Source organism: Cognatishimia sp. 1_MG-2023 (assembly GCF_030548175.1).
In the GTDB taxonomy this organism is placed as follows: Bacteria; Pseudomonadota; Alphaproteobacteria; order Rhodobacterales; family Rhodobacteraceae; genus Cognatishimia.
In genome coordinates this window covers 170,614-627,686 of the sequence record NZ_JAUORX010000001.1, presented here as the reverse complement: position 1 = coordinate 627,686, position 457,073 = coordinate 170,614, and the positions used below count along the sequence as shown (strand labels likewise).

At 53.0% G+C, this 457,073-nt stretch carries 432 protein-coding genes, 5 tRNA genes and 1 pseudogene (1 of these 438 running past the window's edge); 260 read left to right on the top strand and 178 right to left on the bottom strand.

Annotated elements, in window-relative coordinates:
- Positions 1 to 709 (bottom strand): annotated as a pseudogene (locus tag Q4544_RS03015) (hypothetical protein); the annotation flags it as partial.
- A gap of 69 nt (positions 710 to 778) precedes the next feature.
- Positions 779 to 1,942, bottom strand: a complete 1,164-nt coding sequence (carA, locus tag Q4544_RS03010) for a glutamine-hydrolyzing carbamoyl-phosphate synthase small subunit (protein WP_303503981.1) — start codon at positions 1,940 to 1,942, stop codon at positions 779 to 781.
- A gap of 188 nt (positions 1,943 to 2,130) precedes the next feature.
- On the opposite strand from carA, the gene Q4544_RS03005 reads away from it, so the two are divergent.
- The 7 genes from Q4544_RS03005 (at position 2,131) to Q4544_RS02975 (ending at position 7,755) form a co-directional block, all read left to right on the top strand.
- Positions 2,131 to 2,589 carry a GatB/YqeY domain-containing protein gene (locus Q4544_RS03005; protein ID WP_303503980.1) on the top strand — a complete coding sequence of 153 codons (459 nt, stop codon included), beginning with the start codon at positions 2,131 to 2,133 and terminating at the stop codon, positions 2,587 to 2,589.
- A 177-nt stretch (positions 2,590 to 2,766) separates the two neighbouring features.
- Positions 2,767 to 2,841, top strand: a tRNA-Gln gene (locus Q4544_RS03000).
- A gap of 258 nt (positions 2,842 to 3,099) precedes the next feature.
- Positions 3,100 to 3,918: a phosphonate ABC transporter ATP-binding protein gene (phnC, locus tag Q4544_RS02995; RefSeq protein WP_303503979.1), complete on the top strand. Its 819-nt coding sequence runs from the start codon at positions 3,100 to 3,102 to the stop codon at positions 3,916 to 3,918.
- A gap of 61 nt (positions 3,919 to 3,979) precedes the next feature.
- Positions 3,980 to 4,888 (top strand): phosphonate ABC transporter substrate-binding protein, encoded by a 909-nt coding sequence (gene phnD / locus Q4544_RS02990; protein WP_303503978.1) that lies wholly within the window; start codon positions 3,980 to 3,982, stop codon positions 4,886 to 4,888.
- A 70-nt stretch (positions 4,889 to 4,958) separates the two neighbouring features.
- Positions 4,959 to 5,843 (top strand): phosphonate ABC transporter, permease protein PhnE, encoded by an 885-nt coding sequence (gene phnE / locus Q4544_RS02985; RefSeq protein ID WP_303503977.1) that lies wholly within the window; start codon positions 4,959 to 4,961, stop codon positions 5,841 to 5,843.
- On the top strand, positions 5,840 to 7,141 hold the full coding sequence (gene phnE, locus Q4544_RS02980) for a phosphonate ABC transporter, permease protein PhnE (RefSeq protein WP_303503976.1): 1,302 nt from the start codon (positions 5,840 to 5,842) through the stop codon (positions 7,139 to 7,141). The genes phnE (Q4544_RS02985) and phnE (Q4544_RS02980) overlap by 4 nt, the downstream gene beginning before the upstream one ends.
- The gene (locus Q4544_RS02975; RefSeq protein WP_303503975.1) at positions 7,141 to 7,755 is read left to right on the top strand and encodes a chloramphenicol acetyltransferase; all 615 of its coding nucleotides are present in this window, start codon (positions 7,141 to 7,143) and stop codon (positions 7,753 to 7,755) included. Before phnE (Q4544_RS02980) ends, Q4544_RS02975 begins: the two co-directional genes overlap by 1 nt.
- 3 nt (positions 7,756 to 7,758) lie before the next feature.
- On the opposite strand, the gene phnF is transcribed toward Q4544_RS02975, so the two are convergent.
- Entirely contained in the window at positions 7,759 to 8,472 is a 714-nt protein-coding gene (gene phnF, locus Q4544_RS02970; protein ID WP_303503974.1) for a phosphonate metabolism transcriptional regulator PhnF, read from the bottom strand.
- A 92-nt stretch (positions 8,473 to 8,564) separates the two neighbouring features.
- On the opposite strand from phnF, the gene phnG reads away from it, so the two are divergent.
- From phnG to Q4544_RS02930, 8 genes are all read left to right on the top strand, one after another.
- Positions 8,565 to 9,020: a phosphonate C-P lyase system protein PhnG gene (gene phnG, locus Q4544_RS02965; RefSeq protein WP_303503973.1), complete on the top strand. Its 456-nt coding sequence runs from the start codon at positions 8,565 to 8,567 to the stop codon at positions 9,018 to 9,020.
- Positions 9,020 to 9,580 carry a phosphonate C-P lyase system protein PhnH gene (phnH, locus tag Q4544_RS02960; RefSeq protein ID WP_303503972.1) on the top strand — a complete coding sequence of 187 codons (561 nt, stop codon included), beginning with the start codon at positions 9,020 to 9,022 and terminating at the stop codon, positions 9,578 to 9,580. Before phnG ends, phnH begins: the two co-directional genes overlap by 1 nt.
- Positions 9,580 to 10,668 carry a carbon-phosphorus lyase complex subunit PhnI gene (locus Q4544_RS02955; RefSeq protein ID WP_303503971.1) on the top strand — a complete coding sequence of 363 codons (1,089 nt, stop codon included), beginning with the start codon at positions 9,580 to 9,582 and terminating at the stop codon, positions 10,666 to 10,668. The genes phnH and Q4544_RS02955 overlap by 1 nt, the downstream gene beginning before the upstream one ends.
- A complete protein-coding gene (locus tag Q4544_RS02950; RefSeq protein WP_303503970.1) occupies positions 10,665 to 11,534 on the top strand; it encodes an alpha-D-ribose 1-methylphosphonate 5-phosphate C-P-lyase PhnJ in 870 nt (289 codons plus the stop codon). The genes Q4544_RS02955 and Q4544_RS02950 overlap by 4 nt, the downstream gene beginning before the upstream one ends.
- A complete protein-coding gene (gene phnK / locus Q4544_RS02945) occupies positions 11,531 to 12,301 on the top strand; it encodes a phosphonate C-P lyase system protein PhnK (protein ID WP_303503969.1) in 771 nt (256 codons plus the stop codon). Before Q4544_RS02950 ends, phnK begins: the two co-directional genes overlap by 4 nt.
- Positions 12,302 to 12,305: 4 nt before the next feature.
- Positions 12,306 to 12,989, top strand: coding sequence for a phosphonate C-P lyase system protein PhnL (gene phnL / locus Q4544_RS02940; RefSeq protein WP_303503968.1), 684 nt, complete (start codon positions 12,306 to 12,308; stop codon positions 12,987 to 12,989).
- Positions 12,986 to 13,528 carry a phosphonate metabolism protein/1,5-bisphosphokinase (PRPP-forming) PhnN gene (phnN, locus tag Q4544_RS02935; RefSeq protein ID WP_303503967.1) on the top strand — a complete coding sequence of 181 codons (543 nt, stop codon included), beginning with the start codon at positions 12,986 to 12,988 and terminating at the stop codon, positions 13,526 to 13,528. The genes phnL and phnN overlap by 4 nt, the downstream gene beginning before the upstream one ends.
- A gap of 108 nt (positions 13,529 to 13,636) precedes the next feature.
- On the top strand, positions 13,637 to 14,782 hold the full coding sequence (locus tag Q4544_RS02930) for an alpha-D-ribose 1-methylphosphonate 5-triphosphate diphosphatase (protein ID WP_303503966.1): 1,146 nt from the start codon (positions 13,637 to 13,639) through the stop codon (positions 14,780 to 14,782).
- A gap of 28 nt (positions 14,783 to 14,810) precedes the next feature.
- Here Q4544_RS02930 and Q4544_RS02925 read toward each other — a convergent pair whose 3' ends face one another.
- The gene (locus tag Q4544_RS02925) at positions 14,811 to 15,734 is read right to left on the bottom strand and encodes a LysR substrate-binding domain-containing protein (RefSeq protein WP_303503965.1); all 924 of its coding nucleotides are present in this window, start codon (positions 15,732 to 15,734) and stop codon (positions 14,811 to 14,813) included.
- A gap of 100 nt (positions 15,735 to 15,834) precedes the next feature.
- Here Q4544_RS02925 and Q4544_RS02920 point away from each other — a divergent pair, with 100 nt between their 5' ends.
- The 4 genes from Q4544_RS02920 (at position 15,835) to Q4544_RS02905 (ending at position 22,706) form a co-directional block, all read left to right on the top strand.
- Entirely contained in the window at positions 15,835 to 17,331 is a 1,497-nt protein-coding gene (locus Q4544_RS02920) for an aldehyde dehydrogenase family protein (RefSeq protein ID WP_303503964.1), read from the top strand.
- A 146-nt stretch (positions 17,332 to 17,477) separates the two neighbouring features.
- Positions 17,478 to 17,999, top strand: a complete 522-nt coding sequence (locus Q4544_RS02915) for a winged helix DNA-binding protein (RefSeq protein ID WP_303503963.1) — start codon at positions 17,478 to 17,480, stop codon at positions 17,997 to 17,999.
- A gap of 124 nt (positions 18,000 to 18,123) precedes the next feature.
- A complete protein-coding gene (locus Q4544_RS02910; RefSeq protein ID WP_303503962.1) occupies positions 18,124 to 21,726 on the top strand; it encodes a hydantoinase B/oxoprolinase family protein in 3,603 nt (1,200 codons plus the stop codon).
- A gap of 128 nt (positions 21,727 to 21,854) precedes the next feature.
- The gene (locus Q4544_RS02905; RefSeq protein ID WP_303503961.1) at positions 21,855 to 22,706 is read left to right on the top strand and encodes an MBL fold metallo-hydrolase; all 852 of its coding nucleotides are present in this window, start codon (positions 21,855 to 21,857) and stop codon (positions 22,704 to 22,706) included.
- A 34-nt stretch (positions 22,707 to 22,740) separates the two neighbouring features.
- On the opposite strand, the gene Q4544_RS02900 is transcribed toward Q4544_RS02905, so the two are convergent.
- From Q4544_RS02900 to Q4544_RS02865, 8 genes are all read right to left on the bottom strand, one after another.
- The gene (locus Q4544_RS02900; RefSeq protein ID WP_303503960.1) at positions 22,741 to 23,163 is read right to left on the bottom strand and encodes a heme-binding protein; all 423 of its coding nucleotides are present in this window, start codon (positions 23,161 to 23,163) and stop codon (positions 22,741 to 22,743) included.
- Positions 23,153 to 23,935: a class III extradiol ring-cleavage dioxygenase gene (locus Q4544_RS02895; RefSeq protein ID WP_303503959.1), complete on the bottom strand. Its 783-nt coding sequence runs from the start codon at positions 23,933 to 23,935 to the stop codon at positions 23,153 to 23,155. The genes Q4544_RS02900 and Q4544_RS02895 overlap by 11 nt, the downstream gene beginning before the upstream one ends.
- 3 nt (positions 23,936 to 23,938) lie before the next feature.
- Complete coding sequence (locus Q4544_RS02890) at positions 23,939 to 24,901, bottom strand: glutathione S-transferase family protein (RefSeq protein WP_303503958.1); 963 nt, start codon at positions 24,899 to 24,901, stop codon at positions 23,939 to 23,941.
- Positions 24,902 to 24,999: 98 nt separating this feature from the next.
- A complete protein-coding gene (locus tag Q4544_RS02885; RefSeq protein ID WP_303503957.1) occupies positions 25,000 to 25,884 on the bottom strand; it encodes a LysR family transcriptional regulator in 885 nt (294 codons plus the stop codon).
- Positions 25,885 to 25,981: 97 nt separating this feature from the next.
- Positions 25,982 to 27,058: a DUF1513 domain-containing protein gene (locus tag Q4544_RS02880; RefSeq protein ID WP_303503956.1), complete on the bottom strand. Its 1,077-nt coding sequence runs from the start codon at positions 27,056 to 27,058 to the stop codon at positions 25,982 to 25,984.
- On the bottom strand, positions 27,058 to 28,062 hold the full coding sequence (locus Q4544_RS02875; protein ID WP_303503955.1) for an imelysin family protein: 1,005 nt from the start codon (positions 28,060 to 28,062) through the stop codon (positions 27,058 to 27,060). The genes Q4544_RS02880 and Q4544_RS02875 overlap by 1 nt, the downstream gene beginning before the upstream one ends.
- The gene (locus Q4544_RS02870; RefSeq protein ID WP_303503954.1) at positions 28,062 to 29,576 is read right to left on the bottom strand and encodes a di-heme oxidoredictase family protein; all 1,515 of its coding nucleotides are present in this window, start codon (positions 29,574 to 29,576) and stop codon (positions 28,062 to 28,064) included. The genes Q4544_RS02875 and Q4544_RS02870 overlap by 1 nt, the downstream gene beginning before the upstream one ends.
- A gap of 62 nt (positions 29,577 to 29,638) precedes the next feature.
- Positions 29,639 to 30,904, bottom strand: coding sequence for an imelysin family protein (locus Q4544_RS02865; RefSeq protein WP_303503953.1), 1,266 nt, complete (start codon positions 30,902 to 30,904; stop codon positions 29,639 to 29,641).
- A gap of 405 nt (positions 30,905 to 31,309) precedes the next feature.
- Here Q4544_RS02865 and Q4544_RS02860 point away from each other — a divergent pair, with 405 nt between their 5' ends.
- Positions 31,310 to 33,157: a SulP family inorganic anion transporter gene (locus tag Q4544_RS02860; protein ID WP_303503952.1), complete on the top strand. Its 1,848-nt coding sequence runs from the start codon at positions 31,310 to 31,312 to the stop codon at positions 33,155 to 33,157.
- 103 nt (positions 33,158 to 33,260) lie between these two features.
- On the opposite strand, the gene iolG is transcribed toward Q4544_RS02860, so the two are convergent.
- From iolG to iolD, 6 genes are read right to left on the bottom strand one after another with little or no spacing between them, the layout of a single operon-like run.
- Entirely contained in the window at positions 33,261 to 34,250 is a 990-nt protein-coding gene (iolG, locus tag Q4544_RS02855; RefSeq protein ID WP_303503951.1) for an inositol 2-dehydrogenase, read from the bottom strand.
- A 1-nt stretch (position 34,251) separates the two neighbouring features.
- Positions 34,252 to 35,082, bottom strand: a complete 831-nt coding sequence (locus tag Q4544_RS02850) for a class II fructose-bisphosphate aldolase (protein WP_303503950.1) — start codon at positions 35,080 to 35,082, stop codon at positions 34,252 to 34,254.
- Positions 35,079 to 35,921 (bottom strand): 5-deoxy-glucuronate isomerase, encoded by an 843-nt coding sequence (locus Q4544_RS02845; RefSeq protein WP_303503949.1) that lies wholly within the window; start codon positions 35,919 to 35,921, stop codon positions 35,079 to 35,081. Before Q4544_RS02845 ends, Q4544_RS02850 begins: the two co-directional genes overlap by 4 nt.
- A gap of 11 nt (positions 35,922 to 35,932) precedes the next feature.
- Positions 35,933 to 36,910: a 5-dehydro-2-deoxygluconokinase gene (iolC, locus tag Q4544_RS02840; protein ID WP_303503948.1), complete on the bottom strand. Its 978-nt coding sequence runs from the start codon at positions 36,908 to 36,910 to the stop codon at positions 35,933 to 35,935.
- Positions 36,907 to 37,746 (bottom strand): phytanoyl-CoA dioxygenase family protein, encoded by an 840-nt coding sequence (locus tag Q4544_RS02835; RefSeq protein ID WP_303503947.1) that lies wholly within the window; start codon positions 37,744 to 37,746, stop codon positions 36,907 to 36,909. The genes iolC and Q4544_RS02835 overlap by 4 nt, the downstream gene beginning before the upstream one ends.
- Complete coding sequence (iolD, locus tag Q4544_RS02830; protein WP_303503946.1) at positions 37,746 to 39,614, bottom strand: 3D-(3,5/4)-trihydroxycyclohexane-1,2-dione acylhydrolase (decyclizing); 1,869 nt, start codon at positions 39,612 to 39,614, stop codon at positions 37,746 to 37,748. The genes Q4544_RS02835 and iolD overlap by 1 nt, the downstream gene beginning before the upstream one ends.
- 122 nt (positions 39,615 to 39,736) lie before the next feature.
- On the opposite strand from iolD, the gene Q4544_RS02825 reads away from it, so the two are divergent.
- From Q4544_RS02825 to Q4544_RS02815, 3 genes are read left to right on the top strand one after another with little or no spacing between them, the layout of a single operon-like run.
- Entirely contained in the window at positions 39,737 to 40,840 is a 1,104-nt protein-coding gene (locus tag Q4544_RS02825) for a Gfo/Idh/MocA family protein (protein WP_303503945.1), read from the top strand.
- An 18-nt stretch (positions 40,841 to 40,858) separates the two neighbouring features.
- Positions 40,859 to 41,752, top strand: a complete 894-nt coding sequence (locus Q4544_RS02820; RefSeq protein ID WP_303503944.1) for a TIM barrel protein — start codon at positions 40,859 to 40,861, stop codon at positions 41,750 to 41,752.
- Between the two features lie 12 nt (positions 41,753 to 41,764).
- Positions 41,765 to 42,898 carry a Gfo/Idh/MocA family protein gene (locus Q4544_RS02815; RefSeq protein ID WP_303503943.1) on the top strand — a complete coding sequence of 378 codons (1,134 nt, stop codon included), beginning with the start codon at positions 41,765 to 41,767 and terminating at the stop codon, positions 42,896 to 42,898.
- Here the strand turns inward: Q4544_RS02815 and Q4544_RS02810 are convergent.
- On the bottom strand, positions 42,895 to 43,899 hold the full coding sequence (locus tag Q4544_RS02810; RefSeq protein WP_303503942.1) for a LacI family DNA-binding transcriptional regulator: 1,005 nt from the start codon (positions 43,897 to 43,899) through the stop codon (positions 42,895 to 42,897). The two genes, Q4544_RS02815 and Q4544_RS02810, sit on opposite strands and share 4 nt — an antisense overlap.
- Positions 43,900 to 44,084: 185 nt before the next feature.
- Between Q4544_RS02810 and Q4544_RS02805 the strand changes: the two genes are divergently transcribed.
- The 3 genes from Q4544_RS02805 to Q4544_RS02795 all read left to right on the top strand — a co-directional run bounded on the left by Q4544_RS02805 (position 44,085) and on the right by Q4544_RS02795 (position 47,018).
- Positions 44,085 to 45,035: a sugar ABC transporter substrate-binding protein gene (locus Q4544_RS02805; RefSeq protein ID WP_303503941.1), complete on the top strand. Its 951-nt coding sequence runs from the start codon at positions 44,085 to 44,087 to the stop codon at positions 45,033 to 45,035.
- A gap of 80 nt (positions 45,036 to 45,115) precedes the next feature.
- A complete protein-coding gene (locus Q4544_RS02800) occupies positions 45,116 to 46,237 on the top strand; it encodes an ABC transporter permease (RefSeq protein ID WP_303503940.1) in 1,122 nt (373 codons plus the stop codon).
- 1 nt (position 46,238) lies between these two features.
- The gene (locus Q4544_RS02795; protein WP_303503939.1) at positions 46,239 to 47,018 is read left to right on the top strand and encodes an ATP-binding cassette domain-containing protein; all 780 of its coding nucleotides are present in this window, start codon (positions 46,239 to 46,241) and stop codon (positions 47,016 to 47,018) included.
- 27 nt (positions 47,019 to 47,045) lie between these two features.
- Here Q4544_RS02795 and Q4544_RS02790 read toward each other — a convergent pair whose 3' ends face one another.
- From Q4544_RS02790 to Q4544_RS02750, 9 genes are all read right to left on the bottom strand, one after another.
- Positions 47,046 to 47,447 carry an acyl-CoA thioesterase gene (locus Q4544_RS02790; protein WP_303504009.1) on the bottom strand — a complete coding sequence of 134 codons (402 nt, stop codon included), beginning with the start codon at positions 47,445 to 47,447 and terminating at the stop codon, positions 47,046 to 47,048.
- A 235-nt stretch (positions 47,448 to 47,682) separates the two neighbouring features.
- A complete protein-coding gene (locus tag Q4544_RS02785; protein ID WP_303503938.1) occupies positions 47,683 to 48,330 on the bottom strand; it encodes a DsbA family oxidoreductase in 648 nt (215 codons plus the stop codon).
- 59 nt (positions 48,331 to 48,389) lie between these two features.
- Positions 48,390 to 49,319 (bottom strand): AEC family transporter, encoded by a 930-nt coding sequence (locus tag Q4544_RS02780; RefSeq protein WP_303503937.1) that lies wholly within the window; start codon positions 49,317 to 49,319, stop codon positions 48,390 to 48,392.
- A 7-nt stretch (positions 49,320 to 49,326) separates the two neighbouring features.
- Positions 49,327 to 50,127, bottom strand: coding sequence for an MBL fold metallo-hydrolase (locus tag Q4544_RS02775; RefSeq protein ID WP_303503936.1), 801 nt, complete (start codon positions 50,125 to 50,127; stop codon positions 49,327 to 49,329).
- Positions 50,124 to 50,930, bottom strand: a complete 807-nt coding sequence (locus Q4544_RS02770; protein ID WP_303503935.1) for a TatD family hydrolase — start codon at positions 50,928 to 50,930, stop codon at positions 50,124 to 50,126. Before Q4544_RS02770 ends, Q4544_RS02775 begins: the two co-directional genes overlap by 4 nt.
- Before the next feature lie 2 nt (positions 50,931 to 50,932).
- The gene (locus Q4544_RS02765; protein ID WP_303503934.1) at positions 50,933 to 52,054 is read right to left on the bottom strand and encodes a DNA polymerase III subunit delta'; all 1,122 of its coding nucleotides are present in this window, start codon (positions 52,052 to 52,054) and stop codon (positions 50,933 to 50,935) included.
- On the bottom strand, positions 52,051 to 52,680 hold the full coding sequence (gene tmk / locus Q4544_RS02760; protein ID WP_303503933.1) for a dTMP kinase: 630 nt from the start codon (positions 52,678 to 52,680) through the stop codon (positions 52,051 to 52,053). Before tmk ends, Q4544_RS02765 begins: the two co-directional genes overlap by 4 nt.
- Entirely contained in the window at positions 52,677 to 53,843 is a 1,167-nt protein-coding gene (locus tag Q4544_RS02755; protein ID WP_407063026.1) for a D-alanyl-D-alanine carboxypeptidase family protein, read from the bottom strand. Before Q4544_RS02755 ends, tmk begins: the two co-directional genes overlap by 4 nt.
- A 37-nt stretch (positions 53,844 to 53,880) precedes the next feature.
- Complete coding sequence (locus Q4544_RS02750; RefSeq protein WP_303503929.1) at positions 53,881 to 54,759, bottom strand: SPOR domain-containing protein; 879 nt, start codon at positions 54,757 to 54,759, stop codon at positions 53,881 to 53,883.
- A gap of 197 nt (positions 54,760 to 54,956) precedes the next feature.
- Here Q4544_RS02750 and Q4544_RS02745 point away from each other — a divergent pair.
- Positions 54,957 to 55,046 (top strand) — tRNA-Ser (locus Q4544_RS02745).
- 342 nt (positions 55,047 to 55,388) lie between these two features.
- On the opposite strand, the gene Q4544_RS02740 is transcribed toward Q4544_RS02745, so the two are convergent.
- Positions 55,389 to 55,733, bottom strand: a complete 345-nt coding sequence (locus Q4544_RS02740; RefSeq protein WP_303503927.1) for a RidA family protein — start codon at positions 55,731 to 55,733, stop codon at positions 55,389 to 55,391.
- A gap of 214 nt (positions 55,734 to 55,947) precedes the next feature.
- Here Q4544_RS02740 and Q4544_RS02735 point away from each other — a divergent pair, with 214 nt between their 5' ends.
- Positions 55,948 to 57,114, top strand: a complete 1,167-nt coding sequence (locus Q4544_RS02735; protein WP_303503924.1) for a glutathionylspermidine synthase family protein — start codon at positions 55,948 to 55,950, stop codon at positions 57,112 to 57,114.
- A gap of 13 nt (positions 57,115 to 57,127) precedes the next feature.
- Positions 57,128 to 57,715, top strand: coding sequence for a DUF1190 domain-containing protein (locus Q4544_RS02730; protein ID WP_303503922.1), 588 nt, complete (start codon positions 57,128 to 57,130; stop codon positions 57,713 to 57,715).
- A gap of 60 nt (positions 57,716 to 57,775) precedes the next feature.
- Here the strand turns inward: Q4544_RS02730 and Q4544_RS02725 are convergent, their stop codons facing one another.
- The 4 genes from Q4544_RS02725 to Q4544_RS02710 form a co-directional block, all read right to left on the bottom strand.
- Positions 57,776 to 58,201, bottom strand: a complete 426-nt coding sequence (locus tag Q4544_RS02725; protein ID WP_303503920.1) for a universal stress protein — start codon at positions 58,199 to 58,201, stop codon at positions 57,776 to 57,778.
- A gap of 10 nt (positions 58,202 to 58,211) precedes the next feature.
- Positions 58,212 to 60,845: a TRAP transporter permease gene (locus Q4544_RS02720; RefSeq protein WP_303503918.1), complete on the bottom strand. Its 2,634-nt coding sequence runs from the start codon at positions 60,843 to 60,845 to the stop codon at positions 58,212 to 58,214.
- An 81-nt stretch (positions 60,846 to 60,926) separates the two neighbouring features.
- Positions 60,927 to 61,889, bottom strand: a complete 963-nt coding sequence (locus Q4544_RS02715; protein ID WP_303503917.1) for a TAXI family TRAP transporter solute-binding subunit — start codon at positions 61,887 to 61,889, stop codon at positions 60,927 to 60,929.
- Positions 61,890 to 61,955: 66 nt separating this feature from the next.
- Entirely contained in the window at positions 61,956 to 62,663 is a 708-nt protein-coding gene (locus tag Q4544_RS02710) for a GntR family transcriptional regulator (protein ID WP_303503915.1), read from the bottom strand.
- 87 nt (positions 62,664 to 62,750) lie between these two features.
- Here Q4544_RS02710 and Q4544_RS02705 point away from each other — a divergent pair, with 87 nt between their 5' ends.
- Positions 62,751 to 63,491, top strand: a complete 741-nt coding sequence (locus tag Q4544_RS02705; RefSeq protein ID WP_303503913.1) for an SDR family NAD(P)-dependent oxidoreductase — start codon at positions 62,751 to 62,753, stop codon at positions 63,489 to 63,491.
- 84 nt (positions 63,492 to 63,575) lie between these two features.
- On the opposite strand, the gene Q4544_RS02700 is transcribed toward Q4544_RS02705, so the two are convergent.
- Complete coding sequence (locus tag Q4544_RS02700) at positions 63,576 to 64,448, bottom strand: MurR/RpiR family transcriptional regulator (RefSeq protein WP_303503911.1); 873 nt, start codon at positions 64,446 to 64,448, stop codon at positions 63,576 to 63,578.
- Between the two features lie 112 nt (positions 64,449 to 64,560).
- On the opposite strand from Q4544_RS02700, the gene Q4544_RS02695 reads away from it, so the two are divergent.
- Both Q4544_RS02695 and Q4544_RS02690 read left to right on the top strand, forming a co-directional pair.
- A complete protein-coding gene (locus Q4544_RS02695) occupies positions 64,561 to 65,403 on the top strand; it encodes a 3-keto-5-aminohexanoate cleavage protein (RefSeq protein ID WP_303503909.1) in 843 nt (280 codons plus the stop codon).
- Positions 65,400 to 66,719 carry an aspartate aminotransferase family protein gene (locus Q4544_RS02690; protein ID WP_303503907.1) on the top strand — a complete coding sequence of 440 codons (1,320 nt, stop codon included), beginning with the start codon at positions 65,400 to 65,402 and terminating at the stop codon, positions 66,717 to 66,719. Before Q4544_RS02695 ends, Q4544_RS02690 begins: the two co-directional genes overlap by 4 nt.
- Positions 66,720 to 66,734: 15 nt before the next feature.
- Here the strand turns inward: Q4544_RS02690 and Q4544_RS02685 are convergent, their stop codons facing one another.
- Together Q4544_RS02685 and Q4544_RS02680 are read right to left on the bottom strand one after the other, a co-directional pair.
- Positions 66,735 to 67,364: a TetR family transcriptional regulator C-terminal domain-containing protein gene (locus tag Q4544_RS02685; RefSeq protein ID WP_303503905.1), complete on the bottom strand. Its 630-nt coding sequence runs from the start codon at positions 67,362 to 67,364 to the stop codon at positions 66,735 to 66,737.
- A gap of 73 nt (positions 67,365 to 67,437) precedes the next feature.
- On the bottom strand, positions 67,438 to 67,887 hold the full coding sequence (locus Q4544_RS02680) for a helix-turn-helix domain-containing protein (protein WP_303503904.1): 450 nt from the start codon (positions 67,885 to 67,887) through the stop codon (positions 67,438 to 67,440).
- 96 nt (positions 67,888 to 67,983) lie between these two features.
- On the opposite strand from Q4544_RS02680, the gene Q4544_RS02675 reads away from it, so the two are divergent.
- From Q4544_RS02675 to trxC, 3 genes are all read left to right on the top strand, one after another.
- Complete coding sequence (locus Q4544_RS02675; protein ID WP_303503902.1) at positions 67,984 to 68,331, top strand: VOC family protein; 348 nt, start codon at positions 67,984 to 67,986, stop codon at positions 68,329 to 68,331.
- Positions 68,328 to 68,726, top strand: coding sequence for a hypothetical protein (locus Q4544_RS02670; RefSeq protein ID WP_303503900.1), 399 nt, complete (start codon positions 68,328 to 68,330; stop codon positions 68,724 to 68,726). The genes Q4544_RS02675 and Q4544_RS02670 overlap by 4 nt, the downstream gene beginning before the upstream one ends.
- 73 nt (positions 68,727 to 68,799) lie before the next feature.
- Positions 68,800 to 69,228 (top strand): thioredoxin TrxC, encoded by a 429-nt coding sequence (gene trxC, locus Q4544_RS02665; RefSeq protein WP_303503898.1) that lies wholly within the window; start codon positions 68,800 to 68,802, stop codon positions 69,226 to 69,228.
- Positions 69,229 to 69,441: 213 nt separating this feature from the next.
- Here trxC and Q4544_RS02660 read toward each other — a convergent pair whose 3' ends face one another.
- Both Q4544_RS02660 and Q4544_RS02655 read right to left on the bottom strand, forming a co-directional pair.
- The gene (locus Q4544_RS02660) at positions 69,442 to 69,639 is read right to left on the bottom strand and encodes a hypothetical protein (RefSeq protein WP_303503896.1); all 198 of its coding nucleotides are present in this window, start codon (positions 69,637 to 69,639) and stop codon (positions 69,442 to 69,444) included.
- Between the two features lie 151 nt (positions 69,640 to 69,790).
- Positions 69,791 to 70,150: a hypothetical protein gene (locus Q4544_RS02655; protein ID WP_303503894.1), complete on the bottom strand. Its 360-nt coding sequence runs from the start codon at positions 70,148 to 70,150 to the stop codon at positions 69,791 to 69,793.
- Between the two features lie 299 nt (positions 70,151 to 70,449).
- On the opposite strand from Q4544_RS02655, the gene Q4544_RS02650 reads away from it, so the two are divergent.
- Positions 70,450 to 70,650: a dodecin family protein gene (locus Q4544_RS02650; protein ID WP_303503892.1), complete on the top strand. Its 201-nt coding sequence runs from the start codon at positions 70,450 to 70,452 to the stop codon at positions 70,648 to 70,650.
- A 62-nt stretch (positions 70,651 to 70,712) separates the two neighbouring features.
- Positions 70,713 to 71,168: an REP-associated tyrosine transposase gene (locus tag Q4544_RS02645; RefSeq protein WP_303503890.1), complete on the top strand. Its 456-nt coding sequence runs from the start codon at positions 70,713 to 70,715 to the stop codon at positions 71,166 to 71,168.
- Positions 71,169 to 71,248: 80 nt separating this feature from the next.
- Here Q4544_RS02645 and Q4544_RS02640 read toward each other — a convergent pair whose 3' ends face one another.
- The 3 genes from Q4544_RS02640 to ettA form a co-directional block, all read right to left on the bottom strand.
- Positions 71,249 to 71,485: a YdcH family protein gene (locus tag Q4544_RS02640; protein ID WP_303503888.1), complete on the bottom strand. Its 237-nt coding sequence runs from the start codon at positions 71,483 to 71,485 to the stop codon at positions 71,249 to 71,251.
- 353 nt (positions 71,486 to 71,838) lie between these two features.
- Positions 71,839 to 72,447: a hypothetical protein gene (locus Q4544_RS02635; protein WP_303503886.1), complete on the bottom strand. Its 609-nt coding sequence runs from the start codon at positions 72,445 to 72,447 to the stop codon at positions 71,839 to 71,841.
- 84 nt (positions 72,448 to 72,531) lie between these two features.
- On the bottom strand, positions 72,532 to 74,187 hold the full coding sequence (gene ettA, locus Q4544_RS02630; RefSeq protein ID WP_303503884.1) for an energy-dependent translational throttle protein EttA: 1,656 nt from the start codon (positions 74,185 to 74,187) through the stop codon (positions 72,532 to 72,534).
- 30 nt (positions 74,188 to 74,217) lie between these two features.
- Here ettA and Q4544_RS02625 point away from each other — a divergent pair, with 30 nt between their 5' ends.
- The gene (locus tag Q4544_RS02625) at positions 74,218 to 75,063 is read left to right on the top strand and encodes a hypothetical protein (protein ID WP_303503882.1); all 846 of its coding nucleotides are present in this window, start codon (positions 74,218 to 74,220) and stop codon (positions 75,061 to 75,063) included.
- A gap of 94 nt (positions 75,064 to 75,157) precedes the next feature.
- Here Q4544_RS02625 and Q4544_RS02620 read toward each other — a convergent pair whose 3' ends face one another.
- Positions 75,158 to 75,541, bottom strand: coding sequence for a DUF1353 domain-containing protein (locus tag Q4544_RS02620; RefSeq protein ID WP_303503880.1), 384 nt, complete (start codon positions 75,539 to 75,541; stop codon positions 75,158 to 75,160).
- Between the two features lie 171 nt (positions 75,542 to 75,712).
- On the opposite strand from Q4544_RS02620, the gene Q4544_RS02615 reads away from it, so the two are divergent.
- The 7 genes from Q4544_RS02615 (at position 75,713) to Q4544_RS02585 (ending at position 81,284) form a co-directional block, all read left to right on the top strand.
- Entirely contained in the window at positions 75,713 to 76,318 is a 606-nt protein-coding gene (locus tag Q4544_RS02615; RefSeq protein WP_303503877.1) for a nicotinate-nucleotide adenylyltransferase, read from the top strand.
- A 78-nt stretch (positions 76,319 to 76,396) separates the two neighbouring features.
- A complete protein-coding gene (gene dacB, locus Q4544_RS02610; protein WP_303503875.1) occupies positions 76,397 to 77,887 on the top strand; it encodes a D-alanyl-D-alanine carboxypeptidase/D-alanyl-D-alanine-endopeptidase in 1,491 nt (496 codons plus the stop codon).
- Positions 77,888 to 78,000: 113 nt separating this feature from the next.
- Entirely contained in the window at positions 78,001 to 78,693 is a 693-nt protein-coding gene (gene queC, locus Q4544_RS02605) for a 7-cyano-7-deazaguanine synthase QueC (RefSeq protein ID WP_303503874.1), read from the top strand.
- Positions 78,693 to 79,049 (top strand): 6-carboxytetrahydropterin synthase QueD, encoded by a 357-nt coding sequence (queD, locus tag Q4544_RS02600; RefSeq protein WP_303503872.1) that lies wholly within the window; start codon positions 78,693 to 78,695, stop codon positions 79,047 to 79,049. Before queC ends, queD begins: the two co-directional genes overlap by 1 nt.
- Positions 79,046 to 79,765, top strand: coding sequence for a 7-carboxy-7-deazaguanine synthase QueE (gene queE, locus Q4544_RS02595; RefSeq protein WP_303503871.1), 720 nt, complete (start codon positions 79,046 to 79,048; stop codon positions 79,763 to 79,765). Before queD ends, queE begins: the two co-directional genes overlap by 4 nt.
- Positions 79,766 to 79,775: 10 nt before the next feature.
- Positions 79,776 to 80,243 (top strand): preQ(1) synthase, encoded by a 468-nt coding sequence (queF, locus tag Q4544_RS02590; RefSeq protein ID WP_303503869.1) that lies wholly within the window; start codon positions 79,776 to 79,778, stop codon positions 80,241 to 80,243.
- A 123-nt stretch (positions 80,244 to 80,366) separates the two neighbouring features.
- Positions 80,367 to 81,284, top strand: a complete 918-nt coding sequence (locus Q4544_RS02585) for an MYG1 family protein (protein ID WP_303503867.1) — start codon at positions 80,367 to 80,369, stop codon at positions 81,282 to 81,284.
- A gap of 63 nt (positions 81,285 to 81,347) precedes the next feature.
- On the opposite strand, the gene Q4544_RS02580 is transcribed toward Q4544_RS02585, so the two are convergent.
- A complete protein-coding gene (locus Q4544_RS02580; RefSeq protein WP_303503865.1) occupies positions 81,348 to 81,773 on the bottom strand; it encodes a tellurite resistance TerB family protein in 426 nt (141 codons plus the stop codon).
- A gap of 242 nt (positions 81,774 to 82,015) precedes the next feature.
- On the opposite strand from Q4544_RS02580, the gene Q4544_RS02575 reads away from it, so the two are divergent.
- The 3 genes from Q4544_RS02575 (at position 82,016) to Q4544_RS02565 (ending at position 86,551) form a co-directional block, all read left to right on the top strand.
- A complete protein-coding gene (locus Q4544_RS02575) occupies positions 82,016 to 83,659 on the top strand; it encodes a lysine--tRNA ligase (protein WP_303503864.1) in 1,644 nt (547 codons plus the stop codon).
- Positions 83,660 to 83,756: 97 nt separating this feature from the next.
- On the top strand, positions 83,757 to 84,149 hold the full coding sequence (locus Q4544_RS02570; protein WP_303503862.1) for a DUF4864 domain-containing protein: 393 nt from the start codon (positions 83,757 to 83,759) through the stop codon (positions 84,147 to 84,149).
- Positions 84,150 to 84,268: 119 nt separating this feature from the next.
- Positions 84,269 to 86,551, top strand: coding sequence for a right-handed parallel beta-helix repeat-containing protein (locus Q4544_RS02565; protein WP_303503860.1), 2,283 nt, complete (start codon positions 84,269 to 84,271; stop codon positions 86,549 to 86,551).
- Position 86,552: 1 nt separating this feature from the next.
- Here Q4544_RS02565 and Q4544_RS02560 read toward each other — a convergent pair whose 3' ends face one another.
- The 3 genes from Q4544_RS02560 to Q4544_RS02550 all read right to left on the bottom strand — a co-directional run bounded on the left by Q4544_RS02560 (position 86,553) and on the right by Q4544_RS02550 (position 88,606).
- The gene (locus tag Q4544_RS02560; protein ID WP_303503858.1) at positions 86,553 to 86,696 is read right to left on the bottom strand and encodes a glyceraldehyde-3-phosphate dehydrogenase; all 144 of its coding nucleotides are present in this window, start codon (positions 86,694 to 86,696) and stop codon (positions 86,553 to 86,555) included.
- Between the two features lie 96 nt (positions 86,697 to 86,792).
- Positions 86,793 to 87,794, bottom strand: a complete 1,002-nt coding sequence (gap, locus tag Q4544_RS02555; protein ID WP_303503856.1) for a type I glyceraldehyde-3-phosphate dehydrogenase — start codon at positions 87,792 to 87,794, stop codon at positions 86,793 to 86,795.
- A 305-nt stretch (positions 87,795 to 88,099) separates the two neighbouring features.
- The gene (locus tag Q4544_RS02550; RefSeq protein WP_303503855.1) at positions 88,100 to 88,606 is read right to left on the bottom strand and encodes an oxidoreductase; all 507 of its coding nucleotides are present in this window, start codon (positions 88,604 to 88,606) and stop codon (positions 88,100 to 88,102) included.
- 256 nt (positions 88,607 to 88,862) lie between these two features.
- On the opposite strand from Q4544_RS02550, the gene Q4544_RS02545 reads away from it, so the two are divergent.
- The 7 genes from Q4544_RS02545 (at position 88,863) to Q4544_RS02515 (ending at position 95,463) form a co-directional block, all read left to right on the top strand.
- A complete protein-coding gene (locus tag Q4544_RS02545) occupies positions 88,863 to 89,471 on the top strand; it encodes a response regulator transcription factor (protein ID WP_303503853.1) in 609 nt (202 codons plus the stop codon).
- Positions 89,472 to 89,578: 107 nt separating this feature from the next.
- Positions 89,579 to 90,499 (top strand): lipid A-modifier LpxR family protein, encoded by a 921-nt coding sequence (locus Q4544_RS02540; protein WP_303503851.1) that lies wholly within the window; start codon positions 89,579 to 89,581, stop codon positions 90,497 to 90,499.
- Between the two features lie 98 nt (positions 90,500 to 90,597).
- Positions 90,598 to 91,659, top strand: a complete 1,062-nt coding sequence (locus tag Q4544_RS02535; RefSeq protein WP_303503850.1) for a Hint domain-containing protein — start codon at positions 90,598 to 90,600, stop codon at positions 91,657 to 91,659.
- 214 nt (positions 91,660 to 91,873) lie between these two features.
- On the top strand, positions 91,874 to 92,494 hold the full coding sequence (gene rpsD / locus Q4544_RS02530; protein ID WP_303503849.1) for a 30S ribosomal protein S4: 621 nt from the start codon (positions 91,874 to 91,876) through the stop codon (positions 92,492 to 92,494).
- A gap of 208 nt (positions 92,495 to 92,702) precedes the next feature.
- Positions 92,703 to 93,788, top strand: coding sequence for a histidinol-phosphate transaminase (gene hisC, locus Q4544_RS02525; RefSeq protein WP_303503848.1), 1,086 nt, complete (start codon positions 92,703 to 92,705; stop codon positions 93,786 to 93,788).
- Positions 93,785 to 94,702, top strand: coding sequence for a prephenate/arogenate dehydrogenase family protein (locus Q4544_RS02520; protein ID WP_303503846.1), 918 nt, complete (start codon positions 93,785 to 93,787; stop codon positions 94,700 to 94,702). Before hisC ends, Q4544_RS02520 begins: the two co-directional genes overlap by 4 nt.
- Positions 94,702 to 95,463, top strand: coding sequence for an extensin family protein (locus tag Q4544_RS02515; protein WP_303503844.1), 762 nt, complete (start codon positions 94,702 to 94,704; stop codon positions 95,461 to 95,463). Before Q4544_RS02520 ends, Q4544_RS02515 begins: the two co-directional genes overlap by 1 nt.
- Before the next feature lie 3 nt (positions 95,464 to 95,466).
- Here Q4544_RS02515 and Q4544_RS02510 read toward each other — a convergent pair whose 3' ends face one another.
- Complete coding sequence (locus Q4544_RS02510; protein WP_303503842.1) at positions 95,467 to 96,453, bottom strand: DUF2125 domain-containing protein; 987 nt, start codon at positions 96,451 to 96,453, stop codon at positions 95,467 to 95,469.
- A 75-nt stretch (positions 96,454 to 96,528) separates the two neighbouring features.
- On the opposite strand from Q4544_RS02510, the gene Q4544_RS02505 reads away from it, so the two are divergent.
- From Q4544_RS02505 to Q4544_RS02495, 3 genes are all read left to right on the top strand, one after another.
- On the top strand, positions 96,529 to 97,056 hold the full coding sequence (locus Q4544_RS02505; RefSeq protein ID WP_303503841.1) for a gamma-glutamylcyclotransferase: 528 nt from the start codon (positions 96,529 to 96,531) through the stop codon (positions 97,054 to 97,056).
- Positions 97,057 to 97,143: 87 nt separating this feature from the next.
- Positions 97,144 to 98,361 (top strand): biopolymer transporter ExbB, encoded by a 1,218-nt coding sequence (locus Q4544_RS02500; RefSeq protein WP_303503839.1) that lies wholly within the window; start codon positions 97,144 to 97,146, stop codon positions 98,359 to 98,361.
- A 3-nt stretch (positions 98,362 to 98,364) separates the two neighbouring features.
- Positions 98,365 to 100,323 (top strand): peptidoglycan -binding protein, encoded by a 1,959-nt coding sequence (locus tag Q4544_RS02495; protein WP_303503837.1) that lies wholly within the window; start codon positions 98,365 to 98,367, stop codon positions 100,321 to 100,323.
- A 50-nt stretch (positions 100,324 to 100,373) separates the two neighbouring features.
- On the opposite strand, the gene clpA is transcribed toward Q4544_RS02495, so the two are convergent.
- Both clpA and gloB read right to left on the bottom strand, forming a co-directional pair.
- A complete protein-coding gene (gene clpA, locus Q4544_RS02490; protein ID WP_303503835.1) occupies positions 100,374 to 102,707 on the bottom strand; it encodes an ATP-dependent Clp protease ATP-binding subunit ClpA in 2,334 nt (777 codons plus the stop codon).
- 292 nt (positions 102,708 to 102,999) lie between these two features.
- Positions 103,000 to 103,767, bottom strand: coding sequence for a hydroxyacylglutathione hydrolase (gene gloB / locus Q4544_RS02485; RefSeq protein ID WP_303503833.1), 768 nt, complete (start codon positions 103,765 to 103,767; stop codon positions 103,000 to 103,002).
- 99 nt (positions 103,768 to 103,866) lie between these two features.
- On the opposite strand from gloB, the gene Q4544_RS02480 reads away from it, so the two are divergent.
- The 7 genes from Q4544_RS02480 (at position 103,867) to Q4544_RS02450 (ending at position 110,317) form a co-directional block, all read left to right on the top strand.
- Positions 103,867 to 104,604, top strand: a complete 738-nt coding sequence (locus Q4544_RS02480; RefSeq protein ID WP_303503832.1) for a class I SAM-dependent methyltransferase — start codon at positions 103,867 to 103,869, stop codon at positions 104,602 to 104,604.
- Between the two features lie 370 nt (positions 104,605 to 104,974).
- Positions 104,975 to 105,535 (top strand): F0F1 ATP synthase subunit delta, encoded by a 561-nt coding sequence (locus Q4544_RS02475; protein ID WP_303503830.1) that lies wholly within the window; start codon positions 104,975 to 104,977, stop codon positions 105,533 to 105,535.
- Positions 105,536 to 107,074: a F0F1 ATP synthase subunit alpha gene (gene atpA / locus Q4544_RS02470; RefSeq protein WP_303503829.1), complete on the top strand. Its 1,539-nt coding sequence runs from the start codon at positions 105,536 to 105,538 to the stop codon at positions 107,072 to 107,074. It abuts the gene before it with no gap.
- Positions 107,075 to 107,086: 12 nt separating this feature from the next.
- Entirely contained in the window at positions 107,087 to 107,962 is an 876-nt protein-coding gene (locus Q4544_RS02465) for a F0F1 ATP synthase subunit gamma (RefSeq protein ID WP_303503827.1), read from the top strand.
- 15 nt (positions 107,963 to 107,977) lie between these two features.
- Positions 107,978 to 109,402: a F0F1 ATP synthase subunit beta gene (gene atpD / locus Q4544_RS02460; RefSeq protein ID WP_303503825.1), complete on the top strand. Its 1,425-nt coding sequence runs from the start codon at positions 107,978 to 107,980 to the stop codon at positions 109,400 to 109,402.
- Positions 109,403 to 109,460: 58 nt separating this feature from the next.
- Positions 109,461 to 109,859, top strand: coding sequence for a F0F1 ATP synthase subunit epsilon (locus Q4544_RS02455; protein WP_303503823.1), 399 nt, complete (start codon positions 109,461 to 109,463; stop codon positions 109,857 to 109,859).
- Positions 109,860 to 109,966: 107 nt separating this feature from the next.
- Entirely contained in the window at positions 109,967 to 110,317 is a 351-nt protein-coding gene (locus Q4544_RS02450) for an H-type lectin domain-containing protein (protein ID WP_303503821.1), read from the top strand.
- Positions 110,318 to 110,379: 62 nt separating this feature from the next.
- Here Q4544_RS02450 and Q4544_RS02445 read toward each other — a convergent pair whose 3' ends face one another.
- On the bottom strand, positions 110,380 to 111,387 hold the full coding sequence (locus tag Q4544_RS02445) for a ribose-phosphate pyrophosphokinase (RefSeq protein ID WP_303503819.1): 1,008 nt from the start codon (positions 111,385 to 111,387) through the stop codon (positions 110,380 to 110,382).
- Positions 111,388 to 111,491: 104 nt separating this feature from the next.
- Here Q4544_RS02445 and Q4544_RS02440 point away from each other — a divergent pair, with 104 nt between their 5' ends.
- Entirely contained in the window at positions 111,492 to 112,091 is a 600-nt protein-coding gene (locus Q4544_RS02440) for a 2-hydroxychromene-2-carboxylate isomerase (RefSeq protein WP_303503817.1), read from the top strand.
- A 3-nt stretch (positions 112,092 to 112,094) separates the two neighbouring features.
- On the opposite strand, the gene Q4544_RS02435 is transcribed toward Q4544_RS02440, so the two are convergent.
- Positions 112,095 to 112,523 (bottom strand): DUF1489 family protein, encoded by a 429-nt coding sequence (locus Q4544_RS02435; protein ID WP_303503815.1) that lies wholly within the window; start codon positions 112,521 to 112,523, stop codon positions 112,095 to 112,097.
- A 126-nt stretch (positions 112,524 to 112,649) separates the two neighbouring features.
- Here Q4544_RS02435 and Q4544_RS02430 point away from each other — a divergent pair, with 126 nt between their 5' ends.
- Positions 112,650 to 114,932: an adenosylcobalamin-dependent ribonucleoside-diphosphate reductase gene (locus tag Q4544_RS02430; protein ID WP_303503813.1), complete on the top strand. Its 2,283-nt coding sequence runs from the start codon at positions 112,650 to 112,652 to the stop codon at positions 114,930 to 114,932.
- A gap of 447 nt (positions 114,933 to 115,379) precedes the next feature.
- Complete coding sequence (locus Q4544_RS15745; RefSeq protein ID WP_407063025.1) at positions 115,380 to 115,577, top strand: hypothetical protein; 198 nt, start codon at positions 115,380 to 115,382, stop codon at positions 115,575 to 115,577.
- Here the strand turns inward: Q4544_RS15745 and Q4544_RS02425 are convergent.
- The 4 genes from Q4544_RS02425 to Q4544_RS02410 are packed head-to-tail and all read right to left on the bottom strand — an operon-like array spanning position 115,574 to position 119,740.
- Positions 115,574 to 116,584: a glycosyltransferase family 4 protein gene (locus tag Q4544_RS02425; RefSeq protein WP_303503812.1), complete on the bottom strand. Its 1,011-nt coding sequence runs from the start codon at positions 116,582 to 116,584 to the stop codon at positions 115,574 to 115,576. The two genes, Q4544_RS15745 and Q4544_RS02425, sit on opposite strands and share 4 nt — an antisense overlap.
- A complete protein-coding gene (locus Q4544_RS02420) occupies positions 116,581 to 117,585 on the bottom strand; it encodes a glycosyltransferase family 2 protein (RefSeq protein ID WP_303503810.1) in 1,005 nt (334 codons plus the stop codon). The genes Q4544_RS02425 and Q4544_RS02420 overlap by 4 nt, the downstream gene beginning before the upstream one ends.
- Before the next feature lie 11 nt (positions 117,586 to 117,596).
- Positions 117,597 to 118,514 carry a glycosyltransferase family 2 protein gene (locus tag Q4544_RS02415; RefSeq protein ID WP_303503808.1) on the bottom strand — a complete coding sequence of 306 codons (918 nt, stop codon included), beginning with the start codon at positions 118,512 to 118,514 and terminating at the stop codon, positions 117,597 to 117,599.
- 2 nt (positions 118,515 to 118,516) lie between these two features.
- Positions 118,517 to 119,740, bottom strand: coding sequence for an oligosaccharide flippase family protein (locus Q4544_RS02410; RefSeq protein ID WP_303503806.1), 1,224 nt, complete (start codon positions 119,738 to 119,740; stop codon positions 118,517 to 118,519).
- A gap of 195 nt (positions 119,741 to 119,935) precedes the next feature.
- Between Q4544_RS02410 and Q4544_RS02405 the strand changes: the two genes are divergently transcribed.
- Complete coding sequence (locus tag Q4544_RS02405; protein ID WP_407063023.1) at positions 119,936 to 121,141, top strand: polysaccharide biosynthesis/export family protein; 1,206 nt, start codon at positions 119,936 to 119,938, stop codon at positions 121,139 to 121,141.
- On the opposite strand, the gene Q4544_RS02400 is transcribed toward Q4544_RS02405, so the two are convergent.
- The 3 genes from Q4544_RS02400 to Q4544_RS02390 all read right to left on the bottom strand — a co-directional run bounded on the left by Q4544_RS02400 (position 121,138) and on the right by Q4544_RS02390 (position 125,666).
- Positions 121,138 to 123,660 (bottom strand): ATP-binding protein, encoded by a 2,523-nt coding sequence (locus Q4544_RS02400; protein WP_303503804.1) that lies wholly within the window; start codon positions 123,658 to 123,660, stop codon positions 121,138 to 121,140. The genes Q4544_RS02405 and Q4544_RS02400 overlap by 4 nt on opposite strands.
- A 24-nt stretch (positions 123,661 to 123,684) precedes the next feature.
- Positions 123,685 to 124,200, bottom strand: a complete 516-nt coding sequence (locus Q4544_RS02395; RefSeq protein WP_303503803.1) for a molybdopterin-dependent oxidoreductase — start codon at positions 124,198 to 124,200, stop codon at positions 123,685 to 123,687.
- A gap of 95 nt (positions 124,201 to 124,295) precedes the next feature.
- Positions 124,296 to 125,666 (bottom strand): WecB/TagA/CpsF family glycosyltransferase, encoded by a 1,371-nt coding sequence (locus tag Q4544_RS02390; protein ID WP_303503802.1) that lies wholly within the window; start codon positions 125,664 to 125,666, stop codon positions 124,296 to 124,298.
- Positions 125,667 to 125,915: 249 nt separating this feature from the next.
- Here Q4544_RS02390 and Q4544_RS02385 point away from each other — a divergent pair, with 249 nt between their 5' ends.
- The 3 genes from Q4544_RS02385 to Q4544_RS02375 all read left to right on the top strand — a co-directional run bounded on the left by Q4544_RS02385 (position 125,916) and on the right by Q4544_RS02375 (position 129,398).
- Positions 125,916 to 126,530 (top strand): response regulator transcription factor, encoded by a 615-nt coding sequence (locus tag Q4544_RS02385; RefSeq protein ID WP_303503801.1) that lies wholly within the window; start codon positions 125,916 to 125,918, stop codon positions 126,528 to 126,530.
- A 119-nt stretch (positions 126,531 to 126,649) separates the two neighbouring features.
- Positions 126,650 to 128,107 (top strand): hypothetical protein, encoded by a 1,458-nt coding sequence (locus tag Q4544_RS02380; protein WP_303503800.1) that lies wholly within the window; start codon positions 126,650 to 126,652, stop codon positions 128,105 to 128,107.
- A complete protein-coding gene (locus Q4544_RS02375; protein ID WP_303503798.1) occupies positions 128,100 to 129,398 on the top strand; it encodes an O-antigen ligase domain-containing protein in 1,299 nt (432 codons plus the stop codon). The genes Q4544_RS02380 and Q4544_RS02375 overlap by 8 nt, the downstream gene beginning before the upstream one ends.
- 104 nt (positions 129,399 to 129,502) lie before the next feature.
- Here the strand turns inward: Q4544_RS02375 and Q4544_RS02370 are convergent, their stop codons facing one another.
- The gene (locus tag Q4544_RS02370) at positions 129,503 to 130,378 is read right to left on the bottom strand and encodes a hypothetical protein (RefSeq protein ID WP_303503796.1); all 876 of its coding nucleotides are present in this window, start codon (positions 130,376 to 130,378) and stop codon (positions 129,503 to 129,505) included.
- An 84-nt stretch (positions 130,379 to 130,462) separates the two neighbouring features.
- Here Q4544_RS02370 and Q4544_RS02365 point away from each other — a divergent pair, with 84 nt between their 5' ends.
- Positions 130,463 to 132,121 carry an iron ABC transporter permease gene (locus Q4544_RS02365; protein WP_303503794.1) on the top strand — a complete coding sequence of 553 codons (1,659 nt, stop codon included), beginning with the start codon at positions 130,463 to 130,465 and terminating at the stop codon, positions 132,119 to 132,121.
- Between the two features lies 1 nt (position 132,122).
- Here Q4544_RS02365 and Q4544_RS02360 read toward each other — a convergent pair whose 3' ends face one another.
- Together Q4544_RS02360 and Q4544_RS02355 are read right to left on the bottom strand one after the other, a co-directional pair.
- On the bottom strand, positions 132,123 to 132,980 hold the full coding sequence (locus Q4544_RS02360) for a branched-chain amino acid aminotransferase (RefSeq protein WP_303503793.1): 858 nt from the start codon (positions 132,978 to 132,980) through the stop codon (positions 132,123 to 132,125).
- Between the two features lie 105 nt (positions 132,981 to 133,085).
- Positions 133,086 to 134,060 carry a Hint domain-containing protein gene (locus Q4544_RS02355; protein WP_303503791.1) on the bottom strand — a complete coding sequence of 325 codons (975 nt, stop codon included), beginning with the start codon at positions 134,058 to 134,060 and terminating at the stop codon, positions 133,086 to 133,088.
- 248 nt (positions 134,061 to 134,308) lie between these two features.
- On the opposite strand from Q4544_RS02355, the gene Q4544_RS02350 reads away from it, so the two are divergent.
- On the top strand, positions 134,309 to 137,158 hold the full coding sequence (locus Q4544_RS02350; protein ID WP_303503789.1) for a calcium-binding protein: 2,850 nt from the start codon (positions 134,309 to 134,311) through the stop codon (positions 137,156 to 137,158).
- On the opposite strand, the gene epsE is transcribed toward Q4544_RS02350, so the two are convergent.
- Positions 137,144 to 138,364: an exopolysaccharide biosynthesis GT4 family glycosyltransferase EpsE gene (epsE, locus tag Q4544_RS02345; protein WP_303503787.1), complete on the bottom strand. Its 1,221-nt coding sequence runs from the start codon at positions 138,362 to 138,364 to the stop codon at positions 137,144 to 137,146. The genes Q4544_RS02350 and epsE overlap by 15 nt on opposite strands.
- A 42-nt stretch (positions 138,365 to 138,406) precedes the next feature.
- Here epsE and Q4544_RS02340 point away from each other — a divergent pair, with 42 nt between their 5' ends.
- The 9 genes from Q4544_RS02340 (at position 138,407) to Q4544_RS02300 (ending at position 157,841) form a co-directional block, all read left to right on the top strand.
- Complete coding sequence (locus tag Q4544_RS02340) at positions 138,407 to 139,303, top strand: glycosyltransferase (protein WP_303503785.1); 897 nt, start codon at positions 138,407 to 138,409, stop codon at positions 139,301 to 139,303.
- Positions 139,300 to 140,679 carry an oligosaccharide flippase family protein gene (locus Q4544_RS02335; RefSeq protein WP_303503783.1) on the top strand — a complete coding sequence of 460 codons (1,380 nt, stop codon included), beginning with the start codon at positions 139,300 to 139,302 and terminating at the stop codon, positions 140,677 to 140,679. Before Q4544_RS02340 ends, Q4544_RS02335 begins: the two co-directional genes overlap by 4 nt.
- A 100-nt stretch (positions 140,680 to 140,779) precedes the next feature.
- Positions 140,780 to 147,202, top strand: a complete 6,423-nt coding sequence (locus Q4544_RS02330) for a type I polyketide synthase (protein ID WP_303503781.1) — start codon at positions 140,780 to 140,782, stop codon at positions 147,200 to 147,202.
- Positions 147,199 to 148,236 carry a glycosyltransferase family 2 protein gene (locus tag Q4544_RS02325; RefSeq protein WP_368411194.1) on the top strand — a complete coding sequence of 346 codons (1,038 nt, stop codon included), beginning with the start codon at positions 147,199 to 147,201 and terminating at the stop codon, positions 148,234 to 148,236. Before Q4544_RS02330 ends, Q4544_RS02325 begins: the two co-directional genes overlap by 4 nt.
- Positions 148,233 to 152,870 carry a MupA/Atu3671 family FMN-dependent luciferase-like monooxygenase gene (locus Q4544_RS02320; RefSeq protein ID WP_303503779.1) on the top strand — a complete coding sequence of 1,546 codons (4,638 nt, stop codon included), beginning with the start codon at positions 148,233 to 148,235 and terminating at the stop codon, positions 152,868 to 152,870. The genes Q4544_RS02325 and Q4544_RS02320 overlap by 4 nt, the downstream gene beginning before the upstream one ends.
- Positions 152,867 to 153,592, top strand: a complete 726-nt coding sequence (locus Q4544_RS02315; protein WP_303503778.1) for a 4'-phosphopantetheinyl transferase — start codon at positions 152,867 to 152,869, stop codon at positions 153,590 to 153,592. The genes Q4544_RS02320 and Q4544_RS02315 overlap by 4 nt, the downstream gene beginning before the upstream one ends.
- Positions 153,593 to 153,678: 86 nt before the next feature.
- Positions 153,679 to 154,953: a Wzz/FepE/Etk N-terminal domain-containing protein gene (locus Q4544_RS02310; protein WP_303503776.1), complete on the top strand. Its 1,275-nt coding sequence runs from the start codon at positions 153,679 to 153,681 to the stop codon at positions 154,951 to 154,953.
- A 561-nt stretch (positions 154,954 to 155,514) separates the two neighbouring features.
- Entirely contained in the window at positions 155,515 to 156,180 is a 666-nt protein-coding gene (locus tag Q4544_RS02305; protein ID WP_303503774.1) for a sugar transferase, read from the top strand.
- A gap of 149 nt (positions 156,181 to 156,329) precedes the next feature.
- Positions 156,330 to 157,841 (top strand): hypothetical protein, encoded by a 1,512-nt coding sequence (locus Q4544_RS02300; protein WP_303503772.1) that lies wholly within the window; start codon positions 156,330 to 156,332, stop codon positions 157,839 to 157,841.
- Positions 157,842 to 157,844: 3 nt separating this feature from the next.
- Here the strand turns inward: Q4544_RS02300 and Q4544_RS02295 are convergent, their stop codons facing one another.
- On the bottom strand, positions 157,845 to 158,402 hold the full coding sequence (locus Q4544_RS02295; RefSeq protein ID WP_303503770.1) for a serine O-acetyltransferase: 558 nt from the start codon (positions 158,400 to 158,402) through the stop codon (positions 157,845 to 157,847).
- Between the two features lie 12 nt (positions 158,403 to 158,414).
- Entirely contained in the window at positions 158,415 to 159,173 is a 759-nt protein-coding gene (locus Q4544_RS02290) for a WecB/TagA/CpsF family glycosyltransferase (RefSeq protein ID WP_303503768.1), read from the bottom strand.
- A gap of 191 nt (positions 159,174 to 159,364) precedes the next feature.
- Between Q4544_RS02290 and Q4544_RS02285 the strand changes: the two genes are divergently transcribed.
- The 5 genes from Q4544_RS02285 to Q4544_RS02265 all read left to right on the top strand — a co-directional run bounded on the left by Q4544_RS02285 (position 159,365) and on the right by Q4544_RS02265 (position 165,615).
- Entirely contained in the window at positions 159,365 to 160,489 is a 1,125-nt protein-coding gene (locus Q4544_RS02285; RefSeq protein WP_303503766.1) for a Gfo/Idh/MocA family protein, read from the top strand.
- Positions 160,477 to 161,724: a glycosyltransferase family 4 protein gene (locus tag Q4544_RS02280; RefSeq protein WP_303503764.1), complete on the top strand. Its 1,248-nt coding sequence runs from the start codon at positions 160,477 to 160,479 to the stop codon at positions 161,722 to 161,724. Before Q4544_RS02285 ends, Q4544_RS02280 begins: the two co-directional genes overlap by 13 nt.
- A complete protein-coding gene (locus tag Q4544_RS02275) occupies positions 161,721 to 162,692 on the top strand; it encodes a glycosyltransferase family 2 protein (protein WP_303503762.1) in 972 nt (323 codons plus the stop codon). The genes Q4544_RS02280 and Q4544_RS02275 overlap by 4 nt, the downstream gene beginning before the upstream one ends.
- A 1-nt stretch (position 162,693) precedes the next feature.
- On the top strand, positions 162,694 to 164,796 hold the full coding sequence (locus Q4544_RS02270) for an NAD-dependent epimerase/dehydratase family protein (protein ID WP_303503761.1): 2,103 nt from the start codon (positions 162,694 to 162,696) through the stop codon (positions 164,794 to 164,796).
- Positions 164,797 to 164,859: 63 nt separating this feature from the next.
- Positions 164,860 to 165,615: a CpsD/CapB family tyrosine-protein kinase gene (locus Q4544_RS02265; RefSeq protein WP_303503760.1), complete on the top strand. Its 756-nt coding sequence runs from the start codon at positions 164,860 to 164,862 to the stop codon at positions 165,613 to 165,615.
- 45 nt (positions 165,616 to 165,660) lie between these two features.
- On the opposite strand, the gene Q4544_RS02260 is transcribed toward Q4544_RS02265, so the two are convergent.
- On the bottom strand, positions 165,661 to 166,026 hold the full coding sequence (locus Q4544_RS02260) for a hypothetical protein (RefSeq protein WP_303503758.1): 366 nt from the start codon (positions 166,024 to 166,026) through the stop codon (positions 165,661 to 165,663).
- Entirely contained in the window at positions 166,023 to 167,477 is a 1,455-nt protein-coding gene (locus tag Q4544_RS02255; protein ID WP_303504006.1) for a UbiA family prenyltransferase, read from the bottom strand. The genes Q4544_RS02260 and Q4544_RS02255 overlap by 4 nt, the downstream gene beginning before the upstream one ends.
- 135 nt (positions 167,478 to 167,612) lie before the next feature.
- Here Q4544_RS02255 and Q4544_RS02250 point away from each other — a divergent pair, with 135 nt between their 5' ends.
- Positions 167,613 to 169,304 (top strand): glycosyltransferase family 39 protein, encoded by a 1,692-nt coding sequence (locus Q4544_RS02250; protein ID WP_303503756.1) that lies wholly within the window; start codon positions 167,613 to 167,615, stop codon positions 169,302 to 169,304.
- 49 nt (positions 169,305 to 169,353) lie between these two features.
- Here Q4544_RS02250 and Q4544_RS02245 read toward each other — a convergent pair whose 3' ends face one another.
- A complete protein-coding gene (locus Q4544_RS02245; protein ID WP_303503754.1) occupies positions 169,354 to 170,160 on the bottom strand; it encodes a crotonase/enoyl-CoA hydratase family protein in 807 nt (268 codons plus the stop codon).
- Between the two features lie 117 nt (positions 170,161 to 170,277).
- On the opposite strand from Q4544_RS02245, the gene Q4544_RS02240 reads away from it, so the two are divergent.
- Entirely contained in the window at positions 170,278 to 171,318 is a 1,041-nt protein-coding gene (locus Q4544_RS02240; protein WP_303503752.1) for an AraC family transcriptional regulator, read from the top strand.
- A 33-nt stretch (positions 171,319 to 171,351) separates the two neighbouring features.
- On the opposite strand, the gene Q4544_RS02235 is transcribed toward Q4544_RS02240, so the two are convergent.
- A tRNA-Leu gene (locus Q4544_RS02235) sits at positions 171,352 to 171,438 on the bottom strand.
- A gap of 301 nt (positions 171,439 to 171,739) precedes the next feature.
- On the opposite strand from Q4544_RS02235, the gene lipB reads away from it, so the two are divergent.
- A complete protein-coding gene (lipB, locus tag Q4544_RS02230) occupies positions 171,740 to 172,393 on the top strand; it encodes a lipoyl(octanoyl) transferase LipB (RefSeq protein WP_303503750.1) in 654 nt (217 codons plus the stop codon).
- A 120-nt stretch (positions 172,394 to 172,513) separates the two neighbouring features.
- On the top strand, positions 172,514 to 172,993 hold the full coding sequence (locus Q4544_RS02225) for a cytochrome c family protein (protein ID WP_303503748.1): 480 nt from the start codon (positions 172,514 to 172,516) through the stop codon (positions 172,991 to 172,993).
- Positions 172,994 to 173,057: 64 nt separating this feature from the next.
- On the opposite strand, the gene Q4544_RS02220 is transcribed toward Q4544_RS02225, so the two are convergent.
- Together Q4544_RS02220 and Q4544_RS02215 are read right to left on the bottom strand one after the other, a co-directional pair.
- A complete protein-coding gene (locus Q4544_RS02220; protein ID WP_303503746.1) occupies positions 173,058 to 174,545 on the bottom strand; it encodes an inorganic phosphate transporter in 1,488 nt (495 codons plus the stop codon).
- Between the two features lie 112 nt (positions 174,546 to 174,657).
- Entirely contained in the window at positions 174,658 to 175,116 is a 459-nt protein-coding gene (locus tag Q4544_RS02215; RefSeq protein ID WP_303503744.1) for an NUDIX hydrolase, read from the bottom strand.
- 436 nt (positions 175,117 to 175,552) lie between these two features.
- Here Q4544_RS02215 and Q4544_RS02210 point away from each other — a divergent pair, with 436 nt between their 5' ends.
- From Q4544_RS02210 to Q4544_RS02200, 3 genes are all read left to right on the top strand, one after another.
- Positions 175,553 to 176,989: a tetratricopeptide repeat-containing sulfotransferase family protein gene (locus tag Q4544_RS02210; protein ID WP_303503742.1), complete on the top strand. Its 1,437-nt coding sequence runs from the start codon at positions 175,553 to 175,555 to the stop codon at positions 176,987 to 176,989.
- A 179-nt stretch (positions 176,990 to 177,168) separates the two neighbouring features.
- Entirely contained in the window at positions 177,169 to 178,848 is a 1,680-nt protein-coding gene (gene ctaD, locus Q4544_RS02205) for a cytochrome c oxidase subunit I (RefSeq protein WP_303503740.1), read from the top strand.
- Between the two features lie 86 nt (positions 178,849 to 178,934).
- Positions 178,935 to 179,417, top strand: coding sequence for a DUF2244 domain-containing protein (locus tag Q4544_RS02200; protein WP_303503738.1), 483 nt, complete (start codon positions 178,935 to 178,937; stop codon positions 179,415 to 179,417).
- 13 nt (positions 179,418 to 179,430) lie between these two features.
- Here Q4544_RS02200 and Q4544_RS02195 read toward each other — a convergent pair whose 3' ends face one another.
- Together Q4544_RS02195 and Q4544_RS02190 are read right to left on the bottom strand one after the other, a co-directional pair.
- The gene (locus Q4544_RS02195) at positions 179,431 to 179,787 is read right to left on the bottom strand and encodes a GFA family protein (RefSeq protein ID WP_303503736.1); all 357 of its coding nucleotides are present in this window, start codon (positions 179,785 to 179,787) and stop codon (positions 179,431 to 179,433) included.
- Between the two features lie 228 nt (positions 179,788 to 180,015).
- The gene (locus tag Q4544_RS02190; RefSeq protein WP_303503734.1) at positions 180,016 to 180,675 is read right to left on the bottom strand and encodes a hypothetical protein; all 660 of its coding nucleotides are present in this window, start codon (positions 180,673 to 180,675) and stop codon (positions 180,016 to 180,018) included.
- Between the two features lie 70 nt (positions 180,676 to 180,745).
- Here Q4544_RS02190 and Q4544_RS15710 point away from each other — a divergent pair, with 70 nt between their 5' ends.
- On the top strand, positions 180,746 to 181,189 hold the full coding sequence (locus Q4544_RS15710; protein WP_368411193.1) for a winged helix-turn-helix transcriptional regulator: 444 nt from the start codon (positions 180,746 to 180,748) through the stop codon (positions 181,187 to 181,189).
- Positions 181,190 to 181,547: 358 nt separating this feature from the next.
- On the opposite strand, the gene Q4544_RS02185 is transcribed toward Q4544_RS15710, so the two are convergent.
- The gene (locus Q4544_RS02185) at positions 181,548 to 182,609 is read right to left on the bottom strand and encodes an Mrp/NBP35 family ATP-binding protein (protein WP_303503733.1); all 1,062 of its coding nucleotides are present in this window, start codon (positions 182,607 to 182,609) and stop codon (positions 181,548 to 181,550) included.
- Positions 182,610 to 182,841: 232 nt separating this feature from the next.
- Between Q4544_RS02185 and Q4544_RS02180 the strand changes: the two genes are divergently transcribed.
- The gene (locus Q4544_RS02180; protein WP_303503732.1) at positions 182,842 to 183,051 is read left to right on the top strand and encodes a DUF1127 domain-containing protein; all 210 of its coding nucleotides are present in this window, start codon (positions 182,842 to 182,844) and stop codon (positions 183,049 to 183,051) included.
- A 482-nt stretch (positions 183,052 to 183,533) separates the two neighbouring features.
- On the top strand, positions 183,534 to 184,601 hold the full coding sequence (locus Q4544_RS02175) for a DUF2235 domain-containing protein (protein WP_407063022.1): 1,068 nt from the start codon (positions 183,534 to 183,536) through the stop codon (positions 184,599 to 184,601).
- Between the two features lie 3 nt (positions 184,602 to 184,604).
- On the opposite strand, the gene metF is transcribed toward Q4544_RS02175, so the two are convergent.
- Complete coding sequence (metF, locus tag Q4544_RS02170; RefSeq protein WP_303503731.1) at positions 184,605 to 185,471, bottom strand: methylenetetrahydrofolate reductase [NAD(P)H]; 867 nt, start codon at positions 185,469 to 185,471, stop codon at positions 184,605 to 184,607.
- A gap of 95 nt (positions 185,472 to 185,566) precedes the next feature.
- On the opposite strand from metF, the gene Q4544_RS02165 reads away from it, so the two are divergent.
- The gene (locus Q4544_RS02165; protein WP_303504004.1) at positions 185,567 to 186,472 is read left to right on the top strand and encodes a LysR family transcriptional regulator; all 906 of its coding nucleotides are present in this window, start codon (positions 185,567 to 185,569) and stop codon (positions 186,470 to 186,472) included.
- Between the two features lie 103 nt (positions 186,473 to 186,575).
- Positions 186,576 to 187,367 carry an inositol monophosphatase family protein gene (locus Q4544_RS02160; protein WP_303503730.1) on the top strand — a complete coding sequence of 264 codons (792 nt, stop codon included), beginning with the start codon at positions 186,576 to 186,578 and terminating at the stop codon, positions 187,365 to 187,367.
- A 63-nt stretch (positions 187,368 to 187,430) separates the two neighbouring features.
- Here Q4544_RS02160 and Q4544_RS02155 read toward each other — a convergent pair whose 3' ends face one another.
- Together Q4544_RS02155 and putA are read right to left on the bottom strand one after the other, a co-directional pair.
- Positions 187,431 to 188,177, bottom strand: coding sequence for a rhomboid family intramembrane serine protease (locus Q4544_RS02155; RefSeq protein WP_303504003.1), 747 nt, complete (start codon positions 188,175 to 188,177; stop codon positions 187,431 to 187,433).
- A gap of 31 nt (positions 188,178 to 188,208) precedes the next feature.
- Positions 188,209 to 191,628: a bifunctional proline dehydrogenase/L-glutamate gamma-semialdehyde dehydrogenase PutA gene (gene putA, locus Q4544_RS02150; RefSeq protein WP_303503729.1), complete on the bottom strand. Its 3,420-nt coding sequence runs from the start codon at positions 191,626 to 191,628 to the stop codon at positions 188,209 to 188,211.
- Positions 191,629 to 191,734: 106 nt separating this feature from the next.
- On the opposite strand from putA, the gene Q4544_RS02145 reads away from it, so the two are divergent.
- The 3 genes from Q4544_RS02145 to Q4544_RS02135 all read left to right on the top strand — a co-directional run bounded on the left by Q4544_RS02145 (position 191,735) and on the right by Q4544_RS02135 (position 192,966).
- The gene (locus Q4544_RS02145) at positions 191,735 to 192,205 is read left to right on the top strand and encodes an Lrp/AsnC family transcriptional regulator (protein ID WP_303503728.1); all 471 of its coding nucleotides are present in this window, start codon (positions 191,735 to 191,737) and stop codon (positions 192,203 to 192,205) included.
- Positions 192,206 to 192,240: 35 nt separating this feature from the next.
- Positions 192,241 to 192,789, top strand: a complete 549-nt coding sequence (locus tag Q4544_RS02140; RefSeq protein WP_303503727.1) for a hypothetical protein — start codon at positions 192,241 to 192,243, stop codon at positions 192,787 to 192,789.
- Positions 192,790 to 192,880: 91 nt separating this feature from the next.
- Positions 192,881 to 192,966: transfer RNA gene (locus tag Q4544_RS02135), tRNA-Leu, on the top strand.
- Positions 192,967 to 193,021: 55 nt separating this feature from the next.
- Here the strand turns inward: Q4544_RS02135 and metG are convergent.
- On the bottom strand, positions 193,022 to 194,818 hold the full coding sequence (gene metG, locus Q4544_RS02130; RefSeq protein ID WP_303504002.1) for a methionine--tRNA ligase: 1,797 nt from the start codon (positions 194,816 to 194,818) through the stop codon (positions 193,022 to 193,024).
- A gap of 301 nt (positions 194,819 to 195,119) precedes the next feature.
- Here metG and Q4544_RS02125 point away from each other — a divergent pair, with 301 nt between their 5' ends.
- Entirely contained in the window at positions 195,120 to 195,623 is a 504-nt protein-coding gene (locus Q4544_RS02125) for a hypothetical protein (protein WP_303503726.1), read from the top strand.
- 263 nt (positions 195,624 to 195,886) lie between these two features.
- Positions 195,887 to 196,489, top strand: a complete 603-nt coding sequence (locus tag Q4544_RS02120) for a DUF1415 domain-containing protein (protein WP_303503724.1) — start codon at positions 195,887 to 195,889, stop codon at positions 196,487 to 196,489.
- 73 nt (positions 196,490 to 196,562) lie between these two features.
- Here Q4544_RS02120 and Q4544_RS02115 read toward each other — a convergent pair whose 3' ends face one another.
- The 3 genes from Q4544_RS02115 to Q4544_RS02105 all read right to left on the bottom strand — a co-directional run bounded on the left by Q4544_RS02115 (position 196,563) and on the right by Q4544_RS02105 (position 198,126).
- The gene (locus tag Q4544_RS02115) at positions 196,563 to 197,030 is read right to left on the bottom strand and encodes a DUF1203 domain-containing protein (protein ID WP_303503722.1); all 468 of its coding nucleotides are present in this window, start codon (positions 197,028 to 197,030) and stop codon (positions 196,563 to 196,565) included.
- 87 nt (positions 197,031 to 197,117) lie between these two features.
- Positions 197,118 to 197,426, bottom strand: coding sequence for a Dabb family protein (locus tag Q4544_RS02110; RefSeq protein WP_303503720.1), 309 nt, complete (start codon positions 197,424 to 197,426; stop codon positions 197,118 to 197,120).
- 85 nt (positions 197,427 to 197,511) lie between these two features.
- A complete protein-coding gene (locus tag Q4544_RS02105) occupies positions 197,512 to 198,126 on the bottom strand; it encodes an ImuA family protein (protein WP_303503719.1) in 615 nt (204 codons plus the stop codon).
- A gap of 138 nt (positions 198,127 to 198,264) precedes the next feature.
- Between Q4544_RS02105 and Q4544_RS02100 the strand changes: the two genes are divergently transcribed.
- The gene (locus tag Q4544_RS02100) at positions 198,265 to 199,314 is read left to right on the top strand and encodes an aldo/keto reductase (protein ID WP_303503717.1); all 1,050 of its coding nucleotides are present in this window, start codon (positions 198,265 to 198,267) and stop codon (positions 199,312 to 199,314) included.
- 81 nt (positions 199,315 to 199,395) lie between these two features.
- On the top strand, positions 199,396 to 199,869 hold the full coding sequence (locus tag Q4544_RS02095; protein WP_303503715.1) for a hypothetical protein: 474 nt from the start codon (positions 199,396 to 199,398) through the stop codon (positions 199,867 to 199,869).
- On the opposite strand, the gene Q4544_RS02090 is transcribed toward Q4544_RS02095, so the two are convergent.
- The 3 genes from Q4544_RS02090 to Q4544_RS02080 are packed head-to-tail and all read right to left on the bottom strand — an operon-like array spanning position 199,866 to position 202,685.
- Complete coding sequence (locus Q4544_RS02090) at positions 199,866 to 200,501, bottom strand: TadE/TadG family type IV pilus assembly protein (RefSeq protein WP_303503714.1); 636 nt, start codon at positions 200,499 to 200,501, stop codon at positions 199,866 to 199,868. The two genes, Q4544_RS02095 and Q4544_RS02090, sit on opposite strands and share 4 nt — an antisense overlap.
- Before the next feature lie 4 nt (positions 200,502 to 200,505).
- Complete coding sequence (locus Q4544_RS02085; RefSeq protein ID WP_303503712.1) at positions 200,506 to 201,039, bottom strand: TadE/TadG family type IV pilus assembly protein; 534 nt, start codon at positions 201,037 to 201,039, stop codon at positions 200,506 to 200,508.
- Positions 201,036 to 202,685, bottom strand: a complete 1,650-nt coding sequence (locus tag Q4544_RS02080) for a TadE/TadG family type IV pilus assembly protein (RefSeq protein ID WP_303503710.1) — start codon at positions 202,683 to 202,685, stop codon at positions 201,036 to 201,038. Before Q4544_RS02080 ends, Q4544_RS02085 begins: the two co-directional genes overlap by 4 nt.
- 444 nt (positions 202,686 to 203,129) lie before the next feature.
- On the opposite strand from Q4544_RS02080, the gene Q4544_RS02075 reads away from it, so the two are divergent.
- The 8 genes from Q4544_RS02075 to Q4544_RS02040 all read left to right on the top strand — a co-directional run bounded on the left by Q4544_RS02075 (position 203,130) and on the right by Q4544_RS02040 (position 210,972).
- Positions 203,130 to 204,560 carry a Glu/Leu/Phe/Val dehydrogenase gene (locus Q4544_RS02075; protein WP_303503707.1) on the top strand — a complete coding sequence of 477 codons (1,431 nt, stop codon included), beginning with the start codon at positions 203,130 to 203,132 and terminating at the stop codon, positions 204,558 to 204,560.
- A 109-nt stretch (positions 204,561 to 204,669) separates the two neighbouring features.
- Positions 204,670 to 204,975, top strand: coding sequence for a hypothetical protein (locus Q4544_RS02070; protein ID WP_303503705.1), 306 nt, complete (start codon positions 204,670 to 204,672; stop codon positions 204,973 to 204,975).
- Between the two features lie 67 nt (positions 204,976 to 205,042).
- Positions 205,043 to 207,007, top strand: a complete 1,965-nt coding sequence (dnaG, locus tag Q4544_RS02065; protein ID WP_303503703.1) for a DNA primase — start codon at positions 205,043 to 205,045, stop codon at positions 207,005 to 207,007.
- 125 nt (positions 207,008 to 207,132) lie between these two features.
- Positions 207,133 to 209,118 (top strand): RNA polymerase sigma factor RpoD, encoded by a 1,986-nt coding sequence (rpoD, locus tag Q4544_RS02060; RefSeq protein WP_303503701.1) that lies wholly within the window; start codon positions 207,133 to 207,135, stop codon positions 209,116 to 209,118.
- Positions 209,119 to 209,175: 57 nt separating this feature from the next.
- On the top strand, positions 209,176 to 209,445 hold the full coding sequence (locus tag Q4544_RS02055; protein WP_303503700.1) for an HlyU family transcriptional regulator: 270 nt from the start codon (positions 209,176 to 209,178) through the stop codon (positions 209,443 to 209,445).
- Positions 209,442 to 209,936, top strand: coding sequence for a hypothetical protein (locus Q4544_RS02050; RefSeq protein ID WP_303503698.1), 495 nt, complete (start codon positions 209,442 to 209,444; stop codon positions 209,934 to 209,936). The genes Q4544_RS02055 and Q4544_RS02050 overlap by 4 nt, the downstream gene beginning before the upstream one ends.
- A complete protein-coding gene (locus Q4544_RS02045) occupies positions 209,923 to 210,342 on the top strand; it encodes a thiol-disulfide oxidoreductase DCC family protein (protein WP_303503696.1) in 420 nt (139 codons plus the stop codon). The genes Q4544_RS02050 and Q4544_RS02045 overlap by 14 nt, the downstream gene beginning before the upstream one ends.
- A gap of 99 nt (positions 210,343 to 210,441) precedes the next feature.
- Positions 210,442 to 210,972, top strand: coding sequence for an SRPBCC family protein (locus Q4544_RS02040; protein ID WP_303503694.1), 531 nt, complete (start codon positions 210,442 to 210,444; stop codon positions 210,970 to 210,972).
- A gap of 62 nt (positions 210,973 to 211,034) precedes the next feature.
- Here Q4544_RS02040 and yghX read toward each other — a convergent pair whose 3' ends face one another.
- The gene (yghX, locus tag Q4544_RS02035; RefSeq protein WP_303503692.1) at positions 211,035 to 211,934 is read right to left on the bottom strand and encodes a YghX family hydrolase; all 900 of its coding nucleotides are present in this window, start codon (positions 211,932 to 211,934) and stop codon (positions 211,035 to 211,037) included.
- Positions 211,935 to 212,053: 119 nt separating this feature from the next.
- On the opposite strand from yghX, the gene Q4544_RS02030 reads away from it, so the two are divergent.
- The 3 genes from Q4544_RS02030 to ribD all read left to right on the top strand — a co-directional run bounded on the left by Q4544_RS02030 (position 212,054) and on the right by ribD (position 214,161).
- On the top strand, positions 212,054 to 212,476 hold the full coding sequence (locus tag Q4544_RS02030) for a secondary thiamine-phosphate synthase enzyme YjbQ (protein ID WP_303503690.1): 423 nt from the start codon (positions 212,054 to 212,056) through the stop codon (positions 212,474 to 212,476).
- A 123-nt stretch (positions 212,477 to 212,599) separates the two neighbouring features.
- Positions 212,600 to 213,067 carry a transcriptional regulator NrdR gene (gene nrdR, locus Q4544_RS02025; RefSeq protein WP_303503688.1) on the top strand — a complete coding sequence of 156 codons (468 nt, stop codon included), beginning with the start codon at positions 212,600 to 212,602 and terminating at the stop codon, positions 213,065 to 213,067.
- The gene (gene ribD, locus Q4544_RS02020; RefSeq protein WP_303503687.1) at positions 213,064 to 214,161 is read left to right on the top strand and encodes a bifunctional diaminohydroxyphosphoribosylaminopyrimidine deaminase/5-amino-6-(5-phosphoribosylamino)uracil reductase RibD; all 1,098 of its coding nucleotides are present in this window, start codon (positions 213,064 to 213,066) and stop codon (positions 214,159 to 214,161) included. The genes nrdR and ribD overlap by 4 nt, the downstream gene beginning before the upstream one ends.
- Here the strand turns inward: ribD and Q4544_RS02015 are convergent.
- The 3 genes from Q4544_RS02015 to Q4544_RS02005 form a co-directional block, all read right to left on the bottom strand.
- Positions 214,158 to 216,161 (bottom strand): capsular polysaccharide biosynthesis protein, encoded by a 2,004-nt coding sequence (locus Q4544_RS02015; RefSeq protein ID WP_303503685.1) that lies wholly within the window; start codon positions 216,159 to 216,161, stop codon positions 214,158 to 214,160. The two genes, ribD and Q4544_RS02015, sit on opposite strands and share 4 nt — an antisense overlap.
- Entirely contained in the window at positions 216,162 to 217,298 is a 1,137-nt protein-coding gene (locus Q4544_RS02010) for a polysaccharide biosynthesis/export family protein (RefSeq protein WP_303503683.1), read from the bottom strand.
- A gap of 97 nt (positions 217,299 to 217,395) precedes the next feature.
- Positions 217,396 to 218,688, bottom strand: coding sequence for a capsule biosynthesis protein (locus Q4544_RS02005; RefSeq protein ID WP_303503682.1), 1,293 nt, complete (start codon positions 218,686 to 218,688; stop codon positions 217,396 to 217,398).
- A gap of 147 nt (positions 218,689 to 218,835) precedes the next feature.
- Between Q4544_RS02005 and Q4544_RS02000 the strand changes: the two genes are divergently transcribed.
- From Q4544_RS02000 to Q4544_RS01980, 5 genes are all read left to right on the top strand, one after another.
- Positions 218,836 to 219,432, top strand: coding sequence for a riboflavin synthase (locus Q4544_RS02000; RefSeq protein ID WP_303503680.1), 597 nt, complete (start codon positions 218,836 to 218,838; stop codon positions 219,430 to 219,432).
- Positions 219,433 to 219,576: 144 nt separating this feature from the next.
- On the top strand, positions 219,577 to 220,695 hold the full coding sequence (gene ribB / locus Q4544_RS01995; RefSeq protein WP_303503678.1) for a 3,4-dihydroxy-2-butanone-4-phosphate synthase: 1,119 nt from the start codon (positions 219,577 to 219,579) through the stop codon (positions 220,693 to 220,695).
- 3 nt (positions 220,696 to 220,698) lie between these two features.
- Positions 220,699 to 221,250 (top strand): 6,7-dimethyl-8-ribityllumazine synthase, encoded by a 552-nt coding sequence (locus tag Q4544_RS01990; protein ID WP_303503676.1) that lies wholly within the window; start codon positions 220,699 to 220,701, stop codon positions 221,248 to 221,250.
- The gene (gene nusB / locus Q4544_RS01985) at positions 221,247 to 221,732 is read left to right on the top strand and encodes a transcription antitermination factor NusB (protein ID WP_303503675.1); all 486 of its coding nucleotides are present in this window, start codon (positions 221,247 to 221,249) and stop codon (positions 221,730 to 221,732) included. The genes Q4544_RS01990 and nusB overlap by 4 nt, the downstream gene beginning before the upstream one ends.
- A 424-nt stretch (positions 221,733 to 222,156) precedes the next feature.
- Positions 222,157 to 222,552, top strand: a complete 396-nt coding sequence (locus Q4544_RS01980; RefSeq protein ID WP_303503673.1) for a DUF4375 domain-containing protein — start codon at positions 222,157 to 222,159, stop codon at positions 222,550 to 222,552.
- A gap of 47 nt (positions 222,553 to 222,599) precedes the next feature.
- On the opposite strand, the gene nadC is transcribed toward Q4544_RS01980, so the two are convergent.
- The 8 genes from nadC to rraA all read right to left on the bottom strand — a co-directional run bounded on the left by nadC (position 222,600) and on the right by rraA (position 230,980).
- Complete coding sequence (gene nadC, locus Q4544_RS01975) at positions 222,600 to 223,448, bottom strand: carboxylating nicotinate-nucleotide diphosphorylase (RefSeq protein WP_303503671.1); 849 nt, start codon at positions 223,446 to 223,448, stop codon at positions 222,600 to 222,602.
- Positions 223,445 to 225,007, bottom strand: a complete 1,563-nt coding sequence (locus tag Q4544_RS01970) for an L-aspartate oxidase (protein WP_303503669.1) — start codon at positions 225,005 to 225,007, stop codon at positions 223,445 to 223,447. Before Q4544_RS01970 ends, nadC begins: the two co-directional genes overlap by 4 nt.
- 6 nt (positions 225,008 to 225,013) lie before the next feature.
- Positions 225,014 to 226,063, bottom strand: coding sequence for a quinolinate synthase NadA (nadA, locus tag Q4544_RS01965; RefSeq protein WP_303503667.1), 1,050 nt, complete (start codon positions 226,061 to 226,063; stop codon positions 225,014 to 225,016).
- Positions 226,064 to 226,261: 198 nt separating this feature from the next.
- Positions 226,262 to 227,296: an AbrB family transcriptional regulator gene (locus Q4544_RS01960; RefSeq protein ID WP_303503666.1), complete on the bottom strand. Its 1,035-nt coding sequence runs from the start codon at positions 227,294 to 227,296 to the stop codon at positions 226,262 to 226,264.
- A 56-nt stretch (positions 227,297 to 227,352) separates the two neighbouring features.
- Entirely contained in the window at positions 227,353 to 228,876 is a 1,524-nt protein-coding gene (locus tag Q4544_RS01955; RefSeq protein WP_303503665.1) for a tripartite tricarboxylate transporter permease, read from the bottom strand.
- Between the two features lies 1 nt (position 228,877).
- The gene (locus Q4544_RS01950; RefSeq protein WP_303503663.1) at positions 228,878 to 229,369 is read right to left on the bottom strand and encodes a tripartite tricarboxylate transporter TctB family protein; all 492 of its coding nucleotides are present in this window, start codon (positions 229,367 to 229,369) and stop codon (positions 228,878 to 228,880) included.
- A 71-nt stretch (positions 229,370 to 229,440) separates the two neighbouring features.
- Complete coding sequence (locus tag Q4544_RS01945) at positions 229,441 to 230,427, bottom strand: tripartite tricarboxylate transporter substrate binding protein (RefSeq protein ID WP_303503661.1); 987 nt, start codon at positions 230,425 to 230,427, stop codon at positions 229,441 to 229,443.
- A 25-nt stretch (positions 230,428 to 230,452) separates the two neighbouring features.
- The gene (gene rraA, locus Q4544_RS01940) at positions 230,453 to 230,980 is read right to left on the bottom strand and encodes a ribonuclease E activity regulator RraA (protein ID WP_303503659.1); all 528 of its coding nucleotides are present in this window, start codon (positions 230,978 to 230,980) and stop codon (positions 230,453 to 230,455) included.
- A gap of 369 nt (positions 230,981 to 231,349) precedes the next feature.
- Between rraA and Q4544_RS01935 the strand changes: the two genes are divergently transcribed.
- The 6 genes from Q4544_RS01935 to Q4544_RS01910 all read left to right on the top strand — a co-directional run bounded on the left by Q4544_RS01935 (position 231,350) and on the right by Q4544_RS01910 (position 235,800).
- Positions 231,350 to 232,015 carry a response regulator transcription factor gene (locus tag Q4544_RS01935; RefSeq protein ID WP_303503657.1) on the top strand — a complete coding sequence of 222 codons (666 nt, stop codon included), beginning with the start codon at positions 231,350 to 231,352 and terminating at the stop codon, positions 232,013 to 232,015.
- Positions 232,012 to 233,388: a sensor histidine kinase gene (locus Q4544_RS01930; RefSeq protein WP_303503656.1), complete on the top strand. Its 1,377-nt coding sequence runs from the start codon at positions 232,012 to 232,014 to the stop codon at positions 233,386 to 233,388. Before Q4544_RS01935 ends, Q4544_RS01930 begins: the two co-directional genes overlap by 4 nt.
- Positions 233,364 to 234,392 (top strand): ABC transporter substrate-binding protein, encoded by a 1,029-nt coding sequence (locus Q4544_RS01925; protein ID WP_303503654.1) that lies wholly within the window; start codon positions 233,364 to 233,366, stop codon positions 234,390 to 234,392. The genes Q4544_RS01930 and Q4544_RS01925 overlap by 25 nt, the downstream gene beginning before the upstream one ends.
- A gap of 105 nt (positions 234,393 to 234,497) precedes the next feature.
- The gene (locus Q4544_RS01920; protein ID WP_303503652.1) at positions 234,498 to 234,881 is read left to right on the top strand and encodes an NADH:ubiquinone oxidoreductase subunit NDUFA12; all 384 of its coding nucleotides are present in this window, start codon (positions 234,498 to 234,500) and stop codon (positions 234,879 to 234,881) included.
- A gap of 8 nt (positions 234,882 to 234,889) precedes the next feature.
- Positions 234,890 to 235,339 (top strand): outer membrane lipid asymmetry maintenance protein MlaD, encoded by a 450-nt coding sequence (mlaD, locus tag Q4544_RS01915; RefSeq protein ID WP_407063024.1) that lies wholly within the window; start codon positions 234,890 to 234,892, stop codon positions 235,337 to 235,339.
- Positions 235,336 to 235,800 carry a DUF2155 domain-containing protein gene (locus tag Q4544_RS01910; RefSeq protein WP_303503648.1) on the top strand — a complete coding sequence of 155 codons (465 nt, stop codon included), beginning with the start codon at positions 235,336 to 235,338 and terminating at the stop codon, positions 235,798 to 235,800. Before mlaD ends, Q4544_RS01910 begins: the two co-directional genes overlap by 4 nt.
- Here the strand turns inward: Q4544_RS01910 and aat are convergent.
- The 4 genes from aat to Q4544_RS01890 form a co-directional block, all read right to left on the bottom strand.
- Entirely contained in the window at positions 235,746 to 236,381 is a 636-nt protein-coding gene (aat, locus tag Q4544_RS01905) for a leucyl/phenylalanyl-tRNA--protein transferase (RefSeq protein ID WP_303503646.1), read from the bottom strand. The two genes, Q4544_RS01910 and aat, sit on opposite strands and share 55 nt — an antisense overlap.
- A gap of 21 nt (positions 236,382 to 236,402) precedes the next feature.
- Positions 236,403 to 237,749 (bottom strand): acetyl-CoA carboxylase biotin carboxylase subunit, encoded by a 1,347-nt coding sequence (accC, locus tag Q4544_RS01900; RefSeq protein ID WP_303503644.1) that lies wholly within the window; start codon positions 237,747 to 237,749, stop codon positions 236,403 to 236,405.
- Between the two features lie 9 nt (positions 237,750 to 237,758).
- A complete protein-coding gene (gene accB / locus Q4544_RS01895; protein ID WP_303503642.1) occupies positions 237,759 to 238,253 on the bottom strand; it encodes an acetyl-CoA carboxylase biotin carboxyl carrier protein in 495 nt (164 codons plus the stop codon).
- Positions 238,254 to 238,420: 167 nt separating this feature from the next.
- A complete protein-coding gene (locus Q4544_RS01890; protein WP_303504001.1) occupies positions 238,421 to 238,957 on the bottom strand; it encodes a PAS and helix-turn-helix domain-containing protein in 537 nt (178 codons plus the stop codon).
- Positions 238,958 to 239,105: 148 nt separating this feature from the next.
- On the opposite strand from Q4544_RS01890, the gene Q4544_RS01885 reads away from it, so the two are divergent.
- Positions 239,106 to 239,738 carry a M23 family metallopeptidase gene (locus Q4544_RS01885; protein WP_303503640.1) on the top strand — a complete coding sequence of 211 codons (633 nt, stop codon included), beginning with the start codon at positions 239,106 to 239,108 and terminating at the stop codon, positions 239,736 to 239,738.
- A gap of 51 nt (positions 239,739 to 239,789) precedes the next feature.
- Here Q4544_RS01885 and Q4544_RS01880 read toward each other — a convergent pair whose 3' ends face one another.
- From Q4544_RS01880 to tldD, 5 genes are all read right to left on the bottom strand, one after another.
- On the bottom strand, positions 239,790 to 240,419 hold the full coding sequence (locus Q4544_RS01880; RefSeq protein WP_303503638.1) for a 3-oxoacid CoA-transferase subunit B: 630 nt from the start codon (positions 240,417 to 240,419) through the stop codon (positions 239,790 to 239,792).
- Between the two features lie 2 nt (positions 240,420 to 240,421).
- Entirely contained in the window at positions 240,422 to 241,126 is a 705-nt protein-coding gene (locus Q4544_RS01875) for a CoA transferase subunit A (RefSeq protein WP_303503637.1), read from the bottom strand.
- Between the two features lie 146 nt (positions 241,127 to 241,272).
- On the bottom strand, positions 241,273 to 243,984 hold the full coding sequence (gene topA, locus Q4544_RS01870) for a type I DNA topoisomerase (protein WP_303503636.1): 2,712 nt from the start codon (positions 243,982 to 243,984) through the stop codon (positions 241,273 to 241,275).
- Positions 243,985 to 244,113: 129 nt separating this feature from the next.
- Positions 244,114 to 245,256, bottom strand: a complete 1,143-nt coding sequence (dprA, locus tag Q4544_RS01865) for a DNA-processing protein DprA (RefSeq protein ID WP_303503634.1) — start codon at positions 245,254 to 245,256, stop codon at positions 244,114 to 244,116.
- Positions 245,257 to 245,327: 71 nt separating this feature from the next.
- Complete coding sequence (gene tldD, locus Q4544_RS01860; RefSeq protein WP_303503632.1) at positions 245,328 to 246,746, bottom strand: metalloprotease TldD; 1,419 nt, start codon at positions 246,744 to 246,746, stop codon at positions 245,328 to 245,330.
- A gap of 181 nt (positions 246,747 to 246,927) precedes the next feature.
- Between tldD and coxB the strand changes: the two genes are divergently transcribed.
- The 10 genes from coxB (at position 246,928) to Q4544_RS01810 (ending at position 256,772) form a co-directional block, all read left to right on the top strand.
- Positions 246,928 to 247,839 (top strand): cytochrome c oxidase subunit II, encoded by a 912-nt coding sequence (gene coxB, locus Q4544_RS01855; RefSeq protein WP_303503630.1) that lies wholly within the window; start codon positions 246,928 to 246,930, stop codon positions 247,837 to 247,839.
- 79 nt (positions 247,840 to 247,918) lie between these two features.
- On the top strand, positions 247,919 to 248,857 hold the full coding sequence (gene cyoE, locus Q4544_RS01850; RefSeq protein WP_303503628.1) for a heme o synthase: 939 nt from the start codon (positions 247,919 to 247,921) through the stop codon (positions 248,855 to 248,857).
- A gap of 162 nt (positions 248,858 to 249,019) precedes the next feature.
- Positions 249,020 to 249,622 carry a cytochrome c oxidase assembly protein gene (locus Q4544_RS01845; RefSeq protein WP_303503626.1) on the top strand — a complete coding sequence of 201 codons (603 nt, stop codon included), beginning with the start codon at positions 249,020 to 249,022 and terminating at the stop codon, positions 249,620 to 249,622.
- Between the two features lie 5 nt (positions 249,623 to 249,627).
- Entirely contained in the window at positions 249,628 to 250,428 is an 801-nt protein-coding gene (locus Q4544_RS01840; protein WP_303503624.1) for a cytochrome c oxidase subunit 3, read from the top strand.
- 96 nt (positions 250,429 to 250,524) lie between these two features.
- Positions 250,525 to 251,211, top strand: coding sequence for an SURF1 family protein (locus tag Q4544_RS01835; RefSeq protein WP_303503622.1), 687 nt, complete (start codon positions 250,525 to 250,527; stop codon positions 251,209 to 251,211).
- On the top strand, positions 251,208 to 252,596 hold the full coding sequence (gene thrC, locus Q4544_RS01830; RefSeq protein WP_303503621.1) for a threonine synthase: 1,389 nt from the start codon (positions 251,208 to 251,210) through the stop codon (positions 252,594 to 252,596). The genes Q4544_RS01835 and thrC overlap by 4 nt, the downstream gene beginning before the upstream one ends.
- Positions 252,593 to 253,855, top strand: coding sequence for a pitrilysin family protein (locus tag Q4544_RS01825; RefSeq protein ID WP_303503619.1), 1,263 nt, complete (start codon positions 252,593 to 252,595; stop codon positions 253,853 to 253,855). Before thrC ends, Q4544_RS01825 begins: the two co-directional genes overlap by 4 nt.
- Positions 253,855 to 254,439: a GNAT family N-acetyltransferase gene (locus tag Q4544_RS01820; protein ID WP_303503618.1), complete on the top strand. Its 585-nt coding sequence runs from the start codon at positions 253,855 to 253,857 to the stop codon at positions 254,437 to 254,439. The genes Q4544_RS01825 and Q4544_RS01820 overlap by 1 nt, the downstream gene beginning before the upstream one ends.
- 76 nt (positions 254,440 to 254,515) lie before the next feature.
- Entirely contained in the window at positions 254,516 to 255,325 is an 810-nt protein-coding gene (locus Q4544_RS01815) for an MBL fold metallo-hydrolase (RefSeq protein ID WP_303503615.1), read from the top strand.
- A 31-nt stretch (positions 255,326 to 255,356) separates the two neighbouring features.
- Complete coding sequence (locus Q4544_RS01810) at positions 255,357 to 256,772, top strand: FAD-binding oxidoreductase (RefSeq protein WP_303503613.1); 1,416 nt, start codon at positions 255,357 to 255,359, stop codon at positions 256,770 to 256,772.
- Positions 256,773 to 256,883: 111 nt separating this feature from the next.
- Here the strand turns inward: Q4544_RS01810 and Q4544_RS01805 are convergent, their stop codons facing one another.
- From Q4544_RS01805 to Q4544_RS01795, 3 genes are all read right to left on the bottom strand, one after another.
- On the bottom strand, positions 256,884 to 257,423 hold the full coding sequence (locus Q4544_RS01805; RefSeq protein ID WP_303503612.1) for an adenine phosphoribosyltransferase: 540 nt from the start codon (positions 257,421 to 257,423) through the stop codon (positions 256,884 to 256,886).
- 68 nt (positions 257,424 to 257,491) lie between these two features.
- On the bottom strand, positions 257,492 to 258,121 hold the full coding sequence (locus tag Q4544_RS01800) for a LysE family translocator (RefSeq protein WP_303503611.1): 630 nt from the start codon (positions 258,119 to 258,121) through the stop codon (positions 257,492 to 257,494).
- A gap of 66 nt (positions 258,122 to 258,187) precedes the next feature.
- Positions 258,188 to 259,051 (bottom strand): S-methyl-5'-thioadenosine phosphorylase, encoded by an 864-nt coding sequence (locus tag Q4544_RS01795; RefSeq protein WP_303504000.1) that lies wholly within the window; start codon positions 259,049 to 259,051, stop codon positions 258,188 to 258,190.
- Positions 259,052 to 259,255: 204 nt separating this feature from the next.
- On the opposite strand from Q4544_RS01795, the gene Q4544_RS01790 reads away from it, so the two are divergent.
- The gene (locus Q4544_RS01790) at positions 259,256 to 260,866 is read left to right on the top strand and encodes a SulP family inorganic anion transporter (protein WP_303503610.1); all 1,611 of its coding nucleotides are present in this window, start codon (positions 259,256 to 259,258) and stop codon (positions 260,864 to 260,866) included.
- A gap of 42 nt (positions 260,867 to 260,908) precedes the next feature.
- On the opposite strand, the gene Q4544_RS01785 is transcribed toward Q4544_RS01790, so the two are convergent.
- The gene (locus Q4544_RS01785; RefSeq protein WP_303503608.1) at positions 260,909 to 261,514 is read right to left on the bottom strand and encodes a flavin reductase family protein; all 606 of its coding nucleotides are present in this window, start codon (positions 261,512 to 261,514) and stop codon (positions 260,909 to 260,911) included.
- A 92-nt stretch (positions 261,515 to 261,606) separates the two neighbouring features.
- On the opposite strand from Q4544_RS01785, the gene Q4544_RS01780 reads away from it, so the two are divergent.
- Positions 261,607 to 262,092 carry a GNAT family N-acetyltransferase gene (locus Q4544_RS01780; RefSeq protein WP_303503606.1) on the top strand — a complete coding sequence of 162 codons (486 nt, stop codon included), beginning with the start codon at positions 261,607 to 261,609 and terminating at the stop codon, positions 262,090 to 262,092.
- A gap of 49 nt (positions 262,093 to 262,141) precedes the next feature.
- Positions 262,142 to 262,912, top strand: a complete 771-nt coding sequence (locus Q4544_RS01775) for an EcsC family protein (protein WP_303503604.1) — start codon at positions 262,142 to 262,144, stop codon at positions 262,910 to 262,912.
- Here Q4544_RS01775 and ptsP read toward each other — a convergent pair.
- The 4 genes from ptsP to Q4544_RS01755 all read right to left on the bottom strand — a co-directional run bounded on the left by ptsP (position 262,909) and on the right by Q4544_RS01755 (position 267,736).
- Positions 262,909 to 265,164 (bottom strand): phosphoenolpyruvate--protein phosphotransferase, encoded by a 2,256-nt coding sequence (gene ptsP / locus Q4544_RS01770; RefSeq protein WP_303503601.1) that lies wholly within the window; start codon positions 265,162 to 265,164, stop codon positions 262,909 to 262,911. The two genes, Q4544_RS01775 and ptsP, sit on opposite strands and share 4 nt — an antisense overlap.
- A gap of 61 nt (positions 265,165 to 265,225) precedes the next feature.
- Positions 265,226 to 266,461, bottom strand: coding sequence for an aspartate kinase (locus Q4544_RS01765; RefSeq protein WP_303503598.1), 1,236 nt, complete (start codon positions 266,459 to 266,461; stop codon positions 265,226 to 265,228).
- 268 nt (positions 266,462 to 266,729) lie between these two features.
- On the bottom strand, positions 266,730 to 267,185 hold the full coding sequence (locus Q4544_RS01760; RefSeq protein WP_303503595.1) for a DUF1178 family protein: 456 nt from the start codon (positions 267,183 to 267,185) through the stop codon (positions 266,730 to 266,732).
- 83 nt (positions 267,186 to 267,268) lie between these two features.
- Entirely contained in the window at positions 267,269 to 267,736 is a 468-nt protein-coding gene (locus tag Q4544_RS01755; protein WP_303503592.1) for an NUDIX hydrolase, read from the bottom strand.
- 781 nt (positions 267,737 to 268,517) lie between these two features.
- On the opposite strand from Q4544_RS01755, the gene mraZ reads away from it, so the two are divergent.
- Genes mraZ through murD form a run of 8 tightly spaced genes read left to right on the top strand, consistent with a single transcriptional unit; the run spans position 268,518 to position 277,587 of the window.
- Positions 268,518 to 269,021 (top strand): division/cell wall cluster transcriptional repressor MraZ, encoded by a 504-nt coding sequence (gene mraZ, locus Q4544_RS01750; RefSeq protein WP_303503589.1) that lies wholly within the window; start codon positions 268,518 to 268,520, stop codon positions 269,019 to 269,021.
- 3 nt (positions 269,022 to 269,024) lie between these two features.
- Complete coding sequence (gene rsmH / locus Q4544_RS01745; protein WP_303503584.1) at positions 269,025 to 270,032, top strand: 16S rRNA (cytosine(1402)-N(4))-methyltransferase RsmH; 1,008 nt, start codon at positions 269,025 to 269,027, stop codon at positions 270,030 to 270,032.
- A complete protein-coding gene (locus Q4544_RS01740) occupies positions 270,032 to 270,373 on the top strand; it encodes a cell division protein FtsL (RefSeq protein ID WP_303503581.1) in 342 nt (113 codons plus the stop codon). The genes rsmH and Q4544_RS01740 overlap by 1 nt, the downstream gene beginning before the upstream one ends.
- Positions 270,373 to 272,157 carry a penicillin-binding protein 2 gene (locus Q4544_RS01735; protein WP_303503578.1) on the top strand — a complete coding sequence of 595 codons (1,785 nt, stop codon included), beginning with the start codon at positions 270,373 to 270,375 and terminating at the stop codon, positions 272,155 to 272,157. The genes Q4544_RS01740 and Q4544_RS01735 overlap by 1 nt, the downstream gene beginning before the upstream one ends.
- A 20-nt stretch (positions 272,158 to 272,177) precedes the next feature.
- Positions 272,178 to 273,659 carry a UDP-N-acetylmuramoyl-L-alanyl-D-glutamate--2,6-diaminopimelate ligase gene (locus Q4544_RS01730; protein ID WP_303503577.1) on the top strand — a complete coding sequence of 494 codons (1,482 nt, stop codon included), beginning with the start codon at positions 272,178 to 272,180 and terminating at the stop codon, positions 273,657 to 273,659.
- Complete coding sequence (gene murF, locus Q4544_RS01725) at positions 273,656 to 275,098, top strand: UDP-N-acetylmuramoyl-tripeptide--D-alanyl-D-alanine ligase (RefSeq protein WP_303503999.1); 1,443 nt, start codon at positions 273,656 to 273,658, stop codon at positions 275,096 to 275,098. The genes Q4544_RS01730 and murF overlap by 4 nt, the downstream gene beginning before the upstream one ends.
- Positions 275,099 to 275,101: 3 nt before the next feature.
- Positions 275,102 to 276,184, top strand: coding sequence for a phospho-N-acetylmuramoyl-pentapeptide-transferase (gene mraY, locus Q4544_RS01720; protein ID WP_303503574.1), 1,083 nt, complete (start codon positions 275,102 to 275,104; stop codon positions 276,182 to 276,184).
- Positions 276,184 to 277,587, top strand: a complete 1,404-nt coding sequence (murD, locus tag Q4544_RS01715; RefSeq protein ID WP_303503572.1) for a UDP-N-acetylmuramoyl-L-alanine--D-glutamate ligase — start codon at positions 276,184 to 276,186, stop codon at positions 277,585 to 277,587. Before mraY ends, murD begins: the two co-directional genes overlap by 1 nt.
- Positions 277,588 to 277,657: 70 nt before the next feature.
- Here the strand turns inward: murD and Q4544_RS01710 are convergent, their stop codons facing one another.
- Entirely contained in the window at positions 277,658 to 278,839 is a 1,182-nt protein-coding gene (locus Q4544_RS01710) for an NAD(P)/FAD-dependent oxidoreductase (RefSeq protein ID WP_303503570.1), read from the bottom strand.
- A gap of 147 nt (positions 278,840 to 278,986) precedes the next feature.
- Here Q4544_RS01710 and ftsW point away from each other — a divergent pair, with 147 nt between their 5' ends.
- The 14 genes from ftsW (at position 278,987) to Q4544_RS01640 (ending at position 295,042) form a co-directional block, all read left to right on the top strand.
- Positions 278,987 to 280,153, top strand: a complete 1,167-nt coding sequence (ftsW, locus tag Q4544_RS01705) for a putative lipid II flippase FtsW (protein WP_303503567.1) — start codon at positions 278,987 to 278,989, stop codon at positions 280,151 to 280,153.
- Positions 280,150 to 281,244 (top strand): UDP-N-acetylglucosamine--N-acetylmuramyl-(pentapeptide) pyrophosphoryl-undecaprenol N-acetylglucosamine transferase, encoded by a 1,095-nt coding sequence (locus tag Q4544_RS01700; RefSeq protein WP_303503566.1) that lies wholly within the window; start codon positions 280,150 to 280,152, stop codon positions 281,242 to 281,244. Before ftsW ends, Q4544_RS01700 begins: the two co-directional genes overlap by 4 nt.
- 6 nt (positions 281,245 to 281,250) lie before the next feature.
- Complete coding sequence (murC, locus tag Q4544_RS01695) at positions 281,251 to 282,648, top strand: UDP-N-acetylmuramate--L-alanine ligase (protein WP_303503564.1); 1,398 nt, start codon at positions 281,251 to 281,253, stop codon at positions 282,646 to 282,648.
- Between the two features lie 18 nt (positions 282,649 to 282,666).
- Entirely contained in the window at positions 282,667 to 282,915 is a 249-nt protein-coding gene (locus tag Q4544_RS01690; RefSeq protein ID WP_303503562.1) for a DUF2484 family protein, read from the top strand.
- Positions 282,912 to 283,214 (top strand): hypothetical protein, encoded by a 303-nt coding sequence (locus Q4544_RS01685; RefSeq protein WP_303503560.1) that lies wholly within the window; start codon positions 282,912 to 282,914, stop codon positions 283,212 to 283,214. Before Q4544_RS01690 ends, Q4544_RS01685 begins: the two co-directional genes overlap by 4 nt.
- A gap of 10 nt (positions 283,215 to 283,224) precedes the next feature.
- Positions 283,225 to 284,142, top strand: coding sequence for a UDP-N-acetylmuramate dehydrogenase (murB, locus tag Q4544_RS01680; protein ID WP_303503557.1), 918 nt, complete (start codon positions 283,225 to 283,227; stop codon positions 284,140 to 284,142).
- A 157-nt stretch (positions 284,143 to 284,299) separates the two neighbouring features.
- Complete coding sequence (locus Q4544_RS01675) at positions 284,300 to 285,214, top strand: D-alanine--D-alanine ligase (protein ID WP_407063021.1); 915 nt, start codon at positions 284,300 to 284,302, stop codon at positions 285,212 to 285,214.
- Positions 285,202 to 286,071: a cell division protein FtsQ/DivIB gene (locus tag Q4544_RS01670; RefSeq protein WP_303503553.1), complete on the top strand. Its 870-nt coding sequence runs from the start codon at positions 285,202 to 285,204 to the stop codon at positions 286,069 to 286,071. Before Q4544_RS01675 ends, Q4544_RS01670 begins: the two co-directional genes overlap by 13 nt.
- A complete protein-coding gene (gene ftsA, locus Q4544_RS01665) occupies positions 286,072 to 287,406 on the top strand; it encodes a cell division protein FtsA (protein WP_303503551.1) in 1,335 nt (444 codons plus the stop codon). It begins immediately after the preceding gene.
- Between the two features lie 381 nt (positions 287,407 to 287,787).
- Positions 287,788 to 289,437, top strand: a complete 1,650-nt coding sequence (ftsZ, locus tag Q4544_RS01660) for a cell division protein FtsZ (protein WP_303503550.1) — start codon at positions 287,788 to 287,790, stop codon at positions 289,435 to 289,437.
- Positions 289,438 to 289,643: 206 nt separating this feature from the next.
- The gene (gene lpxC / locus Q4544_RS01655) at positions 289,644 to 290,570 is read left to right on the top strand and encodes a UDP-3-O-acyl-N-acetylglucosamine deacetylase (protein ID WP_303503548.1); all 927 of its coding nucleotides are present in this window, start codon (positions 289,644 to 289,646) and stop codon (positions 290,568 to 290,570) included.
- Between the two features lie 106 nt (positions 290,571 to 290,676).
- On the top strand, positions 290,677 to 291,531 hold the full coding sequence (locus tag Q4544_RS01650) for an outer membrane protein assembly factor BamD (protein WP_303503546.1): 855 nt from the start codon (positions 290,677 to 290,679) through the stop codon (positions 291,529 to 291,531).
- A gap of 40 nt (positions 291,532 to 291,571) precedes the next feature.
- The gene (gene recN, locus Q4544_RS01645; RefSeq protein WP_303503545.1) at positions 291,572 to 293,221 is read left to right on the top strand and encodes a DNA repair protein RecN; all 1,650 of its coding nucleotides are present in this window, start codon (positions 291,572 to 291,574) and stop codon (positions 293,219 to 293,221) included.
- A 132-nt stretch (positions 293,222 to 293,353) separates the two neighbouring features.
- Positions 293,354 to 295,042 carry a chloride channel protein gene (locus tag Q4544_RS01640; protein WP_303503543.1) on the top strand — a complete coding sequence of 563 codons (1,689 nt, stop codon included), beginning with the start codon at positions 293,354 to 293,356 and terminating at the stop codon, positions 295,040 to 295,042.
- Here Q4544_RS01640 and Q4544_RS01635 read toward each other — a convergent pair.
- From Q4544_RS01635 to cobS, 5 genes are all read right to left on the bottom strand, one after another.
- Positions 295,039 to 296,199 (bottom strand): MFS transporter, encoded by a 1,161-nt coding sequence (locus tag Q4544_RS01635; RefSeq protein WP_303503541.1) that lies wholly within the window; start codon positions 296,197 to 296,199, stop codon positions 295,039 to 295,041. The genes Q4544_RS01640 and Q4544_RS01635 overlap by 4 nt on opposite strands.
- 74 nt (positions 296,200 to 296,273) lie before the next feature.
- Complete coding sequence (locus Q4544_RS01630) at positions 296,274 to 296,618, bottom strand: DUF427 domain-containing protein (protein ID WP_303503538.1); 345 nt, start codon at positions 296,616 to 296,618, stop codon at positions 296,274 to 296,276.
- Positions 296,619 to 296,679: 61 nt separating this feature from the next.
- Positions 296,680 to 298,476: an aminopeptidase P family protein gene (locus Q4544_RS01625; RefSeq protein WP_303503537.1), complete on the bottom strand. Its 1,797-nt coding sequence runs from the start codon at positions 298,474 to 298,476 to the stop codon at positions 296,680 to 296,682.
- A 166-nt stretch (positions 298,477 to 298,642) separates the two neighbouring features.
- A complete protein-coding gene (gene cobT / locus Q4544_RS01620; protein ID WP_303503534.1) occupies positions 298,643 to 300,517 on the bottom strand; it encodes a cobaltochelatase subunit CobT in 1,875 nt (624 codons plus the stop codon).
- 127 nt (positions 300,518 to 300,644) lie between these two features.
- Positions 300,645 to 301,631 carry a cobaltochelatase subunit CobS gene (gene cobS / locus Q4544_RS01615; RefSeq protein ID WP_303503532.1) on the bottom strand — a complete coding sequence of 329 codons (987 nt, stop codon included), beginning with the start codon at positions 301,629 to 301,631 and terminating at the stop codon, positions 300,645 to 300,647.
- Between the two features lie 313 nt (positions 301,632 to 301,944).
- Between cobS and msrB the strand changes: the two genes are divergently transcribed.
- From msrB to Q4544_RS01600, 3 genes are read left to right on the top strand one after another with little or no spacing between them, the layout of a single operon-like run.
- Positions 301,945 to 302,418 carry a peptide-methionine (R)-S-oxide reductase MsrB gene (gene msrB, locus Q4544_RS01610; protein WP_303503529.1) on the top strand — a complete coding sequence of 158 codons (474 nt, stop codon included), beginning with the start codon at positions 301,945 to 301,947 and terminating at the stop codon, positions 302,416 to 302,418.
- Entirely contained in the window at positions 302,387 to 302,785 is a 399-nt protein-coding gene (locus Q4544_RS01605; protein ID WP_303503527.1) for a hypothetical protein, read from the top strand. Before msrB ends, Q4544_RS01605 begins: the two co-directional genes overlap by 32 nt.
- A complete protein-coding gene (locus Q4544_RS01600; RefSeq protein WP_303503523.1) occupies positions 302,772 to 303,152 on the top strand; it encodes a hypothetical protein in 381 nt (126 codons plus the stop codon). Before Q4544_RS01605 ends, Q4544_RS01600 begins: the two co-directional genes overlap by 14 nt.
- A gap of 47 nt (positions 303,153 to 303,199) precedes the next feature.
- Here Q4544_RS01600 and Q4544_RS01595 read toward each other — a convergent pair whose 3' ends face one another.
- Positions 303,200 to 303,820 (bottom strand): J domain-containing protein, encoded by a 621-nt coding sequence (locus Q4544_RS01595; RefSeq protein ID WP_303503521.1) that lies wholly within the window; start codon positions 303,818 to 303,820, stop codon positions 303,200 to 303,202.
- 72 nt (positions 303,821 to 303,892) lie between these two features.
- Here Q4544_RS01595 and Q4544_RS01590 point away from each other — a divergent pair, with 72 nt between their 5' ends.
- On the top strand, positions 303,893 to 304,150 hold the full coding sequence (locus Q4544_RS01590; RefSeq protein WP_303503519.1) for a BolA family transcriptional regulator: 258 nt from the start codon (positions 303,893 to 303,895) through the stop codon (positions 304,148 to 304,150).
- Between the two features lie 3 nt (positions 304,151 to 304,153).
- Here Q4544_RS01590 and Q4544_RS01585 read toward each other — a convergent pair whose 3' ends face one another.
- Positions 304,154 to 304,648, bottom strand: coding sequence for a DUF4177 domain-containing protein (locus tag Q4544_RS01585; RefSeq protein ID WP_303503517.1), 495 nt, complete (start codon positions 304,646 to 304,648; stop codon positions 304,154 to 304,156).
- A 307-nt stretch (positions 304,649 to 304,955) separates the two neighbouring features.
- Here Q4544_RS01585 and Q4544_RS01580 point away from each other — a divergent pair, with 307 nt between their 5' ends.
- The gene (locus Q4544_RS01580) at positions 304,956 to 306,368 is read left to right on the top strand and encodes a deoxyribodipyrimidine photo-lyase (protein ID WP_303503515.1); all 1,413 of its coding nucleotides are present in this window, start codon (positions 304,956 to 304,958) and stop codon (positions 306,366 to 306,368) included.
- Positions 306,369 to 306,420: 52 nt separating this feature from the next.
- Here Q4544_RS01580 and gatB read toward each other — a convergent pair whose 3' ends face one another.
- The 4 genes from gatB to Q4544_RS01560 all read right to left on the bottom strand — a co-directional run bounded on the left by gatB (position 306,421) and on the right by Q4544_RS01560 (position 311,616).
- On the bottom strand, positions 306,421 to 307,932 hold the full coding sequence (gene gatB, locus Q4544_RS01575; protein WP_303503513.1) for an Asp-tRNA(Asn)/Glu-tRNA(Gln) amidotransferase subunit GatB: 1,512 nt from the start codon (positions 307,930 to 307,932) through the stop codon (positions 306,421 to 306,423).
- A gap of 150 nt (positions 307,933 to 308,082) precedes the next feature.
- Positions 308,083 to 309,132 (bottom strand): surface lipoprotein assembly modifier, encoded by a 1,050-nt coding sequence (locus Q4544_RS01570; protein ID WP_303503511.1) that lies wholly within the window; start codon positions 309,130 to 309,132, stop codon positions 308,083 to 308,085.
- 101 nt (positions 309,133 to 309,233) lie between these two features.
- Positions 309,234 to 309,956: a hypothetical protein gene (locus Q4544_RS01565; protein ID WP_303503508.1), complete on the bottom strand. Its 723-nt coding sequence runs from the start codon at positions 309,954 to 309,956 to the stop codon at positions 309,234 to 309,236.
- Positions 309,957 to 310,311: 355 nt separating this feature from the next.
- Positions 310,312 to 311,616, bottom strand: a complete 1,305-nt coding sequence (locus tag Q4544_RS01560) for a hypothetical protein (RefSeq protein ID WP_303503505.1) — start codon at positions 311,614 to 311,616, stop codon at positions 310,312 to 310,314.
- A gap of 227 nt (positions 311,617 to 311,843) precedes the next feature.
- Between Q4544_RS01560 and Q4544_RS01555 the strand changes: the two genes are divergently transcribed.
- Complete coding sequence (locus tag Q4544_RS01555; RefSeq protein WP_303503504.1) at positions 311,844 to 312,479, top strand: LysE family translocator; 636 nt, start codon at positions 311,844 to 311,846, stop codon at positions 312,477 to 312,479.
- Positions 312,480 to 312,518: 39 nt separating this feature from the next.
- On the opposite strand, the gene pepN is transcribed toward Q4544_RS01555, so the two are convergent.
- From pepN to Q4544_RS01540, 3 genes are all read right to left on the bottom strand, one after another.
- Entirely contained in the window at positions 312,519 to 315,074 is a 2,556-nt protein-coding gene (gene pepN, locus Q4544_RS01550; RefSeq protein WP_303503502.1) for an aminopeptidase N, read from the bottom strand.
- Between the two features lie 73 nt (positions 315,075 to 315,147).
- On the bottom strand, positions 315,148 to 315,777 hold the full coding sequence (locus Q4544_RS01545) for a hypothetical protein (RefSeq protein WP_303503500.1): 630 nt from the start codon (positions 315,775 to 315,777) through the stop codon (positions 315,148 to 315,150).
- A 25-nt stretch (positions 315,778 to 315,802) separates the two neighbouring features.
- Positions 315,803 to 316,168: a hypothetical protein gene (locus Q4544_RS01540; RefSeq protein ID WP_303503498.1), complete on the bottom strand. Its 366-nt coding sequence runs from the start codon at positions 316,166 to 316,168 to the stop codon at positions 315,803 to 315,805.
- Between the two features lie 242 nt (positions 316,169 to 316,410).
- Here Q4544_RS01540 and Q4544_RS01535 point away from each other — a divergent pair, with 242 nt between their 5' ends.
- The 4 genes from Q4544_RS01535 to Q4544_RS01520 all read left to right on the top strand — a co-directional run bounded on the left by Q4544_RS01535 (position 316,411) and on the right by Q4544_RS01520 (position 321,099).
- A complete protein-coding gene (locus Q4544_RS01535; protein WP_303503496.1) occupies positions 316,411 to 318,549 on the top strand; it encodes a malate synthase G in 2,139 nt (712 codons plus the stop codon).
- Between the two features lie 6 nt (positions 318,550 to 318,555).
- Complete coding sequence (locus Q4544_RS01530) at positions 318,556 to 319,623, top strand: agmatine deiminase family protein (RefSeq protein ID WP_303503493.1); 1,068 nt, start codon at positions 318,556 to 318,558, stop codon at positions 319,621 to 319,623.
- A gap of 100 nt (positions 319,624 to 319,723) precedes the next feature.
- Positions 319,724 to 320,152 (top strand): heme-binding protein, encoded by a 429-nt coding sequence (locus tag Q4544_RS01525; protein WP_303503491.1) that lies wholly within the window; start codon positions 319,724 to 319,726, stop codon positions 320,150 to 320,152.
- Between the two features lie 182 nt (positions 320,153 to 320,334).
- Positions 320,335 to 321,099: a gamma-glutamyl-gamma-aminobutyrate hydrolase family protein gene (locus Q4544_RS01520; protein ID WP_303503489.1), complete on the top strand. Its 765-nt coding sequence runs from the start codon at positions 320,335 to 320,337 to the stop codon at positions 321,097 to 321,099.
- Between the two features lies 1 nt (position 321,100).
- Here the strand turns inward: Q4544_RS01520 and Q4544_RS01515 are convergent, their stop codons facing one another.
- Entirely contained in the window at positions 321,101 to 321,883 is a 783-nt protein-coding gene (locus Q4544_RS01515; RefSeq protein WP_303503487.1) for an SDR family oxidoreductase, read from the bottom strand.
- Positions 321,884 to 321,989: 106 nt separating this feature from the next.
- Between Q4544_RS01515 and Q4544_RS01510 the strand changes: the two genes are divergently transcribed.
- On the top strand, positions 321,990 to 322,586 hold the full coding sequence (locus Q4544_RS01510) for a TetR/AcrR family transcriptional regulator (RefSeq protein WP_303503485.1): 597 nt from the start codon (positions 321,990 to 321,992) through the stop codon (positions 322,584 to 322,586).
- A 3-nt stretch (positions 322,587 to 322,589) separates the two neighbouring features.
- On the opposite strand, the gene Q4544_RS01505 is transcribed toward Q4544_RS01510, so the two are convergent.
- Positions 322,590 to 322,958: an MmcQ/YjbR family DNA-binding protein gene (locus tag Q4544_RS01505; protein ID WP_303503484.1), complete on the bottom strand. Its 369-nt coding sequence runs from the start codon at positions 322,956 to 322,958 to the stop codon at positions 322,590 to 322,592.
- 452 nt (positions 322,959 to 323,410) lie between these two features.
- Between Q4544_RS01505 and Q4544_RS01500 the strand changes: the two genes are divergently transcribed.
- The 6 genes from Q4544_RS01500 to Q4544_RS01475 all read left to right on the top strand — a co-directional run bounded on the left by Q4544_RS01500 (position 323,411) and on the right by Q4544_RS01475 (position 330,803).
- Positions 323,411 to 324,985, top strand: coding sequence for a Re/Si-specific NAD(P)(+) transhydrogenase subunit alpha (locus Q4544_RS01500; protein WP_303503482.1), 1,575 nt, complete (start codon positions 323,411 to 323,413; stop codon positions 324,983 to 324,985).
- Positions 324,986 to 324,998: 13 nt separating this feature from the next.
- A complete protein-coding gene (locus tag Q4544_RS01495; RefSeq protein WP_303503479.1) occupies positions 324,999 to 326,432 on the top strand; it encodes an NAD(P)(+) transhydrogenase (Re/Si-specific) subunit beta in 1,434 nt (477 codons plus the stop codon).
- A 173-nt stretch (positions 326,433 to 326,605) separates the two neighbouring features.
- Positions 326,606 to 326,971 (top strand): VOC family protein, encoded by a 366-nt coding sequence (locus tag Q4544_RS01490; RefSeq protein ID WP_303503477.1) that lies wholly within the window; start codon positions 326,606 to 326,608, stop codon positions 326,969 to 326,971.
- Between the two features lie 150 nt (positions 326,972 to 327,121).
- Positions 327,122 to 328,399 (top strand): DUF3422 family protein, encoded by a 1,278-nt coding sequence (locus Q4544_RS01485; protein WP_303503476.1) that lies wholly within the window; start codon positions 327,122 to 327,124, stop codon positions 328,397 to 328,399.
- A gap of 64 nt (positions 328,400 to 328,463) precedes the next feature.
- A complete protein-coding gene (gene argE / locus Q4544_RS01480) occupies positions 328,464 to 329,624 on the top strand; it encodes an acetylornithine deacetylase (RefSeq protein WP_303503474.1) in 1,161 nt (386 codons plus the stop codon).
- A gap of 18 nt (positions 329,625 to 329,642) precedes the next feature.
- Positions 329,643 to 330,803 carry a M20 aminoacylase family protein gene (locus Q4544_RS01475; protein ID WP_303503472.1) on the top strand — a complete coding sequence of 387 codons (1,161 nt, stop codon included), beginning with the start codon at positions 329,643 to 329,645 and terminating at the stop codon, positions 330,801 to 330,803.
- Here Q4544_RS01475 and moaA read toward each other — a convergent pair.
- Positions 330,800 to 331,804: a GTP 3',8-cyclase MoaA gene (moaA, locus tag Q4544_RS01470; protein WP_303503471.1), complete on the bottom strand. Its 1,005-nt coding sequence runs from the start codon at positions 331,802 to 331,804 to the stop codon at positions 330,800 to 330,802. The two genes, Q4544_RS01475 and moaA, sit on opposite strands and share 4 nt — an antisense overlap.
- Before the next feature lie 65 nt (positions 331,805 to 331,869).
- On the opposite strand from moaA, the gene Q4544_RS01465 reads away from it, so the two are divergent.
- A complete protein-coding gene (locus Q4544_RS01465; RefSeq protein WP_303503468.1) occupies positions 331,870 to 332,292 on the top strand; it encodes a hypothetical protein in 423 nt (140 codons plus the stop codon).
- On the opposite strand, the gene Q4544_RS01460 is transcribed toward Q4544_RS01465, so the two are convergent.
- Genes Q4544_RS01460 through glmU form a run of 3 tightly spaced genes read right to left on the bottom strand, consistent with a single transcriptional unit; the run spans position 332,289 to position 336,153 of the window.
- Positions 332,289 to 332,975: a DNA alkylation repair protein gene (locus tag Q4544_RS01460; RefSeq protein ID WP_303503466.1), complete on the bottom strand. Its 687-nt coding sequence runs from the start codon at positions 332,973 to 332,975 to the stop codon at positions 332,289 to 332,291. The two genes, Q4544_RS01465 and Q4544_RS01460, sit on opposite strands and share 4 nt — an antisense overlap.
- Positions 332,975 to 334,798, bottom strand: coding sequence for a glutamine--fructose-6-phosphate transaminase (isomerizing) (glmS, locus tag Q4544_RS01455; RefSeq protein WP_303503463.1), 1,824 nt, complete (start codon positions 334,796 to 334,798; stop codon positions 332,975 to 332,977). The genes Q4544_RS01460 and glmS overlap by 1 nt, the downstream gene beginning before the upstream one ends.
- Positions 334,798 to 336,153, bottom strand: coding sequence for a bifunctional UDP-N-acetylglucosamine diphosphorylase/glucosamine-1-phosphate N-acetyltransferase GlmU (gene glmU / locus Q4544_RS01450; RefSeq protein ID WP_303503460.1), 1,356 nt, complete (start codon positions 336,151 to 336,153; stop codon positions 334,798 to 334,800). Before glmU ends, glmS begins: the two co-directional genes overlap by 1 nt.
- Positions 336,154 to 336,297: 144 nt before the next feature.
- Between glmU and Q4544_RS01445 the strand changes: the two genes are divergently transcribed.
- Together Q4544_RS01445 and Q4544_RS01440 are read left to right on the top strand one after the other, a co-directional pair.
- The gene (locus Q4544_RS01445) at positions 336,298 to 336,966 is read left to right on the top strand and encodes an HAD-IIIA family hydrolase (protein WP_303503458.1); all 669 of its coding nucleotides are present in this window, start codon (positions 336,298 to 336,300) and stop codon (positions 336,964 to 336,966) included.
- A 95-nt stretch (positions 336,967 to 337,061) separates the two neighbouring features.
- Positions 337,062 to 338,255 carry a DegT/DnrJ/EryC1/StrS aminotransferase family protein gene (locus tag Q4544_RS01440; protein ID WP_303503457.1) on the top strand — a complete coding sequence of 398 codons (1,194 nt, stop codon included), beginning with the start codon at positions 337,062 to 337,064 and terminating at the stop codon, positions 338,253 to 338,255.
- Here the strand turns inward: Q4544_RS01440 and Q4544_RS01435 are convergent.
- Positions 338,252 to 339,109 (bottom strand): DMT family transporter, encoded by an 858-nt coding sequence (locus Q4544_RS01435; protein WP_303503456.1) that lies wholly within the window; start codon positions 339,107 to 339,109, stop codon positions 338,252 to 338,254. The genes Q4544_RS01440 and Q4544_RS01435 overlap by 4 nt on opposite strands.
- Positions 339,110 to 339,253: 144 nt before the next feature.
- On the opposite strand from Q4544_RS01435, the gene Q4544_RS01430 reads away from it, so the two are divergent.
- From Q4544_RS01430 to Q4544_RS01290, 29 genes are all read left to right on the top strand, one after another.
- Complete coding sequence (locus Q4544_RS01430) at positions 339,254 to 340,180, top strand: LysR substrate-binding domain-containing protein (RefSeq protein ID WP_303503455.1); 927 nt, start codon at positions 339,254 to 339,256, stop codon at positions 340,178 to 340,180.
- Positions 340,181 to 340,284: 104 nt separating this feature from the next.
- Positions 340,285 to 341,445: an isovaleryl-CoA dehydrogenase gene (locus Q4544_RS01425; protein WP_303503453.1), complete on the top strand. Its 1,161-nt coding sequence runs from the start codon at positions 340,285 to 340,287 to the stop codon at positions 341,443 to 341,445.
- The gene (locus tag Q4544_RS01420) at positions 341,445 to 343,049 is read left to right on the top strand and encodes a carboxyl transferase domain-containing protein (protein WP_303503451.1); all 1,605 of its coding nucleotides are present in this window, start codon (positions 341,445 to 341,447) and stop codon (positions 343,047 to 343,049) included. Before Q4544_RS01425 ends, Q4544_RS01420 begins: the two co-directional genes overlap by 1 nt.
- A gap of 98 nt (positions 343,050 to 343,147) precedes the next feature.
- Positions 343,148 to 345,097 carry an acetyl/propionyl/methylcrotonyl-CoA carboxylase subunit alpha gene (locus Q4544_RS01415; RefSeq protein WP_303503450.1) on the top strand — a complete coding sequence of 650 codons (1,950 nt, stop codon included), beginning with the start codon at positions 343,148 to 343,150 and terminating at the stop codon, positions 345,095 to 345,097.
- On the top strand, positions 345,094 to 345,765 hold the full coding sequence (locus Q4544_RS01410; protein ID WP_303503449.1) for a glutathione S-transferase family protein: 672 nt from the start codon (positions 345,094 to 345,096) through the stop codon (positions 345,763 to 345,765). Before Q4544_RS01415 ends, Q4544_RS01410 begins: the two co-directional genes overlap by 4 nt.
- A complete protein-coding gene (locus Q4544_RS01405) occupies positions 345,758 to 346,615 on the top strand; it encodes a hydroxymethylglutaryl-CoA lyase (protein WP_303503446.1) in 858 nt (285 codons plus the stop codon). Before Q4544_RS01410 ends, Q4544_RS01405 begins: the two co-directional genes overlap by 8 nt.
- 29 nt (positions 346,616 to 346,644) lie before the next feature.
- Positions 346,645 to 347,430, top strand: coding sequence for a crotonase/enoyl-CoA hydratase family protein (locus Q4544_RS01400; protein ID WP_303503445.1), 786 nt, complete (start codon positions 346,645 to 346,647; stop codon positions 347,428 to 347,430).
- Between the two features lie 363 nt (positions 347,431 to 347,793).
- Complete coding sequence (locus Q4544_RS01395) at positions 347,794 to 348,159, top strand: NADH-quinone oxidoreductase subunit A (protein ID WP_303503444.1); 366 nt, start codon at positions 347,794 to 347,796, stop codon at positions 348,157 to 348,159.
- On the top strand, positions 348,150 to 348,683 hold the full coding sequence (locus Q4544_RS01390) for an NADH-quinone oxidoreductase subunit B family protein (RefSeq protein ID WP_303503442.1): 534 nt from the start codon (positions 348,150 to 348,152) through the stop codon (positions 348,681 to 348,683). The genes Q4544_RS01395 and Q4544_RS01390 overlap by 10 nt, the downstream gene beginning before the upstream one ends.
- Entirely contained in the window at positions 348,680 to 349,285 is a 606-nt protein-coding gene (locus Q4544_RS01385; protein WP_303503441.1) for an NADH-quinone oxidoreductase subunit C, read from the top strand. Before Q4544_RS01390 ends, Q4544_RS01385 begins: the two co-directional genes overlap by 4 nt.
- A gap of 115 nt (positions 349,286 to 349,400) precedes the next feature.
- Entirely contained in the window at positions 349,401 to 350,615 is a 1,215-nt protein-coding gene (locus Q4544_RS01380) for an NADH-quinone oxidoreductase subunit D (RefSeq protein WP_303503439.1), read from the top strand.
- Positions 350,615 to 351,835, top strand: coding sequence for an NADH-quinone oxidoreductase subunit E (locus tag Q4544_RS01375; RefSeq protein ID WP_303503437.1), 1,221 nt, complete (start codon positions 350,615 to 350,617; stop codon positions 351,833 to 351,835). The genes Q4544_RS01380 and Q4544_RS01375 overlap by 1 nt, the downstream gene beginning before the upstream one ends.
- Positions 351,836 to 351,838: 3 nt before the next feature.
- A complete protein-coding gene (locus tag Q4544_RS01370) occupies positions 351,839 to 352,066 on the top strand; it encodes a DUF5337 domain-containing protein (protein ID WP_368411192.1) in 228 nt (75 codons plus the stop codon).
- Positions 352,067 to 352,072: 6 nt separating this feature from the next.
- On the top strand, positions 352,073 to 353,371 hold the full coding sequence (gene nuoF / locus Q4544_RS01365; RefSeq protein ID WP_303503435.1) for an NADH-quinone oxidoreductase subunit NuoF: 1,299 nt from the start codon (positions 352,073 to 352,075) through the stop codon (positions 353,369 to 353,371).
- A 5-nt stretch (positions 353,372 to 353,376) separates the two neighbouring features.
- Positions 353,377 to 353,706 (top strand): hypothetical protein, encoded by a 330-nt coding sequence (locus tag Q4544_RS01360; protein WP_303503433.1) that lies wholly within the window; start codon positions 353,377 to 353,379, stop codon positions 353,704 to 353,706.
- A 157-nt stretch (positions 353,707 to 353,863) separates the two neighbouring features.
- Positions 353,864 to 354,256, top strand: coding sequence for a DUF5333 domain-containing protein (locus Q4544_RS01355; RefSeq protein ID WP_303503431.1), 393 nt, complete (start codon positions 353,864 to 353,866; stop codon positions 354,254 to 354,256).
- 2 nt (positions 354,257 to 354,258) lie between these two features.
- Complete coding sequence (gene nuoG, locus Q4544_RS01350) at positions 354,259 to 356,277, top strand: NADH-quinone oxidoreductase subunit NuoG (protein WP_303503428.1); 2,019 nt, start codon at positions 354,259 to 354,261, stop codon at positions 356,275 to 356,277.
- A gap of 6 nt (positions 356,278 to 356,283) precedes the next feature.
- A complete protein-coding gene (locus tag Q4544_RS01345; RefSeq protein ID WP_407063020.1) occupies positions 356,284 to 356,697 on the top strand; it encodes a hypothetical protein in 414 nt (137 codons plus the stop codon).
- A 6-nt stretch (positions 356,698 to 356,703) separates the two neighbouring features.
- Entirely contained in the window at positions 356,704 to 357,741 is a 1,038-nt protein-coding gene (gene nuoH / locus Q4544_RS01340; RefSeq protein ID WP_303503426.1) for an NADH-quinone oxidoreductase subunit NuoH, read from the top strand.
- 1 nt (position 357,742) lies between these two features.
- Positions 357,743 to 358,237 (top strand): NADH-quinone oxidoreductase subunit NuoI, encoded by a 495-nt coding sequence (gene nuoI / locus Q4544_RS01335; RefSeq protein ID WP_303503424.1) that lies wholly within the window; start codon positions 357,743 to 357,745, stop codon positions 358,235 to 358,237.
- Complete coding sequence (locus Q4544_RS01330) at positions 358,234 to 358,641, top strand: carboxymuconolactone decarboxylase family protein (RefSeq protein ID WP_303503423.1); 408 nt, start codon at positions 358,234 to 358,236, stop codon at positions 358,639 to 358,641. The genes nuoI and Q4544_RS01330 overlap by 4 nt, the downstream gene beginning before the upstream one ends.
- On the top strand, positions 358,638 to 359,246 hold the full coding sequence (locus tag Q4544_RS01325) for an NADH-quinone oxidoreductase subunit J (RefSeq protein WP_303503421.1): 609 nt from the start codon (positions 358,638 to 358,640) through the stop codon (positions 359,244 to 359,246). The genes Q4544_RS01330 and Q4544_RS01325 overlap by 4 nt, the downstream gene beginning before the upstream one ends.
- Before the next feature lie 138 nt (positions 359,247 to 359,384).
- On the top strand, positions 359,385 to 359,690 hold the full coding sequence (gene nuoK / locus Q4544_RS01320; protein WP_303503418.1) for an NADH-quinone oxidoreductase subunit NuoK: 306 nt from the start codon (positions 359,385 to 359,387) through the stop codon (positions 359,688 to 359,690).
- Between the two features lie 6 nt (positions 359,691 to 359,696).
- Positions 359,697 to 361,829, top strand: coding sequence for an NADH-quinone oxidoreductase subunit L (gene nuoL / locus Q4544_RS01315; protein ID WP_303503416.1), 2,133 nt, complete (start codon positions 359,697 to 359,699; stop codon positions 361,827 to 361,829).
- On the top strand, positions 361,829 to 363,373 hold the full coding sequence (locus tag Q4544_RS01310) for an NADH-quinone oxidoreductase subunit M (protein WP_303503413.1): 1,545 nt from the start codon (positions 361,829 to 361,831) through the stop codon (positions 363,371 to 363,373). The genes nuoL and Q4544_RS01310 overlap by 1 nt, the downstream gene beginning before the upstream one ends.
- 14 nt (positions 363,374 to 363,387) lie before the next feature.
- On the top strand, positions 363,388 to 364,830 hold the full coding sequence (gene nuoN / locus Q4544_RS01305) for an NADH-quinone oxidoreductase subunit NuoN (RefSeq protein WP_303503411.1): 1,443 nt from the start codon (positions 363,388 to 363,390) through the stop codon (positions 364,828 to 364,830).
- Positions 364,831 to 364,932: 102 nt separating this feature from the next.
- Positions 364,933 to 365,685, top strand: coding sequence for a biotin--[acetyl-CoA-carboxylase] ligase (locus Q4544_RS01300; RefSeq protein WP_303503408.1), 753 nt, complete (start codon positions 364,933 to 364,935; stop codon positions 365,683 to 365,685).
- Positions 365,686 to 365,699: 14 nt separating this feature from the next.
- Complete coding sequence (locus Q4544_RS01295; RefSeq protein ID WP_303503406.1) at positions 365,700 to 366,470, top strand: type III pantothenate kinase; 771 nt, start codon at positions 365,700 to 365,702, stop codon at positions 366,468 to 366,470.
- Positions 366,471 to 366,478: 8 nt separating this feature from the next.
- Positions 366,479 to 368,146 (top strand): ribonuclease J, encoded by a 1,668-nt coding sequence (locus Q4544_RS01290; RefSeq protein ID WP_303503405.1) that lies wholly within the window; start codon positions 366,479 to 366,481, stop codon positions 368,144 to 368,146.
- Between the two features lie 128 nt (positions 368,147 to 368,274).
- On the opposite strand, the gene Q4544_RS01285 is transcribed toward Q4544_RS01290, so the two are convergent.
- The 5 genes from Q4544_RS01285 to Q4544_RS01265 all read right to left on the bottom strand — a co-directional run bounded on the left by Q4544_RS01285 (position 368,275) and on the right by Q4544_RS01265 (position 375,276).
- Positions 368,275 to 369,714, bottom strand: a complete 1,440-nt coding sequence (locus Q4544_RS01285; RefSeq protein WP_303503403.1) for a DEAD/DEAH box helicase — start codon at positions 369,712 to 369,714, stop codon at positions 368,275 to 368,277.
- Positions 369,715 to 369,897: 183 nt separating this feature from the next.
- Positions 369,898 to 370,863 carry a glycosyltransferase family 2 protein gene (locus tag Q4544_RS01280; RefSeq protein WP_303503401.1) on the bottom strand — a complete coding sequence of 322 codons (966 nt, stop codon included), beginning with the start codon at positions 370,861 to 370,863 and terminating at the stop codon, positions 369,898 to 369,900.
- Complete coding sequence (locus tag Q4544_RS01275) at positions 370,860 to 372,554, bottom strand: glycosyltransferase family 2 protein (protein ID WP_303503399.1); 1,695 nt, start codon at positions 372,552 to 372,554, stop codon at positions 370,860 to 370,862. Before Q4544_RS01275 ends, Q4544_RS01280 begins: the two co-directional genes overlap by 4 nt.
- Positions 372,555 to 372,596: 42 nt before the next feature.
- Positions 372,597 to 374,204, bottom strand: coding sequence for a peptide chain release factor 3 (locus tag Q4544_RS01270; RefSeq protein WP_303503996.1), 1,608 nt, complete (start codon positions 374,202 to 374,204; stop codon positions 372,597 to 372,599).
- A gap of 49 nt (positions 374,205 to 374,253) precedes the next feature.
- A complete protein-coding gene (locus tag Q4544_RS01265; protein ID WP_303503398.1) occupies positions 374,254 to 375,276 on the bottom strand; it encodes a Hint domain-containing protein in 1,023 nt (340 codons plus the stop codon).
- 136 nt (positions 375,277 to 375,412) lie between these two features.
- Between Q4544_RS01265 and Q4544_RS01260 the strand changes: the two genes are divergently transcribed.
- The 4 genes from Q4544_RS01260 to Q4544_RS01245 all read left to right on the top strand — a co-directional run bounded on the left by Q4544_RS01260 (position 375,413) and on the right by Q4544_RS01245 (position 379,966).
- On the top strand, positions 375,413 to 376,192 hold the full coding sequence (locus Q4544_RS01260) for an SDR family oxidoreductase (RefSeq protein WP_303503396.1): 780 nt from the start codon (positions 375,413 to 375,415) through the stop codon (positions 376,190 to 376,192).
- 2 nt (positions 376,193 to 376,194) lie between these two features.
- Entirely contained in the window at positions 376,195 to 377,319 is a 1,125-nt protein-coding gene (locus Q4544_RS01255; RefSeq protein ID WP_303503395.1) for a DNA alkylation repair protein, read from the top strand.
- A gap of 110 nt (positions 377,320 to 377,429) precedes the next feature.
- A complete protein-coding gene (locus Q4544_RS01250; RefSeq protein WP_303503393.1) occupies positions 377,430 to 378,803 on the top strand; it encodes a sodium:proline symporter in 1,374 nt (457 codons plus the stop codon).
- A 137-nt stretch (positions 378,804 to 378,940) separates the two neighbouring features.
- Positions 378,941 to 379,966, top strand: a complete 1,026-nt coding sequence (locus Q4544_RS01245) for an ABC transporter ATP-binding protein (RefSeq protein ID WP_303503995.1) — start codon at positions 378,941 to 378,943, stop codon at positions 379,964 to 379,966.
- A gap of 29 nt (positions 379,967 to 379,995) precedes the next feature.
- Here the strand turns inward: Q4544_RS01245 and Q4544_RS01240 are convergent, their stop codons facing one another.
- Positions 379,996 to 381,348, bottom strand: a complete 1,353-nt coding sequence (locus tag Q4544_RS01240) for a cytochrome-c peroxidase (RefSeq protein ID WP_303503391.1) — start codon at positions 381,346 to 381,348, stop codon at positions 379,996 to 379,998.
- Here Q4544_RS01240 and Q4544_RS01235 point away from each other — a divergent pair.
- Positions 381,286 to 381,756 (top strand): tetratricopeptide repeat protein, encoded by a 471-nt coding sequence (locus tag Q4544_RS01235; protein WP_303503390.1) that lies wholly within the window; start codon positions 381,286 to 381,288, stop codon positions 381,754 to 381,756. The genes Q4544_RS01240 and Q4544_RS01235 overlap by 63 nt on opposite strands.
- Before the next feature lie 52 nt (positions 381,757 to 381,808).
- Here Q4544_RS01235 and dctP read toward each other — a convergent pair whose 3' ends face one another.
- The 6 genes from dctP to Q4544_RS01205 are packed head-to-tail and all read right to left on the bottom strand — an operon-like array spanning position 381,809 to position 387,579.
- Positions 381,809 to 382,867 (bottom strand): TRAP transporter substrate-binding protein DctP, encoded by a 1,059-nt coding sequence (dctP, locus tag Q4544_RS01230; RefSeq protein WP_303503388.1) that lies wholly within the window; start codon positions 382,865 to 382,867, stop codon positions 381,809 to 381,811.
- 28 nt (positions 382,868 to 382,895) lie between these two features.
- Entirely contained in the window at positions 382,896 to 384,371 is a 1,476-nt protein-coding gene (locus tag Q4544_RS01225; protein WP_303503385.1) for a TRAP transporter large permease, read from the bottom strand.
- On the bottom strand, positions 384,371 to 384,961 hold the full coding sequence (locus Q4544_RS01220; RefSeq protein WP_303503383.1) for a TRAP transporter small permease: 591 nt from the start codon (positions 384,959 to 384,961) through the stop codon (positions 384,371 to 384,373). Before Q4544_RS01220 ends, Q4544_RS01225 begins: the two co-directional genes overlap by 1 nt.
- Positions 384,962 to 385,016: 55 nt before the next feature.
- On the bottom strand, positions 385,017 to 385,532 hold the full coding sequence (locus Q4544_RS01215; protein WP_303503994.1) for a flavin reductase family protein: 516 nt from the start codon (positions 385,530 to 385,532) through the stop codon (positions 385,017 to 385,019).
- Positions 385,532 to 386,422, bottom strand: a complete 891-nt coding sequence (locus Q4544_RS01210) for an aldo/keto reductase family oxidoreductase (protein WP_303503380.1) — start codon at positions 386,420 to 386,422, stop codon at positions 385,532 to 385,534. The genes Q4544_RS01215 and Q4544_RS01210 overlap by 1 nt, the downstream gene beginning before the upstream one ends.
- Entirely contained in the window at positions 386,422 to 387,579 is a 1,158-nt protein-coding gene (locus Q4544_RS01205; RefSeq protein WP_303503378.1) for an LLM class flavin-dependent oxidoreductase, read from the bottom strand. Before Q4544_RS01205 ends, Q4544_RS01210 begins: the two co-directional genes overlap by 1 nt.
- 106 nt (positions 387,580 to 387,685) lie before the next feature.
- Here Q4544_RS01205 and Q4544_RS01200 point away from each other — a divergent pair, with 106 nt between their 5' ends.
- Both Q4544_RS01200 and Q4544_RS01195 read left to right on the top strand, forming a co-directional pair.
- Positions 387,686 to 388,390 carry a GntR family transcriptional regulator gene (locus tag Q4544_RS01200; protein ID WP_303503376.1) on the top strand — a complete coding sequence of 235 codons (705 nt, stop codon included), beginning with the start codon at positions 387,686 to 387,688 and terminating at the stop codon, positions 388,388 to 388,390.
- Between the two features lie 11 nt (positions 388,391 to 388,401).
- Entirely contained in the window at positions 388,402 to 389,496 is a 1,095-nt protein-coding gene (locus Q4544_RS01195) for a Gfo/Idh/MocA family protein (RefSeq protein WP_303503374.1), read from the top strand.
- Positions 389,497 to 389,545: 49 nt separating this feature from the next.
- Here Q4544_RS01195 and Q4544_RS01190 read toward each other — a convergent pair whose 3' ends face one another.
- Positions 389,546 to 390,754, bottom strand: coding sequence for an MFS transporter (locus Q4544_RS01190; RefSeq protein ID WP_303503993.1), 1,209 nt, complete (start codon positions 390,752 to 390,754; stop codon positions 389,546 to 389,548).
- 133 nt (positions 390,755 to 390,887) lie between these two features.
- On the opposite strand from Q4544_RS01190, the gene Q4544_RS01185 reads away from it, so the two are divergent.
- The 3 genes from Q4544_RS01185 (at position 390,888) to Q4544_RS01175 (ending at position 392,994) form a co-directional block, all read left to right on the top strand.
- Entirely contained in the window at positions 390,888 to 391,541 is a 654-nt protein-coding gene (locus tag Q4544_RS01185) for a DNA-3-methyladenine glycosylase (RefSeq protein ID WP_303503992.1), read from the top strand.
- Positions 391,538 to 392,203 (top strand): alpha/beta hydrolase, encoded by a 666-nt coding sequence (locus Q4544_RS01180; protein ID WP_303503371.1) that lies wholly within the window; start codon positions 391,538 to 391,540, stop codon positions 392,201 to 392,203. The genes Q4544_RS01185 and Q4544_RS01180 overlap by 4 nt, the downstream gene beginning before the upstream one ends.
- Positions 392,204 to 392,409: 206 nt before the next feature.
- On the top strand, positions 392,410 to 392,994 hold the full coding sequence (locus Q4544_RS01175) for an HNH endonuclease (RefSeq protein ID WP_303503991.1): 585 nt from the start codon (positions 392,410 to 392,412) through the stop codon (positions 392,992 to 392,994).
- A 43-nt stretch (positions 392,995 to 393,037) separates the two neighbouring features.
- Here Q4544_RS01175 and Q4544_RS01170 read toward each other — a convergent pair whose 3' ends face one another.
- From Q4544_RS01170 to rocF, 3 genes are read right to left on the bottom strand one after another with little or no spacing between them, the layout of a single operon-like run.
- The gene (locus tag Q4544_RS01170; RefSeq protein ID WP_303503369.1) at positions 393,038 to 394,090 is read right to left on the bottom strand and encodes an ornithine cyclodeaminase; all 1,053 of its coding nucleotides are present in this window, start codon (positions 394,088 to 394,090) and stop codon (positions 393,038 to 393,040) included.
- 9 nt (positions 394,091 to 394,099) lie between these two features.
- Complete coding sequence (ctlX, locus tag Q4544_RS01165; protein WP_303503367.1) at positions 394,100 to 395,017, bottom strand: citrulline utilization hydrolase CtlX; 918 nt, start codon at positions 395,015 to 395,017, stop codon at positions 394,100 to 394,102.
- Positions 395,017 to 395,940, bottom strand: coding sequence for an arginase (rocF, locus tag Q4544_RS01160; protein WP_303503365.1), 924 nt, complete (start codon positions 395,938 to 395,940; stop codon positions 395,017 to 395,019). Before rocF ends, ctlX begins: the two co-directional genes overlap by 1 nt.
- Before the next feature lie 116 nt (positions 395,941 to 396,056).
- On the opposite strand from rocF, the gene Q4544_RS01155 reads away from it, so the two are divergent.
- Positions 396,057 to 396,482, top strand: a complete 426-nt coding sequence (locus Q4544_RS01155; RefSeq protein WP_303503990.1) for an Lrp/AsnC family transcriptional regulator — start codon at positions 396,057 to 396,059, stop codon at positions 396,480 to 396,482.
- On the opposite strand, the gene Q4544_RS01150 is transcribed toward Q4544_RS01155, so the two are convergent.
- On the bottom strand, positions 396,479 to 396,940 hold the full coding sequence (locus tag Q4544_RS01150) for a disulfide bond formation protein B (RefSeq protein WP_303503361.1): 462 nt from the start codon (positions 396,938 to 396,940) through the stop codon (positions 396,479 to 396,481). The two genes, Q4544_RS01155 and Q4544_RS01150, sit on opposite strands and share 4 nt — an antisense overlap.
- A 2-nt stretch (positions 396,941 to 396,942) precedes the next feature.
- Complete coding sequence (locus tag Q4544_RS01145; protein WP_303503358.1) at positions 396,943 to 397,521, bottom strand: YqaA family protein; 579 nt, start codon at positions 397,519 to 397,521, stop codon at positions 396,943 to 396,945.
- A 227-nt stretch (positions 397,522 to 397,748) separates the two neighbouring features.
- Here Q4544_RS01145 and Q4544_RS01140 point away from each other — a divergent pair.
- Positions 397,749 to 397,832, top strand: a tRNA-Leu gene (locus Q4544_RS01140).
- 118 nt (positions 397,833 to 397,950) lie between these two features.
- On the opposite strand, the gene Q4544_RS01135 is transcribed toward Q4544_RS01140, so the two are convergent.
- Positions 397,951 to 400,599, bottom strand: coding sequence for a Hint domain-containing protein (locus Q4544_RS01135; RefSeq protein WP_303503355.1), 2,649 nt, complete (start codon positions 400,597 to 400,599; stop codon positions 397,951 to 397,953).
- Between the two features lie 284 nt (positions 400,600 to 400,883).
- Here Q4544_RS01135 and Q4544_RS01130 point away from each other — a divergent pair, with 284 nt between their 5' ends.
- Positions 400,884 to 401,672: a Hint domain-containing protein gene (locus Q4544_RS01130; protein WP_303503353.1), complete on the top strand. Its 789-nt coding sequence runs from the start codon at positions 400,884 to 400,886 to the stop codon at positions 401,670 to 401,672.
- A 150-nt stretch (positions 401,673 to 401,822) separates the two neighbouring features.
- Positions 401,823 to 402,404: a YceI family protein gene (locus Q4544_RS01125; RefSeq protein WP_303503351.1), complete on the top strand. Its 582-nt coding sequence runs from the start codon at positions 401,823 to 401,825 to the stop codon at positions 402,402 to 402,404.
- On the opposite strand, the gene Q4544_RS01120 is transcribed toward Q4544_RS01125, so the two are convergent.
- Positions 402,391 to 403,722 (bottom strand): HlyC/CorC family transporter, encoded by a 1,332-nt coding sequence (locus Q4544_RS01120; protein ID WP_303503349.1) that lies wholly within the window; start codon positions 403,720 to 403,722, stop codon positions 402,391 to 402,393. The genes Q4544_RS01125 and Q4544_RS01120 overlap by 14 nt on opposite strands.
- A 69-nt stretch (positions 403,723 to 403,791) precedes the next feature.
- Between Q4544_RS01120 and Q4544_RS01115 the strand changes: the two genes are divergently transcribed.
- Positions 403,792 to 404,598, top strand: coding sequence for a metallophosphoesterase (locus Q4544_RS01115; protein WP_303503346.1), 807 nt, complete (start codon positions 403,792 to 403,794; stop codon positions 404,596 to 404,598).
- Positions 404,599 to 404,649: 51 nt separating this feature from the next.
- Here the strand turns inward: Q4544_RS01115 and Q4544_RS01110 are convergent, their stop codons facing one another.
- The 3 genes from Q4544_RS01110 to Q4544_RS01100 are packed head-to-tail and all read right to left on the bottom strand — an operon-like array spanning position 404,650 to position 407,229.
- Positions 404,650 to 405,576, bottom strand: coding sequence for a site-specific tyrosine recombinase XerD (locus Q4544_RS01110; protein ID WP_303503344.1), 927 nt, complete (start codon positions 405,574 to 405,576; stop codon positions 404,650 to 404,652).
- Positions 405,576 to 407,090: a hypothetical protein gene (locus tag Q4544_RS01105; RefSeq protein ID WP_303503342.1), complete on the bottom strand. Its 1,515-nt coding sequence runs from the start codon at positions 407,088 to 407,090 to the stop codon at positions 405,576 to 405,578. Before Q4544_RS01105 ends, Q4544_RS01110 begins: the two co-directional genes overlap by 1 nt.
- Positions 407,080 to 407,229, bottom strand: a complete 150-nt coding sequence (locus Q4544_RS01100; protein WP_303503340.1) for a hypothetical protein — start codon at positions 407,227 to 407,229, stop codon at positions 407,080 to 407,082. The genes Q4544_RS01105 and Q4544_RS01100 overlap by 11 nt, the downstream gene beginning before the upstream one ends.
- Before the next feature lie 71 nt (positions 407,230 to 407,300).
- Between Q4544_RS01100 and Q4544_RS01095 the strand changes: the two genes are divergently transcribed.
- On the top strand, positions 407,301 to 407,903 hold the full coding sequence (locus Q4544_RS01095) for a shikimate kinase (protein WP_303503339.1): 603 nt from the start codon (positions 407,301 to 407,303) through the stop codon (positions 407,901 to 407,903).
- Positions 407,904 to 409,016, top strand: a complete 1,113-nt coding sequence (gene aroB, locus Q4544_RS01090) for a 3-dehydroquinate synthase (protein WP_303503989.1) — start codon at positions 407,904 to 407,906, stop codon at positions 409,014 to 409,016.
- 49 nt (positions 409,017 to 409,065) lie between these two features.
- On the opposite strand, the gene ssb is transcribed toward aroB, so the two are convergent.
- Positions 409,066 to 409,617, bottom strand: a complete 552-nt coding sequence (gene ssb / locus Q4544_RS01085) for a single-stranded DNA-binding protein (RefSeq protein ID WP_303503337.1) — start codon at positions 409,615 to 409,617, stop codon at positions 409,066 to 409,068.
- A gap of 166 nt (positions 409,618 to 409,783) precedes the next feature.
- Between ssb and Q4544_RS01080 the strand changes: the two genes are divergently transcribed.
- Positions 409,784 to 410,371, top strand: coding sequence for a lytic transglycosylase domain-containing protein (locus Q4544_RS01080; RefSeq protein ID WP_303503335.1), 588 nt, complete (start codon positions 409,784 to 409,786; stop codon positions 410,369 to 410,371).
- Positions 410,372 to 410,396: 25 nt separating this feature from the next.
- On the opposite strand, the gene Q4544_RS01075 is transcribed toward Q4544_RS01080, so the two are convergent.
- Both Q4544_RS01075 and miaA read right to left on the bottom strand, forming a co-directional pair.
- The gene (locus tag Q4544_RS01075) at positions 410,397 to 411,200 is read right to left on the bottom strand and encodes an AraC family transcriptional regulator (RefSeq protein WP_303503333.1); all 804 of its coding nucleotides are present in this window, start codon (positions 411,198 to 411,200) and stop codon (positions 410,397 to 410,399) included.
- 96 nt (positions 411,201 to 411,296) lie between these two features.
- Positions 411,297 to 412,172, bottom strand: coding sequence for a tRNA (adenosine(37)-N6)-dimethylallyltransferase MiaA (gene miaA / locus Q4544_RS01070; protein ID WP_303503332.1), 876 nt, complete (start codon positions 412,170 to 412,172; stop codon positions 411,297 to 411,299).
- 120 nt (positions 412,173 to 412,292) lie between these two features.
- Between miaA and pyrH the strand changes: the two genes are divergently transcribed.
- The 13 genes from pyrH (at position 412,293) to lpxB (ending at position 424,334) form a co-directional block, all read left to right on the top strand.
- Complete coding sequence (gene pyrH, locus Q4544_RS01065; protein ID WP_303503331.1) at positions 412,293 to 413,027, top strand: UMP kinase; 735 nt, start codon at positions 412,293 to 412,295, stop codon at positions 413,025 to 413,027.
- A gap of 61 nt (positions 413,028 to 413,088) precedes the next feature.
- Complete coding sequence (gene frr, locus Q4544_RS01060; RefSeq protein ID WP_303503329.1) at positions 413,089 to 413,652, top strand: ribosome recycling factor; 564 nt, start codon at positions 413,089 to 413,091, stop codon at positions 413,650 to 413,652.
- Positions 413,653 to 413,669: 17 nt separating this feature from the next.
- Positions 413,670 to 414,395, top strand: coding sequence for a polyprenyl diphosphate synthase (gene uppS, locus Q4544_RS01055; RefSeq protein ID WP_303503328.1), 726 nt, complete (start codon positions 413,670 to 413,672; stop codon positions 414,393 to 414,395).
- Positions 414,392 to 415,168 (top strand): phosphatidate cytidylyltransferase, encoded by a 777-nt coding sequence (locus Q4544_RS01050; RefSeq protein ID WP_303503326.1) that lies wholly within the window; start codon positions 414,392 to 414,394, stop codon positions 415,166 to 415,168. The genes uppS and Q4544_RS01050 overlap by 4 nt, the downstream gene beginning before the upstream one ends.
- 27 nt (positions 415,169 to 415,195) lie before the next feature.
- Complete coding sequence (gene dxr, locus Q4544_RS01045) at positions 415,196 to 416,368, top strand: 1-deoxy-D-xylulose-5-phosphate reductoisomerase (protein WP_303503323.1); 1,173 nt, start codon at positions 415,196 to 415,198, stop codon at positions 416,366 to 416,368.
- A gap of 7 nt (positions 416,369 to 416,375) precedes the next feature.
- The gene (gene rseP / locus Q4544_RS01040; protein ID WP_303503321.1) at positions 416,376 to 417,722 is read left to right on the top strand and encodes an RIP metalloprotease RseP; all 1,347 of its coding nucleotides are present in this window, start codon (positions 416,376 to 416,378) and stop codon (positions 417,720 to 417,722) included.
- A 75-nt stretch (positions 417,723 to 417,797) separates the two neighbouring features.
- A complete protein-coding gene (locus tag Q4544_RS01035) occupies positions 417,798 to 417,935 on the top strand; it encodes a hypothetical protein (RefSeq protein ID WP_303503318.1) in 138 nt (45 codons plus the stop codon).
- A gap of 141 nt (positions 417,936 to 418,076) precedes the next feature.
- Entirely contained in the window at positions 418,077 to 420,428 is a 2,352-nt protein-coding gene (gene bamA / locus Q4544_RS01030; RefSeq protein WP_303503317.1) for an outer membrane protein assembly factor BamA, read from the top strand.
- 1 nt (position 420,429) lies between these two features.
- Entirely contained in the window at positions 420,430 to 421,014 is a 585-nt protein-coding gene (locus Q4544_RS01025) for an OmpH family outer membrane protein (protein ID WP_303503316.1), read from the top strand.
- 81 nt (positions 421,015 to 421,095) lie between these two features.
- Positions 421,096 to 421,560, top strand: coding sequence for a 3-hydroxyacyl-ACP dehydratase FabZ (fabZ, locus tag Q4544_RS01020; RefSeq protein WP_303503315.1), 465 nt, complete (start codon positions 421,096 to 421,098; stop codon positions 421,558 to 421,560).
- 5 nt (positions 421,561 to 421,565) lie between these two features.
- Entirely contained in the window at positions 421,566 to 422,363 is a 798-nt protein-coding gene (gene lpxA, locus Q4544_RS01015) for an acyl-ACP--UDP-N-acetylglucosamine O-acyltransferase (RefSeq protein ID WP_303503313.1), read from the top strand.
- A gap of 4 nt (positions 422,364 to 422,367) precedes the next feature.
- The gene (locus Q4544_RS01010) at positions 422,368 to 423,171 is read left to right on the top strand and encodes an LpxI family protein (RefSeq protein ID WP_303503311.1); all 804 of its coding nucleotides are present in this window, start codon (positions 422,368 to 422,370) and stop codon (positions 423,169 to 423,171) included.
- Positions 423,171 to 424,334, top strand: a complete 1,164-nt coding sequence (gene lpxB, locus Q4544_RS01005; RefSeq protein ID WP_303503310.1) for a lipid-A-disaccharide synthase — start codon at positions 423,171 to 423,173, stop codon at positions 424,332 to 424,334. The genes Q4544_RS01010 and lpxB overlap by 1 nt, the downstream gene beginning before the upstream one ends.
- 1 nt (position 424,335) lies before the next feature.
- On the opposite strand, the gene mnmA is transcribed toward lpxB, so the two are convergent.
- Positions 424,336 to 425,478, bottom strand: coding sequence for a tRNA 2-thiouridine(34) synthase MnmA (gene mnmA / locus Q4544_RS01000; RefSeq protein WP_303503309.1), 1,143 nt, complete (start codon positions 425,476 to 425,478; stop codon positions 424,336 to 424,338).
- A 124-nt stretch (positions 425,479 to 425,602) separates the two neighbouring features.
- Between mnmA and Q4544_RS00995 the strand changes: the two genes are divergently transcribed.
- From Q4544_RS00995 to Q4544_RS00975, 5 genes are all read left to right on the top strand, one after another.
- A complete protein-coding gene (locus Q4544_RS00995) occupies positions 425,603 to 425,881 on the top strand; it encodes a DUF1153 domain-containing protein (RefSeq protein ID WP_303503988.1) in 279 nt (92 codons plus the stop codon).
- Positions 425,882 to 425,974: 93 nt separating this feature from the next.
- A complete protein-coding gene (gene ctrA / locus Q4544_RS00990) occupies positions 425,975 to 426,694 on the top strand; it encodes a response regulator transcription factor CtrA (protein ID WP_303503306.1) in 720 nt (239 codons plus the stop codon).
- A 90-nt stretch (positions 426,695 to 426,784) separates the two neighbouring features.
- A complete protein-coding gene (gene ligA, locus Q4544_RS00985; protein WP_303503305.1) occupies positions 426,785 to 428,911 on the top strand; it encodes an NAD-dependent DNA ligase LigA in 2,127 nt (708 codons plus the stop codon).
- Positions 428,908 to 430,998: an ATP-dependent DNA helicase RecG gene (gene recG / locus Q4544_RS00980; protein WP_303503303.1), complete on the top strand. Its 2,091-nt coding sequence runs from the start codon at positions 428,908 to 428,910 to the stop codon at positions 430,996 to 430,998. The genes ligA and recG overlap by 4 nt, the downstream gene beginning before the upstream one ends.
- 106 nt (positions 430,999 to 431,104) lie before the next feature.
- A complete protein-coding gene (locus Q4544_RS00975; protein WP_303503302.1) occupies positions 431,105 to 431,227 on the top strand; it encodes a hypothetical protein in 123 nt (40 codons plus the stop codon).
- A gap of 210 nt (positions 431,228 to 431,437) precedes the next feature.
- Here the strand turns inward: Q4544_RS00975 and Q4544_RS00970 are convergent, their stop codons facing one another.
- The gene (locus tag Q4544_RS00970; protein ID WP_303503300.1) at positions 431,438 to 431,890 is read right to left on the bottom strand and encodes an iron-sulfur cluster assembly scaffold protein; all 453 of its coding nucleotides are present in this window, start codon (positions 431,888 to 431,890) and stop codon (positions 431,438 to 431,440) included.
- A gap of 65 nt (positions 431,891 to 431,955) precedes the next feature.
- Between Q4544_RS00970 and hisI the strand changes: the two genes are divergently transcribed.
- Positions 431,956 to 432,315, top strand: coding sequence for a phosphoribosyl-AMP cyclohydrolase (gene hisI, locus Q4544_RS00965; protein WP_303503987.1), 360 nt, complete (start codon positions 431,956 to 431,958; stop codon positions 432,313 to 432,315).
- Here hisI and gluQRS read toward each other — a convergent pair.
- The 3 genes from gluQRS to Q4544_RS00950 form a co-directional block, all read right to left on the bottom strand.
- Positions 432,312 to 433,163: a tRNA glutamyl-Q(34) synthetase GluQRS gene (gluQRS, locus tag Q4544_RS00960; RefSeq protein ID WP_303503298.1), complete on the bottom strand. Its 852-nt coding sequence runs from the start codon at positions 433,161 to 433,163 to the stop codon at positions 432,312 to 432,314. The genes hisI and gluQRS overlap by 4 nt on opposite strands.
- 176 nt (positions 433,164 to 433,339) lie before the next feature.
- Positions 433,340 to 434,683, bottom strand: coding sequence for a methylenetetrahydrofolate--tRNA-(uracil(54)-C(5))-methyltransferase (FADH(2)-oxidizing) TrmFO (trmFO, locus tag Q4544_RS00955; RefSeq protein WP_303503296.1), 1,344 nt, complete (start codon positions 434,681 to 434,683; stop codon positions 433,340 to 433,342).
- A 368-nt stretch (positions 434,684 to 435,051) separates the two neighbouring features.
- The gene (locus Q4544_RS00950) at positions 435,052 to 435,837 is read right to left on the bottom strand and encodes an enoyl-CoA hydratase (RefSeq protein ID WP_303503295.1); all 786 of its coding nucleotides are present in this window, start codon (positions 435,835 to 435,837) and stop codon (positions 435,052 to 435,054) included.
- A 94-nt stretch (positions 435,838 to 435,931) separates the two neighbouring features.
- On the opposite strand from Q4544_RS00950, the gene Q4544_RS00945 reads away from it, so the two are divergent.
- The 5 genes from Q4544_RS00945 to rpsI all read left to right on the top strand — a co-directional run bounded on the left by Q4544_RS00945 (position 435,932) and on the right by rpsI (position 440,228).
- A complete protein-coding gene (locus Q4544_RS00945; RefSeq protein WP_303503293.1) occupies positions 435,932 to 436,357 on the top strand; it encodes a PaaI family thioesterase in 426 nt (141 codons plus the stop codon).
- 347 nt (positions 436,358 to 436,704) lie between these two features.
- Positions 436,705 to 438,078: a PLP-dependent aminotransferase family protein gene (locus Q4544_RS00940; protein WP_303503291.1), complete on the top strand. Its 1,374-nt coding sequence runs from the start codon at positions 436,705 to 436,707 to the stop codon at positions 438,076 to 438,078.
- A gap of 59 nt (positions 438,079 to 438,137) precedes the next feature.
- On the top strand, positions 438,138 to 439,112 hold the full coding sequence (locus Q4544_RS00935) for an SLAC1 anion channel family protein (protein ID WP_303503290.1): 975 nt from the start codon (positions 438,138 to 438,140) through the stop codon (positions 439,110 to 439,112).
- Positions 439,113 to 439,277: 165 nt separating this feature from the next.
- Complete coding sequence (gene rplM, locus Q4544_RS00930; protein WP_303503289.1) at positions 439,278 to 439,739, top strand: 50S ribosomal protein L13; 462 nt, start codon at positions 439,278 to 439,280, stop codon at positions 439,737 to 439,739.
- 3 nt (positions 439,740 to 439,742) lie between these two features.
- Complete coding sequence (gene rpsI, locus Q4544_RS00925) at positions 439,743 to 440,228, top strand: 30S ribosomal protein S9 (RefSeq protein WP_303503288.1); 486 nt, start codon at positions 439,743 to 439,745, stop codon at positions 440,226 to 440,228.
- A 315-nt stretch (positions 440,229 to 440,543) separates the two neighbouring features.
- On the opposite strand, the gene Q4544_RS00920 is transcribed toward rpsI, so the two are convergent.
- The 10 genes from Q4544_RS00920 to guaA form a co-directional block, all read right to left on the bottom strand.
- The gene (locus Q4544_RS00920) at positions 440,544 to 441,164 is read right to left on the bottom strand and encodes a TetR/AcrR family transcriptional regulator (protein WP_303503285.1); all 621 of its coding nucleotides are present in this window, start codon (positions 441,162 to 441,164) and stop codon (positions 440,544 to 440,546) included.
- Positions 441,157 to 442,026, bottom strand: a complete 870-nt coding sequence (gene ppk2, locus Q4544_RS00915) for a polyphosphate kinase 2 (RefSeq protein WP_303503283.1) — start codon at positions 442,024 to 442,026, stop codon at positions 441,157 to 441,159. Before ppk2 ends, Q4544_RS00920 begins: the two co-directional genes overlap by 8 nt.
- 41 nt (positions 442,027 to 442,067) lie before the next feature.
- Positions 442,068 to 442,994, bottom strand: coding sequence for an alpha/beta fold hydrolase (locus Q4544_RS00910; protein WP_303503281.1), 927 nt, complete (start codon positions 442,992 to 442,994; stop codon positions 442,068 to 442,070).
- A 10-nt stretch (positions 442,995 to 443,004) separates the two neighbouring features.
- Positions 443,005 to 443,928, bottom strand: a complete 924-nt coding sequence (gene metA / locus Q4544_RS00905) for a homoserine O-succinyltransferase (protein WP_303503280.1) — start codon at positions 443,926 to 443,928, stop codon at positions 443,005 to 443,007.
- A 45-nt stretch (positions 443,929 to 443,973) separates the two neighbouring features.
- Positions 443,974 to 444,831 (bottom strand): ATPase, encoded by an 858-nt coding sequence (locus Q4544_RS00900; protein WP_303503279.1) that lies wholly within the window; start codon positions 444,829 to 444,831, stop codon positions 443,974 to 443,976.
- A gap of 102 nt (positions 444,832 to 444,933) precedes the next feature.
- A complete protein-coding gene (locus Q4544_RS00895; protein ID WP_303503277.1) occupies positions 444,934 to 446,031 on the bottom strand; it encodes an OmpP1/FadL family transporter in 1,098 nt (365 codons plus the stop codon).
- A gap of 95 nt (positions 446,032 to 446,126) precedes the next feature.
- On the bottom strand, positions 446,127 to 447,005 hold the full coding sequence (locus Q4544_RS00890) for a DMT family transporter (RefSeq protein WP_303503276.1): 879 nt from the start codon (positions 447,003 to 447,005) through the stop codon (positions 446,127 to 446,129).
- A gap of 55 nt (positions 447,006 to 447,060) precedes the next feature.
- Positions 447,061 to 447,966, bottom strand: a complete 906-nt coding sequence (locus tag Q4544_RS00885; RefSeq protein ID WP_303503274.1) for an NAD-dependent epimerase/dehydratase family protein — start codon at positions 447,964 to 447,966, stop codon at positions 447,061 to 447,063.
- Between the two features lie 63 nt (positions 447,967 to 448,029).
- Complete coding sequence (locus tag Q4544_RS00880) at positions 448,030 to 448,308, bottom strand: putative quinol monooxygenase (protein WP_303503272.1); 279 nt, start codon at positions 448,306 to 448,308, stop codon at positions 448,030 to 448,032.
- Entirely contained in the window at positions 448,305 to 449,864 is a 1,560-nt protein-coding gene (guaA, locus tag Q4544_RS00875) for a glutamine-hydrolyzing GMP synthase (RefSeq protein WP_303503270.1), read from the bottom strand. The genes Q4544_RS00880 and guaA overlap by 4 nt, the downstream gene beginning before the upstream one ends.
- Before the next feature lie 259 nt (positions 449,865 to 450,123).
- Here guaA and Q4544_RS00870 point away from each other — a divergent pair, with 259 nt between their 5' ends.
- Complete coding sequence (locus tag Q4544_RS00870; RefSeq protein WP_303503268.1) at positions 450,124 to 451,668, top strand: trimethylamine methyltransferase family protein; 1,545 nt, start codon at positions 450,124 to 450,126, stop codon at positions 451,666 to 451,668.
- A gap of 9 nt (positions 451,669 to 451,677) precedes the next feature.
- Here Q4544_RS00870 and Q4544_RS00865 read toward each other — a convergent pair whose 3' ends face one another.
- A complete protein-coding gene (locus Q4544_RS00865) occupies positions 451,678 to 451,968 on the bottom strand; it encodes a DUF6477 family protein (RefSeq protein ID WP_303503266.1) in 291 nt (96 codons plus the stop codon).
- A 226-nt stretch (positions 451,969 to 452,194) separates the two neighbouring features.
- Here Q4544_RS00865 and Q4544_RS00860 point away from each other — a divergent pair, with 226 nt between their 5' ends.
- The gene (locus Q4544_RS00860) at positions 452,195 to 453,301 is read left to right on the top strand and encodes a DUF6456 domain-containing protein (RefSeq protein ID WP_303503264.1); all 1,107 of its coding nucleotides are present in this window, start codon (positions 452,195 to 452,197) and stop codon (positions 453,299 to 453,301) included.
- Positions 453,302 to 453,348: 47 nt separating this feature from the next.
- Here the strand turns inward: Q4544_RS00860 and Q4544_RS00855 are convergent, their stop codons facing one another.
- Positions 453,349 to 454,797: a catalase gene (locus tag Q4544_RS00855; protein ID WP_303503263.1), complete on the bottom strand. Its 1,449-nt coding sequence runs from the start codon at positions 454,795 to 454,797 to the stop codon at positions 453,349 to 453,351.
- 117 nt (positions 454,798 to 454,914) lie between these two features.
- Here Q4544_RS00855 and Q4544_RS00850 point away from each other — a divergent pair, with 117 nt between their 5' ends.
- Complete coding sequence (locus Q4544_RS00850; RefSeq protein ID WP_303503260.1) at positions 454,915 to 455,844, top strand: hydrogen peroxide-inducible genes activator; 930 nt, start codon at positions 454,915 to 454,917, stop codon at positions 455,842 to 455,844.
- A 36-nt stretch (positions 455,845 to 455,880) separates the two neighbouring features.
- Here Q4544_RS00850 and Q4544_RS00845 read toward each other — a convergent pair whose 3' ends face one another.
- Complete coding sequence (locus tag Q4544_RS00845; protein WP_303503986.1) at positions 455,881 to 456,426, bottom strand: peroxiredoxin; 546 nt, start codon at positions 456,424 to 456,426, stop codon at positions 455,881 to 455,883.
- Positions 456,427 to 456,645: 219 nt separating this feature from the next.
- On the opposite strand from Q4544_RS00845, the gene lipA reads away from it, so the two are divergent.
- Positions 456,646 to 457,073 carry the start of a lipoyl synthase gene (lipA, locus tag Q4544_RS00840; protein WP_303503258.1) on the top strand. The gene runs 523 nt beyond the window's last position, so the window shows 428 of its 951 coding nt (coding positions 1-428); its start codon is at positions 456,646 to 456,648; the stop codon falls past the right edge of the window.

The window sequence follows — 457,073 nt, the reverse complement described above, 5'->3', positions numbered from 1 at the left end:
CAAACCGGCGACTCGCGAACAAAGCTGATATTTTCATTCCGGCAGACATGAATTGCATTGTAACGGCAATGAGCGTCAGTGCGGTGATCGCGACACCGGTTTTGAATTGAAACGCCGCAAATATCATTGCAGCACAAAGGGCAAATCCGATGTAGCGACGCCAAGGGGACCGCCCCCAACCGCGGCAGCTTTCTTCTGGTTTTACACAGGTTTCGCTGGCCAGCGCCAACTGAGTTTTGTGCCTGTTTGCGACATAGTTTTGAATTTGCTGTTCCGTGGCCAAGACAATGTGCGCATCTTGCGCCTCTAGGGGTAGCGTGCCCTGTATGGTGCCGAAATCTTCTGGACGGCTGGTGGCAATCGTCAACGCTCCGTTCAATCGAATCCACGGCACCAATGCATATTTCAGGCAAAGATCTGGTGGTATGATACCTTGTAGCCTGTCATCTGGCGGTGCTTGTTCAAGGTCCACCACATGCGTTCCAAAGTAGGGCGCCATAACGCGCAGCTGTTGTGCCTCGGTGATCCAACCCTTGCTCATAAGAATGTCGACAAGCGACGCATCCCAAAGCTTTTGCCGCGCCATAGCATAGAACAATTGCCAAGGCGCTATTGCGCCGTCCTCAAGCAAGCGCCGCCCAAGGCCGGTATGCCGATCTGGTTCGGATTGGTGAATCGACTCAAAGAATCGAAACCGTGAGTGCTGCATGAAAAACCCCTCAGCCTGCAAGCAGGGTGAGGGGTAGAACTTAAGTCTTCGTAAAAACCGAAAAGCGATTTAGGCCGCTTTGCGTGCATCCATATAGGCGGCAAAGCGTTCAAACAGGTAGAAGCTGTCTTGTGGTCCTGGGCTTGCTTCTGGGTGATGCTGTACAGAATAAACTGGGCGATCCGCGATGCGGATTCCGCAGTTGGAACCGTCAAACAAAGACGTGTGTGTTTCTTGAACACCGTCTGGCAGGGTTTGGCTATCAACCGCGAAGCCGTGGTTCATTGATGTGATCTCAACCTTACCAGTTTCGTGGTCTTTTACCGGATGGTTCGCACCGTGATGGCCGTGGTTCATCTTGATGGTCTTACCACCAAGCGCCAGCGCGAGCATTTGGTGACCCAAGCAGATACCAAAGACCGGCAAGTCTTTTTGTTCCAGAACCTTTTGGATCATTGGCACGGCATATTCGCCGGTCGCCGCAGGGTCGCCCGGGCCGTTTGACAGGAACACACCGTCAGGATTATGTGCCAAAACTTCTTCGGCAGTCGCGCTTGCAGGCAATACAGTTACGTCGCAACCCACAGACGCCAAGCAGCGCAGGATGTTGCGTTTTGCACCGAAATCGACGGCCACCACTTTATACTTAGGCGCGTCTTGCGTTGGGTAGCCATCTGGCCATGCCCACCGCATTTCGTTCCAACGATAGCTTTGCGCGCATGTCACGTCTTTGGCGAGGTCCAACCCTTCGAGACCCGCAAATGCACGGGCCTTTTCAACCAATGCGGCTACGTCAAATTTACCTTCTGGATCATGCGCTAGTGCAGCATGAGGTGACCCCTGCGCGCGAATGGCGCGGGTCAGGCGGCGGGTATCAACACCGCCGATGGCAATACGGTTCCGTGACGCAAGCCAGTCTGACAGGGTGCTGGTCGAGCGCCAGTTAGATGGTTCTGTCGGATCCCATTTCACAACCATGCCAGCGGCGACTGGATCGCCGGTTTCATCGTCTTCAGGTGTGACACCGGTGTTGCCGATATGTGGGAAGGTAAAGGTCACGATCTGGCCCGCATAAGACGGGTCTGTCATGATTTCCTGATAGCCGGTCATTGCTGTGTTAAAGCAAAGCTCGGCGGTCGTTTCCCCGACCGCTCCGAAACCGCGACCGTAGAAAACGGTCCCGTCAGCTAGAGCAAGACAAGCAGTTGGCGTGTTTGAAGGCACGTGGGCCATGGCAGCGACTCTCCGGGGTGTGGACAAATTGTCGGGAAATTAAGGCCAAGGCGGGTCGGCGTCAAGGTCTAGAACGTTAGTGAAAATTGTTGATTTTCAATAACTTAACTTTTTCCATCAAAGGTTGCGTCTCGCAACGCTATTCATTATGGTCCAAGCCTCTGTATGAGAATAGGGAATATTGCCAAATGAGCATGCGTACCACGATCACCGATGCGCTAAAGCAGGCCATGAAAGACCGGGCGGCTGATCGCCTGTCTACCTTGCGCCTTGTGAACGCCGCGATCAAAGATTTGGACATCGCCATGCGGGGCGACGGCAATGACGAAGGCGCGCAAGACGCTGATGTCCTTCAGATTTTGTCGAAGATGGTCAAGCAACGTCAAGAAAGCGCGCGCACCTACGAAGAGGGCGGGCGTTTGGATTTGGCTGAACGGGAAGTTGCCGAGATCGCAGTGATCGAAGAATTTCTTCCGCAAAAGCTGTCTGACGACGAAGTGGTTTCCGCAATTGACACAGCGATTGCAGAGGTTGGTGCAAGTTCTGTGCGCGACATGGGTAAAATCATGGGTGCGCTGAAAGCCAAGTACACCGGCCAAATGGATTTCGGTAAAGTTGGCGCCTTGGTCAAAGATCGCCTGAACTGAGGCCGTTAACCGCCAAACCAATTGAACCCAAAGGGAGCCTTACGGCTCCTTTTTTCGTTTTTGCCTGTAAAATAAAGCCGAAGTTTTGCGCAGTTAAAAAAAATTCATTTTCGAGAAAAAAATTGCTTTTCGGGTCTTGCGCAGGCGTAACACAAGTCGTATTCAGCGCACCACAGTTGGGGTGTAGCCAAGTGGTAAGGCAACGCTTTTTGGTAGCGTGTACCGTAGGTTCGAATCCTACCACCCCAGCCATTTTTCCTATATGCGAAGCAAGTTGAAGTTAAGCTTACCCAGCTATTGTGCTTGGTGGTCAGCCAAGACTTATACCTCACAATACTAATGGCTATGCGTGGAAGCTTCGCTCGCTTTTCGAAAGCCAGCTAAATTCGCAGAGAATGCATTTCATTACTGCGATAGGCCCAACACCCAACCGTTCATAAAAACTTCTTAAGTTCGATACAAAACTGATGCATGCACTGCTTATCAGACCCGCAACACGGGGATGATGACATGCTACGATTTGAGAATATCACAAAGTCTTTTGGCGCAAATACGGCGGTTCAATCGGCGTCTTTTGTTGTAGATAAGCCGATGATGATTGGCGTCATTGGGCGATCTGGTGCTGGTAAATCAACGCTGCTGCGAATCCTGAACCAATTAACAGACGCGACATCCGGTGAAATTACCTTTGACGGCACGGCCGTGACGGGCCTGCGTGGCGCTGAAAAACGTCGTTGGCAATCGCAATGTGCGATGATCTTTCAGCAGTTCAACTTGGTGCCACGTATGGATGTTGTTTCTAACGTTCTGCATGGCACGTTGAACCGACGCTCTACTTTGTCCACGATGTTTAATCTGTATCCAGATGAGGACATCCACCGCGCCATCAATATTCTAGAGCGCCTAGGGATTGCAGAGCACGCCCCCAAACGGGCAGAGGCTTTGTCTGGTGGTCAGCAACAGCGCGTCGCCATTGCACGTGCGCTGATGCAAGACCCACAGATCATTCTGGCAGACGAGCCTATCGCCTCGCTTGACCCTATGAACGCGCAGGTCGTTATGCAGTCCTTGCGCGACATTTACGAACAAGACGGCCGCATGGTCATCGCCAACCTGCACACTTTGGATACCGCGCGCCGTTACTGTGACCGCGTGATCGGTATGCGGGGCGGTAAGATTGTCTTTGATGGCACGCCTGACCAACTGACCACCGGCGTGGCCCGCGACATTTATGGTGCGGACGATAGCTTTTCTGAAGCAACCACATCCACCGAAATCGAAACATCCGAGCCGGGCAAGAAATTGCTGGCCGACGTCGTCGCGCAGTAGCGCCAACAGTTTTCCCTCGCACCCTCGTGTGGGGGTGCTTTTGACAAAAGAGAGACTTCAGATGAAAAAGATCATCGCACTTTCCCTAATCACAACAGCATTGTCCGGCGCAGCTTTTGCTGACGGCCATGCCATCGACGAATTCCGCATCGGCATTTTGGGGGGTGAAAATGCCCAAGACCGCATGAACAGCAACGAATGCCTGCGCAGTTCCATCGAAGAGGCGCTAGGCGTCCCAACCAAAATCTTCGCACCTGCTGACTACAACGGCGTGATCCAAGGCCTATTGGGCGGCACAATCGACCTGTCGCTGATGGGTCCATCCTCTTATGCAGCGGTTCATATTGCTGATGAAACCGCTGTGTCCCCGATCCTTGTCAAAGTGAACACTGACGGCTCTACAGGATACTACTCCATCGGTTTTGCCCGCGCAGATAGCGGCATCACCTCTTTGGAAAGCCTGAAAGGCAAAGTCTTTGGCTTCGGTGATCCAAATTCAACCTCTGGCTACCTGATCCCATCCATCGAGATTCCGCAAACAACTGGCGCGACAATGGAAAGCGGCGATTACTTTGGTGAGGTCAAGTTCACCGGCGGTCACGAACAAACAATCGTTGCAGTAAACAACGGTGATGTCGACGGTGGCGTGACCTGGTCTGATGGCCAAGGCAACTGGGAAGACGGCTACAACTTTGGCGCGCTGCGCAAAGCGGTGGACGCGGGCCTTGTTGATATGAACGATCTGGTGGAAATCTGGAGCTCAAAACTGATCCCGGGCGAGCCTGTGGTTCTGCGCAATGCGCTGCCAGATGATGTGCGCGCGAAAGTGACAAGCATCATTGATAACATTGGCGAAACGGACCCAGCCTGCGCAACCGCGATTGCCGGTGGCGAAGTCAGCGGTTTCGACCCAATCACCCATGACGCCTACACATCCATCGTTGGTGCGCGTTTGGCGAAGTCCAACTAAGCCGACGAAAAGTCAAACCATCTGCTGGCCCTAGACACTCTGGGGTCAGCTATTTTTGTAGGGGGCAAATATGGCGGAATCTTCGAATACTCAGGCCACTGCGACGGACCTAAGTGATGCCTATCTTGCGCAGATCAAATCCAAGCGCTTGATGAATGTCATCATGTTGATGCTGTTTATCGCTATGCTGGCTTCCGGGTTTTATGTGGCTGACAGCCGCAATGCTGGTGGGTTCTGGGACGGGCTGGGCAACATCTTTGACTTCCCTGCTGCTATGATGGGCGAGGCGATAGAGCGCGCTCCCCTGTTACCCGGCTTCCTTATCAAATATCTGCCTTCGCTCATCGAAACGATCAACATCGCCGCCGCGGCTACGCTGATTGGTGCGATGATTGGCTTGCTCATGTCACTGCTGGTAACACGTGGTCTTGCCCCCACACCATGGCTGGTCGGCCCGCTACGCCGCATCCTTGATGTTTTACGAGCGGTCCCGGAAATCGTGATTGCCTTGGTCCTGATCTTTATGCTGGGTGGCGGGCCGGTGCCTGCCATGATCGCAATCGCACTTCATACTGTGGGTGCCTTGGGCAAACTGTTTTCCGAAGTGAATGAAAACGCCTCGCTAAAACCCGTCGAAGGGTTGGCCTCGGTCGGTGCCAATTGGACGCAACGCATGTGGCTTGGCGTGATCCCACAAGTGGCTCCGAACTATCTTAGCTATGCTCTGTTGCGCTTTGAAATTAACATCCGTGCCTCGGCCATTCTCGGCTTTGTCGGGGCAGGGGGCATTGGCTACGACTTGCGGAACACGATGAGCTGGGGTGTCGGTAAATACGACGAAGCAGCCGCTATCTTTCTTCTCCTATTCCTCACTATTGTCGCCGTTGATCAGCTGTCCAGCCTGCTGCGCGATCGCCTGACCCACGGTGCAAAACGTTCAGAGGTGATCCTATGACCGCCACAACCCTGCAGATGAACACTGTCGCGCAATTCAGCCGCAAAAAGCGGATGACGATGGCCGTGCCCTTGGTGATCTTGGCCTATCTGGCCTACATCTTTGTGTCCTTTGACGTTGCCGGGCTTGGCGAACGTATGAATATTAATAACGCCCGCACGTTGGTGTCAGATACCTACAGCTACAAAACCCATGTGACGCAAAACAACCGCAATGGCGGCCTGTCCATTTCCATCGAAGGCGAAAGCAAGGGGGCCTACCCAAATGGGACCGCACCTGATTGGGTCACGCTGGGCCAAGACAGTACATTGGTTGATTTGGGTAAGGGCCATCTGATCACACTTGGCGCGCAGGTCAGCTACGACATTCCCGGCTATGGCCTGATAACAGCACGCCCCGACGGAACAGGCGTGAATGCCGTGTTCCCCGCTGGGGAATTGCCCAGCTACATCAACGCCTCAAAGAACCGCGTCATGATCAACACAGAAGCGGGACGTCTTACCATCACACGGGCACGCGCCGAGGTGTTCAAATACAGCCTTGGATGGGAGCTGTTCTTCTTCACGCTAGACAGCCCGTATCATGGCATGGGACCAATCAAGCTGCTGTCATCTGCTTTCAGCGGCGAAGCAGGTGCCATCTGGAATGACTTTACAAACAACAAGATGTGGCGGCATGGCGATGTTATGTGGGCGTTGCTTGAAACTTTGTTGATGGCCTTCTTGGGTACATTCGGCGCTGCAATCATCGCTTTGCCACTGGCGTTCCTCGCAGCACGCAACTTCACCCCGCTGGGTATATTCCGGTTCGCAGCGCGCCGCCTCTTTGACTTCCTACGCGGCGTAGATGGGTTGATCTGGACGATTGTTCTAAGCCGCGCATTTGGCCCGGGCCCACTCACAGGTGCGCTTGCGATCTTGCTGACAGACACCGGGTCTTTCGGAAAAATGTTCTCCGAAGCGCTTGAAAACGTGGATGACAAGCAGATCGAAGGGATCACAGCGACAGGTGCAAAACCCCTACAGCGTTACCGCTTTGGCGTGATGCCGCAGTTGATGCCGGTGCTTCTTAGCCAGGTGCTCTATTACTTAGAATCCAACACCCGGTCCGCCACGATCATTGGCACAATCACTGGCGGCGGCATTGGTTTGTTGCTGACCCAAGCCATCGCGACCCAAAAAGACTGGGAAGAAGTCACCTATTACATCGTTCTGATCATCCTATTGGTGATGGCGATGGATACGTTATCTGGTTGGCTTCGCCGTAAGCTGATCAAAGGGGACGAGGGCAGGCATTAATGGCACGTTTATCCGCAGAAACGCCCGTTCTTCACCCGGATTGCAGCGTCAACGACACGACGTTCGGCACCTATGTAGAGATCGGACAGGGCACACGTTTGGCGCATAGCCACATAGACGACTATTCTTACTGCGACCGCTTCTGTGACATCGCCAATGCCTCTGTTGGCAAGTTCTCGAACATTGCGTCCTACGTGCGAATTGGCGCAACAGATCACCCAATGGACAAGGCCAGCTTGCATCATTTCCATTACCGCTCGGCAGATTACTTTGACGATGCGACGCATGACGAAGGCTGGTTCGCCCACAGAAAAAACCGCCGTTGCGTGATTGGTCACGATACATGGCTAGGCCATGGCGCGCAGGTGCGCCCAGAGGTCACGATTGGACACGGCGCAGTTGTCGCAGGTGGCGCCATCGTCACCAAAGACGTGCCGCCCTATATGATCGTCGCGGGCATTCCGGCAGAGCCCTTACGCGGCCGGTTTAAAACGGATATTTCAGACCGGCTAATGGCCTTGGCATGGTGGGATTGGCCGCACGATCAACTACGACAGGCTCTAACCGATTTCCGCGCCCTCAGCGCCGAAGCTTTTCTGGAACGCTACGAATAGGCGTCACAGATCGGCAAGCGTCAGTGTCACCTTATCCCCCGCAAACCAAGTGTGCCCCAATTCAATTGGGGTACCATCCGCAGATACATTCACCCCAATCGTTCGTAGAATAGGCGCATGTTCCGAGATTTGCAGATGCAGTGCTTGGGTGGCCGTGGCCAGCTTTGCATTCACGCGAGTAGAGGCGCGGGTGTAATCCGTGACACCGCATTTCTCTAGCGCAGTGGTAATAGAGGGATCATCCCGTAGATGATCCAACAACGCAGGGAGCGGTTCGGCCGGAAAGACACTGCGAAACAACGCGATAGGTTGGTTTTCCCGCAGCGAAAGCCCTTCGTGCACATGCACCAGCGCATCTGCAGTTAACTGTAGTGCCTCGATCTCTGCAGCTTTCGCCACGCGGGTATCCTGCATCAGGATCGTCTTGGCGGGCCGATGCCCCGCCGCCCGCAGGTTTTCATGATACCGGACCCGCCGCCCAATGGGGTAATCCGTTGGCGTAGAAGTCACGAAAACCCCGGCACCACGCCTTGCATGCACTAGCCCCTCGTCAGCCAAAGCCGTGATCGCGTGACGCACCGTATGGCGGTTCACACCAAAGCGCGTCGCAAGCGCGGCCTCTGTCGGAAGCTTGTCACCAGCGTTGTACTGGCCATCCGCGATTTCGCTGCGCAACGACAGGGCGATGGCTTTCCAGATTGGGGTGCGTTGGGTCATGTCATTGAAACTTCATACTTCGAAGGATTGGCAGAATCGGAGTGATATCCTATGATTTGTATAGTTGTATAGTATATGCGGAAGTTGTCTAGATGAATATGATGAGCGATCTGAATGCCCCTCGAAAAGCGTGGCTCGGTCTGCTGGCAAAATCGCCTGCTGCGGATGTGGCCCGCCTATGGGCAATGCTGACCATTGCGCCGGATCATACAGTTTTGCGCGGGCCAGAGATTGGTAGCGTCATGGTGCGTGGCCGGGCAGGCGCAGTTGGTGCCGCCTTCAATCTAGGGGAAATGACCGTCACCCGCGCCTCGGTCAAACTCTCTGATGGAACGATTGGTCATGGCTATGTCCAAGGGCGCAACCAGGACCACGCGCTTCAGGCCGCACAGATTGATGCGCTCATGCAAACCGATGCGGCGGATGTCGTAGAGGCCACCGTTTTGGGGCCACTGCGCCTCGCCGCGACAAACCGCAAATCAGATCGCGCAGCCAAAGCCGCCGCCACCAAAGTCGATTTCTTTACCATGGTCCGAGGAGAAGATTGATGCAGGCTCAGTTACTCGAAGGCGGCTTTGCTGACCTACCCGTCGATGCATCACACACATTTCGCGCGGTGATGACAGCCATGGCCCGCCCGGGCGACATCATGGATGTAGCAGGCGCAAAACCACCGTCTCCACTAAGCACCGCCTGCGGTGCGGTGCTACTCACGCTCTGCGATCCAGACACGCCAATCTACTTGGGCACAAGTCACAACACCCCTGAAGTACGCGATTGGATCACCTTTCACACAGGCGCGCCGTTTTCCGATGTAGAAAACGCCACCTTCGCCATCGGCACATGGCAGGCGCTGCCGCTTTCAGAATTCGCGATTGGCACGCCGGAATACCCGGACCGCTCTGCCACCTTGATCGTTGAAACAGCTGACCTGTCTAACGCCGGCACCACCCTAAAAGGACCGGGGATCAAGGATCAGGCGCAGCTATCGCTGCCAGAACAGCAAGCCTTTCAAGCCAACGCAGCGCTCTTCCCGCTGGGTCTTGATTTCATTTTCACCAGTGGCAATCGCCTTGCGGCATTGCCCCGAACCACAAAGGTAAGCTGATGTATGTTGCTGTAAAGGGCGGCGAACGGGCGATTGACAACGCCCACGCATGGTTGGCCGAAGAACGGCGCGGGGATACCTCTGTGCCCGAACTCACCGTCGCGCAAATCCGCGAACAAATGGCGCTGGCCGTCAATCGCGTCATGGCCGAAGGGTCGCTTTATGATCCAGACCTCGCGGCCTTGGCTATCAAACAAGCGCGCGGCGACCTGATCGAAGCGATCTTCCTGATCCGCGCCTATCGCACCACACTGCCACGCTTTGGTGGATCAACTGCAATCGACACCGAAAATATGTCCTGCGATCGCCGCATATCCGCGACATTCAAGGATGCGCCGGGTGGCCAAGTCTTAGGCCCGACCTTTGACTACACGCACCGTCTGCTTGATTTCAAACTGGCCGCAGATGGCGAGGCCACCGATGTGCCGGTCGATACCCCCAATCAGGACACAACCCCACATATCATGTCCTTTCTGGATCAAGAGCAGCTGATCCAATCAGAACCTGCGGGCGATGATACCCCGCCTGATCTCACACGCACACCGCTCGAATTGCCTGCAACCCGGGCGTTGCGTTTGCAATCGCTCACTCGTGGCGACGAGGGCTTTATCCTTGGTATGGCCTATTCCACCCAACGCGGTTACGCGCGCAACCACGCCTTTGTGGCAGAGCTGCGCATCGGGACAGTTCCCGTTGAAATGGAAATACCCGAACTTGGCTTCGCCATAGACGTTGGCGAAATCACGGTCACAGAATGCGAAACAGTGAACCAGTTCCAAGGGTCGAAAACACAACCGCCACAGTTCACACGCGGCTATGGTTTGGTCTTTGGCATGACAGAACGCAAAGCCATTTCAATGGCGCTGGTTGACCGTGCTCTCCGTTGGAAAGAACTGGGCGAAGACAACCTTGGCGCGCCTGCTCAAGACGAAGAATTCGTTTTGTATCATAGCGATAACATCCAAGCGACCGGCTTCTTAGAGCATATCAAGCTGCCGCATTACGTCGATTTCCAATCCGAACTTGAATTGATCCGCAAGCTGCGCTGCGAGGCGCAAGCCAACCTTACGCAGGAGGCAGCAGAATGAGCGATTATAACTTCGCCTATCTGGACGAGCAAACCAAACGGATGATCCGGCGCGCCATCCTAAAAGGTCTGGCAATCCCCGGTTATCAGGTGCCCTTTGCCAGCCGCGAAATGCCTATGCCCTATGGGTGGGGCACTGGCGGTGTGCAGGTATCAGCGGCCGTTCTGACGCCAGAAGACACGCTCAAAGTCATCGACCAAGGTGCTGATGACACCACCAACGCGGTATCAATCCGCCGGTTTTTCGAAAAAACAGCAGGTGTGCAGGTGACAGAGGCCACGACAGACGCCAGCGTCATCCAAACCCGCCACCGTATCCCAGAACAAGACCTGCGCGCGGATCAAATCTTGGTCTATCAAGTGCCGATCCCAGAACCGCTGCGCTTTCTCGAACCTTCAGAGGTTGAAACGCGCAAGATGCACAGTCTCGAAGAATATGGCCTGATGCATGTGAAGCTCTACGAAGACATCAGTCAGCATGGCGACATCGCTACGGCCTATGCCTATCCGGTCAAAGTCGAAGGGCGCTATGTGATGGACCCATCGCCAATCCCGAAATTCGACAATCCAAAACTGGAAATGGCCGGCATTCAACTATTCGGCGCTGGGCGTGAACAACGCATTTACGCGATCCCGCCCTACACACAGGTCGTTAGCCTCGATTTCGACGACTACCCATTCCAAGCCAGCAAAGCAGATCACGCCTGTGACCTTTGCGGCGCAAAAGACAGCTACTTGGACGAGCTGATCGTCGATGACCAAGGCGGCCGCGTGTTCATGTGTTCTGACACCGATTATTGCAGCACACGCCGTGCGCAGGGCCATGTGGGCGCACAAGGCTCCCCCATTCAAGAGGACGCAGCATGACCCCGCTTTTACAGGTTGAAAACCTAGCTAAATTCTACGGCCCACGCATTGGCTGCACGGATGTTTCACTAGATCTCTATCCGGGCGAAGTCATGGGCATCGTCGGCGAAAGCGGTTCTGGCAAATCAACGCTTCTGAATTGCTTAGCCGGTCACCTAACGCCAGACCGTGGTGCCGTCCGCTTTGACACCCGCGCCGATGGTCTACGCGACACCGTCACAATGTCAGAGCCAGAGCGCCGGATGCTCAGCCGCACCGATTGGGCTTTTGTGCATCAACACGCCCGCGACGGACTGCGCATGAACGTTAGTGCTGGCGGCAATGTGGGCGAGCGGCTCATGGCCGTGAATGCGCGTCACTACGGCGCAATCCGTGACGAGGCGATTGATTGGCTCGGTCGTGTCGAAATCACCGAAGACCGCATAGATGATCGCCCCACCGCCTTTTCCGGTGGCATGCAGCAACGTCTGCAAATTGCGCGGAACTTGGTTACCGGTCCGCGACTGGTGTTTATGGACGAACCAACAGGCGGATTAGACGTTTCCGTCCAAGCACGGCTGCTTGATCTTCTGCGCAGCCTCGTGCGTGAAATGAACCTAAGCGCGATCATCGTTACCCATGATCTCGCCGTTGTGCGCCTCTTGGCGGATCGCTTGATGGTTATGAAGGATGGGCATGTGATCGAAACCGGCCTGACCGATCAGGTGCTAGACGATCCGCAACACGCCTATACCCAGCTCCTTGTTTCCTCTGTTTTGCAGGTTTGATCCCATGATTTCTATCGAGAACGTTTCAAAATCCTTTGTCCTGCACAATCAGGGCGCCGCAAACATCTCTGTCATGCAAGCGGCCTCGTTGCAGGTCGCACCAGGCGAATGTGTTGCTCTCACCGGAGCCTCAGGTGCAGGCAAATCCACATTGATGCGGATGATCTACGGGAACTATCTAACCGAAACTGGCCGGATCATGATCGGCGACGTGGATGTCGCCCGCGCAGCCCCGCGCGAGATCATTCAACTGCGCCGCCGCACCCTTGGTTACGTCAGCCAGTTCCTGCGTGTCGTCCCGCGCGTGTCAACGCTTGACGTGGTTGCAGAACCCTTGCTGGTCACAGGAACCCCACAGGACAAGGCACTTCGTACAGCCCAAGACTTGCTCGCACGGCTCAATATCCCTGAACGTCTCTGGTCCCTTAGCCCAACAACATTCTCGGGCGGTGAACAGCAACGCGTCAACATCGCGCGCGGCTTTTCCTATCCATATCCCGCGTTGTTGCTAGATGAACCGACCGCCAGTCTTGATCCAACAAACCGCGCAACGGTGCTTGAGATGATCAAAGAGGCAAAAGCACGTGACGCTGCCATCATCGGTATCTTCCACGACCACGCCGCCCGCGACGCGATTTGTGATCGGCAGGTCGACATGACCCAATATACACCGGGACTAGCAGCATGAGCGGACGGTTCATCGCAGTCGTCGGCCCGTCTGGCGTTGGCAAAGACAGCGTCATGGAGGCCATGGCTGCCCGCGATCCCCGCATTGCCCTAGCACGCCGAGTCATAACACGACCCAGCGCAGCAGGAGGCGAAGATTTCGATGGTGTCACCACCGCAGAATTCAAAGCCCAAGAGACCGCAGGGCAATTTGCCCTAAGCTGGGAAGCACATCAAATGCACTATGCGATCCCAATGTCGGTGAATGCCTTGCTGCAAGCAGGGCTGGATGTTTTAGCCAACCTCTCTCGTTCCGCGCTCTTGCCCGCGATGAAGCAATTCGAACGCCTTGAAATCATCCACCTCACCGCCAAACGGGACGTCCTTGCAGAACGCCTAGCCGCTCGCGGACGCGAAACCAAAACCGAAATCCTGCACCGCCTTGATCGCGCACCTTTAACGCTGCCCGATGGCCTCACCGCGTGGAATATCGACAACAGCGGCCCGTTGGATCGAACAGTCCAAACCGCGCTTGATCATCTTTATGGCTCAGGAGCGTAACAATGGCATCCCTTCGCACCCGACACTTGCAAAAAGCGAAAGCATTTCATTCAATTGTGATCTTTCCATCGTACAATTTCACTTCCTCAAATTTCGCGTGACCCTGACATGACCCAGCAAACAATTTTCGCCAATGCCAACCTGGTTTTGAACGACGAAGTCGTCACAGGCTCTTTGGTCGTTCAGGATGGATTGATCACCGACATCGACAGCGGCTCTTCGGTTCCACCCAGTGCCATTGATCTGGGTGGCGACTACCTCGCGCCGGGATTGGTGGAGCTGCACACTGATAACCTAGAACGCCACTTAGCTCCGCGTCCAAAAGTCGATTGGCCCTATCGCGCCGCGATCTTGGCGCATGACCGCGAGCTCGCAGGAACTGGGATCACCACCGTATTTGACGCGATCCGCGTTGGCTCAATCGTATCGGGTCAAAGCAAACGCTATGGCAAATATGCCCGCAGAATGGCAGACGAAATCCTCGCAATGCGCGAACAGGGGCAACTGCGGATCAGTCACCACATTCACCTGCGTGCCGAGATTTGCTCAGAAACGCTTGTCGCGGAATTCGATGAGTTTTCAGCAGAGGACCGTATCGGCATCGTCTCGATGATGGATCACACCCCTGGCCAACGCCAATTCGCAGACCTGTCAAAATTCGAAACCTATGTGCGTGGCAAATACAGCTTCGGAGACCAAGAATATCGCGACTACGTCGATTTCCTCTATAGCCTACAAGCACAATACGGCGCCGACCACGAGGCCGCCACCGTCGCTGCCGCCAAACGCTTAGGCGCAACGCTCGCAAGCCACGACGACACCACCGCAGATCAAGTTGCCGCCAGCCATGCCTATGGCGTCACGATTGCCGAATTCCCAACAACCGTCGCCGCAGCGCAGGCTTGTCATGAAAATAACATCGCCACCATCATGGGCGCACCAAACCTCATCCGGGGTGGCTCGCATTCCGGCAATGTCGCAGCCGCCGAACTGGCGCAACTGGATCGCCTCGACATCTTGTCATCAGATTACGTGCCAGCAGGGCTTTTGATGGCAGCCGTTCAACTGGGGGACATCTGGGGCAACCTTGCGCGCGGCATGACAACCGTCACCTCCCAACCTGCCAAAGCCGTCGGGCTAACGGACCGGGGCACGCTGGAAATAGGGGGCAGGGCAGACCTCATCCGCTTCTCTGTTTTCGACGGCACACCCGTCCTCCAAGAAACATGGAGCGCAGGAAATCGCGTGGCCTAATCCGCCGCCTATAGGGTCTTAGCCCGCATCAAACACGCTGTGTCACCTGCTTTCGAACCCAAGCTGCAAAAGCCGCAGCTAGCGGGTTCGGCACAGCAGTCGGCGTTGCTATAAAGTAGTTCTGGTTGGGCGAATTCGGCACAGAGGCAAGCCTGACCAACGTGCCCGCCGCCAGCTCATCTTCGATCAAATAGGTGGGCAATATCGCAGCCCCCAAACCCGAAATCGCCGCAGAGATGACAAGCGAAAACTGATCAAAATAACTGCTCTGGTTCTTTGACCCTACGCGCGAGCTTTGCCCCTTTAGAAACGCATCCCAAAGATGGGGGCGTGATGAAATATGCAGAAGCGGCAGGGCGCTCATGTCTGGATGCTCTGGGTCTGCTTGTTGGCGAAGCAGCTCAGGCGCTGCAACAACCACCAAATCTTCGGGACACAGCGGAGTAATTTGCGCTCCGGGCCACTCCGGCGCGCCAAAATGTATCGCCAAATCAACACCTTCTTCGATCAAATCAAACGGTTCCGACCGCGTTTGCAGCACAAGACAAATGTCGGCGTGAACTTGTTTGAAATCCACCAGCCGTGGAACAAGCCAACGTGTTGCAAAGGTGGGTAAGGCAGAAATCGTTAAGACATTCTGTGCCTCACCCGCAGCAACCGCCTGAAACACACTGCGGCGCAACTGCGTAAGGTTCTGCGCAATATCTTTGGCAAACCGTTGTCCCGCATGGGTCAATCGCACACCACGCCCTTCGCGCCGAAACAGCGCCGCGCCGATCTGATCCTCTAGGTCTTTGACCTGTCGGCTGACGGCCCCCTGTGTCAGCCCCAGCTCTTCAGCCGCAGCAGTGAAACTTTCGTGTTTGGCCGCGGCCTCAAAACACCGAAGAACAGAGAGGCTGGGCAGATGAGCGTTTGACGACAATTGATTTAATCCATGAGTTTTATTCACTGATACAATCAGTTTTCATGTATTTTTATGCAGGTCAAGCTACGGTAATATGGGCAATACATATGAAGGCTTGCCATTTCACGGCCTAGGGGAGAACACGATGGAACATACTCAGGTACTACAGGCGCTTGGATTTCAACCGCATGAACTGGAGGGCGGCTCCCTAAACGTCGTCTCGCCCATTGATGGCCAGCGCGTGGCGCAAGTCAAAGAAACCACCGTGCCGCAGGTGTCCGACGCAATCGCACTGTCAAAAACCGCCTTTAAAGAATGGCGCACCGTACCAGCCCCCCGTCGCGGCGAGCTGATCCGCCTGCTGGGCGAAGAACTGCGCGCCGCAAAATCAGAACTAGGCGCATTGGTCACCTTAGAAGCCGGGAAAATCACCTCCGAAGGTTTGGGTGAAGTCCAAGAGATGATCGACATCTGCGATTTCGCTGTCGGGTTATCGCGGCAACTATATGGCCTCTCCATTGCATCCGAACGTCCCGGCCATAAGATGACAGAAACCTGGCATCCTGTCGGTCCAGTGGGTGTGATTTCGGCGTTTAACTTCCCTGTCGCCGTTTGGTCATGGAACGCAGCCCTTGCGATTGTTTGCGGCAATCCGGTCATCTGGAAACCATCCGAAAAGACGCCACTGACAGCCTTGGCCTGCCAGAAAATCTTTGATCGGGCCTTGGCGCGGTTCGGCGATGCACCGGATGGTCTAAGCCAAGTCATCATTGGCGGCGCAGACATTGGCGAGGCCTTGGTTGCGTCAAAAGATGTGCCTATCCTATCCGCCACAGGCTCAACCCGCATGGGCAGCATCGTGGGGCCAAAAGTGGCCGCTCGCTGGGGGCGACCAATCTTAGAGCTTGGCGGCAACAACGCCATGATCGTGGCTCCATCGGCAGATTTGGAAATGGCCGTTCGTGCAATTGTCTTCTCTGCCGTTGGCACGGCGGGGCAACGGTGCACATCGCTGCGGCGCTTGATCGTGCACAAGTCGCTAAAAACCGAATTGGTCGCAAAACTTGCCAAAGCCTATGCGTCATTGCCAATCGGTGATCCCCGCAAAGAGGGCACGCTCATTGGCCCGCTTGTCGACCAAGCCGCCCTGGAGGCCATGCAGCAATCCCTTGAAAACGCAACAGCCGAAGGCGGCAAGGTGCATGGCGGCGCGCCTGTCCACGATAATGTTCCAAACGGCGCCTATGTCGCGCCAGCCTTGGTGGAAATGCCGGACCAAACGGCAACGGTGAAACACGAAACCTTTGCGCCCATTCTCTACGTCATGGAATATGACACGCTAGACGAGGCGATAGAGATGCAAAACGACGTCCCCCAAGGCCTGTCATCTTGCATCTTTACTTTAAACCTGCGCGAGGCAGAGACATTCCTATCAGCCAGCGGGTCAGACTGCGGCATTGCCAATGTAAACATTGGCCCGTCTGGTGCAGAAATCGGCGGTGCCTTTGGTGGTGAAAAAGAAACCGGCGGTGGCCGTGAATCCGGCTCGGACGCATGGAAAGGCTACATGCGGCGCCAAACCTCGACCGTAAACTACTCAGCAGAACTACCACTCGCACAGGGCGTTAAGTTCGATATTTAGCTAAGTCAGGGAAACGCAAAACCATGCGTTTCCCGAATAGACAAACGCATGCAGCCAAAAGAAGCGTGACCTAAACACCGTTTGAACTGGAACTAACCTCAGCATTTTATATGCTAAACGCCAACGATATGCTGAGGTGAAGCCAAATGAATGACGCCCCCAACCCCAAACGCCGCATTGTGTCTTCTCGTCATTTGGCCGACGGAGAGGGGTGGGAAGTGTCAGAAATCGAATTTGGCATGATTGTCGCCTACAATGCGTTTTCCCGTTGGACCACCCGCTGCATGTCAGCCGCCGGCAACACAGACCTCACACCCTTGGAAATCCTTGTCCTGCACAACACCAATCACCGCGGCCGGGACAAACGGCTGACCGACATTTGCTTCCTGCTCAATATCGAAGATACCCATACCGTTAACTATGCGCTTCGAAAGCTGTTGAAGATGGGACTTTTGTCCAACGAAAAACGCGGCAAAGAGGTGTTCTATAAAACGTCCGATGCCGGCGAACAGCTTTGCGACGCCTACCGCGAAGTACGCGAAAGATGCCTGCTGGATGTGATGAACCGTATGGATATGTCCGGCGAGGAAATGCGCGAAATCGCCGCTAACCTGCGCACGATGTCTGGGCAATACGACCAAGCAAGCCGCGCAGCTGCATCACTATAAGCCCCACTCCGAGCAAAGGGATAAAGATCGCCAACGCAATCAACGGTGCTGCTCCCCTTCATAACGTTGACAATTTGTCAGCGTTATACTCATATCTGCGAGCAAGACACCCAAGGAGCAGACGATGGAAACGGCCAACAAAAACAAATGGCAATTTTGGGTTGACCGTGGCGGCACGTTCACTGACATCGTTGCGCGCCGCCCAGATGGGCAATTGGAAACGCACAAACTGCTCTCTGAAAACCCCGAGATGTATCCAGATGCCGCCGTGCATGGGATCAAGTCAATGCTTGGCGTGACAGGGGCCGAAGACGTCCCAAAAGGGCGCATTTCAGCCGTGAAAATGGGAACAACCGTCGCCACCAATGCGCTGCTTGAACGCAAGGGCGAGCGCACTCTGCTTCTGATTACCAAAGGCTTCGGTGATCTTCTGCGGATTGGCTATCAGAACCGGCCGGATCTTTTTGATCTGGAAATCAAACTCCCCGAATTGCTGTATGAAAACGCCATCGAAGTAGACGAGCGCGTCAGTGCAGACGGCGAGGTCGTATCTCCGTTGGACACAGAAAGCGCCCAAGAAGCTCTGACCAAAGCCTATGCAGACGGCTACCGATCCGTCGCAATCGCACTAATGCACGGCTACCGTTTTACCGATCACGAAACCCGCCTCGGCGAAATGGCACGACAAACCGGCTTTACTCAAGTCTCACTCAGCCACGAGGCAAGCCCGCTAATCAAACTGGTCTCCCGCGGTGATACAGCCGTAGTGGATGCATACCTCTCGCCAATCCTGCGCCGTTATGTCGAACAAGTGGCCAACGCCCTGCGCACATCTGACGGCGGATGCGATAGCCTGATGTTCATGCAATCCAACGGCGGCCTCACAGACGCGCGCCTTTTCCAAGGCAAAGACGCCATCCTATCCGGCCCAGCCGGTGGCGTTGTTGGCATGGTTCGCACAGCAGCCGAACACGGTTTTGATCGCCTGATTGGCTTTGACATGGGCGGGACCTCAACCGACGTCTGCCACTACGCAGGCGAATTTGAACGCTCCTTTGAAACAGAAGTCGCCGGAGTGCGCATGCGCGCCCCGATGATGTCCATTCACACCGTCGCGGCGGGTGGTGGCTCGATCCTGTCCTACCGTGATGGCCGCATGCAAGTCGGCCCGGAAAGCGCAGGTGCCAACCCCGGACCAGCCGCCTACCGTCGTGGCGGCGAATTGACCGTAACGGATTGCAACGTCCTGCTTGGCAAATTGCAGCCATCCGAATTCCCATCAGTCTTTGGCCCCAACGGGGATGAACCCCTTGATGTGGACGTGGTGCGTGAGAAATTCCAAACACTCGCCGCTGAAATCGGTGGTGGTAAATCCGTCGAAGACATCGCCGAAGGTTTCTTGCGGATCGCCGTTGAAAACATGGCCAACGCAATCAAAAAGATCAGCGTGCAACGGGGATACGATGTCACCAAATACACGATGAACTGCTTTGGCGGGGCAGGCGGACAACACGCCTGCCTAGTGGCTGATGCACTGGGCATGGAAAGCATCTTTATCCACCCATTTGCTGGCGTCCTATCTGCCTTTGGCATGGGGCTGGCAGACGTCCGCGCCATCCACGAATATCAATTCGCAGCCCCCATCGAAGACGCCGAAGCTGCCAAACGCGCCTTAGAAACGCTGACCGAAAAAGCCAAAGCCGAAGTCGCCGCACAAGGCATTGATCCGAACAACATCCGCACAGTCTCCGTGGCCCACATCCGCACAGACGGTGCGCATCAAACGCTCGAAGTCCCCTTTGGCACGCCAGAACAGATGACACTGAGCTTTAACAAAGCCCATCAGCAACGCTTTGGTTTCGTTCCAGAATACGCGACCCTAATCATCGACCTTTTGACCGCAGAGGCGATTGGTTCAACCGGTGAAACCGTCACAATCGACACAGCGCCCATCACACGCAGCACCCCGAAAACCGCCCCAATGTTCAGCCAGGGCGAATGGGTTGATGTCCCCCTTGTAGATCGCTCAACGCTCGCAATTGGCGAAACCGTAGATGGCCCCGCTATCCTAACAGAGCCAACCGGCACCAACGTGTTAGAGCAAGGCTGGCAAGCAGAAGCCACAACAGGCGGAAACTTGATCCTGCGGCGGGTCGTGGCCCTTGATCGCAAAGAAGCCATCGGAACAACCGTTGATCCCGTTATGCTAGAGGTCTTTAACAACCTGTTCATGTCGATTGCCGAGCAAATGGGGGCGACACTCGCCAACACGGCTTATTCCGTGAATATCAAAGAACGCTATGATTTCTCATGCGCGATCTTTGACGCAAACGGTGACCTCGTCGCAAACGCACCGCATGTGCCTGTCCATCTTGGGTCTATGTCCGAAAGCGTGCGCATCGTCCTTGCGCAGAACGCAGGCAAAATCCGCCCCGGCGACGTCTTTATGATGAACAACCCATACAATGGGGGCACGCATCTGCCAGACGTCACCGTCATCACACCTGTGTTTGATGATCAGGGCGAAAGCATCATCTACACCGTCGCATCGCGGGGCCATCACGCTGACATCGGCGGCAAAACCCCGGGCTCCGCACCGCCTGACAGCCGCCATATCGAAGAAGAAGGCGTGTTGATTGATAACGTCCGTCTCGTCAAAGAGGGCGTTCTACAGGAGGCAGCAGCCCGCGCGCTCTTGTCATCGGGCAAATACCCTTGTCGCAACATTGATCAGAACATGGCCGATTTGGCAGCACAGGTCGCCGCGAACTCGACTGGGGTTGTCGAACTGACCAAGATCACCCGTCAATTCGGATTGAACGTTGTACATGCCTACATGGGCCACGTTCAAGCCAATGCCGAAGAAAGCGTGCGCCGCGTGCTCGACGTTTTACGCGACAGTCGCTTCACCTATCCCATGGACAGCGGCGCGCAGATTAAGGTGGCGATTTCCGTGGATAAAACCGCGCGCGAAGCCACAATTGATTTCACCGGTACCTCCCAACAGGACCCGTTCAACTACAACGCACCACTCGCAATTTGCCGCGCGGTTGTTCTTTATGTCTTTAGAACATTGGTTGGCTCAAACATCCCAATGAACGAGGGCTGCCTAAAGCCGCTGAATCTCATCGTTCCAAAGGGAACCATGATCAATCCCCAAGCCCCAGCGGCCGTAATCTCAGGCAACACCGAGGTCAGCCAATCAATCGCCGACACGCTCTATGGCGCGCTGGGCGTGATCGCGGGCAGCCAAGGGACCATGAACAATTTCGTCTATGGCAACGATGAGTTCCAAAACTACGAAACCATCTGCGGCGGCACAGGCGCGGGCGATGGCTTTGCCGGGGCAAGCGCCGTGCACAGCCATATGACAAACACCCGCATGACCGATCCAGAGGTGCTGGAAACGCGCTTTCCCGTCCGCGTCGACGAGTTCTCGATCCGCCAAAATTCAGGCGGCAAAGGCAAATTCAATGGCGGCGACGGCATCGTGCGTGCCCTGCAATTCCTAGAACCGATGACCGTCACCGTCTTGTCCTCTCACCGTGTAACCCGCCCGCATGGCGTGGACGGTGGCCAAGAAGGCGCAGCAGGCATCAACAGCGTCATTCGCAAGGACGGCACCAAAGAAAGCCTAAAAGGCAATGACGAGGCCGAAATGAATCCGGGGGATGTCTTTGTTCTCATGTCTCCGGGAGGTGGGGGCTTCGGTAACCCAGCAAAGTAACCAACGCGCTGTAAAACCGAGAAAACCGTCTCAATTTTTTTGGCGCGGCGGCTTGCTCAGGGCAATCCTCCGTGTTGGTATAACCGCGATTGAAACAGCCGTTCGCTGACGCGCTAGAAAGGCACTGCATGGAACAAGTCACACTGCTGGGCGTCAAAGGCGGCCCTGCCATTCGTCAGGGCGGCGCAATGCCAACCGCATCGCTTTTGCAATTTGGGGGCCAGACGGTCCTGATTGATTGCGCAATCGGTGCCGCGCGCAGCACGGTAGAGGCAGGCGTCAGCCTGCTAGACATAGATGCGATTTTCATAACGCACCTGCATTCTGACCATGTCTTAGAACTTGGCCCGCTGCTTTACACCGCCTGGACAACGGGACTTCGACGCGAAGTCAAAGTCTATGGCCCCGAAGGGATACAGGGCTATTGGGATGGCTTCCTTGCCTCAATGTCCTTTGATTACGCAATTCGTATGGACGACGAAGGCCGCCCGCCATTGCGCGATATGATAACGATTGAAACCTACGGTCCGGGTGATGTCACCCGTCTTGGGGATCTGGCTGTCACCGCATTGCGCGTTGATCACCCTCCGATCACGGACTGTTTCGCCTTGCGGTTTGAGGCAAATGGAAAATCCATCGTGTTTTCAGCGGACACTTGTTATTTCCCACCACTCGCGGAATTTTCCAAAGGGGCCAACGTGTTGATCCACGAAGCAATGCTGATGGCTGGCGTGGAGAACTTGATCAAACGCACCCCGGGCGCAGAACGCCTACGCGAACATCTGCTCGCCTCACATACACCGGCAGAGGATGTCGGAAAGATCGCAAGCGCAGCCAATGTTGGCCATCTCGTGTTAAACCACTTGGTACCAGCAGACGATCCAAACTTTGGCGAAGCAGATTGGCGCGCTGACGTTCAAAAGACATGGGCAGGCCAAACAACCATCGGCCAAGATGGGATGACCCTGCGCATCGAATGATGCGCAAGGAGGGCGTCAGGCATTAAACCTGTTCTTACACAAATGCCTGTTTGACGCTCTGCAATGCTGCCAGCGCAATCGCTTCATCCTGATCAGAGGACGCGCCCGAAATGCCAATGGCGCCAACGGGCAAGCCATCAACCATAACCAACTCCCCTCCGGGCTGTGGCGCGAACCCGTGCGTCGCAACCGACGAAATCGCATTCGAGAAGCGATCAGGCAGCAACTCTCCTTCAAATAGCGAAAAAAGCTGCCGCGTGCTCATGCCCATTCCGATAGCGGCATTCGCTTTGGCCAATGCAATCGGGTAGCGCAGGGGGCCAGCGCCATCTTGGGTGGCCGCAAATTTCACATGCGCACCCGTATCCAGAATGACAATTGCCAACGGCGGTAACCCACGCTGACTAGCCGACGATAGGGCCGCGTCCCCAAGCGCCTTTGCAAGGTCAAATCGCATCACAAACCTCCCAAGCCGCCATGCCAATCGAGCCATAACTATAGGATCGATGAATGGTCTTCATCACCGAACGAGATCGCGCATCACAAATGCCAGCCACCACCAGAAGCGGCAAGAAATGCTCAGGTGTAGGGTGTGAAATCCGCCCGAATTCACTGTTTCGAAATTGAAAAAACGCAGCCCAGTCTTGGGCGATCAATACGTCTTCGATCCAATCATCAAACCCAGTCGCCCAACCGGGCGTCTTGCTGCCTTCGGGTGCGATTTTGCGTAAATTATGCACCGTCGCCCCAGAGCCAATCACCAGAATATCCTGATGCGCCAACTCTGACAGCGCTTGCCCCAGATAAAACAGCGCTTCTGGCGTGCTGCCATAGGGCAGGGACAATTGCACTACCGGAATGTCAGCCTTTGGAAGCGCCAACATCAGCGGAATCCACGCGCCATGATCCAGCCCACGTTGCCAATTGTCTTCGGCCTCAATACCGCCTGCGTTCAAGGCTTGCTTGGTCGCTTCAATGACCCAAGAGGCGGTCTTTGCAGGATAATGCAACGCGTGCAGCGCCGGACCAAAGCCACCAAAATCATGAATGGTCTCAAGCTGCGGTGCCGTGGTCAGCTGAAGCCCCGGGGATTCCCAATGGGCCGAGATAATCACAATCCCTTTCGGCAGTGGTCTGTCCTCAAAAAGGCCTTGCAAGAATTGAGCAGCCGGAATTTGGCTAAGCGCCAAATCCGGCGCGCCATGCGGTAGGAATAAAGCTGGCTGCATCGCTTACAATCCCAACTCTGAAAAATCCGGTCCCGTCGGCACAATGCCGTTCGGGTTTAGGGCTTTGATAGAATAATACCCCGCCTTGATATGGTCGATCCGAACCGTGCTACGAATGCCAGGGAGAGCCAGCACTGAATTCAGAAAGCCTTGCAAATAAGGGAAGTCCGCAATGCGGCAACGGTTGGTTTTAAACAACCCAACATAGGCCGCATCAAACCGGATCAAGGTGACAAAGGCCCGAATGTCAGCCTCTGTAATCTCTTGCCCCAGTAGAAAACGACGACCATCAGAAAGCTGGCTTTCCAACCTCTCCAACATTGCGAAAATGCCGTCGTTGGCTTCTTCATAAGCAAACTGAGACGTCGCAAAACCGGCTTTGTAAACGCCATTGTTCAGGCTGTCATACATCTGCGCATTCAGGTCTTCGATTTGCGCCAGCAGCGCGTCAGGGCGTAGGTCAATGTCATTATTCGCAAGTTCACCAAACCCAGAATTCAAAATCCGCAGAATATCAGCACTTTCATTATTCACGATGCGCCCCGTTTTCTTGTCCCAAAGCACAGGCACCGTCGCACGGCCGGACACTTTCGGATCACTATGGGTATAGAATTCATGCATATAGGTCGCGCCGATCAACGGATCGGTCATGTCCGATCCGGGGAAATCGCCAAACGTCCATCCTTCGTTAGAAAGGCGCGGGTCAACCACTGTTATCGAAATCACATCCTCAAGCCCCTTCAACGCACGCGCCATCAGGGCGCGCGACGCCCATGGGCAAATGTAAGCGACGATCAAATGATAACGACCTGCCTCTGCAGGTAAGGCGGGCTGACCTTCAGGTCCGGGGTGCCCATCAGGTGTAATCCAATCGCGAAAAACCGAATCCTGACGAACAAATCGCCCTTTCTCATCGGCAGCCTGTACCGGCTGCCAGTCCGCATTCCATTTTCCATCCACCAACATCTTGCTTCTCCGTTTTGGGGTCTTTGCAAGATATACTCAGAGTATCACCGGTGTTAATCTGGCTTATTATGGCTTCACTATCAACAAAATGTAGATAATTATCGACGCAGCTTTGATCGCATAAAATCAACAAAGACGCGCACCTTTGCCGACAGGTGGCGGTTCTCAAGGTAAACCGCATATACCCCCAAACTTTCGGGCCAGTGATGCTCTAAAATCGGCGACAGGCGACCGTCTTTTATATCTGCCTCAACAACATATTCAGGGCTTAACAAGACTCCACCGTCCTTTAATGCAAACCGCCGCGCAGCACCCGCGCTATTGGCCTTCAAGCGGCCCGTAACTTCGACCTTTTCCGAACCACTCGGGCTTGAAAAGGGCCAGCTATGTCCCATCCTGAAATTGCTATCAATAATACAGGCGTGGTCCCGCAAATCTTCGGGTTTTCGTGGCGTTCCGTGCCGCGCCAGATATTCAGGGCTGGCGCAATAGACCAGCCGCGCTTGGGCTATCTTACTGGCAACAAAGCTGGAATCCTCTAGATGACCAATACGGATCGCAACATCAATCCCTTCGTCCAGCAGGCTGACGTAGCGGTCAGACAATTGCAAATCTATCTGAACCTTTGGGTAGGCCAATGCAAAATCCGCGATGGCATCTGCAAGAAATAACTCGCCATAGGTCGATGGTGCCGCAATGGTCAGCTTGCCCTGAGGCGCGCGATGATCCTGACGCACAGCCGCGGTCAACTCGTCGAAATCCTCCAAAAGCTGCAAACATTTGCCAAGATATGCCGCCCCTGTTTCCGTCAGCCGTACATTCCGGGTAGAGCGAATAAACAACTGCGCATCTAGCTGATCCTCTAGCGCCCGTACGTATTTGCTAACCAGTTGCGGGGTCATACCAAGGCGCTGTGCAGCCCCTGTAAACGATCCCGTTTCTGCTACGGCCACATAGGCCTTCATTAAGTCAATGCGATCCATATCGTCAACGTAGTGTTGATTATGACATAAATGAAAGCGTTAACTCAACAAATTGACGATTTATGCGGAGGAATGCGACGTTCGTTTAAATCATCCTTTACGTATTCAGCGCGACCAAATGGTTATCCCACTGCACATCAGCCGCAGCGACGGTTGATAACCCAGCTCCCGTTCCCTTTAAAAGCAAACCCTCTCCGGTCGTCAGCACAAGCCCATCCTGCGCCGCCGCAACGCCAGACACATCTGCCTGTGACACCACAGAAGAGACCGCTGTGCGCAAATCATGCAGCAACACAACATTTCCGCGCGGTGACGTCGCTGCAATCATCTGCCCATCCGCCGCATAGGCAATGCTGCCAATGTACCCCCCAAAATCAACAGATTGCTGGGGCAGGGGAACCGCAGTTAAATCCGCCCCTCGGTTGTGCGTATAAACCAACGGCTCATCAGCCAGTGATCCCTGCCATTGGCACCCAATCGCAACCTGCCCATCACCCCGCACCGCCAAATGCCGGATAGAGGCCAGACGCCGCGCCGCCCCATGCCCCACCTGATCCAGCACCATGCCCTCTAGCGAAACGTAGCTAAGGTTTGGCTGCATCGTCGGGATATTCAGCTTTGTGCGCCCACTGTCTGGATGCGTTTCAATCCCACCATTCGCAATCACAAGGCTTTGACCATCCGGCATCAGCTTTATGTCATGTGGCCCCACACCGCCCGACGAAAACTCAGCCACCCGTTGATAGCCGCGCGCCACGTCCCAAACCCCAATTCGCCCTTCTGCCTGCTCAAAGTCGTTCTCGGTGGTAAACAACAGCGCACCGTCACCTGAAAAGACGCCATGCCCATAAAAATGCCGCCCCGCAGGCGCGAGCAACCTCTTGATCTCGTGCCCAGTGCTGCAATCAATCACCACCGCAAAGGTCCCCGGACGCCGCGCAAAGGCCACGGCAATCGGCTGATAGGGATGCGCCGCCGCTGCATGTCCGCGCGCGGGCAGGGGTATTTCAAACAGATGCGCCCCGTCCGCCGCCAATCCAAACAACGCAAACGCCCCATCCCGCTGCCGCGCCGCACTTAAAAACGCAGGGCTGCCCACATCCGCCCAACTTGGCGTAGGGCAAGCACTTGCCGCAAGCAGCCCCGCCAAAAAAGATCGCCGCGTCGTCTCCATTAATCACCGTCCAAAGAGTTAAAGCCCGCCGTCACCCCCAACGCAGGTGCCAGCTCAAGGGTCACGATTTCCCGAATACGATCAACGGCTTGCCGTAAAACCTCAACCCGGAACCGCCCAGACGGATCAGCCACCCCGGCAAAGGCCGGATCATCAATCTGCTCAACCAGCTCAATCGTACGATCATAGGCCGCCTGCAGCGATTGCGTGATCAGCGGCTCATCCGCCGCCAGCATCAAAGCCAGTTCATAACTCGCAACCAACGCCAGCTGAACGTGCCGTGCAGATCGCTCTGATCGCCATGCCTCTGCACGCCGTGGCCGAGGCCGTTCAAACGTGCCAAGCGGTCGCCCCAATCGGGCATCAGATGTAAACTGTAATCCCGTATGCAACGCCTTAAAGACCTCGCGCAGCGCCTCAGTGTCATCTTTGTATGGCCCGTCAGCGGAAGGCACACGCAGAACATCCTGATACCCCTGCCAACCCCACTTTATCGCGGCCGCATTTTGGTGAATCTCATGGGCAATGGCCCGAACCAAATCACACCGATAGGTCGCCGTTTCAGCATCCTGCAATCCTGCGTCAAACAGCAGAAACTCCAACGCATAAAACCCGCGCGCCGCGATGGAAATCGACGCAAAACCCTCTGGCTCATACACCACCGGATCCGCAGCCTTGATCAATGCGTTCAACGACTTCGCTGTGAACCCCTTGGTGTCCGGCCAAAACGCCAATGCAAAGGCGCGGTCCTCTTCTTCAGATGGCCCGACACGTATATGGCTCACCCCAACCCAGGCATCAAAGGCCTGACCATAAGCCGCCAGCAATTCCGGCGACTGCCCGTCACAATGCGTTGCTGAAACCTCAGCCAAATTTGCAGCACTCCTGTCCAACTGATCAAAGGCAGGCAGCGCATGCTCATCCAGAAAACGGCCCACAATAGCCTGATCCGCCATTGCGGAATGCGCCATACATATCAATGCGATGCTGACCTTTCTTAACATCACAGGCTCTCCAGAAACCGGATCAATGCCGCACGATCCGCAGGCGGCAATGTCACAACCGCATCCCGCTGCGTCTGTGCTTCTCCACCATGCCACAGCACAGCCTCCAACAGGGTCCGCGCCCGTCCATCATGCAGAAAATACGTGTGGCCAGACACTTGCTCGGTCAATCCAATGCCCCACAGTGGCGGCGTGCGCCATTCAGTGCCCGTCGCCCGCGCTTCGGGGCGGTTGTCCGCCAATCCCGGCCCCATGTCATGCAACAACATATCCGTATAGGGCCAAATCAATTGAAAACTCTGCTCGGGTCGATCCTTCAAACGATGCGTCACAAAGCTAGGCTGATGACATCCCGTACAGCCCGTTTCGTAAAACACCTGCTTACCGCGCAGCACGTCTGCATCCGCCACATCACGTCGGGCAGGAACACCCAGATTGCGGCTGTAAAACACCGTTAAATCCAGCGCAGCCTGATCAATTTCAAACACGCGGTCGCCGCCATCTCCATGCGGGGCCGCCAGACAATCAGCCTGTAGGTCAGTGCACTCCCCCTGCGGCGTTGGAAACAACGGATTGGAAATCCCGATGTCACCGGCAAAAGCGCCCGCCGATTGCTGCATCACCGTCGGATTGCCCGCCTTCAAACCAAAACGGCCCAACATGGGCGTTTCGAATTCTTTCGACCACACGATATTGGCGCGGCCAGAAATCCCATTCCCATCCGCATCATCCGGGTCCGCAAGCGCCAGAATATCTGCCGCAGGAATGGCCTCTAGCAAGCCCAGTCCAATCATCTGCGGCGCAACCCGCGGCGATAACATCGCCTCTGGATGCAACGGCCCATACCCCAAATCCGCAGCCGTATAGGTCGGCACGCGTAAATGCGCTGTCTCACCACCGGACAAGGCCACCTCGGTCTCCGTGTAATCTATTTGCAAGCGATATTCAGCAGGCACATTCGCAACTGAACTGTCTTGCAATTGCGTGCCATAGGTCGGCTCTGACGCTGTCGCGATATAGTCCTCGATCTCTGCCATCGCGTGACGCGCATCACCGGGGATCGAGACACGCAAAAACATCGAAACCGCATTATCATCGTGATCTTCTGGCGGATGCCCACGCCCATCTTTGATGTGGCACCGCTGACACGACCGCGCATTGTAAATCGGCCCCAACCCATCGGACGCCAAGGTAGACGAGGGCGAACTCACCCATATCTTGCGGAAAAAACCATTCCCAACCTTAAAGTCCAGCTCTTTGTCAAAACTGATATTGCCAGAGGGATCAGAAAACGCGTTTGCATCTGTTCGGGCGCGGACAGTGGCAGCACCCGCACTGTTTTCTTCAAACTGTTGCGGGGCGTCAAAGCGTGTCGCCAACTGCGTTGCGGCGGTGATGCGATCCTGTTCAGCGGCCGTACGTGGAATGATGTCCAGATGCGGCTCGTCCAAAGGACCAGAATTCGCGGCCGAGGCAATCAACGCCAAGGTGGCTGCGCACAATGTGCGGTTCATAAGAAATATCCTTAAATAGCCGTGGCGTGCGCGTTCCGCCACGGCTTTTCTCTTTGAAAGTATTAGTTAAATACGGCGGTTGGGTTGTCCAAAGAGTCGGACCCTTCAAACGCGATGTTCTCTAGCTCAAGCGCTGTCACAACACGCTCAATCGTTTTGGTCTGATCAATCAAACCAGTCACACCACCCATAACCAAGGCTTCGCCCGCGTCATTGCCGCGCTCTAGCATTTGGTCATAGGCAAACCCAGCTTCCGCCGCTGTTTTGATCGCGCCAAGGGCCTTCATGGTTGTGAACAACTTGCCCTTCATCTCGGCATCCAGTGCCGCGTCCTTTGCCATCACCAGATTAGACAAGGACGGGCCGGACACTACAGTGCCATCAATCCGGGTATAGGCGCCAAAATAGACGTTCTGCACACCAAGCCCATCGTAGTAGTGGCTGTTGTGTGTGTTGTCAGAGAAACAATCATGCTCTTCTTCAGGATCGTTCAGCATCAGACCAAGACGCATCCGTTCGCCCGCTTGCTCCCCATAAGACAAAGAGCCCATACCAGTCAGCATCGCAACGATGCCCGCGTTTTGATCCGCCAGCAATTCTGCCCGTGCCGCGCCAGCCTCAGCCCACTGTGCCACCATCCAATCCAGATCAGACACCAACAAATCCGTCGCCGCGATCAGATATTCCGCCCGACGATCACAATTGCCACCTGTGCAGTCATCACCTGCCGCGTAATCAGTCCAAGGACGCGCACCAGCACCTGCGCCATGGCCATTCAAATCTTGGCCCCACAGCAGGAACTCAATCGCGTGATAGCCTGTCGCCACATTCGCCTCGACGCCATCCGCTTCTTGCAATGTCTCTTCCAGCAGAGCAGGGGTGATCATAGTTGCATCAACCGTTGTGCCACCCAATTCAAACATTGGGTTCGCAATCACGTTCAACACAGCAACCGCATTCTCATCCGTCGCGCCCCCATACGCTGCATCCACATAGTCAATCAGACCTTCGTCCAATGGCCATGCGTTCACCTTGCCTTCCCAGTCATCCACAATCGCATTCCCAAAACGGAACACCTCGGTCTGCTGATAGGGTACACGGGCCGCGAGCCATGCTTTCTTTGCGGCTTCTAGGTTCTCGGCGGATGGCTTATCCGCCAAAGTCGCAACCGCAGCCTGCAACACTTTCGCAGTCGCAAGGCTATCGGCATATTTCGCTTCGGCGATATTCGCATAGTTGGCCAAAACGGCCTCTTGCGAGGCATGACCGCCCGCAAAGGCGCTGGTGCTTGCCAAAATAAAAGCAACGCTAGATGTGACGAGTTTCATATACTGATCCTGATAATAAGACGTGTTTAACCGTGCCTGAAACCGCGGGTCTCAAGCTGAAATTGGAATTTCCGAGATAAGCTGTTTTCTGACTTAATTAATCGGGATAGTCAATCCGATTAATTTAATCAGATATTTGACGCATATCGGCAACATCATCAGAGTTTCGAAAATGCGTCAAATGTAGGAAACGACAAAACCCGCTATTCAGCCGAAAACGCCGCAGGGCATCGCATTGCAAACATCAATTTTTGGGACTAATAGTCTCATAACTGCCCAGACCATGGATTCTGTGGCAGCCTTTGGCGGCAATCGCCACTCTTGAAAATTCAGCCGACAAGATGTTCGGCGAAGGACCGCAGCCAGACGTTCGATCAGGACGACAGCAAAGGAAGGCTTTCACGTATGACTTGGCGTTTCGGACGACCTGCAGAAGAAGCGCCGCACATCGCGCCCCCCGCGACCAAACAAAAGGTCAGCGCAAAGGCACGCGTACGCGCAATGATGCCTTTTCTCGATTGGTTCCCGATGGTCAACCGCGAAACCTTCCGCGCGGATGTTTTTGCAGGCCTCACCAACGCCGCAATCGTTCTGCCGCAGGGCATCGCCTTTGCCGCCATCGCGGGCCTTCCTCCGCAATACGGCCTTTATACTGCAATGATCACCCCTGTGATCGCCGCGTTCTTTGGCAGCTCTTGGCACTTGGTGTCCGGCCCGACCACTGCGATTTCCGTCGTGATCTTCGCCACCTTGTCCGAGCATTTCGTACCCGGCTCCCCAGAGTTCATCGCAGCCGTTTTCAGCATCACGCTGCTTGCGGGCTTCTTTCAGCTCTTCCTCGGCCTTGTGAACCTCGGCCAGCTTGTCAGCCTTGTATCTCACTCAGTCATGGTCGGCTTTACTGCGGGCGCGGCGGTCCTGATCTTTCTTAGTCAACTCCCCGGATTCATAGGAAAATCCCTGCCCAGGCCGGATGAACTTGTCGAATTTGGGAGGGAGCTCTGGCACGCCTTACCCACGCTCAGCCCCCATGTTCTGGCCGTCTCATTCACCACGCTCATCGTGGCCGTTTTGGTCAAGCGCTACCGCAAAAACTGGCCAAACTACCTGATCGCCCTGACCGCAGGCAGCGCCTTGGCCTATGCGCTAGACGCCCAATCCCACGGCGTGATCTTCGTGCAACCCATCAGCTCAGGTATCCCTCCGGTCGCCGTCCCAGAGATGTCTTTCGCCATCTTCCGCGACCTGTCCCAAGGGGCCTTTGCCCTTGCTCTGATCGGCCTGCTAGAGGCGGTTTCAATCGCCCGCGCCATGTCATTGCAATCGCACCAATCGCTCAATTCCAACCAAGAGATCATCGGCCAAGGTCTTTCTAACATCGGCGGGTCTTTCTTCTCGGCCTACATGGGCTCCGGCTCTTTCACCCGTAGCTCACTCAACCTCGAAGCAGGGGCGAAAACCCCGCTGGCCGCCATCCTCGCCGCGATCTTCCTCTTGGTGATCTTGCTGCTGGTCAGCCCGCTAATCGCCTATATCCCGATCCCCGCTATGGCCGGTCTGATCATGCTCGTCGCGTGGAAATTGATCGACGTAAAAGAGATCAAACACATCCTGACCAGCAGCCCGTCTGAAACAGCAATCCTATTGATCACCTTCATCGTTGTCCTACTGGTCGACCTAGAATTCGCGATCTACGCGGGCGTCATCGTTTCACTGTCCTTGTTCCTGCGCCAAACCATGCGTCCGGGCCTGCCAGTGAACGTGCCCAACGCCGACGTCGAAGGCCGCCCCTTCATGAGCCCAATCCACTGGAAGCTGCCAGAGTGCCCACAGGCCGTCTTCCTACGTGTCCAAGGTCCGATGTATTTCGGTGCGGTGGAGTATCTGGAAAAAGAATTCCGAAAACTCGAAAAGCGCCGCCCAGAACAAAAACACCTCGGCATTCTGATCGACGGCTCCGTCGGTATGGATTTGGCAGGCTCTGAATGGCTGATCGAAGAAAGCCGCAACCGCAAAGAGATCGGCGGCAGCCTAAATATCGTCGGCCGCTACCCGCCACTGCGCCGCCAGATGGATCAGTTCCATGTCACCAAATTGGTCGGCAAATCCCACATCTTCCGCCGCAAACGCGAGATGGTGTCGGCCATGGTTCCACAGATGGACCCATCCGTTTGCGAGACCTGCAAACTGCGGGTGTTCATCGAATGTAAAAATCAGCCGGGTCACCCGACATCCGAGGATGAACAGGCTTAAAAAGGAATCGTACGTTTCAGACGGCGAAACGTACGAATTTCCAGATTTTCAAAACGTAAAAGGCCCGCACGCGCGGGCCTTTTTCTTTAACGTTTGCTATGTGTTAACTCAGCTTAACGGGTAGCCCAGTTTGATAGGATTCCGTCGCCGCATCCGCCAAAACCTGCGCCTGCAAACCGTCGTAAATGCTTGGAGACATTGGTGTTCCCGCCGTCACCCCTTGGATAAAGGCGAGCATCTCGGCACGATAAGCAGCCTCATAGCGTTCCAAAAAGAAATGCTGCGCAGGGGCCGCTGCGAACCCTTGCTCGGTCGCAATTTCTACAGTGTTTTCAAGCACATTCGCGGCCCGCAACATGCCTGCTGACCCATGCACTTCGATTCGTTGGTCATAGCCATAGGTCGCCCGACGCGAGTTCGAGATCTGACAGACCTTCCCAGACCCCGTCGTCAACACAACCGCAGCCGTATCAATATCGCCCGCCTCTCCAATCGCGGGGTCCACCAAAGCAGACCCCGTTGCGTAGAGAGAGACCGGTTCTTCGCCCAATAAAAACCGAGCCATATCAAGGTCATGGATCATCATGTCACGAAATAATCCGCCCGAACTTTTGATGTATGACACCGGCGGAGGCGAGGGATCACGCGATTGAATCGTCACGATTTCAACGTCGCCAATCTGCCCATGACCAATTCGATTTTGAAGATTGGAAAAATTTGGATCAAATCTTCTGTTAAAAGCCGCCAAAAAAGGTACATTTTTTTTCTCAACGATATCAATGCATTCGCGAATGCGATCCGCGGACATATCAACCGGCTTTTCGCAGAAAATCGCCTTGCCGGCCTCAGCCGCAAGATGAATCAAATCATAATGCGTATCCGTCGGCGTCCCAATCACAACCGCGTCTACATCACCGCTTTGGATCAGTTCTTCGGGCGATAAAACCTGCGCATTTGCCTGCGCTGCAAGCGCTGCTGCCGGTTCTGGAAAAGCATCCGCCACCACAGTAACACGAGCGTTTTCAATGTGTTGTATGGATTTCGCGTGGACTTGCCCGATGCGTCCACAGCCTAATAATCCGATGTTTAGCATGTCACTCTCCCTTAAACGCCCGCAGCACCTGACGTGCCGCTGCGACCACTGGATCATGGGTTTCTTTCAGAATTTGCACCCGATCAAACCGTGTTTCATCTGCCAAAACCGCAGTTCGTAGCGCATCACCAAAAGCCATCCGCAATTCTGTTCCAATATTGAACTTACAAATCTTGGAGTTCCGCGCCAATTCAACCCGCTGCGCCACCGGAACACCAGAGCCACCATGAATGACAAGTGGAATTTCTGTCACCTTTTCAATGGCTTGTATGCGCGGAATGTCTAACCCGCCTTCTTTGTCTTGCTGCAAATGAACATTGCCCACAGAAATCGCCATCGCATCTACACCGGTCTCTCGTGCAAATTGCGCTGCCTCTTCAGGGTCCGTTCCAGCCGAGGCTTCGCCCTGCGCATAACCCACAAATCCAATCTCACCCTCGCAAGACACGCCAGCAGCATGCGCCATTTCGACGATTTGTCCTGTGTTTTCAATGTTTTGTGCAAGAGGGGAGCGCGATCCGTCAAACATAACAGAGGTAAACCCACTCTCAATCGCGATCCGGCATTCCTCGACCGTATAGCCATGATCCAAATGCGCCACGACCGGAACACTGGCCGTTTCAGCCAAATATGTGAACATCTTCCCCAAAACCGGCAAAGGCGTATGCTCTCGACAAGACGGCCCTGCTTGTAAGATCACAGGAACCCCCTCGGCCTCCGCCGCCCGAACATAGGCACGCATCTCTTCCCAGCCAAGCGTCACAAGCCCGGCAACCGCATACCCATTTTTTAACGCGGGTTGCAGCACATCTGCCAATGAAACAAGGCTCATTTGAACTTTGCCACCATATCCATGATGCCCGGAATCGTGTGCAATTGCTCGGCATGTGTGGGTTGGAAATACTGTTTCAAACTGCGCTGACTCAGCCCGCCAAGGATGGTGAAATAGTACATTTCATACCCCGGCAGAACGGCGCAGGGGTGATAGCCCTTGTCGATACACAGGGTAGAGCCATCCATGATGTGATAGGCATCCCCAGGCTTGTTGTCCTCACGCTGCAGCATTTGCACGCCAGAGCCGTAGTTGGGTTTGAACCGGAAGTTATAGGTTTCATCGTGCCGCGTTTCGTCAGGCAGGTTGTCGGTATCATGTTTGTGGCTTGGGAAACCAGACCAGCCGCCTTGGCCCACTGTGTACAGCTCGCTAACCAACAAGCGCCCAACTTTATTGTGGTGGTTTGCACCTAGTATGTGCTTGATTTTACGATGTGTTTTCGTGTCGTCAGACCCGTATTGCACGATGTCCAGATCGGGAATGCGCACGTCAAAAGGTTCTAGTACCTTATCGTATTTGGCCCCAGCAATGAACGTTTCGGTGGCGTCGGTGGTGCAAGTGATCCGCACTTTGGCGCCAACGGGCACATAAACCCCCTCAGGCTCGCCGCCCCAAACATCGACGCTCCTATGGCCCAAGGCAGGATAGACAGCACCGTCCACATCGACATCAACAGTGCCCGTCGCTGGCACAACGCAGGTTTCATATCCGGGGACAGCGTATTCAAACACTTCACCCTTTTTCAGCTTGATAATGTTGAAATAATTCAACGGAACCAGAGCGTCTTCGACATCCACGATGGGTTTGTTTTGGTTATCATGAGGGGCAATATGCATGATGTTTCCTTTCAGGAAGTCGTTGGGCCAGAGTGTTGCGCCAAAAAGGCCTCAAGCTCTGCAGTATTGGGCATGGCAGGGGCGCAACCGGGTTTTGCAACAACGATTGAAGCGCAAGCGGACCCGCGCAGAATGGAGTCTTGAAGCGGCCGGTCCTCGGATAGCCCAGCGAGAAACCCCGCCATAAAGCTATCGCCAGCACCCGTGGGCTTCACTGCTTTGACAGGATAGATGCCGGTTCGAATTTCTTGATCGTCCGCAAAGGTAATCGCGCCTTCAGCGCCCATTTTATAAACCACGATGGCAGCGCTGGTGGCGGCTAAGGCGCGGGCCTTGTTTAGTCCATGCGCAATGCCGCCTGCCATAAAGCCGAACTCTTCGTCGTTGCCGACGATTACATCTGCCATGTCTCCGGCTTTGGATAAAACCTCTTGAGCAACCGCGGCAGAGGGCCAGCTATACGGGCGGTAGTCGACGTCAAAGATGATGGGAATACCTGCATCTCGCGCCAATTCAAACGCACGAAAGGTGGCCGTCCGAGATGGTTCGGCGGCAAAGACAGTGCCAGCGGTGATTAGGGCACCATATTGTTTGAAATCAATAGCTTCTATGTCTTCGATGGACATCTGAAAATCAGCCGCGTTGTTGCGGTAGATGACGCTTTGGTGGTCTTCGACCTTCGTTTCATAAATCGCAAGCGAGGTTCGTTCCTCGCCTTTGATACGGCGAACATGGCTGCGATCAATGCCGTATGCGTCTAGCTGCCCTTCGCAGTACCAGCCGACCGCATCATCGGAGACGCAGGTCACAAGGGCTGCGGAACAGCCGAATTTCACAAGACCCGCTGCGATATTGGCAGAGCTGCCGCCCATCGCGACCATCATGGTTGTCGCGTCTTGCGTGCTGGTGCCAGCTGGGTCCGGGGACAGGTCCATTCCAACCCGCCCGATCACCAGAAAGTTGCGGGATTTTATACCGTCGAGGATCATTTGCGGCCCTCTGTATTACCCGCTTTGGCGGCGTCTAGGATTTCGGGGTAGGGATAGTTCAGCCCAAGCAACTGACGGATGTCTGGGCTTGCTTCTTCGACAAAGGACTTTGGCAGAGCGGCTGGCATATCTTCCATGGGTTTCACAAATTTTGGCAGATATTGAATGAGGATCGCGCTGCGATCGTGGTCAGCATTATTGGGCATCGCGCAGTGCCAGGTGACACCGTAGAATAACGCAACATCACCGGGCTCGCCTGTCATTTGTTCGCAGTTTTCATGGAACTTGTCGGCCTTTGTTGGGTAGCGCAGCTCTTTTTGAGAGCCGGGAACATAGCCCGTCGCACCGCTTTCTTCTGTGAAAGGGTCCAATAAAACAGAGACTTGAGCATTCATTGGGAACGATCCGTTCAGGCCAACGGGATGTGTTTCGGGCTTGTGAAAATCCCAATAAGGATAATCAACATGCGGCTCTTGACCGGGGCCACCCGGTAGAATGCGGTTTGCTGCGATTGATCCCATGATGAATTCTGTCCCTAGGAACGCGCGCAGGATGTCCATTAGAACGGGATGCGCGGCCATACGCGAAAAAACCTCACCTTTGCCAAGAAGGTTCCATACGCGGCGTTGCAGGTTCAACTTGCCTGCATCCGCTGCAGCGCCTTGGAAATGTGTGACTTTTTCGGATTCCTCTTCGGAATGCTCCATGACGATAGCGCGCGCCTCGGCGATCTCTTCGGGGGTGAACAGCCCCGAAATTCCGACGGCACCTCCACCATGCAATAGCTCATGCACGATAGCCTGTGGGTCAGCGGTTTGGGCGGTGAAACGTTTCATCACAGGCCCTTCCGTTGCTTACTACGCGAAGATTCCCAATCAACATGGGCCTCACGGATTGTCGCGTTTTCCGAAGTATGCGGCGTGCCAACTTCCCACCAAGTGTGGCCTTGCGTGGTCCAACCTTCGTAAGGATCGACTTTCATCACAATCACATGTGTGCGGCCGCTGGCTTTGGCACGGGTAAAGGCCTCGCCCAATTCAGTCGGGGTCGATACGGTTTCAGAGATCGCCCCCTGCGCACGGGCATGTGCTTCAAAATCAACGCCAAACGGTTCTGGGATGGTCGGGCAGTCGGCCAGCAGGTTGTTGAAGCTTTCATTCCCGGTGTTGTTCTGCAGCTTGTTGATGACAGCAAATCCGCCGTTATCCAGCACAAGGATGATCAGTTTTTTCTGACTTAGAACCGAAGAATAGATATCAGAGTTCAGCATCATGTAAGAGCCGTCGCCGACAAAGACGATGGTGTCTTGATCTGGCTCCTTTTGCATCTGGGCGATGCGCGCGCCCCAAGCACCTGCAATTTCGTAGCCCATACAACTAAAGCCGAATTCGACATCAACCGTACCATGCCCCAAAGTGCGCCAGTTTGCGGTTACCTCGGCAGGTAGGCCACCAGCGGCTGCAACAACACGGTCGCGCGGATCGCATAGGGCATTTACCGCACCGATGGCTTGGGCATAGGAATTCGGGCGATTACCGATCGCCACGTTTTCAGCGACATAGGCGTCCCACTTTTTGCGTTCTGTCTGTGCCAGGGTCACCCATTCGGATGGCGTTGTGTAATCAAGACCATCGGCGAGCGCATTCAAAGACAGTTTGGCATCCCCAACCACTGGTAACGAGCGGTGCTTGGCCGCGTCATGACGTGCTGCGTTGATTGAAATGAACTGCGCATCTTTTGCAAAGGCTGTCCAAGATCCGGTCGTGAAGTCTTGCAGCCGTGTACCAACCGCAACAATAACATCCGCTTTTTCGGCAATTGCATTGGCGCTGTCTGAACCGGTCACACCAATTGGACCAATGTTGAGCAGATGATCCGCCAACATATTCGCGCGTCCCGCGATGGTTTCGACAACCGGAATATTGTGTGTTTCGGCGAAGGTAGTTAGCTCGCTCACGGCACGTGAATACTGCACGCCGCCGCCCGCAATGATCATCGGCCGTTTGGCATTCCGCAATGCGTTGCGCGCGTCGAGGATTTCGTTTTCATCGGGAGTGATGCGGCGAATGCGATGGGTTCGTTTTTCAAAGAACTCTACCGGATAATCGTAGGTCCAGCCCTGAACGTCTTGTGGTAAGCCCAAAAAGGCCGGACCGCAGTCACCGGGATCTAGCATGGTCGCAATGGCTGCGGGCAGGGATTGGATCACTTGCGCTGGGTGGTTGATGCGATCCCAATAGCGCACGACGGGTTTAAAGGCATCATTTACGCCAAAAGTCGGATCGTCAAAATTCTCCATCTGCTGAAGAACTGGATCGGGCAGGCGGGTTAAAAACGTATCGCCACATAACATCAGCATTGGCAAACGGTTGGCATGCGCCAATGCCGAAGCTGTCAAAAGGTTAGATGTGCCCGGACCGGCGGAGGCAGTGCAGAACATGAAGCGTTGGCGCATCCATGTTTTTGCGTAGCCTGCAGCGGCAAAGCCCATGCTTTGTTCATTCTGCCCACGGTAGAGTGGCAGGGAATCGCGTGCATCGTGCAAGGCTTCGCCAAGGCAGGAGACATTCCCGTGACCAAAGATTCCAAATCCACCCCCGCAGAGGCGCATCTCTTCGCCATCTATCTCGATGTATTGGTTCGAAAGCCACCGGATAATCGCCTGCGCGGTGGTCAGTCGGATTGTGTCTGTTTTAGTCGTCATGTGAGCAGGGCCCTTCTGGGAAAATTCGACCGGAGCCGAATTCATCTTGCGAGTATTCGATTCTCAAGATACAAGTTTTGCAACCGGTTGCAAACTGAATTTCAAAAAATAGGAGACGCCACGTGTCTGAGATCGGAATCGGCATCCTCGGAGGAGGCTACATGGGCAAGGCGCACGCTGTCGCGATGGCGGCGGTTGGTGCTGTGTTCAACACGGCGTTGCGTCCGCGTCTTGAGATGGTTTGTGCGTCGCAAGAAGAGTCGGCTGAGCGGTACCGCAAGGCTTACGGCTTTGCACGCGCGACCGCTGATTGGCGTGTTTTGGTGAACGATCCAAAGGTCGAAGCAATCGTAATCGCATCGCCGCAAGAGACACACCGTGACATTGCCGAGGCTGCCTTGGCCCTTGGTAAGCCGGTGTTTTGTGAGAAGCCTTTGGGGGCTTCTATCGACGACAGTCTGGCAATGACAGAAGCCGCAGAACGCGCAGGCGTGGTGAATATGGTTGGATTTAACTACATCCGTACACCTGCCAGTCAATTTGCACGCAAGCTGATTTCTGATGCCGAAATTGGTGCGATCACTTGGTTTCGTGGTGAACATACAGAGGACTTTTATGCCGACCCTCAATCACCCGCCAGCTGGCGCACCACCGGCATGGCAAACGGTACAATGGGCGATCTCGCCCCGCATATGATCAACGCCGCCCTTGCTTTGATTGGGCCTGTTGATCGCGTGATGGCAGAAGTCGAAACCGTTCATTCAGAGCGCACAGGCGGGGCGGTGACAAACGATGATCACGCCCAAATGATGTGTCGATTTGCGAGTGGTGCAATGGGCCAGATGTATTTCAGCCGGATCGCAACCGGTCGCAAAATGGGCTACGCCTACGAGATCACAGGAACCAAGGGCGCGATCCGTTTTGATCAAGAAGATCAAAATGCGTTGTGGCTATATAAGTCTGATGATCCCGAAGACATCCGTGGCTTTCGCAAAATCCTGACCGGACCAGCGCATCCAGATTATCTGCCGTTTTGTCAGGGGCCGGGCCACGGCACGGGATACCAAGACCAAATCATCATCGAGGCGCGGGATTTTCTACGCGCTATTGAAACCAAACAATCCATTTGGCCAAGCTTTCGCGATGGGCATGAGGTGAACCGCATTGTGGCGGCGGCCCTTGCATCATCTGATGCAAAGACTTGGCAAGATATCAACGCATTCTGAGCATCGGAAAGGGAAAAGATGACGATCAGAATTGGCAATGCGCCCTGTTCATGGGGTGTAGAATTTGCACAAGATCCGCGTAACCCTCAGTGGCAAGATGTGCTCTCGCAATGTGCGGCAGCGGGCTACAAAGGGATAGAGCTTGGCCCGGTTGGGTTCATGCCCGAAGATCCCGCGATCTTGTCAGAAGCTTTGGCGCAGCACGATCTGGAATTGATCGGCGGCGTCGTGTTTCGGGCCTATCATGACCCAGACAAATGGGATGACGTTTTGGACGGAACGCATCGGACTTGCAAAGCATTACAGGCCCACGGTGCGCAACATTTGGTGCTGATCGATTCAATCTCTGAACGTCGAGCGCCAACCGCTGGCCGGGCTGCCGAAGCCGAGCAAATGGACGTCGAAGAGTGGAAAGCCTATCGCGACCGGATAGCTGAAACCGCACGTATTGGCACAGAAGAGTATGGTTTGACTGTAGGCATTCACGCACATGCGGGCGGGTTCATTGACTTCGAACCAGAGCTGGAGCGCCTGCTAGATGAGGTCGATGAAAGCATCCTGAAAATCTGCTTTGATACAGGCCATCATTCCTACGCAGGTTTTGATCCGGTTGCCTTTATGAAACGGCACATTGATCGCATTTCCTACGTGCACTTCAAGGACATAGACCCAAAGGTAAAGGCAGATGTGATTGCCAAGCGCACGGGGTTCTATGATGCCTGTGGTCAGGGAATATTTTGCAACCTTGGCGACGGTGATGTCGACTTTCCGGCGGTGCGTCAGGTGTTGTTAGACGCAAATTTTCAGGGGTGGTGTACAGTGGAGCAAGACTGCGATCCGCTGCTTGACCCTGATCCGATTGGCGATGCTAAGCTTAATCGAGAATACCTTGAATCTATTGGGTTTTCATAAGGAGTGCCTCTGATGTCAAAGCTAAAATGGGGTATGATCGGTGGTGGCGAAGGTAGCCAGATCGGCCCAGCTCATAGAATGGGTGCAATGGCGGATGGTCGCTTTGAAATGACCGCGGGTGCGTTGGATCATCGGCCCGATGTTGGGCGTGAATACGCACAACGTTTGGGGATCGCAGCAGATCGTGCGTATGGCGATTGGACGGAAATGCTAGCAGGCGAAAAGGACCGCGCAGATCGCGTTGATCTTGTGACAGTCGCTACGCCAAACGCGACGCATTTTGAAATCACCAAAGCGTTCCTGGAGGCTGGGTTCAACGTGCTTTGTGAAAAGCCGATGACCATGACCGTTGAAGAGGGCGAAGAGATCGTTCGGGTCGCAGAAAAGACCGGCAAAATCTGCGCAGTGAATTACTGTTATTCAGCCTATCCCATGGTGCGCCAAGCGCGTGCCATGGTGCGTGCTGGGGAAATTGGCAAAGTGCGCTTAGTCGTGACGAACTTTAGTCACGGTCATCATGGTGACGCGACAGATGCGGATAATCCTCGGGTGCGCTGGCGCTATGATCCGGCGATGGCAGGTGTTTCGGGTCAATTTGCGGATTGCGGCATTCATGCGCTGCATATGGCCAGCTTTATCAGTGATGATGAGGTCGAAACCTTATCTGCTGACTTTGCTTCAACCATCGCCAGCCGCGAACTAGAAGACGATGCGATGGTTAATTTCCGCATGTCTGGCGGTACCGTTGGGCGTTTGTGGACGTCATCTGTAGCCATCGGGCGTCAGCATGGATTTGATATTCAGGTCTTTGGTGAAACCGGCGGTTTGCGTTGGGCGTCAGAGCAGCCAAACCAGTTGATCTATACGCCCGTTGGTGGCCGTACCCAGATCATTGAAAAGGGCGAGGGCGGATTGCACGAAGATGCGCAGCGTCTGTCTCGAGTCGCAATTGCACACCCAGAGGGTTTCCCATTGGCGGTCGCGAATATCTATTGCGATTTGGCTGATGCCATTCGTGGTGAAACGCGTGACGGATTACCAAACGCTACGGATGGCCTGCGGTCTATGGCAGCGGTTCATATGGCAGTAGAGTCTGCGAAATCGTCTGGTGCGTGGGTCGATGCCCGCCCGCCGATGTTCCGTTAATTTGCCAGGGCGGGGCGCAATGTGTCCCGCTCTACAATCGAACATGGGAAAATCCGTGCCTCGGGATAGCGATCCGGTTCATTCAGCATCGCCACCATAAGTTCAATCGACGAGGTCACAATCTGCCGGATCGGCTGGTGAATGGTGGTCAAAGAGATATTCTCCCAGCGCGCCATTTCCATATCGTTTAGACCCAATAGTCCCATGTCCTCTGGCACCTTCAACCCGCTATCAATAGCGGCAGATAGAGCGCCAATCGTCAGAACATCATCGCCGCAGAAATAGGCTTGGGCTGGGTTGTTTTGAACAAGACGCATCATTTCACGGCGGCCTGCATCAAAAGAGTAATCGCCCGCAAAGGAATAGCTGGTTTTGACGTTTGGATGCGCCTCCATTTCAGACATGAAGCCCGTGAAACGGTCTTGGGTCGAGGTGGCTTTCTGAGGGCCGCCAAGAAAGGCGATGTTGCCATAGCCGCGTGCGACTAGGGTGCGCGCTGCCATGCGTCCACATTCAACGTTGTCGATGCCCACGACATGAACCGAGGGCGTTGGTGATGCGCGGCCAAAAGAATGCACCACGGGTACGCCCGCATCACGAAAGGCTTTGGCAAATCCGGCTGGTAACGTCGACGAAGCGACAACAACACCATCCACAGAATATTGGCGCAGCATTCTGACAGAGTTTTCTGGATCAGTTTCATGTGACAGGTTCACAAGCAGGGGCCGTAGGCCGCGCTCTTGTAGTCCACGCGTGAATAGATCGAAGACTTCTAGAAAAATCGGGTTGTGAAAGTTGTTGGACACAAGGCCAATCAGTTTTGTTCGACCGGTCGTTAACGAAGATGCCAATGCGTTTGGGCTATAACCAAGGTCGCGCGCCGCTTTTTCGACTTTGCGTCGCATTTTGTCAGAAACAGAGGCCCCATCGGTAAAGGTTCTTGAGACGGCAGAGCGGGAAACACCGGCGCGTTCTGCAACCTCTTTCAACGTTACGACCATGTCTTTCTGTCCTTAAAGTGCTGATAGGCGGTCTTCTACTTTGTTTCTGTCCTAAGTGCATCATGAAATGGAATTCGTAATTTTGCAACCGGTTGCAAAATGAATCGACTTGTGTTTAACTCGAGTCGAAGAGTCGGGGAGGAAACCGCTCTTTCGCCAAAAATGGTGAAAACTGGGAGGAAAACATGTTTTCAACAATGAAGAAAATGGCTCTGGCAACTGCGGTTGCAGCTGCCCCTTTGATGATGGCCACAGGGGCATCAGCAGAGGGTGAGAAGTATATTCTTGTCAGCCATGCGCCCGATAGCGATAGCTGGTGGAATACCATCAAAAACGGAATCGCGCTTGCCGGTGAGCAAATGAATGTTGAGGTCGAGTATCGCAATCCACCTACAGGTGACCTTGCGGATATGGCCCGTATTATCGAGCAAGCAGCAGCGTCTGGACCAAACGGGATTATTACAACCTTAGCGGACTTTGACGTACTTAGCGGCCCAATCCGCGCGGCGGTTGATCAGGGCATTAACGTCATCATCATGAACTCAGGCACACCTGAGCAAGTGCGCGAAGTAGGCGCGCTGATGTTCGTTGGTCAGCCAGAGTATGACGCGGGTTTTGCCGCAGGTCTGCGTGCTAAAGGCGACGGAGTTGGTAGTTTTGTCTGCGTGAACCACGTTATTTCTAACACAGTTGTCGCAGAGCGTTGCCGCGGTTTTGCGGATGGTCTGGGTGTCGACCTAGGCGATCAGATGATTGACTCAGGTCAAGACCCTGCAGAAATCAAAAACCGTGTAACTGCTTACCTCACCGCTAACCCTGAAACAGATGCGATCCTGACATTGGGCCCAACATCTGCAGACCCAACTCTGTTGGCCGTCGAAGAAATGGGCATCGCGGGTGACATCTATTTCGGCACATTCGATTTGGGTGATGAAATCGTCAAAGGCATTAAGTCTGGCGTCATCAACTGGGGGATCGACCAACAGCCGTTCTTGCAGGCGTATCTGCCGGTTGTCGTGTTGACCAACTATGACCGCTACGGTGTTCTTCCTGGTAACAACATCAACTCAGGCCCTGGTTTTGTAACCAAAGACGCCCTGGGCAAAGTCGAAGAATTCGCTGGCGAATACCGCTAAGCGTTTCGGCGCAGCGGCAAACCTTCTTATCGCTGTGCCCTTTTCTAATTCCGAAAAATTGAAGGCTTTGGAGAAAAAGCATGTCAGACGGAAACGTCACGTCAGGCGTAGATGAGCGTATTAAAGAACAGTCTCGTCTTCGCACCGCATTGATCCGCCCGGAACTGGGCGGCATCTGTGGAACAATTATTGTATTCGCCCTATTTCTACTGTTCGCAGGTGATAGTGGCATGTTTAATTCTCAGGGCGTCCTGAACTGGTCGACAGTCTCTGCGCAATTTATGATCATCGCCGTTGGCGCATGTCTGTTGATGATCGCAGGCGAGTTTGACTTGTCTGTTGGGTCGATGATCGGCTTTGCTGGGATGATGATTGCGATCTTTTCGGTCACCCTAGGCTGGCCTGTATGGCAAGCCATCATCGTCACCTTCATTCTGTCAGTCGCGATCGGTGGGTTAAACGGCTTCATCGTTGTTCGCACGGGATTGCCCAGTTTTATTGTCACATTGGCCTTCCTGTTCATCCTGCGTGGCTTCACCATTTTCTTACCGCAGCTGATCGAACGTAAAACCATTATCGGTGGCATCCGCGATGCAGCCGAAGGTGACTGGCTCGCCGTTGTATTTGGGGGCAAGGTTCTGACCGGCCTCTTCAGTTGGCTAGGCGAGGCCGGCATGATTGCCACATTTGAACGGGGAACCAAAAAGGGAATGCCCGTTGTGGATGGCATTCCGATGTTGATCGTATGGGCGATTGTTCTGGTGATCTTTGGCCATATCCTTTTGACCCGCACACAGTTTGGGAACTGGGTCTTTGCCTCTGGAGGCGATGCCGAAAGCGCGCGTAACTCCGGTGTCCCAGTAAACCGCGTGAAAATCCTAATGTTCATGTTTACAGCCTTCTGTGCCTGCGTCTTTGCCACCTGTCAGGTGATGGAGTTTGGCTCTGCAGGGGCAGATCGTGGTCTGTTGAAGGAATTCGAAGCGATTATTGCTGTGGTCATTGGAGGCGCTTTGCTAACTGGTGGCTACGGTTCAGTTATTGGTGCAGCACTTGGCGCGCTGATCTTTGGTGTTGTCCAACAGGGGCTTTTCTTTGCAGGGGTCGAAAGCTCGCTCTTCCGCGTGTTCCTCGGCCTTATCCTTTTGGCGGCGGTGATCCTAAACACCTACATCCGTCGTATGATCACTGGGGAGCGCTGAGATGTCTGAGCCAATCATCCAAATGAAGAACATCGAAAAGCACTTTGGCAGCGTGATTGCTCTGGCCGGGGTCTCTGTCGACGTGCACGCAGGCGAGTGCCACTGCTTGCTGGGCGACAACGGGGCAGGAAAGTCGACATTCATCAAAACAATGTCTGGCGTTCATAAACCAACGGCGGGCGAGATTTACTTTGAGGGGCAGCCAATGCACTTCGAAGACCCGCGCGACGCGATTTCAGCGGGCATTGCGACCGTGCACCAGCACCTTGCGATGATCCCATTAATGTCCGTTAGTCGAAACTTTTTTATGGGTAACGAACCTCTCAAAAAAATTGGCCCGGTCAACTTCTTTGACCATGAAAAAGCCAACCAGATCACCATGGAAGAAATGCGAAAAATGGGCATCAACCTGCGTGGTCCAGACCAAGCGGTTGGTACCTTGTCAGGTGGGGAGCGTCAGACAGTCGCCATTGCCCGTGCAGTTCACTTTGGCGCCAAGGTACTGATCTTGGACGAACCAACATCCGCTCTGGGTGTGCGCCAAACAGCGAATGTGTTGGCAACGATCGACAAGGTGCGCAAACAAGGCATCGCAGTCGTGTTTATCACCCACAACGTGCGCCACGCGATGGCCGTGGGCGATCAGTTTACAGTTCTTAACCGGGGCAAGACGCTGGGCACAGCTGTGCGGGGCGACATCTCTCCAGAAGAGCTACAAGACATGATGGCTGGTGGCCAAGAGCTGGTTCAGCTCGAAGGCAGCCTTGGCGGTACCGTGTAATTCAATGCCTCGCGCGACCTAGCAGGATCAATCCTGTTGAACAGCGCGGGGATTTCCGTCTTCATCCAATGCGACAAAGATGAAATCAGCCTGTGTCACGCGTGCGCTTTCTTCATTAAATCGCGAACGGGCCCAAGCATCAATGTGAATAGTCATCGAGCTGCGCCCCACCTTTTTCAACGATGCATACAGCGTGACTTCATCACCCACTTTCACTGGCCGTAAAAACTGCATGGCTTCAACAGCCACCGTAGCTCCGCGTCCTCGTGAAACCCGGGAGGCCAAATTGCCCGCCGCCAAATCCATCTGAGACATCAACCATCCACCAAAAATATCCCCGGCTGGGTTTGTATCGGCTGGCATAGCAATTGTGCGAATGGCCATTACACCGTCTTCTTGCTGTTTGGTGCTAATGGGGTAGCCTGTCATGCCCTGTTTGGGTTGCAACGATTTTTCGGTCACGATGTTGATCCTTTGTTGGCGTATATGCCAACTGAAAACCAGCGGCGTTTGGGGCTCTAGGATACGGTAGCAAGGGCGGCGTTTCCAGCGATAGATGTTCGCATATTGCCGTGCCTAAATCTGTGTTGACGAGTTCATGGTCACATGTCGTTTGCCACAAGGGCGTAAGGCCGCAAGGTATTGCGGCCTTAGTGAATTTATCTCAGGAGGCTTCGGCAGGGGCCGAAATAACATGATTTAAGATTTTCACGTAATTCTCTGTACCCTGTGCGCCGGTCACAAGGTGCTTGTTGTCAAAGATCATAGAAGGAACGCCGCTGATCCCACGTGAGGTCCAAAAGCCTTCTTGCGTGCGCACGATTTCAGCGAAACGACCATCTGCCAATACGGCCCGCGCTTCGTTGGCATCCAGACCAACAGCCGACGCTTCTGCAACTAAAACGTCTACGTCAGAAACATCTTTGCCATCTGTGAAATAGGCCTTGAGCAGGGCCAGTTTTAAATCATGCGCCTTTCCGGTTTCTCCCGCCCAATGCAGCAACTGATGCGCTTGGAAAGTGTTGAAAATCCGACTGTCTTCATTGAACGCAAAGGTAAACCCCAAGGCATCTCCTGCCTCAGTAAGACGGGCGCGCGCTTCGTCAGACTGTTCTTTGGTAGAGCCGTATTTACGCGCAAGATGGTCGCGCAGCTCTTCGCCTGCGGGTTCCATTTGTGGATTCAGTTCAAATGGATGCCAATAAATTTCAACCTCATGGCCGGTTTCTTTCAGCGCCTGTTCCAGCTGCTTGTAACCAACGGCGCACCATGGGCACACAACGTCCGAAACTATATCAATACGAAGAGCCATTTATTTCCCCAACAATGTTCCGATCCAAAATGGGTCGCAAGTCGTGGGATTACAAGACGTCAGCCAAGAACGATCAACCAGGCAGATACGCTAAGGATTGAAAGCGACGTCGCGACCAATACACCACTCGCAGCAACGCGCATGGCGTGCCCGTAAAGGCTTGCAAATATATAGGAATTTATGCCCGGAGCCATTGCTGAAATAATGACGGCAGACCGCAAATACTCTTGTGATAGGTTAAACTGCATGCCCATCCCAAAGGTAATAGCGGGATGAACGACCAGCGAGATCACGCAAATGTAAAGAACAATGCGCAGGTCGCCTTCGGGCTTATAGCGTTTTAAAACGCCGCCGATGCCAAACAATGCCACAGGCAAGGCCGTTTGGGACAACAACCCAAGACTATCAGTAAGAGACGCAGGCAGAGTTATGCCGAATAGATTGACGGCAAAGCCCGCAAAGATAGCCATTACCAGCACATTGCGGAACATGCCTTTCGCCACGGTCTGTACGGTTTGGGCAATTGATTTGCCACGCGCCCGCACGATTTCCATGGTTGAAATGCCAAGCCCATAACAGAACAGCGAATGAACAGAGATAATCGCGAACGCTCCGCCAAGGCTGTCAGGCCCATAAGCGCGTTCAGCAATCGGGACCCCTAACAATAAGGAATTCGAAAACAGGCAGCAAAATCCAATGGCAACGCTGTCTTCCCAAGCACGCTTGAAGACGTAACGCGCGCCGAAAAGGCCAAGGAAAAAACAAGTGAACGCGCCAGTGTAAAAACTAAGGAGCATGCTTGGCGCAAGATCGGCCTGCAAATCCAAAGTAGAAATCGCGCCAAATAACAGGGCGGGCACAGCAAAGTTCAAGGCGAACTTCATCAATGCATCAATATGCACATCCGCGACAAACCCGCGCCACCGCGCGACGTAGCCAAAACCGATCAGGATAAAAACTGGCAAGACGACGTTTAGGATGTCTGCCATGGTGTGCTCAGATTTCGAAGGTCAGCTTTAGCCCATCATAGGCAGGCTGAATGTGGTTTGCGGTCTCGTCTGCAATCACTTGGTAATCTAGATCAATATGCATGTTGGTCAGGACGGCCTGCTTCGGTGCGACCCGTTCGATCCAATCAAGTGCCTTGTCCAAATGCACATGGGTCGGGTGCGGCGTACGACGCAGGGCGTCTAGGATCCAACATTCCAAACCCTGCAATTGATCCCACGCAGCTTCCGGAATGTCGGAGACATCCGGCATATACAACACATCATTCACCCGAAAGGCCAATGCGTCGATAGAGCCATGGCTCACTTCAATAGGTTTTAGCGTGATGTCACCGCCCGGACCAGAAACCGTCACGTCGCCACGGATGGCATTCAGGTCCAAGATAGCAGGGTAGGGTGAACCATCCGGTTGCACAAAAGCATAGCCAAAACGGGACAGCAGTGCGTCTTGGGTTGGGCCATCTGCCCAAACCGGAACGCGTTCGCGCATGTTGAATACGACCATCCGCAGATCGTCGATACCATGCACATGGTCCGCATGGGCATGTGTGTAAATCACGCCGTCCAAACGCCCAACGTTCTCGCGCAACAATTGCTGGCGCATATCGGGCGAGGTGTCGACCAGCACAGTTGTTGTGCCGCCAGGGCCAGTCCGCTCTACCAGAATAGAGCACCGCGTGCGCGCATTCTTAGGATTGTTCGGATCACATTCACCCCAATGCCCACCAAGACGAGGCACGCCGCCTGAGCTACCGCAGCCCAGAATGGTGAATGTCAGAAGGTCGCTCATGCGGCCTCTGCTTGCTGAATGGCTTTGCTAAACAACCGTTCAAAGTTCGCCTGCGTTTGCGCTGCGAAATCTGCATAGTCCATGCCAAACACCTCGGCCCCCATACGTGCGGTATGCGCTGTATAGGCAGGCTCGTTTCGTTTGCCACGGAACGGCGTCGGGGCAAGATAAGGCGCATCTGTTTCAACAAGCACGCGGTCCACAGGGGCTGCCGCAAAGATGTCGCGCACCTCTTGGCTGTTCTTGAACGTCGCGATGCCAGACATTGACAGATAGAACCCTAGGTCCAAGCACGTCTTGGCCAACTCCGGCCCAGAGCAATAGCAGTGCATCACACAAGAATATGTACCCTTAGCGTGCTCTTCGGAAAGAATGCGGGCCATATCGTCATCCGCCGCACGGGCGTGAATGATCAATGGCAGGCCAGTCTGCCGTGCCGCTTCGATGTGCACCAACAGCGACTCTTGCTGAATGGATGCGCTTTCAGCGGTGTAATGATAATCCAGCCCAGTCTCACCAATCCCCACAAACTTGGGATGCGCGGACATAGCAACCAGCTCTTCAACAGTGGCCAATGGCTCTTCCGCTGCGCTCATCGGATGAGTGCCCGCGGCATAAAACACTGGCGCATATTGTTCAGCGATGGCACGCACTTGTGGTTCGTTCTTCAAGCGAGTGCAGATAGTCACCATGCGAGTCACGCCAGCCTCTGCAGCACGCGCAATAATGTCATCGCGTTCCCCGTCAAAATCCGGGAAATCAAGGTGGCAGTGGCTGTCTGTAATCATGGGTACTTGGGTCATCGTCACATCTGTGCGGTTTCTTGTATCTTCCAAACCGTATCCAGCACCAAAGCCGCAGGGTCAAGGTTTACCGACCGGCCATGGCGGCTTCGTGTTGTGATTTCAGCGGCAACTTCGGCCCAAGCCCGTGTTTTACGCGCATCGGGCGCCAGCCGTGCAAACAAGGCTCCTTCGCCCGGAACCGCCTCAACCAACGGCGGTTGCCCAGTGGCCCCACAGCGTGCCAGCCGCATCAAGAAGAGGTCGATTAGGTTCAGTAAGAGATCGAATTTATCATCCGCTCCACGCGCGGCCGCCATCTCGGCCAGTTGCAAAGCTTTCTGACGATCCATTTGCGGAAGGCCTGAAAACAACGTCACCAATGCCTGATAGATTTGCAGCCCGCCTGAATGGGACAGACGAATGGCCTCGCCAACAGAACCAGCCGACAATTCAGCCATCGCCGCAGAGGCATCCGTTTCTACATCGGCCTGTTCCAACGCCTGCGCCATCGCATCAACGCCCAAAGGCGTGAACCGTAATTCGCGACACCGCGATCGGATTGTTGGCAGCAATTTCGACGGCTGATGTGAAATCAGTAACAGCGTCGTATCTGCTGGCGGCTCTTCTAGCAGCTTCAGCAAAGCATTCGCCGCGCTGACGTTCATTTCATCAGCACTATCCACGATCACAATACGACGTCCGCCATCGGTTGCCGAAAGGGAAAAGAAGTTCTTAAGCTTGCGCACCTCATCAACCGTGATCTGCGACTTCAGCTTCTTGGTCTTTTCATCATAAGGCCGACGCACCGTAAACAATCCCGGCTCGGACCCCGCAATCATGCGCCGCGCGACAGGATGTTCGGGGTCAATCTGCAGGCTTTTCGCAGCCATCGGAGCATCCCCAAACATGCCACCATCATCCTTTGGTGTTGCCAACAAGAACCGCGCGATCTGCCACGCCATCGTCGCCTTACCCACACCCTTTGGCCCGGTCAGCAACCAGCCGTGGTGTAACCGCTCTGCATTAAATGCCTCGAGAAACGCATCTCGCGCGCCATCTTGGCCAAATATCTCTTGGGTTTCGCGCGGGTGAGGGGCGCCGTCTATGCGATCTGACTCTGGTAGGCTGTCGTCGGCACTCATGAAAGGTAATCCATAACGGCCTGTTCAATATCAGACGCCACTTCCGCAATCTCGCGATTGCCATCAATCAAACGGAACCGGTCTTTGTACTGCTTTGCCAGATCCAAAAAGCCTTGGCGCATCTTCACTTGCAGCTCTTGGCCGAAATCCTCAAACCGTTCTTCAGCAGTTTGCCGTCCCTTAGCGCGGGCCAAACCAACCGTTGGGTCCATATCAATCAAAACTGTCAAATCCGGCTCTCGGCCGATCATCAAGTCATGCAGTTGATCGACCTTGGCGCGTAAATCGCCGCGGGACAGCCCCTGATACATGCGCGTGCTGTCAGCAAAGCGGTCACAAATCACAACCTTGCCCGCCTCAAGCGCAGGAATAATGGTCCGTTCCAAATGATCCCGCCGCGCAGCCGTAAACAATAGCAGCTCCGTCTCCGCTGACCACCGATCAGGATCACCTTCCAAAACCAACCGCCGAATTTCTTCCGCACCGGTAGAACCACCAGGTTCACGCGTAAGGATAACGTCGCGCCCACGTTTTTTCAGACGCTCCGCAAGCAATCGGGTCTGAGTTGATTTCCCAGACCCGTCAATACCTTCAAAGGTAATGAATACACCCGTATTTGTGGTCAACTTGCGCCCTCTGCTGTCAGACCAAGCTGGCCCATCAGCACTGTTGTAGCAGTGCGCAATCGGACTGCAAAGCCACCAGTGCCCACATCAGATTCAGCCACCAGGGGTACCCGAATTTCTGGCAAGTCTGTTGGTTTCAGCACCAACTCAGCCAATTCTTGACCTTTCACAATCGGCGCTTCGATCGGGCCGTTGTAAACCACTTCGGCGCCGACATCGCTTTGACCCAAGACAGGCAGCAACACGTCCACATCTTTGGCGGCGACCAACCCGACACGTGGGGCAGTTCCCATCCAAACATCAGCCATCGCCACACGCTTGTTCGCGCGCAGCAGCTTCTGCTCGCTAAATTGACGGAACGCCCAGTTCACCACCTGCTCAGACACTTCTGCCCGCGCTTTGGTGCTGTCCATACCGGACAAGGCAAACAAAACCCGGCGCTGACCTTGGCGTGCTGATCCCACAAGCCCATAACCCGCTTCGCTGGTATGACCCGTTTTCAAGCCATCCGCGCCAATTCCTAGGCTAAGCAAAGGATTGCGGTTCTGCGTGTTCTTCGGTGCTCGCCCGTCAAAGGCAAATTCAGTTTCGGAAAACATCGGATAGAATTCTGGGAATTCCGAAATCAACAGATTGGCCAACAAAACCAAATCGCGCATCGACATCCGATGCCCTGCCGCTGGCCAGCCATTGGAATTGGCAAAGGTCGAATTGGTCATGCCCAATTGATTGGCCCGCAACGTCATCTGACGCGCAAACCCGGCTTCGGTGCCATCGGGGCTGAGTGTTTCAGCAATCACAACACAGGCGTCGTTACCGGACAGAACAATGATACCACGCAGCAAGTCTGCGACTTTCACACGGTCCGTCGTGTCCAAAAACATGGTAGAGCCGCCATAGCTCATCGCGTGTTGCGACACTGGCAGCTTTTCTTCCATAGATAGCCGCCCATCGCGCACCGCCTCAAAGGCCATGAATAGCGTCATCAACTTTGACATAGACGCAGGAGGCAACGCCTCATCGGCATTCTTGGCCATCAAAATCGTGCCAGTCGTCTGATCCAACACAAACGCTGCCTTTGCGCGGGTTTCAAATGCTGTTGCAGGAACAGCCAATAGCGCTGAGGTCATCAGCGCTATGAGCAGTCGTTTTCCAGATCGCATCATCTGTGGTGCTCTCCTTAAGATCGCGCAGAATACATTAATGGGTAACCGCATAGGCATCGGTAAAGCCCGTTCCGTGGATTTTCTTGATCAACTCGTTAAGTTCAGACTTGTTCGAGGCAGGCCCAACAATTACGCGCCAGAACGTTTTGCCCTTGCTGGTCTGTTTCTTGACCGTTGGTACCATGCCAGCACGGCGCATCTGTGCCGCAACACCATCAGCATTTGATTCAATGCTAAAGATACCAATCTGAATGAAAGGCTTGCTTAGACTGCTTGCCTTTGGCGCAGCTGCCGGCTTTGGCGCTGTCACTGGGGCAGGGGCCGCAATAGGCGCCTTTGTATCCGCCGCATCAATCGCGGCTGCAGCTGACAGTACAGGATCAAGCGACTCGGTCTCAACATTCGCTGCCTCTGCAACGGTGTCTTCAACTGGCACCGGCACATCTACGGGTGCCTCTTCGCGGCGCAAAGCCGTAACTTCTAGTTCAATCGGCTGGCCTGCCAACAAAGAGATCGCTGCCGCGGCATCCGAAGAGACCTGCAGACGCGGTCCCGGAATGGCCCGCTCACGACGGAACAGGGCACCAATCACAAATTTACCGTTGGATTTGTTGCGAATGATCACCCGCTCAGGGTCTTTCACATCAGGATGTGCCACCCAAACACCACCTAAGCTTGGGCGCCCATCCCACAAACCCGCTTCTGCAACGGAAAAAATTTCTGGTGCTTCAACATCGCGCTCAACAAATTTTGCAGAGGTTGCATTGCTTGGAGCCGCGTTTTCATCCTGCGGTTTCTTTAAACTAAAATCGCCAAAAGGTTCGCAGGCCGTGACCGCGGCGAGGGCCGTGATCAATAGTAAAGCACGCCCAGTGCGCACCGCCGAGCCTTGTTTACGTACAAATTCCAACATGACATGCCCTTTGCCTAATATGATGCGCCAATTTTTTGACGTTCTGCGGACACCCCAAAATCCCCTTAAAAGGCGCCGTTCGTTGAGCATACTCTACCGCTTGCGACCCCATGTGAAAAGCCGTCGTGAAATAATCGGCGAAATTTCCCCAATTTCGACTTTAAGAATCAAAATTGTAACAGTAATCAGGGGGCGTCGGAGAAGTGGCAGAGTGGTCGAATGCACCGGTCTTGAAAACCGACGAGGGTTAACGCCCTCCGTGGGTTCGAATCCCACCTTCTCCGCCATTTATGGCCTTTCCCAACATCGAACGAAATATGCCTATATTTTAATAGGATAGCCACGCTTCCAAAACCTCGTTATCGGATGCCGTTTGCAAAAGCAGAAACAGTTTCAAAGGTTCTGGGTTCTTATCAAAGGCGAATCCTGCGATGCCAGTATTCGTGGGCGCTCAGATCAACCAAATCGAAATGCAGTTCGAAATTATCTCAATCTACGGGCAATCACGGGCACAATTTTCACATGGCCAGCTCCGATCGCCCCATTTGACACGTCCTCAAGCAACAAATGAACGCAAAAAGCGCTGCCGCGACAGGCAACGCTTTCCTATCTCTTATCGCGATCTGCGATTAAACAGCAGCAGTAACGATGAATTCCACCAGCAATTCAGAAGATGCCAGTTTCGCCTCACCACAGGCCCGTGCGGCAGGGGCCGCTGGATCAATCCATGCGTCATAAACTTCATTCATCGCGGCAAAGTCTTTCATGTCGGATAGCCAAATCTCGACTTGTAGCAATTTGGACTTATCAGAACCCACTTCCGCCAAAAGCTGGTCAATCTTTTCCAAACATTCCCGCGTCTGCGTTGTGATGTCCGCACCGCGTGTCCCGACTTGGCCGCACAAATAAGCGGTACTGTTATGGACAACTGCGCGGCTGGATCGAGGGCCAACTCCAATACGTTTGATCGTCATGTAATTCTCCTGAATTCAAAAGCCATTGCGTTTTGCCCAAAGGCTCATTTTTGACGTAAACCGATGCAGCGATCACTGCGCGAATGCAAGCAGGTTTTTACGCGAGCTGACCAACTGATCGGGCCGTCAAGAAACAAGTGTACGGCCAATGGAAACTGCGACTGGCACCCTAAGGCGAAATCGACTAGGGGTTGGGCCATTCAAGGAAGAGCACATGCAGAAAATAACTTTGCCAGAACGCCCCCAATGGCGCGACAAAGCCCAAGAACTGGGTTTCACCTTTGCTGACATGCATGGCGAACCCTATTGGGACGAAACCTCGGTTTACCAGTTCAACCTGCGTCAAATCGAAGACGACATCGAAGACCCATCTACCGAACTGCACGCTATGTGCCGCGAAGCAGCTGCTGCAATTGTCGCCAGCCAAGAGCTGATGGAAAAACTCGCCATTCCCGAAGAACACCGTGATCTGGTTGCGAATTCTTGGGCGAATAATGAACCCGAAATCTACGGGCGGTTTGATCTGGCTTATGACGGCTCTGGTCCCGCCAAGATGCTGGAATACAACGCCGACACACCGACCTCTCTTTATGAAAGCGCATCTTTCCAATGGAGCTGGCTTGAGGATCACCTCGCCACGGGCGTGTTGAACGAAGGCGACGATCAGTTCAACGGTATCCACGAAGCACTTGTCGCACGGTTCCAAAGCCTCTTTGCCAAAGACACCGACCTGCATTTCACCGCCATCGGCGGTAGCCCCGAAGATTACGCCACCGTTGAATGCATGGGCTGGGCCGCCCGCGAGGCTGGCCTTGGCGCGCATTACACAGACCTCGAAAAAGTCGCTCTGTCGACCGACGGTCAATTCCTTGACGCTGAAGATCGTGTGATCGGCAAGCTGTTCAAGCTATACCCATGGGAAGACCTGTTGCGCGATGACTATGCCATCAACCTAAAAGCCGCCGATTGCTTAATGCTGGAACCCGCATGGAAAGCGGTGCTGTCCAACAAGGGCCTCTTGCCGGTGCTTTGGCAGATGTTTGAAGGTCATCCCAACCTATTGCCCGCCTATTTCGAAGACGACGCTGCCAAATCCGCCTTGGGCGAGACCTTTGTGCGCAAACCACTCTTTTCTCGCGAAGGCGCGTCCATTCAGATCGTCGAAGCCGGTGAAACCACCGAAGCATCCCCAAACAATGACTACGCCGAACACGCAAAAATCCTACAAGCCTATGCGCCACTCCCTGAATTCGCAGGCTTCCGCCCAGTGATCGGGTCGTGGATCATCGGCACCGAATGCGCCGGTATCGGCATCCGCGAGGATCGCTCGCGTATTACCCAAGACCTGTCGCGATTCAAACCGCATTTCATCCGAGATTAAGCCAGAGGTTCCCATGAAAAAACGTTCCAACAAAGTGGCGCTGACCATCGTCGGTGCAGCAGCTTTCGCACTCGCTGGCTGTCAGGAAGAACAAGTCGATGCGCAAGCATTTCCAGACCTGCAAACCTGTAAATTGAATGCGGACGAGGGCACTGCCCTAACCGCCGCTGATTGCGACTTTGCCTTTGCACAGGCACAGCAACTGCACGAAGAAAGCGCGCCGCGTTACAACGACCTGCAAGTCTGTGAAGAACAACACGGCGCAGGCAACTGCGGCTCTGAGCAGCAAGCCGTTTCCTCTGGCGGTTCTAGCGGCATCTTCATGCCTTTGCTCACCGGCTACCTGATTGGCAACATGCTCAGCGGCAATCGCACCGGCATGGCCGCCGCGCAACCGCTGTATAAGAACGGTAAGGGCGGTTTCACGAATGCGTCGGGCAGCAGCAGCTATTCCAGCAACAATGGCAAAGCCAAGCTGAACGCCTCGCAGTTCACAAAGCCGCAAGCAACCAAAGGCAAACCGCCAATGACACGGGCAACCGTTGCGTCTCGGGGTGGGTTTGGGAAATCATCAACATCAGGGCGCAGCTTCGGCGGCTAATCCGCATTTGATGTTTGAAAAGAAAAAGCCTTGGCCAGTCTGGCCAAGGCTTTCTTTGTTTTAGCGAACGACAAACACCGATTGCTTGGCATGCCGCGAGATACGGGCCGCATTCGGCCCGATCAAATAGTCTTTCAGTTGCGACTTATGTGCGCCCACGACGATCACATCAGCCTTCACCGTTTCGGACTCTTTCAAGACCTCTTCGTACACAGTGCCCTGATCCACCTGCAGCGTCACATTCGCCACGTCTTTCAGGTTTTCCTTGGCCCATGCTTCAAGCGCTGCTTTGGCATCTTTCATGATCTGCGCATTGTGGTCAGGGCTAAAGAACGACCCAACCAACGCCATGCCAAAGTCTGGCACCACGTTCATCACATGCAAATCTGCACCATCCGCAGCCGCCAATCGAACTGCTGTTTCTGCAGGGCGCTTGGCGCCCTCCAGATCATTCACATCTACGGCCAACAATACTGTCTTAAACATCATGTCCTCCTTAGAACGCAGGCTGTGTTGCACGTGGGCGCTGGATCATCACCAGCCCCGCAAGCAACAACAGTGCTGGGAAAAAGAAGATCTCTTTCGGCATGCGGTCATTTTCGACCTGAACCGCAGTCACAACCACAGGGGCGTCACCATAGAAATCATACTCATTGCCAAGGGTTTCGAAATACGGTGTTCCGGGGAAAGGTTCCTCGAGCAACAGCTGCTCACCCTCCGCCAATACCGCCAGACCTTGATCAGACAATGCAGTTTCTGCATCGCCAGACACAGCAGGGAAAGAGATGGTCGTTGACCGTGTCTCGCCCGTGTCGAAATCAGGTCCAGCCACGATAAGGCGAACGTCTTTCCCGGTCTCTTGACCAGCGATCATTTCAACCGCAGTTGGGCCAGCTCCCGTCGCATACTTCTCAGACACTTGATCTAAGAAAAAGTCAGGGCGGAACAACATAAACGCAATCACCAACAACATAGCGCTTTCCCATTTGCGAGACTTCGCAATGAAATAACCCTGTGTCGCCGCTGCGAATATCAGCATCGCAATGGTCGAGATAATGAAGACCAACACCGCCTTGCCCCAACCAACATCAATCAACAATAGATCGGTGTTGAAGATGAACAGAAACGGCAAAAGCGCGGTCCGAATATCGTAACCAAAGCCCTGCAAACCGGTCTTAATCGGATCCCCTCGTGAAATCGCCGCCGCCGCATAGGCCGCAAGACCCACAGGAGGCGTGTCATCCGCTAAGATCCCGAAGTAGAACACGAACATGTGGACAGCGATCAATGGCACCACCAAACCAGATTGCGCCCCGACGGTCACAATCACCGGCGCCATCAACGAGCTTACAACAATGTAGTTCGCTGTCGTTGGCAGACCCATGCCCAAGATCAGGCTTAGCACCGCAACCAAGAACAACAAGATCATCAAGTTGCCACCAGAGATGATCTCAATCACCTGACCAATCACCTGATGGGCACCGGTCAAACTGATTGTGCCAACAATGACACCAGCCGCACCTGTCGCCACACCAATACCAATCATATTGCGCGCGCCCATGATCAGGCCTTGCACAAAATCACCCCAACCCGCGCGGGTCTCAGCACTGATGCTGGCCTTGCGGAAATAGGCTTTCATCGGACGGTGTGTCAGCGCGATGATGATCATAAAGATCGTCGCCCAGAACGCCGACAGGGCAGGGGACAGACGCTCTAGATCGTCGGTCCGCACCATCAGGTTCCAAACCAAGATAAAGATCGGCAGCGCATAGTATGCCCCACCCAACAACGTCGGCGTCAACCGCGGTGCCATTGGCATAGGCGCATTCGGATCGTCTACTTCAACATCCGGATACTTCGCCGCCAAAGCCACAAGGGCCACATATAGGATCCCAACAAGAACAAGACCGCCATAAACGCTTTCGGCCATAAATGGATCAAGCACAGCGCGGACACCAACCATCAAGAAGGTCGCAAGCCCAAGGAAGATAAAGCCTGACAGGAACAAGATCATGATCATCAGAACACCGATCTTGCGACCGTCTTTCTTTAGACCCTCAAGGCCCATCTTTAGGCTTTCCAAATGCACGATATACAGCAGCGCGATATAGGAAATCACCGCAGGCAAGAACGCATGTTTGACGACCTCGATGTAGGGAATATTCACATACTCCACCATCAAGAACGCCGCAGCACCCATAACAGGTGGCGTTAGCTGACCATTGGTGGATGACGCCACCTCAACCGCACCCGCTTTTTCCGCAGGGAAGCCGATGCGCTTCATCAATGGGATGGTGAACGTACCCGTGGTCACCGTGTTCGCAATTGACGAACCAGAGATCATGCCCGTCATCATGGATGACAAAACAGACGCCTTCGCCGGCCCACCACGCAACGCCCCCAATAGGGCAATCGCCACTTTGATAAACCAGTTACCACCGCCCGCACGATCCAGCAGAGCACCAAACAGAACAAACAAAAAGATCATCGTGGTCGAAACGCCCAGCGCCACACCAAAGACCCCTTCGGTCTGCATCCAATAATGTCCCAACGCCTTCGTCAGCGATGCGCCACCATAGTTAGTAATTTCACGCGCCCATTCGGAATACCCGCCGAAAAAGGCAAACAGAACAAAGCAGCTCGCAATGATCACCAAAGGCAGGCCCAGCGCGCGATACACGCTGATCAGCAAAACGCCCATACCAATGGCAGACATGATGATATCGCTCGGCGCCCATAGGCCCGGACGATCCGCAATCTCAAACCGGAAAACAATCAGGTATAAACAGGCTGATACACCCAGTATCAGCAGGGCCCAGTCATACAGCGGGATGCGATCCCGTGGGGATGACTTGAACAGTGGAAAGGCCATCGTGGCCAAGGCAATGCCAAACGCCAGATGCACAAAACGCGCCTGTGCAGCAATATTCGCGAAATCCGAAATTCCAGTAAACTGGGCTAATAAACCCGGCGCTTTGGATGCGATGTAAAGTTGAAAGAGTGACCAAATAATGCAGGTCGCGATAATAATCCGCCCCTGAATGCCCGCTGGGTTGCGTGCACCAGTATCCGCTTCTGCCACCATGGCGTCTGCGGCGGCTGAACCATCTGTTTGATGATCTTGAGCCATAAGTTTCCCCGTTCAAGAATGCAAAAAGGTGCGCCCCATTCTTACGAGGGCGCACCAAATATCATGTTCCCAAGGGAACGATTACTTCAGGCCCAGTTCCATGTACGCTTTTTCCGCACCTGGGTGCAAAGGAGCGGACAGACCGTCGTTGACCATTTCAGCTGCGTCTAGGTTCGCAAACGCAGGGTGCAGCTTGCGGAAGTCTTCGATGTTTTCCATCACAGATTTCGCAACAACATAAACCACGTTCTCAGGAACGTTCGCAGATGTCACAAAGGTCGCGCCAACACCGAATGTTGTGGTGTCAGTGTCAGTGCCTTTGTACATGCCACCTGGGATGGTCGCTGTACGGTAGAACGGGTTGTCAGCAATCAGTTTATCCACTTCTGGACCAGTCACAGAGATCAGACGCGCGTCACATGTTGTGGTCGCTTCTTTGATCGCCGCTGCCGGGTGACCAATCGTGTAGATCATTGCGTCGATGTTGCCGTCGCAAAGCTGCTTGGACTGCTCAGACCCTTTGTACTCTGTTGCCAAAGCCAGATCGTCCATGCCGATGCCAAAGGCTTCCATTGCAACTTCCATAGTCGCGCGTTGGCCAGAACCTGGGTTACCCACGTTGACGCGTTTGCCCTTGATGCCAGCAAAGCTCTCGATGCCGCTGTCGCCGCGAACGATCAAAGTGAATGGCTCAGGGTGTACAGAAAAGACCGCGCGGACTTCTGGGAACGGGTTATCTTCAAATTTGGAAGTGCCGTGGAACGCGTGGTGCTGCCAGTCAGACTGTGCAACGCCGAATTCCAGCTCGCCCGCTTTGATGGTGTTGATGTTGTAAACAGAACCACCAGTGGATTCCACGGCGCAACGGATGCCGTGCTCTTTACGGGATTTGTTCACCAGACGGCAGATCGCGCCACCAGTTGGGTAATAAACGCCAGTAACGCCGCCTGTACCGATTGAAATGAATTCTTGCGCAGATGCGCCAGAGCCAAATGTCATAGCCGCTGCAACAAGTGCACCGCCGATTTTAAAGTTCTTCATCATACCGAATTTCCTCTTCCATTGGTATTTTCGTGAGTGTTGACGTAGTTCGCCAAACTTGGTTCGCCATCAAAGGGCCACTACACCCTCATCTGCATGTCTTGGTTCCACACCCTGGGCTACGCCCTTTAGAATATGAGACCTTAATAAGTTTTGCGCCGTATCTGCGTCCCCCGTTAGGGCCGCTTCGCGGAGCTTTAAATGTTCGTCTGCACTGGCCTGTAGCCACGTCAAACGCTCATTATGAGAAACAGATTCACCGTGCGCCATCAAGCGATAACGACGACTTAAATCATATTGCATTGTGATCAGCGATATTAGCTTTGGTGATTGGCAGTTAGACGCCAGCGCCAAATGAAAGCCCCGGTTCAGCTCGTCCCACTCCAAAACATGTTTGCGCGCATCTTGCTCCAAAAGCGCTTCGGCTTCGGTTAACGCGTAATGCGTCGCAACAACCTGCGCGCGCCATCCGCGTGTGGAATGTGCAATAGACCACCCAATCGCAACGGCCTCTAATTCTGCCCGAACACGCGAAATATCGCGCTGCTCATCAACAGAGCTTTCCAAAACGCGAAAGCCTTTTTGCTCTTCAAGAAACACATAGCCTTCACCCAGCAACAGTGACAACGCTTCGCGCACAGAAGGGTGCGACACGCCATGGGCACGTTTAAGCGCCTCGATGCTCAGCCGTTCACCGGGCTGCAAAATCCCCAAGGAAATATCCCTGCGCAATTTGTCGGCCAGGTCAGCTACGACTGAAATAGATGTCTGTTGCATGTATCACCTTATGATTCTGCAGTTGATCATATTAATCTAGTCTATAAATGCAAAAAGAAAATGTCATAATATGATTCGGAGCGCGTCATGCTGGTTTCCTCGACTAAAAATGCATCATCCACGGTGACAGCTTTAACTCTTGTCGTCGGTGGTGCTGGCGAAATCGGATCTGCCATTGTCCAGCAATTCCTTGAACAAGGCCGCACAGTCATCGTGCTCGACCGAACTGCGCCCAGCACCGACAAAGCAGGGTTCATCGAGGTCGACCTTTCCGCGCCATCTAGCGTGCGCGCAGCTTTTGCCGAGGTCGATGCCCTTGGTGCCCAAGTTGAGACATTGATCGTCGCCGCAGGTTTCCTGCGTCCCGGCGCATTCCTAGAATTGTCTGACCAAGACATACAAGACCATCTTGATGTGAACCTCTTGGGGGCGTTCCGCGTTGCCCAAGCCGCGTCAGAGCGCATGTTAGAAAAGGGAGGGCGCATCGTGTTTCTGACCTCCATCCATGGCCAAATCGGCGTTCCAAATCGCACTGCCTATGCGATCTCCAAGGCTGCTATCGGCGCGCTTGTGCGTGCCATGGCGGTCGAACTGTCCCAACATCGCATCCGCGTAAACGCCGTCGCGCCCGGCGCGGTCGATGGGGGGATGACGCCAAACGCCAAAACCCGCGACTATTGGGTAAAGTCCACGCCCGCGCATCGCGTCGCCGAACTCGAAGAGGTCGCACGCTTTGTCACTATGCTGGCCTCCCAAGATGCCAGCTTTCTCTCTGGCCAAACCATCGCGTTGGATGGCGGCGCAAGCAATCTCAGGCTGCTGGAATAAGCCAACAGCCGCAAATGCGGTTTCTTCTTTAATCGTAGAAATCATCATGCTCTCCCAAAATGATGATTTAAATGGCAGGCTTAGCTAGTCGTCCCAAAACTCCCCTAGGCGTTTGTTCTGGTTTTCAACGTCACGAATGCGCTGGCTCGCGTCCCCCTCGGACTGAGCCACCAACATAGCGATCATCGTTTCGATCAACGTCAATGTCGCGACATAAGATGACAAAAACTGCGGTGTTTCTGTCGGTACAATAAACGCAAAATCGGCATATTTCAGCGCTGGGCACGTATGACTGTCTGTTATGATAATCGTCTGCGTGCCCGCAGACTTTGCAATTTCAGCAGCGTGAACCGCGCGCCGTGCATACGGAGATTTGGTGACGATAAACAGCACGTCCTCTTCCCCAGTATTCGTGAGTGCCGCGCCAAGCGACGACCCCATGCGCCCAGCCAAAGTCCAATGGCTGCTAAAGTAATTTGCCAAATAGACGAGGTATTCCGTAATCCCGGTTGACCCAAAGGCCCCAAACAGCACCACTTGTCGGGCGGTTTGCAGGGCATGCACCGCTTGCTGCAATCGCGCACGATCTAGGCGCGCCGCCATATCCGTAATGTTATCCACGCAAGCCTGCGCTTGACGGTCAAGAATATGCGGAACGCCGTCTCCGGTGTCTTTCAACATTGCCGCACGCTCTGACAGCGACACATTCCGCCCAGCCAAAGTTCGGCGGCAAAGCTCCCGCATGGCCTCGTAACTGTCAAAACCCAATGTTCGCGCCAAACGAGACAGCGAAGCCGGCGAAACACCACTTTCAGCAGACACTGCGCGCAAAGACCGTGTAGCCACATCCATTTGATGGGCGACCACATAATCTGCGGCATCCTTCAATTTTGCGCTTAAATTCGAATATGCCTCGGCAATTCGATCTTCCAAGCTGATGTCTACACGTGCGTCCAAATGGCGAATCCTTTCACTTGACACAAATGTTCCATCTGTTTTACCTCGTGTCAATGTTTGAAACATTTGTTTCAGAATGCAGACGGCCACGCGTGCCCAAATCGGAATAACTATGTCTCACTATTACTCGCCACTCAGCGCTATCGAATTGCGCGGCCCTCAAGATCGACGCCCCGCAAAGATCACAGTGGCTCCGAATGGTGCGCGTCGTAATAAATCCGATCATCCACACCTGCCGATGACGATTCCAGAAATTGTTGCAACCGCGGATGCCTGTTACCGAGCAGGGGCCGACGAAATCCATCTTCATGTACGGGATGAAAACGGTGCACATTCCATAGACGCGGGTCTCTATGCCGAAACCATAGCAGCCGTCGCCGAGGCTGCCCCATTGATGACAGTACAAATAACAACGGAATCCGCCGGGATATTTGACGTCAAAACCCAGCTCGCAACACTGAGGGCGCTTAACCCAGCGGCGGCCAGTATTTCGATCCGCGAGATCAACCGCGATCGCAAACGCGCCGCCTCTGTTTACGCGCAGGCGCAGCAGTCCGGCACACAGGTGCAGCACATCCTATATGATCACGATGACCTAAAACGCCTACGCCGCTGGCTTGATAATGGCACCGTGCCCGAACATATGCGCGACGTTCTCATGGTGTTCGGCGCTTATCATCCGCCACGCCACGCCCAACCCCAAGAACTCTCGGGGTTCCTAACCGCCCTAGGCCGGGATTTTCCCGATTGGACAATCTGCGCCTTTGGTCCACACGAACTGGATGTCGCCGAAGTCGCACTTTGGGCTGGCGGCAATGTGCGCATTGGCTTTGAAAACAATCTATTCGGCCCAGACGGCAAACACGCGGCAAGCAATGCCGCCAATATCGCCTATGTCGTTTCGCTTGCCCACCAGATGGGCCGCCCGCTGCTCAGAGAGGTCTCCACACCATGAGCCATATCTTCCCACGTCATTCCCGCCAATCTTTGCCAACAGTCTCTCATGGTGACGGACCGTTTCTGATCGACACCAACGGCAAATCCTACTTTGACAGCATTGGTGGCGCAGCCGTGTCCTGCCTTGGCCACTCTGACGCCAAAGTCACCGAAGCGATCAAAGCGCAGCTTGATAAATTGGCATTTGCCCACACCGGATTTTTCACATCAGACCCTGCCGAAGAACTGGCAGACACGCTGATCGCCCACGCCCCCAAGGGCCTAGATCGCGTCTACCTCGTGTCTGGCGGCTCTGAAGCCGTCGAAAGCGCATTGAAACTTGCGCGTCAGTATTTCCTGGAAATCGACCAACCCAAGCGTCGCCACATCATCGCCCGTAAACAAAGCTATCACGGCAACACCCTTGGCGCTCTTGCGGCAGGGGGCAACCAATGGCGCCGCGATCCCTATGATCCGCTCCTGATGGAATCCCACCACATTTCCGCCTGCTACACCTATCGCGATCAACTGGCGACCGAGACCGCCTTTGAATACGGCCAACGTATCGCAAACGAGCTTGACGACCAGATCAACGAACTCGGCGCAGAAAACGTCATGGCCTTTATCGCCGAGCCAGTCGTTGGCGCGACATCTGGCGCGACACCACCCGTCGAGGGCTATTTCAAACGCATCCGCGAAATCTGCGACGCCCACGGCGTTCTTTTGATCCTAGACGAAGTCATGTGTGGTATGGGCCGCACCGGCACGCTATTTGCCTCTGAACAAGACGGTATCAGCCCCGATATCTGCGCCATCGCCAAAGGTCTCGGCGCGGGCTACCAGCCCATCGGGGCCATGATGTGCACCGCCAAAATCCACGACACCATCCGGGATGGCAGCGGGTTCTTCCAACATGGTCACACCTACATGGGCCACCCAGCCGCCGCCGCTGGTGCGCTGGCCGTGCTCAAACGCCTCACCGATGACGGCATCGCCGAACGCGTTGCACCCCTAGGGGACAAATTGACCGAGGCGCTAAACACAACGTTTGGCCAGCACCCCTACATCGGCGACATTCGGGGCAGGGGCCTCTTTATGGGGATCGAGATCGTCCAAGACCGCGAGACAAAGACCCCCTTCGATCCATCCGCGAACGTCGCCGGTAAGATCAAAGCCGCCGCATTCGAAGCGGGCCTGATGTGCTACCCAATGGGCGGCACCATAGATGGCGTGCGTGGCGCACATATCTTACTCGCCCCGCCATTCATCATGGAAGACGCACATATTGATCTTATCGTGGATGGTCTGAAAAAAGCAGTCGACACAGCGCTTTAACGCGCTGAGTCACAGTCACGAGGCTGGCGTCAGGGTCTTGGTGAACATATCCACCAAAAAGCTCCGCGCATCCTCGGCAACCGCTGGATCACGCCCCATCAACACCTGCACCTGCGTGTCAAAATCCGCATAATGCTGCGTTGTCGCCCAGATCGAAATCACCAGATGCCGAGGGTCCACATCCGCAATCTTGCCCGCATCAATCCACTGCTGGATCAAAGCAACCTTACGATCAAACAACGGCTTCACACCGCTTTCCAAATGCGCCTTCATCCGAGGAGCGCCTTGAATGATTTCATTCGCAAACAACCGGCTTTCTCGTGGCATATCCCGCATCATTTCGATCTTACGCTCGATATAGGCCATGATTTCTTGCAGCGGATCACCGTCCGGGTTCATGGAATCCAACGGGGCCAACCAATCGTGGATCAACCGATTTAGCAAAGTGACATAGATGTCCTCTTTGCCGTCAAAATAATACAAAATATTTGGCTTGGACAGACCCGAGGTCGCCGCGATCTGATCCAATGTAGACCCACGAAAGCCGTCCTTGGAAAACACATCCAAGGCCGCGTCCATGATCAATTTGCGATTACGCAATTGAATCCGACTTAGCTTTTTACCGCCCGCATTGTCCTCTGGCATTCCAGACACGTCCCCCAAAACCAGCGGTTATCCTAAACGGCTGCCCCCAATAGGTCCAGACAGCATCGCGGAATCACAACGATTTTGGAGAGGCGTCCACCAGAGTGGCATTCACCTTGTCAATATTCGCCTCATACCAGGCCACGGCCCCAGCGGGGTCTTCGGTCATGGCTTTGGCAAAACTTGGTGGTGATTCCGTCGCAGGATCGTGCTGCACCGACCACATCATCAGCCCCAAAAACGCAGGCAGCAAATCCCGCGCCTTTCGGGTGGGCAGGTAATAGACTCGACTGCGTTTCACTGGATCAACATGCCGTGTCAACATCTCTGATTTCTCTAGCTGTGCCAATCGGTTAGCTAGGATGTTCGTTGAAATACCTTCCTCTGAACCCAGGAAATCACCGTAATAGCGTTTGCCATGCAGCAACACATCGCGCAGCAGAACAAAGCACCATTTGTCCCCAAAAATCCCAGCCGCATAACGCACCGGGCATCCTTGCCAAAGAGAGTCAGTCGTTTTCATGTCCTTAATGTAGGGCGCAGAAAATGACTTGCAAATTAAAAGCGACTCGCGCTACCTGTAATTCACTTGCAAAATAAAAGTGAATTGGAGAACCCCATGCCATCCCCCTTTGTATGGTTTGACAACATCGGTCCCGCGCGCCGCGAAACAGAAAGTTTCTTGTCCAAAACATTCGGTTGGGCACAGCAAGACATCGGCCCCATGACCTTCCAAACCGCAGGCAGCGCTGAAATGCCCTTTGCTGCGACATGCGATGCGATGGACGGCGTGGCTGGCTGGGTGCCGTATATCGAAGTGGATGACCTCGCCGTTGAAACCGCCAAGGCCACATCCAACGGCGCAACCCTCATCGCCGCAGACCTCGTTGGCCCTGCTGGTACTGCTACATTCCTGCGCGATCCCGGCGGCGCACCCATCGCTCTGTGGAAACGAGCCGCCCAATGATCAAACACACATTGTCCGTTCTCGCGTTTATGGTCATCACCCTCGCAGTGCAGGGGGGATCGCACTTTTGGCTTAACAAAAACCATTACGACGCGCTGACCTTCACCCGTGATCAACCCATCATGCCCATGGGCATCGCCGCGATGATTATCCAAGGCATCATCATGACCACCGCACTCCACATCTGGCGCGGGCCAGAGGTGCAACTAGGGCAGGGCATCCTCATCGCCGTGGCTTTTGGCCTGTTCCTCGGCTCTTACATATCCCTCGCGGAACCCGCCAAATACGCGGCCCCCTCAATCCTGCAATGGGTACGTGTCGAGGCCGTCTCAACCATCTTGCAATTTGGCACTTTCGGCATCCTACTCGGCCTCATTCACCGCAAATTTGCGTGACAATACCCACAACACATTCTTTTCCGCCATCCCATCACCTATATGTGCCCCACATCAATCAGACGAGGCGACAATGGCGGGAAAGAAACTTACATGCTTGGACTGCGGACAGGTCAATCGGGTTCCCGAAGAACGCCTAGATGACACCGCCAAATGCGGCACCTGCGGCGCGCGTCTGATTACGGGAAAGGTCACTGAAATTGACTATGCCACCCTGCAAAAAGCCGCCCGCAACGATGACGTGCCTCTGATCGTGGATTTCTGGGCGCCGTGGTGCGGGCCATGCCGTCAAATGGGCCCCCAATTTCAAGCAGCCTCCGGCACCCTAAAAGGCAAGGCGCGTTTGGTGAAACTCAACACCGAAGAATACCCAAAGGCCAGCCAAACCTACCGGATCAAAGGCATTCCGCTTTTGGCGCATTTCCAAGGCGGCCGCGAAAAATCACGCCAAGCCGGCGTCATGCCAACACCAGCCATCCTGAACTGGGTGCTGCGCGGATAAGCGTCATCTATGCTGCCGGACCTATTCGCGTAAAATCCACGTCAATACAGCACATTAATGCTTTTTCTTGATCCAAATACCTCCGCCGGAGGCACGGCCCCGTAGGGGCCCACAAAAAAACAAAAACACCCGGAAATCGATGGAGGGATGTATCGATTCCGGGTGTTCTGTTAAGGCGCTATAAGGCTGCGAAAAATGCCCCCCGCGCGCCCCTTAGGAAAACTGTGAAGTGTGTTTACCTTCGCTGCGGAAGCGAAGAAATGTTGCCAAGAGAGTGACAACTGGCAGGCCGAGAGAAATCATCAAATACGTTTGAAGCGCCGCGCCGAAACCACCGACCCCAAGGGACAGCTGGAGGATGGCTCCAAAGAGACCGAGAACGCTACCAAATAAGAATAAAACGATTGCCATGACCTGCTCCAATATCTGGACGTGAATGGCCGCTTCTGCTGGCCGGTGTGTCAATGGTGTCTTTATATCCTTAATCAAACGTTCAAATGGGGCGCGAATATGGCGAGGTCTGGACCACTTCTGGGAGATTGCCTATCCAAGTGGATTATTTTCAATCCCGACGCAGCACCGCCCACCGGCCAATACTCACAAGCAAAGCCGCCGCCATAACCGCGATCGCAATCCAACCAAAATACCAAAGCTGTCCCGCAAATGCATCCTCTGCGTAAGAGGCCGCAAATCGTGTCTGTCCTGTCTTGGCTGTGAAATAGCTCAACAAAAGCAATGCACTAAATCCAATCGGCGCAATGCGCAGCCGCAGAAAATAACCCAGAACCAACCCAATCGGCGCGCCGAACATTAGCGTTTTCACCGACCACCAAGGGTGCGCGCCCAGCGTTTGGGGCAGATCAATCAAGGCAGCAATGCCCAAAATCACAAGGGCAGGGCCCAAAATCACCAGTCGTTTCATCTAAATTGCGGCCCAATCTGTAAATCTAAAGGGAAGCGGTGCCTCTGCATCAGGGGCCGGCGCGGGGTGTTTCGGGGCGGATGCTGTGTCATCACGGGGCATAGGGGTCTCCTCTCTTATAATAGAAACGTGGGAACGCGCACACGCCGCGTCCACAGATGTTTCACCCATCTGGCACCCCTGTGAACCGACGTGTGAATTACGCTGGAATTGTTACGGGGAAGCACAACGCATCTGTCCCCATGACCCAATCGTCCTATGTCTCTACCCCTAAAGGCCAACCAACTTAGGAGACTGCTATGTCCGTCGCACGCGTAACCGAAATTATTGCCTCTTCCCCCAAAAGCTTTGACGATGCCGTCGACACCGGCGTGGCCCGTGCCACCAAAACGCTGAAAAACGTCACCGGCGCTTGGGTCCAAGATCAAAAGGTCGTCGTCGCAAACGGCAAAGTCAGCGAATACCGCGTGACCCTAAAGGTAACTTTCGTTCTGGAATAATACGTAGGCCGGGCTTCAGCCCGGCTTACCCTTCCTTAACCATGTCGCGACATCCTCGCGCCATGTCCCACTACCTCCGCCCGAAAATCCCCGGCGCCACGATCTTCTTTACGGTGAACTTGGCGGATCGCCGGTCTTCACTGCTGGTCAACCAAATCAACGTCCTGCGCGACGCAGTCCGCAAAACCAAATCCGAACGCCCCTTCCACATCGACGCCTGGGTCGTTCTGCCCAACCACATGCACACAGTTTGGACTTTGCCCGAGGGTGATAGTGACTATTCAGTGCGGTGGAGCATTATCAAGGCGCGTTTTTCCATTCAGATAGAGGCAGGACGGAAACGTCAAAGCCATATATCACGCCGTGAAAAAGCCATCTGGCAACGCAGGTTCTGGGAGCACCACATCCGAGACAGGGAAGAATTGAATGCATATATTCAATATTGCTATATCAACCCGGTAAAACACGGATACACCGAAACACCAGAAGACTGGCCCTACAGCTCGATCAACCGGTAGGGTGCGCATTCATGCGCACCACCACGAAATGACCAACGTGAAAAGGTGCGCCTGAAGGCACACCCTACGCCTCACAAATCTTACCCAACCAAAATCCGATAAATCTCATCCTTCAAAGCCGCGCGCTTCTTGCGCATCTCGACTTCGGCCAATTCCTCAACCGGCTCCACATTGGTCTCCGCCCGATGCACCGCGCGGTTCAATGCGTGATACTCCTCCGCCAACCGCGCGAAATGCGGATCTGCCTGTTTCAGGTCCGAGAGTTTCACCGCATGTTCCGGGAATTCAGCTGCCAATTCATGTGGGGTGTGACCCATGATCATTCTCCAATCATCTGTTATGGCCTGAGCCTATCCGGCCAGCGAACAGGGCGACTTGATTGGGATCAAATAATACAAAATCCGTAGGCCGGGCTTCAACCCGGCAAGGGTCGATTTCATCGTAGGGTGGGGTTTCACCCCACCTTTGCACGATCGTTGCAACCGGTGATGGTGGGTTAGAAACCCACCCTACGGCTCTCTGTTATGGCCAGAGCCTATCCAGTCAGTGGGCCGCGCGAATTGATTGGGATCAAACCGGAAAAGAATTTGTAGGCCGGGCTGCGGCTTTGTCGCGAATTTGGCCGCGCACAAACACTGAAGTGGGATATGAAGCCCTTGAGTTATCTAGTTTAAATGCCAAGGAAAGTATTGATCCATTCCTTAAGTGCTATCTTGTCTAAAATACCCTCGAAGACATAAGAGATTATGAAGAATGATACGCCAGATACTGCCCCTAAATATAGGGCCCTTTTGCGTGCTCTTGATGCTTTTTCTCGTTCGGCAGTCGCAGCGTTTTTTTCGTCGCGAACCTCGCGTAGCAACTGTGTAGTAAGTTGGTTAAGAGAGTTGGCTTTTTGAGATGCCTTCTGAGAGGCATCCGCGGCTTCCTCCGCTGCTTGTGAGGCCTCAGCTATAAGAATAGCTTGAAAACGATCTTGGGCATTTGGTAGTCCATTTGACCAAGTCAAAAAATCTCTTTTACAACATTTCTCTAATGTGAATTTTGCGCGCTGGCCTTCCTCTAGTTTGAAGTCTTCAGCCAGCTCTTTCCAGAGTGCAATTTTTCCTAAGGGGCAACCCGCTGAGCCTAACATTACCACTGCGGACCTTGAACCATGTTTAAGTTTGGCGAGGTCTCCGTTGCGAAAGCCACGAGGACGGCTCTTGTTTGGAATTAGGACCTTTTGAGCAAAGTAGAGCTCTTTTTGGTTTAAATCTTGGGTTACTTCTAAATGCATAAAGAACTCAAATAAAATTGCGGCACGAAAAAAAAGGGTCTTAGAATTAAGACCCTTTTAAGTTGTATTTTATGTGTGTCAATTCTACCGCGTAAACTTCTTATGCTTCAGGCGCTTAGGCTCCAAAGCATCCGCACCCAATCGGCGCTTCTTGTCTTCTTCGTAGTCTTCAAAGTTACCTTCGAACCACTCCACATGTGCTTCGCCTTCGAACGCCAGCATGTGCGTACAAATCCGGTCGAGGAAGAAACGATCGTGCGAAATCACAACCGCACAGCCGGCGAAATCCACCAGCGCATCTTCCAAAGCCCGCAGCGTCTCAACGTCCAAGTCGTTGGTCGGTTCATCCAGCAGCAACACGTTGCCGCCTTCTTTCAGCAAGCGCGCCATATGCACACGGTTGCGTTCACCACCAGACAGCAGGTTCAACGGCTTTTGCTGATCGCCGCCCTTAAAGTTAAACGACGAACAATAGGCCCGCGAATTGACCTGCGCGTCGCCCAGCTCAATAATCTCGGCCCCGCCAGAGATCGCTTCCCACACGGTGTCTTTGTCGTTCAGATCGTCACGCGACTGATCCACATAGGACAGCTTCACTGTATCGCCATACTCAACCGTACCTGCATCCGGCTGCTCTTGACCGGTCAGCATCTTAAACAGCGTCGATTTACCCGCGCCGTTCGGGCCAATCACGCCCACGATCCCACCCGGAGGCAAGCTGAACTCTAGGTTCTCAATCAACTGCTTGTCGCCGAAATGCTTACCAAGGCCGGACACCTCAATAACCTTGCTGCCCAAACGCGGACCATTCGGAATAACGATCTGCGCGCGACCAACCTTTTCACGCTCTGACTGACCCGCCAGCTCGTTATAGGCCGCAATACGCGCCTTGGATTTCGCCTGACGCGCCTTCTGCCCTTGCTGCATCCACTCCAGCTCGCGCTCCAACGTCTTTTGCTTAGACTTATCTTCCCGCGCTTCCTGCGACAGACGCTTGGCCTTTTGCTCAAGCCAAGCAGAATAGTTGCCCTCGTACGGAATACCCTTGCCGCGATCCAACTCAAGGATCCAGCTGGTGATATCATCCAGGAAATACCGATCGTGGGTCACACACAGGATCGTTCCTTTGTAGTCGATCAAATGCTGCTGCAACCAAGCAATCGTTTCCGCGTCCAAGTGGTTGGTCGGTTCATCCAGCAACAGCATGTCTGGCGCTTCCAGCAACAGCTTACACAGCGCCACACGACGCGCCTCACCACCAGACAGATCCGCAATCTTAGCGTCATCCGGCGGGCAGCGCAGCGCTTCCATAGAGACATCAACCTGACTGTCCAGATCCCACAGGTTATCCGCGTCGATCTCATCCTGCAGCTTGGCCATCTCTTCGGCGGTCTCATCCGAATAGTTCATCGCCAATTCGTTATAGCGATCCAGAATGGCCTTTTTATCCGCCACACCCAACATCACGTTCTCACGCACCGTTAGGGTCTCGTCCAACTTTGGCTCCTGCGGCAAATAGCCAACCTTAGCGCCCTCAGCCGCCCAAGCCTCACCGGTAAAGTCCTTATCCAACCCGGCCATGATCTTCATCAAAGTCGATTTACCCGCGCCGTTCACACCCACGACACCGATCTTCACACCGGGCAAAAAGCTCAGGTGGATATTTTCAAAACACTTCTTGCCGCCGGGATAAGTCTTAGAGACTCCCTGCATGTGATAGACGTACTGATAAGCTGCCATTTTGGGCCTCGAGACTTAGGGGATTTCACGTTGAAGGCCGTGATAGCGGATGGGGTGGGGGATGGCAAATGTGCACTACAAGTGGAGATAATATTTGGAATGAATTTTGAATTTTTGGAAATGCAATTGTTGGAAGACGATATCGAAATTCTGGGCAAAGAAGCGTCATCTGCTTTTTTGGTGCTGGCCTTGGCCGCGGATGAAACAATGCAGCTGATTAATCTCTGGATTATGGCCATGAATACGCAAGCCATGGGTGAGCCGACCCTTAAGTTGGCTTCTGCTAGGTCTCATCTCTTTTTGAGACTGGTGAACTTAAAGGTGGTTGAAGCGCAATATGCAATGAAAGGATTGGAAATTGCCTTGAAACGGCGCGCAAAATCCCGATCTGACTTGGCTATTTTGGAAAAGATCTCAAAAACATGGGCCGATGGAATGTCTGATGTATTAGAAAGTGAATGGTTAGGATTCAGTAAAAAGATGAGAAATAAAATGAGTGGTCATTGTGGAACACAAGACGTGCTTGCGTGGTTGGACTCTGCTCCGCGTAATTCGGACCGGCGTTTCTTGTTCCACAAAGAGTACGCCAACTGTTCGTACCCAGCGACAGATGACTTGGTCTTTGGTTCGTTTCTGAATTTTCATTTCAATCGAATGGGAGGTAAGAGCTCGAACCATGAAAAATTTGACGAATTTCTAAATTGGTTAAACGCCGCTTCGCACAGTGTCTACAGAACGTTTCAGCTTGTGGCTGTGGACGTCTTTTTTAGAATTTTGAAAAAAGAACCTGACAAGACAATACAGTTTGAGATCGGCCGCGAACTTTGTGGATCGTCAAAGACGACCAAACTTCCCGTTTTCTTTTTACGAGATTAGACATATGCCCGGCACCGCCGGGCAGCGCCCGACCCTCCCCACGGGAGGGCGCTTTGCACCCACCCAGGGTCAGGCGCTCCCCTCTGGGAAACCGTTACCCTCTATTCGCGCTGGACGTCCCAAACACCCACTGCACAAACCGCCGAAACCGCATGCCAGAATACGCGACCCACGTGCGCAACACCGGGGCGTGTACGCTTAACGCCGCCTCAAACCATTGGCTGTCCGCAAACGCGCGGCGGTATCCGCTTTCGATCAGATAATCGTGGATCAATGCCGATTTCAAAAATCGCGGATCATCCGGCAGGAACACCCATCGCAACAGCACCGGAACCGAGCTTTCAAATTCTGTACCCGCCGGAATGGTCAAAACCCACCCGCTGTCTTTGCGTCCGATGCACCAGTCCAAATCGCGCACCGAAATATACCCGCGACGGCCGCCTTTTTCGTACCAATTATCATCGTGAAAATCGCCCATCTTACCCTCAATATATTTAATCAAATCGAATCGTACGTTTCGCGCCGTGAAACGTACGAATTTCCACATTTACCAAAATTCTTATCACCGTCCCAAACCTATTAACGGCGCAAGGAACGCAACACCCGGATTTGACTGGACATTTATTGCGGTCACCTTTCTATTCGCCGCATGAGAAAACGCGTCACATATTTACGATCTGGCATGACGGTCGGCCTGCTGGGCGGCTCCTTTGATCCGCCGCATCAGGGCCATGTGCATATCACCCAAGAGGCGCTAAAACGCTTTGGGTTGGATCGTGTTTGGTGGCTTGTAACCCCTGGTAACCCTTTGAAAAAAGAGGGGCCCGCCGCCATCGCCCGCCGTATGGACGCCGCCCGTCAGATCATGGATCACCCCCGTGTCACCATCTCTGATTTTGAGGCCCGCGCAGGCACGCGCTACACGGCTGAAACGGTGGAACGGTTAACCAAAGACTACCCCGGTGTTAACTTTGTTTGGCTGATGGGAGCTGACAACCTTGCGCAGTTCCATAAATGGAAAGATTGGCGTAAAATCATGGACTTAGTCCCCGTTGGCGTCCTCGCGCGCCCCGGTGACCGCACCTCGGCGCGAACCGCCAAGGCTGCAGATGTTTACCGTTTTGCACAAATAAAAGGTAGGGATTCCAGACTGTTAGGCGTTGCGCAGGCGCCGGCCTGGTGCTTTGCCAATGTGCCCATGGTCAATCTCAGCTCCTCCCAAATCCGCGCAACTGGTGCATGGGAAAAGCCGTAACCCGTTTATTTAATTGATATTTTCGAGATAACGCTGTTTTGCGTTTTCTTTCCAAATCCCGCAGGCTAAATTCTTTTCATGTCCAATTTTCTATCCCGCCGATTTTTCCTGACCGCTCTGACCAGCACCGTCGCAACCCCGTTGCTCGCCAACGCGCCCGAGCGTTCGCTGCGTCCGCACCTGCGTCCAGAATCCCTTGGAAAACAACCGGTTAAGACGGTCGAGGAATTGATCAAAGCGGCGAATTTGAACGGCGACGTGGCCTTTTCGGTGGTCGAAATTGGCACTGGCAAGGTCCTAGAACAGCACGGCATAACCACGGGGTTGCCTCCAGCAAGCGTTTCAAAGGCCGTTACGGCCCTTTACGCCCTAGACGCCCTTGGCCCAAATCATCGTTTTCAAACACGCGTTGTGGCCACAAAACCTATTGAAAACGGGGTGTTAAGGGGTGACCTGATCCTCGTCGGCGGCGCGGACCCGACCCTAAGCACCGATCACCTTGGCGAACTTGTGCAGACACTAGCAACGGCTGGCCTCAAGCGGGTCGAAGGTCGTTTTCTCGTCTACGGCGGCGCCTTACCGTTTGCCGAAACGATTGACCCAGAGCAACCGCGGCACGTCGGGTATTCCCCTGCAATTTCAGGCATTTGCTTGAATTTTAATCGCGTTTATTTCGACTGGAAAAAGACCGCAGACGGCTACGACACAGCCATGGAAGCCCGCAGCGCCAAACACCGCCCCCCGGTCCACGTCGCCCGTGTTTCTCTCACAGATAACAAAACGCCAATTTTCGCGTATTCAGCAAAAAATGGTAAAGATAACTGGACCGTAGCGCGCCATGCATTGAACAAAGCCGGCGGCCGCTGGCTCCCAATGCGTCAGCCTGAAATCTATGCGGGTGAGGTCTTGCGCTGGCATGCGCGGGCGCGGGGGATAACGCTGCCAAGCCCCCAGAAAACAACAAGTTTTCCACGTGGTGAGACATTGGCAACCCATAGCAGTGGGCCGCTCACGGACGTGCTGCGCGACATGCTGAAATACTCCACCAACGTAACGGCCGAGATGGTCGGATTGTCCGCAACACTGGCGCGCGGCACCTACGCCGCGTCGCTCCGGGCGTCTGGTCAGCATATGTCTGAATGGGCCGCGGAGCGGTTGGGAATGGCGCAGGCGAAATTCATGGATCATTCCGGTTTAAGTGACCGCTCGCGCATGGATGCGAGTGAACTTGCCCTTGCTTTGGCGGCCTTCCAGCGTAAAGAAATTTTGCACCCCATCCTCAAGCCAATCACGCTAAAACATGAAAACGGATCGCCGAATAAAGATCATCCGATCAATGTTTATGCTAAAACTGGAACGCTAAATTTCGTAAGCGGGCTGGCAGGTTACCTGGAATCTTCGCAGGGAGAGGAAATGGCATTTGCCATTTTTGTCGCGGATACAGACACACGTTCCAAGCTGACCCGCGATCAACGCGAACGGCCGCGTGGTGCCAAAAGTTGGAACAGTCGGGCGAAGAAACTTCAGCAAAAACTGATTGAACGCTGGGGGCTTGTCTACGCAAGCTGAACACGGACTTTTCGCTTTTCTTCGAAATGCTGATTTGCTAAATCCCGCGCGTTCGGGATGGTCCCGGATACCGGTCGCAGCCTACCCGGTTCGCTAAAACAAGGGTTCAAAAAATGAAAACTCTCGTCATCTGCTCAGGCGGATTGGATTCCGTGTCTCTTGCTTACCAAGTCGCTGAGGAACAGGAATTGTTGGGGTTGATCTCGTTTGATTACGGGCAGCGCCATAAAAAAGAAGTCGAATTTGCAGCCCTTGCGGCAGAGCGATTGGGCGTTGTGCATGAGTTGATCGACATGCGCCACATTGGAGCGTTCTTGGCTGGCTCAGCGTTAACCGATGATGTCGACGTTCCCGATGGACACTATGCTGAAGAAACCATGAAGGTGACTGTTGTCCCAAACCGTAATGCAATCATGTTGTCAGTTGCATTTGGCGTGGCTGCTGCCAAGGGTGCAGATGCCGTTGCGACAGCCGTTCATGGGGGCGATCACTTTATCTATCCGGATTGCCGTCCTGGATTTATTGATGCGTTTCAGGCGATGCAAAATCAAGCGCTAGAGGGCTATGCCGAGGTTCGATTATATACACCCTTTGTGCATGTTCCAAAGTCAGACATCGTAGTTGCGGGCGCTAAATTTGATACGCCATTTGCTGATACCTGGTCTTGTTACAAGGGTGGGGAAAGCCATTGTGGTCGCTGTGGAACTTGCGTCGAGCGTCGCGAAGCCTTTGATATTGCAGGTGTAACTGATCCAACGGTTTATGCCGATCCCGAGTATTGGAAATCTGCGGTGGAGGGGCACTGATGTTTCGTATCACAAAAGAGTTCCACTTTTCCGCAAGCCATCAGTTGTGTGGTTTGCCAGAGGATCACCCCTGTTCGCGCATGCACGGGCACAACTACATTGTCGAAGTTGAACTGTCTGCGCCAGAGTTGGACGAGAACGGATTTGTACTGGATTACCGTGCGTTGTCGCCCTTGAAAAAGTGGATTGATGATAGCTTGGATCATCGGCATCTGAACGATGTATTCGGTCATGATATGGTTACGTCTGAACGGCTGGCAAAAGAAGTGTTTGATTGGGCAAAACCTAAGTGGGAACAGGTGACCGCGGTGCGGGTGTCTGAAACACCAAAGACTTGGGCTGAGTACCGACCATGAGCAAGCTACGGATTGCGGAAATCTTTGGGCCAACCATTCAGGGCGAGGGCGCTGTTATCGGTGCGCCTACCGTTTTTGTACGGGCTGGGGGCTGTGATTATCGCTGCAGCTGGTGCGACAGTCTGCATGCTGTTGATCAGGAATACCGCCACACATGGACAGCCATGGCGACAGAGGACGTCTGGTCAAAGGTGCGTACGCTGTCAGGTGGAAAACCGCTGACGGTTTCATTATCCGGCGGCAACCCTGCCATTCAGGATTTTGGCCCGCTGATCGCTTTGGGCAAGGCCGAGGGCTATGAATTTGCTTTAGAAACGCAGGGGTCAGTGGCACGCGATTGGTTTTCTGAACTGTCGCCTCTGATCCTGTCTCCCAAACCACCGTCTTCGGGAGAGGTTGTGGATTGGGACAAGTTTGATGCGTGCCTCGTTGCTGCTGGTAATGCCGAGATCGCGATGAAAATCGTTGTCTTTGATACGGTGGATTACCAATGGGCCAAGGACGTCGCTGCGCGTTACCCGCAGGTACCTTTGTATCTGCAACCGGGCAATCACACGCCGCCACCACCTGATGCCGATGATGCGGTGATTGATATGGATGGCATCATGGAACGATACACTTGGTTGATCGAAAAAACACTTGGGGATCAATGGTTTACTCCCCGTATTTTGCCGCAATTACATGTCCTTGTTTGGGGCAATAAACGTGGGGTCTAAGGAGAGACACATGGCTGATGAAAGCATTTACGCTGGGTTGACTCAATTGGGTGGCAAGACTGAATTGCCCAACTCACCGGAAGAGGCGTTATTGGAAAAAGTGCCAAACCCGCAAGCCGGAACAAACTACGCGGTGCGCTTTACAGCGCCGGAGTTTACGTCGCTTTGTCCGTTAACAGGCCAACCAGATTTCGCCCATATCGTGATTGACTATGTGCCGGGTGATTTTCTTGTGGAAAGTAAGTCGCTTAAGCTCTTTTTGGGATCGTTCCGTAATCACGGTGCCTTTCACGAGGATTGCACGGTGTCGATCGGCAAGCGGCTTGTTGAATTGCTAGAACCAAAATGGCTGCGCGTCGGCGGGTATTGGTTCCCGCGCGGCGGCATCCCGATTGATGTGTTTTATCAAACCGGTGCCGAGCTGCCGGGCGTCTTTATCCCAGATCAAGGTGTGCCGACATATCGCGGCCGAGGTTGAACTGGTGGCTGCTCGGCGATCTTATCCTTGATCTAGTCGCCCAGCTTTGACAAACGACCTGTAACCTCTTTAAGGGCGGCCGCGTTGGTCGCCTTTTCTCATGACCGACGCTGGAGCATACACATGACCATTACTCATCTTGTCACCCATTCCGGGGGCTTTCATGCGGATGAATTGCTGTCCTCGGTTGTGCTGACGCGCCTGTTCCCTGATGCGACTTTGTTGCGCACACGTGACAAGCAGTGGCTCATGCCTTCGGCTAAAAAGATTATCTATGATGTTGGTGGACAGTTCGATCCAGACGCGCAGATATTTGATCATCACCAGCGGCCGGGACCGATGCGCGAAGATGAGCAGCCGTTCAGTTCCTTTGGTCTGATTTGGGCGCAGTACGGGCGCGCTTATCTGTCTGCGATGAATGTGCCCGCGGATGATGTTGAACTTATTCACGCGAAATTTGACAGCAAATTTGTGCTGCCGATTGACCTTTTGGACAATGGCGCGATGGATCCGTCTGTGGCGGGGCCGCTGTCGATCCTGACGTTGCCCGCGTTATTGGGCAGCTTGAAGCCTGTGTTTGATGATCCATCGCCAACCGCAGATGATGATGCGTTTTTTGCAGCACTTCCAATGGCGCAAGGCTTTGTAGAGGCGCAAATCCGTAACCTTGCCGCGAAATCCCGTGCGGAAAGCGTGGTTGTTGAGGCCATCGCGAAAGCTGGAACATCGCCTATTCTCGAGCTGCCGATGGGCATGCCGTATCGATCTGTCTTGGTTAAGGCAGAGGCAGATCATATTCTCTTTGTGGTTAATCCACGCGGAGGGGATTGGACCTTGAATGGTATCAAGCTTTCAAACGACACCTTTGATCAACGTGCCGATTTACCGGCCTCTTGGGCTGGCCTATCTGATGCAGCGCTCGAAGAAGCAAGCGGCGTACAGGGTGCCAAATTCTGCCACAACGCGCGTTTTATCGCGGTCGCGAATTCGCGAGACGCGATTTTGGAAATGGCTGAAATCGCTGTGAAGGAAGCCACTTAAAACATAAAACCCGGCAACCATTGGGATACCGGGTTTGGTGATTGGTAATGCTGTGATGACCGTTTAGATGGTCATATGACGCGCACGTGCGCCACGCTCGATGGCAGCGGCGTGCAAGCGATCAATGTTCAGCTCGTAGCGCATTTCCTCTAGTAGACGGAGCTCACCTTCTAGGATTAGGCCATCTGCCGCAGCAACATCGCAGGCGAGGGCATATGCCGTTTCGTACAACTCTTCAGGAAGGTTATCGCTGATCAGACCGAATAGAGCGGCAAGGCCGTCTTCTTGTTCGAAAAGGTCAAAAACGGTTTGGCTTACAACTGTGATCCGGTCGATGTCATAATCGCCGAAAACCGGTAGGTTGTTGACGGCCGATTGGATTTTGATCAACTCCGCCGTTCGGATGTTTTCATCCGACGCTGAAATCGCCACCATCATCGCAATTAAGCAATCTTGAGGTGTCAGGGGATGGGGAATCTCTTGAGTCATATTCGGGCCTTTGTTCCAGCGCTTTTGATTGCAGGATATGGAGCAGTTTGCAGCGGGGCAAGCTTAGAGTGAGGTATTACGCAGATCGGGGGATTCAAGCTGTAGTCATCTGCTGAAATGGATATTTCTGATTGTTGCGACTATGAAGCGTCCCGAAGAAATGTTGACCATGCTGCATTCGCAAACTATGCATCTCCGGTCGCCAACGCATAGGGCGTGGCGGCTGATTTCTGGAGAATACAATGTCTGATCTGCGTGATGCTGCGATGAGCTCGAAAGCCTGGCCATTTGAAGAAGCGCGCCGGGTGCTCAAACGCTATGAAAAGCAGCCGCCAGAAAAGGGCTATGTGCTGTTCCAAACAGGTTACGGCCCCTCAGGTTTGCCGCATATCGGCACCTTTGGTGAGGTCGCGCGGACGACTATGATCCGAACTGCGTTTGAAACGATTTCTGATATTCCTACAAAGCTCGTTTGTTTCTCTGACGACTTGGACGGTATGCGCAAAGTGCCAAGCAATGTTCCGAACTCGGAAAGCTTGGCAGAGCATCTGCAAAAGCCGCTGACGTCTGTTCCTGATCCGTTTGGAACACATGACAGCTTTGGCGATCATAACAACGCTATGCTGCGCCGCTTTTTGGATACGTTTGGCTTTGAGTATGAATTTATCTCGGCCAATGAGTTCTATGGCTCTGGTAAGTTTGACGAGATTCTAAAGCGCGCCGTTGAAAAATACGATGAGGTTATGGCGGTCATGCTGAAATCTCTGCGTGAAGAACGGGCTGCGACCTATTCGATCTTTTTGCCGATCCACCCAGAGACCGGTCGCGTTTTGTATGTGCCCATGAAAAAGGTGGATGCGGAGAATTACACGATCACCTTTGACGACGAAGAGGGCAAAGAGTGGACGCTGCCTGTGACCGGCGGCAATGTGAAGCTGCAATGGAAGCCGGATTTTGGTGCGCGTTGGGCGGCACTGGGTGTCGACTTTGAGATGTACGGAAAAGATCACTCCACTAACACTCCAATCTATGACCGCATCTGCCGGATTTTGGGCGCGCGTGCGCCAGAGCATTTCACATATGAATTGTTCTTGGATGAAAACGGCCAGAAGATCTCAAAGACGTCTGGTAATGGCGTGTCGATTGACGAGTGGCTGACCTATGCGTCGTCAGAAAGCCTGTCGTATTTCATGTACCTCAAGCCAAAGACGGCAAAGCGGATGCATTTTGATGTTATCCCAAAGGCTGTTGATGAATATCATCAGCAACTGCGCGCCTATCATGGGCAGGACATCAAAGGTCAGTTGAACAATCCAGTTTGGCATATCCACGGTGGCAAAGTGCCAGAGTCTGACATGGTTGTGCCATTCTCGATGTTGTTGAACTTGGCAAGTGCGTCGAGCGCTGAAGATAAGGCGGCGATGTGGGGCTTTATCAACAAATACGCACCAGATGCGACGCCGGAGAGCAATCCAACGATGGATCAAGCCGCGGGCTTTGCTGTGCGGTATTTCAATGACTTTGTTAAGCCTAACAAAGTGTTCCGTGCGCCTACAGATCAAGAACGTGCAGCGTTGACCGATCTGGCAAAGGCATTGTCCTCGCCAGAGGCTGCGTTGGCAGTGATTGCTGAAAAGAATGCTGCGATGGGGAATGATGACGCGTTGCCAGAAGCGAATTTTGCGAGCGATGAATTTTTGCAATCCATTGTCTTTGCTGTTGGTAAGATCCATGGCTTTGATCCGCTGCGCGATTGGTTCAAAGCTATCTACGAAGTGCTATTAGGCGCATCGCAGGGGCCACGGTTTGGGGGCTTTATTGCGCTCTATGGTGTGCCAGAGACCATTGCCTTGATCGAAGCCGGATTGAACGGCGAATTGATGTAAACGAAACGGCGGCCAATTGGCCGCCGGTTTTCTTTGCGCTCATGAAATTGGACAAAAACGGAATTCGCTCTAACCTTCTGTGACAGGAGGAATTGACATGCGTTTGATTTTTGCTGCCGCGTTGGCGGTCTGGGCCTCGGTTCTGAATGCACAAGATGCTGAGATTCAAGATGTGATTTCCAGGCAAATCGAAGCGTTTCAAGAGGATGACGTGGAGGCGGCTTACGGGTTTGCTAGCCCGTCCATTCAGAACCTGATTGGATCACCAGCACGTTTTGGCGCGATGGTGCGCAATGGATATCCCATGGTTTGGCGCCCATCTGATTTTCGTTTCTTGGAGCTCAAAGAGCTGCGCGGAACCTATCGGCAAAAGGTATTGTTTAAGGATACTCATGGCGTGTTTCATGAACTTGAATATCAGATGCTGTTGATCGAAGACCGTTGGCGGATCAACGGCGTGCGGTATTTGCAAGCTGCGCCAGCCGCATAAAACGCAACACCCAGCGTACGCTGGCCTGAGTTATCGTTAATGAACGCTCGGTAAACCCCAAACGAGAGCGCGTCCGTGCTGATCACGCTGTGACGCCAATCAGTGAAAAGGGGTTTTCGATGAACAAAGCAATCACAGATGGTGTTGTCTTGATGCCGCCGGCATTCTCGGCTGGGCTTGGGGTTTGGTCTAGTGGTGATGGGACGCCGGGATCAGACACTTATAGCGGCGCGTCGAATGCGGCATTTGTCCCAGCCGACGCTGATTTCGCGGGATGCTTGGAGCTGCAAAAGACGTCTGCAACGCAGCGATTGCGGCACATGGGGCAAACGCCTGTTCTACCGGGGTGCTATTTGCGGGTGACTGCACGGGTGAAGGCGATGAGTGGGGCTTTGCCAGCGGTGCGTATTGCGGCTTGGGCCGGAACGGCAGGTGGCAGCCATGTGAGTGGGTTGGTCGAGGTTGGGCCTTCGACATCATTGACGAGCTACGGTGAGGTTGTTGAGATTTCGGCAATCATTGGGTCCGGCGTTCGTGGTGGTGTGGATATGCCATGGGGTGCGCAGCCTGATTACGCACATGTGGGGCTTGATCTGACTGGGGCGTCAGGTGGGGTCGTACGTATTGATGACATCGTTGTCGAGGACCTAACGTCTGCATTTTTGCGCGACATGATGGCTATGGTTGATGTGCGTGACTACGGGGCTGTAGGCGATGGGACTACGGATGATACAGCCGCCTTTATCGCGGCCAATGATGCAGCAGATGGGCGCACGGTGCTGATTTCCAAAGGGACGTATTTGTTGAATTCTAATGTGAAGTTCACAGAGCGTGTTCGGTTCGAAGGCACATTGAGCATGCCGCGTTCGGCCATCTTGGATTTGACGAAGAACTTTGATCTGCCCGCATACATCGATGCTTTTGGGAATGAGCAGCTAGCCTTTGAAAAGGCTTTTCAATCGCTTTTGAATAGTTCTGATCATGAGTCTTTGGATCTTGGCGGACGTCGCATCACGATTTCTTCGCCGATTGATATGCAAGCGATTGTGCCAAACCGTGCCTCGTTTGCGCAACGCCGGCACCTTGCGAATGGGCAGTTCTATGTAACCAGCGATGCAAGTTGGGCGCCCACAGTTGTGACGTCTCAGGGGACATATTCAACCAGCAATGCGCTTACGCTTACGAATGTTGCGAACATTGCGAATGTTCAAGTTGGTTCGTTGGTCACTGGTAACGGGGTAGGGCGAGAGGTTTATGTCAGGTCTAAAAATGACGCGACACAAGAAGTAACCTTGAGCGCCCCGTTGTATGACGCGGCTGGCACACAATCCTATACGTTTACTCGGTTCAAATATGTTTTGGATTTCTCTGGTTTCAGTAAGCTCCAGAGTTTTTCGATCTCGGATGTTGAGTTTCTATGTAACAACATTGCCAGTGGCATCCTATTGGCCCCTTCGGGCGTGATTTTTCATTTGCGAGATTGTTGGATCAATCGCCCAGCAGATCGCGGGATCACAAGCCATGGCGAAGGCTGTCAAGGTATGCTGATTGATCGCTGTCAATTCATTAGCGGCGAGGCTGCGCAGCGCTCGCAGGATCGTAGTTCGATTGTTCTGAATACGAATGCCAATGATATTAAGCTGCGCAACAATCGCTCGACGCAATTTCGACATTTTGCAGTGCTGGGTGGGTCAAATAACACAATCATTGGCAATCACTTTTTCCAAGGGGATGGCGAAACGAACGGTATCCGCACGGCCGGCATCGTGATCATGAGCGGGCATTGTTCGACAACGATCACCGGGAACTACGTTGATAACTGTTCGATTGAATGGACGAATGAACATGATGCGAGTCCGGATTTTACAAACGGCTTTTCATTTTCCGCGATGAGCATTGATGACAACATGTTCCTATCAGGGAACGTCGCCCCTTGGTTCGGGTATTTGGTTATCAAGCCCTATGGAACAGGGCACTTCATTGGCGGCTTAAGCGTGTCAGGGAATAAGTTCCGAAGTATTAACGGGACGATTGACCGTGTTGATCGTGTGGACAGTTCATTCGCTCCGTTAAATATGTCCAAGGGTAAGAATATTCGATTTGATGGAAATACGTTCCACCAAATAGAAACGCCGGCCTATAATCCGCTGGTGGTCAAACATGATCAGAATACAGCGGCGACGGCGTGGACGGTTGATACAGACGGACATCTGCCCTTTGGCGGCCAAGCACGAACTGTTGAATCTGTGGTCGCGACCTCTCGGTTGCGCACAAGCAGCAACCAAACGCGCTGGGCAACGCCATATGTTGATTTACAGCAGGGGGCGAATGGGGATCAGGTGCGTTTGAACTGGCAAGAGGCCTTGCACGGTGATGTGACGTTGAAGGTCTCAATGACCTAAGTTAGCGCCAGAACGCGATCCATTCGATCAGCTCTGCAAACTTTCGTCCTGCTAATAAGCTACCAGCCCCATCAAGGAAATATTGATCCGCGATGACTGCGAGGACAATGGCGAGACCTAAGAAGATTGCGATCGGGTTGGTCATGAAATTGCTGCGCCCCCGGAGACTATTGGATACCTTGTTAAAGGGTATGCCTGACAGTCTGCGGGGGCGCAATAATTTTGGATATAGAACAGCTGTTTAGATCAGCTGACCCATTTTCGCGGCAACATCTGCCATACGAGTAGAAAAGCCCCACTCGTTGTCATACCAAGCCAAAACGCGAACGGTTCGCCCGCCAACAACTTTGGTTTGATCTGGTGCAAAGATGGAGCTTTCTGTTGTGTGATTAAAGTCGATAGAGACTTTTGGCTCTGGATCGTAGCCCAACACGCCTTTCATTGTTGTCGCAGCCGCTTCGCGAACGATTTCATTCACATCAGCTGCAGTGACATCTTTGGAAGCTACAAAAGTCAGATCAACGGCAGAAACGTTGGGCGTAGGGACACGTATTGCTGTGCCATCAAGCTTGCCTTTTAGATCCGGAAGCACTTCGCCCAAGGCTTTCGCAGCGCCGGTTGAGGTTGGGATCATTGCCATGGCTGCTGACCGTGCGCGGTACAAGTCACTGTGACGGCGGTCCAGAGTTGGCTGATCGCCTGTGTAGCTGTGGATCGTGGTCATCAGACCGTTCTCGATACCAATGTTTTCGTGCAGGACTTTTGCAAGCGGAGCCAAGCAGTTTGTCGTGCAAGAGCCGTTTGAGATCATGTTGTCATTCGCATTGAGCAGATGATCATTAACCCCAAACACAACGGTACGTTGGACATTCTTAGCAGGCGCGGAGATCAGAACTTTTTTAGCGCCACGTTCTAAGTGCTTGGCTGCCTTTTCGCCGTCATTGAATTGGCCGGTGCATTCCAGAACAACATCAACGCCCGTCCAGTCCAACTCATCCATGTTGTAGGTTGAATAGACGCGCATTGGCCCTTGGCCGACATCCATTGTGCCGTTTTGAACGGTAACATCGTTGATGAAGCGCCCATGGATCGAGTCATAGCGGATAAGATGCGCCGCAGTTTCGAGTGGGCCTGTTGCGTTTAGCTTAACAACTTTTACATCGTCACGAGCAGCTTCTGCGATTTGCATCAAAGTGCAGCGACCGATGCGGCCAAATCCGTTGATGCCTAGGGTGACGGTCATGGAATGTCCTCTTTTTATAAGCACGTGGAGTTGGCCGCCGTATAGAGCGAATAGGGCTGGGGAAAAAGGTAAAACACGTTTTTTGTCAGTATGTTAGCGTTAAACGTGACCTGACTGCTTCTGTTTGCGTTAACGGTTACGGCACCGATGGCGATAACGGTTTTCCGTATCGGTAAGAAATTCCAAGGCTGATCTGGTTGGCCCAAGATTCAGCGGGATGATTCCCTGTCAGAGCGTGTTGTTCTATAGGCTGGAGGGTGTTGGACTAAGATTAGGTGTTCGTCGCTTAACGTTATCCGCGCAGGCTACTTGATGACTTCCAGACGGTCCAATTGCCAGATGCTGCGAGAATAGATCGTTTCAGATCGGTATTCAGGAACCGTATCATATGGATAAACAATCCATAGCGGCCCCTTGCTGCGCACTGACATTTCAGTTCCGTTGCGAAGGTAGGCTATGATTGGTCCCCCTTCTTTCGCGTCTGAAAGTGGGATTTCTACGCTGTAGTCGTTGATCGCGCTGGCAATAAGTGTCTCACCATCCATGCCGATTTGTTCTTTGAGGTCATGAAGTGAAACGCCGCTGAAACTTTGAAGCCCGTCTGTCCAAATTGTTGTCGTCTCAAATTGTGTGACTGGTAGGTCGAGAAGCATGTCACGATCAAAGATGGCGATCTGTTTTGCATTTCTCTTCTCAATAGAGCCGGAAACAGTCAAAAGAACCTGCCCTTTGGGTTCGGGTAACGCTTCAGCACGTGCAGTAGTTGAAAGACAAAGAGAAAGGAGTGCAAAACAAAAAATGCGAAGGATCATAGCTTAACCTAAGTTAGTTTATGATTTGAGTTTTGGCATAGAATTGTAAGCTAGAGCACCTGCTCAATTGGAATGAGACCTATCCGTTCGGATAGGTGGGTCTCGAAAATCACTGGATTTGAATTGCATTTTTCGGTAAAATGCAATTGAGGGTATAGTCCTGCCTTTATCTAAGATCACAGTTTGCTCCTCAAGGTGAAGGCCTTGAATGGCTTAGACTGAATACTCTTACCAACAAAATACCAATGCCACTGATATGCGAATACTCATTGCAGATAATCATGCACTCGTGCGTGAATTACTTGGTGCTTACCTAGAAAATATGGGTAGTGCCCGTGTTGTGACGGCCAAATCTTTGCATGAGGCATTAGACTTCTGCCAGACAGCCGGGCCGTTTGATTTGGCGCTCTTGGATTATGACATGCCAGATATGAATGGGCTTGCGGGCTTAGAATTGGCGGTGAAGGCCAATTTGGCACGTGGCATAGCTATCCTATCAATCAGTGCGCCTAAGTCTGTCGTAGAAGGGGCGATTCAGAAAGGTGCAATTGGGTTTTTGACTAAGGTAATGACGGCAAGCGATTTCCTGAAGGCTGTCAATACTATGGTTTCTGATGAAGTCTTTGTGCCCTTGGAATTCACTCAAGAGGATGAGGTTGTCAAAGGGCTCATCAAAATACTCAGTAAACGTGAAAGAGAAGTTTTGAATTGTATCAGCCAAGGGCTGTCTAACAAAGAAATCGCGCGTGAGTTGGGATTGCAAGAAGTGACGATCAAGCTTCATGTGCGGACGCTGTGCCGAAAGTTGGCTGCCAAAAATCGGACGCAAGCCGCGATGATTGCGAAAGAGGCTGGTTTAGTGTGATGCTCGCCTCTTAGCTGAAAATAATCTGAATATTCGCTTTATTGCCTTTTTTTTGTACCAAATCTTTAGGTATGTCGCCAGCAACAAGAATTCCTGTTGAGGCAGCTATGCGACATTTACTTTTATCCCTTGGGCTTTCCGTCCTTGGTCTTGCTCAGATTGTTATCCCAATTTCGGCGCAGGCCGAGCAGCTCGGTTATGGCCGTTTGATTGTGAACGACTTTTTGGGGGACGGGCATGATCGCTGGCGGTCAGGTTCTATCGTTGGCAGCCATGTGTTTGGGCCAAAATGGATGGACCAACTCCCTGAAGATATGGGTGAAATTGTTGAACTGCGTATACTTGGCCAAATTATTGCGCCTTCAAATCTACAATCACCACCAGCAGGCGATCGCCCTTATGCAGCGGCTCTATCGGTTGGTGCGCATACGCACTTCCAACGCAACTCGCTTGAATTCTCGCTTGGTGGTGACCTGACTATCCTTGGCCCGCAAAATGGGTTAGGCGATTTTCAGAACTTCTTACATGACAGCTTTGGAATAGAGGGTCCGTCGTCTGGTGTGTTGGGCAGCCAAGTCGGCAACAAAACAACGCTTTCAGCGGTGGCTGAGGTTGGTAAATCACTGTCGCTAGGTTCAAATGCGTCTCTTCGACCTTTCCTAGAAGCACGGGCCGGAGACGAAACACTAGTTCGCGCCGGTTTTGACCTAACAATTGGTAACATCGGTCAGGGCGATCTTCTGGTGCGTGATCCAATCACAGGCCTTCGCTATCGCACAATCCAGCAAAGAGAAGATGGCATGGCGTTCTTCATCGGTGCCGACATCGCTTATGTGGATAGCAGCATTTACTTGCCCACGTCCTCAGGTATTTCGCTTGAGAACACACGTCATCGTATTCGTGCTGGCGTTGAGATGCAGCGAAAGAAGTACAGCATTTACTATGGCGCATCATGGTTGAGCCCAGAGTTTAGTGGCCAGCCAGAGGGGCAAGTGTTGGGTGCAATACGCATCAAGTTTGACTTTTAAGCGTATGGTCTCACTGCGAGATTCATTTTGCACTTCCCAGAACGAATCACTTTTGCTAACGTCTCATTAATAAAAATAATGAGGCAGGACACAGGCAAATGGGAACGGGCTTTTTGGGCACGTTCGTCATCTCCTGGTCGCAAACAGAAGTAGATGGTCTTACGGCCGCACCTATAAGCGCTATTGAGCAAGGCGCGGTGTGGTCATGGCGTGGAGATGCTATCCGCGTGGACGGGCCAACAGAACTGTTGCGATTGGAGCGCGGCGAAGGCGAAGTGATGTTGCGGCGCAAAGCGGCACGCATGGTACGCAAGCTTGTTGGGGCGGCGTTGGCCAATACAACAAAGTTAGATCAAGTCGAAACAGACGACCCAATGCGCGACAGCAGCTTTGTCGTGACCAATGGGCGTAACAGCTACACTGTCACCCTTATCGACGTTGACGGTGGCGCGCCGCTATTGATGTTTATTGATGAAATTCCGCCCAAAGATTCCGATCTTTGGGTTGTTCACCATACGTTGGAGATGCACGAAACCCATTCCTCAGAGGCGGATGGGGCAGGGACGATTTGTTTTACTCCTGGCACGCGGATCGACACGCCCAAAGGCCCACGCCTGATTGAAAAGCTGCGCGAAGGTGATCTGGTCCTAACCAAAGACAACGGTCCGCAAGAAATTCAGTGGATCGGGTCTCGTCGGATGACAGGGGCACGTTTGTTTGCATTGCCTAAGTTGCGGCCAATTCGGATCAAGCCAGGCGCATTGGGTCATGAATTCCCTCAGCGTGCTTTGATCGTTTCGCCTGATCACCGGGTTTTGGTGCGTGGCGAAGTGGCTCGGGCACTATTTAATACACCAGAAGTGTTGGTTTCGGCGCGCCAGCTTGAAAATGGCCGCAATGTGAAAGTTGATTTCAAACTGCGCGAAGTGACTTACGTGCATCTTTTACTGCCGCGTCACGAAATCCTTTTTGCAAATGGTGTCGAAACCGAAAGTTTCCACCCAGCAGACGCTGCCATGTCCTCCCTTGGTGACGAGGATCGCACAAGACTGCTGGGTATCAATCCTGAGTTTGCGGCGCGTCCTTATAGCTATGGGGACCATGCACGCCGTCAACTGACAGCATCAGAGGCCGCGATTTTGCGCCACGAGGCAGCATAGGCTGACATAGCAAGACTAGCATCGGTTTTTCCTTCTTCCCTAGGGGAGCGGAAAAACCGCATTTCTTTTCTTCATCCCCGTTGACTCCGCAAGTGCTACGCGTATAAGCGCGGCTTCATTGGTGTTGGTGGCCCCCGCAAGGGGATTCCTGTCAATTCGGCAAAATCCGAATAGAGGACAACGCCCTTCGAAACCTAAACGAAGGAGATCAGCCGTGACTAAACGTACGTCTGCCAAGTATAAAATTGACCGCCGCATGGGCGAAAACATCTGGGGCCGTCCTAAGTCTCCAGTAAACCGCCGTGAATATGGCCCAGGCCAGCATGGTCAGCGCCGTAAAGGCAAAATGTCCGACTTTGGTATCCAGCTGCGCGCAAAGCAAAAGCTAAAAGGTTACTACGGCGACATGACCGAGAAACAGTTCCGTCGCATCTATGCCGAAGCTGAGCGTGTAAAAGGCGATACAGGTGAAAACTTGATCGGTCTTCTGGAGCGTCGTCTGGACGCTGTTGTTTACCGCGCGAAATTCGTTGCAACAGTATTTGCTGCACGTCAGTTCGTGAACCACGGCCACGTAAAAGTTAACGGCAAGCGCGTTAACATTCCTTCTTACCGTGTAAAAGAAGGTGACGTGATCGAAGTTCGTGACAAGTCCAAGCAATTGGCTGTTCTGATCGAAGCGACACAATTGGCTGAGCGCGATGTTCCTGATTACATCGACGTTGACCACTCCAAAATGACAGCAACTTTCACACGTGCACCTGGCTTGTCCGACGTGCCGTACCCAGTTGTTATGGAGCCAAATCTGGTTGTTGAATTCTACGCGAAGAACTAATCTTCGCCGACATTCAAAGACTTTGGGCCGTGCTGGTATTCAGCACGGCCTTTTCTTTTGTTTGGCCGAAACGTGTCGTTGTTTCGCTGTTTAGCACTATGACTGGGCATTGCCGCAACAAACGTCGCAGAAGGAGTGCCAGTTTCGAATAGCTATTCCTTCTCTCTGATAACCGAATTAGAACGGGTTTGAAGTGTAAGGAACGGACATGACCAAGATCCAACCGCAGCCCGGAATTCTGGAAATCGCTCTCTATCAGGGCGGACAGTCAACGGTGGCTGGTGTCACAGACATCGTAAAACTGTCTTCAAACGAAAACCCTTACGGAGCTGGTGATGCTTCCAAGGAAGCCTTTCGCAAGGCTGGTTTGAACTTGCATCGCTACCCTGGGACTGATCATGCTGATTTGCGCACCGCAATTGCCGAGGTGCATGGCCTGAAAGCTGACCAAATCATCTGTGGCGTCGGATCGGACGAAATTCTTCATCTCATTGCGCAATGTTTCGCAGGCCCTGGTGATGAGGTGATCTACACCGAACACGGGTTCTCGATGTACCCGATTCTGACACTCGCCTGTGGTGCAACACCTGTAAACGTTGCAGAGCGCGAGCGTGTCGTCGATGTCGATGCAATCCTAAAGGCTTGCACAGACAAAACCAAAATTGTCTTCATCGCCAATCCTGCCAACCCAACTGGCACAATGATTGGTGGCAACGAAGTCGCTCGTTTGGCCGCAGGCCTGCCCGAAGGCGCGATCTTAGTACACGATGGCGCCTATACTGAATATGTCGAAGGGTATGACGGGGGCGCAGCACTTGTTGATAGCCGTGACAATGTGATCATGACCCGCACCTTTTCCAAAATCTATGGTTTGGGCGGGATGCGGATCGGCTGGGGCTATGGCCCGAAAGAATTGATCGACATTTTGAACCGAGTGCGTCCGCCTTTCAATCTTTCAGATGTGCAAATGCAGGTGGCTGAAGCCGCTGTACGCGACACGGAATTCGTAGCGCGTTGCCGCAAAGATAATGCGCGGCTGCGGGCGTGGTTGGCCGAAGCGCTTGCTGAAATTGGAGTGCCTTCTGACACGTCTTGTGCCAACTTTATCTTGGCGCGCTTCGCATCAGAGGACGAGGCAAGCGCCTGCGATGAATACCTTAAGAAACAGGGTGTTATCGTTCGCAAAGTCGCGGGATACGGGCTTCCTAATTGCCTACGGATAACTGTGGGCGACGAAGCAGGGTGCCGTCGTGTCGCCCATGCGGTCAAAAGTTTTAAGGAAGGGGCGGCATGAGTCAGGTCTATGATCGTGTCGCGCTGATTGGCTTAGGATTAATCGCATCCTCGATGTTCTGGGCGATCAAACGCGCAGGTCTTGCTGGCGAGGTCACTGGTTTTGCCCGCAGCCAAACGACACGCGATACCGCGCGCAAGATCGGCCTATGTGATCGTATTTGCGACACTGCCGCCGAGGCTGTCAAAGATGCAGACCTTGTAGTGCTATGCGTTCCCGTTGGTGTGATGGGCGATGTCGCTGCCGAAATTGGTGGATCGCTTAAACCAGGTGCGACTGTATCTGACGTTGGATCGGTGAAACGGCAAGTCATTGACGCAGTATCGCCGCACCTACCTGAGGGCGTGCATTTCGTTCCGGCTCACCCGATCGCAGGGACCGAGCATTCCGGTCCCGAGTCTGGCTTTGCAGAGCTGTTCGATAACCGCTGGTGCTTGCTGATCGTCGACGAAGAAACGGATTTAGACGCCGTACAAAAGGTCTCTGATCTCTGGAAGGGGATGGGGGCAGACGTTGAACAAATGGACGCTGATCACCATGATCTCGTTCTTGCTGTTACATCGCACACACCGCATTTGATCGCTTATACAATGGTCGGTGTCGCAGACGACCTACGCCGCGTTTCTGAAAGCGAAGTCATCAAATACTCCGCATCCGGTTTCCGCGACTTTACACGAATTGCCGCAAGCGATCCGACGATGTGGCGCGATGTTTTCCTAAGCAACAAAGACGCTACTCTAGAAATCCTTGGGCGCTTTACCGAAGAGTTGTTTGCGTTACAGCGGGCTATTCGACAGGGCGACGGCGAACATTTGCACGATTACTTTACGCGCACACGCGAAATTCGCCGGGGCATTATTGAGGCGGGGCAAGATACAGACGCGCCAGACTTTGGCCGAGGGAAGGCGCATTGATGAAGCTAAGAGCGGGATTTTTAGCAATAGTTCTCGCTGCTTCGGCCGCAACCGCAGACGCGCCAACACGTTCATTGCGTCCGGTTGCAAGGGTAGATGTGTTCCCGGTCGCTTTACCCAGCCTTGCGCCATCCATTTCGTTGCGGCCATTGGTTCGACCCGCTGTTTCAAGAGCTGCGAATTTTTCACCTAAACCGGTTTCCTCTGTCACGCGTACAACGTCGTCTGGGCAAAAAATCGGGCGGATTTGCCGTGATCGCGACCTGCAAGGGATCAACGTTGGACGCGTTCCCGGAAAGCTAAGCGGGTGCGGGATCAAAGATGCTGTCAGGCTCTACTCTATTTCAGGTGTGCAGCTCTCTACTCCGGTTGTCATGGAATGCGATACGGCACACGCGCTTAAGACCTGGATGGATCGCGGAATGTCACGCGCTGTAGGTCGACAGGGTGGCGGTGTTGTGAAAGTTCAAGTTGCTGCTGGATATTCATGCCGAACAAGAAACAGCAAACCGGGTGCCAAAATTTCAGAGCATGGCAAAGGCCGCGCGATTGATATTTCGGCATTCCACCTAAGCAACGGCGACCGGATTTCGGTGCTAAAAGATTGGGGCAAAGGCAAAAAGGGTCGCATCCTAAAACAGATGCATGGCGCAGCCTGCGGTCCTTTTGGAACGGTTCTTGGCCCCAACGCCGACAAATACCATCGTGACCATTTCCACTTTGACATCGCCCGCCATCGGGGCGGAGCCTATTGCCGCTAAAGCTTAACGCAGCGCGAGCTTAGGGGCAGGGCCCAGTGGCAGAGGCCCCGCGAACACCATCCCGCGTTTGAAGTTCAGCGTGACATCAATGTTTTCGCCCGAACCTGTTAGTGATGACATTAGCTCCAAGCCTTGCTCAACAGTATCCAAGCTGATCTGCGGAAATTGCTGAGTGGTTCGTGCGATTTCTAGTATCTCGCGCCATTTGCTGACCCGTATTGTCACCGAACCGGTCGGCACGCCTGCATTATCAACCGCAAGGTCGCCTGCAACTTGCAGTTCTAGGTCACCCCATTTTGCATCAGCTGTTCTGATCGAGATCTGGGTTGGTTGTGGGCGCTGCTGCTCTAGCGCTAAAATGTCCCAGCTGCGATCAAACTCAACAGAGGCATCTAGGTTCAAAGCACTCATTGTTTTAGGGAGTACGCTATTCTGCAGGTCTTGCGGTGGCGCAACGCCCTGTCCTTGAAACGCAAACTGATACAGCGTGTCAGTTTCCTCGTTTTGCGAGAGTGCGAACAATAAGCTCTCTGCTGAAAGCGTCCAACCCGCGTCAGATGAGATTTCGGCACTTTCTATAGCAAGATTTCCGCGCTTTAGCGTTAACTTGCTGTTGGGTTCAAACACCGCAGATGCCTGCATGGACCCAGAGCGGATGGCAATTTTACTTTGGGGCGTTGATAGCTGATGATCTTCTGGCCACACGGCGATGATATGATTTGGCCGATAGCTTAAGGCAAAGAGCTGAAAAAACGGCGCTTCCCAAGCAAAACCTGTATTTGGATCTGCCAAAGCAATGTCTTCGAAAGTTGTGTCAAAACGGTTGGGGAAACCACGAAGATGCAAAGCCTTATATTCAGCTTGCCAGCCGTCCGCCCGCCGCGCTTCGAACCATTCTTCATAGCCTGTTTGAATTCCAACAGAACCGACAAACCAATAACCAAACCACCCCAAAGAGGCCACAAGAATGGCGATCAAAAGACGTTTCATGCATTGGCCCCTTTGCAGTCTTAGCGCATTGGTGTTTAAACGCGCGGAACGATGAACGCCAGACATGGATGACATATGACTCTTTGGGTATTTGGGTACGGTTCTTTGCTTTGGAACCCTGGATTTGAAGTGGCTGAGCAATCGGTCGCAACACTCAACGGATGGCACCGCAGCTTTTGCATGTCATCCATTCACCATCGCGGCACCGAAGAGCACCCTGGTTTGGTCTTAGCGCTGGACGCCGCCGAAGGTGCAACTTGCCAAGGGTTGGCGCTACGGGTGAAACCCGGCACAGAAGACGCCGCAATGGCGGAACTGCGCGAACGCGAATTGGTGTCCTCCGCGTATTTAGAAACCCATTGCGATGTCACATTGACCGATGGGCGTAATGTGACGACCGTGACTTATGTAATTGACCCGGATCATCGGCAATACATCCATTTGTCGTTGGAACAGCAGGCGCATGTGATTTCTACCGCAGTTGGTGGACGGGGGCCTAATACGGAATACCTCTATAATACCGCGTCGCATTTGACGGAATTAGGGATTGAAGACGCAGAACTGGATTGGCTATCCGCCCGCGTTAAAGAATTAACCGCCTAACTCCTTCTCAGGCGCAAAAAACCTTGGCACAGCAGGCACGCGGCCCTACTGTGGACAAAGAAAATAACAGCGTCAGGAGCTGGCCAAATGGAACAGCCAGACCGAGAGGCCGAGCCGCATTTCTCGCACCCAGTGCGACAGATCATACAGATGTTGATTGTTCTCGGGTTTACCGGGGTCATCACCTATATCGCTTTGCCCAGTGTCCTCCCCGTGTTCACGGCAAACCCATATCTTAATGGGTTTATCGTTTTCGTATTCTTCATCGGTGTCATTGCCTGTTTCCTACAGGTCTTGTCCCTTATTGCCTCTGCACGTTGGATCAAAAGTTTCGCGCTGCAAAACGAAGATTTCCAATACCTAGAACCACCTCGTTTGTTGGTTCCACTGGCATCCTTACTGCGGTCGCGTGGGGCCCGTGGGCAAATCAGTGCAACATCAACGCGCTCAATCTTAGATTCCGTTGCAACCCGCATCGACGAAGGTCGTGAGATCACGCGTTATATTGTGAACATGCTGATTTTCCTCGGCTTGCTCGGAACGTTTTATGGTTTGGCAACAACAGTTCCCGCCGTCGTTGATACCATTCGTAGCCTTGCACCAACCGAGGGCGAAGAGGGGCTTGCTGTCTTCCAACGCTTGATGACCGGGCTCGAAAGCCAGCTAAGCGGCATGGGCATTGCTTTTGCATCCTCACTGTTGGGTTTGGCTGGATCGTTAGTTGTTGGCCTACTCGAGCTTTTTGCAGGGCAGGGGCAAAACCGTTTCTATCGCGAGCTTGAAGAATGGCTAAGTTCCATCACCCGTGTTGGCTTTTCCGCCGGCGAAGGGGAACATGGTATAGAGCACAATGTCCTTGGCGAAGTGCTTGAACATATGGCTGAGCAAATGGACCAGCTTCAGCAAATGTTCACAAAAGCTGAAGAAAGCCGCACACGTGTCGAAGGCCAAGTTGGTGCTTTGACGCAATCGGTTTCGGCACTCACCCAGCAGCTTGGTACTGAAACTGGATCAACCGCCGCCATGTCGCGTGTTGCCGAAGGGCAGGAGCGTTTGATTGAGGTGCTGCAAAACCAAGGAACAGGCGAAGGCGTTGACGCCGAAAGCCGCATGCGCCTGCGTTCGATTGATGTTCAAATGCTGCGCATCCTCGAAGAGATTTCTGCAGGTCGTCAGGATACGATTACAGAGCTTCGCACTGATCTGTCCGCATTGACCCGTGCCATCACTTTGCTTGGTGAAAAACAGGCAGTGCCGCGCCGCCGGAAGCCTACGAACAATTCATCAAGCGCGCAGGAGAGCTAACCAATGGCGCTTTCACGACGCTCCGGGCAACGTTTCCAGGCTTCGATCTGGCCGGGTTTCGTGGATGCGATGACGGGGCTTTTACTGGTCCTGATGTTCGTGCTGACCATTTTCATGGTGGTGCAATTTGTGCTGCAAGAAACGATCACGGGACAAGAAAGCCAGCTTGATGAACTGTCCGTCGAAATCGCAGCCTTGGGCGCGGCACTTGGGCTGGAACAGCAAAAGTCATCGCAACTGGAAACGCAGGTAGAAGGCCTGCGCGCCACATTAACCAATACCCGCGCACTTGCAGAGCGCCAGACTGCTTTGATCGCAGCCTTAACAGAAGAGCGCAACAAAACGGCAGAAGCGCTGTCAGCGGCGCGTACAGAGATCACAAGTTTCGAAGCCCAAGTCGCAGCGTTGTTGTCACAACGCGACGAAGCTTTGGGGAATGTCGCAGCCCTAGAAGGGGAACGCCAGACATTGCTGTCAGAGCAAGAGGCGTTGAATTTGGCACTAGCCCAGGCCCGCACAGAAATTGACGCGCAAGTCGAAACCGCGCGTCTGGCCGCGGCAGAACGTGAAGCACTCGATCTGATGATTGCAGAGCTTCGGTCCAAAGCACAGCTCGATGCAGAAACAAACGCGGCTCTTGCCACGCAGGTATCCGAACTACAGGGCAAGCTGACAGAAGAAGAGATTGCCCGGCTCGCCGAAGTAGCTGCAGCCGAAGCTTTGCGCGAACGACTTAAAAATTCTGATGCGGAACTTACGGCGATGACCTTGTCGCTTGAGGCACAGCGCAAAGAGGCCGAAGAAACGCTCACGCTTCTTGCCGCCGCCGAAGCCGTGCGTCAGGAACTGGATCGGAAATTGGCCGCGGTCTTGATCAATGAAGAAGCTCTAAGCAAAGAGTTGACGAGTGCGCTTACCGAATTAGACAACACAAAGACTGGCGCCGAAGCTACGGTTGAACAACTTGCGGCTGCTTTGCTGGTGGCCGATGAAAATAAGTCCAAAACCGCTGATCTAGAAGTGCGTCTAGCCACGGCTGAAGCTTTGTTAGCAGCGGCGCAGTCAGACGTGGAAGGGACGCAAGCCGGAGTTGCCGAGCTGGAAAATGCTTTGGCAGCCGCAGTGGCCGCAAAGCTTGCAGCAGAACAAGCTGCCGCCACCCAACTCAGCGAAGCTGAACAACAGAAACGTCTGCTCGCCCTAGCAAACCAAGCGCTAGAGGATACGCGATCAGAAGCAACCGAAAGCGAAAAGCAGGCTACTCTGCTAAACCAACAGGTCGCGGCATTGCGCGAACAGCTTGGCGCTCTGCAGGCCTTACTTGATGATAGCAAAGCACGTGATGCAGCTGCGCAGGTTCAGCTGTCTTCCTTGGGAAGCGACCTCAATGCAGCCCTCGCTCGGGCAGCTTCTGAGGGGCGCCGTGCCGCCGAAGAAGAACGTAAACGACGCGAGCTTGAAGAGGCCGAGCGAAAGCGGTTAGAAATAGCTGCCAAAGACCTAGAGAAATACCGCTCGGAGTTCTTTGGGCGCATGCGCGATCTTCTGGCAACGCGCGAAGGCGTGAGAATTGTCGGGGACCGCTTTGTGTTCAGCTCCGAGGTGCTATTCCCATCTGGTGGCGCTGATCTTAGCTTCCAGGGGCGCGAGCAAATTGCAGGTGTCGCGCAGCTGTTGCGCGAAGTTGCGGATGAAATCCCTCCAGAGATTAACTGGGTGCTTCAAGTGGATGGCCATACGGACAATGTGCCAATCGTGAACGGCGCGCAATTCCGCGATAACTGGGAGCTTTCGCAAGCACGTGCGCTGTCAGTCGTCCGCTTTATGGCGAGTGATTTGGGGCTTTCGCCCGCGCGCTTATCCGCAAATGGCTTTGGTGAATATCAACCAATTGATCCCGCCGATACACGCGAAGCCCGCGCAAAGAACCGACGCATCGAATTGAAGTTTACCGAGAAATAAGAGTGTAAATGGAACAAAGAAAAACCCCGCCAAATCGGCGGGGTTTCTTTTTATTCAGCTGTTAGCAGCGGTGGCTTATTGCCCGTAATCCGCGGCTTATCAGGCCCTGATAGCTTAAGATGTAGCTCGCCATCTTTGGTTGTCACTTTCACAACACCACCTTTGGCGAGTTTCCCAAATAGCAGCTCTTCGGCCAACGGCTTCTTGATGTACTCTTGAATAACCCGCCCAAGAGGACGCGCACCCATTTTGTCATCATATCCCTTGTCCGCCAGCCAAACGGCTGCTGGCTGGGTAAGCTCAATGTGAACATTACGATCCAACAATTGCGCTTCAAGCTGCAGAACGAATTTCTCGACCACCTGCAGGATAGTATCCTTGGGTAGGGGAGAGAACGAGATGACCGCATCCAAACGATTGCGGAACTCTGGCGTAAAGGTACGTTCAATCGCAGCGGTGTCTTCACCCTCACGACGATCCCGTCCAAAGCCAATCGCAGCCTTCGCTTGCTCAGTCGCACCCGCATTGGATGTCATGATCAAGATCACATTGCGGAAATCAACAGTGCGCCCGTTGTGATCCGTCAAAGAACCGTGGTCCATGACCTGCAACAGAATGTTGTAAACATCCGGGTGCGCCTTTTCCATTTCGTCCAGCAAAAGCACACAATGTGGATGCTGATCGACACCGTCGGTCAGCTGACCACCTTGATCAAAGCCAACGTAACCCGGAGGCGCACCGATCAAGCGTGATACGGCGTGCTTCTCCATATACTCGGACATGTCAAAGCGTAGCAATTCCACACCCAACGTGTTTGCCAATTGCTTGGCAACTTCGGTTTTACCGACACCAGTTGGACCAGCGAACAGATAGTTCCCGATTGGTTTTTCAGGCTCACGCAAACCGGCGCGCGCAAGTTTGATTGCACTCGACAGAGCTTCGATTGCTTTGTCCTGACCAAACACAACACGTTTCAAAGACTTCTCTAAGTCTTTAAGAACCTCAGCATCGTTTTTGGACACATTCTTTGGTGGAATGCGCGCAATCTTGGCAACGACGTCTTCAATCTCTTTTGTGCCGATCGTTTTGCGACGCTTAGAGGCAACGACCAGATGCTGAGCCGCGCCAGCCTCGTCGATGACATCAATCGCTTTGTCAGGCAGTTTCCGATCATTAATATAACGCGCAGAAAGTTCCACAGCCGTTTTGATCGCATCAGCAGTGTATTTTACACTGTGGTGCTCTTCAAAATACTCCTTAAGACCTTTCAGGATCTTAATCGTATCCGGCACAGACGGCTCACTCACGTCGATCTTTTGAAAACGACGGGACAAAGCGCGGTCTTTTTCAAAATGCTGACGGAACTCTTTATATGTCGTTGAGCCCATAGTGCGCAGCTTACCACCCTGCAAAGCAGGTTTTAGCAAGTTGGATGCATCCATAGCGCCACCAGACGTCGCACCGGCGCCAATCACTGTGTGAATCTCATCAATGAAAAGAACGCCATCAGGATGATCTTCAAGTTCAGTGACAACAGCCTTTAGTCGTTCTTCAAAGTCGCCACGATACCGAGTCCCGGCCAGCAACGCACCCATGTCGAGCGAGAAGATAGTGGTCGAGGATAAAACCTCAGGCGTTTGGCCATTTACGATACGATGCGCCAAGCCTTCCGCGATAGCGGTTTTACCAACGCCCGGATCACCCACCAACAACGGGTTGTTTTTCCGACGGCGGCACAAAACTTGAATACAACGTTCAACTTCGTGGTCACGCCCGATAAGCGGGTCAACATCACCTGCGTTGGCCTTTTTGTTCAGGTCCACGCAGTACTTTGCCAGCGCGCTTTCTTTTTTCTCGTCCGAAGAGGCGCTCGAAGAGATTGTCGGTTCATCATCATCTTCATCATCGCTGCCAGTGATCGGGCGATTTTCGCCATATGACGGATCTTTGGCGACGCCATGAGCGATATAGTTGACTGCGTCATATCGGGTCATATCCTGCTCTTGCAGGAAGTATGCCGCATTGCTTTCGCGCTCCGCAAAGATGGCAACCAAAACATTGGCACCAGTGACCTCTGTACGACCAGACGATTGTACATGGATCGCGGCGCGTTGAATGACGCGTTGGAAGGCAGCGGTTGGGACCGCTTCTGATCCTTCAATGTCCGTTACCAGATTTGCCAGGTCTTCTTCGATAAACTCAACAAGCGTTTGGCGCAGACCTTCTAGGTCAACGCTGCACGCCTGCATAACGCGAAGGGCGTCTGGCTCGTCCAATAAGGAAAGGAGGAGATGCTCTAGTGTTGCAAATTCATGGCGACGCGCGTTGGCTTGCGCCAATGCGGTATGGATCGCCTGTTCTAATGTTGTCGAGAATGAAGGCACTGCTCGCACTCCTTCCGTTTGCGGCATGTCTGGGAAAGCTCCCAAAAACACCATGGCCTGATAGTCTTAAAGTTTGGTCGATCTACAGCCAGCTTCAAGGCCTTTCTTGATTTTTTTGCTCACTTTTGACGTCAAAGTTGTGACCTTTGCTACATTCGTCACGCTTTGCGGCGAAATTTGGCATGTCTTTTCGGGTGCGGCGGCGGTGAGCGGCGACGCGAAATTTTCCTATGTTTTCAGCCTGACAGAAGAAAAGCCGAAAGGCAATAAGCCCAAAAGATTAGCTTAATTATTAGAAGTTATCTTTGCGGCGACGAATTTCAGCGAAAACCGCATCAGGCGAGGCCCCGACCATATTAAGCTGTGTTTGCAATTCGGCGATATGTGGGCGCAAAAACGGGTTTGTCGCCAGTTCCAAACCTAGGTTGGATGGGACGGTTGCCTCACCCTTTTCCCGGGCCGCATCTATCGACGCAACGCGTGCCAAAAGGTCTTCGTTGTTGGGATCAACAGTCAGCGCAAATTTCGCATTCGCTTGTGTATATTCATGGCCTGAAAAAACGGTCGTCTCTGCAGGTAGTGCCGCCATCTTTGACAGGCTCGCAAACATTTCTTCGGCTGTACCTTCGAATAGGCGACCACATCCCAAAGCCATTAAGCTATCTGCAGAAAACAACGCCTTCGCGTTTGGCAAATAAAACGCGATATGACCGTTTGTGTGGCCGGAAACATCCATAACCCGCACTTCTTCACTGGCCAGTGAAAACACGGTACCGTCTTTCACCTTCATATCTAATGCGGGGAGGCGATGCGCGTCAGCCTCTGCTCCAATAACTGTCGTGTCAAATTTTTCACGCAACGCGTCGACCGCTTGAATGTGGTCCGCATGGTGATGAGTGATCAGAATAAAATCGAGGTTCCACCCGCGCTTAGCGAGTTCAGCTTCGATTGGCGCCGCTTCCGGCGCATCGACAAGCGCCGTTAATCCACTAATCGGGGCGTGCAATAGAAAGGCGTAGTTATCCGTCAAACACGGCACGGTCACAATTTCTAGTGGCATGGCTGCTTCCTTTTTGCTGCTTCTGCAACATGACAGGTTCAATCTGCGACGAAACCCTCTATGTTGACGCTAGATTTGCCCATTCTGTGAGCGCGTGCAATGCATCTTGATGTGAAGGACCTTCGCAACTTTTATTATCGTAGCATGCTTGGACGTGCTGCGCAAAAAGCAGTGCGGGATGAGGTAAAGCAGCTTTGGCCAGATGTAACAGGCCAAACTGTCGTCGGATTTGGCTTTGCTGTCCCACTCTTACGTCCATACCTGACACAGGCACGTCGCGTCGTCGGGCTGATGCCTGCGCCTCAGGGTGTGATGCCATGGCCTGCAGGGATGCCGAATGTATCGGTGTTGTGCGAAGAAACGTTATGGCCGCTTGAAACAGGGCGTGTTGATCGCCTGATTATGATGCATGGCTTGGAAAACTGTGATCGTCCAACCAATTTGTTAGACGAAGCGTTTCGTGTACTTGGCCCTGGTGGCCGCGCATTGTTCATTGTGCCGCATCGGGCTGGGATGTGGTCTCGATCAGACACAACGCCATTTGGTTATGGGCGTCCATACTCAACAGGACAGTTAGAAGCTCAGCTACGCAATCACGGCTTCATGCCAGAGCGTCATCGCACAACCTTATTCCAGCCGCCAAGCCATAGACGGTTCTGGCGCAAAACGGCGCAATTGTGGGAAGGGACGGGACGTGCGTTGTCACCTGTTGTCTCCGGGGGGGTGCTGATGGTTGAGGCAAGCAAACGGGTTCACGCTCCGACAGGTGGGTTGCGTCAGACAGTTCGCAAACCAATGGAAATTCTCGCGCCAAAGCCCGAAGTCGCACCAATTTGACCGTCTAAATTCAAACGCACACTGCCTTGAATTCTCGCGCAGTCGTTCTCCGGTTTGATTGCGAGTGAAACTGTCTAAGCGAACATTTGTCCCGCTTTTTGAGACCGACCACGGACAGGGAATCGGGCGAAATAGGTCGAAACTCTGTTAGATTTATGTAACATTATGAAGCCATTCGGTCGCACCCCATGCAAGGCCTTATAAATAAGGGGTTTTTGGTGTGTGACCTTTTCGTTAAACGTTATTGCTAGCTCAACGAGCCTCTGCTAAACCCCGGCTGGATTTTAATGTTTTGATTTGGATCAAAACTAGAAACGTCCTCGGAAGCTGTTTCGCAGTGAACCGAGGCCAAAATATCGGAAGGGTGGACGTGTCCGAACCAGCTTCGATTTCGCAAGGTATAGCTGCGCGCTATGCCACTGCGGTCTTCGAGATCGCAAAAGAGTCAAAAGCCGTCTCTGAATTGGAGAAGGGTCTTGATGATCTGCATGCAGCTTTGGAAGATAGTGCTGAATTGCGCGAGTTTATCAACTCGCCAATCGTGAGCCGCGCTGAACAGGGCGACGCTATCACTGCAGTTGCAGCTAAAATGGGTCTGCCAACAGTTCTGGCGAATACTCTAAGCCTTATGGCTGAGAACCGCCGCCTGTTTGCCTTGCCTCAGTTGGTTAGCGGACTGCGTGCGCTGATCGCCGAAGACAAAGGCGAAGTGACTGCAGAGGTAACCTCTGCAAAAGCGCTGACCAAAACACAATCTGACAAGCTTGCCAAAACGCTGAAAGCGCGTGTTGGCAAAGATGTCAAAATTAATGCGACCGTTGATCAGTCTTTGATTGGCGGTCTTGTCGTTAAGGTGGGCTCGAAGATGATCGACACGTCGATCCGCTCCAAGCTCAACTCACTCCAGAATGCAATGAAAGAGGTCGGATAAATGGGTATCCAAGCAGCCGAAATTTCGGCGATCCTAAAAGACCAGATCAAAAACTTTGGTCAGGACGCCGAAGTGGCCGAAGTTGGTCGTGTTCTTTCCGTAGGTGACGGTATTGCCCGCGTCTACGGCCTGGACAACGTTCAAGCCGGTGAAATGGTCGAGTTCCCAGGTGGTATCATGGGAATGGCGTTGAACCTTGAAAGCGACAACGTTGGTGTTGTTATCTTTGGTTCCGACCGCGACATTAAAGAAGGTGACACTGTTAAGCGCACCAACTCTATCGTTGACGTTCCAGTTGGCCCAGAGCTTCTTGGCCGCGTTGTTGACGGTTTGGGTAACCCACTTGACGGCAAAGGTCCGATCAAAACATCCAAGCGTAGCGTTGCGGATGTTAAAGCACCGGGCATCATTCCACGTAAATCGGTTCACGAACCGATGGCGACTGGTCTGAAATCTGTTGATGCGATGATCCCAATCGGCCGTGGCCAGCGAGAGCTGATCATTGGTGACCGTCAAACAGGTAAAACAGCGATTGCGCTCGACACAATCCTGAACCAAAAATCCTACAACGAAGCTGCAGGCGACGACGACAGCAAGAAATTGTTCTGCGTTTACGTTGCGGTTGGTCAAAAGCGTTCCACAGTTGCTCAGCTTGTTAAAAAGCTCGAAGAAACTGGCGCGATTGAATATTCCATCGTTGTTGCTGCGACGGCGTCTGATCCTGCACCTATGCAGTTCCTGGCACCATATGCTGCGACTTCTATGGCGGAATACTTCCGTGACAGCGGCAAGCACGCTCTGATCGTTTATGATGATCTGTCCAAGCAAGCTGTGTCCTACCGTCAGATGTCTTTGCTTCTGCGTCGCCCACCAGGACGTGAAGCGTACCCAGGTGACGTTTTCTATCTTCACTCTCGTCTGCTAGAGCGTTCCTCTAAGCTGAACGAAGATAACGGTTCTGGTTCTTTGACTGCTCTACCAGTTATTGAAACTCAGGGCGGTGACGTTTCTGCGTTTATTCCAACCAACGTGATTTCCATCACCGACGGTCAGATCTTCTTGGAAACTGAATTGTTCTACCAAGGTATCCGTCCAGCGGTGAACACTGGTCTGTCCGTTTCTCGTGTTGGTTCATCTGCACAAACCAAAGCGATGTCTTCGGTTGCTGGTCCAGTTAAACTGTCTCTGGCTCAGTATCGTGAGATGGCTGCGTTTGCTCAGTTTGGTTCCGACCTAGACGCCGCAACACAGCAGCTTCTGGCACGTGGTGCGCGTTTGACCGAGCTGATGAAACAGCCTCAGTATTCGCCACTGTCCAACTCTGAAATCGTCTGCCTCATCTTCGCAGGCACCAACGGTTACCTCGACAAAGTCGACGTAAAAGACGTTGGCCGCTACGAAGCAGCCCTTCTGGCGCACCTGCGTGGTAAAAACGCAGACCTGCTTCAGTGGATCACGGATGAAGATCCTAAGATCAAAGGCGAAGCAGCAGACAAAGTGAAAGCAGCGCTCGACGAATTCGCAGCTGACTTCGCATAAGGGGTTCGGACAATGCCTAGTCTGAAGGACCTTAAAAACCGGATCCAGAGTGTGAAAAACACTCGGAAGATCACAAAGGCCATGCAGATGGTTGCCGCGGCGAAACTTCGCCGCGCGCAGGATGCTGCCGAAGCGTCTCGTCCTTACACAGAACGGTTTAATGCCGTTCTGGGTGGGCTCGCGGCGTCTGTAGGCGGCTCCGACACTGCACCGAAGCTTTTGTCAGGCACCGGCAGCGATCAAACTCACCTTTTGGTGGTTATGACTGCTGAGCGTGGCTTGTGCGGCGGCTTCAACTCTAACATCGCCAAGTTGGCGCGTGCGAAAGCATTGGAACTCAAAGCTGCAGGCAAAACTGTTAAGGTTTTGACTGTTGGTAAAAAGGGTCGCGATTCTATCAAACGTGAACTTGGTGATGCGTTTATCGGCCATGTTGACCTGACCGAAGTTAAACGAGTGGGCTATGACAACGCGCAAGATATTGCACGTGACATCCTCGCACGCTTTGACGGTGGTGAGTTTGACGTTGCTACGATCTTCTTTGCGAAGTTCGTAAACGTGGTTTCACAGATCCCGACAGCACAACAAATCATCCCAGCGACCTTCGAAGCTGAGGAAGATGCGGGTGCGTCTACTCTGTATGACTATGAGCCAAGTGAAGAAGCCATTCTGGCCGACTTGCTGCCGCGCGGTGTCGCGACACAGATCTTTGCAGCTCTTCTTGAAAACGGTGCGTCTGAGCAAGGTGCGCGTATGTCCGCGATGGACAACGCAACCCGGAACGCGGGCGAAATGATCGACAAACTGACAATCGAGTTTAACCGCTCACGTCAGGCCGTGATTACAAGCGAGCTTATTGAAATTATCTCGGGCGCTGAAGCGCTCTAAGACCGGAGACGAAACATGGCAAACGCAAAAGGCAAGGTCACACAGGTGATTGGCGCCGTTGTGGACGTGCAGTTTGAAGATTCCCTACCGGAAATTCTGAACGCACTGAATACAGACAACAATGGTAAGAAACTGGTTCTGGAAGTATCCCAGCACCTTGGTGAAAACACTGTTCGCTGCATCGCGATGGACGCGACTGAAGGTCTCGTTCGTGGCGCACCAGTATCAGACACAGGCGCACCTATTTCTGTTCCAGTCGGCAAAGCAACGCTTGGCCGTATCTTGAACGTTATCGGTGAACCAATTGATGAAAAAGGTCCTGTAAGCGCAGACGAAACTCGTGCCATCCACCAGGAAGCACCTGAGTTCTCTGAGCAGTCTACAGAATCCGAAGTTCTGGAAACAGGCATCAAAGTTATCGACCTTCTCGCGCCTTACGCGAAGGGTGGTAAAATTGGTCTGTTCGGTGGTGCCGGTGTTGGTAAAACCGTTTTGATCATGGAATTGATCAACAACATCGCGAAAGTACACTCTGGTTACTCCGTTTTCGCGGGTGTGGGCGAGCGTACACGTGAAGGTAACGACCTTTACCACGAGATGATCGAATCCAACGTTATCAAACCTGATAACCTCGAAGACTCTCAGGTTGCTCTGGTTTACGGCCAGATGAACGAGCCTCCAGGTGCGCGTGCACGTGTTGCTCTGACAGGTCTGACACTGGCGGAACAGTTCCGTGACTCTTCTGGTTCTGACGTTCTGTTCTTCGTTGATAACATCTTCCGCTTTACACAAGCGGGTTCCGAGGTTTCCGCGCTGTTGGGTCGTATCCCATCTGCGGTTGGCTACCAGCCAACACTGGCAACCGACATGGGCGCGATGCAAGAGCGTATTACATCCACAAAGAACGGCTCGATCACTTCGATCCAAGCGGTTTATGTTCCTGCGGATGACCTTACCGACCCTGCACCAGCAACAACCTTTGCTCACTTGGACGCGACAACCGTTCTGAACCGTGCGATCTCCGAGCTGGGTATCTACCCAGCGGTTGACCCGCTCGATTCTTCGTCTCGCCTGATGGACCCATCTGTTGTGGGTGAAGAGCACTACAACGTAGCCTTCGAAGTGCAAGGTATCCTGCAGCGCTATAAGTCTCTGCAAGACATCATCGCAATTCTAGGCATGGACGAACTGTCTGAAGAAGATAAGCTGACTGTTGCGCGTGCGCGTAAGATCCAGCGTTTCCTCTCTCAGCCGTTCGACGTTGCGAAAGTCTTTACTGGTTCTGACGGTGTTCAGGTTCCTCTCGAAGACACAATCGCTTCGTTCAAAGCTGTTGTCGCCGGTGAATACGACCACTTGCCAGAAGGCGCCTTCTATATGGTTGGCGGCATCGACGAAGTGATCGCGAAAGCCGAAAAAATGGCAGCGGAAGCCGCCTAAGAACGGAACTCCCTTGCGCCGCATTGGCGGGGCAGGGGAACCCTGAAAGGAGGCCCCAATGGCACAAACCATGCAATTCGATCTGGTCAGCCCGGAACGTGCGCTTGCCTCTATGCAAGCTTCGGCCGTGCAGATTCCGGGTGCGGATGGCGACATGACAGCAATGCCTGATCACGCGCCAACCATCACCACCCTGCGCCCAGGCGTCCTGACTGTAGAAGGTCCGGATGGTTCCCAAAGCTACGCTGTTACTGGCGGTTTTGCGGATATCAACGCCCAGGGCACGTCTGTTTTGGCAGAAAAAGCTATCCCAACTGCGGACGTAACTGCCGCGGATATGGATGCTTTGATCACCACAGCGAAAGAAGCGGTCGAAACTGCTTCTGCTGATCTAAAAGACGTAGCTGCGAAAAACGTGGCAGATCTAGAGGCTTTGCGTTCTCTTCTGAACGTTTAAGCGCCTTTGATTTAACAAAAGCAGGCCTCGCCATTTGGCGGGGCCTGTTTTTATTTACAGATCAGTTCCAAAAGTTGTAATGTTTCGGCAGACTTAAGGAATGTATCATGCAAAAAATGCGCGGCCGCACGTTAGGGATCGACCAAGGGGAACATCAGTTGTTCTCGGATTTCCAGCATGGCGGCGATATGTGGACCGGTAAAGGCCCGCGTGAACGCCGCAAACGCATCAATTTCTCAGAAGCATTCGTAAACAAACCCGTTGTCCAAGTGGCCCTGTCACTTTGGGATGTCAGCAACGGGTCGAACTTACGCGCCGACATCGCCGCCGAAAAAGTAACAGAAGACGGCTTTGATTTGGTCTTTCGTACATGGCAAGACAGCCAGGTCGCGCGCGTTCGGTTAAGCTGGATCGCATTTGGTGAGATAGACGACGAAGATGCGTGGGACGTCCCATAGGCCCAACGAAAAACGCGCCCACAGGGCGCGTTTTGTATTTTAGCGGTAAGGTGTCGGGCTATTTAGCTCAACAACCCCTCATAAGCGCCTTCAAGCGTGTCTGTCTCGAATAGGGATGAGACCGACGCACCGTTCCAAATATTCATGATCGCATGCGCAAAGATCGGAGCTGTTGGCAGGATGCGAATGTTTGGCGCATTGCTGACAGGACCAGTTGGCTGAATTGAATCGGTGATCACCAAGCTCTTCATGACAGAGTTGGTCACACGCTCAACAGCAGGACCAGACATAACACCATGAGAGATATAAGCGTGCACTTCAGTCGCGCCATGTTCCAGCAGCACTTCAGCGGCTTTACACAGCGTGCCAGCCGTATCGCACATGTCATCTACGATGATACATTTCTTACCAGTCACATCACCGATAACAGTCATCTCAGCAACTTCACCGGCCTTCTCGCGGCGCTTATCAACGATCGACAATGGGGCATTAATACGCTTTGCAAGCTCGCGCGCACGGGCAACGCCGCCAACGTCCGGAGACACAACCATGATGTCTTCCATGTTGCCTTTGAATTGCTGCTTGATGTCCAATGCAAAGATCGGAGAGGCATACAAGTTGTCGACCGGAATATCAAAGAACCCCTGAATCTGCGCCGCGTGCAAATCCATAGTCAAAACACGCTCAACACCAGCTTCGACCAGCATGTTGGCAACCAGTTTGGCAGAGATCGGTGTACGTGCCTTAGCGCGGCGATCTTGGCGTGCATAGCCAAAGTATGGGATCACAGCGGTGATGCGCTTAGCAGAAGACCGACGCAAAGCATCGGCCATAATCAGTAATTCCATCAAGTTATCGTTCGCCGGATTGCTCGTCGGCTGAATGATAAACATGTCTTCACCGCGAACGTTTTCAAAAACTTCGACGAAAATCTCGCCGTCGTTAAAGCGTTCAACGCGCGCGTCGACCAATCCAAGATTGCGATGAATTGTCATGCGCCGGGCAATGGCAGTTGCCAACGGCTTATTGGCGTTCCCGGTGATCAGTTTCGGTTCCATAGTGCTCGGCATATGCGGAATTCCCCATTGTCGCAGATGACAGATTCGTGACGTTGCGCACGCCTTAGCATGTCGCTACGTTTTGGCAAAGCGATGCTGTGACCTAAGGGGGCCAAATGGCACATATAGACTATTATTTTGCAACTATTTCTCCGTATGCCTACTTAGCCGGGAGTGGCCTAGAAAATGTCGCCTCAAAACATGGCGCCAGCATTACATACAAACCACTGGACTTAATGGCGCTCTTTGCCCGGACAGGCGGGACACCTCCAAAAGATCGGCACCCAAGTCGAATCGAGTATCGCGCACAAGATTTGGTGCGGCGGGCGAAGACACTTGAAATGCCGTTTCACCTAAAGCCAGCCTTTTGGCCAACCAACATGGCCCCATCATCCTATGCCATCATTGCCGCCCAAAACGCAGGCACAGGCGATGTGGGGGCCTTGGTGCAATCTGTTCTGCGCGCATGTTGGTCCGAAGAGCGCGACATTGCCCAAGATGACGTAATCCGCGATTGTCTGGAAAAGAATGGATTTGATGCTGGTCTTGCAGACAGCGGTCTTTTGACAGGTGCCGAAACGTATTCGCGCAATCTTGAAGAGGGCTACGCAGCAGGCGTGTTCGGTGCGCCATTCTATGTCGTCGATGATGGGGCTAAATTCTGGGGCCAAGATCGGCTTGCTGATCTGGATCAGCACCTTGCAGAGCTTGAGTAACCCTTAGATCACACCGATCTCAGCAAGAGCCATTGCCAATTCAGTTGGCAATGGCTCTTCTGCTTTACGTCCCTTGGGCAGGTCAGGCGGAGAATCCTCTAACTTGAGGTATCGCCAGCCTTGAAACGGTCGGCGTAACGCCGATTGGGTGCGGATCAATTCGGGTGCTAGGACGAAATCGCATCGACGAATACCATCAGCTCCAATGACCTCATCAAAGCGAACGATCTGTTGACGTGCTTGGATCGCACCCTTAATCACCCAAAAGATCGACCCGCCCGCAAGAATCTCTTTCTCTCGCTTGGGCCACATACGTGTCACATGGTGTGAAAACCCATCATCTGTCTGAGCACGCTTGGTTTTTTGCCATTCGTCTAACGTATCTACGCTATCTGTACCAACGCTTAGCTTCACTAGATTTAGATATTTCACAAAAGAGACCTACTACCTGTTGTGTTATTTTCCGGTTTCGAATTATAGTAGTCCTCTCAACAGGGCTTTCAAGCCCCTCAAAAAACTGTCAGTACATATAAAAACCTAAACAGACCGAGGAAACCGATGAGTCGTTTTGCTGCCCCGATCGCCGAATCCATTTGGGATATGAAATACCGCTTTAAACAGGCGGACGGTACGCCCATTGATGAAACGGTCGAAGACAGCTGGCGCCGCATCGCGCGCGACTTGGCAAAAGTCGAGAAAAAGCCAGAACAGTGGGAAGACAAATTCTACGCCGCATTGGAAGACTTCAAGTATCTTCCAGCGGGCCGCATCACAGCAGGTGCGGGCACTGCGCGTAAAGTTACATTGTTCAACTGCTTCGTTATGGGCACGATTCCTGACAGCATGTCTGGTATCTTTGACATGCTCAAAGAAGCCGCACTCACCATGCAGCAGGGTGGGGGCATCGGATATGACTTCTCGACAGTGCGTCCAAAAGGGTCTGACGTAAAAGGTGTTGCAGCAGACGCCTCTGGCCCGTTGTCCTTTATGGATGTGTGGGACGCGATGTGCCGCACCATCATGTCCGCAGGCTCACGCCGTGGCGCGATGATGGCGACCATGCGTTGTGACCACCCGGACGTAGAGCATTTCATCACAGCCAAATCTGATCCAGCGCGCCTTCGCATGTTCAACATGTCCGTACTGGTCACTGATGATTTCATGGAAGCCGTCAAAGCAGATGGCTCTTGGGAATTGGTCTTCGCAGATAAAGTCTACAAAACCGTCAATGCGCGGGATTTGTGGAATAAGATCATGCAGAACACCTATGATCAGGCCGAGCCAGGCGTGATCTTCATCGACCGGATCAACAAATCCAACAACCTCAGCTACGTTGAAACCATCGCAGCAACGAACCCATGCGGCGAGCAACCTCTGCCGCCATATGGCGCGTGCTTGCTTGGCTCCATAAACCTAGCACGTCTTGTAACTGCACCGTTCGAAGATGCCGCAGAGCTGAACGAAGAGGCCCTAACAGACCTCGTGAAAACCGCTGTCCGTATGATGGACAACGTGGTTGACGCATCCAACTTCCCGCTAGAGCGCCAAGCGCAAGAAGCCCAAGCCAAACGCCGGATCGGCCTTGGCGTGACCGGCCTTGCCGACGCACTGCTGATGCTGGGCCTGAAATACGGCTCTGAAGAAGCAGCTGAGCAAACCGAAGCTTGGATGAAAGCCATCGCACACGCGTCATATCGCGCGTCTATGGAACTTGCGAAAGAGAAGGGCGCGTTCCCACTGTTTGACGCAGACAAATACGTCAACGGCGGCATGGTTCAGTTCCTAGATGACGACCTAAAGGCAGACATTGCAAAGCACGGCATCCGTAACGCGCTTCTGACATCCATTGCCCCAACCGGCACAATCAGCCTTTATGCGGGCAACGTGTCTTCCGGCATCGAACCGGTCTTTGCCTATGCATACACCCGTAAAGTTCTGCAAAAAGACGGCTCACGCACCGAAGAAGAAGTCGTTGATTACGCTGTGAAATTGTGGCGTGAAAAATTTGGCGACAAAGAACTGCCGGATTATTTCGTCAACGCGCAAACCCTTGCGCCGCTTGACCACGTGCGCATGCAAGCCGCAGCACAAAAATGGATCGACAGCTCGATCTCCAAGACCATCAACTGCCCAGAAGACATCAGCTTTGACGCCTTCAAAGATGTTTACATGGAAGCATGGGACACCGGCTGTAAAGGCTGCACAACCTATCGTCCAAACGACATCACAGGCTCCGTTCTGACAGTTTCCGAAAGCGAAGACAAAGCTCCGGGTGAAAACCCAGCAGATCACCTCACCGATACCGGCGAAGTCATCTATATGTCCGAACCGCTGGAGCGTCCGCAGTCCCTAGAGGGCGCGACATACAAACTGAAATGGCACGACAGTGAGCACGCAATTTACCTCACCGTAAATGATGTGATCGTGAATGGTGTCCGTCGCCCATTCGAAGTCTTCATCAACTCCAAAAACATGGAACACTACGCTTGGACCCTTGCGCTTACCCGCATGATCTCTGCAGTGTTCCGTCGTGGCGGTGATGTGTCCTTTGTGGTGGAAGAGCTGAAAGCGGTCTTTGATCCACGTGGTGGTTCTTGGATGGATGGCAAATACATCCCATCCATTCTGGCAGCCATCGGCGGCGTGATCGAAAAACACATGATCTCCATCGGCATGATCGAAGGCGAAGGCATGGGGTTAAAATCTGACCCTCAAGCCGAAGTCATTGCTGTCGGCGAAGCGCCAAAAGGCAAAGCTTGCCCATCCTGTGGTCAATACGATCTGCAAATGGTCGAAGGCTGCATGACATGCCGCAGCTGCGGCCACAGCAAATGTGGCTAAACCGGCGGTTGGTTGTGTGTTAGACACCGCATAACTTGGCCACTTTGGGGTGTTTTTTGACCACTCCGCACAGATCAAATGACCATCGGCAGTTTCCCTGTCGGTGGTTTTCTTTATTTGTCAGTGGTTTAGAGTATCTTTTGGCAATGGAGTTCCACAAAAGTGTGCAAACGCGCACAACTGGCGCAGCCTATTGCCCCCTAGTTCACTTTGCTCCCTAAGTGTTCCCATCGGCTCCGGAGCCTTTTCATATTCAATCGCCGAACCGGAGCGATTCAGGCCTTTGGCGCAACCCGCATAGGTTCGCGCTTTGAAAGGATGCCGCATGACCCTCACGAAAACACCGATCCCATTCTGCTCTCTCAAATTTATTGATAAGCTGCCTCGCATGAGAGAAGTGGCTGATCTCCTGAAAGAAGCTCTACGCGAGATCAGGGCCCAAAAGCGCTGACGTCAAACACAACGCGGTCCACACCGACGCCGCTAACAGTCATTCCGCTAGAACACCAACTAACTGACCGAAACGGCGTTCTTAACGAACACGCTAAAACCACGCGTGAATATCGGCTCTTAGCGCTGGCAGGGCAGACCCCACCAAAAAAGGGGCTGGTGCATGCTCCCGTAGCCCAGCGACGAACCACCTAGGCCGCTGGCTGCATTTCCTTTTGCAACGCTTCACCAAACAGGCGGCTCCAGTCTTTTTGAAACCGTTGCTTTTGGCGCTCTGCCATATCAGTTTGGTTTACCACAGATGGCCCCGCCTTCACAGTACAAGCCGCCGTTATCGCCTGAGTCCACACGCTATTGCCCAGTCCAGACACAACGCGCGCGCCGTCGATTTCTTGATCCAACAACCCATCAATGGGCGCAACCAAAGTCATACGCCCAGCAGCCAAAGCTTCTTGCGCAACCAAACCAAAGGCCTCCCAGCGGGATGGCACAAGCAAGGCGTCGATCTCGGCCATGGCCTGCACCGGATCAGGGCGGAACCCTTCTAAGGTCACACGCGGGTCTGCTGCGGCCAGCCCCTCTAGCGTCGCTTGCATCGGCCCTTCGCCGAATACCTTCAACCGAATGTCCGGGGCATCCACCTTGGCAAAGGCCGCGATCAACCCATCAAAACCCTTTTGCTCATGCAGCCGCCCAATTGCGCCAAACACCTTGGGAACACCACTTGGGGCGGGCAGGGCGGCGAACCCCATTAAATCCACCGCAGAACGGATCACCTGCAACCGGTCCTGCGCCACTAGCCCCCTTGTGACCAACCAATTGCCCTGTGCGCGGCTGACCGCGACAACCTGATCAAACAAAGCAAATCCAGTGCGCAGCAAGGTAAAGAACCGCTCGCGATTTGTAACATTCAGCGCGGTAAAGCTTTTGGTGTAGCTATGCTCAACATGGATCAAAACTGCATTCGGATGTTTAGCGCGTAGCGAAATCAGCATCGGCAAATTGCGCCAACTCATCGTTAGATGTGACACGATAATATCGGCCTGCATCGCCGGCGCGCTAAGTCTATTGCCATTCAAAACGCGGCGATGATGCACCGCTTGCGCATTGAGAACAGGTGAGGCCATCAGATGATCGACAACCCGTGTCACCCCACCGGGCGTAACGTCATCCAGCAAGTGCAATACAATTGGCTTAGTCATTGGAAATCCTTCCCTTTTGTTAAATCAGCAGGACGCGAAAGCATCCGAACGGCAGTCATTGGATTGGCTTTGAACATCCTAAGAACGCCCGCGGCCGCCCAAGTGATCAACGTTTTGCGCGGTTCCGCCCAAAGCGGCTCTGCAGATTGCGCCCAAGACAGGCGCAGATACCGCATCGCATCGATGCCACGACCACTGCTCACCGCACGCCGCGCCAGATACCGATACTGATAAGCCCGCGCTGCTCCCTCGTGCTGGGCGAAAAAGCGTGGGTGCAAGGGGCGCAATTTGTTGATGACGTTTTCCCAAGAGGCCAACTGCCGCTCGGTCTGCGCCGATAACCCATCCCCCACCACGCGATACAGCGTCAGGTGCCCGGGAATGCCTTCGATGTCCCAATCTGTCGTCAAGGACAGGCGCAGCCAGCATTCAATGTCTTCAGATTGCCGGAACGTCTCGTCAAAATAACTGGCCCTCCGATCCGCCCCCAACGGATAAAACGCAATCTCCTGCAAAGCCGCCCGTCGCAGAACGGCGGCAGAGCCATTGCCAACAGGATTACGTTTCAAAATATGCGCGCTATCAATTCGCTTTAGGGCAGGGGATTGATTGATCCCAATCGGGCGACTGTTTTCATCAATCATCGCAGAGCCAGAATAACTTAGCCCCAAACGCGGATTGCTTTCCAAATGTGCAATATGGCGGCTTAGCTTATCGGGCGCCCACAGATCATCAGCATCGCAAAACCCCACATAGGGCGCGCGCGCCTCTTCGATGCCGCGGTTCCGCGCCCCGGCCAAGCCGCGATTGGCCTGTTTGACATAACGCACACGGCTGTCCTCTAGAAAAGGCGCGACAACCGCCTGCGTGCGATCCGTAGACCCATCATCAATCACGAGCACTTCAAAGTCGCGAAAGCTTTGCGCCAAGAGCGAACGAAGCGTTTCCGCCACCGTGGCCTCAACGTTAAAGGCCGGAACAACAAGACTTGCGAGGGGCATCAGGGCTCTCCTTATCGTGCAAACAGCGCACGGCGCATGGCGTCAGGCATCAGCGGCGCAGATAACGCGGCCAAAGCGGTCAACGCACCGCGGTGCAGGGGGAACAAAAAGGCGACCGGACTTTTCCAAAGCCCCGCAGCCGCGAACTTCAACGCGATCAACCCGGTGTGGTTCAGCCGAAGCGCTCGACGCGCCAAATACCGTAGATAAATCGCTTCGGACTGGGCGCTGGGCGTGAACCCAAAATTCCGCGCGGTTTTCAGCGCTTGCCGCCGTGACGTCGCCATCGCCGCCAAATCCGCAGACAATCCCGCAGCAGAGGTGCGGTACCAAACCTGAACAATCGGCAGCCCTTCAATACGTGCGCCATGCCCCACCAAACGGATCAACCATTCCAAATCTTCGTTATGCACAAACCCCTGCGCAAAGCCGCCGCACTTAAGAAACTGCGTGCGACGCAGGGCAAAGTTCGACATCGTGCAAACCGGGTTCTCCCCCATCAACATCGGAATGGTCAGCGCGCCTTTTCGTACCGTGGAATGTGTGAACGCGACGCCCGTTTCCGCGAAAAACGCGACCTGAGCAAACACACCATCAATCGCGTCATCCTCAAATACCCGCGCCAATTGAGTCAGCTTCTCGCAATCCCAAATGTCGTCGGCATCCAGAAAGCACAGAATATCCCCACGCGCATGGGCACACCCCATGTTGCGCGCCACAGCAGGACCACGCCCAGAGAGGGTTAGCACCCGAACGCGCGCGTCCTGTGTGGCCCAACCCTCTAGTATCGAGGCCGTCCAATCACTTGACCCGTCATTGATGCAAACCAATTCCCAATCACCATGGCTCTGCGCCAAAACCGATGTAATCGTTTCGTGCAACGTGTCTTCGGCATTGTGGCAAGGAAGAATAATGGAAAACTTAGGCATCGTTACACCTCTTGATGACGTTGAAATAAAGGAAAGATCAGGCGCGGCACCGCCGCTCCACACAGCACGACGGTCACGCTCACCACATAGCCCGTGGCCATAGCCAGCAATCCCATGGGGGCGGTCACAATTGCGCTGACCGCCAAAGCAACTGTCAGGAACAGCGTGACCAGAAATTCGATCTCTGGCTTTTGCGCCAACCGCAGCTCTGCCGCGGCCACCGACCAAAACGTCAGGGGCAGGGCGCAAAGGCATAGGATAGACACAACCGGCACCACCGCGTCCCAGCCCGGGCCCAACAACAGCGGCACATAAACCGGTGCAAACAAAGACTGTGCTAAAACCACCGGCGCAATCAGCCCAAGCCCTGTCAACGCCATCCGCCCTGCCGAGATCGACTTTGCCGCCAAATGCGGGAACACCACTTTCTCAAAGGCCGCGACATAGCTCGTGGCAATGCTTAGCCCTGCGTTAAAGGCCATGAAATACAGCCCCAGCCCATCGGCCCCCAGCAACAAGCCAACCAACAGCTTATCCGCATGCAGACGCAAGGCCTTGATCAACTCGATCCCAAGAACCGGCACACCAAATGTAATGAAGGGCAAAAAAGGTGCTGGCTCCACCGCGGCATCTTTCTGCCAGGGACGTAGCCGACGCATGGCGATCAACCAATAAGGCGCCGTTAAGACGCGCGGTAGAACCAGCACCAGGGGGGACGGAAAAACAAAAACAAGCGCAACGCTCAACAGGTTGGCACCGACGATTTGACCACCCGCAATACTCGCGGTCTGCGTCAGCTTGCCCTCTCGCATCGCGAGGGCCGCTTGCACCAAACCACCAGGCATAAACAGATATTCCAGCGCGGCCACGGCAACCAAGCCACCCACAACCGGATGCGCCCAAACCCACAGACCCGCAGCCACCAACAGTTGCACGCCAAACAAACCAAACCCAAGCCACCAATACAGCCGATGCGCGGTCACGCAGATGCCCGGCAATTCAGCCTTGGGGGCCGCGATGATCCGCTGGCAAATCCCATTTTGCGTGACGCTCTTAAGCAGATCACAAATCGCCAGAGCCGCAGCAGCCAGCCCGATTTGCTCTACACCCAAGGTCCGCGCCACCATGACCACCACAAACAAGCGTGACAGCTTGCTAGCCACCTCAGATGCGCCATAGGCCATCAGGTGGGCTAAGAAATTCGAATCTGTGTTGCGCCAAGACATGTGTCAGTTCCCCTTAAGGTCACCTCACTTTGCCCGCTCCGCCCCCTCACAGGAGCAACGCAAGCGGTCAATGCATGGCACAGCTGGTGCAGAATTGACCCAAATGGATAGGAAAACGATCCGCCATAGCGTGTATGGCTGGATTTCGATCACCGCTATGGTGTCATCTCGGCAAAAAAGAAGATCGGGGCGATAGTGGCGACTTTTAAATCAAATCCTTTGGCCCTCATGGCCGCAGCAGCGCTACTGAGCAGCTGTGCTGCAGTGAGCCGTCCAAACAACATTGAACCCATCGCAACCGGGCAGGGCTATCAGGCCCAATATCGTGATGTTGTCACCCGCCAAGACCAAAGCTACCTGACCTCCGCCCGCATGAACGCTGAAACCTGCCTGCCATATCGCGGCGGTAATGGCGGCAAAGGCTTTGCCGCTCAGGCGCTGCTAGGCGAACGCTTTTCACGCAACGACCTGCTGGACATCCGTATCGCAGAAGATGAATCGCTATCTGGTCGCTACGTGGTCTCACGCGATGGCACGTTAAAACTGCCCTTCATCAAACCCATCCGCACCCAAGGCCAATCCAGTTCCGAAGTTGAACTCTCCCTTGTCCTCGCACTGATGAAAGCAGGCCTATACGACGAACCGCCTGCCGTTTCCGTCCGTGCCGCCGATTTCGCCTCTGTCAGCGTTGGCGTATCCGGTGCCGTCTTTGAACCCCACCAAATCGAACTTGGCAAAGTCGCGGGCGACGCCATAGACCAAAACCGCGCCCAAGCGCTGGGCGCCTCAACCGAGGCCCGTAATCTCTCCGCAGCTCTACGCGCCGCAGGGGGCATTCGCCCAGATGCAGACCTGTCTGCCGTCGAATTACACCGCAAGGGCCGCGTCTATAAACTGGATCTTCGGGGCGTTTTCGAGGGCCAAAACAGTGTCGATGTCATGCTCATCACCGGCGACACCGTGGTCGTGCCATCCCGCCAATGTTTCCAAGATGACCTGATGCGCCCAAGCCCCATCAGCCCACCGGGCGTGACGCTTTTCCTATCCAACCTGACACAACCCGCAACCGGCAACGCACCCTCCGCCATTGGCCGTGACGTGCGTGAAATGCCCTATGGTACGCGATACTTACAGGCCGTAGTGGATGCAAACTGCGTCGGTGGATCACGCGTGACCAGCGCCCATCGTTCCGCACTGTTGATGTCGCGCAATCCAGAAACCAAAGTCTCGGTTGTGATCGAGCGCGACATCGAGGACATGCTCCGCCGCGCCGACCGCGACGATTATGATCCCTTCATTCTGCCCGGCGACGGCATCGCCTGCTACGACAGCACTGTCACCAATGTTGCAGAAGCCGCCCGCGTATTGGGCCTGATCACCGTGGGTGCTGCCCTAAACTAAGCGTTCGCCACCAGCCCCTCACGGGCTGTGGCCCAAGCCTGCGCCACCTGTTCTTTGGGCGCTGCCAAATCCGCTGCGCCCTCTGGCTTGGCCTCTTGTTCCAATCGCTGCAAAGCCGCATGAAACGCTTGCGCGCCAAACAATGCCGCCGTCGCGCTGATCTTATGGCATCGCTGCACGATCTCTTCACGGTCCTCTGCCGTTTGCACCCAGGCTGCCAACTCATCAGCCTCATCTAAGAAACGCGTCAGGAATTGGTCGTAATTCTCCCCAAACATAGCGCGCGCGTCCTGCGTTTCCGCTACAGGCGTGTCAGCCACAACCGGACCACGCCCCACACTTGCCAAAGCCGCGCGCATCTCTTCGATCTGCACAGGCTTGCCGATAAACCCATCCATTCCACTTTCGCGGAACCGCTTGGTGTCTTCAGGTAAAACATTGGCAGAAAAGGCGAAAATAGGCGTGTCTTTGGCATGATCAATCTCTGCCCGAATACGCTGCGTGGCTTCTAGCCCGCCCAGCCGAGGCATGTTGATGTCCATCAAGATCACATCAAACGTGGCCTTTTCAGCCCATTCAATCGCCTCCAACCCATCCTGCGCCCAGGTCACTTGGTGCCCCTCAGCCTGCAACATCTTTTCAACGACAAAGGCGTTCATCTCGTTGTCTTCAACCAGCAAAATCTGCAAGCAATCCACCAACGCCGCATCCGCATCCTCACCAGAAGCCGCCGCAGGTTTGTGCCCCTTTGGCATCGGCAAGCGCAGCCAAAACACGCTGCCCTCACCAACCGTGCTTTCCACGCCGATCTCGCCACGCATCAACGAGGCCAGCCGTTTCGAAATCCCAAGACCCAGCCCCGTGCTGCCAATCTGCCCACCATGACGCGCGCCAGTTTCGAAATCTTCAAAGATCCGCTCTTGATCCGCTTCGGCAATCCCAATTCCCGTGTCGATCACCCGCATCTCAATCAGCGGCGCCCCGTCTTTATGTCCAGTTTGCTCAACCTCAATGTCGATCCGTCCGTTTTCAGTAAACTTGATCGCATTTCCCACAAGGTTCAGCAGAATTTGCTCCAGCAACCCTTCATCGCCATGCACCCAATCCAACGAAGGGCCAATCCAGCTCCAGCCAATGGCCGTCTGTCGGTTTTCAGCAGGGCCACTTTGGCTATCCACAATCTCTTGCAAAAAGGCACCCAGATGAAAGGCGCGCTCCTCAATTGGCAATTTACCACTTTCAAACCGAGCAATATCCAGAATGGAATTCACATGTTTCAGCAACTGCCGCCCGGAAATGCTCATGTTTCCAGTGAATTGCGCCTGCTCAGCATCTAGCTGAGTATCACTCAACAACGACAGATTGCCCAACAACCCGCTCAACGGCGTACGAATTTCATGGCTCATAACGGTCAAAAATTCTGCCTTGGCCTTTTCCCCCGCAAGCGCCTGATCTCGCGCTTGGCGCAGCTCTTCTTCGGCCTCAACCTGCGCAGAAATATCTCGCAAAAACGCGATCAATATCTCGCCATCCGCACCAGTCGCGGATTGCAACGCCAGTTCTACCGGAAAGATTGTCCCATCCGCGCGCGCCGCTTCAATCCGAATGCGCCCATGTCCCACCAGCTTTTTCTCGCCCGTGCGGATCATGCGGTCCATCCCTGCCTGATGCGCGGCCCGCAGTTCAGGGGGCACAATCAAATCACCAATCAACTGCCCGCGAATATCCTCAAGCTTATAACCAAAGATCGCCTCAGCCGCGGCGTTGAAATCCACCACGCGCCCCGTGTGATCTGACACAATCACGCCATCCAAAGAGGTCGACAGAATCGTCTCCATATGCGCATTCGCTCGCGCCAATTCCCGGCCACGCATCCGGCTCTTTGTGGCCGTCGCACGGGAATAAACCGCCAATACCGCAAGCGTCGCAATCAAAACCATCGTGACCCAAGTCAACTGCCATAGCGTTGCAGACAGGCGTTCACGCAAGCGATCAGACTGAATCGTAAAATGCCCCAGACCAGACACATAAAGCCCGCGCACAGCCGGGCCCAAGGCCTCCACCTCGGCATTAATCTGCGGCAATGCCGCAAACAATGCTGCGTCATCCCCGTCAATCAAAGGGGCCGTTTCATTCAGAAACGCTGCAATCGCCTCGGCAGAGGCCGCAAAGGCTTCGACCTGACGCGCGTCCTTAAACACCAACCCCTGCGCAATAATGTCATGGCGGCTAAAGAACACGTCAAAATCCTTGCGCAACCGCTCAAGGTCCGGCGGCGCGTTCTCCTGTGCCTCGTGTATAGAAAGCCGAAAATTCAGATACTCAATCTCAACCTGCGACAGTGTCCACTGTACCGTATCCGTCTTGGCAGAGCGCAGTTCGTTTAGGTCGACAATGACGCTCCGCGCCAGAAAACTCATAATCGCCAGGCACATAACTGTGGCTGCCGCAAAGACCCATCGACCGGCCTTACTGTCTTTGGATGAATAGATGTCAGATACGCGCGTCCAAAATGCCACTTCAATTCGCCTTAATGTGTGAAATCACTTAACGATGTGAAGCCTATTAAGCTGCCAAATGGAACGCGCGTAAATGGTTTCTGTGCGAAATTTTGCTGCGCGGTCAAATGGGTACACAATCCAAAGCGGTCCTTTGGCTCTACGATGCATCGGTGCGCCATCCATTTCAAAGGCCACAAGGGCCTCTGACATGATGGCGTCATCAAACGGAATTTGGATGGCGTAGTCGTTCAGTGCCTGTGCTTGAACGACTACGCCGGAAGTTGCGCCAACATGTTTAAGCAAATCGCGCAACAACACCCCTGAAAAACGATGGACCCCGTCGGTCCAGATAGTTGAGGTGACGATCTCTGTTGTGCCGATGGCCCGTAAAGCCGTGATGTCCAACGTGACCGTCACCTCTGTGCTGCTCCTCATCCCCGAGACTTCAAGCACAGCTTCAGAAGCATCAGGCGATGCTGTCGTGGTATTGGCAAAGACTGGGGCAACGAACGTCAATGCGGTCAAAACCAGTGTCAGCATCATCTTCTGAAGTTTCATGGTACTCCCTTCCATGCCTCATCATTGCGCAGATCACTTTCAAAATCTGTGGCTCGGGTGGTTAGGGACCTATCCATCCGGATAGGTCATTAGGGTCAGTAGGCACCGCGCCCCGAAACGATGGTCCGCACCGTGAGCCAAATCAGCATGCTGTCCAACAGAACAGAGCGCGACTTCGCATAGGCCAGATCCATCTCGATCATCTGATCAAATCCAATGTCTGCTCGCCCAGACACTTGCCACAGCCCCGTCAGCCCCGGCTTCACCGCCAAGCGTTTCAGCGCACGCGCCGGATAGACCGCAACCTCTTGCGGCAGGGCAGGGCGTGGACCAACCACAGACATCTCGCCTTTGATGATATTCAGAATTTGCGGCAACTCATCCAAAGAGTACCGGCGCAGCACCCGTCCTAGCCGCGTCAGCCGCGGGTCGTTCTTGGCCTTAAAGCAAACCCCATCTCGATCCGACTGCGCCAATAGCGCCGCGCGCTTAGCTTCGGAATCCACGGCCATCGACCGCAGTTTATACAAGGTGAACGGTTTCCCATCTTTTCCAACGCGTTCTTGGCGAAACAGGGCAGGGCCTTTGCTGTCCAGACGAATAAGCCCCATCAAAATCAACAAGACCGGTCCAAGGATCAACAAACTCGACAGGCAGAGCGTTAAATCCATAACCCGTTTCAAAACAGCAGACCGATTGGCTTGCGTCAACGACCAATGCGCGGCCCGCGCCAAAAAGGTGACATTGCCGATCAAATACCGTTTCGCCAAACGACGCGGTTCCATCATCAACCGCCAGACCCATTCCGCCTTGGCTTTGCGCACCACCTTCGGCGCACGCCGCACATTGCCCGCCCAGAAATCCAACAACCCGCCAACCGACAGACATACCTGCGTTTTCAACTGGCCAAAGTTCTGATCCAGCCACAACTCCTGCATCGGCACGCCCATGGCCACCAGCAGAATATCTGCCTTTGACGCATTGATTGCCTCAACCGCACCCTGCGTCCCGCCATAGCCATCGCGCGTTCCCGCAATCCGCAATCCCGGCACCTGACGACAAATCGTATCCGCCGCCCGTTCCGCCGTACCCGGTGTGCCACCAAACAAGAACACCGATAGCCCCCGCTGTGCGGCCTCTTTCAAAAGCTTCGGTGCCAAATCCGTACCGTTCAGATTGGCGGTGATGGTCTTGCCCTCCATCTTCGCCGCCAGCTCAACCCCAATCCCATCCGGCAGAACCATATCCGCCCGCGCCAACGCTGCCTTGTAATAAGGATCACGCGTCGCGACATTCACACAATGCGCGTTCAAAAACGAAATACACCGCCGCCCCGGGGCCAACATGGCCTGCACCGCTGCCTGCGCAGTCGCGCTGACAATGCTTTGCCCCATAACCGTAATGTGCGGCAGCACGGCTTGGGTGTTTGGACCGCTCTGTAGGGCCACCTGTGAATGAAAAGTCATAGTCTCGCCTCCGTTAACCTTCATTCAACATCAGGCAAAAACAGAGAGGCCGCGTTAACGCTTATGGCTGAAATATGGTCTATTGTGATGGCGGTGACGAAAAAAGACGTTTTAATTCATGCCTTTGGAAAAAATCATATCCCTTTGGGTAGAGTAGTAGCCTGATGTTTCCCCCGGAATATTCCCATTTGCGCCACAGTTGTGGGTGAGTATTGCAAATATAACGACCTATCGAGCGAGGGTTCGACTTTGAGAATATTAATTGCCGATGACCATGACCTGCTGCGCGATGCGTTGGTGGCCTTCATGGGAAACGAAGAAAACATTGAAACCCACACCGCCGCCGATCTAGACGCGGCCTGCGCCCTTATTGATGGCGAATACACCTATGATTTGGTCCTGCTGGATTACAACATGCCCGGTATGAACGGCCTCGAGGGGTTGAAAATCGCATCAGAACGCAATGGCGTCCACCGCGTCGCCTTGATGTCCGGAGAAGCCTCGCGCGAGGTTGCAGAGCAAGCGCTTGAAATGGGCGCCGTCGGGTTCATCCCCAAAACCTTGCCCGCGAAATCACTGGTCAACGCGATCAAATTCATGGCCATGGGCGAAAAATACGCTCCACTTGATTTCATGACCGCAGAACCAGAGGGCAATGATCATCCCTTGCTAAAAGGCCTGACAGAACGCGAAACCCAAGTGCTGCGCGGCTTGACCGAAGGCAAATCCAACAAAGAAATCGCCCGCGATCTCGATCTGTCGGAACCCACCGTCAAACTGCACATCAAAACGCTCTATCGCAAACTAGAGGTCGGCAACCGGACCCAAGCGGCCCTGATCGCCCGCGACCAAGGCGTGTTTTAACGACCTATCCCAATGTCCCAAGGGCAGCCCGTTTGCCCTCGGACACTCACGAAATCCCTCATATATCAAGCCATCAAACGACCTAGTCTGATCCAAGAGCATTCTTGAAAGACAGGTCCATGGCATTTCAATCTGACATTTCAAATTACCAAAGCAACGCCGCCTACCTCAGTCGCTTGGACGCTTTGCTGCGCAAACGCAAACCCGGCCAACCGGGCTACATGGTGCGGCGCGTCATTCGCTATTCCGGCGTCTTCCTGATTTGGGCCGCTGCAATCTGGACCCCCATCGTCGGCTACCTGACCAGCGTCCCACCCAGTTACACTTCGCAGATGTCGCTGATCTTACCGGGGGCAGGGGTCTCGTCCTCGGTCAATATCGACAGCATTGGCCAAGCCAGCAGCTACGCGTCATCCGCCTTTGCCAACAATTCCATCAGCCCCACCCAGACCTACAAACGCCTGATCCGCGCGGACCGCATCATCAACGCCGCCGCCCAGCAACTCGGCACGCCCGCCAATGCCTTGCCGCGCCCCAAAGTCACGCTTGTGGATCAAACCGGTCTGATCCACATCGAAATCACCGGCGGCAGCCCGGCAGAGGCCCGCGCCCGCAACGAGGCCGTGCTTAACGCTTTCTTCACCGAAGTAGACGCGCTGCGCGATGACGATCAATTCGTTCGCGAAGAAGGCGCTGTGCAGGCCATCGAAGAATACCGCGACAGCGTATTGGCCACCCGCACCGCCGTAGGGGCTTTGCAAAACGAAACCGGCTTTCTGTCGCGCGATCAATTCGCCGCCCAAGTGGCCGAAAACGATGCCCGCTACGCCCGTGCCTTTGCGCTCAAGGCGGACCTCGAGGAAAAAACCGCCTATGTCTCGGCACTCGAGGCCAACCTAGGCCTTTCCGCCCAACACGCCGCCCGCGCGCTTGATCTCTATTCAGACCAGGAATACCTCGCCCTTGTCGCTGACATCGCCGACAAAGCCGCCGCATTGTCAGAGGCCCGCTCGCGTTACGGCTCCCAGCATCCCCGCCGTAAAGAGGCGGAACAGGCCTATACCCAAGCGCAAGAGGCCACCTTGCGCGCGGCCATCGCAATCACTGGGTTGCCCCGTCAGACCGCCGCGCGCCTCAACGTGTCGCAATTTGGCGACCGAACAACACTCTTAGCCGATCTGTTACGCAACGAGGCTGACCGCGCAGGCCTGCAAGCGCAGTTTGACACGCTTAACAACCGCTTCAACCAAGAACGCCGCCGCTTAGAACGCGCGTCACGCGCCGCCGCCCAACTCGAGGATTTGCAGCGTGACTTCCAAGTTGCCGAAGCGGTCTTTGCCTCGGCCATCGCCCGCGCGCAGTCATCCAAAACCGATGTCTTTGCGTCCTATCCTTTGGTGCAAGTGCTTGAAAATCCATCATTACCAACCGATCCTTCGTCGCCCAGAAAGAAAATCGCCCTGTTGGCAGGCATCGCAGCAACCTTGCTAATGCTCATGGCGCTGACCTTGGGTTGGGTACGTCGGGGCCTAATCAACTGGCTGCTTGGTCTGCGGGAACGCGAAGACAATGGATAAGCTCTCCCCAGAAAATCCCGCCGAATGGCTCGCCTATAAAACGCTCACCTACACGTGGCCGCTCTATGCCATCGGCGCGCTCTATATCGCAGGCCCCGTGATCGCGTGGTCGCTTGGCACCTTAGCCGTTGTGGCGCTTTACCTAGGCCCCGCCATGCGCGTGGACCTCAAGCCGCATCCAATCCCGCCAGTGGTCTGGGCATGGATACTGGGCATGGGCGCAATGCTCCCAATCCTGTGGCTGGGGCACATCAATTGGAACTTCAGCGCTGCGCAAACCATCAAATCTACAATTGGCTGGGCCAAAGGCTGGGCTCTGATGGCGCTATTCCCTTTGGCTGGCGCTGTCCTGCCCATTCGCCGAAGCATCTTGATCCGCGGTCAATGCATTGTCGGCCTATGGGTGCTCTGCCTCGCGCCTCTGATGCTCGCTGCCCCCTACATCGGATTGCCTGAACGGATTTTCACATCACCCCTAAAAGTCGTCGGCGGGCCGGGGCCGGAATACTTCACCGTCTTCCTCTTCACCTACGATCCCGCCACGTGGTCCCCAAGATGGCAGTTCTTCGCCCCATGGTCTCCCTTTGCCGCGCTACTAGGCGTGATGATGGTGCTCTTTGCGCTAGAGGAAGAAAACCGCAACTGGCGCGCCATCGGCATCGCCGCCGGAACACTGATGGTGCTCGCCTCAAAATCCCGCATGGGTCTTGTTGGTCTTGTCCTCTGCACCATGCCCCCACGCGCCTTGGGTCTGATGAGCAAACGCTGGGCATGGTTCACCGCCGCAGGACTCACCGCCAGCCTCGCGATGACAGCAGATCGGTTGATCCAAACCTTAACAACCGGCATCGCCACATTCAAAAACGCCCGCGCCGACAGCACCCGCGTGCGCGCGACCTTGCAACGCATCGCCGAAGAACGCTGGTGGGAAGAAGCGATCTGGTTCGGACACGGCCGCCCAGCCCCCGGCGGCCACATCGTCGAATACATGCCCATCGGCACACATCACACGTGGTACGGGTTGTTGTTCGTAAAAGGGGTCACCGGATTTCTGGCGTTAATGATCCCGCTGGTCTTTCAAACGCTCCTCGCGCTCGCCGATACCATCGCCTCGACCAGAGGCCGCTTGCCGCTCGGCATCCTGATGGTGATCCTTCTGCTGTCCTTCGGCGAGAATATTGAGATCGAGGCATATCTGCTTTGGCCCGGTTTGATGGTTCTCGGAATCCACGCGCGCGAAATTGCGGAGACGTCATTTGTGCAAGCGCCGACAGGGGGCGTGCCGGCCTAAATCTGCTATTTGCATAGGAATGAAAAAGGAATCGTACGTTTCAGCACATGAAACGTACGAATCTCACATTTACCAAAAATTATAGCGGCGCGCGTTGCGTGATATTAGGGCTGCAAGAACCGCACATTTGGCAGCGTCTGGATAAAGTCAACATCCGCCTCATACATCTCTGTTACAGCGGCAACATGTTCATCCGTCCAACCCGGATAATCAATGTCTTCTTCCAACACATCTTCCACCGCGAACTTTTCCAAAAACGCTGCTGTTACGCGCTGTTTTTGCTCGACAGACATGTCAGGTCGTTGTTTTAGAAAGTCAGAAAACCGGCTAAACCCTTCATCTGACATGATTTCTTTGATGAACCCAAAGTTCCCGCGCAGATCGAAAGTGTCATCGACACCCGCCAAATCGCGGATCAACTTATCCCAAATCAGCGGCGTATCTTCGTTGCACCACGCGGTTACCGGCGTCGCTGGAAAGTTTTCGCAAAGCCGTTCCATGAACTCAGACCACCGCAAATTCATCGGATCGCTATGGCTAAGCAGCGCATTGATGTCCTCGCCTTGATGGCCTTTCATCAATCCCTGAACAAAGTTGGCAGGGTTGCAAATCGCGTAATACAGCTCAACATCAGCCCCATCAAAAAGATGAAGGAACGCGCCTATGCGATTGAAATGACCGGGAAAAAACGAGTCGTTAGATACAGCAAGCCGTGGTACGCCCAAAAAGTTGTCCATCGAAAAGACAACCCGATCCGCTTCTCTGTCGCCAACAACTTCGTCGAAAAACTCCATCCGAAGCTCGTCGTCGCCAGTTCCTTCTTTGAACCGGTTGATCACCGGTTTCATCCGGCGCCGATACGCAGAGGGGCGCGGAATGACAGTGCCAGCCTCAGCCAAAGCCTCTCGGTTTTTGCCTAGGCAAAGTTGCAGGCGGTTTTCATCTGTATATGGCGCACCAAAATGTAAAACGACCTGCATATAAACACTATTCTTTCTACTTCTTTGGTTCACAATATAGCTTCGTTTCTGGACAGTGAAACCAGATTCAGGCAACAGAGCGACATGAAACTGCTATCACAGACCCTCAATCCGCGTTCCACATTGGGCTTGGCCTTAAATCCATGGTCCATCGGAGCTGTTTTGATTTGCGCAATTGTTCTTATTCCGATTGTCGCTGTGGCTGTCTTAGCCTTCTTCCCAACCGAAAATATCTGGCCACATCTTTTGGCAACAACGTTACCTCGGTATCTGCAAACCACGGTTATCTTGATGGTCAGCGTCGGGCTTTTAGCCGCTTGTATCGGCACGGGCGCCGCATGGTTGATCACGCGATATAGCTTTCCTTTGTCCCGTTGGTTGGAGTGGTTGCTGCTGCTTCCGCTGGCGATCCCTGCCTACGTAGGGGCCTATGCGCTGGTCGATTTCCTGGAATACGCAGGGCCAATCCAAACTGGGCTAAGGGCTTTGTTTTCATGGGAGAATTCACGAGACTACTGGTTTCCAGAAATACGATCCATGGGCGCTGCGATCTTGGTCTTGGCCGCGTCGTTGTTCCCATATGTCTACATTCTTGCGCGCGCCGCTTTCAAAGAACAATCCGCCTCCGCCGAAGAAGTTGCGCAGTCTTTGGGGGCAGGGGCTATTGGTCGTTTCCTACGTGTCGGCCTGCCATTAGCGCGACCTGCTATCGCTGCGGGTGCGGCCATTGTCATGATGGAAACGGTGAACGATTTTGGCACCGTTGATTACTTTGCGGTGCAAACCCTAACCACCGGTATTTTCAATGTTTGGCTCGAAAGCCATAACGTTGGCGGTGCTGCTCAAATTGCCTCTGTCGTTCTGGTCCTTGTTATCTTTTTGGTCACGCTCGAGAAAATTAGCCGCCGTAAGATCAAGTTTTTCAACCTTTCCAGCCGCCATCGCCCGGCGAAAAAGACAAAACTGACTGGTTTTTCTGCCCTAGCAGCAACATCGGCATGCTTGCTGCCTTTCTTGTTCGGCTTCGTTCTGCCCCTGTCGGTGATCCTAAGCCACGCCCTAGGCAACCCAGATCGCTGGACGGATGCAGGCCTTTTGCGCGCGCTAACCAATACGCTAACCGTTGGCGGGATTGCCTCCGTTGTCACCGTATTGGCAGGTGTGTTCTTGGTCTATGGGGTGCGCTTGTCAGGGCGCAGCTTGCCACGTCTATTGTTGCCTCTGACCACAATTGGTTACGCGGCCCCCGGTGCTGTTTTGGGCGTAGGGATATTGATTCCATTGGCATTTGTGGATCATCGCCTTGCGGATTTGATCGAAAAGATCACGCAACAACCTGCGGGTTTGATTTTGACGGGCTCGGCGTTTGCTTTGGTCCTAGCCTATTGCGTGCGCTTCTTTGCGATTGCTCAGGGGGCTGCAGATGCCGCAATGGGGCGGGTGTCCCCCAGCCTTGAAATGGCCGCGCGCTCCCTTGGACGGACGCGTGCGCAAACCTTGCGAGAGGTCTATTTCCCGTTGATCCGCGGCTCTATCGGCTCGGCCCTGTTACTTGTCTTTGTGGATTGCGTAAAAGAACTGCCAGCGACCATGCTATTGCGGCCCTTTAACTATGAAACACTGGCCACCCGCGTGCATGATCAAGCCAGCTTAGAAAACCTAGGCGATGCCAGCCCCGGCGCAATCATGATCGTTTGCGTGGGGCTGTTGGCTGTTTTGCTTTTGGCGCGAGCGAACCGCTGAACTAGGCGCTCAGTGCAAAGTCCCAATACAAATCGCGCGCCCGTTTGCTAAGCGGCCCAAAGGGCAGGTCGCGTTCTTGGAAGCGCGCAACAGGCATGACTTTGGCAATGTTACCGGTGCAAAAAATTTCTTCCGCATTTTCAAAGTCTTCGACTTTCAACGTGGTCTCAATCACCTCTGCGCCATCGGCCCGCAACAAGCCAATAACGCGCTGGCGGGTCAATCCGTTTAAGAAGCAACCGTTTGGAATTGGAGTAAAGACGGTACCGTCTTTAACCAAAAACACATTGGTCGATGCAGTTTCGGCGACATTACCATCAATATCCAGCGACAGCGCGTTGGAAAACCCGCGCGCACGGGCCCATGCCATGATGCGACCATTGTTGGCATAAAGCGATCCTGCCTTTGCTTCGGTTAACGCCATGTCTTGCCGAGGGCGGCAGTAGGGCGCGACCGTCAGCGAAAAGCCTTCTGCCTTGGGCATTGGTAATTCTTCGATACATACTGAAAACGCCGTAGAATTTGGATCAAGATCAATAATGCCCGGCGTGCTTTCGGTCGCCCACATCATCGGGCGAATATATAGCTCTGCATCATCGGCATAGGTCGCGACACCTTCTTTCACGATCTCAATGATCTGATCGCCAGTGATTTGTGGTGTCATGCCCAGAGCTTCCGCAGAGCGGATCAAACGATGACAATGCCCGTGCAGATCAGGCATGACGCCTTGGAATTTGCGTGCGCCATCAAATACCTGAGACCCAAGCCACGCAACGTGGTCGGCCGCGCGGATCACCGCAATATTGCCGTCCTGCCAAGACCCTTCGAAATAGGTCCGCACGTTATTGCTGAGTGCCATGATGTCCTCCATTGGCGAAGCTTCAGGTACAGCTCCATAACGCCGCAACAGTACTGGCCGCAAGACCCGCGCAATAATCTTTCGCGCCAATAGGAATGTGTGACTTTAGCTCAGTCGAAGAACAGGTTGTTGATTGCTGTAGTGTCTGGCTACCAAACGCTTTTGGTTGCGCGAGCTAGGGATATGCCGTGCGGGTATGCTTTCGACCATTTCGGCAATTTCGGGGAAGAGGGCCAAAATCTCTTCCTTTGCTTCAGGAGCCAAAGTTTTCAACGCTTCTTCGCCTGTGAATAGGCTTTCCGAGGGTGCGTCCTCTGCGAAAATAACCTCGTGGGTGTCAAATAACAGGTGATGATAGGTTACGAGTGCGTCGTCACGCTCTACAAAAATACCGGGCAACATTGTCAGTTTGACGGCTGAAACCAACGCTTCGGCGCTGCCGAACATGCGTTCTGCGATCTTGGATTGCACCATCATGCGGTGCTGACGAGACACCAAAAGATCACGTGTTGGCAGGCCATTCCCCAAGGCACCAGCCGTAATCCGAATTGGACGCATTTTGTGGTTCTTCGTCAGCGTTTCCACTGAAAGAGTACGGCACATATTCATGACCAGCGGCTTATAGTCACCACTCGACGTCAAAACCAAATCGCCGGCCACCAGTTTTTCAACCGGGACTTTGCCCTGTTTGGTGGCAATCAACGTGCCCGAAGTAAAGCAGACGACCTCGTCATAATCCCAACCAACTGTGTGGCTTTGATAGTTGCCAAAAGTCGCGCCTTCTGTGAAGGCTGACCCTTCTTGCGGCGCGAAATACCAACCACCATCCGACGTATAGAAAAAGTTGAAATCCTCGACGTGCGAGTTGCCATCGGTATCCGTAAAGTTAACGCTGATTTTGTAGGGGCTGCCACCGGTTACATTCGAAGCGCCGCCATCGATGCTGACGGTTTCATTGGCGTCGCTTGAACCGCCAACTGAGTCATCGTCATCGTTGAACACGGCCGTATGCGACGTGTTATACTGGGCATTGTAACCAGTGCCGCTCCATTGGAACACTTGAAACGTATGTGTTGGCATATCTGGCCTCGCTCAACCTCGTGTAACGCCCTTTTAGGCGCTTCTATTTTGGATCAATCATACTCCTAATAAAGGGGAGTTGTCCAAGAAATTCACCGTAAGGTTTAGTTGATCGAAAAGGCGCTATAGGCGCACGATAGCGTGAAAAGTTAGAATTAGAACAACAGGATTTGCGTATTTTCCCCCTGCAAATTTTCAAAGCCATGCTATGTGAATTGGGGTCAAACGCTATGGATTAGGTGAAAATGATGAAGCACGGTTTGCTTGCGATTGTGGCATTTGCGTCTTGGATAGGTGCGAACCTTGCCTTTGCGGAAACAGAGCCGCGTAAGATTTACGTCTTTGGTAACAGCTTGATCCATCATGCGACGGATAGCGACGAAACAACTGTGCCGCATTGGCTGGCCTATTTCGCCGAACAGGACGAGCGTGCATTTGAGCTGGACGGAGAATGGGGCTTTCTACGCAATTGGGCGGCTGAGCTACCGCCATCTCCGCAGTGGGGCTTCAAAACAGTGACGTCGGCCTGGTCGCGCCAATACCGCACCTTTGATCAGGTTGGGTATGATACGATCCTTATGAATCCCGCCAATTTCGTGCAATATCAAAGTGCCGACACAGCCTATGATGGTGACAATACAACAGGGATTTCGCCGTTGTCAGCCACCGTTGATCTATTGGACGGCGTGGCGACGGATAAGCGGTTTTATATCTACGAAGGCTGGGCAGACCTTGCGCCATACTTGCGGAGCTTTCCACCAAATGCACGCCGTCTGCGCAAGTATCATAACTTCAATCTGGGTGAGTTTCACGATTGGCATGTCGACTATGCTGAGCAAGTGATGGCTGCGCGCCCTGACGCGAAGGTCACATTGATACCTGTGGCCCGTGTATTGGCTCGCGCCGCGCTGGAAACAGGACTAGGTGATATTCCTGTAACCGAATTATATTCCGACGACGCCCCGCATGGCACGGCAACGCAGTACTTTTTGGCAGCAGCGGTGACCTACGCTGGGTTGTTCGGCGAGGCTCCAAAACTTGGCCCGTTGCCGCAAAACGTTCATCCGTTGGTAAAGACGCATTTCGCAGACCTGTTGCGCATCATCAAAGAAGAGGTGCCTTTTGAGATTGCGGCAGCATCCGTTGCGCTAGAACCCATTGCCACCCAGAAGGTGGCCGAGGTGCAAATTCAGAAACCGCCCAAAACCGGTGTGCCGGCGCTTGGCGTTGGGCTAAACGGCATCGCCGATTGGTCAACTCAAGCGCCCTTCGTGAACCACATGAAATCCGCGCGCCAATGGGTGGGCCATTTACCTGATCAATTTGGCGGATGGGGCCAACCAGAGCTGGTGGCTGGCGGGCATTTGGATGCAGATGGCTGGCCGATACGTATTCCGGATGAGCTGGTTAAAATCGAAACTCTGATGCTGACGGATTTGCCCGAAGATGCAAAATTGCAGGCAGGCGTCTATCGTTTGACTTATGAAGGCACGGGCAAGGTCGATCTTGCCGGAACCGCGCGGCCAATCAAATACGGTGATCGGGAAATCTGGTTTCGGTTCCAACCGGGTGAAGGGTTCATTGGTATTGTTCTAAATGAAACAGACCCAGAGGGCATTGGGGACTATGTGCGCAATATCGCGGTGGTTCGTGAGGATCAGATACCGCTTTATGAAGCTGGTGTAGTGTTTAACCCCGAATGGATTGCGCAGATCGAAGACCTGCGGCTTGTTCGGTTCATGGATTGGATGTTCACCAATGGGTCTGAAATCTCGACATGGGATCAACGGCCTATTGCGTCTGATTATAGCTTTACGCGGCGCGGAGTACCGCTGGAATTGATGCTAGAGCTCGCCAATCAGATTGGTGCCGATCCATGGTTTAACATGCCGCACACGGCTGATGACGCCTATGTAGAGGCCTTTGCAACCCAAGTGCGGGACGGCCTGCGACCGGGGTTAAAGGCTTATACTGAATATTCAAACGAGTTATGGAACTTCCTCTTTCCGCAAACCCATTGGGCTGTAGCGCAAGCGCGTGAACGTTGGGGCGATGCAGGCGAAGAGGATTGGATGCAATTTGCCGGCATGCGCGGTGCCGAAATGGCGCGAATTTGGACGGACGTGTTTGAGGATCAAGCGGCGGATCGTTTGGTTCGCGTCGCTGCCACTCACACAGATTGGCCGGGGCTGGAATTTGGCCTGCTGAACGCGCCTTTGGCCGTTAAAGATGGGGCGGAAATACCGCATCAGCTTTTCGACGCCTACGCCGTCACCGGCTATTTCGGACATGGGCTTGGCACTGACGAAGGTGCGCCAGAGATTTTGCAATGGATCGCTGAAAGTCAGGCCGCTGGTCGGGGGTATGATCTGGCCGTTGAAAAGGTTGCTCAGAAATTGCGGGACGGATCGTTGACCCATTTGTTGAAAGAGGCGTGGCCCTATCAAGCCAAAGTCGCCAAAGATCATGACCTTGATTTGCTGATGTACGAGGGCGGCACACACGTCGTTGGCGTCGCGCAATGGACAGGGGATGAAACGCTTACCGAGTTTTTCAAACATCTGAATTACACGCCAGAGATGGCGCAGCTTTACCAAGAGCTTCTAGCGGGTTGGAATGCGCTTGGCGGGACAGTGTTCAACGCCTTTGTTGACGTCGCCATGCCTACACAATGGGGCAGTTGGGGGGCTTTGCGGCATTTGGCTGACAGCAATCCGCGACACGATGCTTTGGTGGAATACAATGCTGCTGGACCGGTGTGGGCAGATGCCCGTGACGCCTCAGATTTTGCTCATGGGCTGCGACTAACTGGAACCGATAAGGCCGATGTACTGGTTGGGACCGCGTTTGACGACATCCTGTTCGCCGGGGCTGGCAATGATGAACTGACTTCAGACGGGGGCACCGATTATCTGCATGGCGGGGCAGGTGACGACCACGCTGTACTGCCGGGCTTCTTGGAAGAATACCGTTTCTTTCGCGAGGGCTCGCGCCTGCGGGCGACATCGGAATACGGCAATGTCCGCCTTTTCGCGGTAGAGACGATTGCCTTTTCTAAAGCGCCTGATGTGATCTTGTCAGTCTCAGATTTCTTCTGAAATCCGCAGATCAAGGGATTCGCGCGCAATTAACTCGGCCCCCTTATCGCAATTGAATTTCGCGATAATGCGGTCGCGTCCAGCTTTGCCTAGGCGCATTGCATCTTCTGGGTTCTGCGCCAAAAGCTGAATGGCTGCTGCGATATTGTCAGGTGATTTGGGTTTCACCATCACACCGTCAACGCCACTGCGGATCAATTCCGGCACGCCACCTGCGTTGGTGCCAATGGTTGGAACCTCGCAAGACATGGCTTCCATATAGGCGACGCCAAGGGGCTCGTGCCAACTTGCCAACACGAACAAATGTGCGTTCAAAAGGTAGCGGCGCACCTCTTCTGCGCTGATCGCGCCCAATAGGGTAATGCTGTCCCGCAGGCCAAGTTCTTCGATCTTGCTTTCCAGAACCCGACGATATCCGCTGCCCCCATCGTCATCTTCGCCCGCAATATCGAGGCGCGCGTCAATGCCTTGGTCTCGCAATTGTTTGACGGCTTGCATCAAGTCCTGATGGCCCTTGACGATGTTTAACCGTCCACAAGAGAACACGCGCAGCGGTCCGCCAGGTCGGTGGGGCATATAGGGCAGGTCGCGTTTCAGGGCGTTCACATCTACGCCCATCGGCTGCACAAACAGAGATTTTGGCAAGTCCGCCCCAAGCTGCTCAGGCAATTCTCGTCGAAGTTTTTCGGTGATGACGGTCGCGAACTTTGCGTGGCGCCATTTCAACCGCTGACCGGGGCCGTAGTCAGACATTGGGCCATGTAGGGTAACGCTATAGCTTGGCCCGCCTAATCGGTTGGCCAACATTGCGACCAGCGCAGATCGCCCGCAAGAATGCGCATGGACATGGGTAATCCCCTGCGCGGAACAGCTTGCTTTAAGCTGATGGGCCGCAGCTGTTGTGATCGCTAAATCCTTTGCTAGCGCTTTGCCTTCGCGCATAACGTCCTTGGCCCAGACCATTGGCGACACACCAATGGCGGCTTGAGCAGCTGCCATTGGATCAACTTTGCCAAGGTATTCAGTGCGCGCCATCGCCTCTTCTGACCACTTATGAGAAATTAAGCCGGGCGGTGGTTTTCGCGTACTAAACAGGGCGACTTTGATCCCCATTCGTTCAAGCGCAAGGATTTCACGCCAAAAGAAAATATGGGTCTGGCCCGGAAACTCCGGTATCAGGTATCCAAGAGTAGGGGATTTGATCACTGGATGCGCTCGATATCTGTCGTTAGGGGTGCGTGAACCGCTTTGCAGCGAGCTAACACATTTGGTAACAAAAACCGAGCAGAAACCGGCCAGTATAAGGCAGATCACCTGATGAAAATGAGCATCATCATCCCAGCAAGCAACGAAGCGCATTGGATTAGTGCCTGTCTGGAGGCTGTTCTGGCATCGGAACGGCTAGACGGCGCACAAATTATTGTCGTTGCGAATGGGTGCCAAGATAAGACAGCCGAGATTTCGCGGCGCTACAGCGTGTTGGCGTCCGAAAAGGGCTGGGCGCTTGAAGTGCTTGAGCTTGAGATTGGAAATAAGCTGCATGCCTTAAACGTCGGTGATCGCGCGGCTAAAGGCGACGTGCGTGTCTATCTGGATGCGGATGTACGGGTAAGTCCCCGTATTCTTTGGCAGATTGGGCGTGCGCTGGACCGCGAAACGCCCGCTTGGGCCAGTGGAAAACTGCAGATGGCAGCTGCCAGCCGCATCAGCCGGGCCTATGCAAAGTTCTGGGGCAAAGTGCCGTTTATGGCCAAAAGTGTGCCGGGGGCTGGTCTGTTTGCCGTGAACATCGCGGGCCGGGCCCGATGGCAGGATTTCCCAGACATCATCTCAGACGACATGTTCGTACGCCTTAACTTTGCGCCGCGCGAACGATTGGCCGTTCCGGGAACTTATATTTGGCCGGTGGCAGAAGGGTGGAAAAACCTCGTCAAAGTGCGTCGCCGTCAAAACATGGGTGTTGCGCAATTGGCTGAACGGTATCCGCGATTAATGAACAATGAAGACAAAGGCACCGTTTCCAAGGGGCATATGCTCAACTTAGCCGTCAGCAATCCGTTTGGGTTCTGTGTCTATGCTTCTGTTGCGTTGTATGTACGACTGACCAAAGACCAAGCTGGAACCGATTGGAGACGTGGTCGATGAACACATTGCGCAGGCGTTTCAGCGGTATTCTAAGTGGGCAGGGGCTTGGCGCCAAAGCGATGCGTGGTTCGGCGCTGACCATTCTCGGGTTTGGTGGCGGGCAGTTTCTGCGGCTGGTTTCAAACCTCGTACTGACCCGGCTGTTGTTCCCAGAGGCCTTTGGGATGATGGCGCTTGTCTATGTGTTTATGCAGGGGCTTAACAACTTTTCCGACGTTGGCGTGACCCCGTCGATCATGCAAAGCAAACGTGGGGACGATCCCGAATTCTTGAACACCGCTTGGACGATCCAAGTCATTCGCGGAATGCTGTTATGGGGCGTTACCTTTGTCATCGCCTATCCCGCAGCGCAGTTCTTTGACGCGCCCATGTTGGCGCAATTGCTGCCTGTCGTTGGTGTGACCTTGGCAATTGCGGGCTTTAACCCGACACGGCTGGATACGGCCAACCGACATTTGAATTTCGGCCGTTTGACCGTGATTGATTTGGCTTCACAAGTTGTCAGCCTAATTGTCGCTGTCGTGGCGGCATGGATACTCCAATCCGTATGGGCTTTGGTGATTAGCGGCATTGTTGGCGCGTTGGTTCAACTGATTTTCTTGTCCGTTTTCTTACCCGGTCAGCGCAATCGCTTCCGGTGGGAACCTGCTGCAGCAAATGAGCTGATTAACTTTGGAAAATGGATTTTCCTCAGCACTGTTGTTGGTTTTTTCCTAAGCCAAGGGGATAAAATCATCTTAGGGAAATACCTGTCGCTTGAAACGCTGGGTATCTACAATATCGGTTTCTTCCTCGCGAGCTTTCCGCTCTTGATGGGGGGCACGGTGACACGACGTATCTTGATCCCGATCTACCGCGAACTTCCACCAAAAGACTCGCCCGAAAACTTCCGGAAACTCCGCAAGATGCGGTTCGCTTTGTCGGGTGCTTTGATGGGGATCATGTTTGCCTTGGCCCTTGTCGCAAGCTGGTTGATCAACACCTTATACGACCCGCGTTACACGCTTGCCGGTGGCATTCTCGTCATGATTGCATGTGCACAGGTTCCCCATTTGATTGCTTTGACGTATGATCAAGCAGCACTAGCAGCAGGGGACTCCCGGCGGTTTTTCGTTTTGGCGCTGTCACGCACCATCTTGATGCTCGCCGGGCTGGTGATTGGGGTCAAAGTCTTTGGTCTTTTGGGTGCGCTTATCGGACAGGGTTTCGCCATGGTTTTGGTCTACCCGGTTGTGGTCTGGCTGGCGCGACATCAAGGGACATGGGACCCACGCCACGACGCGGCTTTTGCGATATTGGGAGCGGGGTTGATGTCGATCGCCCTTTACGTGAATTGGCCTGCCGTTCAAGCACTGGTCGCCTTGAATTCGCCTTGATCCGACCAAGTTAGTGTTAGGTTTGGCCGCTACATAAAATGCAACGAGTCCGGTGACTTAATCAATACACCGGAACAAAGCATTTGTGATCGAGTGGGACATGGCTGAAGACAAAACAGCAGAGTATTGGAACGAAAACGATATTGCGATTGTAGGCATGGCAGCCCATTTGCCAGGTTCTTCTACGCTTGACGACTATTGGGCCAATCTGCGTGACGGTGTGGAATGTATCACTCGATTGACCGAAGATGAGTTGATCGAAGCGGGCGAAAGCCCGGCAAGGCTACGTCACAAAAACTATGTGCCATCAGCAGCGATTCTAGATGATTTTGACAAATTCGATGCGGATTTCTTTGGCCTAAGCCCCAAAGAAGCCGCAATTATGGATCCCCAACATCGTAAATTCTTAGAGGTCAGTTGGGAAGCGTTAGAAACCGCAGGGCACATGCCCGAGAACTTTGAAGGCCCCATTGGGGTCTTTGGCGGTTGCGGCATGGGGAGCTATTTTTACTTCAACATCTGCTCCAATCGCGACCTTGTGGATAGCACTGGCATGTTCCTGTTGCGGCACACTGGGAACGACAAAGATTTCCTGTCCACGCGTCTAAGCCATATCCTTGATCTCAAGGGGCCAAGCATCAGCGTACAAACTGCATGCTCTACGTCTCTGGTCGCAGCGCATTATGCGTGTCAGTCTTTGCTCAATGGCGAATGTGATATGGCATTGGCGGGCGGCGTCACGATCGAGCTACCGCACAAGCGCGGTTATGTGTTTGAAGACGGCGAAATACTATCGCCTGATGGTCACTGCCATGCCTTCGATCATCGCGCGCAAGGTACGGTTTTTGGTAGCGGTGCTGGTGTTGTCGTCTTGCGTCGGATGGCCGATGCTTTGGCGGACGGCGATCATATCTGGGGCGTGATCCGTGGGTCGGCCGTAAATAATGACGGATCAGCCAAAGCCGGGTATCTAGCCCCTTCTGTTGATGGGCAGGCTACAGCCATCGCCGAGGCGCAGGCTATGGCGGATGTCACAGCCGACACCATTGATTATATTGAATGCCACGGCACCGGCACCTATCTTGGCGACCCGATTGAAGTGGCCGCACTGACCGAAGCGTTCCGTGAAACGACTGAAGACACTGGCTTTTGCCGGATTGGATCCGTCAAAACCAATATCGGCCATCTGGATACCGCCGCGGGTGCAGCGAGCCTGATCAAGGCGTCGCTGTCGTTGCACCACAAACAACTCGCCCCCAGCTTGGGGTACGAGGCACCTAACCCCGCGATTGATTTTGAGACGAGTCCATTCAAAGTGAACAGCACTTTGACCGAATGGGACAGTCACAAAGGCCCGCGTCGGGCCGGTGTAAACTCGCTTGGTGTTGGCGGTACGAACGCCCACGTTGTGCTGGAAGAAGCGCCAATCCGACCACTGTCAGAAGAGGCAGACTGGCCGTTTCAATTACTGACCATTTCGGGTCGCTCTACCAAGGCACTTGATGCCAATGCTGCGGCTTTGGCTGAACACCTACGGGCAAATCCTGATCAGCCTTTGGCGGATGTCGCTTACACCTTACAAACAGGGCGCCGCGCATTCGAAAAGCGCCGTGTGGTTGTAGCTGCGTCGCATGAAGAAGCGGCAGAATTACTGGAAACCAAAGCCCAACGGCGAGTCTTTAGCCATTCCGCTGATCACGAAAATCCTGACGTTGTCTTTATGTTTCCCGGTGGCGGCGCGCAGTACGTGTGTATGGGGCAGGATCTCTATGAAACCGAGCCTGTTTTTCAGGACTGGATGGATCGTGGTCTAGATATTTTACAAAGCAAGGTGGACTATGATGTGCGCGCGCTTTGGTTGGCTGATGGCATGTCAGATGGCGATGCGGATAAGGCGCTTCAGCAACCATCGCGGCAACTGCCGCTGATCATGATCGTGGAATATGCGCTGGCGCAACTCTGGATGAGCTGGGGCGTGACACCTGCTGTTTTGGTTGGCCATTCCATGGGAGAAAACACAGCCGCTTGCCTCGCGGACGTGATGTCGTTTGAAGACTGCATCGGCTTGGTTCTGCTTCGTGGTCAATTATTTGATTCGGTTCCTGCGGGCGGCATGCTGTCAGTGCCCTTGTCGCGCGGTCAGATTGAACCGTTGTTGACTGACCAACTTGATATTGCAGCAGAAAATGCAGCGGATTTGACGGTTGTTTCCGGCCCACAGGCAGCACTGGATGCATTGCAAAAAACACTTGCAGATCAAGATGTTGAAGCGCAGCGCATTCCCATTGATATTGCTGCTCATTCGCGGATGCTTGAACCCATCCTTAAAGAATTCGGCGCCTATTTGAAAAGCATTCAGCTAAACGCACCGCACATGCCGATTATTTCCAATCGCACCGGTGTAGAATTGACAGCGGAACAGGCTATGGACCCCGACTATTGGGTTGGCCACCTGCGTGGAACAGTTCGGTTTGCTGATTGCATCAGCACTTGCAGCCAAACCCCCGGCCGTGTCTTCCTTGAGGTTGGTCCGGGCAAAGCGCTAAGCTCGCTCTCGCAGATGCATTCCTCTGTCGGGAAGGGCAAAACGCTGTCCAGTCTCCGGCACCCCGAAGAAGAGATTGAGGATGACCTCTATTTCGTTGGACTTTTAGGTCGCCTTTGGGCCTGCGGCGTATCCATAGATTGGGACCAAATCTGGGGCGAAGCGCGCCGCAATCGCGTGGTTTTGCCGACTTATCAATTCCAACGCAGCCGATATTTCATCGAGCCGGGCAAAGCCTTGGTCGAGGCACCTCAGGATCTGATGCGGATTGAGGATATGACAGACTGGGGCTATCGCCCGGTTTGGAAACCTCGTTTGGCTGAGTGTGACTTGGATATTCTTGACGATCTGTCCAAGGCTGAGCAGCATAGTTGGTTGATTTTTGTGGATGACTCCGGCGTGGGTTCAGAGATCGCGCAAAAACTACGTAAGGCAGGACAACCCGTTGTCGAAGTTTCGCTAGGCGATGCCTTTGGTCAACTCAGCGAAGATCATTATGTCCTTGCGCCAGAACGTGGGCGTGAGGGGTATGATGAACTGATTTCAGACCTAATCGCAAATGGCCGCGCGCCGGACCGTATCTTGCATATGTGGTTGCTCACAGAGGCGGAAACTTTCCGCCCGGGCGGCAGTTTTTTCCACCGCAATTTAGAACAAGGTTTCTATTCGCTAATGTTCTTAGGGCAGGCGATGGTTGAGGAAAACCTACCTGGCCCAGTGCATCTGGTCACAGTCACCAGTGATGCAGCCCAACTGCGTGACGAGGGATTGAAGTACCCGGAAAAGGCAACGATCCGTGGCCCGCTCGGCGTAATGCCGCGCGAGATCCCGGGTGTAACGACTATGAGCATTGATGCGGATTGGTCTGTGATCAATCGCGGCAAAGCTGGCAAGTTTACCTTGGCAAACCGATTGATAGAGGATTTGATCGCCGACCCAATTTCGGCCCAAGTGGCTTATCGTGGCGAAAAGCGTTTTGAGTTGATCACCAAGGCAACACCACTGCCAGAAGATCACGCGATAGAATGGTCTGCAGGTCAGACATATTTCATCACGGGTGGATTTGGCGGCATTGGGGTTTCTATTGCCAAGGAGATGCTGGCAGCTGGTGCAAATGTCGTTTTGCAAACCCGCAAACTACTGCCTGATCGGGCGGAATGGGGCAAGATTACACAATTCCGCGCATCGGGTGATAAATTAGCGCGCCAAATCGCAACGGTCCAAGAGCTCGAGGAGCTTTCCGGCCAACTGCTTGTCGTTGCCGCCGATGTGAACAACATAGGCGAGATGCGTGATGCCGTTGCGCAAGTGTCTGATAAATTTGGCGAAATCAACGGTGTGATCCATGCTGCAGGCGTTATTGACGACGCGCCAATGTTGGCTAAGTCGTCCACTGACGTCGAGGATGTGCTTGCACCAAAACTTCACGGCACGATGGTCTTGGATCAGATGTTCTCGGATGGGATGCTTGATTGGATGGTGCTCTTTGCTTCTACATCAACTGTGACCACGCCCGCGGGCCAACTTGATTATGTGGCTGCAAACGAATTCCTCAACGCCTATGCGCAATCCCGAGCAGGGGATAAAACGCGGGTCATTGCCGTCAATTGGGGCATTTGGTCTGATACGGGCATGGCTGCGGACAGCATGGCCGATAGGGTCGGAACGGCCGCGGTCCCAGAACAACGCGAAATTGCCGCGCCATTCTTGCAAAAGGTTCAGGTCGATGCAGACGGAAGCATTCTGTTTTCGTCTGACCTAAGCAACGAAAGTTGCTGGATGCTGGACCAACACCGCACTTCTCAGAACGAGGCTATCTTGCCGGGCACCGGTTATCTGGAACTTGTTTCAGAGGCGATGCAAACGCTTGATGCGGATCGGGCTTATGAAATTCGCGATCTCATGTTCTTGCGTGCCTTCCATGTGAAAGACGGCGATACACGACAGCTACGTCTGAAACTCCGCCAAACTGATGCCGGCTATGATTTTGAAATCCTTGGAGATTACCAAGATGGCTTTATCACCCACGCCGAAGGGCGCATTTTCATGGTCGCCTTACCCGCGCCAACAGATGTCGAATTAGACGCCATTCGCGCACGTTGCGACACACCGGATTTAGCGCTTCAAAACCAAGTGCTTACAAGCCCCCAAGAAGCGCATCTAAACTTTGGCCCGCATTGGAAGGTACTGAAATCTCAATCATTTGGGGATGGCGAAGGCGTTGCAGAGTTGGAGCTTGATCCAAGCCTTGCGCCAATCGTTCAGGACATGTCTTTGCATCCGGGTCTGCTGGATCTTGGTACAGGTTGGGCGATGGGATTGATTGATCAATACACCGCAAAAAGCCTTTGGGTGCCTGTCAGCTATGGCGCGTTACGTCACTACGGCACGCTGCCTTCGCGGGTCGTCAGTTGGGTTAAGTCGGTCAATGGTTCCTCTGAACAGGGAACCGCAAGTTTTGATATTGTCTTGACAGATACCAAGGGCAATGTCTGCGTCGAAGTCGACCGGCTCACAATCAAACGGCTTGAAAGTGGTTTCGCCCTAAGCGCGACGCCTGCGCCGGCCGCTGCAGAAATCCAGCGCGATCAGTCCGTTCAGTTGGAGCAAGCGCTTTCACCAAACGAACTGCGTCTGCAACACAACTTGTCGCAAGGTATTCCAGCTGTGTCTGGCCCAGCAGCACTACGTCGCGCGATGGGGCTTGGCGTTTCGCAGGTTGTGGTCTCATCTTTGGATATCAACGGTTTAACTGATCAGATGGCAGCTCTGTCGCAGGACGATCAGGCTGACAACCAAGGGTTTGAACGGCCTGAGCTTGAAACTGACTTTGTTGCACCATCCAATGATGTCGAGCGCACGCTCGCCGGATTCTGGCAAGATTTGCTTGGCATCGAACAAGTCGGCGTGAATGACAGCTTCTTTGATCTTGGCGGGCATTCGCTGATCGCGGTCCGCTTATTCTCGATGGTGAAAAAGGCCTATCGGATCGAATTCCCGATTTCGGTTTTGTTCGAAGCACCGACGATTACCCAATGCGCGAATTTGATCATAGATCGTATTGGTCCACAGGATGATAAACCGATCGAAGACGCGACAACACACGTGCCGGAACGACGGTTTACGCATATCGTACCGATGCATCAGGCTGGAAATTCAGACAAGACACCGTTCTTCCTAGTTGCCGGTATGTACGGTAACGTATTGAATTTGCGTCATTTAGCACATCTCGTTGGGGCGGATCGCCCTTTCTTTGGTCTGCAAGCACGTGGTTTGTTTGGCGATGTCGCGCCACATGATGATCTGGCCGAGGCCGCGACAGATTATATCGCGGAAATCCGACAAGTTCAGCCGCAAGGTCCATATATGCTTGGCGGCTTTTCGGGCGGAGGGATCACCGCCTATGAAATCGCGCAACAATTGGAAGCCATGGGAGAAGAGGTTTCTCTCGTTGTTATGCTGGATACACCGCTCCCGATCCGCCGCGAGTTATCGCGTGAAGATCGACTAAAGATTCAGCTCCATGAGTTGAAAACGGGTGGGGTGGGTTATGTCCTACGTTGGGCAAAGAACCGTGTGCTATGGGAAATTCAAAAGCGCCGTGCACCTGATGTCACGCAGGATGAATCCGGCGCGCAATTCCACAATGCCGAGATTGAATCCGCATTCTACCGCGCATTACCAAAGTATCAGATGCACAGTTGGAATGGTCGCGTTGCGCTCTATCGGCCCCCTTTGGTTGGCAAATGGCAGGTGGGTCCAGATCGCTGGGTGAATAGCGAGCGCACATATGTGCTGCACGACAACGACTGGAGCAGTTGGACACCGAATTTAACGGTGACCGAAGTTCCGGGCGATCACGACAGTATGGTTCTAGAACCAAACGTTCGGGTGCTCGCAGCCCATATCCGCAAAGAAATTGAACAAGCAGAGAGCGCGACACAGGTCGTTGTGCCGTTCCGAAAGGCTGCGGAATGACAATGCACTCACCATCTGTGGTCACCATCATCTTGAACTACAAAACACCGGATATGACGGTGCAATCGGCCGAGGCCGCCTATGCCGAAATGGAAGGAATTCGTGGTCAAATCCTAATTGTTGATAACGACAGCGGCGATGGCTCTTTTGAAAAGATCACAGCTGCTATTGCAGAAAAAGACTGGCCAGCAGATCGCGTCCAAGTTTTGCAGTCTGGTCGCAATGGGGGCTTTGGTGCCGGAAATAACTACGGCATCCGGCATGGGTTTTTACATGGTGTTGATGGCGAACTGCCTGACTATTTCTACATTCTAAACTCTGATGCCTTTCCCCATGATGGGACTATAAAAGCTCTGTTGAAGCACTTGGAAAACAACCCAAAAACAGGTTTCAGTGGCAGCTACATTCACGGACCTGACGCCGCGCCGCATATCACGGCCTTTCGGTTTCCCTCTGTTGCAGGAGAGTTAGAAGGTGCCGCGCGTTTAGGGCCGATTAGTCGTTTGCTGAAACATGCGGTTGTACCGTTGCCGCTACCGCAGGAAACTTGCACCGTGGACTGGCTTGCAGGCGCGTCAATGATGATGCGTCGCGAGGTGCTCGAGCAAATCGGGCTCTTTGATGAGGCGTTCTTTCTGTACTTCGAAGAAACCGACCTTTGTCTGCGTGCCCAACGTGCGGGATGGGCCGTTGACTATGTGCGCGACAGCGAAGTGACCCATATCGGGTCTGTCTCTACTGGGATGAAAACCTGGGAACGTATTCCGCAATTCTGGCTGGATTCACGGCTACATTACTTTGTCCGCAATCACGGCGTTTGGTATGCGGCACTCGCAACCTTGGCGCATTTGCTGGGTGGGGCAATCGCGCGATTGCGCGCTGTTGTGCAAGGTAAATCCATAGATGAGCCCAAATATTTCCTCATTGATATGGCATTCCATAGCCTCAGGGCCGCGTTTCGCAGCTCTTCGATAAAGCCAAGAGATATTACTTTTCCCAAGGGGTTAAGGCCTCTGAATGGAGAACATGGATGAATTTTGAACGCAAATCCGCAGAGGCACCAATGCGTGCCTTGATGATCGGAAATGAGTCGCTTCTTGTGGAGTGTGCCAAGATTTGGCGTGCCCATGGACACGAAGTTGCCACGATCGTCACGCGGAATGCGGATATTGCTGCTTGGGCAAAGGGCGAAGGGCTTGAATGTATTCATCATTCGTCATCGCTTTCAGACGTCTCGCCAGCTGGCGAGTATGATTGGTTGCTCAGCATTGCGAACCTTCAAATCATCCCGGATGCGCTACTTGCAAAAGCCTCGAGAGGCGCGGTTAATTTTCATGACGGGCCTTTGCCGAAATACGCGGGTCTGAACGCACCTGTCTGGGCGCGCCTGCATGGCGAGGCGTCGCATGGTATCACCTGGCACCTGATCGAAGGTGGTATCGACAAGGGTGACATCCTCGCTCAGCGTTCTTTTGAGGTCCGCGAAAGCGATACGGCACTTACCCTCAATACAAAATGTTTTAGCAGCGCGATTGACAGCTTCCCCGAAGTTGTCGCGGCGCTGTCGTCACCAGAACTACCGCGACAAAAACAAGATTTCACAGCGCGCAGTTACTTTGGCCTGTCTGCACGTCCTGCCGGTTTTGCCCGCCTAGATTTCCGCAAAAACACTGCCGAGGTGGTGAATGTCGTCCGTGCTTTGGACCACGGAACCTATGTAAATCCGCTGACCTGCGCCAAAATTTCTATTGGCGGAGATATTCTGCTGGTCGGCAGCGCAGAAGCCGTCGACGGGCAGGGGCAACCGGGACAGATCGTTGATTTCACGGAAGTATCTCTTACCGTGGCAACAACCGATGGTGCGGTTCAGCTGTCAGACATTTCTGACCAGAACGGTGTTTCTGTTAAACTCAGCAAATACACCGCAACGCAGACACATTTGCCGAGCTTGGACCGCATAGACGGCCTAACAAAGGCCCATCAGGAAACGGCAAAACACGATGCGTTTTGGCGTAAACGTTTGGCTGAATATACTCCAGTAACGCTTCCGTTGTTAGTCCAGACTGACGAGCAACCCGATTTAAGCAGCTTACCTATCGCGGTTCCTGACGGTATGAACGTTGCTGCTCGGATTGCATCTGTCGGCGTATTCGCAAAAATCAGCGGTGCGGATGATCCAATCAACGTTGCCTATTGCCCAAGTGGGCTGACCACCGCGACTGGGTACTTGTCCACATGGGTGCCTTTGACAGTCACCTATTCCCAAGAGACGTCGATTGAGGCATTGATCGCTGAAACAGCTGGTGCCAAAGCGCGTGTCGAAGGCAAAGATACCTTTGCGCTGGATATTGCCGCACGTGACCCAAGTCTCGGCCCAATCCAGACACCTGATATTGCCATTATCGCCGATCCTGACGCTGGGCCAGTTCCGGGCGTCGCTTTCAACGTCATCCTGTCTGATACGGGTATGCGCCTGCGCTATGATCGCAATCGCCTGACGCCAGAACATGCGGCGCGTCTTGTCGCGCGCCTAGAGCTGATTGTTCAACAAGTGGCTGCGGGGCAGGGCACCATAGCGCAGATGCAAACCCTACCGGATGCGGAACGCAAAGAACTATTGCTCGATTGGAACGATACGCAGACTGATGTTGATCTGAACCAAACCATTCATGGTGCAATCGCTGTTCAGGCTGCCGAAACACCAGATGCCGTGGCGGTTGTCTTTGAACATGCGACATTGACCTACAGCCAGCTAGAAGAGCGGGCAAACCAAACCGCGCGTCACCTACAATCCATCGGCGTCACCAAAGGCAACGTCGTCGGCGTACACTGTAAACGTTCGCTTGATCTGGTTGTGGCCTGCATTGCGGTAATGAAAGCAGGCGCAGCATATCTGCCGCTTGATCCGTCATTCCCGGCGGATCGCATCGCCATGTATATCGAAGACAGCGCGACGAAGTTCATTCTAACGCAGTCTGGAATCGCATCTGAACTACCTAAAACGGACGCGCAGCTTGTTGAAATTGATAAGGAAATAGCAATTTCTGCTGCATCAACGGATCTTGTCGATGGCGGTGCTACGGGCCAAGACTTGGCCTATTTGATCTTTACTTCTGGTTCCACTGGCCGCCCCAAAGGCGTAATGCTCGAACACCGCAATGTTTCGAACTTCTTTGCCGGGATGGATAGCCGTATCCAACGCGATGGCCCAAGCACATGGCTTGCCGTCACCAGCTTATCGTTTGATATTTCGGTGCTAGAGCTTTTCTATACGTTGGCTCGCGGTTTCAAACTGGTGATCTCAGGCGACGAAAGCGCGACCCAAATTTCAAACGGCCCGGTCGGCACCAGTGAATCTGGTATGGATTTCAGCCTGTACTATTGGGGCAATGACGATGGCGCCGGGCCAGACAAATACAAACTTCTGCTCGAAGGCGCGAAATTCGCGGATGACAACGGCTTCTGCGCCGTTTGGACACCAGAGCGCCACTTCCACGCGTTTGGCGGCCCATATCCGAACCCTTCAGTCACCGGCGCTGCGGTCGCTGGCCTAACCAAGAATATCGGCGTGCGTGCAGGCAGTTGCGTCGCGCCGCTGCACCATACGGCGCGTATTGCCGAAGAATGGGCAGTTATTGATAATTTAACCAACGGCAAAGCAGGTCTTGCGATTGCAAGCGGCTGGCAGCCGGATGACTTTGTTTTACGGCCAGAGAACACGCCGCCTGCGAATAAACCAGCGATGTTCGAACAAATCAAAGACCTGCGTAAACTGTGGAAGGGCGAGCCGGTAGAGTTCGCGCGCCAAGATGGCTCGATGCTGCCCGTCATTACACAGCCACGTCCGGTTTCTTCTGAACCTGCGCTTTGGGTGACGACCGCAGGAAACCCAGAAACGTGGAAAGAAGCGGGCCGTAATGGCACCAATGTTCTAACGCACCTTCTAGGGCAAAGTGTGGACGAAGTTGCTGATAAGATTAAGCTATATCACGAGGCGCTGCGCGAATCTGGGTTCAACCCGGCTGACTTCCAAGTCACGCTGATGTTGCATTCCTTTGTCGGTGATGACCGTGAAAGCGTGCGTGAAATCGCGCGTGAACCGATGAAAGATTACCTGCGTTCAGCTGCGGGTTTGATCAAACAATATGCTTGGGCTTTCCCTGCCTTTAAAAAGCCAGAGGGCGTTAAAAACCCATTTGAATTGGATCTCGGCAGCCTGAATGAAGACGAAATGGAAGGCATCCTAGACTTCGCATTCTTGCGGTACTTTGAGGATTCCGGCCTGTTTGGCACAGTGGATGAATGCGTTCAGCGTGTCGAAAGCTTGAAGCGCATCGGCGTAACCGAAATTGCATGCTTGATTGATTACGGCATCCCGACACCCGTTGTGTTGGAGGGGCTAAAGCCACTCGCTCGGGTCTTGGAATTGTCCAATCAGACCGGTGGCGTAGCCGAAAGCGACGTATCAATTGCCGGTCAAATCATTCGCCATAAGGCGACCCATTTGCAGTGTACCCCTTCGATGGCGCGTATGCTAACGATGAACCAAGAAGCCGCGATTGCACTTGGTCAGGTAGATCACTTGATGATTGGCGGCGAAGCGCTTTCAGGTGCATTGGTTGCGGATTTGAACGCTGTAACCGGCGCATCCGTCACCAATATGTATGGTCCAACCGAGACGACAATTTGGTCGTCTACTGCAGTTGCTAAATCCAGAGATGGCGTAGTTAATATTGGGCAACCTATTGCGAATACATCGCTTTTCGTTCTGGATGACCAATTGCAGCCCGTGCCAATGGGGATCGCGGGCGAGCTCTTTATCGGTGGCGAAGGCGTCGCACGTGGGTATTGGAACCGGCCCGAACTTACAGCAGAGCGCTTTATTCAGAACCCGTTTGAACACGGCGGTGACCGCCTCTATCGAACCGGTGATCTGGTTCGGGCGCGACTTGATGGCGGGCTCGATTTCATTGGCCGGGCTGATAACCAGGTCAAACTCCGTGGATACCGAATTGAGCTTGGCGAAATTGAAAGCCGCTTAGAGGAGATGCCAGACATCTCGCAAGCCGTCGTCATCCCGCGGGAGGACACACCGGGCGACACCCGCCTCGTTGCATACCTACGCGGCACAGCGATCGAAGAGCAAATGCGAAAGCATTTGGCGGAACACTTGCCGGATTACATGGTGCCCAGCCACTTTGTGACATTGGAAAGCTTCCCTTTGACACCGAACAAAAAGGTCGATCGAAAAGCGCTTCCTAAGCCGCAAAAACGTGTTGTTTCGCCAGTCGAACACGCGCAGCAAGCATCTGAAGTCACGAAACAAATTACCGAAATCTGGTCACGCATATTAGGCGTGCAGGGCATCAGTGGTTCTGACAGTTTCTTCGATCTCGGCGGTCATAGCCTTTTGGCCGTTCAAGCCCATCGCGAAATTCGCGACACACTTGGGCACAATAAAGTTTCGATTACCGACATCTTCCGCTTTCCAAAACTGGCAGCGCTTGTCGACCGGATCGAAGCACTCGGGGGCGGGGGCCCTCAATCGTCGCCGGTCCAACCGGCAGCGGGGCAAGACCAACCCAAAGCTTCAACAGCGCCTTCGCGCCAAGAAGCCATGTCAAAGCGGCGCGCCATGCGTGCGCGCCGTCGGGAGAAAAACGGATGACTATTCAAATGCGAAGACTCTCAATGTTGGAAATGGCCGCACGTTCCCTCGTATCCTCGGGCGTGGCAGTTGCGGTGACGTCGCCCGCGACCAACTCTGACCCACTTTGGCCCGCAGAAGAGCAAGCCATTGTTAATGCGCAACCACAACGTCGCGAAGAATTCACAGCAGGCCGCGCAGCTGCACGCAAAGCACTGTTAGCTTTAGGGCGGGCACCAGCCGCTATTCCGATGGGCGAAGATCGCGCACCAATTTGGCCACGCGCCATCGTTGGTAGCATCTCGCACGACGACAAGGCATGCATCGCAGTCGCGGCCGATCGCGAGCGGTATCGTTCAATTGGGATCGACATTGAGCCAGCACTGCCCATCGAAGCAGAGATTTACAGTGAAATTTGCCGCCCAGAAGAGCTTGCATGGCTGCGCCAGCTGCCCTTCCAGTCACGTGGATTGGTTGCACGCCGTTTCTTTAGCGCCAAAGAGGCAATCTACAAATGCCAGTATGCGATCAGCCATGAAATGTTCGATTTTCATGCTTTGTCGCTGGTATTCGATAAGCAGGGCCGGTTTGACGCACGCCTGATGCAAGATGTGTCGCATTTCCCTAAGGGAACCATGTTCAAGGGTTTGACCACCCATGTTGGCGAACAAATCCTTAGCCTTTGCCATCTGACAGAGGGCTTTGAAACAGATACGGATTATCCAAATTCGGTCATGGGATGAACACATTGCCTTGGCATAGAGTGGTTGAGGTAATTGCAAATAAAGACACGGCGCCCAGAATGGGCATAGGAAATTGAGCAGATACGATGAATAGGCTTGCCACACTCGAAGAAATCATTGGCGCAATTCTGCGCCATATTGTGCTTTTGGCATTGGTTGTGGCTCTTGGTGTCGCAGCCTCGCTTTTTTACGCGCTTAGCCTGCCTCGCGAATACGAGACGACCGCGGTTATCCAAATTGAGCAACCACAGGTCCAAGCACAGTCCGTCGCAGCAGGTTCCTCTGTGAATGCCCAGACATTGCAGCAGTTGCAAATTATCGAGCAACGCGTGATGTCACGAAACAACCTTTTGGCCATTATCAGCCGCGAAAACCTTTTTGCGGAATTGCCTGACATGACGGACAACGACAAAGTGGTCGCATTGCGTCAATCAGCACAAGTCAGCCGCGTTGCAGACCCAGCATTGGCCTGGCGCCCAGACATTATCCCGACGGCTTTGAACATCACTGTTCGCCTCGGCGATCCAGAAGTCGCAGCACGGGTAGCTAATACTTTGGTTAGCAACGTTTTAGATGAAAACCGCAATAGCCGATCAGAGCGGGCCAGCGAAACTTTGGCTTTTTTCGAAAGCGAAGAAGCACGCCTTGGTGGCGCAATCTCCTCTTTAGAAACCCGTATTTCTGATTTCAAAAGAGCCAACTTCGATACGCTCTCCGGTGGTCTATCAGGTCAACGTGATCAGCTCGCCATCTTGCTTCAAGACAAGCTGAAAATTGATCGCGAATTGATCGAATTGAACACTGGAAACCGAGGAACTCGGAACACAGTTTTCACAAATAGAATTGCGCAAGCGGAACGGCAGCGTGACCTTTTGACAGGTCGTATCAATGCAATCAATTCACTGGTGCAAGGCGCGCCAGAGGTTGAGCGTGAACTCAGCGGACTTGAACGCGAGCTACAAAAACTTACGGATCAGTATCGCATCATTACGCGAAATCAGGCCGAAGCCGAAATGAGTTTGATGCTACAGGCAAGCCAACAGGGTGAGAGCTTTCGCATACTTGAAACCGCCATTATCCCGGAAAATCCAATAGCGCCAAACCGTAAACGGATTGCCTTAATGGGATGTATTTTGGCTGGTCTCGCAGGTATCGCTTTGGTCGCATTCTTAGAGATGCGGAACCCAATCATTCGTACCGAAGGTCAGCTCGAACGGCACCTCGGATTGCGAGCCGTTGCCGTAATTCCGAACGTTCATGTTGCCAGCGAGCGCGCATGGCGCCGCGTCTTCTGGATCATTGGTTTGGCTGTTTTTGCGATTGCTGTGCTGATCGTGCTGGCCATGGTATCTGGCCGGTAAGGCGGACATCATACTTAGACTCAAAGGCGCCTTATTGGCGCCTTTTTTTGTTTTATCTAAATGACAAAAGCGAATCAAATTACCCGCATCAAGAGAACTCAACCGGCTGTTCTCCTTCGGTTTTAAAGAATTCTTCTGATTTCGCGGTATTGATGACCTAAGGGAAACAGTTCAAACCCTTGATTTGGAAACAATCACCACTAAAAGCTAATTATTCTTTCAATTTAGCCAACTTAGATTTGGATATTTTGCCGGAATTATGACAATAATGTGCGGAATTTTACCGCATTATTGGAAAAATCCTTTGAAACCAACGCATTACACCTATGCGTGTGTGGCATTTTTCTGGACGATTTTCGCCACATTTGATATTGTGAGTCTGAAAGTTACTAGGAAGCATTTAGCAAAACATTAGACGGAACTACTCGTCCGCTGCTGAAGGAGTTCAGCAATCGGGGGCAACGGTCAGGACGAGAGACCTTCCAGAAACCTCAGGGATAATACTGCGCATTCTGCGTCGTAGAGGGAGTTTTGTTGTCTGTTTCGGGAAAAGGAAATGGGATGGCTTATTTTGATCGGCGCGAAATCGCGCTGGGTCAGCGTGGTGAGAGTTCGGCCCCCGGACTGTATCGACGCTTTGCGAAGCGTTTGTTTGACCTATGTGTTGTGACCCTGCTGGCAGTGCCAGTTCTTATTGTCGTTAGCCTTTTGGCTGTCGTGGTTGCTATGGACGGGAAGTCTCCGTTTTACTTGCAGAAGCGTGTTGGCCACAACGGTCGTGAATTCTTGATGATTAAGCTGCGCAGCATGGTTCCTGATGCGGACCGTCAGCTCACGAAATACCTATCCGAAAATGCCGAAGCCCGCCGCGAGTGGGACCTGATGCAAAAGCTTCAGTTTGATCCGCGCATCACGCCTATCGGCAGCTTCATCCGCAAAACCTCTTTGGACGAATTGCCTCAGCTCTGGAACGTTCTAACTGGCAACATGTCATTGGTTGGCCCGCGTCCTATTATGACGTGCCAAAAAGAAATTTATCCGGGCGAGGCGTACTACAATATGCGCCCAGGTATCACCGGCCTTTGGCAGGTGTCAGAACGCAACGAAGCAAGCTTTGCGCAGCGTGCGTTCTACGACAACCTTTATGACAGCGAGATCACCTTTGCGTCCGACATCTCAATCATGATGCGAACTGTCGGTGTGGTTTTCCTGGCCAAGGGTCGTTAACCAAAAGATATATTGAAACACCGCCATGAAATCGGCGCGTTTCCTTGCTACATACTGTTTCAGACTTTCACCGAGTCGCGCCTGCGTTCCTAATCTGGAATGTGGGTGTTGGCTTTGGTAGATGCAGAAACACAAGGACTGATGGCAGAATGCCCAACAGCATTGCCTTTCTCGTATTGGCCGCATGGCCACTGGTGATGGTGGCCCTGTTTCGGCTGCTGCCTCCGGGGCGTGCGCTGGTCTGGTCGCTATTGGGTGGTTACTTGCTACTACCACCGCATCCGACGGCATTTGATTTCCCATTGATGCCGCCACTCAGTAAATTGACACTCCCAAACGTCATGGCACTGATCATTGTCATGGTGATGGTACGACCTAAGCTAGAACTATTGCCGCGTTCGACGATCGGCAAAGTCCTGACGCTGACCTTTGTCTTCTGCCCAGTCTTCACAGTATTAACCAACCCAGAACCGGTGATCTTCGCGACTGGAGGTTTACGCGGATTGCATCTGATGGACGTTGTCGCATTGGTTATCAACCAAGCGATCCTGTTGATCAGCTACCTGCTGGCCCGCCAATTGTTGAATACCAAAGAAGACCTACGCGATCTTCTGATCGCAATGATGATCGCAGGCGTTGCCTATGGCTTCCCTATGTTGCTCGAAGTGCGCCTTAGCCCACAGATCAATACGTGGGTCTATGGCTTCTTCCAGCATAGCTTTGAGCAAGCCATTCGTAGCGGCGGGTTCCGATCCCTCGTTTTCCTATCTCACGGCATCTGGGCCGCGATGCTGGCAATGATGACCCTGTCTGCCGCGATTATCCTGTGGAAAAATGAAAAGGGTAAAATTCGGATTTGGGCTTTTGCCGCCGCTTTGTTCTTAGCGGTGGTTTTGGTGCTCAACAAAACCCTTAGCCCGGTACTATATGGCGCCGTTGTTATCAGTGTGGTCGTCATGAGTTCGTGGCGCGTTCAGCTCCAGGTCGCGGTGCTGTTGGCGATGCTTTCCATTGGCTACCCGGTGATGAAAGGCGCGCAATTGGTGCCAGAGGCACAAATTCTTTCCCTCGCAGCTGCCGCAAGCGAAGACCGCGCCGGATCTCTTAAATTCAGGTTTGATAACGAAAACATCCTGATGGAGCGCGCCCGAGAGAAACCCCTGTTTGGTTGGGGGTCTTGGGGCCGCAATCACATCCACGATCCCATTTCAGGAACCATCATGACGGTGTCTGATGGACGTTGGGTCATCACGCTAGGTGTTTTTGGCTGGGTCGGCTTCTTGGCTGAATTTGGGTTGCTGGCCTTACCCATATTCCTATTGGCCTATGTCGCCTCTGGTACAAAACGCGTTGTATATAAGAAGCGTCGTCAACAGGCGTCGGTTGCTATTCCGGTGCGTCGTGTTTTGACTGATCGCATCGAAGAACACGCACTTTCCCCGATTACGGGCGGGATTGCATTAGTCTTAGCGCTCAACATTGTAGACCTTTTACCCAACGCCACGCTGACGCCATTAACATGGCTTCTGGCTGGCGCATTGCTTGGGTATTCAGAGCGTATCATCCAACAACGCGAAGAGTTCTTGTCGTTGAAATCTACCGATAAAGTGCCGCTGGAAAATAGTGGTGTGTTGGCGAAGACCCGAGAACCGGTGATCTAGCCCTCACTCTTTGCTGCTACCCGAAACAACAGCTTTCGCAATCACGCGTGCAGGAATACCAACGGCCGTTTCGTAGTCGCCAATATCTGCAGTAACTACCGCATTTGCCCCGATCTGTGCGTGCTTTCCGATTGTAACGGGGCCTAGGATTTTCGCACCCGCGCCAATATCAACGTGACCATCCAATTCGACAATATCCGCCAATGTAACTTGTTGGAAAATCAAGCAGTTTGGCCCAATCTTGCAATGTTGATGAATGACAACTCCGTTCGGATGGGGCAGGCGTAAGCCACCCTCGATGGACGTATGCAAATGGATTTCGCACTGCGTGATAACAGACCAGAACCGATGGTTCAGCACCCAGTATTTTGACGCCAGTCGCCCCAAAAATCCCCCAACCACCTGAGCTTTTTGATACCGGCGGATAGAGCGCAGCAACTTTGGGCCCGGGTCCCAAAACGCACGAATGTCTTCCCGCGACCAATCGGGCTCCGTCGCGGATACGGTTTCGTGGTGCTGCAAAGCGCGTGGCTCTTGTTCCAAAGCAGGGGACTCATTCATAACATGCCACCTCTATTGATCTATCTGTCGCATGCGACGCGCATTTCGCCAATGGCCCGGCAAGATGGCAAAGCATGACATATATCGCCGCCACATGCGTTTCGGATTGCTTAACAATCGCCATAGCCACTCCATAGCCATCATCTGCGCCCATTTGGGGGCTCGCGCCTGCGTGCCCGCTAGGAAATCTAGTCCGGCACCAATGCTTGCGAAGCCAACATTCGGAGCGAACTCGCGCCCTCGCGCAGCCAATGTCTCTTGCTTGGGTGCGCCCAACGCCAAGAAACACAGACCAGCGCCCGAGGCTTGCACAGCCTGCAGCATATCAGCCGCGTCGCTTCCGTCAGGATCAAACCCAAAAGGAGGCGCAATTTGCGCAACCACTTTTAGTCCGGGCACCTTGCGTTCCAAGACCAATGCCGCCGCCGCTAATGCCTCTTCCGTACTTCCCAACAGGGCCACGCCACGACCAGCAGCTGCGGCCCATTCAGCCAGTGGAATGACCAGCTCTGATCCGGGCATCAACTCAACCGGATGCCCCGCCGTACGCGATAGCCAAACAATCGGATTGCCGTCTGCCACAACCAAATCTTGTGCATCATAAGCGTTAAAAAATGGCGCACTGTCAGACAGTTTTACAAGGTGATCTAGGTTTAAGGTTGCTAGGGCAAAGCCCTGTTTTTCCTTAAACTTCGCTTGCACACGGGTTTGCAATTGCGCCTTTGTGGGCACATTGACGGCAATTTGGCCATGAGCGGTTTGAAACTGCATAAAACCTTCCCGCGATGCTTTCGCTTGGTTTACCATGAGCAGAAGCAAATGCCATGTACTTGAATGCGGATTTTTTCATTGTGCGGCAAATGCCTGACGTGTGACTTATTCTTGTCGATTTTGACACGTAGGTCACTTGGCAAAACAAGGCCCATAGCGGTCTAATAATGTAGGGGCGAGCAGGCCAAGATATGAGTTCTGTGTTTATTATCGGCTGCGGCTTTGTTGCGGATCTTTACATGCGGTCCCTAACGACCTTTCCGCATGTGAATGTGGCGCGTGTCTATGACCGCGATCCCAACAGGCTTTCTGCATTCGCCACACATTGGAACCTGCAAACAGCAAACTCCTTGGATGAACTTCTAAATGATGCACCTAAGGGCAGCTTGATCTTAAACCTGACCAATCCACGCAGCCACTACCAAATCAACAAAGCCTGCCTTGATGCAGGCCATCACGTCTATTCCGAAAAACCGCTCGCCGTTTCGATGCAAGAGGCAATAGCCCTGCACAAGCAGGCAACAGACCTTGGCCTAACACTGGCCTCAGCGCCGTGCAGCTCGCTCAGTGAAACCGCCCAAACCCTTGGCAAAGCCATTCGTGACAACGTCGCTGGGACACCACGCCTGATCTACGCCGAATTGGACGACGGTTTTATCCCGCAAGCTCCGTTTAAAGATTGGCAAAGCGAATCCGGTGCCCCATGGCCCGCCGAAGATGAATTCCAAGTTGGTTGCACCTTAGAGCACGCCGGTTATTACCTAAGCTGGTTAATCGCTTGGTTCGGCTCAGTACGCCGGGTTGTCGCGGCATCCGCCGAAGTTTTGCCAGACAAAGACCCAAGCGGGCAGGGCACCCCCGATGTATCCGTCGCCACGCTATTCTTTGATAACGGTCCAGTTGTTCGGCTAACGTGCTCGATTGTGGCCCCGCACGATCACCAAATTCGCGTGATCGGCGACAATGGGGTGCTGCACGTCAAAAAAGCATGGGACAACACCGCCCCTGTAAAATTCCATCGCCGCATGCGCATTCGTCGTCGATTGCTGGAACACCCCCTTGGCCGCCGGATCAAACTCGGCCACGCGACCCATCCCAAAGTCGGCCGTTGGGGTGCTGCCTCAATGAACTTTGCACTTGGCCCTGTCGAGGTACTTGATGCCATTTCAGAAAACCGAGCTAGCCGACTGTCTGGTGATTTTGCACTGCATCTAAACGAAGTCACCCTGGCCATTCAAAACGCTGGTGACTCATCTGGCGCACAAGATATGACCACCCGCTGTGATCCAATGGAGCCGATGCCATGGGCGACCTAAACCGCATCGCGTATCTTACTGGGGAATACCCAAGGGCAACGGATACATTTATCCAACGCGAAGTCGCGGCTTTGCGCGATTTGGGTCACCATGTCGAAACATGTTCCATCCGACAAACGGGTGTCGAGCATCTGGTCGGCGAAGAACAACGCACAGAAGCCGCCCGCACATTCTATGTGTTGAAAGCGGCCAAAGCTCCTTTGCACCTGCTCAAATGCCACTGGAACTTCCTTCGCGAAAATCCATCCCGCTATTTCAAATCATTGAAACTTGCGCTGCAAACCAATCCGGGTGGGCCAAAGTCCACGTTTTATCAACTGTTCTACTTTGCAGAGGCGGCGGTTCTTGGTGACTACCTGCGTCGCCAGAACATCACCCACCTGCACAATCACATCGCCAAATCTAGCTGTTCGGTTGCGATGCTGATGTCAGAAATGACAGGCATCCCCTATAGTTTCACACTGCACGGCCCAGACATCTTTTTTGCGCCTGACCATTGGCGGCTAGATAAAAAGATCGAAAAAGCCAGCTTTGTGGCCTGCATCAGTCATTTCTGCCGCTCCCAAGCGATGAGCTTTTCAAACCCCGCCCATTGGAACAAACTCCACATTGTGCACTGCGCGATTGATCCAGATCGGTATGACGACGCATCAAACAAAGGCGGCAAACGCCTGTTGTTCGTGGGCCGCTTGGCCGCGGTCAAAGGCCTTCCGATTTTGCTGAATGCAATGGCAGACCAACCTGACCTAAGCCTTACAGTCATCGGCGACGGCCCAGATCGCGCGGCGTTAGAACAGCAATCCGCTGACCTCGGTCTCGCAAGCCGCGTGACATTTGCGGGATACAAATCACAATCCGAAGTCGCGACCGCATTGACCGAACATGACATTTTTGTCCTGCCCAGCTTTGCCGAAGGTGTCCCAGTTGTCCTGATGGAAGCCATGGCTGCCGCGCGCCCTGTCATCACAACACAAATCGCAGGTATCCCAGAGTTGGTGACGCACGAAGCGTCTGGCATTCTGATCCCACCCGGAGACGAAACCGCACTTAAAACCGCCCTGAAATCCCTCGCGGATAACCCAGAAAAGCAAGTGCAAATGGGGCAAACCGGCCGCGCCAAAGTGGTTGCAGAGTTCAACCTAAACCACGAACCCGCATGGCTGTCGCAGCTTCTAACCGGATACGCTAATGATACGCCGCCGCAATCCATTCGCCCACCGGAGGCATCGAAATGACAGCAAAACTCGCCGTCATCGCCATTGGCCGTAACGAGGGCGCGCGCCTAATAGCTTGCCTTGCGTCGCTACAAGGCAAAGCGGATCGCATAATATATGTCGACTCTGGGTCAGTGGATAACTCCGTTGCCAATGCGCGTGCAGCAGGGGCTGAAGTTGTTGAATTAACAGCCGATAAACCCTTTACCGCCGCCCGCGCGCGACGCGAAGGATATGAACATTTGCAATCCGGCGACATGCCAGAATTCGTGCAATTCATTGATGGCGATTGCATTGTTGTGGATGGCTGGCTTGATCATGCCGTAGCAGCCCAACAAGCCGACTCCAACCGCGGGATCGTCACCGGCTGGCGCCGCGAAATCCATCCAGAAGCGAGCCTTTACAATGACCTGTGTCACGACGAATGGAACCGCCCAGCCGGTGACATTCTAACATGCGGCGGCGACATGATGGTGCGCCCACAAGCCTATGAAGAGGCGGGTGGATTTGATGATACCGTTATCGCCGCAGAGGACGACGAATTCTGCGTCCGCCTTCGAAAACAAGGCTGGACGATCCACCGCATTCCACAAGAAATGACAAAACATGATGCGGCCATGCTGCGCTTTGGCCAATGGTGGCAACGCGCCATTCGGTCTGGCCATGGGTTTGCCCAAGTGGGCTACATGCATCCGCCATACTTTGCCAAAGAGCAAAAGCGCGTTCTGATCTACGGTGCCATCACTCCATTTCTTGCGCTGCTATTCCTGATGACAGCACCCATGCTGCTTATCCTTATCGCCGCACTTTACAGCATCAATTATTGGCGCACCGCCAAGGGGCTTATCGCAAATGGTATGATCCCAACCCGCGCCTATCGTCATAGCGTTCTCTTAACGCTGTCCAAAATTCCAAACGCCCTCGGCATGGCCATCTTCCATTGGCGCCGTCTAAAAGGGCGGAACATGCAGATCATTGAGTATAAATGACATGACCCAAACACCTATTCGCACAGCCATTATTGGCGCAGGCTACATCGCTGATTGGCACGCCGAGGCCCTAAAGGTCACGAATGGCGCAGAGCTGACAGCGGTCTGTGATCTATCGCAATCCTCTGCAAATGCCTTCGCAGAGGCTTATGGCATCACCGCTTACACCGATCTGGACGAAATGATCGACGCGGATGTCTGTGACGCGGTCCATATTCTAACACCACCAAACTCCCACGCGATGCTAGCTGAAAAATGCCTGCACGCCGGGCTGCACTGCTTTGTCGAAAAACCGGTCGCCCTAAGTCATGCCGAAACCCAAACTGTGGTGCAAGCCGCGGAAGAAGCAGGTAAAACCTTTGCTGCCGGGCATAACTTCATGGGCTTGCCAAGCTACCAGCGTTTAAAAGCTGCGAAAGAGAATGGCGATCTGGGGCGCATCACCTCTGCCGAAATCAACTGGCATTTTCCATTGGCACCGCTGCGCTCAGGCCCCTTTGGCTTATGGCTGCTGCGCGAGCCAAAGAACCTGCTTCTGGAACTCGGCCCGCATCTCTTTGCTTTCGCCGTTGATCTACTGGGCCCGGTAGAGGTTGAATACCTCAGCCTCGGCAAACCCATCGCATTGCCCGCAGATACAGATCGCCCGCAAAGCTGGCGTATTCTTGCGCGGGCAGGGGACGTGGATGTGACCCTGAACATTTCAATGGTTGAAACCATGGACGACCGTTCAGTCACACTGCGCGGCACAACGGCCCAAGCACGCTTAAGCTACGCGCATGATACGCTGGTGGTTGAGGGCGAAAACGCCTCTGATCTCGTGCTAAATCCACTGCGCAAACAGCTTAACCTTGCAGGTCAAAACCTGCGCGAAGGTGTGGTGAACGCCACCCGTCAGCTGGCCTCACTAAACCGAAAATCGGCTTATGGTATTAGCTTCCAAGGCGCATTCTCGGCCTTTTACGACAGCTTGCAGAACGACACACCACTTGACGCACGTTTCAACGGCCCAGCCGCGTTGAACGTCATGCAGGCCATCGACGATACACTGGCGTTGCTTCCGAAACAGGCCGCAAAGCCACAGCCCAAAACAAAGAAAAAGCCTAAACCCTCTGTCCTCGTGATCGGTGGAACCGGCTTTATTGGCCGTGCACTCACGCGCAAATTGGTGGAACGCGGCAAAGACGTGCGCGTGCTGTCACGCGGTAACACTGGCCCGTTTGATGACATCGCGGATCATGTGGAATTGTACTCGGCACCGCTTTCAAATCGCGAAGCCCTGACCGAGTCCATGCAAGGGATCGAGGCTGTCTACCACCTAGGGAAATCCATGGACACCACCTGGGAAGATTGCCTTAAAAACGACGTTGGCGTCACGGTTGGCATTGCCGAGGCCGCCATTGATGCAGGTGTGAAACGCTTCATCTACACCGGCACGATCGCTTCCTACGACATGAGTAACCCCGAGGAAACCATCACCGAAACCACGGGTTTCGATGATGGCATGCAGGACCGCAACCTCTACGCCCGCTCCAAAGCGAAATGCGAGCAAGAGCTTGAAATATTGCACAATACCAAAGACCTACCGCTCGTCATTGCGCGACCCGGAATCGTCGTCGGGGCAGGTGGCCCATTGCAACATTGGGGCATAGGCCGCTGGCACGGCGCGGGCGCTGTCCGTATTTGGGGCAACGGCACGAACATCTTGCCATTCGTTCTGATTGACGATGTCGCCGAAGGCCTCGTCCTGATGATGGAAAACGAAGACGCCATTGGCCAATCCTTCAACTTGGTCGCCGACCCGATGATGTCAGGCCGCGATTACTTTGCTGCGATCCACCATCAACTTGGCGCCAAGATCAAAGTCGCCACGGGCAACCTTACCGCATTCTGGATGGCGGATGCCGTCAAATACGTGCTGAAAAAACACGCGCTCCGTCGTCATGGGGTCATTCGCCCGTCTTTGGCAGATTGGAAATCACGCGCACATCTGTCACCCTTTGATAACCAGCACCCCAAAGAAGTTCTCAACTGGCAGCCAGAAGCCAGCAAAGCGGAATTCATCCGCAAAGCGATAACCGAGGCCAATCTTCTCGGATTTTAAAGAACGCCATAATTTCCCCCCATTCTTGCGCTAAACCCGCAGAGATTGAGACAGGATAGACTGATGACAAACGAAACGCTCCCGAGCGCCAAAAAAAGCAACATTTACATGACGCTTGGCGACGAGGCTCAAGTTCTCTGGGATGAAATGCACCAGATCGAACTCGATCAGGCGCATCTGCTGCGCAATCGTATCGTGACCGCACAGAAATCTGACCCAGCGCACAAGCGATTTGACATGCTGCGCACGCGCCTATTGCTTGCGATGCGCGAAAACGGCTGGAGCCGTATCGCCGTGACCGGTGTGACCGAAAGCTGCGGCGCAAGCTTTGTTGCTGCTAACCTTGCCCTGTCCGTCGCGCGCATGGAAAGCGTACGCACCATCCTGTTTGATATGCATTTCACCAAGCCAAGCCTTGCAGGCATCCTTGGTGTGCATAACCCGGGTCGCCTGTCTGACTACCTTGGTGGTCACATTGCCCCCGAAGAATACTTGATCCGCGCAGGGCAGTCGCTGGCACTGGGCTTGAACGACACCAAAGTCATCAACTCGTCTGAATTGATCCAGCAAATGATGACCACCGATGTTCTGTCAGAAATGCAGGATTTGCTGTGCCCGGATATGGTGATCTTTGATCTGCCATCCGTACTCGACAGCGATGATGTGCTGGGTTTCTTGCCAAACGTCGATGGCGTTTTGCTGGTCGTCGGCGGCGGTCAATCACTCCCCGAAGAAGTACAGCGCGCTGAACAAGCGCTCGGCGACCGCGCCCAACTATTGGGTGTCGTGCTGAACAAGGCGGAAAGCCTGTTCTCCTAAGTCACCACAAATTCAGAGAAATTCAAAAGGCGTGCAAGGAAACTTTCACGCCTTTGCCATGACCACCAGACCAATGGTGATAATCAACAGACCCATAACGCGGGTCATGTTCCAAGGCTCGCCAAGCCCAAACACGCCAATCAGGAACACCACGATAAAGCTCATCGCGACAAACGGGTAGGCCAGCGAAAGGTCGAGCTGCTTCAACGCAAACAGCCAGAACAGTGTCCCAATTCCATAAAGCACCAGCCCAACCAAAATGAACGGTGACCCAGCAAAGCCGATGATTTTGCTCATCACCGCTGCGTCTGGGGCAAAGCTAATGCGCGTGACTCCCATCTTAAATGCCGTTTGGCCAAAGGCGGATAGGGTGACAGAAATAAAGACCAAAGCAAAAGAATGCAGCGTCATAGCGCGACCCCGTTCAGAGTTAAGAATTTAGAGGCCAGCACGACCATCACCGTCAACAATAGCGTCAATTGGCTGGTGCGATCCCGCATCGCAAAGACCACGGGATCATCGTCAATCTCATCCCGCAGCGCTTTAAGCCAGGCGCGGAAGATCCAGAACATGATCAATGGCGCAATCAACCACAGGATCTCTACCGCACCATAGGTCGCCGCCACAAACGCGCTGTTCAGATACAGCGTTAAGGTCAGCACGGCTAACCCACCACAGGACACGCCCATCGGCAAAATCGCGGTCAGGTCATCCACCAAATACCCGCGCGCGCCGTCTTTGCCCGCGGCCTCAACCCGGCGCATTTCGGTGTAGCGTTTCATGAACGCAAGGCTGGCAAAGAAGAACAGTGAAAAGTTCAACAACCACGGTGACAACGCCGCACCAATCGCCACACCACCCACAAAGATGCGCAGCGTATATAGACAGGTCAGAACAACCACATCAATCACAGGTTTATGCTTTAGCCACGTCGAATAAAGCGTTGTGGATAAAACATAAAACAAAAAAAGCCCTGTAAAGGCGAGCCCATAGTAAAGCGCACTGACACCAAGGCTGACAATCAATAAAACGGCAGAAGCAATGACGCCTTTCACCGGTGACAACGTCCCCGCAGCAAAGGGACGAAACCGCTTTTTCGCGTGGTGCCGATCCGCCTCAATGTCCAACAGATCGTTGAAGATATAAATCGCCGAGGCACAAAAACTAAAGATGATCACAGCCAACAGCGCGCGCATCACCAATTCCGTATCGCCATATTGGTGCGAGAAGAACAAAGGCAGCAATATCAGCGCGTTCTTCGCCCATTGGTGAGGGCGCATCGCGCGTCTGATACCATCCAGAACCGAGTGTTTCTCGCGAATATCCAAAGAAACACGTCCCTCAGGGGCGACCAAATCCGAAGCAGGGGCCGGTGCGTTCACAAAACCGCTGACAGCCGCTGACTTCCAAATCACCCGATCCGCATTGGAATCGCCAAGGTATTCAAACGCCTCGCCGCCATCTTTTTTGATAGCCTCAAGTTTGCGCGCACCTTTCAGGTTATCGCCATCGGTCGACGCAATAACCGCGTCAAACAATCCCAAATGCGCAGCAACCTTTTCAGCCACACGAATATCCGTGGCGCTTGCCAAAACAACACGCCGACCACGCGCCTTTTCGGCCCGCAAATACTCCAGCACCTCAGGAACATAGGGCAGGGTAGCGGGATCAAACTCGCCGTCCTGTGCTAGAAATTGCTTTGCTTCAGCACGGCCTTGGGTCAACGACCGGGCCAACGGGCCCCAAGCCTTTGGGCGCGCAACCACTTGCAACAGCAGTTCCTGCGCGACATCGGTGTTCACCAAAGTCCCATCAAGGTCCACATAAAGTGGTAAATCTATGTCTGACAAAGTCGCGTCCATCACTGTCACTAGGATTTTTCTCGTGTTTTTCAGTATTTGTATCCGCTTTAGTGCAAAATCACTTCAAAAAATTGACCCAATTAAGGTTTAAGTGGGAAACCAACGATACCTAACTGGCGAAGCACAAGGCACATTATGAACAGTTCAACGACTCCACGCTCAGAATGGGCCATTCTGTTTGGTCTCTTTTTGGCGGCCTTTGCCATTCGTCTAATCGGTATTAATCACGGTGTTGTCCTTGGGGATGAACGCATCAACGAAGCGGCCAAGGTGCTAACCGGTCAGCTTGTCCCGGATCAGCATTTCTATCCGCCTTTGATGAACTATCTAACCGCCGTGCTTTATGGCGCTCTCTATGCCGTCGGCAAAGTCACGGGTGTTTGGGCTGATTCCGCCGCCTTTCGCGCGCAGTATTTCCAAGACCCAACCATCTTTGTGGTCACCGGTCGGGCCTTGGTCGGTTTCATAGGCGCTTTGATGACCCCCATCAGCTATCGCATTGCGCGCCTGCTCAACCTAACCCGAACAGAGGCGCTGGTCGTTGCCATCTTTGCCGCCCTGGCACCGATTTCTGTCTACCTTTCCTATATTTACAAGGGCGACGTGCCCCTCGCCACAGCCACGCTTTGGACTGTGCTGCTGTTGATCCGCAAGTATCAAACGCCCAATCTCAAACGTGTCGACATCGCCCTTGGCATCGCGATGACCTTGGCGCTTAGCTTCAAGCATTCATTTATCTTCCTGATGGCGCCACTCTTTGTGGCCTATGTGGCCGTGATGCTACCGCACCTCGGCGCAAAGGGGCTGTTGGCCTCTATCGGGCGTATCTTCTTCACTGGTCTTGTGCTGTGGCCGATCCTGAACATCGGGATCGTGCTGGATTTTGAAACCTTCCTCGCGTTCCAGAAAATCCAAGCGGTCATGTCCATCACCGAAGGGGCCACGCTCTATGATGCGCTTACCTTGTTGGGCCAACGTATGATCCATTGGCAAAGCGGCCTTGGCTTTGTGATGCCGCTGGCCTTCCTTGCCTTCCCGCTTTTGGCCCCGCGCTTTAACCAACCTCTCAACCTGATTGTCATCTGGCTTGCGGTCGTTGCGGGCATGATCCTTGTCGCCTACCTCGTGCGCCTGCGCCAGCCAGAGCATTTGTGGGTTAGCTTCTTTGTGGTCGTTCAACTGTTTGGGGCCTTGGCCCTGATCCAACTGACCCGTTTCATTAAGCCCCTTGGTGTCATGGCAACCGCCGCCGCTCTCGCGCTTGCACAAATCGGTAGCATCGGCGTGTGGCAAGAAACGGTGGCCCGACCAATCGCAGTGGACATTGCCGAGCACCTGAAAACCCATTTCCCAGATCGCAAAGCTGTCACAGGTATTCCTTTGCCGATCCAGCAATCACGCCCGGCACAAGATTTCGAATTCGCCCGCGTCGAAGCCACCGCCGCGAAATACGAGGTGATCCTCCCAGAACGCGCCGCCGAACGCCGCGTGCCGGAAAACAATCCAGAGGCTTATTTTATCTTGCCGTTACCCAACCCAATGTCTGGACTGGAAAACGCCAGCGACGAGGATCTAAAGGGCAACATCCAAGCCTACGCTTGGCCACCCCAGCAAGAGGACTGGACATTGGATGCATGGCTGGCCGAAGGCGTGGAACTCTTTGTCGTGTCAAACTTGCCCTACCTGCAACGCGAAACATCCTCGACCATGCTGCGCGCATTCTACCAAGACCTCGGCGCACGCTGCGCGATCACCGCGCAATTCGCTCCCCGAAAGCCACTGTTTATCGAGCGCCATACAGTTATCCTCGATTGCAAAGACGCGTAAAAAATGGCGGGCACCCAGATGAGGCCCGCCGTCACCACTTAAACCCTAATTAAGAATTCGGTCGAACCCGCGCCGCTGTCTTATTCGCAAAAGCTTCCAACCGTTCGCGGGCAGGGGCCTGCGTATTAACCACACCTGCAACCACAGCCTCTGCATAAGAGGCATCCATCGCCGACATATTCTTCATGTGGCTCACCGCCGAACAAATCGCAAAGTTGGTTAATGGCAGGTTCGCCGCCGTCCGTTTTGCCAACTCCATCGCTTTATCAAAGCTTGACCCATCAACCAGATACTGCGCCAATCCCAGATCAATGGCCTCTTGCCCCTGATACACGCGACCGGTCAGCATCATGTCAATCATGCGGGCCTTGCCCACCAAATCCGTCACCCGGATCGTCGCGCCACCACCGGTGAACAACCCGCGCTGACCTTCTGGCAAAGCGAAATAGGTGCTTTGATCCGCCACACGAATATGCGCCGCGCTGGCCAGCTCCAGCCCACCGCCCACAACCGCGCCCTTTAGGGCAGCGATCACCGGCACACCTCCATATTCCATCTTGTTAAACGCCTCATGCCACCGCAGGCACACATGCATGAAGTCTTCTGGCGAACGGTCTGCTTTATGGTGCTCCACCAAATCCAAACCTGCGCAGAAGTGATCCCCTTCTGCCGTCAAAACAATCGCCCGCGCGCCACTCCGGGGCGCTTTATCAAACAGCTCCACCATCTCTTCGATAGTGTCGAGGTCTAGCGCATTACGCTTCGCCGCACGGTTTAACGTGACAACCCAAACACCATCTTCGCCAGCGGTGATGGCGAGGTTTTTAAAGTCTGATAGATCAAGCGTTCGGCCCATGGTGGATTCCTGTGTATGAGTTTTGATGACATATATCTTGCGAATTTCAGGCGTTATATGGCGTTAATGGACAAAGAGTTTGCATTAAGTGACAAATAACGCCAACTTACCCAAGCAATGCACACCCCAACCGACACCAATGACCATCTCGCAACTGTTTCCTTCGCTTTGTTGCAAGATTGGATAAATGCGCTGCAATCCATCTGTCCGCCGCGACAGCTTGCGGCTTTGCTGGATCAATCGGGCATCGGCGCAATGCACAGCATTGATCTAGGTCGAATTTCGCACCATCAATTCGTGCAACTCTACCAACTCGCCGCCGTATCAACTGGCGACGAGATGATGGGGCTCTGGAGCCGTCCAATTCGGGCTGGCGCGCTAAAACATCTGTGCACCGTCATGATGGGCGCATCCTCAATGCGTGGAGCGCTTTTTCGGTTCACGACGTTTTGGAATCTCTTGTTAGATGACTTCCGACTGGAATTGACCGAAGACGCAACTGGCCTTCATGTTGACCTCATCCCAATTACGGACCAAAGCCCGCAACGGTTTGGCCACATGCTACTGCTCAAACTCACCCATGGCATCACCTCTTGGCTTGCTCACCGGGAACTGCCGCTTATTTCAATTGAATTCCCATTCAAACGCCCATCTTTTGCCGAAGATTATGCAATCCTTTTCCCGGCGCCGATTTACTTTGACAGCAATCACGCACGCATCAGCTTTGAACCAAGCGTCGCGCAGCTTTCAATAAATCGCACCGATGTCGAGTTGAACGCATTCCTAAACCGCGCCCCGCGCGATTGGATTTTCACAACTTTCCGCGAACACTCGCTACCCCTGCGCGTCCGGTCCCTCATTGCGCCGCTACAAGAGGGCGGGGATGACCTGCAATCCGTTGCATCAGCCCTGTATATGACGCCACGCACCCTCATCCGCCGTTTAAAAGCAGATGGCACATCGTTTCAATCCATCAAAGACGGCCTCAGACGCGACATCGCCATTCTCGCACTCTCTCAGCACTCCAAATCCATCGAAACCATATCTCAATCGGTCGGCTTTTCGTCAGTAGCCACATTCCACCGGGCATTCAAACGCTGGACAGGCCTAACCCCAAGCGCATACCGCAAAGCACAACTCGGTCCAAAACCGAATTAGCATGTAAAATCATTGATGATATTTGGGAGTAAATGGTGCGGTCGAGAAGACTCGAACTTCCACGGGTGTTACCCCACAGCGACCTCAACGCTGCGCGTCTACCAATTCCGCCACGACCGCACATGACTTGGTGAGCGGGTCTATATCGGGTCGCAAAAAGGATGTGAAGCGTAAATCGGTCTGTGTTTCAAAAAAGAAATACAGTGCACGCCAAAACCCTTAATCCGCGGTAGGATGGTGCTCCTCCACCCAGCGAATATCCCAATTTGAGGGTTTTAAACTTTTATCCGTTCTCACCAATATTTATGCAGGAACAATTGCTTTCTAAGACGGACGTGACATTCTGGTCGCCTCTTACTATGTCTTCGCGTGGAACAAATACGAGGCATTCCCGCCTGCCAGAAGAAAGTGACCCGACCCCATGGTTGAATGGATCATCAGCGACGGTCTGACAGACTATGACGAAGCGGTCACCTTTATGGAGGCCCGCGCCGAAGCCATTCGCGCAGGCGAGGCCGATGAATGCATTTGGCTGGTCGAGCATCCGCCGCTTTATACCGCGGGTACCTCTGCCAAGGCCCAAGATCTGACAGATCCGGATCGCTTTCCTGTCCATACAACCAAGCGCGGCGGGCAATATACTTATCACGGTCCGGGTCAACGTGTGGCCTATGTCATGCTCGATGTTGCCAAGCGTGGCAAAGACGTGCGCGCCTTTGTGCATCAGCTCGAAGCTTGGGTGATTGCGACATTGGATAGTTTCAACATCAAAGGCGAAATTCGCGACGGCCGGGTCGGGGTTTGGGTTACGCGTGACGACAAGCCGCGCACCATCACCGGCGCGCCTGCCGAAGACAAAGTCGCGGCCATTGGCATTCGCTTGCGCAAATGGGTCAGCTTTCACGGGCTATCCATCAACGTTGAACCTGATCTTGAGCATTTCACAGGCATCGTGCCTTGTGGCATCACCGAATACGGCGTGACCTCTTTGGTTGATCTTGGCTTGCCCGTAACCATGGATGATGTGGATGTCGCGCTTAAACAAGCGTTCGAGGACACATTTACCACCTCCTAAACGGCCTATTGCCTTCATTCACATTTGCGCGGAGCCTTGCTGCCGCGCTGATTTGTCCATTGAACATTTCTAAACTCTGGCAGAGTGTGCAGCCAAACGCGCATGACTCAAGAGGAAGCTATGAGAACCATCATTTTGGCTGCAGTTGCAGCTATTGCAGCAACCAGCGCATTCGCAGAGGGCGACGTGACAAAAGGCAAAAAGACCTTTGGAAAATGCAAAGCCTGCCATACCGTTTCTACCCCTGAGGGTGAGGTCTTGCTAAAGGGCGGTCGCACCGGTCCAAACTTGTTCGGTGTGATTGGCCGTCCTGTCGGCACGGCAGATTTCAAATACTCCAAGGCCCTGACTGCAATGAGTGAAAACGGCGTTACTTGGGATGAGGCCTCGCTCAGCGCCTTTATCACCGACCCAAATGGCTACCTGAAAGAGCAGGGGATCAAAGGCAAAACCAAAATGACCTTTAAGCTCAAGAAGGGCGCAGAGGACGTCGCGGCATTCTTAGCTTCATTAAACCCAGCCCCGGCTGAGGACGCAGCAGAAGCGACCGAAGCTGCCGAAGAGCCAACTGAAGCGGGCGAAGCAGCACAAACAAACTAAGCTGCAAAAACAAAAAAGCCCCGCAAGCATTAACTTGCGGGGCTTTTCTTTGCGTAACCGGAATTTACCCGGCGATTGTGTTCAACACAAAGAAGATCAATGCAGACAGCAATGCTGCAGCAGGCACAGTGATCACCCAAGCCGCGGCAATCGTTAAAAAGTGCGACCGGCGCACAAGCTTACGGCGACGACGCTCTTCGCGGGAAAACTGCGTTTGATCCGGTACCGCCATGCGCGCACGCTTCAAACGGCGCTCTGTGTACCACTCGCGGAAAAAGCCAACGCCAAACACACCGCCAACGGCAATATGTGTAGAGCTCACCGGCAGACCCAACCAGCTCGCAACAATCACAGTGATCGCAGCAGATAGGGCCACACAATAAGCACGCATTGGGTTTAGTTTGGTGATCTGATTGCCGACCATCTTGATCAGCTTTGGCCCAAATAGGAACAGGCCAAACGAAATACCAAACGCCCCGATGATCATCACCCAATAGGGGATGCTAACCGCCGCTAGAAAGTCACCCGTTCCAGAGGCCTGAACAATCGCCGCCAATGGACCAACCGCATTGGCAACATCGTTCGCGCCATGCGCAAAGCTTAGCATTGCAGCAGACACAACCAGCGGAATACCAAACAAGACTTTCAAAGATTTGTTGCGGTTCTCCAGCCCTTCGGACTGGCGCTTAATCACTGGAATGGTGATTGCCCAAACCAGAACCGCCGCTGCGGTGCCAATCATCAAAGCGGTTGGCAGATCAATCTTGATGACCTTCTTCAGACCTTTGATCGACAGATAGGCCGCAAAGGCACCCGCCATGATACCGACCAGCACAGGCACCCACTTACGCGCCGCTGCAATCTTGTCTTCTTGATAGATGATGCGAACCTTGATGAACCACAGGAAGCCTGCGGCAATCAAACCGCCCAATACAGGCGAAATAACCCAGCTTGCTGCGATCTTACTCATGGTGCCCCAGCTCACCGCGCCAAAACCGGCCGCCGCAATCCCGGCACCCATCACGCCACCCACAACCGAGTGGGTTGTAGACACAGGCGCGCCGACCCAAGTCGCCAAGTTCACCCAAAGTGCGGCCGCCAATAAGGCCGCCATCATTGCCCAGATAAACGTCGCTGAATCACCTAGTGCTTCTGGATCAATAATGCCCTTGGCAATGGTCTTCACCACGTCACCGCCAGCCAACAAAGCCCCGGCACTTTCAAAGATCGCCGCGATAACAATCGCGCCCGTCATTGATAACGCACCCGCACCCACAGCCGGGCCCATGTTGTTGGCCACATCGTTTGCGCCAATGTTCAGCGCCATATAAGCCCCAAACGCCGCCGCAACGACAACGATCAACGTATTGTTGGATTGTCCGAACAAAAGTGCGGCCGCAAGACCGGCCAATGCGATAAAGACCAAGGCAATGCCACCACCCACAATCGGGCGGGCTGCAAAGGCCGTCGCTTGCTCAAGATTAGACAGGCGACCAAGGTCACGATCCAACGTGTCCAAGTGCCGTGCATCTTGTGAATTCTTGTCTGACATTATGATGTCCCCGTTTTTTGTCGCCTCCGCTTAGGCGGCGAACGGGGTCATTGCAACAAATTCGTAACGGTTTTGTAAAAGTTTTATGACAAAGTGTCAGGCTGAGACGCCTTTAAAAGTTGGCCAAAATCGCCTTTAGCTCAGGTTCGCGCACCAGATTTGCCGCTTCTTCCGCGCTGACCCATTTGCGTTTGCGCTGGTCCGCTTCTGGAAAACTGTCTGACAGTTCTTTGACTTTCACTGGAAAAACAAGCGCTTCCACAGGAACAGTCCAACCGGTCGCTTTCACTTTATCATAGCGATACTGGCCCACAGCTTGATCCTGTGCCTCGCCCTTGGCAACGCCAGCTTCTTCCCAAGCCTCTTGCAAAGCAGCTTGTGCCGAGTTTTTGCCGTTCATGGGCCAACCCTTAGGAATGATCCAACGCCCTGTACCGCGGCTTGTCACTATCAGCACCTTCCGCTCACTCCCTACATCGCGGTAGCACAAAGCCGCCACTTGCAGGCGCCGCGGACGCTGCATCATCGGACGAATAAATTCGCCCCAAACCACTTTGAGTTGCTCGATCACTTTTTTAACTGCCTCGTTTTTTTCAATAAATAGGGGATAAGAACGGAAAAGCCAAGGTGCCGACAGAAAAGAATTGACGTGCACTACAAAATCAGAAGTTGAAATTGGAATCACTCGCGCACCGGTACCACACACCGCATTTGCTAAAGATTGGTAAACAACTCCCCCAATTTCCCCCAAATTCAGCCATTATCGTAAAGACGGTTGTTGCCGCGTTCGCTCCCCGACTTATGCTAAAGCCAAGCCCATTCAAAACGCGCAGTAAGGATTTCGAATGCCAGCAGCCCTTTCAGTCGACAAAACGATGACAAAGGCCAAACAGGCGTCAAAAAACAAGGATTGGGTGACCGCTCAAGCGTTTTACCAACAAGTCCTAGACCGCTTCCCATCTAACAAACGCGCACAAAAAGCCGTGGCTGAATTGCGCCCAATAGCGGTGCCCGAGTTGCTGAACTTGGTAAATGATGCCGAAAAAGACGAAAACTGGCTCGAAGCTAGGCGCTTGTTAGAGGCGGCGTCGACGCTGGCTCCCGAAATCACCCAAATTACCAAGGCGCTATGTGATTGTTTACTGGAATTGGGGGATGCAGAAGAAGCCCTTCGAATAGCTGATCTCCAAATTTTGCAACATCCGAATGATCTCGATTTTTGGAATGTAAAAAGCCGAGCGATGCACGAGCTAAACCGTCCGCATGAAGCGCGTGATGCGGCAAATCGAATGCTAGAGATTTCGCCTGACAACGCGCTTGCTTGGCGTAACCTGGGCCTGGTGGCGCGCTCACTAGGCGATATGAACGAAGCGGAGACATTTTATCTCAAAAGCCTGGAACAGCGACCTAAAGATGTCGCTCTACATTTACAGCTGTCGCATGTACGAAAATACACGGATGATGACCCGCACATTCATCAAATGCGCAGTGCGCTTGCTAAAATCGGCAAAGACAATCCAGCTTCAGGGCTTCTGCACTTTGCCCTGTTTGAGGCGCTGCACGCAGTTAAGCAGCATGATAGTGCTTTTGAACACCTTGCTAAAGGGAATGCCCTGTTATCGAAACGATATGGGTTCGAGCTTCGTCCAAAGTTAGCTCTGGCTGCTTTGACCAAAGCCCTGGTTGCCAAACCTCTGCAGGAACAAGACACACCTTCAGGGCAACGGTTTATATTTGTAACTGGCTTGCCGCGCTCCGGTACTACGTTGACCGAGCGCGTGTTATCGCGCGCGCCAAATGTGCAAGCTTGTGGCGAGCTGTCATTTGTCAAAGAGGCCATTGTTGAGCGATTTGACGCGATTCGAAACCGACCAGATAAAAAACTGACGCCAGACGACGTGCAAATCATGAGGGATCACCTCTTGAAACGGTTCTCTGAAATTAGTGACGGTAGCGAAATACAAATCGACAAAATGCCACTCAACTTCCGTTGGATCGGATTGATCTGCACAGCATTACCAGAAGCAAAAATAGTTCACCTAAACCGAGATCCACGAGCCGTCGCTTGGTCGCTGTATAAACATACCTTCAAACGCGGTTCTCATGATTTCATCTATAAATTCGAAGACATCGCTGGCTATATGGTGCTTCACCGGGATTTAATGAAGCACTGGCGCCATATTTGTGGGAACCGGCTCTTTGATCTGAACTATTCTGACTTAGTATCGGACCAACTGTCGACGACTCAGGCCCTTGCAGAGGCTGTTGGGGTTGAATGGACGCCCGAACTATTATCGCCTGAAAAGGCTACGAATTACGTTAGGACGTCCAGCGCAGGGCAGGTCACAAAGCCGTTGTACACCGGCAGTGACGAAAGCTGGAGAACTTACGAGACACAACTTGCCCCATTAATGCACGCGTTATCCACCTTGGACTTCATTTGAAGTGCCGAATAGTGCGGGCTTCATGCAATTTTCGTTATATTCAGATAAACCGCGTCACTTTTTCTCGGTCTGCGTCAAAGACGGTCATTGCCGCGCAGCAAGATGCACTCTAAAACGAGCAGGAATCCGCGTGAGAGGTGACTCTCGCGCCACTCATGCACTTCAACAGGAGGCGACGCATGGCAGACGCAGCCATTCACGGCCACGAACACGAGGATAACCGCGGTTTCTTTACCCGTTGGTTTATGTCCACGAACCATAAAGACATCGGTCTTCTTTATCTTATTGTATCAGCTTTTGTTGGTTTGATCGCGGTCGCATTGACCGTCGGTATGCGTCTGGAGCTCATGGAGCCGGGCGTACAATACATGTGCCAAGAGGGCGCACGTTTCCTTCAGCTGAACGCAACAACCGAAGGCTGTACGCCTAACGGCCACCTCTGGAACGTTTTCATCACCTACCACGGTGTTTTGATGATGTTCTTCGTGGTTATTCCGGCCCTTTTCGGTGGTTTCGGTAACTTCTTCATGCCGCTTCAAATCGGCGCGCCGGATATGGCGTTCCCACGTATGAACAACCTCAGCTTCTGGCTGTACGTTGCAGGTACGACTTTGGGTGTGGCATCCATGTTCTCACCAGGTGGCAACGGCCAGCTGGGTTCTGGTGTTGGCTGGGTTCTGTACCCGCCGCTCTCCACCAACGAAGCAGGCATGTCCATGGACCTCGCGATCTTCGCGGTTCACGTTTCTGGTGCATCTTCGATCCTTGGTGCGATCAACATCATCACAACCTTCCTGAACATGCGTGCCCCAGGCATGACCTTGTTCAAGGTTCCACTGTTTGCATGGTCCATCTTCGTAACCGGTTGGTTGATCCTTTTGGCTCTTCCAGTTCTGGCCGGCGCGATCACCATGTTGCTGACAGACCGTAACTTTGGCACCACATTCTTTGATCCTGCTGGCGGCGGCGACCCGATCCTGTACCAGCACATCCTGTGGTTCTTTGGTCACCCAGAAGTGTACATCGTTATTCTTCCTGGCTTCGGCATCATCTCTCACGTCATCGCGACATTCGCACGCAAGCCAGTCTTTGGTTACCTACCAATGGTTTGGGCGATCATCGCGATCGGTGGCTTGGGCTTCGTTGTTTGGGCGCACCACATGTACACCGTGGGCATGTCTCTGACGCAGCAATCCTACTTCATGATGGCCACCATGGTCATTGCGGTTCCGACCGGGGTTAAGATCTTCTCTTGGATCGCAACCATGTGGGGCGGCTCGATTGAGTTCAAAGCACCAATGATGTTCGCATTCGGCTTCCTGTTCCTCTTCACCGCTGGTGGTGTAACAGGTGTTGTTCTGTCCCAAGCGGGCGTGGACCGGGCCTATCACGACACATACTACGTTGTGGCACACTTCCACTACGTTATGTCTCTGGGCGCCGTCTTTGCGATCTTCGCAGGCATCTACTTCTACTTCGGTAAAATGACAGGCCGTCACTACCCTGAGCGCGCAGCACAGATTCACTTCTGGCTGTTCTTCATCGGGGCAAACGTTACCTTCTTCCCACAGCACTTCTTGGGTCGTCAGGGTATGCCACGTCGTTACATCGACTACCCAGAAGCCTTCGCATACTGGAACAAGATCAGCTCCTACGGTGCGTTCCTGTCCTTCGCGTCCTTCCTCTTGTTCTTTGGCATCATGTTCTACGCAGTGTTCAAAGGCAAAAAAGTGACCGAGAACAACTACTGGAACGAGTACGCAGATACCCTAGAATGGACTCTGCCATGCCCACCACCAGAGCATACCTTTGAAATCCTGCCAAAGCAGGAAGAATGGGACAAAGCACCGTCTCACTAAGACGCGCTTTAGAAAAAATGACGCAGGGCCTCGAGTTTTCACTCGGGGCCCTTTTTCATGCGCGCCACACAGCTTAGATGTCCGCCATGCCCTACCATTGGTCCAACACGCCCCAAGGCCCTGACGTGCTGTCTCTGACGGCCCATAGGTCATTACCACCACGCGGCTTTGCCCTGATGATCTTACTGACGGCGGGAATGATCTCTTTGCCACTGTTGGGGCTACTGGGCACCGCGCATCTCTGGCAGATGCTGCCCTTTGTGGCAGCCGCCGTCTGGGCGCTGTGGGTGGCGCTAAAACGCTCCTACAAGGATGGCCATGTCGCAGAGCAACTAACGCGGGCAGGGGACGAACTCACTCTTGTGCACAACCCCGCAAGGGGCGAGGCCAAAACATGGCACTGCAACATCTACTGGGTCCGCGCCGAAATGCACAAAGCCGACGGACCCGTGCCCCACTACATCACACTATCCGGCAACGGCCGCACCGTAGAGATCGGCCGCTTCCTCGCCGAAGATGAACGCATCACGCTCTTTGACGAACTCAATCGCTACATCGCCAAAGCCTAGGGTAATGACCTGCTTAGTCGGGCAGATTATAATAATCGCCCTTGGTGTCGGTGAAGATATGCTTGGCTGTCGTCAGCCCTGTGTCGCCATCAAGACTACCCGCCATGATCGAAATCCGATCTTCGCTGTGCATCTTCCAGAACAGTTGACTGCCACAAGTAGAACAAAACCCGCGCTTGGCCTCGGCAGAGCTGTCAAACCAGGTCAGACTTCCCCCGTCTTCAATATGCAACCTATCAACGTCAACCTGCGTTGCAGCCACATAATGCCCAGAGGTCTTTCTGCACTGCGTACAATGACACGCCACAACCGGCCGCGCCGCGCCTTCGATGGTGAACGTCACCTTCCCACACAAACAACTTCCACGCATATCCAAAGCCTCCCTCAAGCTATGTACCATAGCCTAGCCAACGAACCCTGCACCGATAAGCCAAAAGCGACCACTCGTGGTTGCTTTTAAACCAAACGTACAAATGACAACAAGCATCACGGTGTTGGGTGGGGGCGCTTGTGATTGAAAGCAGAGGCGATTTGGCTAGATGACCGCTATGCGGACTCAACGGACGTTTGCGACTCCGCCACAAACGTCCGGTTCAAATTACATGTTAGAAGACGATGCTTGGAAGAACACGGCAGCTATGATTCCAGCAAAAAGTATGTTCATGGATATGTATGCTAGTGTCGCTATCGGCGATAGGAGCGCGACTGGTGCGAGTACGACAAGTGCTCTGGCTAACCACCTTGCACACAAGCCGCCCTTCGTATGCCCGGGTAGCAAAAAAGAAAGGCAAAGAGTCAGAAGAAGGCCGAAATTAAACTTGGTCTGAGTAATTACTGTCTCGAACGTGACCCTACCCATGCTGACCTCATAGCCACGCTCAACTGCTGCTGCCATGGCCAAAATATGGTTGTTCTCGATGAAATCCAGCGACGCAGTCCCTAATGCAGCTACGCAAGCCAATATGCCGACTGGGGTGGTCTGCCCAGTTGCCAGTACCATTGCAAATACCATGATGAGATAGGCAAAAATATAAAGCGTATCAAGTGGATAGATTGCCCTGAGCACTGATGATGAGGTTGCAAGTCTTGCCGCGTATTCGTCGACAGTCCGATAGTTGCGGATGGACTCAAAATCCTGATAACCCGTTCCATTTACCAGTGTTATCCCAACAATTAGGCACACTAGGATGGCGCCGCAGCTTGCCGCGACCGCGACGACCCTGTTGTAGTTTGTGCTAAAAGGTTTGTCCGTCATCATCATTTCTCACCAATGGGTTCCATTATTGAACTCTATTGCCAATTGAGTTCAATAATGCAACCTGCTTTGCATGAAACGACAAGATTTTTCTCAGTGGCCCTGCTCCATTGCACGGGTATCGGATTTGATTGGAGATGGCTGGAGCCCGCTCGTTTTGCGCGACATTGCAGCTGGGCTTTGTACATTCAATGACTTGCAGACCAATCTCAACGTGAGTCGAAATACACTGACGCAGCGGCTGAACCATCTCGTTCAAGTAGGCATGCTCCGACGTGAAAGATATAGCGAGAAGCCTGAGCGGTTTAAGTATTTGTTGACTGAGATGGGCGAAGAGTTTGTGCCAGTACTTCTCACGATGGCGACTTGGGGAGATAAGTGGATATTCAAGGACGCGCCACCTTACAAAGTCAAACATATAACTTGTAATGCAAGTGTGACCGCAGAAGTCCGATGCGCTGAATGCGGCGAAATTATTAAATTTGGGTCGCTGAACTTAGGCAGATCATCCTGTTAGCCTTTGTCGGACAGTCACCGATGGTCCGAGGAATTATGAAAGACGACATTCGCTGCATAGCGGCAAAACTGCAAGACGGGCTCAATCCAGACATTGGCGACCTCACGTTCAGGGGCCCATTCCTCGGCTGTATGCCCCCCCAAAAGTTAACGCACAGGTAACCATTTCAGGCTGATTTGACATGCCTTACCCAATTCTGGGCTTCCGCACCTGCACAGTAATTTTCAATTCACGTAACCACAAAGAACGTTGCATCCGCCACACCGGCAAAGAAAAACGGCCCCCATATGGGAGCCGTTTTCGAATCGTACGTTTCAAGCGCTGAAACGTACGAATTTCCACATTTACGAAGTGTTACTTATGCGATTCCGCGGTCGATCAAGTCCTGCGCAATACGCCCATAAGCCGCTGCGATTGGACCGTCACCTGCCGCAATAGGCGTACCAGAGTCACCAGCCAAACGTGTGTTCAGATCAATTGGCAAAGTCCCCAAAAGCGGAACGCCCAGTTTCTCAGCCTCTGCTGCGACACCGCCAGTCCCAAAGATATGTTCTTCGTGCCCACAGTTAGAACAGATGTGCGTCGACATGTTCTCAACCATGCCTAAAATAGGCGTTTTCAATGAGTTAAACATATCAATCGCCTTACGCGCATCGATCAATGCAACATCCTGCGGTGTGGACACAAGGATCGCGCCAGCCAATTCTGTTTTTTGGCAAAGTGTCAGCTGCACGTCACCTGTTCCTGGTGGCAGATCGACGATCAGAACGTCCAATTCACCCCATTGAACCTGTCCCAACATCTGCTGAAGTGCGCCCATCAACATCGGGCCACGCCATACAACGGCCTTGTCCGGGTCCAGCATAAAGCCGATGGACATAAGCGTAACACCATGAGATTCCAACGGAATAATGGTTTTGCCATCTGGGGAGGAGGGGCGTTTCTGAATGCCCATCATACGTGGTTGGGATGGGCCATATATATCAGCGTCTAATAGGCCAACCTTTTTGCCCTGTTTAGACAGCGCAACAGCAAGGTTGCTCGAAACCGTAGATTTCCCAACGCCGCCTTTGCCCGAACCAACCGCAATAATACGTTTGACGCCCGGAATTTTCATCGGTCCGTCTTGCGGTTTTGGGTGGCCGCCAACTTTTAGAGACGGAGGGGCTTTTTCCTCATGCGCGGTCAAAGCTGCGGACACCGATGCGACACCGTCGATCTGTCCAACAACCTGTTCCGTCGCTCGACGCAGGCCTTCCATCTGGCGCGCAATCTCGGGCGAGGGGGCTTCGATCACAAACCGAACCGCGTCCCCATCAATTGTAAGGGCCCGGATCATGTCCTGACTGATCAAGTTCCCGCCACCAGGCAAGCCAAGACTCGCCAATGCATCTTTTACCTGCTGCTCACTAACCGCCATAAAACCTCTCCGTTATTTAGGCGCCACTAAGCCAGAGATCGCGCCGAGCGCAACAATTATCATTTTTTTGTCGCAATAGAATCGCGCAAAACGCCGCGAAACGTCTAAAATATAGGTCAGCGTCTGCTATTCATTTTCTGCATAGCAGCATTGCAATGGTGTTTGTTGTGCAGCTGCAGCAACTTCTTATATGTTGATCACAACAAAGACGAGTTAACGAAAGTTTAAGAACATGGCATACGCAGCGAACTACAACGCCTCCGCAATTCACACCGCACCTGGCGGTTCTTTCTTTGCGGGCCTGGTAGCTAAGTTCAACCAGTACATGCTGTTCCGTAAAACTGTAGCAGAGCTTAGCTCGCTATCTAACCGCGAACTTTCCGATCTGGGTTTGTCCCGTTCGGGCATCAAAGCCACCGCAATCGAAGCGGTTTACGGCTAAAAATTACAGTTTCGAAGGGCCTCTCCTCCTCCCTGGCTCTTCGAGAATAGCGGCGACATCCTCCTCCTCCCTGATGTCGTCGCAGTTATTCCGGGCTCAACGCCCACAGAATTCAAGGGTCTCGTCCTCCTCCCTAGAGATCCTTGGTGCAAGACCGGTGGCGCTCTCCTCCTCCCTGCGTCACCGGACCTGAATTACGGACCTACGGTCCAGACATGCAGATGGCCTCCTCCTCCCTGGCCAGATGCTCAAAAGAACGGTGGCGCCCTTCCTCCTCCCTGGCGCCGCCGTTTTTTTATGTGCAAATTCCATTGAAATTCTCAATTTCGGCATGCTTGTGCCTAGGTTGGCTGACAGCCTGAACGTGTTACACTTGAAATGAAGCGTCACGCGAAGTTGCGTCTGGGTCAGGTGAACTGTGAACGTAAAAACCTTATGTTAAGTGTGTAGGGCGCTAATATTGGTGCCAGAGTAGGAAAGAAATGAAACTGTCACGCCTGACATTAATGATGCAGTCCCTGTTCCGCCGCAAAGTGTCGGGACCGACCAAGGCTGGGCCACGTCGAGAGCCGCAGATTCACGTTATTATTCTTGATGGCACGATGTCCTCTATGGCGGAAGGTATGGAAACCAACGCTGGGCACGCCTATCGGCTTGTTAGCGAACTGATCCCGCCTGTATCGCTATATTATGAGGCCGGAGTGCAATTCACCCGCTGGCGGAATGCGCCAGATGTGATGATGGGGCGGGGGATCAACCGCCAAATTCGCCGCGCTTATGGCTTTCTGGCCTCCCGGTACCATCCCGGCGATAAGATTTTTCTAATGGGATACTCTCGTGGGGCCTACGCGGTGCGGTCGCTTGCTGGCGTGATTGACCAAGTTGGATTACTCTCCGCTGAACACGCAACAGAACGCAATGTCCGTTTGGCTTACCGCCATTATGAAAGTGACCCGACCAGCAGTTCCGCTGATGATTTCGCCCAGTTGTATTGCCATGACAGCGTTAAGATCGAGATGATTGGCGTTTGGGATACAGTCAAAGCATTGGGCATCCGGCTTCCGGTTCTCTGGCGTTGGTCCGAAGAAAAACACAAGTTTCACAACCACCATTTGGGCGAAAGCGTGAAACATGGTTTCCAAGCCCTTGCGATGGACGAGACCCGCATGGCCTATGAACCAGTCTTGTGGGAATGCCGTGACGATTGGTTGGGTAAGTTGGAACAAGTTTGGTTCAAGGGGTCACACTCTGACGTCGGAGGTCACCTTGACGGGCATGAAGCGACTCGTCCACTGTCCAATATTCCATTGGTTTGGATGATGGAGAGGGCAGAAACTTGCGGGCTTCCCTTGCCATCCGATTGGCGCAGCCGTTTTCCACAAAATGCCCAAGCACCGTCTATTGGCACATGGCGCGGTTGGGGCAAGATTTTCTTACTGCGAAGCCGTAGAAAGATTGGACTTGATAGATCCGAGCGTATTCATGAATCGGTAGAGCCTAAACCGGAAAAACAAGACCGGTTTAAGCTACCATTTCGAAAGCGCGCTTAGGTCTTAGGCAACATTTTCTAACTTAGATTCTGGTGTAATCCCCAGCGCGTGGCAAACGTCACGTGTCAGTTCTGGGCGGTTCAGCGTATAGAAGTGCAGGTTATCTACGCCCTCATCCATCAGGTCGCTGCACAATTCACTGCAAAGCGATGTCGCGAGCAAATCTTGACGGTCGTCGCGAATAGCCTTTTCAAAAGCATCGTCCAGCCATGCTGGCACTTGTGTGCCGCAGCGCTGCGCAAAGCTCCGCACGCCTTTCCAGTTTTCGATCGGCAAAATACCCGGAACAATCGGCGCATCAATTCCTGCTTTTACACAAGCGTCACGGAACCTTAGGAAAGCTTCTGGTTCAAAGAAAAATTGCGTCAGCGCCTCGGAAGCACCCGCATCTATTTTCGCCTTCAGCCAATCAATATCGGCTTTCTGATCCACGGCTTCTGGGTGTTTTTCAGGGTACGCGCCAACGCGAATGTCGAATGTGCCTTTGGCTGCAAGCGCTTCAATCAACTCAACACTATTGGCAAATCCCTCTGGATGAGGGGTAAAACCGCTGCTTCCCTTCGGAGGGTCACCTCGCAGTGCCACGATTTCAGAGACGCCAGCTTCCGCGAAGCCATCTGCGATTTCTAGTGTTTCCGCTTTTGTCGCGTCAACGCAGGTCAAATGCGCGGCTACGTTCAAACCGCTGGATTTATGCAAGGTAGCAACGGCGTCCCGCGTTAACTCACGCGTAGTTCCACCTGCGCCATAAGTCACAGAGACAAAGCGTGGTTTAAGCGGAGCGAGCACTTGCACAGTATCCCAAAGGCGAAACGATCCTTCGAGGTTTTTTGGCGGGAAGAACTCAAGCGAAATTTTTGGCGCGGTCATTTTTCAGGTCCATTCTGATGTTGCCCCCTTGTCGCACAACTCTAGTTGTGAGAAAACTTCATAATACTCAACAACAATATGAGCTTCACATGAAGATGCATATCGAATTCCGTCACCTACGCACCGTGAAAGCGATTCACGAATGCGGTGGCTTGGCGCGTGCCGCAGATAAATTGAGCATTACGCAATCGGCTTTGTCCCACCAAATCAAGGGCTTAGAAGCGCAGACAGGTGTAGAGCTTTTCGTGCGCCGTTCAAAGCCGATGAAGCTGTCAGCGGCTGGTTTACGGTTTTTGCGCCTTGCTGAGCGGATTTTGCCAGAAGTTGAAGCACTAGAAGACGAATTCAATGGATTACGTGATGGCAACTCTGGTCGCCTTCATATCGCAATTGAATGTCACGCTTGCTTTGAATGGCTCTTTCCGGTGCTTGAAAAGTTCCGCAAGAAATGGCCGGATGTAGATGTCGATATTCGCCCAGGCCTCGCGTTTGATGCAATGCCCGCGTTGCAAAAAGAAAATGTCGATCTGGTTGTATCCTCTGATCCAGAGGACATGCCAGGTGTCGAATTCACGCATTTGTTTGACTACAACCCCGTCTTTGTAGCTTCCAGCGGGCATCCGCTTGCACAAAAAGAGTGGGTTGATGCCGAGGATTTCCGCGGCGAAACGCTGATCACTTATCCGGTAGAACGTACGCGCTTGGACATTTTCAGCCAGCTATTGATCCCAGCCAAAGTCGAACCAGAGCGTGTGCGCCAAGCCGAGTTAACCGCTGTGATCCTGCTGCTGGTTGCATCAAATCGCGGAATTTCTGTCCTGCCAGACTGGGTTGTTCGCGAAGTGAAATACAACTCTGACTATGTGACGCGCCCGCTCACAGAAAAGGGCCTGACACGTGGTCTTTATGCAGCAACTCGACAAGACGATCTGAACAAAGCGTATATGCAAGACCTGATTGAACTCGCCGGACAAGAGGCAAGACGTCTACAAAGCGTTTAAAGCACGAAAACCCCCAATAATTCGACGAAATCCACCCCATATGGCCTTGGCAAATGGGGCGGCGGGGCGTAAAAGCGCGCTCTGATGTCATAGGAGCCAAAGCATGGTGGGCAGCGCCAATCTTAACGTAATGATGAAAGCCGCCCGTAAAGCTGGGCGCTCATTGGTCAAAGACTTCCGCGAAGTTGAGAACCTACAGGTTTCGATGAAAGGCGCTGGCGATTTCGTTAGCCGCGCTGACGTCGCCGCAGAAGAAATCATCAAAGAAGAATTGATGGCTGCGCGTCCAACATATGGTTGGCTTGGCGAAGAAGGCGGCGGCGAAGAGGGCAAAGACCCGACACGTCGCTGGATCGTTGACCCGCTGGATGGCACAACCAACTACCTTCACGGTATGCCACATTGGGCAGTTTCTATCGCGCTGGAACACAAGGGCGAAATCGTCGCTGGTGTGATCTTTGACGCAGCAAAAGACGAAATGTTCTACGCCGAAAAAGGCGAGGGCGCGTGGCTGAACGATAGCAACCGTCTACGCGTTTCTGGCCGTAACCGCATGATTGAATCTGTTTTCGCAACGGGCGTTCCTTTCGGCGGTCGCAAAGAATTGCCTGACACATTGAAAGACCTCGCGCGCTTGATGCCTGCGACGGCTGGCGTGCGCCGCTGGGGCGCTGCGTCGCTGGATATGGCATATGTCGCTGCTGGCCGTTACGAGGGCTACTGGGAGCGCGGCTTGAACGCTTGGGATGTTGCTGCTGGCATCATCATCGTCAAAGAAGCTGGCGGTTTTGTACAAGCGGTTAATCCCGATGATACCGTACTCGATAGTGGAACTGTGCTTTGCTCAAACGAACCAATTTTTGACCAATTCGCAAAAGTCATTCGCAACACCTAAGCGGTTGCAAATATTTGACGAAAGGCGCCCTTGGGCGCCTTTTTTGTTTCAAGAGACGCGCAGTTATCTACCGCGTCTCACGCTTGGAATGGAACTTTGTTTAAACTTGTATTTGGCATCGGGATGCGGTGGTTTCCCTTGGGTTGTTTGCCAGTAGGCCATCCCGCCATTTCTTAACCAAACAGGAATGGTTAGTAAAAAGCCAATCACAAACCCACCTGCATGCGCCCAATAGGCGACACCGCCAGAGGCTGCATCAACAGCAACACCATTCACCAATTGCAAAGCAAACCAAAGCCCGAGCATCACCCATGCTGGGATCGAGAATACTTTGAAGAAAATGATCAAAATCAAAAGTATATCGACACGCGCCTTTGGATAAAGCAACAGATAGCCGCCCATAACGGCTGCAATTGCGCCAGATGCGCCGACTGTTGGAATACCACTTAGCGGCTCTGAAATGACCTGCGCCAAGCCAGCGCCGATACCGCCAGCCAGATAGAACAGGGTAAACCCAATATGCCCCATCTCATCTTCGAGATTGTCCCCAAAGATCCAGAGGAAAAGCATGTTCCCGGCAAGGTGCATAAACCCGCCATGCAAGAACATAGAGGTAAAGAGCCCCTGAATGTCTTGCCCAGTTGAAACCCGATTGGGGAACATGGCGTAGTCTGAATAAAAGGCAGCCAATCGGGCAGGTTCGCCCTCTAACGGCCAAGAAAAGAGGAAGATCGCCACGTTAGCGGCGATCAACACATAGGTCACATAGGGAATGCGGCCAGATGGGTTATGGTCACGGATCGGAAACATAACGCCACGCTGGCCGGAAAGACGGTAGGCGTCAAGCCATCCCGCCAAGAAGTGCTGCGTTACCGCCAGCTGCTGTTGTGTCCACACACACGTGGCGTTCAGACCGCGCGCGCGCTTCATCAGGTGCGCCAGTGATCAGCGGAACAATGATCCGGTCACGTCCGGCCAATGCCAGTTCGTATTCACGAGCCTTTGCATCATCACCCCACCAAATTACGCCAGAGAACCCTTCCAAGCTAGAGAGAGTTACAGCAGAGACATCGCCGGTCGCGACGGCCGCACGGCCCCCAAGGTCAGTGATCGCCTTTGCTTGCGCGTCAGCGGCTTCTTTTCCTGGACCGAGGCACAGAACAGGAGGGCGCGCCATTGTGGACAGGCGGTTGGATTCACCTGTTGGGCCAGGCAGCGAAGTGGTGACACTCGGCGCGCCTTCTGGCGATGTGTTGATCGCTTTCTGCATCGCTTCTGTCGCCATTGTGCCCGACCAAGCGCCATCAGCCTTGACTGGCTCAACCGCAAGGAACCGCGACAGATACAGCGGACCGCCAGCTTTCGGGCCAGTACCAGAAAGGCCTTCACCGCCAAACGGTTGGCTGCCCACGATCGCACCAATTTGGTTGCGGTTGACGTAAACGTTGCCTGCGTGGATCGCATCAGACACATGCTGCACCCGGTCATCAATCCGTGTTTGCAGACCAAAGGTCAGGCCGTAGCCTGTGGCATTGATCGCATCGACGACATCATCAATTTCTGTCGCTTTGAATGTCGCAACATGTAAAACCGGACCAAAGATTTCCTTTTCAAGATCACCAATGGCATTCACACGGATCATCGTCGGAGCAACAAACGAACCAGTCTGAGGTGTCGCAAGTTGATAGATGACACGCCCTTCGGCCTCGGCTTCTTCGATGTGCGCTGCGATTTCAGTTTGTGCCGCTGTATCAATGACAGGACCGGAATCTGTTGAGTATTCCCAAGGATTGCCAAGTGACAATTCCTTCATTGCGCCTTTCAGCATATCAAGCAGGTTGTCCGCGATGTCCTCTTGGACATACAGACAACGCAGCGCAGAACAACGCTGACCAGCGGATTGGAACGCGCTTTCTACAATCGCGGTCACAGCTTGCTCAGGCAAAGCAGTGGAATCCACGATCATCGCGTTCATGCCACCAGTTTCAGCAATCAGCGGTGCACCCGGGGCCATTGAGCCTGACATGGCTGCACGAATACGCTGTGCTGTGTCTGTGGAACCAGTGAAGCAAACACCGTTTACACGAGGATCAGAGGTGATAGCCGCGCCGACTTTTGACCCAGAACCCGGAACAAATTGCAGCGCGGACCGCGGAACACCTGCTTCGTGCAGCAGTTTGACAGCCTCAAAGGCGATCAGCGGAGTTTGGTCCGCAGGTTTTGCCAAGACAGCATTGCCAGCGGCAAGAGCTGCAGAAATCTGACCTGTGAAAATCGCCAATGGGAAGTTCCAAGGGCTAATGCAAGAGAATACGCCAGCAGGCGCCTGAACCGGTGCATTCGCTGCGTAATAACGCAAGAAATCAACAGCCTCGCGTAGCTCGGCCACTTGGTCCAGTGGCGTTTTGCCTGCTTCACGGGCCAAGATGGCATAGAACTGGCCAACGTTCTCTTCAAAAAGGTCAGCAGCTTTGCTCAGAACAGCTGCGCGTTCTTCAGGGCTTGCATCCCAAGGCTTAGCTGCAGCCAATGCAACCTCAACAGCTTCCGCTGTTGCATGGCGCACGGTGCCCAGTTCGTCTGACGGTTGGAACGGGTTGGACACGGGCTGCGGATCCAGCGTCGGAGCATCAGAGGCCAGCAATGGTTCCGCATGCCATGTTGCAGTGCGGAACGGGTTACGTGCGGCATCTACTTTTTCGATCGTTGCAACATCACGCAAATCGTAACCGATAGAGTTCACACGCTCTGGCGCGAATAGCTCTGGGCCCGTTGGCAATGGTGTGTGGTCTTCTTCGTAAGTCTCGAAAGGATCACGCGAAACAACTTCTGGTGCCACATCTTCGTCAACGATTTGGTTCACAAAAGAGCTGTTCGCACCGTTTTCCAGCAGGCGACGGACCAGATAGGCCAGCAAATCGCGATGCGCGCCAACCGGTGCATAGATACGGCAACGTGTTTTGTTTTCGTCCAAAACGATGCCATGCAGGCTTTCGCCCATGCCATGCAAGCGTTGGAATTCAAATGCATCTTTGTCGTCTGCCATGTCCAAAATGGCCGCAACAGTATGTGCGTTATGTGTCGCAAACTGAGGGTAAATCCGGTCAGTCATCCCCAACAGCTTTTTCGCATTGGCCATATAGCTAATGTCTGTCGCAGCTTTAGAGGTAAAGACAGGGAAGCCATCAATGCCTTGTACCTGCGCGAGTTTGACTTCGGTATCCCAATAGGCCCCTTTCACGAGGCGAACCATGATCTTACGATCCAACCGGGTCGCCAGTTCGTATAGGTAATCCAAAGCCGCACCCGCGCGTTTGCCGTAGGCTTGAACCACAACGCCAAAGCCATCCCATCCAGCCAATGCTGGTTCGGCTAGAACGGTTTCGATCACATCCATGGAAATCGACAGACGATCCGCTTCTTCCGCGTCAATGTTCAGACCCATGCCCGCAGATTTTGCAAGCAATGCCAGGGAACGTAAACGTGGGACAAGTTCATCCATCACTCGCTGACGCTGACCAATTTCATAACGTGCATGTAGTGCGGATAGCTTAACAGAGATGCCTGGATTGTCGCGGATGTCATCGTTTGTGCAGGCGGCTGCGATTGCTGTGATCGCGCGAGAATAGGCCAAGTGATAGCCCATCGCATCCGCATCAGTTTTCGCACCTTCGCCAAGCATATCGTAGGAATAAGAATAGCCTTTGGCTTCCAAATTCGCAGCGCGTTTCATCGCTGATGTGATGGTTTCACCCAAAACAAACTGACGGCCCATTTCCTTCATGGCACGGCCTACGGCGGCCCGGATCACTGGCTCGCCCAAACGCTTTACTGCGCCGCGCAATGCGCCAACGATGCCTTTGTTTTCGTCATCCAGGACTTTGCCAGTCAGCATCAATGCCCAGGTAGAGGCGTTTACCAAAGAGGATGTGGAATGCCCCAGGTGTTTACCCCAGTTCGAAGGTGCGATTTTATCTTCGATCAATGCATCAATGGTTTCTGCATCAGGAACCCGTAGCAGAGCTTCGGCCAAGCACATCAATGCGATGCCTTCGTCTGTGGACAGGCCGTATTCGGCAAGGAACACTTCCATTAGGCCGGGCTGAGTCTTGCCGCGAATTTTACGCACAAGATTAGCACCTTTTTCAACGATCCGGGCACGATCTTGATCACTAAGACCCGTCTCTTCCTTAAGGCGCGCCACCAAGGCAGCTTCGTCAGTGTATGTCGTGGTATCGATCAGGCGGCGGTGCGATGTCATTAGTGAGCTCCATAAAATTTAGGGCAGTGTACCGCGAATTTGATAGTCGATTTCTCCTTTCCTTTGATATAGGTGGTGCAAACGCTCTAATTTTTGGAACAAAATGATGCAAACTGCGCAGACTCAGCTAGATGGATTTGATCATAAGATTCTTGCCGCTCTGGGCCGTGATGGGCGCATTTCGATTACGGATTTAGCCAAAGAGATCGGGCTTTCTAAAACGCCAACACAGGCCCGACTGCGGCGCCTCGAAGCCGAAGGTGTTATCACCGGGTATCGGGCGACAACAGATCCGGTGCGTTTGGGCTTGGACCACGTGGCTTTTGTGGAGGTGAAATTAGACGACACACGCGAGACCGCGCTAAAGTCTTTTAATGCAGCCGTGCGTCAGGTGCCCGAAATTGAACAAGTGCATATGATTGCGAGCCATTTTGATTATCTGCTGAAGGTGCGCACAACGAATATGGCAGCTTATCGGGTGGTTTTGGGAGAGAAGATTTCAGCGCTTCCTCATGTGTCTAGCACGTCAACATTTGTTGTGATGCAAGCGGTGAAAGAGGTCGGCTACAGCGACTGATTTTGATTTTCCGAGCTTCCGTGGCATGCTTGGGTATGCGGTGTTTTCTTGTTCTCTCAATGTTGGCGACGTCTGCTGTTGCTAGCACTTGTCCTCCAGCGCCAGATCATGATGCGGCGTTGGATGCACTATTTTCCGAAATTCAATCTGCGCCGACTCAGACCGATGGATTGATTCTAGGGCAGGGGCTTTGGGCTTTTTGGGCAGATGCGCCGGATGAAAAAGCGCAGGGATTGTTGAACTATGGAATGGAGCTGCGCAACGCCCGCGATTTTTCTGGCGCTTTAGACGCATTTGGGGAACTGATTTCCTACTGCCCAAACTATGCCGAAGGATATAACCAGCGCGCGATTATCCGCTTTGTTCAGCAAGATTTCGAGGCGGTGTTGCCTGATCTGGATCGAGCACTGTCCTTATCCCCAAGGCATTTGGGCGCATTGTCTGGCCGCGCAATGACGCTGATCGCATTGGGGCGAGACTATGAAGCACAGACGGATTTGCTTGCTGCTTTGGCGCTAAACCCTTGGTTGCCAGAGCGACGATTTCTGCTTCCGCCGCCAGAAGATGCGGATCAAGAGCTATAGCTGAAAATTTGCCTTCCAGAGCCCCTTTACACTGCCAACAGTCACGCTATTGTCGCGCGCAATTGCAAGGCGTTACGCGCCGTGCAAGGAGGCCCGCGTGGTGGAATGGTAGACACAAGAGACTTAAAATCTCTGGACCGAGAGGTCGTGCCGGTTCGAGTCCGGCCGCGGGTACCAACAAAAAAGGCGCAGCATTTGCTGCGCCTTTTTCTTTTGGGATCAAGCCATTGGATTAATCGCGTGTACCGGCGAATTTTTCCTGCCACTCAGTGCGCTCATCATCTGTGATTTTGCGGAAGGTGACTTCTGGAACAGTGAATTCGTGACCCACTGGCAGTTTGGACAGCGTTGCCGCAACATCATCGGGCCAAACCGCATCTTGGGCATTCATTGACTCAAGCAATGAGGCGGACGCGTCTGGAATAAAGGGTTCTGACAGGACCGCGTAGAATGGGATTAGGTTCAAGGCCAAGCGGATTTGGATCGCGGCTTTGTCCGGGTCGGTTTTGAAGGTCGACCAAGGGGCTACGGTTTGCAGGTATTCGTTGCCTGCTGCCCAAATCGCACGCAGTTCTTGGGCGGATTTGCGGACTTCCATGTTTTCCATGTGCTGCTCGTAAGCGCGCACGCGGGTTGTCAGCTCTTCGATCAGGGCAAGTTCTTCGGGCCCGTATTCGGCGCCTTCTGGAACGGCTTCTGAGAACTTGGAGCGGCAGAATTTTGTGACGCGGGAGACAAAGTTTCCAAGCACGTCTGCCAAGTCTTTGTTGACCGAGCCTTGGAAGTTTTCCCAAGTAAATTCCGCATCAGAGCTTTCTGGAGCATGGGACAAAAGCCACCAACGCCAGTAGTCGGCTGGCAGGATTTCAAGTGCTTGGTCCATAAAGACGCCGCGACCGCGAGAGGTTGAGAACTGGCCGCCGTCATAGTTCAAGTAGTTGAAAGACTTGATGTAATCCACCAGCTTCCATGGCTCCCCAGAACCGATAATGGTCACTGGGAAGGAAAGCGTGTGGAAGGGCACGTTATCTTTGCCCATGAATTGTGTGTAGGTTACGTCTTCGGCGCCTTTGTCGGTGCGCCACCAGCGTTGCCAATCGGTGCCTTTGCCTGCGTCTACCCATTCTTGAGAGGCGGCAATGTATTCGATGGGGGCGTCAAACCAGACGTAAAAGACTTTGCCTTCCATACCGGGCCAGTCTTTGTCGCCGTTTTTCACGGGGACACCCCAATCCAGATCGCGGGTGATACCGCGGTCTTGCAGGCCGTCGCCATCGGTGAGCCATTTCTTGGCAATCGAGGTTGTCAGAACAGGCCAGTCAGTTTTGCTGTCGATCCATTCTGCCAGCTTTTCGCGCATTTCGGATTGGCGCAAATGCAGGTGTTTTGTCTCGCGCGCTTCAAGTTCTGTAGACCCAGAGATCGTGGAATACGGGTTGATCAGATCGGCTGGATCAAGCTGCTTTGTGCAGTTGTCACATTGGTCGCCACGCGCGCTTTCAAAGCCGCAATTCGGGCAAGTCCCTTCGATATAACGGTCTGGAAGAAAACGGCCATCCGCATGAGAATACATTTGTGTTTCAGACACTTCGCGGATCAGGCCCGCGTCGGCAAGGCGTCCTGCAAAGTGCTGAGTTAGCTTTTGGTTTTGCTCAGAAGAAGAGCGCCCAAAGTGATCAAATGACAGGCGGAAGCCTTCGGCGATTTTGGCCTGAACCTCGTGCATTTCGGCGCAGTATTCTGCAACCGGTTTGCCCGCTTTGGCCGCGGCCAATTCGGCTGGGGTTCCGTGCTCATCCGTGGCGCAGAGGAACATGACCTCGTTGCCGCGCGTCCGCTGGTAGCGGGCGAAGAGATCGGCTGGCAGCTGGCTGCCCACAAGGTTGCCCAGGTGTTTGATCCCGTTGATATAAGGAATGGCTGAAGTGATCAGGTGGCGCGCCATGGATCGTGTTCCTTTGTCCGTCGTTCTGCTCTCCCTAGACCAAAGTTCCGTGCAGTTCCAGAGGCGCTGCGCCTGAGAGCAAATTAGGGGTAGGTTTCGCGGCGAAACGCGTTGCTGACCGGGCGTACGCCGCGTTCATTGTGGAAATTCGTACGTTTCAAGCGCTGAAACGTACGATTCGTGGTTTTGGGGAAGGAGGTAGGCGCTAATGTCCACTTTGAGCCCGAAGTGACGAGTTGCCGCAATACAGCGAATGTCTGCACTTGGGGCGCATTCGAGTGTTTTCTCAATGAGGGCTGGACACGGCCCCCGAGTGCTCATAAAATGCGATCGCATTGAATACCTGAGGCTTCGGCGATTGGTTGTGCATGGAGTTATTTGAAACATGTTTCGAAATGCGTTGAAGAGGCTCTCTGCCCCCCAAACTTTCGAAATCTCACTGTTTTTCACAAATGATCGCGCCTTGGCCATTCCCCACGTCACAAGGCCCTTTGCCATGCCGGAAGCCATCTTCCCAGGCGTTGAATGCAATAGTCTGAGCGCAGACGAAATCGGCCAAACCATCAAGAGCGCACTGCAACAATGCGAATTTAGAAGAAGGAAAGGGCAAAGGCTCAACTACTTGGAGGTCGCTAGCCAGTTCGAAGTTGAAATGGGAAAGTTCCGCGAAACCATCGGACTGTCAGAACGGAAGTTTCATCAACAATTAAGGCTCGTCGAAATAGAATATTCAAATGATCAATATTTCTTTTGGCCTCAGAAAAGAGCGCATTCGCGTTTTGCATTTGAGGGCGTATGCAAATCTGATGATCGCCCTAGCTTTTCTGGAGACGCTCAATCCAAAACGTTAGGTTTCCACATCTTAAGAGCTATGGCCGAAACGTCTTAGGGTGACGGGACCGGACATGTGTGATTGAAATTGGTTGATCACACAGCACACTCATCGCAATCTCAGGCATCAGTATTGGGTAGCCATCCAACCATCGTTGCCGTTCAAATTTTTTGATCTAACGGCAGCTTTGTCCGCATAGCCGTCATCTGACACAGAAAAATGCAGAATGTTGCGCGACAGTCTGGGTCGTTGAACCGCGTCGCATTGGTGGTTTTGGCTGTAGCAAACGCATTGGAAACAGGCGCAGAATATGCTTTAGGTTGGCCAAACACGAAAGGATTTGTCGCATCACTCAGTTTGACCCAAAGACGTTGTCGGTTGCTCATCAAGACGTGGTTGAAAACACCCGGCGATGGCTTGATGAAATGGTGGTGGGATTAAATTTATGCCCATTTTCCTCTAGTGTCATTGCCCGAGATCAGGTGCGCTATGCCGTTTGTGATGCCACCACCGATGCGGAGCTACAGCAGTTTTACTTGAGTGAGTTAGAGCTTCTGCTTGGGACGAACGAAAATGAGGTTGCCACGAGTTTGCTTATGTTTACGCAAGGTCTGGAAGCGTTCGAGGATTACCTGACCTTACTTGAATGGTTTGAGGAGCTGTTGGAGGCCGCAGAGCTGACGGAGCATGTGCAATTGGCATCGTTTCATCCGCACTATCAGTTTGATGGTGTGGAGGCAGACGATCTTAGTCATTTTACCAATCGTTCACCCTATCCAACCATACATCTTTTGCGCCAAGATCAGATGACAAAGGTTCTGGCGCATGTTTCGGACCCCGAGAAGATTTATTTAGATAACATTGAGACATTGAATAGGCTTGGCCGCGGGCAGGTCGAAGCGCTCTGCCCTTGGGGTAAGTAATGCCTGTTTGCAATTGGGGCGCGGTTTGATGCGCGGCGGTTAGATTGCTTTGGGCGTCGCTTCCGTCATTCGTTTATGCACGGGTTGCTTTGGCGGCGTAGCAGCCTTGGCGGGCGTTGTGGATGTCTATGAAGGTGATCGCTGGATTTTCGAACATGCGGTGCAGGGCCTCGGCGAGGGTGGTGCCTTTGACGACATCGGCGGTTTGCATCATTTGGCTCGCATCAAAAGCGCGGATGGATAAGAGGCGGGATGATAGGACCGTTGGGACTTCGTCGGGTTTTGGTTGTGCTTGGGTCGCGGAGTGCCGGACGTAGATTGCGTGGCTGGCGGCGTAGGGCGTGGGGCCGTTGAGGTGCCGGTAGTTTGTCAGGATGAGCGTTTCGCCGGGGGCTGCGTCCTGAAGGCTGACACGGCAGGGGAAGCCGGGATTTGTATCGGCGATGACTCGGCATGCGCCTTTGGTTTTTAGCTCTTGGTCGGAGAGATCAAAGAGGGGTTGAAACGGGGCCATGGGCAGGGCGTGGATTTGGAAGGTCATGGGGTATCCTTGGTGCTTCGGGTTGGATAGCGCCATGATTAACGGGGGTGGGCTTATGGGCCGACCCGTTTCCTGCGGAATGGGCGTTTAGAGCTCTAGATCGAGGACAAGAATGCCGTCAATTCCGCCGGTGGCATTTTCAACAATCTGGGCGCCGAGGGCTTTGTGTTCTGGGTGGTCTGCGTAGGTTTTAAGATCTGCCCAACTGTCGAAGTCTATGACGAAGGCGTGTTTGTAGCCGCGTTCGATCTGTTCGGGGCTGTTGGATCGGCCCCCTGTGAAATTATGCGCGCCGGTGAGGGTTTGGGTTAGGTCGGATAGGCCGGAATAGAGTGCGGCAATCGTTTCTTCTTTGGTTTCAGGTTTGAACTTGGTGAGGACGATATGACGGATCATTGCGGTATCCTTGAAGGCTGCAGTTGCTGAAGACTGTCATTGTTCGGTCTGTAGTGAAAGCCAGCAACACGGATCGTTTTGGGGGTTACGCGGTGGTGCGTGCGGTTCCTTCTATGGGGAAAAAGCCGTTTTCGCCCATCGCGATGTCCCAGCTTTTTGGAGAGGCGGTGCGGGCGCGGAGGCGTTTTAGGTGCCAGGTTGTGGCCTGCTCGTGAAAGCTGGGGGCCATGTGCCAGCGGGTTTCAACGCCGGGGGCACCGCCGTTGTCGGGGGTTAGGATCACGCCCAGAGGGGCGCTGCCGTTGATCTTGGCGCCTTCTTCTGCCGCGAGATGCATGCGGCGGACCGGGGTTAGGGCGGGGTAGCCGGTTAGCTCGCCAATCACGAGGGGGACATGGCCCGCGCGGAGGGCGGTTTCGAGGGTCCAGAGCACATCTTCGTCGCGGGTGGGGGTGAGCAGGATAAAGCGCGCGGGGTCGGCGAAATGGGCGATGCCGCGGGGGTTCAATTTATCCGGGAGCCATTTGGGGCTGACCCAGAAGATCGGGCCTTCGGTTTTTTGGGCAAGCCACATGGCAAAGCTGCGGCGACCCGGGCCGCAGACTTCGTGAAGACGGGCAAGCCGCAGAGAGATGTCCGTGGCGAGGGAGAGTTGGGGGGTAGGGCGATCTGATGCGCGTTTGAGCAGGTGAGTCGTCATTTTTCTTAACTTAGCATGTTCCCTTTTTGTTCTCAAATACCTCTTGTATGAAATATTTTGGTCAAATGGAATTGGCTGCTTGCAGTCCGTACGATCGGGCTTAGGTTGCTGGCAAGCTCGAACGGAGAGGACAACTCGATGAAAATGAACCCGCTAGGCCGGACCGGTATTGAGGTGTCTGCCCTCTGCCTTGGTACGATGACTTTTGGCACGCAAACCAAAATGGAAGACTCCCACCGTCAGATGGATATGTCTTTGGAGGCAGGGATTTCATTCTGGGATACTGCTGAGATGTATCCGGTGAACCCTGTGTCCGCTGACACTCAAGGTGCGTCAGAAGAACATGTGGGGGCGTGGTTTGAGAAGACAGGACGCCGGAGCGAAGTGGTCGTTGCAACCAAACATTCCGGTGAGGGGTTGCGGCACGTGCGAGATGGCGCATTGATTTCGTCAAAGACGATTTCCGAGGCGATTGAAGGCTCGTTGGCACGGTTAAAGACCGATTACATCGATTTGTATCAATTCCATTGGCCTAATCGCGGAAGTTATATGTTCCGCAAGAACTGGACGTATGATCCATCCGGTCAAAACCGGGACGAAACTATCGCGAATATTCACGATTGCCTTGAGGCGCTGCAAAAAGAGGTTGATCGTGGGACAATCCGGGCGTTTGGGCTTTCGAATGAAAGCGCGTGGGGGACGGCGCAGTGGTTGCGGGCATCCGAGGATCGTGGGCTGCCGCGGGTTGCAAGCATTCAGAACGAATATTCGCTGTTGTGCCGGTTGTATGACACCGATTTGGCCGAGCTTAGTTTGAACGAAGAGGTTGGGCTATTGTCCTATTCGCCATTGGCGACAGGGCTTTTGACAGGGAAGTATCAAAATGGTGCCGTGCCCAAGGGCTCGCGTGCAGACCAAAACGGCAATCTTGGTGGGCGCATACACGGTGATGATCGTGTGTTTACAGCGACGCAGGCTTATTTGGATATTGCGGCGAAGCATGATTTGGATCCGATCCATATGGCATTGGCGTGGTGTATGCAGCGCCCCTTTATGGCATCTGCAATTTTCGGCGCGACCAATGTGGATCAACTTGCGCGGATCATTGAAGGCAAGGATTTGGTGCTGTCAGACGATGTCTTGAAAGAGATCGATGTGGCTCATCGCGCCTTTCCGATGCCGTATTAAGCCGTATCTCTACCCAGTTCTGGGGGCTCGCTTGATCGTAGGTTTTGCGATAGGGGGACCTGAGGATTGGGGAGAAGACACATGACACAAGAGGTTTTGGCAGTTGCACAGGCATCTGGCGCACGGCGCTGGATGGCCATTGGAATGCAGCTGACGCTGGGCGCAATGTTGATCTATGTGGCTTTAGCGCAGCCGCCCTCGTTTGGTTGGCAAGTGTTTTTGTTGGTTCTGGGGGCCGCAAGCCTTTGGTTGGCATCACGCACCCATGCTGCAAGCCAGCGTCGGCTAGAACTGACCCGCGAAGAGATCCGAGACAGCGAAGGTGAGGTTTTGGCGTTGATTAAAGACGTTAAGAGCATCTCGCGCGGCACATTTGCAGCGAAACCTTCGCAGGGCTTTACAATCGTTCTGAAAGAACGCAAACGCCCGGCGCGTTGGCTACCGGGCGTTTGGTGGCGTTTGGGACGCCGCGTTGGCATTGGCGGGGTTACCCCAGGATCGCAGACCAAAACGATGGCCCAAATCCTGGAATCCCTGCTAAGCGAGCAGACTTAGCTTGCCTCATACACCAATTGCGGTGCGTAACGCGGACGCGTGAACGTAAAGGTCTCGATGTTTCTTGCACCTAGGCCAACGTTCAATACTGGAGTGTAGCTCATACTCGTTTCGACCAAGATTACTGTATCTTGGTCTGCCATTTGGGGCAGGTTTGCTTCGAGTAGGATTAGATCAGCTGTGACAAGCGGTTCGAAGTTAGCACCGCGGGTCTGCGACCACTCAAGTTCGTATTCGCTTTCATCCTCATTCCAAGTGATAACCGAAAGGCGCAGTGAGGTGCCTTGTTCTACGGCGGGCACTTCGAGTCCGGTTTCTGGGTCAAGGGTTGTTGTCCCAGTCGCACCACCAGATGATGCATCAGAATGAACCTGTGTCCGCGAGATTGCCTCATACAATAAGCGAGTATTGTCGATATACTCTGGCGTAATGGCGTTTGTCTCACGAGAGAGCATGTCGCCAATAGTGTAGGATGCTTTTTCTGCCGCGGATTTTGTGCGGAAGACATCGAAGTAGATTGCCATTGCTGCGATCGCCCACAAAAGAATTGGTAGGATGATCACAACTTCGACTGCGACAACACCTTTGGTGTCTTTGGCAAAGTTTTTGATATGTGTCAGGATCATACGCATGGTGTTACCTCGGCTCCTGTACAAATGCTGTTGAAGTTGTCAGGCTTGCATTTCCGTCAGCATCGAGCTGCATGGCGGAGGCAAACACAGTGCCTGGAAAGAGTGGTTCGTATTTGGCGCAAGCACGCAAAACGACCAAATCATTGTCCATTCCAAAGCTGTATTCTGACATAGGCGTAATAGTGGTTGATTGATCCGTGCACGCATAGGTGGCCGACATCGGTTCCCAATTACGGATATCACGTGGCGCCATTTCCAAAGTCAGGTTGTCAGCGCAATTTGGTACAACATTATACTCGCAGACCATTGCCTTTAGCTCTGCGTGCGTTGGTGTGGCGCCGGTGTTTAACCTTACCCAGCGTACAGTATCGTCTAACGCTCGTTCCAAAATGGCATGGCGGAGTGTCATTATTCCGATTTCTACTGCTGCCAGCATAAATACCAGAAGGATTGGTACCATGATGGCGAATTCAACACTGGCGTTGCCATCGTCTTTGCGACCAAACAGGCGGAGTTTTTTCATGATTGGATACATCATTGTGTCAACCTCAACTGGCGGATAGAGGACGCGATGGATGCAAAGGCATCTTCGATCTCTGTACCGGTCACGGGGAAATAGTGGCTAATCGAGCTAGCACAGTCCTTTAGCACTGCCTTACCGTTGGTTGTCGCTTCGAATGGGATCGAAAAGACGACGATGCCGTCATTCTTGGCTGCTTCACAAATTGCACGAGTTCGTACGTCTTTTGCAGAACCGTGCACCCAGCTCACGACATCTTCGTACCAGTCTTGGTGCGCTTGAGACGTGTCCATCCAGCGGTAGTAATGCTTGTTGCGGTTCTCTTTCACCGAAGTGAAGGCCCAAAGGTCTGCATAGGTGAGGATCTCTGCCGAACCAGGTTCATCAACGGTCACAACAGTTGACACCTTGCGATAGCGTTTGCAGGACCCGTTCCGGCGATAAGAGCGGCATTCCCAGGTTTGCTGTGTTTCTTCATAGACGCCCTCACCATAGGCGTGGTCGTGCCAGGATCTGTCGTAAGGCCAGAAGAACATGGGTTCTGTTGTGTTGCCGTCGCCATCTTCGTCACCGGTGTCTTCGCCGATATAAACCGAATAGCGCTCCGCTTCGTCGTTCCACCAGATGTTGGAATCACCAGTACGGTATTCTGGTTCAACGTAGCCCTGCGATGTGTTTTGTCCGTCTGTCATGAGGACAATCACCTTGAGGGTTTGGCTTGAGGACGTTGGATTTGGGCGCGCTGCGAAATCTGTATGAACGTCACCATTATCGACCATATTCTGAATGACCGGCTGTAGGCTGGAATTCAGCAATGCTGTACCCCATTTCATGCCGATGTCGATGGAGGTGTTCCCGCCACCCCAAAGGGAGTCGATGAAGTTCTTCATGTAGGTCGCGTCTTTTTGCAGAACGACGATTTCGCGGCTGTTGTCGGTTGCTGGCTCGCAAATCGGCGATTGCACAGTACGCTTTGGATCATACCGGCGGCCGTCATAGGTCGACCATGGGCTGAAATGCATCGTGCGCTCTAGTGGCGCCGTGGGATCAATCGAAGAGGTATTAAAGTCGGCTGAGTCGAAATTAACGCAATTCGAATAACTATGCTCAGACGACAGATTGAGATGTTGCGCGAGAGATTCTGGCGCAGATACCTGTGTGGCATATGGGACGATCGAAATGGAAAGCTTTCCATCCTCGGTTGTCGCGGTCAACGTATCGACAAAGGACTTTGCCGCCACCTTTAGGTTAGGCAGGCGGTTATTGTTATTCATCGAACCTGAAACGTCGAGAATTAACGAGATTTCTACGTCGCCAATGCGTTCTTCGGCTGCGCTTTCGGCGTTCATGGTTAGGCTATCAACGCCAGATAGATGCATGAATTGAGTCGCAACTGTCGTATCTGCGGAGGCGCGCACTGTGCGGTAGCCAAGACCTTCTACAACTTCGATGTCTTTAAGGTGTTCAGCCAGATCAGACTTTTCAAAGTAATCTTCGACCACGGATTGTGGATCTAGTTGCTGTTCTAGGGACGAGGCGGCCAATACAGCACGGTCAAGCGTATCCTGAAGCTGCGTCCGGCGCATCTCTGCCAACATCACGTCGACCCCGATACCTCCCATCATCAAAATTATCAGGAAGATCGTAATTCCAAAATAGACCATGCTGCCATCTTCTTCGCGACGAAACTGTCGCAAAAACCTTGCAGATGTGGCCCATCTATTCTTTGCAGAATGGTGTCCCATATTCTGTCCCTCACATAACGCCCCCAAAGGCCGTCATTGGACGGTCTTCGGCTACTCTCACTCCCGATCATGTATGACGTGGCAATTTGGCTGAATTAGGGCGAAATGTGCTCAATTTTCGACAATTTAGGCCTGAATTCAGGGCATTATTAGAAATTTTGGAAATGCTTTTCGCGAAATTGCTTGAATGTTCATGGATTGGAAACACTCTGCAAATACGTTGCCTTGAGATTTTGGCTGGAAAAAAGTTTTCAAACTGATGAAAATTTGTGCAGTTGTGGCTCGCTTCTTTCGGGGAAACGCGTTTAGGTGGAGTGACTATGTGCGACCTTGAGTCGCGAATGGCTTGTCGGGAGGTATATGATGAGCGTGAAGAACGAACCCAGTTTCCGCGAGAGTGTGGATTTGATGTTCAACCGTGCGGTGTCTTTGTTGGATTTGCCGCCAGGCCTTGAGGAAAAAATTAGGGTTTGTAATGCGACCTATACGGTCCGGTTTGGCGTGCGCTTGCGCGGAAGCCTTCAGACATTCACCGGATACCGGTCTGTTCACTCAGAACATATGGAACCGGTCAAAGGTGGTATCCGGTATTCGATGGGCGTGAACCAAGATGAAGTCGAAGCGCTTGCAGCCCTGATGACTTATAAATGTGCGCTGGTTGAGGCGCCGTTTGGTGGCTCTAAGGGTGGGCTTTGCATTGATCCACGCGAATACGAAGAGCATGAACTTGAGCTGATCACGCGTCGCTTTGCCTATGAGCTGGCGAAGCGCGACTTGATCCATCCGTCGCAAAACGTTCCGGCACCAGATATGGGCACGGGCGAGCGTGAGATGGCGTGGATTGCTGACCAATATGCGCGGATGAATACAACCGATATTAACGCCAAAGCCTGTGTGACGGGTAAGCCGTTGAATGCTGGTGGTATCGCGGGTCGTGTCGAAGCAACAGGTCGTGGCGTGCAATATGCATTGCAGGAATTCTTCCGGGATGCGCGTGACGTTGAAAAAGCGGGCATGAGCGGCACGTTGGACGGCAAGGCGGTTATCGTGCAGGGCCTTGGTAACGTGGGTTACCACGCGGCGAAGTTCCTTGTTGAGGAAGATGGCGCGAAGGTCATTGGTGTGATCGAACGTGACGGTGCGGTGACAAATCCTGCAGGCTTGAAGATTGATGAGCTGCACAATTGGATTTTGAAACATGGCGGCGTTAAGGGGTTCCCGGGCGCGACCTATGTGGAAAATGGCGCGCTGGTGCTGGAAGAAGAATGCGACATTCTGATACCGGCGGCGTTGGAAGGGGTTATTAACCTGACCAATGCGGCAAAGGTGAAAGCGCCGTTGATTATCGAGGCTGCGAATGGTCCGATCACGGCTGGTGCGGATGACATTCTACGCGAGAAGGGGACTGTGATTATCCCTGACATGTATGCCAACGCGGGTGGTGTAACGGTGTCCTACTTTGAGTGGGTTAAAAACCTGAGCCATATCCGGTTTGGTCGTATGCAGCGTCGTCAAGAAGAAGCGCGTCACCAACTGGTTGTGGATCAGCTTGAATCCCTGTCAGATGCGATGGGCAATGCTTGGTCACCAAGCCCGGACTTCAAACAGAAGTATCTGCGCGGTGCGGGCGAGCTAGAGCTTGTGCGCTCTGGTTTGGATGACACGATGCGGACTGCGTACCAATCTATGCGTGAGCTTTGGCATGAGCGTGAGGATGTGACTGATCTACGGATCGCGGCATACCTTGTGTCTATCGGTAAGGTTGCATCCAGCTACCGTGCCAAGGGTCTGTAACGGTTTCGAAACGGTTTCAAATCTTGGAAAAGCCCGCTTCGGCGGGCTTTTTTTGTTGCGGGTGATTTGTAAGACTGCCATCACAGGACCAACTGCTTTGGAGGGATACATGCGCGTAGGTGTCACACTGGCTTTGATCTTGGCCGCCAACTTGGCGACCGCTGATGAAACGACAGATGCAAAGGCTGCACAGTGCGAGGCGCTGGGCGGTGTTGTGGATCAGATTGTGGTGCTGCGCCAAGAGGGTAAGCGCGAGAACCGTGCGATCCGCACGTTGACCAAAGGCAAATCTGCAATTGATGAATCCTTGCAGCCAGCGGTGCAGTTTTTGGCGGGCTGGGTCTATGCGATGAGCGAAAATGAACTCACGTTTGAGCCGGGTGCGAAATACGCCGAAGCCTGCAAAGCCCAGTGATATTTAGCTACATTTTTGGTGACGCCCCGTGCTGGACATCCAGCGCGCTGCGTCCATATAGTGTCTTATGAGCCTGCCTCCGGGATTTATGGATGAATTGCGCAGTCGCACCAGCCTTGTTCAGGTGGTGGGGCGCAAAGTCATGTGGGATAGCCGCAAGTCGAACCAAGGCAAGGGCGACATGTGGGCGCCTTGCCCGTTCCATCACGAAAAATCTGCGTCTTTTCATGTAGATGACCAAAAAGGCTTCTACTACTGCTTTGGCTGTCAGGCCAAAGGGGACGCGATTAACTTCGTACAGGAAAGCGAGAATGTCTCGTTTATCGAGGCGGTTAAAATCCTAGCGGATGAAGCCGGGATGACCCTGCCGGATCGTGACCCGCGGGCGCAGGCCAAGGCCGATAAGCGCACCCAGTTGTCTGATATTATGGAGCAGGCGGTAAAGTTCTTCCGCATGTCACTAAAGACTGGGGCTGCCGCGGAAGCGCGGGCCTATTTGGAGCGGCGCGGCATGAAGGCTGCGACCCAGGACCAATTTGATATTGGCTATGCGCCCGAGGGCAATGCGCTGTTTGCGCATTTGACGGGGCAGGGCGTTGATCCGCAGTTGGTGATTGATGCTGGGCTTGCTGCGCGACCTGATGATGGGCGTGCTCCTTATGATCGCTTTCGTGGACGTATTATTTTTCCGATCCGCGATGCGCGGGGGCGGGCGATTTCGTTAGGTGGGCGATCACTCGATCCGAATGCCCGGGCGAAGTATCTGAATGGTCCCGAGACCGAATTGTTCGACAAGGGCCGTAGCCTTTACAACCAAGGTCCGGCGCGGGCGGCGGCGGGCAAGGGGCAACCGTTGATTGTGGCCGAGGGCTACATGGACGTGATTGCGTTGGCAGAAGCTGGGTTTGGTGCCTCTGTTGCGCCACTGGGTACGGCCGTGACGGAAAATCAGTTGGCCCTGTTGTGGCGGATTTCGTCAGAGCCGATCATTGCGTTGGATGGCGACAAGGCCGGTATTCGCGCGGCGATGCGGTTGATTGATTTGGCGCTGCCATTGTTGGAAGCGGGTCAAAGCCTGCGGTTTGCGATCATGCCAGAGGGGCAAGACCCTGATGATTTGATCAAGGCCAAAGGGGCAGGTGCGGTTCAGGCCGTGTTAGATCAGGCCAAGCCGATGGTTGATTTGCTGTGGCAGCGCGAGGTCGAGGGGAAGAACTTTGACAGCCCCGAACGTAAGGCTGCGCTGGATAAGACCCTGCGAGAAAAGATTAAATTGATCCGTGATCCGGGTATTCGTGCCCATTACGGTGAAGCGATCAAAGAGTTGCGGTATCAGTTGTTCCGCCCGCAACGGAAACCCTTTGAACCGGGTAAAGGCGGTGGCAAGGGCAGCTTTAAGCGCGGGAAGTGGCAAGCGCCAACGCGGGCTCAGGCGAGCACAAAAGCCTCGCTTTTGGTGTCAGCGGATGAGGCGCGGCAGCAGCATTTGCGCGAGTCTGTGATTTTGGCCTGTGTGATTTCAACGCCTGCGGTGTTGGATGAGTTTGAAGAGGGCCTTGAGAACCTGCATTGCGCGGATGAGGATCATCGGTTTATGCGTGATTTGATGCTTCGGCAGGCGCATCGCGGTGTTCTGGATTTAAAGTCTGTAGTTGAAGAGGCGATGGGTCCAGAAGCTCTTGATTTTCTGCTGGGTCATCCACATGTCCGTTTGGCACCCCCTGTGCGTCGACCAGGAGATGTGGATATGGCTCGCCAAACGATTTCAGAAGAGCTGCGCAAGCTGGCCTCTGATCTTGGACATCGCGCCGAAGTTGCTGAAGCGGTCGAGGTGATTGGCGAAGTGGAAGATGAAGCTGTGACTTGGCGATTGGGCCAGGCCGCAGAGGCGCGTAACTCGGCGCAACGGAGCCAACAAGAAGAGGGTGGCGAGTTTGAATTGGGCGACAATGGCGCCCCAATCGACAAGGATGAACGCAAGGCGCTGGACGCTTTGATACAGAATATTTCGATGACCAAGGGAAAACGATGAGTGATTCGCGACACTTGGTAAAGAATTCATAAAAGAATCGGGGTATATGGGTGTGCGAATCACACAATCGCGCTATTGATTCGGTTTAAGCGAATCACCCAGCCCTTTTTTTGCAGGAGCAGCGAATGGCCGCAAAAGACACCGACGACCGCAAGCCAGACGATCAGGATGCCGAAATCTCATTGGATATGAGTCAGGCAGCCGTCAAAAAGATGATCGCCGAGGCGCGGGAGAAGGGCTACATCACGTATGATCAGCTCAATAAAGTTCTGCCGCCCGATCAGGTCAGCTCTGAGCAGATCGAAGATGTGATGTCGATGTTGTCCGAAATGGGCATCAACATCATTGAAGACGAAGAAGTTGAAGAAGAAGACGGCAAGACCACAGCGTTGGTTGATACGTCTTCTGCCAACCGCGAAGTGGCGCTTGGCTCTGGTACTGCTGAAAAACTGGATCGTACCGATGACCCTGTGCGTATGTATTTGCGCGAAATGGGCTCGGTTGAGCTATTGAGCCGTGAAGGCGAGATTGCGATTGCGAAACGGATCGAAGCTGGCCGTAACACGATGATTGCAGGGCTGTGTGAAAGCCCACTGACTTTCCAAGCCATTACAATCTGGCGTGACGAACTTCTGTCCGAAGACATTTTGCTACGCGATGTTATCGATCTTGAAACCACCTTTGGCGATCAGCTTGGCGAAGAGGGTGAAGAAGAGGGTGTTGTAACGGCTGCGAATGCGTCTGCTGCGCCTGCTGAAAAGAAAGAAGCTGCGCAAGAGTTGGACGCTGATGGCAACCCGATTGCCACTGATGACGACGATGATGAAGACGAGCAGGCCAATATGTCGTTGGCTGCGATGGAAGCTGCGCTGAAGCCGCGGGTTCTAGAAATGCTGGATCGCATCGCGGATGATTACGAAATGCTTGCCGAAATGCAGGATAGCCGGATTTCGGCGACCCTGAATGAGGATGATACGTTCTCTTCCAAGGAAGAAGAAAAGTACCAGACGCTGCGCGCCGAGATCGTTTTACTGGTGAACGAACTTCACCTGCACAACAACCGTATTGATGCGTTGATTGACCAGCTTTACGGCATCAACCGTCGTATCATGTCAATCGATAGCTCCATGGTGAAACTGGCCGACCAAGCCCGGATCAACCGTCGTGAGTTCATCGAAGCCTATCGTGGTCGCGAACTTGATCCGACTTGGTTGGACGACATGCGTGAGAAAGCCGGCCGTGGTTGGCAGATGTTCATGGAACGCTCTGTTGATAAGGTCGAAGAGCTGCGGAACGATATGGCGCAGGTCGGTACCTATGTTGGTCTGGATATTCCTGAATTCCGCCGCATTGTGCAGCAGGTTCAGAAGGGCGAAAAAGAAGCCCGTCAGGCCAAGAAAGAAATGGTCGAAGCCAACCTTCGCTTGGTTATTTCGATTGCGAAAAAATACACGAACCGTGGCCTGCAATTCCTTGATCTTATTCAAGAAGGTAACATCGGTCTGATGAAGGCCGTTGATAAGTTTGAGTATCGCCGTGGTTATAAGTTCTCGACTTATGCGACATGGTGGATCCGTCAGGCGATCACGCGTTCGATTGCAGACCAAGCGCGAACCATCCGTATTCCGGTGCATATGATCGAAACGATCAACAAACTGGTTCGGACAGGTCGTCAGATGCTGCACGAAATTGGCCGCGAGCCGACACCAGAGGAATTGGCAGAAAAGCTGCAAATGCCTTTGGAAAAAGTGCGCAAGGTTTTGAAAATCGCGAAAGAGCCGATTTCTTTGGAGACGCCAATTGGCGACGAAGAAGATTCTCAGCTGGGCGATTTCATCGAGGACAAGAATGCGGTGCTGCCTTTGGACAGCGCGATTCAGGAAAACCTCAAGGAAACCACGACACGCGTGTTGGCATCGCTGACGCCGCGTGAGGAACGTGTTTTGCGGATGCGCTTTGGTATTGGCATGAACACTGACCATACGCTGGAAGAAGTTGGTCAGCAGTTTAGCGTGACACGTGAACGTATTCGTCAGATTGAGGCGAAAGCGCTGCGTAAGCTCAAGCATCCAAGTCGCAGCCGCAAGCTGCGCAGCTTCTTGGATCAGTAATAATATTATGGCCCTTTCTGGTATACCAGAGAGGGCTTTTTTACTTGGAGCGGACTTATGTCTTTGTTTTCAAAACTATTTGGTAGCAAGCCACCTGCAGAGGTCAAACCCGAAGACTATAATGGTTTTCTGATTTTTGCGGAGCCTCAGAAAGAGGCCGCTGGATTTCGCATAGGCGGGCGCATTGAAAAAGAGATCGCTGGCGAGGTGAAGAGCCACCTTTTTATGCGAGCAGACACGTTTAATACGGCAGAAATTGCGTCTGATATGACATTGCTGAAGGCAAAGCAGCTGATTGATCAACAGGGCGAAAGCATTTTCAGATGATGTTCTGCCGAGCGGCGTTGATTGCGCTTGTTGCTTCTAGCGCTTCGGCAAAAGAACAGGGCGCGGAGAGCGGTCCCTTTCAGATATTATCTTGTGATATGGGCAAAGGCCGTGTTTTGGCGGTGCATATTGATCAAGGCGTTGGATATTATTCCTTTGGTCCTGCTGCTGCGCCAGAGTTATCCCTTGCACAGGATTTACGAGACATTTCTGGCACCGCTTGGAATGGGATTGGGCGAAGCATCTGGGAAGATATAACCTTTGAAAATGAAGGCTATTCCTATCGCGTCTGGTACGCGATTGACCGGTTGGTCGAAGGGCATCCGACCGACGGTGGCGTTGCCGTTTTAAAAGGCAATCAAGAAGTGGCCTCACTGGAATGCGTTAAAGGGACAGCCGAAGTTGGCGGTTTTGGCGTGTCGGATGGCTTTGAAGCGGCTGGTTTGTGTTGGAACCCTGAGGTGCAGCGATTTGAGGATGGGTGCGATTAAGCCCGATGTCATTGTCTTTGATGGACATTGCATATTGTGTCAGCATTTCTTTCAGTTTGTCCTGCGTCGGGATCGGGCCGAACATTATGCCTTTGCCGTGGCTCAGAGCGATTTTGGCCAGCAGCTTTACGCTGAACTTGGACTTCCGGGAGATAGGTTGGAGACAATGCTGGTTGTTGACGGTGGGACAGCCTATCAGAAATTAGATGGCGTCTGCGCGATTATGGCGCGACTTGGCGGGATTTGGTCCGTGCTAGGCTGGATGCGGGTTTTGCCGCGGCCATTGAAAAACCTTATATACGGGATCATTGCAAAGAACCGGTTTCGCCTGTTTGGACGACGTGAGACCTGTATGGTGCCGAGCGCGGATCTGCGGGATCGTTTTGTGCCAGGTGGTTGGATATAGCCGCAGTTTGGCGTGAATTCGCCATTCTTTGAATTCGCCCAGTGTCTTCAATTCCTATATGTTAATATGCACGTGGATACAGCCAGAGAGGGATTGGTTATGCGTATCATCAAACGAATTTTTCAGATTGTTGTGGTGTTGATTTTGGCTATGGTGGCGATTGCCTTTGCACTGCCGCGTGAGGTGAGTGTTGCGCGCTCGGTCGATATTAACGCGCCGGCGGCAGATATTTTCCCGCATGTGAATAATCTCAGGGCCACAGAAGCGTGGTCGCCGTGGTTGGACCGCGACCCTAATGTACAGACGAATTACGGCACTGTTGCTGAGGGAGCAGGGGCTGCAATGTCTTGGAGCTCGGATCATCCGCAAGTTGGGAATGGGAGCCAGACGATCACTGAAAGTGTGGAGAACCAGCGCGTTGCAACGGATTTGGATTTTGGCACTCAGGGTACCGCGAAAGCCTATTTTGAACTGGCGGAAAATGGTGGCGTAACCAACGTGACCTGGGGGTTCACCACGGACACGGGGTTTAATCCGATGGCGCGTTGGTTTGGCTTGATGTTGGATGGGTTCGTTGGGCCGGACTACGAGGCCGGGCTTGGTAATCTAAAGGCGCTTGTCGAAGGGTGATATGCGTACGATCGGAATGAATGGCCGCGCCCCTATAAGTGGGCGCGGCTTTTTTATGCAAGTTATGCAAGGTTGGCTTTGAAGAAATCCACCGTGCGGGACCATGCGAGGTTGGCGGCCTCTTCGTCGTAGCGTGGAGTGGAATCATTGTGGAAACCGTGGTTGGCGCCTGCATAGATATGCGCCTCGTAAGACTTACCGTTGGCTTTTAGGGCCTCTTCGTAGGCTGGCCAGCCTTCGTTGATGCGTTTGTCGAGTTCGCCATAGTGCAGCAAGAGAGGCGCTTGGATTTTGGGCACGTCTTCGGCGGCGGCTTGACGGCCGTAGAAGGGGACGGCGGCACCCAGTTCTGGATAGGCCACTGCGGCTGCGTTACAAACGCCGCCGCCATAGCAGAAGCCAGTGATGCCGACCTTGCCGTTGGTTTTTTCGTGGCTCATCAGGAATTCGATCGCGGCGAAGAAATCGTTCATCAGCTTCGTGCCGTCCACGGTGCGTTGCAGCTCGCGCCCTTCGGCATCGTTGCCCGGATAGCCGCCGACAGATGATAGGCCATCAGGTGCCAGTGCGATGAAGCCTGCTTTGGCAACACGGCGCGCAACGTCTTCGATATAGGGGTTTAAGCCGCGATTTTCGTGAACCACGACGACAGCGGCGGGTTTGGATGGCATAGCTGCACCGGCATCAACTGGGCTGACCATATAGCCACGCACATCGCCGTGCCCGTTTGGTGAGGGGTAAGTGATGTATTCTGGTTTGATGGTTTCATCATTGAAGCTGACTTGTTCAGCCCAAGCATAGTTGGGCTGCATTAGATCAAAGGCAGCAAGGGCGGTCATTCCGGCGACGGTATATTTACCGGCGCGCCTGAGGAATTCGCGTTTCGTGATTTGGCCGTGGGCGTAGAAATCATAGAGTTCTAGGATGGCCGGGTGGAAATCTTTGGCAGTCAGTCGTTCCATGTCGCATCTCCCTGTGGGGTTGGATTGTCATGTTCGATTGCAGGTCTTGTGGGGGCAGTTTACAATACAACTTGCGTGTTCCCCCTCTCAATTTGCCGTGAAGCAATGGAGCTTATGTGATGTCACAGACTATTTTCCGCGTCGCAACGTCAGGGCAGGGGCTTTATGAATTTACGCGTTCGGTGAATGAATGGATTTCAGGGCAGGGTGTTTCGCAAGGATTGCTGACCTTATTCGTGCGCCATACCTCGTGTTCGTTGCTGATACAGGAGAATGCTGATCCTGAGGTGCAGACCGATTTGCGAAATTTCTTTCAACGCTTGGTTCCACCAACAACGGACCCGTCGATGTCTTATCTGACTCATACTTACGAGGGGCCGGACGATATGCCTGCGCATATCAAGGCAGCGATGATGCCGGTGAGCCTTTCGATTCCCGTATTGAATGGGCAATTGGCCTTGGGAACATGGCAGGGCATCTATCTTTTTGAGCATAGAGATGCCGATCACGAGCGGCAGGTTGCTGCCCATGTCTCAATTTGAAATTCATCATATAGCGTGTGCATTTCCCCTCTACCCAAACCCTAGCGTAACCCCTATAGTGACTGTGGATAACTTAGGGGATAACTCTAAGGATGATGGCTAGTTGGTCTCTGGGGGATTGTGATGCGCTGCCCGTTTTGTGGAAATATTGATACACAGGTTAAAGATTCTCGCCCGGCGGAGGATCATGTTTCGATCCGGCGTCGTCGGTTTTGTCCGGCCTGTGGCGGTCGGTTTACCACATATGAGCGGGTGCAATTACGTGACCTTGTGGTGGTTAAGTCCTCGGGACGACGGGAAGATTTTGATCGCGACAAGCTAGAGCGGTCTATTCGGATTGCCTTGCAGAAACGCCCGGTTGAACCAGAGCGGATTGACCAGATGATCTCTGGCATTGTGCGCCGGTTAGAAAGCATGGGCGAGACGGACATTGGATCGAAATCCATCGGCGAAATCGTGATGGAAGCGCTCGCGCGGATTGATACGGTGGCCTATGTGCGCTTTGCTAGCGTTTATAAGAACTTTCAGGCGGCAGACGATTTTGATAAATTCGTTTCAGAATTGCGGCCGGATGTGAAACCTGAAGAGTGACCCAAACAGACAATCGGTATATGGCGCTCGGCCTTTCATTAGGGCGACGCGGTCAAGGACGCTGCTGGCCTAATCCAGCGGTTGGCTGTGTTGTTGTCAAAGATGGCCGAATTGTAGGGCGTGGGCACACGCAGCCCGGTGGGCGACCCCATGCAGAAACAGAAGCTTTGGCGATGGCCGGTGCTGCGGCACGCGGTGCGACGGCCTATGTGACGTTGGAACCCTGCGCGCATCATGGAAAGACACCGCCCTGTGCGCAGGCGTTGATTGATGCTGGCGTGGCGCGGGTTGTTGTCGCGGTCGAGGACAGCGACGGGCGTGTGGCTGGGCAGGGCTTTCAGATGTTGCAGGACGCGGGCATTCAGGTGGATGTGGGTGTTTTGGCGGATGAGGCGGCTTATGACCTCGAAGGGTTTTTCCTAAAGACAGAACAGGGGCGTCCATTTGTGACGCTAAAGCTGGCGACCACTTTGGATGGGCGCATTGCGACTGCAACGGGTGAGAGCCAGTGGATCACCGGCCCAGAGGCGCGGCGGCGCGTGCATATGATGCGCGCGCGGCATGATGCGGTGATGGTTGGCGGCGGGACGGCGCGGGCAGATGATCCGTCGTTGACCGTGCGGGATTTAGGAATTGATCATCAACCGGTGCGCGTTGTGGTCTCTCGGCGGTTGGATTTGCCGCTGATGAGCACACTTGCGCGGACGGCAAATGATGTGCCTTTGTGGCTAGCCCATGGTGGCGATGCTGATGCGGAATTGGTGCGCACCTGGGAAGGTTTGGGGGCAGAGTTGCTGTCCTGCGAATTGCAGGGTGTGCATGTGTCGCCCTTGTCGGTCTTACAAGGGCTTGGTGCCAAAGGTTTGACACGGGTCTTTTGCGAAGGTGGCGGGGCTTTGGCCGCGTCGTTGTTAGCCGCGGATTTGGTGGATGAGCTGGTTGTGTTCTCGGCTGGCATGGCCATAGGCGCCGAAGGCTTGCCTGCGATTGGCGCGATGGGATTGGATCGTTTGGCGGCTGCCCCCCGATTTGTTTTGCAAAACCAAGAGCGCGTTGGTGCCGATTTGATGAGCGTTTGGCGGCGACCGACTTAGCGCCAGAGGGTGCTTCGACTGGCGAGGAGGCCTTGGGCCTTGGACAGTAGGCGGTTTAGTAAACCGGGATGCGGGATATCACCCTGCGAAAGACGTTCAATCGCTACTTCGACAGAGCATGGTTGGTTCGTGACGGGATCATGGTAACGCGGCGCATCAATCAGTGCAGCGTGAACGAGGCCTTTCAGCGATACTTCGGCTTGGCGGCGGAGTGGTATCTTGCCAAGATCATTGGTTAAACCCCAACCCGCATAGAATGGCGCGCCGAGGGTGGTGACTTTGCACCCACGGATCAATGCCTCGAACCCTGAAAGCGATGTCATCGTCCAGACCTCTTGGACGTTTTGCAAAAGGCTGGGCATGTCGGCGTCTGTGACAACCACATCTGCAAGTTCTTCGGCGTCGGCTACGTTGCCTTCGCGCAGGCCTGCTTGCACGTCGGGGTGGGGTTTGTAGATGATCACCGCATCTGGGTTTGCTTCGCGGGTGGCTTGCAGCAAGGCGCGGTTGGTTGTGATGTCGTCGGTGCCCTTTAGGATCGACGCATCGTCTTCGACTTGACCGGGGACAAGGATGCGATGGCCTTCGGGGAGGGCTGGGAGATCGCCGCCGAGGTTGTATTTGCTGAGGCCTAGCGAGATTAGGCTGTTGATCAACCGGTCTGCGCGCAGGGATTGATCTGGGCGCAGCTCTGCCCGTTTGGTGATGAGCTGTTCCATATCGCTGGGACGGGTTGGGTCGTAGTAAATGCCGGATGTGTCTGTGATCAGTGAGAGTGGCGGCACAAGGGCTGCGCCAAGGCCACGTGATCTTAGAAAGCCGTCTTCGACGCTGGCTGCGTCTGAAGGGCCGTCCTTGATGCCCCAGACCATGTTGGGGGCATCAGGTTTTGTGGTTTCAAAGCCAAGGCGGCCGTGCTGACCATAGAAGTTCTGAAAGTGTTTTCGTTTCCAAAGGCGGATACCATGGGCGTTCCAGCCCTGGTGATCTTCGCGCCATGCGCGTGCCTTGGCTTCTAGGTGGGCAATGACATCTTCGATTTCGCAAAGCTGATCGCGGGCGGGATCGTACCACGTGGCGTATTTGATCATGGCGGCTGCGAAAAGCTGCGCGCGGGTCAGTTTGCGGTGACGGCGTGGGACAGGGCGTTCGTCATCTGTCAGGCCCCAACCTGCGTAGAAGGGTTGGCCAAAGACGCGGGGCTTGTGACCGGCAAAGATGGCTTCGAACCCGACTTGAGACGAGAGGGTGTAAACGCCAACTGCGCCCTCAAACAAGGTCCATGGGCTGATGGGAGTGTCCCAAAGCGTAATACGCCTGTTGGTGTCTTTTTCGGAGTAATACCCAGTGCGGAACCCTTGTTGGGTTTCCGGGTGGGTTTTGATGATGATGGGGCAGCCGGGGTGTTCTTCTTGTGCCATGACGAGCATTTCTTGAAAGAAGGCGTCATTGGCTTTGCTGGCCGTTACAGAGGCGTCCCCACGGGTCTGGTCAACGACCAAGACATAGCCGGGATCGGGGGCCGCGATGTTTGTTGGGAAGGCGGAATATTTGCTGAGGTGCGCCTCTTTGATGCGCTCGATGCAGCCGCGGGCGCGGTTTAGCAGAGCTGTGTCATCAAGGGGATCTTCGGCAAGAATGGTTTCTAGGTCTGATCGCTGAGCTGGATCAAAGTGAACCCCTTTGTGGTCAAGGAACAGTCCAACCGGGGCCTCGCCCGCGCGACCGGGAAAGAGGCTACGCAAAAAGGCGTCTTCGACACGTAGGATAGGGGCGTTGTGTTTGGCAGCGATCGCCTCGCCACGATGGGCGGTTGGGCTTTGGCCCCAGACGCCCACAAGATCGCCGTCTTTTGGCAAGCCAAGGCGGATGTCATAGCCGGATAGCTTTAGGATGCGACGGACGCGGCGCTGTGTGATGAAACCGCCGTTGTAAACAAAAAGCCGCCGGGGAGTTGTCTCCCCGGCGGTTGGATTGTGCATCGACGTATCGTCGTACATTTAGCCGCCGCCTGCCAACGTTGTGAGAGAGCTAACAGAGGTCGCAGAGCCAGTGATCGACGAAATGGTTTTATCCCAAGTCGTGAACGGTGCTTCGGTGACATATAGCGTGTCTTCGTCGCGGATCACAAAATCACGGGCTTGGAACATGCCATTTGGCTCGGTCAGATCAAGCACATAAACCAAACGCTGGGCACCGATTAGGTCATCGCGACCCATGACTTGGTTGGCGATTTCTGCAGGCTCGTTCCGGAAGACGAAAACGCCTGTTGGATCAGCTGCTGCGGAGTTAAGGCCGCCGACTTGCGCGATGGCTTCGATTGCAGACAAGTTCTGTGTTTCAAAGGTCACGCGGCTTTGCGCACCTGTGGCACCCAAGGCTGTAAAGGCGCGTGTGTCGGCCTCTACTAAGATGCGGTCGCCGCCACGTAGCGCGATATCTAGGTGTGGGTTGTCGTAAAGATCTTGGAACCAGACGGTGCCTTTTTTGCCTTTGCGTACCACGGTGACCTGAGCGATTTCAGGTTGGATGGTTACGCCACCGGCACGGGCCAGCATCGCGGCCAATGTGCGGGTTGGGCGTTCAATGGCAAAGACACCCTGACCACCAACGGCACCTACGATAGATACTGTTGCACCGTCACCTGCTGCGCGGCGAACTTCGACTTGTGGGTCAGGTGTTTGCTCTTCGAGCTTGGAGCGGATGATCCGGCGAATAGCTTCTGGGGAATTGCCTGCGGCGCGGATGCGACCAGCGTAAGGCACAAAGATAAAGCCTGCGCCGTCTACTTGAACTTCTTCAAGGATTGCAGCCACTTGGCCTTCGGGGCCGAGTAGGGGTTTATCGACGTTTTCCCAAATGGTGAGCGACAGGATATCACCGGGGCGGATTGTATCCGAGCCAATGGTGCCTGCGTTGCGGAATTCTTTTGAGAAACCTAGTGCCGGTGTTACGGCGGTTGCGCGCGTGACGCGGTCATTCACAGACACTACAAAGGCATCGCCTTTTTGTTGGACTGATCCTGCAAAAATTTCGCGTTTGTTCGGTCCTGGACGTGGCAAGCCACAAGATGACACCACGGCTATAGCCGCAACGAGGGCGACGCACTTCGCCCAGCGGGAAGAATGGGGTTTCACTGCACGGTCTCCTCGACCTATTATTGTTCTGCCTCAGTATTTTTTTGGTAAACTACCTGAAAGCGAAGATAAAATCCAGCGCTAGACCTTGTGTCGATCAGTTGACGGACCGCAACTGTTGCCTTGGAGCCGCTGTTCCAGATTCGAGCGCATCATACGGATCTTCGCGGGATAGCATCATATCCACGACATGGCGCAGCAATTGGCGGCGGCCGCGGCGGGAGTAAAATCCACCGGTGACTTGGCTGGTTTCCAACAGAAAGCGACGGTATTCGCGATAGGCCATCATGTCTGGGCGTTTGGCCCCGGCAAAGAAGTGGCGGAGGGATTCATCAGCGATGAATTCAGGTTGATCATAAACCGCTTTGCCAAAAATCTTGAGCGGGATACCCCGCCAAAGCACCTGTTGCCCAGCGGTGGAATTAACGGTGACCGCCGTACGCGCATCGTTCAAAAGTTGCGCCAGTTTGCCGCCGCGCACAAAATGCACGCGATCTGAAATGCCGTATTCTTTTGCAAGGCGCACAATCGTGCGGCGCACAGGAACGCGGCCATCCTCTAAAGGATGGGCTTTGAAAACAAGGTGATGGTGCTGTGGCGCTCCGATAGCGAAGTTTTCGATCACAAGTTCCAAGAATTCGGTCATCGTGTTGAATGGCGAATGCTTTTGAAAACTTGAGTCATGTTCAAGCTGCAGCAGTGCAAGATGATAGGGGAAGCCACCAAATCGAATACGGCGGGTAGCAACACGGCGTTCGATCGCGTGGATCGGCATGCGCATCAGGCGGCGCATATAAAGACGGAACTCACGGACAACGGATAAATCACGGTGGGGTTTGAAGTTTTCGAACTTGCGATTCTTGAACATGACAAACCAATGATACAACGCGCCGTAAAACACATGGTGCCGCATATCGCCCCAATGGGATGGGGGCATGGGGGTTTCCATGTCAGAGCGTTCTAGCGCCTTTTGCATCTGTGGGATGGTCATATCCATCAGGCGGGAATTGCCGTTAGAACCGCCGCGTTCGTAAGTGACCCAAAACGGACGTAGGTAGCCCTCTTCAAAGATATGCACACCAATGCCGCGCTCTTTGGCGATTTTAACGGCTTTTGCGTGGATGTCGCGTGTGTCGCCATACAGCGCAATATCGGTCACGCCTTTGTCGATAACGGTTTTCTCAAAGAAATCCGCCCAAGCATCGGGTTTATCAAGAAAAGGAATAAAGGTCTTTTTGTCGTTCCAAAAAAACGCATCGCCAGCATTAAAGCCCACGCGATACACCTTTGCCCCAGAGTGGCGCAACATGGTGCCAAGCCCTTGGAAAAAAGGACCGTGCGGCCCTTGCAAAAAGAGAAATACGCGGTCTGCGCCGCTTTCCTGTGTCATCATTAACTGCCCGTTTTCTACAGCTTATCACGCCGTATTTTCACAAAGGTTAACGAAAGTTCACGGCAAAAGTAAGGCGTTTGTCATGCTTGTCATAGACGAGGGCTCACGTTAGGTCTGGGCGCAGATTATTGGATGGAGCACAGCATGTTCACAGGGATCATTACCGATATTGGCGAAGTACGCGCTCTGGAACAGCGCGGCGACCTGCGCGCGCGGATCGGGACATCGTATGACACAAGCACGATTGATCTTGGCGCATCTATCGCGAGTGACGGTGTTTGCCTGACTGTGATCGAAATGGGCGATGATTGGTATGATGTTGAAATCTCTGCCGAGACTGTGTCCAAAACCAACCTACATGCGTGGACTGTGGGTAAACGTTTGAATCTTGAGCGCGCGTTGAAAGTCGGCGACGAGCTTGGCGGGCATATCGTGTCAGGTCACGTGGATGGCGTGGCTGAAATTATTGCAATGACGGACGAGGGCGATAGCACCCGCGTGACATTGCGCGCGCCACTGGAATTGGCGAAATTCATCGCACCAAAGGGATCCGTTGCACTGAACGGGACATCGTTGACTGTGAATGAAGTCGATGGATGTGACTTTGGGATCAATTTTATTCCGCACACCAAAGAGCATACGACTTGGGGTGATGCCAAGGTTGGCGGCTTTATCAACTTGGAAATTGACACGCTTGCCCGCTATGTCGCACGGTTGAACGAGATGACGGCAAAGCCTTAAAGCTATCTCTATTATCAAAGGCCTAACCGCCATCGGGGCATCGGTTTTTATGCAGTCAGTCGCTGATTGTCGGAAATTGCTTCACTGGTGTTCCATACCCCCATAGGGTATTTGCAGGGAGTAATTTGGCGAAAGAGGCCTGCTATGAGTTTTGAAACCCCTGGACCCGTTGAACAGGCCCTGCGCGATGCAATCAGCCCTATCGAAGACATCATCGAAGATGCGCGAAATGGGCGGATGTATATCCTTGTTGACCATGAAGATCGCGAAAACGAGGGTGATCTGGTTATTCCGTCAGGGTTTGCGACGCCTGAGGCTGTTAACTTTATGGCCACGCACGGGCGCGGCCTGATTTGTGTAACATTGCCAGCGGAACGGATTGAACAGTTGGGCTTGCCCATGATGGCAATGCATAATTCATCACGGCATGAAACTGCGTTTACCGTGTCGATTGAGGCACGCGAAGGCGTCACGACAGGGATTTCGGCTGGTGACCGTGCGTTGACCGTGGCGACTGTGATTGATCCAAAATGCACCTCTGCGGACATTGCGACACCGGGTCATGTCTTTCCACTGCGTGCGCGTCGCGGTGGCGTGTTGGTGCGGGCCGGGCATACTGAAGCAGGCTGTGACATCAGCCGCTTGGCAGGGCATTATCCATCCTCTGTGATCTGTGAGATCATGAATGAAGACGGCACAATGGCGCGCCTGCCGGATTTGGTGGAATTTGCTAAGAAGCATGATCTTAAAATCGGAACGATTTCTGATCTGATCACTTACCGGTCGCGCAACGATAACTTGGTTGAAGAAACCTCTCGTGAGATGGTCACGTCAGAATTTGGCGGCGATTGGGAGATGCGGATATTTACCGACCAGACGCATGGTGTTGAGCATGTGGTGATGATCAAAGGCGATATTTCCACGCCAGAGCCTGTATTGGTGCGCACTCATGCATTGCACGAAGCTAGCGATATGTTGGGGTTGGGGCCGAAGCCCGCGAATGAGCTGAGCCAAGCTATGCAGATCGTTGCTAAGGAGGGGCGTGGATTGGTGTGTCTGTTCCGCTCGCCGAACAATAGCCTGTATGCAGGTGATGACGAAGGACCACGCACGATCAAACAGACCGGTTTAGGTGCGCAAATCCTAAGTCACATGGGGTTGAATGAATTGATTTTACTCACAAACTCCCCGCAAACTGTATATGTCGGGCTGGATGCGTTTGGCCTATCTATTGTCGACACTCGTCCGATTGTTCAGGAGTAAATCATGGCTGGCGCAGAAAACCACTACATTATGCCACGTGCGGAATTTGATAAGCCGGTCAAGGTTTTGATCGTCGTTTCGCCGTATTACAAAGATATCGCAGACAACATGATTGCCGGTGCTGTGGCTGAAATTGAAGCCAGCGGCGGCACCTATGAGATTGCCGAAGTTCCGGGTGCGTTGGAAATTCCGACAGCGATTGGCTTGGCTGAACGTCTAAGTAATTTTGATGCCTACGTGGCATTGGGTTGTGTCATTCGCGGCGAGACCACGCATTATGATACGGTCTGTAATGACAGCAGTCGCGCCATCCAAATGCTTGGTTTGCAAGGACTTTCCATCGGTAACGGTATCCTAACAGTGGAAAACCGTAAGCAAGCCGAGGTACGCGCAGATCCAAAAGATCAAAATAAAGGTGGTGGAGCGGCGGCTGCGGCCTTGCATCTGGTGGCACTTTCGCGCAAATGGGGCAGCCCGCGTAAAGGAGTCGGATTTCTGCCGTCTTCTGAAGAGTTCCAAATTGCGGGCGACAACAAGGGTAACCCCACCGCATGACCTCTGAGACAAAGTCCGGCCTTTCCGGCAACCAGAAACGCAAAATGAAATCAGCCGCCCGGTTCTTTGCCGTGCAGGCGCTGTTCCAGATGGAGCATTCTGAGCAAACCTATGATCAGGTTCGTTTGCAGTTTTTGGATCACCGGTTTGGTGAGATTATTGATGATTATGAGATGCTTGAAGGGGATAGTTCAACCTTTTCAACGCTGCTCGAAGAGGCTGTGAATAACCAAGCTTTGATCGACCAAATGACCGACCGAGCACTGGTTGCGAAGTGGCCATTGGGTCGGATCGACAGCACGTTGCGCGCGCTTTTCCGTGCCGCAGGGGCCGAGTTAACCCAGATGGATACGCCGCCAAAAGTGGTGATTGTCGAATTCGTACAGGTCGCGCAGGCGTTCTTCCCTGAGGGAAAAGAGGCCAAATTCGTGAACGGTGTGTTGGACCACATGGCCCGCGAGGCGAAGCCAGAAGCGTTTTGAATTGTACAATTCGTACGTTTCACGACCCGAAACGTACGTTTCAGACTGAGTTTTTTGAAAGCCCTGCGAAAGCGGGGCTTTTTTGTCTTTGTGTTGGCGTAAACTACTATGCAGTTTTGTGGCGAATTTGAGTGGCGCTTGGCCGTGAAATGTCATTTGCTACGGAAGTGAATCTTCAGGTTGTCAAAGTCAGGTTACCCTGAGAACACGGCACAGAAATTGGTTCGTGTTCAAATCAGAGGGACCAATAGAGGCTTTTGGCTAAATGTCTTAATGGCCACTTTGAATTCTAAGAATTCTAAGAATTCTATTTGTGACAGGGAGCTATCCAAGTCTGGTATCGAAGACATGCTTGCTTGCAAAGGTGAGCCGTTTTGCTCAAGTCTTAGGGTCCGGTTAAGTATTCATAAAAAGGTGCAGTTGCATGGATGTTTACGAGTTTGCAGAAACGCTTAATCTTGGCGAAGATATTTCAAGTTTGCCTGAATTTGAGCGAACGATATTTGTTATTGTAGCCTTGGAAACCGAGGTTAATAACGGTGGATTCGACCAGTTCTACTTTAATTCAAGTGGAAGGATCGCAAACGAAGTTCCAAACGCTCTGGTGCGTATTGGTGCGCCAATTATGGCAAATATTGTACAGCGGTCTAATGCTATACTTGGGCTCGCTGTGCCTTTGGATGATGTTGCAAGACAAACTAAATTAGAAAAACTTGAAGAGGATTCCGAGGGTATATTTGAGGTGTTTGACGATGAGTTCTTGGCTTACCCAGAGGATTTGAATCAACTACTTCAGCGGTATTACGCGCAACGGAATTAGAACCATTAACCAAGACGTTTCCAGTTCGCTAAACCACAACCCAGCCCTTAAAAATCCAGACCCAGATCAACCGTCCGAGCCGAGTGCGTCAGGGCTCCGGATGATATGTAATCGACGCCTGTTGCTGCGATGGATGCGATGCGGTCGAGTTTTACATTGCCGCTGGCCTCGGTTTTTATTTGGCCGTTAACGATTTCTACAGCTTTGCGCAGTAAATCATTGCTCATGTTGTCCAGAAGGACGACCGAGGCGCCGCCGACTTCTAGGACTTCTTGCAGTTGGTCCAAACGGTCGACTTCGATTTCGACGGCCATCATGTGGCTGGCGTGTTGTTTGGTGGCTTCTAGCACTTGGCGCACGCCGCCTGCTGCTGCAATGTGGTTGTCTTTGATCATGATCGCGTCAGAGAGTGAGTAGCGGTGGTTGTGGCCGCCGCCGTGCAGGACGGCGAGTTTCTCGACGAGGCGCATGTTGGGTGTGGTTTTGCGTGTGCAGGTGACGCGGGCGTTTGTGCCTTTGGCCTCTGCCACGAAGCTGGCGGTTTTGGTGGCGATGCCGGTGAGGCGGCCTGCGTAGTTTAGCGCCACGCGTTCGCCCGATAGGATCGATGCGGCTTTGCCGTTGATGGTCATCAGCACGTCGCCCTTGCGGCAGGGTTGGCCGTCGGCGATGTGGGTGGTGATTTCCAGTGTCGGATCAACAAGGCGGAACGTCAGCGCGGCGACCTGCATACCAGAGACGAAGGCGTCCTCGCGGGCGTTGAGTTTGGCGGAATAGGTCGCGCCGGCCGGGATCACAGCGCGGGTGGTCACGTCGCCATAGCTGCCGAGATCTTCGAGCAGGGCGTTGCGGATCATGGGTTCAAGGATGAGGTCGGGGACGGTTGCAAAGCTCATGTCGTTTCCTTGAGGATGTTGTCGCGAAGGCTGAGAGCCTCGTCATAGGTCATGTTCGAGCGCTGGCCCTCGCCGGGCAGGCTGTCTGGGAAGTCTGCGCGTTCGTGGGCACCACGGGATTCCTCGCGCTGGAGGGCGCAGAGGGTGATCAGGGTGGCGGTGGCGCACATGTTCTGGAAGCTGGGCGAGGGGTCGCGTTGTTCAAGAGCTGCGATGTTGTGCAGCGCTTGGGTCAGGCCCGTCGCTGTGCGGATGACGCCGACGTGGTTTGTCATGGTTTGGCGTAGGGCAGTGACGGCTTGGGCGTCTGGGGCTTTGCCATTGCCTGAGAAATTCATTTGAATTTCAGGGGCTTCTGTAGCGTTGTTGGCTGTTGTGATGCCCTCGGCACAGATGCGTGCGTAGACGAGCGCTTCGAGCAGGCCGTTGGAGGCGAGGCGGTTGGCGCCGTGTAGACCGGTGCTGGAGGCTTCGCCGCAGACCCAGAGGTTTTTCAGGCTGGCGCGCCCTTGTTTGTCGGTTTTGATGCCGCCCATGTGGTAGTGCGCAGCGGGTGCGACTGGGATGGGTTCGACGGCTGGGTCGATGCCGTTGCGAGCGCAGTATTCCGCGACCGATGGGAATTGGGTTTTGATCTTTTCGCCCAAGGCTGCGCGGGTGTCGAGCATGGGGCGGTTGCCGGATTGGACCTCGGCAAAGATGCCACGGGCGACGATGTCGCGTGGGGCGAGTTCGGCGTCTGGGTGGATCGCTTGCATAAAGCGGTCGCCATGTTTGTTGATCAGGATGGCACCTTCGCCGCGCAGGGCCTCTGTTGCGAGGGGGGCCGGGTCTTCGCCCACGTCCATGGCGGTTGGGTGGAATTGCACGAATTCGGCGTCAGCGATGATGGCACCGGCGCGGGCGGCCATGCCGATGACCTGACCACGGATGCGAGGTGGGTTTGTGGTGACGGCATAAAGCCCGCCAGAGCCGCCGCCCGCGAGCAAGTAGGCTGCGCCGCGCAGCATGATGGGGGCAGAGCGGCTTTCGTCGCTTTCCTGAATCGCGATGCCGGTGACGGTGTCGCCGTCGGTGTCCAGCGATACGGCCATTGTGCCTTCGAGCACTTGAATGCTTGGGGTTTGAGCCACGCGCTCGATTAGGGCGGCCATGATTTCTGCACCGGCTTGATCGCCTTTGACGCGGACGACGCGGGCAAAACTGTGGGCCGCTTCGCGGCCAAGGACGTATTTGCCGTCTTCGGTGCGATCAAAGGGGGTGCCCATGGTGGTGAGATCTAGGATGTGTTCGCGGGCTTCGCGGGTGACCATTTGGGCGACTTGGGCGTCAACGGTGCCGGCACCTGCGTTTTGAGTGTCGCGGGCGTGGCTTTCGGGGCTGTCTTTTAGGTCCATTGCGGCGGCAACACCGCCTTGGGCCCAAGCGGAACTCGCGCCTTTGCCAAGCTTTTCAGGAGAGATCATCACGACGGGTTGCGGCGCAAGTTTTAGGGCCGCATAGAGCGCGCCCAAGCCTGCGCCAACAATAACGATGCGATCCGTCGTGATCTCTTGCATGGTCGCTTAGAGGCCTAGCTTTTTGGAAAGGTCGATCATAGCTTGAACGGACTTACGTGCGTTGATTGCCATTTCTTCGTCGACTTCGACCTGATTTTCCATGGTGTGCAGCACATAAAGGATTTTCTCGAGTGAGATTTTCTTCATGAAAGGACACATGTTGCACGGCTTGGCGAATTCGACTTCTGGCAGCTCGTCAGCGATGTTGGATGCCATTGAGCATTCCGTGACAAGCATCGCCTTGGCAGGCTTGTTGTCGTGTACCCATTTTATGATGCCGGATGTGGAGCCGGTGAAGTCAGATTCAGCAACCACTTCGGGAGTGCATTCCGGGTGCGCGATGATTTTGACCTGTGGGTCGTACTCGCGGTATGCGCGCATGTCTTCGGCTGTGTAGAGCTCGTGCACGATGCAGGAGCCTTCCCAGAAGACGACTTTTTTCTTGGATTGGTTCGCCACGTTTTGCGCAAGGAACTGATCCGGGGTCATGATGACCGTGTCGCTTTCCATTGCATCCACGATTTGCACAGCGTTGGAGCTGGTGCAGCAGATGTCGGAGGCGGCTTTGACTTCGGCAGTCGTGTTTACATAGCTGACCACCGGCGCGCCGGGGTATTTGGCGCGCATTTCTTCGACGCCTTCGGCGGTGATGCTTTCGGCCAAGGAGCAGCCCGCTTCCATATCTGGCATCAGAACGATTTTTTCTGGTGACAGGATTTTGGAGGTTTCGGCCATGAAGTGAACGCCGGCTTGGACGATCACGTCTGCTTCGACTTCTGTGGCTTTGATTGCTAGTTGTAGGCTGTCGCCCACAAAATCCGACACGCCGTGAAAGATTTCTGGGGTCATGTAGTTGTGGCCCAGAATGACGGCGTTGCGTTTGGCTTTAAGCTCGTTGATGGCTTTGACGTAAGGCGCATAGATTGCCCAGTCGGCCGGAGAGATCACGCGATCCATCTTGGCATAGATGTCTTGCATCGAAGCCGCCAATTCGGGGTTCGGGGCAAGGTCATAGTGATCAGAAAGAGTGGAGCGCACGTTGGTAAGATCGAGCAACGGTCAATTCCCTATTAGCTGCGTTAAGCCGCGTTTACACGGCTGTTACAGTGTAGGCTAGGGTTTTAAGGGAAAAATGGGGAAGTTCAGGTGGAATTTCCCGACTTTTATGTCGTTTTTGGGGTGATTTTCCAGGTGCGCGCGCGAAAGAAACGGTCCGCAAGGCTTTGATTGCGATAACTATATTTTTGGTAGGGACTAAGGCGTGGGTTTCAACCAGCGCAGAATCCAAGGCGCAATGGTGACGATTAAGGCGATGCGCAGGATGTGGTGTAGCACAACATATGTCAGATCTGCCCCGGCGATAATGGCAAGCACTACCATTTCGGATTGCCCCCCAGGCAAGAAGGCAAGATAGGCGTCTAACCCTGAGGCAGTGAGGCCCATGCGGGTGATGGCGATGATGAACGCTCCGCTGACAATAGCGAGTAGGATGCTGTTCACCACGCCCGCAAAGACGCAGGTGCGCATTTCCATCATGGTAAGGCCGACATAGCGGCTGCCAACGGCGATGCCGATAAAGAATTGGCTGGCCCAAATCATCTCGGCTGGTGGGCGTTGGGTGATGATGCCTGTTACGGAAAGGATGGTCGTTAAGATCATTGGCCCAAGGATAGATGCGCCAAACATCTTTAGGCGCACTGCGACGCGCCAGCCGATTAGGCCTGCGGCGATCAGAAGGGCGATTTGCAGAATGGGCGTTTCGGCGGCGGGTTTGCCGGGAGGGGCGACAAGGTCGATTTGCCAGATAGCTGTTAGCAGGAGTGGTGCTAAAGCGACGATAAAGAGCACGCGAGTGGCGTGGATTAAGGATAGGGCGCGCAGGTAGGCGCCGGCTTCTTCGCCGAAGATCAAGAGGTCTTGGAGGCCGCCGGGCATGGCGGCATAGTAGCTGGTGGTGGCGTCGAATTTAAAGACGCGGCGCATGAGTGGGTAGCTGGTGAAGGCGACGCATAGGATGAATATTGGCAGGATGGCGAGTGAATAGGCCATCTTTGGCAGTTCGGATAAGATTTCCGGTGTGATCGACGACCCAATGGCGACACCAAGGATTGTGCGGAAGGCCATGCCAAGTTGACCCGCGCCTTTCAGGTCTTGCCCTAGTAGCGCCGCGATCAGGCAGAAGGTCATGGGCCCCATTAGAAAGGGGAGCGGCAAGTTCAGCCACAGAAAAACCGCCGCGCCTAGGGAGGCGACGGCGGCAGTTTTTATTTGTACGAGGTGGCTTTGCATGGCCCGCCTTCTGATTAGTGCGAGTGCGTGGCAGGAGGGCTACGCACCCGAAGGGATTAATCGCCGTCGGCGACGCCTTCGGCGCGTAACCGTGCGCGGCGCTGGCGGTAGCTTGGTAGAACCACAAGAACCACAGCGAGACCAAGGAGTCCAAGTGTCATTGGGCGTTCCCAGATGAAAGCCATGCCATCATAAAGCTGCATTGCGCGGGAGAAGTTGTTTTCCAGCAATGGGCCTAAGATGAAGCCAATCAATAGGGGGGCCAGTGGGTAATCCGCAAAGCGGAAGGCGGTTGCTACCACGCCAAAGCCGACAAGGATCAAAAGCTCTGTCGCGTTGTTTTGCCCGATATAAGCGCCCATCAAGGTAAAGAACAAGATGAACGGGATCAGGTAATTGCGCGGAACAGAAAGAACCTTGGCGATGTAAGGGATCAGTGGCAGGTTCAAGATAAGCAGAACCAAGTTCCCCAGATACATCGAGATGATGACGGCCCAGAAAATCTGAGGTTCGTCCACCATCAAGCGTGGACCCGGGCTGACGTTAAGCGCGATGAGTGCGCCCAACAAGATAGCCGTGGTACCAGAACCAGGAATACCCAAAGTGAGAAGCGGTACAAAGGAGCCTGTGCAAGCCGCGTTGTTGGCGGACTCTGGGGCAGCGATGCCTTTGATGGAGCCTTTGCCGAACTCGTCCTGTTCCTCTTTGCTGGCGATGTTGCGTTCGACCGCATAGCCAAGGAAGGAGGCAATAGTCGCACCCGCACCGGGCAGAACACCGATAAAGAAGCCTTGCAGCGATTGGCGACCAATAACGGGCGCGATCTTTCTGCCTTCTTCTCGGGTGATGCGGAGGTCTTTGATTTCTCCGGTACTTTCACCATCTGCTGTCTTGGAGCGGTTGGGATCAAGCACAAGGTAGATCGCTTCGGGCAGGGCAAACAATGCCATCGCAAGTGTGATGAAGCCAAAGCCTGTTTGCAAATCCATGACGCCCATCGTGAAGCGCGGCATGTTAAACAGGACCCCTTCGCCGACGGTTGCCATCATCAGACCCAGAAGCGTCATCAGCAGAGCTTTGGTGATTTGGCCTGTGCCTGCAAAGGCTGCGATGGCGGAAAGGCCAACAACCATTAGCGCGAAGTATTCAGAGCTGTGGAAGAGTAACGCAACTGAAGCGAGGGCCGGGGCGAAGATGGCAAGTAGGATCGCGCCGATGGTACCACCTGCAAAGGAAGAGACCGCGGCAACAGTTAGGGCTTTGCCTGCTTGGCCTTTGCGGGCCAGCGGGTAACCATCAAAGCTGGTCGCAACAGTAGATGCCACCCCCGGAGCATTGATGAGGATGGATGACGTCGAGCCACCAAAGACCGCGCCGTAGTAAACGCCAGACAATAGGATTAACGCTGTGGCAGGGTCGCCGATGGTGATGGCAATCGGGATCATGATCGCAATGATCGACATAGGGCCAAGGCCCGGTAGCATGCCGATGAATGTCCCGATCAGACATCCGCCGATAACCATGAGAATGTTGGTGAACGTAAAGGCCGTTACAAGGCCTGCAATGAGTCCTTCGATCATGTCAGCCTCCGATCATGAATAGGGGAAGTGGGCTTAGGAAAATGCCCAGTACCGAGTCGACCAACCACCAGACAGTGCCAGCTGCGATGGCCGAGACGGTGCCCATGATGACAAAACGACGTTCGCCCAAGATAAAGCTACCAAGGAACAGAAACAGGAACGTCGCTGCTAAGAAGCCGATAGGGCGTAGCAACAAGGCGTAGGCTACCATCAAGGATAGTAGAATTATGGCCTGACCCAGTTTGTATTCGCGGAGGCGGGCAAATGTGATATCGCCGGTGTCTTCCTTTTCGGGCGCTTTCTCAACGCCAAGGAGGATGGCAAGGCTCATCAAAATAGCGCCGATGCTTAGAACTTTTGGGAAACTTGAGGGCCAGATGGGGCTGCGTTGCATGATGGGAGGCAAAAGGCCGTCCATGGTGAAAAACGCGGTGTACGCATAGGTGATGCAGATGAGGAGTATGATGAAGGCTATCCAGCGATCGAGCGCCATTGGGTGTCCCTTCCTTTCTTGTGAAATACGCCCGAACAATGCCGGGCGTATTGGAGTGTGGAAGGCAGGACTTAGAGGAAGCCCAGTTTACGCATTAGGTCGCCGATGACCTTTTCTTGGTTTTCCAAGAACGATTTGAACTCGTCACCTGGGTTGTGAATGTTGACCCAACCGTTGCGAGAGCGCACATCTTCCCATTCTGCGGTTTCATAGACTTTTGCGATGGCATCTTGGTACATCGTCAGCTTGTCCGCAGGCAAACCTGGTGCTGCGAAGAAACCACGCCAGTTGACAAACGTGGTGTCATTGCCTTGTTCAACCATAGTTGGAGCATCTGCATATGCATCAACGCGCTCGTCAGCTGTCACACCAATGATGCGTACTTCGCCTGCTTTCGCCAGTTCGATTGCTTCGGAGAAGCCGATTGAAACGGTTTGAACTTCGCCGGACAGAAGGCCCGCCATTGTTGCGCCGCCGCCATCGTACGGAACGTACTTCATTTGAACTGGATCAGCACCTGCTGCTTCGAAGACCATGGCCGCAACTAGGTGGTCCATGCCACCTGGAACAGAACCACCACCGACGGCAGTTTTCGCAGGATCAGCGTTGAAGGCTTCGATCAGGCCATTGACGTCTTGGATTGGGCTATCTGCGGCTACAACCAGAGCTGCGTAGTCGCCGATGGTGCCTGCAACCAGTGTTAGGTCGCGGAAAGACTGTGGGAATACGCCGGTCAAAGAACGGATCACGATTGGGGTGGAGTTCACCATCAGTGTGCCGTGCTGGCTTGCTGCGTTTTCGATCAGATACCCGATGGCTTTACCGCCGCCGCCACCTGACATGTTTTCGTAGGATGCCGAGCCAACGAGGCCGGATTTGGTCAGGGCTTCGCCTGTGCCGCGTGCTGTGCCATCCCAGCCGCCGCCTGCGCCACCTGGGATTAAGAAATGGATGCTATCAACAACCTTGTGGCCACCTGCAAGGGCTGGTGCGCCAAGGCTGATTGCTGCGGCTGTTGCCGCCATCATCACACGGCGTGTGAAGGTAAGTTTTGTCATGTGGTTTCCTCCCTTAAGACAAACTTTATAAACTTTCTTGGTACGTGTTTGGTGTGCTGACCGGCGGGGCAGGCAGTGCCTGATCGCTGACCAAAACACCGTCTGGATCGCAATAGATGTATTGACCCGGCTCAAAGAGCACGTTGCCAAAGGCGACGGGTACATCGATTGCGCCAATTCCTGTTTTTCCGCTGCGCGCTGGGCTGGTTGCTAGTGCCATAACGCCAAGACCCATCTTGCGCATTACAGAGACATCTCGAACGGCACCGTTTATGACAATACCTGCCCAATTGTTGTCTATTAAGACCTGTGCATTAATGTCCCCGAGCAATGCCGTGTTGCTAGAGCCGCCGCCATCTATCACGATAACGGCGCCTTGGCCGTCTGTGCGAAAAAGGGTCTGCGCGAGGCGAGTGTCTTCCATCGTAGCAACGGTTCGGATTGGACCGTGGAACTGAGATGTTCGACCAAAATTCTTCAGATCAGATGTGACACGACGCAGCATTCCTGGGTTTGCGTCCCAAAGATCCGCTGTCGGAAATGATGGCGTCATGGTGTAAGAGTTCCTTCTGGTGAAACGGTGCATTGTTCGGCGATGAACAGCCAATTTTGCAGAAATATCTCTTTTTTTGTGGCGATGGATGTTTGATCTAGCAACTGGAAGCTTACAAGATTTCATCTGGTAGAATTTTGAATACTTCGATTGAGAAAGCGTTTGGCCCCTATGCGCGACGCGCGAAAGTGCACGTGCGCTGTCTACATGTCCAACATAATGCGTCAGGTCACATGCCGTAGGTCGCCGTAAACGTTTCAAATCATCCCCCCATTTGACAAGCGACCCGGAAGCCGCCCATGACTGAAAGGGAACACGCGAAGCTGACACAAACCTGTCACGACGTGATGGGCCGTTTGGGAGGACGGAATGCGCTTCTTATTAGTTGAAGATAACGAAGGACTGGCAACCGCGGTTTTGGATCGGCTGCGTATGGATGGGCATGTGGTGGATCATGCTCCGGATGTTTCGATGGCTGAAGAGTTCTCAGCTACGGCTGATTACGACTTGATTTTATTAGATATTATGTTGCCTGATGGGGATGGTCGCGACTTTCTAAAATCGCATCGGGCACGCAAGGATGAGACGCCGGTAATCGTGCTGACAGCGCGTTCTGAAGTATCAGATCGGGTCGGTGTTTTGGACCTTGGGGCGGATGATTATATAACCAAACCTTTCGATTTTTCCGAGCTTGAGGCGCGGTGTCGCGCGGTGTTGAGGCGGCGCGGGGGGAGTTCTTCGAATGCACATCGATTCGGCGATTTGGTGTTTGATGCGCTTGCTGGGACGCTAGATGTCGATGGGGTGACGGTCGCATTGCGCAATAGAGAGCTGCGATTGTTGGAAATATTTATTTCAACGCCTAATCAGATTTTCTCAAAAGCGAAGCTGGTGGACCGGTTGTTTTCCTATGACGAGGACGTCTCTGAGAATGCAATTGAGGTCTATGTTGGGCGGTTGCGGAAGCATTTGGCCGGGTCAAATGTAGAGATTTCAACGGTGCGCGGACTGGGTTACCGCATGTCGAAGTCATGAGTGAATTGCCCCCCAGCACTGGGTCAATCCGGCGGCGACTGACGCTGCAATTGATGAGTGGTGCGGCGATATTGGCGACGATGTTGTTTTTCGTTGTCCTCAATGTCGCGCGGGATTTGGCGGAGTCTTCGCAGGATAACATCTTGTTTGCTTCGGCCACGTCGATTTTGGAATCGGCGGCGGTGCAGGGGGACGAGGTGGTCGTTGATATTCCTTATGGTGCCTTGTCGATGTTGGGGAACGTAAGCGATGATCGCGTTTTTTATCGGGTGATGGCCGGGCCGATGTTATTGACCGGCTATGATAACTTGCCTGAGATTGTGCGTGGGCGTGCGGAACCTTCGGGTTTTCTGACGGCCTCATATGGTGGTGAAGATATTCGGATGGTCGAGGTTTCGCGCCGGTTATCGCTGAATGGACAAGCGGTTGATGTGGCGGTGGCCGTGGCCCAAACGCGCAATGGGCAGGCGGAAACAGTGGCACAGATGACGCGGGTGGCCTTGTTTTCCGGGGCCGGGTTCTTTTTGGTAGCGGCGGTAATGGCTGTGTTAACGGCGCAATCTTCTATTCGGCCGCTTAACCGGTTGGCGGGATCGGTATCGCGGCGAGGGCCAAAGGATATGCGGCCCGTCGCGGGCCCAGTGCCCAGTGAAATGGTGCCTTTGGTGACGTCACTGAACCGCTTTATGGCGCGGCTTAAGACGTCCTTGTCACGATCTGAGGATTTTATTGCAGAGGCAGCGCATCGGGTGCGGACCCCGTTGGCGACAGTGCGGACGCAGGCCGAGGTGGTGTTGCGCCGTGTGGATCGGGATGAGAATCGGCAGTCTTTGCGGGAAATGATCCGAGCGATTGATGAAAGCTCGCGCGCGGCAGGTCAGTTGTTGGATCATGCGATGGTGACGTTTCGGACGGACCATTTGGAACGCGAGCATATCAACTTGGCCGATTTGGCAGAGGAACTTGTGGCGCGTTTGACCCCGGTGGCAGAGCTGAAAGAGTTGCAATTGGTGACGAAGCTGGATGCTGGGTGTGAGATATATGGCGACGCTATTCTGATCCAGAACGCGGTGCGCAACATTTTGGACAATGCCATTAAGTATTCGCAGACGGATCGCGAGATATTGCTCGAAGTTCTAAAGGGCGGTGAACGTAGCATTTTGCGGGTGACAGATCAGGCCGGGGGATTTCCGGATGCGCTGACCACAAAACTAACGGAGCGATTTGCACGCGGGGTTAATTCTGAGGGGACCGTTGGGTCTGGGCTTGGTCTAACGATCGCAAAAGAAGTGGTAGAGGCACATGGTGGGCAACTGCTATTGCAGAACACAGACAGAGGAGACGGCGCATGCGTCACCTTATCTTTTCCATAGTAACAATTTGCGTTGGCTTTGCTGCACAAGCCTTTGAAATTGAGGGGGAGTACCGATTTGGGTCGGATGATGCGAGGCAGGAAATACGCATCATTTCGACGGCTGATGTCGAAATTTTGATACCCTTGATGCGTCTTTTTTTGGATGCCAATCCTAAGGTTGCCATTGAATATACGTCTGTCAGTAGTGGCGATTTGATGACGGCAATTGTTGATGAAGGGGCACAGTTTGATCTGGCCCTGTCATCGGCGATGGATTTGCAGATCAAGCTGGCGAATGACGGATTTAGTGCAGAGCATTCGTCTGACGCGACGAAGCTGGTGCCGGATTGGGGAAACTGGCGCAACCACGTGTTTGCGTTCTCGCAGGAAGAAGCCTCTATCGTGGTATCGCCGGAAGCGTTTGAGGGCTTGGATATTCCGCGGGATCGGCAGGCATTGATCAACGTGTTGCGCAGTCATCCAGAGCGATTTGAAGGGCGCGTGGCAACCTATGATTTGGCACTGAGTGGTACAGGGTATCTGTTTGCCACCCAAGATGCGCGCACGACCGAAACCTATTGGCGGTTGATGGAGGTGATGGGCAGTTTGGATGCAAGGTTGTTTGGCAGCTCTAACGCGATGATCGAAGCAGTCAGCCGTGGTGAAATGGCCGTCGCCTATAATGTGTTGGGCAGCTACGCGCGGGCGCGCAAAGATTTGGACGGGATGATCGAGGTGATTGACCCGGCAGATGTGACTTCGATGATGTTGCGCACGGCTATCTTGTTGAAAGGGGCCGAGGAAACGGAATTGGCGCAAGGTTTTATTGACCATTTGTTGCTGAGCGCTTGGGGTGCTGAAGATGTGCCGGAGTACCCGTTTTATAAATGGCATTTGGATACGTCGGAGGCGGCAGCTGCGACAAAGCCGATCCGACTTGGACCGGGGCTGTTGGTGTTTCTAGATGCGCAGAAAAGAAAGCGATTTTTGCGGGAATGGTCCGCAGCTATTCGCCAAGAATAAGGGCAATGTTAAGCGGAGCGCTGCAACAGTGCAAAAGCAGGTGTTCTGACACTGGACCTTTGTCGCGCGATGGGGCATATGGGAATGGAATTTGCGGAGGCATCCATGAGCATTTTGAACACAATTCTAAGCGCCGTCACTTGGTGGAACGGCCAGACCTTAAACACTCGTATTCACACGTGGCGTAAAGGCGAGAAAGTGGGCGAAGACAATCAAGGCAATGTCTACTACCGCAACAAAGACGACAGCAAACGCTGGGTGATCTTTAACGGTGAAGCTGAAGCAAGCCGTGTGAATGCTGATTGGCATGGTTGGCTGCACCATACATTTGACGAGTTGCCAACGGACAAACCGTTGAAGCACAAGTCTTGGGAAAAGCCGCATCAGGAAAACCTTACCGGTACTGCGATGGCCTATGCGCCGGCTGGTTCGATTCGATCGGGTACGCCTGCTGAGCGTTCCGACTACGAAGCCTGGCAACCAGAATAACGACCTGAATTATGGCGCAAAAAACTGAAATCGTTGTCGGTGGCGTCGTTCTTGCGGCTGCAATCGGGTTTGTTGTTTACATGGGGCAGGCTACTGGGTTTGCCGCGCGTTCCACTGGTTATGAACTGACGGCTTCTTTCCGATCCATCGAAGGCATTACGGTTGGCACAGATGTACGCTTGGCCGGTGTTAAGATTGGGTCAGTGACCGACATTCGCTTGAACCCTGAAACCTTCCGCGCGGATGCTGCGATTACAGTTTTGGATGAAGTGGCTTTGCCAGATGACACGGCGATTGTGATTTCTTCCGAAGGTTTGTTAGGTGGGAATTACGTTGAAATTCTGCCGGGCGGATCGCCCTTTAACCTGGAGCCAGGTGACGAGATTGAAGACACGCAAGGTGCAGTTAGCTTGATTTCCTTGCTGTTGAAGTTCGTGTCTGGAAGTGGCAGCGAATGAAGTGGCTCGCGGGCACAGCTTTGGCGCTTTGCTGCTCTATGGCCAGCGCGCAGCAGATCATCATCGAAGAGCTTGATGGTTTGGAAGATGGCGTCACGCTGCGGCAGGCGCCTATCTTTGAGGAGATCACGGAAGAAGCCCGCGCGGTGGCTGGTACAGGCGCGATTTTACGTGGGCTTGATAAGCTGAACGGCCAGATTGCCGATGTGGAGCTGCAGAACGGGTTCAGTGTGGCCTTTGGTCAGCTGCGGATTGATCTGGCAGAGTGCCGCCATCCGGATGATAACCCAACCGGCGAAGCCTATGCGTTTTTGACGATCTATGATGGCCCTGCGGCGGGTGATCCGTTGTTTCAAGGGTGGATGATTGCATCATCCCCAGCGCTGAGTGCGATGGACCATGCGCGTTATGATATTTGGGTTCTGCGTTGTACAACATCATCTGCTGACGGTAGCGAATAAGCTGTAAAATCTGCGCTGCGTGTGATCGCTTCGGATAGTTGCTTGTGGTAGCTCGCGCGTGTGATTTCGATAGCGCCAAGCGATGCCAGATGTGGTGTAATGAACTGTGTATCAAACAGTAAATACCCGGACCTGTTCAGGTGAGCGATCAAAAAGGCCAAGGCAACTTTGCTAGAGTCAGTCGCGCGTGAGAACATGCTTTCGCCAAAAAACGCAGCCCCTAGTGTGACACCGTAGACACCGCCGACTAGTTTGTCATCTTGCCAAACTTCGATTGAGTGCGCTTGAGATCTGTCGTGTAAGGCGATGTAAAGCTTGCGGATTTCGGAGTTGATCCATGTGTCTTCGCGATCTGCGCAGCCATCGACGACGGCATCGAAAGCTTGATTAATCGTAACGCTAAATATGCCCGAGCGAATGCGTTTCGCCAAGCTGCGTGAAATGTGGAATTGATCAAGAGGGAAGACGCCGCGGCGCTTGGGGTCGACCCAGAAGATTTCCGGATCGTCCCGATGTTCTGACATGGGAAATACCCCCATGGAGTAGGCGCGCATTAGCATCGCTGGCGTTATGTCCGCCATACTATCGCGCGCCTTTCGGCATTAGCCGTATTTGGCGTCCAGCCACTTTTCCAACCAGTGAATGTTGTAGTCGCCGGAATGAATGTCGCCTTCTTCAAGCAGAGCATGGAAGAGGGGGATGGTGGTGTCGATGCCGTCAACGATCAGCTCGCCCAAGGCACGGTGAAGACGCGCAAGCGCTTCTTCACGGTTGCGACCGTGTACGATCAGCTTACCAATCAAGCTGTCGTAGTAAGGTGGGATGGAGTAGCCGTCATAGAGGGCGGAATCCATACGTACACCCAGACCGCCTGGTGCGTGGAAATGCGTGATCTTGCCGGGGCAAGGTGCGAAGTTGGGCAGGCGTTCAGCGTTGATGCGGACTTCGATGGAGTGACCATTGATTTCCAGATCGTCTTGCGTGAACGACATTGGCAGACCTTCAGCTACGCGGATTTGCTCGCGTACCAAGTCCACACCAAAGATCGCTTCGGTAACCGGGTGTTCCACCTGAAGACGGGTGTTCATTTCAATGAAATAGAACTCGCCGTTTTCGTAGAGGAATTCGATTGTGCCAGCGCCGATGTAGTTGATTTTGGCAACCGCATCCGCGCAGACCTTACCAATCGCGGCACGCTCTTCTGGCGTGATGCATGGGCCCGGTGCTTCTTCGAAGACCTTTTGGTGACGGCGTTGCAAGGAGCAGTCGCGCTCGCCCAAATGGACAGCATTACCCTTACCGTCGCCAAACACCTGAATTTCGATGTGGCGTGGAGTTGTCAGGTATTTTTCGATGTAGACTTCGTCGTTGCCGAAGTTGGATTTGCCTTCGGCCCGTGCGGTCATAAAGGCTGATTCCATGTCAGCAGCGGTTTGCGCCACTTTCATGCCTTTGCCGCCGCCGCCAGCTGTGGCTTTGATGATGACTGGGTAGCCCATCTCTTCGCCAAGCTTTTTGGCATCTGCCAAAGTCGCAACACCGCCGTCAGAGCCGGGAACGCAAGGAACACCGAGCGCCTTCATTGTGTCTTTGGCTGTGATCTTATCGCCCATGGTGCGGATGTGTTCCGCGGTCGGGCCGATGAAGGTCAGGTCGTGATCTTCGACGATCTGAACGAACTTGGCGTTTTCCGAAAGGAAGCCGTAGCCCGGGTGGATCGCTTGCGCGCCGGTGACTTCGCAAGCGGCAATGATCGACGCTACGTTTAGGTAGCTGTCGGTGCCGGGTGCTGGGCCAATGCAGATGGCCTCGTCTGCCATGCGAACGTGCATCGCATCGGCGTCTGCGGTGGAATGCACCGCAACCGATTTGATGCCCATCTCGCGGCAAGCACGGATCACACGCAGTGCGATCTCGCCACGGTTGGCAATTAGGATTTTATCAAACATGCCCGTGCCTTACTCGATGATGGCCAGCGGTGCGCCATATTCAACGGTGCCGCCATCTTCAACCAGAATGCGTTTCACAGTACCCGATTTAGGTGCTGGGATGTGGTTCATGGTTTTCATCGCTTCGATGATCATGATGGTGTCGCCTTCGGACACTTGTGCGCCGACTGTAATGAATGCAGGTGCGCCTGGCTCTGCTTGCATGTAGACCGTGCCAACCATCGGTGACGGTACTGCGCCCGGGTGGCTGGAAGGATCATCAACAGCTGAAGCTGCAGGTGCTGGTGCAGCAGCGACTGGAGTGGCTGCGGCGGCAGGTGCTGCTACGGGCGCAGGTGCTGCAACGGCAGCGACAACTTCTTTTTTGCGGCTGACACGAACGTTCAGGCTGTCATTGTCGCTATACTCGCGCATGACTTCCAATTCGGTCAGGTCGTTCTGTTGCAGCAGCTCTGCCAGAGCCTGGATAAAGGCGACATCAGAGTCGTGGGATTTTTTGCTCATGTTTATCCTCTGTCGCGCTCGTCTTAGCGCGCGTCTTGATTTGGTTTCCCCTAATGGGTGCTTATAGGCCAATTTTTACGTAAGGAAAAGCGGCGCTTGAAGGGGGATTTGGGGGGAATTGCACCTAGGTGCAAGCGAATGTGGTGTCTTGGCAGTTGAATGATTGATTACAATGGCATTCCTGACAATTTCGCCACCAGTTCAGCAAGTTTTCGAGCGCCGAATTTCTTTAGCAGGCGGGCGCGGTATTCTTCGACGGTGCGATAACTGAGACCCAGTTTTAGGCCAATCTCTTTGGAGGTTAAGCCCCGACACGTTAGGATGGCCACTTCGCGTTCACGCTGGGTGAGTGATACGACGGGGCGTTCTTCGGATAAATCCGCAAAGGTCCAGACGCCGCAATGGAATGGGTTGTCTGGCGTTAGGGATTTCCCACGTACGCGGCACCAAAAGAGAGTGCCATCTGCGCGCTTCATGATGCGTTCGTCGTTATATGCGCCCAAATCTTCCATCGCAGTGCGCACGCGAGCACCAATTGATCGGAAGTCTTCTTCTGAAGCGTAGAATTCGCCAATGGATTTGCCTTTGCATTCCTCAACAGTGGTCCCAAACATCTTGGCAAAAGCCTCGTTTGGCGTACGTACAATTCGGTTCTCGAGCATGCAGATGCCAATTGGTGCATGTTTGAAGGCAATTTCAGAAATGTTCATGGCGCTATCAATGCATAGGTAGCAGGCAGTGCCAAGAGCCGGGAATGGGTTTCACGGCATAACGGGAAATTTTCTTGGTTCCAATATTTGATGACATTCCAAAAAACGATACATTGGTGTCGTGGCTGTTTTGGGGAAGCTTATGATGATTTTTCGTTTGGGAATCGGTCTGTTTTGCGTCACCGCGTTGGTGGGATGTTTGGCTGACGAAAAGAAATTCGGTTATGCGGCTGGGTATGGAAAGTCTTATCCAGAGCCCGTGGTGTTGGAAATGCCAACAAATGCCCCGTCTATCACACAGCAATTTAGATCGCCGTTGGCTGTGAGCAGCTTAAACGGGATTGAGCCGCATTTGGGGATAGACGTGCATGCGCCAATCGGGACACCTGTTCTGGCGGCGGCTGGTGGGTTGGTCGAGCGTTCCTTTTGGGGGCCGGCCTACGGCAATCAGGTGCAGGTTTTGCACGCGCCAGATTCTAGCGGTAAGGCGTCGCGAACGCGATATGTGCATTTGAAACGGCGATTGGTTGAAGCAGGGGAGACGTTAACCCGAGGCCAGCAGCTAGGTGAACTAGGAGTAACTGGGTTTCTGTCGAGCGGCTTTCCGCATTTGCATTTTGAGCTGATTTATCGCGGAGCTGCGTTGGGACATAGTTCGGCTGATCCACATCTGTATTGGGCGAAAGGAGCTGGGAAAATCACCTGTTGGGGACCTGAATGGCAGGGGTTAGGTGACGATGAGCTGCGTCTGACCTATCCGGTGCCTTGTAGCTAACAAAAAAAACCCGGCGGGAAGCCGGGTTTTCATGTGCGGTATGAGATCGGATTAGTTAACGATTGTTGCTTCGGTTGCTGCGCGAAGTTCGTCTTCGGTGACGCCATCGGCGACTTCGACGATTTTCAAGCCACCTTCAACAACGTCAAGAACGCCGTAGTTGGTGATGATGCGATCCACAACTTTCTGACCCGTCAGTGGCAGAGTGCATTCCTTGAGAACCTTAGACTGACCGTGTTTGTTTGCGTGATCCATAACGACAACAACGCGGCCGACGCCAGCAACCAGGTCCATTGCGCCGCCCATACCTTTGACCAGCTTGCCGGGAATCATCCAGTTTGCGAGGTCGCCGTTTTCGGCCACTTCCATCGCGCCTAAGATCGCCATGGCGATTTTGCCGCCACGGATCATTGCGAAGGATTGTGCCGAATCGAAATAGGCGGTCTGCGGTAGTTCGGTGATGGTTTGCTTACCTGCGTTGATCAGGTCGGCGTCTTCTTCGCCTTCGATCGGGAAGGGGCCCATGCCAAGCATGCCATTTTCCGATTGCAGCGTGACTTCGATGCCTTCAGGGATGTAGTTGGACACCAATGTCGGAATACCGATACCAAGGTTCACATACCAACCGTCTTGAAGTTCTTGTGCCGCGCGGGCGGCCATTTGGTTACGATCCCAAGCCATGATTATGCCTCCTCGCGTTTACGGGTGGTACGCTGTTCGATGCGCTTTTCGTGATCGCCTTGGATAATGCGGTGCACGTAGATACCGGGTAGGTGGATTGAATCGGGGTCAAGCGAACCGGTTGGAACGATCTCTTCAACTTCGACCACACATATTTTGCCGCAAGTTGCAGCAGGCGCGTTGAAGTTTCGTGCGGTTTTGCGGAACACAAGATTGCCTGTTTCGTCAGCCTTCCATGCCTTCACAATGGCCAGATCGGCAAAGATGCCTTCTTCCAAAATGTAGGTCTCGCCGTTGAAGTCTTTGTGTTCTTTACCCTCGGCGATCACAGTGCCTACACCGGTTTTGGTGTAAAAGCCCGGGATGCCAGCACCGCCTGCGCGCATACGCTCGGCCAATGTACCTTGGGGATTAAATTCTAGTTCCAGTTCTTCGGAAAGGTACTGACGCATAAATTCTGCGTTTTCACCCACGTAGGAGCTGATCATTTTCTTGACCTGTTTGGTTTGCAGCAAGATGCCGATACCAAAATCGTCAACGCCCGCGTTGTTGGACGCAAAGGTTAGGTTTTGTGTGCCAGCCTCTTTGATTGCTTGAAGCAGCAATTCAGGAATGCCGCATAGGCCAAAGCCCCCAGCGGCGACAAGCATGCCATCGTGCAAGAGGCCATCAAGCGCCTCTGTTGCATTTGCATAGACTTTTTTCATGGAACTCTCCCTAAAATCGGATTGCGCAAGGTATTGATCCAAGACGGCTCTGAGTCAACGACTGCACCCGTCTCCGGTATTTCTACGGTTTGCGCGCATTTGTTGGGGTAACAACGAAAAGGCCGGGTCAAACCCAGCCTTTGTTATTATTCGCTTTTGGCAGCTGTCTTTTTAGCCGTGGTCTTTTTGGCTGCGGCTTTCTTTTTAGGAGCCGCTTTTTTTTTCGCGGGTGCTTTCTTTTTCTTCACGCCCTTAGCCGCGGCCTTTTCATTGACCAGTTCGATTGCTTTTTCGACGGTCAAGTCAGCGTGTTCTATCTCTTTTGGGATCGTCGCGTTGACTTTGTCCCACTTGACGTAGGCACCGTAGCGCCCTTCCATGATGCTCATGGCGCCGCCATCCGGGTGATCGCCTAATTCACGAAGTGCTTTTGCGGCAGCGCCGCGTCCACGACCTGGGTTGGCGCGTTTGTCGGCCAGCAATTCGACGGCGTGGTTCATGCCGATGTCAAAGAGGTCCTCGAAGTTCTTGATACTTACGTAGACGATCTTTTCTTCGTTCGGAGATTTATGCGCGATGTAAGGGCCAAACCGGCCAAGGTTGGCCGAGACTTGGTTGCCTTCTGGGTGGTCACCAACTTTGCGGGGCAATGTCAGCAAACGAACGCCTTTTTCAAGGTCGATGTCGTCTGGCGCCCAACCAGGTAGATAGTCGCGCCCTTTCTTAGGAAGCGATGTGCGGCGCGGTTTTTTGTTTTCAGGCGTTGGTTCGCCACGCTGTACGTAGGGGCCAAATCGACCGTCTTTCAACCAGATTTCATCGCCTTCATCGGAACCCAGCAGTTTATCCTCGCCCTCGTTTCCGGCGATTGCACGGGTAAAGTTACATTCTGGATAGTTGCCACAGCCGACAAACCCGCCAGTGCGGGACGTTTTGAGGTGCAATTGACCCGTGCCGCATTTTGGGCAGACACGTGGGTCTGTGCCATCTTCGCGTGGTGGATAAAGCTGTGGTGCAAGGGCTGTGTCGAGAATTGTTAGAACCTCGGCAACGCGCAGATCGCTGGTTTCTGCGATGGCGGCAGAGAAGTCTTTCCAGAAATTACGCAGAACTTCTTTGTAATCCATATCGCCGGCTGACACGTCATCCAGGCTGGTTTCAAGGTCAGCGGTGAATTCGTAGCCCACATATTTGCGGAAGAAGTTCATCAGGAAGATTGTAACGATCCGGCCTTTTTCTTCGGGGAAGAGGCGGTTCTTGTCTTTGCGAACGTATTCACGATCTTGGATTGTTGTGATGACTGAGGCATAAGTAGACGGGCGGCCAATGCCGAGCTCTTCCATGCGTTTGACCAATGTCGCCTCTGTGTAGCGGGGCGGTGGTTGGGTATGGTGTTGCAGCGCTAGAACGCCTGCGTTTTCTGACAAGATCGCAGAACTTGCGCGTTGCATGCCGCTGATTTCAACGACTTGGTCTTCGCTGTCTGTTGCTTTTGCGTATTGCGCTGCGAGGCCCTTATCGCTGAATTTCGCGGCTTCGCCTTGCATGATTTGCGGCAAGCGCTTGTCGTCGTCATCTTGGGCGACGTCATCGCGGCCTTCTTCGTAAATACGCATGAAGCCGTCAAATTGAACAACCTGACCGGTGGCGCGCAGTTCGACCTGATCGTCTTCTGATGCAATGTCGACAGTGGTGCGTTCTAGGCGAGCGGCTTCCATCTGGCAGGCCAGTGTCCGTTTCCAGATGAGATCATATAACTTGCGCTGGTCTTCTTCAGTAATTTTTAGCTGCGATGCATCGCGCGTCATTTCTGTGGGGCGGATACATTCGTGCGCCTCTTGGGCGTTTTTGGCTTTGTTCTTATAGATGCGTGGAGAGGCGGGAACGTATTCTGCGCCATAGCGTTCTTTGATCGCGTCGCGGGCTGCGGTCACAGCTTCTGGCGCCATGTCGATACCGTCGGTACGCATATATGTGATGTAGCCGGCCTCGTAGAGACGCTGTGCCGTGCTCATACACTGACGGGCGCCCATGCCGAATTTACGGCTGGCTTCTTGCTGCAGTGTAGACGTCATGAAAGGGGCAGAAGGATTACGGTTGGCGGGCTTCGCCTCAACCGATTTCACATATAGTTTTCTAGATGTTACGGCCTGAACTGCAAGTTCCGATGCGGTGCTGTCTTTCAGCGACATCTTTTCAACTTTTTGGCCGCCGAGTACGGTCAGGCGCGCCTCAAAATCTTTACCGCGTGGGGTCTGAAGCAGCGCTTTCACGGACCAATATTCTTGTGGATTGAACGCCTCGACTTCCATCTCTCGCTCAACGATCAGGCGTAGGCAAACAGATTGCACACGGCCTGCGGAACGCGCGCCCGGCAATTTACGCCATAAGACCGGCGAAAGTTTAAAGCCCACGAGATAGTCCAACGCACGGCGGGCTAGATATGCCTCTACCAATGGTTCGTCGACTTGGCGTGGGTTCTTCATCGCTTCGGTGACAGCGGTTTTTGTGATGGCGTTAAAGACCACTCGAGACACTGGCGTGTCTTTTTTGATGATCCGTCGCTTACGCAGAGCTTCTTCGAGGTGCCAAGAAATCGCTTCTCCTTCGCGATCGGGGTCGGTCGCGAGAATGAGGTTGTTGTCTTCTTTCAAAGCATCAGCGATGGCTTTGACATGGGCACGTGATTTTGTATCAACTTCCCATGTCATTGCGAAATCATTGTCAGTGTCGACCGAGCCATCTTTGGATGGCAGGTCGCGAATATGGCCGTAAGAGGCTAGGACAGTGTAGTCAGAGCCCAAGTATTTATTGATGGTTTTGGCCTTCGCCGGGGACTCTACAACAACTACTGGCATTCAATTTCCTCTCGACTCAATACGGTCGGCCTTATGGCGGGCAAAAATGTGGTGTGAAAGGGGTGAATGTCAATGATTTGGAAAAAGTCATTTCGAATGACGTGTATTTCGTGACAATTTTGGGCGTTCTTATCCGTTGCGGGATAAGAGACCGCCGGCGCTGCGCGCGATTTGACCATTAAGTTCCATGTCGACCAAAATTGGGGCGACTTGGTTGGAAGGTGCTTGTAGATCACGGATCAATTGATCTTCGGCCACGGGGGAGGGGCTGAGGTGATCAAGGATGCGTTTGTGTAGCTCATGTGTTTCCCGCAAGCTGCGTGGGGTAGGAGGTTGCGGTGCTTCAGTCAGCGGGAGTTCTTGTTGGTCCGGTTCCGCGATGGGGGTTAGCGTTTCAATCACGTCAGAGGCGTTGCGGACCAAAGTGGCGCCATCGCGGATCAACATGTTGCATCCGGCTGCACGAGAATCAAATGGATGGCCGGGGACAGCTAGGACATCGCGACCCTGATCAAGTGCGTTTTGCGCGGTGATGAGCGAGCCTGACTTTGACGCGGCTTCAATCACGACGACCGCAGGGGCGAGGCCCGAGATGATCCGATTGCGCGTGGGAAAGTGACGCGCCATTGGGTGCATACCCATGGGTTGTTCAGACAGGATAAGCCCGCTTTCTTTTACTTGGAGTGCCAAGTTTGTGTTTTCGGAGGGATAGATTGCGTCCACGCCTCCGGCAAAGATGGCGATGGTGCCGGTGTTTAGTGCGGCGTCATGGGCTGCCGCATCAATGCCGCGCGCGAGGCCGCTAACAATGACTTGGCCCTTTTCGCCAAGTTCTGCGGCAAGACTGCGAGCAATGCGTGTACCAAGTGATGAAGCATTGCGCGCGCCAACAAGTGCGATTTTGGGACGGGATAGCAATGCTGTGGCACCTTGTGCCCAGAGAAACGGAGGCGCGTCGTGTAGATCGTATAGCTCTGTGGGATAAAGTGCGTCACCAAAGCAAATGAGCATTGCGCCGACGGCTTTCGCAGCATTGAGTTCTTTGTGAACGACCGCTTCCGGGCAAATTTCGTAGTTTTTCACGCCAGCCTGACGCGCGATATGCGGCAGTGCCTCTAGCGCTTTTGCTGCTGATCCGTGTTCTTTCATCAAACGATGAAAGGTTGTTGGCCCGACGCGCCGAGACCGCAAGAGACGAAGCCACAGAAAACGCTCTTCTTCCGTGGTGGGTGGGAGTTGGGGGTGAGTGGAAGAAATTCGACCGTTGGTCATCCGTGGCTCCGCCTGCTTGCAAAGCCACAGTTACGACTCAGTGGTTAATGGCCCGTAAACTTTGGCGCGACTTATGTCGCCGCGCCACCAACAGTCAGACCGCCCATCAGAACGGTCGGTTGTCCCACACCAACCGGCACCCATTGGCCTGCCTTGCCACAGTTGCCCATGCCTGGATCAAGCGACATGTCGTTACCAAGGCCGTGGATCTGTTTCATCGCCGTTGCACCGTCGCCAATCAGAGTCGCCCCTTTGACAGGGGCGCCGACTTTGCCGTTTTCTACGCGATAGGCTTCAGTACAAGAGAACACGAACTTGCCATTGGTAATGTCGACCTGACCGCCGCCGAAGCCAACAGCGTAAATGCCATCCTTAAGCGAGGATACCAAATCAGCCGGATCACTATCGCCACCCATCATATATGTGTTGGTCATGCGTGGCATTGGGGCGTGTGCGTAACTTTGACGGCGGCCGTTTCCTGTTGGATCTACCCCCATCAGGCGCGCGTTTTGGCGGTCTTGCATATAGCCCATCAAGATTCCGTCTTCGATCAGGGTATTCTTGCGGGATGGGGTGCCTTCGTCGTCGATGGTAATAGATCCGCGACGATCTGGGATTGTGCCATCATCGACAACGGTCACACCTTTGGATGCGACTTGTTGGCCAACAAGACCTGAGAAATTGGAGCTGCCTTTACGGTTGAAATCACCTTCTAGGCCGTGGCCGACTGCTTCGTGCAACAGGATGCCTGGCCAGCCGGGGCCAAGAACGATGTCCATTTGACCCGCAGGGGCAGGGACGGCATCTAGGTTTACGACGGCGACCCGCAAAGCTTCGCGGGCTTTGGCTTGCCAGTCCGCGGGATCAATTAAGCCATCCAAGCCGATCCGACCACCACCACCTGCGCTGCCACTTTCGCGACGGCCGTTGTGCTCGACGATGACGGAGACATTTACACGAGTCATTGGGCGGGTGTCAGAAATGATCTGTCCGTCTGGACGCATGATGACGACTTCTTGCAAGGATGCGGCCAAAGAGGCGCTGACCTGAACAACCCGAGAATCAAGGTCTCGGGCAAAGGCATCAATTTCACGAAGTGTGTCGATTTTTACAGGAAAACTTGCACCGGCGATCGGGTCTTCGTCTGTGTAAAGGCGCTGGTTCGTGGGAATCGGTCCAGCGGCGAGGGTGCCGCCACCCTGACCAACGGCGAGTCGTGCTGTTGCGACGGCGCGCTTGAGGGCAGATTCGGAAATTTCAGAGGAATGAGCGTAGCCTGCGACCTCTCCATTCACGGCGCGAAGGCCAAAACCCTCGGATGCGTCGTAACTTGCTGTTTTGATTCGCCCATCATCGAAGTGAAGTCCCTCGGCGCGGCGGCGTTCAAAGAACAGCTCGCCATCCTCTGCCCCAGATGTCGCTTCACGCAACAGGTTAAGGGCGCGGCCCTCATCCAAAGAGGTTTCGAATGGATTAAATTTTGGCTGCATAACGCACTCCTGCCTTCGAGTTTTTGAGATAAATCAAAAAAGCGTCTGTTTGACGCAAGCATATTCCTTTATCTGCGTGTCAGAATATGGTTCATAGCACCGACAAAACAACGGGATTCCGTCCGATGGGCGATTTTCCCTCCGTACACACGACGTAATACGCAACCGATCAGGGTGACACATGCGAATTCTTTCGACCCTCATGGGACTCTGGGCAGCTTTTTCCGCCCTTCCGGCCATCGCTCAGGATGCTGAGCACCTCGGTAAACCTGTAGACAAGGGCCTCGGCTTTCAGCCGGCCGTGACCGAACTGTCGCGCGACATCCAATCACTAGACAATATGATCAACGTGATCATTTTTGCCATCGTTGCATTTGTAGCGTTGTTGCTGGTGGTTTGTATCGTGCGCTTTAATCGCCGCGCAAACCCAAGCCCAGCAAGCTTTACCCATAACACACCAATCGAAATTGCTTGGACATTGTTCCCAATTTTGGTTCTGGTTTTCATTGGCGCATTTTCGTTGCCAGTGCTGTTCAAGCAGCAAGAAATCCCAGAAGGTGAACTGTACATCAAAGTCACAGGCCACCAGTGGTACTGGACATATGAATACCCAGAACAAGAACTGGAATTTGACAGCTATATGCTTGGTCAACCAGCCACCATTGGTGATGGTGACGAAGGTGTAACACCTTATGTTCTTGACGACGCGATGAAAGCGAAGCTTTCGGAAGCTGGCTATAATGAAGACGAATTCCTATTGGCGACAGACACACGTGTGGTTGTTCCAGTCGATACCGTCGTTGTTATGGGCATCACTGCTGACGATGTGATCCACTCTTGGACCATTCCAGCGTTTGGCGTGAAACAAGATGCGGTCCCAGGTCGTCTGGCGCAGCTTTGGTTCGAAGCCGAAAAAGAAGGCGTTTACTTTGGTCAGTGCTCTGAGCTTTGCGGCAAAGACCACGCCTACATGCCAATCACTGTAGAAGTTGTCAGCAAAGAAGCCTTTGCTGCATGGACCAAAGCGGCAGCTGAAGAGCTTGCAGCGAATGGTACAATCCCAACTGCATTTGATGTAGCTTCTGCTGAGTAAGTAATATCTTGGGCGCACTTTCGGTGTGCCCTTGATGACCCCGGGTAGGGATGACCTGCCTTTTCGAACAGGATTGATCATGAGCGACGCCAGCATTCATTCGCAAGCGCAGGAGAACGAGGCCTCTTTTGGGGATTACTTCGCTCTACTTAAGCCGCGTGTAATGTCATTGGTTGTGTTTACAGCTTTGGTCGGTCTGTTGGCGGCACCTGGTGGTGTTCATCCTGTAATTGCCTTTTGTGCGATCTTATTTATCGCAGTGGGTGGCGGTGCCTCTGGCGCGCTGAACATGTGGTATGACAGCGACATCGACCAAGTGATGAGCCGCACGAAATCTCGTCCTATTCCATCAGGCAAAGTTACTCGTGAGGAGGCTTTTGCAATTGGTCTGACCTTGTCGGTCATGGCTGTGGTGATGCTTGGGCTGGCAACCAATTGGGTTGCTGCAGGCCTATTGGCCTTTACGATTTTTTTCTACGTGGTGATCTATACCATGTGGCTGAAACGTTGGACCCCGCAGAACATCGTTATCGGTGGTGCGGCTGGTGCTTTTCCTCCGATGATCGGGTGGGCGGCTGTTACTGGCGGCATTTCAGTTGAAAGCGTGTTGATGTTCACGCTGATCTTTATGTGGACACCTCCACATTTTTGGGCGCTGTGCCTGTTCATGAAGTCTGATTATAAAGACGCAGGTGTACCGATGTTGCACGTGACCCACGGGCGCGCGGTGACACGGAATCACATCCTCGTTTATACGCTGATCCTTGCGGCGGTTGCAGTCGGCATGGCGTTTACCTCTGTTGGCGGGTTGATCTATCTGGTGACTGCCATCGTTATGAACGCGATGTTCGTTCTTGGTGCTATTTCGATTTGGCGTCGGTCTGACGAGGCTTGTGCGGCTGACAATCACAAGGTTGAGAAGCGATTCTTTGGCTTTTCCCTGATGTATTTATTCCTGCACTTCGGTGCTATTCTGGCCGAAGCTGCTTTGGCCCCTTATGGACTGGGTGGCTGGTAATATGAGCTTCCGTGAAGAGCACGAACTGCACAAACGCCGTTTCGGCCGCAACCTCGGCGTTGCGCTTGTACTGGGCGCATTTGTCGTGTTGCTGCTTGGGCTAACTGTTGTCAAAGTCACAAGAGGTGATTTTGAGCCAGAGAGCGTGAGGATTCAGAGCCAATGAGCATGGATAAGAACACCAAAACTGTTACCAAACTGGCAGGTGTGGTTGTCTTGATGGGCGGTCTCGCCTATGCATCCGTTCCGTTTTATGACTGGTTCTGTAAGGTCACTGGCTTTGGTGGTGTGACACAAGAGGCGGATGCCGGATCAGATGTGGTGCTGGATCGCACTATTTCTGTGAAATTTGACGCATCGAAAGATCGCGGCATGCTGTGGGATTTCAAACCACAGCAGCTGGAAATGACATTGAAGATCGGTGAAACGGGTTTGGCTTTTTACGAAGCGTATAACCCAACTGATCGTCCAATTGCGGGGCAGGCGAGCTACAACGTTGCCCCTTATGAAGCAGGCGAGTTCTTTTCTAAGATCGACTGCTTCTGCTTTACCGAACAGGTGTTGATGCCTGGCGAGCGTGTTGACATGCCGGTGACATTCTTTGTCGACCCGGAGATGGTAAAAGACCGCGACGCGAAATTTATCAAAGAGATCACATTGAGCTATACGTTCTATGAAATTGATCTTCCCGAAGAAATGGCGACCTTGACCGAACCGTCAAAGGCCGTAGAAATTGAAGCAAACCAATCCTCCAACGAGGGATAAGAAACATGGCGCACGCAAAAAACCACGATTATCACATTCTGCAACCGTCCTGGTGGCCATTCCTTGGCGCCGTGGCAGGCTTTATCATGCTCTTTGGCGCTGTCGTGATGTTCCACGACAACGGCCCTTGGATGTTCCTGATTGGCCTTGTTGGCACCCTATACGTCATGTTTGGCTGGTGGTCTGACGTTGTTGCTGAAAGCAAAGTTGGCGACCACACCCCGGTTGTTCAAATCGGCCTGCGTTACGGCTTTATTTTGTTTGTTATGTCCGAAGTCATGTTCTTTGCAGCATGGTTCTGGAGCTTCTTCAAACACGCGATTTACCCAATGGGCCCAGACAGCCCAATGGTTGACGGTATCTTCCCGCCAGCAGGCATCGAAACGTTTGACCCTTGGCACCTGCCATTGATCAACACATTGATCTTGTTGTGCTCTGGCTGTGCCGCGACTTGGGCGCACCACGCCTTGGCACATGAGGACAACCGTGAAGACATGAAATGGGGCCTGATTATCGCTATCGCTCTGGGTGCAGTGTTCACCGTATTCCAGGCGTATGAATACAGCCACGCAGCCTTTGGCTTCTCTGGCAGCGTCTACGCAGCAAACTTCTTTATGGCGACGGGTTTCCACGGCGCGCACGTGATCATCGGTACCATCTTCCTGTTCGTTTGCTTGATCCGTTTGCAGCGCGGTCACTTTACCAAAACACATCATGTCGGTTTCGAAGCAGCTGCTTGGTACTGGCACTTTGTTGATGTTGTTTGGTTGTTCCTATTTGCAGCCGTTTACGTCTGGGGCCAATAAGGCGCTCCAAAAGGTTGCACCTTTGGATCAGTTAATATTATAGCAAGTCGCGGCGGATCACTTTCGCCGCGACTTTCGTTTTTAAAGGGCTCGCTTGTGCGCCGGTTAATCCTTCCTTTGTTCTTTGGTATCGTGGGCACAGCGGTTTTGCTGTGGCTTGGCACGTGGCAAGTGCAAAGGTTGGCGTGGAAAGAGGGCGTGCTTTCCCAAATCGAAACACGTATTTCGGACGCACCGATTGCTTTGCCAGCGCAGCCGACCCAGGAATACGACCAGTATTTGCCCGTTGTTGCGCGTGGTCTGATTACGGATCAAGAGGCGCATGTTTTAGCGTCTAGCAAGAAAACAGGCGCGATTTATCGCGTCATTGCAGCGTTTGAAACGGACGATGGTCGCCGCGTGTTGCTTGATCGAGGGTGGGTTAAGCCACCTGCGAAAGACGAAGCACGTACAGCAGTTTCTGCTGAGGTCGTTGGGAACTTGCTTTGGCCTGATGAGCGCGACTCGTATACACCTGAAAATGATGTAAACGGTAACATCTGGTTTGCCCGCGATATTGCCCAGTTGGCTGAGGTGTTGAACACCGAGCCGCTGTTGGTTGTTGCACGCAAATCAGATGAGTTAAATTCTACCGTGACTCCGTTGCCAGTCACGGTAACGGGAATTCCAAACGATCACTTACAATATGCGGTGACATGGTACGGCCTGGCTTTAGTCTGGGTGATCATGACGCTGTATTATCTGCGCCGGATGCGCACACAGAAAAAGGTTTTAGAGACGTGAAATATATCTCTACCCGAGGGAATGCCCCTGAACTAAGCTTTGCGGAGGCGATGCTAACCGGTTTGGCACGGGATGGTGGACTGTATGTCCCAAAAAAGATCCCAACTATGGCGCATGACGAAATTGCTGCCTTGGCCGGTCTGTCTTATGAAGAAATAGCCTTTCGGGTGATGAAGCCGTTTATCGGTGAGAGCTTCAGCGATGACGAATTCAAGGGCATCATTGAACGTGCCTATGCTGGGTTCCGTCACGAGGCTCGTGCGCCTTTGGTTCAGTTGGCGCCAAACCACTATCTGCTAGAGCTGTTCCACGGCCCGACATTAGCGTTCAAAGACTTCGCGATGCAGCTTATTGGGCAGTTGTTCCAATTTGAGCTGAACCGCCGTGGTGAACGTGTGACGATCGTTGGCGCGACTTCTGGCGATACAGGCTCTGCTGCAATCGAAGCATTCCGTGGGCTCGATAATGTGGATGTGTTTATTCTGTATCCAGAAGGCCGGACCTCTGACATTCAGCGTAAACAAATGACCACGCCGGATGACGCCAATGTGCACGCCTTGGCACTAGATGGTGATTTTGACGATTGCCAGGCGCGTCTGAAAGATATGTTCAACGATTTCGAATTCCGCGATGGTGTGAAACTCGCAGGCGTGAATTCCATCAACTGGGCGCGTGTTTTGGCGCAGGTTGTATATTACTTCTCGTCTGCGGTTTCTTTGGGTGCACCGCATCGCGAAGTCAGCTTCACTGTGCCGACCGGCAACTTTGGCGATATATTTGCTGGTTTCATTGCGAAGCAGATGGGCTTGCCCATAGAGAAGCTGGTGATCGCGACAAACCAAAACGACATTCTACACCGGACCATCGAAACCGGGGCTTATACAAAAGAGGGCGTGAAGCCTTCGATTAGCCCGTCGATGGATATTCAGGTGTCTTCGAACTTCGAACGTGCATTGTTCTTTGCTTATGATCGCGACGGCGATGCCGTGGCGCAATTGATGGAAGAATTGAAAGACGGTTCTTTCACCATCAGCCAAGGTGCGATGGAGACGCTACGGGAGACATTTACCTCTGGTCGTGCCTCTGAAGAAGAGACCATGGCGACGATAAAAGCGGAATTTAGCGCATCGCAAGAAGTGCTTTGTCCGCATTCCGCCGTTGCGGTAAAAGTCGCCAATGAGCAGCTATCTGAAACACCAATGATCACATTGGCAACCGCACATCCCGCAAAATTCCCTGATGCCGTTGAAAAAGCGATGGGTGTTCATCCAGAATTGCCGCCGCATATGGCGGACCTGATGGAGCGGGAAGAACGGAGCTGCAAAGTTCCAAACCAACTTGCTTTGCTAGAGACCTTAATCAAAGATCGGATCGCGTCCCGTTGACCGTAAGAATTCACACACTTTCAAATGGCTTCCGTGTTGCAACTGAGCACATGCCGGGCCTGCAATCTGCGTCTGTTGGGGTCTGGGTGACGGCTGGTGGCCGTCATGAGACACCCAAGCAAAACGGCATTGCGCATTTTCTTGAACATATGGCGTTCAAGGGAACCAAACGTCGTAACGCACTTGAGATTGCTGAGGCGATTGAAGATGTGGGTGGATATATCAACGCTTATACCAGTCGCGAAGTGACTGCGTATTACGCCCGTGTGCTAAAGGAAGATGTGCCTTTGGCGATGGATGTCATTGGTGACATCTTGATGAACCCAGTATTCGATCCGAAAGAGATCGAAGTGGAACGCGGCGTGATTTTGCAAGAGATTGGCCAAGCCTTGGACACTCCGGACGATGTGATCTTTGATTGGTTGCAAGAGCGTGCCTATCAAGATCAACCATTAGGCCGAACAATTCTTGGCCCAGAAGAGCGGGTGCAAAGTTTTGGTCGCGAAGATCTATCTGGGTTTGTCGGGCAGCACTATGGACCAGAGCGCATGATCCTTGCTGCCGCTGGCGGTGTGGATCACGATGAGATCGTGAAGCTGGCCGAAGAGATGTTTGGCCACATGAAGCCCGGTCCGAAGATGACCGAGCTCAGTGCTAGCTTTTCGGGTGGTGAGTTCCGCCAAGAAAAGACGCTTGAACAGGCGCATTTTGCGTTGGGCCTAGAAAGCCCAAATTACTGTAGCCCTGAGATATACACGGCGCAGATTTATTCCGTAGCATTGGGCGGGGGGATGTCTTCGCGTCTATTCCAAGAAGTGCGCGAAAAGCGTGGCCTTTGCTATACGATTTATTCCAGTGCGGGCGCCTATGCGGATAGTGGTATGACCACGATCTATGCAGGAACATCTGGCGATCAGATTGCTGATCTTGCAGATATTACGATCGACGAGCTGAAGCGAGCAGCTGAAGATATGTCTGCCAAAGAAATCGAACGTGCGCGTGTTCAGATGAAAGCAGGTATGTTGATGGGGCTTGAAAGCCCGTCTAGCCGCGCTGAGCGTCTGGCTCGGATGGTATCTATATGGGGGCGTGTCCCTGGACTCGAAGAAACCGTTGAGAAAATCGATGCGGTGACAGATGCAGATGTACGTGCCTTTGCCGAGCATATGGCGGTAAGTGCGCCTGCAGCTATGGCGCTATACGGTCCAATTTCTGCGGCACCTGATTTGGGTAAATTGCAGGAGAGGCGCGCTGCCTAATGCTGCTAACACGGAAGAAAATACGCATCGAGACAGAGCGCATGACTCTGCGGCCTCCAATACACTCGGATTTTAGAAGCTGGGCTTGGATGCGCGAAAGCAGTGCGGATTTTCTGACGCCTTGGGAACCCGTTTGGGCAGCAGATCATTTGAGCCGCAAGAACTTTACCAATCGTGTTTATTGGGCGCAGCGGTCTATCAACACCGGTGTGGCTGTACCATTGTTTCTGGTCAATCGGGAAACGAATGAGCTTATGGGAGCGATCACGCTTGATAATATTCGGCGTGGACCTGCACAGGCTGGAACACTCGGGTATTGGGTGGGCAAAGACCATGCGCGCAAAGGTTATATGCGCGAGGCAATTGATGCCCTGGTGCATTATGCGTTCCATCGCATGGACCTAAGCCGGATCGAGGCGGCTTGTCTGCCAGAGAACGTTGCAAGCCGTGGCGTTCTTGAGAAGAGCGGGTTCAAATACGAAGGTGTTGCGCAAAGCTATCTACAGATTGATGGCCGTTGGCGGACCCATGTTTTGTATGCCGCATTGCGAAATGATCGTCGCGGGCGAACGCAGGCTGGCTAGGTAACTCCAGCATTTCTAGGTGTGTGTCGGCAATAGTTGAGAAATATGCTATTCTCTATTTTCAGGAGGATAGGCCATGCGTTGGATCATACTCTTACTTTTTGTAGCGTCAGGGGCTTCTGCGCAAGAACGTCGCGCTAGTCATTGTATTGCCGTCGCTGAAAATATTTCCGAGGCGACCTATGTGCATAAGGCCGCGTTTCGTGATGCGGTACCAGAAGATTCCGTTCGTATCATTTACATAGATCACTCTGCATTTTTGATCCAAACCGAAGGCGGTTTAAACGCAGTCACGGATTTCACAGGCTTTATCGGAACAGCGAATTTCCTGCCTGATATTGTGACGATGAACCACGCGCATTCAAGTCATTGGACACCTGTGCCTGATCCAGCCATTCCGCATGTGCTTGAAGGCTGGGGCGCGTTTGGCGTGGGGATCGAGCATCATTTGGATCTGGGTGAAATGTTAGTACGGAATGTTTCAACAGATATTCGATCTGGCTTTGAAGTGGAGCCAAAGGGCAATTCGATCTTTGTCTTTGAAGTTGCTGGCATGTGCATCGGACATTTGGGTCATCTGCATCATGAACCGGATGCTGCGCAATATGCAGCGCTTGGACGGCTTGATGTTGTTATGGCGGCGGTTGACGGCGGACGGACGTTGGATTTGCCGACAATGATGAAAGTGCTAAGGCGCTTGAAAGCGTCGATCGTGATCCCAATGCATTGGTTTGATGAAGCAACTTTGGGAGCATTTCTGATTGGGATGTCAGAGGTCTATGACATTGATCGGGGAAAGGGCAGTGATGTCGTTGTCTCGTTACGCAGCTTGCCTAAACGTCCGAAGATCATTGTGTTGCAGCCAAAATTTCTGACGGACCCCTAGATAATTCTCTGGGGCGTGGTAGGCCTATGAAATGAATTATTCTGCCGCCGATCCCAAATTTGTTGCTGACCTTGCCGCTTTGTTGCCGCCGGATAGCCTGCGTAATCCTGAACCGCGTTACCTAGAAGAGTCGCGCGGGCGCTTTTTGGGTGGCGGGGGCGTTCTTGCACTGCCTCGGAGCGTTGATGAGGTTTCGATCATCATGCGCACATGTCATGCTGCTGGCGTGCCTGTGGTGCCTTATGGCGGCGGCACTGGGCTTGTTGGTGGACAGATCATGCCAGGGCACGCACAACCGGTTATCCTGTCGCTAGAACGCATGTCCGCTATTCGCAGCATCAACGGCGCTTCTAATGTAATCGTTGCGGAGGCCGGTTGTATCCTAGCGGATGTTCAAGCTGCTGCAGATGCAGAGGGCCGCTTATTTCCATTGTCATTGGCAGCGCAAGGCACGGCAAGGATTGGTGGGAATTTATCGACCAACGCCGGTGGTTTGAACGTATTGCGCTATGGCAATGCACGGGATTTGTGTTTGGGTTTGGAGGTAGTGTTGCCCAATGGGGAGATCTGGCATGGGCTGTCCGAGCTTCGCAAAGACAATACGGGCTATGACCTAAAGAACTTGATGATTGGGGCAGAGGGAACCTTGGGGGTGATTACTGCGGCTTCCCTAAAACTGTTTTCCAAACCCGTCGCGCATGAAACAGCTTTTTTAGTTGTCCCAGATCCAGAAGCTGCGATTGGTTTACTGGCTTTGGCGCGCGCGCAACTGGGTGAGGCTGTTAGTGCGTTTGAGCTCATTCACTCCCGAAGTCTAGAATTTTTGTCTGAGGCGTTCCCTGATTTGCGGCAACCTTTTGAAGAACGGCCAGAGTGGTCTGTATTGATGGAGGTTGGATTATCAAAGGCATTGGTTGGCCAAGATGTACTTGAAGTGCTTTTTGGTGAGGCTTTGGAGCGAGAGTTGGTGACTGATGGAGTGGTGGCGTCCTCTGAAGGGCAACGGCAGGCATTCTGGTCGCTGCGAGAAACAATTCCAGCAGCCAATAAGATTGTGGGATCAATCAGCAGTCACGATGTGTCCATTCCAATTGAACGTATTCCGGCATTTATTGAAAAAGGTACACAAGCTGTCGCAGCGTTCGAAGGGCTTCGGGTGAATTGTTTTGGACATCTTGGGGATGGGAATCTGCATTTCAATGTATTCCCTCCGGCAGGTGAAAATAAATCGGATTACAGTCACTTACAGAGCGAAGTAAAAGTTGCCGTGCATGATGTCGTGCATGAATTTGGCGGGTCATTTAGCGCGGAGCATGGAGTTGGTCGACTAAAGGTCGATGATCTAGCCCGCTATGGCGATCCCGTTAAACTGGCGATGATGCGCGCGATCAAGAATACGATTGATCCAAAGGGGATCATGAACCCCGGTGCGATGTTTTCCAATTAATTGCGCCTCATCCCGGTCAGAATGAGGCGCGTGTGATCCTTAGGATCTGTGCAAGCAGGACCGTTTCCCAAGCGGCAAAGGATTTATTGCCGAGAAACCTTAATGCTAGATTTATAGGCCTTCGAATTCACAGAGAACGTCGACATTAATGCCAAGCGCTTCGAGTCGCTTGCGACCGCCTAGGTCTGGAAGGTCGATGATAAAAGTACAGCTTAGAATTTCGCCACCCAGACGTTCAACGAGTTTGATGCCCGCTTCGGCTGTGCCACCAGTCGCCAAAAGGTCATCTACGACTAAGATTTTTTCGCCAGGCTGAATCGCGTCGTCGTGGATCTCGACAATAGCCTCGCCATATTCCAGTTGGTATTCTTCGGAAATCGTCGTGCCAGGCAATTTGCCCTTCTTACGGATCGGAACAAAACCCACGCTAAGCTGATGGGCAATCGCACCACCTAGGATGAAACCACGCGCTTCTAGACCAACGACTTTGTCGATGCGCACTCCGGCGTAGGGGTGAAGCATTTGGTCGATGGCCATGCGAAACCCACGTGGATCAGCAAATAGCGTTGTGACATCGCGAAACAGTATCCCTTCGTGAGGGAAGTCGACGATGGTGCGAATGTAGTCTTTGACATCAGTGCTTTTGCGCATGATTGGCCCCGGTTGTTTTTCGGCAAAGGTGTCGCCTAAAGCGTGATGGTTGGCAAGTGGCTATGCCTTCAGGCTGCGCGTCGAAGGCTGGCGGTTAAGGCGGCCATTCCGATCAAAGCAACGCCTCCAATTCGGTTAAGCCATTGAATTGTTGCTGGGCGTGCAATTGTAGAGCGAAGGCGGTCCGCCAAAATTGCGTAGACCAGTGAATTTACTGCTGCCAGTCCAACGAACGTTGCTATCATGATAGCGAATTGCGGAGCGATAGGTGCCGCTGGAGTGATGAATTGTGGAACAAAGGCAATGAAAAAACCAATGCTCTTTGGATTAAGGGCAGTCACCAATGCCGCATGACGAAATACGCCGCTGGCGGATTGGTCGCGAGCGGGAATTAGCTTTTCAGATGATGCAGATCCCGCACTTCGTAAAAGTTTGATACCAAGCCAGAGGAGGTATGCGGCACCGACCCATTTTAGGATGGAAAACGCTGTGGATGACGCCAAAACAATCGCGCCTAGGCCAAGTAGCGAAGCTGTCATCGCAATCAAATCACCCAGAGCCACCCCTGCAGCGGTCGCGAGTGCAACGGATCGGCCTTGGGAAAGGGCGTAGGAAAGTACCAACACCACGGTTGGGCCGGGAATGAGTAGTAGGGCGAGAGAGGCCGCGGTGAAGGCCAACCAAAGATCAAATGCCAAGACAGAAATCCTTTATAAGTTGGCCTTATCCAAGGCAGGGGGGCTGCCCCCTGTCAAGAAAGTTGTTTAACCTAGAACACGGCCAGCGACCGCGTCTAGCTTTGCGACGACAGCTGGATCACGTGCGTCGGGCGCGGTCAATATTGCGTATTCCAGGGCTTTGTCACAACCATGTGGGCAATCTGCGCGGTCTTTCCCGAGCAGGGCAGGCAAACGCTTTACCAAGTTGCGGCCTTTTTCGGCGTTGCCCATAAGCGTTTTGATAATTTGGGTTACGTCAACTTCGCCGTGTTCTGGGTGCCAGCTGTCATAGTCGGTGATCATTGCGACGGACGCATAGCAAAGCTCAGCTTCGCGGGCGAGTTTGGCTTCGGGCATGTTGGTCATGCCAATGACATCACAGCCCCATTGTTCACGATACATCTTTGATTCTGCCAAAGTGGAAAACTGCGGCCCTTCCATTGCGAGGTAAGTGCCGCCGCGATGAACGGTGATGTCAGCGGCTTTAGCGGCGGTTTCACAGGCGTCTGATAAGCGTGGGCAGGTGGGATGAGCGACACTGACGTGTGCTACGCAACCAGTGCCAAAGAATGACTTTTCGCGTGCAAAGGTGCGGTCAATGAATTGGTCAACGATAACAAAGTCGCCGGGGGCCATGTGTTCGCGAAAGGAACCGCAAGCCGAGACAGAGATCACGTCAGTCGCTCCCAGACGCTTGAGTGCGTCGATATTGGCGCGATATGGCACGGTTGTTGGCGAGTGTTTATGGCCGCGTCCATGGCGCGGCAGGAATGCCATTTTGACATCCTCGTATGTGCCGGTCAAAATTTGATCAGATGGGTCACCCCAAGGGGTTTCAACCGTTGTCCATTCCGCGCCTTCCAGCCCATCTATGTCGTAAATGCCAGAGCCGCCAATTACGGCGATCATTGTCTCTTTGTCTGCTGCGCTCACGGGATGCTCCTGTCGATTGATTTGGTTTAGTTTTGGCGAGGCTTTCCCTTAGATGCAACCGTTAGGCTGCTCTAAATCACGCAACTGCCAAAGGGTTGGGTACCCACCCTTGTGGCAAATGGCGATTTCCGTTAGGGGCAGGGCAACACTCCAAATCTGATGAGCGAATAGGACTGCCCGATGAAACGTGCTGCATTGGCGAATTTTGCCAAAAATATCTCTCCGCCGAACTTGTCTATTATGCAAGACGAGGGTTGGTCTGTACCGCGTGTGCGGACTGAGTTGCTGTCTGGCTTGACTGTTGCTTTGGCTTTGGTCCCAGAAGCGGTTGCGTTTGCTTTCGTCGCTGGCGTTCATCCGTTGGTTGGATTGTATGCTGCGTTTATGGTGGGTCTGATCACTGCCTTGATCGGTGGGCGTCCGGGTATGATCTCAGGTGCGACTGGGGCATTGGCCGTTGTTATGGTGGCGCTCGTTGCAGATCACGGCGTGGAGTATTTGTTTGCGACCGTCGTGCTAATGGGGATTTTGCAGATCATTGCCGGTGTCATGCAGTGGGGCAAGTTCATTCGCCTTGTGCCACATCCCGTTATGTTGGGCTTTGTGAATGGTCTAGCTATCGTGATTTTCCTTGCGCAGCTCACACAGTTTAAAGATCCTGCCAGCGGTGGTGCAGAATGGCTGGGTAATGCGTCTATGTTGCTGATGCTGGGTTTGGTCGGTCTCACAATGCTGATCATTTGGGGTACACCAAAGATCACGTCGGTGATCCCGGCGCCTTTGGCAGGAATTGGTATCGTTGCCATCTTGGTTATTGCGTTGGGTCTAGATGTGCCGCGCGTTGGTGACATGGCGAGTATTGAAGGTGGATTGCCTGCATTCCATATTCCGCTGGTTCCGCTGAACTGGGAAACATTCCAAATCATTCTGCCATACTCAGTGATCTTGGCGGCCATTGGTTTGATCGAAAGTCTTCTGACGTTGAACCTTGTTGGTGAAATCACCGGCAAGCGCGGTGGCGCATCGCAAGAATGTATCGCACAGGGTGCGTCTAATATTGTGACCGGTTTCTTTGGTGGCATGGGCGGTTGTGCGATGATCGGTCAGTCTATGATCAATGTGAAATCTGGCGGCCGGACACGGATCGCTGGCATTTTCGCGGCCTTGTGCTTGTTGTTGTTCATCGTCGTAGCGAGCCCTGCAATTGAGCAAATTCCACTTGCTGCACTGGTTGGTGTGATGTTCATGGTTGTGATCGGCACATTCGCTTGGAACTCTTTGAAGATCATGACCAAGGTGCCATTGATGGATGCCTTTGTGATCGTGTTGGTGACAGTCGTGACTGTTGCAACTGACCTTGCCATTGCCGTCGTCGTTGGTGTGATCGTGAGCGCTTTGGCCTATGCATGGAACAACGCGCGCCGTATTCATGCGGTGACACGAGAGTCTGCTTCAGACAAAGGTGCAAAGGTTTACGAAATCAATGGTCCGCTGTTCTTTGGCTCAACAGAAGGTTTTGTTGAATTGTTTGATGTCGAAAACGATCCAGATGCAGTGATTGTAGATTTTCAGTTTAGCCGCGTTGTTGATCAGTCAGCTCTGCAGGCGATTGAAACAATTGCAGGTAAGTACGAAGATGCAGGCAAGAAGATTACCTTGCGCCATCTAAGCCGTGATTGCCATGGGCTGCTTACCCGAGCAGGTCACCTGATGATCGACAGTTCCGATGACCCTGAATATGAGGTCGCGGTGGATTACGGTGTACGGACCGGTGTTTTAGGCGGTCACTAAAATAGAAAACCCGGCGCTTAAACGTGCCGGGTTTTTGTTGGATTAAGAGCTGGGCCTTTCCTGCTCGAAAAGCGTTTCGACAACGCTGTAGTCTTTATATCCAAGCCGAGCCAAAGGCTTGTAGGTTGTAACGACAAAACGACCACCGTTGATGCATTCATCGCGCATATGAATTCCGGTGACATTTCCGATAACCATGAAATTGCTTTCCCCCTCAAGGCGGATGATCTGGCTCAATTTGCACTCAAGGCTTGCGGGGGCTTCTGCCACGCGCATGCAATCGATGCTATCGCAGGGTACGGCGGCTAGGCCTGCCACTTGAAATTCATCTACGTCTTTGCCTAGCGGTGCGGTGGATGCGTTCATTGGGTCTATTAGATGTTCAGCGACAATATTGATGCAGAACACACCCGTCGCGCGGATGTTTGAGACGGTATCTTTACTTTCCTCCTGGTCGTCTTTTGCTCCGGTGGACCCAAAGACGACTTGAGGCGGTGTATCTGCGATCGCGTTAAAGAACGAATAAGGTGCCAGGTTTGGCGTGCCCTTTAAGTCGCGTGTTGATATCCATGCTATAGGGCGCGGAGAAACGATCGCTTTGAATGGGTTATGAGGTAGGCCGTGACCATCCTCGGGGCGATAAAACATCAATGCCTCCTTCGTGTTTGCCCCAGACGTAGCGCCATGATAGTGGCGTTGCCACCGGAAATTCGGTCAAAGCGACGAAAGGGCGTTGGCAGGTGCTTTATCTAAGGCAAGAGACAGAGGCGGACTGGTGGGAAGTCGAAGCCCTGTATGACCTATGTTTTGCGCCGGGTAGGGAGGCATTGTCTTCTTATCGCCTGCGCGAAGGTGTGGAGCGCGTGCCTGAATTGTCTTTGGTTGCGAGGGATAGCGACGAAATTTTAGGCGGAGCAATACGGTATTGGCCCATTCGTGTGGATGAGGTTAAGGCCTTGTTGCTTGGCCCTGTTGCTGTCCACCCGACACGACAAGGCGAAGGCCTGGGTGGTTCACTGATCCGGGAAAGTTTAGACATCGCCAAAACGCTTGGTTGGGAGCGTGTGATCTTGGTTGGAGATGCGCCATATTATAAACGATTTGGTTTTACGCGCCTTGAAGGTGTGTTGATGCCACCGCCAACAAATCCGGCTCGTGTGTTAGGATATTCTTTGTCTTACAGGGCATGGGACGGTGTCGAGGGGACCGTGAAACCCTATGCCTAGGGTTGAAAGCGGTAAACATCTATCCCAAATCTAAGGATACGGAGGAAAGATGCGCGACACTGAATTATTAGCAATTGATGTAGATGCTGAGCTGGACACTTTGGTCGCGCGTTATCGCGGAGCCAGTGGACTGGCTATCGAGGTGTTGAACCTTTTAGGGAAACAGGCGGATGGGCTGGTCGATAGCTTGCCGCGCCCTGTTCGGGATCGGTTAGAGGGTGCAACAGAGGTTGCATTGAAACAGGCGATGAAGGCGGCTAATGGCTCTCGTCGCTTGGTGGGCAGTGGTCAGAAAGGTTGGCTGCACACTGCCATTGCTACGACGATGGGCGCTGCTGGTGGGGCAGGTGGTGTGCCTACAGCATTGGCAGAATTACCTGTAACGACAGCGCTTTTATTGCGTGGAATTCAGGATGTTGCTGAAGAGTACGAGTTTGATCCTGCTTCAGAAAACGTTCAATTCGATTGCATTCAAGTATTTGCCGCGGCTGGTCCAATGGCGCATGATGACGGTGCCGATCTTGGCTTCTTGGGCGCTCGCATGGCTTTGTCGAGCGGTGGTCTGCAAAAACTTACGGCTTGGGTCGCGCCACGGTTGGCTGCCGTTCTTGGACAAAAGCTGGCCGCTCAGGCTGTTCCGGTATTAGGTGCTGCGACAGGTGCCGCTACCAATTATGCTTTCGTGAAATACTATCGCGAAATTGCACACGTGCACTTTGGATTGCGCAAGTTGGCAATCGACGCAGATGTGGCCCACAACGAGCTTGTGGCCTTGTTTCTGGACAAAATGACGCCAGAGATCGCCGCGCCTTTGGATTAGCGTGGTGCCTGACTTTGCTTTCTTAGATACTCTAGCACAGCAGGGCGCACTGTTTGCTCACCGCTTTCACGCGCGTCTTCGATAACCGCTCTGAGTTCCGACAAATTGGTACGCATCAATAGGCTTTTTACCGGCCCAATAGACGCTGGCCGCATTGAGAGGATCTGGAGGCCCATAGCCGCTAGGCACAATGCCTCAATCGGGCGTCCCGCGTCTTCTCCGCAAAAACTGACGGGTGTATTTGTAGAGCGGCAACGATTTGCAATACCTTCAATAAACGTCAGGAAACTAACATTCAAAGTGTCGTAACGTTTGCGGACACGCTCGTTTTCTCGATCAGCGGCAAAGAAGAATTGCTTAAGATCGTTGCCGCCAATGGAAATAAACCCAACCTCTTCGAAGAATTTCTGTGGGGCAAAAGCAAGCGACGGCGTTTCTAACATAGCGCCAACCGTCAGTTCCGAAGGGATCGCATGCCCAAGAATGCGCTCGCGATCTACGGCTTTGTCCATTTCTGCCTTAGCGGCCGTGTACTCATCAAATTGAGCAATGAAAGGGAACATGACTTTCAGCGGTCGTCCCTTCGCAGCACGCAATAGGGCCTGCAGCTGCATGCGCAACACGCCCGGTTTATCAAGACCAACACGGATTGCGCGCCAGCCTAAGGCAGGGTTCGGCTCATCTTGCGGGGCCATATATGGGAGGACTTTGTCCGATCCAATATCGAGTGTTCGGAATACGACCTGCTTGTCACCAGCACTGTCCATTACGTGTGAGTAGAGTTTTGCAAGCTCTGTACGACGTGGCATTTGGTTGCGAATGAGAAACTGTAATTCGGTTCTGAAAAGGCCAACACCCTCAGCTCCAGAGCCCTCTAGGGAGGGTAAGTCAGCCATCAGGCCGGCATTCATTTGCAAGCTGATTGTCGTGCCGTCTAGGGTAGTGGCCGCCTTGTCGCGAATGGAAGCATAACGCTCTTGGGCATTTGCTTGCATCGCGATTTTATCTCGGAAAGCGGTTACAACGGATTCATCAGGGCGCAGATGGACCAGCCCCTGATCCCCGTCGACCATGATCTGATCGCCGTTAAGCGCTTCGGTTGTTATGCGTTCTGCGTGTATGACCAGAGGTATTGCCAAGGCTCTGGCGACGATAGCAGCGTGAGAACCAACAGAACCTTCCTCTAAGACGATGCCTTTGAGTTTGCGGCCATATTCCAGTAATTCTGCGGGGCCAATGTTGCGGGCCACTAGAATTGGGTCTTCGGGCATTTCTGCTCCGGTGTTTTTCCCTTGGCCGGTTAGAATGCGCAACAGTCGGTTTGAAAGGTCATCAAGGTCGTGCAGGCGGTCACGAAGGTAGGCATCTGACGCTTGGGACATACGCGCGCGCGCCGTTGATTGTTCTTTCTCGACTGCGGCCTCTGCGGACAGACCCTGATCAATGTCCTGCTTCATGCGTCGCAACCAACCCTTGGAATTGGCAAACATGCGGTAGGCTTCTAGGACTTGTAGCTGATCTTTATCTCCGCCTGCGGCGCCGGCGAGCATTTCATCGACACCAACACGCAATTCTTCGATAGCTGTATCCAGACGGCCTTGCTCGGCTTCAGGGTCATCTGCAATCGGGTTAGCAACGACGACCCGTGGCTCATGTAGCCATACACGGCCTTCGGCAGCGCCTTCTTGGGCTGTGCCCCCCTTCATAAGGACCTGTTGTTGGTGAAGAGGGGAAAGCGCAGCACCTTCTCCAACAAATGCGCCAAGTTCTGTCATTTCGGCCAGAACCATTGCTACGACTTCAAGCGCGTAAATCTCGTCAGAGGAATAGTCGCGCGCTTCTTTGGATTGCACGACAAGCACGCCCAGCTTTTCCCCAAGCCGTTGGATAGGGACACCACAAAAGGACGAGAAACTCTCTTCGCCGGTTTCCGGCATATAGCGGAAGCCGCTTTCTTGCGGAGCGTCGGCTGAATTGATGATACGGTTTCGTCGCGCAACACGGCCTACTAGGCCTTCGCCCATACGCAGGCGTGTTTTGTGCACCGAGTCAGGGTTCAAGCCCTGTGTTGCACATAGCTCGAGTGTTTCGGCATCACGAAATAAGTAGATGGAGCACACTTCAGTGCCCATAGAGGACGCGATCAATGTTGTGATCTTGTCCAACCGTTCTTGGCCTGCGTTTTCTTCGGCCATTGCTTCGCGCAATCGCCCGAGAAGTTTGCGGCTTTCGCTGTCTGATCGTTCAGCCATACTAGTTCACCTTTTGGCGCGCCACGCTCATGCCGCGCGCCAAAATGCGCTTAGCAGAGCCTTAGGCGGCCTTTTCGAGTTCGAAGGCATCATGCAGGGCTTGCACCGCAAGTTCCATGTATTTTCGGTCAACCAGCACAGAAATTTTGATTTCCGATGTCGTAATGACCTTAATGTTAACGCCTTCATCCGAGAGGATCTTAAACATTTTGGCCGCAACGCCTGATTGTGACCGCATACCAATTCCAACAACCGAAACTTTGGCCACGTCAGAATCGACGATCAGTTTGTCAAAGTTCAATTCGTTGCCACGAATTTCCTTCATCGCAATGTCTGCGCGCTGAACTTGATCAGTGGGAAGGCTGAACGTCATATTCGTGCGGCCATCCTCTGAGATGTCTTGAACAATCATATCGACGTTCACACCAGCGTCTGACAATTTGCCAAATATCAAAGCAGCAATACCTGGACGGTCAGCAACCGATAAAAGGGTCATCTGCGCTTCGTCGCGAGAATAGGCGACACCTGCAACTACGTTGGATTCCATGATTTCATCCTCATCACAGACGAGCGTTCCTGCCTCGTCAGATTGTTCTTCAAAAGAGCTTAGCACGCGCAGTTTAACTTTATAGCGCATAGCCATTTCAACAGAGCGGGTCTGCAAGACCTTGGCGCCTAGCGATGCCAGCTCCAGCATTTCTTCAAAAGCAATGCGATCAAGCTTGCGGGCTTTTTGGCAAATACGCGGGTCTGTTGTATAGATACCGTCAACATCCGTGTAGATGTCACACCGTTCGGCATCAAATGCTGCTGCAAATGCAACGGCTGTGGTGTCTGACCCACCGCGACCAAGTGTGGTAATGCGACCTTCTGGGCTAAGGCCCTGAAATCCAGCAACAACTGCAACCTTCATACCTTCACCAAATTTGGCGTTGATGTTTTCGGTTGGAATGTCTTCGATCCGTGCCTGCCCATGCGCCGAGGTGGTCAAAAGCGGAACTTGCCAGCCTTGCCAGCTACGCGCAGGGATTTGCATCTCTTGTAGCGTTAGTGCCATTAGGCCAGCGGTTACGTTCTCGCCTGAGCTAACAACAGCATCATATTCGCGCGCGTCAAAGAGTGGGGAGGTTTCATTTACCCAGCCAACCAACTCGTTTGTCTTACCTGACATTGCGGAAACGATGACGATCACATCATAGCCCTTGGCCACTTCAACGCCGACACGCTTTGCGGCACGGCGGATGCGGTCAAGGTTCGCGACAGAGGTGCCGCCAAATTTCATTACCAATGTGGGCATGGTCTTGGTGTCCTGCCATTTACGTTTTCGGGTTGGTGGGCGGTTTACGCTGCAGCGATGGTCTAGACAAGCGTTTGAGGGCTATCAAACGTGTTACTACGTGCAAAGAATTGCATTTATTCCCCGAAGTCCTGCAAATTTGCCGGTCAGGAGACCGAAGCCTCCAACTTAACAGAATTTTATTTGATCAGTGCTGGGTGGAAAGGTTGATGGAATCAATACTAGGAAACTCCTCGAAAGGCGTGATCTTGCGCCTCATAAAGTTGGCTTAGTTAGACTTTCGCCCTGGCCTGAATGGGAGAGGGGCGACGGGGATGCCTTCTTCGATCAAGCTTTTGGCTTCTTCGGCATTGGCTTCGCCGTAGATAGAACGTTCTGGAGTATCGCCAAGATGCATTGATCGAGCTTCTTGGGCAAAATTCCCACCGACGTAATCTGCGTTGTCTTCGACCTTTTTCTTAAGCTCAGCGATTGCGATTTCTGCAGCGTTGTTTGGTTTGTTTAAATCGGGCGCTTCTGAAGGAGATTGTTGTTCGTCGATGGTTGATGCAGCTGCGCGTGCCGTGCGCACGCGCGGCGCCATGATGGCTTTTTCAACTTTAGGGGACCCACATGATTCACATGTAATCAGACCGGAGGCTTTAAGCTTGTCGAAGGCGTCTGCACTTTGAAACCAGCTATCAAACCGGTGATCGTTTTCGCATTTTAAAGTGTATTGGATCATATGTTTTTTGCCTAAGCGGTTGAGCGCAACATAGACATGCAGGTGAAGTGTATCAAGACGCCTTCAAAAACTTCTATGTGTTGTTAGTGCAGGCTTCTTGGGTCGAAGGACTTGATGATTTTTGCGAGTTCCGGTTCGTCAACAAGCTTTGCGGCCTTCTTGCGGGAATACCATTTGCGTTTTCTTTGCCCGGCTTCTGGAAAGCTTTTAGATAGGCGCTTTGCGCGTAATGGGTAAACCATTGCGAGGCAGGGAAGCATTTCCTCATCAGGCCCGCGCTTATAGTATGAAAAGATACCTTGGCATTGGTCGCTTACTTTGCCAACGACGCCGGCTTCTTCCCACGCTTCTTGAGCTGCACCCTTTGCCGGTCTAATGCCAAGCATCGGCCATCCCTTTGGGATAATCCAGCGGCCAGATCGGCGGCTTGTAATAAGCAGGAACTGAATTTTCCCATCTTTGACGCGATACACGAGTGCTGCAAATTGGCTGCGGACTTCGCGTTTAGGTGCGTTTTCAATATTGATGGGCAGTTGCACCGTCGTTTTCATACTAATGCTATTCGCTCGAATTGTTTTTGGTCGTATCGGTATCCTACGGGCTTTTCTATCTTAGGCCAAGTTTGACGGTATCGGTATTTAGTCTTGTTGTTCCATTTTTCATATCTGCCATCGTTGAAACGCGATTGACGATATCGCCTTGCCTTGCGTTAGGGGGGCTTTCAACGTTGCTAGTCGTGCTTGTGGGAAAACGTGGGTCAGCGGAACGTAATCGTACCTATTCTCGATGAGATTTTGATCCTGGAGAATGAAATCTGTGCAGTTTTGCGTGTTTTGTTCCGGAGGATTGTGATTTTTCTATTTTTTCTGGGAATGCATGGGAAAGGAATGAGTTGATTGATTTTTCCTATATGTGGTGCCTGTAGTTGTAAAATTAACTCCATATGGTGGTCACTTGGTGTCCTTGCGACGTTTTGAGCGAGTTTCTGATCCGTGGCATCCCAATTTTTCCCATGATGTCCCAATTTTTTTGTTGATTTCCATAATTTCCCATGGCATCCCTATACATACGATGAGGACGGGAGATTAAGGGGCGCTAAAGACCCCGAATTAAAAAACTCCAAGTCAGGTTTCATACAGGCCCCGATTTCATCGAACGAAGAGATCCGGCGCGCGAGCGAGCAGACATCCCCCCAGGTGGCGCGCGCAGCTGGACATACCCCGCAAAGCGGGACGAGGGCGGCGGATTGAGCAGTGGCAGCAGCTCAATCCGCCGTTTCGTTTCTAGGGGTTCAAATTTAACCGGGGGCTAAACAGAAGGGCGGGTCAGGCAGTGGCACGCAGATTCAGAGGCGAAAGCCACCATAAGGTGGATGCGAAGGGCAGGGTGTCTATCCCGGCTTCGTTTCGTCGTGTTTTGGAGGCTTCTGACCCCAACTGGAAATCTGGTGAAGCGCCTGAGTTGGTCATTGTTTATGGTGACCATCGCCGCAATTACCTAGAATGCTATACCATCGCCGCAATTGAAGAGGTCGACGCAAAGATCGACGCTTTGCCTCGCGGCTCGATGGAGCGTAAGATGCTGCAGCGCTTGTTTCACGGTCAGTCCTTTCCAACAACTGTTGATGAAACTGGACGTCTGGTCCTGCCAGCGAAGCTGCGTCAAAAAATTGATCTGGAAAAAGAGGCCTTCTTTATCGCTGCAGGCGATACGTTCCAGATTTGGAAAACAGAAACATACGATCAGGAAGAAGCCGCCAAGACCGAAGAATGGTTGGATGAGCTCCCAGATGATTTTGATCCGCTGGTCTTCCTTGATCAGCAGAAGGAGACATAAGGGATGGCGGACAAGGCTTCTCAAACGTCAGATGCCCCTCATGTTCCTGTGCTTTTGCGCCCGCTCTTGGCGGGCGTTTCGCCTGTTCAGGGTCGGTGGCTTGATGGAACGTTCGGTGCGGGCGGGTATACGCGCGGCCTATTAGAGGCTGGCGCGAGCAAGGTTTATGGCGTTGATCGTGATCCATTGGCGTTCACAATGGCGGCTGACTGGGTTGGTCAATATGATGATCGTATCGAGCTGGTTGCAGGTGTCTTTTCTAAAATGGACGAATATGCGTCCGGACTAGATGGCGTTGTTCTAGACCTTGGTGTGAGTTCCATGCAGCTTGACCTCGCGGAGCGTGGGTTTTCGTTTATGCGCGACGGGCCACTGGATATGCGCATGAGCCAAGATGGGCCTTCGGCGGCGGACTTGGTGAATTCTGCAAGCGAAGAAGAAATCGCTGATATTTTGTATCATTACGGCGAAGAACGCATGAGCCGCCGTATTGCGCGCGCTATTGTTCGTGAACGTGCGATTGAGCCGTTTAAGACCACGCTGCAACTTGCTGGTTTGATTGAGAAAACATTGCCGCGCACAAAGCCGAATCAAAGTCACGCTGCGACACGTAGTTTTCAAGCGCTCCGCATCGCCGTGAATGATGAATACGGCGAGCTGTTCCGTGGTTTAATGGCAGCAGAACGTGCGTTGCGTCCCGGTGGATTGCTTGCAGTTGTGACATTCCATTCAATTGAAGACCGCATGGTTAAGAAATTTCTCCAAGCCCGCGCAGGTCGCACAGGTGGTGGCAGCCGCTATGCCCCAGAGGTCGAAAAGGAAGTTCCAGCATTTGAGCTACTGACACGCAAAGCAGTTGGTCCTGATGATCAAGAGTTAGAAGAAAACCCTCGTTCGAGGTCTGCAAAATTGCGGATTGCACGGCGCACTGATGCGCCAGCTGGCGACGTGGATGGTAAGAATATCGGTATGCCTATGTTAACGGCACAAAAATCTGGAGGACGTCGCTGATGCGTGGTCTGTTTTACGCTTTAACGGTTTTATCTGTGATCGCCTTGGCCTTTTGGGCCTACCGCGAAAACTATACGACGCAAGAAGCATTAGGTGAAACAGAGCAGCTGCAAGTAGAGCTTGGTGAAGCTCGAAACCGCTTGGCGATGCTACGGGCTGAATGGGCTTATCTAAACCGCCCAGATCGCCTGCGTGATTTGGCTGATTTGAATTTTGAACGTCTTAAGTTGTTACCTCTGCGCCCTGATCAATTTGGGCGCATTGAGCAAGTTTCGTATCCACCGCTAGGCGGGGCGACAATTGACGGAATTGTTGAGGTTTCTAATCAGGAGGGGCTGTAATGATCCGCAAACCACTTCGCCCTCTCGCAACTATTATTAAGGCGCGTGCTACGGGGCAAAACCCAGACGCAATTGAAAAAGAGAATATACGCAAGCGTCACGAAGAAATGCGCGATACGTCTCGGGTACGCGCTGAAGGTCGTTTGTTGGTTTTGGGGGTCGCCTTCTTGGCGGCCTTTAGCGTTATTGGTATTCGCATGGCAGGCCTTGCAGGCAGCGAAGCCGCTGAACCGCGGGCGAGTGCGAGCGGCGCGCGCATCCTTGCGCAGCGTGCAGATATTGTTGACCGTCAAGGCCGTATCCTTGCCACCAACCTGGAAACTTTTAGCTTGTATGCCCAGCCGCATCACATGATTGATAAAGAACGTGTTGCTAAAGAACTGGTCTCTATCTTTCCTGACTTGAACGAGCAGCGTTTACTTAAAGATTTCACTGGCAAGCGTAAGTTCTTGTGGGTGCGTAAAAAATTAAGTCCCGAGCAAAAACAACTGGTGCATGACATTGGCGATCCGGGACTATTGTTTGGCCCGCGTGAAATGCGCCTCTATCCAAATGGTAAACTGGCGGCACATATTCTTGGCGGTGCCGGATTTGGCCGCGAAGGCGTGAATGCTGCCGAAGTGATTGGTGTTGCGGGTGTCGAAAAGACGTTCGATGAAGCACTGCGTGATCCCGCGAATGGCGGTAAGGCCCTGACGCTATCTATTGATTTGACGGTTCAGGCGGCCATCGAGCGCGTCTTGTATGGCGGTATGAAGTTGCTGAATGCGAAAGGTGCGGCCTCTGTTTTGATGGATGTTCACACAGGCGAAGTTCTTTCGCTTGTTAGCTTGCCGGACTTTGATCCAAACGATCGCCCACGTCCATTGGTCGAAGGGGATGCAGCCGATAGCCCGTTGTTTAACCGTGCTTTGCAGGGTGTTTACGAGCTTGGGTCAACTTACAAAATCTTCACTGCAGCGCAGGCTATGGAGCTTGGTCTGGTCAATGCGAATACCGTTATTGATACCAAAGGCCCGATGAAAGTTGGCGGTCACCGGATCGGAGAATTCCAAAACAAGAACTACGGCAAGCTGTCTGTCACAGACATTATCGTCAAAAGTTCGAACCGCGGCACTGGCCGGATGGCTTTGGAAATTGGACCAAAGCGGCAGCAAGAATTCTTGAAAACACTGGGGCTATTTGAACCAACACCGATTGAAATCGTTGAGGCGAGCGGTGGTCAGCCCTTGCTACCTGCCAAGTGGACAGATCTTTCAGCGGTAACTGTTTCTTACGGTCACGGTTTGTCGAGCACGCCACTTCATCTCGCATCTGCATATGCAAGTCTGGCAAATGGCGGTCTTATGGTTAAGCCAACGATTCTAAAGCGCACTTCGCCACAGGAAGGTCCTCGTGTCCTCAGTGAGCGGGTCGCCGCCGAAAGTGTCACAATGTTGCGTAAGGTTGTGACTGAAGGAACAGCCAGCTTTGGCGAAGTTCCCGGGTACTACGTAGCTGGTAAAACCGGTACGGCCGATAAGCCAAAACCGACCGGCGGTTATTATGATGATAAGGTAATCAATACGTTTGCCTCTGTATTTCCTGCACACGATCCAAAGTACGTCTTGGTTGTGACTCTGGATGAACCAGTCGAAACGTCAGGGAAAAAACCGCGACGTACCGCTGGCTGGACAGCGGTTCCTGTTGCTGCAGAGATTATTGAACGTGTCGCACCGCTATTAGGGCTGCGTCCACAAGTTGAACCTGTGGAACTGACTGATATAACGCTGGCATCTCATTAACGCCAAAATAAGGGCAATGCATGACAGCGCAGGCAAAGACACTTTCTGAAATGGGTCTGACCGCTGTGGCGGGACTAAACCCAAAAATCACTGGGATTGCGGTAGACAGCCGGGACGTCAAAGAAGGCTATTTATTCGCCGCTTTGCCGGGCACGCGTGTACATGGCGCGACATTCATTCAATTTGCATTGCGCATGGGCGCTACGGCTATTCTAACGGATGCAGAAGGTGCGCGCATTGCATCGGCTGAATTAGACGCCAGCGATGCAGCCTTGGTGCTTTGTGAAGATCCACGACAGGCCTTGGCTTATACCTCAGCACTTTGGTTCGGGCGGCAGCCCAGCGTGATGGCCGCGGTCACGGGGACGAATGGTAAGACATCAGTCTCGACGTTTTTGCGTATGATTTGGCAAGAGCTTGGTTTGGCATCCGTAAATCTGGGAACCACTGGAGTTGAGGGTGACTTTGAAGCTCCTTTGAACCACACAACGCCCGAGCCAATCACGCTACACCGCATTTTGGCTGCAGCGAATGATGCCGGCATTGAGTGCGCAGCAATGGAAGCCAGTTCGCATGGGTTAGAACAACGCCGCCTGGATGGTGTTCAGTTGACGGCAGCTGGGTTTACCAATTTCTCGCAAGATCATTTGGACTACCACGCGAACTTCGATGACTACTTTGATGCCAAAGCAGGGCTTTTTGCACGTGTGCTGCCCTTGGAAGGCACCGCTGTCATTAACATTGACGACATGCGTGGAACCGACATGGCGGCGATCGCGAAAGGGCGTGGTCAAGATGTGATCACTGTTGGACGCCATGGCGCAGACATCGAACTACAAGCGCAACGATTTGATGCAACGGGGCAGGACATTCGATTTACCTACCGGGGTAAGACGTATCAAATTCGTTTGAATCTTGTTGGCGGGTTTCAGGCTGATAATGTTTTGTTGGCAGCAGGTTTGGCAATTGGGTGCGGTGCAGAGCCAGAGCATGTCTTTGAAGTTTTAGGTGCGTTGCAAACCGTGCGTGGACGGATGGAATTGGCGGCAACCCGAGGCAATGGAGCGGCAGTGTTCGTTGACTACGCACATACGCCAGACGCTATTGCGACGGCGCTACAGGCGTTGCGCCCGCATGTAATGGGCCGTTTGATTGCCATTGTTGGCGCTGGCGGTGACCGTGATGTTTCCAAGCGTCCCTTGATGGGGGCCGCAGCGAGTGAGCATGCGGATGTTGTATTCGTGACTGATGATAATCCGCGTAGCGAAGACCCTGCGTGCATCCGGTCTATGGTGCTTGAGGGCGCGACAGATGCAATAGAGGTCGGAGACCGAGCGGAGGCAATCTTGCGCGGCGTTGATGCGCTTCAACCTGGAGATGCTTTGTTGATCGCGGGCAAGGGGCATGAAACCGGACAAGTCGTCGGAGATGATACTTTACCGTTTAACGATGTAGAACAAGCAAGCGTTGCGGTTTTGGCGCTTGATGGGGGCTTGGCATAATGTTGTGGACTTCTGAAGAGGCCGTAGCCGCGACCGGTGGACGCTCACCAGGCGCTTGGGAATGCAATGGCGTTTCTATCGACACCCGTACATTGCAAAAGGGCGATTTATTTGTTGCTCTAACCGCGGCGCGTGATGGACATGATTTTGTTGCGCAAGCGTTGGAAAATGGTGCCGCGGCGGCTTTGGTTAGCCGGATTCCTGACGGTGTCAGTATTGACGCACCGCTATTGCTTGTTGACGATGTGCTGGATGGCCTTGAAGCTTTGGGTCGCGCTGCACGAGAACGCTTTTCGGGTAAAGTGGTTGCTGTTACCGGTTCAGTTGGCAAAACCTCCACAAAAGAAATGCTGCGTAAAGTGTTGGGTGGCCAGGGGAAAACCCATGCCGCCGAAGCGAGCTATAATAATCATTGGGGCGTCCCACTGACATTGGCGCGTATGCCACGCGATTGCGCGTTTGCAGTTATTGAGATTGGCATGAACCACCCCGGTGAAATTGCACCCTTGGCAAAACTGGCCAGACCACATGTCGCGATGATCACAACTGTTGCCCCGGCGCATTTAGCGGCATTCGAAAATGTTGAAGGTATCGCGCACGAAAAAGCAGCGATCTTTGATGGGCTGGAAGAGGGCGGTACAGCTGTTTTTAACGGCGATTTAGAGGTTAGTCATATCCTAAAAAGCGCGGCAGCTATGCATGCCAAAACATTGATTTCTTTTGGTGAAAGTGAAACCTGCCAATATCGTTTGTCTACCGTGAATATCGGAGATACCGCAACTGTGGCTCAGGCCGAGGTCGCGGGAGACGCAATGTTATTTAAGGTTCCCGCGCCTGGTCGTCACTATGCTTTAAACGGTCTAGCTGCTTTGGCTGTTGCCGATGAGCTTGGGCTTGATCGTGCCATCTCCATTTCTGATATTGGCCAATGGGTCCCCGGTGCAGGTCGTGGTTTGCGAGAGGTGATTTCACTAGATCGCGCGGATACGCGTCCTACAATCGAGCTAATTGATGATGCCTACAACGCGAACCCAGCGTCGCTAGGTGCAGCACTCGAGGTGTTGGCCGCTGCAAAAGTGACGCATGATGTTGGCCGGATCAAGGAAGGCCGACGCATCGCTTACCTGGGTGACATGAAAGAACTTGGCGTTAACGAGAATGATATCCATCGGGCGCTCACAGAACACCCAAGCATGGCATTGATCCATCGTGTCCACTGTGTCGGACCCCTGATGAAGTCGCTGTATGACGCTCTGCCAGAACATCAGCGTGGTAGATGGACTGAAACATCAAAAGAGATGGCCGAAGGAGTCACACGCGACTTAGATGCAGGAGATGTCGTGTTGGCGAAGGGCTCTTTGAGCATGGGATTGGCACGCGTAGTTGACGCAATTCGTAAATTAGGTCATGCCGCGCCAAAGAAAAGTGAAGGGACTTAGTAAATGCTGTATTGGCTGACTGCTCTATCGGATGGCGGCGACGTCTTTAACTTGTTTAGATATATCACTTTTCGGGCGGGTGGCGCATTTTTTACGGCATTGCTGTTTGGCTTTATCTTTGGCCAGCCGCTGATCAACGTGTTGCGCCGCAAACAAGGTAAAGGCCAGCCGATCCGCGAAGACGGTCCCGAAGGTCATTTTTCCAAGGCAGGTACGCCGACCATGGGCGGGCTTTTGATTGTTGGTGCGCTGGTCACGTCGACATTGCTTTGGGCGCGCTGGGATAATGGATTTGTCTGGCTGGTTCTCTTTGTGACCCTTGCCTACGGTTTGATTGGCTTCGCAGACGATTATGCGAAGGTGAGTAAGCAAAATACGAATGGTGTTTCTGGCAAAGTTCGACTGGTTCTTGGTTTTCTAATTGCCGCGATTGCTAGTTTTTGGGCTGTCGCACTTCACCCTGAAGCATTGCAAAATCAAGTAGCCTTACCGGTTTTCAAGGACGCATTGGTTAATTTGGGCTTTTTGTTTATCCCATTCGCGATGTTCGTCATAGTTGGCGCCGCAAATGCTGTGAACTTGACCGACGGCTTGGATGGCTTGGCCATCATGCCTGTGATGATTGCAGCGGGTGCATTGGGCGTCATTGCTTATGCCGTTGGCCGTGTCGATTTTACCGAATACTTGGACGTGCACTATGTTCCTGGAACTGGTGAAATTTTAGTCTTTACCTCTGGCCTAATCGGGGGGGGGCTGGGCTTTCTTTGGTACAACGCACCTCCTGCAGCTGTCTTTATGGGCGATACTGGTTCGCTCGCGTTTGGCGGTGGCTTAGGTGCGATCGCGGTTGCCACCAAGCATGAGCTGGTGCTGGGCATCGTTGGTGGTTTGTTTGTTGCCGAGGCCTTGTCGGTTATCATTCAGGTACTTTACTTCAAACGCACTGGAAAACGCGTCTTCTTGATGGCGCCAATTCACCATCACTATGAGAAAAAAGGTTGGGCCGAGCCGCAAATCGTTATCCGGTTTTGGATTATCTCGTTAATCCTCGCGATGATCGGCCTCGCAACTCTGAAAGTACGCTAATGATTCCTGTCCGTGGTTATGCTGGTGCACGTGTTGCTGTTTTAGGTCTCGGGCGTTCCGGTCTTGCGACTGCCCGCGCCTTAGTCGCAGGCGATGCAATCCCTGTATGTTGGGACGATAACCCCGCCGCGCGTGAAGTCGCGGCAAGCGAGGGCTTTGAAATTGCCGAGCTTCGCAAGAACGGTGCATTTGATGACATTACTTGCTTGATCGTTTCGCCGGGCATTCCGCATCTATATCCAGAGCCCAATCCTGTTGTGCTCGCAGCACTGAAGGCGGGCGTGCCTATTGATAACGATATTGGTCTATTTTTTAGGTCTTTTGCGACGACTGAGTGGGAAAACTTTGACGTGCCCCCAAAGATTGTCACGGTGACTGGATCAAACGGTAAATCAACGACATCAGCATTAATCCACCACGTGCTGCAGCAAGCAGGGCGTAACACGCAGCTTGCAGGAAACATCGGACGAGGTGTCCTAGATATTGAGCCCGCTGCAGATGGCGATGTGGTCGTGCTCGAACTTAGCAGTTATCAAACCGATCTTGCGCGTGCCCTAACGCCTGATTTGGCCGTGTTTACCAACCTGTCACCTGATCATTTAGACCGTCACGCAGGAATGGGTGGGTATTTTGCTGCCAAGCGCCGTTTGTTTGCAGAAGGTGGTCCTGATCGTGCAATTGTGGGCGTTGATGAAAATGAAGGCCTGTATTTGGCTGGTCAACTCTCAGAAGGCGCAAGCGATGATCGCGTGATACGCATTTCGGTTGAAGCCAAGCTTACTGGGCCTGGATGGCACGTTTTTGCCAAGAAGGGTTTCTTGTCTGAGTACCGAAAAGGTCGTCAGGCTGGGTCTATAGATTTGCGCGCCATCAAAGGACTGCCAGGTGCCCACAACCATCAGAATGCGTGCGCTGCTTATGCAGTTTGCCGTTCCTTGGGCTTGGCACCCAAGGTGATTGAAAAAGGATTTACGAGCTTTGGCGGTTTGCCGCATCGCAGCCAGTTGATTGCAGAATCCCAAGGCGTGAGCTTTGTGAACGATAGCAAGGCGACAAATGTCGACTCTGCAATAAAGGCGCTTTCTGCCTACAAGAACATCAGATGGATTTGTGGTGGTCTTGAAAAAGAAGGTGGACTTGAGCGATTGGCAGCGGCGGCAGGGCAGGTGACAAAAGCCTATGTGATTGGCCGAGAAGCTGCGCAATTTGCTATGCAGCTAACGGGTGTCGACAGCGAAGTTTGCACGACCATGGACCAAGCCGTATCGAGCGCGAAGGCTGATGCTGTTTCTGGGGATACGGTTCTGCTGGCGCCTGCGGCGGCTAGCTTTGATCAGTATGACAATTTCGAAAAGCGCGGCGACCATTTTGTTGAATTGGTGCAATCGGCGCTTGAAGAATAAGGGGAGGGGCTTTGCCCCTCTTGGCCTATGGCCAATTCACCCCAGAGTATTTTTGAAAAGGTGAAGTTGGCTAGAGTTTTGCTTTGATGGCGGTCCCCGCAGCAAAACCGGAGCTCCAAGCCCATTGAAAGTTGTACCCGCCAAGCCAACCGGTTACGTCCATTGCTTCGCCAATGACATAAAGGCCGGGAACAGATTTAGTTTCCATGGTTTTTGAAGAAAGCTCATCTGTATCAATGCCCCCAAGAGTTACTTCGGCTGTGCGATAACCTTCGGTTCCTGATGGCGTGACTTGCCAGCTTGTGAACGCCTCAGCCAATTGCATCAGCGCAGCATCGCTTTGGTCGGCGAGATTGCCCTTAAGTTGCAGAGTTTCAGAGAAGAACTCAGCAAGGCGCCCAGGAAAAAAGTGGGCCACTACCGTTGAAAGGTTCCGACGGCCGTCGGTTTTCTTTTTGGCGCGAATATCCGCGAAAAAATCGCTGTTTGGAAAGAAGTTGACGGTGACTGGTTCACCTTCGCTCCAGTAGCTAGATATTTGCAGCACAGCGGGACCAGAAAGGCCCCGATGCGTGAAAAGCATGGCTTCCTCAAAGCTGGTATTATTTGAGGTGATGCGAACCGGGTGTGCGACACCGGCAAGTGGCTTGAAGCGGCCCTCTGGGAAAGTGAACGGCACAAGTCCTGCGCGCGTGTCTGTGACCTTTAATCCAAACTGGGTTGCAAGTTCATAGGCAAACCCGGTAGCGCCCATTTTGGGAATGGATTTTCCACCTGTGGCAACAACAAGATTGGTTGTCGTTAAGTCAGAGGTTTTGCCATCTTGTTCGATTTGCACGCTAAAGCCGGATTCAGTTTTGGCGACGGATTTCATGCGTATATTCACGCGTAACTCTGCACCCGCATTTTTCATTTCGGTGAGCAGCATTTGAATAATGTCTTTGGCTGAGTTGTCGCAAAACAATTGGCCTAGTGTTTTTTCGTGGTGGGCAATGCCGTGGCGGTTCACCATTTCGATGAAATCCCACTGTGTGTATCGGCTTAGGGCGCTTTTACAGAAGTGTGGGTTTTGCGACAGAAAGTTTTCGGGCCCCGCGTACATATTGGTGAAATTGCACCGCCCGCCGCCTGAAATGCGGATCTTTTCCCCCGGTGCTTTTGCATGGTCTAAGACCAAAGTGCGCCCGCCCGTATGAGCCGCACACATTAAGCCAGCAGCGCCAGCACCCAGAATGATGGTATCATATTGCATGAACGCGCTGTGCCCGATGCGGGCCAGTGGGTCAAGCAATTCGCAATTTGCTGCTTAGAAAGCTTTCAATGATGCGCAACTGCTGATAGAATCACCCTTAGATCCGGAAAACCGGGCGTAACGAGGCAGACATTCGGCAGGTACCCGATGACAGAGATGGTTTATGGCGCGCTCCCCGTGCGGGATGTGGAGCCGATTCTTCCAAAATGGTGGCGAACCCTAGATAAATGGACAATGTCCTGCATCCTGATGCTATTTGGCATCGGGCTTTTGCTTGGATTGGCGGCGAGCCCTCCCTTGGCGGAAAAGAATGGTTTTGACCATTTTCATTATGTTTTGCGGCAATCTGTTTTCGGTGGTGCTGCGTTAATCGCAATGTTCACAACCTCGATGATGAGCCCGAAGTTGGTGCGTCGACTTGCAGTACTCGGATTTCTGGGTGCGTTTTTAGCTTTGCTCATGTTGCCGTTCTTTGGGACCGACTTTGGCAAAGGGGCTGTCCGCTGGTATTCACTTGGCTTTGCGTCCATCCAACCTTCTGAGTTTCTTAAGCCTGGTTTTGTTGTCGTCGCCGCTTGGCTGATGGCTGCGAGCCAAGAGATCAACGGCCCTCCGGGTAAGCTTTGGTCCTTCATGTTAACGGTTACCATTGCGTTGATATTGGTGATGCAGCCGGATTTCGGACAAGCGTGCCTTATCTTATTCGCTTGGGGTGTGATGTATTTCATTGCCGGCGCACCTATGGCTTTGCTGGTTGCGATGATGTGTCTTGTGATTGTTGGCGGTATGGTTGCTTACAATTCGTCAGAGCACTTTGCGCGCCGGATTGATGGCTTTCTAAGTACCGATGTCGATCCGACCACACAGCTTGGTTATGCTTCAAATGCAATTCGCGAAGGCGGCTTCTTTGGCGTTGGTGTTGGCGAAGGTCAGGTGAAGTGGAGCCTGCCGGACGCACATACCGATTTCATTATTGCAGTAGCTGCCGAAGAATACGGGCTCGTGCTCGTGCTCGCGATCATTGTTCTTTATGCAATTATCGTCGCGCGTAGCTTTCTGCGTTTGATGCGCGAGCGTGATCCATTCATCCGTTTAGCGGGCACTGGCCTTGCTGCGATGTTTGGTGTTCAGGCGATGATTAACATGGGTGTGGCCGTTCGATTGTTGCCTGCGAAAGGCATGACATTGCCCTTTGTGAGCTATGGCGGTAGTTCCTTGATTGCCGGTGGGATTGCGGTTGGTATGCTATTGGCATTTACCCGCAGCCGTCCACAGGGCGAAATTGGTGACATTCTTCGAGGCCACTACAGATGACAAAACAGCCATTGCTGGTGATCGCAGCCGGAGGAACCGGGGGGCATATGTTTCCCGCTCAGGCTCTTGCCGAGGCAATGCTGGCCAAAGGCTGGCGCGTAAAACTAAGCACCGATGCACGGGGGGCACGCTACACTGGTGGGTTTCCTCATACAGTAGAGATAGAGCAGGTGCCTTCAGCGACTTTTGCGCGTGGCGGTTTGCTTGCCAAAGCAATGGTCCCGTTCCGTATTTTGGGTGGCGTTCTGTCTGCCGCGGCTAAGCTGCGTCGGGATCGCCCGGATGTCGTCGTTGGCTTTGGCGGTTATCCGACAATACCCGCAGTCAGCGCTGCAATCTTACTGGGGTTGCCGCGAATGATTCATGAGCAAAATGGCGTACTTGGCCGTGTGAACGAGAAGTTTTCAAAGCGCGTTGATTACGTTGCGTGCGGCACGTGGCCTACGGATTTGCCCGAAGGGGTCGAAGCGCAGTTTGTGGGTAATCCTGTGCGCAATTCGGTCCTCGAGAGAGCTGGGGCTGGATATATCCCGCCAGGTGATTATCCGATGTCTATTCTTGTCATGGGCGGCTCGCAGGGTGCGCGTATTCTAAGCGATGTTGTTCCGCCTGCGATTGATGCATTGCCAAGCGAAATTCGCCGGCACATCCGTGTCTCACACCAAGCGCGTGGTGAGGATTTTGAACGCGTTACCAAGTATTATGCGGATCAAGGCATCTCTGCGGATGTTCAAGAATTTTTCAGTGACATCCCAGAGCGCATGAGCGAAGCACAGCTTGTGATTTCTCGGTCCGGCGCTTCCTCGGTTGCGGACATCTCTGTGATTGGTCGCCCTTCGATTCTTGTCCCTTTTGCCGCCGCAACAGGTGATCATCAGTCTGCGAATGCGCGGGGACTTGCCGATGCAGGTGCGGCGATTGTTATTCCGGAAAATCTTTTCGAAGTAGACAGCCTGTGCGAGCAAATAGAGATCGTTTTGTCGAATTCAGATGGTGCGTTGCAAATGTCGCGCGCGGCCATGTCAGTTGGTAAGCCAGACGCCACCGAGAACCTTGTTTCTCTGGTCGAGTATCTTGCGAGTAAGGAATAAAAAGTAATGAACGCTGCAACCAAACTTCCGGGCGACGTTGGCCCTATCCATTTCGTCGGGATTGGCGGGATTGGTATGTCAGGGATCGCCGAAGTTTTGTTGAACCATGGATATGTGGTTCAGGGATCTGACTTGAAAGAAAGCAAGATCACAAAGCGATTGGCCAAAATGGGCGCAACGATTTTTATCGGCCAAAAAGCTGAAAACCTTGAAGTTGCGGAAGTGGTCGTGATTTCTTCGGCGATCAAGCCGGGCAATGCCGAATTAGACGAGGCGCGCCTTCGCGGGCTTCCCGTTGTGCGCCGTGCTGAAATGCTGGCCGAGTTGATGCGCTTGAAATCGAACATTGCGGTTGCTGGCACGCATGGCAAAACAACAACGACGACGATGGTCGCTGCCGTTTTGGATCACGGGAACTTTGATCCGACTGTGATCAACGGTGGCGTTATTCACGCCTACGATTCAAATGCGCGCGTCGGCGATGGCGAGTGGATGGTTGTCGAGGCCGATGAAAGCGATGGCACATTCAACCGGCTTCCAGCGACAATCGCGATTGTAACAAATATCGACCCTGAGCATATGGAACACTGGGGTGACTTCGACACGCTGCGAGCCGGATTTCAAGAGTTCGTATCCAATATCCCCTTCTACGGGTTGGCCGTTTGTTGCACGGATCATCCAGAAGTACAGGCGCTTGTCGGTAAGATCACAGACCGCCGTGTCGTGACGTTCGGATTTAATACGCAGGCAGATGTGCGTGCAGTTAATCTGACGTACAAAGCAGGCGTGGCCTATTTTGACATTGCATTGCAAAACGAAGACGCGGTTATCGAAGGTTGCAGTCTGCCGATGCCGGGCGATCACAACGTTTCAAATGCCCTTAGTGCTGTTGCCATTGCCCGTCACTTGGGTATGAAATCCGAAGAAATTCGCGAAGCGCTGTCAAAGTTTGGCGGTGTAAACCGTCGATTTACCAAAGTTGGCGAAGTAGATGGCGTAACAATTATTGATGATTACGGTCATCACCCTGTAGAAATTGCAGCGGTTCTGAAAGCCGCACGTCAAGCAAGCGAAGGTCGCGTGATCGCTGTCCATCAGCCACATCGTTACAGTCGACTTGCCACCTTGTTTGAAGATTTCTGTACCTGTTTTAATGAAGCCGACGTTGTTGCAATCGCCGAGGTTTTCGCTGCCGGCGAAGAGCCGATCAAGGGTGCTGAGCGTGATGATTTAGTTGCAGGTCTGATTGCCCACGGTCATCGTCATGCGCGCGCCATTGTTTCTGAAGATGATTTGGAACGGCTTGTGCGTGAGCAAGCAAGACCCGGCGATATTGTGGTTTGTCTAGGCGCTGGTACAATCAGCTCTTGGGCGAATGGGTTACCTGAACGCCTAAGTCGGTAATTCAAGGGAGAGCATTGCGTGACGTATTCTGTAATTGCAGCACTGATTTGGATGGTTGCAGCGAACGTGCGCGCTATGTTTCCTAGCAAAGACAACCATTGGAAATTTGCCTACGCGATGATTGCCGTAGGTATTCCAATATTGGTTTGGGTCTTTATAGATCACGGCCTGATGCTGGCGGGCCTCTTATTGCTAGGCGCCATGTGGGTTATGCGCTGGCCTGTCATTTACTTATCGCGTTGGGCGCGTGGGAAACTCGGCATATGAATGCTGATGGATTGCTCCTCATTGGTGGTACGCTTGCAATGCTTTTGGCCATTGCCGCGTTCGTCCTGACGCAACGCAATGCATGGCGTTCAATCCTGATACTCGTCGCTTTGTTTGGCGGGATGAATATTGGCGTTTTTGTTTGGTCTGAAATCCTTGATGGGTGGAGCAGTTTCCGCTTATTCCTTTTTTGGATTGCTGCCCTGTTGCCGCCGCTGATTGGCTTGGCTATTGGGGCAGGGCTTGGCGCGCTGGTTAACTGGCGCATTTCCAAGATTAGATCCAAAGCGAACAACTAAGGGTTCTTTCATGATCAACCTGCCTGCTGTGAATGGTAAGCTGACGCCTAACCGTATGCTGTCTGATTTGACATGGCTACGTGTTGGCGGACCTGCGGATGTTTTGTTTCAGCCCGCGGACCTAGCTGATTTACAGGGCTTCTTGTCTGCGTTGGATGCAACGGTTGATGTGTTTCCGATGGGTGTCGGAAGCAACTTGATCGTACGTGATGGCGGCTTGCGCGCCGTTGTGATCCGCATGGGGCGTGGCTTTAATAGTATTTCGATAGAAGGTAACCGCGTTACTGCAGGTGCGGCAGCATTGGATGCGCACGTGGCACGTAAAGCAGCCGAAGCAGGTGTCGATTTGACGTTCCTGCGCACCATTCCCGGCGCTATCGGAGGTGCGGTTCGCATGAATGCGGGCTGCTATGGTTCTTATATTGCTGACGTCTTTGTCGAGGCAAAGGCCGTCACGCGTTCTGGTGAACTTGTGACGTTGACAGCAAGGGACCTGAACTTTCAATACCGCCAAACTGATCTGCCAGAAGGCTGGGTTCTGGTTGAGGCGACGTTTGATGGTGTTTCTGGCGATCCGGCAGAGCTCGCCGCCCGCATGGACGAGCAGCTTGCGAAACGAGACGCAACGCAACCCACCAAAGACCGCAGCGCGGGCAGTACCTTTCGGAACCCAGCGGGTTTTTCAAGTACAGGCAATGCGGATGATGTGCATGACTTGAAAGCGTGGAAGGTCATCGACGACGCTGGAATGCGTGGCGCGCAAATCGGCGGGGCGCAAATGAGCGAGATGCATTCAAACTTTATGATCAACACCGGTGGCGCAACTGCCGCAGATTTAGAAAACCTTGGCGAGGAAGTCAGAAAAAGGGTTTTCGAGAATAGCGGAATAACGTTAGAGTGGGAAATCAAACGGGTCGGCGAATTTTAGGTTTTTCGATCCAAGTGCGAAATATTATGTTTGCGCAATAATAATTAAGGGTGGCATGATCCGAAGAACTCGGTCAAATCAGTCACTGAAAAGGCCCCGAAAAAGGGGCGATAATAAAAGGCCAAAAAGGCCTAAGATTTGAGGCGCTGGAGTGGGTATGTCGAGCAGGGCAACCCCGAAAGTGGCGGTACTGTTGGGAGGGCCCTCGGCTGAACGCGAGGTCTCTTTGTCATCAGGGCGTGAATGCGCCGCTGCTTTGAGGGATGGTGGATTTGATGTGATCGAGGTCGATGCTGGCCGTGATCTCGCGTCAAAGCTGCAAAAGATTAAACCGGATGTTGTTTTTAACGCCTTGCATGGTCGCTGGGGCGAAGACGGTTGCGTTCAAGGCCTGCTTGAGTGGCTGAACATTCCCTACACGCATTCTGGTGTTCTGGCGTCTTCATTGGCGATGGACAAAGAAAAAACCAAAAGCGCTTATCGCGCTGCAGGTCTGCCAATTGCTAGCAGCGTCATTGCATCTCGTGCCGATATTGAAGCGCGCCACGTCATGGCGCCTCCTTATGTTGTAAAGCCGTACAACGAAGGGTCTTCTGTCGGCGTTTATATTGTGCGCGAAGCGGCCAATGGCCCACCGACGCTCGCACCCGAATTACCCGAAGACTTGATGGTCGAAGCCTATGTGGCTGGCCGCGAACTGACCTGTACGGTGATGGGGGATAAGCCCTTAACTGTCACAGACATCGTGACCGACAGTTGGTATGACTATCACGCGAAATATGCGGAAGGTGGCTCAAGCCACGTTGTGCCAGCAAACATTCCACAAGAAATTTTTGACGCATGCATGGATTACTCTTTGCGTGCCCATAAACTGTTAGGATGTCGTGGCATCAGCCGTACAGATTTTCGTTGGGATGACGAGCGTGGCCTAGAAGGCCTGATATTGCTTGAAACCAACACGCAACCAGGCATGACGCCAACGTCCCTTAGCCCGGAACAAGCGCAGGCCTGCGGTATTTCATTTACCGAACTGTGCCGTTGGCTGGTGGAGGATGCATCATGCAACCGGTAAATCAGCGCGCAGATCCAGCTCCGTCACGTTTGTCTTATCGTTACCAGCGTATGATGCTGACCCCCTTGTTTCGGTTCGGAATGCGAGTTGTCTTGCCTTTCGGCGTAGCCGCATTGGGCACTGCGATTTGGTTCTCTGACCAAGATCGGCGCGATAATATCAATATGGTTATCGACGACGTACGCACGAGTATCGTCGAACGCCCGGAATTCATGGTGCAGGCCATGTCAATTGATGGTGCAAGCGCAGGTGTCGCCGACGATATTCGTGAAATCCTACCCGTCGATTTTCCGGTCAGCAGCTTTGATCTTGATCTGGATATGATGAAAGAGACGGTCGCAGGCTTGTCTCCGGTCAAGTCGGCGACCTTGCGTGTTCGTCCTGGCGGCGTTTTGCAGGTAAATGTTGAGGAACGTAAGCCTGTCATCCTATGGAGGATGCGTGACGGGTTGCACCTTGTCGACGCCGAAGGCTTCGTTGTGGCGCAGGCGGCATCACGTGAGCAATATGCAAATTTGCCGGTTATGGCAGGTGAGGGCGCAGATACGAAAGCGACCGAGGCGATCGGTTTGATGCGTGCCGCTGGACCATTGGCCAAGCGTGTCCGCGGCTTGGTTCGTGTTGGCGAACGACGTTGGGATGTTGTCCTAGATCGCGACCAGCGCATTATGCTGCCCGAAGTGGGCGCAAAGACCGCGCTGGAACGTGTTGCGGCATTAAGCCAAGTCCAAGAGATGCTGGAACGAGATCTAAGCGTTATTGATATGCGCCTAGGCGACCGGCCAACAATAAGAATAGCAGAACGTTCGGTTGAAGCCTGGTGGCGCATCCGAGACATCCGAGTGGGGCACGAGTAAATGTTTGAGCTGTACAAATCCCAGCGCGCGATGCGCGCCATGCGCAAAGCAGCAATGCAGCGTGGAGTGGTTGCCGTTTTGGATGTGGGGACATCCAAGATTGCATGTTTGGTTCTTCGATTTGATGGTGACGAGCACCTTCGTGACGTTGATGGCGTCGGATCATTAGCTGGGCAAAGTGGCTTCCGAGTGATTGGTGCCGCATCGACCCGGTCGCGCGGTGTGCGATTTGGCGAAATCTCTGCCATGCAAGAGACAGAGCGTGCGATCCGAACCGCCGTACAGGCCGCTCAGAAAATGGCGCAAATCCGTGTTGATCACGTGATTGCATGTTTCTCTGGTGCAGAGCCGCGTTCTTATGGCTTGGATGGTCATGTGGAACTTGAAGATAACGTTGTAAGCGAACAAGATGTCGCGCGCGTTTTAGCAAATTGCGATGTGCCAAACTATGGCGAAGGTCGCGAGGTGCTTCACGCGCATCCGGTGAACTTTGCGTTGGATAACCGTTCAGGCTTGGCTGACCCACGCGGGCAGATCGGTCACGAGCTGACTTGCGACATGCACCTATTGACGGTGGATGCCTCCGTTGTCGCGAACTTGGCGCATTGTATTAAGCGGTGCGATCTTGAACTGGCCGGAATTGCGAACTCGGCCTATGTGTCCGGCCTATCTGCCTTGGTCGAAGATGAGCAAGAATTAGGTGCGGCATGTATTGATCTGGGTGGTGGCGCGACCAGCATTTCGATCTTTATGAAAAAGCACATGATCTATGCGGACAGTGTGCGCATGGGCGGTGATCATATCACCAGCGATATTTCTATGGGGCTGCAAGTTCCAATGGCGACTGCCGAGCGGATTAAGACGTTTTATGGTGGCGTTCATGCGACCGGTATGGACGATCGTGAGTTGATCGACATCGGCGGTGATACCGGTGATTGGGAACATGACCGTCGGTCTGTCAGCCGCGCAGAGTTGATCGGGATTATTCGTCCTCGTATGGAAGAGATCCTAGAAGAGACCCGTGCACGATTAGATGCAGCCGGGTTTGAACATCTACCAAGCCAAAAAATCGTCCTGACCGGCGGCGCGAGCCAAATTCCCGGTCTAGATACATTGGCCAGCCGTATTCTTGGTCAGCAAGTGCGCCTTGGGCGTCCAATGCGGGTTCATGGATTGCCACAAGCGACAACAGGGCCGGGCTTTAGTTCATCTGTGGGTATGTGCCTGTTTGCAACCCGTCCACAGGATGAATGCTGGGACTTTGATTTGCCGGTTGAACGTCAAGGCGCAAAGTCATTTCGGCGGGCCGTTCGTTGGTTCAAGGCCAATTGGTAGCTGTAGAATTACTTTTTAACCAAAAGTTAACAACGGAGTATCGCGCATCGACAGATAGAAAAGAATGATTTAAGGTAGCTTTCAAGCATCGCCTTAAGGTGCAATTGGTAGGCCGAGCAGGTTTACCGCGAAAGTGAATCAGTAGAATCCGACGACCCTAACAACGGGTGGTCCGATGTCGTTTGTTGTGTGCGCTACCCCCAAATTCCCCAATATATGGTCTCATCGGCGAAATGCCGCGGAATGAGGCAAAATTTTGTCCACAATTTGTGGATAACTTCGCTTTTGGACGTGACGGTTCCATCTGCATTCGCTAATAATGTGGAAGAGTAGGAGAAAAATACCCGCTGTAGCGGGATATAATGACAGGCGGACGCTCTTATGGCACTGAACTTGATGTTTCCTGAACAGGAAGAACTAAAACCTCGTATTACCGTATTCGGTGTCGGGGGCGCCGGTTGTAACGCGGTCAACAATATGATCGCTCAACAACTGGAAGGCGTAGACTTTGTCGTCGCCAACACAGATGCGCAAGCATTGCAGCAAAACAACTCTGAACATCGCGTTCAGCTTGGTGTGAAAGTAACCGAAGGTCTGGGCGCTGGGGCGCGTCCTGCTGTAGGTGCAGCTGCTGCTGAAGAAAGCATTGAACAAATCGTAGATCACCTCGCGGGCGCACACATGTGCTTCATCACTGCGGGCATGGGGGGCGGCACTGGGACAGGTGCAGCGCCAATCATCGCTCAGGCAGCACGCGAGCTAGGTGTTCTAACCGTTGGTGTTGTCACCAAACCCTTCCAATTCGAAGGTGCAAAGCGGATGCGCCAGGCGGAAGCCGGTGTTGAAGCACTGCAAAAGGTTGTGGATACACTGATCATCATTCCAAACCAGAACCTCTTCCGGTTGGCGAATGAAAAAACAACATTTACCGAAGCCTTCGCACTGGCAGACGATGTTCTGTACCAAGGTGTGAAGGGTGTGACTGACCTTATGGTTCGTCCTGGTCTGATCAACCTCGACTTTGCTGACGTTCGCGCCGTAATGGACGAAATGGGCAAGGCGATGATGGGCACCGGCGAAGCTGGTGGCGAAGATCGTGCGATCCAAGCGGCAGAAAAAGCCATTGCAAACCCACTGCTGGACGAAATCAGTCTACGTGGCGCAAAAGGCGTTCTGATCAACATCACTGGTGGTCACGACCTTACATTGTTCGAACTCGACGAAGCAGCGAACCGTATTCGCGAAGAAGTCGATCCAGATGCCAACATCATCGTTGGTTCTACTTTGGATACCGACCTCGAAGGTGGCATGCGTGTCTCCGTTGTTGCGACTGGTATCGATGCGGCAGCAGTGACAAGCGATGTTCCAGTTCCTCGTCGCAAGCTTTCTGAGCCTCTGAAGCAATCTGTTGCAATGGAAGAAACTGCTCCGGCGCCAGCTGCGGAAACTGCAGTCGCGCAAGAGCCTGTTGCAACCCAAGAGCCTAGCTTGTTTGGCGAAATGGATGCGTCAAAGCCAGTTTCAGAAGAGCAAAAAGAAGCGTTCTTCAACGAACCAGCGCCAGCTCCAGTGCAAGCACCAGCTCCTGTACAGGCGCAAGATGATCTGCCTCCTCCGGCTTACCAGCCTCAGGTTGCTCAGTTCCAGCCGCGCCAAGAGTACTACGAAGATGAAGTCGAAGGCTACGTTGCACCAAAAGCTCCTGCGCCTGGCACACCATCGCCAGAAGCAATGGCACGTTTGCGTAACGCAGTTGGCAAAGTGCCATCGGCAGCTCAGCCTCGTCAGGCTGTTGCACCTGCACCGCAGGAACCAGAGCAAGTCGAAGAGAAGCCACGCTTTGGTATTAACTCTTTGATCAATCGTATGACCGGCACTTCTGGTGAGGCAGCGCCGCAACCAGTGGCGCGTCAGCAACCTGCTGCACGTCAACAGCCAAGCGTTCAACAAGCGCCTGCACCTGCTCCAGCAGCAGATCCAGAGCAAGAGCGCATCGAAATTCCAGCGTTCCTTCGCCGTCAAGCGAACTAATACGCCGAATATATCACGACAAAGGGCTGCCGATTTTGGCGGCCCTTTTTCCTTTTAATCAATGCATTAGCGCGAATTAGGCGGGCTTTTGCCGAGCTGGAATCGGGATGTTTCAGTCCGTTACAATGTTTGAATTGTGTATTTGCCCGACAAACTTTAGGGCTAACAGGCGTCCAAAGTAGCGGGCGCTTTGTTTGGGGCTGAATTTGCAAAATACGATCAAATCTTCAATTCGCTTTGTTGGTGTTGGTTTGCACTCTGGCAAACCTGTACGCATGACATTGGAACCTGCTTCGGCGGGATATGGGATTTGGTTCCAGCGCACCGATCTTCTTGAAGGCGATCAGATGTTACCCGCGCGTTGGGATATTGTAGAGCAGTCTCCACTTTGCACCAAATTGGTAAACGCTTCCGGGGTTTCCGTTTCTACGATTGAGCATATTATGGCGGCCCTTGCAGGGTGCGGTGTGCACAATGTGTTGATCCGCATAGATGGCCCAGAAGTTCCAATTATGGATGGTAGCAGTGCAGCATTCGTGAAATCCATATTGGCATGTGGCCTTGCAAACCAAGGTCAACCGATCCGCGCCATCCAAGTTTTGAAATCGGTTCGAGTAGAGCGCGATGACGCTTGGGCTGAATTGCATCCAGCAGAGAATCTAGAAATCGACTTCCAAATTGATTTTGATGACGAAGCAATTGGCGTGCAGCACCGTGTACTGAATATGGCGAATGGGTCATTTGTACGCGAGTTGAGCAATTGCCGTACATTCTGCCGCCGTGCAGATGTTGAATATATGCAATCTCATGGCTTGGCGCTTGGCGGTATTCCTGGTGAGAATGCGATTGTCTTTGATGGTGCACGTATCGAAAGTGGTGAATTGGGGCTGCGTCAAACGGACGAGCCTGTACGCCACAAGATGCTTGATGCGTTGGGTGATCTCTATACAGCGGGTGCGCCAATTCTGGGTCGTTACGTTGGGCACCGTTCAGGGCATGCAATGACCAATAAGCTATTGCGCGCGCTTTTGTCTGATCCGACAGCTTACAAATTTATCGAATGTTCTCCAGAAACAGCGGCTCGTCTGCCTGGGGCAGGCGTTCGAATGGCAGAAATGCCAGCTGTAGCGTAAGGTTTACCACGAATTCTCTCCAAAGACGTTTTGCCTTGGAAAAAACTGTGTTAACAGCTTTGGAAGAGGTGCTGCCTCAGGAAGACAGTCAAGAAGGTAGAGCAGAATGGCGCGTCGCGACTCTCGCAAGATTGTAGTTGCTGCACTTTTGTCCGCAGCGGTCCTCGCAGGCTGTAGCGGCGGTGGCGCAGATCAAAAGTTGTTCGGATCCGTTCCGTTAGAGAATTTCTCAGCAGAGCAAATTTTCGGCCGAGGTGAATTTGAACTCGAACGGAATAAACCGGATGATGCCGCCTTTTACTTTTCTGAAGTAGAACGCCTGTATCCGTATTCAGAACTAGCGAAACGGGCTTTGATCATGCAGGCATTTGCCTACCACCGTGATCAAGATTACGAAAACAGCCGGTCAGCAGCACAGCGTTATATCGACTTCTTCCCACAAGATGATGATGCCGCATATGCGCAGTATTTGTTGGCGCTCAGCTATTACGATCAGATTGACGAAGTCGGACGGGACCAAGGCCTGACGTTCCAAGCGTTGCAATCCCTGCGTAAAGTGATTGAGACCTATCCAGACAGCGAATATGCGCGGTCTTCCGTATTGAAATTTGATCTCGCTTTTGACCACCTTGCGGGCAAAGAAATGGAAATCGGACGCTACTATCTAAAGCGCGATCGTTTTCCTGCAGCGATCAATCGGTTCCGCGTTGTCGTCGAAGATTTCCAAACCACGAGCCACACGCCAGAAGCGTTGCATCGTTTGGTCGAAGCATATCTATCGCTTGGTCTAACTGACGAGGCACAGACAGCTGGCGCCATACTTGGGCATAACTTCCAGTCAACCGATTGGTATGAAGACAGCTATCGCTTGCTAACAGGCCGTGGCCTGCAGCCAAAGGTCAAAGGGAACGGCTGGCTTGCTCAGGTGTACCGTCAGACCGTTAAGGGCAAATGGCTATAAACATGTGGGCTTTGGGCCAGTGTAAGGCGGTGCTTTACTAATGTTGCGCGCGCTAGAAATCCGAGACATGTTGATTATCGACCGGCTGGAACTTGATTTTCAGCCGGGTTTGAATGTTTTGACTGGTGAAACCGGCGCGGGTAAATCCATTTTGTTGGATTCCTTAGGCTTTGTTCTTGGCTGGCGCGGGCGGGCTGAATTGGTTCGCAATGGCGCGGAGCAGGGCGAAGTCATTGCTGAATTTGATTTGCCAGACTCCCATCCCGTACACGCAATCTTAGAAGAAGCTGGGTTACCCGGCGGTCGCGAACTGATGTTGCGCCGGATTAACCGTAAAGATGGGCGAAAAACGGCATGGGTTAATGATCGGCGCTGTTCTGGCGAGGTGCTAAGAGCGCTCTCTGAAACACTTGTCGAACTTCACGGACAGCACGACGACCGTGGCCTGCTTGATCCCAAAGGTCACCGCGATTTGTTGGATCAATTTGCTCAGTTGGAAGGGGTGCGTGAAGAAACACGTGTTCTCTGGAATGACGTGAGCAGGGCCCGAAAAGCGCTGCAAGCTGCAGAAGCCGCATTGAAAGCCGTTCAAGCCGAAGAAGAATTCTTGCGTCATGCTGTGTCTGAACTTGATTTACTAGACCCACAGCCCGGCGAAGAGGGCGATTTGGATGTTCAGCGACGTGCAATGCAAGCGGCAGAGCGGGTACGAGAAGACGTAAATCATGCCCATGCCGCCCTTGGGCTAAAGGGTGCCGAGGGCACTATGGGCGATGCTCTGCGTTGGCTTGAAGGGGCCGCTGCGTCACTCGAAGGTCAACTTGATGCGCCGTTGGCCGCACTTGGCCGTGCTCTGGCGGAACTGGACGAGGCAACATCAGGTGTCGAGCGTTGCTTAGAGAATTTGGATTTCAATCCACTGGATCTGGAGCAATGCGAAGAGCGCTTGTTTGCAATTCGAGGTCTTGCACGGAAGCATAATGTAGCGCCGGACGAACTTGGTACCTTCGCAAATGAGCTGCGCGAAAAAATGGCCGCGTTGGATGCGGGCGAGGGGCAGATTGCAGAGCTTAAGAATACGTTGAATATCGCTGAAGCAGCCTATCGTGCACAGGCCGAGAGGCTCAGCGCATCTCGCAAGGCCGCTGCTTTGGAACTGGACCGTTCTGTCATGGCTGAACTTGCTCCGTTGAAAATGGAGCGCGCGGTATTTACAACGCAAATTACAGAAGAGCCAGCGGGGCCGCATGGTCTTGATGCCGTTTCTTTTACAGTCGCGACAAACCCAGGCGCACCATCCGGCCCGCTTGCAAAAATTGCCTCAGGTGGCGAACTTAGCCGGTTTCTTTTGGCACTAAAGGTTTGCCTGACTGGGGATGATCGCGAAACCACCATGATTTTTGACGAGATCGACAGAGGTGTAGGCGGTGCAACAGCTGATGCCGTTGGGCGGCGCCTGTCTGCGCTGGCTGAACAGGGCCAAATTCTTGTTGTCACACATAGCCCGCAAGTTGCTGCCTTAGGCGCACATCATTGGCGTGTCGAAAAGAACGTGAATGACGGGCTGACGCTATCAACGGTTGTGCCCTTGGATGCGAACCAACGTGTTGACGAAATTGCGCGCATGATTTCCGGCGATAGCGTAACTGATCAAGCGCGCGGCGCTGCAAAGGCTTTGTTGGCAGGCTAAGTCTCGAAACGGCTTGGTTATAGGTGACTTAAGCGTACCACTTCAAAAAGTTATCGTCTCTTCAGGTTCAGAGGCTTTCGTCTTTTGCTTCTAGGGCATAAAGCTGGATGAAATAGACGAAAAACGGGTGTTATGGCTCATCCTCTTGGTTCCTTCTTGGTCGATAGTGCGCGACAAGCTGGCGTTGCTTGCCGTGATGGTTGGCAAGTCCTGCTGAAACGTGGCCCCAGCCAGTTTCAATTCTGGGTCATTGCCTTGCTCATTGGCATCGTTTCTGGGTTCGCAGCCGTCATTTTTCGAAAGTGCATCGAGTGGCTGCAGTCATCGCTTTATGGCACCGAAAACATCAATCGCCTGCATAGCTTTGCCGAAACTTTGCCTTGGTATTGGATACTCTTCATTCCCATCACGGGCGGTCTTCTTGTCGGGTTATTGTTAGACCGGTTCACGAAAGACGCGCGTGCATTCGGGCCTGCTGATGTGATCAGCGGCGCTGCACTAAACGAGGGCCGCGTTGGGATCAAAGAAGGTTTTGTCTCAGCACTCGCCTCTCTCATTACGTTGAGTTCCGGCGGTTCCACTGGCCGCGAAGGCCCTGTTGTTCACCTTGCGGCGGTCATCTCCAGTTGGGTGAGCGAGAAAATCCGTGCAAACGGCGTGACTGGGCGCGATTTGCTTGGCTGCGCCGTCGCTGCGGCGGTGTCTGCGTCCTTTAATGCGCCGATTGCGGGGGCATTGTTTGCCCTAGAGGTGATCCTTCGCCACTTTGCCGTTCACGCTTTTGCGCCAATCGCGATTGCATCCGTCGCAGGCACTGTGATCAGCCGACTTACCTATGGGGACGTTACCGAATTTGTTCTACCGGTCGAATCCGCATTGGCCTTTTATCAAGAGTTGCCAGCGTTTCTTATGCTTGGTGGGGTATGTGGGCTAGCTGCGGTTTTCCTAATGTGGACAATCTTCTGGGCTGACGACATGGGCACGTTCATAATGTCTCACCTGGGGTTAAAGCGGTGGATGCGTCCTGCCATTGCTGGGGGTTTGTTGGGCCTTTTAGCGATCTGGTACCCACACATCATTGGTGTCGGCTACGAGACGACCTCAGCCGCTCTGAAGGGCACGCTTCTATTGCATGAGGCCATTGTATTCGTGGTGCTCAAAGTCATTGCGGTTTCCATCACAATGGCGGGTCGAATGGGCGGCGGCGTGTTCTCACCGGCTTTGATGGTCGGCGCTTTGACTGGGTTGGCCTTTGGATTGATTGCCACACCGATTTTTCCAGAAATATCTGGGTCACATACGTTATATGCACTGGCTGGCATGGGTGGCGTCGCGGCAGCAGTATTAGGTGCTCCGATTTCGACAACCTTGATCGTGTTTGAACTAACCGGAGACTGGCAGACCGGATTGGCCGTAATGGTTACAGTTTCCATATCTACTGCCCTCGGGTCACGCCTTGTCGATAGATCGTTTTTCCTAACGCAGCTTGAACGACGGGACGAACACGTGGCTGCAGGCCCACAGGCGTATTTGTTAGGGTTGTCCAAAGTCAGCGACTTTGTTGCTGACATTTCAAAAGACGATAACGCGACTGAAAAGATGTGTTGGAACTTGATTGAACAAGGCATCTATGCTGACCCTCAGGCGACATTAGAAGCTGTCATGCCCTTGTTCGAACGGCCGAATGTGTCGTTTATCCCCGTGGTTCAGTTGACGGGTGAGGGGCAGGCGCCAAAGCTTTTAGGTGTGGTTCATCATGTCGATGCCCTGAAAGCCATTAACAAAGCGCTCGCTGCAACGGCTGCTGAAGAGCATTCTTAAAGCTGCTTGAGTCTTTGTTGGGCAAGAATGCTGTGCGCCAGAATTCCCCCCAAGAAACAAACCAATAACATGCCTGCCAGACCAGGAAACCCGTGCCAGCCTATGACAACCAGCATGATAGGGGTTCCAAGTGAATTCCCAAGGTTGCCCATTTGACTCATGCCACCATTTGCGAGCGCTTGAGAGTCTGCAGTTTTATTGAGCTGTGGAATAGCCGCAAAGCTAGAGGATTGAACAAGACCAAGGGCCGCAAAGAGGCTTATGTAAACGATCGGCGTGGCGATCCCCATCAACAAAGCGATTGCGGCTGCGGCACCAATTGCAAAACCAATCTGAATAAGTCGATACGCTTGGATAATACGTAACAGCAATGCGCCAACCGTCAGAGAGCTGACAATACTCGCAAGCGGAAGCAAGGGGATCAATGTGGTCCGTTGTGCCTCTGTGACATGAGGCGGCAAAAGCGTAAGAACAGACACAAAGGTTAACGTGTAAAAAAGCCAACCCAATGCCGGTGCAAATTCCCGAGGGGACCTATAGGCGCGAATATGACGCTGAATAATTTCAGAGGCACTTGGCATTGCTTGCGTCGCTACTGCGTGCTTGGGCAACCAAAAGTAAAGTACCACCCCAATGACGGCCATATAACCCGCATGCAGAGCAAACAATGAACCAGGACCAAACGCCTGAATGACCTGGGGGCCAAACCAAGCCATCGTCGCAAATGCGACGCTAAAAAAGGTGCTCCAAAGCGCCATAAAGAACGCGCGGTTCTGCGCAGATGACAAAACAGCGATCAAAGTTGGTGCGGCAATTGTGATGGCAAGATGCGTTATGCCCTCAAGCGTTCGCGATAGCATCAAAACCCAATAGGGCGGCAAAGTAGCCTGTATTGCTGACAAAACTCCGCCCAAAAACAGCGCGCCAAGTAGCATCTTTCGAAACCCAATCGAGGAAACGAATTGTGCGGCCGTCAGTCCAAAAATAATTCCCATCACACTGATGACCGAAACAATCAGACCAAGGTATGTGTCAGAGACAGGGTAAACAGAACCCAAGGCCTCGAACGACACCGATACTTTTGCAAACTGGCCAGCTGCGCCCAGACCTGCTGCCCAAAGGACCAAAATCAAAGCGATTGGGTTTTTCTTTGACACGTTTGAATCCAATGTTTTCCCCTAGAAAAGAAAAAAGGGCCCCTTGGCCCTTTCTGCGCGTAAGTGACTTCAGCTTATAATTGCTCTACGGCGACACCTTCATTGCTGGTGAAAGCAAGGTACCCCTTGATCCGGGCAACCTCTTCCTTTGGAGCTTCATAGCTCCAAACAGCGTTTTTTAGGGTTTTGCTTTTCGTGACGATAGAGAAATACGTTGCATCCCCTTTGTGGGGGCAGTGCGTTGTATAGTCACTGTCGTCAAGGAAAGCCGTCGCAATGTCTTCTCGAGGGAAGTAAATGACAGCAGGGTAATCGCCTTCAGTTAATTCAAGTGCATTTTCGGTTTCACCCAATACAGCGCCACCAGCACGAACAGACCATTTTCCTGGCGCCCTGCGAATAGTAATATAGCTCGTCATTTTCTTTCCTCGTATCGTCGTGTTGCCATCCCTAAGACAGCGAACATGTTACAGGATTATGTCACAGCGGTTTTGTCACTTCGGACAACCAACGCCGCGTCTCTGATCCCACCCTTGGGCTCAGATGATCAAAACACTCCTGATGGTAGGTATTTAGCCAATCCCGCTCTTCTGCGGTCAGCAAATCGGTGACAATAAGGCGCCGATCAATCGGTGCATATGTCAGGGTGCGAAATTGAAGCATGTCCCTGTGGCTGTCACCACCTTCCAGTGATGGTGCATGCTCTACCACAACCAAATTTTCAATGCGAATCCCAAATGCACCTTCGCGGTAGTAGCCTGGTTCATTGGATAGGATCATGCCGGGCATAAGTGGGACGTCACTGATTTTGCTCAATCTTTGCGGACCCTCATGAACGCAAAGGTATGTACCCACGCCGTGACCCAACCCGTGATCAAAGTCCATGCCAGCTTGCCACAAAGGCACGCGGCCCATCGCCTCAAGATCACGCCCCGCCAGACCAGCAGGCCAGCGGAGTTGCGATACGGCAATCATGCCTTTTAGGACTAAGGTAAAGGCGTGGCTTTCTTTTTTTCCGATATTGCCAATTGGCAATGTTCTTGTGATGTCGGTGGTGCCGTCCAAATATTGGCCGCCGCTGTCCACCACCATGATTTCACCAGACTGCAATGTCCGGTTTGTGTCGTGCGTCACGCGATAATGGATAACCGCGCCATTCGGACCCGCACCCGCAATGGTGTCAAAACTGATGTCGCGCAGCAGACCAGTATCGCGCCGACAATTTTCTAGCTGTGTCGCAACGTCGATTTCGGTGATGTGCTGTTCAGCGTTTTCGTCAAACCATGCCAAGAAATTACAAACCGCGGCACCATCTCGCAGATGCGCTTCGGTCGTACCTGCGATTTCCTGCGCGTTTTTACATGCTTTAGGGAGCGCACAGGGATCTTGGTCATAGGCAATGTCTAAGCCGCTTGCCGCGAGGACAGAGGCGATTGCAAGCGGTACGCTGCCCTTATCTAAGCGCACAACGCCGGTGAGGGCTGCAAGCATTGGCATCAACTCATTCGGCTCGTGGCAAGTAACTTTGTCGCCTAAATGGTCATGTGCATCCGTTAATTTTTCACGTGCCATGAAGAGATCAACGCGCGCATCGTTGTGCAAAATTGCAAAGCCTTGGGCAACCGGATTCCGGCTAATGTCGGTACCGCGAATGTTCAGCAACCAACACAAGCTATCTGGCAGCGTGATAACGGCGGCGCTTTGGCCTTTTCCGCGAAGATCGGCGGCCAAGCGAACCATTTTGTCCGCATGGTGCTCGCCTGCAAGCTCTTCTGGATAGGGCAGAACCTTGGCGGTTGGCGGTGCTGGTTGATCTGCCCAAATTGCATCAACAAGATTGTGGATGGGTTGCAACGAGATACCGCTGTTTGCCAGCTCGATCTCTAGGCGTTCGATTTCACGCGCGGTGTGCAGCCAAGGGTCAAAACCAATAGTCCCTGTGATGCCTGTCTCTTTCAGCCAAGCGGCCAAAGAGACTTCGGGCCAATGCACAATTGTGAAATCATCGGCGACTTGTTGTTTTGCTTGAATGCGATAGCGGCCATCTACGAATAGCCCGGCGGTCTCTTTCAAAGCGCAGCAAAATCCAGCGGAGCCAGAAAACCCTGTGAGCCATATCAAGCGGTCGTCATGAGGGGCGACATATTCGCCCTGATGTGCATCCGCGCGTGGCACGAGAAATCCATCGACCGAGGCCTCATTCATTGCGGCACGCAGAGCCTTTAAGCGCGCTGGTCCCTGTGCTGGATTGGATGTGGTATCAAATGACTGAAACATCGAAGCCCCTCAAACATTCATTTGCAAAGTGGTAATCGCAAGCTGCCCGCAGGTCTATAGGCAGAAACGCATGTGCAAGAAACATGTCGTTGCGAATAATGCTGCTGATCAAGTAGTGCGCATTGAGCGTTGAAAAAGGCGGGCCAATTGACCCGCCATTTGGAAGTTAACCGTTGCGCATGCCCATAACGCGCGCGCGGGCGCGTGGGTCGGTGTCAAATAGGCTAGCAAGCTGTTCTGTCATCGCGCCTGCTAGTTGTTCCACATCGGTAATGGTGACAGCACGTTCATAATAACGTGTCACATCGTGGCCGATGCCAATCGCAAGCAATTCCACCTGACGGCGCTTTTCAACCATCTCGATAACGTCCCGCAGGTGTTTTTCCAGGTAGTTCGCCGGGTTCACCGACAATGTGGAGTCGTCCACCGGTGCACCGTCTGAAATCACCATCAGGATTTTACGCGCCTCATGACGGGCAACCATACGCTTGTGCGCCCATTCCAGCGCTTCGCCGTCGATGTTTTCTTTCAGTAAGCCTTCTTTCATCATCAAGCCCAAATTTGGGCGCGTCCGACGCCATGGGGCGTCTGCGGACTTGTAGATGATGTGACGCAGGTCATTCAGGCGACCAGGCTGCTGTGGGCGGCCGTCGTTCAACCATTGCTCCCGAGATTGGCCACCTTTCCAAGCGCGCGTCGTAAAGCCAAGGATTTCGACCTTAACATTGCAACGCTCAAGGGTACGGGCCAAAACATCGGCGCAAATCGCGGCAATTGAAATTGGACGACCACGCATAGAGCCAGAGTTGTCCAACAGCAGGGTTACCACCGTGTCGCGGAACTCCGTGTCTTTTTCAACTTTGAATGACAACGGCGTCGTTGGGTTGGCCACAACCCGCGCCAGACGACCAGCATCGAGCGTGCCTTCTTCTAGGTCAAATTCCCAGCTGCGGTTCTGCTGCGCTTGCAGACGACGCTGTAGCTTGTTGGCAAGGCGGCTAACTGCCCCTTTGAGCGGCTCAAGCTGCTGATCCAAATAAGCGCGCAGGCGCTCTAGCTCCGCAGTCTCAGCCAAATCCTCCGCACGGATTTCTTCATCAAATTCGGTGTTGAATACCAGATAGTCCGGGTCTGCATCCGAAATCGGTTGTGGGGCAGGCGGCTCAAGCGGAGCTTCGCCGTCCGGCATATCGACGTCTTCTGACATCTCTTCGTCAGACATGTCATCCATCGAAACCTGTGCTTCAGAGCTGTCTTGTTGCTCTTCTTGCGAAGACTCGGGTGTTGCGTCGCTTTCGTCTTGTTCGCTGTCGTCCTGACCTGTGGAATCTGGATCGGACTCCTCGTCGTCTTGCTGTTCGGCTTCGTCCTGTTGATCCTCGTCCATGTCATCAGGGTCATCGCCCAGCTGATCGCCGTAGCCAAGTTCATCAATGATTTGGCGCGCGAACTTTGCGAACTTTGATTGGTCCGAAAGCATGTCCTGCAGGTTTTCAAGCGTATCGCCTGCGTTCTGCTCAATAAAACCACGCCATAGGTTCATGACATTGGCAGCGGCCGGCGGTAGCTCTCGGCCAGTCGCCAGATGACGCAGCAAGTAGTTCGCAGCCATTTCCAGCGGCGCATCAGAAGCGGCCGTGATCTTATCAAAGCTACGACCAAGCGCTTCGTTTTCGATTTTTGCGTCAATGTTGACGGCGGTTCCCGGCATATCACGCGCGCCCATCGCTTCGCAGCGCGCAATTTCCATGGATTCAAACAACTGACGCGCCATCCCTGTGGGGGGCGCATATTTCGCAAAGGTCGAGTCATTGTGGTAGCGGCGGTGCAGAGCCAGCGAGTCCGCAGTCCCGCGCGCCAACATAACCTCGTCGCGCGTCATACGGCGGCTGATCTGCGGCAGGCGCATTTGATCGCCTGATAACCCTGACGGATCGACCGTATACGTCACGGCTAAATCAGGGTCATGGGCCATGACCTTCGTGGCCTCAGCAAGGGCCTTTTTGAACGGATCGGCCGGGTTGTCAGTTGGCTTTGACATGCGATCTACCTTGTTCAGTCATTCCAAACATGCCTGGAAAATGCGCCAAGGGCGCTGGTTTCCCAGACATATAACGACCTTTGAAATCAAAGGTCATGCAAGAGCCATATGAATGGCGCTGGATCAATTAGCCCAAGCTCATGCTTGCAGCGCTTTCTGGCAGCTCTTCATCAAACAAACGCTGATAGAATTCGGCAACCGTTTGGCGCTCAAGTTCATCACATTTGTTAAGGAAGCTCAGACGGAATGCATAACCCACATCACGGAAAATCTCTGAGTTTTGGGCCCAGTTGATCACTGTCCGCGGAGACATAACAGTCGACAAGTCGCCGTTCATGAATGCAGTCCGGGTAAGGTCAGCGACGGTTACCATCTGTTTGATCTGCTTGCGGCCAGCTTCCGTGTTGTAATGCGGTGCTTTTGACAGAACGATGTTGGTTTCTGCATCAATCGACAGATAGTTCAACGTGCTGACCAAAGACCAACGGTCCATCTGCGCTTGGTTGATTTGCTGTGTGCCGTGGTAGAGACCAGTGGTGTCACCCAAGCCAACGGTGTTTGCAGTCGCAAACAGGCGGAAGAATGGATGCGGTGTGATGATTTCGTTTTGATCCAGCAGCGTCAGCTTACCGTCGTGTTCAAGAACACGTTGGATCACGAACATAACGTCTGCGCGGCCGGCATCATATTCATCAAACACAATCGCAACAGGGTTGCGCAGCGCCCAAGGCAGGATGCCTTCGTGGAATTCAGTAACCTGTTTGCCATCGCGCAGTTTGATCGCGTCTTTACCAATCAAGTCGATCCGCGAGATGTGGCTATCTAGGTTTACACGCACAGAGGGCCAGTTCAGACGGGCCGCAACTTGTTCGATATGTGTGGACTTACCTGTACCGTGGTAACCCTGGATCATCACGCGGCGGTTGTGGCTGAAGCCTGCGAGAATTGCCAATGTTGTGTCTGGATCAAACTTATATGTTGGGTCCGTTGCTGGTACGCGGTCAGTCTTTTCGGCGAAGCCTTTGACCACCATATCTGTGTCGATCCCGAACACGTCGCGTACCGAAATATCCTCGGTCGGTTTTGCGTTGATATCGATCATGCCGTCAGCCATGTCCCTGGTCCTTCTAAAATCGGCCTGAGCCGCGTCATTCATGCATTTGGTTGCAACATATCGCCGGGTGGCGCGAGGGAAAGGGTAAAAGCGCCATATTCCCTGTAAATGGTGCGGATTTTTATGGGGAAGTCCCCGTTTCGCATCTGTCTATAATTACATTGACCACATAAATCGAGACCAAATGTCTCAATTTATGTGATTTGTGTAATGACTCCGATACTGTGTCACAGGGATGTGACTAAGGGTGCATTGCTAAAGTTGAAGTCAGTTCAGATGATGCGGGCATATTGATTTTTGGGGACCGTATCATATGAACCGTCGCGAAGCACTTTTGGGCACTGCTGCTTTTTCAATCTTTGGTAGTTGGGCGGCAACGCAGTCCTTGGCATCTGGAGCTTTCGAGATAACGCGGACGGATGATGAATGGCGGTCGATGCTGACACCTTTGCAATTCAAAGTGATGCGGAAAGACGGAACAGAGCGCCCGTTTTCATCGCCCTTAGATAAGACTTGGGACGCTGGGAATTACCATTGCCGCGGGTGTGACCTAAAGCTCTATTCTTCTAAGCATAAATTCGACAGTGGGACCGGATGGCCGAGCTTTTACAAAGCGTTGCCAAAGTCTATCGGTACCAAACCTGATCGCATTAAGCTGCGTGTTTACACCGAGGCCCATTGCCGACGGTGTGGTAGTCATTTGGGGCATATCTTTGATGATGGCCCTAAGCCTACTGGCAAACGGCATTGTATTAATGGCGTATCCTTGGTTTTTAAGTCAGCTTAATTCCACGGAAAGTGAGTTTTTAAGGCGCTGTTTGATCAGCGCCTTTTTTGTTGCAAGTTTTTCTGTTATTGTCATACCTTGGTACCTAGATGTTGTGGGTGGTGTAATGAAGAAGATTGAACGCGTCCAAACGGGCCTTCGTTTGGAGAAGAACATGTTGAAAGTTCTCAAAGGGTTAGCGGAGAAGCTTGAGATGTCAGTCGCGGAACTGATGGAAGGGGTCATTCTTCATGCGTTTGAGGGTAAAGCACCTTTTTCAGCGGAGACAATAGGGACAATTGCCAAGTTGAAAGATGTCTATGACTTGGATCTCACAGCGGCTGATGCGCATGGCCTTTCAGAGGGTGAGGCCGATGAATTACATTGAGACATTAAAGGCGCTTGAGGATGGATCGTTGGATCCCAGATCTTTTTCACATAAAGATCACTTGGGTGTTGCCTTTGAAGCATTAAAGAAATTCGATTTTTTCGAAGCATCTCATAGGGTTGCGCGTGGATTGCAGCAGGTCACCCAGACTGCGGGTGTTCCTGAAAAGTTTAATGCCACAGTAACCCATGCCTTTATGAGTGTGATCGCAGAGAGATGCGCGATGACTGAGTTTAAGGATGCGGAAACATTCTTGGATAGTAATGCTGATCTTTTGGAGGCACGTTACTTGAGTGGTCTCTTTTCCAAAGAGTTGTTGGCATCGGATCTTGCGAAAACAGTGGCGCTCAGACCGGACGTGACATGAAAAAGGCCGCCAAAGAGGCGACCCGTATTTTCAACAATAACAATAGCTTATTTGAAGCTGCTGCTGTCTTTGATCTGTTCCCAAGCCCAGACAACTTCTTGAAGCTGCTCTTCTTGGCTACGGTCACCACCGTTCATATCGGGGTGCAGAACTTTGATGAGCTTTTTGTAAGCCTTACGAATTTCGGCTTTGGTCGCGCGATCATCGACTTCTAGAATATCAACGGCACGGCGTTCTGTGGGCGGTAGGCGGCGGCCTACAGCGTTGCGGCCAGGGTTTTGGGTGGCATTGCCGCCAAGCACTTGATGCGGGTCCTCGATGCCAAGACGGGCCCATGCGCGGGCTTCTGGGTCGTCGATGCGTTTGGTTTCGCGTTCCCAGACCTTGTCTTTGGATTTTTGGGCGTTGGTTTCCGCTTCGGTTTTTCCGTCGAAGAAGCTCCATTTCGCATTGTATTCGCGTACGTGGTCTTTGCAGAACCAGCGGAATTCATCCAATACATCCGGGGCCTTAGGGGCGCGGAACTTTCCGGCCTCTTCACAACCGTCCATTTCGCAAACGCGCGTAGAGGTTGCGGATTCGCCTGTCATCCCACGGCGACCGCGTGGGTTCTTCTTCTTTGCAGAAGAAACTGACATATCGAAACCAAATGGATCTGATTTTGGCATGGCTCACCTTTTCGACTCGGAGAAGAGAGTTTATTCTATTGGTGGCCAGATTGAAGGGGGCATGTGAAAAAAATGCGCGTTAAAGACGAAATATATGAGCGGTTGTCCGCTGCCTTTACGCCCCGGGAGCTTGATGTTGTTGATGACAGTGAAAGCCATCGTGGTCATGCGGGATTCCAAGAGGGTGGCGAGAGCCATTTTAACGTGAGAATTCGCGCGCAAGACTTTGATAATATGTCAAGAATTGCGCGTCATCGTGCAGTTCACACTGCATTAGGGAAAGACTTGGTTGGCCGTATCCACGCGCTGGCTTTGGACATCGACAGCTAAGGTTTACTCAGCTGCGAGGTTCTTTTTTGTGCCCTGACTGCGCGCTCTGAGCCTTAGAGCGGCTGGAAGGCTGTCTGGATTTGACGCGTGGGGGATTAAATCGGTGTCTTCGAAGAAGTCGTTTTCGGTTTGCGCGGCTTGTTGTGGGGCGGGTTCCGTCGGAGCGGGGGCTATTTTGGGCTTTTGGGGCCGTGAAACGCGCGTTGGTAAGATTTTTGCGGGCTTTGGTTCTACGGTTTCGAGCAGGGGTTCGGCCACAGAAACGTTAACACCACGACGAAAGACGAGGATGCTGCGGTAGGACGTGATGGTCTTTGTTAACCCGGAGCGTTCTTCGCTGGGAAGGGTTTCACTGCGCAGAAATTCCCAGCCGTCGGTTGCGTATTCGTTCATAACCTCTTGAAGGGCAAAGGCAAATTTGTCTTCTGGTTTGCGCACGCCACTTGCTTTGCGTCCCTTGGCCGGAGCTGGGACAACTTTGTATTCATAATGGTTCATTAGATAAACCTGCCTGTCTTTTTGCGGTTATCTTAACGAATTTCGCTGTGGCTGTCTGGGGTGTTTGACCTGTGGATAACTTAGTTATGTTGAATTGTTGCCGAAAAGACTCTGCTCTTGATCACGCTGGGGCAATTCGCGTTTCTGCGAGCGTTGCTTATGCAACGCCCGGTCTATGGTATTTCGATAAATCTGGAAATTCGTACGGTTCCCGCACTGAAACGTACGATTCCTTTTTCTACGATTTTTATGAACCAAAGACGTGATTTTGACGTACATAGAACAGACCCAATTTTTTGGAAAATGAATGACTGACACATCCCCGATTTTGATTTGGCTGCGCCGCGATTTTCGGTTGCAGGATCATCCGATGTTGCATGCTGCCTGCGCGACCGGACGGGCGGTTATACCGGTGTTCATTCTTGATGAGGTTGTTGAAACCTTTGGTGCTGCGCCAAAGTGGCGGTTGGAACAATCCATCGCCTGTTTTGCGAAACAGCTAGAGGCGCTTGGCGCGCGGCTGATTTTGCGGCGTGGGACCGCGCAGACGGTGCTGTTGGAACTCGCCGAAGAGGTCGGGGCGACAGATGTTTGGTGGACGCGTGCCTATGATCCAGATGCGGTTACGCGGGACACGGCCGTAAAGGCCGCTTTGACCGAGGCGGGCTATGGAGCCAAGAGCATTCAGGGTGCTGTGATGTTTGAGCCTTGGGATGTGGCGACGCAACAGGGCGGGTTTTACAAAGTCTACAGCGCCTATTGGCGGTGCGTGAAGGATCGCCATGTTGATGCGCCTTTGCCCGCGCCCACATCTTGGGTCGCTCCGCCTGTTTGGCCTGCGAGCGATGATCTGGCGGATTTGGAGTTGGCGCGCGCTATGAACCGGGGCGCGGCAGTTTTGGCGCGGTATGCGCAGATTGGTGAAGAGGCAGCACAAGCGCGGTTGGATCGGTTTTTGGATCAGGCGGTTGCCACCTATAAAGAAGACCGCGATTTTCCGTCTTTGCCTGCGACCTCTGGTCTGTCTGAACATCTGGCCTGGGGGGAAATCAGCCCGCGTGTGATTTGGCATGCAGGTCAGCGTGCGCTTGCTGAAGGGGCTGCTGGGGCCGAGCATTTCCTAAAAGAGCTGGTCTGGCGCGAGTTTGCGTATCATTTGGTGTTTCATACGCCGCATATCGTGACGGATAATTGGCGGCCGGAATGGGATCGCTTTGCCTGGTCCGTTGAGGATGACGCAGATGTTTTGCGTTGGAAGCAGGGGCGCACGGGTGTGCCGTTTGTCGATGCGGCGATGCGCGAGCTGTATGTGACGGGCATTATGCACAATCGGGCGCGGATGATTGTGGGGTCTTATCTGACGAAGAACATGCTGAAGCATTGGCGCATTGGTCAGCGGTGGTTTGAAGAGTGTTTGATTGATTGGGACCCGGCCGCCAATGCGATGGGGTGGCAATGGGTTGCTGGATGCGGGCCGGATGCCTCGCCGTATTTTCGGGTGTTCAATCCAGAGACACAGGCGAAAAAGTTTGATCGTGATGGGGCCTATATTGCTGAATATCTGGCAGAGGCTGGATTGGTGAAATCCGAGGCGGCATTGGCGTTTTTTGAAGCCTGTCCAAGGTCTTGGGGGCTGTCGCCGACTGCATTGTATCCAGAGCCAATGTTGTCTTTGGCCGAGGGGCGGCAGCGGGCTTTGGCGGCTTATAGTCAGCGGTAAAACAAAAAAGGGCGGGGAAATCCCCGCCCGTTTTCTATTATTCTTCCGAGGCTTAGCCTTTTAGCTTTTGTGCAACCAGTTGGTTGACTGCCTTTGGGTTGGCCTTGCCGCCGGTGGCTTTCATGACCTGACCCACAAACCAGCCCGCCAGTTTTGGGTTCTGCTGGGCTTTTTCGACCTGTGCCGGGTTGGCTGCGATGATTTCGTCCAGTGCCGCTTCGATTGCGCCGGTGTCGGTGACCTGCTTCATGCCGCGGTCTTCGACGATCTGCGCTGGGTCGCCGCCTTCGGTGTAGACGATTTCAAACAGGTCTTTGGCGATTTTGCCAGAGATCGCATCGGAGCTGATCAGATCAATCACGCCGCCCAGTTGAGCAGGGGAGATTGGGCTGTCGCTGATGCCTTTGTCGTCTTTTTTCAAGCGACCAAAGAGTTCGTTGATAACCCAGTTTGCAGCCAGCTTGCCGTTGCGGCCATTTGCGACTTCTTCAAAGAAGACAGCGTTTTCGGATTCTGCTGTGAGAACGGATGCGTCATATTCGGATAGGCCGAAGTCATTGACGAAACGCGATTTTTTCTCGTCTGGAAGCTCTGGCAGGGTGGATTTGATGTCATCGACCCAGGCTTGTTCGATTTCTAGTGGCAGCAGGTCTGGATCAGGGAAATACCGGTAATCATGCGCTTCTTCTTTAGAGCGCATCGAACGGGTTTCGTTTTTATCCGCATCATAGAGGCGGGTTTCCTGATCGACTTTTCCGCCGCCTTCAACGATGGCGATCTGACGACGCGCTTCGTATTCGATGGCCATTTGGATGAACCGCATGGAGTTCATGTTTTTGATTTCGCAACGGGTGCCGAGATGGGAGAAATCGCCGGTTTCTTGGTATTTCTCGTATTGGCCTGGACGGCAGATCGAGACGTTGACGTCTGCGCGCATGTTGCCGTTTTGCATGTTGCCATCGCAGGTGCCCAAATAGCGCAGGATTTGGCGCAGTTTGGTGACGTAGGCTGCGGCCTCTTCTGGGCCACGGATGTCTGGACGGCTGACGATTTCCATCAGCGCGACGCCTGTGCGGTTCAGGTCCACGAAGGACATGTTTGGATCCATGTCGTGCACGGATTTGCCGGCGTCTTGTTCTAGGTGGATACGTTCTACGCCAACCTTGCGGGCGATGCCCGGTGCCATATCGACGATGATCTCACCTTCGCCCACGATTGGGTGGTACAGCTGGGAGATCTGATAGCCTTGTGGCAGGTCAGGATAGAAGTAGTTTTTGCGGTCAAACGCAGACCACAGGTTGATTTCGGCGTTCAGGGCCAGACCGGTGCGGACGGCTTGTTCCACGCAGTATTCGTTGATGGTTGGCAGCATGCCGGGCATGGCCGCGTCAACGAAGGAGACGTTTGCGTTTGGTTCGTTGCCGAATTGGGTGGAGGCGCCTGAAAACAGCTTGGCATTCGAGCTGACCTGAGCGTGTACCTCAAGACCGATGACCAGTTCCCAGTCGTGTTTTGCGCCCGCGATGACTTTGGGCTTTGGGGTTTCATATGTCAGGTCCAGCATGTGCCGTCGCTCCGGTTTATTTATGAACTCTTGGGGTTCTAGGGCAGGGCGCGGACAGGGGCAAGAGGGCTTGCGGGATGTAGGCGCTTGTCATGGGATCGGCGGCGCGTTTTTGTGCGGGAAATTGGCCGTCCGTTTCGGTGGCGTGGTTTAGAAGGCGTGTTTTAGAGAGACGGAGCAATCAAAGGTGTCATAGGTGTATAGGGCCACGTTTGAGGATTGCCGTTTTGCAAAGCAATTGAGGGAGGGCGTCATCTCTTTGATGCGGATGTCGCGGTGGGACAGGCCGATAGAGATTGTATTGGATTTGTCCGCGCGGGCATAGGATAGGGCTGTGAAGATGTCATCGTAGTCGCGTTGTGAGGCGTGGTAGCCCAGTGACCAGTCAAAGCCGCTGTTGGATTTGTGACTGTAGCGCAGGCCAAGGTCAAAGCCGGAATAGGAAAAATGCCCTGCTTGAAGGTTTGCAGTGCTGGCACCGCCCATGAGTGTGACGTTTCCACGATTGCTGATGGGGAAACTGTAGGCTGCATTTAGAGAGGTTGTGACGCCGTCTAAATAAGAACGCTCCGTATACGTTTGATCTCGAACTGAAATTCCGTAGGAGAGGGCGCGGTTTTTGGGAAGGGCGTGGTACGCATTTAGGGATGCGCTGAGGGAGTTGTTGTCTGGGGCGCTACGCCCCGGAAGTGTTGGATAGCTGGTATGTTGCCCCGCGACAGAGAGTGTGTAGCGCGCGCCTGGGACGAGCCAGCGGTGGGCTAGGGTGAGTGTCTGGTCGGAGCTGCGCAACGAATCTGACTCGTGCAATGATGTGCCAAGTTTTGCTGTGGCTGACAGGTCGCGGCCGGGGGCGTAGGCGTATTTATAGGTGCCTGTTGCGTTGATCCGTAGGCCGATGCCGCTTTTGGATGCATCGGGATCACCGATTGTGAAATCACCTAGGTCGGTATGAAAGGTCGTTTCAGAACTGCTGCGGCCTGCGTTTGAAGAGGCAAGAAGGGCTGCGGAAAGCCCAAAGGACAAGGGTTTCTTTGATGTCAGCGTGCGAATTGCGTTTTGGTAGAACGTAGACCGTTTGGAATTTGCCGTATCGTTCAGCAGTAGCCATTCATAGCGCAGTTTGGCATGGTTGGTTTTGCCAGCCTGTGCGTCGGTTTGGGCTATTTTAGCGTGCTGCAGTGCAATTTTAGGCTCCATAGCGTGTCCCGTGACTGGCGTCAGGAACAAGCACAGGGCGCTGAGCTGGATCGCTCGTTTTATGGAAATGGCAAACATCAGAGGGTGGAGAGCCGAGAGGCCTATTCCAGCTCGTAAACGAAATAGCTGCCAGACGTGATGTCATAGATTGTGGAGTCGCCAGCGGAGGTTACATCGAGATTGCCCTCGATCTGACCCGCTGACGCTAGATCACCAACTTCGCCTACGCCTGCGAGATTGCCTACTGCGGAAGTGTCGTAGAAGTTACCGTTGATATCGATGTCGACCCGATAGATGGTTGCGGTGTCGCCGCCAACCGGCGTGTCAGTCAGAGTATCTGCGCCGGAGGCTTCCATTTGCCAGCGTGTGGTGTTGGTGCTGTCCACAAATCCGCCGGATGGGTCCATATCAATGTTCCCAGAGAAACCCACACTGCCGTCAAGTTCGACGACGCTGCTTTCGCCAATATGATCTGGATCGTGGTAATTGTTATGCAGCGAACCGGAAACGGTGTTGTTCCCAAAGTTCACATTCATGCGCATTTCCCCTTCAATGCGGGGTGAAATTGCACTGTCTGCGTTGAGCGTGTATGCGCCATTAAGTTGTGCTGTATCGTTGGTGGGAGCTGTTGAAAGTAAATCTGAGCTGCTTGCGCTCGTATCTACGTTGAGGTCCACAGTTATTGCATCTCTCCGGGCATCGACAAATGCGTTGTACTGAGCCTGATCTCGCGCAATTTCTTCAGCGACTGGATCAATTGGAGCCGCGCAAGCGCTTACAATAAAGGAACAAGCAGCCGCAACAAGCGGAGTACGATACATCATTTTTAGGCCTTAATACAAATTTGGTAAGTTCTTTAAAATCGAGTTGTGTAGAAACTTATCAATGAAATTAGGTGCTTTTGAGTGTTTTATACTGAGTGGGCTAAAATTGGAATTCATATTTGAGCAGGAAGTGCTTTTTTTGAAAGCTCGGGTATTGGTTGCTCAACATGGTGCATGAAGTTGTTGGTGATGGGTCTTTGGCTGCGCGCAAGTTGAGTGGGCAAAACTCTGTCATCTGCTTGCTAAATAGGGTGGGCCGCGGTGCCATTGCGGGATTTGCGGCAGGTACCCATTGAGGGTATTGCCGCATTCATCTGCCTTTGGAAATTTCCAGTACCGACTTGCGCCGCAACCGTTAGGGTTGAATTTCTGTGATCCCGTCTGGACCGAAGTGGATTGTGGTTCCGGCTTCTAGGCCTTTGATGAAAGGTTGGGCGACGGCGGTCATGGCGAAGTCGCGGCCTTTTTGGGCGAGGCGCTCGATTGAGACGCTGCGCACGCCGTTGTCAAAGCCAAGTTCTGCGTGGCCCCAGATGAGGGGGTGGACTTCGCGGAGGTGGTTTTGGATGACTTGTTCGAAGCCTTTGCGTAGGGCGGCGGATTGTTGGGTGCCAGCCCCTGTGTCACGGTAGTGTTGGCGGCTGGCTTGCCATGCGCAATAGATTTGGGCGGCCAGCAGGTTGGCTGTGGCTTGGTCGGGGCGACGTTCGAGGATATCGAATGCGCCGTCTAGGAAATAGTCAGTGTCTAGGTGTTCTAGGCCCGTTGGGTCCGTTAGGAGCGCGTCAAACCAGACCCATGTGTATGCACCTGCGCCCCATAGGTCATAAGTGCGGGCGGCTGTGCGGCGGGCTTGGAGATCAAGTGCAGCGTGATCACCATACCAGCGGGGCAGCATATAGGTGCCGAGGGCGCGCATATGGCGCGGGTTTTTCGGATCAAGGTCGATCAGGTCTTCGAAATCATCAGCAATGCGGTCGCCGGGGTGTTCGATGCCGGGTAGAAGGGCGCAGCGAGCGGCGGAAAGCGCGGGTGAATTTAGTTCGTGTGCGCTGAACCGGTCGAGGATTTCTTCGGCACGGGCGAAATGGGCGACAAAGGCTTCGCGGTTTGTGTGGTGAAGGTCTGCCTCGGCGACGGTGCCGCGCCATGCCCAACCGATGTCGATGTGCATATGGGCGACGATCAGAGCGATGGCGTAGTCGTCTGGGAATTCTGTGAGCACTTCTTCGAAATCTTCGATGCCTTCGAAGAAGTTGGAATCGCGGGCAGGTTTGCCGTGCAAGAGCGCGTGTTCACCGGCGCTGACCACATCGGCGCGGGCACCAAAGAGCATCAATTCAGAGACAGGTGTGCCTTGGTTGGTGCGTTCGCGGGCTTGATCCGCCTCGCGAATGCGATCAGAGAGGCGGTCCCAGCGTTCTTGGCGGGCGAGGAATTGACCCTGCTCGCGCATCTCGCTGTCGCCTTTGAGGCGCAAGGAGGCGTTGTTTACTGGGATTTTCACGCGTTCGACCAATTCAGCCTTACTGGGCTGATGGATCGGCAGAAAAGCCAATGGGGCCGCATCACGGGGGGCAGAAAACTTACGCACAATCGCCATTAGTGGCTCTGGTAGGCGTGGCTTCTGCAACACCGGAAGGGGGAATTGGAATTTCATCGCGGGCTCCGTAGTTCGTGGAGCCTTTGTCGCCGCCAAATTGGGCGGGAAAGGGGCGCGTTGGGGGTATGACCCAGACCATTACAAGGGGGATTGGGGCGATTGTCGGTGTTGTTTCTGGTAATGCTAGGGGAAGCGTCGTTATTGTTGCGAAACGGGTTACAGTTAACGTTTGGTTAACGGATGGCCGCGTGGTTTTGCGGATCAATTAAGTGGATTTGAGCGGTATGGATTTAAGTGTTTGGGTTTTCTTTGCCATGGCGATTTTGGTGGCGTCTGTCTCGCCCGGGCCAAATGTTTTGATTGTGGTTATGAATTCCGCGCGATTTGGGCGGTATGGGGCCGTTTGGACGATCTTAGGCAACTTGACGTGCCTGTTCTTTATCGCGGCTTTGGCGTCTGTTGGTGTGGGGGCAGCATTGGCGACTGCGCCGGTGGCTTATTTGATCATGAAGATAGCAGGTGGGGTGTATCTGGCTTGGGTTGGGATCAAGCTGATTAAAACGTCGTTTGGTCAGATGGCATCTGCTGGAGTGATAGAGACGGCAGTGGTGGGAGAGAGACCTTCGCGCAAAGAATTGTTTTTGCAGGCCTTTGTGATTTCAGCCAGTAACCCAAAGTCTATCTTGTTTCTAACGGCTGTGTTTCCGCAGTTTTTGAATGTTGAAGCCGCTATTGTCCCACAGTTTGCGATCATGTTTGCGACCATCATTGGATTGGTGTCATTTATCCATGGGGTCTATGCATTCGCCGCAGTTTCATTGCGCGAACGACCACTTGGCCAACGGGTGCGCCGCTGGTTGGCGCGGGTGACGGGCGTGACGTTTATTGGGCTGGGGGCAGGCGTGGCGTTTGCCAAGTAAGTGGCCCAATCCTGACTGGGCCACTTGAGATTAGGCACATTACCCCAAGATACGCGTGACCATTTCGGTGGTGTCGCGGCTGAGGTTTTCGGTGGCGAGTATGCGCTCTAGCTGGGTTTTGACCTTGGCTTGGCGGGCATCGTCGTAGCGTTTCCAGGTTTGGAAGGCGGTGCACATGCGGGCCGTGGTCTGCGGGTTCAGCGGATCAAGCTTGATCAGGTAGTCCGCCAAGAGTTCGTACCCTGCGCCGCTTTCGTGATGGAAGCCCGCGTGGTTGCCCGCCAGAGCGCCAAGAGTGGCGCGGAAGCGGTTGGGGTTGGTCATGTCGAAATCTGGGTGCTGAGTTAGGGCGCGGGCTGTTGCTGCGGCCTCGTCCGGTTTGGCGAGGGTGATTTGCAGGCCGAACCATTTGTTGACCACAAGTCGGTCGTGTTTCCATTGATCATAGAAGGCTTGGACAGCATCGGTGCCTTCGCCCGCCTGAACCAGTTGGGACAGAGCCGCGATTTGCTGGGTCATGTTGTCCGCCGCGGCGAATTGTTTGGCTGCGGTGTCAGATTGGCCGAGCTTGGTCATAAGGGCCATTGCGACGTTCGCCAGACTGCGTTTGCCTGAGCCATCGGCATCTGGGGCATAGTCGCCTGTGGGCTGGTTGTCCGCATAGAGCGCGGGCAGCAGGTCGGCGAGGGCGGTGGCCTGCGCGGTGCGTAGGGCTTCGCGGGCGGTGTGGATTTTGGCGGGGTCTGGAATGCCGCCTTCGTCCGCGATGACGCCTGCAATTTCGGATTCGCTAGGCACCGCGACCATGAGGGCACGGTATGCGGGATCAAGTGTCGTGTCGGCAATCACGGCTTTGAGGCCTGCGAGGTAGTCTGGGTTCGGTTGTGCGTCGGTGCGGATCATGTCGAGCAGGGTGTCGCGCGCCAGATCGCGGCCAGATTCCCAGCGGTTGAAGCTGTCGGTGTCATGGGCAAGCAAGAAAGCGCGGCGGGCGTTGTCGATGTCTTGTTCCAGCATCACTGGGGCGGAGAAGCCGCGCAGGATGGATGGGATTGGACGTGCAGCGAGGTTTTCGAAGGTGAAGGCTTGCTCTGCTTCGGTCAGCTCTAGGATTTCGGTTGGGTGGGTTTCGTCGCCATTTGGGTTCAGCAAGCCAACGGCCACGGGGATGACGCGTGGGTCTTTGATGTCTTGGCCCGGTGTTGGGGCGGTGGATTGCGACAGGTGCAGGGTGAATGTGCCGGTGTCGGCATCCCATTCCTCGCGGACGGATAGTTTTGGCGTGCCGGATTGGCTGTACCAGCGTTTGAATTGCGAGAGGTCGCGGCCTGTGGAGTCCTCAAAGACTTTGATCCAGTCCTCAATCGTGGCGGCGTCACCGTCGTGACGGGTGAAGTAAAGGTCCAGCGCCTTGTAGTAGGCATCGTGGCCCACAAGGGTTTTCAGCATGCCGATGACTTCGGCGCCTTTTTCATAGACCGTTGCGGTGTAGAAATTGTTGATCTCTTGGAATTCTTCTGGGCGCACAGGATGGCTGAGGGGGCCTTGATCCTCTGGGAACTGACGGGCGCGCAGGGCGATGACGTCTTCGATGCGCTTTACCGGTTCGCTGCGCATGTCGGATGTGAATTGCGCGTCGCGGTAAACTGTTAGACCTTCTTTCAAGCACAGTTGGAACCAATCGCGGCAGGTGATGCGGTTGCCGGTCCAGTTGTGGAAGTATTCGTGGGCGATGATCGCCTCGATGCGTTCGAAATCTGCATCGGTGGATGTGGCTTGGGAGGCGAGAACGCAGGAGGAGTTGAAGACATTGAGGCCTTTGTTCTCCATCGCGCCCATGTTGAAATCATCCACGGCGACGATGTTGAAGATGTCGAGGTCATATTCGCGGCCATAGACGTCTTCGTCCCATTTCATGGAATCCTTGAGTGCCTGCATGCCAAAGGCGCATTTGTCTTCGTCACCGGGGCGGACGTAGATGTTTAGTTCAACGTTTTTGCCGGACATTGTGGTGAATTGGCCGGGGTGGTTGATCAGCTCGCCCGCGACGAGAGCAAAGAGGTAGGCGGGTTTTTTCCATGGGTCGGACCATTCGGCGAAGCCTTCGCCGGATGCGCCGGGGTTGCCGTTTGACAGAAGCACCTTTTCATTGCCTTCAACGCGGACATCGAATGTCGCCATGACGTCTGGGCGGTCTGGGTAGTAGGTGATTTTGCGAAAGCCTTCGGCCTCGCATTGGGTGCAATACATGCCATTTGACATATAGAGCCCTTCGAGGGCGGTGTTGGTTGAGGGGGAGATTTCGACCTCTGCCTCGAAGGTGAAGGGGGCGTCGGGGGCAGTTGCGGAGAGGCCTTCGGGCGTGACGGTTGGGGTGATGGTTTCGCCGTTGATCTTGGCAGAGATCAGTTTAAGCTGCTCGCCGTGCAAGAAGAACGTTTTGTCCGTAGCGTCGGGATTTGGACGGAACTGTATGCGGGACAGCACGCGGGTCTCGGTTGGGTGCAGCTTGAACGTTAAGTGCACGCTGTCGATCAGATAGCCGAAGGGGGTGTAGTCCTTGAGGTAGATCGTCTGGGGGGCTGCGTCACGCATGGGGGGGCTCCGTCATATGGTGTTACGGATAGGTGTAATACACGCGGCGGGGGCTGCAAGCGGAATGGCAGTGTTAATTTGATTTTGATGCTAGCAATTGTGCGATGTCTTCTGACTGGCGCACAGTGTCGTAAAATTCAGTAAAGCTATTTTTGTATTGGTCGTGTTCGAGCTCTTTGAAAATGGATTGAAACACGTGATCGAGGTCTACGGTCCGATTTTGCCAGATGGAAATGGCGAGGCATTTCTCAGGGTTGGCACCACCTGATTTGATATCCCGTTGTGTCTTTCTCAGAATGTCCGTTTCGTTTGCCATATCAAGGACTTTGGGAATGAGGTGTGACGTTGTGAATTGGCGTAAGGCGTTAATTGTATCGATGGGGTCATTGTTTGGATGGAATTCGAACCATGGTTTGTCGAAAAATAAGGGTGACCAAAGCCTTGAGCGCGTGGGTTGCTGAAAGCGGCTATATTTGCGTCGCATTCCTACAGCAAGAATTTGGTTAATCGGATGCCAGTAGACTTGTGGATATGGCTCGATCACAACGGTTTGGTCTGGGTAGTCACGCTTTGCTAAGTTTATGGCGCCAGTCATATAGGCGTTGAGCTGCCAGACAAGTAGCCCTCTGCGCTGTCGCGTAAGGTTAAGTTCAGCTATTGCGGCTGAACACTGGTCTAGGATGCTGCTGGTAAAAGGCTTCAATGTGAAATTCTTGTCCTGCGTTGGCTCACTGCCGCTTCAGTGTGAATCCGTGGCTGGTTCTGAATTGGTCGGCAGAAAACTGGCGTAGGGTGAAGCAGGTTTCGCGGCCAGCGCGGAGTTCGGTGAGGCGGGTGCAGAGCTGGTTGCCTTCGATGCGCCATGTGCCGCCGTCGGGGGCTTGGCTTTCTGTGGCGACTTTTAGGGTTTTGTTGCTTTTGAACTGCATTGAGCCGGAATAGTATTGGCCATTGATGTGGCCGTTATATCGAAAGCTTTGGCCGGTGATCTGTTGGGCGACTTGAGTGCCAGATAGGATGTTGGATTGTTGGGCTGTCGCCGTCCCGGTTAGTAGTGTGGCGACGATAAGGGCAGACACGAAGGGTTTGCGCATTCGTTAGGTCTTTCTGAAATATGTTGGTCCGCGGTGCGGGAAAAATATAGCTGTCCCACCAGTTTTTGCGCGAAGTTCATGGGATGGCAAGCTTTGTGGCTTAGGGGCAGTTGGTCTTGTCTGGGCATTACCCTGAAAAATGCGAAGCTGATTTTGGTATAGTTCTTTGTCCAGTTTGTTGCTGACTTCGCGGAATTGACCTAACACTTGGCGCAACAGATTAATTTGCGGGGAGATCATCCATGTCGCGTATCGAAAAAGCAGGGTTGCAGGTTGCTGCAGAGTATGTGGATTTCATTGAAGGGCAGGCTTTGCCCGGTAGTGGGGTCTCTGTGGATGCGTTTTGGGATGGGTTGAGCCATCTGGCGCATGCGTTTGGGCCAGAGAATGCAGCGCTTTTGCAGAAGCGTGAGGATTTGCAGCAGCAGATTGATGCGTGGCACAGTGCGCGTCGGGGGCAGGCGCATGATGCGGTGGCTTATAAGGCGTTCTTGCAAGAGATTGGGTATCTGTTGCCTGAGGGGGATGATTTTCAGATAGAGACCTCGAATGTTGATCCAGAGATCGCATTGGTTCCGGGGCCGCAGTTGGTCGTGCCTGTTACCAATGCGCGTTATGCGTTGAATGCAGCGAATGCGCGGTGGGGGTCTTTGTATGATGGCTTCTACGGCACGGATGCGCTGGGCGACTTGCCAGAGGGTAAAGGGTTTGACGCAGCGCGTGGGGCCAAGGTTGTTGCCGCAGCGAAGGCGCATCTGGATGAGGCGGTTCCGTTTGAGGGCTGTGCTTGGGCTGATGCGAAGGGATTTGATTTTCAGGATGGTCAGTTTGTGGCGGTTACGGCGAATGGGGCGTTTCCATTGGCGAAGCCTCAGCAGTTCCGTGGGATTACCGATGACCTTACACAGATCATCTTTGTTAAGAATGGTCTGCATATCCGCGTGGTGATTAACCCAAGCCATTCCATTGGCAAGACGGACCCTGCGGGGATTGCGGATGTGATCCTAGAGAGTGCGGTTTCCGCGATTATGGATTGCGAAGACTCTGTTGCCTGTGTGGATGCAGAGGAAAAGGTGCAGGCCTATGCCAATTGGCTGGGGTTGATGAAGGGTGATCTGGAAGAGAGTTTTGAGAAGGGCGGTAAGACTGTAACTCGTCGTTTGAATGATGATCTGGCGTATAACACCGCAGCCGGAACGCAGCGTAGCCTAAAGGGGCGCGCGTTGTTGTGGGTGCGGAACGTGGGGCATCTGATGACAAATCCCACAGTGTTGGATCGTGATGGGAATGAAATCTACGAAGGGCTGATGGATGCGCTGACCACGGTGATGATTGCCAAGCATGATTTACAGCGGGAGAGCGGGAACTCTGTCAAAGGGTCCGTGTATATCGTGAAGCCAAAGATGCATGGGCCAGAAGAGGTTGCCTTTGCGGATAAGATTTTTGGCTATGTCGAAGAGGTGCTGGGGCTGCCTGCCAATACCGTCAAGATCGGTATCATGGATGAAGAGCGCCGGACCTCTGTGAACCTAAAGGAATGCATCCGGGCGGCGAAGTCTCGGGTGGCGTTTATCAACACTGGGTTCTTGGATCGGACTGGGGATGAGATTCATACCTCCATGGAGGCGGGGCCTTTCTTGCGCAAAGACGCAATTAAGGGCGAAGGCTGGATTGCGGCCTATGAGGCGCTGAACGTCGATATCGGTTTGGAATGCGGTCTAAAGGGTAAGGCGCAGATCGGTAAGGGCATGTGGGCCATGCCGGATATGATGGCCGCTATGATTAAACAGAAGGTGGGCCATCCAGAGGCGGGTGCCACCTGTGCTTGGGTGCCTAGCCCAACGGCTGCGACCTTGCATGCGCTGCATTACCATAAGGTCGATGTGATGGGGGTGCAGGATAAGCTGCTTGCTGGGGGGCGTCGTGCCTCTGTGGATGAGATCTTAGAGATACCTTTGGCGGTCAACCCTGATTGGAGTGCCGAAGACATCCAGCGCGAGATTGAGAATAACGCGCAGGGTATCCTTGGCTATGTCGTGCGTTGGGTTGATCAAGGGGTGGGTTGTTCGAAGGTGCCGGATATCAATGACGTAGGATTGATGGAAGATCGTGCGACTTGTCGGATTAGCTCGCAGCATATTGCGAACTGGCTGCATCATGATGTGGTGAATGCCCAAGACGTGATGAAAGCGATGCATAAGATGGCGGCCGTTGTGGATGGGCAGAATGCGGGTGATCCGCTGTATACGCCTATGGCGCCGGGGTTTGATGGGATTGCCTTTCAAGCGGCCTGTGATCTGGTCTTTAAGGGACGTATTCAGCCGTCTGGGTATACCGAGCCTGTGTTGCATGGGCGTCGGCTAGAGCTAAAGGCGTCGTAAGCGCATATGCTGAGACGCAGAGATATGATGATTGGGATGGCCGGAGCATTAAGCTTTGGCCGTTCTGCGTTTGGGGAGGCTGTGACTGGTTTGTATGTTCCACCCGAAGAGGGGCCGCATGAGCGGACCCTTATGCAATGGCCCAATAGTCGCAAAGTTTATGCCGAGCGCTGGGCGTTGGATGAAACAAAGCAAGCGATTGCCGATATTGCCAATACGATTGTTGATTTCGAACCGGTTGTGATGCTGGCAGATGCTAGGATGCATCGGGAGATGCGCAAGCTGTTGTCGGATCGTGTTGAGATTTGGGATATTCCGACCGAGGATTTGTGGTGTCGTGATAGTGGACCTTTGTTCGCTGTGCGGGATGGCGCGTTGGTTGTGAGCCATTTGCAGTTTAACGGTTGGGGCAACAAGCAGGTGCATCGCAATGATCGCGGTGTCGCTGTGCGTGTGGCGGATCGGTTGGGGCTGGATGTTGTGAGCAGTGGCTTGATCGGCGAGGCCGGTGGGGTTGAACACGACGGGCACGGGTTGCTGATGGCGCATGAAAGCTCTTGGGTGAATAAGAACCGGAATGCTGGACTGTCGCGCGATGAGATAGAGGCGAGGTTATTGGCGGCTTATGGGGCGGATCGGATGATCTGGTCTAAGGGTGTGTATAATCTGGACATTACGGATTACCACATTGATAGCTTGGCGCGGTTTACCGGCGCTGGGCGGGTGTTGATGAACTTGCCGTCGCAGGTGGATCGAAATGACCCGTTTCATATAGCGGCGGTGGAGACCCATGACGCTTTGCAGCGCGCTGGGCTTTCTGTGGATGTGATTGATGAGCCGAAGTGGCCGCGCGCGCAGGATGATGATTTTGTGGCGTCTTATGCGAATTACTACGTCTGTAATGGTGCGGTGATTGCCGCGCAGTTTGGTGATAGCCGGGCAGATGCAAGAGCGCGTGATGCACTGGAACGGCATTATCCGGGGCGTGAGGTGGTGGTGTTGAACGTGGATGCCTTGGGCTATTTGGGTGGCGGTATTCACTGTGCCACGCAACAAATGCCGAAAATCACGTAATTTTCCCCCGAAATATCGTTTCCAATGCAAGCCAACTAGGCAATGATGCAAGCGACGAAAGCAGCGATAGGCTGCATTAAACAAGGGTAGGGACAGAACCATGGCAGAAATCAATTTGCGCAAGGCGCGTACGATCATTCGTAAGTCATTAGAGCAAGGCCGCGAGATGAACCTAAAGCCGCTTTCTGTTGTGGTGATGGATGCAGGCGGGCATGTGATTGCGTTTGAACGCGAAGATGACTCGGCCCCTGGGCGGTTTGCGATTGCGCATGGTAAAGCTTATGGCGCGGTGATGTTGGGCATGGCGGGTCGTGCGCAGATGGCACGCGCGGAACAACAGCCGTATTTCATGGCCGCTGTGAACGGTGCCTATGGTGGGCAGGTGATCCCGGTTCCGGGTGGCGTTTTGGTGCGCGACAAAAAGGGCGGCATCATTGGTGCGGTTGGCCTGACGGGCGATACCTCTGAAAACGATGCAGAAGCTGCGCTGGCAGGGATTGCTGCGGCTGGCCTAGAAGGCGAAGCATAAGAGTTAGCTGATCCCCGACGCTGGCGAAGGCTGGCGTCGGGGCTGGCGAACAGCCAGATTGGTGGGCAATTCCGCCGGTTTTATGGTCTATTTGACCATGGTGAACTTTGGTTCCTTAGAATTCGCTGGTTGTTGCGTCTTCTTGCTGTAGTCTTTTCCTTGGATTTTTCGAAAGGACCTCTATGCGCCGTCCCGTTGTTGGCATCATTGGCAATCAGTATTTGATTGATGATCAATATCCGGCCCATGCGGGTGGGAAGATGAACTCTGAGGCGATTGCGCAGGTGGCAGGTTGCATGCCCTTGTTGATCCCGGCGGACCCTCGGTTGGTTTCGGTGCCGGAGTTATTGGCGCAATGCGATGGTTTTTTGCTGACCGGTGGGCGACCCAATGTACATCCCAGTGAATATGGCGAGGACGTCACCGATGCACATGGCGAGTTTGATCAGGCGCGTGATGCGATTGTATTGCCATTGGTGCGGGCTTGCGTTGAGAGTGGGCAGCCCTTTTTAGGTGTGTGCCGTGGCTTTCAAGAGGTGAATGTGGCTATGGGTGGCTCGCTTTATCCTGAAATTCGCGATTTGCCGGGGCGTATGAACCACCGGATGCCGCCGGATGGCACGTTAGAAGAAAAGTTTGAGCTGCGGCATGAGGTGAGTTTTGTCGAAGGTGGGGTGTTTCATCGGTTGATGGGGTCACAGACCGTTTTGACAAACACACTACATGGGCAGGGGATCAAAGAGGCCGGGGCGCGGGTTGTTGTTGAGGGGCATGCACCAGACGGGACCCCCGAAGCGACCTATATCAAAGATGCGCCGGGGTTTACTTTGGCGGTGCAATGGCACCCAGAATGGAATGCGGCGCATGATCCGGTTAGCCGGCCGTTGTTTACCGCCTTTGGTGACGCTGCGCGGGCTTGGTCCAGTCGGTGCTCTGGAATGGCCTAAATTAGGCCGGTTTGGATTGCATTCCTTTGATGAGGCGCAACACGATACGCCGCGGCAATAAGGGAGTGATCCAGTTTAGCATAAAGGCAAGACGCGGCTCATTGATTACAACAAGTTTGCCTTTGAGCATTCCATCATAGCCGATCTTTGCGACACTCGCGGCTGATGCTCCTTTTTGTTTGCTAAGACCCGTGTTGCCAAGGTTGGCCGTTGCCACAAACTCTGTCAGGACGAGGCCAGGATTGAGCGAGGTCACGGTAACACCTTTGTCGCGCATCTCTTCATCCAGCGCCTGGCTATAGGACATGACGAATGCTTTTGATGCAAAGTAAACGGCTTGTAGCGGGCCAGGTATCATTGCTGCCGTTGAGGCAACGTTGAGAATTTTGCCACCGCCATTCTCTATCATTTGCATGCCAAATGCGTGGCTAAGTTCGGCCAAAGCTTTCACGTTAAGGTCGATCATCGCAGCCTCTGAAGCCCAGCTACGGTTAATGTGCATTCCGTGCCCGCCAAAGCCTGCGTTGTTGATTAGTATATCAACGGTTAAGTCGCGCGATTGGATTTCATCGATAAGATTGCGCGCACCATCTGAAGCGGCAAGATCAAGGGCGATGACGTGCACGGTCACTCCATGTTGGGCTTCGAGCTCTGCCTTTAATTCTGAAAGCGCGCCTTCTCGGCGGGCTGTGATGATGAGATCGCCACCTTTTGAGGCGTGATATTTGGCAAATTCTTTACCGATGCCAGACGAAGCCCCGGTGATGAGCGCAGTTTTTTTCACAGCTAAACTCCGTTTCTGAGATGGCGAACTTGTCGATATGACATATTTAGTGCAAAGTGTCAGTGTGTCAATTGACAAATTTTGGTAAAATTGTCAGAAGCTTGATATGGAAGAAAAACTACCGCTCCCCAAGGACCCCAAACTGGCCGCCATTTTGAAAGCAGCCTTTGAGGCGTTTGGGATGTACGGATTTCGACGTACGTCGATGGAGGATATTGCTCAGGGCGCAGCGATGTCGCGTGCGGCTGTGTATCTTCAGTTTAAAAACAAAGAAGACATCTTTCGGACATTGGTCGCTTGGTACTACGAGCAATCTTACTTGGATTTGAAAGCGGCGTTAAGTCAGCCCGGTTCTGTTGATGACGTATTGCTGGCTGGTTTTCGGGCGCAGTCCGGGGAGGCGTTCAAGGCTTTGTTGAATTCTCCGCATGGCGGCGAATTGCTAGATGCGAAAACTACAGCAGCAGGAGAGGTGGTGGCCGCTGGTGATGCCAAGATCATTGGGCTTTATGCTGAGTGGCTGGACGGATTGGCCGCCGAAGATCGTATTGATCTGCGGCCCTATGGCGGATCTTCTGTGGATGTCGCACGTTTGATGATGACCGCATTGTGGGGACTGAAGGCAGGTGTTCCTAGCTATGATGACTATGCGGCAGGTCGGGATCAATTTGCGTTGATGTTTGCGCGTGGGCTTACTGCTTAGCGTTCATTCTTTAGGTTCCGGAATGCCAAGCTCTGTGCGTTTTTTCTTGGAAAGCCCTGCAGAGACTAACCCATATGAAACCTCAATGTGCGTTTTGAGTTCTGCGTCTGATAGGCCCGGCTCGCCGTATTGTTGTAACCATTTCATCCCGCGTGATGCGAGATAGGGGGCAGGGCGAATGCCTGGTTGTTCCTGCAAAACTTCGAAGGCAAGTGGAGTGACTTTGAACGTGAAGGCATCTTTGCCTTCATTCCATCCGCAAATGGCAAAGACCTTGCCGCCGACTTTCCAGACATCGGCATTGCCCCATTGAACGACATGGGATGTTGCAGGCATTGCTTTGCAAAAAGTGTTGAATTCGTCTCGGGTCATTGTGCGCCTTTTCGAAAACATTAGGTGTGACCGTAAAGTGACGCAACCGATTGTGTCGCGACGTCGCTATGCCGCAGTGCAGAAAAATATTGCGCTTGTAATTAAATTGCGCATAAAGGGTGCATGATAGAAATCTTTGTGCGTGACGGATTGGCGTGCAGGGGGCGAGAGATGGCCGTTGGGCCATGTTTTGCAAGGTAGGAGACCGAAACATATGAACGAAATGTTTTTATTCATCAGTTCTCTAGTTTATTTTTCTATTTGCTTGCTGAATTCCGGATCGGGTTTGCGCATGACAGCGCTACCACGAAACATTGGCGTAACGAATGGTCGCAACAGGGACTATTTCTGTAGCAATTACTTGTGAAATAGGGCTGTACAAAGTAAGGAAATCCCGAGCCGGCTAAGACCGGACCGGGGAATGGAAAGTTCTGTATAGGGGGACTGGAAACGTGAAAATCGGAACACCAAAGGAGATCTTTGAGGGTGAGGCGCGTGTCGCTATGACCCCGGACTCCGCCAAGCAACTGCAAAAGCTTGGATATGAGTGTGCAATCGAAAAAGGTGCAGGTGAAGCTGCAGGTTTTTCTGACGCTCTTTATGAAGAAGCTGGCGTTGAGGTCATCAAGACCGCAGCCGGGCTTTGGAAAGAGGTCGACATTATTGCAAAGGTGCGTCAGCCGGAAGCGGTTGAGCTAAAGCGCCTGACAAAAGACAAGACGCTGATCTCTTTCTTCAACCCAGCCGGGAACGAAGAAGGCATGGAAGCTGCCAAAGCCAAGGGCGCGAATGTGATCGCCATGGAAATGGTGCCTCGTATCTCGCGCGCTCAGAAAATGGATGCTTTGTCGTCCATGGCGAATATCGCGGGTTATCGCGCGGTGATCGAAGCGGGTAACAACTTTGGCCGTTTCTTTACCGGTCAGATCACAGCGGCGGGTAAAGTTCCTCCTGCGAAGATCTTGGTTGTTGGTGCGGGTGTTGCTGGTTTGGCGGCTATTGGTACGGCGACGTCGCTGGGTGCAATCACCTATGCGTTTGACGTGCGTCCAGAAGTGGCTGAGCAAGTTGAATCCATGGGGGCCGAGTTTGTTTACCTCGACTTTGAGGAAGAACAGCAAGACGGCGCGGCGACCGGTGGCTATGCCTCTGTTTCTAGCCCAGAATTCCGCGAAGCGCAGTTGGCGAAATTCCGTGAATTGGCGCCCGAAGTTGACATCGTGATCACCACAGCGTTGATCCCGAACCGTCCAGCACCAAAGCTATGGCTTGAAGACATGATCGCGGCGATGAAGCCGGGTTCTGTTATTGTTGACCTTGCTGCAGAGCGCGGCGGCAACGCCGAAGGCACTGTGATGGACGAGAAGATCGTCACAGACAACGGCGTGACCATCGTTGGTTACACTGACTTCCCATCTCGTATGGCGTCACAAGCATCGACATTGTACGCGACAAACATCCGTCACATGATGACTGACCTGACCCCTGAAAAAGACGGTCAAATCAATCACGACATGGAAGACGATGTTATCCGTGGCGCGACAGTGACCTTTGAAGGTGACATCACATTCCCACCGCCCCCACCAAAAGTGCAGGCGATTGCGGCGCAGAAACCGAAAGAGGTGGCTCCAGAGCTGACTCCGGAAGAGAAGCGCGCTCAGGAAGTTGCTGAATTCAAAGCGCAAACCAAGCAGCAGGTTACTTTGCTTGCCGTTGGTGGTGCATTGATTTTGGGTGCGGGTCTTTTCGCGCCTGCCAGCTTTATGCAGCACTTTATCGTGTTTGTTCTGGCGGTCTTTGTTGGCTTCCAAGTGATCTGGGGCGTGGCGCACAGCTTGCACACACCTTTGATGGCTGTGACCAACGCGATTTCCTCGATCATCATTTTGGGTGCTTTGATGCAGATTGGTTCTGGATCAGCCTTGGTGATTATCCTCGCCGCGCTTTCGGTCTTTATGGCCGGGATCAACATTTTCGGCGGCTTCCTCGTAACACGGCGCATGCTCGCCATGTTCCAGAAATCTTAAGGAGACGGGGACAATGGAATTTGGTTTCACTACAGCGGCCTATGTCGTCGCAGCAGTTCTGTTCATCCTGTCATTGGGTGGTCTGAGCGGTCAAGAAAGCGCGAAACGCGCTGTTTGGTATGGTATTGTAGGTATGGCTTTGGCCGTGGCTGCAACGCTGATTGGTCCGGGCTCTGGTCTGTGGCTTTTGTCTATCCTGCTGATCGCCGGTGGTGGTTCGATTGGTTACTACGTTGCGCAAAAGGTTCAGATGACCGAAATGCCGCAACTGGTGGCTGCGATGCACTCGCTGGTTGGTTTGGCTGCGGTTTTTGTGGGCGTTATCGCGCATATTGAACTGGGCCGCGTACTGGTTATGGACGATGCCGAAAAGAAAGCGTTGGATGGTTTTGCAGCACTTTTGGCTAAGAAAGACGCGATTGAGATCGGCATCCTACGGGTTGAGCTGTTCTTGGGTGTCTTTATTGGTGCGGTGACATTCACTGGTTCTGTCGTTGCTTATGGCAAATTGGCGGGCAAGGTGTCTTCGGCGGCAACGAAGCTTCCGGGCGGTCACATGTTGAACGCTGGCGCGGCGGTGCTGTCTGCGATCTGCTTGATCTGGTACTGCAACACCGGTGGCGTACTGCCACTGACGTTGATGACTTTGGCGGCGCTGTTCATCGGTTACCACCTGATCATGGGTATCGGCGGCGCGGATATGCCGGTTGTTGTTTCCATGCTGAACTCTTACTCGGGTTGGGCAGCAGCAGCGATTGGTTTCAGCCTTGGCAACGACCTGTTGATCGTGGTTGGTGCGTTGGTTGGTTCTTCTGGTGCGATCCTGTCCTACATCATGTGTAAAGCGATGAACCGTTCGTTCGTCAGCGTTATCCTTGGTGGTTTCGGCGGCACAACTGGTCCTGCGATGGAAGTCGAAGGCGAGCAAGTGGCGATTGATGCGGACGGTGTTGCGACAGCTTTGGACGAAGCAGACTCTGTGATCATCATCCCGGGTTACGGTATGGCGGTTGCACAGGCGCAGCAGAACGTTGCGGAGCTGACACGTCGTTTGCGTGCAAAAGGCAAAGAGGTTCGCTTTGCGATCCACCCAGTTGCGGGTCGTTTGCCGGGTCACATGAACGTATTGCTGGCTGAAGCAAAAGTGCCTTATGACATCGTGATGGAAATGGACGAGATCAACGACGACTTCCCGGAAACGGATGTTGCGATTGTTATCGGTTCCAACGACATCGTTAACCCAGCGGCACAAGAAGATCCGAACTCTCCAATCGCGGGCATGCCGGTTCTGGAATGCTGGAAAGCGAAGCAGGTGTTTGTGTCTAAGCGTGGTCAAGGTACTGGGTATTCCGGTATCGAAAACCCGCTGTTCTACAAAGAGAACACACGCATGTTCTATGGTGATGCGAAAGCGTCCTTGGATACATTGCTGACGCTGATCTCTTAAGGCTAACGTTAAATAAAAATTGAAAACTCCGCCTTTTTGGCGGAGTTTTTTTATGCGTGGATGCTTTGTATGGGGCAAACCGTTGGATGTGCGACCCTTTAGATACGTTGGTGGAGCGTGCCTTCCGCACTTATTTCCCACTGTGTTAGAATGGGCAGGCACAGGAGGATGTCATGCAAAAAGTAAATGGAATTGGTGGCTTTTTCTTTCGGGCAAAGGACCCGAAGGCATTGGCTGAATGGTACGAAACGCATCTTGGGGTGGATCAGGTTGCAGAGCTGCCTTGGGCCACAGAAGCGGGATACACGGTGTTTGCGCCATTTGCGAAAGACACTGAATATTTTGGTTTGATGGCGCAGCCATGGATGATCAATTTTCGGGTCGATGATATTGATGCGATGATGGCGCAGCTAAGGGCCGCGGGGATCGCGGTGGAAACCAATCCAGAGTGGGAAGCAGACGGTGAATATGGCCGGTTTGCGCGTATTCATGACCCAGAAGGCAATCCGATTGAGTTGTGGGAACCCCCGAAAACTTGAATGGGCGATCAAAGGTTTCAAAATGGCATGGGGATTTCAGTGGTTTACAGGTTTTGTATACCGTCGTATTCACGTAAGCTGTTGAAATAAATAAATTTCTTTACAATTTTGGCTTTGCGGATAGGTTTGCTTTGATGACAGGAGCCTTTGATGACGCCAATAGAAAACCATCCGCTGCGTTATAAGCTTGCCAACGAACTGCATGCGCGACCTTTCCCGTCGTTGTTGGCGCCTTCGATGGCGGCGTTTTTGGCGATTATGAAGGATCGAGATGCAGTTGGCCGGTCTAAAAGCGATGATTTGGGTTTTCTGATAAAGCTTCTGGATCGCTTTGGTGCGCCGCATCCGCAACCTGGCGCAACGCATTATTCGGGATCTTTGGGGCGGCACGAGTTGAAGTGGGAACAGCACGCGGAATTTGTGACGTTTACGATGTTTACTCCGGGGTTGTCTGATCGTGCGTTTGATCCGGCTGAATTTGAGGTTTTCCCAGAGGATTGGCTGGCAGAAGCGCCGGGGATGCGGTTTACATCCGCTTTGATCCGAGTCGAGCAGCGCCCATCAGATGATGACTTAACAAAGAAGCTAAAGGACTGGTTTGTTCCTGAGAGTTTGGCGGTGAGTTCGGTTTTGGATGGCTCCGCGATCATCGCTGGGGATTTTCGTATTTGCGCCGCCGGACATTTGCGGTTTGCGGTGTTTCCGTCAGAGAATGTTGGCCGCCAGCGCATTGGGCGCGTGGTACAGCGACTTTGCGAGATTGAGATCTATAAGTCGATGTCTATGCTTGGCTTTGCGCAATCTCGGGATGTGTCTGAGAAAATGGAACGGATTGAGCCTCAGTTGACGGCGTTGATGGATGACATGAGCGGTGACGCTGAAGCGGAAGAAACCCTGAATACGCTTTTGGGGATTTCCGGCGAGTTGGAAGCATTGGTTGCGCGGACGTCTTTTCGCTTTGGTGCGACGCGCGCGTATGAAGCGATTGTAAAGCAGCGGATCGAGGTTTTGCGGGAAGAGACCTATGCGTCGCGGCAGACTTTTGCGGAATTCATGATGCGGCGGTACGATCCTGCGATGCGTACGGTGGCTTCGACCGAAGGGCGCATTCAGACGCTGGCGGATCGGGCAATGCGGGCCGGGGAATTGTTGCGGACCAAAGTAGATGTGGCGCGGTCTGCGCAGAACCAAAAACTGCTGGAAAGTATGGATCGTCGTGCCGATTTGGCGTTGCGATTGCAGGAAACGGTTGAAGGGCTGTCGGTTGTTGCGATCAGTTACTATGCGGTGTCCTTGGCGGCCTATTTGTTTTACCCGCTGACGAGCGTTTTGGGCATCTCTAAGGGGGTGCTGATCGCGGGGCTAACATTGCCTGTTATTGGGGTTGTTTGGTGGTTGATCCGGCGGATGAAAGCCAAGATGCATTAGCGTGATTTGACTGTTCTCTTTCCTTCTATAAAGAGGATGAGTGAACTGGTTAGGCGAGTGAGTGATGACCGATAGGCTTTCTGCACGTGCGATCCTTGAGGCTTTGGTTGGGTTTCCAACTGTAAGCTCTGTTAGCAATCTTGATCTGATTGTTTGGGTGGAACGGTACTTGGCCTCACATGGGATCAAGAGCCATCGCCATTATGATCCTACAGGAACGAAAGCTGCGGTATTTGCCCATGTTGGTCCGATGGAGGCAGGCGGTGTTGTGCTGTCTGGGCATACAGATGTTGTACCTGTTGAGGGCCAAGCGTGGGATACTGATCCTTTCACCGTGATAGAGCGCGATGGTCGGCTGTATGGCCGGGGCACTTGCGACATGAAGGGTTTTGATGCGCTTGCGATTTGGGCTTTGGTTGAGGCCAAATATGCTGGTGTAACGCGTCCCTTACAATTGGCACTGAGTTATGACGAAGAAATCGGCTGCATCGGAGCGCCGGGCATGATCGAAGCGATGGCTGACCTGCCTCGGGCGACTGCTGTGATCGTTGGCGAGCCTTCGATGATGAAGGCTGTTAGTGGGCACAAGGGCACGTCGTCTTATCATGTTCATGTACGTGGGCATGAGGTGCATTCCTCGATGTTACACACAGGGGTGAATGCCATCATGTATGGCGTTAGGTTGATCGAATGGGCGAATGCAAAAAATGCCGAGGGGCTGGCGGCTAAGCCTTCTGAACTCGCGTCTGTATTTAATCCGCCATGTTCAACCGTTCATGTGGGGCAAATCAGCGGTGGGACGGCGCATAACATTACCGCGAAGGATTGCGAATTTGAGCTGGATTTCCGGGTCGTTCCCGGGGAGGCGGTTGCCGATTGGCAGGCCGCGTTTCTAGACGTGGTACGGGATGTTGAAACAGACATGCAGGCGGTGGTGACTGAGGCTGGGATTGATCTGACGCTTGGCTTTGATGTGCCCCCGTTGGTGCCTGAAGCTGATGGAGAAGCGGAAGCCTTGGTGCGGCGTTTGACCGGGGACAATAGCGCGAATGTTGTATCCTATGCGACCGAGGGTGGGCAGTTTCAGCAGGCTGGATATTCCACCGTTGTTTGTGGCCCGGGTGACATTGCACAGGCCCATCAGCCGAATGAATTTATTGACGTAGCGCAGCTTGATGCTGGAGAAGTCTTTATGCGTCAATTGCTTAAGGAATTGGTGGGATAACACCCACAGGAGAACACTATGCCGATCAAAAACCGTTTTGCCGAGTTGCTGCCTGAAATTACGGAATGGCGACGCGACATTCATGCGCATCCTGAGATATTGTTTGAAACTCATCGGACGTCGGCGCTGGTGGCAGAAAAGCTGCGTGCGTTTGGCTGTGACGAGGTTGTGACCGGGATTGGCCGTACGGGCGTTGTTGGCGTAATTAAGGGGCGGTCTGTTGCTTCGGGTAAGGTCGTTGGATTGCGGGCGGATATGGATGCCCTGCCGATCCACGAGGAAACCGGTTTAGACTATGCGTCAAAGACTGATGGGGCCATGCATGCCTGTGGGCATGATGGGCATACGTCGATGTTGTTGGGCGCTGCGAAGTACCTTGCGGAGACGCGCAATTTCGATGGCACTGTTGTTGTTATCTTTCAGCCGGCTGAAGAGGGCGGTGGCGGTGGCCGTGAAATGTGTGCGGATGGCATGATGGATCGGTTTGGTATTCAAGAGGTTTATGGGATGCACAATTGGCCGGGTGTTCCTGCGGGCACCTTTGCCATTCGTCCCGGTGCCTTTTTCGCGGCGACGGATTTGTTTGAGATTAAGTTGATTGGGCAGGGTGCCCATGCGGCCAAACCACACGACGGCATCGACCCAACTGTTATGGCGAGCCATGTTGTGTTGGCCCTGCAAACCATTGCGAGCCGGAATGCCGATCCGGTTGATCAGTTGGTGGTGTCTGTGACCTCGTTTGAGACGAGCTCTAACGCCTTTAACGTCATTCCACAGAGTGTGACCATCAAAGGCACCGTACGCACCATGAGCAAAGCGATGCGCGCCTTGGCCGAGGAACGGATCAAAGCCATTTGCACGCTACAATGCCAAAGCTTTGGTGGTGAGGCAGATGTGAATTACATGCCGGGCTATCCGGTGATGGTAAACCATGAGACGCAAACGGAGTTCGCGGCTGATGTGGCACGCTCTGTCGCTGGTGGTTGTGCTGAGGCGCCGTTGGTGATGGGCGGTGAGGATTTTGCCTATATGCTAGAAGAGCGCCCCGGCGCGTATATTCTGGTGGGCAACGGCGATAGCGCCATGGTGCATCACCCAGAATATAACTTTAACGATGATATTATTCCGGCGGGCTGTAGCTGGTGGGCGGGTATCGCCGAACAGCGTATGCCGATTTAACCGCCGGTATGGCTCATGTGGCGGGTCATTTGGCCATCCACCGTCTGGCGAGAATAGTCAAAATCGTGGCCTTTGGGCTTGTGTGAAATTGCGTTGCGAATGGCGTCTTCCAACAGTGCGTCGCCTTCGCTTTCGCGCAGGGGTGCGCGTAGGTCAGCCATGTCTTCTTGGCCGAGGCACATGTACAGCTCGCCGGTGCAGGTTAGGCGCACGCGGTTGCAGCTTTCGCAGAAGTTATGGGTCAGCGGTGTGATGAAACCAATTTTTTGGCCAGTTTCTTCGAGGCGAACATAGCGGGCAGGGCCGCCGGTACGTTCTGTAAGCTCTGTTAGTGTGAAGGTTTCACGGAGCGTTTTGCGCATGTCTTCGAGGGACCAATATTGATCAAGCCGATCCTCGTTGCCCAAATCACCCATCGGCATGACTTCGATCCATGTTAGATCCATATCACGCTCTTCGCACCATTTGATGATGGTCAGCAGTTCGTCTTCGTTGAAGCCTTTCAACGCGACAGCGTTGATTTTGACCCGAAGACCCGCCTTTTGCGCGGCATCAATGCCACGAATGACGTTTTCCAACCGGCCCCAGCGGGTGATGTCCGCGAACTTCTTTTCGTCAAGCGTGTCCAGTGAAATGTTCACGCGGCGCACACCACAGGCATAAAGCTCGTCCGCGAAACGGTGGAGCTGGCTGCCATTTGTTGTGAGAGTCAGCTCTTGTAGATCGCCGCTGTCTAGATGACGGCCCATTGCCTTGAAAAAGGTCATGATATTGCGGCGTACCAGCGGTTCACCGCCTGTAATACGCAGTTTCTTCACCCCCATTCGCACAAAGGTTGAACACATGCGATCAAGCTCTTCGAGTGTCAGCAGATCTTTCTTTGGCAGAAAGGTCATGTCTTCGGACATGCAATAGACACAACGAAAATCGCAACGGTCGGTCACGGAAACGCGCAGATAATCAATCGTGCGTTGAAATGGGTCGATCAATGGGGCTGTCATAAGCTAGACTTAAGCAGTGTCGTCTTGAGGAGCAAGGGGCATTGGGACACAGGAATGAAGGTGACATGAGATATTTTGTACTTAGTAGCATTGTTTTGATCGGGTTGGCGGGGTGTGCAGATATTAATTTGCGCGAGAATTCTGAAACAAAACCCACCGTAAACGCCGAATTAGGCGAGGTGCGGCCCGAAGCGCGGCCTACAGATAATGAAGTGGTTGAGGTCGCTGCGGCCGGGACCGCACGGGTCGGCACGCTGGGCGTGACGATTGCATCATTGGATGCCAGCATGCCCGGATTGTGGATGAAAACGCCTTTGGTTTCTGTCGCGCAGAATGGGCGCATCAGTTTCAATGGGAAAAGCGCATCGGTGCAATTGTTGCCAATTGATGGGCCAGCCACCTCTGGTAGCTTGATTTCGCTCGACGCGATGCGCGCGATTGGCGCTCCGCTGACGGGGCTGCCTGAGATTGCGGTGACTGGCGTTTAGTCGGGTAAATGCCGCGCAGCTTCTTTGCGGGCGAATGGCTTCATCGTCTCGCCATGTTCTGCAAGGAAGGCTCGGGTGCGGTCTGCGTCATGTTTTGAGAGGTCACGTAGCCACCAAGCGACAGCTTTCTGAATAAACCAATCTGGATCAGTGACATAGGTCGCGGCCCAGCCCAGAACGCGATCACGCGTTTCTAGCTCATGTGGTTTTGGGAAATTCTGTTTTGTCCAAGGCAGTGTGATGACTAAGGCCGCTCGGCGTGTCCACATATGTTCTGATGTGGTCCATTGTTCCACGGTATCCAGTCGGGAAGGGTCTGCAATCAAACGCTTTTGCCCGGCAGAGCAGGCGTGGTCGGCGATGGCCCAGCTGTCAAACTCTGGTACCCAACTTTGGATAAGTGCCCAAGCGGCATCATCTGGGCGTAGGCGTTGTTGGGTTAGGAGTTTGGACGCCGCAATTCGAGCTTCGAATATATCAGTTTTCCACAAGTTATCCGCTAGGGTGACGCGTTCTTCAACGGTGAGCGTTTGGCGCCATGTTTTGGATACGTCGTTGATTGCTGGATTTGGCACGCCCAATACTGGGCGTGTCTGTTTGTGGTATGCTGCTTTCTGTTCCGCTTGGCCGGTTTCGGCCAAGGCGGTTAGCTGTTCAATTGCGTCTTCGACGGTAAATCCCATTACTCAACGGTCACTGATTTAGCGAGGTTTCGTGGTTGGTCCACGTCTGTTCCTTTGGCAATTGCCGTGTGGTAGGCCAAAAGCTGTGCTGGAACCGCATAGAGAATTGGGCTGAGAACTGGGTCGACTTCTGGAAGAACGATAGAATTCCAGACATCATCGCCGCCTTCTTTTAGGCCTGCTTCGTCAGTGATTAGCAGCACCTTACCGTTGCGTGCCATGACTTCTTGCATGTTCGAGATCGACTTATCGAACAAGCTGTCTTTAGGCGCTAAAACAACCACAGGCACATGTTCGTCAATCAGCGCAATTGGGCCATGTTTCAACTCGCCGCTTGCGTAAGCTTCGGCGTGTATATAGCTGATTTCTTTTAGTTTTAGCGCGCCTTCAAGCGCCAGTGGGTACATTAATCCGCGGCCCAAGAATAGGATGTCGCGCGCTTCGGCGAGCTTGCGGGTGATCGCCTCCATCTGGCTTTCAATTTCCAGAGCGGTGTTTAGCACGCTTGGCAATGCACGCAGGGATGACAGGTGATCGGCGATGGTTTCGTCTGACAAGGTGCCACGATCTGATGCGGCTTTTAGGGCCAACATCAACATGACAGTTAGCTGACAGGTAAATGCCTTGGTCGATGCTACGCCGATTTCAGTGCCTGCAAGAATTGGCAATGCGACATCGCTTTCACGCGCGATAGAGCTTTCGGGCATGTTGACGACGGATAGGATTTTATCAACTTTGCCTTCGCAATAGCGAAGCGCTGCCAATGTGTCGGCTGTTTCGCCGGATTGGCTTACGAATAGCGCGACGGTGCCTTTGGTGATCGGAGGTTCGCGGTAGCGAAATTCCGAGGCGATATCGACTTCGACGGGAATGCCTGCGAGTTGTTCGAACCAATATTTTGCGGTCAGGCAGGCGTAAAATGCTGTACCGCATGCGACCATTGTCATGCGTTCGATTTTGGAAAAGTCGATGTCTTGGCCAGGTAAATTTACCTGTGTACCGTCTTGGGACAGATAATGGCGTACAGCCTCGCCGATGACAGTGGGCTGTTCGGCAATCTCTTTGGACATAAAGTGCTTATGACCGGCTTTATCGACACGTGCAGTCCCGACTTCGATTGTGCGTTTTTCCCGATTGGCGATTTCGCCGGACTCGTTGCGAATTTCAAGCGACGTGCGTGTTAGAACTGCGCTGTCACCTTCTTCGAGGTAGGTGATTTGGTTTGTCATCGGAGACAAAGCGATGGCGTCGGAGCCTACGAACATTTCGCCGTCACCATGGCCAATCGCTAGTGGCGAACCTTTACGGGCTGCTACGATCAGGTCTTCTTCGCCTTCAAAGAGGAAGGCGAGGGCAAATGCACCGTCAAGTCGTGCAAGCGTTTTGCGCGCAGCTTCTACTGGTGTCAGACCCTGCTGTAAGTGCAGTTGTGTGAGTAGGGCGACGGTTTCGGTATCTGTCTCCGTATGAAACGGGATGCCCGCTTGGGAGAGTTCTTCGCGTAATTCACGAAAGTTCTCGATGATACCATTGTGTACGACTGCCACAGGACCCGCACGATGTGGGTGAGCGTTATCGACCGATGGCGCGCCGTGTGTGGCCCAGCGGGTGTGGCCGATGCCGGACTTGCCTGCGAGAGGCTCGTGAACAAGCAAATCTGAAAGATTAACGAGTTTTCCAAGGGAGCGACGTCGATCAAGAACGCCGTTATTTACTGTTGCAATACCTGCGCTGTCATATCCGCGGTATTCCAACAGTTTTAGAGACTCCACCAGCATTGGGGCTGCTTCGTGATTACCTAGTACACCAACAATTCCGCACATTAATTCAGTCCTTTGGAAAGGTTTTTCTTCTTTAGCTTTAACATTTCAAACAATTTGCGTGCCATGCCCGGTTTTGATACTTGTGGGGCCCTTGCAAGTGCCAGCGCACCTTCCTCCACGTCTTTCGTGATAACAGACCCGCTTCCGGTCATGGCTTCGTCGCCAATTGTAACCGGCGCGACGAGCATGGTGTTTGATCCAATAAACGCACGTTTGCCGATGGTGGTTTTGTGTTTCATCACGCCATCATAATTGCAGGTAATCGTGCCTGCGCCAATGTTTGACTTTTCACCGACGGATGCATCACCGATGTAGGATAGGTGATTAACCTTTGCGCCTTCATCAATAATCGCGTTTTTGATCTCAACAAAGTTGCCGATGTGAACATCTTCGGCAAGTTCGGCACCTGGACGAAGTCGGGCATAAGGGCCGACTGTGCCGCCGCGTGAGACATGAGCACCCTCAAGGTGAGAGAACGCACGAATGCGCGTGCCGCTTTCTACGGTAACGTCTGGGCCGAAAAATACATTGGGTTCAATGACTGTGTCGCGGCCGATGATGGTGTCATGGCTGAGGTAAACAGAACTTGGATCAATTAAGGTTACGCCGTCTACCATCAGATTGGTGCGGGCGCGTTCTTGGAAGGCAGCTTCGGCCTCTGCCAGATGGACGCGAGAGTTTACACCCATGGTTTCCGTCGCATCACAAGAAATCGCAGTGGAGGAAAGGCCTTTTTCGCGGGCAATTTCTACAAGGTCTGTGAGGTAGTATTCACCAGACGCATTTTGGTTTGTAGTCGCGTCCAGAAGATCAAAGAGAACTTCGCCGCGAATAAGCATTACGCCGCTATTACAGAAGGTTATGTCGCGGACTTCATTCGTTGCGTCGGCAAACTCAACGATTGTTTCAAGCGTTTCGCCTTGCATGACCAAACGTCCGTATTTCTCGCTTGGATCAGCTTGGAAACCTAGAACCACTACGGCGTGATCTTTGCGTGCGGCGACCATACGTTCCAGCGTTTCTGGCTGGATGAAAGGGGTGTCACCATAAAGAACAAGCACATCACCGGTAAAGCCATCAAGGGCGTCCCGTGTGACCATCACTGCGTGGCCGGTGCCTTTTTGCTCTTCTTGCAAGACAACAACAGCTTCGGGATCGTACGCCTTTGCGGCAGCGTCGACAGCGTCAAAGCCGTGACCTGCGACAATCACCTGTCGTTCCGGTTCCAAAGTTGCTCCGGCCTTCATGGCATGCACAAGCATAGGCGCGCCTGCAATTTCGTGCAGCACCTTCGGGAGGTCGGAGTTCATCCGTGTGCCTTTGCCTGCGGCGAGGATAACCAGAGCGATACTCATATAAATTCTCTTTGTAATTAACTTCCGGCCGTTTTATCGGGTTGGGGGTAAGGCGCAAGGGGGTCTCGCTTCAAAGTTGGTTGCGGTTTGTGACAGTGTTGGGCGAAAAGCCGCTTTGGGCGTCATTTGAGTAAGGATATTGGCATGAAAGCCGTGATTTTCGATCTGGACGGGACACTGGCAGATACCAGTGGGGATTTGCTTGAGGCCGCGAATGTATGTTTCCGAGAGATGGGGCATGGTGATGTGCTTGATCCGGGCCGGGATGCTGGTGTCGCTTTGCGTGGTGGTCGCATGATGCTGACTGTGGGATTGAAGCGTTTGGGGCTTTTTGATCCGCAGGTGGTGGACACCTATTATCCAATGTTGCTGAGTGCCTATGGTACGGCGATTGCTGTGCATACAAAACTGTATCCGGGTGCGATTGACGCTGTCGAATGTTTGAAATCTGCCGGATACGCCGTGGGTATCTGTACGAACAAGCCCGAAGGGTTGGCGGATCAGCTTCTCAAGGAGCTTGGGGTGCGCGACGTCTTTGGCGCGTTGGTCGGTGCCGATACTTTGACGGTTCGAAAACCTGATCCGCTACCTTTGATCGAAACGGCCAGGCGCTTGGGCTGTGATCCGGCGCAATGTCTCTTGGTTGGTGATAGCGATACCGATCGTAATACTGCGAAAGCGGCCGGCGTTCCGTCCATTCTTGTAACTTTTGGTCCAAGTGGGGAGGATATGGCGGCGCTAAATCCCGAAGCGCTGATGCAGGATTACTCTGAATTACGCGAGCTCACCGAGGTTTTGATCGGTTCGGTCTAACCGCGTTATTCAGGATTTTCGTTTCCACGCTTTCAGTATGCAATATCCGGCACCTTCGCGTTGACGCCTTGGGCCACTCCATTCAAAGTGATGCAATGACAGAGATATTTACCGGCAATTTCACCCAACAAGAACCAATCCCAGAAGAGGGGATCGCAGCGGCCATTGACGTTATGCGTAGCGGACGATTGCATAGATATAATGTGGCCGAGGGCGAGGCGGGTGAAGTCGCTTTGCTAGAGAAGGAATTCGCTGACCAACTTGGCGTGTCATATTGCTTGGCGGTGGCCTCTGGCGGTTATGCCATGGGGGCGGCTCTGCGGGCCATGGGTGTTGGGCCCGGGGCGCGTGTTTTGACAAATGCGTTCACATTGGCGCCGGTTCCCGGTGCGATTGCTTCTGTCGGGGCTGTACCGGTTTTTGTTGGTGTGACGGATCAGTTGGTGATTGATCTTGATGATCTGGAGGCCAAGGCTGATCAAGCCGATGTCTTGATGCTTAGCCATATGCGTGGCCATCTGTGTGACATGGAGGCGTTGATGGCGATTTGTGATGCCAATGGTATCCGTGTCATCGAAGATTGCGCTCATACAATGGGGGCAGCTTGGAAGGGCAAGCCATCTGGATTGTGGGGTGCAATGGGCTGTTTTTCCACGCAGACTTATAAGCATGTTAATTCAGGAGAGGGCGGGTTTCTTGTGTCTTCTGATCCGGAATTGATGGCGCGTGCGACAATCTTGTCCGGGTCTTATATGCTTTATGATCGACACCTTGCTGCCCCAGCACCTGAAGTGTTTGAGGCCATAAAATACCACACGCCGAATGTTTCGGGCCGCATGGATCATTTGCGAGCAGCGATTTTGCGACCGCAGCTTAAGCGGCTTGATCAGCAGCGGGAGGCATGGAATGCGCGGTATCAGGTGTTGGAGCAAGGTCTTGCAGACACGCCGGGATTATCACTGACGCATCGTCCAGAGTCGGAGACTTTTGTTGGTTCGTCCATTCAAATCCTTTTGCTTGATTGGGAAGAACGCAAGGTGCACGACGTCGTTGCACGTTGTTTGGCGCGGGGTGTCGAGTTGAAATGGTTTGGCGGTGCGGAACCGGTGGCGTTTACATCCCGTTATGACAGTTGGCGCTACGCGCCGTCTGCGCCAATGCCTTCATCAGATCGGGTTTTGGCAAGTATTCTGGATATGCGTATTCCGTTGACGTTTAGCCTTGAGGATTGCGAGATGATTGCGCGGATCATTCGGGCAGAAGTAAGTGCCGTGTTTCAGGGGGGCTAAGCCTGTTTCAGCGCCACCTTCTTTTGCGGTGTTCCCATCGTTTCGATGAAGAAGGTGCTTACGATCATTATCGCACCCATCCATTGAAGGGCCTGTAGGCGTTCTTCGGGGAACCAAAGGGCGGCGGATACCACGGCGACCAAAGCTTCGGACATCATTAGTAGGCCTGCGCGGCCAGGGAAAAGCCGCTTTTGCGCCCAGAAAATTGCGATCACGCTGGGCAAGAAGAATACCAGCGTGACAACGGTCGCGATGGGCAGTGCGCTTGCGAATGCCGCATAGGTTGGCGTTTGGGCTCCTAATATATAGCCCACAGCGCAGGTTGTGATGGCGGTCGCTGCAAATTGAGTGCCCGCCATGCTGGGCAAGGGCAGGCTGGGATTGGCGCGGATCAATGTTGCTGCCACGGCCCATACGATCCCAGAGACGAACGCGAATATGTCGCCAATGCCGATCTGTGTGTTTGTTCCGCCAGACACCAGTAGTGACAGCCCCAAAAGGCCGGTCGCAATAGCGAGCCAGCGGCGCCAAGTTGTTTGTTCAGAAAGCCACAGGATGCCAATAATCGTTGACCAAATGGGCGTAAGATAAAACAGCAATGTCGTGCGAACGACTGAGCCGTAGACGATACCAAGTGAGTAAAGGGCAAACCCAAGCCCTGCAACAAAGCCAACAAATGCAGCGCGACCGAATGTGCCACGAACGTCTCGCCATTGTAGTGAAGTTAAACCTAATAGCACGATGGCAGGTATCGCATTGATCAATGCGACGGCGCTGATACCTGAGATCCCGAACCCTTCAAGATAATGAATCGGGACCCAGTACAATCCCCAAATAGAAGCAGCAATGGTCATTGCTATGGATGCTTTTCTTTCTGTTGAATAGTTTAGCATTTCTAGAGCATCCAGCTTTAAGTTTGTTGTTAGTGCATAGATATATATTATATCTTTTGAGGTGAACTCATTTGTCCTGCGATCAAAGGTTAGAAAAACTAAGTTATGTCTGATTGGTTGCCATCTCTGAATGCGCTACGGGCTTTTGAAGCTGCAGCGCGACACTTGAGTTTCACGCAAGCTGCTGTGGAATTGGGCGTGACGCCCGCTGCGGTTAAGCAGTTGGTCGACAAGCTAGAGCAAGCCATAGGCGAACCGTTGGTGCAGCGGGATGGTAAGGGGCTAAAGGTTACGCCTTTGGGGCAGGCAGCTATGGGCGATCTGAATGATGGCATGCAACGGATCGCGGAAGCGGTCCGAAAGATGCGTGATCCGCAAATTCGGCAGCGATTGGTGATCTCTTGTGAGGCAAGCTTTGCGTCGAGTTGGTTGGTGCCCAACCTATCAACGTTTCGGCGCGAGTTTCCGCAGATCAATATTCTGGTCGAAAGCTCTCAGCGCATAGCGCAATTGCAAGCGGGCGAGGCGGATATTGCTATTCGTTATGGTGGGGATACTTCTGGTTTGGTCGCGCACCGCTTGTTTGATGACGAGATTTTTCCTGTTTGTAGCCCCGCGCTTTTGGCGGATCGGTCGCGGCCTCTTGCGATAGATGCGCTGCGAGACTTGCCGCTGATCCATTCTGATATGTCGCGGTTGGGGTGGGTAACTCAGGCACGGAAATATTTTGAGTGGCGCAACTGGGCGAAGCAAGTTGGGTTTGATTTTGATCCTGCAAAGAATGAGAACGCCGGGTTCTTTGATGACTATGATCACGCCATGCAAGTTGCTGTGGCTGGGCTGGGCATTGTTCTAGCAAGTGGCCCAGTTGCTGAAGGGTTGCTAAAACGCGGTTTGTTGGTGCGACCCTTTAATGAAGTGCTCTCTCCGGGGATTGGATTTGACGTGGTTACCAGCCCCCTCGCTGCAGAACGGGCCGATGTTCAAAGCTTCGTCGCGTGGATTCGCGCAATGGTGTCTACAGGTCAGTAAATCAAAAAAACGCAGAAAGACGTCGCGTCCTACTGGGGCGTGCTGGCTTGATCGGTTTCTGAAAATCCTATTATATGAACGCATGTTCAATAACGGGGTTGCCCATGTTTACGCACACTATGAATTTTGACCTAGGCGAAGATGTTAACGCACTGCGCGATATGGTGCACCGCTGGGCGCAGGACCGGGTGAAGCCGATGGCTGCGGAGGTTGACGCAAAAAACCAGTTTCCAAACGAGCTTTGGACGGAAATGGGGGAACTTGGCTTGCTGGGTGTGACCGTGCCCGAGGAATTTGGCGGCTCGGACATGGGGTATCTGGCGCATACTGTTGTTGTTGAAGAAATCGCGCGGGCTTCTGCGTCAGTGTCGTTGTCTTATGGGGCGCATTCCAACCTGTGTGTGAACCAGGTCAAATTGAACGGTAACGCAGAGCAAAAGGCTAAGTATTTGCCAAAGCTGATCTCTGGTGAGCATGTTGGCGCTTTGGCAATGTCCGAAACCGGTGCGGGTTCTGACGTGGTTTCGATGAAACTACGGGCTGAGAAAAAGAATGATCGCTTTGTTTTGAATGGAAACAAGTTCTGGATCACCAACGCCCCTGACGCAGATACGCTGGTTGTTTACGCCAAAACTGATCCAGAGGCGGGTTCTAAAGGCATAACTGCCTTTATCATTGAAAAAGATATGGCTGGTTTTTCGGTCTCTCCACACTTTGACAAGTTGGGCATGCGTGGATCGAATACAGCCGAGCTGATTTTTGAAAACGTCGAAGTGCCGTTTGAGAACATTCTGGGTGAAGAGGGACGCGGTGTGCGTGTTTTGATGTCTGGCCTAGATTACGAACGTGTCGTTTTGTCAGGCATCGGAACTGGGATCATGGCGGCATGTTTGGATGAGGTGATGCCGTATCTGAAAGAGCGCACGCAGTTTGGTCGGCCTATTGGCGACTTCCAACTGATGCAGGGCAAAATCGCCGATATGTACACCAAGATGAACTCTGCACGGGCTTATGTGTATGAGGTGGCAAAAGCCTGTGATCGTGGTCAAGTGACCCGTCAGGACGCTGCGGCTTGTGTTCTGTATGCCTCGGAAGAAGCGATGGTTGTTGCGCACCAAGCGGTGCAAGCCATGGGCGGCGCGGGCTTTATGAATGAAACACCAGTCTCTCGGATTTTCCGCGATGCCAAGCTGATGGAGATCGGTGCGGGCACCAGCGAAATTCGCCGCATGCTGATTGGTCGTGAGCTGATGGGGAAAATGTAATGCAGCTGAAGTCTACGGCACTTCCGTCCTCGGACGGGTTTAAGGCGAACGTTCAGGGGCATCTTGAAGCGATCAAAGTTGTATCTGATGTGGCGCAAGCCGCTGCATTGGGGGGCGGCGAACGGTCTCGGGAACGTCATCTGAGCCGAGGTAAAATGCTACCGCGCGAGCGTGTAGCTAACCTGCTTGATCCAGGCTCCCCGTTCTTGGAAGTTGGTGCAACTGCTGCGCATGGTCTTTACGACGGCGCCGCACCTTGTGCTGGTGTCGTTGCCGGGATTGGCCAAGTGCATGGTCAGGACGTCATGGTGCTTTGCAATGATGCGACCGTCAAAGGCGGTACGTATTACCCGATGACTGTAAAAAAGCACCTTCGCGCGCAGGAAATTGCTGAGGAATGCAACCTGCCATGCATTTATTTGGTGGATAGTGGTGGGGCGAACTTGCCCAATCAGGATGAAGTGTTTCCGGATCGCGATCACTTTGGCCGGATTTTCTATAATCAAGCGCGGATGAGTGCCAAAGGCATTCCTCAGATCGCGGTTGTTATGGGGTCTTGCACGGCTGGCGGGGCATATGTGCCTGCGATGTCAGATGTGACGATCATCGTAAAAGAGCAGGGCACGATCTTTTTGGCGGGTCCACCGCTTGTGAAGGCAGCAACAGGTGAAGTTGTAACAGCCGAGGATCTTGGCGGCGGTGATGTGCATACACGTCTGTCTGGTGTGGCTGATTATTTGGCCGAGAATGACGCGCATGCGTTGGAATTGGCGCGCCGGGCGGTAAGCCATCTAAACCGGGAAAATCCGCAGACGGTTGCGTGGCAAAGCTCAGAAGAGCCATTGTATGATCCGTCGGAGATTTTGGGCGTTGTTCCAACAGATTTGCGAACGCCCTATGATATTCGTGAAGTCATTGCGCGAGTTGTAGATGGCTCTCGGTTTGATGAGTTCAAAGCGCGTTTTGGTGAGACGTTGGTGACGGGTTTTGCGCATGTCAAAGGCTGCCCTGTTGGTATCGTCGCTAATAATGGTGTCTTGTTCTCAGAAGCAGCGCAAAAAGGTGCACATTTCATCGAGCTTTGCAGTCAACGTAATATCCCTTTGGTATTTTTGCAGAATATCACGGGCTTTATGGTGGGTCGTAAGTACGAAAGCGAAGGCATCGCGCGTCATGGTGCCAAGATGGTGACGGCTGTTGCCACAACAAATGTCCCTAAGATCACGATGTTGGTTGGCGGATCGTTTGGTGCCGGTAACTACGGCATGTCAGGACGGGCCTATTCGCCGCGGTTCTTGTGGTCGTGGCCAAATTCACGGATTTCCGTGATGGGTGGGGAACAGGCAGCTGGTGTTTTGGCAACAGTGAAGCGTGATGCGATTGAGCGTCAAGGTGGTAGCTGGTCTGCGGAAGAAGAAGCGCAGTTTAAACAGCCCACGATTGATATGTTCGAAGAGCAAAGTCACCCTCTGTATGCCTCTGCGCGGCTTTGGGATGACGGCATCGTCGACCCTCGCAAAACACGCGATGTATTGGCGCTGTCGCTGCGTGCCTCACTCTGTGCGCCGATTGAACCAACAAAATTTGGTGTGTTCCGGATGTAAAAGGGTAAGGGGGCCAGCCCCCTTGTGTGAAACAGAGTTTCACACCTACCCCCGGAGTATTTTTGGAAAGATGAAGATCATGGTCCAGGAGGCCGCCAATGTTTGACAAGATCCTAGTTGCCAACCGAGGTGAAATCGCCTGTCGGGTTATAGAAACGGCGCATGCGTTGGGCGTGAAAACCGTTGCCGTGTATTCCGATGCCGACGCACAGGCTAAGCACGTCGAGATGGCTGGTGAGGCCGTTCATATTGGCGGTTCGGCGCCTGCAGAGAGCTATCTAAAGGGTGATGTCATTATTCAAGCCGCGTTGGATACAGGCGCTGAGGCGATTCATCCGGGGTATGGATTTCTGTCCGAGAACCCGGACTTTGTGGATGCGGTCGATGCCGCGGGGCTCGTGTTTATTGGGCCATCTGCCGATGCCATCCGTGCCATGGGGCTGAAAGATGCTGCGAAAGTTTTGATGACAGAAGCAGGTGTGCCTGTTGTACCCGGGTATCATGGCGCAAACCAGGATGCTGTGTTTTTAGAACAGCAGGCAGGTGAAATTGGATACCCGGTTTTGATCAAGGCTGTTGCGGGCGGCGGCGGCAAAGGCATGCGTTTGGTCGAAGAGGCTGGCGATTTTGCCTCTGCCTTGGCCAGTGCTCAGAACGAGGCGACGACTGCCTTTGGCAACCCAGATGTGTTGATTGAGAAGTACATTCAGCAACCGCGCCACATTGAAGTTCAGGTGTTTGGCGATGGCGTTTCGGCCGTGCATCTGTTCGAACGGGACTGTTCATTGCAACGCCGCCACCAGAAAGTGATCGAAGAAGCGCCCGCGCCAGGGATGACTGCGGAAGTGCGCAAGGCAATGGGGGATGCGGCCGTCAAGGCAGCAGAGGCCATCGGATACAAAGGTGCGGGCACGATTGAGTTTATCGTGGATGGCTCTGATGGGTTACGCGCTGACGGGTTCTGGTTCATGGAGATGAACACACGTTTGCAGGTGGAGCACCCTGTGACTGAGCTGATCACCGGTGTCGATCTGGTGGAATGGCAATTGCGTGTTGCGGCAGGCGAGCCAATTCCATTGGCGCAAGACGATTTGACGATTAATGGCCATAGTTTTGAAGCCAGGCTTTATGCCGAAGACGTACCAAAGGGTTTTCTGCCCGCGACTGGCACGTTAAGCCATCTACAGTTCCCGGAAACGTGCCGTGCAGATAGTGGTGTGCGTGCGGGTGATGTGATTAGCCCGTTTTATGATCCGATGATTGCCAAAATTATTGTGCATGGGGCATCTCGATCCGTGGCTTTAGCGAAGATGAAACAGGCGCTTTCTGGGTGTGAAGTGGCGGGCACTGTGACAAACCTCGCCTTTCTGGGCGCGCTAAGTGCGCACCATCAATTTGCGGCGGGGGATGTTGATACGGGTTTGATTGCCCGTAATCTGGAAGCTTTGACAGAGATACCAGAGGTTGGGGCCGTGCCAGCGGCGGTGGCCGCTATGGCGGCGGCTAACTTACTAGGCGATGCGGGTACTGAGATGGGCTTTACTTTGTGGGAGCCTCTCGCGCGGAGCATTTATCTGCGACGAGACGACGAGGCTGTTACTGTAAAACTGAATTTTGAAGGCGCAGACAAAGTCACCGCGGATGTGGATGGTGTATCTATCCTGGCGTTACGTGGGCCATTGGGCTGGCGCATTGGCGGGAATAGGATTGCAAAAACGGTTATGTCAGATCGACAAATTACCGTATTTGACCGCTTTGGCATCACCTTTGAACATGTTGATATTCTTGATCAATCGTCTGGAATGATTGGCAATGGTAACCTGATCGAAGCGCCGATGCCTGGGTTGGTGAAGGCTGTTTTTGTTGAGGCTGGGCAAACCGTGGCAGAGGGGGATCGTTTGGCCATCTTGGAAGCCATGAAAATGGAGCATTCCTTGTTGGCCGCGCGCGATGGTATTGTGGCAGAGGTCTTGGCGGATGATGGCGATCAGGTTGAAGCTGGCGCTGCTTTGATCCGCTTAGAGGATGACAGTCAGGAAAACGCATGATCCGCTTACACCACGTTTCAGCATCGCGGTCTTTTCGCATCCTTTGGTTGCTCGAAGAAATGGGCCTCAGCTGTGATATCAGTCATTACAGCATCACCGACGGGTCGCTCCGTGATCCGGATTTTCTGAAGATTTCACCGGCGGGGCGGGTTCCTGCGTTGGAAGTCGATGGCAAGGTTATTTTCGAAAGCCCGGCGATTGTTCAGTATTTATGTGAGTCGCGACCGTTGTCTGGCATGGCTCCAGGAGTTGATCATGCTGAACGCGTCGATTTTCTGCAATGGCTCTCTTTTGCTGAAACGCAGGCCAGCATATTGGCGTCATTGAATTTGCAGGTTGTGTTCTTGCGGCCCCCAGCGGTGGCTTCGCCAGCAGTTGTGAAGCTGGATGTTGCGCGTTTGCGCAAGACGCTGAAGCCGTTAGAGAAGGTGCTGGCTACACAGGAGTGGTTGTTGGCGTCAGGTTTTTCGGCGGTGGATACCATGCTTGGCTATAACCTGTTTGCGGTGAAGTATTTTGTTGAGATGGACGCGTTTCCAAATGTGTTGGCCTATATTGAACGTATAGAAAAACGTCCTGCTTATCAGAGTGCTCGGGCGTTGGATGGGGCGCAGGAATTCTACTCAAAGGACTTTTATCCAGTTCCAGAAGGTGGTGCAGGTGACTGAATACGTTGATATTTTTGAGGTTGGGCCACGGGATGGTCTTCAGAATGAAAAACAGTTGATTGAGACTGAAGACAAGATTTCATTGGTCGATTGTCTGAGTGGTGCTGGGTTCAAGCGGATTGAAGTTGCTAGTTTTGTATCGCCTAAATGGGTACCGCAAATGGCAGATTCAGCGAACGTTTTGGCGGGTATTACGCGTGGCGCAGGGATTTCTTATGCTGCACTTACGCCGAATATGAAGGGGCTTGAGCGAGCCATAGAAGCTGGGGCGGATGAGATTGCGATCTTTGGCTCCGCGTCAGAAGGGTTTTCGAAAGCCAATATTAACGCGACCATTGCCGAGAGCTTGGAACGTTTTGCGCCGGTGGTTGAAAAGGCACATTCTGTCGGGCTTCCGGTTCGGGGCTATGTGAGCTGTGTGACGGATTGCCCATATGATGGGGCCACGGATCCGGCACAGGTTGCACATGTTGTTCGTGCGTTAAGTGATTTTAATTGCTACGAAATTTCTCTTGGGGATACCATCGGGCAGGCGACGTCTGAAAGCATCCGCGCTATGCTTGAAGCGGTTTTGCAGGAGGCTCCAGCAGAAAAACTGGCAGGTCATTATCATGACACGGCTGGACGTGCGTTGGAGAATATCGAGGTTTCCTTAGAGATGGGTCTGCGCGTGTTTGATGCTGCTGTTGGTGGATTAGGCGGCTGTCCTTATGCGCCGGGAGCGGCTGGGAATGTAGCGACGGAAGCGGTTGATGCGCGGTTACGGGCTTTGGGTTTTGAGACTGGGCTGGATTCTGACGTGCTTGCGAAGGCTGCAGAAATGGCGCGTTCTATGCGTTCAAGTCATTGATAATAATAGACATCCACTAAGGGGTCGACATGTATAATACCATCAGTATCGAAATAGATGAACGCGGTGTTGCGACATTGGCGTTGGATCGCGCTGAAAAGCACAATGCGATGTCGGCGGAGATGATGTTGGAGCTGACTGCGGCGGCGAAACAGCTTGGCGAAGATCCCAAGGTGCGTGTTGTCGTGTTGACGGGGGGTGGAAAAAGCTTTTGTGCGGGTGGTGATTTAGCTTGGATGAAAGAGCAAATGGCAGCTGACTCTGAGACGCGATTTGTAGAAGCTCGTAAATTAGCTGTAATGCTTAATTCATTGAATAATATACCAAAACCACTGATCGGAAGGCTTCAAGGCAACGCCTTTGGCGGTGGTGTTGGGATGGCTTCGGTTTGCGATGTAGCGATTGGTGTGAACACCTTGAAGATGGGACTGACCGAAACAAAGCTGGGTCTGATCCCGGCGACAATTGGACCATATGTTCTGTCCCGCATGGGCGAGGCTATGGCGCGGCGTGTGTTTATGTCATCGCGCCTGTTTGGCGCGGATGAAGCTGTGACATTGGGTTTGTTGGCCAAGGCCGTTCCTGCAGAAGAGCTTGATAATGCTGTGGAAAACGAAGTTGTGCCATACCTGAGCTGCGCGCCTGAAGCGGTTGCGCGGGCCAAAGCGTTAGCGCGTTCGTTGGGGCCAAGAATTGATGACGCCGTTATTGATCACACGATCCGCGAGCTTGTGGCGTGTTGGGATGGGGATGAGGCCAAAGAGGGCGTTGGTGCGTTCTTTGACAAGCGTCCTGCGGCTTGGATTTCCAAATGAAACGTACAATTCGTACGTTTCGCGGGTTGAAACGTACGATTGAAAGACAGCGCTGAAATTTGTGCCCATCCAAAGTTGATTTTGGGAATCGGAGTGGCTGCGTGATGCATCACGCCGTGCAATTTGTTTCACGGCCGAAAAATTCGTTAAAGTTTTTTTAAGAATCTTGCCTAATTTGGCTGCGGCGTAATGGCTCAACACACAATTTTCACAGGGGCTATTGTAGGTTTGCTAACCGTTCCAGCAAAAGAGTTCGAATATAGCCAGATTTGGTTGACCCCACCTTGGGGCAGGGGTAAACCCCATTCTGATCAATAAAGCCATCTGACTGCGGGATTTTGTCCGCATGAAAGGAGCCACCACGTGGAAGAGATGCTGAGGGAATACCTTCCCATTCTCGTCTTTCTGGCCATCGCCATTGCTCTTGGCCTCGTTCTTATCCTTGCTGCCGTTATTGTTGCTGTACGCAATCCTGATCCTGAAAAGGTCAGTGCATATGAATGTGGTTTCAACGCCTTTGACGATGCGCGGATGAAATTTGACGTTCGATTCTATCTGGTTTCGATCTTGTTCATCATTTTCGATCTAGAAATCGCAATGCTGTTCCCTTGGGCTGTGGCCTTTAAGGATGTCAGCATGGTTGGCTTCTGGTCGATGATGGTCTTCTTGGGTGTCCTGACCATCGGGTTCGCCTATGAGTGGAAGAAAGGGGCCCTGGAATGGGAGTGATGACCGGTTTGAATACGGCTGGTGGCGATAAAGAAGTCGCGACACAGGCGTTGAATGCTGAGCTGCAGGACAAAGGTTTTCTGCTGACCTCAACAGAGGACATCATCAATTGGGCCCGCACCGGGTCTTTGCACTGGATGACCTTTGGTTTGGCGTGCTGTGCGGTTGAGATGATTCAATTGTCTATGCCACGTTATGACCTAGAGCGTTTTGGTACCGCACCTCGTGCGTCCCCACGCCAGTCTGACCTGATGATTGTTGCGGGTACGCTGACCAACAAAATGGCACCGGCGCTGCGTAAGGTTTACGATCAAATGCCTGAGCCGCGCTATGTGATCTCTATGGGGTCCTGTGCGAACGGCGGCGGTTACTATCACTATTCTTATTCTGTTGTACGTGGCTGTGACCGGGTTGTTCCGGTTGACGTCTATGTGCCGGGCTGCCCTCCGACCGCCGAGGCGCTGTTGTACGGTATCCTGCAACTGCAACGTAAGATCCGCCGGACAGGGACGCTTGTACGATGAGTGAAGCAATGAACGAATTGGGCGCTTTAATCGAAGCGAAACGCCCGGATTGTGTGCTGGCTTGGGATGTGACCCATGGCGAGTTGAATGTGGATGTTGCGCCATCGCATTTGGTGGATTTCGTTGAGTTTCTGAAAACGGAGCCAACTTGCAAGTTCACACAGCTGATTGACCAGACCGCTGTTGATTATCCGGAGCGCGATAAGCGCTTTGATGTGGTGTATCACTTGCTGTCGATGCATCAGAACCACCGCATTCGTTTGCGTGTGTCTATTCGTGAAGAAGCCATGGTTCCGTCCATTGTGTCTGTACACGAGGGTGCGAACTGGTTTGAACGCGAAGTGTTCGATATGTTTGGGATCATCTTTACAGATCACCCAGACCTGCGCCGTTTGCTGACAGACTATGGTTTCCGTGGTTATCCGCTGCGCAAAGATTTTCCGACTACAGGCTACACAGAAGTACGCTACGACGAAGAGTTGAAGCGCGTTGTGTATGAACCTGTTAGCCTGACCCAAGAGTACCGCCAGTTTGATTTCATGTCCCCATGGGAGGGCGCGAATTATATTCTGCCGGGTGACGAGAAAGAGGGGGCGAAGTGATGCCGTTTCTGACTGAGATCGTTTTGATGGCTGCTTTGGCTGTGGTTGCCGTGATGGCAATGCCTGAGCCTAAGAAAGTCAAAGTGAAGGCGCGTGCCCGTAAGGAGGCCAAATAATGGACGGCTCCAAAGGTTTCGAAGACGCCCAAACTGGCGAACAGAAAATCCGTAACTTCAATTTGAACTTCGGCCCGCAGCACCCTGCGGCGCACGGGGTTCTACGTCTGGTTCTGGAGCTAGACGGTGAGATTGTTGAGCGTTGTGACCCGCATGTTGGTCTGTTGCACCGTGGGACTGAAAAGCTCATGGAAAGCCGGACCTATTTGCAGAACCTGCCGTATTTTGACCGGTTGGATTACGTTGCGCCGATGAACCAAGAACATGCTTGGTGCTTGGCGATTGAAAAGCTGACAGGCACGGTTGTGCCGCGCCGTGGCTCTTTGATCCGCGTTTTGTTCTGTGAGATCGGCCGCGTGCTGAACCACTTGATGAACGTGACCACACAAGCGATGGACGTTGGTGCACTGACACCACCGCTTTGGGGTTTTGAAGAACGCGAAAAGCTGATGATCTTTTACGAACGTGCCTGTGGCGCACGTTTGCACGCGGCGTATTTCCGTCCGGGTGGTGTGCATCAGGATTTGCCTGATGCCTTGCTGGATGACATCGAAGAATGGGCGCTGACCTTTCCTGAGAAAATGGCGGACATTGACGGTTTGCTGACGGAAAACCGTGTTTTCAAACAGCGTAACGTTGATATTGGCGTCGTGGACGAAGAGATGGTCATGCAGTTCGGCTTTACTGGCGTTATGGCGCGGTCAGCTGGTTTGGCATGGGATCTGCGTCGTGCGCAGCCATATGAATGCTATGACGAGTTCGATTTCCAAGTGCCTGTTGGTAAGAACGGCGACTGCTATGACCGTTACCTGATGCGCATGGAAGAAATGCGTCAGTCGGTTTCGATTATCCGTCAAGCGATTGTGAAACTGCGCGAGGCGACAGGTGATGTCATGGCGCGCGGTAAGATGACCCCACCAAAGCGTGGCGAGATGAAGACCTCTATGGAGAGCTTGATCCACCACTTTAAACTATACACCGAAGGCTTCCACGTGCCTGCAGGTGAAGTTTATGCGGCGGTTGAGGCACCGAAAGGCGAGTTTGGTGTGTACTTGGTGGCTGATGGCACCAACAAACCATACCGTTCGAAAATTCGGGCGCCGGGCTATGCGCATTTGCAAGCTATGGACACATTGGCAAAGGGCCACCAGTTGGCTGACGTTGCTGCGATTATTGGTACGATGGATATCGTGTTTGGGGAGATTGACCGCTAATGCTGCGCCGTCTTTATCACGACCAACCCGAGAGTTTTGCGTTTACCCCAGCTAACCAAGCTTGGGCCGAGGCGCAGATGACGAAGTTTCCAGAAGGCCGTCAGGCCTCTGCTGTGATCCCGCTGTTGTGGCGCGCGCAGGAGCAAGAAGGCTGGGTGACCAAGCCGGCGATTGAATATATCGCAGACATGCTGGGCATGGCATATATTCGTGTGCTTGAGGTGACCTCTTTCTACTTTATGTTCCAGATGCAACCTGTTGGTTCTGTTGCGCATATCCAGATTTGCGGGACGTTGTCTTGCATGATCTGTGGTGCGGAAGATCTGATTGCGGTTTGCAAAGAAAAGATCGCGGCGAATCCGCATGAGCTATCCACAGATGGTAAGTTCAGCTGGGAAGAAGTTGAGTGCTTGGGCGCATGTACGAATGCTCCGATGGCGCAAATCGGCAAAGATTTTTACGAAGATCTGACTGCTGAAGGCTTCGCGAAGATGCTGGATGAGATGGCGGCGGGTGCGGTTCCGGTTCCAGGCCCACAGAATGGTCGGTATGCGGCAGAGCCTTTGTCGGGTCTGACTTCGCTGACAGAATATGATTCAGGTAAGACGCAGTATAACGCGTCGGCACAACTGGCGACGGATATTGGTGACACAATCAAACGTATTGATGGCACCGAAGTTCCATTGAGCGCGCCTTGGATTGGTAAAGACGGTGTTGTGGCTGGTCGTGCTGCGGCAGAGCCGACGCCAGCTGCACCTGCACCTGCGAAACCTGCTGTGAAGCAGGCGGAAGAGGCGAAGAAGGCAGCTAAGGCGAAAGCGCCGGCAAAGAAGGCGCCTGCTAAGAAAGCAGAGCCTAAAGCGGACGCTAAGAGAACAGCGCCTAAAAAGGCTGCGGCTAAGAAGGTCGAAGCGGCTGCACCAGCAGCTGAGAAAGCACCAGAAACACTAAGCGCGGCGCGCGACGGTGGGGCGGATGACTTGAAGCAGCTGAAAGGTGTTGGACCGAAGCTTGAGCAAACATTGAACGAGTTGGGCTTTTTCCACTTTGATCAAGTTGCAGCTTGGGGTGCGGAAGAAGTCGCTTGGGTTGATAGCCGGTTGACATTCAAAGGTCGTATTGAACGCGATGGTTGGATCGAACAGGCGAAAAAGCTGGCGGCTGGCGAAGAAACGGACTTCTCGAAACGCGTCAAAAAAGGCGGCGTTTACGAGGATTGATGAATGATGGATGAGCAGAAAGAACAACGTTTGGCAAAGCAAAGCCGATTGGTCAGCCTTGTGATTGCTGGCACGTTGATTGTCTGGATGCTCATTCAAGTGATTGGACAGCAGATTGGACTACCTGGGCGATATGCGCTCTTGTTTGATTTTGCTGCTTTGGCGGCGCTGATTTGGGCGCTGGTGAACGTATTTATGATCTGGCGCGCGCGTCAGGCAACAGAAGGGTAAAACGGGATGCTCAAGGATCAGGACCGTATCTTTACCAACCTTTACGGTATGCACGAGCGTACGCTTAAGGGCGCGCAGCAGCGTGGCCATTGGGATGGGACAGCCGGCATTATCCAAAAGGGTCGCGATTGGATCATCGACACGATGAAGGCCTCTGGCCTGCGTGGGCGTGGCGGCGCGGGTTTCCCAACTGGTTTGAAATGGTCGTTCATGCCGAAAGAAAGTGATGGTCGCCCATCCTATCTGGTGATCAACGCCGATGAATCCGAGCCGGGTACATGTAAAGACCGCGAGATCATGCGCCATGATCCGCATACATTGATCGAGGGGGCGTTGATCGCGTCTTTCGCGATGAATGCGCATACGGCTTATATCTATATCCGCGGCGAGTTTATCCGTGAACGTGAAGCGTTGCAGGCGGCGATTGACGAAGCCTATGACGCTGGCATGTTAGGTAAAAACGCTGCTGGCTCTGGCTGGGACTTTGATCTGTTCCTGCATCACGGGGCAGGTGCCTATATCTGTGGTGAAGAAACCGCATTGCTGGAAAGCCTAGAAGGCAAAAAAGGCATGCCGCGTATGAAGCCGCCGTTCCCAGCTGGGGCCGGTCTTTATGGTTGCCCAACCACTGTGAACAACGTGGAATCGATTGCTGTTGTGCCAACGATCCTGCGCCGTGGCGCAGATTGGTTTACAGGCTTTGGTCGCGCGAATAACGCGGGTACCAAGTTGTTTGGTATCTCTGGTCATGTGAACAACCCATGTGTTGTTGAAGAGGCGATGTCGATTTCGTTCGAAGAGCTGATTGAAAAGCATTGCGGCGGTATTCGCGGTGGCTGGGACAATCTGCTGGCTGTTATTCCGGGTGGTTCGTCTGTTCCATGTGTGCGTGGTGAAAACATGCGCGATGCGGTTATGGATTTTGATTACCTGCGTAATGATCTGGGTTCTGGCCTGGGGACAGCGGCGGTGATTGTCATGGACAAAAACACCGACATCATCAAAGCAATCTGGCGTCTTGCGAAGTTCTACAAACACGAGAGCTGTGGTCAGTGTACGCCGTGCCGTGAAGGTACTGGTTGGATGATGCGCGTTATGGATCGTTTGGTGCGCGGCGAGGCCGAGCTGGAAGAGATCGACATGCTATGGGATGTGACCAAGCAGGTTGAAGGCCACACGATTTGTGCCTTGGGCGATGCAGCGGCGTGGCCTATTCAGGGCTTGATCCGCAACTTCCGCGAAGAAATCGAAGATCGCATCAAAGCACAGAAAACGGGCCGTATGGGCGCGATGGCGGCGGAGTGATGATGATGCGTGGAACGATTTTAGTTTTGCTTGTCGCAGCGGTTGCTGTGTCTGCCTGTGGCCGTCTGAAAAAAGACACTGGCCTGCGCTTTGACGAACAGCGGTTCCGGATCAAGGCGAGCAAAGTCAGCAAAGAAGATCGTTCCAAGTTTATTGTCTCTGTTGCACCTGCGTCGGCCACTTTGGATGGCGCACGCGAAGCGGCGCTATATGGCGGTACGGAATATTGCATTCAGCAATACGGTACATCCGTAATTGCATGGGCGCATGGCCCAGAAGACGAGCCACGGATTGATGGCGACAAGTTGTTCGTTGAAGGGGTTTGCAAACCGTGATGCGCCAAAAGGCATATCTGGGCCAAGGCCTTGTTGTTGATCAGCAAAACAACGCCGAAAATGGTGCGTGTTATTGCATATCAATGGGGCATTCTCTTGATCTAAGCCAGACAGGGCGCGATTTCGTAGCCCTCTTTGGCATGGAAGGAGATAAGACATGCGTATGATGGTTTTGGCTTTGGTAATGGCAGCTGGTGTGGCCGAGGCGAAGCAACCTTTGGAAAAGGTTGAGAGCGTCACTGACGGATTGCTTTGGGTTGGTATTGCGGATGAGATCCGCAAGACGTGCCCAACCATTTCGGCGCGGATGATCCGGGCGCTTGGCTACATCAACGACATTCAGAACGAAGCGAAATCCCTTGGGTATTCCAAGGCAGAGATTGATACCTTTCGCAAAAGCGACGCGAACAAAGCCGAACTGCGCCGTCGCGGTGAGGCATATCTAAAAGCAAATGGGGTCGATCTAAGCGACCCGAGTAGTTACTGCACGCTTGGGCTTGCAGAAATCAAGAAATCCAGCCAGATCGGCGCGCTGTTAAGGGCCAATTGAATATGTCTGACCTACGCAAGATCATCATCGACGAGAAAGAAGTAGAAGTGGACGGCGCGATGACGCTGATCCAGGCTTGTGAGCAAGCCGGGATTGAAGTTCCACGTTTCTGCTACCATGAGCGTTTGTCCATCGCGGGCAACTGTCGCATGTGTTTGGTCGAGGTCGTTGGCGGCCCTCCAAAACCTGCGGCATCTTGCGCGATGCAGGTACGCGATTTACGTCCTGGCCCAGAAGGCCAGCCTCCAGTCGTGAAAACAAACTCGCCGATGGTTAAGAAAGCACGCGAAGGCGTGATGGAATTCTTGCTGATCAACCACCCGTTGGATTGCCCAATTTGCGACCAAGGTGGTGAATGTGACTTGCAAGACCAAGCGGTTGCGTATGGTCTGTCTGGCTCTCGTTTCAAAGAAGCAAAGCGTGCGGTTGAAGATCTGGATTTGGGTCCACTTGTTGCGACCACAATGACACGCTGTATTTCTTGCACACGTTGCGTGCGTTTCACGACCGAGGTCGCGGGTATCACGCAGATGGGCCAAACCGGTCGTGGCGAAGACTCTGAGATCACGAGCTACCTGAACGAAACTTTGGACAGCAACCTACAGGGCAACATCATTGATTTGTGCCCCGTTGGCGCTCTGACATCAAAGCCATATGCGTTTACGGCGCGTCCTTGGGAATTGACCAAGACAGAAACCATCGACGTCATGGATGCCTTGGGGTCCAACATTCGTGTGGATACCAAAGGCCGTGAAGTGATGCGGATTTTGCCGCGTAACCATGATGGTGTGAACGAAGAGTGGATTTCCGACAAAACACGTTTTGTTTGGGATGGCCTGCGCCGTCAGCGTTTGGATCGCCCTTATGTGCGTGAGAACGGTAAACTGCGTGCAGCAACTTGGGGTGAAGCCCTAAGCAAAGCGGCAGAGGCAATGAAGGGTAAAAAAGTTGCTGGCTTGGTTGGCGATTTGGCTTCAACCGAAGCAGCCTTTGCCTTGAACGCAATGATCACTGGTTTGGGTGGCAAGGTTGAATGCCGCACAGATAACGCGCGTCTGCCGATTGGCAATCGCTCTGGTTATGTGGGGACTGCGTCTATCGAAGATATTGATAGCGCCAAGGCGATCATGTTGATCGGTACCAACCCAGAAGTCGAAGCACCTGTTTTGAATGCGCGCCTGCGTAAGGCGTGGTTGAACGGTGCCAAGATTGGTGTGGTCGGCGAAAAGCTTGACCTATCCTATGAGTATTTCCACATCGGCGCCGATCGCGCTGCGTTGAAAGGTCTGTTGGGCCCGAATACAAAAGACGCGCTTGGCAAAGATACGTTGGTTATTGTTGGGCAGGGCGCTTTGCGTGAGGCAGATGGTCTTTCTGTTCTGGCGCATGCGCAGCAGTTCGCGGAAATGACTGAGAGCAAATTCATGGTTCTGCACACAGCCGCTGGCCGTGTGGGTGCGATGGATGTTGGTGCGGTGACCGAAGGTGGTCTGAACGCAGCAATCGAGGGTGCCGAAGTTGTTTACAACATGGGTGCCGACGAAGTTGACATCGATGCCGGTGCATTTGTGATTTACCAAGGATCGCATGGCGACCGTGGTGCGCATCGTGCGGATGTGATTTTACCAGCGGCAGCATACACCGAAGAAAACGGTTTGTTCGTGAACACCGAAGGCCGCCCACAGTTGGCGATGCGTGCAAACTTTGCGCCGGGTGAAGCGAAAGAAAACTGGGCGATCTTGCGGGCCTTGTCCGCAGAATTGGGTGAAGCGCTGCCATTTGATAGCTTGGCGCAATTGCGTACAGCAATGATCAAAGCGGTGCCGCACCTGGCGAAGGTTGATCAGGTTGTTGAAAACGAATGGCAAGCGGTTGAGGTTGATAGCCTTGGCACAGCAGATTTCCGCAATGCGGTTTCTGATTTCTACCTGACAAACCCAATTGCCCGCGCAAGCGAGCTGATGGCAGAACTTTCGGCGAATGCGAAAGCACGCGGCGAACAGAAAATCGCGGCGGAGTAACGGAATATGCGTCTTTTCTTGCAACATGCTGTGACAGTGCTGGCGGTTTCCGCCGGTCTGTCGGCCTGTGCCATGCAAGAGGATGCTGTTTCCCGTGGCGAAAACGAGTTTGCACCAACCTACGACGGCATTTCTACGGACTTGTTGGACGGAGATTTGGTGAATTTTCACGTAGAGATGCGTGATGCAAGAAATGAAGCAGATGTAAGTGCTTATGCCGAATGTGCGGCAGCGCAATACACGTTAATCCGGGGTTACGGATTTGCGCGTCATCTGCGGACAACTATCGAATTTCAGGGTGGAATTTGGCGGGGGGATGCTGTTTACACCATCTCGTCATCTCTGCCCCGTGGTTTGAAGACCATTGACGCTGAAGTCACGGTTTCGAACTGCGAAGAAAATAGAATACCCACGGTGTGAGGACCTATGGCTGATTTCTTTACCACCCCCTTAGGACTAGGCGTCCTTATCGTCGCGCAGGTTTTGGCCGTTGTTGGCTTTGTGATGATCTCGCTGTTGTTCCTTGTTTATGGGGACCGGAAAATTTGGGCGGCTGTGCAGATGCGCCGCGGTCCAAACGTTGTTGGTGCATGGGGTCTGTTGCAGACCGTTGCCGATGCGTTGAAATACATTGTTAAGGAAGTTGTTGTTCCAGCAGGGGCCGATAAAACGGTTTTCTTGCTGGCGCCACTGACCAGCTTTGTTTTGGCGATGATCGCTTGGGCGGTTATTCCATTCAATGATGGCTGGGTGTTGTCCGACATCAACGTCGCGATTTTGTATGTCTTCGCCGTATCTTCGTTAGAAGTTTATGGTGTGATTATGGGCGGTTGGGCGTCGAACTCAAAATACCCATTCTTGGGATCTTTGCGGTCTGCTGCACAGATGATTTCTTATGAAGTCTCTATCGGTCTGATCATTGTCGGCATCATTATCACGACAGGGTCCATGAACTTTGGTGACATCGTTCGCGCGCAAGATACTGGATATGGTTTCTTTGGTTGGTACTGGTTGCCGCATTTCCCAATGGTGTTCTTGTTCTTTATCTCTGCCTTGGCAGAAACGAACCGTCCGCCGTTTGACTTGCCAGAAGCCGAGTCCGAACTGGTTGCTGGTTATCAGGTCGAATATTCATCCACACCGTTCCTGTTGTTCATGGCGGGCGAATATATCGCCATCTTCTTGATGTGTGCGCTGACCACGCTATTGTTCTTTGGCGGCTGGTTGTCCCCGATCCCAGGTATCTCTGACGGTGCGCTGTGGATGGTTGGCAAAATGGCGTTCTTCTTCTTTATCTTTGCGATGGTGAAGGCGATCACTCCACGGTATCGCTATGACCAGTTGATGCGTATTGGTTGGAAAGTCTTCCTACCGTTGTCATTGGTTTGGGTTGTCGTCGTGGCGTTCCTTGCAAAATTCGAAGCCTTCGGCGGTGCGTATGCTCGCTGGGCGATTGGAGGCTGATATGGCGAATATCGACTATACCCGCGCAGCCAAGTATTTCCTGCTTGCTGACTTCATCAAAGGCTTTCAGCTTGGGTTCAAATACTTCTTTGCGCCAAAGGCAACGCTGAACTACCCGCATGAAAAGGGGCCTTTGTCCCCGCGTTTTCGTGGAGAGCACGCTTTGCGCCGTTATCCAAATGGCGAAGAACGATGCATTGCATGTAAATTGTGTGAGGCGGTTTGTCCGGCTCAGGCGATTACAATTGATGCGGAACCTCGTGAAGATGGGTCGCGCCGGACTACGCGCTATGACATCGACATGACCAAATGCATCTATTGCGGTTTCTGCCAAGAAGCTTGCCCTGTGGATGCGATTGTAGAAGGCCCGAATTTCGAATTCGCAACCGAAACCCGTGAAGAGCTGTTTTACGACAAAGAAAAACTGCTTTCGAATGGCGAACGTTGGGAAGCGGAAATTGCGCGTAACCTAGAATTGGATGCGCCGTACCGATGACAGATTCTCAGAACCCTTTTGAACAAATGATGAAGCAATATCAGGAGATGGCGAAATCCGTTAATCCTGCGCTAGAGACATTTACGCCTAAGGGGTTTGAAAAGCTTTGGCCCACGATGCCGAAAGACATGATGGAGATGTTTTTTGGGAACGCGATGAACAAAGACGGCTTGGACGCGAAAACGCGTCTGTTGCTGAGTTTGGCTGCGTTGACTGTATTGGGTGGCCAAGCAGAAGCACAAATTCGTCTGACTGTCCGGCATCTGCTGGAAGCGGGCGCAACGAAACAAGAAATTGTCGAGACCATTGGCCAAATGTCAATGTTCGCCGGCATTCCCGCCATGACCAAAGTGATGGAACTCGCGCAAGAGGTCATGGGCGACAACGAGGAAAGTGAGACATGACCATAGCGGCGCTTGCATTCTATCTGTTTGCGATCTGTGTGATCGCGGGCGGGCTATTCACCGTGGTCAGTAAGAACCCGGTTCATTCGGTTCTTTGGCTGATTTTGTCTTTTATCAGCTCTGCTGGTTTGTTTGTTCTGCTGGGCGCAGAATTTGTCGCGATGTTGCTGATCATTGTATATGTCGGTGCAGTCGCGGTTTTGTTCCTGTTTGTCGTCATGATGCTGGACGTGGACTTTGCCCAATTAAAGGCGGGAATGGCACAATACTTGCCAATCGCGATTTTGATCGGTGTGGTTTTGCTGATGCAATTTGGCCTAGCGTTTGGCGCTTGGGAAGAAGCAGAGCAAGCGCAGTCACTGCGCGCCGCGGTGGCACCTGAGGGTGTTGATAACACTTCGGCTTTGGGGCTGATCATTTATGACCAATATTTCCTATTGTTCCAACTGGCGGGTCTGATCCTGCTAGTGGCCATGATCGGTGCGATTGTTCTGACAATCCGTCATCGTCGCGACATCAAGCGTCAGAACGTTCTGACACAGATGTGGCGTGATCCTGCGGCATCGATGGAAATGAAAGATATCAAACCAGGGCAGGGGCTCTGATGTTTGAACTCTTTGAGAGTGTATTTAGCGCGGTCGGAGTTGGCGGGTTTGCTGCACTTTGGCTGCTAAAGGCGGGGGCCGCTGTTTTGGTCCTTCGCTATTTGAAACAAAAAAGAACTGGGACCAGTGGGTGAACGTATGATCGGACTGGAACATTATCTAAGTGTCGCGGCGACATTGTTCGTTATCGGTATTTTTGGCCTCTTCCTGAACCGGAAGAACGTCATCATTTTGCTGATGTCGATTGAATTGATGCTGCTGGCGGTGAACATCAACCTTGTGGCTTTCTCGTCCTTCTTGGGCGATTTGGTTGGGCAAGTGTTCACATTGTTCGTGCTAACCGTTGCGGCCGCAGAAGCTGCGATTGGTTTGGCGATCCTCGTGTCCTTCTTCAGAAATCGCGGCACAATCGCGGTCGAAGATGTCAACGTGATGAAAGGCTAATCGAGCATGGAAACCATCATCCTCTTTGCGCCTCTTGTTGGGGCGATTATTGGCGGGTTCGGTTGGCGCTATATTGGCGAAACCGCAGCACAATATGTGACAACGGGTTTGCTGTTTTTGGCCTGCTTGCTGTCATGGATCGTGTTCCTAACCCACGGGCCAGAAACGCAGCACATCCACATTCTGGATTTCATCCAGTCTGGTGCGCTTGATACCAGCTGGGGCATTCGTCTGGACCGTTTGACATCAATCATGTTGATTGTTGTGACATCCGTTTCGGCGCTGGTTCACCTGTATTCCTTTGGCTACATGGCGCATGACGACCACTTTGGCGAAGATCAGAACTATAAGGCGCGCTTCTTTGCGTACCTAAGCTTCTTTACCTTTGCGATGCTGATGCTTGTCACATCCGACAACCTTGTTCAGATGTTCTTTGGTTGGGAAGGCGTGGGCGTTGCGTCGTATCTGTTGATTGGTTTTTACTACAAAAAACCAAGCGCGGGTGCAGCGGCGATCAAAGCCTTTGTTGTGAACCGTGTTGGTGACTTTGGTTTTGCATTGGGCATCTTTGGCCTGTTCATGCTGACCGACAGCATCCAGTTTGACGTGATCTTTGCGGCAGCACCTGCTTTGGCAGAGACCTCTGTTCACTTCTTGTGGACTGAGTGGAACGCGGCGAACCTGCTGGCATTCTTGTTGTTCATTGGCGCGATGGGTAAATCTGCGCAGTTGTTCTTGCACACTTGGTTGCCTGACGCGATGGAAGGCCCGACACCCGTTTCGGCGCTGATCCACGCGGCGACGATGGTTACGGCTGGAGTGTTCTTGGTTTGCCGTATGTCGCCGTTGATGGAGTACGCTCCGGAAGCGACAGCGTTTATCACTTTCCTTGGCGCGACAACTGCATTCGTGGCGGCGACCATCGGTTTGGTTCAAAACGACATCAAACGTGTGATTGCGTATTCAACCATGTCTCAGCTGGGCTACATGTTCGTGGCCGCTGGTGTTGGTGTTTACTCAGTTGCGATGTTCCACCTGTTCACACACGCGTTCTTTAAAGCGATGCTGTTCTTGGGCGCGGGCTCTGTCATTCATGGCATGCACCACGAACAAGACATGCGGAACTACGGCGGCTTGCGTAAGAAATTGCCGTACACATTCTGGGCGATGATGATCGGTACGCTTGCGATTACCGGTGTTGGTATTCCGCTGACACATATTGGTTTCGCGGGCTTCCTGTCTAAAGATGCTGTGATTGAAAGCGCTTATGCGGGTACTGCAGGTGGCTATGCCTTCTGGATGCTGGTTATTGCGGCTTTGTTCACAAGCTTCTACAGCTGGCGCCTGATGTTCTTGACGTTTTATGGCAAGGCGCGTGGCGATCAGCATACGCATGATCACGCACATGAAAGCCCGAAGGTTATGTTGGTGCCACTTGGCGTACTGTCATTGGGTGCGGTGTTTGCCGGTATGCTTTGGTACGAAGCGTTCTTTGGTCACAACGTGAACAAGTTCTTTGGTATTGCAGGTGGCGATCACCACGTTGAGGCATCTCATGACGATGGCCACGGTGATGACCATGCGAAGGATGATCATGCTGCGGCTGATGCATCGCATGGGGATGATCACGCGACAGATAGCCATGGCGACGATCATGCGATGGCCAAAGTTGCAAGCGGTGACGCCCCACAGGGTGCGATCTTTATGCACCCAAGCAACCACGTGATGCATGACGCACATGATGTTCCAAAGTGGGTGAAAGTCAGCCCGTTCATTGCGATGCTGATTGGTTTCATCATGGCGCTATGGTTCTACATTTGGGATCCGTCGATGCCGCGCAAGGTGGCTGAAACACAGCGTCCTTTGTATTTGTTCTTGCTGAACAAATGGTACTTTGACGAGATCTTTGATTTCTTGTTCGTGCGTCCAGCAAATTGGGTTGGTCGTTTCCTTTGGAAACGCGGTGATGGCGATGTGATTGATGGATCCATCAATGGCGTTGCAATGGGGATCATCCCATTCTTCACCAAGCTCGCGGGTCGTGCGCAGTCCGGCTACATCTTTACTTATGCCTTTACCATGGTGATCGGCATCGTTGTTCTGATCACTTGGATGACGCTCAGCGGAGGAGCGCACTAATGGATAACCTTCTTTCCATTGTCACCTTCATCCCGGCTATTGCTGCTGCGATCTTGTTGGTGTTTTTGCGCGGCGAAAACCAAGCATCGCAGAATAATGCGAAATGGGTGGCGTTGATTGCGACAGTGATCACCTTCCTAGTGTCGCTGTTCATTCTGGCGCAGTTCGATCCGCAAGACACAGGCATGCAATTCGTTGAAGAGCGTGATTGGCTGCTGGGTCTGAAATACAAATTGGGTGTCGACGGCATTTCGGTTCTGTTTGTTATGTTGACCACATTCATGATGCCGCTGACGATTGCTGCATCTTGGGGTGTTGAAAAGCGCGTTAAGGAATACATGATTGCATTCCTGTTGCTTGAGACCCTGATGTTGGGTGTCTTTATGGCGCTAGATCTGGTGCTGTTCTATCTGTTCTTCGAAGCAGGTCTGATCCCAATGTTCCTGATCATCGGGATTTGGGGCGGCAAGAACCGCATCTATGCGTCGTTCAAGTTCTTCCTATACACCTTCCTTGGCTCGGTTCTGATGCTGGTGGCGATGGTTGCAATGTATGCGGATGCCGGCACAACCGACATTCCGACATTGATGAACCACACCTTTGCTTCTGAGACATTCTCTATCCTGGGTATCCAGGTAATCGGCGGATTGCAGACACTGTTGTTTGTGGCCTTCTTCGCGAGCTTTGCGGTGAAGATGCCGATGTGGCCCGTTCACACTTGGTTGCCTGATGCGCACGTTCAAGCGCCGACTGCCGGTTCTGTTGTTCTAGCGGCAATCTTGCTGAAGATGGGCGGCTACGGCTTCTTGCGGTTCAGCCTGCCGATGTTCCCACTGGGGGCAGAGGTGATGACAGACTTCATTCTGTGGATGTCTGCGATTGCGATTGTGTACACATCTCTGGTAGCGCTGGTGCAGCACGATATGAAGAAGCTGATTGCTTACTCATCCGTTGCGCACATGGGGTACGTGACTATGGGTATCTTTGTTGGTAACCAACAAGGTATCGACGGTGCGATTTTCCAAATGATCAGCCACGGCTTTATCTCTGGCGCGTTGTTCCTGTGCGTGGGCGTGATCTACGATCGGATGCACACACGTGAGATTGACGCCTATGGCGGTCTGGTGAACCGGATGCCTGCCTATGCGTTGATCTTTATGTTCTTCACCATGGCAAACGTTGGCCTGCCGGGCACCTCCGGCTTTGTTGGTGAATTCCTGACTTTGATGGGTGCGTTCCAAAAGAACACTTGGATTGCTGCGATTGCGACCTCAGGTGTGATCCTGTCTGCGGCCTATGCGCTGTGGCTGTATCGCCGCGTTGTGATGGGTGACCTGATCAAAGAAAGCCTAAAAACCATTAGCGATATGACTGCGCGCGAAAAGTGGATCTTTGCACCTTTGGTGGTAATGACCATTCTTCTGGGCGTTTACCCAACGCTTGTAACTGACATCATCGGCCCTTCGGTTGAAGCGCTGATCCATAACTATGACACCGCATTGGCGCATGCTCCGGCTGCTGACCAAATCGCGGCATCGCACTGAGGGAGCGATACACGATGATCTCTGCTGATCTGAATATCATCCTGCCAGAAATCATTCTGGCAATCTACGCGATGGTCGCGCTTGTGGGCGCGGTTTACACTGGGAAGGATGCTCTTGCGAGTTTGCTGACTTGGTTGACCGCTGCTGTGTTTGTTGTTGTTGCTGCCTGGATAGGCATCAGTGGCGCGGGCACAAACGTTGCCTTTAACGGCATGTTCAACGACGACGGCTTTGCGCGTTTTGCCAAAGTGACCATCCTATTGTCTGCAGCGGCAGTTTTGGTCATGGGCCAGGAATACATGTCGCGCCGCGGTATCCTACGGTTTGAATACCCTGTTCTAATTGTACTGGCTGTTGTCGGTATGATGGTGATGGTAAGTGCGGGCGACTTGATGGCACTTTACATGGGCCTCGAGCTGCAGTCTTTGGCGCTGTATGTTATTGCGTCATTGCGTCGTGATAGCGTGAAATCGACCGAAGCGGGCATGAAGTATTTTGTTCTGGGCGCGCTGTCGTCTGGCTTGCTTCTGTATGGTTCGTCTTTGGTTTACGGTTTCGCGGGTACAACGCAGTTCTCGGGCATTATTCAAGTTGCGGGCGAGGGTCATACGACTTTGGGTCTGCTCTTTGGTCTGACATTCGTTGTGTCTGGACTGGCATTCAAAGTGTCTGCGGTTCCGTTCCACATGTGGACACCTGACGTTTACGAAGGTGCACCAACGCCAATTACTGCCTTCTTTGCGACCGCTCCAAAAGTTGCTGCGATGGCGCTGTTTGCGCGGGTTGTGCATGATGCCTTTGGTGGCGTCGTGGGTGACTGGCAGCAGATCGTTGCCTTGCTGTCGCTACTGTCGATGTATTTGGGCGCTGTGGCGGCGATTGGTCAGAGAGATATTAAACGTCTTATGGCTTATTCGTCGATTGCCCACATGGGTTATGCATTGATGGGCCTAGCTGCGGGTACAGAGATGGGCGTCAAGTCGATGCTGATCTACATGGCGATCTATGTTGCGACTAATATTGGGACATTTGCATTCATCCTATCGATGGAGCGTGATGGCCAACCGGTGACTGATATTCAGTCGTTGAATAACTATTCCAAGCGCGAGCCTGGTAAGGCGATTGCTGTGCTGATCCTCATGTTCTCTTTGGCTGGTGTTCCGCCATTCATCGGGTTCTTTGGTAAGCTGGAAGTGTTGCGCGCTGCCTATGATGCTGGCTTGGCGTGGTTGGCAATTGCAGGTGTGATCGCGTCCGTGATTGGTGCGTATTACTATCTGCGCATCGTCTTCTTTATGTATTTCGGCGACGAAGATGCAGAAGGTTTGGACAAAAGCCGTAGCCCGGTTCTGTACGGGTTCTTGATGGCTTCAGCGGCAGTCATGTTCTTTGGCTTGATCAACTTGTTTGGCATCGAAGGCCCAGCGACCTTGGCCGCGGCGTCTTTGGTCAACTAAGATCGAAGACATTTGAATTACATTGGCGCGCCCTGTCGGGCGCGTCTTTTTTGTTTAAAGTGCCTCCGGCGGAGGTATTTGGATCAAGAAAAAGGGCAAGTTATGCAAGATTGGCCAGTTGGATATGGACGCCGGGTGTTGGCAGAGGTGGATAGCACTAATGCTGAGGCTACACGGATTGCAGCAGGTCTTGCCGGAGCGGAGTGGATACTCGGGCTACGCCAAACTGCAGGACGTGGCCGACGTGGGCGAGAGTGGCGATCGCAAGATGGGAACTTTGCGGCGACACTGGTTCTTCGTCCAACAGAGGCGCCGGATGTGATGGCGTTGCGGTCATTTGTTGCGTCATTGGCGTTGTTTGATGCTTTTGTGGCAGTGACGGGACGGTCACAAGGATTTTCGCTGAAGTGGCCAAACGACGTTTTGTTAAATGGCGGTAAAGTCGCTGGCATTTTACTAGAGAGTGCAGGGTTTGCAGCGGGCAAGGTGAGCCATCTGGCGATTGGGATTGGCGTGAATTTGAAGTATACGCCGGATGTTGATCAATTGGAGGCCACGGCCACGCGGCCTGTGTCCTTGTTGTCCGAATGTGGGGCAGAGGTAGACCCCGAGACGTTCTTGGACGTCTTAGCCCCAGCTTATGCACATTGGGAGCATCAGTTTGTTACTTATGGGTTTGAGCCGATCCGAACCGCTTGGCTAGCGAGAGCGGCCAAGCTGGGTGAGGTTATCACAGCACGTACGGTGCGGGACGAAACTGTTGGAACCTTTGAAACTGTGGACAAGTCGGGCAATCTGGTGTTGAAGACAGCTCAAGGTGCTGTGGCAATTCCTGCAGCTGATATTTTCTTTTGAGGGCGGGGTAGGTCATGCTACTGGCGATCGACTGCGGTAATACAAATACGGTGTTCTCAATTTGGGATGGCGAAAAGTTTTTGTGTACACTTCGCACGTCTACGCACCACGCTCGGACAGCTGACGCCTATTTTACTTGGTTCTCGACGCTGATTAGTCACTATAAGATAGAGTTGGCGATTACCGATGTGATCATCTCATCGACTGTTCCGCGCGTTGTGTTCAATTTGCGGGTTTTTGCGGACCGGTTCTTTAATTGCCGACCATTGGTTGTTGGTAAGCCAGAGTGCAAATTGCCCGTCACGCCGCGTGTGGACCAGGGCGTGCAGCCGGGGCCAGATCGTTTGGCTAATGCTGTAGCGGCCTACGACCGTCACGGTGGGAATGTAGTTGTGGTGGACTTTGGCACAGCTACCAACTTTGATGTTGTGGCCGAAGATGGCGCCTATATTGGGGGCGTAATTGCACCCGGTGTGAATTTGAGCCTAGAAGCGTTGAGCTCTGGCGCGGCAGCATTGCCGCATGTCGACATTAGCCAGCCTGATAAGGTGATCGGTACGAACACCGTGGGCTGCATTCAATCTGGTGTATTTTGGGGATACACGGGCCTGATCGAGGGCATAATCGCCCGCATCAAGGCCGAATATGGTACGCCGATGAAGGTCATTGGGACCGGCGGTCTCGCCCCACTGTTTGAGAAGGGTGATCACCTTTTTGATATGATCGAAGACGATTTGACGATGCATGGATTAACTGTAATCCACGCTTACAACAAAGAAAGCTGAAGCACTCTATGAGCAGTGACCGTTTGATTTACCTTCCCCTTGGTGGGGCGGGTGAAATTGGTATGAATGCCTACGTTTATGGGTATGGGCCAAAAGGCAAAGAACGCTTGATCCTGGTGGATATTGGCGTGACCTTTGCGGATATGGAGACCTCGCCCGGGGTCGATTTGATATTCCCCGATATGTCCTGGTTGATCCAAAACAAGGATAGGCTGGAGGCGATTTACATCACGCATGGTCATGAGGACCACATTGGCGCGATTGGTCAGTTCTGGGACAAACTGGGGGCACCTGTTTATGCGCGTGCCTTCACGTCTAATCTGGCGCGCCACAAGATGCGCGATCAGGGACAACCAGAAGACGCGATCACAACGGTATCTGCGTGGCCTGAGACGACGACAGCGGGGCCGTTTACCGTTGGCTTTTTACCAATCTCGCATTCGATCCCTGAAAGCGGATCTTTGGTGATTGATACGCCTGTGGGCCGGATCATTCACACGGGTGACTTCAAACTTGATGAAACGCCTGTTGTTGGCGAAGCCTTTGACCCAGAACTTTGGGCAGATGTGTCCTCTAAAGGTGTGAAAGCCTTGGTCTGCGACAGTACGAATGTGTTTTCTTTGCAAGCTGGTCGTTCTGAAGCGACGGTTGGTCCTGAGATCGAAAAACTTGTGGCTGCGTCGCCAAACTTGGTTGCGGCGACAACCTTTGCATCCAACGTCGCGCGCGTGAAAACGCTTGCGGAAGCGGGGCAGCGGGCAGGGCGTTCTATCTGTCTGATGGGACGTGCAATGCGTCGTATGGTCGAGGCAGGTTTGGAAACAGGCGTTCTGACTGATTTCCCAAAAGTTGTAAGCCCAGAGGATGCGCAAGGCATTCCACGAGGCAACTTGATGTTGCTTGTGACTGGGTCGCAAGGGGAGCGCCGTGCGGCCTCTGCACAGCTTGCACGCGGGAAGCACAATGGTTTGACGTTGAAGGAGGGTGATACTTTCTTGTTCAGCTCAAAGACCATTCCGGGCAACGAAAAGGGTGTGTTCCGCATCATCAACCAATTCTCGGAAATGGGTGTGGATGTAGTGGATGATAACAGTGGTTTGTACCATGTGTCTGGTCACGCGAACCGTCCTGACCTAGAAAAGATGCAGGACATTGTGAACCCGACAATGGTGATCCCGATGCACGGTGAACACCGTCATTTGCGTGAACACGCCAAGCTAAGCGAAGCCAAAGGGCGTGCAAGCATTGTGGCTGTGAACGGCACGATGTTGGATTTGACTGGAGATATGCCAAAAGTTGTTGGCTCTGTTGAAACAGGCCGCACCTATTTGGATGGCTCTGTGAAAATCGGTGCAATGGACGGGATTGTACGGGACCGTATCCGTATGGCTTTGAATGGCCATGTGATTGTGAACGTCATTCTGGACGAAGACGATGAGCCGCTTGGCGAAGCATGGGTAGAGCTGATGGGCTTGCCCGAAGTTGGGTCCAGTAACGCGCCTTTGGTTGACGTTCTAGAAGCAGACCTGACCCAATTCTTGGGACGTGCAGGTGCAAAGACTTTGGCTGATGACAGCAAGCTAGAAGAAAATCTACGCCGGATTGCGCGCAATAGCAGCAAAGATGAAATCGGTAAGAAGCCTGAGGTCACTGTGATCGTAAGCCGTCTTAGCTAAGGCGCTGTAGTATCGAATGAAAAGGCGCCCTTTGAGGCGCCTTTTTTGTTTCTAGGACTGTGAAATGCATAAAAAAACACCCAGCGGAATGCGCTGGGTGTTTGTACTTCTAACGCGAATTGTTCGTATTACCCTGCGCGGCGTTCTTCGAAGCTTAGGGCGATAAAGCTAGGCAGGTGGTCACCCATGCCAACGACCTTGGAGTCATTACCACGATCATTGTTGCGACCGCCGCGTGACCGATTGCGGCTACGAGACTTGTTGCCTTCGTTAGGCGCTTTTGTTTCTTGCTTGGCTTCGGTCTTTGCCACTGGCTTTGCTTCTGCAGCAACCTCAACCTTTTCCTCGGTTTTTGGTGCGCGTGTGCGCTTTGCAGGTTTTTCGGCCTTTTCTGCGGACTTCTCAGGCTTTTCCGCAGGCTTAATTGGATTTTCGACCCGTGGAATTTCTTTTTGGATCAAAGCCTCAATCGCGGCAAAGTTTTTGTCGTCACGTGGGGTGCAGATCATGATGGCTTTGCCGTCGCGACCCGCGCGACCGGTACGACCAATGCGGTGCACGTAGTCTTCGGCGTGGCTTGGGACATCGTAGTTAAAGACGTGTGTCACGTCAGGAACGTCGAGGCCACGGGCGGCAACATCAGAAGCGACTAGAATGCGAAGGTCGCCGTTACGGAACCCTTCTAGCGTTTTTGTTCGCTGAGATTGATCCAAGTCACCATGAATCGGTGCGGCGTCTAAGCCATATTTTTTCAGAGACTTCGCGCAAATGTCGACATCTGTCTTGCGGTTGCAGAAGATAATCGCGTTTGTGCAATTGTCACCTTCGAGCTTGATCAATTCGCGCAGAACTTTGCGCTTTTCGCTGCCTTCGCGATCACGACGAGAGGCTTTGAACATTACCACGCCCTGCGTTATGTTTTCAGACGCCGTCGCTTGGCGCGCTACTTCGATGCGGGCAGGGGCGGAAAGGAACGTATTGGTAATACGCTCAATCTCTGGCGCCATAGTTGCAGAGAAGAACAGTGTCTGGCGCGTAAAGGGTGTGAGGCCGAAAATGCGTTCGATATCGGGGATAAAACCCATATCCAACATACGGTCAGCTTCGTCTACCACCATTACTTTGACGTCTGACAAGATCAGCTTGCCGCGTTCAAAATGGTCTAGCAGACGGCCTGGTGTGGCAATCAGAACGTCGACGCCTTTGTCGATGATGTTCTCTTGTTCCTTAAAGCTGACGCCGCCAATCAAGAGGGCTTTGGTGAGCTTTAGGTGTTTTGTGTAAGTATCAAAGTTTTCAGCAACCTGTGCTGCAAGTTCGCGTGTTGGGCAAAGCACCAAGCTGCGTGGCATGCGAGCGCGAGCGCGGCCGCGGGCCAAAAGAGAGATCATCGGCAATGTAAAGCTGGCTGTTTTGCCAGTACCGGTCTGCGCGATGCCTAAAACATCTTTGCCTTCTAGAGCCGGAGGGATTGCACCTGCTTGAATTGGTGTAGGTGATTCATATCCCGCTTCGACGACGGCTTTCAGAACCTTAGGGTTCAGATTAAGATCGGAGAATTTTGTCATGCGTATCCGTGGTTTACGGACAGCTTTTGCCCGTAGCGGCTAAGTCGGATCAGGCCCGGTTGGCCTCGTGATATATCACAATTATGATCCGTCGCGCTCGGTCTAGCGCATTAACGTTAGTGCGTCAACGAAAGGGAATCTTTGGAATAATTCTGAGCCTGTATTGTTTCTAAAATCGAAACGCTATTTGCCGAAACTAGGGAAGTGTTTCGATAACTTTGAAGAAAGTTCTAAATCATAGGCACGGAAAAGGCCGTGCTCTTTGAGCTTATCAACCAATTTAGGCGTGGCTAGGCAGACTTCTTCGAAAAATGCGCGTAACCCATCCGTGCCGTCTTCGGTCAGAGCAGAAAACAGATTGTGGCGTGACATACGTCCAGAAGCCGGATCAATTGATTGCTCGAGCTCTGCGCGATAGGAGCCATTGGCGAGCCGGAACTCCATAATCTCCAGCCATTTTTCCCAGCTTTTGACGTGGCGGTGGCACAGCTCGATGCTGGCGAGGTCACGATTTTGCAAAGGTGACTTGGTTTTTTGGTCAAAAGCCCGGTGAATACGGATTTCCACATTTGGTAAACCGGTTCGAACGAAGATCTTACCAACAGTGTGGCTTACAAATCCGCTTTTGAAGAAACCGCCAAATTCAGGATAGAGTTCTCTTTCCAATCTGGCAGCGTTAGAGCCGCTTGGTAGTTTGGCTTTGCATAGTACGGTTGCGCTGTCGTCCGCTGCATCATCTTCTCTACAAAGAGATTCAAAGGGGCGCATGCGCAAAACATCGAAGTCCTTAGGCTGGTTTGCCAGAATTGTTCGAATGTCTAAGTCTGTGCAAAGGAATTCATCAACATCAATGTGGGCAACCCAATCAAGACCGTTTGAATTTCGATAGCAACGAGTTGCGTTTCGTGTTTGGCGTTGCTGATGTTTCTTAGGAACGCGGCCTAAGTAATTGTCCCAATATTTACTGTCAGTACAAATGCAAGTGACGCTAGGATGGTCTGCGAGCGCTTTGGCGGTCTTTGGGTTGCTGTCATCTAAGAAGATCGTGATATGATCTGCACCGAGTTCAAGATGGTAAGCGACAAAGGAGAGGACCTCTGAAGTGGGCGCTTTGATAGTGGAAACGATGCCCCATTTGGTCGAGGTCATACGTGGAACTCCTGGATGATCCTTTCGATCTTCTTTTCAATATCGAAGTCAATTGTGCGCAAGACGTTGTGTGCGGCAAGCGCTTTGACTACTTCAGGTCGTGCAACGGCGATTTCGTTGAAAAAACGTTGAAGCTCTGGTTTTTTATATTGCTTGTCAGCAGCTTCCAGTGCGGAGTTAATGCTAATCGCACCTTCTTTGTGGCGGCTGTACCCTTGATCAATGCGACGTGGAAGTGCGTTTATAAAGCTGTTGAAGCTATCTGCATGACAATGGGCCACGACCATGTTTTCAGGAAAAAAGGCGTTAGTCGCGATCCGTTTATTGTGCTTAACGATGAAGTTCGCAACGCGAATGTTGCTTAGGCGCGCACGGACGAATAGGCGCGGGTCCGGCTGGCCAAGGATAAGATCGGGAAGGTAATTTCCAAATAGTGGAAAAAGGTCCGCACGTAGGTTTGGATCCATTTCATATGTTGATGCTGGTGGGCGAAAGAGCGTTGGGCTATCTGCGAATTGCTCAACAACGGGAATTTTCATGAAAGCCGCATCAGCGGGCACTTGAGACAGAATGTCCTTGATTGGATCGTTCGGGATTAAATACTCATCGGTATCAAGCATCGCGAGCCAGTCCAGAGACAGGTTGCGACGGGCTTTGTTGAAGTAAAACACTTTACGCATGTTCCGCGTTGACATGTTTTTGCGTTGCTCTGCAGAGATAACTGTATCGTCGCATACAACCAAGTGCACCCGAGGGTGATGAGCAAGCTCGTGGGGAACAATATGTGGGTTATCCGCATACAAAGCCACGGCATCAGCGCCCAAATCAAGATGATGGGCCGTAAAGCAAACCGCTTGATCCAAATCTTCATTTAATGTGGTTGCAACACCCCAGGAGATTGTTTTTGGGTCACGTTTGATATGCCGTGGCGGCACAGGGATTGGGTTGGTGTTCTTTGTTGCTTTGCGTTGCTTGCGGTCTTCGGCCATGTCACGTAGGCGCCGAAACAACGTGTCTGGGTCGGTGTTGATTTCGTTTAGCAGGTGGCGCGCTAGCGGTTTCACGATTGGATCTTCGTCTGCGTCGCTCCAAAGTCGTGTAAGGATGGCTACGTCTAAGCCGCCCCCGATAAGTGAATAGGATGGGATGCCGAGTGGTAGCGGCGCGTTAATTTTGTTGGTGGTTGGATATGTCTCACACGGATGATGTCCCGAATAAAGTCGCTCAAACTCATAAAGTTTGATCATCCCAAACATCAGCATCATCGAACGGCCGATATGGCGCTGTGCTTCGTTTATGCCTTGGTCGCCAAAAGTGGTGACGGCTGACACGAGCCAACGTAGTGGTAAGTTCTGTATGAGAAACTCACCGTGCTCTGCCCAGATTTTTTGATAAAGCGCGGGCGCATGCGCAGGAAAATCATTTTTGCGGAGGTTCGCGGTTACAAGGCCGTGAAGCATCAAAAGCTCTGGCTGGCCTTCGAATTCCTTTTGCAACGCACGACGCTTTCCTGCGAAGGTCGAGCCACTGTCAGATAGATGCATTGTTGTCGGACGTGTGAGGAGTGGTGTTAGATCCTCATCGAGTGATGGCAGAGACTCGCCCTCGGCATAAACCAAGGGGTCGCGACGTGATTGAACGCGTTGCATCATGGCGTCATAGCCGCCTGGATAAGTCTCGTTTTTTGCCATTCTGCTCGTGTGGGTCCTTTGTCGTCACCCCAGCGGGGATGGCTAGACCATCATTTCCTTTGTAGCGGTTAGTTTCACGTCTGGATAGTCTCTGCCAACGCGATCAATGTCCCATTGCAATCGTGTTAGGTAAACGATGTCACCGTCGTGATCGTGAGCAATGTGCTGAACATTTGATTGCGTAAACTTATCAATGGCTTGCTTTTCACCACTCACCCAGCGAGCGCTGGTGAATTGGCTAGCTTCGAAGCGAACCGGCAGGCCGTATTCCAATTCGATCCGGCTGGCCAATACCTCAAATTGCAATGCTCCAACAACGCCAACAATAAAGCCGGAGCCGATGGAGGGTTTGAAAACTTTGGCGGCGCCTTCTTCGGCGAATTGCATCAGCGCCTTTTCAAGGTGCTTCGCTTTCATCGGATCGCCTGCGCGAACGCCTTGCAGCAATTCAGGTGCAAAGGATGGAATTCCGGTTGCTCGAATTGCTTCGCCTTCGGTCAAGGTATCACCAATACGTAGCTGGCCATGGTTTGGAATGCCAATGATGTCACCTGCCCAAGCTTCTTCTGCAAGTTCGCGGTCTGACGCGAGGAAGAGCACAGGGTTAGTGATAGACATCGGTTTTTTGGAACGTACATGGGTCAGTTTCATACCGCGCTTGAAGTGGCCGGAGGCCATACGCACAAAGGCGACGCGGTCGCGGTGCTTTGGGTCCATGTTGGCCTGGACCTTGAAGACAAAACCTGTGACTTTCTTTTCTTCGGGGGCAATGGAACGTGGAGACGCCTTTTGAACCTGTGGTTCCGGACCGAATTTAGCAATGCCATGCATCAATTCTTGGACACCGTAGGAGTTAATAGCGGAGCCGAACCAGATCGGAGTCATATGCCCTTCGAGGACAGACTGTGGATCAAGAGCGGGTAGGAGTTCTTTGGCCATTTCAACTTCTTCTAGGAACTTGTCTAGAAGGTTTGCAGGAATATGCTCTGCCAGTTGTGGATCATCTAATCCGTTGATTTTTATGCTTTCGGCCACTTTGTTACGGTCTGCACGGTCCATAAGCTCTAGGCGGTCGCGGAGTAGATCGTAACAACCAACAAATTCACGACCAACGCCAATTGGCCAAGAGGCTGGAGTGACGTCAATTGCAAGATTCTCTTGAATTTCGTCAATGATTTCAAATGTGTCGCGGCTTTCACGGTCCATCTTGTTACAGAACGTTAAGATGGGCAGATCACGTAGGCGGCATACTTCGAAAAGCTTTTGCGTTTGGCTTTCAACACCTTTGGCGCCGTCGATTACCATAACGGCAGCATCTACCGCGGTTAGTGTCCGATAGGTATCTTCGGAAAAGTCAGAGTGACCTGGCGTGTCAACGAGGTTGAAACGGAAGCCTTCAAAGTCAAAGGACATCGCAGAAGCTGAAACGGAAATGCCGCGGTCTTGTTCCATTTTCATAAAGTCAGAGCGGGTACGGCGCGCTTCGCCCTTGGCACGTACCTGTCCCGCCATCTGAATCGCACCACCATACAGCAGGAACTTTTCAGTTAGAGTTGTCTTGCCGGCATCCGGGTGCGAAATGATCGCAAAAGTGCGGCGGCGTGCAATTTCTGCAGGCAATTCGGGGCGGTTGTTGGCGGTGTCTAACATGTGCGGGCGTATATCTGGCGTGGATGGATCACGCAATAGATCAGCGGTGTTATCGAGATGACGCGCGGCGCAAAAGTGCTGCGGCATCGCGATGGCGAAGCAGCGCCTCTTTGACGTCATAAGCGATAGTGTCGACGTTTGGCAGGCCTGGCTGGGACCTTGCGAATTTCTCGCCTAGAGATTTGGGGAGCACGGGGTGGGTAGCTTGATTGACCATCATGGTTTCTGCAGCAATGCCTTCGGCAAAGATGATTTCATGATCATCGAAAAGCAGTTGGAAATATTCGATAAACCCGCCTTCTTGAAAGTAGACAGTTTCACCATTTACCAAATAGCGGGCTTTGACCAAAATTTCTGCCTGTCCTGCGCCAACGGTGTCTTCGCGTTGATAAACGAATAAGCGGTGATCCGGATTTACTTTGAGGTCACCCATATTGTTCATGGCACCTGCTTTGATGACAATCGGGGCAAAAGGGCCGGTGGCGCGCACCGTTGATCGGCCAACCCAACGAATTTCTTGAACACCCGAGTCGCGAGTTAAGACACGATCGCCCACTTGAAGGTTTTCAATTGGTTTCTGTTCGCCAGTTGCTGTGGTGATGCGCGTGCCGCGTGTGAATGACACGCAGCCGATTAAGGCCATGCGACGGCGTGCGTGATCTCGGTCAATACCGACAAGAGAATAGGCCGTTTTGGGAGCGATTGGTGCGAGTGGATGAAGGTAAATGTCGCGGATGTTTCCGCGGGTGTCGACCTCAACCAAAATGATCGCCTCGACCGTTTCGCCGTTTGGGGGCATCAGCGTGACACAGCAATCCAAGTGCAAGGTCGCACCGGGACGGCCTACAGAAGACAAATCGGAAATACGAAAGGCGCCATCAGACAGTGCGTCAAAGGCCAGAGCCGATGGAATAGCACCTTCTGTCAGCTCGTAAATGTCATCGAGCATAAGTTCAGATGCAAAAGAAAGCTCATCACCTTGGTTAGCTCCGTTCACAACGGTAAAGCTAGCCGCGCGGTAAACCGGCAGCTGTTGACCATTTGTATCCTGACGGGGGATCGCTTGGGCCATTGAGAGTCTTCCTTTTGTCTTGTGTTCCGTCAAAGATGCTGCCCAATTATGGCAACAACAGGGATGGGCCTCGGCATTTTGCTGGCACGTTGGTGAAAATGCAGTGATGCTGCGACCAAATTGAAGGAAGCATTTTATGGATCTTGGAATCACGGGGAAAAAGGCGCTGGTTTGCGCCAGTTCAAAGGGGCTTGGCTTAGGTTGTGCTGAAACTTTGGCTGAAGCTGGTGTTGATTTGGTGATGAACGCACGTGGTAGCGAGGCGCTTGAGGCTGCTGCCGCAGACATTCGTGCTCGATTTGGCGTGGATGTGGTTACAGTTGCTGCGGATGTCTCTACGCCAGACGGGCAAGACGCAGTACTGGCTGCGTCGCAGGGTGTTGATATTCTTGTGACAAATGCAGGTGGGCCGCCTCCGGGAATGTGGTCTGACTGGGATCGTGATGATTTCATCAAGGCTTTGGATGCGAACATGTTGGCGCCAATTGCATTGATGAAGGCACTGCTACCGGGGATGATGGAAAAAGGCTGGGGTCGGGTGGTGAATATCACCTCTGTGTCGGTCAAATCTCCGATTGCAGTTCTGGGGCTTTCGAATTCTGCGCGTGCTGGTCTAACCGGGTATGTCGCTGGGACGGCGCGGCAAGTGGCCGGTTCAGGTGTTACGATTAATAATCTGCAACCAGGTATTCACGCGACGGACCGCGCGGCGTCTTTGGATGCTGGGGCGAGCAAAGCGCAGGGGATTTCTGTGGAAGAAGCGCGCAAGCAAAGATTTGCTTCTATTCCAGCTGGTCGTTACGGCACGCGTCAGGAGTTTGGTGCGGCTTGTGCCTTTTTATGTTCGCAACACGCTGGATTTATGGTGGGACAGAACATCCTGCTTGATGGCGGCGCGACGAACGCGACGATGTAATTATGGCTGAAGGTTTTTCGTTGGCAGATCAAATCTTTAACGCGGATAGCGTTGCGGATTTGGCAAGTGAATTCGCCGGTGCGATCTCGGGATTTGATACCGCCGCCTTTGAGGCAGAGGTGCTTTCGGGGTTTGCTGAACGTGAGTTTATGGCGCGGATAGATTGGATTGCTGATTGTCTGGAGGGGTGGCTGGCCGCTGATTTTCCGACAATGGCGGACCAGTTACAGTCTGCGATGGTCGCACCGCTTGATCCGACAAAAAAAGATGACGACTTTGGGCGGTTTATCCACACCATACCAGGCGTCATGGCAGTGCGTCATGGATTGGAAGATCACCGAGATCGCGCGCTTGATTTGTTGTATGAGGCGACCAAGCGCTTTTCGATGGAATTCTACATTCGCCCCTTTATCAACCGTTGGCCAGAAGAGACTTTGGCGCGTTTGGCTGAATGGGCGAAAGATGAAAATTACCATGTGCGCCGCTTGGTTAGTGAAGGGACACGTCCAAAATTACCTTGGGCAAAGAAGATTAATATCGAGGTTGAGACGCCGTTGCCGTTCTTGGACTTGCTGCATGCAGATGACGCACGGTTTGTGACTAGATCGGTTGCTAATCATTTGAACGATATAGCTAAATTAGACCCAGATGCTGTGATCAGGTGTTTGGCGAAATGGGCATCTGAAAAACGTCAGAATTCGAAAGAACTGACATGGATGACCAAACACGCGTTGCGGACGTTGATCAAGCAAGGGCATCCCGAGGCCTTAGCATTGTTGGGTTACCGAGCGGATGCGCCGGTAAACTTAGAGAGGCTTTCGGTTGCAGCTGATCAGATTCAGGCTGGTGACGCGATTGAATTTGAGTTTGCCTTGTCTGCAACTGAACGCAGCCCGGTTATTGTAGACTATTTGATCTATTTTCAACGTAAGGACGGATCGCAATCTCCGAAAGTCTTTAAATTGAAACAAGCTGTTATAGCGGCTGGCAAGGCTTTGGAATTCTCGAAAACCCATAAGTTAAAGGCGAATGCGACGACATTTCGGTTGTATCCCGGCCAACATCGTTTGGCGGTACAGGTAAATGGTCGTGTTTTGGGAGAGGTTGCATTTGAGCTAACGGTCTAAGGCAGGTTGCATGACAGCGTTTCACAATCGCGTGGGGTGTGATCAAGTTACTGGTGCGGTTTTTTTCTCGCTGCTACAGCAAGTTGCATAACTAATTTTGGGGAAAATCCATGCAGGCCACTGCCGTTATCGCAATATTTGCGTCCATTATTCTTGCAAGCCTTTATGTTGCGCCACGTCGCGCAAGTGTTGAAGGCTTTTTTGGAGGGACCTCGGCAGCTGGCACAACACCCGGTTTGTGGACCCTTGTCTTAAGCCAGGTCACGACATGGATTTTCGCGCGTTCTTTGATGAACGCTGCTATTTTGGGTTTTTTCTACGGAATCGCAGGTGTTTTGGCCTATGCGGCATATTACATTTCGTTTTTGACTGGTGGGTTCATTGTAGGCCGCTTGCGGGCAAAGGGCGCGCGTTCGGTACAGGAATGGCTAGTTGGAGAATTCGGCGCGATTGGCACAGGTTGTTATAACTTGGTCATCGGCCTGCGCTTGCTGTCGGAAGTATTTGCCAACTTGATTGTTGTTGGATTGATCTTTTCGGCGGCGCTTCCTGAAGTGGGCTTTGCCAAAGAAGGCTCCATACTGATCGTCGGTTTACTTGCGTTGGCTTACTCGGCATGGGGCGGATTAAGTGCTGCTTTGCGCACCGACGTGATGCAGATGGCGATGTTCTTGGTGGTGTTCGTCTTGGCTTTTGTTGCCTTGGTCGCAACACCGGGATTTGAACTAGGTGCTGTGCTAACGGCAGAAGGCGCTTCTGGTCAGTATAACGGTTGGGTTTTGCTGGTTGTCGCGTTTTTGCAGGTGTTTTCCTATCCAGTGCATGACCCGGTTATGATGGACCGCGGGTTTATTGCGGATGAAAGCACAACACGGAAAAGCTTTTTGCATGCATTTTGGATTTCAGCGCTTTGCATCATTGGATTTGGTTTCTTTGGCATCCAAGCCTCGTTGGAAGGTGCTGAGTACCAAGGCGAGCTTATCGGTACTTGGGCAGCTATCTTGCCAACTTGGGTTTTTGTGCTGTTGTTGGTTTCATTGTTGGTCTCAGCTCTATCAACGCTGGATAGCGCGCTGTCCTCTGCTGCTCGTTTGGTCGTCGAGGAATTGCGTCTAGCACCTAAAACGTTGTCTGGCGGTCGTATGGCTATGGTTGCTTTTGCGATTGCGGGCGGTGCTTTGACACTTTGGGGCAATCAATCGCTCTTTGATGCGGTTGCCGTGTCAGGGACAGCTTCGATGTTCTTAACGCCTGTCTTGGTTGCGGGACTATTGGCTGGACGCCGGGTTGCTCTGTGGGCGTATCTGGTGAGTTTCTCGGCAGCGATCCTTGGGGCCGCGGCTTATTTCTTGCGTAGCAATGAAATGATTGCTTCGGTTTTGGTCGAAGGGCACAAATACGAACAGCTTCTGCAGATCTGTGTGATCGTATTGGTCGTCGGGTTTGTCGCTGTTTTGACAGGTGCTCGCAGGGTTGAAGCCTAAACAGAGGGCTGTTACACCACGCCAAACCCGATGAAATTCGTTGGGCATTGCATGAGGCAGCTGTGACATTTGACCAACCGGCCGATACGCCACCCCGTTTAGAAATACGCAACCTGAATCGTCGCTTTGGCGACCGGATGGTTGTTGATGGGGTGTCTCTGACGATCGAGCCGGGACAGGTGACGTGCTTGCTTGGGCCATCTGGGTGCGGAAAGTCTACAACCCTACGCATGATTGCCGGTGTCGATATGCAGGACAGCGGCGAAATCTACGTTGATGGTAAACTGATTTGCGACACGCATTTCAGAGTGCCTCCCGAACGTCGCCAGATTGGCTTGATGTTTCAAGATTTCGCACTATTCCCGCATTTGTCCGTGGCGGATAACGTCGCCTTTGGCCTGAAAGGTGCGACAGTAGAAAAGCGCGCTCGCGTTGAAGAGTTACTTGGTAAGGTTGGCCTGTTCTGGGCAATTGATGAGTATCCGCATCATCTTTCTGGAGGCGAGCAGCAGCGCGTCGCGCTTGCGCGTGCCTTAGCACCGCGCCCACGTATCATGTTGATGGATGAACCGTTTTCAGGGCTGGATAACCGTCTGCGGGATGGTATCCGGGATGAAACCCTTGCGTTGCTGAAAGAAGAAGATACGGCAGTATTGTTGGTAACGCATGAGCCCGAAGAAGCGCTGCGTATGGCGGATGAAGTGGCGTTGATGCGGAATGGGCGGATTGTTCAATGTGGATCGCCATACAACATCTACAATGCACCGGCTGACCGAGATGCTATGGCATTCTTTAGCGATATTAATGTGATCAAAGGCGTCAGTAATGGCGCTTTGACTGATACTTTGTTTGGTCAGTTCCTGACGCCCGGCTGCGAAGATGGTGCAGAGGTTGATATTGTTATTAGACCACAGCACCTGCATTTGGATTTTTATAGGTCTGGAAAAGGACCGACACCAACGCCAACCAACGGTCAGGCAGCCGCGGGTATTGTGGAGCGTGCACGCTTTATGGGCACCGAAAGCCTTGTTGAGTTCCGTATGGAACATGACAACAGCGTGCTAAAGGCGACCGTACCGAATGTGTTCATGCCCAAAGCCGGTACTCGGTTGTGGCTGACGTTACGGCGTGATCGGTGTTTTGTATTTCCCGCAGCGCAATAGACACAGGTCTTTTGCCTTAAACAGGGGCATTAAGGTTCGAAATCTTCTGGTACACCGAAAACTGGATTTTCGAGGCTGCTACCGGTCAATGACTTTAGAAACGCCACTAAGTTTTGCACTTCATCATCGGTTAGCGTGATTGGTGTCATGTCATTTTTTTCAATCTGGCGCGCCATTTCAAGGCGATCAGACCACACAACAAAATCAATCGGTTCTAACCAAGGCGCTTTTGGTAGCTGGGCATCTGTGGGTTGCCAATTTTTTAGCGCGGCTTTCGGGGCAAGATGGTGGCGAACGATGCCTTCTAGTGTTGGATAAGCCCCGTTGTGACCGTAAGGCGCAGTCAGTGCGACGTTGCGCAGCATGGGGGTACGAAAACGGTAGGCATCCTCGATGCGGTCGCTTTCCCCCATTCGACCGACATCCCGCACCATTGGGTCAAAACGGCGTGTCCGTCCGGGACCAAAGGGAGGTAGGCCGAGTGCATGGAATTTTTGATCGCTCATCAAGGGGCCTGAATGACAGGTGCTGCATTGGGCTTTACCATAGAACAAATCCATTCCTCGCTTTTGTGAGGCATTTAATGCTTCTGTAGTGCCTGCTAAGTACTGGTCAAATGGACTGTCGATGCTTTTCCATTCGATAGCCATGAAAGCCGCAAGTGCATTTGCTATTTCGACGATCGAGACCTGTTCAGGGTCGTCGATATGATCAAATGCCTCAACAAACCTTGGGCCATAGTCACCTTTAGTTCGGGTAGCTTTCGCAATTATTGGCCATGGGGCATCTATGCGGTCGTGCGCAGCCCCAGCGACTTGGTTTTCACCTGGGTTTCCGGCCATTTCAAATTGGGCAACAAGTGGAAAAACGGCTTGTGCCGCTAAAATGGAGTTGAAACCTACTGGCAGCCATTCTTCGGCAGGTGAGTTGAAACCGTTTCCGTATTCGTCGCTAATGGAAAGGCGACCATCATGAAATATTGTGTGCAGGCTTTTTGCTCCTAGGTTCCAAAGCGGAGGAGCATTGCGTGGAATGCGTTTTTTTATACGGCTTTCGCCAATACCGGCCGTGCGATCGGTCCCTAAACCAACGCCGCCCTCGCCAATGCCAAGTGAAAGCCCATCGCCTGTACCGAAGTCAGGATGATGACAGGTAGCACAGCTGATATTTCTGTTGCCCGATAGGATTTTGTCGTAAAATAGATCACGTCCCAAGGTTGCCTGTTTCATGTCAAACTGAATGAAATCGGCATCGGTTAACGGGGATGGAAGATCGCTCGCCCAACTGGGTGTGGCCAGCAAAACGGAAAGACCTAGAAGATGCGCGCAATAGCCTTTGGATTGGCCCTTTTGGCGACGCCAGCTGTGGCGGAAATTGAACATGCTCGTGACCTTATGGAAGAGGGCAATTTTCAGCAAGCTTACGAAGAGCTTTGGCCCGCGGCACGTTCTGGGAATGCTGATGCCGAAGAGCTGATTGGCGTGATGTATGCGATGGGGTTGGGGATGCCGAAAGATGATCAGCGCGCTTTCGAATGGTATTTGCGTAGTTCGATGAAAGGTCATCCGGGTGCACAAAGCGGTATTGGTTGGTACTATGAAATCGGCCGCGGTATGCCCGCGCCGGACCTTGTACGTGCTTATATGTGGTATACTTTGTCGGCCATTGGCGGTGATCCTGATGCCGCGATCAGCTTGGAAGAGGTCGTTAAGAAAATGACGTCTGAAGAGATCGAAAAAGCGCATATTTTGGTCGAGGACTATAAGGTCTGGATGTATCCGTTCCGGTGAGCGGAAATGGAAAGGCGACCAATGAGGCCGCCTTTGTTATTTCAAGCTAAACTTAGTTCAGGTCAGCGGCGCGAGACGCGTTTACGTCTGCTTCAGCTGCTGCAACCGCGTCGGTCAAAGCTGTGAATATTTCATCGCCGCGTGCAACGTTGGATTTGAACCAGTCGTAAACCGGAGACGCGGATTCTTTGAACGCGGCTTTTTGATCCGGTGTCGGAACATATAGATCACCACCGCCAGCAACGAAGTCTTCGTATGCTTTAATGGACTTACGCTTTGGTGAAGCAAATGTTGCTTGTTGCAGAGCATAGAAACCATCAACAACAACACGGCGCATGTCTTCCGGCATACCCATGAATTTTTCGTTGTTCATCCACCACAGCGCGCCCATGTAGGCGTGACCATCCAGAGTAACATATTGCAGGCCCGCATCTGGGAATTTCATACCCATGATGTCGGTGATGCCGTTTTTGGACCCTTCAACAACGCCAGTTTGGAAGGATGTGAACAGTTCAGGCCATGGGATCGGAGTAGGGGACGCGCCTAGTGCTTTGACCAATTCCTGTGGAAGATCCGCAACAACCGTACGGATTTTCAGGCCTTCCATGTCAGCTGGGTTTGCGACGCGGTGCTTTGTGTTCGCGAAGTTACGCCAACCTCCGGTGTTGCCAACAGTCATCAGACGGATCGCATTGCCTGAATCCTCAAGCGCCATGTCGCGCAATGTGCGTGTAAAGTCGCCAGAAAGAACATGCTCCGCGATACGGTCGTCGGCCATCAAATATGGTAGGTCCAGAACCTGAACATATGGAAAGATGCCGGATGCGCCGCCTGAAGTTGAGATATAAACATCAACCTGGCCTTCAGCCACGCCTTGCAGGCACTCTGCGCCGTTTGAGCAAAGCTGTGTACCGATAAACAGTTCAACTTCGATCGCGCCATTGGATGCCGCTTCGACGTAGTTTTTGAAGACTACGAGGCCGTCATAGTCTTCGTCGTTTTCGTTAGAGTTTGCTGTGGCACGGATTGTGTAATCCGCAGCTGTAGCGGTCACGGCGGACGTAGCAAGCAGCGCTGCGACAGACAGTGACTTGAGGGTTTGCTTGAGCATGGTGTTTCCTCCCCTGTTTACTCAATTTTTAGTTCGCGAAGCCCGTCAAACGCGGGATCGTCATGCTAATGGCTGGGACATATGTGATTAAGAAAATCACAGCGATCTCCACAGCCAGGAACGGCAGAATGGCTTTGGCAATCGTCTCGACTTTTTCTCGTGAGACTGCCGCGGCGACAAATAGGACAAGCCCCATCGGTGGCGTCGCTAGACCAACGGTCAAGTTAACACTCATGATGATGGCAAAGTGAATCGAGTCTACGCCCAAGTCCGTAAAAATTGGCCCAAGAATGGGGCCAAGGATGATGATCGCAGGACCTGCATCCAAGAACATGCCAACCACGAAAAGCAGCAAGTTAATCAGGAACAGCAGGATTAGTGGGTTTTCACTTAGGCTTAGGATGAATTGCGCTAGTATTTCTGGCGCATGGCTTAGGCTGACAACTGTTTTAAAGGCCATGGCAGCGCCGACCAAAAGCAGAACGACTGCCGAAGTGATACCTGCACGTGTTAGGACGTCGGGCAGATCACTTAGCTTCATTGTTCGCAGAATACCAAAGGCTACGATTAGGGCGTAAGCCACTGCGACAGCTGCTGCCTCTGTTGGGGTAAACACACCCGCCAGAATACCGCCTAAGATTAGGACCGGGGTTTGCAACGGAACCACCGCGCGTTTGCAAACCATGCGGAAATCATGGCTGACCATTCTGCGTAACCCTAGCATAAGGCCATGCGTGATTAGGATGCTGCCGCCATACGCCAGCCATTTTGCTGTGCCGGTGGCCTCGTCGCCGAGCGGGACAAATTGCGCGAGTAACAGGCCTAGGTTGAGGCGCACTAGCGCAAATGAAAACCAGTATTCCAGAGGGCCGAGTTCGATATTCTTCAACACGACACGTTTTGCTGCGGGCAGGTTGTAACGATCTGCAGTCACGCGGACCATCAGCATTAGGCCAAGCCCAACCAAGATACCGGGTACGATACCTGCGAGGAATAGCGCGGCAACACTTTCCCCCATTACATAGGCGTAGATGATCATGATGCCAGAAGGTGGAATGATCGGGCCAATGACAGAGCTTGCCGCGGTGATGGCTGCTGCGAACCTGCGCGTGTAGCCCTGTTTTTCCATCGCAGGGATTAACATTGATCCTAGTGCAGATGTGTCAGCAACCGCTGAGCCGGACAGGCCAGCGAATAGGATTGAAGACAGAATGTTTACCTGGGCCAAACCGCCACGAAGATGGCCCATGAGGGCTTGGGAGAATTCGACTAGGCGGATGGTGATCCCACCTTTGTTCATAAGCTCTCCGGCTAACATGAAAAAGGGGATCGCCATCAAAGGAAAGCTATCCATCCCATTGTAAACATTTCGATATAGAAGCGCGATGTCTTTTTCTTGCCCGTTCATCCAAAGCAAAATGCCAGGGGCCGCGAGAAGGCCAAAGAAAACTGGCAAGCCAATCATGAGAAAGATCAAAAAGACAGGAAGGAACCAGATCAACATTATTCTGCTCCTCCAATGTCTGCGCCTGTGATGCTAGGTAAACGGTCGCGCCCCCCCCATAGGCCGACTAGACTGCGTAAGATCAGTTCTACATTAACTGAGAGCAACAAAACGACACCGACAAAGAGGGAAGCCATCATCCAGCTACGAGGAATCCGAAACCATTCATCAAAGCCAAAAGAGGTTGGTAAATATAGTGATGCTGTCGCAAAACGCCCTCCGAACCCAGTGACTTCGCTGTAACCTAAAACGACTGCTAGCGACAAAACGGCCAAGGAAATTGTAAGTAAAAACAAGCTGAGGGTATCACCAACGCGGCTTGGCAGCATGTCTGGAATAGTTTCGATGGCAACAAAGCCACCGCGACGAAATGCAGTTGGAGCCATCAAGCCTGTCATCCAAAGCATGCCAAATCGTGCAGCTTCGTCGGGCCAGGGAAGGGCGTTGTTTAGAATGTAGCGAAAGAAAACCTGAATCAAAATAGCGGCTACCATAAAGGCCACCGCAACGCATCCAACACCGCGTCCTACCTTGAGAACCGCAGCGTTTACCAAACTTAGAGGCGTAACTAACGCCAACAATCCGCCCATGCGGATCCTCCCCCTTGTTGTGTGGCCCGGACCCTCCTCGATCCGAGCCTCGCGCTTATTGTTGCGCGAATTGGCCGTACTTACCGGCGTAAAAAGCCAATGCATCACCGTCGCGCATTTCGGCCCTTAAGACTTCTCCCAAAACAATAACGTGGTCGCCGCCGTCAAACCCCGCGACGCGTTTGCATTCAAAACGCGCAAGGCAGTTTGGGATGATTGGAACACCTTCGGCATTCCTGTCGTGTTTAATGTGATTTAGCGCAAAAACATCTTTTGCAAATCCGGTGCAAAGGTCAGTTTGATCGGCAGCAAGCACATGGATTGCATAGTGCTCTGCTTTTTCGAAATAGGGAAAGCGGCGTGATGTTTTACCCGGCGCCCATAAGACCATTGCAGGTTCCAAAGACACTGATGAGAAGCTATTGGCAGTAATGCCAACAGGTCCATCCGCAGAGTCTGCGGTTACGACGGTGATACCTGTCGCAAACCGGCCAAAAGCATCTCGCAACAGGCGCGTATTTTCTGGGTCTGGCTGAAATGCAACAGGCATTTGGGGCGCTAGGGCATTCATCATGGCACCTCTTTTCCGAGTGCCGCCTCATAGAGGCGATACCAGTTTTCGCGATCGAGTTTCACTTTCAACGCATCGGAAATTGTGGCGATACGAGACAAGTTATTGGTGCCCATAACTGGTAGAATTTTGGCAGGGTGAGCCAAAAGGAATGCAACTGCCACGGCACCACGATCCACACCATAAGCGTTTGCGATGTCGTCCAAAACGATACCTAAATTACCTTCGTTGCCAATGATGCTGCCGCCGCCCAGAGGAGACCAAGCCATCATTGCGTCGCCTTGCTTTTGATGGAACGCTAGGTCTCCGTTTGTGAATGGGCTAATTTCCGCAAGACTGATTTCGATCTGGTTTGTGACCAGTTTGGTTTTCATCGCCGATTGCAGTAGGTCCCAATCCCAAGGTCGGAAGTTGGACACGCCAATGTTGCCGACTTTGCCTGATGCGACCAAATCATCCAACGCAGCACCGGTTTCATTATGGTCCATCAAAGGATCAGGGCGATGAATTAAGAGCAAATCAATGTGCTCAATCGCCATCTCTTTTAGCGATATATCAACTGATTTTTCGATATGCGCACGTGAAGTGTCGTAGTATTTCACCTTGGCGTCTGAATAGCGGCCACAGGGCGCAACGATGTCACATTTGGTAACAATTTGCATTTGATTGCGCAGTGCTGGGTTTGCTTTTAAAGCGCCGCCAAGAACAGCTTCTGCGACGTATTCGCCATAGATGTCTGCTTGATCAAATGTCGTAATGCCTTGGTCCAAACATGCTTGGATCTTTGCCTCGACGTGTGAAGGTGATGTGTCGCTGTCGTCCCCAAGGCGCCACATGCCATATACAATACGGCTCATTTCAAGGGATGGGGAAAGGGTAATACGATCCATTAGCGGCGGACTCCATTGCCAAGAGGTGTGGCGGGTGTTGATGCGGGCACGCGACCATACTCATGCGGTAACGAGCAGGTTTTTAGATTGGGTAAAATACGTGCGCCGAAGTGTTTGGCTTCGTCGATGTGTGGGTAACCTGAGAAGATGAAAGCACGAATGCCCATCTTTTGATATTCTTCAATTTTGGACATCACTTGGTCGGTTGATCCAACCAAGGCAGCGCCGCAGCCAGAACGCGCACGACCAACGCCGGTCCAAAGGTTTGGTTCAATGTAGCCATATTTGTCAGCCAATTCACGGTTTTTGGCTTGGTGGCTGACACCGAGTGACGTGCTGTCGAGTGCGCGTTCCCGGATCATTTGACCATACTCATTGTCAAGTTTTGAAACGATGTAATCTGCGTATTCTTGCGCTTCTTTTTCGGTGTCGCGAACGATCATGTGGACGCGTAAGCCGTAATCAAGAGTGCGGTCGTATTTTTCAGCAACCGAATGCACCGCTTGCATACGGCCCTTAAGCTCTTCGATTTTTTCAGGCCACATCAGATAGACGTCACAATGTTGGCCACAAAGCTCTAATGCGGATGGAGAGTAGCCTCCAAAATACAGCAGCGGTCCTCCATTTTGCTGATAGGGTTTGACTGGATCTGTTGTCAGGCCTTTGAAGTTGTAAACTTCGCCTTCATAGTTGATTTCGTCTTGAGACCAGGCTTGCTTTAGAATCTCAACAACTTCTCGAGAGCGTTGATAGCGGTATTTGCTCTCTTCCTTCTGTCCGGGAAAGTCGGAGCTGATGATATTAATCGTCAGACGACCCTGCAGCATGTGATCAAGCGTGGCGATGGTGCGGGCCAACATGATTGGTTGCATTTCTCCGCAGCGGACGGCGGCTAGCAAATTGATTTTTTCTGTTATGGGCGCGCAGCCTGCGACAAAGGAAAGTGTGTCTTGCCCAACTTGGTAAGAGGAGGGGCATAGGATGTTATTGAAACCCTGCGCCTCTGCTTCTTTCACAATAGCTGAACAATGATCCCAAGAGGACCGTAATGCGCCATCAGGTACGCCTAGGTACCGATAGTCGTCTGAACAGAGAGCTGAAAACCAAGAGATTTCTGCGGCTTTCAGGTCTGGGGATGTGATCGGAACGACTGTCATTTTCAAACCTATGGGTTGTCTTCACTTGCTAGATGGGTAACATCCGCCTTGATGTGGATCAATGGTGTATCAATTTTTTCCGCGGCATCCTGACACGGGGGATTAGGTGACAAATCGTAATCGAAACGCGCTGCCAGTTTATCTGCAGATCGCAGAACTTATCATCCGGGATATCGGCGCGGGCCGCTTGATTGATGGCGAACGGTTGCCGCCAGAACGCGAGATGGCCATGGGGTTGAACACATCTGTTGGAACGCTGCGTAAAGCACTTGGTGCGCTCACAGAAAAAGGGCTTTTAGAGCGTATTCAAGGGTCTGGAAATTACATTCGGGCAGGCAAAACTCGCAATAGTATCTACGGCATGTTTCGCCTTGAACTACACGAGGGCGGCGGGTTGCCGCGCGCAGATTTATTGACGGTAGAGCGTGTTGCCAAGCCAGCTGATCTTCCGGATTTTGGCTATAGTGATCACGGCGCGCGCATCCGTCGACTGCGTTATCTGAATGATACAATTATCGCGGTTGAGGAGATTTGGCTCGACGATTCGGTCGGTCAGGTCGCGAAAGACACGCTGTCGGATTCGCTTTATCACTATTACCAGAAGCAACTTGGCATTTGGATTACACGGGCTGAAGACCGCGTGGGGATTAGCGAGGTGCCAATATGGGCTCCCTCGGTTTTTACGAAACGGCCCGGAACACCTATTGGATTTGTGGAACGCTTTAGTTGGGCCGATAAGGATCTGCCCATCGAGTATTCTCGCACTTGGTTTGACACGGATCAGGCGCTGTACGTTCAGCGCCTGAAATGAGGGAGCATACTATGACCCGTGACATCACCTATGGTATCATCGGCTGCGGCATGATGGGGCAGGAACATATGCGCAATATCGCCTTACTTGAAGGCGCGCGTGTTGGGGCTATTTTTGAGCCGAATGAAATAATGGCGAATGCGGCCAAGGCCATTGAGCCAAACGCAAAGATGTGTGCAACGATCGAAGAGTTATTGGATCGCGATGACCTTGATTGCTTATTGGTCGTTAGCCCTAATCATATGCATGTACCACAGCTAGAGATCATTGCTGCGCGTAATCCACTTCCTCTGTTGATGGAGAAACCGCTGTTCACCGACCCAGCGGACGAAGACATGTTGCGTGCATTCCAAGAGAGTTATCCGGCACCCATCTGGGTTGCTATGGAATACAGGTATATGCCGCCCATTCAGACACTTTTGGAAGAGGTCGAAAAAGCGACTGGTGGCGTGAAAATGCTGACCATTCGAGAGCATCGCTTTCCCTTCTTGGAGAAAGTGGGCAATTGGAACCGCTTCAATAAAAACTCGGGTGGAACGCTTGTTGAAAAGTGCTGTCACTTCTTCGACCTGATGCGCTTAATCATTGGGGCTGATCCTGTACGGATCATGGCGTCTGCAGGCCAAGAGGTGAACCACTTGGATGAAAGCTATGGCGGTGAGCCATCTGATATTTGGGATAGCGGCTATGTGATTGTCGATTTCGCCAATGGTGCACGCGCTATGCTTGAGCTTTGCATGTATGCCGAAGGCAGTAAGTTTCAGGAAGAGATCAGTGCTGTTGGACCAAACGGCAAAATCGAAGCGTTGGTACCTGGGCCGGGCCGGTTTTGGCCAACCCATCTAGGTGAGCCGCCGGTTTCACAGGTTATTGTTAGCCCTCGCTCTCCAAAAGGGCCACAGATGGTTGAGATTCCAGTTGATCCCACAATCTTGGATGCTGGAGATCACAATGGATCGACGTTTTATCAGCACGTCAAATTCTTAGATGTCGTTCGTGGGAAAAGCGTGCCTGATGTCTCATTGATGGATGGCCTACACGCTGTAAAAATGGGGATGCAGGCACAAGATTCTGCTCGAGATGGTGTCACCAAATCTTACTCATAAGATGTGTAAATTGATGAGAAAGCGCGCCTAAGTTATTGGCGCGCTTTCCTTATTCAGCAGGCTTTGGTTGTGGACGCATGATCAACCAGATCAGCGCACCACCCGCGAGGACAATGAAAGGAGCCATTGCCAGATTTACTGCAACCCAACCTTCAACAGGTGAACCCCCAGAACAGTTCATCAATCCGCCAGAAGCGAGGGATGCAACTGTTACGCCACCAAATACGATGAGGTCATTTAGACCCTGCATCTTACCGCGCTCGTGTGGTTCATGAGCACTTGCAAGCATTGCGGTAGCGCCGATAAAGCCAAAGTTCCAACCGATACCAAGCAAAACCAAAGCGACGAAGAAGTTGCCGAGTGTGACGCCTTGCAGGGCAACCACGCCCGCTGCGGCTAAGATTGCAATGCCGATAGCCACAATTTTTTCCACGCCAAAACGGGCGATTAGGTGACCTGTGAAAAAGGATGGGGCAAACATCGCCAACACGTGTGCACTGACCACATCAGCCGCATTTTCCTTGGCAAATCCACATCCGACCACCGCAAGTGGGGTGGATGTCATCATTAAATTCATAAGCGCGTAAGAGACTGCTCCGCAAATGACAGCAACTGCGATACGCGGTGTGGTCAACAGTTCCCAACGGCTGCGGCTTGGTGGCGCGTCAGCCCTTGGCGCTTCGGGTACCGGCAGGTCAAGGAACAGGAAAAGGATGGAGCCTATCAAATTCAAAGCGATCACAGCAGCATATGTGCCCATAAATGGTACGACCATTGCATCCGCTGTTACTTTAACAATTTGAGGACCGATAAGTGCCGCCGCAAGACCGCCAGCCATGACATATGAAATGGCTTTTGGGCGGTAAGATTCTGATGCGCTATCAGCAGCGGCAAAGCGGTAAAAACCGTGTGCGCTCATATAGATGCCTGTAATAAAACTACCCAACAGGAACACAGGAAAGCTTGATAGGTACAGGCCATAGGCCCCAATCGCACCACCAAGAGCTCCGGCCAGAGCGCCTAGCAAAAAGCCAACCCGGCGACCAAATTTTTGCATGATCGACGACATCGGTGTCGCTGTGCACATTGATCCCAGAACAATCATCGAAATGGGTAGTGTTGCAAAGCAGGCGTTGGAGGCTAGAGATTGCCCGGCCAATCCGCCAATCGTAAAAATCATGGGCATCTGGGAGCCAATTAATGCCTGGGCCAGAACTAATATGAATACGGCGCGTCGCGCTCTGCGGTCATCAATCATTTGTGTCATAGGGAATGGCTAGACCCGAATTCTTGGTTTGAAAAGGGGATTGGTACAATAAAATGAACTGATCCGTTCAGATGTATACAATACGCATGATCCGGGTTTGACAAGCAGCGCAGAGATTGGTCCGATGCACGAAATTTTGGAGGTCGTTTTGGTTGGTCGCATAATAAAATCCGACACATGCGTTGCCGAAGGCGTCGCCTATTTAGGTAAATTGGATCCACGTTTTGCTAGTGCTTATGCAAGAACTGGTAAGTTACCTCTGCGTCTCAAAAAAGATGGCTTCGAACCGCTACTTAGCGCAATTGTAAGCCAACAGGTTAGTGTCGCAGCCGCCAATGCGATTTGGGCGCGTCTGAAAAAGGCGAAATTGGCTGGCCCTCGAAAGATTATGTGGGCAACCGATGATGAACTGCGAGATGCCGGGCTGAGTTGGCAAAAGGTTCGTTATGCGCGTGCTTTGGCAGAATCACGAATTGATTTCAAAGCGTTACGAGATGCGCCTACGCCTCAAGTGATTAAAAGGCTGACTGAGGTTAGTGGGGTCGGAGCTTGGACTGCGGAAATCTATGCGATGTTTAGCCTTGGGCGCGCCGATGTTTTTGCACCCGGTGATTTGGCGTTACAAGAAGGCGCTAGGGTTTTATTTGATCTTGATACGCGCCCAACTGGAAAACAGCTGCGGCTTATGGCCGAAGCTTGGTCTCCTTGGAGATCGGTTGCAGCGCGTCTCTTGTGGGCCTACTACCATGTTGCAAAAGACAGGGAAGGGATCAGATGACTCGGGTACTTAATGCGCTTCGTAAGGAACCACTATCGGGGGAAACTCGATCAGTTGTCGTGTTTTTGCATGGCTATGGTGCGAATGGTCAGGACTTAATCGGTCTGGCTGATCCTTTGGCGGAACACCTTCCAGACACGCTATTTCTAGCGCCAGATGCTCCGGAAACAATTCCAGGAATGCCCACTGGTCTTCAGTGGTTTCCTATCCCATGGATTGACGGAAGTTCTGAAGAAGAAAGCGAACGCGGGATGCGCGCGGCGGTCGAAGACCTGAATGCGTTTTTAGACGCAATGATGGTCGATGAAGATGTATTGCCCGAGCAAGTGGTATTGTTTGGCTTTTCACAAGGCTCAATGATGAGCTTACACGTCGCGCCACGCCGAGAAGATCCAGTCGCAGGGGTTGTTGCCTTTTCTGGTCGCCTTCTTTCACCCGAAGTGCTTGCGGATGAGACTGTAAGCCGCCCAGCAATCTTGTTGGTTCACGGGGATCAGGATGATGTCGTACCAGTGAATTCTCTGCCAGAGGCTGCTCAGGCCTTGCAGGATGCTGGGTTTCAAGATGTCTTTGCCCATATCATGAAAGGCACGGCACATGGGATTGCGCCGGATGGTCTATCTGTATCCCTCGCATTCATGCGGGACAAATTGGGCCTCTGATTAACTACAGGTCAAGCTGCTCTATTAGGGCGGCTTGTGGATAACTGTCATCCATTCGTTACGGAATCGCGTTAGCCATCATCTGAACTTCATATATCGTGGGGGTTGCCAAGTCGCTCCCCCGATATATAGTAGTTTTAGAGCAGGGCGGGATGTCCCGCCCGAATGCTGAAAAATCAGGCAGTTGGGCGGAGGTAGAGTCCCAAATGGATGGCGATTTCAGGTCAGAGTTTGTACACCAACCCGGTGGGTTGAAGCAGCACCCCGCGCTTGTTCTTAACGCGGATTATAGGCCCTTATCATATTATCCACTTTCACTGTGGCCATGGCAGGAAGCTGTTAAGGCGGTCTACATGGATCGGGTCGATATTGTCGCGGAATATGACTACGTAGCGCGAAGTCCTAGTATCGAAATGCGGATCCCGTCGGTGGTCGTGCTGAGAGATTATGTAAAACCTGTAAAGCGCGTGGCCTTCACGCGCTTTAATCTTTTTTTACGGGACGAATTTAGGTGCCAATACTGCGGTTCCCAAGGGGATTTGACATTTGATCACGTTATCCCAAGGGCTGCGGGCGGTGTGACAAGCTGGGAAAACGTTGTCGCGGCTTGTAGCCGGTGTAATTTGAAAAAAGGATGCAAAAGCTTGCGGCAAGCCAATATGCATTTGAAGAAACCGGCTCGCCAACCGCGCGCTGGCGAGCTTCGCGATATGGGACGGAAGTTTCCACCAAACCATCTGCACGAAAGTTGGATGGATTTTCTATATTGGGACGCCGAGCTTGATGCATAAGCATTAAAAAAGCGGATCAAGTGATTGATCCGCTTTTGTTTTCTTACGAAACAGGAACAGCACGCTGTACCATGCCAAATAGGTCACGTGGATCATCAGGATCTGCTAACATGTCGAGGTTTTCGCAGAACCCGCTGTCTTTTACCTGATCACGGATGTAACGCAGGGCCGAAAAGTCTTCGATTGCAAAACCAACGCCGTCAAACAATGTGATTTGCTTGTCGTCACAGCGTCCAGCTGCTTTGCCTTCGATGACTTCCCACATTTCGGTAACCGGAAAATCTTCTGGCATTTGCTGAATTTCACCTTCGATTCGTGTTTGTGGCGGGAATTCCACAAACACGTCAGAGCGATTCAGAATATCTGCAGCCAATTCGGTCTTGCCGGGGCAGTCACCGCCGATTGCGTTAATGTGCACACCCGCGCCAACCATATTGTCGCTTAGGATCGTCGCGTTTTTCTTATCAGCGGTGCAGGTTGTCAGAATTTGCGCACCTTGAATTGCTTCTTCTGGTGTTTTGCAGATTGTGACGTTGACACCTTGCCCCTTAAGGTTGCGTGCGCATTTTTCTGAAGCGGCAGCATCGACGTCATAAAGGCGCACATTTTCAATGCCAACAATCGCTTTCATGGCGAGAGTTTGGAACTCTGATTGCGCGCCGTTACCGATCATTGCCATCGTCTTAGAACCTTTAGGCGCCAAGTGCTTAGCGACCATAGCTGAAGTCGCTGCCGTACGCAGGGCAGTCAGAACTGTCATCTCGGTGAGAAGTACAGGATAGCCGGTGTAGACGTCAGCCAATAGGCCAAAGGCAGTAACCGTTTGCAGGCCTTCTGACGTGTTCTTCGGGTGGCCATTTACGTATTTAAAGCCATAAGCTTCGCCATCGCTGGTTGGCATAAGTTCAATTACACCGACGTCGGAATGCGAGGCAACGCGTGGTGTTTTGTCAAACAATTCCCAGCGACGGAAATCGGCTTCGACGTAATCTGCTAAATCGCGCAAAACAGTTTCGATGCCAATGTGATGCACGAGGCGCATCATGTTTTCGACGCTTACAAATGGGACGAGCGCTTTTTCAGAAGGTTGGTTCATTGTGACCTCTTATGTACGGCGAGTTAGATGGATGCCAGCGATCATGCAGCGCACTGACCCACCTGCGGTTTCGATGGTAGGAACTGAAAGGGGCAAGGGATCTGCCGACTTTTCGATAATGCTAAGTTGTTCAGGGCGCAGCGATTTAAGCGCCCGTTCGGAAAGGGCCAGCACGCGTCTATTGCCGGTGAGCTCAATGGCATTCCCAGCGAATTCACCAATCTGAGAATGGGTTAAGTCAATGACTTCGCATCCTGATTCTTCAAGTCGGTATGCAACGGTTCGGCGGCGCGCTGGGTCTGTAATCATATCAAGACAGATCAGCGCATAATCCGTTCCAATACCCATTAGAACATTGGTGTGGTACACATCGCGCCCTTGCGCATCTTTTGCCTCAAATGCGATAGGCTCATAGTTAAAATGTGTGCAAAAACGCTCCAGAATGACTGGATCAGCGCGGTTTGACTGCGCTGTATAGGCAATGCGGCCCGTATGGTCCAAAACCATTGCACCAGTGCCTTCGAGCGCTAAGTTGTCTTGCTCGAGGCCTGAGTAATCAATGACGTCTTGAACGCGATACTCAGCTTTTAGCAGTTCAATCACATCTTGGCGTCGTTCCTTGCGACGATTTTCTGCGAACATCGGGTAGATCGCAATATGGCCACCGGCATGCGTGGAAAACCAGTTGTTCGGAAAAACACTGTCTGGGGTTTCGGTGCTGAAATCATCAAAAACATGAACGCGGACGCCTGCAGACCGGAGTTTATCAACTGCTGCATCGAACTCCGCCAATGCCGCGTCCGATGTCGCATCGGCATCGCGATTGCTGAGCGTTTGAAATGCATTGTCGTCACGCGTTTCCGGATTGGAACAGAAATGGTGTGGGCGGATCATGACAACCGCCTGAGGGGCTTGCACGGATTTCATTAGTAACTCCGAGTGGGTCTATCAAATATGCGCCGCCCCAAAGACGACGCTGCGAGGTCTACCATAAGCGTGGCTGTACGGCCGCGCTCATCGAGGAAGGGGTTTAGTTCTACTAGATCAAGCGAGGTCATAAGACCGGCATCGTGCAGCAGTTCCATGACCAAATGTGCTTCACGCACGGTTGCTCCACCAGGAACTGTGGTGCCGACGGCAGGCGCAAACATTGGGTCCAGAAAGTCGACATCCAACGATACGTGCAGCATGCCATTAGCCGCCGCTACCTTGTCTAGGAATGCTGTGAGCGGTTTTACTATGCCAATTTCGTCAATTTCACGCATGTCATGGCGATGGATTTTACTGCGTTGCAAAGCGTCACGTTCAGCTGGATCAACGGACCGAAGTCCAATGATGCAAACATTCTCTTCAGGTATTGGATGGGGCACTTTGGGAAAGCCGTCAAAACCATCTTTACCGGTGAAGTATGCTACTGGGGTGCCGTGGAGGTTGCCAGAATCCGTTGTTTGCGGTGTGTGATAATCGCTATGAGCATCAAGCCATAATACAAACTGTGGCCGGCTCTGTTTTTGCGCATACCGGCTGACACCCAGGACCGTTCCAGCGGCAAGACTATGGTCGCCGCCTAGAAAAATGGGAAACCCCTGTTCAATGGCCCGTTCCGCCGCGTCAGACAACGATTGGGTCCAACCGATAGTTTCAGACCATGCATGTGTGTTTGCTTGGGGCGCGGGAACCGATACCTGTGCTGGCGCGATATTCCCTGTATCTATGACCGTATGGCCAAGCTCGGTTAAGCTTTCTACGAGACCAGCAGTTCGGTAAGAGTCTGGGCCCATGATACAGCCGTGACGCCGCTTTCCTGAATCCACAGGAGCGCCAACTAAAATACAGGTTTTCGGTGTCATATCATTCCTGCGAGTTGAGGGTTGCCTTAAGAATATTGCAAATTGGGTTGATTTTCATCCATCAATTTGCACATATTGGGCAGCCACTACTCAATACGAAAGATAGATTGATCAATATGGATAATGTGGATCGTAAGTTAATTTCTGCTTTGCGTCACGATGCTCGTTCGTCGTTGTCTGACCTTGCTATTGATTTGGGCGTGTCTCGTACGACTGTGCGTGGACGTCTTGACAGGTTGAAAGAGCGTGGTGATATCGTCGGATTTAGTGTTGTTTTGAAAGAAGACGTTCAACGCGATCCAGTTCGTGGGCTTATGCTGATCGGTATCGAAGGACGTGGTGCGGAACGCATTGTGCGTCAGCTCAATGGGATGCCTGCAGTGCGTGCCGTGCATTCCACCAACGGTCGTTGGGACTTGATTGTAGAGCTTGGTACCGAAACTTTGGAAGAATTAGATAATATTCTTGCACGAATTCGGCGCTACGAAGGTGTCGCGACGAGCGAAACGAACTTGTTATTGGCAACGCGCAAGCAGGGTTAGTCGCGTTTAAGTGCGACCAAGATCCAAAGAAAAGCTAGACCTAATGAAATAATGGCATTCAAATTTGCCATGGTAAAGCCTGCCATTTGCCAGGGGATATCATCGCAACGGACCAATGGCGCATTCATGATCTGATTAAACAGCTCATCTGAATTCAAGCCACCGATACTCGAAGAGGTACATGACGTTGGGCCCTCCCAAAGCTTGCGTTCAACTCCAGAATGATAAATTCCGATCACGCCAGTTGTCACTGATGCTAGTGCACCAAGCCAAACAAACACGCGTTGTTTGATCGCGAGGGCCAATCCGCCAATGATGACTGCGGCGATATGGGGGTACCTTTGCCAATAACACATTTTACAGGGTGCATAGCCACCAATGTATTGAAATCCCCAGGCCGATAATATCATCGCAGCTGAAGCAAGCGTAAGAAAAAGAACCGCAGTTTGGCGAGGCATAATTATAGGTACCTTACTACAAGAAATCCGCCAAACAGAAGCACAAGAAAGACCGTGAATACAAGGCCTAGACGTTTCTCAATGAAGTCACGAATTGGTGCCCCAAATTTCCATAGCAATGCGGCAACAATGAAGAAGCGCAAGCCCCGTGCTAAAATAGAGGACACAACGAATGTCGCGATTGGCATTCCTGTCCAACCGGACATGATTGTAATCACTTTATAAGGGAATGGCGTAATTCCAGCGCCAAGGACCGCCCAGAAGCCAAAGTCGTTAAAGCGAGTATTGAATTCGGCAACGGCGTCGCCTTTTCCAAGGGCCTCAAGGATCGGCTGACCAAGCTGTTCAAATGCTAATGCGCCGATTGTGTAGCCAAAAAGTCCACCCAACACGGATGAGACCATGGCAACGCCTGCAATTAGCCAGGCGCGATGAGGCGCAGCCAGGATCAAAGGAATCATCAAGATGTCTGGTGGGATCGGAAAAAATGAGCTTTCCACAAAGCTTACGATGGCTAGGGCCCAAATTGCGCGCGGGTGATCGGCTAGGCGCATCGTCCAATCGTACAAACCTTTTAACATTCCGGCTCCTGATGTTTTTCGCTTTGAGTTACTTTTTTATGCTCTTACTTCAAGTTTGTATGACCTAGAAGTGCGAGCGCCTAAAGCGACATGCTCTGATTTTGGAGCATTGTTAAAGGAGCGTTTGGATGAAGCCCACGAATATTTTGATAGAATGAAAAAATCCGCTCAGATTTGCACTTTCGCTCTAGACGTTCCCAACTGATTTGAGTATCCCACTCAAACGTGCCCAAGTGGCGGAATGGTAGACGCAGGGGATTCAAAATCCCCCGCCGCGAGGCGTGCCGGTTCGAGTCCGGCCTTGGGTACCACCTATTTTAGGTTTCCGCAAAATTGAATAATTTCAGGTATTTAGCCTGAAAGCTTCATGCGAAAGCGCGTGTAGTCTTGACCGTTGAATGGTCACGACCACACGCGTTTGTGTTTTGTTTATTTGAATAGAAGTTGTGCTTCGCGTTTACGTGCGACAGGTCGCGCTGTGGCGAAAACGCTGCTAGGATCAAGCATCAACTCAGGAAACAAAGTATAGATTTCGTCGCGCTGTGGAGCGTCCAGACCGGCGAGCGCTTGAAGCCCAGGTTGGAAGCTTTCGCTCCACAATCCGTCAGACATAACGATTTCATGTCGCTCAAACATGAAATGTACGTAGGTAACATCAGCAACCTCTGCTTTTTCAATCCCAGAGGTGCCGATCAAATGTTTCGCAGCAACTAGAATTTCAGCCTCTCCAAACAACAGCTCAGCCTTTGCATCGGTTACCAGAACACGGTGATTGGGGCTAACCATCATATCGCGATCTGGCAGTGCATTGCCAAGAGCACCAGCTCTAATAAGCACCGGCCGCAAAAATGGTGTTTCGTTCAGGTCAGATTCTGAAAGGTGGCGCGTGCCAATCCAGCGAATTTTCTGAATACCATGATCACGCGTGTGAATATGATCGCCTATGGCAAGCTCGCTTACATTCCGCGCACCAGTTTCAGTTGCGATCAGTGTTCCGGGTGTAAAGCAGGGGACGATCCGCTCAATCCCTTCGAAGTGTGCTGAGCCTGTTACATTGCCGTCTGTATCCAGAAATTCAATTGTCCCAGATTCTGCGTCAGCTACATCATAAGTGACCCGGTGATCACCAGATCCAGTTAGATTTATGGTGTCAAAGTCATCTCCGGTTTCACCACCAAAGATGGTGTCGCCGTCATTGACTTCAAAGAAGGTATCGCGATCGGCACCGCCGTCCATTTCATCAGCGCCGGTTCCGGAATAGATAGCGTCGTTGCCGTCTTCGCCAACAAGCTTGTCGTCACCTTCGCCACCGTAAATGGTGTCGTCACCAACGGATGCATAAACCGTGTCGTTTCCTGTGCCGCCTTCAACAATATCGTCGCCTGCACCAGAGAATACCAAGTCATTTCCATCAAGTGCTTGGACATGATCGTCATCACCCGTACTGCCGGGAAGGGCCGCATCACCGCCGTCTATTAAGTCTCCATCAGCGTCGATGTCGCCGACATTAATGACATCATCTCCAGAGGAGCCAATGAAATAGCCATCTGGCGCTTCTGGAATGCCTAGGGATTCTAGCGCTTCTGGTGAGGAAAGTGATGATGCTGCAACGCCTTCTAACGTCAGGGATTCACCACCCGGGAAAGAAAGAACAGCATTTCCATCGGCATCTTCGCTGACAGTAACGTTTCGCGTGGTGATTGGTGTTGCGCCAGAATCAGAGGTCAGTGCGGTTACATCTAGCAAATCGCCTGCAGTGAATGTGCCATCGCCATTGTCTGTAGGGACCGCAAAGCCAGTCACCGTGTCAGAACCGGATCCATCGGCAAGAACGACGGTGTCTTGTCCTGCAGATAATTCAATGTTTTCGATGGCCTCAAATTCGGTTGTGCTAGTGCCGTCCGAAAAGGTGCCAATGCCAGATGCGCCATTCGTCAAATCCAGCCGTACACCGGTTGTTACTGCGGATAGATCAACGGTATCGCCATCTACTTCATCTATGTTTTCGCCAGCGATTGTGTCGTTGCCAAATCCGTCAGTGATGACGAACCGATCATCGCCATAACCACCCCATAGATAGTCATCGCCTTCGCCTGTACCACCTGAATGGATTGTATCGTTGCCAAAGCTGCCGCGTAAAAAGTCGTTACCAGTGCCGCCATGGAGCTCATCATTCCCGAGATCACCGTTGACCCAGTCATCGCCTTGCCCGCCATAAAAGACATCATTGCCTTCACCAGCTTGCGCGCTGTCATTGCCATCACCACCGATGAAAACATCGTTACCCTCATAGCCCAGCAAAGTGTCGTTTCCGTCACCGCCCTCAAGCGTGTCATCACCGGCTTCGCCGACCAATATGTCATCGCCATCACCGCCTAGAACACTATCGTTACCTGTGCCTGAAAACACTGTGTCGTTTCCGCCACCTGCTTCGATTTGCGTACCAGCATTGGTTACAACGTCGCCCTCAGGGTCCCCGGCATATGCGCTGTCGATCAATTCCGCCGCGGCACTACCTTCGACAATGCCGTCAGGAGCATTGGAAAAAGAAATGTCGCTTAACCCAATTTTTCCTGTTTGGGCTGCGTCTTCGCCGTTCTCAAAGATGATTTCTAAGGATGTAATTGGACCAGCAATAGAAACTGAAACTGAGTCATCGGCACCTGTTGTATCAGTTGTAAGGCTCGCGATCCCATCAGCATCTATAATACCGTTGCTGGCAGAATGTGTTCCATCAAGATCAGACACGGAAACTGGAAAAACATTTCCTTCGGCGTCTGTCGCTAGGATCGTAACGCGTTCATCCCATAAAGTGCCGTTCTCGTCTAAATCAAATATTTCAAACGAGACGTTTTCAACCGGGGCATCAAACGTGAGCGTGGTGGTGACAGCGTCTGTTAAGTCGTCGACCCAAAGCGCATCTTCGGCTGGGGAACCTTGTGTCGTTATACTGCCGGTTTCGCCCGCGGCATTTGTATTCGTGGCGATTGTGACACCAGTAGAAGTTTCACCCGAGCCAACTGTAACGTGGCCGTTCGTAGCCGCGTCTGCCCAATTCAATGTATTTTCTGTCGGCATAGCCCGTCCGATCATCATTAATATGGCCACACCAAGGTGCAGCGATCTAGTTTAATTTTGGTGTTTTTGCTCGCGTATTGCGGTGTCAGTTTGAAATAAATGAGGCAAAATTTTCTTGATTGTGAATTTGCTGTGGCAGTGCCTTTTTGTCGAGGTATTTCAAGGAAATTTGTCCAAAGTCTCCTATATGTCGCCTAAAAGCAGCCTTCTTCGCTCGGTAGTCCATGGATATTAATCACGACGTCTGCAGAAGCGGGCCAAATCGAGCAGAACAAGGCTTTTCAATGAAAGTACGAATTATCAATCGGCGTTTGCCGGACATTGAACGCGCGCCCGATTTTGGCGACAATATATTCTCTAATATACATGATGCATCTGCGCCACGCGCGATCGTTCCACATCAGCGGCTTAGTAAGTCGGCAGAGGTTGTTTATCCGACGGGATTTCAATCTGTTGCGCCTGAGAAAATTACACGAAAAACCCCTGAATTATTGCGTGGCGTCAGTAGCATGTCTGCGAAGACACAAGTGGTCACTGCAAGCGGTGGGAAAACTGTGGGCGAGCTTTCGGTCGGGGAACAGATTTTGACCCGTGACAATGGGTTTCAAAAGCTGCGCTGGACTGGTTATTTGCCCACCAAGAGTAATTCTACGATGGTGGAAATCCAATCCAGTGCCATTGATGCTGGTATCCCATCAGACGTACTTCACGTTTCTGGGCGCCAACGCGTGCTTTTGACGTGTCCTGAAATTGCAGATCAATTTGGCACTCGCGAGGTTTTGGTGCGTGCAGGTGATTTGTTACACCTCGAAGGAGTGAACGAGATCGAGTGCAATGAACCTATGGTCGCAATGCTGTTTGATCGTCAGGAAGTATTGCGCGCCAACGATGCTTGGCTGGATACGATGACACCTGACAAAGAGGCATTGGAGCAATTTTCAGGCGATGAGCGCCAGGAGATACGCGCGATTTTCCCGCAATTGAATGATGTGCCGTTAGAGAGAAGCTATCCGTCTGCACGGCCGGTTTTGCGCAGTGAGTTCGCACGCCAGTTCCAGCGTTTCGATTGCTGATAGCGCCAACCTCGGCACGTTCACACAGGAAGGTACTCTCTGCCAGAATGAGCAAACGCAAGAGCCATTCGTAGTTAATATTCTACTGATTGGACCTGAACACTTAGTGGTGATTTTAGTATCGTAAGCCCGATGTGCTAGCATTGAGCTATGTATACTAAAGTTTTTAGGCCGTCCTTCGTCGTAGCAGCAGTTTGGCTCTGTAGCCTAGCCTCATCGGTATTGGCAGAGCCGCAACGGTATTCTGTTGATCAGAATGCGTCGCGTGTAAGCTTTTTCTTCGAAATTGGTGATCAACGCAGCAAGGGCTTTTTCCCAGTTTCAAATGCCGATGTGATCCTTGATTTGGATATGCTGTCTAAGTCCAGCGTAACGGTCGATCTTTCTGTAGAGCATGCTCGTGCGGGCGATCTGTTTTCAACGTCGGCTATGAAAAGTCAGGAAGTTTTAGATGCAGCTAGGTTTCCTAGTGCCAAATTTGTAAGCCGTCAGGTCGTTCAACGCGGGCAGGGGGCAGACATACGCGGCGACCTAACGCTACGCGGTGTGACGCGCCCCGTAAAAGTCAGTGCTCGCTTGATCCGAACGCCCGATGCCCCCAAAGACAATTCAAAACTCGTGCTAGAAATTTCAGGCCGTTTAAAACGTTCGGATTTTGGAGCAACCGGTTACGCAAATTTTGTTGGTGATGACATTTCGCTTAAGTTCTTTATTTGGCTCACTCGGGCGTAGCGTTGAACGTTTCAAGCGGGCGTACTTTCAACCGAGTGATGCGGTTGTCTTTGCGCGCCATGACCTCAAAGCGGAAACCATGAAAGGCAAAGACCTGACCAACCACAGGGATGGTTTGGGCTTCATGGATCACAAGGCCTGCAATTGTATTGGCTTCGTCATCCGGTAGCGTCCAGTCGCTTGCGCGGTTCAGGTCGCGAATGGTCATGGCGCCATCAATCAAAAACTGACCATCATCGCTTTTGCGAATTGGATGTTCTGCAGCCGGATCAAATTCATCGGTGATTTCACCGACGATTTCTTCCAAAATATCCTCTAGCGTAATCAAACCGCGCAAGGCGCCGTATTCATCAACCACAAGGGCAAAGTGGCTGCGCCGACGCAGGAATTGACGCATCTGATCATCAAGCGATGTCGTGTCGGGTACAAAATATGGCTTCTTCTCAACCAATGTGAGGTTGAATTTACTCAAGTCAGCGCGCGTTCCATCACCATCAACGAACTGAGAATGCATTGCCCGCAGCAAATCTTTGGCGTGAACAACACCCACGATATTTTCTGGATCATCCTTGTAGACAGGCAAGCGCGTGTAATTGCTTTCAAGGCACTGCGCTAAAATATCGGAAGGATCGTCATCGGCATTGATCATTTCGATGCCTGAACGATGTAGCATGATCTCTTCTACGGTTCGTTCACTTAGATCCAATGCGCCCAAGATACGGTCGCGATCTTCTTTTTCGACGATCCCTTCGCTGTGGCCCAATTGAATGGCTCCAGCGATTTCTTCACGGACGGCAAGGATTTGGCTATCTGGATCAGCGCGAACTCCAAAAATGCGCAACACCATACGTACCAATAGGCGAACAGCAGAAACCACAGGTGCAAATACCGTTACGATAGCTTGAATAATACCCGCCACCCGAGCTGCCGCTATCTCTGGCGCAGTGATTGCATAGGTTTTCGGAAGAACTTCAGCGAAAATCAGCACGAGCAATGTCATGACCAAAGTCGCAAGCGCTACGCCACTTTCGCCAAAGACCCGCGTAAACAGAGCGGTCGCTAAAGACGTCGCGAGGATATTCACAAGGTTGTTTCCCAAAAGAACCGAGCCAATCAAGCGCTCATTGTCTTCTGTGATGTCTAAGGCGCGCTCAGCCCCTTTGTTACCTTTATCAGCTTGGCTGCGCAGCTTGCCTCTGCTTGCTGCGGTCAAAGCGGTCTCGCTGCCTGAGAAGAAGGCGGAGAGCATCAAAAGCACAGCGATTGCTCCGGCTGTGAGCCAAAAGGCGCTGTCCAATGCCACAGTTGTGACTTCCATAGATCAAATAATCCTCTTATCTGATGGCGTTATGAGCCTCGAAGGGCGTTCATTCAAGGAAAAGCACAAATGAAAGTCGTCGACCTTGGCAATTTTGATACGCCTGTGTTGTTGTTTGGCGGTCCATATTCCAACCTTCAGGCAACGCAGGCTTTGCTTCAGCAAGCACATGACATGCAGATTAAACCGTCAAATTTGATTTGTACGGGCGATATAGCAGCGTATTGTGCTCATCCTTCGGAAACGATGGATCTCATTCAACAGCTAGATTGCCCTGTCGTAGCAGGTAATTGTGAAAAACAACTTGCTGTGAATGCGATGGACTGCGGGTGTGGATTTGACGAGGGCACGACTTGTGATCTGTTGTCTGCAGGATGGTTCGCGCATGCCTCATCCCAAGTTACCGATGAACAACGCGACTGGATGCATAATCTCCCAGATGTTCTGGTCTTTACCCAAAGTGGTAAACGGTTCGCTGCGATTCATGGCGGCATTACCAACATCAGCCGGTTTTTGTGGCCAACTTCACCCGAAGCCGAATTTAGAGAAGAGCTAGGTGCGATTGAAGATGTACTTGGAGCTGTTGACGGTATCATAGCGGGGCATTGCGGAATGCAGTTCTGCCGCGATTTAGTTGATAAAATTTGGATCAACGCAGGTGCGATTGGAATGCCGGCAAATAATGGAAGCGCTGATACCAGTTTTGCTGTACTGAGCTCTGGAAAGCCAGAATTTCACTCTTTGAGCTACGACGTCGTTTCTGCCGTTTCCGCAATGAAGAGCGCCAATCTAGTTAAGGGTTATGATGTTGCATTGCAAACTGGGTATTGGCCTTCGGAAGATATTCTTCCGCAAGAATTACGCGCCAAACGATAGAGTTTGTTAGCAATCGGGGGGGACAGCAAGAGGCTGCCCCAGACCCAGCATTTAGGACTTAGCAAGTGGATGATGATCTAACACCAACTCCTTTAGTCGTTCATCAAGCACATGCGTGTAAATCTCGGTCGTTGCGACGTCTGCATGTCCCAGCAGAACTTGGATAGACCGAAGGTCCGCGCCATTTGCGAGCAGATGCGTTGCAAAGGCATGCCGCAAAGTATGTGGTGTAACCTTGTCTGGATTAACACCTGCAGAAACCGCAAATTCCTTGATAAGAGCGTAAAAACGGTGCCGGGTGAGGTGGCCAAGTTTTCCGCGACTTGGGAAGAGGTATTTAGAAGTCGCCTTCCCAGATTTGACCCTGACGTCTTCAGCGGCATCTCGGATAACCAGCCACTCAGCGAGTGACTCTCGTGCAGCCGGGGACAAAGGAACCATGCGCTCTTTGCCGCCTTTACCGGAAATTAGTAGCATCCGTGGATCACCGCGTGACGCACTAACTGGCAGAGACACCAATTCAGAAACGCGCATGCCTGTGGCATAAAGCAGTTCCATCATGCAGATGTTGCGAGCCTTATCTTGTTTGTTCCGCCCAGAAACGCGTGCGGCTTCAATAAGCAGATCGACTTCTTTAACTTCCAACGTCTTTGGTAACCGTTTGTCTAGTCCCGGGCCTTTGACTTGAATGGCAGGGTTGGTTTCGCGCCAACCTTCTTCAAATCCAAAACGATAAAGCTGTTTAATTGCCGAAAGGCGGCGTGCACGCGTGGATTTAGCAAGGCCCTGTTCATCGCAGTGAACAAGGTAGTCTTCAATATCTGAGCGAACGACATCGACGAATTTGATTGATCTGTCGCCAATCCATTCTGCGAAGTTCTTCAGATCACGCGCATAGGCCATCTGCGTGTTCGTCGCAGCGCCAAGTTCCGCAGCCTGCGCTTCAAGAAAAGTAGAGATCCATTGCATTTCACGCATTAGTAACCGCGCTCCAACAAAAGGACCTGCAACGCAGCTTGGCGCGCAGTGTCTTCTAGACCAATTGCTCGAAATGTAGCCAAGGCGCTCGTTAGGGCCCGCAAATCGCCGGCTGCTCCTTGTGAAAATAATGTCATAGCTTGCAAAATAACTTCACCTAACTGGCCGCGTGCCAAGCGATTTGAAAGTGCTTGTGGTACGCCTGCGCCATGAAATGCATCCGAAACAGATTGTTTTAGTGGGTCGGCACTTTGTTTAGGCGGGTTACCTAAAGCAAGTGCAGATAGATAGTCATCTGATCCTGTCGGATTAATATTTTCATACATAGGGGAAAGTAGCAATATTTTTCCCGCTAAGGTTGCGGCTTCATCTTTTAATGTAAATTTGGATAATTTTTCTGCATAAAATCTAGCAAACGGAACCTCAAGACGTGCGCTTTTCATCGCGTTCCAAGCGGCAGGTAATGCTTGTTCGACTTTAGACTGATCCTTTGAAGCGAGCGCTGATTCAAACTTTTGAATTGCGCTTGCTCGGTCCCAAACCGTACCCGAAGCTGCGGGACGGTTCTCGGTATAGATCGCAAAAAGGCGGTTCTCGGGAAGGGCACCAACACGAGCTAATCTTTCCGCAGCCTCAAGCCGAGATTTCCAACCGGCGGTTTCGCTTAAATCAGAGTGGCTATATGCCCTTGGTAGGGAAGCAGTCGGTTGCGCCTCGCCAATTGCTTCGTAAAGTCGGAAGTTTAATGGAGATGGCTCGGAAACGGATACCAACAACGGCTCTTCTGCGAAGAGCTCGGGATCAAGAAAGCGAAGTAAAAGGGAGTCAGTTTCTTCACTGATCAAGTTTAGCAATTTTGCCGAATTTAGAGTGATTGCAGCAGAGTTCCAATCGCCAGCACGCGCCAAACAAAATACTCTGGCCCCATAACTGGGTGCGAGATGAGGCGCACCTTCAAGTGCTGAACATGCGCGATCTTCTTCACCAATCAGCAACGTCACATCAAACCAGCGCGCAAATAGATCAGGCTCATCTGGGTTCGCGCGGACCAGCAATGCGTTTGCCTGTTCAATTGCGCCAAGTGCGATCAGTTTATCTACTCGTTTCAAAAGCAGAGTGTGTTTACCAGGAACATCAATTGGTGGGTTCGCTTCGGCCAGCAGAAGGGTGTAGGTTAATGCCTGCATCGCGGGGAATGCTTCGGCAGATTGAACTGCCAATAAATCCGCTAGGTTTTTGGCATTGCTTTCTTGCCACAAGCTGTTTGGTAGACCTGTTACATTACTGGGTAGTAGGCCGACCGCATCTCTTCCTTCAGAATCCAGTTGCCCAACGGACACTTCAGGTGTGCTTCCACCTTCGGCGACCGGGGGTTCGTCGGGAGCTATATGTATTGTTACGGTTGGCGTTTGACTCAACCAATCAATTGCAGACAACGGATCAGCCGGCTGCGCCATTGCTGCGCTAGCTGCTGCAATGCAAGTTGCTGCAATGGATGCCGATTTAATTCGCATCCAATGGAACCGTTTCACGCACTTCGCGCTGTGGTGCCGAGAAGTCTGCACCAAAAATTGGTCCTAAGTAGGCATAGCCCACTAAGCCAATTGCGATGAGAACCACTAGGAAAAACAGTGCTCTTAAGAGCTTGCCCATTCGCTTCCCCAATTTTGCCTGCCGTTTTTTCTACTTTATAACTGGCCTTTTCGCGAATATCACGTCATTCAATGTCAAATGGCGGATTTTGGCCGGATTTCGTTCAAATTCTCCAAAAAGCAAGGCGTTGCATAGGCATGAAACTTAAGAAAACTGTTGTCATGGTCGGGATGATGGGGGCGGGAAAAACCGCTGTTGGCCGTGCTTTGGCGGCAAAACTGAATGTTCCCTTTCTGGATTCGGATGCGGAAATTGTAAAAGCAGCGAATATGTCGATTGCCGAAATATTCAAACGCGATGGCGAACCCTTTTTCCGCACAAAAGAAACACAGGTCATTGATCGGCTCTTGGACGATATGCAAGGCGTGCTTTCGACCGGGGGCGGAGCATTCTTATCGGATAGCAACCGAACAATGATTTCGGATAAAGGGGTCTCTGTTTGGCTAGATGCTGACCTCGACCTGCTTTGGCAACGTGTTCGTCACAAAGATACACGGCCACTGTTGCGTACTGCAAACCCGAAAGCGACCCTTGAACAAATCTACAATGAGCGCGTTCCGATTTATTCAAAAGCCGATCTTGCGGTGCAATCGCATGCGTCTTACTCAATCGAAAACATGGCTGACCGGGTAATCAAAGCCCTTCTAACGCGGCCTGATGTTCTGGAGCCCTAAATCATGGAAACCGTTCACGTTGGTCTGGGCGACCGCGCCTATGATATTCACATTGGTCCGGGTTTATTATCCCAAGCTGGTACGCTGATTTCAAAAATCAGTTCTCGAAAGCGGATGATGATCGTTACCGAAGAGAACGTCGCGCCTCTGCACCTGAAAACACTTCAAGATGGGTTAGCGGCCGCTGGCATTCAGTCGGAAGCATTGATTTTACCTGCGGGTGAAGGCACCAAAAGCTGGCCGTATTTTGAGCAAACCGTAGAATGGCTTTTGGCTCAGAAAGTGGAACGTAAAGATTTGGTCATCGCTCTAGGTGGCGGTGTGATTGGCGACCTCACTGGATTTGCAGCAGCTACGCTGCGTCGTGGCGTTGGCTTCGTCCAAATTCCAACGTCATTGCTCGCGCAAGTCGATAGTTCCGTTGGCGGAAAAACTGGCATCAATGCACCACAGGGCAAAAACCTGATCGGCGCCTTTCATCAGCCATCTTTGGTTTTGGCTGATATTGATGTCTTAGAAACGATGACCCCACGGGACTTTCTGTCTGGCTACGGTGAAGTCGTCAAATACGGCATGCTCGGAGATGCTACGTTTTTTGAGTGGCTGGAAGAGTGGGGCCCAAAACTGGCCGCTGGTGATCAAGGCGCGCGCATCGCTGCAGTAAAGCGCTCTTGTGAAATGAAGGCGGATATCGTGATGCGTGACGAGACAGAGCAGGGCGACCGTGCGCTGCTTAATCTTGGGCACACGTTCTGTCATGCACTAGAGGCTGCGACTGGATACGGCGATCGTTTGTTGCACGGCGAAGGTGTCGCAATTGGTTGTGCGTTGGCGTTTGAACTGTCGTCGCGGTTAGGTCTGTGCTCACAAGAAGACCCGAGCCGGGTTCGCGCGCACCTAAAGGCAATGGGAATGAAAACAGATTTGTCTGACATCGAAGGTGCTTTGCCTGATGCTGACGCTTTACTTGATCTAATGGGGCAAGACAAAAAAGTTGTTGATGGGCAATTGCGCTTTATCTTGGCGCGCGAGATTGGGGATGCGTTTGTTTCGGCTGATGTGCCAAAAGATGCAGTCCTGAAGGTGCTACAAGACGCTCTCGATCAATGCTGAGCTAGTACTCCAGATTATGAAAAGGCCCCGCAATGCGGGGCCTTTTTTATTAGAATGGAATTTCGTCATCTAGGTCTCGTGACGGTGTGCTTTGTCCGCCACCACCTTGGCCGCCACCGTAGCTACCGCCACCTTGGCCGCCACCGTAGCTACCGCCACCTTGTGCGCCACTGTCGTAACCGCCGCCTTGACCACCGCCATAGCTACCTTGGCCGCCGCCTTGACCACCGCCGCCGCCGCCTTCGCCGCCGCGACCGTCAAGCATTGTCAGCGTGCTGCCAAAGCCTTGCAAGACAATCTCGGTGCTGTAGCGATCTTGACCGGATTGATCCTGCCATTTCCGGGTCTGCAACTGGCCTTCGATATAAACTTTGGAGCCCTTACGTAGGAATTGCTCGCAAACACGTACGAGGCCTTCGCTAAATACAGCAACCGAATGCCATTCCGTACGTTCGCGGCGTTCGCCAGTGTTACGGTCTTTCCAGGTCTCAGATGTTGCAATACGCAGGTTGCATACTTTGCCACCATTTTGGAACGAGCGCACCTCTGGATCACGCCCCAGGTTACCAATCAGCATAACTTTGTTCAGTGATCCGGCCATGTGCCACCCCCTTGGATTCTATTGTAGGTTTCGCGCAAGCTTACACCATCACAGGGGACAGAACGCCAGCAGAAATTTGAGCAACTTTGCAGCACCGAAACAGCCAAGTCTTTAAAAAAGGATAATCATTGCTATATTCAGCGGAATTAACGATGGGACAGAATTCATGTTCAAGGTGGTCAGTGTTATTTTGATCGGGGCTCTGGGCTTGGCCACAAGCGTGTCCGCTAAGGATTTGATCGGCAGTAAATCGCGCACGTCTTTATTCAAAAGCCAGACAAGTGTTTTGGATAATCGCGCATCCGAACAGTACAAAAACTCTGTAAAGTTAACCCCTCAGAAAGTCGTGACGCCGACCAAATGGGGCACAAAACCTTTTAAAGGCAAGTACCGTGGTCCCTATTTAGATGTGGCACGTAGTGCTGCTCTGAAACATAATATTCCAGTAGATCTATTCTTGCGCCTGGTGCAGCAGGAAAGTGGATGGAACGCGCGTGCAAAGTCACACAAGGGCGCGTTGGGGCTGGCACAACTGATGCCCGGCACAGCAGCATCTTTGGGGGTCAATGCGCATGACCCAGCACAGAACCTAGAGGGTGGGGCACGCTACCTAGCCGCTCAGTATCGCGAATTTGGATCATGGCGATTGGCCTTAGCGGCCTATAACGCAGGTCCAGGTGCTGTGCGAAAATATGGCGGTGTGCCTCCGTATAAAGAGACACAGAATTACGTCAAAATTATCTGGGGTAGCTAATAGCTCTTATTCCCCATCAAGTGTGTTAGCTCGTTTGAACTTTATGGCTTGCGCGCTGACGGATGGTTGTGGGGGTAGCCCCACAATGCTGTTGAATGAACCTTGTAAAGTAAGCAGCACTCGCAAAACCCAATTCTTCTGAGATGGCTTTGAAGCTTGTGGTGCTTGTCTCTAATTGTTTTCTAGCCGAGTGAATAACGCATTGCGCTAGAATGTCGGCAGCAGTCATACCAGCGGATTGCCGACACACACGCGTCAAATGCGTCGGGGTCACGTTTAACATTTCGGCAAAATCGGCCATCGTTTTCCCAGAGGTATATTCAGCCGCAGCAATATCGCAAAACCGCCTAACCAATCGGGTCGCAGCTTTGCGTTTTGGGGCAGGCGGCTGGTGTTGCATTTGGCGCTGCAGCCAGATCGCTAACAAAGTTGCTTGCGAAGACAAAGCTTGGCCAACAAAGGCGCGGTCTTGCAGAATCTCTCGTCGCATATCTTCAATCAGGCCGGTTAATTCACTCTGTGCTAACCCATCTTGGATGCGAAGCAATTGGCTTTCATTCGGGAATGCATCGGCGACATTGTCTGGCACAATAGCCGCTTGGCCAAGCGTCTGACGCCCAATTTCTATCGACCAAATCTTACCCGCGGGTACGAAAATGGCATTGTGTGTTCCAAAGCCTTTTCGTTCACCTTGCAGGTTTACGACGCCTTGTCCCCGCGTTGTCCACAACAGTAGATTTTCTGTTTGGACGTGCATTAAGCCTAAGTCCGCGGACGATCCCGTGGTGAGTTGCGCAATAGTCGCGACTCTAACGTTCTGGTTGGTCATGTCGTTTCGTTGCGCTCAAAAGGTATGTTTTGTGAAACTTTTAAGCATATCTTCTGTAAATAATCATTAATTAAATTGATTAATTAATACCTTGTCTCAATTGGGTGCTATGTGTTTCCAGTCCTTCATCCTTCCGCGAAACCAGCTGCGCTGGCGTTTCGCGTATTGGCGTGTCGCAATTGTTGAAAGCTCTCTGGCTTCCTCTAACGTTGTTTCCCCCTTAAGGTAGGCGATCAATTCTGGTGCACCGATTGCCTTGGAGGATGGCAAAGATGGCGTCCAGTCTTCTAGGTTTTCTCGAGCTTCATCCAGAGCACCTAAATCTAACATCATCGAAAACCGCTTTGCGATCCGCTGGTTTAGCCACTCTTTGTCGACGTCAAAAAGAAACGGCGCACAGGATGAAAGGGGCAGCAAAGGCGCCGGTGTTTCATCCTGCCATTGCCAAAGAGGACGGTTGGTTGCTCTTTGTACTTCCCAAGCGCGCTGAACACGCATCGGGTTTAACGTGTCGATCCGAGAAAGGGTTTCGGCGTCTAATTCGCGACGAAGCATTTCAAAACCCTCGGATGCGACGCGCTCATTCGCTTCATCGCGAATCTCTGCTGGGGTTTCGGGTATTTCTGCCAGCCCTTGAGTGAGTGCACCAAAATATAGCCCGGTGCCTCCGACGATAATTGGTCGTTGGGAACCATCTAAGAAGGTGGAAATTTCACGTAACCAATGCCCCGTGGAATAAGGCTGCGTTTTTCCAATGTGACCATACATTGCGTGGGGGGCTTGCGCTTCATCCTCAGCTGATGGACGGGCCGATAGCACGCGCCAATTGCGATAAACTTGAAGAGCATCAGCATTCACAATAACGCCGCCCTGCTGACTCGCGATCTGAAGCGCAAGCGCGCTTTTTCCACTAGCTGTCGGCCCTGCAATCAAGACGGGTATTTCAGGAGACAGGGCTTTCAGGTCAATCATTCACGCTTTTCCGTTTTTTTTCCGCCGACTCGCAACAAGAAGTGACATCTCGCATTGAACATAGCTGTAATTTCCGACATCTTGCGCGCAATTTAATTCCCTGCGCAGACGGAGTGCAACATGGCCGAGTCATCCCCCGAGAACGTGTCCACCTATAACCGCGTCATGCTGAAAATATCGGGGGAGGCATTGATGGGCGATCAAGGCTTTGGCCTTCATCCTCCTACAGTACAGCGCATCGCTCAAGAAGTGAAAACTGTTCACGATCTTGGTGTTGAGATTTGTATGGTTATCGGTGGCGGCAACATTTTCCGCGGGTTGTCTGGTTCTGCTCAAGGCATGGAACGGACAACAGCTGATTATATGGGGATGCTCGCGACTGTTATGAACGCACTCGCGATGCAGTCCGCGCTAGAAGAAATTGGCGTATTTACACGTGTTATTTCCGCGATCCGCATGGATGAAGTTGCAGAACCTTACATTCGTCGCCGTGCAGTGCGTCACCTAGAAAAGAAGCGGGTATGCATCTTTGCTGCTGGTACAGGGAATCCCTATTTCACGACCGATACCGCGGCCACTTTGCGTGCCAACGAGATGGCCTGTGAGGCGATCTTTATGGGGAAAAACGGCGTTGATGGCGTTTACGATAAAGATCCAAAAGAACACGCGGATGCCGTACGATATGATGATGTGAGCTATGACGACGTTCTCGCGAAGCGTTTGCGCGTAATGGATGCATCCGCAATTGCGCTTGCACGTGACAACAACTTGCCGCTTGTCGTCTTTGGTCTAGATCAACCGGGCGGGTTCCGTGGTGTCCTCGCTGGTGAGGGTACCTATACAAAGGTCTCCTAAACCTTTTAAGGTAAAGAAAACAAATCCGGGGCAACGCCCCATAGAAGCAGAGTAAATCGCCATGTCTGAAGAATTTGAACTCGACACCGATGACCTGACACGCCGCATGGATGGCGCGATGGCCAACCTAAAAACCGAATTCGCATCTTTGCGTACAGGCCGAGCATCGGCTTCGATGCTGGAACCTGTGCAAGTTGACGCATATGGATCAATGACCCCGATCAACCAAGTTGGCACGGTTAACGTACCGGAGCCACGCATGGTCACAATTAATGTTTGGGACAAAGCACTGGTTGGTAAAGTTGAAAAGGCTATCCGCGAATCTGGCTTGGGCATCAACCCACAGCTAAACGGCACAATCATCATGTTGCCGATCCCTGAGCTTAATGAAGAACGCCGCCGTGAATTAACCAAAGTGGCCGGCGGTTATGCCGAAAACGGCCGTGTTTCCATCCGCAACGTGCGTCGTGACGGCATGGATAAGATTAAGAAAGCTAAAGCCGACGGCATGTCTGAAGATGATCAAAAGCTTTGGGAAGGTGAAGTCCAAGAACTGACTGATTCCTACATCAAAAAGATTGATGAAGCGCTCGAGGCAAAACAAGCCGAGATCATGCAGGTTTGACGCAGGAAGGGCAGGAAATGGCCGCCGATCAAGAAAACAACACTGGTCCCGGCCATGTTGCCATCATTATGGATGGCAATGGTCGATGGGCACAGTCACGCGGTCGACCTCGTCTATTTGGTCACCATGCAGGTGCAAAACGCGTCAAAGAAATCGTGCGCGCATGTAAACCACTTGGTGTTAAGTACCTGACAATATTTGCCTTTTCGACGGAAAATTGGAAGCGAACACAAACTGAAGTGTCCGGTTTGATGAGCTTGTTTCGTCAGTACATCCGCAAAGAAGCCCGAGGCCTAAAGGCTGAGGGCGTGCGTGTTCGGTTTATTGGTGACCGGCTTAAGTTAGACGATAAGCTGATTGCGCTAATGGATGATCTCGAAGCGATTACATCAGAAAACGATGTGGTGCATTTGACCATTGCCATAAACTATGGCGGCCGGGATGAGGTGGCTCGCGCCACCAAACGTTTGGCTCAGGACGTTGCGAATGGCTCTCTTATGCCAGCGGATGTCGATGAAGAGACTTTGCCGCGCTACTTGGATACACATGTCCTACCGGATCCAGATCTGGTAATCCGCACAAGCGGTGAAGCGCGCATTTCTAATTTCTTGCTTTGGCAATCTGCATACGCCGAATACGAATTTGTCGACACGCTTTGGCCTGACTTCTCTGATGAAGAATTCCAAAAGATTGTTGGTGCCTTTGGGGGCAGAAAACGCCGATACGGCGCGGTGCCCGCATGACAATGGATGGAAAGTGGGGAGACCTCCCAGTCCGCATTCTGTCAGCGATCATCATGCTGTCAGTTGGAATGTTTGCCATTCTCATGGGCGGCGTTATTTTTCATGTGTTAGCAGCTTGTTTATGCGGCGGCATGATCTGGGAGCTAACTCGGATCATTGCTCCAGAAAAGCGAAGCTTAGCGACGCCATTAGGCTTTTTGGCCGGTGTCGCCCTTTTTAGCATTGCGTTCATTCCCCCATTTTTCTTTTTGCCCGTTTTGATAGCGCCGGCGATTGTCGGCGCGACAGGAATTAAGAAAGATCGTTTAATTTTCGCGGCTTATGGTTCAGGCCTCATGTTGGCCAGCTTTGGCTTGATCGCCTTGCGGGAATTTCGCGGGACGGATTGGGTTTTGTGGCTCGTATTTGTCGTGGTTGCGACGGATATTGCGGGCTATTTTGCTGGGCGGCTTTTGGGTGGCCCAAAGTTCTGGCCATCGGTCAGCCCGAAAAAAACTTGGTCAGGCACGTCAGCAGGTTGGATCGCAGCAGCTATTGTTGGGTTCATTTTTGCAGGTCCGCCGCTCGCAATTGTAAGTATTGTGATGTCTTTTGCTAGCCAGCTTGGAGATATTGCTGAAAGCGCGATCAAGCGTCGTGGCGGAGTTAAGGACAGCAGCAATTTGATTCCCGGCCATGGTGGGCTGTTGGATCGCTTTGATGGATTGACGGCCGCTGCTTTGGTTGTGCTACTCGTTTCATCGTTTATTGGCTTGCCGCAGCTTCCGGGTTAAGTACGGGCGCAAGCAAACAGGGTTAGTATGAAACGCGTTTCAATCTTTGGTGCAACGGGATCAATTGGTCAAAACACCATTGATTTGATCCGTCGCGCACCGTCTGAATATAAAGTAGTGGCAGTAACGGGCGGCGCGAATATCGCGCAGCTTGCTGCGGACGCGATTGAATTAAACGCTGAAATCGCAGTTACGGCCTACGCTGACCGACTGAACGATTTGCGCGCTGCTTTGGCTGGATCACCTGTCGAAGCAGCTGCAGGAGAGGCGGCTATCGTTGAAGCGGCGTCTCGCCCCGTAGATTGGGTCATGTCTGCTATCATTGGCTATGCCGGCCTGGCTCCGGGTATTGCCGCACTAAAACAGGGCGCGACCTTAGCACTGGCCAACAAGGAGTCATTGGTCACCGCTGGTGATTTGGTTCTTCGGACTGCCAAGGCTTCTGGCGCTCGGCTATTGCCTGTGGATAGCGAACATTCTGCTGTGTTTCAGGCTTTGGTTGGCGAAAACATGGCAGGGGTTGAAAAGATCACGATTACGGCCAGCGGTGGCGCGTTTCGTGATTGGTCACTCGAAGATATGGCCTGCGCAACTCCAGAACAGGCGGCGACGCATCCCAATTGGGACATGGGGCAACGTATCACGATTGATTCAGCCTCTATGTTCAATAAGGCCTTAGAGGTTATTGAAACCAAAGAGTTCTTTTCGGTTGATCCGCAGCAAATTGAAGTGTTGGTGCACCCTGAATCTTTAGTGCATGCGATCGTTAGCTATCGCGATGCTGGCATGATGGCGCATGTCGGCCCTGCGGATATGCGCCATGCTATCGGATATGCGCTTCACTGGCCTGAGCGCCGCCACTTGCCGGTTGAACGCTTAGATCTTGCAAAGGTTGGGCAGCTAAACTTTAACGCGCCTGATCCTGCACGATACCCAGCACTTCGTTTGGCCTGGGGCGTTATGGAACTAGGTGGCATGGCAGGTTGCATTTTCAATGCAGCCAAAGAAACAGCACTGGACGCCTTCATTGATCACCGTATCGGATTTTTAGATATGGCGACTGTCGTCGAAAAGACGCTCACGAAACTGTCATCAGACAATGGCCTTATTCGTGCCGAAATGACATTAGATACGGTCAAAGAAACAGATCAGTTGGCTCGCATCACAGCCAAAGAGATAATGCAGTACCGCAAAGGATAGGACGACCTTGGATTTTTCATCTTTCCTCCCTCAATTTCAAAGTGGTGCAGTCACTTTGTTGGCCTTTGTTATCGCGCTTTCTGTCATCGTCGCCATTCATGAATACGGTCACTACATCGTAGGGCGTTGGTCAGGCATCCATGCCGAGGTTTTCTCGCTTGGTTTTGGTCCAGTTTTGTATTCTCGGTATGACAAGCGTGGCACCAAATGGCAGATCGCAGCGATCCCAATGGGGGGATATGTACGGTTTAAGGGGGATGCTGATGCCGCTTCTGGGAAAGACGGCGAGATTATTTCCTCGCTAAGTGAAGAAGAACTCAGAACAACGATGCACGGCGCCCCGCTTTGGGCGCGTTCTGCAACGGTTGCGGCTGGTCCGATATTCAACTTTGCCCTCTCTATTATCATCTTTAGTGCTGTGATTTTGAGTCAAGGTGTCGTCGGCGATAAACTGATTGTGGGTGAACTGCGCACGTTGCCCGAAAGCAGCTATACGCTTGAAAGCGGCGATGTCATTTTATCCGTCGAAGGTGTGGACTTACCGAGTTTTCAAGATACCGAGGCAAATGATGCTTTTGTTGAAAACATGCCTGTTCAGTCCATCCTGAACTACGTTGTGGAGCGTAATGGCTCTGAGGTAACGGCTGTTGGGCCACATATTTACCCTCCTTTTGTTGTGCAAACGTCTCCACAAAGTGCAGCCTATGAAACCGGGCTTGAACCCGGTGATGTTATCACGGGGATCAACGGCGAAGATGTCTTTGCCTTTCATCAGCTTCGTACAGCTGTTGAAGGGTCCGATGGAGCGACACTTCAGTTGCAGGTGTGGCGAGCAGGTGAAGAGCTTGACTACGAACTCACGCCTAAACGTGTCGATGAACCAACAGCATCCGGTGGTTTCCAGACCCAATGGCGGATTGGTATCCGTGGTGGCCTTGCATTTGAGCCAGCTCGCGAATCTGCTGGTGTAGGGCAGGCGGTTAGCACTGGAGCGTCCCAAACATTGCGGGTTATCGAGGGCTCTCTTTCCGGGCTTTATCACATGGTGACGGGTGCGATTAGCAGCTGTAATTTGTCTGGCCCACTCGGCATCGCACAGACATCTGGCGCAATGGCCAGCCAAGGGACACAAAATTTCATCTGGTTTATTGCTGTTTTGTCGACAGCCATTGGTTTGCTTAATCTGTTTCCAATTCCTGTCTTGGATGGTGGGCATCTGATGTTCCATGCCTATGAAGCAATTAGTGGCAAACCGCCGAGCGATGGAATCGTACGCGTGTTAATGACAGCGGGGCTGGCAATCGTCCTTGGCATGATGCTCTTTGGCTTAACCAACGACCTTTTCTGCCCGTAAAAAATTGCCTGCCCAAATGTTGCCCCATTCTTTTGCGATAAGCAAAACTAAGAAAAGGTAACTGCGGAGCATCCAATGCAAACGATTCATAACGGATACCAAGCCATGGGCGTCCTTTTGGACGTGAACTGGGAGCGTCTCTTGTTCCCAATCGCTATTTTGCTTTCGCTCGGCGTTGGTGCCCAGCTGGGCAGCATGGGCCTATTTTGGTAATAACGGCAATTCCACGCCGTATCTCATAAATAATGTTATTTTTGCCACGCGAACCCTCGGTTCGCGTGCATTGCTTTTTTGACAAGCAAGTCTAATACAGATACTCACTTCATAACTGGGACGTCTGACAGGATTTGGGCAATGAGCGAGCATATTTGGGGGACACCCCGGGCCGGGAAACAACATAAAGCGTTGTTGCGCCGCACAGCATTTGCATTTTCCGTACTGATTTCACTTGGGATCGCCGGTACTCCGGATGTGGCCCAGGCACAGAGCTACCGCTTCTCGACACTCGCCATCGAAGGCAATAACCGGATCGAAGATGCCGCCATCGCGTCTTATGCCGGAATCGGACGTGGACAAGTTGTTTCTGCCGGTGAATTGAATGACGCATATCAGCGTATTCTAGGCAGTGGATTGTTTGAGACAGTCGAAATCACCCCGCGCGGCAATCGACTCGTTATCAAAGTTGTCGAATTCCCGACGATCAACGTTATCCGCTTTGAAGGTAACAAGCGCCTCAAAGATGAAGTACTCGAAGCAATTGTCGAATCGCAGTCCCGGCGTGTTCTCAATCCAGCTGCGGCTGAACGTGATGCTATCGCAATTGCCGAAGCATATGCCGAAAGCGGCCGTGTTGCGGCGCGCGTAACACCGCGTGTTATCCGTCGGTCAGACAACCGCGCTGACTTGGTGTTTGAAATCTTCGAAGGTGCACTGGCGGAAATTGAACGCCTAAGCTTTGTTGGCAACCGTGTTTACAGTGACCGTCGCCTTCGTCGTGTTCTTGGCACCAAGCAAGCGGGCGTTTTACGTGCATTGGTTAAACGGGACACGCTTGTCGAAGACCGTATTGAATTTGATAAGCAAGTGATCACTGATTTCTATCAGTCCCGCGGTTATGTCGATTTCCGCGTGACAGGTGTGAATGCCGAACTTGCGCGCGAACGCGATGGATATTTCCTGACCTTTAATGTCGAAGAAGGGCAGCAATTCTCGTTTGGTGAAGTTACAGCAGTTAGCGAACTACCAAACGTAGATGCAGAGTTATTTCAGGATGAACTGAAAATCCGCTCTGGTGTTACATATTCACCTAGCCTTGTTGAAAGCTCCATCGCACGTCTAGAGCGCTTGGCCATTCGCGAAGGTTTGGATTTTGTTCGGGTTGAACCTCGCATCACCCGTAATGATCGCGACCTGACCCTGGATGTCGAATTCGCACTGGTGCGTGGCCCTCGGGTGTTTGTCGAACGGATCGACGTTGAGGGGAACACAACCACGCTGGATCGTGTTGTGCGCCGTCAATTCAAAGTCGCAGAAGGTGACCCGTTTAATCCACGTGAGATTCGGGAATCCGCAGAACGTATCCGCGCATTAGGTTTCTTTGCGACAGCAGAAGTAAACGCGCGTGAAGGGTCTAGCCCTGATCAAGTGATCGTCGATGTGGACGTTGAAGAAAGACCAACTGGGTCTTTGAACTTTGGTGGTACATATTCAACGGACTCTGGTTTCGGCTTAGTAGCAGGTTTAACCGAACGCAACTTCCTTGGCCGAGGTCAGCAACTGTCATTCAGCTTGTCGACTTCTCCGGATGTGAACAACTACGAATTCCGCTTTGTTGAGCCCGCGTTCATCGGGCGTGATGTGGCGGTTGGTTTCTCTGCTTCTTATCGGGATTTGACGTTTAGCCAGGTACGTTACGAAAATACAGTTGGTCAAATTCAGCCATTCATGTCCTTCGCGACCGGCGAAAATAGCCGACTTCAACTGCGCTACACATATGAATCAGTGGATATGTCTATCGCAGCTACAGATGTCATAGCTGGGTCCTTGCTTGATGCAGAAGCGGCACGCGGCGAAGAAGCATCTAGCTCAATTGGATATACCTATACCTATGATACACGAATTGGCGGGCTAAACCCTGATGCAGGATTTTTGCTTGAATTTGGCCAAGACTATGCTGGCGCCGGTGGGGATATCGAATATCTCCGAACAACCGCCAAAGCTGTCGCTCAGACCAAAGTTTTCAACGGAGATGTTACACTAAGAGCATCGCTCGAAGGTGGCCTGCTTTACACGCCGAACAATGACTCGCGTGCAAATCACCGGTTTGCGCTTGGCGGTAGTCAGATGCGCGGCTTTGAACCCTATGGGATTGGGCCCCGGGAGCAGGGTGGGGGCATCGACGAAGGTCTTGGTGGCAAGTATTTTGCTGTAGCACGCTTCGAAGCTGAGTTCCCACTCGGGCTGCCGGAAGAATACGGCATCTCTGGTGGTGTTTTCTATGACGTTGGATCGCTTTGGGGTGTCGATGGCACCGCTGGTGCAGGTTCGCTTCTCTACAATGATGCAAGCTTGCGGCATGTGGTCGGGGTATCCTTGTTCTGGGAAACGCCAATCGGACCATTACAATTCAACTTCTCAAAAGCGCTTCAAAAGGAAGCGTTTGATCGTGAACAAAACTTCAATCTGACGATCCGAACAGAGTTTTAATATGCGTTTGACTTTGCTTTCACTGTCAGCCGTTGCGAGCCTTTGGTTCGCACCGGTTCAGGTGGTGGCGCAGCAGGTGTCCTCGACAGTTCCAAGTCCAATTATCATCATCGAGTCGGACCGGCTCTATGAACAATCGTTGTTTAGCCAACGCGTTAGACAAGAACAGAACGCACGCAAAGCTGTGCTGCTTGCTGAAAACCGTCAGATTGCGGCTGAGCTGGCAGAAGAAGAAAAGCGTTTAACAGAACAAAGAACCACGATGGAGGCTACCGACTTTCGGAAGCTGGCCGATGCTTTTGACAGCCGCGTAGAAGAAATCCGCTCTATTCAAGACGACAAAGAACTGCAAATCATCCGGTTTGCCGAGGAAGAACGTATTCGCTTTTTCCAAGAACTTGTCCCAGTTCTTGAGCGTATTCTAAACGAACGAGGTGCATCAATTGTTCTCGAAAAACGCACCACATTTGCGTCTAGCAGCGCATTGAACGTGACTGACCGAACATTGGCGATTGCCAATGGTCTATTGGGGGACGGCGCTGTGAGCGAAGAACCTGAAGCAACCGAACCTGCGGTAGACAACTGATTACCGCCAGTTGCTTGCCCCTAGGCCTCGAGATTGCTAGGGACTAACGAACAAAAGTACAAAAGACAGCAGGAGCCACCCATGAGCGAGACTTTGAAAACCGCTGATATTCACCGTATTCAACGCATTATCCCGCATCGTTATCCATTTCTGCTGGTGGACAAAGTTGTAGACATTGATGGCTATCAGTCAGCAACTGGCATCAAGAATGTCACAATGAATGAACCGCATTTCCAAGGACATTTCCCTGGAAACCCAATCATGCCTGGCGTGACAATCATCGAAGCAATGGCGCAAACGGCTGCTGTGATGGTTGGTACAGAACTGGGCATGGAAGACAAAAACATGCAGGTTTATTTCATGGCCATCGACAAATGCAAATTCCGTCGCATGGTTGTACCGGGTGACGTATTGCAAATGAAACTGACCACCACACGCGGAAAGCCGGGTGGGAAAGTCTGGAAATTTTCAGGCATCGCCGAAGTTGATGGCGAAATGGCTGCCGAAGCCGAATTCACTGCTATGATGGAATTGCCTAAGGAGTGAGCCTAATGGCTGTTTCCCCTGATGCGCAGGTTCATGCCTCCGCAGTCATCGAAGACGGCGCCCAGATTGGCGCCGGGTGTATCGTCGGCCCGTTTTGCGTGGTCGGCTCGGAAGTGGTGCTAAAAGACCGGGTTGAGCTAAAGTCTCATGTGGTTGTCACTGGCAATACGGAAATCGGCGAAGAGACCGTAGTTTTCAGCTTTGCGGTTATCGGCGAAATTCCTCAGGACCTTAAGTTTAACGGCGAAGCATCGCGGTTGGTGATCGGCAAACGTAATCGTATTCGCGAGCATGTCACAATGAATCCGGGCACCGAAGGCGGTGGCGGCGTAACCAAAATTGGGGACGATGGATTATTCATGGCAGGTTGCCACGTGGCACATGATGCCCAAATCGGTGATCGTGTGATCCTGGTGAACTCTGTGGCCGTCGCGGGGCATTGCATCATCGAAGAAGACGTCATTGTTGGTGGCTTGTCAGGTATCCATCAATTCGTTCGTATCGGTCGCGGTGCCATTATCGGTGCGGTTTGCATGGTGACGAATGATGTTATCCCATATGGCCTTGTTCAGGGACCACGCGGCAAGCTTGATGGGTTGAATCTTGTCGGTCTCAAGCGTCGTGGTGTGTCACGTCCTGATATTTCCGCATTGCGCGCAGCGTTTCAATCTTTGGCGCAAGGCGAGGGATCGTTCACCGAACGTGCTAAGCGCTTGGGTGACGACGCAGATAGCGATTATGTCAAAGAAATCGCTTCGTTTATTTTGGGCGATTCAGATCGTTCGTTTCTTACACCGGAGTAAATGAATGGGGCGCTTAGCTATCCTGTCCGCAAAGGGGGCGTTGCCCGTACAGATCGCGGCGGCCCATCCTGATGCTTTGATTTTTACGCTGCAGGGCGTCGATCACGATCACCAAGTGTCGACAATTGAGCATCGTTTCGAGCAGCTTGGCGGTTTGATGGATGACCTCAAAGCACGAGGCGTGGATCAGTTGGTCTTTGCTGGTGCAATGACACGCCCACAGCTAGATCCTACCGCGTTTGATCCATACATGCAGGCCATTGCCCCAAAGCTTGTACAAGCCTTTCAACAGGGCGACGACAAACTACTGCGGTTCGTCATTTCACTGTTCGAAGAACAGGGTATCCAAGTACGCGGTGCGCATGAATTATTGCCAGAACTGACGTTAAAGCCGGGCTTATTCGTTGGGTCGGAACCATCCGACATCAACTTAAAAGACGCTCAAAAAGCGGCGGAGATACTTCGCACCCTTGGGCCACTTGATGTGGGGCAGGGTGTCGTTGTGTCGGCGGGCCTTTGTCTTGGAATTGAAACGCTTCAAGGCACAGATGCGCTGTTGAGTTTTGTCGCCCAAACACCGGACACACTGCATCAAACACCCGGCGTCTTTGTTAAAGCGCCGAAAGTAGGGCAGGATTTACGCGTCGATATGCCTGCTATCGGCCCGCAAACCATTGAGAACGTTTCAAAAGCAGGGCTGGCCGGTATCGTTGTTGCGGCTGGACGGGTGTTGTTCGTCGACAAGCCAGCCATTTTAGCTGCGGCTGAAAAATACGGCGTTTTCATTTTAGCCCGGGATGATCTCTGATGAAGATCTATATGATTGCTGGCGAGCTCTCAGGCGACAAACTTGGGGTTTCTCTAATGAAGGGCCTCAAATCCCTTTCTGAGGACAAGATCGAATTTCACGGCGTTGGTGGCCCATTGATGTCCTCCGAGGGATTGCAGAGCCAATTCCCAATGGACGAGCTGTCAGTCATTGGTCTGGTGGAAATTCTACCGAAGTACTTTCACCTAAAACGCCGCATTCAAGAATGCGCTGATGCGATCGCGGCACTTAAGCCGGATGTTGTGATTACAATCGACAGCCCTGACTTTTGCCTGCGCGTAGCGAAACTTGTGCGCGAACAGGGCGATACACGAACCGTTCACTATGTCGCGCCATCAGTCTGGGCATGGCGCCCCGGTCGCGCTGCCAAAATGGCGCCGATGATCGACCAAGTCCTTGCGCTTTTGCCGTTTGAGCCTCCGTATATGGAGGCACATGGTATGCGCTGTGATTTCGTTGGGCACCCTGTTGTATCAGAGCCCGTCGCCACCGAAGAAGAGGCCACAGCCTTTCGCGCAGAGCAGGCAATTGATGCCGCACCGCTTGCTTTGGTGCTACCGGGTAGTCGCCGTAGCGAAGTCTCGCGGTTGCTACCGACGTTTGTTGAAACCATGGAGTTGCTTCAATCAGAACGGCCGGAGCTGAAGTTTGTCTTACCAGCTGCCGCACCAGTTGCCGAATTGGTCGTAGAATTGACAAGCGGCATGGCAAACCCACCCATCATCTTGGACCCGCGCAATGTCGATGATGCGACGTTTGCCACGCAAAAGCGCGCAGCGTTCAAAGCGGCGAATGTCGCCTTGGCTGCATCAGGAACAGTGTCTTTGGAGCTGTCGGCTTCAAGCACACCGATGGTCATCGCCTATGACGTAAGCTGGTTAAGCCGCAAGATTTTCCAGCGGATGCTAAAGATCGACACATTAACCTTGGCCAACCTAGTGACCGATACCCGCGAAATACCGGAATTTCTGGGCGAAAACTGCCGCGCCGATTTGATCGCGCCGGGTGTGTTGGGCGTGTTAGATCAGCCAACGAAGCAGCAGAAAATTGTGAACCAGACGATGGAGTTGCTAGGTCGCGGAGCGGAAGACCCGGGCATACGTGCTGCACGGGCTGTTCTTGATGGGCTTAAGGCGCGCTAACTTAGCCCCGCCAAATCCAACCGCCACCAAAGATGCGGCTGCTGTCAGGTGAGTAAAACACACAAGCCTGACCCGGTGACACACCTTCTTCTGGTGTCAAAAGCTCGACCTCAGCCGTTGTAGGACCGGTTGGGCGAATGATGGCTTCGCGTGGTGGCCGCGTAGAGCGGACTTTCACAGACAAGTTCCATTCGGATTTACTGTCAAACGGCACATCACCTAGCCAGTTGATTTCACGGACTGGAATGATGCGAGTCGACAGCATCTCTTTTGGCCCGATGACCACTTGTTTCTTGTCTACGTCGAGTTTCACTACATACAGGGGATCCGCAAGACCACCGATGCCCAAGCCACGGCGTTGGCCGATAGTATAATGGATCACTCCGTTGTGCTGGCCACGTACATTGCCGTCTTGGTCGACGATATCACCGGGTTCAGCGGCACCAGGGCGCAGTTTTTCGATGACCTGCGCGTAGTTCCCATTTGGCACAAAACAGATGTCTTGGCTGTCAGGCTTGTCCGCAACCGACAATCCATATTCCGCCGCTAAGGCGCGTGTAGCATCCTTGTTCGGCAAATGACCTAACGGGAAGCGTAGATAATCCAGCTGATCGCGTGTGGTTGAGAACAAGAAATAACTCTGATCGCGACGTGCATCCTCAGCGGAATGAAGCTCTGGCCCATTCTCACCAACCTTGCGCTGAATGTAATGGCCAGTTGCCATGCAGTCAGCCTCTAGGTCTTTTGCGGTTTCCAGCAGGTCTTTGAATTTCACACGTTCATTGCAGCGAATGCACGGAACAGGGGTCGCGCCGGCTAGATAGCTATCTGCGAATTCGTCAATCACCGCATCTTGGAAGATGTTTTCATAGTCCAATACGTAATGCGGAAAGCCCTTTTCCTCGGCAACGCGGCGCGCGTCGTGAATGTCAATGCCCGCACAACATGCACCCTTTTTCGCCAAGGCAGCACCATGGTCATACAGCTGAAGCGTCACGCCAACCACGTCATAGCCTTCATCGGCCAAACGTGCTGCAACAACGGAACTGTCGACGCCGCCAGACATGGCAACCACAACCCGCGTCTCTGCCGGTGGCTTGGCAAAGCCAAGAGAGTTCAGTGGGTGTTTGGTATCCAGCGCCATGGCCGTTCTCCTAGAGGGGGCGAAAGTGAGGAATATAGGAAAATCCAAGATACTCTCAAGCCCTTGTTTTAGTCTCCGTTAAGGACGTGTCCCCAATGCTTGTAGCAACAAAAGGGGAATGGCGATGTTTTTGAAAAGAGTAGAGGGGCGGCGCACGGTAACTTTGCCCAATGGTCAGGTGTTTTCGCAAGCGGACTTGCCATCAGAAAACACGCGACGCTGGGTCGCATCACGAAAAGCGGCTGTCGTACGTGGTGTCATCTATGGGTTGATTACCCAAGAAGAGGCGTTGGAACGCTATAAATTAACAGAGGAGGAGTTTTCTCAATGGATTGTCGCGATCAATGAATATGGAGAAGATGCTTTGAAAACAACAGCCTTGCAAAAGTATAGACAACCTTAGCGTGTGTGTATTAATCTCAATTCGAGATTAATTCGAATTTAACGAATTGTTGTCCACTATTGTTTTCAGCCTTGCTTTTACCGGAGAATATTGATGCGTGTTTTATTAATTGAAGACGATCCAGCGACTGCGAAAAGCATTGAAATGATGCTGACCCACGCAAACCTGAATGTCTACGCCACGGATTTGGGGGAGGAAGGGATAGATCTAGCGAAACTATATGATTACGATTTGATCCTTTTAGACCTCGGATTACCGGATATGCTGGGCCACGACGTTCTGCGCCAATTGCGTTTGGCACGGATTGATACGCCTATCCTGATTCTTTCTGGATCTGACGACACCGAAAGCAAACTCAAAGGGTTTGGATATGGTGCGGATGATTACCTCACCAAACCGTTCCACCGCGAAGAACTGGTCGCGCGTATTCATGCGATCATTCGGCGGTCAAAAGGGCATTCGCAATCCGTCATCAAAACTGGTCGAGTCGCTGTGAACTTGGACGCCAAAACCGCAAGCGTGGATGGCACCGCCGTTCACTTGACGGGCAAAGAATACCAGATGCTAGAGTTGCTCTCGCTGCGCAAGGGAACAACACTGACCAAAGAAATGTTCCTGAACCACCTGTATGGCGGCATGGACGAGCCAGAGCTGAAGATCATTGATGTCTTTATCTGCAAGCTGCGTAAGAAGCTAAGCGAGGCGACCCAAGGATCAAACTATATCGAAACAGTCTGGGGGCGTGGATATGTTCTGCGTGATCCAGAGCCGGGCCAAATAGATGCGCCAGAGGATTTGGCCCTGCGCGCCTAGCGCCGCTCAAAACGCTAACGAAGACACATGCCCGCTGGACGAAACTCGCGCCCCGATTTATCTAGATGATCAAGCAGGGGAGCGGGCAACGTGACGCAAGACAAAAGCATTTCTGAACTTTCGACAGCAGAAGCGAAAGCCGAACTAGAAAACTTGGCAAAATTGCTGACGCAGGCCAATGCGGACTACCATACCAAAGATGCCCCCCAGATTTCTGACGCGGAATATGATCGTCTGAAACAACGCAATCTAGAGCTAGAGGCCGCGTTTCCTTCGCTTGTACGCGCTGATAGCCCGTCATCAAAAGTGGGTGCACCGGTTGCGGATGGCTTTGGAAAAATCACGCATGCCGTTCCGATGTTGTCTTTGGGAAATGCATTTGAAGATGATGAGGTTGTACAATTCGCCGACCGTATTCGCAGCTTTCTGGGGATGTCCAACGCCGAAGCCGTTGCTTTTACAGCAGAACCCAAGATTGATGGCCTTAGCCTGTCGTTGCGATACGAGAATGGGAAACTGACCCAAGCCGCAACGCGCGGCGATGGCGCAACAGGTGAAAACGTCTTGGCGAATGCCCTGACCATCGCTGACATCCCCCAAGAACTGACCGGCGCGCCCGACATCCTAGAGGTCCGCGGCGAGGTTTACATGAGCCACGCTGATTTTGAGGCATTGAATACGCGCCAAGCTGCGGCCGAGGATCGGCTTTTCGCCAATCCACGCAACGCCGCTGCGGGGTCATTACGCCAGTTGGACGCGAGCATTACCAAATCGCGCCCTCTGCGTTTCTTTGCCTATGCATGGGGTGAACTCAGCGCACCGCTGAGCGAGACGCAATCAGGCGCCATTGAACGACTGGCAGAGTTGGGGTTTGTGACCAACCCACTGACCAAACGCTGTGAAACCGCCACAGAGCTTTTGGCGCATTATCACCTGATCGAAGAGCAGCGCGCAACACTTGGCTATGACATCGATGGCGTTGTCTACAAAGTGGATCGTCTGGACCTGCAAACGCGTTTGGGGTTCCGGTCAACCACACCGCGTTGGGCCATTGCGCATAAGTTCCCAGCAGAACTGGCATGGACTCGGCTTGAAGCTATCGACATCCAAGTTGGTCGGACTGGCGCATTGTCACCGGTTGCGCGTTTGCATCCCGTCACAGTCGGCGGCGTGGTTGTGTCCAACGCAACCCTGCATAACGAGGATTACATTCGCGGCTTAGATAGCAAGGGCGAAACGATCCGCGACGGAAAAGACATTCGTGTTGGCGATTGGGTGCAAGTCTATCGCGCCGGGGATGTGATCCCTAAAATCGCTGACGTTGACCTGTCAAAACGTCCAGACGATGCGCAGCCTTTTGAGTTCCCGCAGCTCTGTCCAGAATGCCAATCTGATGCGATCCGCGAAGAAGGTGATGCTGTTCGACGGTGCACGGGTGGGATTATCTGCCCCGCGCAAGCCATTGAAAAGTTAAAGCATTTCGTTGGTCGTAAAGCCTTTGATATTGAAGGTTTGGGGGCGAAACAGATCGAATTGTTCTACGATGATCCCGACCTACCAATCCGTCAGCCAGCCGATATTTTCACATTGGAAAGCCGTGATGGGGCGAACCTAACCAAGCTTAAGAACCGCAAAGGCTGGGGCGATCAAAGCGCCACAAACCTATTCGCGGCTATTCAAGACAAACGGTCCATTGCATTTGGCCGTGTGCTGTTTTCGCTTGGTATCCGACATGTTGGTGAAGCGGCGTCAAACATGTTGGCCAATCACTACGGAAACTGGGCCGAATTCGAAGCGGCTTTAGGTCATGCTGCAGCTTTTAAAGGCAGCGCTTGGGATGATTTACTGGCGATTGATGGTGTTGGCGAGGTGATGGCACGCTCTTTGGTTGGTGCGTTCAACCATCCGCGCGAACGGGCGTCTATTGATGCCCTGATCTCGCAATTGCAGGTCGCTGATGCTGCCAAACCAAAGACCGAAGGCAGCCCAGTGGCCGGAAAAACAGTCGTTTTCACAGGCACCCTTGAGAAAATGACCCGCGCCGAGGCGAAAGCTCGTGCCGAGGCATTGGGCGCAAAGGTATCGGGTTCCGTTTCGGCCAAAACCGATATTTTGATTGCGGGACCGGGCGCCGGTTCAAAAGCCAAAAAAGCGACGGACCTTGGGGTCAAAATGATTGACGAAGACGCCTGGCTCGCATTGATTGAGGGGCTATGAGCGGTCGCCCCGAAAAACTCTTTCCGTTATTTGCGGATTTAACCAAGCTTGATGGCGTGGGGCCCAAGATCGCGCAATTGATGGGTAATCTTGGTTTCGAAAAGCCGCGTGACCTATTGTTTTCATTGCCACATTCAATTGTGGATCGCCGTCGCCGTGATACGATCCAAGGGGCGGAGTTGCCTGGTATCGTTACTGTCGAGGTGACAATCGGCACGCATCGCCCATCGCGTACCAAAGGTGGAGCTTACCGCATCACGGTGGAAGACAGCGAAACCAGCTTTCAACTGGTGTTTTTCCATGCACGCGGCGATTTCTTGGCGCGGCAGTTGCCCGAAGGCGAACGGCGGTTGGTGTCTGGCCGGATTGAGTTATTCGATGGTATCGCGCAGATGGTTCACCCAGATCACATGCTGCCGGTCGAAGAGGCTGATACAATCCCCAGCTTTGAGCCAGTGTATGCGCTGACCTCTGGTGTGACGTTAAAGACAATGACCAAGGCCGTGACCTCAGCTTTGCGGATGGCGCCGGAATTCGATGAATGGATTGATCCGGGCCAAAAGGCCAAAGCGGAATGGCCCAGTTGGTATGGCGCCGTGACCGCAGCCCATGCGCCGCAGGGCTTGGCTGATATTGCCGCGACGGCCCCAGCGCGCGAACGGTTGGCCTATGACGAATTCCTAGCCCACCAGCTAACGTTGGCCTTGGCGCGCTCGCAGTTGAAGAAGGCGCAGGGGCGCGTTAGCCGAGCGGCGGGTAAGTTGCAGGGCAAAGTCCTTGGAAGCCTGCCGTACCGGCCCACAGGGGCGCAGCAGCGCGCTATTTCAGAGATTTCCGAAGACATGTCGCAACCTTTGCGCATGAACCGCCTTCTACAGGGCGATGTGGGCGCGGGTAAGACGTTGGTTGCCTTTATGGCCATGCTGGTCGCGGTAGAGGCCGGTGGACAGGGCGTTATGATGGCGCCCACCGAAATCTTAGCACGTCAGCATTTACAAGGGCTTAGGCCCTTGGCAGAGCAAGCTGGCGTTGTTGTGGAAATCCTGACGGGCCGGGACAAGGGCAAAGAACGCGTGGCAAAGCTGGAAGCTTTGGCAAATGGCAATATCCATATTCTTGTGGGCACGCATGCGGTGTTTCAGCCGGATGTGCATTTCCAAGACCTGCGGCTTGCAATCATTGATGAACAACACCGATTTGGCGTCCGGCAACGGCTAGAGCTAGGTAAAAAAGGCGCGTCAGCGGATGTTTTGGTGATGACGGCAACGCCAATCCCACGATCCTTGGCACTGGCGCAATATGGCGACATGGATGTGTCGATCTTGGATGAAAAACCACCGGGACGGCAGCCGATCACGACGGTTCTGGTCTCTGATACCCGGATGGATGAGGTTGTGGACCGCATGCGGCGCGCTGTGGCTGAAGACAAGCAGGCCTATTGGGTCTGTCCCTTGGTCGAAGAGAGCGAAGTGATGGACCTGACGGCTGCAGAACAACGGTTTCAGCACCTTCGCGCCGTTCTGGGCGAGGGGGTGGTTGGATTGGTGCATGGGCAGATGCCGCCGTCTGAAAAGGACGCAGCGATGGCGGCCTTTGCAGCGGGAGAGACCAAGGTTTTGGTTGCGACTACCGTGATTGAAGTGGGCGTCGACGTGCCAAATGCAACAATCATGGTGATTGAACGGGCCGAAAGCTTTGGTTTGGCGCAGTTACACCAGTTGCGCGGGCGTGTAGGGCGTGGGTCAGAGGCGTCGACGTGTTTGTTGATGTATCAGGCGCCGCTTAGTGAAAATGGCCAAAAACGCCTGACAGTTATGCGCGAAACCAATGATGGGTTCCGTATTTCGGAAACCGATATGGAAATGCGTGGGGCGGGCGATTTGATTGGGACTGCGCAATCGGGCTTGCCGCGATTCCGTATTGCAGATGTCGAAGGGCAGGCGGCGTTGATGGCTGTGGCGCAATCTGATGCGCGAAAATTGCTGCATGACGACCCGACTTTGGAAACACCACGCGGACAAGCGGCGCGTGTTCTTTTGTGGCTGATGGAACAGGATCAAGCGATCCGTTTGATTTCAGTAGGTTAGCATTTAATTCACTAAATGTTCTCAAATGTTCTCATAAAGTTCTTTACAATAAGAACAAAAAATGAGAACAAAGAGGCAACAAAGGAATTAACGCAGGAGCAACACAATGATTACCCAGATCAAAACAGTGATCCGCAATTCACAAAATACGTTGATGCAGGACGCCGTTGGCGTTGGTGCGTTGGCGGTGATGATGATTGTTGCCCTGCATATTCCTGGTCTTGCCTAAGTTTACCTACTGCCTGGCGTTCTGCATTGGTTGTTCACGTATCCTGTCCCCAATTTGATACGTACCGACTGACACTGCCTGTCCTATAGTCCGAAGGGTCTGCCTCACATTCCCAATTTGGAACAACGATGCACATAGAACGCAACCTGCGCCGCACTTCCTCCCCGGTAAGTGCGGCGTTTTTTTGTTTACTGGTAATGAGTTAGGGGGTTAGGCGCAGGCGGATTGTTCTGCCTGTTCGATGGCGTCAAGTGTGGCTTCTAGCGCCAGGAGGATTGATGCGTGACGGTTTTTGTAATCGCGCGCGGGGCGCAGGACTTCGAGGCCATCAAAGGGGGCTGGCGGTGTTGGGCCGTCTTCTTTGAGCATGGCTTTGAGCGCGTCGCGGGCCGTTTCAAGCTGGGCGCGGTCGCTGCCAATCACGTTGCGCGCAACGACTGATGCGGCTGCTTGACCTAATGCACAGGCTTTCACGTCTTGGCCAAATTCTGTTATTTTTCCGTCACTTAGATTTACATCTACGGTGATTGTAGAGCCGCAAAGCGGGGAGCGTTTTTTACTGGAACCGTCGGGATTTTCCAAACGCTCTGTGAATGGCATATCCGAAGCGAGGCCGAGAATCTGACCAGAATAAAGTTTGATAAGATCGGTTTCGCCGGACATTTGAGTTCCCTTTCGTTCCTCTTTCCTAGATAGAGAGCCTTATGGCAGATGCAAAGGAAATCGTTATGGCGTTTGATCCAAAGAGCCTGAAATTTGATGACAATGGCTTGATCCCGGCAATTGCGCAGGATGCAGAGAGTAAAGACGTGCTGATGATGGCATGGATGAACCTGCAAGCTATTGAAAAGACGTTAGAAACCGGAAAAGTGACCTATTGGTCGCGCTCCCGCCAATCGTTTTGGGTAAAGGGTGAAACCAGCGGTCATACGCAGGAATTGGTGGATTTCCGCTATGATTGCGACAGCGATTGCATTTTGGTGCTGATCAATCAGGTTGGTCCGGCCTGTCATACTAACCGTCGTTCGTGTTTCTATACCTCTGTCAAAGACGGGCAAGAAACCGAATTGATGAAGCCGATGTCTTAAGGTTCCAAGCAGATCATCTTAACAATGTCTTGAGGCTGCGCGCCCTCGGCCCGGTAGGTGGCGATGGCGCGTGCGTCGTCGCGTTTGGCCAAACGCTTGCCATTTTCATCGCGGATCAGGTCGTGGTGAAAGTACTTAGGTGTAGAAAGCCCCAGAAGCTTTTGTAAAACAACGTGAATTTCCGTTGCCTCCCAAAGATCCGCGCCGCGCGTGACTTGGGTGATACCTTGGTCTGCGTCATCCACAACAACGGACAGGTGATAGCTGCTGCCCATACCTTTGCGCTGCAAAATCACATCACCTACGTTCGATAACATATTGTTTTTGTTTATTTTGTGGGTTCCTGTGTGAAGCGGTCCAACCTCTGTATAGGTGAGCTCACCGAGCTGCGTTAAGGCTTTGCTAAGGTTTAGGCGAATGGCAACATCCGTCTGTGTGCCGTCCTGTTCCTTGTCGCGACAGGTGCCGGGATAGATGCGCCCATCTGGGCCGAACTGTGGAACGCCTTCTTGGGGTGCGCCTGCGGCGGCTTCGATGTCTGCGCGGCGGCAGGTGCAGGGATATGTTAGACCCATGTCGGTTAGGCGCTGTAGGGCAGATTGATAGGCAGGTGTACGGTCAGATTGGCGCATGACGGGGGTGTCCCAGTCTAGGCCAAGCCATTGTAAATCATCGTATATCTGTGCCTCCCATTGGGGGCGACTGCGAGATTGGTCGATGTCTTCGATGCGTAGTAAAAACGCCCCGCCTTCTGCCTTTGCCTGTCGATACGCCAAGAGTGCCGAATAGGCGTGGCCCAGATGCAGTGGGCCGGTTGGGGATGGGGCAAAGCGGGTTTTGAAGGTCATTTCAGGCGTCGTACCGTGTGAATTGCAGCGCCAGCGTAGCAGGTGAAGGCGTTAAGGCAACGCACGGTTGGCGTAATGTTTGGAAATGTGGAAATTCGTACGTTTGAGCGGCTGAATTGTACGATTCCCGAATTGTGTTGGTGAGCCGGGCTGAAGCCCGGCCTACGGTTTTGACGTTATGCTTGGGTGTCGAGCCAAGATTGCCACTCGGCTTTCGCGCGATCCGAGTAGGCTTTGTACCGCTCCTTGCGACCACGGCGACCGTGCTTGAGTCCTTCGACCGGTTGGAAGAGACCGAAGTTCACATTCATTGGTTGGAATGTTTTCGCCTCGGCACCACCAGTGATGTGATGCACAAGCGCGCCCATCGCGGTGTTGAGTGGGGCAGTGTCCATCGGTTGGCCGAGAATTTCGGAGGCTGCCAGACGACCGGCGAGCAAACCCATTGCAGCGCTTTCCACATATCCTTCGACACCGGTGATTTGGCCTGCGAAACGGATGTGCGGTTTGGATTTCAAACGCATCTGATCGTCAAGCAGGGTCGGTGAGTTGATGAAAGTGTTGCGGTGGATGCCGCCGAGGCGCGCGAAAGAGGCGTCTTCGAGGCCCGGGATCATTTTCAGAACCTCGGTTTGCGCGCCGTATTTCATTTTGGTCTGGAAACCGACGATGTTCAGCAAAGTGCCAAGCGCGTTGTCGCGGCGGAGCTGGACGACGGCGTAGGGTTTGTTGTCTGGATCGTGGGCGTTTGTCAGACCGACGGGCTTCATCGGGCCAAAGCGCAATGTTTCGCGGCCGCGTTCGGCCATGACTTCGATTGGTAAGCAGCCGTCAAAATAGCCGGCGGTTTCGCCTTCGTGGAATTCGGTTTTGTCAGCAGCCAGCAATGCGTCGATGAAGGATTCGTATTGATCCTTGGTCATCGGGCAGTTGAGGTAGGCTTTTTGCTCTTCTTCGGTTTCGCCTTTGTCATAGCGCGATTGCAGCCATGCGACATCCATGTTGATGGAGTCAGCGTAGACGATTGGGGCGATGGCATCAAAGAAGGCCAGCGCGTCAGCGCCGGTTTCTTGTTGGATGGCCGCACCTAGACCCGCTGAGGTTAGGGGACCAGTGGCAATGATCCAGTGGCCGTCGGTTGGGAGTTTGTTGATCTCGCCATATTCAACGGAGATGTTTGGATGGGCCATCAGGGTTTCTGTGACAGTTTCGGCAAATGGATCACGGTCCACAGCCAAGGCACCACCTGCGGGCAGGCGGTGTTTGTCGGCGGTTTGCATGATCACACCGTTTGCGGCGCGCATTTCCCAGTGCAGCAGGCCGACGGCGTTTTGTTCGCTGTCGTCTGAGCGGAAGGAGTTAGAGCACACCATCTCGGCCAGGTTGCCGGTGCGGTGGGCAAAGGTTTCGACTTTGGGCCGCATTTCGTGGATCACCACGTTCACGCCCATGTTCGCGGCCTGCCAAGCGGCCTCGGATCCGGCCATTCCGCCGCCGATGATATGCAATGTCTCTGTCATAAGGGGCGAGATAGGCCACGGGCGCGGCTTTGGAAAGGGGTTTTAGATGTGGGAGAGATCATTTGGGCCGCTGAGGCAGGAATGTCGGGTTAGAGAGATAACCCTGGAGGGACCTTCCACCGTTCAGCGACCCAATGTCTATGTTCGAAGTCTGCGATGTTCTGCGCTTCGATAGGGTGGTTATGACATGGGTTTTCGGGTGCGGCTAGACCAAATTAGGAAAAAGTGGGGCGCAAAAAGGGAAACAATGCCTAAAATTGGCGGAAAATCGCGTATTTCCCTTGTTTACTTAATGTTAACCACTTTCTGGCTGCCGAATTTCGAAGGATTTTGCCACATTTCGGACACAATTCACGGGCGGATCGGCGTTATTGATCCCAATTTGGCGGGCGTTTTTCTAAAAATGCGGCGATGCCTTCGGCTGTGTCCTGAAACAGCATGTTTTGCACCATGACATCGCCTGCATAGTCATAAGCTTGATCCGTGGGCAATTGCGCCTGCTTGTAAAAGGCTTGTTTACCAACTTTCACCGCAGACCCGAGTTTTGCTGCGATGGTTTCGGCGAGCTCGGTGGTTTTTGCTTCAAGATCGTCGATTTGGACGGCGTAATTGATCAGCCCAAGCTGTTCTGCGCGTTCTGCGGAGATGAATTTGCCGGTGGTGAGCATCTCGAACGCCTGTTTGCGGGGGATCACGCGGGTGAGGGCGACCATGGGGGTGGAGCAGAACAGGCCGATATTGACGCCATTCACGCCGAATTTGGTTGTATCTGTGGCGACGGCAAGATCGCAGGTGGCGACAAGCTGGCAGCCCGCTGCGGTGGCGATGCCGTGGACTTGGGCGATGACGGGCTGGGGGATGGATTGGATGGTCAGCATCAGTTTGGCACAGCGCGCAAAGAGATCGGCGAAATAGGCGCGGCCAGCGTCTTTGGCTTGGCGGCCTGCGGTCATTTGTTTGAGATCGTGGCCCGCGCAAAAAGCTTTGCCATCACCCGATAGGATGACGACGCGAATGTTGGGATCTGTGGCGATTTGATCGAGCTGTGTTTGCAGTGCATGGATCATCTCATCTGACAGCGCGTTTAACCGCTCTGGTGCATTCATTTGCAGATGTGCCACAGCCTGTGTGTCGTTACGTTCTAAAATTGCCATCTTGCCCTCCGTCACAATTGCCTAGAGCGTAGGATGCAGAGCGGTTGCGCCAAAGGCAAATCGCATAAGACGTTACGGCATAAGGGGAATGGTGATGACGCCAGTTATGACGCGCGCTGAGATGCAGGACTATTTGTGGGAGGTTTTTCCGCAAGTCCGAGGGCATTTTTCTGTTGAACACATTGATGGTGCTGTGACCGTGATGCGGATGCCTGTGACGGATCAAAATCTGCGACCGGGGGGAACTGTGTCTGGGCCCACCATGTTTGCACTTGCGGATGTGGCAGCCTATGCGGCGACATTGGCGCATATCGGACGCGAAGCATTGGCTGTGACAACCAATTGTTCGATCGACTTTATGCGTAAACCTTCAGCAGATGCGGATTTAATTGCGACGGCAGAGGTGTTGAAGCTAGGCAAAAGCCTGTCTGTGGTTGATATTCGTATTTGTTCTGAGGGGCAAAAGGCGCCGGTTGCGCGTGCGACGTTGACCTATTCAATCCCTCCGAAGCGCGATTGAAAAAAAAAGCCGGGGCGAACCCCGGCTAAGTGATTTCTGACGTTCGACGGGGTTTGCGCCCGCCAGAAGATGACCGCGAAGCGGTCACGCCATCGGGAGTGACTCCGATGTCGGTCGCACCCAAACCAAATTGACCTAGGCGCTCCTCCGCAAAATCACCTCAGTCGAGCTCCCCAGTGATGATGTGCGACGTCCGGAAGAGGGTGGATCGCACAGCGTCAAATCTGAACGCGACAGGTCGTAGGTGACCTTGCGGAAACTTATGGATTGTATCGATACATATCCATTGATGTGTTGTTAAATTCTAGGTACAATGAGCGCAGTTTTTGGTCTAGGAAAACATTGTAATGGGTACAAAGTGGACTCCGATGTTGGCGCAAACAGGGCGTGCCAAGTATCGCGCTCTGGTTGATTGCATCCGTAAGGGTATCCAAGAGGGCGAACTTGATCCGGGGCAAAAGTTGCCGCCTGTTCGTGAATTAGCCTACCGTCTAGAGATTACGCCCGGCACCGTTGCGCGGGCCTATTCACTGCTGGTGGAGGACGGCACATTGACCGCAGGCGTCGGTCGGGGCACCTATGTTTCCGACGTCAACGGCATGGAAATTGACGTGGGGGAAACCGGTAGTGTTGACCTGTTTAGCCCACGCATTCCAAACATGGGTCAAGAGGCACTTATACGCGATGCGATGCGTAAAGTTACTGCAGAATTGCCTGCTATGGCCTTGATGCAATACCCAAAACGCGAAATGAACCTTCCGGCGCGGCTGGCATTTATGAAGTGGATGAAGGACGCACCACTGGGGGATTACACGGTTGATGATTTGGTCATTACCCATGGCGGACAGAATGCTGTGATGCATATTATGCAGGCTGTCTTGCGGTCCAAGGATCCGGTCGTGTTGGTGGACGATGTGACCTTTTCAGGATTTCGAAAAGCGGCCGAGATTTACGGCGCGCGGATCGTTGGCGTGCCGTGGGATGGTGACGGACCGGACCCAGCAGCCTTTGAAGAATTGGTACAATCCACAGGTGCTGAATTGTATTGTACCTCTTCCGAGGTGAATAATCCAACAACGCGGCCAACATCTGCAGCGCGGCGTCGCGAAATCGCATCCGTCGCATTGAGACACGGCATTCATGTGCTGGATGATGATTGTTACTATATGGGGCAACACACTGGTGAAACCTATCGGGCCTTGTTGCCTGAATTGGGCTGGTATGTGAATTCTCCGTCAAAGTTAGTTTCGCCGGCCCTGCGTGTTGGATTTACCTTGCCGCCCAATGGGTGGGTCGGAGAAATGCTGCGCAGCGTGCAGTTTAGTCACTTTGGCGTATCAACGATGCTGACTGAGGTGTTTGCCAAGGTGATGACCAACCCAAAGCTGCCGGGGGTTATTTCCAAGATGCAGGCGCGGATCAATGCGGATTTGCGCATCGCGGTACACCAATTGGGCGGATATGCCATTCGATGGCGAAACAACGTACCGCTGGTTTGGGTTGAACTGCCTACTGGATGGCGGGCCCCAGCCTTTGCGCAGGCTGCAGAGGCGGCAGGCGTGATGTTGAAATCTGCTGATGAATTCACACTTCGGGATGGTCGCACAGTGCATGCGGTTCGGTTGGCCATGAATGGGCAGATCGACCAAAAGCGGTTTGAGCAAGGGATCGAGATCGTTCGGCGTTTGTTGGACAATCCGCCTCGTAGTTTCACGACGTAGCGAGACAAAACCGAAAATCAGGAGCCGAAGGAACGGCTCTGCCGGAGGAGAGACAGACGATGGCAACAGATATGAGTGATGCAAAGGCAGGTCTTGCGCATTTTCCAGTTACATTATTTGCGTCCTCTATGGGGTTGTGGGGCTGGGCCTTGGCAAGTTTCGCAATGGCTGCGGTATGGCCTGCGTTTATGCCTGTGGCCTTGGTGTTGCGGGTGGTTGCGACGGTGGCCTTTGTTGGCTTGGTCTTGATCTACGGGGCCAAACTGATCCGAGCGCCGCACGATTGCCGCGCAGAATGGCAGGTGCCGGGCAAGCTGGCGTTTTTCCCAGCGATTTCGATTTCTATGCTTTTGGTGGCAATGGGGTATTTGCAGGATGCGCCGGGAATGGCCCGCGTGATTTGGGTGATCGGCTTGGCGTTTCAAGGGCTTTTGACGCTGTCGGTGATTTCTAGCTGGATCAGTCATCGGTCATTTGAGGTGGGGCAGCTAAGCCCCGCGTGGTTTATTCCAGCGGTTGGGAATGTGATTGTGCCCGTAGCGGGCGTTCCGTTGGGATATATTGAGCTGTCTTGGCTGTTCTTTTCTGGCGGTGTTCTCTTTTGGTTGGTGTTGTTGACCTTGGTGATGAACCGATTGGTGTTTCACGATCCGCTGCCGGGCAAATTGGTGCCAACCCTTGTGGTTCTGATCGCGCCACCTGCACTGGGGTTTCTGGCCTATGTGACATTGACGGGTGGGGTAGACAGCTTTGCACGGGTGCTTTTGAACGCGGCCTATATCTTTGCGATGTTGGTGGTGATCCAGCTGCCGAAACTTGTGACTATGCCCTTTGCCTTAAGCTGGTGGGCGCTGAGCTTTCCTGTGGCGGGCTTGTGTATGGCATCAATCCGGTTTGGCGTTGAGGCCGCGTCGCCCGCGCATATGGTGATTGGCGCTGGATTATGGGCGGTACTAAGTGGGATTGTTGCGTTTCTGACCGCGAAAACCCTGCGTGGGTTGTTTGCCGGGGTGTTTTTCCAGCCGGAGCGGTGAAATAAGTGGGGTAAAATAATACCTATTTTGTAAGGTGTTGATTTTACTTGGTTAATTTAACTTTGCCGCTGTTGACTGTGGTTGTGGGGGCTTTATAACCCGCCCATCGCATATTGATGTGTCGACTCGTTGCCGCATCTGTCAACCAAACTTAGGTAGACCACAATGAAAACCTTTTCTGCTACTCCGGCAGACATCGATAAGAAATGGATCATCATCGACGCTGAAGGCGTCGTGCTTGGCCGTCTTGCGTCGATCGTCGCCATGCGCTTGCGTGGCAAGCACAAGGCCACCTTTACTCCACACATGGACACAGGTGACAACGTTATCATCATCAACGCCGACAAGGTGCAGATGACTGGTAAAAAACGTACCGACAAACGTTACTACTGGCACACAGGCCACCCGGGCGGCATCAAATTCCGTACGGCTGAGCAAATTCTCGAGGGTCAATTCCCTGAGCGTGTCGTGACTGCTGCTGTAAAGCGCATGCTGCCAGGGAACTCCCTGAGCCGTAAGATCATGACCAACCTGCGCGTCTATGCTGGTTCCGAGCACCCACACGAGGCGCAAGCGCCAGAAGTGTTGGATGTGAAATCCATGAACTCCAAGAACACGCGGAGCTAATCAATGGCTGATCAAATCAATTCTCTTGAAGAGCTCTCTGCTGTTGCAAACGGCGAAACTCTTGTTGTTGACGCAGCTCCTGCGGAGCCTGTTCGCGACGAGCTAGGTCGTTCTTATGCAACTGGTAAACGTAAAGACGCTGTTGCACGTGTTTGGATTAAACCAGGCTCTGGCAAAGTTGTTGTAAACGGCAAGCCACAGAACGAATATTTCGCACGTCCGGTTCTGCAAATGATCCTGGCACAGCCATTCACAATTGCAGGCGTTGAAGGTGAATTCGACGTATACGCAACTGTGAAAGGTGGCGGTCTGTCCGGTCAAGCGGGCGCGGTTAAGCACGGTATTTCTAAAGCGCTTCAGCTTTATGAACCATCCCTGCGTGGCGCGTTGAAAGCTGCTGGCTTCCTGACACGTGACTCTCGTGTTGTTGAACGTAAGAAGTTTGGCCGCCGCAAAGCGCGTCGTTCCTTCCAGTTCTCAAAGCGTTAAGCTTTACACATTTCGAATTTGGAAAGGGCTGCCTTCAGGCGGCCCTTTTTCTATTGGCTATTTATCTTCGGTAACTGTGGTGCTTGGGCGACGCTTCGCTGTACCATTTTGAACAAACTGACCGCTTTTAGTATCTCTTTCGCGTCCGGTTTTACCGCCACCAACTTTCTCGGAAAGCGTTGTTGCAGGTCGTCGCTGTGCCCCTCTTGGCCGCTGGCCAATTCACCCCAGAGTATTTTTGGAAAGATGAAGATAGGCTTTTTCTTGACCAAAATACCTCGGGGGAATGCGCGCAGCGCAGGGGGCAGAGCCCCATTATGCGTCGTCGGGTTTGATCAGGCCGAGGCCTCGTAGGTAAACGCCGATGCCGGTTTCTAGCAAATCTTCTGGTGGGAAGGGGCTTTGGGTGCCGGGGGAGTTTCGGGCGAAGAGTTCCACCACGCCGTGGCTCATGGCCCAGATGTGGGCTGAAAACATACTTGCTGGGGGACGTTTTTCCGGTGGGATGTGTTGAGAGAGATCATTGGCCGCTTGTTCCATCACACCACGCGCGCGGGTGGCGATCGCGGCGAGTTCTGGGGTGCGGTTGACGGAGATGCCGCTTTCAAACATCGCGATGTAGTGGCCCGGATATTTGCGGGCGAAGGCGAGGTAAGCGCGGCCGGTTGCTTCGAAACTGGCGAGCGCTGAGGGTTGGCCTTTGTCGTAGGCGAATTGCATCAAATCGGCAAAGATTTCATAGCCTTGGCGGGCGGCTTCGGCGATCAGGTCTTCGCGACCTTCGAAATGGCGGTAGACGGCTGCGGGTGTTACGCCTGCGGTTTTCGCGGCTTCTGACAGGGTGAAGCCTGTTGGGCCTTTGACCTCGATCAGGCGCAGGGCGGCTTCGACCAGCGCTTGGCGCAGGTTGCCGTGGTGATAGCCTTGCTTAGGCATGCCAAATATCCGTTGTGCCGCAAATGGTTGGGTCGCATTGGCCGATGGCCTTTGCGTCTTTGTGGGTGTAGTCCACGCGATGGAGAACGTGCCGAATTGCGTTCAGCCGCGCGCGGCGTTTGTCGTCGCTGCGGATGATGGTCCAAGGGGCGATGTCGGTGTTTGTGTGATCAAACGTTTCTCCGATGGCTTGGGTGTAGGCATCCCATTTCTTGAGGCCTTCGACGTCGATCCAACTGAGTTTCCATTGTTTTAGTGGATCGCTTTCGCGGGCCATAAAGCGGCGCAGCTGTTCGGCGCGGCCGACGTTGAGCCAGAATTTGATCAGGATGATGCCTTCGTCCACCAGCATTTTTTCGAAATCGGGGGCTTGGGCAAAGAAATGATCGCGTTGCTGATCGGTGCAGAAGCCAAAGACCTTTTCCACGACACCTCGGTTGTACCAGCTGCGGTCAAAGAAGGTCATCTCACCAGCTGCGGGCAGGTGTTGGATGTAGCGTTGGAAATACCATTGGGTGGACTCGGTTTCCGTTGGTTTAGACAGCGCAACCGTGCGCGCGCCACGTGGGTTTAGGTTTTCGCGGAAACGTTTGATGGTGCCGCCTTTGCCTGCGGCATCGCGGCCTTCAAAGACGATGGCGACCCGTTGGCCGCTGTCCTTAAGGGCGGTTTGCATCTTGGCCAGTTCGATTTGCAGCGCGGCCATGTCTTTTTCATAGGTCTTGCGGCTAAGTCTTTCGCTGAATGGAAAGCTGCTGTCGAGGATTTCGCCCTTATTCGCAGTCTTAATCGCGTCACGAATGTCTTGTGGCGCGGTGTTTTTGTAGAAGGCGCTGATTGCGCCATCAAAGGGCAGCTGCATGAAACCTCTCCATTTTTTTCTAATATGGCGATGCGAGACGCTTAGTGCAATGAGGCGCGGGCGGCGGCGCGGTGGATTGCGTCGATCACGGCCTGTTCTGCGCTGTGATGCGGCATGTGGCCGATGCCCGGAAGGGTGGTTAGATTGGCGTCTTTGATTTGCGGCGCCAGTGGGATCGAGTGGATCGAGGCGCCGACGGTTGTGTCAGCTTCGCCGTGTAGCAGCTCTGTGGGCACTGTGACTTGGTCGTAAAGCTTTGACAGGGTTTGGATTTCCATCAACAAACCTGCGCGTTGTTTGGCATTGGCAGTTAGCGAGCTGCGGCGCAGGGTCAGGCCGGGGCCGAAGTGGGCGGCGTAGCCATCGGGGGCTGATTGGGGGGCGAAGACGGCGTTTACTTCGCTGTTCACATAGGCGTTGGGCACCCAAGCGGTGAGGATTGGGATAACCAATGGGCCGAGGATCGGGTTTGATGTGATTTTGTAGAAGCGGCTGAGTGGGGTGGTCCAAGGCAAAGATGGTGTTGCCACGGGCACAAGGGCTGCGAGGCTGTCAGGGTGGTTTACGGCCCACGCGAGGGCGACAGAGCCGCCATAGCTTTGTCCCATAACAATGGGTTGGAACGCGCCAAGTTCGGCGGCGGTTTTTTGCAGCAGCTCCGCTTGGTGAAAAATGGATGGGTTATCGATGGCTTGGGAATAGCCAAGGCCGGGCCGGTCGATGGCAATGACGCGGTAGTCAGCGGCGAGCTTGTCCATCAGCGAAAAGGTAAAGTCGCGTGTGCTGCCAGAACTGCCGTGGATTAGCACGAGGTCGGGGCCTTGGCCGCGCACGACTGCGTGCATTTGACTGCCGTCAATAGTGAGGATTTGGCCTTCGGGCGGGTAGGCGGTTTCAGCGCGCATTTCATTTGCGCGGGCTTTTAGCACTGTGGCGACCGCAAAGGCCGCCACGATAAAGCATAGCATTATGAGGAGTTTAGCTGCCAATTTTTGACAAATCGTAATGCGTGGTTTCGTAAACTTCGGTGATCCAGTTGCCGTACAAAAGATGCGCGTGGCTGCGCCAACGATTTTGCGGTGGCTTGGATGGATCATCATCCGGGTAGTAGTTCATCGGCACGTTGATCGGCGTGCCATTGGCAACGTCGCGGTCATATTCTTGTTTCAACGTGTCGCTGTCGTATTCGAAATGGTTGAAGATATAGAGACCACGGCGCGCTGGGTCTTCGACCAAGCAGGGCCCTGCTTCGTCGCTGGCAAGCAGGGTTTTAAGACCTTGCGCCGCGTCAATCTCTTCTTGTTTCATTTCGGTCCAGCGGCTGACGGGGATCACGCAATCATCCGAGAACCCGCGCAAATAGTGGCTGGATTCATCTAGATTTTGATGGCGGAAGCAGCCAAAGAGTTTGGTATCCAGCAGGTGTTTTTTCACGCCGTGGAAGTAGTTGATCATCGCCATGCCGCCCCAGCACACGCCAAAGGTGGAATGCACATGGGTTTGTGTCCAGTCAAAGACCTCGCATAGCTCGTCCCAATAGGTGACGTCATTGAACGGCATATGTTCAATGGGCGCGCCGGTGATGATCAGGCCGTCGAATTTCTCGCCGCTGGCTTTGACATCGGAGAATGGGCGATAGAATTCGGCCATATGCTCGGCTGCGGTGTTTTTGGTCTGGTGTTCGCTCATGCGGATGAGCGACAGCTCGATCTGCAAGGCGGTTGCACCGATCAGACGCGCGAATTGGTTCTCGGTTTGAATCTTTTTCGGCATCAGGTTGAGCAACCCAATGCGCAGCGGACGAATGTTTTGCCGTTCTGCTTGGTGATCCGACATGACCATCACACCTTCGCGCGAAAGCACGTCAAAGGCAGGCAGGTCGGAGGGCAGTTTGATGGGCATTGGACAATCTTCCTATATCTTGGAAGCCGATATGTAAGTCAGGAACTACTTACTCTCAAGGGCATCTGCGATGAGGGCTTCGAAGTCTGACGTTGATGTGACCTGTGCGACGTCCTCGGCCTGAACGGTGATGCCCCAGTTTGACATCGCCTCATAGCGCGGTTGGCGGTGTGCCAGCGCTTGGGAATAGGTCCACCGGACAAAGGCATTTGGGTTCACTTCGGATTCAGCGCATCCTTCTTGGGCGAGGTATTCGGCCCATTTGGCGCGCAGGAATTCTGGCTGATAATACATAGGCTTAGGTGCACGATCAAAACGGCGAATAAGCTCGTCTGTGTGGGCGTCTGAACCTTTGATCCAAACCATCAGCGTGTTTTGCTGAAGCGTTTTTAGGATGGGATCATTTGGATCATTGGCATCCACGACTTCGCAAATCGATCCGCCAGTGTCGCAGACAAAGTGATCGTAGCCATAAAGGTTTTGCGCACGATCAATAAAGTGCGGCGTGTCTTGCAGGGCTGCGATTTCAGCGGTGCGGTGTTGATCTTGGCGTCGCATATAATCATCAAACGGCAGGCCACCGCGCTTTGGGCAGCCGGGTTTGCCAAGGTAGGCGGACAGTGGGGCTAAGTTGTTAAAGGTGATGTTCGAGCCGATATAGATGCTGTCGCTAAGCAGCAGTTCCCGCAGGAACGGAACGGTCATGGCCTCGGCTTTGGCGTGATCTGCGATGTGCTCGCCCATGTAGCGGGTGCCAATGCGGTAATCGACGGAATAGTGAAACCAGTCGCCAGACTCGCGCAGCATGTTCGAGACATGGGTCTTCCCAAGGCCCGACATGGCAAAGAGAAGAACTTTTTTCTGTGGCGCATCACGCCAATCTGCTGCGGATTTATAGAGCATCACCCGACCCTTATCGTTTCACTCGTTGGTAGCGGGCAGGGCGGATATGGTCAATGTTTCTAAGGGCTTTTCCCGAAGGGTTCCGGGAAAAGCCCAAGGTGTTTAAAAGCGGAAACGCACTTTTAGGCCAACACCAACAGCCGTGTTATCCGTAAATGAAGCTGCTGTAAGCGGGTCAATGGAGGCAAGCGTTGAGGTCGCATCGCCAAGCCAGATGTGGCTAATGCCGCCCGTAATCTCCATGTTGTCTTTTTTGTAGGTCGCCCCGACGGTAATCCCAGATTTGCCGTTTGTTGGCCCAAGGTTTGATGAAAACCCCGAGACCTTTGGTTCATGCATGAAAGAGATTGCGCCAGACCAGTTTTCGTTAAAGCGACGTCCGACACCTAGAGTATAGGTGATGGTATCTTCGCGAAAGTTTACCAAAGGAACCGTCGTCGCACCTAAATAGACCGGGGGTGTGATGTCGAATTCTGACCAATCGACCCAACGGACACTACCGAAGACCAACGTGTCTTTGGCTATGCCTGATTGGAATTCAAGGTTTAGGGATTGTGGGGTTTCGGTTTGCAACGCGCTGGTTGCTGTTCCCGGTCCTGTTTCTGAAATCGTCCAGTCATGTGTGATCGCTGAGTTATAGGTCAAAGCAACACGCAACGCGATTTCTGGTTTTTCATAGGCCACGCCGACTAGGTAGCCTACGCTCGCATCGGTCGAACTGCTACCAGTGTATCCAGCCACAAATGGCAGCGAAGCTTCGGCTTGGAAGGTCTGATACCGCAAGCCGCCAAGAATGCTGATGTTGTTGTCGGTTGTGTATTTCAGAACGCCCGTCAGTGCTTTGCTATTAAGTTCTGCTGTTGCGCCACCGGCGAAGTATCCCGACGCTGATGGGTATGACACGTTTGCGCCAAACGGCTGATCATAAATAAGAGCAAAAGATAGGTTTTCGTTTAAATCAGTTTTATAGGCCAAGCCTGTCTGAATATAGCTATCGGCCATATCGCCAGAAGGAGTGCCTGGAGTTACCGAGACCCCGGTACCTGATACTGATGGATCGACGGACCCAAAGCTTAGATCGATTAGGCTTCCTTCTTCGAAGATGACAGACACAGATTGATTGGACCGTTCAATGCCTCCCGCAAGAGCGGTCGATGCCATGAGCCCAAAGGCTACAGCACCCTGTAGTGTATATTTCATGACACGCCTCCCCGCGCGTTACATTCTTATTCCGTGTAGCGTAGAAATGTAACTATCGTTCGGTCAAGCGGTGACCACACGTAATACGAGCCAGTCTAACTCGTGGTCACTTCGCGTTTTAATTTATTTTCGTGCATAATATTCAAGTAGTTACCACCGAAAATGAGGATCGCACCTAATAAGACGCTGGCTTGCAGGGGTTCGCTGTAAAACAGCGCTCCGACAATGGCGATCACCGGTAAACGCACAAAGTCATAAGGGGCTACAACCGAAGCGGGAGCAATTTTAAGCGCGCTTGTAATGCAGAAATGGGCTGTCAGACCTGCAAGGCCAATGATCACAAGAGATGGAATAGCCGCTGCTGAGGGCACGGTTATATCGCCGTCGTAGCCTGCGAAGATCGCCCCGAAAACAAGTTGCATCGCGGTGAGATAAAACAGGATAGAGACCGTGCTGTGCCGCTCGGTCAGCTTCTTTGTGAAGATCAGCGAGAATGCAAAGCACACCGCACATAGGGCCGCGGGCAAAAAGCCGGGGCCTAAAGGGGCCGCGCCGGGTTGGGCGACGATGATAATCCCGACAAAGGCAATTGCCGCAGCCAATAGACCCATCGGGCGAATTTTCACATTTAAAATGAGGGGAGCTAGCAGGAGAACCCAAATCGGTGTGGTGAACTCTAACGCAAAGAGCTGTGCCAATGGCATCAACGTAAGCGCATAGAACCACAGGTTTTGTCCGCAGAAATGGGCAAGGTTACGCAGGGTATGGGTGCCAATATCTTGCGTAGACACATGGGCCCATTGGTTGCGCGCCGTGGTGATAGCAACAACGACAGTAAATCCAATCAGGCTGCGATACATCATGATCTCAAAGGTATCGAGCTCTGCACTTGCAGCGCGTCCTGCAACGGCCATCAGCGAAAAGGATATGATCGCGCCAGACATCCAAAGGGCCGCGCGAAAGTGATTGGACATAATGTACTCTCCCCGCGGCCACGTTGGCGAAAAACGCATCCGTTTGAAAGTGGAATTATGCTTTGTGCACACTTAACGCGAGGGCGTCGTCGACAGAAAGCGGTGGCGTCCAATCACAGTTTGTTGGTTCAAACTGGAGCGAGTCAAAATACTGCTCGTATAGATAAGGGCGGCGAACAGCGTGGGCGGCCAATTTGATCAGCGGTTTTGGCGCAGTGAAAAGACGACGCGGGCGGCCAAGACCATGGCGCATGGCGGTCGCGATGCGCGTGGTGCCAAGGTCTTCGTGATCAGTGGCAAGGATCACATCGGGTGTTGATGGGGCTGCGATGCAATGACGAATAAGGTCTGCTAGGTTTTGCACTGCCATCATGCTTCGGCGGTTACCAACGAAATCAAATGGCAGCGGATAGCGGCTGTTGCACAGCTTTAATAGTCGGCGCCAAAAGCCCGGCGCGTTGGGACCATAGACCAATGGCACTCGCAAGATCGTGGTTTTGATCGGGCTTTGCGCGATGATCTCTTCGGCTTCAAGCTTGGCCTGACCATAAGGGGTGTTGGGATCGGTTGGATGATCCAGTGGTATGACAGCGTCGGCTTTGTCTAGCCCATAGACAGCTATAGTTGAGAGAAACACGAAATGTTCCACACCAGCAGCCTCGGCCTGACGCAATAGATCAACGGTCGCGTCGCGATTGGTGCGGCGATGATCCTCAAGCGCGGTTTTAGGGTCTTCTTTTCGGTGCACGCGGGCGGCGCAATGCACGACGGCTTTGGCACCCGTTAGGACTTTGGATAGATCCCCAAGGTTCTCAAGATCAAACCCATGCACCAGCCCCTTGGTTGGTTTGCGGCAAAGCCCAACAGGATATTCGCCAGCCTGCGCAAGGGCTTGCATAACGTGAGTGCCAATAAAACCGCTGGCACCTGTGACGACAATATGGGGCTGTTTTTCGGTCATATGCTTGGCCTTGCTGAACTGCGCGTTAGTTCATCTAAGCGAAAAGGCTGCGCATACAAAGCGTTAATCGGCAATCTCTTCGACTTGGTAGTCGCGCGGGATGCCTTGGGTGATCTTGGCCCAATCCGATTGCGCGGCACGCGTTTGATGCGCGTCAAAAGCCGCGCGATCTAGAAACGTTTCGGCAACGTCAAATCGGCCAGCAATGGTGGGGTGTTCAATCACGCTGAACGTCAGATTGCCGGGTTCGGCGCGGGTTAGGTGAATGTGGTCTGCCAATGCAGAACGGACCGCCGTTAGGCGATCCGCTGGTACTTGGATATGTCCGGTCAGCCGGATCATTCCCACTCAATCGTGCCCGGAGGCTTTGAGGTGATGTCATAGGTGCAGCGGTTGATGCCTTTGACCTCGTTGATGATCCGCGTTGCGGTTTCACCTAGGAATTCATGGGTGAACGGATAGTAATCCGCGGTCATACCATCAACAGAGTTCACCGCACGCATTGCGCAGGCATAATCATAGGTGCGGCCATCGCCCATAACACCCACGGTTTTCACCGGAAGGATGGCAACAAAGGCCTGCCAGATTTCGTCATACAAGCCATGTTTGCGGATTTGGTCGATATAGATGGCATCCGCTTCGCGCAGGATTTCCAGCTTTTCGCGGGTGATCTCACCAGGGCAACGGATCGCAAGACCCGGTCCAGGGAAAGGATGGCGACCGATAAAGGACTGCGGCAAGCCAAGTTCACGACCCAAGGCGCGGACTTCGTCTTTGAAGAGTTCGCGCAGCGGTTCAACCAGTTTCAAACCCATCTTTTCAGGTAGGCCGCCCACATTGTGGTGCGATTTGATGGTGACAGATGGTCCGCCAGAGAAGGACACGGATTCAATGACATCCGGGTACAACGTCCCCTGCGCCAAGAACTCAGCGCCTTCGATCTCATTGGCGTATTTCTGGAACACGTCGATGAACAGCTTGCCGATGATTTTGCGTTTGGTTTCTGGGTCAGACTGGCCTTCCAGCTCGCCCAAGAACAGATCGCTTTCATCGGCTGCAATTAGCTTGATGTTATAGTTGTCGCGGAACATGGCGACGACTTCTTTCGCCTCGTCCTTGCGCAGCAGGCCGTGGTCGACAAAGACACAGGTCAGCTGATCGCCGATCGCTTCGTGGATCAGGATTGCAGCAACAGAGCTATCAACACCACCAGACAGACCACAGATCACCTGTTTGTCGCCAACCTGTTCGCGGATCTTAGCGATCATCTGCTCACGATAAGCACCCATGGTCCAATCGCCAGAGAAACCCGCCAGTTTGACAAAGTTCTCATACAGCTTCGCGCCATTTGGCGTGTGGTGCACTTCTGGGTGGAATTGCACCGCGTAGAAATTCCGAGAGACATCTGCAGTGATGGCATAAGGCGCGTTGGGTGAGGTGCCATAAACCTCAAAGCCGGGTGCGATTTCGCTGACGTGATCGCCGTGACTCATCCAGACTTGTTCGTCACCTTCGGCAAACCAACCATCCAAGATCGCCAACTTGTTCTTTGGCGTCACGTAGGCACGACCAAATTCGGCTGTTCCGTGGCCGCTTTCGACCTTGCCGCCAAGCTGCTGCATCATGGTCTGTTGACCATAGCAGATGCCAAGGATCGGCACGCCCAGATCAAAAATCTCTTGTGGCGCGCGCGGAGACCCTTCGCGGGTCACACTGTCTGGGCCACCGGAAAAGATCACGGCCTTTGGCGCAAAGCTGCGCACAAAATCCATTGTGACTTTTTGATAGGGGTGGATTTCGCAATAGACATTCAGCTCGCGCAGACGACGCGCAATCAGCTGCGTCACTTGGCTACCAAAGTCGATGATTAAAAGGCGGTCATGGGATGTCTCTGTCATGGTCGCCGCATAGGCCAAATGACCCATTTGCGCAAGAGATTTGCCTATCATCACCTCTAATAATTCACCTTTCTCCAAATACTCCGGGGTGAGCGGCGAAACATCGTTTCGACGTGAGGGGCAGAGCCCCTTTGAGCCATGCGAACGCGCATTGCCGTATCGAATGTCGTTTTTAGTGTTTAATCGCCGCAATTATCACGCGGAGATGGGACGTTGCTGGGTAGAAATATAAAAAGACCTTCAAAGCTATGAGGACCATATGGCTGAACCCGCTCCAACTCGTCGAGGCCGTTCAGGCGGTGGTGCTGCACGTCGTGCGGCACGCGCCAATGTGACCGTTGAAACCGCGAAGTACATAGAGCGGAACATACCGCTATATGAGGTGCTGACCGACGAAGCGTTGGCGGTTATTGAAGCGAACGCCGAAATCGTGCTCGAAGAGATAGGCGTGGATTTCCCGAATAATCCGGGCGCCTTGGCGCTGTGGGAAAAAGCGGGGGCCAAGATTGATGGCCACCGTGTGCGTCTGCCAAAGGGACTTGCGCGGGAGCTGTGCAAAACAGCGCCGTCTTCCTTTACGCAGCATGCGCGTAACCCGGAACGGTCCGTTGAAATTGGCGGCAAAAACTTGGTGTGTGCGCCGGTCTATGGCCCGCCCTTTGTGCGCGATGCCGAGGGTGGTCGCCGGTATGCCACCATGGCAGACTTTGAGAAATTCGTGAAATTGGGCCATATGTCCAAATGGCTGCACCATTCCGGCGGTACCGTTTGCGAGCCGACCGATGTTGCAGTGAACAAACGCCACTTGGACATGATCTATGCGCATATGTCTTTGACGGATAAGCCATTTATGGGCTCTGTCACTGAACCAAGCCGCGCGCAGGATTGCGTGGATATGTGCGAAATTCTGTTTGGCAAAGAGTTTGTACAGAACAACGCGGTTATGACGTCGTTGATCAACATCAACTCGCCAATGACGTTTGACGACATAATGATGGGCGCGCTTGAGGTTTATGCCAAGAACCACCAAGCCTGTATCATTTCTCCGTTTATCGTGGGCGGCGCGATGGCCCCGGTATCGGTTGCGGGGACGTTAACGCAGGTTTTGGCAGAGGTCATGGCAGGCATTGCCTATAGCCAATTGGTGCGCCCCGGTGCGCCTGTGATCTTTGGGGCCTTTGTGACCTCTATCGATATGGCATCGGGTGCGCCAACCTTTGGCACGCCCGAAGCGAGCCAAATTTTATATGGCGCGGGTCAATTGGCGCGGCGCATGGGATTGCCGTTCCGTTCCGGTGGTGGGCTATGTGGCTCAAAACTACCAGATGCGCAGGCGGCTTATGAAACAGCACATACCCATAATGCGGCCTTGATGGGCGGCGTGAACTTTATGCTGCATTCCTGTGGCTGGCTCGAAGGTGGTCTGGTGGCGTCATTCGAGAAATTCGTGATGGATGCCGATCAATTGGGCACCTTGCATAAGATGGCCGAAGGTGTTGCCATTGATGAAAACGGGCAGGGCATGGAAGCGCTGCGCGAAGTTGGGCCCGGTGGGCATTTCTTGGGCTGTGCCCATACGCAGGCGAACTTTAAGACCGCGTTTTGGCGTTCTGAGATACTTGATTACAAGCCGTTTGAGCAATGGCAGGACGAAGGGGCACGCGATACGCAAGCGCTGGCAACTGAGCGTGTCGCAAAATTGGTTGCAGACCATGTGGCCCCGCCTTTGGATCCCGCGATTGATGAGGCATTGAAAGCCTTTGTTGCTGACAAAAAGGCGTCTATGCCCGATTCCTTTATGTAATCGCTGCCTTTAAGTATATTGGGAGGCCTGCATCAGCTGGGCCTCGCCAACAATGGCAATCATCACGTCCACATGGGCGATTGGGGAATACCCTAGGTGTTTTTGTCGGCGCATCTCGTTATGTGTGTGTTCCAGTTCTAGCAAATTTATAATGGCTTCGGCGTGTCCCGGTAGGGTTTTGGCGCGCAATAGGCGTGCCAGATGGACGGGCCTTTCGTAATCGACTGCCGCCGCTTTTGCCGCGCGAACCAATAGTTTTGGGCGGTTGAATTGACGAAGCATTGTATGCACATCCTGCATGGTTTTGACCTTTCATAGGGTAATCGAAAGGGCAGCCTTGCACAGCTTATAGGGGTGTTGCATTCGGAGCGTACCCAGCGTTCGGCCAGTTTGAAATCTGTTTATCATTTGGAAACACACTCCGAAGTGCCGACGGATGTTAACGCATGGGTAACCTCTGCGACCTAGATTTTCTGGGATGATCTGTGGGTAAAATGGCAGCAAAAGATACCCACCGGGGGCATGAATGAAGACACATTGGAGGGCAGAGGACGAGCTTGCTTGCGTTCCAACTTGGGTGCCGAACTACGCAGCACGTTACTTGGCGCACATAGAAAAAGGCATTTCAATTCGGGCGCTTGCACGGCAATCACATTGTCATGCATCGACGATATCACGGCAAATTCGGCGCGTTGAATCGCGCCGGGATGATCCGCTGATCGACGAAGCGCTTGCAGCATTGGGGGCCCATGTTTCTAATTCTCCCGGCGCGGATCGACGAATGGAGACATTTGAGATGAATGCGCATGATATGGATGGCCCGCTTTGCGAGGCGGCTTTGGCTACGGCAGCAGAAAAGATACTCTTAAAGTTGAGTGATCCTGATGCCGTTTTGGCGGTGGCCAAAGGAATGGAAAAGGCAGTTGTCGTGCGCGATGGTGCGGACGGGGCAACATTGCGGACCGCTGTTGTGGATCGCGATGTTGCGCAAGCGATGGCCCTGAAAGACTGGATCAGTTGCAAGGCACCCGGACGTGTGTCGCGCTATAAAATCACGCCTGCAGGGCGCAGTGAGCTAACGCAATTGATGGCCAAGGCTTCCAATTCCGCGCGCGATTTTGCTGAAGAACAGTCAGGATTTGAAAAACTCGCAAAAGGAACGCCGCAGGCAGAGCAGGGCGCGCAACGGCGGATGCGATTTTCCACAAGTGAAAGCCCCTTGGCGGTATTGGCGCGACGCAAAGACAAAGATGGTAAACCATTTCTGTCCAGCGATTTGGTCGCCGCAGGTGAACGCCTGCGCGAGGACTTTGAGCTGTCGCAGATGGATGGCGCGTTGGGGCAAAACTGGGATCGGTTATTAACGGCAGGAACCTCTGCCGGTGCCAACGGGGATTGCACGAGCTCTGCGTGGCAGGCGCGTGATCGGCTGCGCGAAGCGATGGAACTGTTGGGAGAAGGGCTGGCAGACATCACATTGCGCTGCTGCTGCTACCTAGAAGGTCTTGAGATGACGGAACGTCGCTTGGGATGGCCTGCGCGGTCGGGCAAGGTTGTCTTGCGGATCGCTCTGGTTCGCCTTCGCGCGCATTACAACGCATCGCGCACAGATGTATCTGATATGATTGGATAAACATGCGCAGCCCTAGGGCTGCGCAAACGCGTTACAGTACAGAAAACTTAGCCATTCAAAGCAGCGCGGGCGGCACGAATGCCATCGCCATAGGCTTGGCTGATTTTATCGTAATGGCCCAGAACCCGTTCAATCGTGGTGTCTTTGGCACCCTGCATCGCCTCTGCCGTGTTTGAATACAGACGCGAACGCTGCCCATCATCCATCAGATCATGCAATGCGCGGGCCTGCGTGTAATCGTCATTCCCTTCGCGATGGTTGTAGCGATCCGCATCACCAGACAACGGCAGCGGTGGTTCTGCTGCAATTTTGTCTTCGCGTGGAGCACCTTCGACAGAGTTTGGCTCGTAATAGGCATCTACATTGCCAGACTGCTGGCCCATAAAGTTCATTTGGCCATCTTTGTGATAGTGATGAACCGGACATTTCGGCGCGTTCACAGGCAAGGCCTCGTAATGCGTGCCCAGACGATACCGGTGCGCATCCGCATAAGAGAAAATACGCGCCTGCAAAACCCGATCCGGGCTAAAGCCGATACCCGGCACAACATTTGATGGGCTAAAGGCAGCCTGTTCGATTTCAGCGAAATAGTTTTCAGGATTCCGGTTTAGTTCAAATTCACCAATGGTGATGCACGGATAATCGGCATGCGGCCAAACCTTGGTCAAATCAAACGGGCTGAACGGCGCTTGCTGCGCTTGCTCTTCGGTCATGACCTGAATTTGCATGGTCCATTTCGGGAAATCACCCGAGTCAATCGTGCCGTACAACGCTTCTTGGTAGCCTTCGCGTGTTTGACCGATTTTCTCTGCTGATTGTTGGTTGGTTAGATGCGCGTGGCCTTGCTGGGTTTTAAAGTGGAATTTCACCCAAGTCCGCACACCTGCATCGTTGATCAAGCTGAACGTATGTGACCCGTAGCCATTCATTTGCATCGGCGTTGTTGGGCAACCGCGGTCAGACATCAGGATTGTCACCTGATGCAGCGCTTCTGGGCTAAGGGACCAATAATCCCACATCGCCTCTGCATTGCGCAGGTTGGTTTTTGGATGACGCTTTTGCGTATGGATGAAATCCGGGAATTTATAGGGGTCGCGAATAAAGAACACCGGAGTGTTGTTGCCAACCAAATCCCAGTTGCCTTCATCGGTATAGAATTTCAACGAGAACCCACGCACATCACGTTCGTTGTCTGCCGCCCCAGCTTCGCCAGCCACAGTGGAAAACCGCGCCAGCATTGGCGTTGTCACGCCTTTTTGCAGCGCACTTGCCTTGGTGTATTGGCTGATATCCTCGGTGATTTTCAACGTCCCAAATGCGCCCCAGCCTTTGGCATGGACCACACGCTCTGGAATACGTTCACGGTTTTGATGCGCGAGCTTTTCGAGCAGTTGATAATCTTGCATCAAAATCGGGCCACGCGGACCAGCGGTTTGGCTATTTTGATTGTCGGCGATCGGCGCGCCAGCGGTTGTTGTGAGACGTTTGTCAGCCATGGAATAATCCTCCGAGGAAATACTTGATGAAGGCAAAATCGCAGCGAATTAGAATAATTACAAATTGTAGTTTTTCATTAATGTGATAGGTTTTGATTATCATTATTGGAGGCACCGATGGCCGTTACGATCAAGCAGCTGACGTATTTCAGAGCATTAGCGAAATATCGCAATTTTGGCCGCGCGGCAGAGGCCTGTCATGTCAGCCAACCGGCGCTGTCTGTGCAAATCAAAGAGCTTGAATTGCACCTAAGAGGCCCCGTTGTAGAGCGTTACGCGCGGGATGTGGTCTTAACGCCCTTTGGCAGGCAAGCCTTGGTGCATGCGGAAAAGATACTCGGCGAGGCCGAGATGTTAGAGCAGGCCGCGCGTTGGCGATCTGGTTTGGCAGGGCAATTGGCCCTGGGAATCATCCCAACAATTGCGCCCTATTTATTACCAAGCGCCTTAGCGGCCCTGCGTTCCAAAGACATCTCATTGGATGTTCAGGTGACCGAAGGCAAAACAGATCGTCTGATTTCCATGCTGCAATCCGGAACATTGGACGTGGCGGTCATGGCCTTGCCCAGCGAAGTCGAAGGTCTGCGCGATGTGCCATTGTTTGAAGATCGGTTTTTGCTTGCTGGCACACATGAAAGCGTGGACGCGCTAGAGGCCGTCGCCGAAACGCTGCACCCAACGATATTGGAAAACCATCAACTGATGCTTTTGGAAGACGGCCACTGCCTGACGGACCAAGCACTAGATGTTTGTGGGCGTGGAAATCGACAGATCAATCTAGGCGCGTCATCTTTGGCAACACTGTCACGATTGGTGGCGGCTGGGTTTGGATTTACCTTGATGCCAGAACTCGCAGCTCCGGTAGAGCAGGCGGCTACTCCCGGCATTGTGCTGCGACGGTTCGCCGAACCACAGCCCGCACGCCAAATTGGATTGGTCAGTCGTATCGGCAGTGGCGAAGAAGGGTGGCTTTCAGAGATTGCCGAGATGTTAGGACAGGTCGGCGCGGACCTCATGGCGCAATCACAAGATATGATCGGCGAATAAAGAAACGGCCCGCACAAGGCGGGCCGTTCTTAATGTTTAGGCAACAGCTTCAGCAGCAGTCGTCAGATATTTCATCAGATTTTCCGGTGAGCTTTCGCCATATGGATCTTCTGGGTGGTTGTCGTCACGGCCTGGCTCTTCGAACCATGCTTCAACAACACCGTTGTTGACGATGGCCGCATAACGCCAAGAGCGCATGCCGAAACCTAGGTTGTCTTTGTCGACCAGCATGCCAACTTTGCGTGTGAATTCGCCAGAACCGTCAGGGATAACTTTGACGTTTTTGATGCCCTGCGCTTCGGCCCATTTGTTCATGACAAAGCTGTCGTTTACGGACATGCAGTAAATCTCATCAATGCCCTGCGCCGCGAAATCGTCAGCGCCTTTTTCAAAGCCTGGCAATTGGAAGGTAGAGCATGTCGGCGTAAACGCACCCGGCAAAGAGAACAGGATGACGCGTTTGCCAGCAAAGTAATCTTCGGTGCTCATGTCCTGCCAGCGGAATGGGTTGTCGCCGCCAATGCTTTCGTCACGTACGCGGGTGCGGAAAGTCACGTTCGGAAGTTTTTGTCCTGCAAACATCATGTGATCCTCTATTTGCAAATTGTTCTGGTTGCGACTTAAAACGATTCTAATTCTGGTGCAACGGTTGGCTGAATTTCAGTTAAAAAGTTAAGATGCGATGCCTAAAATCCGAACAATCCGCACCAAATGCATAGCAGTTATGCAGCTCTGGCGCTGGCCATCCATTCTCGTTATGTTAGCCTGAATTTGACGCATCATGTCATGAGGGAATGCCGCGTGAGAGACCTTAAGATCCCAGAGCAACGCCATCCGGAAAAAGCACACCGCCCGGATAATGCGCAGCCACGAAAACCTGATTGGATCCGCGTAAAAGCACCAACAGGCGAAGGATATAACGCGACCAAGCGCATTATGCGCGAGAACAAGCTTGTCACCGTTTGCGAAGAAGCAAGCTGCCCAAACGCCGGCGAATGCTGGAGTCAGGGCCACGCCACCATGATGATCATGGGTGATATTTGCACGCGCGGCTGCACCTTCTGCAACATTGCGACGGGTCGTCCAGACGAATTGGATGCGTTTGAACCGGGTCGCGTGGCCGAAGCCGTCAAAAAGCTGGGCCTGAATCACGTTGTTATTACGTCAGTGGACCGTGACGATCTGAAAGACGGCGGCGCAGAGCATTTTGCCCAGACCATTCGCGCGAT

Excerpts from the sequence above, each read along its gene's own strand:
- carA (WP_303503981.1), bottom strand. The coding sequence starts at position 1,942 with ATGGCCCACGTGCCTTCAAACACGCCAACTGCTTGTCTTGCTCTAGCT.
- Q4544_RS03005 (WP_303503980.1), top strand. The coding sequence starts at position 2,131 with ATGAGCATGCGTACCACGATCACCGATGCGCTAAAGCAGGCCATGAAA.
- phnC (WP_303503979.1), top strand. The coding sequence starts at position 3,100 with ATGCTACGATTTGAGAATATCACAAAGTCTTTTGGCGCAAATACGGCG.
- phnD (WP_303503978.1), top strand. The coding sequence starts at position 3,980 with ATGAAAAAGATCATCGCACTTTCCCTAATCACAACAGCATTGTCCGGC.
- phnE (WP_303503977.1), top strand. The coding sequence starts at position 4,959 with ATGGCGGAATCTTCGAATACTCAGGCCACTGCGACGGACCTAAGTGAT.
- phnE (WP_303503976.1), top strand. The coding sequence starts at position 5,840 with ATGACCGCCACAACCCTGCAGATGAACACTGTCGCGCAATTCAGCCGC.
- Q4544_RS02975 (WP_303503975.1), top strand. The coding sequence starts at position 7,141 with ATGGCACGTTTATCCGCAGAAACGCCCGTTCTTCACCCGGATTGCAGC.
- phnF (WP_303503974.1), bottom strand. The coding sequence starts at position 8,472 with ATGACCCAACGCACCCCAATCTGGAAAGCCATCGCCCTGTCGTTGCGC.
- phnG (WP_303503973.1), top strand. The coding sequence starts at position 8,565 with ATGAATATGATGAGCGATCTGAATGCCCCTCGAAAAGCGTGGCTCGGT.
- phnH (WP_303503972.1), top strand. The coding sequence starts at position 9,020 with ATGCAGGCTCAGTTACTCGAAGGCGGCTTTGCTGACCTACCCGTCGAT.
- Q4544_RS02955 (WP_303503971.1), top strand. The coding sequence starts at position 9,580 with ATGTATGTTGCTGTAAAGGGCGGCGAACGGGCGATTGACAACGCCCAC.
- Q4544_RS02950 (WP_303503970.1), top strand. The coding sequence starts at position 10,665 with ATGAGCGATTATAACTTCGCCTATCTGGACGAGCAAACCAAACGGATG.
- phnK (WP_303503969.1), top strand. The coding sequence starts at position 11,531 with ATGACCCCGCTTTTACAGGTTGAAAACCTAGCTAAATTCTACGGCCCA.
- phnL (WP_303503968.1), top strand. The coding sequence starts at position 12,306 with ATGATTTCTATCGAGAACGTTTCAAAATCCTTTGTCCTGCACAATCAG.
- phnN (WP_303503967.1), top strand. The coding sequence starts at position 12,986 with ATGAGCGGACGGTTCATCGCAGTCGTCGGCCCGTCTGGCGTTGGCAAA.
- Q4544_RS02930 (WP_303503966.1), top strand. The coding sequence starts at position 13,637 with ATGACCCAGCAAACAATTTTCGCCAATGCCAACCTGGTTTTGAACGAC.
- Q4544_RS02920 (WP_303503964.1), top strand. The coding sequence starts at position 15,835 with ATGGAACATACTCAGGTACTACAGGCGCTTGGATTTCAACCGCATGAA.
- Q4544_RS02915 (WP_303503963.1), top strand. The coding sequence starts at position 17,478 with ATGAATGACGCCCCCAACCCCAAACGCCGCATTGTGTCTTCTCGTCAT.
- Q4544_RS02910 (WP_303503962.1), top strand. The coding sequence starts at position 18,124 with ATGGAAACGGCCAACAAAAACAAATGGCAATTTTGGGTTGACCGTGGC.
- Q4544_RS02905 (WP_303503961.1), top strand. The coding sequence starts at position 21,855 with ATGGAACAAGTCACACTGCTGGGCGTCAAAGGCGGCCCTGCCATTCGT.
- Q4544_RS02900 (WP_303503960.1), bottom strand. The coding sequence starts at position 23,163 with ATGCGATTTGACCTTGCAAAGGCGCTTGGGGACGCGGCCCTATCGTCG.
- Q4544_RS02895 (WP_303503959.1), bottom strand. The coding sequence starts at position 23,935 with ATGCAGCCAGCTTTATTCCTACCGCATGGCGCGCCGGATTTGGCGCTT.
- Q4544_RS02890 (WP_303503958.1), bottom strand. The coding sequence starts at position 24,901 with ATGTTGGTGGATGGAAAATGGAATGCGGACTGGCAGCCGGTACAGGCT.
- Q4544_RS02885 (WP_303503957.1), bottom strand. The coding sequence starts at position 25,884 with ATGGATCGCATTGACTTAATGAAGGCCTATGTGGCCGTAGCAGAAACG.
- Q4544_RS02880 (WP_303503956.1), bottom strand. The coding sequence starts at position 27,058 with ATGGAGACGACGCGGCGATCTTTTTTGGCGGGGCTGCTTGCGGCAAGT.
- Q4544_RS02875 (WP_303503955.1), bottom strand. The coding sequence starts at position 28,062 with ATGTTAAGAAAGGTCAGCATCGCATTGATATGTATGGCGCATTCCGCA.
- Q4544_RS02870 (WP_303503954.1), bottom strand. The coding sequence starts at position 29,576 with ATGAACCGCACATTGTGCGCAGCCACCTTGGCGTTGATTGCCTCGGCC.
- Q4544_RS02865 (WP_303503953.1), bottom strand. The coding sequence starts at position 30,904 with ATGAAACTCGTCACATCTAGCGTTGCTTTTATTTTGGCAAGCACCAGC.
- Q4544_RS02860 (WP_303503952.1), top strand. The coding sequence starts at position 31,310 with ATGACTTGGCGTTTCGGACGACCTGCAGAAGAAGCGCCGCACATCGCG.
- iolG (WP_303503951.1), bottom strand. The coding sequence starts at position 34,250 with ATGCTAAACATCGGATTATTAGGCTGTGGACGCATCGGGCAAGTCCAC.
- Q4544_RS02850 (WP_303503950.1), bottom strand. The coding sequence starts at position 35,082 with ATGAGCCTTGTTTCATTGGCAGATGTGCTGCAACCCGCGTTAAAAAAT.
- Q4544_RS02845 (WP_303503949.1), bottom strand. The coding sequence starts at position 35,921 with ATGCATATTGCCCCTCATGATAACCAAAACAAACCCATCGTGGATGTC.
- iolC (WP_303503948.1), bottom strand. The coding sequence starts at position 36,910 with ATGATCCTCGACGGTATAAAATCCCGCAACTTTCTGGTGATCGGGCGG.
- Q4544_RS02835 (WP_303503947.1), bottom strand. The coding sequence starts at position 37,746 with ATGAAACGTTTCACCGCCCAAACCGCTGACCCACAGGCTATCGTGCAT.
- iolD (WP_303503946.1), bottom strand. The coding sequence starts at position 39,614 with ATGACGACTAAAACAGACACAATCCGACTGACCACCGCGCAGGCGATT.
- Q4544_RS02820 (WP_303503944.1), top strand. The coding sequence starts at position 40,859 with ATGACGATCAGAATTGGCAATGCGCCCTGTTCATGGGGTGTAGAATTT.
- Q4544_RS02815 (WP_303503943.1), top strand. The coding sequence starts at position 41,765 with ATGTCAAAGCTAAAATGGGGTATGATCGGTGGTGGCGAAGGTAGCCAG.
- Q4544_RS02810 (WP_303503942.1), bottom strand. The coding sequence starts at position 43,899 with ATGGTCGTAACGTTGAAAGAGGTTGCAGAACGCGCCGGTGTTTCCCGC.
- Q4544_RS02805 (WP_303503941.1), top strand. The coding sequence starts at position 44,085 with ATGTTTTCAACAATGAAGAAAATGGCTCTGGCAACTGCGGTTGCAGCT.
- Q4544_RS02800 (WP_303503940.1), top strand. The coding sequence starts at position 45,116 with ATGTCAGACGGAAACGTCACGTCAGGCGTAGATGAGCGTATTAAAGAA.
- Q4544_RS02795 (WP_303503939.1), top strand. The coding sequence starts at position 46,239 with ATGTCTGAGCCAATCATCCAAATGAAGAACATCGAAAAGCACTTTGGC.
- Q4544_RS02790 (WP_303504009.1), bottom strand. The coding sequence starts at position 47,447 with ATGACAGGCTACCCCATTAGCACCAAACAGCAAGAAGACGGTGTAATG.
- Q4544_RS02785 (WP_303503938.1), bottom strand. The coding sequence starts at position 48,330 with ATGGCTCTTCGTATTGATATAGTTTCGGACGTTGTGTGCCCATGGTGC.
- Q4544_RS02780 (WP_303503937.1), bottom strand. The coding sequence starts at position 49,319 with ATGGCAGACATCCTAAACGTCGTCTTGCCAGTTTTTATCCTGATCGGT.
- Q4544_RS02775 (WP_303503936.1), bottom strand. The coding sequence starts at position 50,127 with ATGAGCGACCTTCTGACATTCACCATTCTGGGCTGCGGTAGCTCAGGC.
- Q4544_RS02770 (WP_303503935.1), bottom strand. The coding sequence starts at position 50,930 with ATGACCCAAGTACCCATGATTACAGACAGCCACTGCCACCTTGATTTC.
- Q4544_RS02765 (WP_303503934.1), bottom strand. The coding sequence starts at position 52,054 with ATGAGTGCCGACGACAGCCTACCAGAGTCAGATCGCATAGACGGCGCC.
- Q4544_RS02755 (WP_407063026.1), bottom strand. The coding sequence starts at position 53,843 with ATGCGATCTGGAAAACGACTGCTCATAGCGCTGATGACCTCAGCGCTA.
- Q4544_RS02750 (WP_303503929.1), bottom strand. The coding sequence starts at position 54,759 with ATGTTGGAATTTGTACGTAAACAAGGCTCGGCGGTGCGCACTGGGCGT.
- Q4544_RS02740 (WP_303503927.1), bottom strand. The coding sequence starts at position 55,733 with ATGACGATCAAACGTATTGGAGTTGGCCCTCGATCCAGCCGCGCAGTT.
- Q4544_RS02735 (WP_303503924.1), top strand. The coding sequence starts at position 55,948 with ATGCAGAAAATAACTTTGCCAGAACGCCCCCAATGGCGCGACAAAGCC.
- Q4544_RS02730 (WP_303503922.1), top strand. The coding sequence starts at position 57,128 with ATGAAAAAACGTTCCAACAAAGTGGCGCTGACCATCGTCGGTGCAGCA.
- Q4544_RS02725 (WP_303503920.1), bottom strand. The coding sequence starts at position 58,201 with ATGTTTAAGACAGTATTGTTGGCCGTAGATGTGAATGATCTGGAGGGC.
- Q4544_RS02720 (WP_303503918.1), bottom strand. The coding sequence starts at position 60,845 with ATGGCTCAAGATCATCAAACAGATGGTTCAGCCGCCGCAGACGCCATG.
- Q4544_RS02715 (WP_303503917.1), bottom strand. The coding sequence starts at position 61,889 with ATGATGAAGAACTTTAAAATCGGCGGTGCACTTGTTGCAGCGGCTATG.
- Q4544_RS02710 (WP_303503915.1), bottom strand. The coding sequence starts at position 62,663 with ATGCAACAGACATCTATTTCAGTCGTAGCTGACCTGGCCGACAAATTG.
- Q4544_RS02705 (WP_303503913.1), top strand. The coding sequence starts at position 62,751 with ATGCTGGTTTCCTCGACTAAAAATGCATCATCCACGGTGACAGCTTTA.
- Q4544_RS02695 (WP_303503909.1), top strand. The coding sequence starts at position 64,561 with ATGTCTCACTATTACTCGCCACTCAGCGCTATCGAATTGCGCGGCCCT.
- Q4544_RS02690 (WP_303503907.1), top strand. The coding sequence starts at position 65,400 with ATGAGCCATATCTTCCCACGTCATTCCCGCCAATCTTTGCCAACAGTC.
- Q4544_RS02685 (WP_303503905.1), bottom strand. The coding sequence starts at position 67,364 with ATGCCAGAGGACAATGCGGGCGGTAAAAAGCTAAGTCGGATTCAATTG.
- Q4544_RS02680 (WP_303503904.1), bottom strand. The coding sequence starts at position 67,887 with ATGAAAACGACTGACTCTCTTTGGCAAGGATGCCCGGTGCGTTATGCG.
- Q4544_RS02675 (WP_303503902.1), top strand. The coding sequence starts at position 67,984 with ATGCCATCCCCCTTTGTATGGTTTGACAACATCGGTCCCGCGCGCCGC.
- Q4544_RS02670 (WP_303503900.1), top strand. The coding sequence starts at position 68,328 with ATGATCAAACACACATTGTCCGTTCTCGCGTTTATGGTCATCACCCTC.
- trxC (WP_303503898.1), top strand. The coding sequence starts at position 68,800 with ATGGCGGGAAAGAAACTTACATGCTTGGACTGCGGACAGGTCAATCGG.
- Q4544_RS02660 (WP_303503896.1), bottom strand. The coding sequence starts at position 69,639 with ATGGCAATCGTTTTATTCTTATTTGGTAGCGTTCTCGGTCTCTTTGGA.
- Q4544_RS02655 (WP_303503894.1), bottom strand. The coding sequence starts at position 70,150 with ATGAAACGACTGGTGATTTTGGGCCCTGCCCTTGTGATTTTGGGCATT.
- Q4544_RS02650 (WP_303503892.1), top strand. The coding sequence starts at position 70,450 with ATGTCCGTCGCACGCGTAACCGAAATTATTGCCTCTTCCCCCAAAAGC.
- Q4544_RS02645 (WP_303503890.1), top strand. The coding sequence starts at position 70,713 with ATGTCCCACTACCTCCGCCCGAAAATCCCCGGCGCCACGATCTTCTTT.
- Q4544_RS02640 (WP_303503888.1), bottom strand. The coding sequence starts at position 71,485 with ATGGGTCACACCCCACATGAATTGGCAGCTGAATTCCCGGAACATGCG.
- Q4544_RS02635 (WP_303503886.1), bottom strand. The coding sequence starts at position 72,447 with ATGCATTTAGAAGTAACCCAAGATTTAAACCAAAAAGAGCTCTACTTT.
- ettA (WP_303503884.1), bottom strand. The coding sequence starts at position 74,187 with ATGGCAGCTTATCAGTACGTCTATCACATGCAGGGAGTCTCTAAGACT.
- Q4544_RS02620 (WP_303503880.1), bottom strand. The coding sequence starts at position 75,541 with ATGGGCGATTTTCACGATGATAATTGGTACGAAAAAGGCGGCCGTCGC.
- Q4544_RS02615 (WP_303503877.1), top strand. The coding sequence starts at position 75,713 with ATGAGAAAACGCGTCACATATTTACGATCTGGCATGACGGTCGGCCTG.
- dacB (WP_303503875.1), top strand. The coding sequence starts at position 76,397 with ATGTCCAATTTTCTATCCCGCCGATTTTTCCTGACCGCTCTGACCAGC.
- queC (WP_303503874.1), top strand. The coding sequence starts at position 78,001 with ATGAAAACTCTCGTCATCTGCTCAGGCGGATTGGATTCCGTGTCTCTT.
- queD (WP_303503872.1), top strand. The coding sequence starts at position 78,693 with ATGTTTCGTATCACAAAAGAGTTCCACTTTTCCGCAAGCCATCAGTTG.
- queE (WP_303503871.1), top strand. The coding sequence starts at position 79,046 with ATGAGCAAGCTACGGATTGCGGAAATCTTTGGGCCAACCATTCAGGGC.
- queF (WP_303503869.1), top strand. The coding sequence starts at position 79,776 with ATGGCTGATGAAAGCATTTACGCTGGGTTGACTCAATTGGGTGGCAAG.
- Q4544_RS02585 (WP_303503867.1), top strand. The coding sequence starts at position 80,367 with ATGACCATTACTCATCTTGTCACCCATTCCGGGGGCTTTCATGCGGAT.
- Q4544_RS02580 (WP_303503865.1), bottom strand. The coding sequence starts at position 81,773 with ATGACTCAAGAGATTCCCCATCCCCTGACACCTCAAGATTGCTTAATT.
- Q4544_RS02575 (WP_303503864.1), top strand. The coding sequence starts at position 82,016 with ATGTCTGATCTGCGTGATGCTGCGATGAGCTCGAAAGCCTGGCCATTT.
- Q4544_RS02570 (WP_303503862.1), top strand. The coding sequence starts at position 83,757 with ATGCGTTTGATTTTTGCTGCCGCGTTGGCGGTCTGGGCCTCGGTTCTG.
- Q4544_RS02565 (WP_303503860.1), top strand. The coding sequence starts at position 84,269 with ATGAACAAAGCAATCACAGATGGTGTTGTCTTGATGCCGCCGGCATTC.
- Q4544_RS02560 (WP_303503858.1), bottom strand. The coding sequence starts at position 86,696 with ATGACCAACCCGATCGCAATCTTCTTAGGTCTCGCCATTGTCCTCGCA.
- gap (WP_303503856.1), bottom strand. The coding sequence starts at position 87,794 with ATGACCGTCACCCTAGGCATCAACGGATTTGGCCGCATCGGTCGCTGC.
- Q4544_RS02550 (WP_303503855.1), bottom strand. The coding sequence starts at position 88,606 with ATGATCCTTCGCATTTTTTGTTTTGCACTCCTTTCTCTTTGTCTTTCA.
- Q4544_RS02545 (WP_303503853.1), top strand. The coding sequence starts at position 88,863 with ATGCGAATACTCATTGCAGATAATCATGCACTCGTGCGTGAATTACTT.
- Q4544_RS02540 (WP_303503851.1), top strand. The coding sequence starts at position 89,579 with ATGCGACATTTACTTTTATCCCTTGGGCTTTCCGTCCTTGGTCTTGCT.
- Q4544_RS02535 (WP_303503850.1), top strand. The coding sequence starts at position 90,598 with ATGGGAACGGGCTTTTTGGGCACGTTCGTCATCTCCTGGTCGCAAACA.
- hisC (WP_303503848.1), top strand. The coding sequence starts at position 92,703 with ATGACCAAGATCCAACCGCAGCCCGGAATTCTGGAAATCGCTCTCTAT.
- Q4544_RS02520 (WP_303503846.1), top strand. The coding sequence starts at position 93,785 with ATGAGTCAGGTCTATGATCGTGTCGCGCTGATTGGCTTAGGATTAATC.
- Q4544_RS02515 (WP_303503844.1), top strand. The coding sequence starts at position 94,702 with ATGAAGCTAAGAGCGGGATTTTTAGCAATAGTTCTCGCTGCTTCGGCC.
- Q4544_RS02510 (WP_303503842.1), bottom strand. The coding sequence starts at position 96,453 with ATGAAACGTCTTTTGATCGCCATTCTTGTGGCCTCTTTGGGGTGGTTT.
- Q4544_RS02505 (WP_303503841.1), top strand. The coding sequence starts at position 96,529 with ATGACTCTTTGGGTATTTGGGTACGGTTCTTTGCTTTGGAACCCTGGA.
- Q4544_RS02500 (WP_303503839.1), top strand. The coding sequence starts at position 97,144 with ATGGAACAGCCAGACCGAGAGGCCGAGCCGCATTTCTCGCACCCAGTG.
- Q4544_RS02495 (WP_303503837.1), top strand. The coding sequence starts at position 98,365 with ATGGCGCTTTCACGACGCTCCGGGCAACGTTTCCAGGCTTCGATCTGG.
- gloB (WP_303503833.1), bottom strand. The coding sequence starts at position 103,767 with ATGCCACTAGAAATTGTGACCGTGCCGTGTTTGACGGATAACTACGCC.
- Q4544_RS02480 (WP_303503832.1), top strand. The coding sequence starts at position 103,867 with ATGCATCTTGATGTGAAGGACCTTCGCAACTTTTATTATCGTAGCATG.
- atpA (WP_303503829.1), top strand. The coding sequence starts at position 105,536 with ATGGGTATCCAAGCAGCCGAAATTTCGGCGATCCTAAAAGACCAGATC.
- Q4544_RS02465 (WP_303503827.1), top strand. The coding sequence starts at position 107,087 with ATGCCTAGTCTGAAGGACCTTAAAAACCGGATCCAGAGTGTGAAAAAC.
- atpD (WP_303503825.1), top strand. The coding sequence starts at position 107,978 with ATGGCAAACGCAAAAGGCAAGGTCACACAGGTGATTGGCGCCGTTGTG.
- Q4544_RS02455 (WP_303503823.1), top strand. The coding sequence starts at position 109,461 with ATGGCACAAACCATGCAATTCGATCTGGTCAGCCCGGAACGTGCGCTT.
- Q4544_RS02450 (WP_303503821.1), top strand. The coding sequence starts at position 109,967 with ATGCAAAAAATGCGCGGCCGCACGTTAGGGATCGACCAAGGGGAACAT.
- Q4544_RS02445 (WP_303503819.1), bottom strand. The coding sequence starts at position 111,387 with ATGCCGAGCACTATGGAACCGAAACTGATCACCGGGAACGCCAATAAG.
- Q4544_RS02440 (WP_303503817.1), top strand. The coding sequence starts at position 111,492 with ATGGCACATATAGACTATTATTTTGCAACTATTTCTCCGTATGCCTAC.
- Q4544_RS02430 (WP_303503813.1), top strand. The coding sequence starts at position 112,650 with ATGAGTCGTTTTGCTGCCCCGATCGCCGAATCCATTTGGGATATGAAA.
- Q4544_RS02425 (WP_303503812.1), bottom strand. The coding sequence starts at position 116,584 with ATGACTAAGCCAATTGTATTGCACTTGCTGGATGACGTTACGCCCGGT.
- Q4544_RS02420 (WP_303503810.1), bottom strand. The coding sequence starts at position 117,585 with ATGCCCCTCGCAAGTCTTGTTGTTCCGGCCTTTAACGTTGAGGCCACG.
- Q4544_RS02415 (WP_303503808.1), bottom strand. The coding sequence starts at position 118,514 with ATGCCTAAGTTTTCCATTATTCTTCCTTGCCACAATGCCGAAGACACG.
- Q4544_RS02410 (WP_303503806.1), bottom strand. The coding sequence starts at position 119,740 with ATGTCTTGGCGCAACACAGATTCGAATTTCTTAGCCCACCTGATGGCC.
- Q4544_RS02395 (WP_303503803.1), bottom strand. The coding sequence starts at position 124,200 with ATGAAACTTCAGAAGATGATGCTGACACTGGTTTTGACCGCATTGACG.
- Q4544_RS02390 (WP_303503802.1), bottom strand. The coding sequence starts at position 125,666 with ATGACTTTTCATTCACAGGTGGCCCTACAGAGCGGTCCAAACACCCAA.
- Q4544_RS02380 (WP_303503800.1), top strand. The coding sequence starts at position 126,650 with ATGGCATTTCAATCTGACATTTCAAATTACCAAAGCAACGCCGCCTAC.
- Q4544_RS02375 (WP_303503798.1), top strand. The coding sequence starts at position 128,100 with ATGGATAAGCTCTCCCCAGAAAATCCCGCCGAATGGCTCGCCTATAAA.
- Q4544_RS02370 (WP_303503796.1), bottom strand. The coding sequence starts at position 130,378 with ATGCAGGTCGTTTTACATTTTGGTGCGCCATATACAGATGAAAACCGC.
- Q4544_RS02365 (WP_303503794.1), top strand. The coding sequence starts at position 130,463 with ATGAAACTGCTATCACAGACCCTCAATCCGCGTTCCACATTGGGCTTG.
- Q4544_RS02360 (WP_303503793.1), bottom strand. The coding sequence starts at position 132,980 with ATGGCACTCAGCAATAACGTGCGGACCTATTTCGAAGGGTCTTGGCAG.
- Q4544_RS02355 (WP_303503791.1), bottom strand. The coding sequence starts at position 134,060 with ATGCCAACACATACGTTTCAAGTGTTCCAATGGAGCGGCACTGGTTAC.
- Q4544_RS02350 (WP_303503789.1), top strand. The coding sequence starts at position 134,309 with ATGAAGCACGGTTTGCTTGCGATTGTGGCATTTGCGTCTTGGATAGGT.
- Q4544_RS02335 (WP_303503783.1), top strand. The coding sequence starts at position 139,300 with ATGAACACATTGCGCAGGCGTTTCAGCGGTATTCTAAGTGGGCAGGGG.
- Q4544_RS02330 (WP_303503781.1), top strand. The coding sequence starts at position 140,780 with ATGGCTGAAGACAAAACAGCAGAGTATTGGAACGAAAACGATATTGCG.
- Q4544_RS02325 (WP_368411194.1), top strand. The coding sequence starts at position 147,199 with ATGACAATGCACTCACCATCTGTGGTCACCATCATCTTGAACTACAAA.
- Q4544_RS02320 (WP_303503779.1), top strand. The coding sequence starts at position 148,233 with ATGAATTTTGAACGCAAATCCGCAGAGGCACCAATGCGTGCCTTGATG.
- Q4544_RS02315 (WP_303503778.1), top strand. The coding sequence starts at position 152,867 with ATGACTATTCAAATGCGAAGACTCTCAATGTTGGAAATGGCCGCACGT.
- Q4544_RS02310 (WP_303503776.1), top strand. The coding sequence starts at position 153,679 with ATGAATAGGCTTGCCACACTCGAAGAAATCATTGGCGCAATTCTGCGC.
- Q4544_RS02305 (WP_303503774.1), top strand. The coding sequence starts at position 155,515 with ATGGCTTATTTTGATCGGCGCGAAATCGCGCTGGGTCAGCGTGGTGAG.
- Q4544_RS02300 (WP_303503772.1), top strand. The coding sequence starts at position 156,330 with ATGCCCAACAGCATTGCCTTTCTCGTATTGGCCGCATGGCCACTGGTG.
- Q4544_RS02295 (WP_303503770.1), bottom strand. The coding sequence starts at position 158,402 with ATGAATGAGTCCCCTGCTTTGGAACAAGAGCCACGCGCTTTGCAGCAC.
- Q4544_RS02290 (WP_303503768.1), bottom strand. The coding sequence starts at position 159,173 with ATGCAGTTTCAAACCGCTCATGGCCAAATTGCCGTCAATGTGCCCACA.
- Q4544_RS02285 (WP_303503766.1), top strand. The coding sequence starts at position 159,365 with ATGAGTTCTGTGTTTATTATCGGCTGCGGCTTTGTTGCGGATCTTTAC.
- Q4544_RS02280 (WP_303503764.1), top strand. The coding sequence starts at position 160,477 with ATGGGCGACCTAAACCGCATCGCGTATCTTACTGGGGAATACCCAAGG.
- Q4544_RS02275 (WP_303503762.1), top strand. The coding sequence starts at position 161,721 with ATGACAGCAAAACTCGCCGTCATCGCCATTGGCCGTAACGAGGGCGCG.
- Q4544_RS02270 (WP_303503761.1), top strand. The coding sequence starts at position 162,694 with ATGACCCAAACACCTATTCGCACAGCCATTATTGGCGCAGGCTACATC.
- Q4544_RS02265 (WP_303503760.1), top strand. The coding sequence starts at position 164,860 with ATGACAAACGAAACGCTCCCGAGCGCCAAAAAAAGCAACATTTACATG.
- Q4544_RS02260 (WP_303503758.1), bottom strand. The coding sequence starts at position 166,026 with ATGACGCTGCATTCTTTTGCTTTGGTCTTTATTTCTGTCACCCTATCC.
- Q4544_RS02255 (WP_303504006.1), bottom strand. The coding sequence starts at position 167,477 with ATGGACGCGACTTTGTCAGACATAGATTTACCACTTTATGTGGACCTT.
- Q4544_RS02250 (WP_303503756.1), top strand. The coding sequence starts at position 167,613 with ATGAACAGTTCAACGACTCCACGCTCAGAATGGGCCATTCTGTTTGGT.
- Q4544_RS02245 (WP_303503754.1), bottom strand. The coding sequence starts at position 170,160 with ATGGGCCGAACGCTTGATCTATCAGACTTTAAAAACCTCGCCATCACC.
- Q4544_RS02240 (WP_303503752.1), top strand. The coding sequence starts at position 170,278 with ATGCACACCCCAACCGACACCAATGACCATCTCGCAACTGTTTCCTTC.
- lipB (WP_303503750.1), top strand. The coding sequence starts at position 171,740 with ATGGTTGAATGGATCATCAGCGACGGTCTGACAGACTATGACGAAGCG.
- Q4544_RS02225 (WP_303503748.1), top strand. The coding sequence starts at position 172,514 with ATGAGAACCATCATTTTGGCTGCAGTTGCAGCTATTGCAGCAACCAGC.
- Q4544_RS02220 (WP_303503746.1), bottom strand. The coding sequence starts at position 174,545 with ATGTCAGACAAGAATTCACAAGATGCACGGCACTTGGACACGTTGGAT.
- ctaD (WP_303503740.1), top strand. The coding sequence starts at position 177,169 with ATGGCAGACGCAGCCATTCACGGCCACGAACACGAGGATAACCGCGGT.
- Q4544_RS02200 (WP_303503738.1), top strand. The coding sequence starts at position 178,935 with ATGCCCTACCATTGGTCCAACACGCCCCAAGGCCCTGACGTGCTGTCT.
- Q4544_RS02195 (WP_303503736.1), bottom strand. The coding sequence starts at position 179,787 with ATGCGTGGAAGTTGTTTGTGTGGGAAGGTGACGTTCACCATCGAAGGC.
- Q4544_RS02190 (WP_303503734.1), bottom strand. The coding sequence starts at position 180,675 with ATGATGACGGACAAACCTTTTAGCACAAACTACAACAGGGTCGTCGCG.
- Q4544_RS15710 (WP_368411193.1), top strand. The coding sequence starts at position 180,746 with ATGAAACGACAAGATTTTTCTCAGTGGCCCTGCTCCATTGCACGGGTA.
- Q4544_RS02185 (WP_303503733.1), bottom strand. The coding sequence starts at position 182,609 with ATGGCGGTTAGTGAGCAGCAGGTAAAAGATGCATTGGCGAGTCTTGGC.
- Q4544_RS02180 (WP_303503732.1), top strand. The coding sequence starts at position 182,842 with ATGGCATACGCAGCGAACTACAACGCCTCCGCAATTCACACCGCACCT.
- Q4544_RS02175 (WP_407063022.1), top strand. The coding sequence starts at position 183,534 with ATGAAACTGTCACGCCTGACATTAATGATGCAGTCCCTGTTCCGCCGC.
- metF (WP_303503731.1), bottom strand. The coding sequence starts at position 185,471 with ATGACCGCGCCAAAAATTTCGCTTGAGTTCTTCCCGCCAAAAAACCTC.
- Q4544_RS02165 (WP_303504004.1), top strand. The coding sequence starts at position 185,567 with ATGCATATCGAATTCCGTCACCTACGCACCGTGAAAGCGATTCACGAA.
- Q4544_RS02160 (WP_303503730.1), top strand. The coding sequence starts at position 186,576 with ATGGTGGGCAGCGCCAATCTTAACGTAATGATGAAAGCCGCCCGTAAA.
- Q4544_RS02155 (WP_303504003.1), bottom strand. The coding sequence starts at position 188,177 with ATGTTTCCGATCCGTGACCATAACCCATCTGGCCGCATTCCCTATGTG.
- putA (WP_303503729.1), bottom strand. The coding sequence starts at position 191,628 with ATGACATCGCACCGCCGCCTGATCGATACCACGACATACACTGACGAA.
- Q4544_RS02145 (WP_303503728.1), top strand. The coding sequence starts at position 191,735 with ATGCAAACTGCGCAGACTCAGCTAGATGGATTTGATCATAAGATTCTT.
- Q4544_RS02140 (WP_303503727.1), top strand. The coding sequence starts at position 192,241 with ATGCGGTGTTTTCTTGTTCTCTCAATGTTGGCGACGTCTGCTGTTGCT.
- Q4544_RS02125 (WP_303503726.1), top strand. The coding sequence starts at position 195,120 with ATGTTTCGAAATGCGTTGAAGAGGCTCTCTGCCCCCCAAACTTTCGAA.
- Q4544_RS02115 (WP_303503722.1), bottom strand. The coding sequence starts at position 197,030 with ATGACCTTCCAAATCCACGCCCTGCCCATGGCCCCGTTTCAACCCCTC.
- Q4544_RS02110 (WP_303503720.1), bottom strand. The coding sequence starts at position 197,426 with ATGATCCGTCATATCGTCCTCACCAAGTTCAAACCTGAAACCAAAGAA.
- Q4544_RS02105 (WP_303503719.1), bottom strand. The coding sequence starts at position 198,126 with ATGACGACTCACCTGCTCAAACGCGCATCAGATCGCCCTACCCCCCAA.
- Q4544_RS02100 (WP_303503717.1), top strand. The coding sequence starts at position 198,265 with ATGAAAATGAACCCGCTAGGCCGGACCGGTATTGAGGTGTCTGCCCTC.
- Q4544_RS02095 (WP_303503715.1), top strand. The coding sequence starts at position 199,396 with ATGACACAAGAGGTTTTGGCAGTTGCACAGGCATCTGGCGCACGGCGC.
- Q4544_RS02090 (WP_303503714.1), bottom strand. The coding sequence starts at position 200,501 with ATGCGTATGATCCTGACACATATCAAAAACTTTGCCAAAGACACCAAA.
- Q4544_RS02085 (WP_303503712.1), bottom strand. The coding sequence starts at position 201,039 with ATGATGTATCCAATCATGAAAAAACTCCGCCTGTTTGGTCGCAAAGAC.
- Q4544_RS02080 (WP_303503710.1), bottom strand. The coding sequence starts at position 202,685 with ATGGTCTATTTTGGAATTACGATCTTCCTGATAATTTTGATGATGGGA.
- Q4544_RS02075 (WP_303503707.1), top strand. The coding sequence starts at position 203,130 with ATGAGCGTGAAGAACGAACCCAGTTTCCGCGAGAGTGTGGATTTGATG.
- Q4544_RS02070 (WP_303503705.1), top strand. The coding sequence starts at position 204,670 with ATGCGCGTAGGTGTCACACTGGCTTTGATCTTGGCCGCCAACTTGGCG.
- dnaG (WP_303503703.1), top strand. The coding sequence starts at position 205,043 with ATGAGCCTGCCTCCGGGATTTATGGATGAATTGCGCAGTCGCACCAGC.
- rpoD (WP_303503701.1), top strand. The coding sequence starts at position 207,133 with ATGGCCGCAAAAGACACCGACGACCGCAAGCCAGACGATCAGGATGCC.
- Q4544_RS02055 (WP_303503700.1), top strand. The coding sequence starts at position 209,176 with ATGTCTTTGTTTTCAAAACTATTTGGTAGCAAGCCACCTGCAGAGGTC.
- Q4544_RS02050 (WP_303503698.1), top strand. The coding sequence starts at position 209,442 with ATGATGTTCTGCCGAGCGGCGTTGATTGCGCTTGTTGCTTCTAGCGCT.
- Q4544_RS02045 (WP_303503696.1), top strand. The coding sequence starts at position 209,923 with ATGGGTGCGATTAAGCCCGATGTCATTGTCTTTGATGGACATTGCATA.
- Q4544_RS02040 (WP_303503694.1), top strand. The coding sequence starts at position 210,442 with ATGCGTATCATCAAACGAATTTTTCAGATTGTTGTGGTGTTGATTTTG.
- yghX (WP_303503692.1), bottom strand. The coding sequence starts at position 211,934 with ATGGAACGACTGACTGCCAAAGATTTCCACCCGGCCATCCTAGAACTC.
- Q4544_RS02030 (WP_303503690.1), top strand. The coding sequence starts at position 212,054 with ATGTCACAGACTATTTTCCGCGTCGCAACGTCAGGGCAGGGGCTTTAT.
- nrdR (WP_303503688.1), top strand. The coding sequence starts at position 212,600 with ATGCGCTGCCCGTTTTGTGGAAATATTGATACACAGGTTAAAGATTCT.
- Q4544_RS02015 (WP_303503685.1), bottom strand. The coding sequence starts at position 216,161 with ATGTACGACGATACGTCGATGCACAATCCAACCGCCGGGGAGACAACT.
- Q4544_RS02005 (WP_303503682.1), bottom strand. The coding sequence starts at position 218,688 with ATGACACAGGAAAGCGGCGCAGACCGCGTATTTCTCTTTTTGCAAGGG.
- Q4544_RS02000 (WP_303503680.1), top strand. The coding sequence starts at position 218,836 with ATGTTCACAGGGATCATTACCGATATTGGCGAAGTACGCGCTCTGGAA.
- ribB (WP_303503678.1), top strand. The coding sequence starts at position 219,577 with ATGAGTTTTGAAACCCCTGGACCCGTTGAACAGGCCCTGCGCGATGCA.
- Q4544_RS01990 (WP_303503676.1), top strand. The coding sequence starts at position 220,699 with ATGGCTGGCGCAGAAAACCACTACATTATGCCACGTGCGGAATTTGAT.
- nusB (WP_303503675.1), top strand. The coding sequence starts at position 221,247 with ATGACCTCTGAGACAAAGTCCGGCCTTTCCGGCAACCAGAAACGCAAA.
- Q4544_RS01980 (WP_303503673.1), top strand. The coding sequence starts at position 222,157 with ATGGATGTTTACGAGTTTGCAGAAACGCTTAATCTTGGCGAAGATATT.
- nadC (WP_303503671.1), bottom strand. The coding sequence starts at position 223,448 with ATGAGCTTTGCAACCGTCCCCGACCTCATCCTTGAACCCATGATCCGC.
- Q4544_RS01970 (WP_303503669.1), bottom strand. The coding sequence starts at position 225,007 with ATGCAAGAGATCACGACGGATCGCATCGTTATTGTTGGCGCAGGCTTG.
- Q4544_RS01960 (WP_303503666.1), bottom strand. The coding sequence starts at position 227,296 with ATGCAAAGCCACCTCGTACAAATAAAAACTGCCGCCGTCGCCTCCCTA.
- Q4544_RS01955 (WP_303503665.1), bottom strand. The coding sequence starts at position 228,876 with ATGATCGAAGGACTCATTGCAGGCCTTGTAACGGCCTTTACGTTCACC.
- Q4544_RS01950 (WP_303503663.1), bottom strand. The coding sequence starts at position 229,369 with ATGGCGCTCGATCGCTGGATAGCCTTCATCATACTCCTCATCTGCATC.
- Q4544_RS01945 (WP_303503661.1), bottom strand. The coding sequence starts at position 230,427 with ATGACAAAACTTACCTTCACACGCCGTGTGATGATGGCGGCAACAGCC.
- rraA (WP_303503659.1), bottom strand. The coding sequence starts at position 230,980 with ATGACGCCATCATTTCCGACAGCGGATCTTTGGGACGCAAACCCAGGA.
- Q4544_RS01935 (WP_303503657.1), top strand. The coding sequence starts at position 231,350 with ATGCGCTTCTTATTAGTTGAAGATAACGAAGGACTGGCAACCGCGGTT.
- Q4544_RS01930 (WP_303503656.1), top strand. The coding sequence starts at position 232,012 with ATGAGTGAATTGCCCCCCAGCACTGGGTCAATCCGGCGGCGACTGACG.
- Q4544_RS01925 (WP_303503654.1), top strand. The coding sequence starts at position 233,364 with ATGCGTCACCTTATCTTTTCCATAGTAACAATTTGCGTTGGCTTTGCT.
- Q4544_RS01920 (WP_303503652.1), top strand. The coding sequence starts at position 234,498 with ATGAGCATTTTGAACACAATTCTAAGCGCCGTCACTTGGTGGAACGGC.
- Q4544_RS01910 (WP_303503648.1), top strand. The coding sequence starts at position 235,336 with ATGAAGTGGCTCGCGGGCACAGCTTTGGCGCTTTGCTGCTCTATGGCC.
- aat (WP_303503646.1), bottom strand. The coding sequence starts at position 236,381 with ATGGCGGACATAACGCCAGCGATGCTAATGCGCGCCTACTCCATGGGG.
- accC (WP_303503644.1), bottom strand. The coding sequence starts at position 237,749 with ATGTTTGATAAAATCCTAATTGCCAACCGTGGCGAGATCGCACTGCGT.
- accB (WP_303503642.1), bottom strand. The coding sequence starts at position 238,253 with ATGAGCAAAAAATCCCACGACTCTGATGTCGCCTTTATCCAGGCTCTG.
- Q4544_RS01885 (WP_303503640.1), top strand. The coding sequence starts at position 239,106 with ATGATGATTTTTCGTTTGGGAATCGGTCTGTTTTGCGTCACCGCGTTG.
- Q4544_RS01880 (WP_303503638.1), bottom strand. The coding sequence starts at position 240,419 with ATGGCTTGGGATCGTAACCAAATGGCCGCCCGCGCGGCACAAGAACTT.
- Q4544_RS01875 (WP_303503637.1), bottom strand. The coding sequence starts at position 241,126 with ATGAAAAAAGTCTATGCAAATGCAACAGAGGCGCTTGATGGCCTCTTG.
- topA (WP_303503636.1), bottom strand. The coding sequence starts at position 243,984 with ATGCCAGTAGTTGTTGTAGAGTCCCCGGCGAAGGCCAAAACCATCAAT.
- dprA (WP_303503634.1), bottom strand. The coding sequence starts at position 245,256 with ATGACCAACGGTCGAATTTCTTCCACTCACCCCCAACTCCCACCCACC.
- tldD (WP_303503632.1), bottom strand. The coding sequence starts at position 246,746 with ATGCAGCCAAAATTTAATCCATTCGAAACCTCTTTGGATGAGGGCCGC.
- coxB (WP_303503630.1), top strand. The coding sequence starts at position 246,928 with ATGCGAATTCTTTCGACCCTCATGGGACTCTGGGCAGCTTTTTCCGCC.
- cyoE (WP_303503628.1), top strand. The coding sequence starts at position 247,919 with ATGAGCGACGCCAGCATTCATTCGCAAGCGCAGGAGAACGAGGCCTCT.
- Q4544_RS01845 (WP_303503626.1), top strand. The coding sequence starts at position 249,020 with ATGAGCATGGATAAGAACACCAAAACTGTTACCAAACTGGCAGGTGTG.
- Q4544_RS01840 (WP_303503624.1), top strand. The coding sequence starts at position 249,628 with ATGGCGCACGCAAAAAACCACGATTATCACATTCTGCAACCGTCCTGG.
- Q4544_RS01820 (WP_303503618.1), top strand. The coding sequence starts at position 253,855 with ATGCTGCTAACACGGAAGAAAATACGCATCGAGACAGAGCGCATGACT.
- Q4544_RS01815 (WP_303503615.1), top strand. The coding sequence starts at position 254,516 with ATGCGTTGGATCATACTCTTACTTTTTGTAGCGTCAGGGGCTTCTGCG.
- Q4544_RS01810 (WP_303503613.1), top strand. The coding sequence starts at position 255,357 with ATGAATTATTCTGCCGCCGATCCCAAATTTGTTGCTGACCTTGCCGCT.
- Q4544_RS01805 (WP_303503612.1), bottom strand. The coding sequence starts at position 257,423 with ATGCGCAAAAGCACTGATGTCAAAGACTACATTCGCACCATCGTCGAC.
- Q4544_RS01795 (WP_303504000.1), bottom strand. The coding sequence starts at position 259,051 with ATGATCGCCGTAATTGGCGGCTCTGGCATTTACGACATAGATGGGCTG.
- Q4544_RS01790 (WP_303503610.1), top strand. The coding sequence starts at position 259,256 with ATGAAACGTGCTGCATTGGCGAATTTTGCCAAAAATATCTCTCCGCCG.
- Q4544_RS01785 (WP_303503608.1), bottom strand. The coding sequence starts at position 261,514 with ATGTTTTATCGCCCCGAGGATGGTCACGGCCTACCTCATAACCCATTC.
- Q4544_RS01775 (WP_303503604.1), top strand. The coding sequence starts at position 262,142 with ATGCGCGACACTGAATTATTAGCAATTGATGTAGATGCTGAGCTGGAC.
- ptsP (WP_303503601.1), bottom strand. The coding sequence starts at position 265,164 with ATGGCTGAACGATCAGACAGCGAAAGCCGCAAACTTCTCGGGCGATTG.
- Q4544_RS01765 (WP_303503598.1), bottom strand. The coding sequence starts at position 266,461 with ATGCCCACATTGGTAATGAAATTTGGCGGCACCTCTGTCGCGAACCTT.
- Q4544_RS01760 (WP_303503595.1), bottom strand. The coding sequence starts at position 267,185 with ATGATCCAATACACTTTAAAATGCGAAAACGATCACCGGTTTGATAGC.
- Q4544_RS01755 (WP_303503592.1), bottom strand. The coding sequence starts at position 267,736 with ATGAAAACGACGGTGCAACTGCCCATCAATATTGAAAACGCACCTAAA.
- rsmH (WP_303503584.1), top strand. The coding sequence starts at position 269,025 with ATGGCGGACAAGGCTTCTCAAACGTCAGATGCCCCTCATGTTCCTGTG.
- Q4544_RS01740 (WP_303503581.1), top strand. The coding sequence starts at position 270,032 with ATGCGTGGTCTGTTTTACGCTTTAACGGTTTTATCTGTGATCGCCTTG.
- Q4544_RS01735 (WP_303503578.1), top strand. The coding sequence starts at position 270,373 with ATGATCCGCAAACCACTTCGCCCTCTCGCAACTATTATTAAGGCGCGT.
- Q4544_RS01730 (WP_303503577.1), top strand. The coding sequence starts at position 272,178 with ATGACAGCGCAGGCAAAGACACTTTCTGAAATGGGTCTGACCGCTGTG.
- mraY (WP_303503574.1), top strand. The coding sequence starts at position 275,102 with ATGCTGTATTGGCTGACTGCTCTATCGGATGGCGGCGACGTCTTTAAC.
- murD (WP_303503572.1), top strand. The coding sequence starts at position 276,184 with ATGATTCCTGTCCGTGGTTATGCTGGTGCACGTGTTGCTGTTTTAGGT.
- Q4544_RS01710 (WP_303503570.1), bottom strand. The coding sequence starts at position 278,839 with ATGCAATATGATACCATCATTCTGGGTGCTGGCGCTGCTGGCTTAATG.
- ftsW (WP_303503567.1), top strand. The coding sequence starts at position 278,987 with ATGACAGAGATGGTTTATGGCGCGCTCCCCGTGCGGGATGTGGAGCCG.
- Q4544_RS01700 (WP_303503566.1), top strand. The coding sequence starts at position 280,150 with ATGACAAAACAGCCATTGCTGGTGATCGCAGCCGGAGGAACCGGGGGG.
- murC (WP_303503564.1), top strand. The coding sequence starts at position 281,251 with ATGAACGCTGCAACCAAACTTCCGGGCGACGTTGGCCCTATCCATTTC.
- Q4544_RS01685 (WP_303503560.1), top strand. The coding sequence starts at position 282,912 with ATGAATGCTGATGGATTGCTCCTCATTGGTGGTACGCTTGCAATGCTT.
- murB (WP_303503557.1), top strand. The coding sequence starts at position 283,225 with ATGATCAACCTGCCTGCTGTGAATGGTAAGCTGACGCCTAACCGTATG.
- Q4544_RS01675 (WP_407063021.1), top strand. The coding sequence starts at position 284,300 with ATGTCGAGCAGGGCAACCCCGAAAGTGGCGGTACTGTTGGGAGGGCCC.
- Q4544_RS01670 (WP_303503553.1), top strand. The coding sequence starts at position 285,202 with ATGCAACCGGTAAATCAGCGCGCAGATCCAGCTCCGTCACGTTTGTCT.
- ftsA (WP_303503551.1), top strand. The coding sequence starts at position 286,072 with ATGTTTGAGCTGTACAAATCCCAGCGCGCGATGCGCGCCATGCGCAAA.
- ftsZ (WP_303503550.1), top strand. The coding sequence starts at position 287,788 with ATGGCACTGAACTTGATGTTTCCTGAACAGGAAGAACTAAAACCTCGT.
- Q4544_RS01650 (WP_303503546.1), top strand. The coding sequence starts at position 290,677 with ATGGCGCGTCGCGACTCTCGCAAGATTGTAGTTGCTGCACTTTTGTCC.
- recN (WP_303503545.1), top strand. The coding sequence starts at position 291,572 with ATGTTGCGCGCGCTAGAAATCCGAGACATGTTGATTATCGACCGGCTG.
- Q4544_RS01640 (WP_303503543.1), top strand. The coding sequence starts at position 293,354 with ATGGCTCATCCTCTTGGTTCCTTCTTGGTCGATAGTGCGCGACAAGCT.
- Q4544_RS01630 (WP_303503538.1), bottom strand. The coding sequence starts at position 296,618 with ATGACGAGCTATATTACTATTCGCAGGGCGCCAGGAAAATGGTCTGTT.
- Q4544_RS01625 (WP_303503537.1), bottom strand. The coding sequence starts at position 298,476 with ATGTTTCAGTCATTTGATACCACATCCAATCCAGCACAGGGACCAGCG.
- cobT (WP_303503534.1), bottom strand. The coding sequence starts at position 300,517 with ATGTCAAAGCCAACTGACAACCCGGCCGATCCGTTCAAAAAGGCCCTT.
- cobS (WP_303503532.1), bottom strand. The coding sequence starts at position 301,631 with ATGGCTGACGGCATGATCGATATCAACGCAAAACCGACCGAGGATATT.
- msrB (WP_303503529.1), top strand. The coding sequence starts at position 301,945 with ATGAACCGTCGCGAAGCACTTTTGGGCACTGCTGCTTTTTCAATCTTT.
- Q4544_RS01605 (WP_303503527.1), top strand. The coding sequence starts at position 302,387 with ATGGCGTATCCTTGGTTTTTAAGTCAGCTTAATTCCACGGAAAGTGAG.
- Q4544_RS01600 (WP_303503523.1), top strand. The coding sequence starts at position 302,772 with ATGAATTACATTGAGACATTAAAGGCGCTTGAGGATGGATCGTTGGAT.
- Q4544_RS01595 (WP_303503521.1), bottom strand. The coding sequence starts at position 303,820 with ATGCCAAAATCAGATCCATTTGGTTTCGATATGTCAGTTTCTTCTGCA.
- Q4544_RS01590 (WP_303503519.1), top strand. The coding sequence starts at position 303,893 with ATGCGCGTTAAAGACGAAATATATGAGCGGTTGTCCGCTGCCTTTACG.
- Q4544_RS01585 (WP_303503517.1), bottom strand. The coding sequence starts at position 304,648 with ATGAACCATTATGAATACAAAGTTGTCCCAGCTCCGGCCAAGGGACGC.
- Q4544_RS01580 (WP_303503515.1), top strand. The coding sequence starts at position 304,956 with ATGACTGACACATCCCCGATTTTGATTTGGCTGCGCCGCGATTTTCGG.
- gatB (WP_303503513.1), bottom strand. The coding sequence starts at position 307,932 with ATGCTGGACCTGACATATGAAACCCCAAAGCCCAAAGTCATCGCGGGC.
- Q4544_RS01570 (WP_303503511.1), bottom strand. The coding sequence starts at position 309,132 with ATGGAGCCTAAAATTGCACTGCAGCACGCTAAAATAGCCCAAACCGAC.
- Q4544_RS01565 (WP_303503508.1), bottom strand. The coding sequence starts at position 309,956 with ATGATGTATCGTACTCCGCTTGTTGCGGCTGCTTGTTCCTTTATTGTA.
- Q4544_RS01560 (WP_303503505.1), bottom strand. The coding sequence starts at position 311,616 with ATGAAATTCCAATTCCCCCTTCCGGTGTTGCAGAAGCCACGCCTACCA.
- Q4544_RS01555 (WP_303503504.1), top strand. The coding sequence starts at position 311,844 with ATGGATTTAAGTGTTTGGGTTTTCTTTGCCATGGCGATTTTGGTGGCG.
- pepN (WP_303503502.1), bottom strand. The coding sequence starts at position 315,074 with ATGCGTGACGCAGCCCCCCAGACGATCTACCTCAAGGACTACACCCCC.
- Q4544_RS01540 (WP_303503498.1), bottom strand. The coding sequence starts at position 316,168 with ATGCGCAAACCCTTCGTGTCTGCCCTTATCGTCGCCACACTACTAACC.
- Q4544_RS01535 (WP_303503496.1), top strand. The coding sequence starts at position 316,411 with ATGTCGCGTATCGAAAAAGCAGGGTTGCAGGTTGCTGCAGAGTATGTG.
- Q4544_RS01530 (WP_303503493.1), top strand. The coding sequence starts at position 318,556 with ATGCTGAGACGCAGAGATATGATGATTGGGATGGCCGGAGCATTAAGC.
- Q4544_RS01525 (WP_303503491.1), top strand. The coding sequence starts at position 319,724 with ATGGCAGAAATCAATTTGCGCAAGGCGCGTACGATCATTCGTAAGTCA.
- Q4544_RS01520 (WP_303503489.1), top strand. The coding sequence starts at position 320,335 with ATGCGCCGTCCCGTTGTTGGCATCATTGGCAATCAGTATTTGATTGAT.
- Q4544_RS01510 (WP_303503485.1), top strand. The coding sequence starts at position 321,990 with ATGGAAGAAAAACTACCGCTCCCCAAGGACCCCAAACTGGCCGCCATT.
- Q4544_RS01505 (WP_303503484.1), bottom strand. The coding sequence starts at position 322,958 with ATGACCCGAGACGAATTCAACACTTTTTGCAAAGCAATGCCTGCAACA.
- Q4544_RS01495 (WP_303503479.1), top strand. The coding sequence starts at position 324,999 with ATGGAATTTGGTTTCACTACAGCGGCCTATGTCGTCGCAGCAGTTCTG.
- Q4544_RS01490 (WP_303503477.1), top strand. The coding sequence starts at position 326,606 with ATGCAAAAAGTAAATGGAATTGGTGGCTTTTTCTTTCGGGCAAAGGAC.
- Q4544_RS01485 (WP_303503476.1), top strand. The coding sequence starts at position 327,122 with ATGACGCCAATAGAAAACCATCCGCTGCGTTATAAGCTTGCCAACGAA.
- argE (WP_303503474.1), top strand. The coding sequence starts at position 328,464 with ATGACCGATAGGCTTTCTGCACGTGCGATCCTTGAGGCTTTGGTTGGG.
- Q4544_RS01475 (WP_303503472.1), top strand. The coding sequence starts at position 329,643 with ATGCCGATCAAAAACCGTTTTGCCGAGTTGCTGCCTGAAATTACGGAA.
- moaA (WP_303503471.1), bottom strand. The coding sequence starts at position 331,804 with ATGACAGCCCCATTGATCGACCCATTTCAACGCACGATTGATTATCTG.
- Q4544_RS01465 (WP_303503468.1), top strand. The coding sequence starts at position 331,870 with ATGAGATATTTTGTACTTAGTAGCATTGTTTTGATCGGGTTGGCGGGG.
- Q4544_RS01460 (WP_303503466.1), bottom strand. The coding sequence starts at position 332,975 with ATGGGATTTACCGTCGAAGACGCAATTGAACAGCTAACCGCCTTGGCC.
- glmS (WP_303503463.1), bottom strand. The coding sequence starts at position 334,798 with ATGTGCGGAATTGTTGGTGTACTAGGTAATCACGAAGCAGCCCCAATG.
- glmU (WP_303503460.1), bottom strand. The coding sequence starts at position 336,153 with ATGAGTATCGCTCTGGTTATCCTCGCCGCAGGCAAAGGCACACGGATG.
- Q4544_RS01445 (WP_303503458.1), top strand. The coding sequence starts at position 336,298 with ATGAAAGCCGTGATTTTCGATCTGGACGGGACACTGGCAGATACCAGT.
- Q4544_RS01440 (WP_303503457.1), top strand. The coding sequence starts at position 337,062 with ATGACAGAGATATTTACCGGCAATTTCACCCAACAAGAACCAATCCCA.
- Q4544_RS01435 (WP_303503456.1), bottom strand. The coding sequence starts at position 339,109 with ATGACCATTGCTGCTTCTATTTGGGGATTGTACTGGGTCCCGATTCAT.
- Q4544_RS01430 (WP_303503455.1), top strand. The coding sequence starts at position 339,254 with ATGTCTGATTGGTTGCCATCTCTGAATGCGCTACGGGCTTTTGAAGCT.
- Q4544_RS01425 (WP_303503453.1), top strand. The coding sequence starts at position 340,285 with ATGTTTACGCACACTATGAATTTTGACCTAGGCGAAGATGTTAACGCA.
- Q4544_RS01420 (WP_303503451.1), top strand. The coding sequence starts at position 341,445 with ATGCAGCTGAAGTCTACGGCACTTCCGTCCTCGGACGGGTTTAAGGCG.
- Q4544_RS01415 (WP_303503450.1), top strand. The coding sequence starts at position 343,148 with ATGTTTGACAAGATCCTAGTTGCCAACCGAGGTGAAATCGCCTGTCGG.
- Q4544_RS01410 (WP_303503449.1), top strand. The coding sequence starts at position 345,094 with ATGATCCGCTTACACCACGTTTCAGCATCGCGGTCTTTTCGCATCCTT.
- Q4544_RS01400 (WP_303503445.1), top strand. The coding sequence starts at position 346,645 with ATGTATAATACCATCAGTATCGAAATAGATGAACGCGGTGTTGCGACA.
- Q4544_RS01390 (WP_303503442.1), top strand. The coding sequence starts at position 348,150 with ATGGGAGTGATGACCGGTTTGAATACGGCTGGTGGCGATAAAGAAGTC.
- Q4544_RS01385 (WP_303503441.1), top strand. The coding sequence starts at position 348,680 with ATGAGTGAAGCAATGAACGAATTGGGCGCTTTAATCGAAGCGAAACGC.
- Q4544_RS01380 (WP_303503439.1), top strand. The coding sequence starts at position 349,401 with ATGGACGGCTCCAAAGGTTTCGAAGACGCCCAAACTGGCGAACAGAAA.
- Q4544_RS01375 (WP_303503437.1), top strand. The coding sequence starts at position 350,615 with ATGCTGCGCCGTCTTTATCACGACCAACCCGAGAGTTTTGCGTTTACC.
- Q4544_RS01370 (WP_368411192.1), top strand. The coding sequence starts at position 351,839 with ATGATGGATGAGCAGAAAGAACAACGTTTGGCAAAGCAAAGCCGATTG.
- nuoF (WP_303503435.1), top strand. The coding sequence starts at position 352,073 with ATGCTCAAGGATCAGGACCGTATCTTTACCAACCTTTACGGTATGCAC.
- Q4544_RS01360 (WP_303503433.1), top strand. The coding sequence starts at position 353,377 with ATGCGTGGAACGATTTTAGTTTTGCTTGTCGCAGCGGTTGCTGTGTCT.
- Q4544_RS01355 (WP_303503431.1), top strand. The coding sequence starts at position 353,864 with ATGCGTATGATGGTTTTGGCTTTGGTAATGGCAGCTGGTGTGGCCGAG.
- nuoG (WP_303503428.1), top strand. The coding sequence starts at position 354,259 with ATGTCTGACCTACGCAAGATCATCATCGACGAGAAAGAAGTAGAAGTG.
- Q4544_RS01345 (WP_407063020.1), top strand. The coding sequence starts at position 356,284 with ATGCGTCTTTTCTTGCAACATGCTGTGACAGTGCTGGCGGTTTCCGCC.
- nuoH (WP_303503426.1), top strand. The coding sequence starts at position 356,704 with ATGGCTGATTTCTTTACCACCCCCTTAGGACTAGGCGTCCTTATCGTC.
- nuoI (WP_303503424.1), top strand. The coding sequence starts at position 357,743 with ATGGCGAATATCGACTATACCCGCGCAGCCAAGTATTTCCTGCTTGCT.
- Q4544_RS01330 (WP_303503423.1), top strand. The coding sequence starts at position 358,234 with ATGACAGATTCTCAGAACCCTTTTGAACAAATGATGAAGCAATATCAG.
- Q4544_RS01325 (WP_303503421.1), top strand. The coding sequence starts at position 358,638 with ATGACCATAGCGGCGCTTGCATTCTATCTGTTTGCGATCTGTGTGATC.
- nuoK (WP_303503418.1), top strand. The coding sequence starts at position 359,385 with ATGATCGGACTGGAACATTATCTAAGTGTCGCGGCGACATTGTTCGTT.
- nuoL (WP_303503416.1), top strand. The coding sequence starts at position 359,697 with ATGGAAACCATCATCCTCTTTGCGCCTCTTGTTGGGGCGATTATTGGC.
- Q4544_RS01310 (WP_303503413.1), top strand. The coding sequence starts at position 361,829 with ATGGATAACCTTCTTTCCATTGTCACCTTCATCCCGGCTATTGCTGCT.
- nuoN (WP_303503411.1), top strand. The coding sequence starts at position 363,388 with ATGATCTCTGCTGATCTGAATATCATCCTGCCAGAAATCATTCTGGCA.
- Q4544_RS01300 (WP_303503408.1), top strand. The coding sequence starts at position 364,933 with ATGCAAGATTGGCCAGTTGGATATGGACGCCGGGTGTTGGCAGAGGTG.
- Q4544_RS01295 (WP_303503406.1), top strand. The coding sequence starts at position 365,700 with ATGCTACTGGCGATCGACTGCGGTAATACAAATACGGTGTTCTCAATT.
- Q4544_RS01290 (WP_303503405.1), top strand. The coding sequence starts at position 366,479 with ATGAGCAGTGACCGTTTGATTTACCTTCCCCTTGGTGGGGCGGGTGAA.
- Q4544_RS01285 (WP_303503403.1), bottom strand. The coding sequence starts at position 369,714 with ATGACAAAATTCTCCGATCTTAATCTGAACCCTAAGGTTCTGAAAGCC.
- Q4544_RS01280 (WP_303503401.1), bottom strand. The coding sequence starts at position 370,863 with ATGACCTCGACCAAATGGGGCATCGTTTCCACTATCAAAGCGCCCACT.
- Q4544_RS01275 (WP_303503399.1), bottom strand. The coding sequence starts at position 372,554 with ATGGCAAAAAACGAGACTTATCCAGGCGGCTATGACGCCATGATGCAA.
- Q4544_RS01270 (WP_303503996.1), bottom strand. The coding sequence starts at position 374,204 with ATGTTAGACACCGCCAACAACCGCCCCGAATTGCCTGCAGAAATTGCA.
- Q4544_RS01265 (WP_303503398.1), bottom strand. The coding sequence starts at position 375,276 with ATGGCCCAAGCGATCCCCCGTCAGGATACAAATGGTCAACAGCTGCCG.
- Q4544_RS01260 (WP_303503396.1), top strand. The coding sequence starts at position 375,413 with ATGGATCTTGGAATCACGGGGAAAAAGGCGCTGGTTTGCGCCAGTTCA.
- Q4544_RS01255 (WP_303503395.1), top strand. The coding sequence starts at position 376,195 with ATGGCTGAAGGTTTTTCGTTGGCAGATCAAATCTTTAACGCGGATAGC.
- Q4544_RS01250 (WP_303503393.1), top strand. The coding sequence starts at position 377,430 with ATGCAGGCCACTGCCGTTATCGCAATATTTGCGTCCATTATTCTTGCA.
- Q4544_RS01245 (WP_303503995.1), top strand. The coding sequence starts at position 378,941 with ATGGTTGTTGATGGGGTGTCTCTGACGATCGAGCCGGGACAGGTGACG.
- Q4544_RS01235 (WP_303503390.1), top strand. The coding sequence starts at position 381,286 with ATGCGCGCAATAGCCTTTGGATTGGCCCTTTTGGCGACGCCAGCTGTG.
- Q4544_RS01240 (WP_303503391.1), bottom strand. The coding sequence starts at position 381,348 with ATGTTCAATTTCCGCCACAGCTGGCGTCGCCAAAAGGGCCAATCCAAA.
- dctP (WP_303503388.1), bottom strand. The coding sequence starts at position 382,867 with ATGCTCAAGCAAACCCTCAAGTCACTGTCTGTCGCAGCGCTGCTTGCT.
- Q4544_RS01225 (WP_303503385.1), bottom strand. The coding sequence starts at position 384,371 with ATGTTGATCTGGTTCCTTCCTGTCTTTTTGATCTTTCTCATGATTGGC.
- Q4544_RS01220 (WP_303503383.1), bottom strand. The coding sequence starts at position 384,961 with ATGGGCGGATTGTTGGCGTTAGTTACGCCTCTAAGTTTGGTAAACGCT.
- Q4544_RS01215 (WP_303503994.1), bottom strand. The coding sequence starts at position 385,532 with ATGAATGCCCTAGCGCCCCAAATGCCTGTTGCATTTCAGCCAGACCCA.
- Q4544_RS01210 (WP_303503380.1), bottom strand. The coding sequence starts at position 386,422 with ATGGATCGTATTACCCTTTCCCCATCCCTTGAAATGAGCCGTATTGTA.
- Q4544_RS01205 (WP_303503378.1), bottom strand. The coding sequence starts at position 387,579 with ATGACAGTCGTTCCGATCACATCCCCAGACCTGAAAGCCGCAGAAATC.
- Q4544_RS01195 (WP_303503374.1), top strand. The coding sequence starts at position 388,402 with ATGACCCGTGACATCACCTATGGTATCATCGGCTGCGGCATGATGGGG.
- Q4544_RS01190 (WP_303503993.1), bottom strand. The coding sequence starts at position 390,754 with ATGATTGATGACCGCAGAGCGCGACGCGCCGTATTCATATTAGTTCTG.
- Q4544_RS01185 (WP_303503992.1), top strand. The coding sequence starts at position 390,888 with ATGCACGAAATTTTGGAGGTCGTTTTGGTTGGTCGCATAATAAAATCC.
- Q4544_RS01180 (WP_303503371.1), top strand. The coding sequence starts at position 391,538 with ATGACTCGGGTACTTAATGCGCTTCGTAAGGAACCACTATCGGGGGAA.
- Q4544_RS01175 (WP_303503991.1), top strand. The coding sequence starts at position 392,410 with ATGGATGGCGATTTCAGGTCAGAGTTTGTACACCAACCCGGTGGGTTG.
- Q4544_RS01170 (WP_303503369.1), bottom strand. The coding sequence starts at position 394,090 with ATGAACCAACCTTCTGAAAAAGCGCTCGTCCCATTTGTAAGCGTCGAA.
- ctlX (WP_303503367.1), bottom strand. The coding sequence starts at position 395,017 with ATGAAATCCGTGCAAGCCCCTCAGGCGGTTGTCATGATCCGCCCACAC.
- rocF (WP_303503365.1), bottom strand. The coding sequence starts at position 395,940 with ATGACACCGAAAACCTGTATTTTAGTTGGCGCTCCTGTGGATTCAGGA.
- Q4544_RS01155 (WP_303503990.1), top strand. The coding sequence starts at position 396,057 with ATGGATAATGTGGATCGTAAGTTAATTTCTGCTTTGCGTCACGATGCT.
- Q4544_RS01150 (WP_303503361.1), bottom strand. The coding sequence starts at position 396,940 with ATGCCTCGCCAAACTGCGGTTCTTTTTCTTACGCTTGCTTCAGCTGCG.
- Q4544_RS01145 (WP_303503358.1), bottom strand. The coding sequence starts at position 397,521 with ATGTTAAAAGGTTTGTACGATTGGACGATGCGCCTAGCCGATCACCCG.
- Q4544_RS01135 (WP_303503355.1), bottom strand. The coding sequence starts at position 400,599 with ATGCCGACAGAAAATACATTGAATTGGGCAGACGCGGCTACGAACGGC.
- Q4544_RS01130 (WP_303503353.1), top strand. The coding sequence starts at position 400,884 with ATGAAAGTACGAATTATCAATCGGCGTTTGCCGGACATTGAACGCGCG.
- Q4544_RS01125 (WP_303503351.1), top strand. The coding sequence starts at position 401,823 with ATGTATACTAAAGTTTTTAGGCCGTCCTTCGTCGTAGCAGCAGTTTGG.
- Q4544_RS01120 (WP_303503349.1), bottom strand. The coding sequence starts at position 403,722 with ATGGAAGTCACAACTGTGGCATTGGACAGCGCCTTTTGGCTCACAGCC.
- Q4544_RS01115 (WP_303503346.1), top strand. The coding sequence starts at position 403,792 with ATGAAAGTCGTCGACCTTGGCAATTTTGATACGCCTGTGTTGTTGTTT.
- Q4544_RS01110 (WP_303503344.1), bottom strand. The coding sequence starts at position 405,576 with ATGCGTGAAATGCAATGGATCTCTACTTTTCTTGAAGCGCAGGCTGCG.
- Q4544_RS01105 (WP_303503342.1), bottom strand. The coding sequence starts at position 407,090 with ATGCGAATTAAATCGGCATCCATTGCAGCAACTTGCATTGCAGCAGCT.
- Q4544_RS01100 (WP_303503340.1), bottom strand. The coding sequence starts at position 407,229 with ATGGGCAAGCTCTTAAGAGCACTGTTTTTCCTAGTGGTTCTCATCGCA.
- Q4544_RS01095 (WP_303503339.1), top strand. The coding sequence starts at position 407,301 with ATGTCAAATGGCGGATTTTGGCCGGATTTCGTTCAAATTCTCCAAAAA.
- ssb (WP_303503337.1), bottom strand. The coding sequence starts at position 409,617 with ATGGCCGGATCACTGAACAAAGTTATGCTGATTGGTAACCTGGGGCGT.
- Q4544_RS01080 (WP_303503335.1), top strand. The coding sequence starts at position 409,784 with ATGTTCAAGGTGGTCAGTGTTATTTTGATCGGGGCTCTGGGCTTGGCC.
- Q4544_RS01075 (WP_303503333.1), bottom strand. The coding sequence starts at position 411,200 with ATGACCAACCAGAACGTTAGAGTCGCGACTATTGCGCAACTCACCACG.
- miaA (WP_303503332.1), bottom strand. The coding sequence starts at position 412,172 with ATGATTGACCTGAAAGCCCTGTCTCCTGAAATACCCGTCTTGATTGCA.
- pyrH (WP_303503331.1), top strand. The coding sequence starts at position 412,293 with ATGGCCGAGTCATCCCCCGAGAACGTGTCCACCTATAACCGCGTCATG.
- frr (WP_303503329.1), top strand. The coding sequence starts at position 413,089 with ATGTCTGAAGAATTTGAACTCGACACCGATGACCTGACACGCCGCATG.
- uppS (WP_303503328.1), top strand. The coding sequence starts at position 413,670 with ATGGCCGCCGATCAAGAAAACAACACTGGTCCCGGCCATGTTGCCATC.
- Q4544_RS01050 (WP_303503326.1), top strand. The coding sequence starts at position 414,392 with ATGACAATGGATGGAAAGTGGGGAGACCTCCCAGTCCGCATTCTGTCA.
- dxr (WP_303503323.1), top strand. The coding sequence starts at position 415,196 with ATGAAACGCGTTTCAATCTTTGGTGCAACGGGATCAATTGGTCAAAAC.
- Q4544_RS01035 (WP_303503318.1), top strand. The coding sequence starts at position 417,798 with ATGCAAACGATTCATAACGGATACCAAGCCATGGGCGTCCTTTTGGAC.
- bamA (WP_303503317.1), top strand. The coding sequence starts at position 418,077 with ATGAGCGAGCATATTTGGGGGACACCCCGGGCCGGGAAACAACATAAA.
- Q4544_RS01025 (WP_303503316.1), top strand. The coding sequence starts at position 420,430 with ATGCGTTTGACTTTGCTTTCACTGTCAGCCGTTGCGAGCCTTTGGTTC.
- fabZ (WP_303503315.1), top strand. The coding sequence starts at position 421,096 with ATGAGCGAGACTTTGAAAACCGCTGATATTCACCGTATTCAACGCATT.
- lpxA (WP_303503313.1), top strand. The coding sequence starts at position 421,566 with ATGGCTGTTTCCCCTGATGCGCAGGTTCATGCCTCCGCAGTCATCGAA.
- Q4544_RS01010 (WP_303503311.1), top strand. The coding sequence starts at position 422,368 with ATGGGGCGCTTAGCTATCCTGTCCGCAAAGGGGGCGTTGCCCGTACAG.
- lpxB (WP_303503310.1), top strand. The coding sequence starts at position 423,171 with ATGAAGATCTATATGATTGCTGGCGAGCTCTCAGGCGACAAACTTGGG.
- mnmA (WP_303503309.1), bottom strand. The coding sequence starts at position 425,478 with ATGGCGCTGGATACCAAACACCCACTGAACTCTCTTGGCTTTGCCAAG.
- Q4544_RS00995 (WP_303503988.1), top strand. The coding sequence starts at position 425,603 with ATGTTTTTGAAAAGAGTAGAGGGGCGGCGCACGGTAACTTTGCCCAAT.
- ctrA (WP_303503306.1), top strand. The coding sequence starts at position 425,975 with ATGCGTGTTTTATTAATTGAAGACGATCCAGCGACTGCGAAAAGCATT.
- recG (WP_303503303.1), top strand. The coding sequence starts at position 428,908 with ATGAGCGGTCGCCCCGAAAAACTCTTTCCGTTATTTGCGGATTTAACC.
- Q4544_RS00975 (WP_303503302.1), top strand. The coding sequence starts at position 431,105 with ATGATTACCCAGATCAAAACAGTGATCCGCAATTCACAAAATACGTTG.
- Q4544_RS00970 (WP_303503300.1), bottom strand. The coding sequence starts at position 431,890 with ATGTCCGGCGAAACCGATCTTATCAAACTTTATTCTGGTCAGATTCTC.
- hisI (WP_303503987.1), top strand. The coding sequence starts at position 431,956 with ATGGCGTTTGATCCAAAGAGCCTGAAATTTGATGACAATGGCTTGATC.
- gluQRS (WP_303503298.1), bottom strand. The coding sequence starts at position 433,163 with ATGACCTTCAAAACCCGCTTTGCCCCATCCCCAACCGGCCCACTGCAT.
- trmFO (WP_303503296.1), bottom strand. The coding sequence starts at position 434,683 with ATGACAGAGACATTGCATATCATCGGCGGCGGAATGGCCGGATCCGAG.
- Q4544_RS00950 (WP_303503295.1), bottom strand. The coding sequence starts at position 435,837 with ATGGCAATTTTAGAACGTAACGACACACAGGCTGTGGCACATCTGCAA.
- Q4544_RS00945 (WP_303503293.1), top strand. The coding sequence starts at position 435,932 with ATGACGCCAGTTATGACGCGCGCTGAGATGCAGGACTATTTGTGGGAG.
- Q4544_RS00940 (WP_303503291.1), top strand. The coding sequence starts at position 436,705 with ATGGGTACAAAGTGGACTCCGATGTTGGCGCAAACAGGGCGTGCCAAG.
- Q4544_RS00935 (WP_303503290.1), top strand. The coding sequence starts at position 438,138 with ATGGCAACAGATATGAGTGATGCAAAGGCAGGTCTTGCGCATTTTCCA.
- rplM (WP_303503289.1), top strand. The coding sequence starts at position 439,278 with ATGAAAACCTTTTCTGCTACTCCGGCAGACATCGATAAGAAATGGATC.
- rpsI (WP_303503288.1), top strand. The coding sequence starts at position 439,743 with ATGGCTGATCAAATCAATTCTCTTGAAGAGCTCTCTGCTGTTGCAAAC.
- Q4544_RS00920 (WP_303503285.1), bottom strand. The coding sequence starts at position 441,164 with ATGCCTAAGCAAGGCTATCACCACGGCAACCTGCGCCAAGCGCTGGTC.
- ppk2 (WP_303503283.1), bottom strand. The coding sequence starts at position 442,026 with ATGCAGCTGCCCTTTGATGGCGCAATCAGCGCCTTCTACAAAAACACC.
- Q4544_RS00910 (WP_303503281.1), bottom strand. The coding sequence starts at position 442,994 with ATGCTATGCTTTATCGTGGCGGCCTTTGCGGTCGCCACAGTGCTAAAA.
- metA (WP_303503280.1), bottom strand. The coding sequence starts at position 443,928 with ATGCCCATCAAACTGCCCTCCGACCTGCCTGCCTTTGACGTGCTTTCG.
- Q4544_RS00900 (WP_303503279.1), bottom strand. The coding sequence starts at position 444,831 with ATGCTCTATAAATCCGCAGCAGATTGGCGTGATGCGCCACAGAAAAAA.
- Q4544_RS00895 (WP_303503277.1), bottom strand. The coding sequence starts at position 446,031 with ATGAAATATACACTACAGGGTGCTGTAGCCTTTGGGCTCATGGCATCG.
- Q4544_RS00890 (WP_303503276.1), bottom strand. The coding sequence starts at position 447,005 with ATGTCCAATCACTTTCGCGCGGCCCTTTGGATGTCTGGCGCGATCATA.
- Q4544_RS00885 (WP_303503274.1), bottom strand. The coding sequence starts at position 447,966 with ATGACCGAAAAACAGCCCCATATTGTCGTCACAGGTGCCAGCGGTTTT.
- Q4544_RS00880 (WP_303503272.1), bottom strand. The coding sequence starts at position 448,308 with ATGATCCGGCTGACCGGACATATCCAAGTACCAGCGGATCGCCTAACG.
- guaA (WP_303503270.1), bottom strand. The coding sequence starts at position 449,864 with ATGACAGAGACATCCCATGACCGCCTTTTAATCATCGACTTTGGTAGC.
- Q4544_RS00870 (WP_303503268.1), top strand. The coding sequence starts at position 450,124 with ATGGCTGAACCCGCTCCAACTCGTCGAGGCCGTTCAGGCGGTGGTGCT.
- Q4544_RS00865 (WP_303503266.1), bottom strand. The coding sequence starts at position 451,968 with ATGCAGGATGTGCATACAATGCTTCGTCAATTCAACCGCCCAAAACTA.
- Q4544_RS00860 (WP_303503264.1), top strand. The coding sequence starts at position 452,195 with ATGAAGACACATTGGAGGGCAGAGGACGAGCTTGCTTGCGTTCCAACT.
- Q4544_RS00855 (WP_303503263.1), bottom strand. The coding sequence starts at position 454,797 with ATGGCTGACAAACGTCTCACAACAACCGCTGGCGCGCCGATCGCCGAC.
- Q4544_RS00850 (WP_303503260.1), top strand. The coding sequence starts at position 454,915 with ATGGCCGTTACGATCAAGCAGCTGACGTATTTCAGAGCATTAGCGAAA.
- Q4544_RS00845 (WP_303503986.1), bottom strand. The coding sequence starts at position 456,426 with ATGTTTGCAGGACAAAAACTTCCGAACGTGACTTTCCGCACCCGCGTA.